Genomic DNA, 455,117 nt, shown 5'->3' with positions numbered 1-455,117 from the left:
CCGGCTGGGTGTGCCCCGGCGGCGCACCGCGGTCGGAGGTCTGCTGTGCATCGGCCTGTCCGCCCTGACCGGACTGGCGGCCGGTCTGCCAGCACTGCCCGTGCTGCTCACGCGTGGTCAGGTGACCCTCCCGTGGTGGAGTGTGCCGCTGGCCATCGCCCTGCTGCTGCCCCTGCTGTGGCCGCCCCTGCTCAACCACGGCATTCGCCACGCGCTGCGGCTGCTGCGCCGTCCCCCGCTCGAGCACGACCTGGGGGCGGCCGCGATCGGTGTCTCGAGCGCGTGGTTCACCGGCTCCTGGCTCGTCGGGGGACTGTCGGTGTGGGTGCTGGCCCGCGGCCTGGCACCCGGTGACCCGGACCTCTCCCGCCTCCTCCTCGTCGCCGTCTGCGGTTACCTGCTCGCCGTGGGCATCGGGACCTTCAGCGTCGTCGTGCCGGCCGGTGTCGGGGTGCGCGACGGCATCCTGGTGCTGATCCTCGCGACCGAGCTGTCGCTGTCCGCCGCGGCGGCGGTGGTGGTGGTCTCCCGCTTCCTCACCGTCCTCGGTGACGTCGTGTGGGCCGGGGCCGGCTGGCTGTGGGGCCGCTCGCACCACGTCCTGCCCGAGCAGCTGCCGGCGTCGGGGACCCTGCCGGTCGACCCGGGGAGGCGGCGGTGACCCGCTCAGGCCCCGAGCCCGGCGAGCAGCGGCCCGAGCGCGTGGGCGCAGGCCGGGGCGTCGGCCTGACGGCCCCCGACCAGCCGGAAGATCGCCGCCCGGACCATCGCCGCGCCGGCGGCCCCCGTGGCCCACTCGTCCATGACCGCGGGGTCGGCCGCGTGCCACAGCACCGAGTCGAGCACGAGGACGGCCTCGGCCCACAGGACCGGGCGTCGGTAGGGGGTGATGTCGACGACGACCGGGGCCCCGCGCGGGTCCAGGAGCACGGTGCCTGCGAGGTCGGCGTGCACGAGCTGGTCGGGCCCGAGCGGTGTGTCCTCGCGATGGTCGACCAGCACCTGCAGCAGCTCTGTGCCGTCCGTGCCGAGCCCTACGGGCACGGACGCCTCGCCGAAGGCGACCCGCTCTGCCCACGCCCACCGGTCCTCCCGATGGGGCAGACCCGGGTCGGGCACGTGCCGGGCCAGCTCGGCGTGGAGCACCGCACCGACCGCGCGCGTGGCCACGAGATCGGTGAGCGGCACGGCGCCGGGCTCGAAGCGCGTGGCGGCCCAGCCGTCGACGACCCAGCTGCCGTCCCGGGCCGGGACCGGCATCGCGATCCGCAGGTCCCGGTGGTCCCGTCCGCGGCGGGTGTCGAGGTCGACGGCCAGCCGGGCGATGCGGGGGCTGAGGGCGTCCCGGGTGCTCGCGTCGCGCCCCGGGGAGAGGACGAGGTCCCCCGCGCGGACGCTCTCGTGCTGACCGCCCGGCACCGGCTCGGTGTCGCCCGGCACGGCGAACATGTCCAGGACGTGCTCGGTCGGTCGCATCGTCGCCAACCTATCGCCACGGTGCTCCCGTGAGGACCCGACGGCACCGGCCGCCCGCGCCGCTCGACGTCGACCGGACGCTGGCCCCCTTCGTCCGCGGATCGGGTGATCCCACCAGCGAGCGGGGCAGGGACGGCTGGTGGTTCGCCTGGAGCACTCCCGAGGGTTCGGTGACCCTGCACCTCGTCCAGGACGCGGACGAGGTCCTCGCCCGCGCCTGGGGCGGGGGAGGGGAGTGGATGTTGGAGCGGCTCCCCGACCTGCTCGGTGCCCGCGACGACCCGAGCGGCTTCACCCCGCACCACGACCTCGTCGCGCGGGAGTGGCCCCGCCAGTCCGGTTGGCGCGTGCCCGCCAACGCACTCGTGTCGCAGATGCTCGTGTGCTCGGTGATCGAGCAGAAGGTCACCGGCCGCGAGGCCTTCAGCAGCCTGCGGCAGCTCGTCCGCCGGTTCGGCAGCCCGGCGCCGGGGCCGGGGGAGGAGCGGGGGCTGGTCGCGCCGCCGAGTCCGGCGCAGTGGGCCCGGATCCCGTCGTGGGCCTGGGTCCGGGCCGGGGTGGACGGCTCGCGCTCGCGCACCGTCGTCGCCGCGATGCGTGTCGCGGGACGCCTCGACGAGTGCGCCGACCTGCCGCTGCAGGAGGCGCAGCGTCGGATGCGCTCGCTACCGGGGATCGGCGTGTGGACGGCCGCCGAGGTCGCCCAGCGGGCACTGGGCGACGCGGACTCGCCGAGCTTCGGCGACTACCACGTGGCCAAGGACGTGACCCTGGCCCTGGACGGCACGATCGGGGACGACGCGCGGATGGCCGAGCTCCTGGCGCCGTACGAGGGACAGCGCTACCGCGCGCAGCGGGTGGTCACGGCGGCCGCGCGCCGGCCGCGACGCGGACCGCGTCGCAGCCTGCCGACCCACCTGCCCACCCGGTGGTGAGCCGCCCGCTCAGGAGCGAAGGGAGAGTGCGTGCGCCAGCGCGGTGGCGGCGACGTCCGCCGGGGCGGACTCCGCGAGCGGCGCGGTGTGCGCTGCGGTGGCCCAGCGGGACCCGGCAGGCGCTGCACCTGCATCGGCGGGGTCGACGACCCAGCCGTCGAGCAGGTCCTTGAAGAGCCCGGCGACGCCGCCGGAGGTGACGACTCCGACGGTCGCCAGGGAGGCCGCGAGCGGCTGCGGGGCCGGGACGTCGTCGACGACGGGGCTCACGCCCACCACGGGGGCGGAGGTGCCGCGCAGGGCGTCACGCACCCCGGGGACGCCCAGGACGATGCCCAGCGCGAGGACGGGGTCGCTCGGGGGCAGGAGCACGACGTCGGCGCTGCGGACGGCGTCGAGGACCTCGGTGCCGGGGTGCGCGCGGTCCAGGCCCGCGACGACGAAGCGCGCGGCGCCGGGGCTCGCGAGCTCGCGGCGCCACTGCTGCACGTGCACCGCACGCTGGTCCTCGGGGCCGTCGAGCACGACGTGCGTCTCGACGGGGACATCGGACATCGGCAGGATGCGTACGGTGTCGGGCACCCCGCGGGTCCGAGCGAGGTGGGCGGTGACCTGGCTCAGGGAGTCGCCCCGGCCCAGCCAGGCGGTGCGGGCGACGTGGACACCCATCTCACGGTCGGAGACCGGGTACCACTGCGGCTCCAGACCGAGCGCCGCCAGCTCGTCACCGACGACGTGGGAGGACCCGGCGCCCCCCGCCGTCCCGAGTGCCTCCACGAGCAGGTCGAGGTCGGGGCAGAGCCGCAGTCCCCACAGGGAGATGTCGTCGCCGGTGTTGGCGATGACGGTGACCTCCGCGCCCCCGAGGTCGGGGTGGTGCTCGAGGTGGTCGAGCAGGCCGCGGGTGAATCGGGCACCGGGTTCGCCCCCGGAGATCACGGTGATGCGCATGGGCACATCGTCGCAGGCCGTCGGATTGCGGATGCACCGGCCGACCGCTCAGCGCTCACTATCCCGTCCGGCTTGACGACGCACGTATGACACGCATGTAATTACGGACATGTCGTAACACTTTTGGGTGTGACAGACATGAAGTCCGGGTCGAGTGCCGAGGTCGAGGAGGGACCATGTTGCACGAGCTTCACCTGATCACCGCCGATGAAATCGACGAGTCCGAGCCGACTGAGTTGTCCTGGCAGGAGCGGTCGCTGTGCGCGCAGACCGATCCTGAGGCCTTCTTTCCGGAGAAGGGCGGCTCCACGCGCGAGGCGAAGAAGGTCTGCACGGGGTGCGAGGTGCGCAAGGAGTGCCTCGAGTACGCCCTCGAGCACGACGAGCGCTTCGGCATCTGGGGCGGCCTCTCCGAGCGCGAGCGCCGCAAGCTGAAGAAGCGCGCGGTCTGACTGTCGCCGAGGCCGTGACGCAGCAGACCGGTACCACGTCCTCCGCCACCCCCTCCCGGCGGACGACGGCGCCTCCGGCGACCGTCACGGCCGTCATCGTGGCGCGTTCGAGGGAGGGGACGGGCCAGACAGTGCGCGCCCTCCTCGCGCAGGACCTCCGGCCCGATCGCGTGCTCCTCGTCGACGGGGCCCTCGACGGACTCGGCGACACCAGTGACCTCCTCGCACCGGTGGACGACGCCGAGATCGATGTCCTGACGACCACACTCGGCGGCCGGCGCGGTCTGCGCCGGATCCTGCCGTCGATGGTCGACAGCCTTCCGCGAGCCGACGTCGGCCGGGACCTGGTCTGGGTGCTGACCTCGCGCTCGCGGCCCCACCCGGAGGCCCTGCGTCGACTCGTCTCCGCAGCCGGGAGGACCGTCGGCATGGTCGCGCCCAAGCTCGTCGACGAGGAGGACCCCTCCCGGATCGTGCGGCTGGGCCTGCAGGTCACCCGTACCGGGCGCATCGTTCCCGAGCCGGCCGCCGGGACCACCGACCAGGGGCAGTACGACCGCACCATCGATGCGATCTCCGCACCGCTGGAGGGTCTGCTCATCGACCGCGCCGTGCTCGAGCGGCTCGGCGGCCACGACCCCGGCATGGGCGACTTCGGTGGCGATCTCGACCTCGGGTGGCGCGCCCAGCGGGCAGGACACCGGGTCGTCCTCGCCCCGGGCGCCGCCGTCGCCGTCGCGCCCACGGCGGCGGAGCGACGTCCGACCGTCGACCACCGCCGGCAGGCCCGGCGGGTGGCCCTGACCCGTTGCCACCTCCTGGCGGCCCCCTTCCTCGCGTTGTGGATCCTCGTCGGCTCCCTCCTCGGGGGGCTGGCCCTCATCGTCCTCAAGCGGCCGGGGATGGGCGCGTCCGAGCTGGCGAGCATCCCCGCCGCGATCGACCCGCGCAGCCTGCGCTCGCGACTGCGCGGCAAGGCCCCCCGAGAGGTCGCCCGTCGCGACCTCTCCTCGCTCTTCGTCCCGCCGTCGGCGGCCCGTCGCCGGCTCGCCGACGAGGCCCGCGGCTCGGTGGGCCGGGACAAGGGCGTCGCCGCCCGATCCCTCGAGGCCGAGGGGCGCAGCGTCCTGCTCCACCCGCTGCTGTGGGTGGTCCTCGCGGCGGGGGTGATGTCGGGTTGGGCCGCGCGCCACATCACCGACGAGTTGCGTCACCGCTTCGACGCCGGCCTCGTCGGTGGCGAGCTGCTCGGGGGCCGGGCCACCGGTGGCCAGCTGTGGGACTCCTGGTGGATGGCCTGGCACGGTCAGGGTTGGGGCAACGGCATCGAGCAGTCGCCCGCCACTGCCGTCCTCGCCGGGGTGACCACCGTCGCCGGCTGGATCCCCGCCGTCGGTGAGGGGGACTCGCCTGCGGGGATCGTCCTGGCCGTCTTCGTCATCGCCGCCCTTCCCCTGGCCGCCGCCGTCGCCTGGACGAGCACACGCACCTTCACCCATCGTCCGTGGCTGCGGGCCGTCGTGGCCCTGGCCTGGGTGACCTCCGCGCCTGCCGCCGTGGCCGTCGGCGAAGGGAGGATCGGCGCCCTCCTCCTCCTCGTGCTGCTGCCCCGGGTCGCCGCGGGTCTGGTGCGCGCCGGTCGACGCCGCACGGCGTACAGCGACGTCGTGCGGACCGCCCTGTGGGCCGCACTGCTCGGGACCGTGGCCCCCCTCGTCGGCATCGCGGTTGTCCTCGTCGGGCTCGGCCACCTCCTGCGCGGCGGGGCGCGCGGCCACTGGCGCGGCCTCACCCTCGCGCTCACCCCCCTCCTCCTGGCGGGACCGTGGCTGCTGGCCCTGCGCCGCGAGCCCGCCCACCTGCTCACCGGCTGGGGCCTGACCGGCACCCCCGTCGACCTGCCACCGTGGCAGCTCGCGCTCGGGCAGCTGCCCGGTGGTGCGGCGACGACGTGGTGGACCGCGGGCGTGCTTGCCGTCGGTGCGCTCGCGCTGCTCGTGCCCGGGCCCCGACGGGCCTCCTGGGTCGCGGCCGCAGCCGCTGTCCTCGGCATCGGCTGGGCCGTGGGCGCCTCCCACCTCGTCCTCGGGCACCGACCCGCGGGCGCGGTCGAGGCCGGCACGGCCATCACCCCGTGGGTCGGCACGGGCCAGCTCGTCCTCGTGGGAGCGGCCCTGGTCGCGGTGCTGCTCGCCGCGGACGTGCTGCCGGACTCCCTTCGCGGCGCAGGCCGTCGCTCCCTGCTGATCGTGCCCGCCGTCGCCCTCACCGTCGCGGCAGTGGGCAGCGGAGTGGTCGTCGCAGAGCACTCCTACGGTGACCGGCTGACGACCTGGCGGGACCCGCGCCCGCTCGTCGCGATCGCCGGAGCAGAGGGGGCGACCGCCGCCCGCACCCTCGTCGTCGACCGGCGCGAGAACCAGCTGGTCTACCGCCTCCTCGGCAGCGAGCCGGGTGACCTCGTGCGCGACCTCCCGTACGAGACGCCACCGGTCCCCGGCGAGGAGCAGGTCGCGAGCGCGGTGGCACGGGCATTCGGGCTCGGCGAGGGCGAACGGGCTCCCGCGGACGTCCTCGCCGAGCAGGGTGTCGCGCATCTCGTCGTCCTCGACGCGACCGACGCCGAGCTCCGGCTGCTCGATGCCTCCCCGGGCCTGTCCCGGCTCGGGTCGAGTGCCGGGAACTACACGTGGGCGGTGCGCTCGCCGGTCACCGACGGGTCGACCTCCTCGCGGGTGCGTGTCACGAGCGGGGGGTCCAGCGCGCCTGTCGAGGGCGTCGGTGCACATGCCGACACCGACGGCCCGGTCCCCGTCCCCGGTGGTGACCGACTGACCGTCGCCGAGTCGCTCGACTGGAGCGACCAGACCGAGGTGCGGGCCGACGGGAAGCCGCTCGAGCTGCTCACCCGCAGCGCCGTGCCGACCTACGACCTGCCCGAGGGCACCGACGAGGTGGACATCGACGTCGGAGCCGGCCACCCGGTGTGGAAGATCGTCCAGATCATCGCCCTCGTGCTCGCGCTCTACCTCGCCCTGCCCACGGAGCGCCGACCTGACCTCGAGGACGAGGAGGCCCGATGAGCAGCCCCGGCCCGGACCGCCGCGTCTGGCTGCACCCGGCCGCGCGCGTCGTCGCCGTCGGCGTGCTGTCCGCAGGCGTCGTGCTCGGGGCCGACCGCCTCGGAGCCGTCTCCTCCGGCCCGGTGGCGCAGGGCACGGGCGAGCAGGTCGCCGCGACGGATGTCACCTCGTACTGCTCGGGTGACCCGCTCGCGGACAGCTCCGAGATCGACGTCACCGGCTCGACCGCCGCGCACGCCGCGCCCGACACGGTGCTCCAGGGCGTCGTCACCCCGAGCGGGGAGCCGGGGGAGATCGCCGTCGGCGACCTGTCCGACGACCCCGCCGAGACCGAGGGGGACGCCACGCCGGAGGGCCGGCCCGCCAGCGTGGTCGAGGACGGGCTGGGGGAACCGGTCCGGGTCCGCGCCCGTGCGGACCACGCCCCGGGCGTGGCAGTGGGACAGTCCTTCGTCGCCGGTGGTGACCGCGCCACCGGGCTGGCCGCGGTGCCCTGCACGGCGCCGACCGCCGATGCCTGGCTCGTGTCCGGTGGCGCCCAGGAGGGACGCCAGGAACACCTCGTACTGACCAACCCCGGCGCCAACCCGGTCTCCGTGACCGTCGCGACGCTCGGCGGGGAGGCGGAGGAGTCGGTCGTCGTCCCCCCGCGGGACCGCGAGGTCGTCCTCCTCGACGCCATCGGTGGGACGGACACCCCTCAGGCCGTGCACGTCACCAGCAGCAACGGACTCGTCGTCCCGACGATCGTCGACCACCACCTCGACGGGTTGACCCCCGCCGGGGTCGAGACCTCGGTCCCGACGAGGGCACCGAGCCGACGGCAGGTGATCCCCGCCGGTGCCGAGGGCGACGGGCGCGGGCTCGTCGTCGGAGTCCCCGGCGGGAGTGACGCCGTCGTCCAGGTCCGCAGCCTCGGCGAGGGCGGCTCACGCAGCGCGACGGTCGAGACCGTCCCCGCCGGCAGTGCCGTCGACCTCGACCTGCCCGACACCTCCGGTGCGCACGCCTGGCTCGTCGAGTCCGACGAGCCGGTCGTGGCCGCCGCCCACCTCACCCGGGAGGCCTCGGACGGGACGCGTGACATGGCCTGGTCGGTCGCGACCCCTGCCATTCGCTCGCTGGGCGGGGTCGCGCTACCCCCGATCCGGGCGAGGACGTGGCCCGCACCGTCAGCGTCGCCGCCGACGAGGAGCCGGCCTCCGCGGAGGTGCACGCCGTGCGCGACGGCAGGGTGACCACGGAGGAGGTCTCGCTCGAGGCCGGACACAGCACCTCCGTCTCCGTCGGCGAGGCCGACGCGGTGTGGGTGCGACCCACGCGCGGCTCGGTCCACGCCGCCGCCCTGGTCGTCGGTGGTGACGACGCGCGAGAGGCCCGTGCCGCCTCCGTGCCCGTCCGCCCCTCCCGGGTCGCCGTGCGCGACATCGAGGTCGTGCGCCGGCGCTGACCGGCGCGAGGCAGCCGTCGACGGACCGGGCGAGTGCTTGCGCTGACAGGTGAAGTCTGGTTCACTCTTTCCGCAGGAGGGGAGTATCCCGCCAGCGTCTCGTCGTCACTACGGCCCGACCCACGGGTCCCGGCGAGCGGACCCCGCACGGGGTCGGGAGAGACCTTCGATCGAGTCGATCGAAAGGGTCTTGTCATGGATGTCCCGTTCTGGGTCTGGGCCGCGGTGTTGGCCTTCATCGTGGTGATGCTGGCCGTGGACCTGTTCGCCCACCGCCACGCCCACGTGATCGGGGTGCGGGAAGCCGCGGTCTGGTCCGGGGTGTGGGTGGCCCTCGGTGTCGCCTTCGGCGCCATCGTCTGGTCCGTGTGGGGGCCGGAGTTCGGTCAGCAGTATTTCGCCGGGTACCTCATCGAGAAGTCGCTGGCGGTGGACAACGTCTTCGTCTGGGCGATCATCTTCAGCTACTTCGCCGTACCCCGGGAGTACCAGCACCGGGTGCTGTTCCTCGGTGTGCTGGGCGCCCTGGTCTTCCGCGGCGTCTTCATCGCCGCCGGCGCCGTGCTGATCCAGAACTTCACCTGGATCCTCTACGTCTTCGCCGCATTCCTGCTCTACACCGGGTACCGGATGATCCGCCAGCGCAACGAGCACCTCGACCCCGCGAAGTCCGCCGTGCTGCGGGCCTTTCGCCGCTTGGTGCCGATGACCGAGGCCTACCACGACCAGAAGCTGCTGGTCCGCCGGGGCGGGATGCTGCTGGCCACCCCGCTGCTGGCGGTGCTGGTGCTGGTCGAGGTCACCGACGTGGTCTTCGCTGTGGACTCCATCCCGGCGATCTTCGCCGTCACCGACGAGGTGTTCCTGGTCTTCACCGCCAACGCCTTCGCGGTCCTGGGCCTGCGCGCGATGTACTTCCTGCTGGCCGATCTCGTCCACCGGTTCATCTACCTCAAGATCGGCCTGGCCCTGGTGCTGATCTGGGTCGGGACCAAGATGATGCTCAAGATCGACATCTTCTACATCCCCACCACCCTCTCCCTGGCCGTCGTCGCCACGATCATCACCGTCTCCGTCGTCGCCAGCCTGCGCGCCACCCGCGGCCAGGGGCGCCGAGTCCTGGCTGCTCCGACCGACCCGCCGTTCCGGGTCGCCACCGAGGCGGAGAATGCCGTCCTGGAGCCGCTGTGGGGGTCACGTGGCGCGACTTCCACTCCCTCCGACCCCCGGCCCCGCTAGCAGTTGCACCTCACCCCCAAGGAGATGAGCCCCGTGGGACCCGAAGAGACGTGGACGTTCCTGAGCAACCACGGCCACGTCCTCCTTGCCGTGGCCACCGACCCCGACCGGCGGGTCCGCGACATCGCCGCAGAGGTCGGTATCACCACCCGAGCGACGGTGACCATCCTCAACGACCTCGAGGACGCCGGCTACCTCCGCCGGACCCGGATCGGGCGGCGCACCCACTACACCGTCGACCCGCGCCGCCACTTCCGCCACCAGCTCACGGCCGATCACGAGATCGGGGAACTTCTCGCCATCTTCACCTCTGCCGCTCCGTGACCCACCAGCCGTCGCCCGGGTCGTGTGCCGTGCGCAGTCGTCGCGGCGTCCCACGACGAGGACGCTCAGGGCCGGTGCGGATCGATCTCGCGCGGGTCGACACCCAGCAGCAGCGCGATCTGCTCCACGAGCACGTCGTGCACGATGATCGCGTGGTTGCGTCCCCGTGCCGCCGTGAGGATCGGACGGCGGTAGACGACGATTCGTGCCGGCAGGCGCCCCTTGGCCGGCCACAACCGGGCGAGCGGGACGCCGTCCTCCCACGACGCGGGATCGGAGGGCGGGACCTCCTCGACCGCGAACTCCACCTGCGACCAGCGCCGCCCCAGCACGGGCTCGTAGCGATGGGCGACGTCGAGGACGAGGTCGTCGAAGGCCTGTGCGCGCGAGGTCATCGTCGGGACATCGGGGTGGGCCAGTGGCCCACGCATCCCGCGTCCTCGTCGGTCCCGGTGGCGGCTCATCACCGACGATCGTAGGTCCCCGGCGGCGTGCCGGTCCGCGGGTCGCCGCGGGCGTGGCCTATCGTGCACGGGTGACTCTTTCCCGACAGTGCTCCCGAGCGGCGTGCCCGCGACCGGCTGCCGGGACCCTCACCTACGTCTACTCCGACTCGACGGTGGTCCTGGGCCCCTTGGCCACCTACGCGGAGCCGCACGCCTACGACCTGTGCGACGAGCACGCCACGCGGCTGACCGCCCCGCGCGGGTGGGACGTCGTCCGGCTTGCCATCGACCAGCCGGCGCCCGCGTCCCACGACGACCTCGTCGCCATCGCCGAGGCGGTGCGCGCCCGCCCCTCGGCGGCCACCGACTCCGAGCGCACCGCGGACCTCCCGACGACTGCCCGCCGGGAGCCCGCCAGCGTGACGGAGACCGGCCGTCGCGGCCACCTGCGGGTGCTGCGCGACCGCGACTGATCCCCCTTCGGCACTGTGGCCCGAGGTGGGCACGCATCCGGCCCCGGGGCCGACCGTTCGTGGGCGAACTAGGCTGACAACGTGACCACCCTCGCCGACTTCGTCAAGGCCTATGACGTGCGCGGGCTCGTGCCCGAGCAGCTGGACGTCCACGTCGTCCACGCGCTCGGGGCCGCCTTCACCGAGGTGGTCGCGCTCGCCGACGGGGCCCCCGCGGTCGTCGTCGGGCACGACATGCGCCCCAGCTCGCCCGAGCTCGTCGAGGCCTTCGCTGCCGGTGTCACCGCGCGCGGTGTCGACGCGCTCCACATCGGCCTCGTGAGCACGGACGGGCTCTACTACGCCAGCGGCGCCCTCGGCCTCCCGGGGGCCATGTTCACCGCCAGCCACAACCCGCCGCAGTACAACGGCATCAAGTTCTGCCGCTCCGGAGCCCGGCCCGTCGGGCGGGAGACCGGACTGGCGAGTGTCCGCGACCTGGCCCAGCAGCTCCTGGACACGGGGACGACCGGCTTCGAGGGCGTGGCCCCGGGGCGGGTGGAGCGACGTGACGTGCTCGCCGAGTACGCCGCCTTCCTCCGCGGCCTCGTCGACCTGCGGGGGTCGCGACCGCTCCGCGTGACCGTCGACGCCGGCAACGGCATGGCCGGCCTGACCGTCCCGGCCGTCCTCGGGACCGAGGGCGGCCTGGCGGAGCTGCCGCTGCGGATCGACCCGTTGTACTTCGAGCTCGACGGGACCTTCCCCAACCACGAGGCCAACCCGCTCGACCCCGCCAACCTCGTCGACCTGCAGGAGCGGGTGCGCAGCCACGGAGCCGACCTGGGCATCGCCTTCGACGGCGACGCGGACCGGTGCTTCGTCGTCGACGAGGCAGGCGACCCGGTCAGCCCGAGCGCGATCACCGCGATGATCGCCCGGCGCGAGGTGGCCCGCGAGGTCGCCGCGGGCCGCGAGGCGGGAGAGGTCGCGATCGTGCACAACGCGATCACCTCCGCCGCGGTGCCGGAGATCATCGAGGAGTCCGGCGCCCGACCCGTGCGCACCCGGGTCGGGCACTCCTACGTCAAGGCCGTCATGAGCGAGCACGACGCGGCCTTCGGGGGCGAGCACTCCGCGCACTACTACTTCCGTGACTTCTGGTTCGCCGACACCGGCATGCTCGCCGCGATGCACGTCCTCGCGGCGCTGGGGGAGTCCGACGCGCCGCTGAGCACGGTCATGGCCCCCTACGAGCGCTACGTCGCCTCGGGGGAGATCAACTCCACCGTCGAGGACGCCGACGCCGTGACCGCGCGTGTACGGGCGGCCCACGAGGACCGCGACGATGTGGTCCTCGATGAGCTCGACGGGCTGACCGTCACCCGTGGCGGGGAGCCGATGTGGTGGTTCAACCTGCGTGCGAGCAACACCGAGCCGTTGCTGCGCCTCAACGTCGAGGCGGCCGACACCCACACCATGACCCAGGTGCGAGACGATGTGCTGATGATGATCCGGGAGACACGATGACCGATTCGACGATCGAGCCCTGGCTGCGCGAGATCCTGCGCTGCCCCGCCTGCCGCACCGCGCTGCGTGACGAGACCGGTGACGGCCCCGAGCTGGTGTGCGCGAATCCCGACTGCGGCCTGGCCTACCGGGTGGACCGGGGCATCCCGGTGCTGCTCGTCGACGAGGCACGCAAGCCGGCCTGAGGTCGATGATGTCCCCCTTCGACGAGAGCGTGCTCGACGACGAGGCCCGGCGGCGTGCGGTCGACCCCTCTGACATGCTCCGAGCGCTCGCGGGCGCCGGCGCGCAGGTGCGCCGGGCCATCACGGTGAGCCAGGAGTGCGACCTCGGGCGGGTCGCCGGCGGGGAGCGCCCGCGAGCGATCCACGTCGCCACCGTGGGCGGGTCGGAGGGGGTCGCGGCCGTCCTCGACCTGCTCGTCTCCCACCGGTCACCGGTGCTGCTCACCGCGGACGGGTCGGGCCCCCTGCCCGGCTGGGTCGGCGCCCTCGACCTCGTCGTCGCGGTCTCCCTGTCCGGCCGTGCGGAGGGACCCGTCCGGCAGGCCCGTGAGGCCGCGCGCCGGGGCGCGCACGTCCTGACCATCGGGGCCCCGGACAGTCCACTCGCGTCTGCCGCGGCGGAGGCCCGAGGCGTGCACCTGCCGATCGACCCGGGCACGGGGCACTCCCGCACCGCGCTGTGGAGCCTCGTCGTCCCCGCACTGCTCGCCACCTCGGCGTGCGGTGTCATCGACGTCCCGACGGGTGTGCTCCTGCGGGTCGCCGACCGGCTCGACGAGCAGGCGGAGGCCTTCCGCCCGGATGCCGAGTACTTCGTCAACCCCGCCAAGTCGCTCGCGACCGACCTCTCCGAGGTCACCCCCGTCGTCCTCGGCGACGGCCCCGTCGGCGGTGTCGCCGCGCGCCGCACGAGCGCGATGCTGGCCCGCACCAGCCGGGTGCCCTCGACGTGGGGGCGGCTGCCGGACGCGGCCTCCCAGGTGGTGGCCTGCCTCTCCGGTCCCCTCGCCGGTTCGGGAACGGCCCCGGACGGTGGACGCGACATCTTCGCCGACCCCTACCTCGACGGCCCCAGCGCTCCGCGGCTCGGTCTGGTGCTGCTGCGTGACCCGGTGCCGACCTCCGAGTCCGACCCGACCGAGGTCGAGCGGCACAACACCGCGCAGTCCGTCGCCGATCGCGCCGAGGCAGCCGGAGTGCGCGTCCTGGAGCAGTTCGCCCGCCCCGGGCACGATCTCGAACGTCTCGCCGAGCACATCGCCCTGACCGACTTCGCGAGCACCTACCTCGCGATCGGCCACGGTTTCGACCCGGCGAGGGCACCGGGCATCGACGAGCTGCATCTCCCACGAAAGGCCAACTGAGTGATCGACGTCGACATCGCCGTCATCGGAAGTGGATCGGGCAACAGCCTCGTCACCGAGGAGCTCGCGGGTCGTCGGTTCGCCATCATCGAGGGCGGTGACGTCTTCGGAGGCACCTGCCTGAACGTCGGGTGCATCCCGACGAAGATGTTCGTCCACGTCGCCGAGATCGCCACCAAGGTGCGCGAAGGGGGGCGGCTCGGGGTCGACGCGACGCTCGAGCGGGTGCGCTTCACCGACGTGCGCGACCGCATCTTCGCCGGACGCATCGACCAGATCGCCGCGGCGGGCGAGGCCTACCGCCGCGACGGGGAGCTCACCGAGCTGCTGCGCGGGCACGCGCGGTTCACCGGACCACGCACACTGCGCGTCGACCTCCGGGACGGCGGCACTGAGGAGGTCCGGGCCGAGCAGGTCGTCATCGCCACCGGGTCGCACCCGATGATCCCGGACGAGCTCGCCGCGCTGGCGGACCGCGAGGGCATCACGCTGCACACGTCTGACACGGTGATGCGCCTGGCCGAGCAGCCCGACCGGATGCTCGTCGTCGGAGGCGGTTACATCGGCGCCGAGCTGGCCCACGTCTTCTCCGCGTTCGGCACCCGGGTCACCGTGTCGGCCCGGGGTGGTCAGCTCCTGCGTCACCTGGACGACGACATCGCCACCGCCTTCACGGCCAGCGCCCGGGAGCAGTGGGGTGTGCGGACCTCGACGACGGTCACCGACCTCAGGCGGGGCGACGGGGGATCATCGCCACCCTGTCGGACGGCAGCCGGGTCGAGGTCGACGTCGTCCTCGTCGCGGTCGGTCGCCGGCCGAGCACCGCGGACCTCGGGCTCGACGTCGCCGGGGTGGAGGTGCACGACGACGGCCGCGTGGTCGTCGATGCCCACGGCCGCACCGCCGTCGAGGGGGTGTGGGCGCTCGGGGACGGGGCCTCCCCCTTCCAGCTCAAGCACGTGGCCAACCACGAGGCGCGAGTCGTCGCGCACAACCTCGCCCATCCGCAGGACCTGCGGGAGTTCGACCACGTGGCCGTCCCCGCGGCCGTCTTCACCCACCCCCAGATCGCCACCGTGGGCCTCACCGAGACCGAGGCGGTGGCGGCGGGCGCGGACGTCGTGACGAAGGTGCAGAAGTACGGGGACACCGCCTACGGCTGGGCCATGGAGGACACGACGAGCCTGTGCAAGGTCATCGCCGACCGCCGCACCGGACGGCTCGTGGGCGGTCACCTCGTCGGTCCCGACGCCGCCACGCTCGTCCAGCCGCTGATCCACATGATGGCCTTCGACCAACCCGTCTCGGAGATGGTGCGCGGTCAGTACTGGATCCACCCGGCGCTGACCGAGGTCGTGGAGAACGCCCTGCTCGGCCTCGACCTCAACCCGGTCGAGGACCTCATCGAGTCCCCGCCGCTCGCCTGAGGCGACGTCCTCCCCCCTTCGTCGGTCCGGGTCGGTAACCTGAGCGCGTGCTGACGCCGATCACGACCCGACCCGCCGGAGCCACCCGATGAGTGGCGGTCTCGTCGCCCTGCTGGACGACATCTCCGTCCTCGCCCGCATGGCCGCCGCGTCCGTCGACGACGTGAGTGCCGCGGCCGGTCGGGCGAGCACCAAGGCCGCCGGAGTCGTCGTCGACGACACGGCCGTGACCCCGCGCTACGTCGAGGGCCTCGACCCCAAGCGCGAGCTGCCGATCATCAAGCGGATCACGATCGGGTCCCTGCGCAACAAGCTGATCTTCATCGTCCCGGCGATCCTGCTGCTCAACGCCTTCCTGCCGTGGGCCCTGTCCCCGCTGCTCATGCTCGGTGGCACGTACCTGTGCTTCGAGGGAGCGGAGAAGATCTGGGAGAAGATCTCCGGCCACGGCGGCCACGAGACCACCGCCGCCGCGGACGGGGAGAAGAAGACGGTCGACGAGGACGCGGTCGTCAAGAGTGCCGTCACGACCGACTTCATCCTCTCGGCGGAGATCATGGTCATCTCCCTCAAGGCCGTCCTGGACGAGGGACTCGGCGGTGGCTTCTGGTACCTGCTCGCCGTGATGGTCGTCGTCGCGCTCTTCATCACGCTGCTGGTCTACGGCACCGTCGGGCTCATCGTGAAGATGGACGACATCGGCCTGCGGCTGACCCGGACCGGCTCGGGCGTCGCCCAGACCGTCGGCCGTGCCCTGGTCAAGGGCATGCCCAAGCTCCTGACGGTGCTGTCGGTCGTCGGTGTCTTCGCGATGCTCTGGGTCGGCGGGCACATCATCCTCGTCGGCCTCGCCGACGACCCGATCAACTGGACCCCCCCGTACGACGTCGTCCACCACCTCGAGGTCGCCGTCGAGGAGGCGACCGGCGCCCTCGGCGCCGTCCTCGGCTGGGTGACCAACACCGTCGCCTCGATGATCCTCGGTGCCGTCGTCGGTGGCGTGGTCGTCGCGGTCATGCACGTGCTGCCCTTCGGCGGCGACGACGCGAAGGGGGAGGCGGCCGCCCACTGATGACGCCGACGAGCTCCGAATGGTCAGGACGGCCTCCGGAGGTTGAGTCGAAGAAGGAACGCGATCCACAGCTCGCGGTGCTTCTTCGAATGGTGTGACCGTGCCGACCCCCGGCGGCGAGCACATACACTGGCGGGAGCCGGCGTGGGTGATGACCCGCGAGAGCCCAGAAGGGTCGCGCCGGGTCCGACAACCCCATGTCACGAGGAGATCCACCGTGTCCTTCGACTACAAGGTCGCCGACCTGGGCCTCGCCGAGGCCGGCCGCCACCAGATCCGACTCGCCGAGCACGAGATGCCCGGCCTGATGAGCATTCGTGAGGAGTACGCCGCCTCGCAGCCGCTGAAGGGGGCGAAGATCGCCGGCTCGCTGCACATGACCGTGCAGACCGCCGTGCTCATCGAGACCCTCACCGCCCTCGGCGCGCAGGTGCGCTGGGCCAGCTGCAACATCTACTCCACCCAGGACGAGGCCGCTGCCGCGGTCGTCGTCGGGCCGGACGGCTCGGCGGACGACCCGCAGGGCGTGCCGGTCTTCGCGTGGAAGGGCGAGACGCTCGAGGAGTACTGGGACTGCACCAACCAGATCCTCACCTGGGCCGACGGCGACGGCCCCAACATGATCCTCGATGACGGCGGCGACGCCACGATGCTCGTCCACAAGGGCGCCGAGTGGGAGAAGGCCGGCCAGGTGCCGCCCACGACCGAGGACGACTCCGAGGAGTTCAGCGTCTTCAAGGCCCTCGTGCGCCGCACCCTGGCCGAGGACCCCACCAAGTGGCAGACCGTCGGCTCCCGCATCAAGGGCGTCACCGAGGAGACCACGACCGGCGTGCTGCGGCTCTACCAGCTCGCCGAGACGCGGGACCTGCTCTTCCCGGCCATCAACGTCAACGACGCGGTCACCAAGTCCAAGTTCGACAACAAGTACGGCACCCGCCACTCGGTCATCGACGGCCTCAACCGCGCCACCGACGTCCTCATCGGCGGCAAGGTCGCGGTCGTCGCCGGCTACGGCGACGTCGGCAAGGGCGTCTCGGCCGCGCTCGCGGGTCAGGGCGCCCGGGTCCTCGTGACCGAGGTCGACCCGATCTGCGCCCTGCAGGCCGCGATGGACGGGTACCAGGTCACGACCATGGACAAGGCCGCCGAGTACGGCGACATCTTCGTCACCACCACCGGCTGCTTCGACGTCATCACCGCCGACCACATGGCCGCGATGAAGAACAAGGCGATCGTCTCCAACATCGGTCACTTCGACAACGAGATCGACATCGCCGGGCTGGCCCGCACCCCGGGCATCACGAAGACCGAGATCAAGGCGCAGGTCCACGAGTGGACCTTCCCGAGCGGCAGCTCGATCATCGTGCTGTCCGAGGGCCGCCTGATGAACCTCGGCAACGCGACCGGTCACCCGAGCTTCGTCATGAGCAACTCCTTCGCGAACCAGACGATCGCGCAGATCGAGCTCTTCGAGAAGGCGGAGGAGTACGTGGACGAGGGCGGCAACCCGACCGTCACCACGCTGCCGAAGCACCTCGACGAGAAGGTCGCGCGCCTGCACCTCGACGCGCTCGGCGTCGAGCTGACCGAGCTGACCAAGGACCAGGCCGAGTACCTCGGCGTGGACGTGGCGGGGCCGTACAAGCCGGACCACTACCGCTACTGAGCACGACACCGAGCAGGACGAAGGGGGAGGCGCGCGCCTCCCCCTTCGTCATGTCAGTCCTCGGTGCCGGAGGGGGCGAGCCGGAGCCCGACGACGGCGGCGACGATCCCGGCGATGAGCAGTGCCCTGACCGGGGTGAAGGCCTCCTCGCCGGTGGCCATGGCCCAGGCGACCGTGAGCCCGGCGCCGACCCCGGTCCAGACCGCGTACCCCGTGCCGATGGGGATGGTGCGCACGGCGATCCCCAGGCCGACCATGCTGGTCGCGAGGGCCAGGAGGAAGACGGCGGTCGCCGTGGGGTGGGTGAAGCCGTCGGAGCGGCCCAGGGCGGTGGCCCAGACCGCCTCGAGGACGGCGCTGACGAGCAGGACGACCCACGGCATCAGGCGACCGCCTTCAACCCGGCGACGCAGGCGACGAGCAGGACGAGCAGCGCGACGCGCGCCCGGGTCGCCGGCTCGGCGCCGGTCACCATGGACCACACGAGGGTGAGGGTGGCGCCGATGCCGACCCACACCGCGTAGGCGGTGCCGGTGGCGATGTCGGTCATGGCCCACGCCAGACCGAGCATGCTCGCGGCGAGGGAGACGGCGAAGAGGAGGGTGGGGCCGGGGCGGGTGAATCCGCGCGAGGCGGGCAGGGCGGTGGCCCAGACGGCCTCGAGCATCCCCGAGACGATGAGGACGAGCCAGGACATGACAACTCCTTGTGAGTCAGTCTTGTCGTGGTGCGGGTACTGCTCCCTCGTCCGCGGGCCCGATCGCCGGGCCCCGCCCCCGAGGCTATCGGCAGTGGCTGCCCGGCGCACGGTGGTGCCTGTGTGATGATGAACGGGCAGTAGACCACGTGCGAAAGGGATCACCGTGAAGGGACGTGTCCTCGTCGTCGACGACGACCAGGCGCTGGCAGAGATGCTCGGGATCGTCCTTCGGAAGGAAGGACTCGACGTCGCGCACGTCGCCGACGGAGCGCGGGCGCTCGACGCCTTCCACGAGGCCCGTCCGGACCTGGTGCTCCTCGACGTCATGCTGCCCGGGATGGACGGCATCGAGATCTGCCGGCGGATCCGGCAGGAGTCGGGGGTCCCGATCGTCATGCTGACCGCCCGGACCGACACCGTCGACGTGGTCGTCGGTCTCGAGTCGGGCGCCGACGACTACATCGTCAAGCCGTTCAAGCCGCAGGAGCTGATCGCCCGGCTGCGGGCCCGTCTGCGTCGCGGCGACGAGCCGGAGCCGGAGCGACTGACGATCGGCGACCTGGCCATCGACGTCGCGGGGCACTCCGTCACCCGGGACGGGACCCCCTTGGCGCTGACGCCGCTCGAGTTCGACCTGCTCGTCGCCCTGGCGCGCAAGCCGTGGCAGGTCTTCAGCCGCGAGGTCCTGCTGGAGCAGGTCTGGGGCTACCGGCACGCCGGTGACACGCGCCTGGTCAACGTGCACGTCCAGCGGCTGCGCAGCAAGATCGAGCACGACCCCGAGAACCCCCAGATCGTCGTCACGGTCCGTGGCGTGGGGTACAAGGCCGGGTCGGCCTGAGCATGGCCTCGGCGCCCGCCTCCGAGGCGACCGAGGCCTCGGACGCGTCGAGCACCGAGGAGTCGGGTGCCGCGGCCCCGCCCCGCAACCACGCGGTCGCCCGGGCCGTGCGGGCCGCCGTGGGCCTCTGGCGGCGATCCCTGCGCTTCCGGGTCGTCACGAGCACGCTCATCCTCGGGCTCGTCGTCGTCTCGATCATCAGCCTGACGATGTACCGCTCCATCGCCGACGGCCTCGTCGACGACCGGGTCGACTTCGCCGAGGCCCAGTCGCACCAGCTGGCCGACCGGGCGCAGAGCTACTTCAACAACACCGACGTCGAGCCCGGAGAGCTGGACGTGTCCACCTCCGACTTCGTCTCGCGGACCCTCGCGCCGCCCAGCGGCGACGACAGCCGCTACGTCATCCTCACGCCGAGCACGGAGAACGAGTCGTCGACGATCTCCACGGTGGCCTACCCGCAGGGTGTCGGCCTGGACCAGGTGCCCGCCGCCCTTCGCCAGGCCGTGGCCGCCGACCCGGCCCGGCAGCAGACCATGACCATCGAGCTGGAGCGCTCGGACGTCGACGGGTCGACCGAGCCGATCACCGGGGTGCCGATCGACACCGACTCCGTCCCGGCGGTCGTCGTCGGCTCGCAGATCGAGGTGCCGACCGCCGGTGACCACGACCTGTACTTCATCTACCCGATGGACCAGGAGCAGACGACTCTGGGCATCATCTCCCGGTCCTTCGTCCTCGGGGCGCTCTTCCTCATCGGCCTCGTCTCGGGCATCGCCTACATCGTCACGAGCATGGTCGTCACCCCGGTGCGCCGCGCGGCGTCGGCCGCCGAGCGCCTCTCCTCGGGCCACCTCAACGAGCGGATGTCGGCGCGCGGGCACGACGACCTCGCCCTGCTCGGCCAGTCCTTCAACGACATGGCCGACAACCTGCAGACGCAGATCCGCCAGCTCGAGGGCCTCTCCCGGGTGCAGCAACGCTTCGTCTCCGACGTCTCCCACGAGCTGCGCACGCCGCTGACGACGATCCGGATGGCCGCCGACCTGCTGCACTCCTCGCGGGACGAGATGGACCCGGTCACGGGTCGCTCGGCGGAGCTGCTCCACGACGAGCTCGACCGCTTCGAGGAGCTGCTGGCCGACCTCCTCGAGATCTCCCGCTACGACGCCGGTGCCGCCGTGCTCGAGCAGGACCCGATCGACCTCTACGTGATCGTCGACCGAGTCGTGCAGGCGACGGAGTCGATCGCCGACGCACGCGGCAGCGAGGTCCTCGTCCACCGGGAGCCGGGGCAGAAGGCCGTCGCCGAGGTCGACTCACGGCGGATCGAGCGAGTGCTGCGCAACCTCGTGGTCAATGCGATCGAGCACGGTGAGGGCCGTCCCGTCGACATCTGGGTCGGCAGCAACGACGAGGCCGCGGCCGTGATGGTCCAGGACCACGGCGTGGGTCTGAAGGCCGGAGAGGCCTCGCTGGTGTTCAACCGCTTCTGGCGCGCGGACCCCGCCCGGACCCGTACCACCGGTGGCTCCGGTCTCGGTCTGGCCATCGCGCTCGAGGACGCCCGACTCCACCACGGGTGGTTGCAGGCCTGGGGTGAGCCGGGGGAGGGGGCCCGCTTCCGGCTGACCGTGCCGCACGAGGCCGGTGGCCCGCTCACGACGTCGCCGCTGCCCCTGACCCCGCGTGAGGGCCGTCTGCCCGGGGAGGGCGGGGACCGATGACGGGCAGGGAGCTGACCCGTCGCAGCGCCCTCGGCCTGGCCGTGGCGGGCGCGCTCGCCGGCTGCGGGCTGAACACCGACTCGACGATCCGACCCGGGTTGCCGATCGACGGGCCACGCCCGCAGCCGCTGTCCCGCACGCCCAACGGGCCCACGCCCGGGGCCTCGCCCGCGGAGGTCATCCGTGGGTTCCTGCGTGCGGGCTCCACGAGTGGCGAGGGCCTGGAGGTCACCCGCTCCTACCTCACCCAGGAAGCCGCCCAGGGGTGGATCCCGGACAGCCAGACGGTGATCTACACCGGCGACCCGGAGATCGAGCCGATGGGGGACGGGGCCTTCCGCGTGAGCGCGCGGGTCGTCGCGCGCATCAACGCCGACGGCCGCTACCTCGTCTCCCCGCCCTTCGACGGCGCGGCCTTCGACTTCCACGTCGACCTCGTCGACGGCGAGTGGCGCATCGACGAGCTGCAGGAGGGGTTCGGCCGACTGCTCGAGCAGCCCGAGGTCGGCTACATCTTCCGTGAGTACCCCGTGCACTACCCGGCCATCGGATGGAACGCCCTCGTCGTGGACCAGCGGTGGGTGACCCAGGACCAGCTGGCCACCCGGTTGACCCGCGCCCAGCTGGGGAGCATCCCCGGCTACCTGCGGGAGGCCGTCTCCAGCGACATCGGGGCCCGGCTCGCCGTCGACGCGGTGCCGGTGCGCAACGGGGTGGCGATCGTCGACCTGGAGAGTGAGTCGGTCGCCGACGACGCCACGGCGCGCAAGCGGCTGGCGGCGCAGCTCGTGGCCACGTTGATGTCCCTGCCGGGGGTGACGGAGGTGGGGATCACGCTCTCGGGTGCGCCTCTCGACCTCGGCGTGACGGCACCTCTCACCTCGCCCGAGCAGCTCGGTTTCGTCGACCGGACCCAGACGAACACCCCGATCGTCCTCGCTCGCCGCGGGGACAAGGTCGTGGCGGTGGACGACCGTCTGGCCTCGGTCGGCGCAACGGACCTCCGACGCAAGGAGTCCCCCTTCCCCCCGTTGGAGAAGGGGTGGCGCCACCTGGCTCTCCGGACGGACGGCAAGGAGCTCGCCGCGCTCGACGGTACGCAGGAGACCCTGCACCGCATGCTCGACGACGGCGAGGTCGTGCACCTGGACCGTTTCGCCGCGGCGATGACCCGCCCCTGCTACGACTACGGCGGTGTGCTCTGGGTCGGCGGCTCCGGCCTCGGCCGGGAGGAGGGCTACCGACTCTGGGCGATCAACTCCACCGTGGACCCCGCCAACCAGGCCGAGTCCGCGCCGCAGCACGTGCCGGCCCAGTGGCTGGGCACGCGCTTCGTGCGCGCGGCCGTCGTCTCTCCCGAGGGGAGCAGGATCGCGGTGATCTCCGAGCAGGAGCGGGGGACGGGGAGCACCCTCGAGGTGTCGGGCATCGCCCGCCAGGCGAACGGACTGCCGACCACGACCTCGCCGCAGGCCTTCCGCATCGGGGCGGACCTGGTCGAGATGCTCGACGCGGTGTGGGTGGGCCAGTCCACTCTGGCGGTCATCGGTCGGCGCAACGACCAGGAGGAGATGCAGCCCTACCTCGTGGAGGTCGGTGGGCCCGTCGAGGCGATGACTCCTCGGCCGGGTGGCGTCGCCGTCACGACCACCGGCGACGACCAGGACGTCGTCGTCAGGACCGGGGAGGACCGCGTCTTCCAGCGTGCGGGCGGCCGGTGGCAGGAGCTGCAGCCCATCGACGGCGTCGTCACCGCCGGCGTCTGAGGGCCCGTCCGCAGCCGCACTCCGTCCGGCACCGCGTCCACACCCGGACGAAGGGGGGCGCTGCCCTCGCGCCGCGTCGGCAGGGTGGTGCCCGTGGTCTCCGTGCGTCTCGGGAGCGTCCTGGCGGCAGCCGGGGACCTCGTCCTGCCGCGCAGCTGCGCCGGGTGCGATCGGCCGGGGGCCGCGGTGTGCACCGGATGTCGTCGCGCGCTGTGCGACCTCGCCGTGCCGACCCCGGGGCCGGTCGCACCCCGCCCGGTCCCTGAGGGCTGGCCGGGGTGCCACGCCACCCTTCGCTACGAGGGCGTGGCCGCACGCCTGGCCCGCGCCTTCAAGGACGAGGACCGGCGGGACCTCGGCGACGTGCTCGCCCGGCTGCTCGCCGACGCCGTGCGGCGGGCGGCCCAGCAGGGTGGACCCGGTGGGGTGCTCGTCGTGCCGGTCCCGTCCTCACCGGCAGCCATCCGACGGCGCGGGGACCAACCGATGCTCCAGCTGGCCGGCCGGGCCGTCCACCTCCTCGGCCCGGGTGCCGCCGTCGAGGCGGGACTGCGCGTGCGTCGCGGCACGGCCGACCAGGCCGGGCTGGACCGCGCCGCCCGGCTGGCGAACCTCGACCGGGCCATGACCGTGCGCCGCCCCCGCCGGGTCCACGGGCGGCGGATCGTGCTCGTCGACGACGTGCTCACCTCGGGTGCGACCCTGACCGAGGGCCGTCGGGCGCTGCTCGAGGCGGGTGCGGCCAGGGTCGATCTGGCCGTCGCGATGGTGACTCCGCGACGATCCCCGACGTCGGGTCTACCGTTCCGGTCGCGGGCAGACTAGCGTGTCGTCATGGGCCCCGCTCTCGACCGGACGACCGGTACGACGCAGGGGCCTGTTGCGTTCCCCGCCGCACGAGCGGCTGCGGCCACCCCGCCGCGCCGGGAACGGAGGTGGTGCCTCGGCTGACGCGCCCTCGCCAGGCGTACCCCCCATGCAGCACCGATGTCCCAGGAGGACTCCGTGGAAATTGCCATCACCGGACGCAATGTCAACGTCTCCGATCGACTGAGGGACTACGTCGAGAGCAAGCTCTCGAAGGTCCCCCAGCTCGACCCGCGAGTCCAGCGGATCGAGGTCATGGTGAGTCACGAGCCCAACCCACGCCAGGCGAAGGTCAGCGAGCGCGTCGAGATCACGTGCCGGTCCAAGGGACCCGTGATCCGTGCCGAGGCCTGTCACGACGACCGACAGGCAGCGGTGGACCTTGCCGCGGACAAGCTCCTCGAGCGCCTGCGCCGCGCCCACGACAAGCGCAACGTCCGTCGCGGCCGTCGCCGCACCTCCGTCGCTGCCGCGACCGCGGACCTGACCGAGCCGCTCTCGGTCGAGCAGCCCGCGCCGGACCAGGAGGAGAGCGACCAGTTCGGCACCATCGGCGACAGCCCGATCGAGGTGCGCGAGAAGATGCACGAGTCCGCACCGATGAACCTCGCCGAGGCGGTGCGCCGCATGGAGCTCGTCGGGCACGACTTCTTCCTCTTCCACGACGTGGACTACGACCGTCCGAGCGTCGTCTACCGCCGCCGCGGCTGGTCCTACGGGGTGATCCACCTCGAGGTGCAGGAGGGTGTCGACGGCAAGGACCTGGGCGCAGCAGCCGTGGACGGCGTCGCCCTCGACAAGGACGCCGGGGCCCGAGTCTGAGCTCTCCCCGTGGTCGCGCGGACGGAGGGTGAGGGCGGCCCTTGGGGCTTCGCAAGCTCAGCCCCTGAGTCGGGCCACCCCCACGCCTCCGTCCGCGCTTCGGCCGGTCGCAGCCCTCCAGGACCCATCGTGCGCCGTGGCGGGTGTGCGCGCCTCAGGGCATGCTGGGGCGCGTGAGTGCACGCCCCCTTCGCCTCGACCAGGCCCGTCGCATCGCCCTCGCGGCGCAGGGCTTCGACCGTCCCCGGCCGCAGCGGCCGGTGACGACCCGCGACCTGCAGCGGGTGCTCGACACCGTCGGGCTCGTGCAGATCGACAGCGTCAACGTGCTCACCCGCAGCCAGTACCTGCCCTTCTTCGCGCGGCTGGGCCCCTACGACCCGGCCCTGCTGGACCGGATGCGCGACCGTGCACCGCGTCGGATGGTCGAGTACTGGGCGCACGAGGCGAGCCTGATGCCGCCGCGCACGTGGCCACTCATGGACCACCCGCGGATGCAGCGGGCGCTCGACGGGTCCTGGGGCGGGATGCAGCGCGTCGCCCAGGACCACCCGGATCTGGTCGCGGCCGTGCTCACCGAGGTCGAGACCGGTCCGCCGCGCACCGCCCGACAGATCGAGGCGGCGCTCGGTCACGAGCGCTCCGGGCCGAAGGTGGACTGGGGCTGGAACTGGTCCCTGGTCAAGAACGCCCTGGAGCAGCTCTTCTGGGCCGGTCGTATCTCCTCGGCCGGACGGACCGCGCAGTTCGAGCGGCGCTACGCCGGTCTGGCCAGGGTGGTGCCGAAGGGGGAGTCCGGCCCGTGGCTGGATCCGCAGCGGCGGTTGCCGCCCGAGGACGCCTACGTCGAGCTCGTGCGGATCGCCGCCCGGGCCAACGGGGTGGCGACCGAGGCGGACCTGGCGGACTACTTCCGACTCCCACGGGAGGACGTGCGCCCGGCACTCGCCCGGCTGCAGACCACCGGTGAGCTGGAGGAGGTGCGCGTCGAGGGGTCGACCCGACCCTGGTACCTGCACGAGCGGGCCCGTCGCCCCCGGTCCGTGTCGGCCAGGGCGCTGCTGTCCCCCTTCGACAGCCTGGTGTGGCACCGTCCGCGTGCCGAGGCCCTCTTCGGGTTCCACTACCGGCTGGAGATCTACACGCCGGCCCACAAGCGGGTGCACGGGTACTACGTGCTGCCCTTCCTCCTCGGGGACCGCCTGGTCGGTCGGGTCGACCTCAAGGCCGACCGCGCAGCAGGGGTGCTCAGGGCGCGGCAGGTCTCCTGGGAGGAGGGGCGCGGCGGCAGCAGCGACCGCGCCGAGCTCGACGAGGAGCTGCGGCTCATGGCCGGTTGGCTCGGGCTGCCCGACGGTGTGGTCGAGGGCTGATCACCCCTCGACGAGGCGTCCGGCGCAGGGCCGGTGCGGGCGGCGAGGACTCGCGAGCGCGCCGGCGGGAACCCCGGGGACCGGGCCCTCGTTCATGGCGGTCAGGTGCCCGCTCGGTTGTGGGGCCGCAAACCATTAACCTGTGGGGCAGACTGCTTCGGGCCGTGGCGTTCTGCCGTGCCCCGATCGACCACGTCAGGAGATCAGTTCGTGAAGATCGTCGAGCGCATCCTTCGCGCCGGAGAGGGCCGCACCGTCAAGCGGCTCGAGGGCATCGCCGCCCAGGTGAACGCGATCGAGGAGGACTTCCAGAAGCTCTCCGACGCCGAGCTGCGGGCCGAGACCGACACCTTCCGGGAGCGGCTCGCGAACGGGGAGACCCTCGACGACATCCTGCCCGAGGCCTTCGCCGCGGTCCGCGAGGCGGCGAGCCGCACGATCGGCAAGCGGCACTTCGACGTGCAGATCATGGGTGGGGCCGCCCTCCACATGGGCAACGTCGCCGAGATGCGCACCGGTGAGGGCAAGACCCTCGTCGCGACCCTGCCGTCCTACCTCAACGCCCTCGAGGGCAAGGGCGTGCACATCATCACGGTCAACGACTACCTGGCCGAGTACCAGGCCGAGCTGATGGGCCGCGTGCACCGTGCCCTCGGCCTCGAGACGGGCGTCATCCTCTCGTCGATGACCCCGGCCCAGCGCCGGGCGGAGTACGCGAAGGACATCACCTACGGCACCAACAACGAGTTCGGCTTCGACTACCTGCGCGACAACATGGCGTGGAACACCGACGAGCTCGTCCAGCGCGGCCACAACTTCGCCATCGTCGACGAGGTCGACTCGATCCTCATCGACGAGGCCCGCACGCCACTGATCATCTCCGGCCCCGCCGACCAGCCGACCAAGTGGTATGTCGAGTTCGCCAAGATGGTCAAGAAGCTCGAGCGCGGCCACGGGGCCGACCTCATGCGCGGCATCGAGGCCGAGGGCGACTACGAGGTCGACGAGAAGAAGCGCACCGTCGGCATCCTCGAGCCGGGCATCGAGAAGATCGAGGACCTGCTCGGCATCGACAACCTCTACGAGAGTGTCAACACACCTCTCATCGGCTACCTGAACAACGCGATCAAGGCCAAGGAGCTCTTCACCCGCGACAAGGACTACGTCGTCATGAACGGCGAGGTCCTCATCGTCGACGAGCACACCGGCCGCATGCTCGCGGGCCGTCGCTACAACGAGGGCATGCACCAGGCCATCGAGGCCAAGGAGGGGGTGGAGATCAAGAACGAGAACCAGACCCTCGCGACGATCACCCTCCAGAACTACTTCCGCATGTACGAGACCCTCTCGGGGATGACCGGTACGGCGCAGACGGAGGCCGGAGAGCTCAACTCCATCTACGGCCTCGGGGTCGTGCCGATCCGGACCAACAAGCCGATGATCCGCGAGGACCAGGCCGACCTCGTCTACCGCACCGAGGCGGCGAAGTTCGGCGCGGTCGTCGACGACATCGCCGAGCGGCACGCCTCCGGGCAGCCGGTCCTCGTCGGCACGACGAGCGTCGAGAAGAGCGAGCTGCTCTCCCAGATGCTGCGCAAGCGAGGGATCAAGCACGAGGTGCTCAACGCCAAGCACCACGAGCGCGAGGCCGCCATCGTCGCCGACGCGGGCCGCAAGGGCGCAGTCACCGTGGCGACGAACATGGCTGGTCGCGGCACCGACATCATGCTCGGCGGCAACCCCGAGTTCCGGGCCGTGACCGAGCTGCGGCAGCGCGGCCTGGACCCGGAGGAGACCCCGGAGGAGTACGAGGCCGCGTGGGACGAGGCGCTCGCGGCCGCGGAGAAGGCCGTGCAGGCCGAGCACGAGGAGGTCACCGAGGCCGGTGGTCTGTACGTCCTCGGGACCGAACGGCACGAGTCGCGGCGCATCGACAACCAGCTGCGCGGTCGCTCCGGCCGTCAGGGTGACCCCGGCGAGTCGCGCTTCTACCTCTCGCTCGAGGACAACCTCATGCGCCTGTTCAACGCGGGCTTCGTCGACCGGGTGATGACGACCGCCAAGATCGACGACGAGACCCCGATCGCCGGGCGGATGCTCACGAAGTCGATCGAGGGTGCCCAGAGCCAGCTCGAGGGCCAGAACTACGAGATGCGCAAGAACGTCCTCAAGTACGACGACGTACTCAACCGCCAGCGCACCGTCGTCTACGAGGAGCGTCGCCGGGTTCTCGAGGGGGAGGACCTCGAGGAGCAGATCCGCCACTTCATGACCGACGTCGTCGGCGGGTACGTCGACGCCGAGACCAATGCAGGGTTCTCCGAGGACTGGGACCTCGACCGCCTCTTCACCGCACTGCGGGCGATCTACCCGGTGGGGCTGGACAAGGAGACGCTGCTCGAGGGGTCCGGCGGCCTGACGCAGCTGAGCGCGGCGAACCTGCGCGAGGAGATCGTCACCGACATCCACGAGGCCTACGACCGTCGTGAGGCGGACCTGGGCGAACCGGTCACCCGCGAGCTTGAGCGCCGCGTGGTCCTCTCGGTCCTCGACCGGAAGTGGCGCGAGCACCTCTACGAGATGGACTACCTCAAGGAGGGCATCGGCCTGCGCTCGATGGCGCAGCGCGATCCACTCGTGGAGTACCAGCGTGAGGGCTTCCAGCTCTTCGAGGCGATGAACGACGCGATCAAGGAGGAGTCGGTCGGGTACCTCTTCAACACCGAGGTCGAGGTGCCGACGGTCCCCGAGTCGACCACGCAGCCCAAGAGCGTCGACGAGCTCCTCGGCGGGGGCGGCGACCAGACGCGCCCGACCATCTCGGCCAAGGGTTTGGAGGACGGGTCTCGCGGCAGCCAGCCCCTGCACTACTCCTCACCGTCCGAGGACGGCGGCGTCGAGGAGCGGGACGAGGCTGGGTCCTCCACGGCCGGCACGTCGCGCGCCCAGCGCAGGGCCGCGGCGAAGAAGGCCAAGAAGGCCGCCAAGAGGTAGTCGCGCCGTCAGCCGACCTGGAGGGCCTCGACCACCCAGCGGCTGTCCCGTCCGATGAGCCGGAGCGCCAGGGCGCGCACCCGCTCGCCGTCGACCAGGACGACCGATGCCTCGACGACGTCCTCGGCGGGCTCGCAGACGAGCACGCGCGTGACCCTGGTGCGATGCGTGGGCCGTTGCCCCCGCTGACGCGCTGCCCGCCGGGCAGCGCGGGAGCCGCGCCGTGCCACGACGGCGTAGACCTCGAGTGTCGACCACCGCATCACCTGGCTCGGTGGGCGGATGCCGTGCATCACCTCGACCAGGGCCTGGGCGATGTGGGCGGCCCACTCCCGTGGGTCGGGGAGGTCGCACGCCCGGGTCGGCTGCGGACCGAAGAGCTGCTCGTCGCTGGCGGCGGCGAAGTCCACGGCGAGCCAGTCCTGCACGTACGGCTGCGGTGCCGTGACCGCCAGCGCCCGCTCCGCGCGGCCCTGTGCATGCGTCGGAAGGGGGACGCCCCCCCGGCGCGTGGCGTGGTGACGGCAGGACGTGCAGCGGCTGCAGGGCGGTCATGATCTTCCTTCTTCTGCGGTGTGGGGTCGGCGGTCAGGGGGCGGGCGGGGGAGTGAGTTGTGTCCCGGGGAGCAGGACGTGCGGGTCGTCGCCGATGAGCGCGCGGTTGGCCTCGTGCCACCGGGGCCACTCCCGAGCGATCTCCACGTCGGTCGCCGAGGGCCCGAGGTGAGCTGCGGCGAGCGACCACAGCGTGTCGCCACGTCGGATCACGACGGTGTGCTCGACGCCGGCGGGACGCTGCCGACCGGTGAGCAGCTGCGGGTCGGTGCGGTGCTTGGGCGGGGGGCGGCTGGGGACCCATCCGGGGTCGGCGACGGAGCGTGCCACCGGCGTCGTCGGACCGCCCGTGGTCGGCAGCCAGCCCGGTGCGGGCGTGGCGGTGGCACGCTGCCCGCCCGGGTCGGGGGTCGCCGCGGGTCCGGGATCGGGGGTCGGTGTGAATGCGGGGTCGGGGAGCGCGGCCGAACCCGGTGCCTCGCCCGTACGCACGGCCGCCACGGCTGTGCCCGGTGCGATGCTCGCGCCGACCGAGGCGCCCAGGGCCACGGCCGCCCAGCGCTGGACGAGCGCGGGGGTGACCCGATCGCGCAGCCCACGGGCGGCATCGCCGACGGCCCCCGGCAGCTCGGCGGCCAGTGTCAGGGCCAGGCAGAGCGAGAGCCAGCCAGCGATGAGGGTGGCGCCGGTGGCGGCCAGACCCGTGACGGCGGCGGCGGGGTCACCGGCGCGGGTGGTGCTGCTCTCCAGCAGGTGCACGGCGCCGTGGCCCAACGCCGTCGTGACGACCAGCCCGCCGGGCAGGCAGGCCAGCCCCAGTGCTGTCCGTGAACGTGTCATGGCCATCCCCCGAGCACCTGATGTGCCGTCTTTGGTGTCTTTTAATGTTATTTGGTGTTGTTTGCTGTTGTTTGACAGCAAACCATGTCATCTGATGTCGCGCAAGAGGTGGGCTCGGCCGATACATTGGGGCCCGTGCGCTGGGACCGACTCTTCGAGGACCTCGAGGCCCGGGCGGCTGCCCAGTCCCGGCTCGAGCTGGATGCCGAGGTCGCCGAGCGCACTCGCCTCGAGCGCTCCCGGATCACCCTCGGCGAGCGCGTGGCCGGCGCCGGAGGCGTGCCGCTGACCGTGCGACTGCGTGGTGGCACCGTCGTGCGGGGACAGGTCGAGGACTCGGGCGACGGCTGGATCCTCCTCCTCGAGGAGGGTGGACGTCAGCTGCTCGTACCGGTGGCCTCGGTGCTCGGTGTCTCCGGCCTCGGGCGGCCGCAGGACGACACCCGCGCCCGGCGGTTCGGCCTGGGCTCGGCCGTGCGGGGCGTCAGCCGGGACCGTCGTGCCGTCGTCGTGCGCGACGTGGACGGGGGGAGCGTGCACGGCACGATCGACTCGGTGGGGGCCGATGCCTTCGACCTCGCCGAGCACCCGATCGACTCACCGCGGCGGCCGGAGAACGTGCGCGGCACCCGGGTCATCCCCTTCGGCGCGGTCGCGATGATCGCCTCGACCTGACGGGTCGGTCAGCCGCGGTCGCCGTCCTTGCTCACGAACTCACGGGTCTGGGCGTACATCCTCTCGATGTAGGCGTCGAGCTCGTCGACCTCGACCCGCCACTGGCCGCGCCCTCCGACCTTGATCGCCGGGAGCTCGCCGCTGCGCACCAAGGCGTAGGCCTGGGCGGCGGAGACCCCGAGCACCTCGGAGACCTCGGTCAGCGGAATGAACTTGCGGGCCATGCGCCCAGTCTGCCATCGCGCCGGTGCGCACGGACACGTCGTGGAGGCCCTGTGGACAGTCATCCGGCACGCGAGCCGCCGGCGATGCATGATGCTGCATGGCTCGCCCCCGACCCGAAGGACTCCTGTGAGCGACCTGCCCACCCGAACCGCCCGTCGTCTGGTCAAACCCTCGTGGAAGGACGCCCGGCTGGTCGTCGGTGTCCTCCTCGTCCTGCTGGCCGTCGTCATCGGGTCCCTCGCCTTCAGCGCCGTGGACGAGCGGGTCGGCATGTGGGCAGCCAAGCACACGCTCACTCCCGGCCACGCGGTGAGCGAGGAGGACTTCGTGCGCGTGGACGTCCAGCTGGGGGAGTCGGCGCCGGACTACCTCAGGGTCGACGACCGACTCCCCAACGGCGCCATCATGGACCGGCTGCTGGAGCCGGGTGAGCTCGTCCCGAAGGCGGCCGTCATCGACCCGACCGACAAGCGGGTCCGCGAGGTCCCGGTGCGGGTCGATGCGATCTACCTGAGCAACCTCGCGGTCGGTTCCCGGGTGACGGTCTACGTCCCGGAGAGGGCGGGCGAGGACGAGTCGTCGGACGAGCCGATCACCTACACGCCGCTCGTCGAGAGGGCCACCGTGTCCTCGCTGCCGGAGGCGTCACGCGGCGTCATGGGTTCCGGCTCCGGGTCGTCCGCGGTGATCGTCGTGCCCGAGGACCAGGTCGCCGACCTCCTCTCGTACGACCAGAAGGACACACCCGTCAAGCTGGTCCTGGAGTCCAGCAGCGAGCGGAAGGACGACGCGTGAGCGCAACCGTCCTGACCGCGCTCGCTCCCGCGTGGGAAGGGCGCATGGTCGAGATCGTCGACCGGCTCCCGGGCATCGGTGTGGGACGACGCTGTGCCGACCTGGCCGACCTGCTGGCGGCAGCATCCGCGGGCCACGGCGACGTCGCACTCGTCTCCGCCGAGCTGCGCGGCCTCGACCGGGACGCCCTGCGGCACCTCGGTGACCACGGCGTGCGGGTCGTGGCGGCGAGCCGGGACGGTGGCGAGGACGAGGAGCGCCGGCTGCGGCAGCTGGGGATCCCCAGGCACATCCACCTCGGCAGCCCGCGGGAGGCTCTGGTCGAGGCGCTGACCTCCACGGAGACCACCACGACGGAGATCGCCGGACTCACGCTCGACCCGGACGAACCGCTCTCCGACGAGCATCCCCCTTCGCCGGCGGAGGGGGATGGGTCCGAGTCGGACGCGACCCTGCCGGACGAGGCTCCGGGGACCGTCGTGGCCGTGTGGGGGCCCACGGGGGCTCCCGGCCGGAGCACGCTGGCCGTCAACCTCGCCAGTGAGGTGGCCTCCAGCGGGACGCCCACCCTGCTCGTCGATCTGGACACCTATGGCGCCTCGGTGGCGCAGCTGCTCAGCGTGCTCGACGAGGCGCCCGGACTGGCCGCCGCCGCCAGGGCCTCGGAGCTGGGGACCCTGGACCTGCCGTCGCTGGCCCGGCTGGCCGTGGAGGTCGCTCCGCGGTTCCGCGTGCTCACGGGCATCCCGACCGCCAGCCGGTGGACCGAGGTGCGCCCGGCCGCCATCGAGCAGATCATCGACCTGGCGAGATCACTGGCAGCCGTCGTCGTCCTCGACTGCGGGTTCAACATCGAGGACGACGAGGAGCTCAGCTACGACACCCTCGCCCCGCGACGCAATGCGACGACCCTGACCGCCCTGGCGGAAGCCGACGAGCTGCTCCTCGTCGGGGCCGCCGACCCGGTCGGGCTGCAGCGGATGGTCCGGGCCGCCCAGGCCGTGGGACAGGTGCCCTCGCCACGGCCGCGGCCCGTGGTCAACCGCGTCCGCGCCTCCTCGGTCGGTCCCGATCCCCGACGCCGTGTCGCGGAGTCCCTGGAGCGTTTCGCCGGGCTCGAGGAGGTGACCTTCCTCCCCGACGACCCCGCTGCCGCCGACGCCGCGCTGCTGTCCGGACGGACGCTGGTCGAGTGTGCGCCGGAGAGCGAGCTGCGTCTGGCGATCGGTCGGCTCGCCGCTCTCTTCACCGGGCTCACCCCTGTGCGCCGTCCCGCGCGACGCTGGTTCGGCCGACCCCGCAGCGCGCGTGCTGCGCAGGGGACGTCACAGTCACACGGGGGTGCCTGATCAGCTCGTCCGTGCCACGATGACGGCGTGGTGAACAGACTCGGTGCCCTCGACGCGGCCTTCCTCTACGTGGAGGAGCCGACCCTCCCGATGCACGTCGGCTCCGTCATGATCTTCCAGCCGCCCACCGAGGGCTTCGACTACGACCGCTTCATCGCCGTGGTCGGGGACCGGATCGCGGGGCACGCCCGGTACCGCCAGCGCATCCGCCAGGTGCCCGCACGGTTGGACAACCCCGTGTGGGTCGACGACGTCCACTTCGACCTGACCTACCACGTGCGCCGGTCGGCGTTGCCCGCGCCGGGCTCACGGCTCGAGCTCGAGGACTTCGTGGCCCGGATCATGGCGCGTCCGCTCGACCGGGACCGACCGCTGTGGGAGGCGTACTTCGTGGAGGGGATGGCCGACGGGACGTTCGCCATCATCACCAAGGCTCACCAGGCGATGGTCGACGGCATCCACGCGGTCGACCTCGCCCACCTGATCGTCGACCCCGACGCCGTGCCGGTCGACAAGCGCGCCGGGGAGCCGCACCCGGAGCCCTCCGACCTGCGACTGGTCGCCGACGCGGTCCTCGGTTCCGTGATCAACCCCGCACGCGTCCTCCAGGGCGTGCGGTCCGGCCTCGGTGATGTCACCGACACCGGCCGCCGGGCCGTCGAGACGACCGGTCGGGTCGTCTCCACGCTGGCCCGGGTGGGTACCCGACCGGCGCCGAGCTCCCCGCTCAACGCCCCCGTCGGCGCTGCGCGCCGCTACGTGATGGTGCAGACCGACCTCGACGACTACCGCGCGGTGCGCAGCCGCCTGACCCGGGGCCGGTACGTCGACGATGTGACCATCAACGACGTCATCCTCGCCACCGTCACCGGTGCCCTGCGCTCGTGGATGCAGACGCGGGGCCTGCCGGTGACCGGCACCTCCAAGGTCCGCGCCATGGTGCCCGTGAGCATCGTGGACGGTTCCGGTGACCACCTCACAGACGCGGCCATGACCGCCTGCTTCATCGACCTGCCGATCGGGGAGAACGCCCCCTCGATGCGGCTGCACCAGATCTCCTTCGCCATGCGTCAGCAGATCGAGTCGGCCTCCGCAGAGGGCGTCGACGCGGGGTCGCTCGTCTCGATCGGCGGCTTCGCGCCGCCGACCCTCCACAGCCTCGGCGCCCGCCTCGGCAGCGCCATGTCGCGTCGCCTCTTCAACCTCGTCATCACCAACGTCCCCGGTCCCCAGCAGGGACTCTACGTCGAGGGGTCCAGGTTGTGCGAGACCTACCCGGTGATGCCCCTCGGCCGCGAGCAGGGCCTGGCCATCGGCCTGACGTCCTACGACGGCAAGGTCTACTTCGGGCTCAACGGTGACCGGGAGGCCCTGGCCGACCTCGGTCTCCTGGCCCAGTGCATCGAGGACGCGATCGCCGAGCTGCGCTCGACGCCCGGATCGCGCAGGTCCTCCTGATGCGCGTCTACCTGCCCCTGCTCGTGGAGGAACTCGCCGAGATCCGTGCCGCCGGCCGCCTGCCGGCGCGGCGGGCCCACGGGGTGACCGGTGCCCTGCGCGTCGCCGACCCCGGGGCCGAGGAGGAGGACCTGGAGTTCGAGGCCATGTGCCAGGCCCTGGACGCTGCGCGGGCCCTGGGCCGTGGGCGGCGAGTCGTGGCGGCCGCGGACACGAGCACGCGCGAGGACGCCGGCGACGGGGCGCTGCTCGACGGGGACGACCCGCTGCCCCTGAGTGAAGTGGTCTCCTTCCACGTCGAGGAGGGCAGCGGTGACGTCGGGGCCGGGTACGACGACCTCCTCTGGTACGACGTCACCGAGCTCGACGGGCTGGTCAGCGCAGTCGCTCCCTGAGCAGCCGCACCTCGTTGTCGAAGGACTCCTCGATCGTCGGCTTCGCCGCGGCCTCGACCTTCCTGCCGAGCAGGGGCACCGAGCAGGTGAGGTCGGCGTCGACGACGAGACGGCTGCCGCCGCCCGCGGGGGTGAGGGTCGCGGTCCCACGCATCCGGATCGGTGCTCCGGTGACGTGGAGCTCGAGATCGGCGGTGCGCGTGCCGTCCGCGCGGAGGGGGTGCCACGTCTGCTCCTCGGTCACCTTCAGGGTGTCACCGACGAGGGACGAGACGACCGCGGGCATGCTGCGGGTGGGCAGCTCCCGCTCGGTGCGCACCCCCAGACGGTCACCGCCGAGGTCGGTGAGCGTCGCGCTCGAGCTGCCCTGCTCGGTCGCGACCTTCGCCTGCTGGTGTGAGTGCGTGGCGACGACGGCGAAGACGTCCTCGACGCCGGCGTCCAGGCTGGCGGTGCGCGAGATCTTCATGGCGACACGCTAGCGCCGACGGGCCGGCCGCGGCGTGTCACCCGCGCAGCTCGTCGCAGGCCCGTGCCAGCAGCTCCTGGCCCCGGGCGAGGTCCGTGGCCAGCCGGGCACGGTGTCGACCCAGCGTGGTCACGGTCTGGTGGACCCGCTCCTGGAGTCGCGCGCGCCGGTCGTCCTCGTCGCGCAGCGTCGCGGCGTCCGCGACTCCGGTGATGCCCCACCCCTTCGTCACCGCACCCTCGCGCACCTCGAGCCCCAGTGCGGCCGCGGCGTCCTCGAGCTCACGCAGGCGGGCGATCGTCGTCGACAGGTCGGTGGCGGCCGTCTGGAGGGACTGCCCGACGGCGTCGAGGGCCTCCGCGACGGCAGTGGTCTGTGCGGCCGTGGTCGAGGTACGTCGGCGCAGCTGGACCGAGCGTGGGCCGCGCCACCCCGGGGAGGCCTCGGCCAGGGCGCTCGAGAGGTCCTCGCCGTCAGCACGCAGGTGGACAGCGGCACGTCTCAGGGAGGCGCCGAGGGCGCTCATCGAGGCGGGGTCGCCGAGCAGGGGGGTGGTCATCGTGCCTCCCGGGCGCGGGCGGCGTCCCGGCTCGTCGGACGGGTCGGCGCCGCGTCGGTGGACAGGGACAGCGACAGCTCACGGCAGGTGGCGGAGAGCTCGCGCAGGGTGTCGACGGCGGTGTCGACCGTCGACTCCAGGGCCGCCTGGGTGGCGTGGTCCCCGACGGTGACCATGTGGTCGAGGAGCCCGTCGCCGTCGTCGGCGCAGTGGTCACCGGTGGTCGTGAGCGCGTCGACGAGAGCGGCGACGTCCTCGGGGCGCGGGTGCGAAGGGGGCATGGTCCGGCCAGCGTAGCGACGCCGGGGGCGGCGTCGCGGCCCCGTGTCCACAGGTTGTCGCGAACCGATGACGGCGGCGGGCCGTCGTGTGACGGACCTCATGCTGGTACTACCCTCGACGCAAGGACAACGCCGTCCACACCACCCGCGAGACGCAGAACGAGGACGCCCATCCATGGCTCAGCTGCCTGCCACTTCCGCTCCCGAGGTCGTGCTCGGGAACCCCGCTGCACTCGCCGAGGCCGCCACCGCAGCCGACGTCGACCCGGCTTTCGTCGAGCGCTACCTCAGACACGGCGACACCACCGAGCTGCAGGGGAGGGGCGCCGAGGCGCTCGTCGCCATGGCCCGTGCCCACAGGGACGTGGCCCGGCAGCGTCGCCCCGAGGAGACGATCGTGCGCGCCGCCGACGGCATCCTGCACATCGTCACCGCCGACCGGCCCTTCCTCGTCGACTCCGTCCTCGGCGAGCTGTCCCGTGAGGGCATCGGGGTCTCCCTGCTGCTGCACCCGCAGCTCGTCGTGCGTCGTGACGAGCAGGGGATGCTGGTCGAGATCGTCGACGTGGACGCGGGGCAGGGACGTGCCGGGACCGACGACGTCGAGGAGTCGTGGATCCGCATCGAGCTGGCCGACCGGTGCGACCACGCGCTCGTCGAGGAGCGGGTCAGCGAGGTCCTCGATGCCGTCGCGATGGCCGTGGAGGACTGGCAGCCGATGCAGGACGCGACCCTGCAGCTGGCCGCCGATCTCGAGGCCGGCCGGGGGCCGGGGTCGAGCGAGTCACAGCGGGCCGCCGCAGAGTTCCTCCGTTGGCTCGTCAACCACCACTTCACCTTCATCGGCACCCGTGACCACGAGGTCGAGGTCGCTGCCGACGGGTCCGTCACGGTCACCCCGATCGCGGGCAGCGGACTGGGGATGCTCCGTGACGACTCCACCGCCGAGTCGATCACGCCCCTCGGTGGCCCCGACGAGCAGGTGGCGGCCGGGACCGCCCTGTCCATCGGCAAGTCGCGGGCGGTCCTGCCGGTGCACCGGGTGACCCACCCCGACCTCATCGCCGTGCGGGTCCACGACGACGAGGGACGGCTGGTGGAGCGGCGCCTCGCCGGCCTCTTCGCGTCGACGGCCTACACCAGCTCGGTGCTGACGATCCCGCTCATCGCCGACAAGGTGCAGGCGGTCCTCGACCGGTCCGGGTGGTCGCACAACAGCCACTCCGGAGGTTTCGCCCGGCGCCTGTTCGAGACGTTCCCCCGCGACGAGCTCTTCCAGGCTCCCGTCGAGCACCTCCTGCGCGTGGTGACCCGCATCCAGCAGATGGTCCACCGCATGCGCACGGCGACCTTCCTGCGGCTGGACTCCGGTGGGCAGTTCGTCACGGCGATGATCTACCTGCCCCGGGACCGGTACACCACCGCGGTGCGGCACCGGGTCGAGGAACAGCTGCGCGAGGCCACGGGCGCGGACGAGGTCTCCTTCACCGCGCACGTCTCCGAGGAGCCGATGGCCCGGCTCTACTACATCCTGCGGGGGAGCAACGGAGTCCGGCTGCCCGAGGGGGAGGCCCGTGACGACGTCGACGACGCCATCACGGGAGCGGTCCTCACGTGGGAGGAGCGTCTCGTACGCAGGGCGGAGGATCTCGTCGGCCACGAGCACGCCGAGCAGCTGATCTCCCCGTGGCGTGGTGGTTTCCCCGCCGACTACGAGGAGGACTTCAACGCCGTCCAGGCGCTGGCCGACCTGAAGAACCTCGCGCGCCTGGAGCAGGGGACCCCCTTCGCCTGTGCCCTGTACAACCCCCGTCCCGGCCACGGTGGCGGGGACGACCCAGCGATCCGCCGGTTCAAGATCTTCAGCATCGAGGAGCTGATCCTCGACGACCTCATGCCGATCTTCCGCGATCTGGGCGTCCAGGTCATCGAGGAGGAGCCCTACGAGCTCACCCGGGAGGACGGGGTCACGGCGGGCATCTACGACTTCAGCCTGCGCGTCGACGACCCGGCCGTGTGGGAGGCGCACGACCACGACACGCTGCGCGAGCTCGTCGAGTCGGCGGTCGCAGCAGTGCAGGCGGGCGGCGCGGAGTCGGACGGGTTCAACGCCCTGGTGATCCGCGCGGGCCTGACCTGGCGGCAGATCGCCCTGCTGCGGGCCATCGGCCGGTACCTGCGGCAGATCGGCAGCTCCTGGGGGCAGCGCACGCTCGAGTCCGCGATCGTCGAGCACCACGGGGTGGCCCGGTCGATCGTCGAGCTCTTCGAGACCCGGTTCGACCCCGACCGTTTCGACGCGGCCGCGGGGGAGGAGCGTGAGGAGGCCGAGGCCGAGGTGATCGCCCGCATCGACGCCGCCCTGGAGGACGTCTCCTCGCTCGAGCAGGACCGCATCATCCGTTCCTTCGTCGGGTTCGTCCGCGCGACGCTGCGCACGAACTACTTCGTCGCCGACGAGGACGGGGCGCCTCTGCCGCGGATGTCCTTCAAGCTCGAGCCGGCCGCGGTCCCGGACATGCCGAAGCCGCACCCGGCCTTCGAGATCTGGGTGCACAGCCCACAGGTCGAGGGCGTGCACCTGAGGTTCGGCGCGGTGGCCCGTGGCGGGCTGCGCTGGAGCGACCGGCGGGACGACTTCCGGACCGAGGTGCTCGGTCTCGTCAAGGCGCAGATGGTCAAGAACGCCGTCATCGTGCCCACGGGAAGCAAGGGCGGGTTCTTCGCCAAGCAGCTGCCCGACCCGGCCCTGGACCGTGACGCGTGGATGGAGGCCGGCCGCTCGGCCTACCGCGGATTCATCTCGGGGATGCTCGACGTCACCGACAACCGCGTCCAGGGGGAGATCGTGCCGCCGGAGCGGGTGGTCCGGCACGACGGCGACGACTCCTACCTCGTGGTCGCGGCCGACAAGGGGACGGCGTCCTTCTCCGACCTGGCCAACTCGATCGCCCGCGAGTACGGCTTCTGGCTCGACGACGCCTTCGCCTCCGGAGGGTCGGTCGGGTACGATCACAAGGGGATGGGGATCACCGCCAAGGGAGCGTGGGAATCGGTCAAGCGACACTTCCGCGAGCTCGGCCACGACACCCAGACCCAGGACTTCACCGTCGTCGGGATCGGCGACATGGCCGGTGACGTCTTCGGCAACGGAATGCTGCTGTCGCAGCACATCCGACTCGTGGCGGCCTTCAACCACATGCACGTCTTCATCGATCCCGAGCCCGATGCGGCGGTGTCCTTCGCCGAGCGTGAGCGCCTCTTCGCCCTGCCGCGCAGTACCTGGGACGACTACGACCGGTCGCTGATCAGCGAGGGTGGGGGTGTGTGGTCCCGCCACGCCAAGTCCGTCCCCGTGAGCGAGCAGGCCGCCCGTGCGCTGGGCCTCGACGGCCCGACGAACATCACTCCGAACGAGCTGATCCACGCAGTGCTGCAGGCGCCGGTGGACCTGCTGTGGAACGGCGGGATCGGCACCTACATCAAGGCCGACGGGGAGTCGGACGCGGCCGTCGGCGATCGGGCCAACGACGCCATTCGCATCACCGGATCCATGGTCGGGGCCCGGGTCGTCGGCGAAGGGGGCAACCTCGGTGCCACCCAGCGTGGCCGCATCGAGGCGGCGCTCGCCGGGGTACGCCTCAACACCGATGCCGTGGACAACTCCGCCGGCGTGGACACCTCCGACCGGGAGGTCAACATCAAGATCCTCCTCGGTGAGGCCATCCGCCGCGGCGCGCTCGCCGCGGAGGACCGCGACGAGCTCCTCGCGTCGATGACCGACGAGGTCGCCCAGCAGGTGCTGCGTGACAACTACGAGCAGAACGTCCTCCTGGGGAACGCCCGCGCCCAGGACGGCAGCATGCTCGCCGTGCACGAGCGCCTCATGGAGTCGCTCACCGAGCGCGGCGACCTCGACCGCGAGCTGGAGTTCCTGCCGACCACCTCCCAGGTGAAGGACCTGCTCGAGGAGGACCGGGGCCTGACCTCGCCGGAGCTGGCGGTGCTGCTGGCCTACTCGAAGATGTCCCTCAAGGAGGACCTGCTCGAGTCGGACCTGCCCGACGATCCTGCGACGGAGCGGCAGCTGCGCACCTACTTCCCCGGCCCGCTGCGGGACGAGCGGTTCGCCGAGGACGTGGCGGGGCACCCCCTTCGCCGGGAGATCGTGACCACCGCCGTGGCGAACGACCTCGTCAACCGTGGCGGGATCACCTTCGTCCAGCGGGCCGGCGAGGAGACGAGTGCGACGCCCGTCCAGATCGCCCGCGCCTTCCTCGTCATCCGGGAGGTCTTCGGTCTCGACGACTTCGTCGCCCGCGTGGAGGCCCTGGACAACGTCGTGCCCACCCAGGTGCAGACACGTCTGTACCTGGAGTTCCGCCGGCTCATGGACCGCTCGGTGCGGTGGTTCCTCGCCTCCCGGCCGGGACGGTTGCAGCCGGCGGTCGAGATCGAGCGGTTCGCGGAGGTCGGCCGCCTGGCCCCGATGGTGCCGGACTTCCTGGACGGGTCGCAGGCCGATCGGCTGGAGCGCAAGACCGAGGAGCTCATCAAGGACGGGGTGCCCGACGACCTCGCCCGGGACGCGGCCGCCCTCATGGACAGCTTCGCCCTGCTGGACATCGTCGACATGGCGCACGACAGGGAACGCACGCCGCGTGAGGTGGCGGAGGTCTACTTCCTGCTGTCGGAGTCCTTCGGCATCGACGAGCTGCTCACGCTGGTCACGCGCCTGCCCCGTGAGCAGCGGTGGGACTCGCTGGCCCGCGCCGCGTTGCGCGACGACCTCTACGCCACCCTGCAGACCCTGACCCGCTCGGTCCTCGAGAGGGACGGCGTCGACGCCCACGAGCGGTACGCCGCATGGTGCCGGGAGCACGACGAGGCGGTGGAGCGAGTCGACACCCAGCTCGCCGGGATCCGGCAGCTGAGCGACCCGGGCCTGGCCGCCTTGTCGGTGGCCCTGCGCACGCTGCGGTCGGTGACCCGCTGACCGGTGTGGCACGTCGTTAGGATCACGGCGTGCGGACACTGGCGGACTTCCTGCGGATCACCCCCGGCCTCGAGGCGGGCGACGCCGAGCGGTTGCACCTGCTCATCGAGGACTGGCAGGTGCTCGCCGACCTGGCCTTCAGCGACCTGGTCCTGTGGCTCGCCCAGGACGACGGCTGGGTCGCGGCTGCCCACACCCGACCGATGACGGGTCCGATGGTCTTCGTCGAGGAGGCCGTCGGCCTCGGCGCCAGCGCCGTCTTCGGTGACCTCGTCTCCGACGCCGCGCAGGAGGGGATGAGCGAGCACGTCCGCACCCGCGGGCAGGACCTCATCCACGAGCGGGCTCGTCCCGTGCGCCGCAACGGCCGCACCATCGGTGTGCTGAGCATCCACGACATGCTCGACAGCGGCCGACCGGACACCCGGCTCCAGGAGTGCTACGGAGCGATGGGCGACGACCTCTTCGCGATGGTGCCCGAGGGCGGCTGGCCCACGCCCGGCTACTCGCCGAGCGGTGTGCGGCAGGGCGCGCCGCGCGTGGGTGACGGCGTGATCCGCCTGGACGCCGCGGGGGTCGTCGAGTACGCCTCGCCCCATGCGCTCAGTGCCATCCGCCAGCTGGGCCACCAGGGGCCCCTCGAGTCGGAGGTCCTCGTGCGCGTGGTGAGTGGTCTCGCCGCGCAGGTCGGCCAGGTCGACGAGAGCCTGGCCATGGTGGCGATGGGACGCGCGGCGTGGCGGGCCGATGTCAGCACGGACGGAGCCGCGCTCGCGATGCGGGCGATCCCCCTCATGAGGGGGAGGCAGCGCCACGGGGCGATCGTCCTGGTCCGCGACATCTCCGAGCTGCGCCGGCACGGCGAGGAGCTGATGACCAAGGACCAGACCATCCGCGAGATCCACCACCGGGTGAAGAACAACCTCCAGACGGTCGCGGCACTGCTGCGCATGCAGTCGCGTCGCATGCCTGAGGAGTCCGCCCGGATCGCGTTGACGGAGGCCGAGCGGCGCGTCGGCGTCATCGCGATGATCTACGAGGCACTGAGCACCGGGTTCGCGGAGACGGTCGACTTCGACAACATCGCGGTGCGGGGTCTGCGGGCGGTCGTCGAGGTGGCGCGGACGACGGGCGCGATCGACACGAGCTTCACCGGGTCCTTCGGGATGATGCAGGCCGAGGACGCGACGGCGGTCGGCCTCATCCTCTCCGAGCTGATCCAGAACGCGGTCGAGCACGGGGTCCCGGACGGGGGGACGGTCGAGGTGGACGCCCACCGCTCCGACGAGGGGGAGAGCGACATCCTGCGGGTCACCGTCGTCGACGACGGGGCAGGACTGCCGAGGGGGTTTCGACCGAGCAGGGCCGGTCTGGGGACACGGATCGTCACGTCGATGGTGCAGGACCTCGGTGGCCAGATCCGGTGGGACGACGCCGAGCCGCGGGGGACCCGGGTGCGGTTCAGCGCCCGTCTGCAGCGGGTCGACCGGTGACGGTCCCCCCACACGACGAAACCGCCCCCGAGCAGGTGCTCGGAGACGGTGGTCAGTGTGCGTGGGGGCTCAGCCGGCGCGTCGGGCGCGGGCCTTGCGGCGCTTGAGCGCGCGGCGCTCGTCCTCGGAGAGCCCGCCCCAGACACCGGCGTCCTGACCGGACTCGAGGGCCCACTGGAGACAGGTGTCGATGACCTCGCAGCGACGGCAGACCTTCTTTGCCTCCTCGATCTGCGCGATCGCGGGGCCGGTGTTGCCGATGGGGAAGAAGAGTTCTGGATCCTCGTCCAGACAGGCTGCGCGGTCGCGCCAATCCATGGGGGATGTGCTCCTTGATGTCGGGGGAGGTCGTCAGTGGCCTGGTGGGTGGTGCCAGTGGGGCAACGATCCGGGGCGCCGGAAAATTTCATTGCCTCAGGCACACGAAACTCCAAGATACCGCGATGACTACCCCGTGTGTCGAGACTTACTCGCGTGTCACTTGACGTGTGCCGCGTCACCTACCCTTCTGGCGTGACCCTCCCGAACCTTCCCGTCGATCCCCTCGTGCCCCGTCGCGTTGCGGGCGCCGTCTGCCTCGTCGAGTCGGCCCTGCTCTTCGTGACCGCTGGGATGTACGCCCTCGAGCTGCTCGCGGACCAGGCCTTCGACGCCAACACGGCGTCCATGTCCCTCGTGGTCTCGTTGATCTTCGCGCTCCTGCTCCTCGCCGTCGGGATGTCCTGGCTGCGGGGACGTGTGTGGCCGCGGACCCCGACGATCGTGTGGAACCTGCTGCTCCTGCCCGCGTCGTGGACGCTCGGCACCTCGACGGGGCTGTGGTTCGGCCTGGGACTGGCCGCCCTCGCGGTCGTCGGCATCGGCGCTGCCCTCCTGGCGCCCGCGCACCACTACGACGACCGGGCCCTGTGATGGGTGGCTTCGACGTCGTCGAGGCCGACATCGCCTCCATGCGCGCCGCCCTGAGGTCCGGCGAGACCACGAGCGAGGAGCTGGTCACGGCCTACCTCGCGCGGATCGCCGCCTACGACGCCGACGGCATCCGGCTCAACGCGGTCGTCGTGCGCAACCCGCTCGCGCTCGAGGAGGCCCGGGCGGCCGACCGCCGCCGTGCCGAGGGACAACCGCTCGGCCCCCTCGACGGCATCCCGTACACCGCCAAGGACTCCTACCTCGTCAGCGGTCTGACCTGCGCCAGCGGGTCTCCGGCCTTCGCCGACCTCGTGGCGCAGCGTGACGCCTTCACCATCGCGCGGCTGCGCGCGGGTGGTGCGGTGCTCATCGGCCTGACGAACATGCCGCCCATGGCCAACGGGGGCATGCAGCGGGGCGTCTACGGACGGGCCGAGAGCCCCTACAACGGTGAGTACCTCACCGCCGCCTTCGCCTCGGGGTCCTCCAACGGCTCGGGGACCGCTACCGCAGCCAGCTTCGCTGCCTTCGGCCTCGGGGAGGAGACGTGGTCCTCCGGGCGGGCGCCGGCGAGCAACAACGCGCTGTGCGCCTACACGCCCTCGCGCGGGGTCATCTCGGTGCGCGGCAACTGGCCCCTCGTGCCGTCGATGGACGTCGTCGTCCCGCAGACCCGCACGATGGCCGACCTGCTCGAGGTGCTCGACGTCGTCGTCGCCGACGACCCGGACACCACGGGAGACCTGTGGCGTACCCAGCCGTGGATCGAGGTGCCCGCGTCCTCGAGCGTGCGTCCGGACTCCTACCCGACCCTGCGCACCGGCGACGGTGCCCCCCTTCGCGGACTGCGTCTGGGGGTGCCGCGGATGTACCTCGGCACCGACGAGGACGCCGGGACCGGCACCGGCTTCGGCGGGCCGACGGGGGAGCGGATCGTGCCCCGGCCCAGCGTCCTGGCGCTCTTCGAGGCGGCCCGCGCCGACCTCGAGGCGGCCGGTGCGCAGGTCGTGGAGACCGACTTCCCCGTGGTGTCGAACTACGAGGGTGACCGCGCCGGTGCCCCGACGGTCGCCACCCGCGGGCTGCTGCCGCAGGGCTACCTCGAGGAGGAGATCTGGGAGCAGGCGATGTGGGGGTGGGAGACCTTCCTGCGCGCCAACGGCGACCCGCACCTGCACCGGCTCGTCGATGTCGACGGGCCTGCGATCTTCCCCCAGCCGGAGGGGGCCCTCCCCGACCGCTACGGCGAGCCCGACGTCGACCTCGCGGACTACGTCACCCGTGCCCGTGAGGTGGGGGTCGTCGAGGACGTCACCTCGCTCCCGCTGCTCGAAGGGGGCCTGCGCGGCCTCGAGGAGACCCGCCGCGTGGACCTCGAGGAGTGGATGGACGCCCTCGGTCTGGACGCGGTGATCTTCCCCGCGGTCGCAGACGTCGGGCCCGCCGACGCGGACGTGGACGAGGCCTCGGCGGATCTGGCCTGGCGCAACGGGGTCTGGGTGGCCAACGGCAACCTCGTCCCGCGGCACCTGGGCATCCCGACGGTCACGGTGCCGATGGGCACGATGGCCGACATCGGCATGCCGGTCGGGCTGACCTTCGCCGGGCGCGGCTGGGACGACAATGCGTTGCTGGCGATGGCGGCAGCCTTCGAGGCGACGGGGGAGCGGCGCACCGTGCCGCCGCGGACGCCACCGCTCGTCTGATCGCGCTGGATAGTAGGACGGCGGCCGGGACAAGGATGGGACCGGCCCGTGGCGCACCGCCCGGACTCCTCGGTCGTGATCGGCGCCTCGTCGTGACGGTCCGGGCGGCGGCCTGAGTCGGACCGATCCCACCCTTGTCCCTCCATCCCTGCCCTCACTCGTACCCCTCGGGGGCAGCCACACGCGCCACCTGGACCTCCTCGGCCCGACCCTGGGTGATGAGGTACCCACGCCCCGGGATCCGGGGGAGTGGCGGCACCCGCAGGCTGAGAGCGTCCCCGTCGCCGCGACTCGTCGGCTGGAGGAGGATCCCGGCGCGGGAGCGCGCGATGTCCGCGACGAGCCCGCGGACCCGGGTCGCGGCCGTCTGCGTTGCCGTCGATGCGATGACCAGCCCGCGATCGCTGTCGACCCGACGCAGGATCTCCTTGACCACGTCGGCGACGGGCTCGTCCTCGACACGGTCGGCGTCGTCGATCACGACCGCGAGGTCCGGGTGCGCGCGCCGCAGGGCGATGAGACGGTCCCGGTCCTCGGGACCGCAGACGGTGGCCTCGGCGAGGTCCGGGTGCTCGACCAGCGGGCCTCGGCCGATGAGCACCACAGGATGCCCTGTGGTCATCGCCTGCCGGGCGATCGTGACGAGGGCGGTCGTGCGGCCGCTTCCCGGCGGGCCGCAGACGAGCATCCGGCGGGCGTCGGGGACGCGCCAGACCACCGGCTCACGTCCGGAGCCGCCGATGCCGACCGGGATGCGCTCCACGCCGGCCGCCGGGAGGCGAGCGACCGCCACCGCCTCGGGCAGCGGTTCGACGCGCCACGGGCGGGCGTGCTCGTGCCCGGAGACCGAGTGGCCCGAGGCCTGTGGCGCGGGTCGCGCGATCTGGAGGAGGTGCCCGCCGGGTTGCACTCGCGCTCGCCCCGCGACCAGGGGCCCGGAGATCTCCGACGGCTTCAGTCCGGCGAGCGAGGCATCCCCCCGGTCGGGGAGGTGCAGCAGGAGCCGGGTGGTGACGAGCGAGGAGATCCGACCGGAGAGCAGCTCCCGGCCTCCCGTGGCGACACAGCGGATGCCGGCTGCCACGCCGTCGCGCAGCAGCGTCTCCAGCAGCTCCGCGGTCTCCCCGAGATCCGTCCCGCCGAGCGGCCGGGTGGCACGTCCCCAACCGTCGACGGCGAGCAGGAGGTGGGGCGGGGGCACCTCGCCCGACGGGTCGGCGTCGTGTGCCTGCCACCAGGCGTCGAGGGTCGAGTGGCCGCTGGCGCGCAGTCTGGCCCGGCGCGCGGTGAGGTCGTCCTCGAGGTGACCGAGGAAGCGACGTGTCGTCGGTCTGTCCTCCCCGTCGACCACGCTGCCCACGTGCGGCAGTCGGACGAGATCGCTGAGGAGGGATGAGCCGTCACCGATGACCTGCACCTGCAGCTGCTCGGGTTTCCAGTGGCCGGCTGCGGCCGTGACCACCGCGGCGATGCTCGTCGTGCGTCCGGTGCCCGGCCCCCCGACGACCATCCAGTGGCCCCCGCACGGTGACCACAGGAGCGGCTCCTGCTGCTGGCGCTCCGGATGGTCGACGAGCGCGAAGGGGGCGCCGGTGTCCTCCACGGGAACGGGGAGCCGGTCCGCGGTGATGGTCTCGGGCAGCGGCGGCAACCACGGTCGGTGTGGCCGTGTGATGCCGAGGTCCGCTGCAGCGGTGGTCAGCGTGGCCGTCAGCCGCTGCAGGTCGGTGGGTCCGAGGTCCCTGCGGCGGCTCACGGTCGGCCACGGCTCGCCCGGGGTGCGCACGACCACTCCGTCGGAGCCCGATGTGGCGTGTCCGGCGACCCGGCCGGTCTGGAAGGCACGGGCGGGCGACCCCCGGTCCGCGCCAGGGCGCGTCCGGGCGCGGACTCAGGGAGGTCGACCGCGTCCGGGACCCCGAGGACGTCGTCGCTGTCGACCCGGTCCCGCACGCGCAGGGCGATACGCAGGTTGACGTTGGCCTTGATGTCCGCGGAGACGATGCCCCCCGGGCGTTGGGTGGCCAGCACGAGGTGCACACCGAGGGACCGGCCGACGGCTGCGATCCTCATGAGGTGGGCGAGTGCCTCGGGCTGCTCCTCCGCCAGCATCCGGAACTCGTCGATGACGATCATCAGACGTGGCAGCGGGTTGCCCCGGTGGTCGTCGATGTCCGTGGCGCCCGATGCGGCCAGGATGCGCTCACGTCGGTTCAGCTCGGCATCCAGACTGGTGAGGGCTCGCTCGGCCTGCGCGGGCTCGAGGTCGGTGAGCAGCCCGACGGTGTGCGGCAGTCGGGCGCACTCGGCGAAGGCAGCGCCGCCCTTGTAGTCGACGAGCACGAAGGTGATCTCCTGCGGAGACAGACAGGCCGCCAGCGAGGCCACCCAGCTCTGCAGGAACTCCGACTTGCCTGACCCGGTGGTGCCTGCCACGAGTGCGTGGGGACCGTCACGGCGCAGGTCGATGTGGAACGGGCCCTCCGCTCCCTGGCCGACGGCCACATCGAGGTCGCTGCGGCGGGCTGTCGCGCCCGACCATGCCGTCCGGACCGTGGCCGGGTCGTCAGGATCGAGGTCGAGCAGGTCGACGAGGCGGGTCGCATCCGGAAGGCCCACGCCGGCGGCGTCGGGGGTCGAGTCCCGCAGTGGGGCCAGCGCGGCGGCCACGCGCCCCGCCCAGGCGGGTCCGACCCCGTCGACGACACCGTGGGCGTCCGGGGTGCCGGCGACCTGCAGGGCGAGTCGGTCGCCGTCGAGGCGGGCAATGGCGCCGCACTCGTGCGGGAGTCCCTCGACGGTCTCGCACAGGGCGATCACGAGGATCCGATGGGTGCGTCCCTGCGCGAGGACCGTGCGCAGGTTGGGGTCGCTCCGCCACCGGTCGACCTCGTCGATGAGGAGGACGAGCGTGGTCGGCTCGTCGTCGTCCGCGCTCGCGCCGGAGCGCCTCCGGCGCCGCTCACGGGCCGTGTCGGCGTGCCCGGCGAAGAGGGCGAGGGCGCCCTCCTCCGTGGCCGTGGCCCGGCTCGTCCCGGGGTCGTCGTGGTGCTCTCGCAGGTGGACCAGGGTGCGGAAGGGGGACCACCACCCTTCCTGCGTGGCCACCACCGAGACCGCGACGTCGTGGTGGGAGTGCAGGACGGTCAGCTGTGCGAGGAGGTGGCGGGCGAGTCGATCGCGGCCATCGCGCCCTCCGGCGATCCCGAGCACACCGACGTCCGGGAGGTCGACCACGAGGGGGACGTCCTCGAGCACGGGATGGGCCCGGTCGCCGTGACCGCGGTCGACCTCGACCCGGGCCGGGAGCGGGGCCAGCCCCAGCCGGAGGTCGAGGAACTCGGGGTGTCCGGCGCGACGCTCCCAGAGTCGGGAGGAGTCACCACGGGCCGCGTCGAGCAGTGCGGCCGCGTCAGGAGCCGAGCGGAGGCGCTCGCGACGTTCGAGCGCGAGGGCGCTCGCGAGGTGCTCACCGACCCGAGCCGTCTCCCTTGTCCATGCCGTGTGTGCCTCCCGGTGGTCGCGCCGAGAGGAGGAGCGGTCGGAGAGCGTCGACCCGATGGCCAGGACCGGTGTGAGCAGCCCGAAGAGGAGCATCCGAGGGCCGAAGAAGAAGGCGAGGAGGGCCGCGAAGGGGATCGGCAGGAGCACCATCACCCACGGGATGCGGCGGCGCGCCGGCGCGCTCGGGGCCTGCGGGATCGCGATGCGCGCGGGGACGTGCGCGGAGGGCAGGCGTGGGGTCGGGTTCACCGAGATCGTCCCCGCGCCACCGGGCCGGCGACGGGAGGGGCGGGACCGGTGGGCCTCGATGGCGAACGTGGTGCTTCCGGCACGGATCCGGCTGCCGGTCCGTGCCCGTCTGCCCGCGGTCGGCACGGCCTCGCCGTCGACGAGGGTGCCGTTGGTCGCGTCCAGCTCCTGCACCAGGAGGCCGTCCCGGTCCACCGAGACGACGAGATGCTCGCGGGAGAGGGTGTCGTCGGCGACCCGGAGTGTGGCCATCTCCCCGCGGCCTATCACGTGCCGTCCGAGTGCGAGGTCGAGCGTGCGCCCGGCATCGGGCCCCGTGATCGACGTGAGACGAAGGGGGGAGGGCGTCGTGGACCTCGTCCAGCCGTCGTCGTCCTCGTGGCCGAGGACGAGGACGCTCCCGTCGAGGAGCGGGGGCAGTCCGATCGACGCCTCGGCGGGAACCCTCCTGCCGTCGACGTGCATGGCGGTGTCCGCGTCCGACCCGAGCGCCTCGAGCAGGTGGAGGGCTGTGTCGGATGGCCCGGCGCGGACCTCCACGGGGTGCTCGGTGCCACGTCGGGCATCGATGACGGTCATCTGCAGGAGCATGGGGGAACGGTAGGCACGCGACGTCCGCGCGGGTGCTCCGTCGTCCACAGGGGAGGGGAGAACGGGCCGTTCCCGAGCGTCCTGTGGATTCTCGAGATGCGAAATCCCGGGAAGTCGCTACCGTCTCGGGAGCGAAGGGGACAGCTTCGCAGGACAACCAACCACTCACGGGGGCGCGAAATGGACGCGGTCGAGACGGTCGAGACCGAGGTGCGCGAGCTGATCCGTCGCACCGGTCTGGACCCGGTGCGCGAGTCGGGCGAGGTCGCCGACCTCGTGCGGGCGGCCGTCAGCGACTACGACGACCGCAGCATCCAGGGCGGGCTCCCCGTGCTGGGCAACCGGGAGGCCGCGGTCAAGGCCGTCCTCGACACGGTGGCCGGCTTCGGGCCGTTGCAGCAGTATTTCGACGACCCCCTCGTGGAGGAGATCTGGATCAACTCGCCGAGCCAGGTCTTCGTCGCGCGCAATGGTGTCGCCGAGCTGACGACCACGGTGCTCACCGCCGACGAGGTGCGCGACCTGGTCGAGAAGATGCTGAAGTCGTCGGGACGCCGCATCGACCTGTCCTCACCCTTCGTCGACGCGACGCTGCCGGACGGCAGCCGGCTGCACGTCGTCATCCCGGACATCACCCGGGAGCACTGGGCGGTCAACATCCGCAAGTTCGTCGTCAAGGCCGACCACCTCGACGACCTCGTGCGACTGGGCACGCTGACGCGCGCGGCATCGACCTTCCTCCAGGCCGCCGTGACGGCCGGGTTGAACATCCTCGTCGCCGGGGGGACGCAGGCGGGCAAGACCACCCTGCTCAACTGCCTGTCTGCCGCACTGCCCCCGCGCGAGCGGGTGATCACCTGCGAGGAGGTCTTCGAGCTGAAGATCCCGCGGAGGGACGTCGTCGCCATGCAGTGTCGGCAGCCCAGCCTCGAGGGTGCCGGCGAGATCCCCTTGCGGCGCCTGGTCAAGGAGGCCCTGCGGATGCGTCCCTCCCGCATCATCGTCGGCGAGGTGCGCCAGGCCGAGAGCCTCGACCTGCTCATCGCTCTCAACTCCGGGCTGCCCGGGATGTGCACGGTCCACGCCAACTCGGCCAGGGAGGCGGTGACGAAGATGTGCACCCTGCCGCTGCTGGCCGGTGAGAACGTCGGGTCCCGGTTCGTCGTCCCGACCGTGGCGGGGTCGATCGATCTCGTCGTCCACGCCGCGCTCGAGGGTGATGGCACGCGCCGTGTCCGCGAGATCGTGGCCCTGCCGGGCCGCATCGAGAACGACATCGTGGAGACGACCGACATCTTCACCACGCGTGACGGATCCCTGGTGCGAGCCGGTGGGTACCCACCGCACCGCGAGCGCTTCGAACGCGCGGGGTACGACCTGACCGCACTCCTCGGAGCCGGCCGTCCGTGACAGGCGTGGTCGTGGGTGCCCTGTTCGGCACGGGACTCTTCCTCGTCTGGTGGTCCATGTGGCCACGTGACGAGGAGGTGATGCGCACCCCCACGGAGAACCGGGTGCTGCGTCGTCTGCGCGACGAGCTGGCCCAGGCCGGGTACTGGGGCGTGGGACCGGTGGGACTGCTCGTCGCCTGTGCCATCGCCTTCGTGCTGGTCCTCGTCATGGGCACGGCGATGACTCGTGTCCCGAGCATCGCCTTGTGCTTCGCTGCCATGGCGGGATGGGCGCCGCTGGCGGTGGTGCGCATGCGGGCCCGGTCACGACGCTCTCAGCTGCGGGAGCTGTGGCCGGACGTCGTCGACAACGTCACGTCAGCGGTGCGTGCCGGGTTGGCGCTCCCGGAGGCCCTGGCCCAGCTCGCGGTCCGCGGGCCCGAGGAGCTGCGTCCGGCCTTCGCGGAGTTCGCTGGTGACTATCGCACGACGGGCCGTTTCAACGACAGCCTCGACCGTCTCAAGGAGCGACTCGCCGACCCGGTCGGGGACCGACTCGTGGAGTCCCTGCGCATCGCCCGTGAGGTCGGTGGCTCCGACCTCGGGTCACTGCTGCGGACCCTCTCGGCGTTCCTGCGCGAGGACGCCCGCACCCGCAGCGAGCTGGAGACGCGCCAGTCCTGGACGGTCAGCGCGGCGCGACTTGCGGTCGCCGCCCCGTGGATCGTCCTCGCCTTCCTCTCGACCCGTCCGGAGTCCGTGCAGGCCTACAACACCGGCGCCGGGGTGGTCGTGCTCGCCTTCGGCGCTGCTACCTCGATGGTGGCCTACCAGGTCATGGTCCGCATCGGCCGCCTTCCCGAGGAAGGCCGGGTGCTGCGATGACCGATCTCATCCACTCCCTCGGCCCGGGGCGTAGTGGGGCTGCCCTCGGGCTCGTCCTCGCGCTGGGCGTGCTGCTCGTGCACCAGGGTCTCCCGCGTCACCGGCGACCCACGCTCGATGACCGGTTGGCGCCCTACCTGCGCGACACGCCTCGCCCCTCCCGCCTCCTCCAGACCGAGCAGGTGCCCCTCGTCGCGGTCATCCCCACCGTCCTGCGTCCACTCGTCACCGACCTCGCCGGCCGTGTCGAGTCCGTGCTCGGGGGGACGCACTCGGTGCGCCGTCGACTGCAACGGGCAGGACGCGTCCCCGACACCGACCACTTCCGGGCCGAGCAGGTCGTCTACGGCTTCGCGGGTGCCGGCCTGGGCGGTGTGCTCGGCGTCCTCGCCGTCACCGGGAAGGGGCGCTCGCCCGTGCTGCTCCTTCTGCTCATCGCGCTGGGCTTCGGCTGCGGCGTGGTGATCCGCGACACCCTGCTCAGCCGGGAGGCGAACCGGCGCGAGGAGCGAATGCTCGCCGAGTTCCCCACCGTCGCCGAGCTGCTCGCCCTCGCCGTGGGCGCGGGGGAGGGGACGACGGGAGCCCTCGAGCGGGTCGTCCGCCTCTCCGAGGGTGAGCTGTCCGACGAGCTCGGCCGCTGCCTCGCCGATGCCCGGGCCGGTGCCAGTCTCCAGAGGGCGCTGCAAGGCCTCGCCGACCGTACCGGCCTCATCTCGCTGTCCCGCTTCGTCGACGGAATCGTGGTGGCGGTGGAGCGCGGCACGCCCCTCGCCGACGTGCTACGGGCCCAGGCCCAGGACGTGCGTGAGGAAGGACGCCGCCAGATCATGGAGGCCGGCGGGAAGAAGGAGATCACGATGATGATCCCTGTCGTCTTCGGTGTGCTGCCCGTGACCGTCATCTTCGCCCTCTTCCCGGGCCTCTCGTTCTTCCAGTTCCAGATGTGAACCGACAAAGCAAGACCACGCCACGAAGGAGATCCACATGTCCGACCAGCTCATCAAGGCCCACATCCGGATGCGCGACGTCGCGCGTCGGACGGTCGCGCGCCTCGACGACGAGAGCGGCGACGTGCCCGGCTGGGTACTGATCACCCTCATGACCGCGGCTCTCGTCACCGGTCTGTGGACCGTCGCGGGGGAGCGCCTGACGTCGATGTTCGAGCAGGCTCTCGACGACGTCGCCAACGGCCCGTGACGGCTGCCCGCAGAGCCCAGGGGGAGAGTGGGGCGGCGGTCGTCGACTTCGTCCTGACCTCCGCCCTGCTGATGTTCGTCTTCCTCGCGGTCCTCCAGCTCGGGCTGGCACTGCACGTCCGCAACACCCTGATCAGCTGTGCTGCCGAGGGGGCTCGCTACGGGGCGCGGGAGGGAGCGACGCCCGAGCAGGGTGCAGGCCGTGCCCGGGAGCTGATCTCCCGGTCGTTGTCGAGCCGGTTCGCAGGCGGGGTCTCCGCCAGCGTGCAGACCACCGGCGCGGACGTGCGGGTCGTCGTCGTCGCCGTCAGCGCCCCACTTCCCGTCGTCGGCCCCCTCGGTCCCGGTGACGGTCTCGAGGTGCGCGGCCGGGCCTTCGAGGAGGAGCAGTGAGTACCTGGCGCACACGGTTGGCCGATGACGGCGGAAGCGCCGTCATCGAGTTCTCCTGGTTGGCGATCCTCCTCCTGGTCCCGCTGGTCTACCTGGTCCTCTGCCTCGCCCGGCTGCAGGCCGGCTCCTACGCCGTGACCCAGGCCGCTCGGGAGTCCGCACGGGCCTTCGTCACGGCCGAGGACGACGAGTCCGCCCGCGCCCGTTCCCACACGGCCGCCGAGATCGCCTTCGCGGACCAGGGATTCGGCGGCCAGGGGCGGCTGGGCCTGACGTGCACGGGCAGCCCGTGCCTCTCTCCGGGCGCGTCGGTGACCACACGGGCAGCCGTGGCCGTGCCGCTGCCGCTGGCGCCGGCGTTCCTCGCGGACATGGTGCCGCTGGAGATCCCCGTCTCCGCCACGCAGGTGGCACCCGTCCCGGAGTACGAGGCGCGATGACCCCCCTTCGCGATCTCGCGCGACGCCTGTCAGGCCTCCTCCCGCTCGTGCGGACCCGGCTCCGCGACGACCGCGGTCAGCTGACCGTCCTCGTCCTCGGGCTGACGGTCATCGCCATGACGGTGATCATCGGCGGACTGGCGGTCACCTCCGTGCAGGTCTCGCGGATGCGGCTGCTCGATGCGGCCGACGCCGCCGCGCTCGCGGCGACCGACGAGGGAGCCGAGCAGATCTACGAGAGCGGGCTGGGCCGGTCCCTCCCGTTGACCGACGAGTCCGTGCGCGGCGTGGCGGTCGAGCACCTCGCCGGGCGGGAGCGCCCCCACGGCCTGGAGAGCTGGTCCGTGGCAGGGGGAACGGGAACCCCGGACGGGCGCACGGTCGTCGTCCGACTCACCGGCGAGGCGGACCTGCCGATGGTCGGGGGGCTGATCGCCTCCCTGGGCGGTTCCGTCACCGTCGGCGTGGAATCACGCGCCCGGGCCGACGTCCTCGTCGACGCCCCGTGACTTGCGCCCCATCCGTCACCCCGACCTGACACGATGACCCCGCGGAGCACACCGCGTCGACCGGGAGGAGGGATGCACGTGCAGGAGGAGCAGTCCGGTCCCGACCCCGGTGCGGAGCCGTCCCCGTCGCAGCCCCCGGCGTCCGAGGCGAGCGCGCCCGCCCCCACGACCGAGCCGGCCACGGCCGGGACGCCTGCGGAGGATCCCGGCGTCGATGGGCCCGGCGTCGAGGAACCCGGCGTCGAGGAACCCGAGGTCGTGCACACGACCGAGGGACGGGTGGCCCCTGCAGCGACGGCGAGGGCCGAGACGATCCCGCTCAGCGAGCTGGACGACCCGGACCGCTACCACGAGCACCCGGACACGCGACCGACCACCGTCATCTCCCTGCCGCCGACGCTGACCCTCCTGGTCGGTGGGGCGGCGGGGATCGTCGCCATCTTCGGCCTGAAGGAGGTCGCCGGGATCGTCGCCCCGACGTTCCTCGCGGTCACCCTGATCATCGCCGTGTACCCGGTCTACAAGGCCCTGCGACGGGTCCTGCCGACCGCGGTCTCCGGCCTGCTGCTCATCGCCATCCTCTACGGGATCATCGCCGCGCTCGGCGCCTCGATCGGCGTGGCCGCCAGCCGCTTCGCCACCGAGCTGGCCAAACCCGACTACACGAGCACCTTCACCGCCGTCATCACCGACCTGCGCCTGCTGCTGGCGGAGCGGGGGATCGAGGCCGACGAGATCGACCGCGCGATCACCAACTTCGACATGCGCAACCTCACCGGCATCGCCACGTCCCTGGCCAACACCGTCACCGGCTTGACGACGACGATGCTCTTCCTGCTCACGGTGATGATCTTCCTCGTCATGGACTCCGGAGGGTTCGGCATCCGCCTCGAGGCCATCCACCGGCAGAAGCCCGATGTCGCCGACGCGCTCGTGGACTTCGGCTACCGGGTGCGCCGCTACTGGATCGTCTCGACGATCTTCGGCCTGATCGTCGCGGTCATCGACTACGCGGCCCTCGTGTGGCTCGGCGTCCCCCTGGCGATGACCTTCGCCCTGCTGTCCTTCGTCACGAACTACATCCCCAACGTCGGCTTCGTCCTCGGCCTCATCCCGCCGGCCTTCATCGGGCTGCTCTCGGGCGGGGTGTCGACGATGCTCTGGGTCATCGTCATCTACAGCGTCGTCAACTTCGTCATCCAGGGCATCCTGCAGCCGAAGTTCACCGGCGACGCCGTCGGCATCAACGCGACCACGGCCTTCCTGTCGCTGGTGTTCTGGGCCTACGTCTTCGGCGCGCTCGGTGCGCTGCTGGCCATCCCCTTCACGCTGCTGGTCAAGACGCTGCTCATCGACCGGGACCCGAAGACCCGCTGGATCAACCCCTTCATCTCCAGCAGCCCCCGGGGCGGCTGAGCGCAGGTCGACCTGCCGTAGGGTGGTTGATCGTGGCAGTTGACTTCACATCCGAGATCCAGAACCTGCGCACCACCATGTCGTCGGTGCGCGAGGTGACCGACCTCGAGGCCCTCGAGGCCCGGATCGCCGACCTCGAGCAGCAGGCGGCCGCGCCCGACCTGTGGGACGACCCGGACACGGCGCAGGGCGTCACGTCCGAGCTCTCCCGGGCCAACCACGAGCGGGAGCGCATCGTGGCCATGGACGCCCGCATCGACGACCTCGAGGCGCTCGTCGAGATGGGTCTCGAGGAAGGTGGCGAGGAGGGCTCCGAGGTCCTCGCCGAGGCCGAGACCGAGCTGGCCAAGGTCGCCAAGGCGGTCAGCCAGCTCGAGGTGCGCACCCTGCTGTCGGGGGAGTACGACGAGCGCGCGGCCGTGGTGACGATCCGCGCCGGCGCCGGAGGCGTCGACGCCGCGGACTTCGCCGAGATGCTCATGCGCATGTACCTGCGGTGGGCCGAGCGCCACGGCTACCCGACCAAGGTCATGGACACCTCGTACGCGGAGGAGGCAGGCCTGAAGTCGGCCACCTTCGAGGTCAACATCCCCTACGCCTACGGCAACCTCTCCGTCGAAGGAGGAACCCACCGCCTGGTGCGGATCTCTCCCTTCGACAACCAGGGCCGTCGTCAGACCTCCTTCGCGGCGGTCGAGGTCATCCCGCTCATCGAGGGCACCGACTCCATCGAGATCCCGGACAACGACCTGAAGATCGATGTCTTCCGCTCCTCCGGCCCCGGTGGGCAGTCGGTCAACACCACCGACTCGGCCGTGCGGATGACGCACATCCCCACCGGGATCGTCGTCTCGATGCAGAACGAGAAGTCGCAGATCCAGAACCGCGCGGCCGCGCTGCGCGTCATGCAGTCCCGGCTGCTGCTGGCCAAGCGGGCCGAGGAGGCCGCCGAGCGCAAGGAGCTCGCCGGCGACGTCAAGGCCAGCTGGGGCGACCAGATGCGCTCGTACGTGCTCAACCCGTACCAGATGGTCAAGGACCTGCGCACCGAGCACGAGACCGGTAACCCCTCGGCCGTCTTCGACGGTGAGATCGACCAGTTCATCGAGGCCGGCATCCGCTGGCGCATCGAGCAGGCGAAGTCCGACGACTGACCAAACCCGGCACCACGGCACCCTGGTGCCGTCGCGACCGGGGTGCCGCGCTCGTCGGTAACGCGCCGAGAGCACGCGGGTGTCATGAGCCAGTCGGGTGAGCGGCTTATCCTGCAGGCGGCCGTTTGCCCCCTTCGTCCCCTCCCAAAGGCCACGAGCAGTCGATGATCCGTTTCGAGAACGTCACCAAGAGGTACCCCAGCCAGAGCCGCCCGGCCCTGGAGGAGATCGACCTCAACATCGAGCGCGGCGAGTTCGTCTTCCTCGTCGGCGCCTCCGGCTCCGGCAAGTCGACCCTCGTGCGGCTGGCGATCCGCGAGGAGGTCGTCACCAAGGGGCGGCTGCTCGTCGGCGGGCACGACCTGCGCAAGATGCCCCAGCGCAAGGTGCCGCAGCTGCGCCGGCAGGTGGGCACGGTCTTCCAGGACTTCCGTCTGCTGCCGAACAAGACGGTCCAGCAGAACGTCGCCTATGCGCTGCAGGTGATCGGCCGACCGCGCCGCGCCATCCGTGCACTCGTGCCCGAGACCCTGGAGATGGTCGGCCTGTCCGACATGGGTGACCGGATGCCGCACGAGCTCTCCGGTGGTGAGCAGCAGCGCGTCGCGATCGCACGCGCCGTCGTCAACAAACCACCGGTGCTGCTCGCCGACGAGCCGACCGGCAACCTCGACCCCGCGACCAGCATGGAGATCGTCAAGCTCCTGCGTCGCATCCACGACTCGGGGACCACGATCGTCATGGCCACCCACGACAACGTCATCGTCGACCAGATGCGTCAGCGGGTCGTCGAGCTCGAGGACGGGCACATCGTCCGTGACGAGGCCGGTGGCAGCTACGTGCCGAAGGTGGTGGACACCCGAGACCGCGAGGAGCGCGAGGCCGAGCGGGTCGAGGGCGGGACACCACCTCCCGAGGATCCGCCCCTGGGCGAGGTGCACGCTCTCGACGACTGGGACGACGACGCGGAGGACCTGCTGCGATGAAGCCCTCGGTACTCGCCGACGCCTGGGAAGGCCTGCGGCGCAACAAGTCGATCGCCGTCTCGGTGATCCTCGTGACGATGATCTCGATGTACCTGCTCGGCATCGGCCTGCTCGCCCAGAAGCAGGTCGACCAGATGAAGGGGTACTGGTACGACCGTGTCCAGGTCTCCATCTACCTGTGCACCGAGACGTCCGCCCAGCCGAACTGCTCGTCCGGCGCGGTGACCGAGGACCAGAAGGAGTCCATCGCCGCCCAGCTGGAGGAGATGAAGCCCCTGGTCAAGGGCGTCTACTACGAGGACGAGGAAGAGGCCTTCGAGCGCTTCAAGGAGGACTACAAGAACTCCCCGCTCGCCAGTCACATCCGGGTTGGGGACATCCCGGCGAGCTACCGGGTGCAGCTGAGTGACCCGGAGGAGTACGCAACGGTGGCGTCCGCGTTCAAGGGCGCCCCGGGAGTGGCCAGCGTGCCGAACCTGCGTGAGGTCTTCGCCCCGTTGTTCCGGGCCATCAACATCATCACCGCCGTGATGGTCGGGCTCGCCACCCTGACCCTCGTCTCCGCGGCGCTGCTCATGGCCACGACCATTCGGCAGGCGGCCTTCACCCGTCGCCGTGAGATCGCGATCATGAAGCTCGTCGGCGCGTCCAACGGGACGATCCGCACCCCCTTCATCCTCGAGACGGTGCTCTCCGGGCTCATCGGCGTGGTGATGTCCATCGGACTGCTGTGGGTGTCCGCATGGGCACTGTTCGACCGGTACCTGCTGCGGGAGACCGCGGGCACGGCCTTCATCTCCGCCGCCGACGTCTGGGTCATCGCCCCCTTCCTCGTCGTCGGGGTCGTCCTCCTGGCCGTCGGGACCTCGACGGTCACCCTCTGGCGCTACCTGCGCGTCTGACGCGCCGGTCCACGGCAATGCTGTCCTCCTGAGGTGGATGTGACTAATGTGGCCCCCGATGCGCCCTGACCTCCGTCTCCCCGCAGCCCGTCGCGCTCGAGTGCTCGTGAGTGTGACGCTGTCGGCGTGCCTCGTCACGGGCGCCGTCACCTACGCCTCCGCGGAGCCGGACCCGAAGCAGCAGAAGGAGCGGGTCGAGGAGCGGCTGTCCGAGGCCGAGAGCGACCTGCACGAGACCTCGGGGGACCTGGTCAAGGCCCACAAGGCCCTGGAGGAGACCCGCGGCAAGCTGCCCGCCGCCCGGTCGAAGGCCGAGGAGGCCGAAGCGGCCGAGGCGGAGGCGCGCAGCGCCTACGACGACGCGGTGGCGGCCTTCGAGGTGGCCAAGGCCAACGAGCAGAAGGCCGAGAACGAGCTGCGCACGACGAGCACGAAGATCTCCCGGGCCCGTAGCGCGGTCGGCAGCTTCGCCGGGAAGGTCTACCAGCGGGATGGCATCGGCACGATGTCGGTGGCCGTCGGCACCGAGGAGCCGAGCGACTTCATCGACAAGATGATCATGGCCGAGTCGGTCGGTGAGACCCAGGGTGCGGCTCTGCAGGACCTGAGCACCTCCCGGGCCAATCTCGTCTCCACGGGCGACCGGCTCCAGGCCCTGCGCGAACAGACGAAGCAGGCCAAGGAGACCAAGGAGAGCGCCCTCGCGTCGGCGACGGAGGCCAGCTCCGCCGCGGATGCGGCCCAGGCCGACCTCGAGTCCCTCGAGAAGGACCAGTCGAGCCAGGCGGCCGAGCTCGAGCGGGAGAAGAAGAAGGACGCCGAGCGCGTCGAGAGCCTGCAGGCTGAGTCCGACAAGCTGACCGCGATCCTCGAGGAGCGCGCCCGCCAGGCACGCATCCGCGAGGCGGAGATCCGCAAGGCCCGCAAGGCGCAGGAGCGTCGCGAGGCCGCGGCGCGTGAGCGGGCCCGTCGGGAGCAGGAGCAGCGGGAGCAGCAGGCCCGCGAACGCGAGCGCGCCTCGAGGGAGAGCTCCAGCGCGCCAGCGCCGCCACCGAAGCCCCCGGCACCGCCGAAGCCTCCGGCGCCGCCGAAGCCCCCGGCTGACACCGGCGTGCTCAGGGCGCCGAGCGGCGGGTACGTCAGCTCCGAGTTCGGACTGCGCTTCCACCCGATCCACCAGACCTCCCGCCTGCACTCGGGCCGTGACTACGCCGCGAACTGCGGGACCCCGGTCTACGCCGCGACCTCCGGGACCGTCATCAGCGCGGGCGTCGCCGGCGGCTACGGCAACCAGCTGGTCATCGACCACGGCGTCAAGCGCGGGGTCTCCCTGGCCACGACCTACAACCACCTGCAGAGGTTCACCGTCACCGGCGGCCGCGTCGAGCGGGGCCAGGTCATCGCGTACGTCGGCACGACGGGCACCTCGACCGGCTGTCACCTGCACTTCGAGACCCGGGAGAACGGCACCCCGACCGACCCGCGCCGCTGGCTCTGACGTCTCCCCCCACGGAAACCGATGGCGTCGTCCGGCGGCCCAGCGGGTACGGTGACCCCGGACAGGTCGAGCAGCGAAGGGGGAGTCCCGTGGCCAAGAAGAAGAAGGAGCCGGGTGAGCTCGTCGTCGCCCGCAATCGCAAGGCGCGCCACGACTACCTCATCGAGGACACCTATGAGGCCGGCCTCGCCCTCAAGGGCACCGAGGTCAAGGCGCTGCGCATGGGTCGGGCCAGCCTCATCGACGGATTCGCGATCTTCTACGGCGACGAGCTGTGGCTCGAGGGGGTGCACATCCCCGAGTACGTCCAGGGGACGTGGACCAACCACGCGCCCCGTCGGCGCCGCAAGCTGCTGCTGCACCGGTCCGAGCTGGACAAGCTGGCCGTGAAGGTCCAGGGCAGCCGGCGCACCATCGTGCCGCTCTCCCTGTACTTCAAGGACGGGCGCGTCAAGGTCGAGATCGCGCTGGCCACGGGCAAGCGCGACTACGACAAGCGGCACGCCCTGCGTGAGCAGCAGGACCGGCGGGAGGCCGACCGGGCGATGGCCGAGCAGTTCAAGAGTCGCCGCTGAGCGGGAATGCGTTTGGCCCCCACCGACGTTGTCGGCAATACTGATTCGCACAACTCCACAGCGTGACGTGTCCTCCCATGGGGGTGATCGGTTTCGACACTGGTCTGTCCTTCAGGGGAAGCGGGTCGAGGATGCACGGTTATCTCGTTAACGCCCCGTGCAAACCAATAGGTGCCGATTCCAAGCGCACCGACTTCGCCCTCGCTGCCTGAGCGAGCCCGAAGTCCGTTGGCCTAGGTTCGATCTCGACCTAGATCCCAGCGTCAGCTAGAGATCTTGCTGCAGTGTTTCGTCGCGGGACACTGTGGGACTTCTACGCGACTGGGCCCGTCGGGGAACGTGTGCGCGCGAGCCCCGGGGCCGAGAAAATCCATAGCGCACTGCACCCGGAGAAGCCCTGTTGGTCTACCAGTGGACGCGGGTTCGATTCCCGCCACCTCCACCAACCTGGTCACGTCACGCAGCACGACGAAGGGCGGGACCGTCACGGTCCCGCCCTTCTGCTGTCTCTGGTCGGTCTACTTCTTGAAGGCGTCCTTGGCCTTCTCGCCGGCGGACTTCAGGTTGCCCTTGGCCTCCTGGTTCTTGCCCTCGGCGCGCATCTCCTCATCGCCGGTGGCCTTTCCTGCGGCGGCCTTGGCCTTGCCGACGTTCTCGTCCTTGGCGTTCTCGAACTTGTCGTCCATGCCCATGCGAGTGACCTCCTGTGGTGAGTGGTTCTTCCACGCAACCACATCGCCGGGGGGATGGCTACCCCCTTCGGCTCACTCCGCGGCGTGCTCGCGCTCGGCCACCTGGGCCTTGACCTCGTCCATGTCCACGTCCTGCACGGCGTCGAGGAGCTGCTCGAACTGCGCCTTGGGCAGTGCGCCGGCGCTCTGGTGGAGCAGGATGCCGTCGCGGAAGGCCATCAGGGTGGGGACGGAGGAGACATTCGCCAAGGAGGCCAGCTCGGGGTTGTCGTCGATGTCCACCTTCGCGAAGGTGATGTCCGAGCGCTCCTCGGCCGCGGACTCGAAGACGGGCGCGAACTGACGGCACGGGCCACACCACGTGGCCCAGAAGTCCACAATCACGGTTCCCTCGCCCGAGACGGTCGAACGGAAGAGGTCGAGATCGAGATCGGTGATCTTGGTCATGGGTTCCATGGTAAGCCGCATGGTCGCGGCGCGGTCAAAGGTCGTGTGTTGTGCTGTTCCGGTGAACGAACACCGGTCCGCGCGGCTGCTGGTGCCCCTTGCCGTGGGGGTGCTCCTGGCACTGCAGCTCGTCGTGCTCTACCTGCCGTCCGCCCCCGGGCCGCCGGCGCCGATCCCGCACGCGGACAAGCTCGTCCACGCCCTCGTCTTCGCCGCTCCCGTCCTCGTCGCGGGTCTCGCCCGGCGATGGTGGTGGTCGGTCGTCGCCGCGGCCTGCCTGCTCCACGCTCCGGTGAGCGAAGCAGTCCAGCAGGCACTCCTGCCGGGCAGGTCGGGCGATGCCTGGGACGTCGTCGCCGACCTGTGTGGCGTGGTGGGGGCGTCAATCGGGGTATCATTGTGGTTTCGGCGACCGCGACGTCGCCGTCTCTAGGAGCTCGCACGCCGCTTTCGACCTTGGATGTCGCCCGCGAAGAGTTGCGGGTTCACCCATCCTTCGACAGAACTGTGAGCTGCCCCGTGCCGCCCAAGAAGAAGCAACGCTGGACGACTGCCCAGAAGAACGCCGCCGCCAAGAAGAAGGCGGCCTCCCAGCGCGGACCCAAGCGTCCGCACCGCGGCCAGGGACCTGCTGGCGACGCACCCCGGACCAAGGACCGGTGGCGCGAGCGCGACGGCGCCCCCTCCGGTGGCCGGCCCCAGCGGGTGCGCAGCGACGGCATCGAGGACCGCGGTCAGCGGGCACCCGGCCGGCGCAGCGAGGACAACCGTGGTGGGTACGAGCGCCGTCCTCGTCGTGAGGACGAGCGCGGTGGTGACCGACGTCGCGAGGACAGCCGTGGTGGGTACGAGCGCCGTCCCCGTCGCGACGACGACCGTCGCCGCCCCACGCAGCGCTTCGAGCGTGAGCAGGCGCGCCGTCCCGTGGAGCCCGTGGAGGATCCGGAGGCGCTGCGCATGGAGGCCGACACCTGGACCAAGTCCTCCCGCACCTCCCTCACCGGCCCCGTGGACGTGGCCGAGGACAACGGCTTCGCCGCGCTCGGGCTGCCGTCCGTGCTCGTCGAGCGCATGGCGCGCGACGGGATCACCACCCCCTTCGCCATCCAGGAGGCGGCCATCCCGGACGCCCTGGCCGGCAAGGACGTGCTCGGCCGCGGGCAGACCGGCTCCGGCAAGACGCTGGCCTTCGGCCTGCCCCTGCTCGCCCGCCTCGCGGGCGGCCGTGCGCGCAGCCGCAGGCCCCGCGCCCTGGTCCTCGTCCCGACCCGGGAGCTGGCCATGCAGGTCAGCGACTCGCTCGAGCCGCTCGTGCACGTCATGGGCCTGCGGCACAAGCTCGTCGCGGGCGGTCTGTCCTACACCGGCCAGACCGCGGCGCTCGACCGTGGCGTCGACGTGCTCGTGGCGACCCCGGGCCGCCTCGTGGACCTGCTGGACCGCGGCGCGCTCACGCTCGACCAGGTCGAGGTGGCCGTCCTCGACGAGGCCGACCACATGGCCGACATGGGCTTCCTGCCGTCGGTCACCCGCATCCTCGACGAGTGCGCCCCCGGCGGTCAGCGACTGCTCTTCTCGGCGACGCTCGACCGTGGAGTGGGCGATCTCGTCGACGCCTACATGGTCGACCCGGTCACGCACAACACCAACGACGTCGCCGCGAGCGTCGACACGATGGAGCACCACCTGCTCCTCATCGACCCCCAGCACAAGAAGACGATCACCGCTCGGGTCGCCTCCCGTCCCGGTCGCACCGTGATCTTCGCCCGCACGAAGCTCGGCTGCGAGCGCATCGCCGGCCAGCTGCGTGAGGAGGGCGTCCCCGCGGCCGCCCTGCACGGTGGCCTCGCCCAGAACGTGCGCAACAAGGTCATCGGTGCCTTCCGCACCGGGGCGATCCCGGTGCTCGTGGCCACCGATGTGGCTGCCCGAGGGATCCACGTCGACAACGTCTCGCTCGTGATGCAGGTCGATCCGCCGGGCGACCACAAGGACTACCTGCACCGTGCCGGACGCACCGCCCGGGCCGGGGAGAAGGGCAGTGTCGTCACCCTCGTCCTGCCGCACCAGCGGCGTGAGGTCACCCGGATGGCTTCGGCAGCCGGGCTCGAGGCCCGCCCGACGAAGGTCGGACCCGAGGACCAGGTCCTCGTCGACATCGGGGCCTCCGAGCCGAGTGGTGAGCCGATCCCCGAGGCCGACTTCCGCAAGCTCGTCGACCCGCGACCGGCACGTCGCCACTCCGGCACCAAGGGGCCGCGCGGCGCCCGGAGCCACCGGGGGGACGACCGTCGTCGTCACGGTGGCGGCCACCAGCGCCGTGGTGGCGGCCAGGGACGTCGGGGCGCGCAAGGGGCCTAAGGTTTCCCCCATGGAGACCTCGCTGGCCGGCAAGCTGCTCGTCGCCACGCCCGAGCTGGGGGACGACCTCTTCTCCCGCAGCGTCGTCTTCATGCTCCAGCACGACGAGGAGACCGCCGAGGGCGTGGTGCTCAACAAGCCCCTGGACGCTCCCGTCGACGACGTCCTGCCGGGCTGGCAGGAGGGGGCCAGCGAGCCGCGCCGCATCTTCCAGGGCGGGCCGGTCCAGCTGGACTCCGCGATCGGGCTGGCCGGCCTGCCCGGCGACGTCGAGCCACCGCCGGGCCTCAAGCGCCTCTTCGGCGCGGTGGCCCTGGTCGACCTCGACACTCCCCAGGAGATCGTCTGGCCGCAGGTGAGTGCCCTACGCATCTTCGCCGGCTACTCCGGGTGGAGCGCCGACCAGCTCGCCGACGAGCAGGCGCGGGGCGGCTGGTACGTCGTCGACGCCGAGGTCGGGGACGTCTTCGACCGTGACCCGGCCACCCTGTGGCGACGAGTGCTCCGTCGCCAGCCCGGGCCGGTCGGATGGGTCTCGACCTACCCGGTCGACCCTGCGCTGAACTGAGGGCGCCCGCATAGGATGGGGGCATGAGCACGCCCGTCGACCCCCAGCAGCCCGGCACGCCGTCCCCGGAGCCCGCCGGGCCCTCCACCGCGGTGCTCGAGCGCACCGACCCGGAACCCCAGGTCGCCGAGCCGGGTGACCACGAGCGCTTCAGCCACTACGTGCGCAAGGAGAAGATCCTCGAGAGCGCCCTCTCCGGCGACCCGGTCAAGGCCCTCTGCGGGAAGATGTGGGTTCCCGGTCGCGACCCGGAGAAGTTCCCGGTCTGCCCGATCTGCAAGGAGATCTACGACGGCCTCCGCGATCCCCAGGACGGCGAGGACTGAGCCCTTCGTGGAGTCCTTCTACCGCCGGCTCGACGAGGGCCGGTACGAGTCCCTCCCGACGACGGCAGGTCCGTGGAGCCCGCACGCGCAGCACGCCGGGCCGCCGTCCGCGCTCGTCGCCCGCACGATGGAGGCGCACCAGCCGCGGGAGCGGATGCGGCTGGCCGACCTGCGCCTGGACATCCTCGGCCCGATCCCGGTGGCACCCCTGGACGTCGAGGTGCGCACCGTCCGGCAGGGCCGGTCCATGGAGCTGCTCGAAGCGACCCTGAGTGCGTCGGGCACGCCCGTCGTCCTCGCCCGCGGCTGGCGCATCGTGCGCACACCGGACGACTTCCCCCGACTGCGCGGGTACCGACCCGAGGACATCGCCCCGGTGCCGGACCAGCAGGGCCACGGCCTGGGCCTGCTCATGCCGGGAGCCCACGAGGACGGTTACCTCTCCTGCGTCGAGTGGCGCGCGCTCGAGGGCGGTCCCGGCACCGGTGGCACCGCGGTGGTCTGGGGGCGCCAACTGCTCCCGCTCGTCGCGGGCGAGGAGCCGACGCCGTGGCAGCGAGCGCTCGTCCTCGCCGACTCCGGGGGCGGCATCACCATGACCGTCGACCCCCGCAAGCACACCTACGTCAACTGCAACCTGCACGTGGTGCTCGACCGTGATCCCGAGGGCGAGTGGATCCGGATGAGCTCCCAGGCGCTCGCCAGCCCCGGCCACGGCGGCACGGTGCACACCGCGCTCGCCGATGTCCGCGGCGACCTCGGGACCGGGTTGCAGACGATGCTCGCCCAGGACGTGCGCTCCTGAGCCGATCTGCGCAGGGGCGTTTCGCGTGCGGTCACCGGGCCGATCTACAGTGACCCTGCGATGAGTCAGTCTGCCGCTTCCAACCTGTCACCTGCCTTCCCCAGGCGGGCTGCGTGGGGTACCGCCGGCAAGCTGCGAGCCTGGCAGGCGCAGGCCCTGCGGGAGTACCTCGACTCCGGTCGCGCCGACTACCTGGCGGTGGCCACACCGGGCGCCGGCAAGACGACATTCGCCCTGCGGGTGGCCGCCGAGCTGCTCTCGGCGGGCGAGGTCACCAACATCACCGTCGTGGCGCCGACGGAGCACCTGAAGACGCAGTGGGCCGATGCCGCGGGTCGGGTGGGGATCCACCTGGACCCCAGGTTCTCCAACACGACCGCGGTCACCTCCAGCGACTACGACGGCGTGGCCGTCACCTACGCGCAGGTGGCCTCCCGGCCCTCGGTCCACGAGCAGCGCACCCGTGAGCAGCGCACCCTCGTCATCCTCGACGAGATCCACCACGGCGGCGACAACAAGTCCTGGGGTGACGGGATCCGCGAGGCCTTCGAGCCGGCGGTGCGCCGCCTCTCCCTGACCGGGACCCCCTTCAGGTCCGACACCAACCCGATCCCCTTCGTCGGCTACGAGTACGGCGACGACGGCATCCTGCGCTCCAGCAGCGACTACACCTACGGCTACGCCGAGGCCCTGCGCGACGGCGTCGTGCGTCCGGTGCTCTTCATGGCCTACGGCGGGGCGATGCGGTGGCGCACCCGGGCCGGTGACGAGGTCGCCGCACGACTCGGCGAGCCGATGACCAAGGACGTCATCGCCCAGGCGTGGCGGACCGCGCTGGACCCGAAGGGGGAGTGGATCCCCTCAGTCCTCGCGGCAGCCGACAAGCGCCTGACGGAGGTGCGCCGGGGTGTGCCGGACGCCGGGGCGATGGTCATCGCGTCGAACCAGACCCAGGCGCGCGCCTACGCGCGCCTCCTCCACGGGATCACCGGGGAGAAGCCGACGGTCGTCCTGTCCGACGACTCGGGTGCCTCGCAGCGGATCGAGGACTTCGCGTCGGACACCTCCCGCTGGCTCGTCGCCGTGCGCATGGTCAGCGAAGGGGTCGACGTGCCGCGCCTGTGCGTCGGCGTCTATGCCACATCCACCTCGACACCGCTGTTCTTCGCCCAGGCCGTGGGCCGATTCGTCCGGGCCCGCAGCCGCGGTGAGACCGCATGCGTGTTCCTGCCGAGCGTGCCGATCATCCTCGCCCACGCAGGAGCCCTCGAGGAGCAGCGCGACCACGCCCTCGACCGGCCCGCGTCGTCCGACGACGAGGCGCCCATGTGGTCGGAGGAGGAGGGCATGCTCGCGGCGGCCAACCGCAGCGAGTCCGCGAGCGACGAGCTGCAGGGCGCCTTCGAGGCGCTGGAGTCCGACGCCCACTTCGACCACGTGCTCTACGACGCGCAGCAGTTCGGTCTGCACGCCGAGGTCGGGTCCGAGGACGAGCAGGACTACCTCGGCCTGCCCGGACTGCTCGAGCCGGACCAGGTGCACGCCCTGCTCAGTGAGCGCCAGACCAAGCAGTCCAAGCGCACCAGTGCCACGAGGGGGAGGGACGATGCCCCCGTCGCCGCGCACCGTGCCCTGGCCTCGCAGCGCAAGGAGCTGAACAAGCTGGTCTCGGCGTACGCGCAGAAGACCGGCTCGCCGCACGCCAACGTCCACATGGACCTGCGTCGCGCCTGCGGTGGCCCCGAGCTCGCCCAGGCGAGCAGCGAGCAGGTCACCGAGCGGATCGATCGGGTCCGCCGGTGGTTCGTCGGGCGTCGCTGACCCCGGGCGGGCCGTCCTCCCACACCGGGAGTGGTTCCTTGGGCATCATGGGGTGATGACGGCGATCGCGTGGGTCCTCGTGGCACTGGGAGTGGTGGCACTCGTCCTCACCCAGGTGCGGCTGCGCAAGTACCGCGGTCGGCAGGGGATGACCGACATCGCTCCGTGGATCCTCAACCTGCACTCCGCCGCCGGAGGCACCGGACTGCTGCTCGTGGCCCTGCGCCTGCTGGACGTCGTCTCCTCAGGCACGGCCGTGTGGCTGGCGATCATCGCCCTGGCCCTCGCCTCGCTCATCGGGCTGAGCTTCCTCGCGCGCTGGCGCCGGGGCCGCGGACGCCACGTGGAGCGCTTTCGCGGTGACGGCTGGACGAGCGGCCCGTGGCTGTCCCAGGTCGCGCACTTCGGCATGGTGCTCGGCACGGTGTTCTTCGCCTGGGGGATGCTCAGCGACCGGTTCTAGCCCGGGACATCGCCCGTCGAGCGGGTACCGGCCTCAGCCGTCGGCGGGACGGCGGGCTGCGGCCTCCACCAGGGGGCCCGTGCGCATCTCCAGGTGCGTCACCAGGCACACCGAGGTGCTGGCCCGGACCACGTGCGTGTCGTCGATGATCTCGTCGATGACCCGTCCCAGGTCGGCGTTGTCGGTGGCGACGATGCGGATGATCAGGTCACCGGCTCCCGTCGTGGAGTGGATCTCGAGGACCTCGGGGATCGAGCTGAGGTGGTCCACGACGGCCTGGTGACCCAGCCGCTGCCGGATCTCCAGGGTGCACAGCGCCGTCACGGGGTAGCCGAGCGCCGCCGGGTCGACGGTCGGCGCGAGGGTGCGGATCACCCCCTTCGCCCGGAGGCGGTCGAGGCGGGCCTGCACGGTGCCCCGGGCCACGCCCAGCTCGCGGGAGGCGCCGAGAACGCCGATCGCCGGCTGCTCGCTGAGCAGGGCGATCAGGCGGGCGTCCAGGTCGTCGATCACGGCCTCGTGGGCTCTGCGGGAGGTCATGGACAGATTGTCATCACAGGACGGATGCCGTGGCAACAGATTGCGCACCGTGTGCACTCGACGGTCGATGGATTGCGTACGAGTGTGACGGTGGACATGCTGACACCATGTCGAACACCGCCGTTGAACTCACCAAGCAGGAGCGCGAGGCCGAGCTCGACCTCGCCCAGCTCAAGCAGCTCGTCGGGCTCGTCGAGTACGACGAGGCCTCCGATCCCTTCCCGGTGACCGGGTGGGACGCGATCACCTTCGTCGTCGGCAACGCGACCCAGGCGGCCATGTACTACCAGAACGTCTGGGGCATGGAGCTGATCGCCTACTCCGGCCCGGAGAACGGCCATATGGACCACAAATCCTTCGTGCTGCGCTCCGGCTCGATCCGTTTCGTGCTCAAGGGCGCCGTGCGCCCCGACAGCCCGCTCATCGCCCACCACGCCAAGCACGGTGACGGTGTCGTGGACATCTCCCTCGAGGTCCCCGACGTGGACAAGTGCATCGAGCAGGCCCGCTCGGCCGGCGCGACCGTCCTCGACGAGCCCTACGTGGTCAGCGACGACCACGGAACCGTCCGCATGGGCGCCATCGCGACGTACGGCGAGACGCGGCACACCCTCATCCAGCGCGAGGTCGACGGGAAGACCTACGACGGTCCGTACCTGCCGGGCTACGTCGCGAGGACGTCGACGTTCGCCAAGCGCGAGGGCGCCCCGAAGCGTCTCTTCCAGGCGCTGGACCACATCGTCGGCAACGTCGAGCTGGGCAAGATGGACGAGTGGGTGGAGTTCTACAAGCGCGTCATGGGCTTCACCAACATGGCCGAGTTCGTCGGTGACGACATCGCCACCGAGTACTCCGCGCTGATGTCGAAGGTCGTCGCGAGCGGCAACCACCGGGTGAAGTTCCCCCTCAACGAGCCGGCGATCGCCAAGAAGCGCAGCCAGATCGACGAGTACCTCGACTTCTACTCGGGCCCGGGGGCGCAGCACCTCGCGCTGGCCACGAACGACATCCTGCGCACCGTCGACGAGCTGCGGCGCGAGGGCGTGGAGTTCCTCAACACCCCGGATGCGTACTACGACGACCCCGAGCTGCGCGAGCGCATCGGTGAGGTCCGGGTGCCGATCGAGGAGCTGAAGGCCCGCGGGATCCTCGTCGACCGCGACGAGGACGGTTACCTGCTGCAGATCTTCACCAAGCCGCTCGGGGACCGCCCGACCGTCTTCTTCGAGATCATCGAGCGGCACGGCTCGCTCGGATTCGGCAAGGGCAACTTCAAGGCGCTCTTCGAGTCGATCGAGCGGGAGCAGGACAAGCGCGGCAACCTGTGACGCGAGGGGGCGCGTCTCCGGGGGTGCAGCCACGGGTAGGGTTAGGTAACCCTCACCCATAGGAGGCCCCGATGGACGCGCTCCTGCCACCGCGCGCCGGGACAGCCGCTCCGGAGCGCGCCGCGGACGGTGGACCGGCGTGACCTGGTCGGCCTTCCTCCCGACCTTCGGCTTCCTCTTCGTGGTCGTCATGCTGCGGGCCAATGCGACGTACCTGCTCGCCCGGGGAGCGGCCGCCGGGTCCCGGCGGTACCTGACGGCCGGCGAAGGGGGGCGCTCACCCCGCTGGGTGCGGGCGCGTGAACTCGTCAACCGGTGGGGGCCGATCGCCGTCGTGGCCTGCTTCCTCACGGTGGGCATCCAGACCGCCGTGATCGGCACCGCCGGGGCGGCACGCATGCCCCTGCGTCGCTACCTGCCGGCGGTGACCCTGGGGTCGCTCCTCTGGGCGACCCTGTACGCCACGGTCGGCCTCGCGGCGGCACGAGCCTGGCTGGCCGCCGCTGCCCGCTGGCCGGGCACGGTGGCTGCCGTCGCGGTCCTCCTCGTCATCGCCGTCTCGGTGGTCCTCTGGCGGCGACGCCACGGCGGCACGGACTCGGCGGCGCTCTCGACGCGGACCCGGGAGGCCGTGCCGACGTCGGGCGACGACGTGAGATCGTGAGGACATGAGCATCCCCGAGCGCGCCGGCTGGTACGACGACCCGGAGGACGAGACGCAGCTGCGGTACTTCGACGGGGTCGTCTGGAGCGAGCACCGCGTCCCCCGCCAGACCCGGTCGGCCGGGTCGGCCCCGGCGGGCCCCGCCCCCCAGCAGGGAGGTCAGCGCGGACCCGACCGGGACGTCTTCGGACGACCCAGTGGTCCGTCGGGTCCGCAGCACCCGCAGCCGCAACCCGGGTGGGGCACAGCGCCTGCGGGCTCGGGCTCCCCGCCCGCGGGATCGACGACCCCCGACGGTCAGCAGCTGGCGAGCTACGGGTCCCGGGTCACCGCCTACCTCATCGACACGGTGATCATGGGCGTCGTCGTCCTGCTGACCTCGGGCTGGGCCTGGTGGCTCTTCATGGCCGACTACTGGAGGCGGGCGATGGAGGGGGCGATGTCCGGCACGCCCGACCCGATCACCCTCGAGGAGGCCTCCGGGTACCTCCAGTACCTGGACTACACGTACCTCTTCGTCGCCGTCGGCATCATGGTGGTCGTCCAGGCGGCCTACGGCATCGGTTTCCTCGTCGCGAGGGGAGCCACCCCCGGCAAGATGATGGCCGGGATCTCGGTCCGCCGCGTGGACCGGCCCGGGCCACTCGGCTTCCGTACGGCCTTCCTGCGGATGCTCCTGCCGATGATCCTGCGGGTGCTCTGGGTCCTCACGTGCCTGGTCGAGGTCGTCTTCCGCGGCCTGGACCTCCTGTGGCCCCTCCTGGACCCACGACGACAGGCGCTGCACGACAAGGTCGCCGGCACCCAGGTCGTCGTCGGCGCGCAGCCGCGCGAGCGCTCCTGAGCCTCACTCCCGGCCGCTGGCCAGGAGGCCCAGCCCCTCCAGCTCGCCGATCGGGTCGGTGACGTCGCAGCACCCGTAGCCGGTGAGGGCCGCGCGCACGGCCGCGACGTCGGGGCTCGACCACCCGGCGACGATGTCGGCCAGTGCCTCGGCGTCCCGGATGTCCAGCAGCTCGCGCACGGTGCCCTCGTCGGAGCCGCCGGCGCTGGCGTGGACGGCCACGAGCACGTTGAGCAGTCCGTGCTGCTCCTCCGGACTCCCGTCGACCGTGTACTCACCCCGTACGACGTGGTGCAACCCGCCCGTGAGGGTCAGGGGCAGGAAGCGCGCCCCGGCACCGACGACGACGTCCGCGAGCTCCGTGGCCGTCGGCCACGCCCACGCCGGGGTGGCACCGGTGCGGAACTTCGCCCGCACGTCGACGAAGTCGCTCGCCGAGGCGATGTCGTCGAGGGCCTCGGCCCGGCCCTCGCGGCCGACCTCGAGGTTGACCACCAGGTCGCCGAGGTCGAGGTTGCGCCAGTCGGGGGACCACGCCGTGTCCAGGGAGACCAGCCGCGGGGTCTCGAGGGTTCGCAGCGTCGCCAGGGCGGCGTCGATGTCCCGGACGGCGGTCCCGGGGCGGGCGACGAGCCCGATCGCCGGCGGGACGGGCGCCCCGCCGGCCAGAGCAGTGGTCAGGTCCTCGACGGCGGGTACCCCGACGAGGAAGGGGCCGATGACGTCGGCGTATTCGGCCGAGCGGTGGGCGGCGTGGGCCCGCAGGGACTCGTCCATCGGCAGCCGTGCCGGTGGGAAGAGCGATGCGTCGGCGACCAGGGAGATGAACAGGCCGCGATGGGCGGGTTGGCGCGTCTCGGCAGTCGACATGGGCGGAAGGTTACCGACCGTCGGCGCCGTACCGGTCGAGGACGGCGCGCACGAGGGCACCCATCCGGCTGCGCTCCGGGACGAGGGGAGTGACCCCCTTCGCCTCGAGTGGTACGGCCGTGACCGGCCCGACCGCGGCGAAGAGCACCTCCCCCGCGGCGGCGCGCGCGAGGATCGCCGCCGTGACCCCGGCGGCCTCTGCGGCGTCGAGCCAGGCGGTCGCGGCGGGCGCGGAGGTGAAGACGACGGCGTCGACCCCGCCGTCGGCGACGTCGTGGACCGACTCGGCGACCGCTTGCGGGTCCGGTGCGGGTCCCCACCGGTAGACGACGAAGGGGATGACCTCGGCGCCGATACCGGTGAGCGCGTCGTCGATGCCGTCGGAGCCGTTGCCGTGGTGCTGCACGGCGACGCGGGTCCCGGCCAGGTCGAGGCCACGGAGGTGGTCGATGATCTCGGCGGCCTGCTCGGACTCCGCGACCCAGTCCGGGGCCAGCCCGCGGGCGACGAGGGCGCCCTTCGCCTTGGGGCCGCGGGCGAGGATCCGCACGCCGGCGAGCATCCTCGTGAGTGCGTCGCCCAGGTCGGCCGCGTCGGCGGCCTCGAACCAGCCTCGCAGGCCCTGCCCGGTCGTGACGACGAGCTCGTGCGGTGGGTGGGAGATCAACGAACGAGTGGCGGCGAGCAGCTGCGCGTCGTCCGCGTGCTCGACGATGCTCATGGCGGGGGCGTGGCGGACCGTCGCGCCGCGGCGGGCGAAGGCCCGGGCCAGCTCGTCGCTGCGTCGGTGCGCCGTGATGAGGACGGTGCGGCCGGCCATCACCGGCGGGAGAGTCGTGCTCATGATCCCGGGCCCGTGGCCCGGGCCCCGGCCGCGGTCATCTCGGAGAGCGCGGCCGCGGTCGTGCCGGGGGCGACGCCGGCGATGGTGTCGACGAGGAGGCGCACGGCGAAGCCCTCCTGCAGCGCGTCGAGGACGGTGGCGCGGACGCAGTGGTCGGTGGCGATACCACCCACGTCCAGGTCGGTGATACCTCGCTGCCGCAACCAGTCGGCCAGACCGGTCCGGCCGTCCCGGACGGCGAATCCCTCGAACCCGCTGTAGGCGGCCTCGTGCGCACCCTTGCGGAAGACCTCGTCGACGCGGTCGAGGACGGGCTGGAAGGAGGCGTGGAAGTCCGCGCCGGCGGTGTCCGCGGCGCAGTGCACCGGCCAGCTGGTCACGAAGTCGGGGGCGCCCTCGGTCGCCCAGTGCGACCCCGGGTCGTGGTGCCAGTCCGCCGTGAGCGCGATGGCCTCGTACTCGTGGTCGGTGAACTCGTGGTTGGGCCGGTCGCCCAGCACCCGTTCCGCAGCCCGGGCAGCGACGGCCGCGCCGCCCTCGACGCCCATGGACCCCCCTTCGCAGAAGTCGTTCTGGAGGTCGACCAGCAGCAGTGCACGTCCCATACCCGCCACCATGCCACCCTCAGTCGAGCAACGGCCAGAAGCCCTCGAAGGCGGCGACCGTCCCCGGTGCGTCGACCGTGACCTGGGTGGCGAGGAAGGCCGCGCGACCGGTCGCGGGGTCGGCGTAACCGATGGTGCCCAGCCCACCGGCCCAGCCGAACCGCCCATCGGGCCTGGTCTCCACGTGCAGCCCCCAATTGCTGTCGGGGTCGAGCAGGTCGGAGGCCGCGGCCCGCTGCTCGTCGACGAGGTGGGGGCGGCGCATGGTCGCGACCGACTCCGGCGCCAGCAGTGCCGGCCCCGTCCCCGCGAGCGAGGCGAGGACCGCCAGCTGGTCGCCGACTGTGGCGACGAGCCCGGTGGCCAGGGACTCGAACCGGGGCGGGGTCGTGAAGGTCCCCTCCGGGACGGGGAAGGGCACGAGGGCGCCGGACAGATCGGACCCGTGGACCCTCGCCATCCGTCCCGGGTCACCGCTGAACCCGGTGTCGCCGAGGCCCAGGGGACGGCACACGTGCTCCTCGAGCAGGTCGCTCACCGACCTCCCCGTGGCCCGGGCGAGCAGCACGCCGAGGACGTCGCTGCTCGTGTGGTACCTCCACGTGGACCCGGGCTGGTTCGCCAGCGGAAGGGAGGCCAGTCGACCCAGGTACTCCTCGGGAGTCATCGGCGGGGGGAACGGGCCGGGAGCCACGCCGGCGTCGTTCATCGCGACGGAGAGCGGCCGCTCGGTGACCCACCCGAAGCCGGGGGTCATCGTCAGGAGGTGCTCCACGGTGATCGGCCGCTCGGCGGGCGCGGTGTCGGCGAGGTCGGCGTCCGGACGGGTGAGGACCCGGGGTCGGGCGAGCTCGGGGAGCCACCGTGAGACCGGGTCGTCGAGCGAGATGAGCCCCTGCTCCACGAGCCGCAGCGCGAGCACACCCCCGACGGGCTTGCTGCAAGAGGCGATCATGAAGAGCGTCTGCGGGTCCATCGGTGGGCCGTCGATGCTGCGTCTGCCCCCGGCGCTGATCTGCACCCCGTCGCGGTCGCGCACCCCGGCGACCCAGCCGACGAGCGAGCCGTCGTCGACGAGTCGGTCGCAGGTCTCCGCGAGGACGGTCAGTGCGCTCATGTCGTTCACCGTTGCACACGGTCCACGTGGGGTACAGACATCGTGGCCCCGACGCCGGGGCGTGGACGCCTCGCGCGGGGCGTGAGGGGTCGACCGGTCCGGGCGGCTACGCCAGACCGATCCGGTAGCCGCGCTTGACGACGGTCTCCACGACGCGTCGGTCACCGATCGCCTCCCGGAGCCGGCCCACGGCGACCTCCACGGCGTGCCCGTTCGCGGAGTCCCCCGGGAGCACCTCGAGCACCTCGGCACGGCTGACGACATCGCCCTTCGCCTCCGTGAGCAGGTGCAGCACCGCCAAGCCGCTCGGGGAGACGGCGAGCACCGTGCCGTCGAGCACTGCCGCGGTGCTGCGGAGCTGGAGCGGTCCGGCGACGGTGTCGAGAGCGGTGGCCATGCTGCCCTCGTAGTGGGCGACGATCGCCCGCACGAGCGAACCGAGCCGGCTGCGCTCCGGCAGCAGTGGCTCGATCCCCGCACCACGAAGGGGTCGTGCCGTCACCGACCCGACCGCCGCCACGAGCAGTCGCCCGGACGCCGCCCGGGCGACGATCGACGGCAGCGCGCCGGCGGCGTCGGCGACCTCGATCCACGCGCTCGCCGCTGGTGCCGACGTGAAGACCACGACGTCGAGGTCCCCGGCCGCGGCCTGGTCGACGCCGCAGGCGACCGCGTCCGGGTCCACCGGCGGACCCCATCGGTAGACGACGAGGGAGGTGACCTCGGCGCCGGCGGCCACCAGGTCGAGGTCGAGCTCGTCGGCGCCCGCACCGTGGTGCTGCACCGCGATGCGTTGTCCCGCAACGCCCTCGGTGAGGAGGACGTCGCGGATCTCGGCCGAGGTCTCCGACTCCGCCACCCAGTCCGTCTCGAGCCCGGCGGCGTGGATCGCTCCGCGCGCCTTGGGGCCGCGCGCGATGACGCGGGCGTGCGCGAGCACGTCGTGCAGCTCGTCCCCACGACCGGCCGCGTCGGCCGCCTCGATCCACCCGCGGAAGCCGATCGCCGTCGTCACGACGACGGTGTCGGGCGGAGAGTCCAGGAGTGCGGACGTCGCGCGCACCAGCTCCTCGTCCGCGGTGTGGGGGACGATCGTCAGGGCGGGCGTGTGCACGACTCTCGCGCCACGACGCTCGAGCGCGGCACGCAGGTCCCCGGCCCGTCGGTCGGCGGTGACGAGGACGACGCACCCCGAGAGCAGCTTCGGCAGGCTCACGTCAGGAACCGCCGACGGGAGAAGGAGCCACACCGTCATCGCCCGTGGTCTCGAGGACGACCTGGCCGTCGACGACCGCGGCGGGCCAGGTGCGCAGGGACACCGGCTCCCGCCCGATCGGGTCCAGGCACTCCCCGGTACGCAGGTCGAAGACCTGCTTGAACATCGGCGAGATGATCGTCGGCCTCCCTCCCCGGGTGCCCACGAGGCCACGGGCGATGACCTGCGCGCCGCTGTACGGGTCGAGGTTGGCGATGGCGTGGACGTCGTCGTCGTGGGTGCGCACGAGCGCCACCTGCACGCCGCCGACGAGGGCGACGGAACCGCGCTCGGGGACGAGGTCGGTCAGTGCGCACAGACGCACGCGCGTCGTCGGGGGTGCAGCGGTCATGAGCGGACCTCCAGGGTCGTGCCGGCGATGATCACGGAGTCCGAGGAGCGTTCCTCGGGTGTTGCGGGGCGGGCCTGCCCGCGCTCGCCGACGTAGGCGAGCGAGTCGTCGACGACGTCGGGGGCGTTGACGAAGGAGGCGAACCGGGCGAGCTTGTCCGGGTCGGCGAGCGTCGCGGCCCACTCGTCCCGGTAGGTGCCCACGTGCGTCGCCATGGCCGAGTCGAGGTCGTCGGCGATGCCGAGGCTGTCCTCGAGGACGACCGCGCGGATGGCGTCGAGTCCACCTTCGTGGTCCTCGATCCACGGGGCGGTGCGCTGGAGCCGGTCGGCCGTGCGCACGTAGTACATGAGGAAGCGGTCGATCGTGCGCACGAGCGTCTCGGTGTCGAGGTCCTCGGCGAGCAGCCGGGCATGGCGCGGGGTGAATCCGCCGTTGCCGCCGACGTAGACGTTCCACCCGTTGTCCGTGGCGATGACCCCGACGTCCTTGCCCCTGGCCTCGGCGCACTCGCGGGCACAGCCGGAGACGCCGAGCTTGATCTTGTGGGGGGAGCGCAGCCCCCGGTAACGCAGCTCGAGGTCGATGGCCAGGCCCACCGAGTCCTGCACGCCGAATCGGCACCAGGTCGACCCCACGCAGGACTTCACCGTCCGCAGCGACTTGCCGTAGGCGTGCCCGGACTCGAAGCCCGCGTCGACCAGGCGTGCCCAGATGCCCGGGAGCTGGTCGATCCGGGCGCCGAAGAGGTCGACGCGCTGGCCCCCGGTGATCTTCGTGTAGAGCCCGAAGTCCTTGGCGACCTGGCCGATCGCGATGAGGCCCTCGGGGGTGACCTCGCCCCCGGGGATGCGCGGGACGACGGAGTAGGAGCCGTCCTTCTGGAGGTTGGCCATGACGAAGTCGTTGGTGTCCTGCAGGGTGGCCCGCTCGCCCTCGAGGATGTGGCCGGTGCCGAGCGAGGCGAGGATCGAGCCGATGACCGGCTTGCAGATGTCGCAGCCGCGGCCCGTGCCGTGTCGCTCGATGATCTCGCTGAAGGTCGTCAGCCCCTGAACACGCACGACGTCGAAGAGCTCGGCGCGAGAGAGCCCGAAGTGCTCGCAGAGGGCGGTGCTCACCTCGACACCGGACTTCGTCAGCTCCGCGGCGACGATCTTCTTCACCAGCGGAAGGCAGGATCCACAGCTCGTGCCGGCCCGGGTGCACGCCTTGACCCCGGCCAGGTCGGTGCAGCCCTCGTCCCTGACCGAGCCGCGGATCCGACCCGCCGTGACGTTGTTGCACGAGCACACGGCGGTCTCCTCCGGCAGGTCGCCGGTCGGCGCCGGCGCGCTCCCTTCGGGCAGCAGGTACGCCGCCGGGTCGCCCCCGAGCTCGCGCCCCACCATGGGACGAAGGGCGGCGTAGGCGCTGGCGTCGCCGACGAGGATGCCCCCGCGCAGGGTGCGTGCGTCGTCGCTCATGACGAGCTTCTTGTACACGCCCGCCACGGGGTCGGAGATGACGACCTCGAGACCACCCGGCTCCTGCGCGAAGGCATCACCGAAGCTCGCGACGTCGACCCCGAGGAGCTTGAGCTTGGTCGACAGGTCCGCCCCCGGGAAGGTGCCGCCGCCGCCGAGGAGTCGGTCGGCGACGATCTCCGCCATCGTGTAGCCGGGCGCGACGAGTCCCAGGCAGCGGCCACCGATGTTGGCGACCTCCCCAATGGCCCAGATGGCGGGGTCCGCCGTGGCGCAGGCGTCGTCGACGACGACGCCGCCGCGTTCGCCGACCTCGAGACCCGCCTGCCGTGCGAGCTCGTCGCGGGGCCGGACACCGACGGCGAAGATCACGACGTCGACGTCGAGGTCGGGGCCCTCGGAGAACGTCATGCCGCGGACGGCGCCGCGCTCACCCACAACCATCGACGTGGCCGTGGAGGTGCGGACCGTGACGCCCAGACCCTCGATGAGGCGCGCGAGTCCCTCGCCCCCACCCTCGTCGACCTGAAGGGGCATCAGGCGCGGCGCGAACTCGACGACGGTCGTGTCGACGTCCAGGGCGCGCAGTGCTCCGGCCGCCTCGAGACCGAGGAGACCACCACCGACGACTGCGCCGCTGACGGGGCGATCGAGCTCCTCCCGGCGGGACTCGACGTAGGCGCGCAGGTCGGCGACGTCGTCGATGGTGCGGTAGACGAAGGCTCCCCGGAGGTCGTTCCCGGGGACCGGGGGGACGGCGGCGAAAGAACCGGTGGCGAGCACGAGGGCGTCGTAGTCGAGGGTCGACCCGGTGCTCGTGCTGACCCTGCGCGCCGTGCGGTCGATGCTCTCGACGCGCACGCCCCGCAGGAGCGTGACGAGGGGGTCGTCCCAGAGATCCTGTCCGCCCAGGGCGAGGTCCTCGGGGTCGCGCCCGGCGAAGTACGAGGTCAGCGCGACGCGGTCGTAGGGAGCGCGCGGTTCCTCGCCGATGAGCGTGATCGCCCACCGGCCCCGGCCGTCGCGCTCCCGGAGGGCGTCGACCAGACGGCGGGCGACCATTCCTCCGCCGACGATGACCAGGTGCTGGGGAGAGGCGGTCGGTGCGGTGTCCTCTGGCATGGCGCTCACGTTAGGAAGCCCTCGTTTCGGGTCGGTCAGCATCGTGTTTCTCCGGCGTGAACCGCTCCTCTCGCGGGGGCGGCTCCGCCTGTGAGCGGGTGTCCTGCGTGAGCCAGTCGAGGATGCCGCAGACGGCGTCGGTACATCCCCCGCATCCGGTGGTGGCCTTGGTCCGCTCGGCGACGTCCTCGAGACTCGTTGCGCCGGAGTGGAACTCGGCGCGGATGTCCGCCTTCGTCACACCGTTGCAGCGACAGATCGTCGCGCGGTCGGGGACGAGCGTGGGGGAGTCCTGCCGGGTGCTCGCGGCTGACGGGGCGATGGCCGGCAGCAGCAGGTGGGCCGGATCCGCGGGAAGGGGGGTCCGGCGCGTGTAGCTGGTGACGAGGTCGGTGCCGATCCGGCCCGCCCCGATGGCGGTGGCCCCGACGAGCAGCCCGTCGCGGACGACGATCTCGAGGTGCCGACCGGCGGACGGGTCGCTGAGTCGCATGACGCGCAGCGCCGGGTCCGTGGTGCGCGTGCTTCCGTCGATGCCCATGGTGACGATGTCGACTCCTCGGGTCTTGGGCTTGACCACGTCGCCGGCGCCGGTGGTCACCGACCCCGGATCGTTCCCGGTGAGCAGGTCGGCCAACCGGCGGGCGTGCTCCCAGCCCTGGGCGACCAGGCCGCTCGACCCGCCCGGGGGCTGGGCGCAGTCGCCGATGGCACGGACGTGCACGTCGCTGGTGGTGAGGTCGGCGTCGACGAGGACGCCGCGCTCGACGGCGATGCCCGCGTCGGCGGCCAGCGTGGTGTTGGCGATCGTGCCCGTGGAGATGACGAGGAGGTCGGCGGCGAGGACCTCGCCGTTGGTCAGGCGGACCCGGCGAAGCCGGCCGTCCTCGACGACCACCTCCTGCGCGCCGACACCGACGCGCTGGTCGACGCCGGTGCGACGCAGCGTCGACTCCACGACGCGGCTGGCGTCCTCGTCGAGCTGTCGCTCCATGAGCGCCCGGCCCGGGTGGACGACGGTGACCGCGAGGTCGCGGGCGGCCAGCCCGGTGGCGGCCTCGAGCCCGAGCACTCCGCCACCGAGCACGATCGCACGTCGGGCGTTGAGCGTTGCGGCGACGATCTCCCGGGCGTCGTCGATGGATCGCAGCACGTGCACCCCGCCGGGGAGGTCGCCCTCGTCGATCCCCGGGAGGGCGGGGACACGGGCAGAGGCGCCGGTGGCGAGCACGAGATGGTCATAGGGGATGCGCGAGTCGTCGGCGAGGACGACGTCGCGCCGTCCCCGGTCGATCGAGCGCACGGGCGTGCCACGCCGCACCGTCAGGCGTGGGTGGTCGGCCGCGGGCAGCCCGATGGTCGACAGCCCTCGGGAGCCGGCGACGACGTCGCTGAGCAGCACCCGGTTGTAGGGCTCGCAGGCCTCGTCACCGAGCACGGTCACGAGGTGCTCCCCGTCCCGGTCGGCGGCGGTGAGGTCCTCGACGAAGCGGGACCCGACCATCCCGTACCCGATGACGATGATGTGGCTCATGCGTCGACCTCCTGTGCGTCGGGGGACCGGAGGGTGGGCGAGGCGGGTCCCACGTCGACCGCGCAGACCTTGAACTCCGGCATCGACGAGATCGGGTCGACCGCGTCGTTGGTCGCCCTGTTGACGCCCCCCGCACCACCGAAGTGGAAGGGCATGAAGACCGTGTCGGCACGGACGCGATCGGTGATCCGGGCGGGTGCGGTGACCGTGGCCCGCGCGGTGCGCAGGTCGAGCGCATCACCCTCCTCCACCCCCAGGCGGTGGGCGAGCAGCGGGTGCACCTCGACGAAGGGGGTGGGCTGCGCGGCGTGCAGGGCCGCGACCCGCCGGGTCTGGGAGCCGGACTGGTAGTGCTCGAGGACGCGCCCGGTGATGAGGAAGAGCGGCGCATCGGCGCGCAGGTGCTCGGCAGGTCCGACGTGGTCGACGGCGACGAGCCGCGCGCGCCCGTCCGGTGTGGGGAAGCGCTCGAGGAAGGCGCGCGGGGTGCCGGGATGCGGGGCCCGACCTTCGTCCGTTGCGGGGCAGGGCCAGTGCAGGTCCGGCTCGCGGTCGAGGCGCGCGTGGCTCAGGCCGGAGTAGTCCGCGCGGCCTCCCGCGCTGGCTCGGGCGAGCTCGTCGAAGACCTCGGCGGGATCCGTCGACCAGGTCCCCGGCGCGTCGAGGCGCGCGGCGAGCTCGGCCCACACCCACAGCTCGGAGACGACGCCGGAGGGCGGGTCGATCGCCGTGCGTCGCCGGATGACCCGACCCTCGAGGGTGGTCATCGTGCCCTCCTCCTCGGCCCACTGCGTGACGGGCAGGACGACGTCGGCGAGGGCGGCCGTCTCCGAGGGGACGATGTCGCTGACGACCAGCAGGTCGAGCGAGCGCAGGCGGGCGGCGACCTCGTCGGCCCGGGGCGCGCTGACGACCGGGTTGGCGCCGTGGACGAGCAGTGCCCGGGGGCCGGTCGACGTGCCGAGGGAACGCAGGAGCGCCACGGCCGGCAGACCGGCGCCGGGCAGGTCGTCGGCGTCGACGCCCCACACCGCGGCCACGTGCGCGCGTGCCTCCGGGTCCTCGATCAGCCGATAGCCGGGGAGCTGGTCGGCCTTCTGCCCGTGCTCGCGTCCGCCCTGGCCGTTGCCCTGCCCGGTGAGGGCACCGTAGCCGCTCCCGTCGCGCCCGACGAGCCCCAGGGCCAGCGAGAGGTTGATCGCCGCCGTGACCGTCGCGGTGCCCTGGGTGGACTGCTCGACGCCGCGCCCGGTGAGCACGTGCGCGCCGGGGCCACCCCGGGAGGGGCTGGCGGCCGCGAGGATGCGGGCCGCTGCCCGCAGGTCGTCGGCGGGGACGCCGCACACCTGCTCGGCCCGCTCGGGCCACCAAGCCGCGACGGACCTGATGACCTCGTCGAGCCCGGTCGTGCGTGCCGCGAGATAGGCGTCGTCGGCGAGCGACTCGGCGAAGACGACGTGCAGCATCGCCTGCAGCACGACCAGATCGGTTCCGGGCACCGGCTGCAGGTGCAGCCCCTGCTCCTGCGCGGCGAGGTCCGCCGTGGCCGAGCGCCGGGGATCGACGACGAGCAGACCGCCGGTGGCGCGCGCGCCCGTGAGGTGCCCGAGGAAGGGCGGCATCGTCTCGGCGACGTTGCTCCCGAGCAGCAGCACCGCGCCGGAACCGTCGAGATCCGTGACGGGGAAGGGCAGCCCGCGGTCCATGCCGAGGGAGCGGTTGGCGGCCGCTGCCGCGGAGGCCATGCAGAAGCGACCGTTGTAGTCGATGTTCTTCGTGCGCAGGGCGATCCGGGCGAACTTCCCCAGCTGGTAGGCCTTCTCGTTGGTCAGACCGCCACCACCGAAGACGGCCACGGCGTCGGGGCCGTGCGACTCGGCGATGCCACGCAACCGGTCGGCGAGGACGTCCAGGGCCTCGTGCCAGGCGACCTCGTGGAGCTCGCCGTCATCACCACGGAGCAGCGGTGCGGTGAGCCGGTCCGGTGCCCGCAGCAGCTCGGCGGACGTCCACCCCTTGCGGCACAGCCCTCCTCTGTTGGTCGGGAAGTCCCGGCCCGCCACGTCGAGGGGTGGGGCGCTCTCGTCGGCGGAGGGGGTCAGGGACATCGCGCACTGCAGCGCGCAGTAGGGGCAGTGGCTCTCGGTCATCAGATGCCCGCGCCGCTCAGCCGCGCGCCGCGCCGCAGGTAGATCGCCCAGGTGAGCGTCGCCATGACCACGTAGGCGGCGATGAAGACGCCGATGGCCGGGACGAGCGAGTCGTGTGCGGTGGCGGACATCGCGAAGCCGCGGGGGACGAGGAAGCCACCGAGGGCGCCGACCGCGCCGGCGATCCCGATGCACCCGGCGGCACCGCGCCGGGCCACGGCCAGCTCGTCCCCGTCGCGGGCACCGGCCCGGAAGACGGCCGGGATCATCCGGTACGTCGCGCCGTTGCCGATGCCGGACCCGGTGAAGAGCACGAGGAAGGAGGCGAGGAAGAGGGCGAACGAGTGGAGATGGAGGGCGAGGATCGCCGAGCCCGCGGCCAGGCCCATGACCGCGAAGGCGGCGATCGTCACCCGCGCCCCGCCGAGCCGGTCGGCGATGGCGCCGCCGACCGGCCGGCTGAAGGCGCCGAGGAGCGCTCCGAGAAAGGCGATCGTCGTCGTGACCTCCGGGAACTGGGTCCGCAGCAGGGTCGGGAAGGCGGCCGAGTACCCGATGAAGGACCCGAAGGTACCGATGTACAGCGTGGAGATGACCCACGTGTGCGGGTGGGTGGCGGCCTTCGTCCAGCTGCGGTGGTCGGAGGTGGCGGTGCTGAGGTTGTCCATGCCCCGCCAGGCGCCCAGGGCCGCGAGCAGCGCGAGCGGGACGAAGACGAGCCCGGCGCGCTCGAGGTGGATCCCGGCACCGATCGCGATGATCGAGGGGATGACGAGCTGGACGATCCCGGTGCCGAGGTTGCCACCGGCGGCGTTGAGCCCCAACGCCTTTCCCTTCTCGGCCTCGGGGAAGAAGAAGGAGATGTTCGTCATCGAGGAGGCGAAGTTGCCTCCGCCGAAGCCGGCGAGGGCTGCGATCGCGAGCAGGGCGACGAAGGGGGTCTCCGGCCGCCCGACGACCCAGGCCAGTGCGAGGGTCGGCAGGAGGAGGAGCAGGGCGGAGAACACCGTCCAGTTCCGGCCGCCGAAGAGCGGCACCGCGAAGGTGTAGGGCACCCGCAGGAGCGCGCCGACGAGGCTCGGGACGGCGATGAGCCAGAACTGCTCGTCGAGGGTGAGGTCGAACCCTGCCGCCGGCAGCTGCGGGACGACGACGCTCCACACCGCCCAGACGCAGAACCCGAGGAACTCCGCCCCGACCGAGTGCCGCAGGTTGCGCAGAGCGGTCGTCCGGCCGCCACCCGCCCAGAAGTCCGGGTCCTCAGGGTCCCAGTGGTCGATCCACCGGCCGGCCCGTCGGACGGGGCCGGTGGGGGTTGCGGCTGCGGTGCGGCTGGGGGAGGCGGGGTCGAGCGTCGAGGTCATGCGGGGAGACTCGCAAGACGATGTTTCGTCCCGGGTCCGGGCCTGTGAAGGGTGGGTTACCCCGGACGCACAGCGCCCGGGTCGCTCCTGAGAGGTCGCTACGGCGTCTCGGTGAGGAAGACGGTGTCGACCGCCGGCCTGCCCTCGCTCAGCTGGTGCGCGGACCGGGGCAGCTCGGCCATCGACGCCTCGTGCCGGGCGCGGGCTGCCCGGAGGGTGCAGTGCTCTCGACCGACGATCTCGCCGCCCGCGACGAGCGGGACGAGCAGGTCGCGGTCGTCCCCGTCGCTGACGGGTTGCTCGCCGATGCCCAGGACCTCCGCCTCGACCACGCCGATCGCATTGCGGCGGCGCAGGGCGTACTTGCGGCCACCGATCGAGATCTTGTCCTTGCTCTGCTTCGCGACGCCGACCATCCGGCCGTCGTCGTCCTCCCGGGCCACCAGCTTGTAGACCATCGACGCGGTCGGGTGACCCGAGCCGGTGACCACCCGGGTCCCGACGCCGTAGGTGTCGACGGGCGCCGCCGCCAGCGCGGCGATGGCGTACTCGTCGAGGTCGGAGGTGACGACGATCCGCGTCTCGGTCGCGCCGAGCGCGTCGAGCTGCTCACGGACCTCGCTCGCCTGGACCACGAGGTCACCCGAGTCCAGACGCACCCCACCCAGGGAGGTGCCGGCGACCTCGATGGCCGTGCTCACCCCTTCGGTCACGTCGTAGGTGTCCACCAGGAGGGTCGTGCCGGTGCCGAGGGAGGCGATCTGCGCCTCGAAGGCCTCCCGCTCGCTCTCGTGCAGCAGGGTGAAGGCGTGGGCGGCGGTCCCGCCGGTCGGCACCCCGTACCGGCGTCCGGCCTCGAGGTTGGAGGTGGAGGCGAATCCGGCGATGTACGCGGCCCGCGCCGCCGCGACCGCGGCCTCGTCGTGGGTGCGGCGGCTGCCCATCTCGATGACCGGACGGCTGCCGGACGCGCCGGTCATCCGGGAGGCGGCGGAGGCCACGGCGGTGTCGTGGTTGAGGATCGAGAGGATGACCGTCTCCAGCAGCACCCCGTGCGCGAAGTCCGACTCGACGACGAGCACGGGGGAGTAGGGGAAGTAGGTCTCACCCTCGGCGTACCCCCACACGTCCCCCTCGAAGCGGTAGTCGGCCAGGAAGTCCAGCGTGCGCTCGTCCACCACCGCCCGCTCGCGCAGGTCGCTCAGCTCCGCGTCGCCGAAGCGGAAGTCCTCGATCGCATCGAGGACGCGTCCCGTGCCCGCCGCGACGCCGTAGCGCCGGCCCTGGGGCAGACGGCGGGCGAAGGTCTCGAAGACGCACTGGCGGGACGCTGCTCCGCTGTGCAGCGCGGCCTGGAGCATGGTCAGCTCGTAGTGATCGGTGAGCAGCGCGGTGCTGGGTCGGATCGTCACGCCAGCCACTCTAGGGTGGTGGGCGTGTCCACCGCCCCAGCCGAGCAGCAGACCGTCGAACCGGACGCCGTCGAGTCCGTCGACGTCCCGTGGATCACGCTGGTCTGGAACGATCCGGTCAACCTCATGAGCTACGTGACCTGGGTCTTCCAGACGCATTTCGGATACCCGAAGCAACAGGCCCAGAAGCTGATGATGGACGTGCACCTCAAGGGCCGCGCCGTCGTCGCGCACGGCCCCAAGGAGCAGATGGAAGCCGACACCGAGGCGCTGCAGGGCTACGGCCTGTGGGCGACCTTCCAGAAGGACGCCTGATGGCCACGGCGTTCCGACCCGACGGGGACCGGCTCGTCGCCGTCCTCGACGAGCGCGAGCGGGCGGTCGTGGCCGGTCTGTGCCAGCAGGTCGCCTCCCTCGTCGCGCCCACGACGCGGGCGAAGGGGGACCCCTCCGACCCCTTCGACGCGATCGTCGCGGGGTTGGGAGGACTGGAAGGACTGACGACCGACACCGCGCCGGACTGGACGGAGGGCACGGGGGGCGTCGGGGTCCCCGACAGGTCCTTCGGCTCGCAGGAGGACCGTGATCCCGCCCTGGACCGGCTCTTCCCCACCGGCAACCGCGAGGACGAGGAGGAGGCGGCCGAGTTCCGTCGCTTCACCGAGCAGGGGCTGCGCAGCCGCAAGCACACCAACCTGGTGACGACGGTGCGCACGCTCGACGCGGTCGAGGACGACGAGTGGGTGCTCACCCGGGCGCAGGCCCCTGCGGTGATGATCGCGCTGACCGACGTGCGCCTGGTGATGGGCGAGCGGCTCGGGCTGCGCACGGACGAGGACGCCGAGCGGCTCGAGGAGGTCGCGCAGGACCTCGAGCCGGACGACCCCGCGGTCTTCGCCCTGAGCGTGTACGACTTCCTCACCTGGCTGCAGGAGTCGCTCACCCTGGCGCTCACCAGCGACGTCGACCCGGGGGACGACGGGTGACGGTGGACCCCACGGACGAGTCCGCCCAGCCGATCGGGATCTTCGACTCCGGCTTCGGCGGTCTGACGGTCGCCCGCGCGATCATCGACCAGCTGCCGAACGAGTCGGTCGCCTACCTCGGTGACACCGCCCGAGCGCCCTACGGGCCCAGGCCGATCGCGCAGACCCGCGAGTTCGCCCTCGAGTGCCTCGACCGGCTCGTCGACCACGGCGTCAAGGTGCTCGTCATCGCCTGCAACACCGCGTCGGCCGCGGTGCTGCACGACGCGCGCGAGCGCTACTCCGTGCCGGTCGTCGAGGTGATCCGCCCGGCCGTGCGGCGGGCGGTGCTCGCGACCCGCAACCACCGCATCGGGGTGATCTCCACCGAGGGAACGCACCGCTCCCGCGCCTACCTGGACGCCTTCGCCGCGGCACCGCGGGCGCAGCTGTTCTCCCAGCCGTGCCCGCGCTTCGTCGAGCTCGTCGAGGCCGGGACGACGTCCGGCCACGAGGTGCTGGAGGTGGCCCACGAGTACCTCGACCCCCTCCGCGAGGTCGAGGTGGACACCCTGGTCCTGGGGTGCACCCACTACCCGCTGCTGACCGGCGTCCTGTCCTACGTCATGGGTGACGGTGTCACGCTCGTCTCATCTGCCGAGGAGACGGCCAAAGACGTCTACCGTGTCCTTGCGGACCGCGGCCTGCTGCGATCGGACACCCTGCCCGGGCCCGGCTACGGGTTCACCACGACGGGGGACCCGGACGAGTTCAGGTCGCTGGCCCGCCGCTTCCTCGGACCCGAGGTGGCGACGGTCATCGGCAACACGGGGGACGATGCATGAGGCTCACCGTCGTCGGCTGCTCCGGCTCCTTCGCCGGCCCCGACTCACCGGCGTCGTGCTACCTGGTCACGGCCGAGCACGAGGGCCGCACGTGGCGGCTCGTCCTCGATCTGGGCAACGGCGCGCTCGGTGCGCTGCAACGGCACACGGCGCTCGCGGACCTCGATGCGGTCGTCCTCTCGCACCTGCACCCGGACCACTGCATCGACGTCACCGGTCTCTACGTCACGCGCACCTACGACCCCACCGGCCAGCAGTCGCAGCCCCTCCCGGTGTACGGCCCCGCCGGGACGGCTGAGCGCCTCGTGGCGGCCTACGAGGGCATGGACGAAGGAGGGATGGACGGGGTCCTCGACTTCCGTCGCCTCTCCACGAGCGTCCCCACCCACATCGGACCCTTCGTGGTGCGTCCCTTCCTCGTCGAGCACCCGGTCGAGGCCTACGGCTTCCGCATCGAGGCGGACGGGACGGTCCTCGCCTACAGCGGCGACACCGACACCTGCGACCCCCTGGTGCCCCTCTTCGCCGGGGCCGACCTGGCGCTCGTCGACTCGGCCTTCGTCGAGGGCCGCGACGAGGCGCGGGGCATCCACCTCACCGGCCGCCGCGCCGCGCAGGCCGTCGTGGACGCCGGAGGAGTCGGGCGCCTGATGCTCACCCACATCCCGGCCTGGAACGACCCGCAGGTCTGCCGGGCCCAGGCCGCGGAGGTCTGGCCGGGTGAGGTCGAGCTGGCGCGGCCCGGCGCGACCTACGAGATCTGAGCCTTCGTGCGTGGGTCCGGCCTCCCGCGGCGGGCCGGCCCGCTCGACGCGGGGTCCCGGGACTGGTGGACTGGCGCCATGCCTGCACGCCTGCCCGCCCCCCTTCGTCCCGGTGACACGATCGCGGTCACCGCGCCGAGCTCGGGAGTGGCCCCACCTCTCTGGCCGCGGCTGGACGTGGCGGTCGCCCACCTGCGACGGCGCGGCTTCGAGGTCGTCGAGGGCGTCTGCCTGCGGGACCGCGACGACCACCACGTGAGCGCATCGAAGGCGGCCCGCGCCGACGAGCTCATGGCGCTGCTCGTCGACCCGGACGTCGCCGCAGTGGTGCCGCCGTGGGGTGGTGAGACCGGGATCGACCTGCTGCCGTACCTGGACTTCGACCTGCTCGCCGAGTGCAACCCCTGCTGGTACGTGGGCTTCTCCGACACGACCACGACGATGCTGCCGCTCACCCTGCGTTCCGGCTGGGCGACCCTGCACGGGCTCAATGTCATGGACACGCCGTACACACCCGCGCCCGGCCTGCTGCACTGGCTGGACGTGGCCACGAGCGAAGGGGGTGAGCTCACCCAGACCGCTGCGACGCACCGCCGCGCAGGAGGTTGGGACGACTACGCGGCCGACCCCGAGGTCGACGAGATGACGCTCACCGAGCCGACGGGGTGGTCGCTGCTGGAGGGCTCGTCCGCCGCCTTCGCCGGGCCGCTGGTCGGTGGGTGCATCGAGGTGCTCTCACCTCTGGCGGGGACCCCCTTCGCCGACGTGCCGGGGTGGGCCCGGCAGCAGGCCGACCCGCCGATCGTGCTGCTCGAGGCGGCCGAGGGCAATGCCTTCGAGGTTGCCCGCGCGCTGCACGGGATGCGGCTGGCCGGATGGTTCGACCGGTGCACCGGCGTGCTCATCGGCCGGACGGCCGCCCCGGACGGGCCGACCCTGACGCAGCACGAGGCCGTGCGTGACGCGCTCGGCGACCTCGACGTGCCGGTGGTCCTCGACGTCGACTTCGGTCACCAGCAGCCGATGATGCCGCTGGTCCTCGGTGCGAGCACCCGGGTCGAGGTGGCCGGTGACGTCCAGCGGATCACCCAGGACCTGACGCGCTGACCTCGGCATTCTTCAGCACCCACTCGGCGATCCGCTCGCCGATGAGCTCGGGGGAGCGGGCGAAGGAGAAGTGGCTGACCGGCCTCCCCGGGTCGCCCGGCCCCTTCGCGAAGGTGAAGCGCTCCACCTGCGCCGACGGGAGCTTGGACACGAGCGCGTCGACCGCCGCCGGCGGTGCGAGGTCGTCACCGTCGAGGTCGACGACCAGCACCGGCAGGCTCACACCACGCAACCCCGCCTCGACCGGGCGGCCGCCGGGGGCGAGCCGTCCGGTGCGCGCGAAGGCGGCCCACTCCCGGACCAGGGTGCGCGGCTGACGCCCGCCGAACCCGAGCCGATCGCCGGGCCAGAACCCCCGCACGCGGGTCACCAGCCCCATGAACTGCGTCTGCAGGAGCGTCCTGACCCCCCGGTGCGTGCGCCAGAAGGGCGTGCCCGCGCCGATGAGGACGGCCGCGTCCGCGAGCGGCTCGTCCCCCGCCAGGTGGGTCAGCAGGACGTGCCCGCCGAGGGAGTGGCCGAGGACCACGAGGGCGCCGTCGTGCTCCCTTCGCACTGCCTCCACGACCCGCTGCAGCCAGTCGTGGGCCACCTCGGTGTACCCGTGGTCGTGGTCGCGGCCGACGCCCGGCCTCGCCTCACCCTGACCGGGGTAGTCGGCGACGGCGGCGGTGACACCGGCTCGGGCGAGGTCGTCGACGAAGGGCCCGTAGTAGCCGGCCGGGATCCCCATGGCCGGCAGCACGAGCACGACCGGCCCGCCGGCCTCCTTGGACTCGGCCACGTGGAGCAGGGTGCTGCCCCCGCCGGTCAGGCCGATCCGCGTGCGTGCGTCCATGCCCTGAGGGTACGGACCCGGCCGGTCGTTAGCCTGAGCGCATGACTGACACCACCCCCCGCCATGACGGACGCACCCCCGAGCAGCTGCGCGAGGTGCGCCTCACCCGCAACTGGCTCGACCACGCGGAGGGCTCCGTCCTCGTCGAGTTCGGCAAGACCCGCGTCCTCGTCGCGGCGTCCTTCGAGGCCGGTGTGCCGCGCTGGCTCAAGGGCCAGGGCACCGGGTGGGTCACGGCCGAGTACGAGATGCTGCCGCGCAGCACCAACACCCGCAGCGGCCGCGAGTCCCGCAAGGGGAAGGTCGGCGGCCGCACGCACGAGATCTCCCGCCTGATCGGGCGCAGCCTGCGCGCCGTCATCGACACGAAGGCGCTGGGGGAGAACACGATCATCCTCGACTGCGACGTGCTCCAGGCCGACGGCGGTACCCGCACCGCGGCGATCACGGGCGCCTACGTGGCCCTCGCCGACGCGATCGAGGACGCTCGGAGCCGTGGGCTCATCGCAGCGTCCGCCAAGCCCCTCACCGGCTCCATCGCGGCGGTGTCCGTCGGCGTCGTCGGCGGGCAGGCCGTCTGCGACCTGGACTACCCGGAGGACTCGACCGCGGAGACCGACATGAACGTCGTGATGACCGGGACCGGTGACTTCGTGGAGGTCCAGGGGACGGCCGAGGGTGCCCCCTTCGACCGGGAGCTCCTCGGTGAGCTGCTCGACCTGGCGACCACGGGCTGCGCCGACCTCACCGGGAAGCAGCAGGCCGCGCTCGCCGAGACCCCGCGGGAGCGCCGGCCGTGACCCCTCGGGTCGTCCTCGCGACGCACAACGAGCACAAGGTCAAGGAGCTGCGGGAGATCCTGGCCGCTTCCTCGAGCGCTGCGGGGCCGGACCTCGAGATCGTCTCGATGGCGGCTTTCCCGGAGGTCGGCGAGATCCCGGAGACCGAGGTGACCTTCGCCGGCAACGCCCGGTTGAAGGCCGAGCACGTCGCCCGGGCGACGTCCCTCCCTTCGCTCGCTGACGACTCGGGACTCGCGGTGGACGTCCTCGGGGGCGCACCCGGGATCTTCTCCGCCCGGTGGTCCGGGCTGCACGGCGGCGAGGACCTGTCGCGCGCCGAGAAGGACCGCCGCAACCTCCAGCTGCTGCTCGACCAGCTCGCGGACGTGCCGGACGAGCACCGGCGGGCAGCCTTCCGGTGCGCGGCCGCGCTCGCCGTCCCCGGTGGGGCGACGGTCGTGAGCGAAGGGAGCGTCCCGGGTCTCATCGCTCGGGTACCTGTGGGGGAGAACGGCTTCGGGTACGACCCGATCTTTGTTCCTGACGGGGACACCCGCTCGCTCGCGCAGTACTCGGACACCGAGAAGAACGCGATCAGCCACCGGGGTCGTGCCTTCCGGGGGATGGTCCCGCTGCTGCGGGAGCATCTCTCAGTTCTCTGAGGAGGTTGCGCAGCAACCGTCTTACCTTTGCTCCCTGAGGAGGTTGCGCAGCAACCGTCTCGAAGGGTGCCGAAGGCGGGACTTGAACCCGCACACCCAATGGGCACGGCATCCTAAGTGCCGCGTGTCTGCCTGTTCCACCACTTCGGCTCGATCAGGCAGTCTAAGCGGGGTGAGCGACCACTCCTTCACGACCTCCCTGCGCTGGGCCGGTTCGACCGCCGCGGGCTACGACGCCTACCCCCGTGAGCACGAGCTGGGGGTGGCGGGCGAGACGGTGCGTGCGAGCAGCGCGGGTGCCTTCCTCGGGGACCCGGACCGCCCCAACCCCGAGCAACTCCTCGTGGCTGCTGCCAGCAGCTGCCAGCTGCTGTCCTTCCTCGCCGTCGCGGCCAGGGCCCGTCTCGACGTCGTGGACTACCGCGACGAGGCGATTGGCCACATGCCCGAGGAGAGCCGGCCGATGTGGCTGACGCACATCGTGCTCCGGCCGCGCATCACCTTCACCGGCAGCCCTCCGCGCGCCAAGATCGAGCGTCTGGTCGAGGTCGCGCACCGCGAGTGTTTCATCGCCGCCAGTCTGCGGAGCGAGATCGTCATCGAGTCGGTGCTCGTCGGAGTGACCGACTGACTCGTCCGCGTCATCGAATGTCGTCTGCCCGCTCTCTTGACGGTTGTATCGAACGTGTGTTCGAATGGAGTCAGGGAAGGAGCTCGTGATGGAGCAGTCGACGCAGCAGGTGGATGGGCCGAGGGAGGGCCTGCCGAGCATGCTTGCCTCGACCATGGCACGCCTGTCCGACAGTGTTGCTGCGGATGTGGAGGGTCTGACGGCGGGGGAGTTGCTGGAGGTCATCGATGCGGCGGAGGCGGTCAAGGCCTCGGTCGCAGCGGTGCAGGCCAGGGCCACCGTCCAGTTCGTGCAGCAGCGTGACGACGACGCCGCGAGCGCTGCCGGGCGGGGTGAGTTGAGCGCGCGCGAGGTGACCTGTCGTCGCAGTGCGGCCCGGGCGGAGGTCGCGTTGGAGCGGCGGTGCTCACCGTCACAGGCGGACCGGCACGTGGGCCTGGCCAAGGCTCTGGTCTCGGACCTGCCCCGGGTGATGGGTGCGTTGTCTCGGGGCGAGGTCAGTGAGTGGCGCGCGACGATCATCGCCCGGGAGACCGCCTGCCTCGACCCGCACGACCGCAGGGAGGCCGACGCACGCATGGCGGGCGAGCTGTCCCGGTTGGGGGACAAAGCCCTCGGCGATGCGGCCCGGCGGACGTGCGTCGACCTGGACCCGGAGGCGGTGGTCGAGCGCCGGGCCCGGGCGGCCGCCTCCCGGCGCGTGGGTGTGCGACCCGCGCCGGACGGGATGGCCTACCTGAGCGTGCTGGGACGGATGACCGACGTGGTCGGTGCGCATGCCTCACTGCTGGCGGCGGAGAAGACCCGATTCGTGGCCACCGGTGACCCGCAGGTCGACGCGGCCCGCGCGGACGATGATCGAGGTCGAGGGGCGTGGCTGGCCGACACTGCCCTGGAGCGCTTGTCGGGGCGCGCCGAAGGAGAAGCCCAGCCGGTCGAAGTGGGTCTGGTCATGGACGAGGCCGCTTTCTTCCCCGCTCAGGCGGACGCGACCGCTCCCGGCTGCGAACACCACGAGAGCGACGGCGACTCCCGCGGAGGTGGCAGCGACTCCCGCCAGAGCGCCAGCCGGGCCGGAAGGGGAAGGGTGGAGATGCCCGGCTGGGGACCCGTGCCGACCTCGATGACGCGTGAGCACCTGCTGCGTCTCCTCGAGGAGGACACCCATGAGGAGTCCGATGGCACAGGCGACCGGACGGCGGACGGGGCACGGCGCGCGGGGTTCTGGCTACGCCGGCTCTGGACCAGCCCCGACGGCCGCGACGTGGTCGCCTTGGACTCCCGCAGGCGCTTCTTCCATGGCGGCCTGAGGCGCCTGCTCGAGTTGCGCGACCCCACGTGTCGTGTGCCGTGGTGCGACGCGCCCGCCCGTCAGATCGACCACGTCACTCCCGCCGCCCACGGCGGAGCAACGAGCGCCGCCAACGGTGCGGGCCTGTGCCAGTGCCACAATCTGGTCAAGGAGGAGTCCGGCTGGACTGTCGAGGTCATGGCCACCGGTCTCGAACCCGACGCGGGCCCCCACGAGATCCGCTTCACCACACCCACCGGCTGCACCCACGACTGCCCGGCGCCACCTGTCTTCGGAGCCGGGCGCCCTCCACGGCCCCGGGCTGTGCCGGGATCGGCTCCACCTGGTCCGCAGCGCTGGCGGACGGACGTTCATCCGCCGCCCGACTACCGCTCACCCCTCGAAGCCGTCTACGCGGAGCTCCTCCACGCAGCCTGACTGCGGGCCAGCGAGACTCCGGGTCGGTCTCAGTCCGCCCTGCGCGTCGCCGCTGGCACCGACGCGGGGTCGAAGCCGTAGGGCAGCTCGAGCCGGTGGGCGGCCATGAGCTCACGATCTCCGAGGATCTCGGCCGTCGGGCCGTCACCGACCACCCGGCCGTCCGAGAGCAGCACGGAGCGCTCGCACAGCTCGAGGGCGTAGGGCAGGTCGTGCGTGACCATGAGGACGGTGACGTCCAGCCCCCGCAGGATGTCGGCGACCTCCCGGCGTGCCGCCGGGTCGAGGTTGCTGCTCGGCTCGTCGAGGACGAGGATCTCCGGCTCCATCGCCAGCACCGTCGCGATCGCCACCCGGCGCCGCTGGCCGAAGGACAGGTGGTGCGGGGGGCGATCGGCCAGGTCCGACACCTCGACCGCTGCCAGCGCCGAGTCCACCCGCGACTCGAGCTCGTCGCCGCGCAGGCCGAGGTTCCGGGGCCCGAAGGCGACGTCCTGGCGCACCGTCGGCATGAAGAGCTGGTCGTCCGGGTCCTGGAAGACGATCCCCACCCGCCGGCGCACCTCGAGCAGGGACTCGTCGGCGACCGGCAGTCCCGAGATCGTCACGCTTCCGGAGTCGGGGCGCAGCACGCCGTTGAGGTGGAGCACGAGCGTGGTCTTGCCCGCGCCGTTCGGGCCGAGCAGGGCGACCCGCTCGCGCGGATGCACGTGCAGGTCGACGCCGCGCAGCGCCTCGTGCCCGTCGGGGTAGGCGTGCCGGAGCCCGCGCAGCTCGACGACCGGTGTGCTCATGCCCACGCCCCGGTGCCGATGGCGACCGCCGCGACGAGCGCGGCGACCGAGGGGAGCGCGAGCGCACGCACCCACGACACCTCGGGTGCGGACGGTCCCGCACCGAGGTGCAGCTCGCCGGTGTAGCGGCGGGAGAGCATCGCCAGGTGCACGCGCTCGCCGCGCTCGAAGGAGCGGATGAACAGGGCTCCGGCGGAGCCGGCGACGACCGGCCAGGCGGCCAACGACCGGCCGGCGAAGCCGCGGGACTCCCGGGCGATGCGCATGCGTCGCAGCTCCCCGGTGACGACGTCGAGGTAGCGGATCATGAAGGCCAGTATCTCCACCAGACGTCGTGGCAGGCGCAGTCGGGCCAGCCCACCGACCAGGTCGGTCGCGGAGGTCGTGGCCGCCAGGAGCAGTGATGCCAGGGCGCCCAGCGTCCCCTTCGCCAGCAGTGCCCATGCGCCCCACAGGCCGGCGACGGACAACGACAGCGGACCGACCTGCGTCTGCGGCCCCACCGCGACGAAGGGCATGAGCAGCGCGAAGACGACGAAGGGGAGTTCGATCACCAGCCGGGGCAGCAGCACCCGGAACGGGACGGTCGAGATGACGATCGCCGCCAGCAGCGCCACCGCGTGCAGCCCGTAGGCCCAGAAGGCCTCGCGCGGGGTCGCCACGACCGCTCCGACGAAGACGAGGAGCGCGACGACCTTCACGTGGGCGGGCAGCCGGTGCACGACGGAGTTTCCGGCGACGTGCAGGGAGCGGCCGCGGGGGCCGCCCACTCAGTCCTCCGTCGAGTCGGAGTCGCCGCGACGCAGCAGACGGGTCAGGCCGTACATGACGATCCCGACGACGGAGAGGCCGATGACCCCCGCCAGACCACCGGACAGGCGAGCGTCCCCGATGCCGCTGACGCCGTAGTCGGCCAGGGGGGAGTCACCGGCCGCGTGCTCGCCGGCGGTCCCGTCGAAGCCGAGGTTCTCGGCGACGCGCTCCAGCCCGTCGGGTGATCCCGACGCGTAGAAGGACACGACCGCGGCGAGGAGCAGGGCGACGGCCACGCCGCTGAGGACGACGGCCCGCGTGCTGATCCGGTGCTTCATGCCGGGACCTCCACTTCACGCCGCGCCAGATCGGCTGGTCGTCGCCCCGCGGCTCCACGCACCAGGTCCGGGCGGGCGGTCGTGATGGACCCGACGACGAGGAAGGTGATCACGGCCTCGCCGATCCCGATGAGGGCGTGCCACGAGAGCATGGCCGTGGTCAGGGTGTCGAGGGGGATCGGTGCCTGGCCCCCGACCGCGTACATCCCGACGAAGGCCAGGGCCGTCACCGGCACGGAGACGAAGGCGGCGACTGCGGCCGCGACGGGCACCGAGGTGGTGCGCCGGGGCAGGACCAGGGCGGCGCCACGGAAAACCGCCCACCCCACCCACACGCCGACCACGGCCATGAGGGTGACATTGGTCCCGAGCGCGGTGATGCCGCCGTCGGCGAAGAGCAGCGCCTGCACGACGAGCACGACGGTGATGCACAGGGTCGCCGTCCACGGCCCCACGAGGACCGCGGCGAGGGCCCCGCCGAGCAGGTGCCCGGAGGTGCCGGCGCCGACGGGGAAGTTGAGCATCTGTGCGGCGAAGACGAAGACGGCGGCCATCCCCGCCATCGGGGCGCTCCGGTCGTCGAGCGAGGAGCGGCTGCGCCACAGGGCCACCCCGATGCCCGCCGCCGCAATGGCAGCGGTGCCCACCGAGGTGGGGCCGTCGAGGAATCCGTCGGGGACGTGCATCGCAGCATCTCCTCGTCAGTCGGGGCAGGAGAGTCCACTATTGCATATGGTTTGCATCTTGCGCCCATCGGTCTCCGGCTGCCCGGGAGGCACGCGCTGGGATAGGTTTGTCCCCGTCCTCCGGCATCGACGCACAGGCAGATTGCGAGGCATTCGTGGGCGAGAGACTCACCCCGGGCGATCCCGCCCCGGACTTCACCCTCCCTGATGACACCGGCACGCCCGTGTCGTTGAGCGACTTCCGCGGCAAGCGGGTCATCGTCTACTTCTACCCGGCGGCGATGACGCCGGGCTGCACGGCCCAGGCCTGCGACTTCAGCGACTCCCTGGAGGCGCTGCGCGCCGCCGACACCGAGGTCATCGGGATCTCGCCGGACGCGTCCGAGAAGCTCGCGAAGTTCCGGGAGCGCGATGGCCTGACGATCACACTGCTCTCCGACGCCGACAAGTCCGTGATGACGGCCTGGGGCGCCTATGGTGAGAAGAAGCTGTACGGCAAGATCGTCGAGGGAGTCATCCGCTCGACGGTCGTCGTCGGAGAAGATGGTGTGGTCACCCACGCCCGTTACAACGTCAAGGCGACGGGCCACGTTGCCCGTATCCGCCGGGACCTCGGCATCGAGTAAGGACGGAACACCACGTGAGCAACGAGAACCCGAGCATCACCAAGCTCGAGAACGACATCGTCACGACCCGCGACCGACTGGCCCAGACGATCGACGAGCTGAGCGTGCGGGCTGCGCCGAAGAACGTCGTCGCCCGCCAGAAGGAGTCGCTGAAGGCCTCCGTCGACAGCGCGGTCAGGACCGAGTCCGGCGAGCTGCGCATGGACCGTGTCGCCATGGCCGCGGCGGCCGTGGGCGCGGTCATCGTGTTGAAGATGGTCTCCACCAGCCGCAAGCACAAGAAGTGGGAGCGCCAGCGCGCCAAGCGCTCCTGGTGAGCTGACGAGAGATCTGGCGAGGGGGTCGGTCCGGCTGGACCGACCCCCTTCGTCGTGCCCGACGTCGGCTGGTGGCAGCCGATTTCGCGCTCGGCCACGAGCCTGCTAATGTCTCTCCTCGCGCGCCAATAGCTCAATTGGCAGAGCAGCTGACTCTTAATCAGCGGGTTCGGGGTTCAAGTCCCTGTTGGCGCACCACCACGACGAAGGCCCCGGACATCGCGTCCGGGGCCTTCGTCGCGTCGCGGCGGGTCAGCCGCGCGGGGTCTCCTCGTCCTCGTGGTCCCGACGGCCGCGCACGAGCATCACCAGCCCACCGATGACCACGACGAGTGCGCCCACGGCGAGGGCCCACCACCACGGGGAGGTGGTCTCCTGGGCGGTCTCCTCGCCCGCGTCCGCCTCGGGGGTCGGGGACTCGTCGGTGGCCGTGGCGGTCTCGCTCGGGCTCGACCCGCCCTCCTCGCTCGACTCCTCGGCGGGCGTGGAGGTCTCCTCCGCGGGCGACTCGCTCGAGCCCTCGGTCGGCGATGTCTCCTCCGACTCGGCCGGCGAGGAGGTCTCCGACGGTGAGTAGGGGGTGGCGTCCGTGTCCTCGTCGACCTGTCCGTCGTTGTCCGCGGGCGAGTAGGTGAAGGTGAAGGAGCCGCTCACGGGGTGCCCGTCGGCACTGACCACCTTGTAGGTGACGGTGTACTCGCCGGGGTCCATCGTGTACTCGATCGGCTGGTAGACGTTCGACCCGTCGACCTGGGGGTCGCCCTTGGCGACCTCGGTCGAGCCGGACTTCACGCTGACCTGGTTCAGGCCCGCCTCGATCGGCTCGTTGAAGCGCAGCATGATCTCCGGCGGCACGGCGGAGAGCGTGGCGCCGTCCTGGGGGCTGGATCCCTCCAGGCGGGCGTGTGCGTCCGCCGGTGAGGCGATGATGACCGAGGCGGCCATCAGGGCCACGGCGGCGAGCATCGCGCCCAGGGCGCGGGCGAAGGGAGGCAGCGGGTTCGCGGAAGTCGTCACCCGTCCATCGTGCCTGATCGACGCCGCAACCCGTCGGAGGCAGGGTGCTCGGGGGCGCCGGGGAGCGGGGTGGTCATGAGCACTGCTCCGGAGCAGGTACGATGGTCCGCGCTGCCCAAGACAGGGCAACATGGTGGGTATAGCTCAGCTGGTAGAGCATCGCGTTGTGGTCGCGAGGGTCGCGGGTTCAAGTCCCGTTACTCACCCCATGCAGAAGGCCCCCCGGACGACATCGTCCGGGGGCCTTCTCGTGTCGGGGCGTCAGCCGACCTGGTACTTGGCCGCGATCGTCTTCAGCTCCGCGGTCCCGAGGCCGGGCGGGGGCAGGAAGACCGCCTCGCGGTAGTAGCGCAGCTCGGCGATCGACTCGGTGATGTCGGCCAGCGCCCGGTGACCGCCGCTCTTCGTCGGGGCGGCGAAGTAGGAGCGCGGGTACCAGCGACGGGCGAGCTCCTTGATGGAGGAGACGTCGATCATCCGGTAGTGGAGGTGGCCTTCGAGGTCGGCCATGTCCCGCTGCAGGAAGGCGCGGTCGGTCGCGACGCTGTTGCCCCCGAGCGGGGCCTTGCCCGCCTCCGGCACGAGCTCCTTGATGTGCGCGAGCACGGCCTCCTCGGCGTCGGTCAGCGACATGCCCTCGGCGAGGACGTCGAGCAGCCCGGAGGTGGTGTGCATGGTGCGCACGAAGTCGTTCATCTGGGTCAGGGCGGCCTCGGGCGGTCGGATGATGACGTCGATGCCCTCACCCACCTGCTCCAGCTCGTAGTCGGTGACCAGCGCGGCGACCTCGATGAGCGCGTCGTGCTCGAGGGAGAGGCCGGTCATCTCGCAGTCGATCCAGACGATGCGTTCGGACGGGGATTGGGTCGGTGCAGTCACGCCGATCACCCTATCCACCCCGGGTGGGCACCCACGACGGCCGAGAACGTGTGCTCGTGCGCTGCCCGCGCTCGATTAGCGTGTGGGCATGAGCTCATCGCCGCCCCAGCCCGGGCCCGCCGCCCCGCCGCCTGCCGAGCAGCAGGCGTGGCTGCAGTACCAGCAGTACACCCCCCAGTACGTGACGGCCCAGGCGCAGATGAACCCCACCCCGCGGCCACGGCTGCGCAGGTGGCTGCTCGGCGGACTCGTCGTCACCGTCTCCCTGGTGCTCGCCTCGCTCTTCGCCCTGCTCTACGGCTACAGCTTCGGCGTGGTGTGGACGGTCATCGGTCTCCTCGCGGCGCTGCTGCCGTTGACCCTGGTCCTCCCGCTCTTCCTGTGGCTCGACCGCTTCGAGGCCGAGCCGTGGCGCTACCTCGTGACCGCCTTCCTCTACGGAGCGCTCGGTTCGACGGCGTTGGCGATCGTCGTCAACTCGCTCGGCGGCGCCTTTCTCATGGGTGTCACCGACCAGCGGTCGGCCAGCATGCTCACCGCCGTGCTCGTCGCGCCGTTCACGGAGGAGACCTTCAAGGGGCTCTTCCTGCTCGTCATGTGGTGGTTCATGAGGCACGAGTTCAACGGCCTGACCGACGGCGTCGTCTATGCCGGCATCGTCGCCGCGGGCTTCGCGTTCACCGAGAACATCCAGTACTTCGCGGGGGCGGCGATCGAGCACGGCCTCGGTGGCTTCGCCATGACCTTCGTCATGCGCGGGATCATCAGCCCGTTCCTGCACCCGATGTTCACGACGATGATCGGGATCGGTGTCGGCCTGGCCGCGGTCTCGCACTCCCGGTCCACCAAGGTCGTGGCCCCGTTCATCGGGTGGTGCGCGGCCGTGCTGCTGCACGGGCTGTGGAACCTCTCCGCCTCCTCCGGCGACGGTGCCGGACTGCTCCTCGGACTCGCGGGCGGGTTCGTCGCCTTCGTCGCCTTCCTGACCTTCGTCGTGTGGGCGCGACGCCGTGAGGGGCGGATCATCGGGGAGTTCCTCACTCCGTACGCCGCGACCGGGTGGCTCACGAGCGACGAGGTGGGGATGCTCTCGTCGATGAAGTCCCGTCGGCAGGCCCGCTCGTGGGCGAAGCACCACCGAGGGAACGTCGGCACGACGTCCATGCGCAGCTTCCAGGACTGCGCCTCGGAGCTGGCCCTGCTGCGCCGACGTATGCACCGGCACCCTGTGGACGCGCAGACGCTGATGCGGGAGCGGGTGCTGCTCGACTCGATGACCGCCCGGCGACGCGAGTTCGCCGGCATCGGGTAGTCAGCCGCCGACGATCTCGAGCGGTTGGTCGGTGAGGCCCGCGACGGCCGCGCGGTGGTTGGCGGTCGTGAGGTCGAGGTCGACGAGGGAGACGGCCGGCGGTGCCGGCTCCTCGGCACGCCAGGCGACGAGGCCCGGCGCCTCGAGCGGTCCGGTCACGAGGATCTCCGACGGGTCCACGACCAGGCCGTGGCCGGTCGCCTTGAGGATCGCCTCCTTGCGGGCCCAGACCCGGGCCCGGGCGATGAGCAGGTCGCGCCCGGTCAGTCCCTCGAAGGCCGCGACCTCCTCGCGCGCCAGGGTGACGTCCGCGAAGCCCTCGAAGTCGGCGTCCGTGAGGTCCTCGGTGTCGACGCCGACATCGATCCCCTCCGCGGCGACCACGACGGCCAGCGCGGAGGTGTAGGAGAGTGAGAAGTGCCACCCCGGGACGTCGACGAGGCTCGGCTTGCCGTGCAGCTCGCTGCGGCAGGTGGTGCACCGTCGCTCGAACGTCAGGCCGGCCGGGTCCCTGTCGAGGAGCTCACCCAGCGTGCGGCGCACGAGGGCGTGCCCGGTGACGAAGGGGGCCGGGTCGCGCTTGCGCTCGGCCCGGGCGCGCTCGCCGTCGTCGAGCAGCCCGAGGTCGGCGAGGCCGTCGTCGACCTCCGCCTCACGCACGGTGACTCTCGCGGACATGGCTCCGATCATGTCAGGTCGCACGGCTCACTACACTGAAGCCCGCCCTCGTCGTGGACATCCGCGACCGGGGGATGCCTCCGTAGCTCAGTTGGACAGAGCAAGGGCTTTCTAATCCCGAGGTCGCGAGTTCGAGTCTCGCCGGGGGCACACGGTGCGGGCCCTCGGTGCCCCGGCCACGAGTCACGCATGTGCCGGCGGTGGCCATCCCGCTGGATAGGGTGTGCCCATGGCTGGGAAGAGCGCAGGGCAGGTCGGCCTCGATGACATGCTCGCGCGGGTCTCCGCCCTCCGTGACGAGATCGAGCGCAGCGATCTCCCCCTGGACCTGGAGTCCACCCGGGAGGCCGCCCGGGAGCGTGCCGCGCTCCTCGACCAGCTCGACGACCACGTCATCCCCCGGCTGGCGTCGATGGATGCGCCCCTGCTGGCCGTGGTCGGCGGGTCGACCGGCGCCGGCAAGTCGACGCTGATCAACTCCATCCTCCGCCGTGAGGTCTCGCGCTCCGGCGTGCTCCGGCCGACGACCACCAGCCCGGTCCTCATCCACCACCCCGACGACGCGCCGTGGTTCAGGGACGGGCGGGTCCTCCCTTCGCTCGCCCGGGTCACCGGTGGCGACGCCGATCCCCAGCCCGGGACGGTGCGTCTGCAGGCCTCCGAGAGCCTCCCTCCGGGGATGGCGATCCTCGATGCCCCGGACATCGACTCGGTCGTCTCCGCCAACCGCGAGCTGGCCGTCCAGCTCCTGGCCGCCGCCGACCTGTGGCTCTTCGTCACGACGGCCGCGCGCTACGCCGACGCCATCCCGTGGCGGCTGCTGCGCCAGGCCTCCGACCGGGGCACCGCGGTGGCGATCGTCCTCGACCGGGTCGACCGGCCGGGGGCGGCCGAGGTGCGCTCCCACCTCGTCGAGATGCTGCGTGGGCAGGGGATGGGCACCGCGCCCGTCTTCACCGTGCCCGAGGCCGACCTCGACGACCAGGGCCTCGTCCCCGAGGAGGACATCGCCCGGATCCGCGGCTGGCTCACCGCGCTCGCCGGGGACCAGAAGGCCCGCAGCATCATCGTCCGCCAGACGCTCGAGGGCGCCCTGCGCTCGCTCGAGGGTCGCCTCGAGTCGCTCGTCGGTGCCACTCGCGCACAGCGGGACGAGGTCGCCGGTCTGGTCAAGGTCGTCTACGACGCCTACGACCGCGCCGAGGAGGGTGTCACCGAGGGGATGAAGGACGGCCAGCTCCTGCGCGGCGAGGTCCTGGCCCGGTGGCAGGAGTTCGTCGGGACCGGGGAGTTCTTCCGCAAGGTGGAGAAGGGGGTCGCCCGGGTCCGTGACCGCGTCACCGCCTCGGTGCGCGGCCCCGAGCCGACCGCCGAGCTGGACGAGGCCCTGCAGACCGGCGTCTCGGCACTCCTGCTGGCCGAGGCCGACACGGCCGCGGCGACGGTCGCCCGCACCTGGCGCGGCACCGAGGCGGGACCGGTCGTCCTCGACGAGCACCCCGAGCTCGCCCGGTCCTCGCGGGGGATCGAGGAGGAGGTCGAGCGGCTCGTGCGCGACTGGCAGGGCGATGTGCTCGACATCGTCCGGGCCGAGGGCGCCAACCGGCGCACCAACGCGCGGGTGGCCGCCTACGGGGTCAACGGCATCGGCCTGTTCCTCATGCTCGTCTCCTTCGCCCACACCGGTGGGGTGCTCGTCGCCCCCGAGGTCGCCATCGCCGGCGGGACCACCGCGCTGGCCCAGAAGGTGCTGGAGGCGGTCTTCGGCGACCAGGCCGTGCGCGAGATGGCGAAGAAGGCACGGCAGCTCCTGCTGGAGCGCGTGGACGCCCTCTTCACCGCCGAGCGGGAGCGCTACACGGCGGTGACCGGCGAGCTGACCGTCAGCGAGGCCCGGATCCGGCGCCTGCAGAAGGCCGTCGCCGCCGTCGAGGAGGGCCTGCGATGAGCCCGCTGCCCGCCCTTCGCCGCAGGGACGCCTCCTCCGCGCTCGCCGTGGAGGAGATCACCTCCCGCACCGAGGCGCTCGCGCGGGCCCTCGCGAGCGGCGGCGCGCGCCTCGAGCCCGGTCCCGCCGCACGGGCACGCGAGGTCCTCGGCAAGGTCTCGGAGCGCAGCGCCCTGGTCGGGGGACGCACCGTCGTGGCACTGGCCGGGGCGACCGGGTCGGGCAAGTCCTCGCTCTTCAACGCGCTGGTCGGTGCGGACGTCGCCACGGTCGGCCTGCGCCGACCCACGACCTCCACGCCGACGGCCGCGGTGTGGGGTGACGAGCCGGCCGGCGAGCTGCTCGACTGGCTGTCCGTGGGCGCCCGACACCAGGTCCCCACGTCCGGCGGCTCGGACCTGGACGGCCTCGTCCTCGTCGACCTGCCCGACTTCGACTCGCGGGAGGAAGCCAACCGGGAGGAGGCGCGCCGGGTCCTCGAGCTCGTCGACGTCTTCGTCTGGGTCACCGACCCGCAGAAGTACGCGGACTCGGTCCTCCACGACGAGTACGTGCGGGTCCTGCACGAGTACGGCGCGGTCACGCTCGTCGTCCTCAACCAGGTTGACCGCCTGCCCCGGGGCGGGCAGGAGCAGGTCACGGCGGACCTGACACGGCTGCTCGAGCGCGACGGTCTGGACCGTCACGAGGTCATCGCCACCTCGACCGTCACCGCGGTCGGGATCGACGAGCTGCGCGCCCACCTCGAGCGCGCCGTGGAGCACGCGGACGCCGTGCGGCACCGGCTGGCCGCGGACCTGCGCACCGCTGCCGAGGGGCTGGGTGACTCCGTCGCGGACACCGACGCGGGGGTCTCCGACCGCGCCCGCGAGGAGCTCGTCGACGCCCTGTGCCGCAGCGCGGGCGTCCCGACCGTCGTCGACGCCGTCGCCCGGGACTACCGCCTGGAGTCGTGGGCACGGACCGGGTGGCCGTTCACCCGGTGGGCTCGCGTCTTCCGGCCGGCACCGTTGAGGCGCCTGCGGCTCGACCGGAAAGACACGGACGTCCCCGACATCACCGAGCAGGACATGCGCGCCGTGCTCGGCCGCTCCTCGATCCCACCGCCGGCGCCGGCCGCGCGCGCCGCGGTCGACCTGGCCGCCCGACGCATCGGGACCAGCGCGGGGGAGGGCCTGCCGACCCGCTGGGCGGATGCCGTCGCCGACGCCGCGCGACCGGCCGACCACGACCTCGCGGACGACCTCGACCAGGCGGTGCTCGCGACGTCGTTGCGGGCGGGCAAGCCGCTGTGGTGGCCGGCCTTCGGGGCGCTGCAGGTCGTCTTCGCCCTTGCCGTGGTGGTCGGACTGGTCTGGCTCTTCGTCATCGGCGCCGCTGCCTGGCTGCAGCTGCCCGAGATCCCGACCTTCGACGTGGGGCCCTTCGCCACGCCCTTCCTGCTGCTCGTCGGGGGGCTGCTCGCCGGTCTCCTCCTCGCCGCACTGGCGCGGTGGCTGGCCCGAATCGGGTCCCGCCGGCGCGCGGCGGTGGTCCGGGGCCGGCTGCGCACGTCCATCGGTCGGGTCGCGGACGAGCGCGTCGTCGAGCCGGTGCACCAGGTCATCTCCGAGCACGCCGACACCCGCGCGGACCTGCTGCACGTCCTGCGCTGACCATCCACAAGGTCGACCGGCACCCGTCGCGGTCCACATCCCTGTGGCGGTCCGTGGTCCCTCGAGCGCAGACTCGCGAGGGTGGTTCCACGAGCCCACCAGCCGAGTGGGCGGGAGAGAGGACCACCTGATGAACGAGACCGAGCTGACCGTCGCCGGGCGCCTCGTCGCCGACCCCGAGCACCGCACCACCCGCGCGGGGGTGCAGTTCACCATCTTCCGGCTCGCCACCAACGCGCGCCGGCGCAACCGGGAGGGTGTCTTCGTCGACGGTCCGACGAGCTACTACAACGTCGCGACCTACCGATCGCTGGGGATGAACTCGCACACGTCGTTGCACAAGGGCGACCCCGTTGTCGTTCGTGGCCGCCTGACGATCAACGACTTCCAGCGGGCCGACGACTCGTGGGGGTCCTCGGCCGACATCGATGCCTACAGCGTCGGCCACGACCTGACCTTCGGGACGACGGAGTACGTGAAGTCCGGACGTGGCGGCGACCCCGCCGCGCAGGCCGCCGGGGAGGGCGGGTACGACCGGCTGAAGGAGCGGCTCGAGCAGGAGGAGGGGCAGGACGGGCAGTCCTGGGGGGCGCCCCCCGTGACGGCCGGGGCGAAGGGGGAGCCGCCGGCCCCCGAGGAGCCGGTCGCCGCGCACGAGCCCGAGGAGGTCGAAGCGGTGTCCGCGTGAGCCTGGTGGACGATTCGGGCATGGGGGCGGGAGTGGATAGCCTGCCCCCATGGCCGACTACATCTACACCATGGTTCGCGCGCGCAAGGCGCACAACGAGAAGGTCATCCTCGATGACGTCTCGATGTCCTTCTTCCCCGGAGCCAAGATCGGGATGGTCGGGCCCAACGGGGCCGGCAAGTCGACCATCCTGAAGATCATGGCCGGGCTCGACCAGCCGAGCAACGGCGAGGCGAGTCTCAAGCCGGGCGCGACGGTGGGCATCCTGCTGCAGGAGCCGCCGCTGAACGAGGAGAAGACCGTCCTCGGCAACGTCGAGGAGGGCGCCGGCGAGATCAAGGCCAAGCTCGATCGCTACAACGAGATCTCCGAGGAGATGGCCGACCCGGACGCGGACTTCGACGCGCTCATGGAGGAGATGGGCAAGCTGCAGGAGGAGATCGACCACGCCGACGCGTGGGACCTCGACTCGCAGCTCGAGCAGGCCATGGACGCGCTGCGCTGCCCGCCGCCGGAGGAGTCGGTCACCCACCTCTCGGGTGGTGAGCGCCGTCGCGTCGCGCTGTGCAAGCTCCTCCTGCAGAAGCCCGACCTGCTGCTCCTCGACGAGCCCACCAACCACCTGGACGCCGAGTCGGTGCTGTGGCTCGAGCAGCACCTCGCCGGCTATCCCGGTGCCGTCGTCGCCGTCACGCACGACCGGTACTTCATGGACAACGTCGCGCAGTGGATCGCCGAGGTCGACCGCGGCCGGCTCTACCCCTACGAGGGCAACTACTCCACCTACCTGGAGAAGAAGCAGGAGCGCCTGCAGGTCCAGGGCAAGAAGGACGCGAAGCTCGCCAAGCGGCTGAAGTCCGAGCTCGAGTGGGTCCGCTCCAACGCCAAGGCCCGCCAGACGAAGTCCAAGTCCCGACTGGCGCGCTACGAGGAGATGGCGGCCGAGGCCGAGCGCACCAAGAAGCTGGACTTCGAGGAGATCCAGATCCCGCCGGGCCCGCGCCTGGGCAGCAAGGTCATCGAGGTCGAGGGCCTGAAGAAGGGCTTCGACGAGCGAGTGCTCATCGAGGACCTCTCCTTCAGCCTGCCGCGCAACGGCATCGTCGGCATCATCGGTCCCAACGGCGTCGGCAAGACCACGCTCTTCAAGACCATCGTCGGCATCGAGGAGCCGGACGCGGGCACCGTCGACATCGGGGACACGGTCAAGCTGTCCTACGTCGACCAGAGCCGCGGCGGGATCGACCCGGAGAAGAACGTCTGGGAGGTCGTCTCCGAGGGGCTCGACTTCATCCAGGTCGGCAACGTCGAAATCCCCTCGCGCGCCTACGTCAGCCAGTTCGGCTTCAAGGGGCCGGACCAGCAGAAGAAGGCCGGCGTGCTCTCCGGCGGCGAGCGCAACCGCCTCAACCTCGCGCTGACCCTCAAGCAGGGCGGCAACGTGCTGCTGCTCGACGAGCCGACGAATGACCTGGACGTCGAGACCCTCGGTTCGCTGGAGAACGCCCTGCTGGAGTTCCCGGGCTGCGCCGTGGTCATCTCGCACGACCGGTGGTTCCTCGACCGCGTCGCGACGCACATCCTCGCCTACGAGGGCACCGAGGCGGACCCGGCCAAGTGGTACTGGTTCGAGGGCAACTTCGAGGGCTACGAGGCGAACAAGATCGAGCGTCTGGGTGAGGACGCCGCGCGGCCGCACCGCGTCACCTACCGTCGCCTCACCCGCGACTGAGCCGCTCCGGCGGACCCGTGTCCTCCCTACTCGACCAGGTCGGCGGCCGCACGAGCATCGTCGACGAGGTGCTCACCGGCGACCTCGGCGAGGGCGATCGACTCGCCGGTGTCGAGCTGGTCGGCTGCACCCTCCGCGACGCGAGCTGGGCGGGTGCGCAGCTGGCGGGGGTCCGTCTGGAGCGGTGCACCGTCGAGCGGGTCGACCTGTCCCGGATACGCCTGCCCGACACCGTGCTCGACGACTGCACCTTCATCGGCTGCAAGGCCCTGGCCACCTCGTGGTCGACGCTGCGCGCTCCCGTGATCACGCCGGAGCCCAGCACCTGGGTGGACTGTCAGCTGTCGATGGGCAGCTTCACCGAGCTCGACCTCACCGGCGCGCGGTTCGAGCGGTGCGTGCTCACCGACGCGGACTTCGACGGGGCGGTCCTCAGGGAGATCGTGGTCGAGGACTGCTCCCTCGGCGGCGCGCGGTTCGTGCGCGCGGATCTGGCCGGTGCCGACCTGCGCGGCGCCCGTGACTACATCATCGATCCGCGGGAGACGACTGTCCGGGGTCTCGTGGTCGACCGCGTCGGCGCGCTCGGGCTGCTCGCTCCCTTCGCCGTCGTCGTCGACTAGGGCCTCGGCGGTGGATCTGCGTCAGCGAGGCAGGTTCATGCCGCCCCCACCAGTCGCAGCACCAGTCGGCCGTACTCGGCGCCGATGTCCTCGGGGGTGCGTCTGACGCCGGGGTGGTACCAGCGCGCGACGTCGACGACGAGCGACATCGCCGCCAGCGCGGTGACCCGCGTGTCCTCGACGGAGAACTCACCGGAGGAGACCCCGTCGGTGATGATCCGTTCGACTACACCGTCGATCTCCCGGCGCAGGGTGAGGACCTCGCGCTGGTGCTCGGGTGCGAGGTGGCGGAACTCGTACTGCACGATGCGGGCGACCTGGTACTGCTGGGCGTGCCAGCGGGCGAAGGCCGAGATGACCTCCTCGAGGGCCGCGGTGGGGGAGTCGGCCTCGGCGGCGGCCGCGGCGAGCGCGTCCCGCGCCTCCTCGTGGCCGACGCGGCTGAGCTGGAAGAGCAGGTCCTCCTTGCTCGCGAAGTGGACGTAGACACCGGCGGGGGATAGCCCGGCGCGCGAGGCGATGTCGCGGGTCGTCGTCGCGTGGAAGCCCTTGTCCGCGAAGGCGTCGGCGGCCGCCTCGAAGAGGCGCACGACCGTGGGGTTGTCGTGCGCGGGCAGGTTGGGTGTCGGTGCCGTCACGGTTGACAGCATGCCCTCACCCGGCGAGACTAAGCAAGCGCTTAGTCAAAGTTTTCTCGAGCGGGTACGTCCCTCGAGGCAGCATGTCGGCACGTCACGTGCCAGAGAGGTGTGGCAATGCCCCGCAACATCTACGAGGAGGACCACGAGTCCTTCCGTTCCTCCGTCCGGGAGTTCGTCGAGCGCACGCTCGTGCCCCGCGCCGAGTCGATGATCGCCGAGCACACGATCCCGCGTGAGGTCTGGCTCGAGGCCGGCAAGCAGGGCTTCTTCGGCCTGACCATCCCCGAGGAGTTCGGCGGCGTCGGCATCGACGACTACCGCTTCAACGCGGTCCTCGGCGAGGAGCTGGCGAAGTTCAACGCCGCGACCTCGTCCTGCTTCGGCATCCACTCCGACATCACCGCCCCCTACATCGTCGCGCTGGGCACCGAGGAGCAGAAGCAGCGCTGGCTGCCGGGCGTGGCGACCGGGGAGAAGATCCTCTCGATCGGCATGACGGAGCCCTCCGGCGGTTCCGACCTCGCCGCCCTGAAGAGCACCGCGGTCAGGGCCGACGACGGTTCCGGGGACTGGATCATCAACGGCTCCAAGACCTTCATCACCAACGGCTACCAGTGTGACCTCGCGGTCGTGGCGGTCCGGACCGACCCGGCCAAGGGCGCCAAGGGCATCTCCTTGTTCGTCCTGGAGAAGGAGGACGAGGGCTTCACCAAGGGCAAGCCCCTGGACAAGGTCGGCCAGCCCGAGTCGGACACCTCGGAGCTGTTCTTCGACAACGTCCGCGTGTCCGACGACCGCCTCCTCGGACCCGAGGGGATGGGCTTCATCTCGATGATGCAGAAGCTGCCCCAGGAGCGTCTGGGCAATGCCGTCGGCAACATCGCCAACGCGCGCCAGATCCTCGAGGAGACGATCCAGTACACCAAGGAGCGCAAGGCCTTCGGCCAGCCGATCGGCACCTTCCAGCACAACAAGTTCAAGATCGCCGAGCTCGTCACCAAGGTCGAGGTCTCCGAGGCCTACATCGACGACTGCGTCATGGCCCACGTCGAGGGCAGGCTCACCGCCGTCGACGCGGCCAAGGCGAAGTGGTGGGCCGGCGAGATCCAGTGCGACGTCCTCGACGAGTGCGTCCAGCTGCACGGTGGCTACGGCTTCATGAACGAGTACCGCGTCGCCCGCGCCTGGAAGGACGCGCGCGTCCACAAGATCTGGGCCGGCACCAACGAGATCATGAAGGAGCTCATCGGCCGCGACCTGGGTCTCTGAGCACCATTCCACGACGTGCTGCCGGCTGAACCCAAGGGGTGCAGCCGGCAGCACTCGTCTTTCCTCGGTGTGGCAGCGATGATTGGGCGAGCCCCGGGTAGGGGGGTTGATGAGACCTGAGACACTGGAGGGAACGTCGAATGGAGGGAGTCCCGGTGGCCGTGCCGGCACATGTCATCTCCGTATCCGACCGCGCCGCCGCCGGCGTGCGGGAGGATCTCTCCGGGCCGCCTGCCGTCGAGCGCCTGCAGGCCGCCGGTTACGACACGAGCTCCAGCCTCGTCCCCGACGGGGCCGATGAGGTCGAGCAGGTCCTGCGCGCCGCGCTGGCCACCGGCGCGCGCCTCGTGATCACCTCGGGCGGTACCGGCGTGGGGCCCCACGACCGCACGCCGGAGGGCACCGCGCCGGTCCTCGACCGCGAGCTCCCCGGCGTCGCCGAGCTGCTGCGGGCCGAGGGGGCGCGCAAGACCCCCTTCGCCGTACTCTCGCGCGGTCTCGTGGGGGTCGTCGACGCGGGACCCGACCGCCCCGGGGCCCTGGTCGTCAACCTTCCCGGGAGCCCGAAGGGGGTCAGCGAGGGGCTGGACGTCCTCCTGCCCCTCGTGGGCCACATCCTCGACCAGTTGTCCGGAGGCGACCACTGATGACCCGTACCGCCTGGATCTCCACCGAGGCGATCGACCTGGCCGCCGTGCTCGCGAGCGTCGACCAGCCCGCTCACGGCGCTGTCGCCAGCTTCGTCGGGCAGGTCCGTGACCACGACCCCGAGGCCGCGGGGCAGGTCGTCGCCCTGCGCTACACCTGCCACCCGGACGCGCAACGGTTCATCGAGGAGGTCGTCGCCCGGACCGCCGCGCAGCACGACCCCGATGACCAGACGGACGTGTCCGCCACCCACCGGATCGGTGACCTCGACGTCGGCGACCTCGCGCTCGTCGTCGTGGTCGGCAGTGCCCACCGGGACCTCGCCTTCACGCTCTGCCGCGCCGTCGTCGAGGCGATCAAGCACGAGCTGCCGGTATGGAAGCAGCAGTTCGAGGTCGACGGCTCCCACGTATGGTCAGGAATGAATTGCTGATGACCCGCCCACTGATGGACACCCACGGCCGCCTGCACCGCGATCTGCGGATCTCGCTGACGGACAAGTGCAACCTGCGCTGCACGTACTGCATGCCCGCGGAAGGCGTGCCGTTGCTCCCCAAGCAGGAGCTGCTGACCACCGAGGAGCTGTTGCGGATCGTCGGAATTGCCGTCGACGCAGGGGTCGAGGAGGTGCGCCTGACCGGGGGTGAACCGCTGCTGCGTCCCGACGTGGTCGACATCGTCGCCGGCATCTCCGCGATGGAGGGTGGCGCCGGTCCGGTCGAGGTGTCGATGACGACCAATGCCCTCCGCCTGCCGACGTTGGCCGAGCCGCTGCGCCAGGCGGGTTTGTCGCGCGTCAACATCAGCTTGGACACGCTGGATGCCGACCGGTTCAAGCAGTTGAGCCGGCGGGACCGGTTCGAGGACACGATGGCCGGCATCGACGCCGCGGACGAGGCCGGTTTCCACCCGGTGAAGATCAACACCGTCCTGATGCCGGACTTCAATGACGACGAGCCGGTGGAGCTGCTGCGCTGGGCGCTTCGGCGCGGTTTCGAGCTGCGCTTCATCGAGCAGATGCCGCTCGACGGCGGGCACGAGTGGCAGCGCACGAGGATGATCACCGGCGCGCAGATCCTCGAGAAGCTGCGCACCGAGTTCACCCTCACGGAGGTGGCCGGCCGCGGCGCCGCCCCCGCCGAGCTCTTCCACGTCGACGGCGGACCTGCCAAGGTCGGGGTCATCGCGTCGGTGACGATGCCCTTCTGCGGGGCCTGCGACCGGCTGCGGCTGACCGCGGACGGCCAGTTGCGCTCGTGCCTCTTCGCGCAGGGTGAGACGGACCTGCGCACTCCACTGCGGGAGAGCGGCGACCCGGGGGAGATCGTGGACCTGATCCACTCCTGCCTGGCGGGCAAGAAGCCCGGGCACGGGATCAACGAGCCCGGGTTCCTCCAGCCGCCGCGGCCGATGAGCGCGATCGGGGGCTGAGCTCAGCCCCCCGGCGCTGTGTCTCAGCCTCCGGCGAAGGGGGGCAGCACGTCGATCGCGTCGTCCGGCCGCACGGGGACGGAGTCGTCGTCGACGTAGCGGCCCTCGTGCAGGACCGAGCAGCGTGGCAGCACCTCGGCGAGACGCTCGCCGTGGGCGCGCTGCACCGCGGCGAAGACCTCGCCGATGGTCGAACCATCGACCTGCTCCTCGTCGGTCCCGGCGGCCTCGGCCGCCCCGGCGAAGTAACGAACTCGTGCCATCACGCACCGTCCTTGTCTGGTTGATCCTTGATCGTCGCGGCGATGGCCCGACGCATCGACTCGATGTCCACGGGGCGACCCTGGGCCTCGAGGTGTCCGACGGCCACCCCGAGGATGTACGCACCCACGGGAGCCATCGGCCGCTCGAAGCCGTGTGCGATCTGCCGGGTGAGGACGTGCACCCCCCGGATGTCGACGGACTCGGGCTCGATGCCCACCGCCGCGCAGGCGTCCTCGATCCAGTCGGCCCAGCGGGCCTCCTCGGCGCTCAGGTCGGTCATCCTCGTCCCTCCAGGGTCTCCACCCAGCGGGCGTGGTCCGTCCAGGTGTCGATGTCGGCCACGTCGTCGTCGCCGGCGGGGACCGTCACGAGCGTCGACTCGGCGAGCAGGCTGTGCATCGACCGGTCGCGCGGGCTCTCGAAGCGGTCCAGCGCCCGCCGCAGGGAGGCCGTGCGGTGGATGCCGAAGAGCCACTGCGGGTGTCCCGAGGCGTCGGCGAGGCACCAGCCGTCGTGCTCGTCGGTGTCGACGGCATCCGTGTGCAGGGCGTGGGCCCACGCGGCGACGAGCCGGCCGAGGGCAGGCAGCGGGTCGGCGAGGTCGCAGGCGAGCAGCACGGTCCACTCGGCGGTCGGTCCGGTCGTGGCGAGGGCGTCCAGGCCCGCGGCGACACCGGCGACCGGGCCGCCCCGCGGGGGTCCTCCACCGTGCGGTGCACCCCTCGGGGACCTCGACGTCCCCGACCACGACGATCTCGCGGGCGTCCGCGACGGCGACGAGAACCCCGTCGACGAGGCGGCGACCACCCAGCTCGACATCGGGCTTGCTCACGCCACCGAGACGTCGTGCGGCGCCGCCGGCGAGCACGATCGCATCGAAGGGGATCATGTGTCCTCCCGTCGCCAGGTGCCGCTGCGGCCGCCGGTCTTCTCGAGGAGGCGGACGTCGGTGATGTGGGCGCTGCGGTCGCGGCCCTTGACCATGTCGATGACGGAGAGGGCGGCGACGGTGACGCTGGTGAGCGCCTCCATCTCCACCCCGGTCCGGTCGGCGGTGCGCACCGTGGCGGTGATGTCGACCCCCTCGTCGGTGATCTCGAGGTCGACGACGGCGCCGTGCACCCCGATGACGTGCGCGAGCGGGAGCAGCTCGGGGGTCTTCTTCGCGGCCTGGATGCCGGCGATGCGCGCGACCGCCAGCACGTCCCCCTTCGGCACGGTGCCGTCACGGAGCAGGGCAACGGTCTCGGGGGAGGTGGCCACGTGCCCGGCGGCGGTGGCGGCGCGCACGGTGGGCACCTTGTCGGTGACGTCGACCATGCGGGCATTGCCCCGGTGGTCGAGGTGGGTCAACGGGTGGTCCATCTACAGACTCCTGATCTGCACGAGGTCGCCGCCGGTGACCTCGTCGGTGTCCTCGGGGACGATCGCCACGGCGTGGGCGCCGGCGAGTGAGGTGACCATGTGCGATGCCGACCCGCGGCGGTGGGTGGGCGCCGCGAGCAGACGTCCGCTCTCGTCGCTCGTCAGTGCCACGGGTACGAACTGGCGGCGTCCCGCGGGGGAGCGCCATCCCGTGGCGGCGACCGCGGTGGTCGGCCCGTCCGGCTGCTCGCGACCCAGCAGGTGGTCGATGACGGGACGGCCGAAGACCTCGAAGGAGATCGCGGTGCTCACGGGGTTGCCGGGGAAGGCGAGCACGGGCACGCCGTTCCATCGGGCCCACCCCTGGGGCTTGCCCGGCTGCATGCGCACGTGCCGGAAGACGCCCCGGCCGGAGCGTTCGAGGACGATCCGGGAGACGTCGAAGGCGCCGACGCTCACCCCGCCGGTGAGCAGGACGAGATCGGCGCCGGAGGCGATCGTGTCGAGGCCCGCCGCGAAGTCGGCGGCGTCGTCGGCGAGCACGACCGCATGGCTGACGGTGGCGCCGAGCTCGGTGAGGGTGGCGGCGAGGTGGGTGCCGTTGGACTCGAAGATCTGCCCGCGCCCGAGCCTCCCACCGGGGGAGACCAGCTCGTCACCGGTGGCCGCGACGGCGACGACGGGCCGGCGGCGCACGGTGACCGTCCCGGTCCCCGCCGCCGCGATGCTGCCCAGCACGCGACCGGTGACCGTCGTCCCGGCGTCGGCGATGACGTCACCGGCGCTGACGTCCTCACCGGCCCCGCGCACGTGCCGCCCCGCCTCCGGGGCTTCGGTGATGGTGACGACGTCCGTCCCGCCGTCGGTGAGCTCGACGGGGACGATGGTGTCGGCGGCAGCCGGCACGGGAGCCCCGGTCATGATGCGCACGCACTGACCGGGCTCGAGCGCGGGGTCGTCGGCGGAGCCGGCCGCGACGTCACCGACGACCTGCAGGGACGCCGGCACGGTGGCCACGTCGGCCTGCCGCACGGCGTAGCCGTCCATGGCCGAGTTGGCGAAGGCCGGCACGTCGCTGACCGCGCGAACCGGCTCGGCGAGCACCCGTCCGAGGGCCTGGCCCAGCGGCAGGTCCTCCGTCTCGGTGATCGGTCCGGCCCCTTCGAGGAGGTCGGTCAGCAGCTCGCCTAGGTACTCCTCGACCGTGAGCAGGGCGCGTGTTGTCATCGGGTCTCCTGCCGGTGGGGGGCCGGGGTCGGCCAGGCGAGCATCCCGCCCTCGAGGACGAAGAGCCGCTCGTACCCCCGGGCGCGCAGGGCGGTGGCCGCCAGGTGGGCCCGGGGCCCGGCGCGGCACACGAGCACGACGTCCCGGTCGGTGGGCACCTCGGTGCTCGAGGCGGGGTCGGAGGTCAGCGTCGAGACCGGGATGTGCGCGGCGCCCGCGACGACGCCCTCGGCCAGCTCGTGGGCGTCCCGGACGTCGAGGACGAAGGGGGCATCCGCCCCATCCAGTCGGCTCGCCAGGTCCGTGGGGGAGAGAAGCGGAGTCGCTGCTCCCTCCTCGGGCGGAACCGACCGGGTCGCTGCCCGGCGGGGTCGCTGCGCCTGCTGCCCGTCCCTCGTGCGCGCGGCCAGCGGGATCTCCCGCTGGCTCGCGGCGAGGACGTCGATGAAGAGGACCCGTCCGAGCAACGGTCGGCCGACACCGGTGATCAGCTTGATGGCCTCGGTCGCCATCATCGAGCCGACCTGGCCCACGAGGGGACCGACGACGCCGGCGTCACCACAGGCGGGGACCGTGCCCGGAGCGGGCGGCTGCGGGAAGAGGTCGCGCAGCCCGGGCGCTGCCAGGCCCTCGGGCGCCCCGGGCCAGAAGACCGTCAGGTGCGCCTCGGTCCGGTAGACCGCCGCCCAGACCAGGGGGATCCCGAGCTCGTCGCAGGCGTCGGCCACCGCGTAGCGGGTGGCGAAGTTGTCGCTGCCGTCGAGCACGAGGTCGTGCTCGTCGAGGATCCCTGCCGCGTTCGACGAGTCGAGGTGGTCACGGACCCCGACGACCTCGATGTCGGGGTTGAGCCCGCGGACCCGCTCCAGCGCGCTGTCGACCTTCGGCCGGCCGACGTCCGCGGCGGCATGGATGACCTGGCGCTGCAGGTTCGTCTCGTCGACGAGGTCGTCGTCGATGACGGTGATGCGGCCGACGCCCGCGCCGGCGAGGTAGAGCATCGAGGGCGAGCCCAACCCACCGGCGCCGACCACGGCGACCCGGGACGCCAGGAGGCGGCGTTGCCCGAGCTCGCCGATGGTCGGCATGAGCAGGTGTCGCGAGTACCGGCTGACCTGCTCGCCGGTCAGCGTGGGCCCCGGGGCGACGAGGGCTGACAGGGTCATACCCCGACCGTAGTTCACTTGTGCTTGTGCAGCTCCGGGTGGTCCCAGCCGCGCCGCGGCCCACTGAGCCCGGCCTCGTCGCCGCGGACGTGGTCACGGCTGCGGTAGACGATGTACGGCCGGGTGAGGTACCCGATGGGTGCGCTGAAGACGTGGACGAGGCGGGTGAAGGGCCACATCGCGAAGAGGATCATCGCGCTCATGGCGTGCGCCTTGAAGCCCCAGGGGGCCTCCGCCATCAGCTGTGGCTCCGGCTGGAAGATGAAGATGCTGCGCCACCACGGGGAGACGCCCTCGCGGTAGTTGTAGTGACCGCCGAACTCCAGCAGTGACCCGGCGACGGTGTTCCACATCCCGAAGACGATCACCGCACCGAGGAAGACGTACATCACCTTGTCGTTGACCGTCGTCGCGGAGAAGACGGGTCCGGTCGTGCGCCGACGGTAGACGAGGATGGCCAGACCGGCGAGGGTGGCGAGACCGGCGGGGATGCCGCCCGCGAGGGCGACCACGTGGTAGGTCTCGTCGCTGATGCCCATGGCGTCGGTCCACAGCTTCGGGATGACCAGGCCGATGATGTGCCCGGCGACCACACCGAGCATGCCGAAGTGGAAGAGGGGGCTCCCGATGCGCAGGAGCTTGCTCTCGTAGAGCTGCGAGGAGCGGGTGGTCCAGCCGAACTGGTCGTAGCGCCACCGCCAGACGTGCCCGATGACGAAGGTCGCCAGGCACAGGTACGGAACGATGACCCAGAGGAATTCAGTCAACGGGGGGCTCCTACGGGGATGGTCGGGCCGAGGTCGGCCCGGGCGGAGGGCTGGGGCGTCGGTGGTCGCGCAGCGACCGCCTCGTCGAGGGCTGGGTCCATCGCGTAGGGGGACTGGTCGATACCGACCTCCTCCTGGGGCGGGCCCTCGGCGATGAGCCTGGCGAGGGCCTGCTCGTCGTCCCCCTGGAGGGTCGGCAGGGTGGCCCGCAGCGCGACGAGGACAGGGCGCCACGGGGACTCCCGGTCGGTGAGGGCACGGTGGAGCAGCTCGATCCCGACCCGGTGGTCGTTGAGCAGCTTCCACGCGCTGGCCGGATCGGTCGTCGCCCCGAACTCCAGGAGCACGGACAGGTGGTCCGGCAGCTCGCCCCCTTCGTCGGCCATCTCGACCCCCGCGGCACGGTAGGCCTGCTTGAACTGCACGAGGGCCGCTCCGCGCTTGCGGGTGTCGCCGTACAGGAAGTAGGTCAGGTGCAGCGAGCACTTGCGGGTGACGTCGAAGGTGTCGACGTACTCACTTTGCACCTGGTCCAGCGGGACGGTGTCGAGCCGGTCCAGAAAGCTCAGCAGGGGAGCACCGACGTGCTCCGGCAGTCCGGCCGCGCTCTCGCGCAGGACGGGACGAAGGGAGGTCAGCCGCTCGTCGGGGTAGTCCAGCAGCAACGAGATCAGCTGCCAGGCATCAGCCTGCGCCTGCGCCCCGAGGCTCGGGGCGCTGCGCCGGTGCCGTCGCCACGGCATCATCGCGAGTCACCCGCCTTCTCGCGGTCCGACTCCGGGAAGAGGCCCTCGGGCGTGCCCTTGCCGTCCCAGTTGAGCAGGTTGACCCGGCCCGTCTTGTCGCCCCCTCCGACGAGCTCGTCGGAGGTCTGCCTGTTCTGGAGCATGTGGAAGTTGTCCACCGCGACCGGGGTCAGCGACCCGGTGCCGGAGCCCTCGCCGAAGGGCCCCGAGCCCTCGTCGGGCTGCGTGTCGTAGCCGGAGACGGCGCAGTCGGTGGCCAGCTCCTCGAGGGAGTGGGCCTGCTCGCCGTGGGCGGTGGGGATGACGTACCGCTCGTCGTACTTGGCCAGCGCGAGCAGGCGGTACATGTCGTACATGTCCTCCTCCTCCATGCCGACCGACTCGGCGATGTGCGCCTGGGGGTCACGGCCGAGGTTGATGTCGCGCATGTACGAGCGCATCGCGCCGAGCTTGCGCAGGACCCGGTCGACCGGCTCGACGTCACCGGCGGTGAAGAGGTTTGCCAGGTACTCGACCGGGATGCGCAGGGTGTCGATCGCGGCGAAGAGGTTGTCGTGGTCCTCCCCGTCGTACCCGGTGTCCTTGATGACGTCGACGACCGGGGACAGCGGCGGGATGTACCAGACCATCGGCATCGTGCGGTACTCCGGGTGGAGTGGGAGGGCGACCTTGTAGTCCATGATCAGCCGGCGCACCGGGGACTTCTTCGCCGCCTCGATCCAGTCACCGGGGATGCCGGCCTTCTCGGCCTCCCGCTGCACCTCGGGGTCGTACGGGTCGAGGAAGACCGAGCGCTGCGCCTCGTAGAGGTCGTGGTCGTCCTCCACCGAGGCCGCGTCGAGCACCGCGTCGGCGTCGTAGAGCATCAGGCCGATGTAGCGCAGTCGACCGACGCAGGTCTCGGCGCAGACGGTCGGGATGCCCACCTCGATGCGGGGGTAGCAGAAGGTGCACTTCTCGGCCTTGCCCGTCTTGTGGTTGAAGTAGACCTTCTTGTACGGGCACCCGGTGACGCACATGCGCCACCCGCGGCACTTGTGCTGGTCGACCAGGACGATGCCGTCCTCCTCGCGCTTGTAGATCGCGCCGGAGGGGCAGGAGGCCGCGCAGCTGGGGTTGAGGCAGTGCTCGCAGATCCGCGGCAGGTAGAACATGAAGGTCTGGTCGAACTCGAACTTCACCTTGTCCTCGATGCCCTTGAGCATCGGGTCCTTGGCCGCGTGCTCGGAGCTGCCGGCGAGGTCGTCGTCCCAGTTGGCCGACCACTCGATGTTCATCGGCTTGCCCGAGATCAGCGAGTACGCCCGGGCGACGGGGAAGTTCTTCTGGGCCGGTGCGTTGAGGACCGTCTCGTAGTCGTAGGTCCACGGCTCGTAGTAGTCGCTGATGTTGGGCATCTTCGGGTTGGAGAAGATGTTCAGCAGCTTGTTGATCCGACCACCGGCGCGCAGCTTGAGGCGACCGTTGGGGGAGCGGACCCACCCTCCCTTCCACTCGTCCTGGTCCTCGTACCCGCGCGGGTACCCGAGACCCGGCCGGGTCTCGACGTTGTTGAACCAGACGTACTCCATCCCCGCCCGGTTGGTCCATGCCTGCTTGCAGGTGACCGAGCAGGTGTGGCAACCGATGCACTTGTCGAGGTTCATCACCATCGACATCTGGGCCATGACGCGCATGTGTGTTTCCTTCCTTCGCCCGGACTCAGTACTCGACCGGAGCGGTTCGCTTGCGGATCATCGTGACCTCGTCGCGGTTGTTGCCCGTCGGACCGATGTAGTTGAAGAAGTAGGACAGCTGGGCGTACCCGCCGATGATGTGGCTCGGCTTGACGAGGATGCGCGTCAGGCTGTTGTGGATGCCGCCTCGCTTCTGGTCGGTCTCGGTCAGCGGGACGTCGATGAGCCGGTCCTGGGCGTGGTGCATGAAGACCGTGCCCTCGGGCATCCGGTGGCTGACGATGGCGCGCGCGGCGACGACGCCGTTGCGGTTGACCGCCTCGATCCAGTCGTTGTCCCTGATCCCGATCTTGGCCGCGTCCTGGTCGGACATCCACACCGCCTGACCACCGCGGCTGAGGCTGAGCATGAAGAGATTGTCCTGGTACTCGCTGTGGATGGACCACTTGTTGTGCGGCGTCAGGTAGCGCACCGCGACCGAGACCGCCTCACCCTCGGCCTGGTGGGTGTCGCCGATGGGGCGTTCGCCGAAGAGGCGGGTCATGTTCAGCGGGGGACGGTAGGTCGGCAGGCCCTCGCCCATGGCGAGCATCCAGTCGTGGTCGACGTAGAACTGCTGGCGCCCCGTGAGGGTGTGGAAGGGCTTGAGCCGCTCGATGTTCTGCGTGAAGGGGGCGTAGCGCCGGCCGCCCGACTCGCTGCCGGACCACTCCGGCGAGGTGATCACCGGCGCCGGTGCCGCCTGGGTGTCGGCGAAGGTGATGTGGCTGCCCTCGTGCTCGGCGGACAGGTCGTGCATGTGCTGACCGGTGCGCTTCTCGAGGTCCTTGAACCCCTCGGTCGCCAGCCGTCCGTTGGTCGTGCCCGACAGACGCAGGATCGCCTCGGCGACGTTGATGTCGGTGTCCAGCTTCGGCCGGCCGGCAGTGGGGCCGCCCCGGACCGTGCCGTTGAGGTGGCCCAGCTCGTCGATCTCGCGGGTCGGGTCGTACTTCACCCCCTTGGTCACCATGCCCACGTTCTCGAGCAGCGGCCCGATGGCGGTCATCTTGGCGTGGACGGCGGTGTAGTCGCGCTCGACGGCGGCGATGGTCGGCATCGTCTTGCCCGGGACGGGTTCGCAGTCGCCGTGCTTCCAGTCGAGGACACGCCCGTGGACGGCTGACATGGCCTCCGGGGTGTCGTGCCACAACGGCTTGGCCACGACGTCCGTGCGGGTCCCGAGGTGGTCGACGGCCATCTCGGAGAAGCGCTTGGCGATCTCCTTCCACGCCTCCCAGTCGGTCTTCGACTGCCACGGCGGCGCGATCGCGGGGTTGAAGGAGTTGACGTAGGGGTGCATGTCCGTGGTGTTGAGGTCGTGCTTCTCGTACCACGTGGCGGCGGGCAGGACGACGTCCGAGAGCAGCGTCGAGCTGGTCATGCGGAAGTCGATCGTCATGAGCATGTCGAGCTTGCCCTCGTGAAGCTCCTCCGGCCAGACGATCTCCTGCGGGCGCAGGTCCTCGGGGGCCTGTCTCGCCTTGACCGCGTTGCTCGTCCCGAGCAGGTGCTTGAGGAAGTACTCATTGCCCTTGGCCGAGGACCCGAAGAGGTTGGAGCGCCACAGCGAGAGCACGCGCGGGAAGTTGTCCGGGTTCTCCGGGTCCTCGATCGCGAACTGCAGGCTCCCCTCCTTGAGGGAGGAGGCGACGTAGTCACCCACGGGTACGCCGGCTGCAGCCGCCTCGTCGGCCACGGCAAGGCTGCTGCGGTCGAACTGCGGGTAGGACGGGGCCCAGCCCAGGCGCGCCGACTGCGCGAGCAGGTCCATCGTCGTGCGCCCGTCGAAGGCACCCGTGCTGCCGTTGATCTCCTCGGCGGAGAAGGTGTCATAGCGGTACTGGCTGGTGTTGACGTACCAGTACGCGGTCTGGTTCATGTGCCGCGGCGGACGGACCCAGTCGAGCGCGAAGGCCATCTGCTGGAACCCCATGAGCGGGCGGACCTTCTCCTGGCCGACGTAGTGCGCCCACCCGCCACCGTTGCGGCCCTGGCAGCCGGTGATCGTCGAGAGGACGAGCATGGTCCGGTACGCCTGGTCGGCGTGGTACCAGTGGTTGACACCGGCGCCCATGATGATCATGCCGCGCCCGTTGGTGTCGATGGCGCTCTGTGCCCACTCCCGGGCCAGGCGCACGATCTGCTCGGAGGGGACCCCGGTGAGCTCGGCGCCCCACGCGGGGGTCGCCGGCACGCTCGGGTCGGTGTAGTCGCCGGGCCAGCTCCCGGGCAGGCCGTCCCGGCCGACGCCGTAGTGGGCGAGCATGAGGTCGAGGACCGTCGTGACCAGGTGGTCTCCGATGCGCCGAACGGGCACCCCACGTCGCTCCTTCACCGCGGTGCCGTCGAGGTTGTCGAAGCGCGGCAGCTCCACCGCGACGGCCTCGTCGGAGCCGTAGAGGCTCAGCCGGGGACGGATGTCCCCGAGGTCGAGGTTCCACTGGCCGACACCCTCCTCCCCGAAGCGGTGGCCGATCGAGCCGCGGGGGATCGCGATCTCGTCGGTCGCCTCGTCCAGGACGGCCGGCTTCCACATCGCGTTCTCGCTCGTGGCCTCGGGGTGGTCGAGGTCGCCGGCCACGAGGAACTTGCCGGGGGCGTATGCGCCGTCACCGGTGTCCTCGAGGCTGATGAGGCACGGCAGGTCGGTGAAGGTCTGGTTGTACTCGGTGAAGAAGTCGACCTGCCGGTCGACGAAGTACTCCTTGAGGATGACGTGCGCCAGGGCCATCGCCAGGGCGCCGTCGGTGCCGGGGGCTGCGGCGACCCACTCGTCGGCGAACTTGACGTTCTCGGCGTAGTCGGGGGAGACGGCGATGACCTTCTGCCCGCGGTAGCGGGCCTCGGTCATCCAGTGGGCGTCGGGCGTGCGGGTCAGCGGGACGTTGGATCCCCACATGATCAGGTACGCCGCGTCCCACCAGTCACCGGACTCGGGCACGTCGGTCTGGTCGCCGAACATCTGCGGCGAGGCATTGGGCAGATCGGCGTACCAGTCGTAGAAGGAGAGCATCGGGGCGCCGATGAGCTCGTGGAAGCGGGCGCCGGACGCATAGCTGACCTGCGACATGGCGGGGATCGGGGAGAAGCCCGCGATGCGGTCCGGTCCCCATCGCTTGATCGTGTAGACCTTCGCGGCGGCGACCATCTCGACCGCCTCTGCCCACGATGCGCGCACGAGGCCGCCCTTGCCGCGGGCGGCCTTGTAGGTGCGGGCCTGCTCCTCGTCCTGGACGATCGAACCCCAGGCGACGACCGGGTCACCGTAGGTGGCCTTGGCCTTTCGGTACATGTCGAGCAGCACCCCACGCACGTACGGGTAGCGCACCCGGGTGGGGGAGTACGTGTACCAGGAGAACGCCGCGCCACGCGGGCAGCCCCGCGGCTCGTACTCCGGCCGGTCGGCGCCGGTGCTCGGGTAGTCGGTCTGCTGCGCCTCCCAGGTGATGATCCCGTCCTTGACGTAGACCTTCCACGAGCAGGATCCCGTGCAGTTGACGCCGTGGGTGCTGCGCACGACCTTGTCGTGGCTCCACCGGTCGCGGTAGAAGACATCACCCTCTCGGCCACCCTCGACGAACATCGACCGCTGGTCCTCGGAGATGCCCGCCTTGGTGAAGAAGCGCCGGGTGCCGACGAGAGCGGACGAGAGCGAGCCGTCCAGGCCGGCGGAGCGGGGGAGCTCCGAGGCCGGGCGTGGGGTGGTGGTCATGAGTTGCCTCCTCTGGGGGCGAAGTCCGCCCGGGTCGTGACGTGGGCCAGGCAGTGGGTCGGGCCGACGAAGGGCTCGAGCGTGATCTCGGTGTCGTGCTCGCCGAGGACCTCGAGGCTGCCGCGGATCAGCCCGCGGTGGATCCCGCAGGCGACCTCGGGGTGCGCCTTGGCGAGGTCGATGAAGGGACAGCCCAGGAGGTCGATCCGGGCGGTCCGGCCGGTGTCCTCGGTCCGGACGCTGGGGGTGTACCCCCACACCCGCAGGGTGTCGACGAGCCGCCCGACGGTGCTGAGCCACTCACCGGCGGTGTGGGCCGGGGCAGGGTCCCCGGGGCGGGGGACGTGCTCCCGGGCCCAGGAGATGCCGACCTGCTCGGGGTCCAGGGGGCGCCCGTCGGCGTCGGTGGCGCCGAATGTCTCGGTCAGAAGGGTCGCCAGCAGGCGGTAGGCCTCCAACGGTCGGTCGAGCGAGCCGGGGGCGAGCACGTACTTCTTCGTCGGTCGACCGGCGCCCGCCGTGCGGACCGAGCGGCTCGTGAGCAGTCCACCCTCGACGAGCTGGGCCAGGTGGAAGCGCACGGTCGTGACGTGCAGCCCGACGAGGTCGCCCAGCTCGCGGGCGCTGAGACCCTCGGTCCGCTGCGGTCCGGGAAGGTTGGCCAGGGTGTCGACGATGTCCCGACGCACGGCCGACCGCAGCAGGCCCGGGCCGGTGTCACCGGAGCCGGTGCTCCCTCGCGTGGACTCCTCGGAGACGATCACGGGCGTCACTCTGCCAGATAAAGAGCAATTAACCCACCGGGGGCCGACTCACCCGCGCGGCGGTGATATACGCAACATCTGTGTGGTGTAATCCCTTGATCTCATGGGGATCTCGAGATGTGTGGACCCTGCTGACGCTCCGTGGGCCTGGACGCAGCGGGGAGCCGGCACCGGGTCGGCGGCGCGAATAAAAAGGAATAGGGCGGATCAGCCGCCCTTGACCCGGACCATGCCCTCCTGGGCGATGGTCGTCGTGAGCACCCCGTCGCGGGTGAAGACCTTCCCGACGCCCAGCCCACGCCCACCCTGGGCGGAGGGAGAGTCCTGCGAGTAGAGCAGCCACTGCGAGGGATCGACGATCCGGTGGAACCACATCGAGTGGTCGAGGCTGGCCACCCGCAGGCTCGGGTCCATCCACGACCGGCCGTGGCGGCGCAGGACCGACTCCAGCAGGGTGTAGTCGGACATGTAGGCCAGCACCGAGGCCTGTCGGTACGGGTCGGGCCCGACCTCGCCGAGGAGGCGGAACCAGACGTCCTGCCGGGCCGCGTGGGCGCTGTCGACCTGCAGCGTGATGTCACCCTCGACGTAGCGGTGGTCGACGGGCCGCCCCACGAGGTGAAGGGCGCGCGGGTGGTCGATGGTCGCGAACTTCTCGGCCACCGGGGCCAGGTCCTCGGGCGCGGGCACCTCGGGCATCTCGTCGTGGTGGTCCAGGCCGCCGGCCGGGTCCTGGTACGAGACGGTCAGCGAGAGGATCGTGCGGTCGTGCTGGAGTGCGTGCACCCGCCGGGCGGAGAAGGAGCGTCCGTCCCGCATGCGCTCGACCGAGAAGCGGATCGGCAGGGTGTCGTCGCCCGGGCGGAGGAAGTAGGCGTGCAGCGAGTGCGGCAACCGTCCCGGGTGCTCGTCGCGGATGGTCAGGTTGGCCGCCGTGAGGGACTGCGCGAGCACCTGTCCGCCGTAGACGCGGTTGTGGGGCTGCTTGAGGCTGTCGCCCTCGTAGACGTCGATGTGGGGGGTGCCCACACCGACGGAGACGTCGTCGACGCCCGTGACCGTGATCCTCCCCGTCCCGAGCTCGCGCAGCTCGAGGATCGACAGCAGGTCGGCCAAGGAGCGCGCCTGGCGCTCGGCAGGGGTGAGGTCGTCGGTCACGAGCCGTCTCCATTCATCGGGTCAGGATCGAAGGTTATGCGATGCCTCGGTCCCCGCCCCGTCGATGTCGAGGGTTGGTCCCGGCCCGACGGGCCCGGAGCTCGAGGTCAGCCGTCGATCCCGAGGACGAGGGGCAGGACCTCGGCAGCGCCGGCACGTCGCAGCGCCCGGGCGGCGACGGTCAACGTCCAGCGGGAGTGCACGACGTCGTCGACGAGCAGGACCGGACCCGGCAGACCGGGAAGCGCTGCGGCCAGCTCCGGCCCGACCTCCAGCCGCTCCCACACGCCCGCGAGCCGGTAGGCGGAGTTGCCGCCGGGGCCCCCGACCGGACCACCGTCGACGAGGTCGAGGGACCCGAGGACGGGCAGGCGCCCGATCTGCCCGAGCTCCGTCGCGAGGGAGGTGACGAGCGTCGGACGGCTGCGCGAGGGAATGGTCACGATGCCGGCGGGGCGGGTGCGCCAACCCCACTCGGCGAGCACCCGGACGACCGCACGCACGGTCGACTCCGGGACGGGCTGGTCGTCCGCGAGCAGCTCGCGCACCCGGGGACCCCACCCCAGGTCGGTGACACGGGCCAGGGCCCGGCCGGGGGACATCCCCTCCTCCGGGGAGATCTTGCCCTTGACCGGCACCCCGAGCCGGTCCATGCCCGTGGGCCACTGCGCCCGCGGGTCGAGGTCGACGCCCGCCCGATCCAGGGTCGAGCGGGCCGACCCCAGGGCGTCGTCGGCGACGTCGGCGTCGATCCATGGCCCCGCGCAGCGGTCGCACCGGCCGCAGTCCGTCGCGCTCGGGTCGTCGAGAGTGCGCTGGAGGAAAGCCATCCGGCAGCCGTCGGTGGCGATGTAGTCGAGCATGTGCTGCTGCTCGGCCTCTCGGGCGGCGGCGACCCGCTCGTACCGCTGCGCGTCGTAGACCCATGGCTGCCCGGTGCTGGTCCAGCCACCGCTGACCCGCTGGACGGCGCCGTCGACGTCGAGGACCTTCAGCAACAGCTCCAGACGGGTGCGGCGGATGTCGACGATGGTCTCCAGGGAGGCCGTCGACAACGGCTTCCCGGCCTCGGCCAGCGCGGTGAGCACCGCCGACGCCTGGTCCTCCTGCGGCATGGACGAGGAGGCGAAGTGCTTCCAGATCGAGACGTCGTCGTGCCCGGGCAGCAGCACGACGTCGGCGCGCTCGGTGGCACGACCGGCACGACCGACCTGCTGGTAGTAGGCGACCGGCGAGGAGGGGGCGCCGAGGTGCACGACGAAGCCGAGGTCCGGCTTGTCGAAACCCATCCCCAGGGCGCTGGTCGCGACGAGGGCCTTGACCTCGTTGTGGCGCAGCGCCTCCTCCATCCGCGCCCGCTCCTCGGCGTCGGAACGACCGGTGTACGCGGCGACGGTGTGCCCGGCGGCCGTGAGTGCCGCAGCGACGTCCTCGGCGGCACTGACGGTCAGGGTGTAGACGATGCCGCTGCCCTCGAGTCGGCCCAGGTGGGTGGCCAGCCACGCCAGGTGGCGATCCATCCCGGCACGGGGCAGGACCGCCAGCCGCAGGCTGTCGCGGGCGAGCTGGCCGCGGATGGTCAGTACCTCGCTCGTGGCCCCGGCGGCCAGCTGCTCGGCCACGTCCCGCACGACCCGCTCGTTGGCGGTCGCCGTCGTCGCGAGGACCGGGGTGCCCTCGGGGAGCTCTCCGAGCAGGTCCTTGATCCGGCGGTAGTCGGGGCGGAAGTCGTGGCCCCAGTCGCTGACGCAGTGCGCCTCGTCGACGACGAGCAGGCCGCAACGGCGGGTGAGGTCCGGCAGCTGCTCGGCCCGGAAGCGGGGGTTGTTCAGCCGCTCGGGGCTGACGAGGAGGACGTCGACCTCGTCGGCCGCCAGCCGCGCTCGCACCTCGTCCCACTGCTGCGCATTGGCCGAGTTCATCGAGACGGCACGCACCCCGGCCCGCTCGGCGGCAGCGATCTGGTCACGCATCAGCGCCAGCAGGGGGGAGACGATGAGGGCCGGACCGGCCCCCTTCGCCCGCTGCAGCCGGGAGGCGACGAAGTAGACCGCCGACTTGCCCCACCCGGTGCGCTGCACGACGAGCACACGGGAGCCGCCGCCGACGAGCGCCTCGATCGCCTCGAACTGCCCGTCACGGAAGGTGACGTCGTCACGGCCCACGAGCCGCCGCAGGACGTCGGTCGCATCGTCGAGGAGCGTGGTGGCCGCGGGGGAGGAGGTCATGCGACCACGGTAGGCGAGGCCGGTGACGGCGCCGGTCCCGCCGGAGGCGGTGGGGACGACCGTTACTGCGGTGCGAGGATGTGGACATGAGCGAGAACCCCCCGTCCTCCCCGCGGTTCCGGGCCGAGATCGGCCTGCGCTGGGGGGACATGGACGCCTTCGGGCACGTGAACAACGTCCAGTACCACCGCCTCCTCGAGGAGGCCCGCATCCGTGCCTTCGGCCACTGGTTCCACGCCAGCGGCAGCGAGCGGATGCTGCGATCGGGCGTGCTGCTCGCGCGGCAGGAGATCGAGTTCCTCGGCCAGCTGGCGTACCGGCCCGAGCCGGTCAGCATCGAGATGTGGGTCACCCGCATCGGCGGCGCGAGCTGGGAGATGGCCTACGACATCGGTGACCCGGACCCCGACAGCACGACGGTCTACGCCCGGGCCGAGAGCACCCTCGTCGCCTTCGACATGGCGGCGCAGCGACCGCGGAGGCTCGACGCGGACGAGCGCGCCGCCCTGACCGCCTACCTCGGCGAGCCGGCAGAGATGAGGCGTCGCCGATGAGCCTGCGTCTGGCCGACGACGCGAGTGCGCAGGACCTCGCCACCTACCTGGCGCGCGCCCGGCGGGTCGACGACTCCGGCGACGTGCGGCTGCAGGCCGTCGGTGACGTCCTCGCCGCGTGGACCTGCGTCCTGCCGGGACGGGGCCTGGGCAGTGCCGGCCTCGTGCTCGGCCTGCGGACCTTCGCCCTCGCCGAGCCGGTGCGCCGCGACGTCACCGTCCCGCTGGGCGCGGTGACCGACCGCCTGGCGCGCAGCGGGCGCGAGATCCCCGACCCCCCGATGACGACGCAGCCGTCGTGGGGGGCGATGAGCCCGCCCCGCTCCGGCTGGGAGCCCGTCGGCACGCTCCCCGACACCCTGCTGCGCGAGGTGGCCCTCGCCGGCATCGAGGAGGTCGCGCAGGGTGCCCCGGAGGGTTCCGGGAGCGCGGCCGTGTCGGACCTGCGGGCACGGGTGTGGGGCCGGGCCGTCGAGGCGACTCCGCCGGTGCCGGCCGGCACCGCCTTCGGGTTGCACGTGCTGGGCTTCCTGCGCCCGGACGAGCAGTCCGTGGCGAGTGTCCACGCGATCGGCCCGTGGACGCGCGTGGCCACCGATCGGGGCTTCGTCATCACCCGGTGAGTCCGTCCTAGGGTGGCCGCGTGGACACCCTGACCGCGGACATCCCCGCCGGCGTCGACGACGCGACCCTGGCCCTCGCGCTGACCCGCCGGGCCGGCGGGCTCGCGGCCCGGATGCGTGCAGAGGGGCTCGCCGGGGAGCAGAAGACCTCCGTCTCCGACGTCGTCACGGCGGCCGACCACGCCGCCGAGGCGCTCGTCGCCGGCACCCTCGCGCGGCTGCGCCCCGATGACGGCATCGTCGGTGAGGAGGGCGCGGAGGCGCAGTCGCTCTCCGGGCGCACGTGGGTCATCGACCCGGTCGACGGCACCTACAACTTCCTCTCCGGCCTCAGCACATGGTGCAGCGCGCTGGCCCTGCGGGACGCCGAGGGCACGGTGCTCGGTGCAGTCCACCAGCCCGCGGTCGACGAGTCGTGGCTCGGTGGGCGCGGGCGGCCGACCACACTGAACGGGACGTCGGTCGGTGAGCTCGTCGACCTGCCGCTGGCGCAGGTGGCGATCGCGACCTACCTCCACCCGCCCGTGCTGCCCGATGCGGATCTGCGTGAGCCCTGGCTCGCTGCGATCTCGGGTGCGGCGACGGTGCGGGTCTTCGGCTCCGGATCGTGCGACCTCGCGGCCGTTGCGGCCGGCCGGGTCGGTGCCTGGGTCCAGCAGTCGGTGCCGGAGTGGGACTGGCTGCCGGGCGCGGCCCTCGTGGAGGCAGCAGGCGGTCGGGCCGAGCAGGTCGAGGTGCGCGGGACCGTGTGGAGCGTCGCCGGTCGGCCGACGGCCGTGGCGGAGGTCATCGCCGCCATGCGCTCGGCCTGACCTTCAGCGAAGGGGGTTGCCCCGCTCCGCGAGCACGTCCCGGAGGGTGTCGATGCGGTCGGAGACGATGCCGTCCACCCCGAGGTCGAGCAGGCGGTGCATCTCGGGGGCCTCGTCGATGGTCCACACGTGGACGTGCTTGCCGAGCCGGTGGGCGGTCTCGACGAGGCGTCGCGTGACGACGGTGGGGGTGACCGGGCCGATGCGGTGGGTCACGGGGATCTGCAGGGCCTGCGCGGGGGAGCGCAGCAGGCGGGCGACGACGGAGGGCAGCAGCCGCATCGTGGCCACGTCGGTCGGGCCCGCGGACGTGGCCAGTCGGGGGCCGAGTGCCTTGCGCGCGGCGCGCAGCCGGGAGTCGCTGAAGGAGCCGATGCACACCCGGTCGATCGCGTCGTGACGACGGATCGCCTCGGCCAACGGGGCGATCGCCCCCCGTGCCTTGATGTCGATGTTGAACCGCGCCTGCGGGAAGGTCTCGAACAGCTCGTCCATGAGCGGCACGGCGTCGGTGCCGTTGATGCGGGCGGCGGACACCTCACTCCACGGCAGGTCCGCGATGGCGCCACGACCGTCGGTGACGCGGTCCAGCACGTCGTCGTGGAAGGCGACGAGGCGACCGTCCGTGGTCGCGTGGACGTCGGTCTCCAGGTACCGGTACCCCAGCGCGACGGCCTCGTGGAAGGCCGCGACGGTGTTCTCCCGACCGAGGTTGGGCTCGTAGGTCGACCCGCCGCGGTGGGCCAGGCCGATCGGCGTCGGGTCGGCGAAGTAGGGGAAGTCCTCCGCGCGAGGGACGGTGCTCACGACGCGCCGCCGTCGAGGAAGCCGACGATGCGCTCGATCGTCGCGTCCCGAGCGGCCTCGTCGAAGTCGGGGACGTGGGGATCGGTGAAGAGGTGTCCCCGCCCGGGGGTGACGTGGTCCTCGAAGGGCGCGCTGCTGGCCCGCACCGCCTCGCCGAGGGCCTCGACGTCGGGCGGGGAGATCCACGGGTCGGTCGCGTACCGGTGCACCTGCACCGGCACCCCCGACCACGGGGGGCGCGGTGCGGCCACCGAGTGCATGAGGATCGCCGCGCGTGCGCCGGGACGCTTCGCGGCCAACCGCTGGGCGAAGAAGGACCCGAGCGAGAAGCCGGCGAGGACCGTCTCCTCGGGCAGCCCGTCGGCGATGGCACGCACGTGCTCGAAGTACTCCGGGTGCGCGTCCCGGTGGGCGATCCCCTCGGCCTCGGCGTCGAAGACGTGGCCCTCGTAGAAGTCGGGGACGGTCACCTCGTGGCCGTGGCCCCGCAACCGCTCCGCGAAGTCCTCGACTCCCGGTCGCAGGCCGAGGGCCGAGTGGAGCAGGAGGATCGGTGCCATGGGACTCCTTCGTCGGTCAGCCGAGTGTGGCCCAGACCGCCGTGTCGGTGGGCAGCTGCCGGCCGTCGAGTTCGCCCGAGGCCACGAGCACCGTGGCGTCCTCGGGCAGCTCGACAGGGGTGCCGGACAGGTTGGCGAGGACGAGCGTGCGCTCGCCGTCGGGCGCGGTGACGACGTAGCCGAGCACGTCCTCACCCAGGGACTCCACCTCGGCGAGGGCTCCCCGGCCCAGCCCGCGCAGCCGGCGCAGGGCGAGCAGCGACCGGTACAGCTCCAGGGTCGACCCCTCGACCCCGGTCTGCACGTCGACGGCCAGGTCCGCGTAGCTCTGCGGCTGCGGCAACCACGCGGCCCCGGTGGTGTTGAAGCCGAGGGCCCGCGCCCCCTTCGTCCACGGCATCGGCACGCGACACCCGTCGCGACCGCGCTCGAGGCCACCGGTGCGCAGCCAGGTCGGGTCCTGGCGCACGGCGTCCGGAAGGCTCGTGTGCTCCGGCAGGCCGAGCTCCTCGCCCTGGTAGATGTAGGCGCTGCCGGGCAGCGCGAGCATGAGCGTGGTCGCTGCGCGGGCCCGGCGCAGACCGAGCTCGGCGTCGGGCTGCGGGTCGCCGGCGCCGATGCCGTTGGGACGCGCGGTGCCCTGTGGCAGTCCGAAGCGGCTCGCGTGGCGCAGCACGTCGTGGTTGCTCAGCACCCACGTGGCGGGCGCCCCGACGGCGTCGTTCTCGGCGAGGGACTGCGCGATGACCGCGCGCAGCGGCTCGGCCTGCCACGGGGTCTCCAGGAAGTCGAAGTTGAAGGCCTGGTGGTACTCGTCCGGCCGCACGTAGCGGGCCAGCCGGTCCGCGGGCGCCACCCAGGCCTCGGCGCACATGATCCGCTCGGGCAGGCCGTAGGAGTCGAGCAGCTCGCGCCACCCGCGATAGATCTCGTGGACCCCGTCCTGGTCCCAGTACGGGGCCTCGTGGGTGACCTCGAGGAGCCCTCCCGGATGCTTGTCGTAGCTGGGCAGCCCCTCCTTCTTCACCAGGCCGTGCGCGACGTCGACCCGGAAGCCGTCCACGCCCCGGTCGAGCCAGAAGCGCAGGATCCCCTCGAAGTCGGCACGCACCTCCGGGTTCTGCCAGTTCAGATCCGGCTGGCTCGGGTCGAAGAGGTGGAGGTACCACTGGCCCGGGCTCCCGTCCGGCTCGGTGATGCGGGTCCATGCGCCGCCACCGAAGTTGGACAGCCAGTCCGTCGGCGGCAGCTCACCGTCCTCGCCGAGCCCGTCGCGGAACATGTAGCGGTCGCGCTCGGGACTGCCGGGCGGAGCGGCCAGCGCCTCCCGGAACCACTCGTGCTCCCAGGAGGTGTGGTTCGGCACGAGGTCGACGATGACCCGCAGGTCGAGCTCGTGGGCCGTGGCGACGAGGGCGTCCGCGTCGGCGAGGGTGCCGAAGGCAGGGTCGACGTCCCGGTGGTCGGACACGTCGTAGCCCGCGTCGTTCTGGGGGGAGCGGTAGAAGGGGGAGAGCCACACCGCGTCGACGCCCAGGTCGCGCAGGTACGTCAGGCGGGAGGTGATGCCCGCGAGGTCGCCGACCCCGTCGCCGGCGGCGTCGGCCCACGAGCGCGGGTAGATCTGGTAGATCACGGCGTCGCGCCACCAGGGTGCGTCCGCCGCCGACGCGGGGTGGAGGTCACGGGTGGGAAGGGGGGTCGGGACCGGGGCGGTCACAGTCGGTGTCCTTCGTCGTCGGCGTTGATGAGCATGTCCGCGGCCCGGCGGAAGTAGTCACGCATGGCCGCGTCGTGTGCCTCGGGCAGGTCGAGGGTGTCCATGGCGGCGAGCATGTGCCGCATCCACCGGTCGCGCTGGTCCGGGGTCACCGCGTAGTGGACGTGCCGCATCCGCAGTCGCGGGTGACCGCGCTGCTGGCTGTAGGTCGTCGGTCCGCCGAAGTACTGCTCGAGGAACATCCGCAGGCGGTCCTCGGCCGCGCCGAGGTCCTGCTCGGGGTAGAGGGCCCGCAGCGTCTCGTCCTGGGCGACTCCCTCGTAGAAGGCGTGCACGAGACGCACGAAGGTCGCGTGCCCGCCGACCTGCTCGTAGAAGGTCTCTGCTGGTTGTGCGTCCACGGTCTCCAGCCTCTCAGATCGTGTGGTTGCCGCCGATGGGCGGGAGCGGGGGGCCGGCGATGCCCTCACGGTCGAAGGCGTCCTTGACCCGGCGCCGGATCTCCCGCTGGATCGACCAGTTCTCGTTGGGTGCGCAGGTGGCGAAGACCCGCACCGTGATCATGCCGGCGGTGATGGTCTCCACCCCGAGCACGCTCGGGGCCTCGCGCAGCACCTCGCCCCAGTGGGTGTCGTCGGTCATCTTGGAGACCTCCTCGCGGATGATCCCGATGACGTGGTCGACGTCCTCCTTGTAGGAGAAGGGCAGGTCGACCATCACCGTCGACCACCCCTGGCTGCGGTTGCCGATGCGCAGGATCTCGCCGTTGCGCACGTACCAGACGACGCCGTCGAGGTCGCGCAGCCGGGTGACCCGGAGGGAGACCTCCTCCACGGTGCCGACGGCCTCTCCGGTGTCGATGTAGTCACCGACGCCGTACTGGTCCTCGAGGATCATGAAGATGCCCGACAGGTAGTCCTTGACCAGGGCCTGGGCGCCGAAACCGAGGGCCACGCCACCGACACCCGCGGAGGCGAGCAGCGGCGCGAGCGGGATCGCCATGAGCGCCAGCACCGTGAGCGCCGTGATCGTGGCGATGACGATGGTGGCGATGCTGCGCAGGAGCGAGCCCGTCGTCAGGGCCCGTTGCCGGGAACGCTCGCGCACGGTGGTCGCCGACATCCCCCGGGCGCGCTTGTGGTCCCGCTTGGCCTGGGCGGCCTCGCTGCGGGCGATCGAGGCGTTGATGGCCGAGGTGATCGCCCGGTGCACCAGGCGCCGGGCCACGTAGGCGACGACGAGGGTGAGGACGATCCGCAGCGGGGCGCCGAGCATCCAGTCGAGGGCACCACCCCACGTGAGCTCCCGCACGGGGTCGTTCTCGGGCACGTCGACGAACGGGAGGTCGACCAGCATCACCGGCCGTCACGCTCCTGGGCGCGCACGGCGCGGACGACGGCATCGCGGCTCTCGGCGACGAGCCGCCGCAGGCCGTCGGGGGCCTGCGGGTGCTCGTCCAACCAGGCCTGCGTCGTCGCGAGCAGCTGCGGGCCGGCCAGGGCCATCGGGTAGAACCCGAGGACGATGCCCTCGGCGATGGCGTGCGTCCGCGTCGACCACACGTCCTCGAGGACGTCGTGGTACCGCTCGACGAAGGGGTCAGCAGCGCCGGGTCGACGACCCGGCCGAAGCCGAGCCCGTGGGCGTCGACGACGGAGTTCGGGGTGTCGGTCGCGACCACGCCGGCCTGCCACGCGGCCTCCTTGGCCTGCACCGTCGGGATGCTCCCGGCGGCGCGGGCGGCGCGCTCGCGACCGGTCGCGGTGTTGTCCCCTTCGCCTCCTGCGCGATGGCGTCGGCGTCGGCCTCGCCCGCGGCGGCGAGGCCGGTGAGCAGGGTCCACCGCATGTCGGTGTCGACGGCCAGGCCCTCGAGGGTGGCGCTGCCGTCGAGCAGGCCGGAGACGAGGCCGGTGTCGGCGCCGGGCGAGAGCATGTTGGCGTGGGCGGTGACGAGCTGCAGCTGGGCGTCGCTGCCGGGCGCAGCCGTCTCCGCGAGCGAGCGAAGGGAGGTGACGACCGCCTCGCGCAGGGCCTCCCGGTGCTCGGGGGCGCTGTAGGTGGCCACGCACGTCGACACCTGGGCCAGCAGCGTGCGCAGCAGCGTCGAGTCATCCAGCCCGTCGAGGACCGGCATGACCAGGTCGACGTACTCCCGGGCGCCCATCTCGGCGTCACGGGTCATGTCCCAGGCCGACGCGAGCGCCAGGGACATGGGCAGCGACTCGCCGAAGGCGGTGGGGTGGGAGAGCAGTGTGGCGAGGGAACGCTCGTCGAGACGCAGCTTCGCGTACGTCAGGTCGTCGTCGTTGATTAGCAGCAGGTCCGGCTGGAGCTGCCCGACGAGATCCGGCAGGGGCGTGTGCTCGCCGTCGACGTCGACCTCGATGCGCTCGCGGCGCACGAGCGCACCGTCGACGAGGTCGTACATGCCGACCGCGAGGCGGTGCGGCCGCAGCGTCGGGAACCCCTCGGCGTGGGTCTGCTCGATGACGGCGTCGACGTAGCGGCCACGCTCGTCGACCTCGACGAGCGGGCGCAGGGTGTTGACCCCGGCCGTCTCCAGCCACAGCTGCGACCAGGACCGCAGGTCCCGCCCGGAGGTGGCCTCCAGCTCGACGAGCAGGTCGTCCAGGGTGGTGTTGCCCCACGCGTGCTTGTCGAAGTAGGCCCGGATGCCGTCGCGGAAGGCCTCGCGGCCCACGTAGGCGACGAGCTGCTTGAGGACCGAGGCGCCCTTGGCGTAGGTGATGCCGTCGAAGTTGACCTCCACGTCCTCGAGGTCACGGATCGGCGCGACGATGGGGTGCGTCGAGGACAGCTGGTCCTGGCGGTAGGCCCAGGCCTTCTCGTGGGTGCAGAAGGTCGTCCACGCATCGGTCCACTCCGTGGCCTCGGCCTGGCAGGTGGTCGAGGCCCACTCGGCGAAGGACTCGTTGAGCCACAGGTCGTTCCACCACTTCATCGTCACGAGGTTGCCGAACCACATGTGGGCCAGCTCGTGCAGGACCGTGAGGGCGCGGCGCTCGACGAGCGCGTCGGGGACCTTGGACCGGAAGACGTACATCTCGTGGAAGGTCACGCAGCCGGCGTTCTCCATCGCGCCCATGTTGTACTCCGGCGTGAAGACCTGGTCGTACTTCGTGAACGGGTAGCCCTGCCGGAACTCCTCCTCGTAGAAGGCGAAACCGGCCTTGGTCAGCGCGAAGAGGTTGTCCGCGTCGAGGTACTGCGTCAGCGAGCGACGGCAGAAGATGCCCAACGGCACCTCCTTGCCGCCGGACACCAACGAGTCACGCACGACGTCGTAGGGGCCGGCGACGAGCGCGGTGATGTAGCTGCTCATGCGCTCGGTCGGGGCGAAGGCCCACGTGGCCACGCCCTCCCGACCGGGGGCGGGCGTCGGCTCCGGGGTGGGCGAGTTGCCGATGACCTGCCAGTGCGCGGGAGCCGTCACGGTGAGCGCGAAGCTCGCCTTGAGGTCGGGCTGCTCGAAGACCGGGTACATGCGGCGGCTGTCCGGGACCTCGAACTGCGTGTAGAGGTAGACCTCGCCGTCGACGGGGTCGACGAAGCGGTGCAGTCCCTCACCGGTGTTCATGTACCGGCCGGTCGCCCGGATCGTCACCGTGTTGGCCTCGGCGAGGTCGTCGAGACGCACCCGGTGGTCGGCGAAGACGTCCGCCGGGTCCAGCGAGGCGCCGTTGAGCACGACCTCGTCCACGGACTCGCCGATGAAGTCGACGAAGGTGCTGCTGCCTCCCTTCGCCGTGAAGCGGATGGTGCTGGTCGTCGCGAACGTCGTCTCCGAGGTCGTCAGGTCGAGCGTGATCGCGTGGTCGTCCACCTCGACGAGGGCCGCACGTTCCGCGGCCTCCTCACGGGTGAGGTTCTTCCCGGGCACAGGGTCTCCTTCGCATCGGGCACGTTTTTCCCATGCTTTCACGCACCCGGCCCGACGACCGATCTGCCCCGAGGGTCTGCGACGATGGGGCCATGCCGAAACAGTCCGTGGAGATGTGGTTCGACCCCCTGTGCCCGTGGGCCTGGCTGACCTCGCGGTGGCTGATGGAGGTCGAGCAGGTCCGTGACGTCGAGGTGACGTGGTCCCAGATGAGTCTGTCCGTGCTCAACGAGGGACGGGACCTGGACGAGGACTACCTCGACCTGATGGCACGGGGCTGGACGCCCGTGCGGGTCATCGCCGCGGCCCGCCGGGCCCATGGTGACGAGGTCACCAAGCCCCTCTACGACGCCATCGGTACCCGCATCCACCTGCAGGAGCAGCGCGACTTCCGCACCGTCGTCTCCGAGGCGCTCGCCGAGGTCGGCCTGCCCGCGGAGCTGATCGACGCCGCCGACGGCGAGGAGCACGACGAGTTCCTGCGTGAGAGCCACCAGCGGGCCATCGACCTCGTCGGCGACGACGTGGGTACGCCGGTGATCTCGGTCGGCGAGGTGGCCTTCTTCGGTCCCGTCGTCTCCCCGGTGCCGAAGGGGGAGGACGCCGGGCGTCTCTTCGACGGCTGCGTGCTCGTCGCCGGGACCGACGGCTTCTTCGAGCTGAAGCGCACCCGCACCCGCGACCCGATCTTCGACTGACCCGGCCCCACCCCTTCCCACACACCGGAGAGAGACCTTGCGCGTTCACATCGGCGGCGACCACGCGGCCTTCGAGCTCCACCAGGAGCTGCTGACCTTCCTCGCGGCGGAGGGCCACGAGGTCACCGACCACGGCCCCCTCGAGTACGACGCCGTCGACGACTACCCCGTCTTCGTGCTGCGGGCCGCCGAGGCGGTCGCGCAGGACCCCGGCAGCCGCGGGATCGTGCTCGGCGGCTCCGGCAACGGTGAGCAGATGGCGGCCAACAAGGTCGCCGGCATCCGTGCGGCCCTGTGCTACAACGCCGAGCTGGCGCGGCTCGCCCGCGAGCACAACGATGCCCAGGTGCTGTCGATGGGCGGCCGGATGCAGTCGCTCGGCGAGGCCAAGGAGATGGTGCAGGTCTTCCTCACCACCGACTTCACGGGTGAGGAGCGCCACCAGCGGCGCATCGACATGGTGTCGGCCTACGAGTCGGAGGGGACCCTCCCGCCCCTGCCCTGAGTCCGATTCGCCAGCCCCGCACGGGTGCTCGGCATGGTTGCTGATCGGTCACGGCCCTTCACACGGGGCCCGCCGACGCTTATGGTGCGATCAGGTCCCGCCATTCGGTGGGCACCGAGGACGACCGGGGAGTACGAGCGTGTCTGCGATCCTGCCGAGTCGTGCGCCCGTGTGGGCGGAGCGACGATGGCTGCCGCGGTCGCTGCCGCGGATTGACGGGACGCCTCTCCTGCTGACGGTCCTGGCGACCGTGCTCGCGATCGCCGTGGCCCACCAGACGTGGACGGCCACGGTCCCGCTCGTGGCCCTGGTGCCCGTCTGCCTGCTGGCGACCACGCTCTGCTCGCTGCAGCAGGTGCGCATGGTCTTCGGCGCTGTCCTGGTCTGTGTCGCATGGGCCCTCGTCTTCACCGACGAGGGAATGGTCGGCACCCTCCCCCTGATGATCTCCCTGGCCCTGATGTACGCGGTCGCGACGTCGCGCTCGCACCACGGGGCGGCGACCTTCGAGGGGGACCGGATGCTCGGCGACCTGCGTTCGCGCCTGCACGCGATGGGCGAGATCCCGCGGCTGCCCCGCGGGTGGCACGCGGAGCGGTCCTTCGCCACCGCGCACGGCAACGCCTTCGCCGGTGACTTCAACATCACCTCCTCCAGCCGGTGCGGTCGTCAGCTGGAGATGGTCCTCGCCGACGTCAGCGGCAAGGGACAGGCCGCCGGTACCCGGGCGCTGGTCCTCGCCGGTGCCCTCGGTGGCGTCATCGGATCGGCCACCCCGCACCGCGTGCTGCCGATGGCCAACGAGTTCCTGGAGCGCGACAGCTGGGACGAGGGTTTCGCCACCGCCGTGCACCTCTGCCTCGACCTGGAGACGGGCGAGGCGACGGTCGCCTCGGCCGGCCACCCCCCGGCGATGCACTACGACGCGGGCTCCGGGCGGTGGGTCCCGCTCGACGGCAACCGGGGCCCGGCGCTCGGTCTCGTCCCGGACGCCGAGTACCCGCAGGCACACACGGTCCTCAACCGCGGCGACGCGTTGCTCGTCTACACCGACGGCATCATCGAGTCACGCGGGCGTGACCTCGACGACGGCATCGACTGGATGCTCGGTGCCGCCCAGGCCCGTCTCACCAGCGGCTTCCCCGGGCTCGCCAAGACCCTCGTCGCCGGCGGACGTGCGGGAGCCGAGGACGACCGCGCCGCGGTGATCATCTGGCGCGACTGAGCTCGGGATAGCCTGTGCGGCCGTGACCACCTCCGAGCCCGACCCGCACGAGCCCGACCAGTACAAGGCGCCCCTGACGGACACCCCCCTGACCGAGGAGGGGCGTTACCGCGCGACCGTGCGCACGTTCACCCCCCGGTGGCGGATGTCCCCGCAGACCCAGGAGCGGATGGACACGCTCCTGCCGCGCTACGCGGTCCCGACGACACCCCTCGATCCCGTCGACGCCTTCGGCCGGGACGTGCCGGTCGTCCTCGAGATCGGGTCGGGCTACGGGGAGTCGGCCCTCGCCTACGCCCGCGAGCACCCCGACCACGGGGTCATCGCCGCCGAGGTACACGTGCCCGGTGTCGCCCGGTTGATGGCCCGCGCCGACGAGGAGGGCCTGGCCAACGTCCGCGTGCACCGGGGGATGCGATCGAGTACCTCGTGCAGTGCGTCGGTGCCGACCAGCTCGCGGCGGTGCACCTGTTCTTCCCGGACCCGTGGCCCAAGGCGCGCCACGCCAAGCGGCGCTTCGTCCAGCAGGACACCCTCGAGATGCTCCTGCACCGGCTGCGTCCCGGTGGGCACCTGCTCGTCGCCACCGACCACGCCGCCTACGCCGACCACGTGCGCGGTCAGCTCGAGGAGCACGGTGGCGTCACCGTGGTCGAGGGGGAGCGCCCCGGGTGGCGGCCGAGCGCCGGCTTCGAGGACAAGGGCAGGGCGGCCGGCCGCTCGATCCACGAGTTCCGCATCACGGCGAAGGGGGAGTGAGCGGCCTCGTCCACCCCGTCGGGGTGGTGCGCACCCGTGCGGGGACATGTCCCCACACGGGTGCACCCCGCCCCGACCGGCCGTCTCACCAGCGGTGCGCGACGTCGACGACCAGTCGGGCCCCGTCACCGGGTCCGTCGAGCACGAAGGTGCGGAACGGCAAGCGCGCCCGCACCCCCAGCCCGATGGTCGTCTGCCCCTCGAAGCTGCCCGCCCACGCCACCTGGCGGAAGGTGCGGTAGCCGGAGACGTCCACCAGGTTGGTCCGGCTGGCCGGCCGGTAGGTCGGCCTCCCGTGGTTGTCGTACGCCGGTGCCTTCAGGATGACGCGCAGGTCGGCGCCGCCGCGCAGCGGGACGGCGGTGCCACTGCCGTCCATGCGGACCGTGCTGACGTAGCGCACGTGGTGGCCGAGTCGACCGGGCACGTCGTCGACGTCCAGGACGAGACGGTCGAAGCAGGCGTGCCGACCGGAGCGCACGTTCGCCAGCGTGCCGCTCGTGTACGTGCCTCCTGCCTTGGCCAGCGATCCCCACATCAGGTTGCAGTAGGGCGCGGCGGTGGCGGCCGGTGCTGCTGCCGGTACCGCGGCCACGGTGGCCGCGGCCGCGAGTGCACCGACGGCGAACCGACCCAGATTGCGACGAGTGTTCATGACGACTTCCCCTTTCGCCGAGGGCGTGAGCCCGGCGCGCGACGCCCGGTTGCGTCATGGATCCAGACGTGCGAAGGGGGAGGCGGGTTGCGGGCCGCGGCCGGTGGGTGCCGAACCGTTATCGACGACGAGGCCCGCAGGACCCCTGGGGTCCCGCGGGCCTCGTGCCGGGGAGCGGGTGACGGGAATCGAACCCGCGTAGCCAGTTTGGAAGACTGGGGCTCTACCATTGAGCTACACCCGCGCGCAGCCCCTGAGTCGGCCTGTGGCGCAACGGCCGGAGCAGCAGGGGTTAGCCTAGTCCCCGCACGCAGCCCGAGCGCAATCGGGTCAACGGGGTATGGCGCAGCTTGGTAGCGCGTCCGCTTTGGGAGCGGAAGGCCGTCGGTTCGAATCCGGCTACCCCGACCACTCAGGTGCTGTCTTGGCCCTCGCCGCCGTCGGGGTGGCAGTCTTGCGCTCGTGATCAGCGACCCGGCGAGCTACCTCGCGCTCGTGACCGCACTGGGCGTGGCCTGCCAGGTCCTCGCCTGGGCCGTGCGCATCCCCTCGATCCTCATCCTGCTGATCGTCGGCTTCGGCCTCGGCCAGGTGGTGACCCCCGACGCGGTCCTCGGACGGGAGGTCCTCTTCAGCGGCGTGAGCCTCGCCGTCGGGATCATCCTCTTCGAGGGCAGCCTGTCACTGCGGCTGAGCGACATCAGCGACCTGGGACGAAGCACCGTGCGGCTGTGCACCGTCACCGTGGCCATCGCCTGGGCGCTGATCACGCTGACCGGGTGGCTGCTGGGCTTCCCACTGGAGCTGGCGCTGCTCGTCGGCGCCGTCCTCGTGGTCACCGGACCGACGGTCATCGGCCCGATCCTGCGCCAGCTGCGCCCGACCCGGCGCATCGCCGCGCTGCTGCGGTGGGAGGGCATCGTCGTCGACCCCATCGGGGCGATCCTCGCCGTCCTCGTCTTCCAGGCCGTCCTGGCCAGGACCTCGGCCGACCCCGTCAGCGCGGTCCTGACCTCGCTCGGGACGACCATCGTCACCGCGGTCCTCATCGCCCTGGTCCTCGGCGTCCTGCTCGAGCAGGCCATCAAGCGCCACCTCGTGCCCGACTTCCTCCACGGTGCGGTCTTCCTCGCTGCCGCGGTCGGTGCGTTCGCCCTCTCCAACTCCATCGAGTCGGAGAGCGGGCTGCTCACGGTGACGATCATGGGCGTCTTCCTGGCCAACCGTCCCAACCTCCACCTCGAGCACGTCACCCAGTTCAAGGAGCACCTGCAGGTGCTCCTCGTCGGCATCCTCTTCATCGTGCTCGCCGGCCGCGTCTCGCCCGAGGCCGTGGTGGAGGTCGCGCCCGTCGCGGCGGTCTTCGTCCTGGCCCTCGTCCTCGCCGTCCGTCCCCTGAGCGTCTTCCTCGGGCTCGTGGGAACCGGCGCCACGAAGGAGGAGCGGCGCCTGCTCGCCTTCATGGCGCCGCGGGGCATCGTCGCCGCCGCCGTGGTGAGCATCTTCGCCCTCGAGCTCGCCCATGCGGCCGAGCGTGCGTCCGACCCCGAGCACGCGGCCCGCCTCGAGCACCTCGGGACGGAGGCCGCCCAAATGGTGCCCCTGGTCTTCCTCGTCATCGTCGCCACGGTCGCCATCTACGGGCTCGGCGTGGGCCGGCTCGCCGAGCGGCTCGGGCTGGCGACGACCTCGCCCCAGGGGGTCATCCTCGCCGGTGGCGACGAGTGGATCGTGCGCGTGGCCAAGGCGCTCGGCGACGTCGGGGTGGACGTCGTCATCGTCACCGTCTACCGCGCGGCGCTGCAGCGGGCCCGGATGGCCGGGATGCGGGTCGAGATGGCCAACCTGCTCAGTGACTACGTCGTGCGCGACATGGACCTCGCGGGCCTGAAGACCTTCGTCGCCGCCACCGATCAGGACGAGCGCAACACCATCGCGGCCCGCGAGTTCTCGCACTTCCTGGGACGGGCGCACGTGTTCCAGCTGGCCGTTGCGCCCGCCGAGCACGTCGGCGCCGACCGCACGGAGACGGCCTCGCACCTGACCGCGCGCACCCCCTTCGCCCCCGCCCTGGAGTACAAGGAGCTCACCGAGCGGGCGAAGCACATGGACGTGCGGCGCACCTCGCTGACGGCGAAGTACACCTACGAGGACTTCCGGAGGATGTACGGCGGCAGGGCCATCGCCCTCTTCACCGTGCGTGGTCGCGAGGTCGGTGTCGTCACCGAGAAGTCCTCGCTCGAGGGGGAGCTCACCCTCATCTCGCTCGTGCCGCGGGAGGACTGAGAACCCGCGCATTCGGCCTGTGGGATTCCAGCCGATACAGTGGTTGCTCGTGTCCCGGCCAGCCGGGACGGTGCGTGCGTGCCCGAGGGTCGGCAGTCGACCCGAGAGCCAACGCCCCAACCCCCGTCGTCGTCCAGATCGTGTGGAGTGCCTGCAGTGAAGAGTGCCGTCGAGAACCTCAGCCCGACCCGGGTCAAGCTGACCGTCGAGGTCCCGAGCGAGGAGCTCCAGCCGCACGTCGACGCGGCCCTGAAGTCGATCGGTGACCAGATCCAGGTCCCCGGATTCCGCAAGGGCAAGGTGCCCGCGCGGATCATCGAGCAGCGCGTCGGCAAGGGCGCGGTCATCCAGGAGGCCGTCAACGAGGCCCTCCCGGAGTTCTTCGGCAAGGCCGTCGACGAGACCGAGATCGACCCGATCGGCCAGCCCGAGGTGGACATCACCGAGGTGCCGATGACCGACGAGGAGAACCTCAAGTTCACCGTCGAGGTCGACGTGCGCCCGGAGGTGACCCTCCCCGACTACGACGGCCTGAAGATCTCCGTCGACAACCTCGAGGTCACCGACGCGGACGTCGAGGAGAAGCTGACCGAGCTGCGTGAGCGCTTCGGCACCCTCGTCGGCGTCGACCGCGCCGTCGAGAACGGCGACTTCGTCTCCATCGACCTCAAGGCCGAGGCCGCCGGCGAGGAGATCGACTCCGTCGAGGGCGTCTCCTACGAGGTCGGCTCCGGCAACATGCTCGAGGGCATGGACGAGGCGCTGCTCGGCATGGCGAAGGGGGAGACGAAGGACTTCTCCGCCCCGCTCGCCGGTGGCGACCAGGCCGGGACCGTCGCCGACTGCACCGTGACCGTGCACTCGGTCAAGATCCGGGAGCTGCCCGAGGTCGACGACGAGTTCGCCCAGATGGCCAGCGAGTTCGACACCGCCGCCGAGCTGCGCGAGGACGTCGCGAAGCAGGCCGAGCAGGCGAAGAAGTTCGAGCAGGGGATCCAGGCCCGCGACAAGGTCCTCGAGCACCTGCTCGAGTCGACGGAGATCGCCATCCCCGAGAGCATCGTCGAGACCGAGGTGCACAACCACCTCGAGCAGGAGGGTCGTCTCGAGGACGAGGAGCACCGTGCCGAGGTCGACGAGCAGACCCGCAAGGCGCTGAAGACCCAGTTCCTCCTCGACGCCATCGGCAAGGCCGAGGAGGTCGAGGTCGGCCAGCCCGAGCTCATCGAGTACCTGATGATGCAGGCCCAGCAGTACGGCATGGAGCCCAACCAGTTCGCCCAGCTGCTCGACCAGCAGGGCCAGGTCGAGGGCATGGTCGGTGAGGTGGCCCGCCGCAAGGCGCTGGCCGCCGCGCTCGACAAGGCGACGATCGTCGACGCCGACGGCAACGAGGTCGACCTCGACGAGATCACCCCCGGTGGCGACGAGGACGAGGCCGTCGAGGGTGCCGAGGGCGACGCCCCGCAGCCCGAGGTCGTCGAGGCCGAGACCGCGGAGACCGAGGCCGAGCCGGCCGGGACCACCGAGGACGAGAAGGCCTGACCTCCTCCACCTCACGACGAAGGGGGTCACCGCCGCTGGGTGGTGACCCCCTTCGTCGTGCCCGCACCGCGGTCTTCATGACCTTCGCGGTCAACGGCTTCGGCTTCGCCTCGTGGGCCTCGCGCATCCCCGACATCCGCACCGACCTCTCCCTCACCCCGGGGGAGCTCGGTCGCACGCTGCTCGCGGGGGCGCTCGGCTCCGTGCTCGCCCTGCCGGTGGCCGGTCGCGTCATCACCGCGCTGGGTGCCGCCCGGACGACGACCGTCGGTGTCCTCGTCGCGGCGGTGGGGCTCGTGGCCCTCGGCGCCGGGCTCGACCTCGTCGGGACTGTCGTCGCGACGGCGCTCGGTCTCCTCGTCTTCGCGGTCGGGGTCTCGCTGTGGGACGTGGCGATGAACCACGAGGGCGCCGCCGTGGAGCAGCGGCTCGGCCGGACGGTCATGCCGCACTTCCACGCCTGCTTCTCCGGCGGGACCGTCCTCGGCGCCCTCGGGGCGGCGGGACTCGTGGCCCTGCACGTGCCGGTCCTCGCGCACCTCACCGGTGCCGCGGTCCTCGTCCTCGCGGTCGGCCTGCCCACCGCGCGCGCCTACCTCGCCCGCACCCAGGAGCCGGTCGGGGTGCCGACGACGCCCACGACGCGGGGGAGCGCCTGGCTCGAGCCGCGCACCCTCGTCATCGGCCTCGTCGTCCTCGTCGCTGCGCTGACGGAGGGCACCGCCAACGACTGGATCGCCATCGCCGTGACCGAGGGGCACGACCAGCCGGGATGGGTCGGCGTCCTGGCCTTCGCCACCTTCCTCGGTGCGATGACCTGCGGACGGCTGCTCGGGGTGGGTCTGCTCGACCGCTTCGGCCGGGTCCCGGTGCTGCGTGGCACCTTCGTGCTCGCCGCGCTCGGCTCCCTGCTCGTCGTCCTCGGGTCGACCCCGCTGGCCTTCGTCGGCGTCGTGCTCTGGGGCATCGGGGCCAGCCTCGGTTTCCCGGTGGGCATGAGCGCGGCGGCGGACGACCCGGTGCGCGCGGCCGCCCGCCTGTCCGTCGTCTCCACGATCGGCTACGTCGCCTTCATCGTCGGACCGCCCCTCCTCGGCCTGATGGGCGACCACGTGGGTGTGCTGCGCTCCCTGCTGCTCGTGGGCCTGCTGGCCCTGCCCGCCCTCGTCGCGGTGACCGCCGTGCGCGAGCGGCCGGGTGACGCGCGCTGACGTCGTTGCGCGCGGGGTCCCGACGTTGCACACTCGTTCAGCACCCACCACCAGGAGGACCCCATGACCGACGGCGCCTTCGTCTCGCCCGTCACCGCCGAGGACCCGGAGGCGCTCGCGGCCACCGAGCACGCCCAGTCCGATCTCGCCACGAGCGTGCGGGACCTGGTCGATGTGTGCGTGCGCACACGGGTCGACGACGAGACGCTGACGACCGTGGCCGCAGAGGTTCGCGACCTCACGCAGCGGCTGCTTGCACACGCGCAGGCCGGTCCGCTCGGGATCGAGACCACGAGCGACGGGCGGCTGCGCGACCACGGCAACCCGATGGTCGGCATGCGCAACCCGATCTCCCCACCGCTGCGCGTCACCGGTGACGACGAGGGCAGCATGCGCTGCACCTTCACCCTCGGGGCCGGCTACGAGGGGCCCCCCGGGTGCGTCCACGGGGGGATCGTCGCGGCCGTCCTCGACCAGGTCGTCGGGTCGGCGCCGGCGAGAATCGGTCGACCGGGACTGACCGCGTACCTCAACACCACCTACCGACGGCCGACGTCGCTCGGGGTCGAGCACGTGGCCCGTGGCTGGGTCGAGGAGGTCGACGGGTGGAAGGTGCGCGCCCGGGGTGAGATCCGCGACCCGGAGGGCCACGTGACGGCGGAGGCCCGGGCGCTCTTCGTGGTCCCGCGGTGGGCACGCGAGCACATCGGCACGCCGACCGGCGACGCGGGCGAGTTCTCTGCGGATGACGGGACGTCGGCGCGCACGCGGACCCCGTAGCGTGGGTGCCATGAGCGAGTTCGACGCGGATCCGCCCGAGGCGTCCGAGGCATCCGAGGCGCCCGAGGCGCTCGAGGTCGAGGGGTCGGGCGAGCCCAACTTCGCCCAGGTCTTCTTTCCCGCCAGGCCCAAGGCCCTGCGCCCGCGTGCCCGGCTGCGGCAGCAGGGTGCTCCGACGCGGGCCCAGGTCCGCTCGGGGGAGCCCGAGGGGTCCAACCCCGTCTACGTCGACTGGCTCTGCGAGCAGTCGATGCTCCAGGACGCCAAGGAGATCGCCAACCAGTTCAGTGGCCTGGGTTCGATGTGGCAGAACCCCTTCGCCCGCCCCGACCCCCGGGCGGCGGTGCAGACGGCTTCCGTGTGGTTCACCGCCTACCCGATCTCGATGATCACCCGCCGGGGGGAGTCCTTCCTCGGCACGCTCGCCGACCCGGACCTGTGGTCCGCGTTCGAGCACATCGGCATCCACGGGGTGCACACCGGACCGGTCAAGCGGGCAGGAGGACTCTCGGGGTGGAACCCGACCCCCAGCGTCGACGGGCACTTCGACCGCATCGGGACGCACATCGACGAGCTCTTCGGCACCGAGGAGGACTTCCGGGAGATGTGCCGGGTCGCCGCCGAGCACGAGGGCACCGTCATCGACGACATCGTCCCCGGCCACACGGGCAAGGGCGCCGACTTCCGTCTCGCCGAGCTCGGCGTCGGGGACTACCCGGGGATCTACCACATGGTCTCCATACCGCCCGAGGAGTGGCACCTGCTGCCCGACGTCCCCGAGGGCAGGGACTCGGCCAACCTCGACGAGGTCGACGAGATGGCCCTGACCGAGGCCGGGCACATCATCGGCGAGCTGCAGCGGGTGATCTTCCACGTGCCGGGGGTCAAGGACACCAACTGGTCGGCCACGGCCCCGGTCACCGGACCGGACGGCGTGACCCGGCGCTGGGTCTACCTCCACTACTTCAAGGAGGGGCAGCCCTCGATCAACTGGCTCGACCCCACCTTCGCCGGGATGCGCCTGGTCATCGGGGACGCCCTCCACAGCATCGGCGACCTCGGCTCAGGGGGGCTGCGCCTGGACGCGAACGGTTTCCTGGGGGTGGAGCGCACCCTCGAGGTCGGGCCGGCCTGGTCGGAGGGGCACCCGCTCTCGGAGGCCGCCAACCAGCTCATCGGCTCGATGGTGCGCAAGGTCGGCGGTTTCACCTTCCAGGAGCTCAACCTCTCGATCGAGGACATCCGGGACACCGCCGCCGGCGGTGCCGACCTGTCCTACGACTTCATCACCCGACCCGCCTACCACCACGCGCTCGCCACGGGGGACACCGAGTTCCTGCGGCTGGCCCTGCGCGAGGCGCAGCGCCTGGGGGTCGACGCGGCGGGGCTGGTGCACGCGCTGCAGAACCACGACGAGCTGACCTACGAGCTCGTCCACTTCGCCAGCCGTCACCGCGATGACGTGTTCACCTTCCGCGGGGGGGAGGTGACGGGGGCGGAGCTCGCCGAAACGGTCCGCGGGGAGCTCACGGGGACGCTGACCGGGGACGCCGCCCCCTACAACCTCGTCTTCACGACGAACGGGATCGCCTCGACCACCGCCTCCGTCATCACCGGGGCCCTGGGCTTCAGGGACCTCGACGCACTCACCGACGAGCAGGTCGAGCAGGTGCGCCGGGCGCACCTGCTGCTCGCGATGTACAACGCCCTCCAGCCCGGCGTCTTCGCGCTGTCGGGCTGGGACCTGGTCGGGGCGCTGCCGATCCCGGCGGAGCAGATCGCGGACCTCCTGCGCGAGGGTGACACGCGGTGGATCCATCGGCCGGCCTACGACCTGCTCGACGTCGCACCGGACGAGCAGTGGTCGACGTCCGGGATGCCCCGGGCGCGCACCCTCTACGGCCCCGTCGACCGGCAGCTGGAGGACCCCGACTCCTTCGTCACCCGGCTGCGGGAGATCCTGCACCTGCGCGGCTACTTCGCCGTCGCGACGACCCGCCAGGTCGACGTCCCCGACGTCGCCCACCCGGCGATGCTCGTCATGGTGCACGAGTACGAACAGGTCCCGGGGCAGCTGCAGGTGACCGTGCTCAACTTCTCCGCCGACCCGATCTCCGGGACGGTCATCAGCGAGCGCCTCGAGCCCGGGTCGCGGCTGATGGACATGGGTGACGGCTCCGTCTTCGGCCAGGTCGACCAGCTGCACGGCTTCCACGTCGAGCTCGACGGCTTCGCCGGTCTCGCGCTCCTCGTCAGCCCGCCGAGGCAGGAGGCGTCGTGAGTGAGCGACCCCGCATGCGGGTCCGCCCGCTCGGCGGCGCGATGGGCTGCCTGGGCATGATCCTGTTCTCGGTGATCGCCTCCGTGGTGCTCACCGTCGTGCTCAACCTCCTCCTGCGGTGACGGCGAGGGCGAAGGGGGTGGCCCCCTTCGCGCCGTGCGTTGCGCTCACGGCGAACACGTGCGGGTGACGGGAAACAGTCCGGCCCGGCTGGCGTTAGGGTCAGTGACAGGCACAGCCAGTCTCGAACCAGAGCACCGCCCCCGGGGCGGAGAAGCGAGTGAGCGTGAGCAACAGCAGCGAGATCGTCGCGGCCGGCCCGCAGGGCGGGATGGGACTCGACGACCACATCTACCAGCGCCTCCTGAAGGAGCGCATCATCTTCCTCGGGTCGGACGTGCGTGATGACAACGCGAACGCGATCTGTGCCCAGATGCTGCTCCTGGCCGCGGAGGACCCCGAGAAGGACATCTGGCTCTACATCAACAGCCCCGGCGGGTCGATCTCCGCGGGCATGGCGATCTACGACACGATGAAGTGGATCCCCAACGACGTCGCGACCGTCGCGATGGGTCTGGCCGCGTCCATGGGCCAGTTCCTCCTGTCGGCCGGGACGAAGGGCAAGCGGTACGCGACCCCGCACGCCCGCGTGATGATGCACCAGCCCTCGGGTGGCATCGGTGGCACGGCCTCCGACATCAAGATCCAGGCCGAGCAGATGCTCTTCGTCAAGACCCAGATGGCCGAGCTGATCGCCGAGCACACCGGTCAGACCGTCGAGCAGATCAGCAAGGACTCCGACCGCGACCGGTGGTTCGGTGCCCAGGAGGCCATGGAGTACGGCTTCGTCGACCACGTCTTCGAGCGCTCCGACCAGACGGGCCGCGGGGACGACAACCCCGTCACCGAGTGAGTCCCTTCCCCGCGAGCCCCCAGGAGACACCCATGAACTTCGATACCCAGTTGCGTACCGACGCCCCGGGCGGGGCCTCGATGCCTCCCGGTCCGTCCAACCGCTACGTCCTGCCGCAGTTCGAGGAGCGCACCTCCTACGGCATGAAGCGGACCGACCCGTACACCAAGCTCTTCGAGGACCGGATCATCTTCGTCGGCGTGCAGATCGACGACGCGTCCGCGGATGACATCATCGCCCAGCTGCTCGTGCTCGAGTCGATGGAGCCCGAGCGCGACATCCTCATGTACATCAACAGCCCCGGTGGCTCGTTCACCGCCATGACGGCGATCTACGACACGATGCAGTACATCCGGCCGGACATCCAGACCTTCGTCATCGGCCAGGCGGCCTCCGCGGCCGCGGTCCTGCTGTCCGCTGGTGCGCCGGGCAAGCGCTTCGCCCTGCCGAACGCCCGGGTGCTCATCCACCAGCCCGCGCTCGCCGGCGGCGCCGGCGGCCAGGCCAGCGACATCGAGATCCAGGCCAACGAGGTGCTGGGCATGCGCACCTGGCTGGAGGAGACCTGGGCCCAGCACTCGAACAAGAGCGTCGAGCAGGTGCGCGAGGACATCGAGCGCGACAAGCACCTCACCGCGCAGGAGGCCAAGGAGTACGGCCTCATCGACGAGGTGCTCAGCCCGCGCAAGGCCTCCCTCGAGGACTGAGCGACCACGACGACGAAGGGCCCCGGTTCGCCGGGGCCCTTCGTGCTGCCCGGGTACGACACCCGGCGTTCCGCTGATAGCGGACAAGGGCGACGCGCTCCCGTCCGGGGGTGTCGAATGGAGGTGAGACACCCCCCGTTTGGGTACCGTCGACCCACAGGCGGCCGGACGGGTCGACCCACCAGGCAGGAAGGACCGGACGTGGCACGAGTCGGAGAGAGTGGCGACCTGCTCAAGTGTTCCTTCTGCGGCAAGTCGCAGAAGCAGGTCAAGAAGCTCATCGCCGGTCCGGGCGTGTACATCTGCGACGAGTGCATCGACCTGTGCAACGAGATCATCGAGGAGGAGCTGACCGACTCCGGTGACCTCGGTCTGGACGAGCTGCCCAAGCCGCGCGAGATCTTCGACTTCCTCGAGACCTACATCATCGGTCAGGACAAGGCGAAGAAGGCGCTGGCGGTCGCGGTCTACAACCACTACAAGCGCATCCAGGCCGACGACGGTGCCGCCGCCAAGCGCGACGAGGACCACGTCGACATCGCCAAGTCCAACATCCTGCTCATCGGCCCGACCGGCTGCGGCAAGACCTACCTCGCCCAGACGCTCGCGCGGATGCTCAACGTCCCCTTCGCCATTGCCGACGCCACGGCGCTGACCGAGGCCGGCTACGTCGGCGAGGACGTGGAGAACATCCTGCTGAAGCTCATCCAGGCCGCCGACTACGACACCAAGAAGGCCGAGCAGGGGATCATCTACATCGACGAGATCGACAAGGTCGCCCGCAAGTCCGAGAACCCGTCGATCACCCGCGACGTCTCCGGCGAGGGCGTGCAGCAGGCGCTGCTGAAGATCCTCGAGGGCACGACCGCCTCCGTCCCGCCGCAGGGTGGCCGCAAGCACCCGCACCAGGAGTTCATCCAGATCGACACGACGAACGTCCTCTTCGTCGTCGGCGGTGCCTTCGCCGGCCTGGAGAAGATCATCGAGTCACGCATCGGCAAGAAGGGGCTGGGCTTCGGCTCCGAGTTGCACAAGTCCACCGACCTGGCCGAGGCGATCACCGAGGTCATGCCCGAGGACCTGATGAAGTTCGGCCTCATCCCGGAGTTCATCGGCCGCCTGCCGATCATCACCACCGTCAGCCCGCTCGACCGGGAGGCGTTGGTGCAGATCCTGTCGGAGCCGAAGAACGCGCTGGTCAAGCAGTACCGCAAGATGTTCGACATCGACGGGGTGGAGCTGGAGTTCACCGACGACGCCCTCGAGGCGATCGCCGAGTCCGCGATCGCCCGCGGGACCGGCGCCCGCGGTCTGCGGGCCATCCTCGAGGAGGTGCTCATGCCGGTGATGTTCGACGCGCCGAGCGACGAGGGCATCAAGCAGATCGTCGTCACCGAGGAGGTCGTGCGCGACAACGTCCTGCCGACGATCGTGCGCCACGAGGAGACGGGCAAGCGCAAGCACAAGCGCTCCGCCTGAGCCACCTGACAGGATGATCGGGTGAGCGCACCCTTCCGGCTGGCCACCGGGTCCTCGGGCCCGCGGCAGCAGAGCCCGACGACCTGCGGGTCGGCGTGCGCGACCGTGGCACGCATGCTCGTCGACGGCCCGTTCGCCCGGTGGGTCGTCCACGGCGAGGGACACCCGGTCCCCGGCGCCGAGGGCAGCACCTTCCCGGAGCGCTTCGCCTCCTGGGAGCGCACCGTCCAGGCCCGGACGAACGGGTGGGCCGCATCGGGCGGGAGACTGGCCGTGGCGTGGCCACGGGCCCTGGGGACACCACCGTGGGGTCTGCGGCACGAGCTGGAGAACGGCTGCGCCCGTGTCGGGACGCGCTACCGGCTGGTCTCGCTGCGCGCGCACTCCCAGGAGGCGCTGCGTGCCCGGTACCGCCGCCTGACCGACCTCGTCGTCGACGGCGAGCCGGCGGCCCTCTACGTCGGCAACGCAGTGCTCCCGCGCCACATCACCCTGGTCATCCCAGGCGCCCGCACCGGTGAGCTGAGCGTGTACGAGCCGAGCTCCGGGCAGGTGCTGGCGCTGAGCGAGGACGAGTTCGCCACCCGGCGCCTCGACCTGGGCGGGTGGTCGGTGCCGTGGATCCTGGTCCAGCCCACCGGACACCGCCGGGCGGGCAACGGGTCACCGGCACTCGCGCCGTGGCGGGTGCCGCAGCTGAACCCCGACCCGACCCCGCTGCGTCGCGAGCCGGGCCGGGAAGGGGTCAGTTCTTCTTCGGCTTGACGAAGGGGATGAGCTCGACGTCCCGCAGCCCGATCTCCTCGCCCTCGGCGTGCTCGAAGGACCCGGAGAGCCGGCCGGCGCTGCGCAGGTCGGACTCGCCGACGCGGACGAGCTCCGCGGTCGCGGCAGGAGCGACGAGGGTGGCCGCGGTGATCTCGCTGCGCATGCCGACCTTGGCGTCGGACTTGGCCTTGCGGATCTGGCTGAGGGCCTCGCCGACCGCACCGAGGACGGCCGCGTCACCACCGGAGGGCAGCTCGTCGACGGTCGGCCACGCGGCGCGGTGCACCGAGCCCTCGTGCCACCAGGACCAGACCTCCTCGGTGGCGTAGGGCAGCACGGGTGCGAGCAGGCGCAGCAGGGCGTCGAGCGCGAGGCGCAGTGCGGCGCGGGCGGAGGCCGTGCCGGCGGGGTCCTGCCCCTCGCCGCCGTGGGCGCGGTCCTTGACCAGCTCGATGTAGTCGTCGCAGAAGGTCCAGAAGAAGGTCTCGGTCACCGAGAGGCTGCGGGTGTAGTCCCAGCCCTCGAAGCCGGCCGTCGCATCGGCGATGACGCGCGCGAGCCCGGCGAGCATCGACTGGTCGAGCGGGTTGGTCACGGCGGCGGTGAGGTCGCCCTCGACGGTGCCGAAGCCCAGGGCGAACTTGCTCGCGTTGAGCAGCTTGATCGCCAGCCGGCGACCGATCTTCATCTGGCCGGTGTCGTAGGCGGCGTCGGTGCCCAGCCGGCTGGAGGCGGCCCAGTAGCGCACCGCGTCGGCGCTGTGCTCGACGACGACGTCCTCGGGGGTGACGACATTGCCCTTGGACTTGCTCATCTTCTTGCGGTCCGGGTCGAGGATCCAGCCGGAGATCGCGGCGTTTCGCCACGGCGCGCTGCCGTGCTCGAAGTGCGCGCGCACGATCGTGGCGAAGAGCCACGTGCGGATGATGTCGTGCCCCTGCGGACGCACGTCCATCGGGAAGACGCGGTCGAACAGATCGGAGCGGCCGGACTCGCGCCCCAACCAGTCACCGGCGATCTGGGGGGACAGGGAGGAGGTGGCCCAGGTGTCCATGACGTCGGGGTCACCGGTGAAGCCGCCCGGCTGGTCGCGCTGGTCCTCGGTGTACCCGTCGGGCACGCTCGCGGTCGGGTCGATCGGGAGCCGCGACTCCTCGGGCACGAGCGGCGACTCGTACTGCGGCTCGCCCTCGGCGTCGAGGGCGTACCAGACGGGGATCGGCACGCCGAAGAAGCGCTGGCGGGAGATCAGCCAGTCGCCGTTGAGGCCGGAGACCCAGTTCTTGTAGCGCGACCTCATGAACTCGGGGTGGAAGGCGATCTCGTCGCCGCGGCCCTGCAACGTCTCGTTCAGCTGCTCGTCCCGGCCGCCGTTGCGGATGTACCACTGGCGGGAGGTGACGATCTCCAGCGGCTTCTCGCCGCGCTCGTAGAAGTTGGCCTTGCGCTGCGTCTTCTGCGGCTCGCCGTCGAGGTCACCGGAGGCGCGCAGCGCCTCGACGACGACCTCGCGGGCGGAGTGGACCGTCTTGCCGGACATCTGGGTGTAGACCTCGGCGCCCGTCTCCCCGGAGATCCACTCGGGGACGTCGGCGGCGATGCGGCCGGCCCGGTTGACGACCGAGCGGGTCGGCAGCTGCAGCTCACGCCACCAGATGACGTCGGTGAGGTCGCCGAAGGTGCAGCACATGGCGATGCCGGCGCCCTTGTCCATCTCGGCGCCGCGGTGGGCGAGGACCGGGACCTCGACGCCGAAGATCGGGGAGGTCACGGTGGAGCCGAAGAGGCCCTGGTAGCGCTCGTCGTCCGGGTGCGCGATGAGGGCGACGCACGCAGGGAGCAGCTCCGGGCGGGTGGTCTCGACGTGGACCGGACCGTCGGCGCCGTGGAAGGCGACGCGGTGGTAGGCGCCGGGGTAGTCGCGCGCCTCCAGCTCGGCCTGGGCCACGGCGGTCTGGAAGGTGACGTCCCACAGGCCCGGGGCCTCTGCGGTGTAGGCCTCACCGCGGGCGAGGTTGCGCAGGAAGGCCGTCTGCGCCGTCGCCCGCGAGTGCTCGTCGATCGTGCGGTACTGGATGGCCCAGTCGAGGCTGAAGCCCAAGCGGCGGAAGAGGGACTCGAAGGCCTCCTCGTCCTTGACCGTCAGCTCGTCGCACAGCTCGATGAAGTTCTGCCGGCTGATCGGGACCTGGTCGGCGGCCTTGATCGTCTTCGTCGTCCCGGCGAAGGGGGGAGTGAAGTCCGGGTCGTAGGGCAACGAGGAGTCGCCGCGCACGCCGTAGTAGTTCTGCACCCGCTTCTCCGTCGGCAGGCCGTTGTCGTCCCAACCGATCGGGTAGAAGACGTTGAACCCCTGCATGCGCTTGTAGCGGGCCATGCAGTCGGTGTGCGTGTAGCTGAAGACGTGCCCCATGTGCAGGCTGCCGCTCGCCGTCGGCGGCGGGGTGTCGATGGAGAAGACCTGCTCGCGCCCACCCGCACGGTCGAAGGCGTAGGTCTCCTGCTCACGCCATACCGCGTCCCACTTCTCCTCGAGCCCCTCGAGGGAGGGACGCTCCGGGATGCGGGCAGCGTCGGGGGACAGGGAGTGCTCGGTCATGGGCCGAATCTTCCCATCCCCGCTCACTGCCCTGCCAATCGGGCCCACCCCCCACCCGGCGACGTCGTAGTCTGTCGACATGCGTCCACCCGAGCCCCTGTACCGGCTGATCATCATCGTCGCCCGGGTCATCTTCCTCCTCAACGGATACCGCTTCACGATGAAGGGGGAAGCCAATGTCCCGCGCCGTGGTGGTGCCGTCATGGCGATCAACCACACCGGTTACCTCGACTTCGTCTTCGCGGGGCTGAGTGCCCGCAAGAGCCGCCGCTGGGTGCGCTTCATGGCCAAGAAGTCCATCTGGCAGCACAAGGTCGCCGGTCCGATCATGCGCGGGCTCAAGCACATCCCCGTCGACCGCCACGCGGGTGCGGGTGCCCTCGCCGAGGCGACGAACCGTCTGCGCCAGGGCCAGATCGTCGGCGTGTACCCGGAGGCGACGATGTCGCGCTCGTTCGAGATCAAGGAGCTGAAGTCCGGCTCCGTGCGGATGGCCAAGGACGCCGGCGTGCCCATCCTGCCGACGATCGTGTGGGGGGCCCAGCGCATCTGGACCAAGGACGTGCCCAAGCGGCTGGGCCGCACGAAGGCCCCGATCCACATCACCGTCGGCGAGCCCATCCACGTCGGGCCGGACGACGACGTCGCCGAGGTGACCGCCCACCTTCGTCGGGTGATGAAGCAGATGCTCGACGAGACCCTCGCTGCCTACCCGCAGCCGAAGGGGGACGAGCTGCGCTTCCACCCGGCCCGCCTCGGCGGCACGGCGCCGACGTACGAGGAGGCCTACTCGAAGGACCGCAAGGACATGACCCGCCGGAAGGACCAGTTCAGCAAGTAGGGGCAGGGCCTCAGAAGCCGCCGTGGCCCAGGTGCGACAGCGCCTGCTGGAGCAGGGCGCCGTGGCCGCCGGCCATCTCGGCCTGCAGCCCCGTCTCGCCGGCCTCGGCGGGCGTGAGCCATGCGAGGTCCAGGGCGTCCTGCTGCGGGGCGCAGTCACCGCGCACCGGCACGATGTAGCTCAGCGCGACCGCGTGCTGGCGCGGGTCGTGGAAGGGCGTGATGCCCGGCGTCGGGAAGAACTCGGCGACCGTGAAGGGCACGGGCGAGGCCGGGACGGAGGGCAGTGCCATCGGGCCGAGGTCCTTCTCCAGGTGCCGCACGAGGGCGTCACGCACCCGCTCGTGGTAGTTGACCCGACCGGCGATGAGCTCACGGTCCATCGTGCCGGTGTCGGAGGCGCGCAGGAGCAGCCCGACCCGCGTCACCGAGCCGTTGTCGGCCACGCGCACGGGGACCGCTGCGACGTAGAGGATGGGCACCCGCCCGCGGATGTTGTCCAGGTCCTCGCGGCTGAGCCACGCTTCGTGTCGGTCCAGGTCCGTCGGCATGGCGCCATCCTCGCAGACGGCTGTCAGGCCGCGGCGAACGAGGCCCGACGGGCGGCCCGTCGCAGCGCGCCGAGGACCGGCCGCCCGGTGAGCGCGATGAGCGCGACGTTGGTCAGGGCCCGGCCGATGTCCCAGCCGAGGGAGGTCGCGAGGGAGAAGGCCAGGAATCGGGTGAGGTTCTCGGTGACCGGAGCGCCCGCGACGAAGGACAGCGACTCCTCGCCCTGCACCGTGAAGGGCCAGAAGGAGAAGTTCAGGGCGGCGCCGTAGAGCAGGCCGGTCACCGCGCCGTAGCCGCAGAGCAGGACGACCTCCGTCACCCCCTTCGCCCGCGGCAGCAGACCGGCGCCCAGGCCGACCCAGGCGGCGGCGAGCATCTGGAAGGGCAGCCACGGGCCGACGCCGGCGGTGATGAGGGCGCTCGAGGCGAGGGTCGTCGCGCCGAGGACGAAGCCGAAGCCCGGACCGAAGACGCGTCCGGCGAGGATGAGCAGGAAGAAGACCGTCTCCAGCCCCGCCGAGCCCGCCCCGAGTGGACGCAGCGCGGCGCCGACCGCGGACAGCACCCCGAGCATGGCCACGGCCTTGGTGTCCAGGCCCCCGTCGCTGACCTCGGCGAGGACGACCGCGAGCACGCCGATGAGGATCGCGGCGAAGACGAGCGGGGCGTCCCCGGAGTGGGACAGCCCGGTGTCGGGGGAGATGAGCAGCGGCCAGAGGAAGGCGAACACGCCGGCGAGGCTCGTCAGCGCGATCGCGGCGACGGCCCGGGGACGCAGTGCGACGGCGGTGTGCCTCACGAGGAGGCCCCCTGCGCCGCGGCGACCGACTCGCGCACGCCGGCCACGGTGAGCAGGGGCGCGGGCGCGAGCACCTTGGCCACCTGCGGCGCGAAGGCGGGCGAGGAGACGACCACCTCGGCCGTCGGGCCGTCGGCGATGATCTCCCCGTCGGCCATGATGACGACCCGGTCGGCGGCCTCGGCGACGAACTCGACGTCGTGCGTCGACAGCACGACGGTGCGCTCGCGGGCGACGAGGGTGCGCAGGGCTCGTCCCAGGGCGCGCTTGGCGGAGTAGTCCAGACCCCGGGTGGGCTCGTCGAGCAGGAGCACCGGTGGGTCGGCGGTCAGCTGCACGGCGAGGACGAGTGAGAGGCGTTGGCCCTCGGACAGGTCACGCGGGTGCATCCCGGACGGGATGCCGGGGGCGATCTCCTCCAGCACTGCCGCGCAGCTGCCCGGGTCGCGGCCGGCATCCGCATCGGCCCGGGCGCACTCCGCGCCCACCGTCTCGAGGTAGAGCAGGTCACCCGGGGTCTGCGGCACCAGACCCACCACGGTGCGTCGGGCAGCCGACGGCAGCTCGCCCGGGTCGATCCCACGGTGGTCGAGGTGCGACGAAGGAGCCTCGAAACCACGTACCGCGACGCTCCCGGCGGTCCGCGTGCCCGACCCCTGGAGCGCCCACAGCAGCGATGACTTGCCGGCGCCGTTGCGGCCCATCACGGCCGTGACCGTGCCGGGGTGCAGCGACAGGTCGACGTCGTCGACGGCGACCAGCCGGCCGTGGCGGACGGTCACCCCCTTCGCCTCGAGCCCGCCGGGCCGCACCGGGGGCGGGGCCGGGCTCGGTGCCTCCATCAGCTGCCCGCGAAGGGGGCGGGCCGCCCGACGCGCATCGCGCACCGACAGCGGCAGCGGGGACCACCCGGCCCACCGGCCGAGCTCGACGACCGGCGGGGCCACGGACGAGGTGGTCATCATCCGCGCGGGTGGACCGTGCTCGACCCGGCCCTCGGCGACGTGGATGACCGAGTCGGCATGGTGGATGACCCGCTCGATGCGGTGCTCGGCGACGACCACCGTCGTCGACAGGTCGTGCACGAGCCGGGAGATCGCGGCGAGGACGTCCTCGGCGGCGGTCGGGTCCAGCGCGGAGGTCGGCTCGTCGAGGACGATGACCCTGGGGTGCTGCGTGAGCACGGCGCCGATGGCCACGCGCTGCTGCTGCCCGCCGGAGAGGTCGCGCAAGGGCGCGTCGCGCAGGTCGGCGACGTCCATGACGTCCAGGGCCTCCTCGACACGGCGCCGCATGGTCGCCGGGGGCAGACCGAGCTGCTCCATCCCGTACGCGAGCTCGGCCTCGACCGTCTCGGTGACGAAGCCGGCGAGCGGGTCCTGCCCGACGACACCGACGACGTCGGCGAGATCGCGAGGCAGGTGGGTGCGGGTGTCCCGGCCGGCGACGAGCACGCGCCCCTGCAGGTGGCCGCCGGTGAAGTGGGGGACGAGCCCGTTGATCGCGCCGAGGAGCGTGGACTTGCCCGAGCCGGTGCGGCCGACGACGAGGGCGAGCTCGCCCTCGTCGACGGTCAGGTCGACGTGGGCGAGCGCCGGGGTCCCGCTGCCGTCGTAGGTGAGCGTCACGTCCTCGAAGAGGATGGCGGGCTCGGGTGCCCAGCTCATGACCGGCTCCCTTCGGTCTCGGGGTGGGGGACCGGGCCGGCGCCCGCGCGCCGGGTGCGGTCACGCCGGCGGCCCACCGGCGGCGGCGGTGTGAGGAGACCGGGCAGCACCGCGACGAGCAGGCCGAGGGTGAGAATCCACGGTAGCGGGGGAGGCCCGATCGGGGTGAGGGACATGCTCAGCGCGGCCGGCTCGAGCGCGGTGCTGGCGAAGGCCGCCACCGCGGCGAGGACGCCGCACACGGCGGTGAGGGTCTCTGCGGCTCGCCACGGCGCCGGTCGGTAGACGGTGCGCGTCACCGCGGTGGAGCCGCTGGCCAGCCCCAGGGAGCCCAGGGCGACCCCGACGAGCAGCAGGGGCAGCCCGAGCCAGCCGGGACTCGTCGCGTCGAGCAGGCCGTAGCTGCCGATGGTCATGGCGAGCAGGCCGCCGAGGGCGAGGGCGCCGGTGAGCCGGTGGCGTGCGGGGGAGGTCTCGTTGCGCCGTCCGTAGCCGCGCGAGTCCATCGACGCCGCGAGGGCCATGGACCGCTCGAGCGTGTCCTCCAGGACCGGCATGGCCACTCGCCGGAAGGCCGTGAGGCCCCGCGCGCCGTCCCCGCGCAGCAACCGGGCCCGGTGGACGCGGCGGACGGACTCGGCCAGCTGGGGCGCGACGCTGATCGCTACGACGATCGCGGTGCCGATCTCCTGCAGCGCGCCGGGCAGGGCGGCGAGCAACCGCTTGGGGTCGGCCAGGGCGTTCGCCGCGCCGATGCACAGGATCATCGCGGCCAGGCGCATGCCCTCGAAGGTGGCCGCGAGCAGCCCCTCGAGCTGCACGTCACCGAGCAGGTTGATCCCGGCGGCCCAGGCCGGCAGCTCGATGAGCGGCAGCGGCAGGACGGTGATCTCCCCCCACTTCAGGCCGACGAGCACGTGCAGCACGATCCGCAACCCGATGATGAATCCGCCGAGGACCGCGTAGAGCCGGAAGGCGCGCGCCCACGGCGAGTCGCTGCGGCGGGAGACGACGACGAAGGTCACCGCGCCGGCGGCGATGAGCAGCACGAGCGGGTTGTTCGTCTGCGAGACCGCCACGGCGAGCCCGATGGCCCACAGCCACCAGGCCCCCGGGTGGATCGCTCGCGGCGTCGAGGAGAGCACGAAGGGAGGTCAGTCCCCTCGTCGTCGGGCCATCACGACGACGCCGCCGGCGAGGGCGGTGAGCAGACCGCCTCCGACGAGGGCGGGGACGAGGGCACTGCCGTCGTCCCCGGAGGCCGCGGCCTCGTCCGCGGCGGCGACCGCCTCGTCCGACGGGCTGCCGGACGGGGTGTCCCCCGACGTGCGCGGGGTGGTCGACGAGCTCTTCGATTTCTTGGCGCTGGTCTCCTTCTCTTCCTTCGCCCGCTTCGTCTCCTTCGTCCCCGTTGCCTTCCCGGATGTCGCCGTGGGGGAGGACGAGGTGCCGGAGTCGGAGCCGGTCGGGGCGGAGGCCTCGGTGCGGCTCGCGGGCGGCGCCGTCGCGTCGGAGGGGGCGACGACCCGCTCGAGCCGCCCGGATCGCTGCCGGTGGACCCGCTGCCGGTGCCGCCGGTGCCGCCCTGCGCGGCGGGGGCGCTGGAGGTCGGCGCGGGCGTCGACCGCTGCGTCGGGGTGCTGGTCGGGGACGGGGCGGGAGCGGCCGGCGGTGCCGTGCCGGGCGCCCCGCCGGATCCCAGGCTCGCCCCCACGACGCTGCCCGGGGCGGGGTCGTAGTCGTAGAACCCTCGGCTGGAGTAGGTCCACGAGCCGCCGGCCTGCGCGTGGTGGAAGGACCAGTAGTTGTCCGTGGGGGGCATCATCCGGCAGCCGATCTCCGCCGGGAGGCCGTCGATCCGGCAGATCGCTCCGGGCTGGGACTGCACCCGGGTGACGCTGAAACCGGCCTGCTCGATCGCGGCGCCGGCAGAGGGCGGGTCGCCGGCGGCGCACCGCACCTGGCTGGAACCGCCGGAGTCGACGACGACCGTCACCCCGCTCGGGCCGCTGCAGCCAGCCGCCTGCGCGGGCGCGGCCAGGGCGAGGCCACCGCCCGCGAGGAGGGCGGCGGCGGTGAGTCGGGCCGTGGCGAGCAGCATCAGCTGTGCTGCGAGGCCGCGCGACGTCGGACGACGACGACCACGGCGGCGGTCAGGCCACCCGCACCGAGTGCGAGCAGGAGGTCGGGCGTGCCGGTGGTGGCACCGTCGGTCTGCACGACCTCCGGGCGCTCCGGCTCGGGAGCAGCGGTGTCCCCGGCCGCCTCGTCGGCGGGACCGCCCGTGGCCTCGTCGGTCGACTCGGTGGCGCTGTCGGTCGGCTCGGTCGTGTTGTCGGCGGCGGGACCGTCCGTGGCGTCGTCGGTCGGCTCGGTGGTCGCGCACTCGAGCGTCGGCGTGGCCGCAGACTGACCCGCGGCGCTGACCGTGGCGTAGGACTCGTCGGTCTGGCCCAGGATCGCCTGGGCGGTGGTGCGGGTGATGGTGCCGTCCGGCTGCGCGTCGGCTCCCTGGGCGGTGGCGGCGTCGAAGTCGGCCCGGTTGTAGGCGATCCCACCGGCCAGTGCAGGGGTGTCGCAGCCGAAGGTCAACGACTCGAGGTACTGCAGCGCCCGGGTGCGGGCGTCGTCGCGGCCGGCGAGGCGGAAGGCGACGGCGGCCAGACCGGCGCTGTTGGCGTTGACGCCCTCGGTGGTGGTCCCGCCCGCGACGCCGCCGTCAGCGCCCTGGCGGCCGACGAGGTACTCGGCAGCGTCCTGGACGCTCGCGTCGTGCCCCCCGACCACGTCGAGTGCCTGGACGGCGGTCGACGTGGCATCGGGGTCGGAGACGCACGCGTCGTCGTCGGGCTCGTCGGGCTTGTCGAAGGTCAGCCGGAAGCCACCGTCGTCACACTGCTGTGCGAGCAGGAAGTCCACGGCGGCGGTGGAGGGGTTGACGTCGGCGCGCTCGAGCCCGATGAGGGCGAAGGACTGTCCCAGGGTGTTGGAGTAGTCGCCGTACTCCGACTGGTCGGCGAACTGGCCGTTGCCCTGCTCGAGCGAGCGCAACTGCGCGACGAGGTCGACGCCGGCAACGTCCCGGGGGTCGAGACCCCGGGCGCCGGCGAAGGTCAGCAGCTTGGCGGTCGCGGCCGCGTACGCCTCCTCGCCGGAACCGATGTAGTCGCCCGAGTTGGCGACGACCCAGTCGGTGGCGGCCGCGGCCGCGTCACCACCGGTCCCCGCAGCGCTCATGCCGAGGACGGCGTCGATGGTCAGGCCGTGGTCGGCGTAGCTCTGCCCGCCGGCCTCGACGAGCAGGCGGTCGTCGCCGTCGGCGAGCCGGTCGGCGAGGTAGTGCACGGAGGCGTCCGGGGCGGCGGCGGACGCAGCAGGAGCCAGGGCCAGGCCCACGGCGCCGAGGGAGGCGGTGAGGGCGAGGGTGGAGACGGAACGCATGGTGCGACCTTTCGAGCTGGGACCGACTGGTCGTGACCCGGGCGCTGTGCGCGTCTGGGGCTCGACCCGTTGTCCTCGACGGGTGTGGCGGAGCCTCGCGATCCGTGGGTGTTCCGGCTGGCCGACGAGCGGCTTCACGGTTGCGGGACAGCGCCGGATTCGCACCGGCTTCCCCCAACGGGTCGCGTCTGCCTCTCGGCAGTGCTGTGGCCATGCTACCCGCTGCCCTACACTGGGTGACCACAGGCGTTCGAGCCGTCATCAGCGGCGAGCCTTCCGGAAGAACGAGTGCCGGCGGCACTTCACTAGACCCGGACGGGTGGTCACGTCACGACCGATCGACCAAGAGCGGTCTCCTCCCTTCGTCCGAAGGGGGCGGGGCAAGCGGGGTGGTACCGCGGTGCGTGTGCTGAGGCAACGTCATCGTCCTCGTGGCAGGAGCTGACCACGCCGACCACCCCGGAGCCGCCGCGATGACCTACCCCAGGGTCTCCACCACCGACGCGACCACCGTCGCCTCTTCCCCGTCCTTCCCGGACATCGAGCAGCACGTGCTGCGCTACTGGGAGGCCGACGGCACCTTCCAGGCCTCGATCGACCAGCGTGACCCCGGCACGGACGGGGCGAACGAGTTCGTCTTCTACGACGGACCCCCCTTCGCCAACGGCCTGCCGCACTACGGTCACCTGCTCACCGGCTACGTCAAGGACGTCATCCCGCGCTACCAGACGATGCGCGGCAAGCGGGTCGAGCGCCGCTTCGGGTGGGACACCCACGGGCTGCCGGCCGAGCTCGAGGCGATGCGCCAGCTCGGCCTGAAGACCACGGACGAGATCCGCGAGCTCGGTATCGAGAAGTTCAACGAGGCCTGCCGCGAGTCGGTGCTGAAGTACACGGGGGAGTGGCGCGACTACGTCACCAGGCAGGCGCGCTGGGTCGACTTCGACAACGACTACCGCACGCTCAACCCCGGCTTCATGGAGTCGGTCATCTGGGCCTTCAAGTCGATGTACGACAAGGGTCTGGTCTACGAGGGCTTCCGCGTGCTGCCGTACTGCTGGCAGGACGAGACCCCGCTGTCCAACCACGAGCTGCGCATGGACGACGAGGTCTACCAGCAGCGCCAGGACCCCTCGGTCACCGTCGGCCTGCGGATGGACACGACCGGCGAGGACCCGGTGCTCGACGGTGCCCACCTCCTCGTGTGGACGACGACCCCGTGGACCCTGCCGAGCCACCTGGCCGTCATGGTCGGCTCCGAGATCGACTACGTCGTCGTCGAGGCGCCGGTGCCGGGCGTCGAGGGCGAGTCCGCGCGCTACCTGCTCGCCGAGGCCCGGCTGGGTGCCTACGCCCGCGAGCTCGGTGACGAGCCGAGGGTCCTCGGCCGCTACACCGGTGCCCAGCTCGTCGGACGCACCTACACGCCGCCGATGTCGTACTACGCCGGCCACGAGAACGCCTTCCGCGTCGTCGCCGCCGACGATGCCGTGACGACCACCGACGGTTCCGGCCTGGTGCACACCGCCGGTGCCTTCGGTGAGGTCGACAAGGAGGTCACCGACCGCGAGGGCATCGAGGCGGTCATGCCGGTGGCCAAGGACGGGACCTTCACCGCGCCCGTCACCGACTACGCCGGTCTGCTCGTCTTCGACGCCAACGGCCCGATCATCGACGCGCTCAAGGCCACCACCCGCGGGGAGCAGACCGACTCGGTCACCCCCGGGACCATCCTCCTGCGCCGCGAGTCCTACGAGCACTCCTACCCGCACTGCTGGCGCTGCCGCCAGCCACTGATCTACAAGGGTGTCGAGTCCTGGTTCGTCGAGGTCACGGCGATCAAGGACCGGATGCTCGCCAACAACGAGCAGATCACCTGGACGCCCGAGCACGTCAAGCACGGCCAGTTCGGCAGGTGGCTGGAGAACGCCCGCGACTGGTCGATCACCCGCAACCGCTTCTGGGGCAGCCCCGTCCCGGTGTGGAAGTCCGACGACCCGGCCTTCCCGCGGATCGACGTCTACGGCTCCTTCGACGAGATCGAGCGCGACTTCGGTCGCCTGCCGGTCGACGCGGACGGCCGGCCGGACCTGCACCGCCCCTTCGTCGACGACCTGACCCGTCCCAACCCGGACGACCCGAGCGGCCGGAGCACGATGCGCCGCGTCGAGGACGTGCTCGACGTGTGGTTCGACTCCGGGTCGATGAGCTACGCGCAGGTGCACTACCCGTTCGAGAACGCCGAGTGGTTCGAGCACCACTTCCCGGGCGACTTCATCGTGGAGTACATCGGCCAGACGCGGGGCTGGTTCTACACCCTGCACGTGCTGGCGACCGCGCTCTTCGACCGCCCGGCCTTCTCCTCGTGCATCAGCCACGGGATCGTCCTGGGCAACGACGGGCAGAAGATGTCGAAGTCGCTGCGCAACTACCCGGACGTCTCCGAGGTCTTCGACCGCGACGGCGCCGACGCCATGCGCTGGTTCCTCATGTCCAGCCCGATCCTGCGCGGCGGCAACCTCGTCGTCACCGAGCAGGGGATCCGCGAGGGCGTGCGCCAGGTCCTCATCCCGCTGTGGAACAGCTACTCGTTCTTCTCCCTCTACGCCAACGCCCTGGGCGGTTCTGGGGGATCCGGCTACGAGGCGAGGTGGTCGACCGACTCCACCGACCCGCTGGACCGCTACCTGCTGGCCAAGCTGCGCGAGTTCGTCCAGGAGACGACCACGCGCCTGGACGACTACGACATCGCCGGTGCCTGCGACACGACCCGTTCCTTCACCGACGTGCTGACCAACTGGTACATCCGGCGCAGCCGCGAGCGGTTCTGGGCCACCGGGGAGGCAGGTGAGAGCGCCCTGACCGACGCGCAGCGCGCCTGCGACACCCTCTACACCGCCCTCGAGGTCCTCACCCGGGTGGCCGCCCCCCTTCTCCCGCTGACGGCCGAGGAGATCTGGCGCGGCCTGACGGGGGCGCTCGGTCCACCTGGCCGACTGGCCGGACGCCGACCTGCTGCCGGCCGACCACGACCTCGTCGTGGCGATGGACACCGCCCGGGCGGTCTGCTCCTCGGCCAGCGCGCTGCGCAAGTCCAACAAGCTGCGCAACCGCCTGCCCCTGCGCGACCTCACCGTCGTCGTCCCGGACGCCGCGGTGCTCGCCGACTTCGGCGCGATCATCGCCGACGAGGTCAACGTCCGTCAGGTGAGCCTGCTCGACATCGCCGACCCGGCCGCCGAGCAGTTCGGCGTGAGCCGGAAGCTGGCCGTGAACGCGCGTGCCGCCGGCCCGCGCCTGGGCAAGCAGGTCCAGATGGCAATCAAGGGCTCGAAGTCGGGTGACTGGTCGGTGGCCGAGGACGGCACCGTCACCTCCGGCGGGATCGAGCTGGTCGAGGGCGAGTACACGCTCGAGACCGTCGCGGCCGATGACGAAGGGAGCCAGCGCGCCACCGCGATGCTCCCCGGCTCCGTGGGCGGTTTCATCGTCCTCGACACCGAGGTCACCGAGGAGCTGGCCGCCGAGGGCCTGGCCCGCGACGTCATCCGCGCGGTCCAGCAGGCCCGCCGCGACGCCGGGTTGGAGGTCTCGGACCGGATCAGCCTGACCATCACCGGCAGCCAGCCGGTCTGGGAGGCGGTCGCCACCCACCAGAACCTCGTCGTCGAGGAGACGCTCGCGAGCCAGTTCGGCTCCGCGCCGACCCTCGAGGCGCTGCCCCTGGGCGACGGTGTCGCCGAGGCCGATCTGTCCGGCAGCGAGCGGGTGCGGATCAAGGTGAGCAGGCTCTGAGGCGCCGGGGACGACGTGTGACGATGGCCGGATGATCAACGGCGCGCTGTGGTTGCTCGGCTGCCAGCTCGTGGGCGAGGTGGTGGTGCGCTGGCTCGGCCTGCCCGTCCCCGGTCCGGTGCTGGGCATGGTGCTGCTCTTCGGCGTGCTGTCGGTGCGCCGCCCGGGCCCGGGGTCGGGGACCCTGCGCGTGGCCGACGGCCTGCTGCGCCACCTGCAGCTGCTCTTCGTCCCGGTGACGGTCGGGATCATGGTGCACGCGGCGGCCATCCGGGAGCAGTGGGTGCCGGTCACCGGCGGACTGGTCCTCTCCTGGGCGGCCGGGCTGGTGACCGTGGCCGGCCTCGCGACGCTGCTCGTGCGCCGGCGCGGCGTCACCGGTGGGGCAACGCCCGGGGAGGCCTCGTGAGCGCCGCCCTGGAGTACCTGCGGACGTCGCCGCTGACGTGGATCGTCGTCACGCTGCTCGCCTACCGGGTCGGGGTGTGGTTGCGGGACCGCACGGGCGGTCACCCCCTGGCCCAGCCGGTCTTCATCGCCGCCGGCCTCGTCATGGCCCTGGTCGCCGCCGTCGACATCGACTACGGGACGTACATGGAGGGCGGGCTGCTCATCCACGTGCTGCTCGGGCCGGCCACGGTGGCGCTGGCGGTCCCGCTCCACCGCCAGGCGCACCACCTCAAGGAGATGTTCGTGCCCCTCCTGGTGGCACTGCCGGTGGGCACCGTGGTGTCCATCGGCTCCGCGGTGCTGATGGTCCGGGCGCTGGGCGGGGACCGGGCGCTCGAGCTCACCGTGGCCCCCAAGTCGGCGACGACACCGGTGGCGATCGGGATCGCCGAGCAGATCGGCGGCGTGCCGGCGCTCGTCGCGGTCTTCACGATGCTCGCCGGGCTGCTCGGTGCCGTCCTGGGGCCCGGCCTGCTCGACCGGCTGCGCATCCGGGACCACCGCACGCGGGGACTGGCGCTGGGGGCCGTGTCGCACGGGGTCGGCACCTCGCGCGCCCTGCACGACCACCCCACGGAGGGCGCCTTCGCCGGGCTGTCGATGGGGCTGACCGCCTTGCTGACCAGCCTGCTCGTCCCCCTGGTCATCGCCCTGCTCTGAGCTCCCTCGTCACCCAGTCCACCGGTGCCGCCGGGTCGGGCTCGTACCAGCAGTGGGTGCCCGTACGGATGCGGGCGCGCAGGTGCGCGGCCGCCTCGGGATGGTGCTCCACGAGTGTCGTGATGGCATACCGGATCGCCCGCGTGACACTGGTCCGGGCCCGCTCGGTCGAGCCTCCGGTGGTGCGCTCACGGCCACCCAGTCCGGTGGCCCGGGCCAGCTCCGCGACCAGGTACTCACGATCCGCGTGCGCCTGCTCGGAGCGGACGGCATCTCCACGGACGTCCGCGTCGGCGATGTCGGCCTCGATCTCGCCCAGACGTCGCCGGTAGGCGGCCCGCGCGCGGTCGTCGAGGACGGGCAGGCCCGCATCCGGGCCGTGGCGGGTCGGCAGCTCGCGGTGGTCGAGGGAGCGGGGCTGGCCGGGGCCAGCCTCGACGAGGTCGATGGCCGGGATGTGCGTCCCCGGTGCCTCGAGCAGGCGGGCGAGGGCGCGGTGCCCCGTGAGGTCGCGGACGACGACCTCACGGCCGAGGAACCCGACGGTCCGCCGTCCACCGGTCGCGGTGAAGGTCCCGCCGAGGGCCGGCCGGGTGGGCGAGGTGAGCGGCACGTCGCGGAGGGCGACCGGTCGCGTCAGCGAGCGTGCCCAGTACGAGGGCCCGAATCGCGCGAAGCCCGAGGACGCCGTGGCCCACGACCGCGCTGCGCCGTCCTCGTCGCCGAGCTGTGCGAGCGCCTGTCCCAGGACGCCCCTCGCGCAGCTGGACTGGAAGGCCTCCTCGATCCGGTCGAAGAGCTCGGCCGCGTGCCTCGCCCGTTCCCGTGCCCGGCCAGGGTGTCCCGTGGCGAGCTCGACCCGGGCCTCGGTGAGCGCGAGGGCCGCCTCGCGGCCGGGGCTCGGGAACCGTCGGGCCGTCTCGGCGAAGTGCCGGGATGCGGCAACCGCCGTCGTGGTGTCCCCGCGCACCGCGGCGATCTCCGCCTGCGCCTCCAGCAGGGGAGCCAGCCGCAGCTCGCCGAAGGGGGTTGCTCCTTCGAGGGGACGTGGGCCGGCTCGGCGAGGGCCGCGGCGATCTCCCGTGCCGCCGCGTCCGCGTCCCCGCAGGCGAGCGCCAGGAGGGCCGCGCCCGGCTGCGGTGCCCACCCGTGGTGCTCCGCGGCGTCGAACGCCTCCATCGCCCCGCTGACGTCACCGCGGCGCAGTCGGATGGTCCCCAGCTCGGTCAGCGGCCAGCCGAACTCGCGGCGCATCCACGGACGCAGCTCCGCACACGCTGCCAGGGCCTCTGCCTCGGCCGCACTCCCGGGCCCCGACTGACGCAGCAGCTCGGCCTTGTGCAACCGGCAGCGGCCGTGGATCGTGCCGAAGCCGCGCTCGCCACGCCACTCGTCCATCACCACGGTCCACTCGCGGGCCCGCTCGTGGTCGCCGACCCCCTGGGCGGCGCAGATCACCTCGCACATCAGCATCCCGGAGGCGAGGTCCTCGAGCTCCCCGGACATCAGTGTCGACCCCACCTCGTCCAGGAGCGCCAGGCCCTGCTCGACCTCGCCGTCGAGGATGGTCAGGCGCGCCTGGGCCAGGCGCCCGAAGGCGACCGGCAGCGAGAGGCCGAGCTCGGATCCCACGGCGACGGCCACCCGGGCGTGGCGGGCGGCGGCGTCGACGTCCCCGGACAGGAAGCGCTCGTAGGTGAGCACCGCGGCCATCATCGCGCCGGCCCCGGTCGGCTCGTCGACGCCCTCGAGGGCACGGCCCGCGCGGGCCACCCACCCGCGGACCGGAGCCATCAGGCCGGTGTCGATGAGCAGGAAGAGGGCCGCGCTGGCGGCGGCAGCGGCTGCACCGGCGGGGTCAGCGCACTCGAGCCGCACGGCGTAGAGACGCTCCCAGGCGCCGACGCACCCCTCGAGGTCACCCGCCCCGTAGGCCGCCTGCGCCCGCAGCTCCAGGGCGACCTGACCCTCCGGTCCCGTCGCGGCGTCCAGCAGCGTCAGTGCCCGGGCCCACTCGCCGTGGGCGAGGGCCGTGCTGACGTCGGACCACTCTTGCGCCATGTCCCCTCCCAGGAGCCACGCACCGCCTTGTCACAGTGTGACAGCGCCGTGTCACGCCCATCAGGTGCCAAGACACACGGCCTTGCCAGGGCGAGGCGCACAGGAGATGACGATCATGCACATCCTCAAGGACAAGATCCCCGTCCGCATCGACGCACCCGGTGCGGTGGCACGCCATCAGCAGGACTTCGGTGCGGCCTCGGGCACCATGGCAGCGGAGTACTTCTCGCTCGCCGCCGGGACCGACATCGCGCCGCTTCTCAAGGGCCTCCACAACGACATGTGCTACGCGCCGCACTGGGGCTACGTCCTCGCCGGCGAGGTCGAGGTCAGCTATGCCAAGGGTGGGTCGGAGCGGTGCTCCGCCGGTGACGCCTTCCACTGGCCCGGTGGGCACAGCGTGCGGGTGCTCAGCGACGCGGAGGTCATCCTCTTCAGCCCGGCCGAGCTGCACGCCGAGGTGATCGACCACATGAAGGGGGTCATGGGGCTCGCCTGAGCGCGAAGGGGGCCGGGACCGGCCCCCTTCGCGCTGCGGTCAGGAGGCGGAGGCCTGGCGCTCCCACGCGCCCGACTCCATGGGAGCCCCCGTCTCGAGGACCGACTTGATGCCGGACAGGACCCACGGCCAGCCGCCGCCACCGGCGCCCATCGGGTCGGGGTTGCCGGCGACCTGCTCGGCCGTCTGCGGCCGGCCCGTGAGGTCGTGGGTCAGCGTGAGGCGGGTCGCCCCGTCCGCCGTGGGCTCGATGTCCCAGGTGACGGTGCCCGGCTCCTCGTCCGGGATCCACACCGGGGCCCAGGTCTGCACGAGGCGACGGGGTGGGTCGGCCTCGAGGACCTCACCGGTGACGACGACCTCGGGCATGCCCATGGAGCGCATCTCCTCGCTCGCCCGGTGCTCGTAGTGCCCGCCCGGCTCCAGCTCGTAGGACACGTCGCCGGTGTACCCGTAGAGCCGGCTGAACTCCGGGGTGGTGATCGCCGCCCAGACCTGCTCGGGGCTGGCGTTGATGAAGATGCGGTGGATCTGCACCGCCTGCTGCGTCTCGCTCATGACTCGTCCTCCAGTGCTCTCTTGAGATCCAGCAGCGCGGAGGCCCGCACCGCCGTGTACTTGTCGATCCAGCGGTCGTGGATCGCCTGGATGGGGACGGCGTTGAGGAAGTGGCGCTTGCTCCGCCCCTGCTTGCGGGAGACGACGAGGTTCGCTTCCTCGAGCAGCCGGAGGTGCTTGGCCACCCCGAACCTCGTCATTTCCGTGTGCTCCCGCACGACCTCCTCCAGCTCGGACTGGGTACGCCCGTCCTGCTCGAAGAGCGCGTCCAGCAGCAGCCGGCGGGTGGGATCCGCCAGCGCCCTGAACACGAGGTCGTCATCGGTCACGACATCGACAATAGGTGACCAAAAGGTCACGTGTCAACGGTCTGCGGTCGGTCGTGTGGTCTTCCGGTTCGTCATGCTCGACCCGTAGACGCATCCCTAGTCGTCGCGGTGCACTCGGTGCCCGCCCTGGTCGAAGATCATGATGACCTCGGCCGGGCCGCCGACTGCGGCGAAGGAGTGCGGCGTCATCGTCTCGAACTCGGCCGCCTCGCCCGTCTCCACCATGACGGTGCGCTCCCCGAGGAAGAGCTGGATCCGTCCCTCGAGGACGAAGAACCAGTCGTGGCCCGGGTGGACGCGCTGCCGCGGCCTGGTCGTCGCCGGCTCGAGACGGACCTTCATCGCCGCCGTCGTGCCCGTGGCCTTGGTGAGCATCCACGTCGTGCGACCGTCCTCGTGCGTCGGTGCCGGGCGGATGACCACGTCCTCGTCGATGTCCTCGGCGAGCAGCATCTCCACGTCCGTGCGCAACGCGCGGGCCAGGGGGAGGAGCACGTCGAGGCTGATCGCCCGCTTACCCGTCTCGATGCGGCTGATCGTCGAGGGGCTGAGGTGGGAGCGAGCGGCGAGGTCGTCGAGGGAGAGGGACTGCGCTGTGCGCAGCCCGCGCAGTCGGGTGCGGACGGTCTGCTCGATCTCGCTCATGGGGCCCTCTCGGTTCGATCTTGCCAATAGTGCAAGAAGGTATGCAGTATACGCTAGAGCGGCCTACGCTGAACGTCATGAGCACCCACGACCACAGCACCCCGTCCGTCATCGAGCGACACGTCGACGTGGCCGTCGTCGGCGGTTCCGCCGCGGGCCTCGCCACGACCTTGCAGCTCTCCCGCCAGTGTCGGTCGGTGATCGTCATCGACTCCGGCGAGCCCCGGAACGCGCCCGCCGACCAGATGCACAGCTACCTCGGCCACGAGGGTCGCTCGCCCGCGGACTTCCTGCGGATCGCGCGTGAGGAGGTGCGCTCCTACGGCGCCGAGGTGCTCACCGGTCGCGCCGTCGACGTGACCCGCGAGGACGGCGGCTTCCGTGTCGCACTCAGTGGTGGACACGTGGTCCACGCCCGCCGGGTCGTCGCCGCGACCGGCCTGAGCGACGAGCTCCCCGACCTGCCCGGCCTGGCCGAGCACTGGGGTGGCGCGGTCATCCACTGCCCTTTCTGCCACGGCTACGAGGTCCGGGACGAGCGCCTCGTCGCGCTCGTGACCTCGCCGATGGGTCTGCACCCGCTGCCGCTGCTGCGTCAGCTCACCGGTGACCTCACCGTCCTGGTCCACGAGGGTGTGGCCGCGGATGACCCGCAGCTGCAGCTGTTGCGCGAGGCGGGGGTGAAGGTCGTCGTGGCGCGGGCCGAGCGGGTCCTCAGTGACGACGCCGGCGCGCTCAGCGGAGTCCGCCTCGCGGACGGCAGCTTCATCGAGGCCGACGCGATGCTCATCGGGACCCGACTGCATGCCCGGGTCGCCCCCTTCGCCGGGGTGGGGCTGACGGCCGGCGAGCACCCCACCGGAATCGCCACGCACGTCGAGGCCGACCCGATGACGGGCGCCACGGCTGCCCCCGGGGTCTACGCCGTCGGCACGCTCGCCGAGCCGATGCTGCAGGTCCTGCCGACCGCCGCGGCCGGCACGCGGGTGGGCAGCATGATCAGCTTCGACCTCGCGCAGGAGGACCTGCAGGCAGCGGCACGGCCGAACGCGCACGCCGCGGACTGGGACGGTCGCTACTGCGGTGGCCTGCAGTGGAGCGGCAACCCCAACGGCTCCCTCGTCGCCGAGGTCGAGGGGCTGGCGCCGGGGTCCGCTCTCGACGTGGGAGCGGGCGAAGGGGGCGACGCCCTCTGGTTGGCCCAGCAGGGGTGGCGGGTGACGGCCAGCGACATCTCCGAGCTCGCGTTGGAGCGAGTCGGTGCGGCGGCAGGGGAGCGGGGCCTGCGGATGGAGCGCCTCCGGGCCGACGCGAATGCGGCCGATCCCTTTGGCGGGAAGCAGTACGACCTCGTCACCGCGGCGTACGCGTCCCTCCCGCGGACGCCCGACGGGCGCGGCGTGGCCAACGTGCTCGACGCCGTGGCGCGCGGTGGTCGCCTGGTGGTCATCAACCACGACACGCACGACATGGACCTGGCCGGCGGTGATGTCGAGCAGACGCGCCCCTTCGACCACGAGGCCTTCGTCGACACCGGCGAGTTCCTCGCCGCGATCAGGGGACGTGCGGGGTGGGTCATCGAGGCCGGGGAGCGTCGGACCCGTCCGGCCGGCGCCCTCTCCACGCAGCACGTGCACGACGTGGTCCTGCATGCACGACGCACTGCCTGACGATGGGACAATCTCCCGCATGAGCCCAGCCCCCGACGCCCAGCAGCGACAGGCCGCCGACGAGCTCGAGCTGCGCAAGCGGATGCGCGAGGTCGAGGACGGGATCCTCGCCCGCGCGCCCGAGCACGACCTCCAGCCCAGCCTCGACCGCATCCGGGCGGTCATGGACCTGCTCGGGGAGCCGCAGCGCGCACTGCCGGTCATCCACATCACCGGCACGAACGGCAAGACCTCGACCGCGCGGATCATCGAGTCGATCCTGCGCGAGTCCGGCCTGAAGACCGGCCGCTTCACCTCCCCGCACCTGCAGGACATCCGCGAGCGCATCACCATCGGTGGTGAGCTGATCACCCGCGAGGCCTTCCTCGACGCGTGGGCGGACATCGCCCCCTTCGTCGACGCGGTCGACACCCGCTCGGTCTCGGAGGGCGGGCCGCGGATGACCTACTTCGAGGTCCTGGTCGCCCTCGCCTACACCGCCTTCGCCGATGCCCCGATCGACGTCGCGATCGTCGAGGTCGGCATGGGCGGCTCCTGGGACGCGACCAATGTCGTCGAGGCGGACGTCGCCGTCATCACCCCGATCGGTGTCGACCACCAGCACTTCCTCGGCGACTCGGTCCAGGACATCGCCCACGAGAAGGCCGGGATCATCCACCCCGACGCCATCGTCGTCTCCGCGCCCCAGGACCCGGACGTCGCCGCCATCCTCGCCGACCGCGCGGAGGAGGTGGGCGCCCGGCTGGCCGTCGCGGGCACCGACTTCGGCGTGCTCGAGCGCGAGGTCGCCGTCGGCGGTCAGATGGTCTCCCTCCGCGGCCTCGCCGGTGACCACCCCGACCTGGTGCTCAACCTCCATGGGGCGCACCAGGCGGACAATGCCGCGCTCGCCGTGGCGGCCGTGGAGGCCTTCCTCGGCGGGGGGGAGCAGCCGCTGGCCGAGGAGGTGCTCGCCGCCGGCCTCGCCGCGGCCACCTCACCCGGCCGCCTGGAGATCGTGCGCCGCAGTCCCACGGTCATCGTCGACGCCGCCCACAACCCGCACGGGGCCGCCGTCCTCGCCGAGGCGCTCAAGGACTCCTTCACCTTCGGCCGCCTGGTCGGGGTGATCTCGATCTTCACCGACAAGGACGTCGTCGGGATCCTCGAGTCGCTCGAGCCGGCACTGGACGAGGTCGTCATCACCCGCAGCACCTCCCCGCGGGCGATGCGCCCGTCCCGTCTCGGCGAGATCGCCGGGGAGGTCTTCGGTGACCACCGCGTCACCGTCATCGACGAGCTGCCGGACGCGCTGGACCACGCCGCGCAGCTGGCCGACGAAGGGGGCGTGTCCGGGGGCGTCGTCGCCACCGGCTCGATCGTCACGGTCGGCGAGGTGCGCCTGCTCCTCGGGGTCACGGAGGTCGAGGCGCCGGTGAAGCAGCCGGAGGTCCAGCCGCTCGAGCTGCCGGACGGTGACGACTGACGGATGTGGCGCACGGCCGCGCGCGACATACCCTGTCGTCCGTGACTTCTGACAGGACCCCGCCCGATCGGGCGCGCCCGCAGGGCAAGTTCATGTGGCGCATGCTCGCCGCCGTCCTCGGTGGGCAGGCCTTGGTCATCTTCTTCGGGGCGCTGACCGCACGCGGGCTCAACCCGGACCAGCAGCCGGTCGTCGCCGGCCTGACCCCCTTCGCCCTGATGAGCGCGCTCGCGGTCCTCGCGGTCGTCGCGGCCGGCCTGATGAAGCGTCCCTTCGGCCCGGCCCTGGGGTGGATCGTGCAGGTCCTGTCGATCCTCTCCGGTGTCTGGGTGACGATGATGTTCCTCGTCGGCATCCTCTTCGCGGTGCTGTACGGGTACTGCCAGCGCGTGGGGCGCCGGGTCGACCGTGAGCAGATCGCCCGGGCCCTCGAGCAGCAGCAGGAGCGCTGATGGACTACCTGACCGCCCTGATCCTGGGCCTGGTGCAGGGGCTGACCGAGTTCCTCCCGATCTCCTCCAGCGCCCACATCTCGATCGTCGGGCAGCTGATCGGCCAGGACGACCCCGGCGCGGCCTTCACGGCGATCACCCAGCTCGGGACCGAGACCGCGGTGCTCATCTACTTCTGGCGGGACATCGTCACGATCATCCGCCAGTGGTGCCTCGCGCTCGTGGGCAAGGTCCCCCAGAGCGACCCCGACGTGCGCATGGGGTGGCTCGTCATCGCCGGCAGCATCCCCATCGGTGTGCTCGGCCTGCTCTTCAAGGACCAGATCGAGACCGACCTGCGGAGCCTGTGGATCACCGCCACGATGCTGCTCGTCTTCGCGCTGGTCATCATGGTGGCCGAGCGGGTCGGCCGGCAGGAGCGCCGGCTGACGGAGCTGACGTGGAAGCACGGCATCTTCTACGGGCTGTGGCAGGCGCTGGCACTCGTCCCCGGTGTCTCGCGCAGCGGCGGGACGATCGCCGGTGGTCTCTTCATGGGGTACACCCGCGAGGCCGCGGCCCGCTACTCCTTCCTGCTCGCCATCCCCGCCGTGCTCGCCTCCGGCGGACTGCAGGTCGTGGAGGTCCTGCGCGGGGAGGCCGAGGGCTCGGGTGCCAACTGGGGTCCGATCTGGGCGGCGACGGCCGTGGCGTTCGCCGTCGGCTACGCCGTCATCGCGTGGTTCATGCGGTACATCACCACGCACACCTTCACCCCCTTCATGATCTACCGCATCGTCCTCGCCCTGGGCCTGTTCGCCCTGCTGGGCACGGGCACCATCGCGGCGTGACTACGCTGGGCCCGTGACCGAGACCATGCAGACCGAACGCTCCCTCATCCTCGTCAAGCCCGACGGTTTCCGTCGTGGCCTCACCGGCGAGGTGATCCGCCGGATCGAGGCGAAGGGGTACACCCTCGCCGCGCTCGCGGTGGTCACCCCGACGCGCGAGCAGCTCGCCGCCCACTACGCGGAGCACGAGGGCAAGCCCTTCTACGAGCCGCTGCTGGAGTTCATGTCCTCCGGTCCGGCCGCGGCCGTGGTCATCGAGGGCGAGGAGTGCATCAAGGGCTTCCGGTCCCTCGCCGGTGCGACCAAGCCGACCGAGGCGGCCCCGGGCACGATCCGCGGCGACCTCGGCCGCAAGTGGTCCGGCACGGTCGACGAGAACATCGTGCACGGCTCGGACTCCCCGGAGTCCGCCGAGCGCGAGATCGGCATCTGGTTCCCCGGCCTCTGAGGTGGCCGGGGGGACGCGCCTGCGCCGTGCCTTCCAGGGCATGTCGCGCGATCTCGCGATCGACCTGGGGACCGCCAACACCCTGATCCACTCGCGGGAGCGGGGCGTGGTCCTCGACGAGCCCAGCGTGGTCGCCCTGAGCGTCGAGACCGGCGAGCTCGTGGCTGCCGGTCGCCGGGCGAAGGAGATGCTCGGCCGCACCCCCGGGGCGGTGCGCGCCGTCCGCCCCCTGCGGGGTGGGGTCATCAGCGAGCCCGACGCCGCCGAGCAGATGCTGCGCTGGTTCACCGAGCGTGTCGGCATGTCGAGCATCGTGCGCCCCCGGGTCGTCGTGTGCATCCCCAGTGACATCACGGGCGTCGAGCGGCGGGCCGTCGAGGAGACGGCCCTGCGCGTCGGAGCCCGACGGGTCTACCTCGTCGAGGAGCCGATGGTGGCCGCGATCGGCGCCGGGCTCCCGGTGACCGACACCCGGGCCTCGATGGTCGTCGACATCGGCGGCGGGTCGACCGACGTGGCCGTGATCGCGCTCGGGGGGATCGTCGCCTCCCGCAGCACCCGCACGGCCGGTGACGCGGTGGACGAGGCGATCGCCGACCACGTGCGCCGCGACCTCTCGCTGCTGCTGGGCGAGCGCAGCGCCGAGGACATCAAGGTCACGGTCGGGTCGGCCTTCCCGCTCGCGACCGAGGTGAGCACCCGGGTGCGCGGACGCGACCTGGTCACCGGACTGCCCAAGACGGTCGACGTGGGCTCGGCCGAGATCCGTCGGGCCATCGCGCAGCCCATCGGGACGGTCATCGCCCTCGTGCGCGAGGTGCTCGACCGCTGCCCGCCGGAGCTGGCGGGGGACGTCCTCGAGCGCGGGATCACCCTCACCGGCGGGGGTGCGCTCCTGCGTGGGCTCGACGAGCGGATGCGCCACGAGCTCGGGGTCCCGGTCACCGTCGCCCACGCGCCGTTGCGCGCGGTCGCCCGGGGTGCCGGACGGTGCATCGACGACTTCGCCGCCCTCCGGCCCGTCCTCGTCGACGGGCACCGCTTCTGATGCGTCGTCTGCTGCTCGCCCTGCTGGCCCTGACCCTCGTCGTCCTCCTCGCGGACGTCGCCGGAGCGCCCCTGGGCCCCCTGCGGGGGGCGGGCGCCGCCGTCCTCGGCCCGGTCGAGCGCCTCGTCGCGCCGGGAGGGGACCGCGTCGACGCCCTGGCGCGCGAGAACCTGCGCCTGGAGGAGCAGGTGCGCCGCCTCGAGGAGCAGCGCCGGGTCGCCTCGCAGGCCGACGACCTCCCGGTCACGGGGATCACGACGACGACGGCCCGGGTCGTGGCCCTCGAGCGCGCCGGGGCGTCCGGCCCCGAGCGCGTCACCATCGACGTCGGGCGACGGGACGGGGTCCGGCCCGACAGCGCCGTCATCGCCCCGGGGGCCTCGTCGGTCGCGTCGTGGAGGTCGGCAGGTGGAGCTCCGACGTCGAGGTCATCGGCTCCCCCGCGCCGGGGTCGGCGTGCGCACCGGGGCGAAGGGGGTCATCGGCACCCTGACCGGGTCCGACCCCACCACCTCCCACGACGCGGACGAGCTCGTCGTCACCCAGCTCGGGCGCGACGCCGTCGGGGCCGGCGACGAGGTCGTCACCCTGGGCAGCCCGAATGGCCGCCCCTACCCGCCGGGCATCACCGTCGGCACCGTCACGGACGTCGAGCGTCCCCCGGCGCGCTCACCGACACCGCCCGCGTCGACCCGGCCGTCGAGCTGACCTCGCTCGACGTCGTCGCCGTCGTCACCGGCCGGGAGGAGCCCCCGTCGTGACCGGACTGCGTTGGCCCCTGCGGCTGCTGCTCCTCGCAGCGGCGCTCGTCGCCGTGCTCGCTCTGGGCGCGCGCGGGGTGGTCACCCCGCCGGACCTCGTCCTCGTCGTCGTCGTCGGCGTCGCGCTCGTGTCGGGGTCGTGGGCCGGCGCACTGACGGGTCTCCTCGGCGGGTGGCTGCTCGACCTCGCCCCGCCCGTGGCCGACCCGCTCGGGGTCTCCGCCCTCGGGTACGCGGCCGCGGGATGGCTCGCCGGGACGGCCCGTCGCCGTGCCGGTCACCCGTGGTGGTGGCCGGTCCCCGTCACCGCTGCCGCGGTGGTCGTCGCCCGCGCGCTCCCGGTGCTCGTCGACCTGGCCAGCGCCCGCCCGATCGCCTGGGGCGCTCTCGCGTGGGAGGTCCTCGCCACGGCGACCGTCGGGCTCGTGCTCGTCGGGCTCGTCGGGCGGTTGGAGGCGGCGCTCGTCACCCGGCGGTGGGCATGAGCCGCGCCGCCCCCCGCCTGCAGGTGCGCATGCTCGCCTCGCTCGGGGTCCTGCTCCTGCTCGCGGGGGTGCTGCTCGGACGGCTCGGGCAGCTGCAGCTGACCGACCACGAGGAGGCCGACGGCGTCAGCGGCCCCGTGACGGCGGTCGTCCCCCTGCCCGCGCTGCGTGGTCGCATCCTCGACCGCCACGGGCGGCCGATCGTCGACAACGCGGTGCGCACCGACGTCACCATCGACCGGGCGGCGCTCGCCGACGCCGAGGACGGCGGACGCGCGACCGTCCGTCGCGTCGCACGGGCGCTGGACCTCCCCTTCGCCCGCCTGTGGGGGAGGACCACCCTCTGCGGCGCCCCGGGGGCAGCCGACCCACCGCTGTGCTGGCCGGGGTCGCCCCTGGTGCCGGTACCCCTCGCGGTCGACGTCGACCCCGGGCGGGCCGCCGCGTTCGGCGAGCGTCCGGAGCGCTATCCGGGCGTGAGCGTGACGACCCAGCCGGTGCGCTCCTACCTCGGGGCCGACGGAGGTGGCGCCGCGCAGACCATCGGCTACCTGACCCGGCCGACGGCGGAGGCCGTGGCGGAGTCGGACGGGGCGATCACCGGTGAGGGCCTCGTCGGGGCCGCGGGCCTGGAGCTGCAGTACGACGAGGTGCTGCGCGGTCGCCCCGGGCACCGCACGGTGCGCGTCGACGCCCGCGGCCTCGCCATCGAGGAGGCCGACCGCACCGAGCCCACCCCCGGCAAGGACCTCGTGACGTCCCTCGACCGGGGGGTGCAGCGGGTGACGGAGGAGGCGCTCGCCGAGGGGGTGCAGGCCGCCCGCGATCGCGGGGACGCGGCCGACACCGCCGCGGCGGTCGTCCTCGACCTGCGGGACGGCGGGATCGTCGCCTCGGCCAGCCTGCCGACCTACGACCCCTCGGTCTGGTCCCGGGGAGTGACCCAGCAGGAGTACGACCGCCTGACGAAGGGGGCGGACAGCCCCCTCATCGACCGCGTCAGCACCGTGGCGCAGCCGCCGGCGTCCACCTTCAAGGTCGTCTCCCTGCCGGGAGCGGTCGCCTCCGGGGTCGACCTCGACGAGCAGGTCAACTGCTCCTCGTCCCACCGGATCGGCGACCGCACCTTCAGCAACTACGAGTCGCGCTCCTACGGCTGGATCTCGTGGCGCCGGGCGATCACCGTCTCCTGCGACACCGTCTTCTACCGCGTGGCCGAGGACGTGTGGCGCGCCCAGGGTGGCCCGGACGCCGAGGACGACGGCGGCGACCCGCTCATCCGCACCGCCCGGCAGCTCGGTCTCGGGTCGCCCACGGGCGTCGACCTCCCCGCCGAGTCGGCGGGTCGCATCCCCGACCGGGAGTGGAAGCAGGAGTGGTGGGAGAGCACGAAGGAGGAGTCCTGCCGGCGTGCGGAGATCGGGTACCCGGACATGGCCGATCGTGCCGACGCGCGCTACCTCGAGGCGCTGGCCCGGGAGAACTGCGAGAGCGGACACCTCTTCCGCCCGGGTGACGAGGCCAACCTGTCGATCGGGCAAGGCGACGTCACCGCCACCCTGCTGCAGATGTCGACCGTCTTCGGCACCATCGCCCGGGACGGGCGGGTCCCGTCCCCGCACCTGGGGCGGGCGACCGTCACGGCCGACGGGCGCCGCACCGCCCTGGCCGTCGGGGACTCGGGCAGCATCGAGCTGCCGGGGCAGTCGGGGGACCTGCTGCGCCGGGCGCTGCAGGACGTCGTGGCCGAGCCCGACGGCACCGCCCACTCCGCCTTCGCCGGCTTCCCGCTGCGCGAGTGGCCGGTCGCGGGCAAGACCGGGACCGCCGAGGTCCACGGGAAGCAGGACACCGCCTGGTTCGTCTCGTACGCGCCCGTCGATGCCCCCCGGTACGTCGTCGGGGTCGTCGTCTCGCAGGGCGGGACCGGCGGGGCGACGGCGGCGCCGGTCGCCCGGGAGATCCACGAGGAGCTCGCCCGGGGTGAGCGCTGACCGGCGCCGGTCGACCGGGTACGACCTGCGTGGTGCACGCCACGTTCTGGTGGTTAGGCTGTCCCGCATGGCTGACTTCGACCTCGTAGTGCTCGGTGCAGGACCCGGTGGATACGTCGCGGCGATCCGCGCAGCGCAGCTCGGCAAGAGCGTTGCCGTCGTGGAGAAGCAGTACTGGGGTGGTGTCTGCCTCAACGTCGGGTGCATCCCCAGCAAGGCGCTGATCAAGAACGCCGAGCTGGCGCACACGCTGACGCACGACAAGAAGAAGTTCGGCATCGAGGGCGACGCCACGATGTCCTACGGCCCGACGCACAAGCGCTCCCGCCAGGTGAGCGACGGCATCGTCAAGGGCGTCCACTTCCTGATGAAGAAGAACAAGATCACCGAGATCGACGGCTGGGGCACCCTCACCTCGGCCACGTCGATGGACGTCGAGCTCAACGACGGCGAGACGAGGTCGGTGACCTTCGACAAGCTGATCATCGCCAGCGGGGCCACGACCAAGATGCTCCCCGGTGTCGAGGTCAGCGACAACGTCGTCACCTACGAGGAGCAGATCCTCGACGAGAACCTGCCGGGCTCGATGATCATCGCCGGCTCCGGAGCGATCGGCGTCGAGTTCGCCTACGTCATGAAGAACTTCGGCGTGGACGTGACGATCGTCGAGTTCCTCGACCGGATGGTCCCCACCGAGGACCCGGCCGTCTCCAAGGAGCTGCTCAAGCACTACAAGAAGCTCGGCGTGAAGGTCATGCTCTCGACCAAGGTCGAGTCCGTCGAGGACACCGGCTCGGGCGTCAAGGTCACCGTGACCGCGAAGGGCGAGGAGCAGGTCCTGGAGGCCGACAAGCTCCTCTCGGCCATCGGCTTCTCGCCGCGCGTCGAGGGCTTCGGTCTGGACGCGGCCGGGGTCGAGGTGACCGAGCGCGGCGCCATCGCCATCGACGAGTACTGCCGCACCAACGTCGAGAACGTCTACGCCGTCGGTGACTGCACCGCCAAGCTGATGCTCGCGCACACCGCGGAGGCCCAGGGCGTCGTCGCAGCCGAGCACATGTCCGGCGCGGAGACGATGCCGGTGGAGTACGACTTCATCCCACGGGCGACCTACTGCCACCCGCAGATCGCCTCCTTCGGCTACAGCGAGGAGCAGGCGAAGGAGAAGGGCTTCGACGTCAAGACCGCGACCTTCCCCTTCAGCGCCAACGGCAAGGCGGTGGGGCTCGGTGACCCGACCGGTTTCGTCAAGGTCGTCGCCGACGCCGAGTACAACGAGATCCTCGGCGCGCACATGATCGGACCCGACGTCACCGAGCTGCTGCCGGCGCTGACCCTGGCCCAGCAGTGGGACCTGACGGCCGACGAGGTCGCCCGGAACGTCTTCGCCCACCCGACCCTCTCCGAGGCGCTCAAGGAGGCCGTCGAGGGGATCGCGGGTCACATGACCCACCTCTGATTGCACGACGACGACGCCCCCGCCGGACTGATCCGGCGGGGGCGTCGTCGTACCCGGGGAAGGGGGGCGCGGGCGCCGCGCCGCGCCCGTCGCGGACCACGCGACCGCTGGGCGACGGGGACGGCCGGCCCCTTGTCGTCACGTGGCGGCGGGAGTGTAATGAAAGGTGCAGTTCTGCTGTTCCCCCGGGCGCAGGGCCGGGGGAGGGGGATCTTTCAGGGGGAGTCATCATGACCGGTTACAGCGATGCCGCACGCCACCACACCGTCCGCGCACACCGCGTGGACGACCTGTGCGTGGTCGCGCCGGCACCAGGGCTCAACGACACGCTCAAGGAGCAGTTCACCAGGTTGCGGGAGCAGGCCCGCGAGCAGGCGATCGGGGGGTTGGCCGGCCAGCTGACCCGCAAGGCCCCCGACCGTGTGGGGTTCGACGACGGACTCATCTTCCCGGGCACGTACTTCCCCACCGGGACCACGGCGGCCGTGGCCCAGCGGGCCGCCCTGGACCGTGCTCCGCTGCGCGGAGACGTGCGGGTCGTCGTCGTCCTCGCCGACTTCTCCGACCGGGAGATGGGCACCGACGTCCACGACCGCTTCGACACGCTCTTCTTCTCGCACGGCACGCTCCCCGACGGGAGCGTGACGGAGTACTTCTCCGACGTGTCCGCAGGACTCGTGACCATCACCGGTGAGGTCGTCGGCCCGTACCGGATGCCGCGGACGCTGGCCGCCTACGCCGGAACCGACAACGGCACCCAGCCCACCACGCCGAACGCCCGGACCCTGGCCGACGACGCCCTCTCCGCGGCCGACGCCGACGTGGACTTCGACCCGTACGACAACGACGGCAACGGGTTCGTCGACGCCTTCATCGTGGTGCATGCCGGTCGGGGCGCCGAGGAGACCGGCGCGGCCGGGGACATCTGGTCCCACAAGTGGGTCCTGCCCTCCCAGCGCACCGTGGACAGCACCAAGGTCTACGCCTACCTCACCATCCCGGAGGACGCGAAGATCGGGGTGAGCGCTCACGAGCTCGGACACCTCGTCTTCGGCTGGCCCGATCTCTACGACACCGACGGCACCTCCGAGGGTGTCGGCAACTGGTGCCTCATGGGAGGCGGTTCCTGGGGAGGCGGTGGGGACCGGCCCACGCACCCCTCCGCCTGGTGCAAGGTCAACCAGGGCTGGGCCAATGTCGTGGTGCAGTCCACCAACGCCACCGTCACCATCAACGACATCAAGACCGGACGCAGTGCCTACCGGTTGTGGAAGGACGGAGGAGGGGGGAACGAGTACTTCCTCGTGGAGAACCGACAGCGCACCGGCTACGACCAGTCGCTGCCCGGCGGCGGCCTGCTCGTCTGGCACATCGACGAGGCCGTCGCGGGGAACAGCAACGAGTCGCACTACAAGGTCGGGCTGCTCCAGGCGGACGGCAACCGGCACCTGGAGCTCAATGCCAACCGCGGTGATGACGGCGACCCCTTCCCGGGCTCGTCGAACAACTCCTCCTTCACGGAGACGACCACCCCGAGCAGCAAGTCCTTCGCGGGGGCGTCCACCTGCGTGGAGATCACGGGCATCCCTGCCGCGGCCGCGTCCATGACCGTCCAGGTGAAGGTGCGCTGCTTCATGCCGCCCAAGTTCAAGGACCTCAAGGACGCCCGCGACGACAGGTGGAAGCGTCGGCCGGACATCGACATCAAGCAGATCAAGGACCTGCGTGACGGCGACAAGCGGTTCAAGGACCTGCGTGACGACGACCTCAAGCCGCTCAAGGACCTGCGGGACAACGATCCGCTGAAGGATCTGCGCGACGGGAAGGGGATGCGCGAGGACAAGTTCCCCGACACCAAGTTCGGTGAGAAGTACGCCGAGGGGCCCTTCTCCTCCGGGTCGGCCGGGTGGGCGACGCCGTCGGGCCACGGCGGGTCGCCGCAGGACCGCACGGCCGAGCGGCTGGACGCTCTCGAGGCGACCGTCCACGCCCTCCTCGCGTCGTGGGGTGGCGCGGCCGCGGACCCGGAGGCGCCGGACGGTGCGGAGCCGTTCATCGGGGAGTCCGAGCGGCCGGACCTGGGGCGCACCAGCGGAGGACCCGACCCCGCAGCGCTCCGGGCGGCGGTCGAGGAGGGGTCGCCGGAGGCGAAGGCGCGCTTCGACACCCTGCCACCCACCTGAGGCCCCCGATGTCCCCGTCGATCCTGCTCATCGCCCCACCCGGTGACGTGGCGGTGGCGGCCCTGGCCGGGCTGCTGCGTCACCGTGGGGTCGGGCGGGTCACCGTGGTCGATGACCGGGAGCTCGCGCGGCACCCCGTGACCCTCAACCCCGAGTCGGGCCCGTGCGCGGTCGAGTCCGCGCTCGACCCTCCGGGGTACGACGTCATCTGGTGTCGCGCGATGACCCTCGGCGCCCGTCCCTTCGCCCGGCCGAGCGACGACGACTACGCAGCAGCGGAGATGCACGCCGTGGGGATGTCGTGGCTGTGGAGCCGACGCGAGGTCGTGGTCAACCGACCGACCCCGAGCGCCCTCTGCGGCACCGTGCCGGACCCCCTGCGCGTCGCCGTCGCCTGCACGGCCGTCGGCCTGTCCACTCCCGACCTGCTGCTCGCCACGGATGCCGCTCGGGTTCCCCCCGGACGGTGGCCCGGTGGGCGACGTCGCAGCTGGCCCGAAGGGGGCGCCCCGCGCCACCTCGACGGGTTCCCGCCCGGCGCCGGCGGTCCTCCGTTGGCCGAGCCCGCCGTCGGCCTGCCGGACATCGCGCCGGGTCGCTGGGACACCCTCGTCTGCGGCAGCGAGGTCGACGCCCCCACGGAGCTGCACGACCCCCTTCGTGCGCTGGTGCGGTCCCTCGACCTGGAGGTGGCCGCGGTCCGGCTGGCACCGCCTGCCGCGGGCGCCGACCGCCCGCAGGTCCTGGGGGTGGACCCGGTGCCCTCGTCGGCCCTCCCCACCCACCTGCTGATGCTGGCCCGGTACCTGGAGCAACGCGCCACGGAGCACGAGGGGCGGCGAGCCGCGTGATCATCGTCGTCGGCAGCCCGGCCGAGCCACCCGTGAGCCTGCTGCTCGATCGTGCCGCCGGCGAGGGGATCGAGGTGCTCCTGCTCGCGGAGGAGGAGGCACACGCCTGGCAGCTGGAGGTCGGGGTGGTCGGTGGGGTGGTCGGGGCGCACGCGGGACCGTACGGGACCAGGGTGGACCTGTCGCAGGCAAGCGGGCTCTACCTCCGGCTCAGCGGTCCCGAGGTCGTGGGACTCCCGCCGGACCCCCTTCGTGACCGTCGGCAGGCAGCGGCGCTCACGGCTCTGGCCGCCTGGGCCGACGTCGCCCCCCTTCGCGTGGCGAACCGGCCCACGGCGATGATGAGCAACACCTCCAAGCCCTACCAGGCGGCCCTGATCCGCTCCCACGGATTCGATGTCCCCGAGACCATCGTCACCAGCGACCCGGAGGCGGTGCGCCACTTCCGGCGGCGGCACGGCCGGGTCGTCTACAAGTCGGTCAGCGGTGTGCGGTCGGTCGTCCACGAGCTGACCGGTCCGCGGCTCGACGACCTCGACCGGGTCCGGCACCTGCCCACCCAGTTCCAGCGATTGGTCGTCGGGACCAACGTGCGGGTGCATGTCGTCGGCGACCGGGTGCACGCCTGCGCCGTCGACTCCGGCACCATCGACTACCGCTATGCCGAAGGGGGTACCGGCGCCACGATGACCCCGGTCGCCCTTCCCGACGAGGTGGCCGATTGCTGCGTCCGTCTCGCCGAGGCCCTCGACCTGCCGCTGGCCGGAGTCGACCTGCTCAGGGACGAGGACGACCGGTGGTGGTGCTTCGAGGTGAACCCCTCACCCGCCTACAGCTCCTTCGAGGAACCGACCGGGATGCCCATCGCGCACTCGCTGGTCACGTGGTTGGCTGGACGTGACGCGGCGTGAGCAGCCGCGTGAGGAGCGAGGAGAGACAGCATGGTGCAGGCGATCGAGAACCGGTCCCTCGTGCGGTGCACGCCGAGGGGCGAGCCCCGGCCGGGGCCGGCCGACGGGTGGTCCACCGTCGTCGTGCTCATCGAGCGGACCTCACCGGCGGGGGCTGCCGCGGACCTGATGACCGACGCCGCGGGGAGCGAGTACACCGCGCTCGTGCCGCCCGACCTCGTCCCGAAGCTGTCCGGGGAGCGCGTCTGGACGGTCGAGGTCGAGGTGACCGGGCCGAAGCGCATCACGATCCGGTCCCTCGGTTGAGGGGCCACCACCGCCGACCGCAGGACACGCCGGCGGCCCGGCACCCGGGTGTCAGGCCATGTCCTCCAGCTCGACCCCCTTCGTCTCCGGCACGAACTTGAGCACGAAGAGCAGGGAGAGGAACGCGCACAGGGTGTAGAAGCCGTAGGCGAACCACAGCCCGATCTCGGCCATGTTCGGGAAGCTGGTGGAGATGGCGAAGTTGGCCAGCCACTGCGCGGCCGCGGCAAGGCCGAGCGCGAGCCCGCGGACGGTGTTGTTGAACATCTCGCCGAGGAGCACCCACACGACCGGGCCCCACGTGGCCCCGAAGAAGACGACGAACCCGTTCGCCGCGATCAGGGCCGTCAGGCCGGCCGAGTCGGTGAGGTCGGGCGCGCCATCGACGATCCTCGCCTGCGAGAAGACGATGGCCATCACACCCAGGCACACCGTCATGCCGGCGGAGCCGATGATCAGCAGCAACCGCCGACCGATCTTGTCCACCAGGGCGATGGCGATCAGCGTGACGACGATGTTGGTCACCGAGGTGATCACCGTCTGCAGGAGGGCGTCCTCCTCGGTGAAGCCCACCGACTGCCACAGCATCGACGAGTAGTAGAAGATGACGTTGATCCCGACGAACTGCTGGAAGACCGACAGGGCGATGCCGATCCACACGATCGGCAGCAGGCCGCCGCCGGGCTTCTTCAGGTCGGCGAAGGTCGTGCGCGACTCCTGCTTGATGGTGCGCTTGATCTCCCGGATGCGGCTGTCGACACCGGTGCGCAGGATGGTCCCGAGCACCGTGCGGGCTCGTCCCTCCTGACCGATGCGCACGAGGTAGCGCGGCGACTCCGGGATCGTGGCCGCCAGCACCCCGTAGGTCACGGCCGCGACCACCTCGGCGAGGAACATCCAGCGCCAGGCCTCCAGACCCAGACCCAGGACCTCCTCGGAGCCCCCGGCGGCGCCGGCGATGGCGAAGTCCGACAGCAGCGCGACGAAGATGCCCAGGACGATCGCCAGCTGCTGCAGCGAGCCCATCCGGCCGCGGATCTGGGCAGGGGAGACCTCGGCGATGTAGGCCGGGGCGATCACCGATGCCGCGCCCACGCCGAGACCGCCGACGACGCGCCAGACGATCATGTCCACGGGGCCGAAGGCCAGACCGGAGCCGATCGCCGACAGCGTGAACATCGCCGCCGCGAGGAGCATCACGCGCACCCGCCCGATCCGGTCGGCGATGCGGCCGGCCACGTAGGCGCCCACCATGCAGCCCAGGAGGGCGGAGGAGACGACGAAGCCGGTGAGGGCGCCGCTCATCCCGAACTGGCTCTGCATGGCCGTGACGGCGCCGTTGATGACGGCGGTGTCGAAGCCGAAGAGGAAGCCGCCGATGGCGGCGACGGCGGCCAGGTGGATGACTCTGACGGTGTCGAAGCCAGAGGATGTGGGATTGGGTGTGTCCGTGGTCGTCATGACGCTCCTTCGGTGAGCCGGTGGCCTCACGGTAACGACGGAAGCGGACGACCGCACGGGTAACGACGGCAGGGAATGCGGCAGGTCGGCGGCCGGGGGTGCTGGAGCGTACGCAGGTGTAGCCTGAACGACAGGGGCGACGCTCATGCTGCATGCGCGCCTGCTCGGCGAGCAGGTGATAACCGACGGCGCGACCGGAGATGTTCGGACCCGGTCGCAGCGCACCCTCGCCCTCCTCGGGCTGCTCGCGTTGCACGCTGACGCCCCTCAGTCACGGCAGCGGATCGCAGGTCTGTTCTGGCCCGAGTCCAGCGATGCACAGGCGTTGACCAACCTCCGGCGCGAGCTGCACCAGCTGCGGAGGACGCTCGGGGACGGCGTCGGGCTGGTCGTGGAGTCCGCGACGTTGTGCTGGCACGAGGGTCCGGGCTGTCGAGTTGATGTGCACGTGTTCGCCTCCGAACGCGACGCGGCACACCGCGCGGTGGGCGAGGGTCGCGACGAGGGCGCCCTGCGGCACGGGGCTGCCGCCCTCGGCGTGTACGGCGGTGACCTGCTGCCGGGGTGCTGTGACGACTGGGTGCTCACCGAGCGTGAGCGGCTGGCACGTGAGTGCACCGCCCTGAGTGACCTGGTGTGCCGAGCGGGCCTGCGCACGGGAGACCTGCAGACTGCGGAAGCCGCGGCCCGGAGGCGGATTCAGCTGCAACCGTTGGAGGAGGTCGGATATCGCTCCCTGATGGAGCTGCAGGCCGACATCGGCGACCGGTCCGGCGCGATCAGCACGTACCACCACTGTGCGTCGGTGCTGGAGAACGAGCTGGGCATCGATCCCGACCGGGCCACCCAGACGGTCTTCCATCGCCTGCTCGCCTCGGATCGGGGGAGACCCGAGCAGCCCAGGAGACTGCCCACGGGCAGGCGTGGAGTCGCGCTCGCGCAGCTGACGGGGCGGGAGCGCGACCTGGCGCGGCTGCGCGAGGAGTGGAGTGCCGCGGCATCGGGCAGTGCCCGCGTCGTCATCGTCGCCGGCGACCCCGGAGTGGGAAAGACCCGGCTGGTGGCCGAGCTCGTCTCCGAGGTGCGCGCGCAGGGGGGCGCGGTGGCCGTCACCGAGTGCTTCGCGACATCCGGCCGACTCGGGCTGGCGCCGGTGGCGGACTGGCTCCGAACGGCCGAGCTGCGGGCTGCCACCGCGAGCCTCGAACCGGTCTGGCAGGCCGAGGTCGAGCGCCTCGTTCCCCCGTCGACCTCCCCGGCCGCCACGGCACCGGCGTCGCGCGCCATGGTCGATGCGTGGCAACGGCTTCGGTTCTTCGAGGGGGTGTCACGGGCCCTGACCGGTGTCGACCGTCCGCTGCTGCTGGTCCTGGACAATCTGCAGTGGTGCGATCAGGAGACGCTGGCGGTCCTCGGGTACTGCCTGGAGTCGTCCACCGATTCGGCACTGATGGTCGCCGCCACGCTCCGCCAGGACGACGACGGGGCGCAGCCGGGAGTGCGTGAGTGGATCGCACACCTGGACCATGCATCGCGGCTCACCACCGTCCCCCTCGTCCCACTCGATCCCGAGGAGACCGCCAGTCTCGCCAGGCAGTTGTGCGGTGACCGCGCCCTTGACCTGGATGAGTCGCTCCTGCACGCCGTCACCGGCGGCTTCCCGCTCTACGTCGTCGAGGCCTCCCGCACCGACACCTTCGCCAATGGCGGGCCGGCGGCCGACCTCGACACGGTGCTGCGCAACCGCCTGACACAGGTCGGTCCCCAGTCGCGCGAGGTCGCCGCGCTGGCCGCGGCGGTGGGACGGGACTTCTCCTTGGAGGTGCTCACCGCAGCAAGCGATCTCGCCCCTGATGCCGTTGTCCGTGCGGTCGACGAGCTGTGGCGACACCGGATCGTGCGCGAGCTGCCGGGAGGATACGACTTCTCCCACGACCTGATGCGCGACAGCGCGTACACCCAGGTCGGTCGGCCGCAACAGTGGTTGATGCACCGGCGACTGGCCCAGGCGCTGGAGCTGGTCCACGCCAACCACCGTGACGACGCCGCCGCCCAGATGGCCGAGCAGTACGAGCAGGGCGACGTCCCCGAGCGTGCCCTGCACTACTACCGCCGTGCTGCGGAGATGGCCGTGGCGACGTTCGCGCACTCGGAGTCGATCCGGTTCTACCGCAAGGCCAGGTCGCTCGTCGGCTCCCTTCCCGGCGGTCGCAACCGGGACGCCCTGGAGCTCGGGATCCTGCAGGACGCGATCCCGTCCATCAACGCGGCGCACGGGTACTCCTCACCGCAGCTGAGGGAAGCAGCCGAACGGTGTCGGGATCTGGCCGAGGGCCTCGGGCGCGGGGACGAGGCCATGGACAGCGCGATCGCCCTGTGGGCATCGACGTTCGTCCGGGGCGAGGTCGCCGACAGCCATCGGATCATCACGCGCGTCCTCGACAGGGTCACCGCGGGCAGCGAGATGGACGGGCAGGTCCACTTCGCCTACGCCGGGTCGGCCCAGGCCCTTGGCCGCATCGAGGAGTCACTGCAGCACTTCGACCTTGCCTGGGAGGGCTCCCGAGGTGCTCCGTCACTCATCGTCGGCTCCCTCCCGGAGGTCCATGCGCGGGCGTGGTCCGCCCACGCCCTGTGGCTGAGCGGGAAGCCGGACAGGGCGCTGTCGGCCGCCCGTGACGCCATCGCGCTCGCAGAGGGCCTGAGCCACCCCTACAGTCTGACGATCTCCCTGGCCTACGGCGCCATCACGTTCCAGATGTGCGGAGCCGCAGACGAGTTGCGGCGTGCTGTCGCGCGCCTCGCCGAGCTGTGTGAACGGTACGGATTCGTCTACTACCGGGAGTGGGGAGAGATCCTGGGCGGATGGCAACGTGGCGACGACGCGGGCCTGGCGACCGCACGTCGGGGCATCGACCGACTCCGGGCCCGGCAGGCACTGATCCGCATGCCGTACTGGCACGGCCTCGTTGCCGATCTGCTGGCACGGGAGGGCCAGGTGGAGGCCGCATGCTCGACACTGGACGCCGCCGTCGTCGACGGACGAGCTCGGCAGGACATGTGGTGGGTGCCCGAACTGATGCGGCAACGAGCAGCCCACGACGCTCCCGACGAAGCGGTCGCCCGTCTCGAGGCCGCCCACGCGCTGGCCCGACGACAGGGAAGCCTCGCTCTGGTCGAGCGGTGCCGGAGGAGCCTGGCTGCCGGCACCCCCTCGTCCTCCGCGTGATGCGTTCGCTCCACCGTCGACGGCCGCCCCGTCGGGCGAACGATCCACGAACGCCTGGCTGCCTAGGGTCGCCGGTACGACCAGTTCCCCGTGCGGGGGACCCTTGGAGAGGACCTCACCATGACCACCGAGACCCAGACCGCCAGCACGGCGCCCGCCGTGCCCTTGCCTGAACTCTCCGCAGAGCTGCGCGGTCACGTCGTGCAGCCCGGTGATCCGGACTACGACCTCGGTCGCACCGTGTACAACGCCATGATCGACCGTCGACCTGCCGGGATCGCCTACTGTCGGGACGTCACCGACGTTCGGGCGTGCGTACGCTTCGGCCGCGCGCACGGTCTCCCCATCGCGATCCGCGGCGGTGGCCACAGCGCCGGCGGTCTCGGGGTGGCCGACGACGCGCTGGTCATCGATCTGTCGGAGATGCACAGCGTCACCGTTGATCCCGACGAACGCACCGCCAGGGTCGATGGTGGCTGCACCTGGGCGGACGTCGACCACGCCACCATCGGCTTCGGCCTGGCAACACCCTCGGGGATCCTCTCCACGACCGGAGTGGGTGGCCTGAGCCTGGGCGGTGGCACCGGCTACCTGACCCGGCAGTTCGGTCTGACGGTGGACAACCTGCGCGGAGCCGACGTCGTGCTCGCCGACGGGTCCATGGTCAGGTCCAGCGAAACCTCCCACTCCGACCTGTTCTGGGCGCTGCGGGGAGGGGGAGGCAACTTCGGGGTGGTGACGTCGTTCACGTTCGACCTGCACCCGATCGGTGAGAACGGCACGATCATCGGTGGGCCGGTTCTCTACGACTTCGCCGACACGCGCGAGGTGATGCGCTGGTACCGGGAGCTGCAACCGGCGCTGCCCGAGAACCTCTACGGGTGGTTCGGCCTGCTGACCGTGCCCCCCGCGCCGCCGTTCCCCGAGGACCTGTGGGGGCGCAAGTGCTGCGGCATCATGTGGTCGTACACGGGGCGGCACGAGGGGGCCGAGGAGGTCCTCGAGCCGATTCGGTCCTTCGGCTCCCCGGTGCTCAACGGACTGGGGCCGATGCCCTACACGGCCCTCCAGGGTGCCTTCGACGGGCTGTACCCGCCGGGGCTGCAGTGGTACTGGAAGGCGGACGTGTTCCACGAGATCTCCGACGAGGCGATCGAGGTGCACTGCCGGAACTTCGAACGAACCCCCTCGGGGCACTCCACGATGCACCTCTACCCGATCGACGGAGCTGCCGCTCGCGTACCGCAGGAGGCCACCGCCTTCGCCCACCGCGATGGCGGTTGGAACGGAGTCATCGTGGGGGTCGACCCCGACCCCGCTCGAGCAGAGACCCTCTCGTCGTGGGCTCGCACCTACTGGGAGGAGCTGCACCCGCACTCGGCCGGCGGTGCGTACGTGAACTTCCTGATGCGTGACGAGGGCAATGACCGCGTCCGCGCCGCGTACCGCGACAACTACGACCGGCTGAGCCGGGTCAAGGCGCACTACGACCCGGACAACGTCTTCCGGATCAACCAGAACATCACCCCTGCCGAATGACCTGCCGTCACCCATCACGGACGGGCTCGCGACGTGAGCCCGTCCGTGCTGGGGGTCAGCCTCGATTAGGGCGGGCGAACGGCGCGCTGGTAATCTTCAGGGGTTGCCGTTAGATCGGCCGCGGATCCACAGAGCCCCGGTGAACCAGCCCGGGCGCGCCGCGCAACGACCCAGAGAAGGAGCAGTGTCGCAGCATGCCGCTGACCGCTGACGTCAAGAAGCAGATCATGGCCGACTTCGCCACCACCGAGGGCGACACCGGCTCCCCGGAGGTGCAGGTCGCGATGCTCACTCAGCGCATCACCGACCTCACCGAGCACTCGAGGGACCACAAGCACGACCACCACAGCCGCCGCGGCCTGCTGCTGCTCGTGGGTAAGCGCCGTCGCCTCCTGCGTTACCTGGAGAGCACGGACATCGAGCGTTACCGTGCGCTGATCAAGCGCCTCGGTCTGCGCCGATAGGACAACGCGTCGAGCGGTTCCCGCCCATGGGAGCCGCTTCTTCGCGTATTCGGGGGTATGCCCCCGGGACAACTGAAGACACACAACTGAAGAGCTCAGCAGAAGACATGACCGGGGCACAACGACGATGCGCCCGGTACGTAGAGAGAAAAGGAGGACCCGATGGAGGGTCCTGAGATCACTGCCTCCGAGGCGACCATCGACAATGGCGCCTTCGGCACCCGCACCGTCCGGTTCGAGACCGGGCGCCTCGCCCAGCAGGCCGGTGGCGCCGTCAGCGCCTACCTGGACGGCGAGACGATGCTCCTGTCGACCACGACCGCGAGCAAGAACCCCAAGGAGCACCTCGACTTCTTCCCCCTGACGGTGGACGTCGAGGAGCGGATGTACGCCGCGGGCCGCATCCCCGGCAGCTTCTTCCGCCGTGAGGGTCGTCCCAGCACGGACGCCATCCTCACCTGCCGCCTCATCGACCGCCCGCTGCGCCCGACCTTCACCAAGGGTCTGCGCAACGAGGTCCAGGTCGTCATCTCCGTCCTGTCGGTCCACCCGGACCACCAGTACGACGTCCTCGCGATCAACGCCGCGTCCGCCTCGACCCAGATCTCCGGTCTGCCCTTCTCGGGCCCGATCGGTGCGGTCCGCGTCTCGCTCATCGACGGCCAGTGGGTCGCCTTCCCGAACTTCAGCGACAGCGAGCGCTCGACCTTCGACATGGTCGTCGCCGGTCGTGTGGTCGACGGTGGCGACGTCGCGGTCATGATGGTCGAGGCCGAGTCCACGACCGCCACCTGGGACCTGGTGAAGAACCAGGGCAAGCAGGCCCCGACCGAAGAGGTCGTCGCCGAGGGCCTCGAGGCCTCCAAGAAGTTCATCAAGGTCCTGTGCGACGCCCAGGCCGACATGGCCACGCGCGCCGCCAAGCCGGTCGAGGACTTCCCGATCTTCCTCGACTACGAGGACGACGCCTACGCCGCGGTCGAGCAGGCCACCTCCGCCGACCTCGCCTCCGCCCTGCAGATCGCGGGCAAGGCCGAGCGCGAGGACCGCCTCGACGAGATCAAGGACGCCATGAAGGCTTCCCTCGCTGGTTCCGAGGACGCCCCCGGGCAGTTCTTCGGCAGGGAGAAGGAGCTGTCCGCCGCGTACCGCTCGGTCCAGAAGGCACAGGTGCGCCAGCGCATCCTGCGCGACAAGGTCCGCATCGACGGTCGTGGCCTCGCCGACATCCGCGCTCTCGGCGCGGAGGTCGAGATCCTGCCGCGCGTGCACGGCTCGGCGCTCTTCGAGCGCGGCGAGACCCAGATCATGGGTGTCACCACGCTCAACATGCTCAAGCTCGAGCAGACGATCGACTCACTGAGCCCGGTCACCAAGAAGCGCTACATGCACAACTACAACTTCCCGCCGTACTCGACCGGTGAGACCGGTCGGGTGGGCAGCCCGAAGCGCCGCGAGATCGGCCACGGGGCGCTCGCCGAGCGTGCGCTCCTGCCGGTGCTGCCGACGCGCGAGGAGTTCCCGTACGCCATCCGTCAGGTCTCCGAGGCCCTCGGGTCCAACGGCTCGACCTCCATGGGCTCGGTCTGCGCCTCGACGATGTCGCTGCTCAACGCCGGTGTGCCGCTGCGCGCCGCCGTGGCCGGCATCGCCATGGGCCTGGTCTCCGACACCGTTGACGGTGAGACGCAGTACGCGGCCCTGACCGACATCCTCGGCGCCGAGGACGCCTTCGGCGACATGGACTTCAAGGTCGCCGGCACGCGTGAGTTCATCACGGCCATCCAGCTCGACACCAAGCTCGACGGCATCCCCGCCTCGGTGCTCGGTGGCGCGCTGACCCAGGCCCGTGACGCCCGCATGCACATCCTCGATGTCATGAACGAGGCGATCGACGCGCCCGACGAGATGGCGCCGACCGCGCCGCGGATCATCACGGTCAACGTCCCGGTCGACAAGATCGGTGAGGTCATCGGCCCGAAGGGGAAGATGATCAACCAGATCCAGGACGACACCGGCGCCGACATCAGCATCGAGGACGACGGCACCGTCTTCATCGGTGCCGTCGACGGCCCGTCCGCCGACGCTGCGCGCAACGCGATCAACTCGATCGCCAACCCGCAGATGCCGGAGGTCGGCGAGCGCTTCCTCGGGACCGTCGTGAAGACGACGACCTTCGGCGCGTTCGTCTCCCTCCTGCCCGGCAAGGACGGCCTGCTGCACATCTCCGAGGTGCGCAAGCTCGTCGGTGGCAAGCGGATCGACGCGGTCGAGGACATCCTCGGCGTGGGCCAGAAGGTCCAGGTCGAGCTGAAGGAGATCGACCCGCGCGGCAAGCTCAGCCTGGCCGCCGTCCTCACCGCCGAGCAGGAGGAGGAGCTCTCCTCCGGCTCGACGGGTGACGACGAGGGTGGTCGTGGCGGTCGCCGTGAGGGCGGTCGTGAGGGCGGCGGTCGCCGCCGTCGTCGCCGCGACAATGGTGACGGTGGCGAGACCACCGACGCGCCGGAGTCCGTCCGAGTCGACTGACACCAGCACCCACACGATGGGGGCGGACCTTCCCGAGGGGAGGGTCCGCCCCCTTCGTCGTGGGGTGGGGTGGCGCCTGCGGCTCAGTCCCAGTCGCGCACGTCCAGCAGCGGGCCGTCGCCGGGGGTGAGGTGGGTGACGGCGACGACATCGGCGCGGAAGCGCAGCCCGTCGCGCACCCGCTGTGCGACCTGCTCGGTCAGGGTCGTGGGGTCGCCGCTCGTGGCGGGCACGATCTCGCAGCGCAGGGTGTCCACGTGGTCCTCTCGGCCGACCACGAAGCGGTAGTCCTCCACCCCGTCGATGCCGCTCATGACGGTGACGGCCTGGCTCGGGTGCAGGAACATGCCCTTGACCTTCACCGCGGCGCCGGTCCGGCCCAGGACCCCACGCAGACGCAGGGATCCGTCCGGGGCCGTCATCCACCCGGAGCGGTCGCCCGTGCCGAAGCGCACGAGCGGGTACTCCGGTCGCAGAACGGTCACGACCACCTCGCCCTCGGTCTCGTCCTCGACCGGCACGCCGCTGGGGTCGCACACCTGGACGAGAACCCCCTCCGCGAGGGCCAGTCCGTGCCCGTCACCCCTCTCGTACGCGAGCAGGCCCGTCTCCCCGGTGCCGTACGCCATCCGCACCGTGGGCACTCGTTCGGTGAGCAGCTCACGCAGGGAGTCGGGGAGGGGTTCGGCCGTGACCATGGCCCTCGCCAGCCGCCACCGGTCCCGCGGCAGGGCCAGCTCGTCGAAGCGCTCCACGAGCACCTTGAGGTAGCTGGGCAGGCCGCAGTAGGCGCTCACGCCGAGGTCGGCGATCGCCCGCACCTGCAGGTCCTGGTTGCCGATGCCACCGGGCAGGACGGTCGCCCCGGTCGCCTGGGCACCGGCCTCCATCATCGCCCCGGCCGGGGAGAGGTGGTAGCCGAAGCAGTTGAGGACGGTGTCGTCGGGCCCGACGCCCAGGTCGGTGAAGACCTGGCCCCAGCGCCAGTAGTCCTCGCCGACGAGCTGGGGCTCGTACAGCGGACCCGGGGACTGGAAGACCCGCGCCACCCGGGCGCCGGGAGCCAGCAGACCGCCGAAGGGGGGGTCCTCCGCCTGCTGGGCGATCACCGCGTCCTTGGGCAGGACCGGGAGGGAGGCGAGGTCGGCGACTCCGCGGACCTCGTCCGGGTCCATCCCGGCCCGGGTGAGCCTGTCGGCCAGGCCGGGGACGCGGGCGGCCTGCGCGATCAGGGTCGCGACACGAGCATCGAGGTCGTGGTCCGCGAGATGAGCGTGCAGGGCAGCCTTGATTGACATACCAGCTCCTCGTGAGTGGGTGCGGGACGGGGTGGGCTCAGAGCCAGCGCTTGCGGCGCCGGTAGTGCTTGACGTCGCGGTAGCTCTTGCGTCCGCCCTCGTCGCCGAGCCCGAGGTAGAACTCCTTGACGTCCGGGTTCTCCCGCAGCTCCGCGGCCGAGCCCTCGAGCACGATGCGTCCCTGCTCCATGATGTAGCCGCGATCGGCCACCTCGAGAGCGCGGCGGGCGTTCTGCTCCACGACGAGCACGGTCAGGCCCTGCTCCTGGTTCAGCCGCTTGATGTAGCCGAAGATCTCCTGCACGAGCAGGGGTGCGAGGCCCAGGGACGGCTCGTCGAGCATGAGCAGCTTCGGACGGGCCATCAGGGCGCGCCCGATCGCGAGCATCTGCTGCTCGCCGCCGGAGAGGTACCCCGCGACCCGGTTGCGCATGTCAGCCAGCTTGGGGAAGAACTCGTAGACCAGGTCGAGGTCGTCGGCCGTGTTCTTCTGCGTGTAGGCGCCGGCGGTGAGGTTCTCCGCGATGGTGAGGTGCTGGAAGACGTGCCGCCCCTCCATGCACAGACTCATCCCCTCACGCACCCGGTCGGGTGCGTCCATGGTGGTGATGTCCGTGCCCGCGAAGGTCACCGTCCCGTCGGTGACCTCGCCGCGCTCACTGGGCAGCAGGCCCGAGACGGCCTTCAGGGTCGTCGACTTGCCTGCTCCGTTGGAGCCGAGGAGGGCGACGATCTCGCCCTCCGGGACGGCCAGGGAGAGACCACGCAGCACGAGGATCACGTCGTCGTAGATGACCTCCACGTTGTTCAGGGCGAGGAGTCCCCCCGCGGGGGCGACTGCCGTCGCCCCCGCGGATCCGGTGTCGGTGGACTGGTTCACAGCGAGGCGCCGGCTTCGATCTCGACCATCTTCCCGTCCTCGGCCCGGTAGATGCCGGTGGCGGTCGAGCCGCGGTGGCTGTCGCCGCTGAACTCGACGGTTCCGTTGCCCACGACACCACCGGTCTCGATCGGGCCCATGGTCTCCAGGGCCTCGCGGATCGCGGGACCGGTGAGGTCGTCGCCGTTCTTCAGTGCCGCCTCGATCCCCTCGGCCATGACGTGCATGGCGTACCAGCCCTGCACCCAGGAGGTGCCGAGGGTGGCCGGGTCGAGGTCATTGGCCTCGGCGTACTCCTTGAGGTCCTGGTGGCCCTCCTTGTCGGCGGCCATCGGGGCGAAGGGCTGGACGAGCAGGTGACCCTCGGCCGCCTTGGCCCCGGCGGAGTCGATGAACAGCTCGTTGGCGCACCAGTTGAGGCAGACGATCTTCATGTCGAGGTTCTGGGCCGCGATGTCCTTGGCGACGAGCGCCGCGGGGGAGGCGACGTTCTGGATGACGACGTACTTCGCCCCCTGCTTCTTCGCCTGGGAGAGCAGCCCGACGAAGTTCTGCGAACCACTCGGCATCGGGTAGGCCTCGTAACCGAGGTCCAGGCTCTCCTCGTCGATCCACTTCTGACCGTCCGCGACGGGTGCCTCACCGAAGGGGCTGTCGTTGTGGAAGACGGCGACCTCGCTCTTGCCGCCGCTGTCCTCGGAGATCCAGTCGAGCGCGATGCGCATCTGGTCGGAGTAGGTCGGCGCGATGATGAAGTTGTACGGCGCCTCCTCCGGGTCGGTCAGCGGCTCGGCGAAGGAACCGGAGATGAAGGGCAGCTCGTCCCGGGCCACGCTGCCGGAGAGTGCCTCGGTGTCACCGGTGCCCCAGCCCTGGATCGCGACGACGCCGTCGTTGACGTACTGCTTGTACAGCTGCTCGGCCTGGGGGACCTCGTAGGCGTAGTCGTTGGACATGGCGTCGATCTGTCGACCCTCGATGCCGTCCTCCCCGTTGCGCCAGTCGACGTAGGCGAGCATTCCCTCGTTGTACGGCTTGCCGACGTCGCCGGTGGCGCCGGTCAGGTCGGCGATGATCCCGATCGGGATGGCCTCGTCGGAGTCGGCGCCACCACCTCCTCCGCCGCCTCCACAGGCGGAGAGGGCGAGGGCGGATGCAGCGGCCATGGCCACCGCGAGTGAACGGCTTCGTGCAGACATCGTTGTCTCCTTCTGTGGGTGTCCCAGCGGTGGAACGGGGTGGTGGTCAGTAGCGGAAGGGCCAGAAGCGGAAGTAGTCCTTGATGCGTTGCCAGATCCGGTCGAGGCCGCGTGGCTCGAGGATGAGGAAGAGGATGATCACGAGTCCGAAGACGGCGTTGCGCACGGCCGGCAGCTGATCGGCGAGGAAGGGGAGGGTGTCCCCGAGACCGAGTGAGAGCTGTCGGATCAGCTCGGGCAGCAGCGTCATGAAGATCGCCCCGTAGACGGCGCCGGCGATGCTGCCGAGTCCACCGACGATGATCATGGCCAGGTAGAGGATCGAGACGTCGAGGGTGAACTTCTCCCAGGAGACGACCTCGCTGTAGTGGGCGGTCAGGGCACCGGCCAGTCCGACGAAACCGGAGGAGACGGCAAAGGCCGTCAGCTTGGCCCGCGGGATGTTCACCCCGATCGCCTCGGCCGCGATGTCCTGGTCACGCACGGCCATGAACGACCGGCCGAGACCCGTGCGGAAGAGGTTGCGGGCGGTCAGCACCGTCAGGCCGGCGAGGAGGAGGAGGACCCAGTACCACTGCTGCTCGAAGACCTGCCGCCCGCCGATCTGGAAACCGAAGAGATTCAGTCGCTCGACGTTGAGGTAGCCCTGGTCCAGGGTCAGCCAGTCCCACCGACGGATGACGAACTCGATGATCATCTGGCTGGCGAGCGTGGCGATGGCGAGGTAGAGGCCTTTCAGCCGCAGACCGGGCAGACCGAAGAAGGTGCCGACCGCGGCGGTGAGCAGCACCGCCGCGATGATCGCCAGCGGCGTGGGCAACCCGATCCGGTCGGAGAGGATCGCGGAGCTGTACGCACCGACCGCCAGGAATCCTCCTTGGCCGAGGGAGATCTGGCCGGTGTACCCCACGAGGATGTTCAGCCCCACGGCGCCGATGACGGCGATGAGGATGAGGTTGGCCTGGGAGAGCCAGAAGTTGTCGAGCACGAAGGGCAGGACGAGCAGCAGGACGGTCATCAGTCCGAGACGGAGGTACTCGGCCCGCGTGGCCCGCAGCCGTAGCTCGGAGGTGTAGCTGCGGTGGTGGATTCCGGTTGCCGTGGCGGCCATCGTCAGGTCACACCCTCTCGATGCGGGTCTCGCCGAAGATGCCGTACGGACGCACGAGCAGGATCAGGACGAGAACGATGTACGGGATGACGGTGGCCAGGCCGGGGTCGAGGTAGCCGGCGGTGAACTGCTTGAGCAGGCCGATGGTGAGGCCACCGATGATCGTCCCGGGGACGGAGTCGAGGCCGCCGAGGATGACGACCGGGAAGACGAGGAGGCCGAAGGCGGCGATGTTGTTGTCCACGGCGGAGATGTCACCGACGAGGACACCGGCGATGAGCGCGCTCACGGCGGCGAGCGCCCAGGCCAGGGCGAAGATCCGTCGCACCGAGATGCCCATCGTCATGGCGGCCTGCTGGTCGTCGGCGACCGCTCGCATGGCGATGCCGTGGCGCGACTTGCGGAAGAACACCGTGAACGCGGTGAGGACGACCGCGGCGATGAGGATCGCGGCCAGTCGATTGATCGGTACCGAGGCGCCGAGGATGTCCACCGACCCCCGTGGGAGGAGATTCGGCTGGCTCTTGGGCGAGGTGCCGTAGAAGGCCTGGACCAGTGCCTTGAGCAGCGAGGAGAGGCCGATGGTCACCATGATGATGCTGATCGGGTTCTCTCCGACCATCGGCCGCAGGATCAGGCGCTCGACGAGCACACCGATGAGAGTCGCCACCACGACGCCGAAGAGCACGGCCACCACGAGGGGGAGGTCCATGACGACGAAGGCCGTGTAGAACATGTAGGCGCCCACGAGCAGGAACTCGCCCTGGGCGAAGTTGATGACGCCCGTCGCCTTGTAGATCAGGACGAAGCCGAGGGCGGCCAGCGCCAGGATCGACCCGTCGGCCAGCCCGTAGGCCAGCTGGTTGATGAAGGTGCTCAACGTCGCCCACTCCAGACGGGTCGGCGGCCCCTGCCCTCGGGGACCGAGTAGGTGGTCAGGTCGAAGATGTCCAGCTCCAGGACCCGCTCGGTGCTCGAGCCGTCCTGGTAGGTGATGCGGCTGCGCACCTCGACCGTGTCGTCACCACGCGACAGGGCCGCGATGATGTCGCCGTACCGGTCGGCGATGACATTGCGACGGACCTTGCGGGTACGGGTGATCTCGTCGTCATCGGGGTCGAGCTGCTTGTGCAGCAGGACGAATCGACGCACCCGGATGCCCTCCTGCAGGTCCTCGTTGGCCCGGCTCGCCTCCTCGGCGATGAGCTCCTGGACCTCCGGCTTGCCGGCGAGGTCGGTGTAGGTCGTGTAGCTGAGCCGCTCGTTCTCCGCCCAGGACCCGACCGTGGCGGGGTCGATGATGACCATCGCCGTCATGCCGTCGCCGCCGTCCCCGGGCGGGAAGACGACCGCCTCCTCGACGTAGGGGGAGAACTTCAGCTTGTTCTCGATGAAGGCGCTGGAGTAGCGGGTTCCGTCGGACGCGGTGAGCACGTCCTTGGCCCGGTCGATGATCACGAGGTGGTCGTTGTCGTCGAGGTAGCCCGCGTCCCCGGTGTGCAGCCACCCCTCGGCGTCGACGATCTTCGCGGTCTCCTCCGGCTGGCGGTGGTAGCCGCGGAAGACCGAGTCCGAGCGGAGCAGGACCTCGCCGTCGTCGCTGATGCGCATGTCGGTCCCGGGGATGGGGGTGCCCACGGTGTTGAAGGGCACGTCGTCGTCCCGGTGCACGACGGCGATGCCACAGATCTCGGTCTGCCCGTAGATCTGCTTGAGGTTGACGCCGATGGCGTGGAAGAAGCGGAAGACGTCCGGGCCCAGGGGCGCGCCGCCGGTGTAGCAGCGGGCGATCCGAGTCAGCCCGAGCTGGTCGCGCACCGGACGGGTGGACACGGCGTCGGCCACCACGTGGGTGGCCCTGAGCAGGGCGCCGGGCTTCCTGCCGCTGACCCGCATCTCCGCGACCTTGTCCCCGATGCCGTAACCCCAGCCGAAGACGCGCCGCTTGAGCCACCCGGCCTCGTCGATGCGGACCTGGACCTCGGAGAGCATCGACTCCCAGATCCGCGGCGGCGAGAACATCACGTCCGGGCCGATCTCGCGCAGGTCGCTGCGCTGGGTCGAGGAGTCCTCGGGGAAGGAGATCGTCAGGCCCCGGGAGAGGCCGCAGGCGACGGCCAGCATCTGCTCGCCGATCCAGGCGAAGGGGAGAAAGGAGACGTAGCGGTCCTTCGAGTCGATCGGGTCGATGCTCGTGAGGTGCTCGGCCATGGCGAGCAGGTTGCGGTGGGACAGCTCGGCCAGCTTGGGGCGCGAGGTCGTCCCGGACGTGGTGCAGATGACCGCGATGTCCTCCGCGGAGCCGGCGGTGACCTGCTCGGTGAACCACTCGGGCTGCTGCGCGGCCCGCTCGCGACCGAGCTCCTCGAGCCCGGTGAACTCCATGAGGATCTCGTCGGTGTACTGCTCGAGGCCGTGCGGGTCGTAGTAGACGATCTTCTCGATGCCCAGCTCCGCGGCACCGGCCGGCGTCTCCTCCTCGAGCAGGCGCAGCAGCTTGTCGACCTGCTCCTGGTCCTCGGCGACGACCACCCGTGCCCGCGAGGTGGTCAGGATGTGCCGCAGCTCCTCGCCGATCGAGGTCGGGTAGATCCCCACGACGGCCACGCCCATGCTCTGGGCGGCGAGCTCGGCGATGAGCCACTCGGGGCGGTTGTCCCCGAGGACGGCGATGATCTCACCGCGGGAGACACCCAGCGAGGCGAGCCCGTGTGCGGTGTCGTGCACCCGGCGCTCGTACTCGCTCCACGTGAGCGGCTGCCAGATGCCGTACTGCTTCTCCTGCATCGCCACGGCGTCGCCACGGGTGGCCGCGAGACCGACGAGCAGGCGGGGGAAGGTGTCCTCGGCCAGATCAGACACGCGCGTCCTCCTCCTCGTCCTCGGCGCCGAGGTAGGCCTCGACGACCGCGGGGTTGGCCATGACCTCCGCAGGTGTCCCGTCGGCGATCAGTGCCCCGAAGTCCAGGACGCTGATCCGGTGGGAGATGTCCATGACGACGTTCATGTCGTGCTCGATGAGGACGACGGAGACGTCGGCCAGCTCGTGCACGTCGAGGACGAAGCGGGCCATGTCCTCCTTCTCCTCGGCGTTCATCCCCGCCATGGGCTCGTCCAGCAGGAGCAGGGAGGGCTGCAGGCACAGGGCCCGTCCGAGCTCGACGCGCTTCTGGATGCCGTAGGCGAGGGAGCCGACCGGCTGGTTGCGCACCGCCTGCAGGTTGAGCAGGTCGATGACCTCCTCGACGAGCTGCCGGTGGCGGATCTCCTGACGGCGCGCGGGGCCGAACCAGAGCATGGACTTCAGCACGCTGTGGTCCATGTGGATGTGCCGACCGAGCATGAGGTTCTCCAGCACACTCATCGCGTGGAAGAGCTCGATGTTCTGGAAGGAACGGGCCACCCCGAGCCGCGCGATGCGATGGGGGGCGAGCTTGGTCATCTGGTGGGTGGTGGTTTTCCCCGCGCTGCCGTCGGCGCCAGGAGCAGCCGCGGTCTGCAGCCGGATCTGGCCCTCCTGCGGACGGTAGAGGCCGCTGATGCAGTTGAGCAGGGATGACTTGCCGGCGCCGTTGGGGCCGATGATCGAGTGGATGTGCCCCTCGGTCACGGAGAAGGAGACACCGCGCAGGGCGGTGACACCGCCGAAGCGGAGTGTGACGTCGTCGACGTCGAGGAGCGTCTCGCCGGCGGGCAGGTGGCTCCCGCGTAACGAGTGCTGGTAGGCCCTGGTCAGCACTGACCCTCCCTTTTCATGTTTCGACGGTGAAACTGTGTGGACGTGACACTATGTTTTCATTATGTGAAAATCAAGTGTCTTGTTCAGAAATGTATCTCCGGACGTGGTTGACTCGAGGACGTTCGTGCAATGAGTCGGAAGGGGGTCCCGTGACCGCATCCCACGCGTCCGAGGCCGGGACGGCCGGCCGTGGCGGCCTCGGGACGGTGCGCAACGCCGTGCGGTTGCTCGAGCTCCTCGGCGAGGGGCCCGCCTACCAGCAGCTGACCGACCTCGCCGAGCGGTCGGGCATGTCGGTCCCGACGGTGCACCGCCTCCTGCGGTCACTCGTCCTGGCCGACCTCGTCGTCCAGGACCCCCGCTCCTCCCGGTACGGGCTGGGTCCGGAGCTGGCCCGGTTGTCGAACCACTACCTCTCCCGGCTGCCCCTCCTCGGAGCGCTCAGCCCCTACCTCTCGCAGTTGCGTGACCAGCTCGAGCGCACGATCCACGTGGAGATCCTCGTCCACGGCGAGGTCATCTACGTCGACCGTGTCGACGGCACCGAGCGTGGGCCCTACCGGGACGCCCACCGGGTGGTGCCGGCACTGTCGTGCGCGGGCGGGCGGCTGCTCGCCGCACGAGCGGGCGACGACGAGGTGTGGCAACGATCCGTGGACCGGGCGCAGCCCGACGACCGGGAGGCGGCCACCGACGAGGCCCGGGCCCGCTGGGCCGTGGCCGACCACCTCGCCCTGACACCGGAGGATCCCACGCTGCCCCCGGAGGTGGCGGTGCCGGTGGTGGACGGGCAGGGTGCCACGGTCGCCGTCCTGGCGGCGAACATCGACGATCCCGGTGACGAGCCCGGCGTCCGGGCCGTGGCGGGCCAGCTCGGCCGCGCCGCACGCGCGGCAGGAAGGACGCTCGGTCATGCCTGAGTCGCACCCCGCAGGCATCTGGCAGGTCGCCCCACCGTTCTCGTGGGAGGAGGTCGCCGACCTGATCTCCTTCGACACCCCCTTCGCCGACCTGTGGCTGCCCGGAGAGCGGTCGGGGCGCTGGTTCGTCGGTGGCGAGCTCAACCTCTCGGTGAACTGCGTCGACCGCCACCTCGTCGACCGATCCGACCGGTCGGCCATCCACTGGGAGGGGAGCCGGGCGACCGGCGCACGCTGACCTATGCCCAGCTGCACGAGCAGGTGCTCGCGCTCACCGCCGCCCTCCGGGGGATGGGGGTCGGTCCCGGTGACCGGGTCGGGCTCCACCTGGGGTGGCTCCCCGAGACGGTCGTCATCATGCTCGCCTGCGCCCGCATCGGCGCGATCCACACGATCCTGCCGACCCCCTTCCCGTGGAGCCGCTCGGTGACCGACTGGAGCTGCTCGACCTGAAGGTCCTCTTCACCCAGGACGGTGCCTGGCGGCACGGGACCGTCCTGCCGCTGAAGTCGCGCGCCGACGACGCGCTCCTTGCCGGCGGCTCGGTCCAGCACACCATCGTCGTGCGCCGCACCGGGATGGACGTCGCCTGGTTCGAGGGGGACCGCTGGTACCACGACCTCGTGGCCCCGGCCCGTCCCGGGATCGCGACCTCACCGGTGGACGATCCGACCGCTGCTGCGTCCCTGCCGTCCGACCACCCCATCGCGGCCATCCCCCTGGCGCACCGCGGTGGCCAGACGGTCTCCATCCTGCACGGCACCGCGACGATGCTGGCCGGGGCCATGGCCGTCCACCGTCGGCTGCGCACCGGAGGCGTCTTCTGGTGTGCCGGTGACATCGCGTGGACGGTCACCCAGTTCCACGGCATCTACGGCCCCCTGGCGCACGGCGACACCGTCGTCATGTACGAGGGGACGCTCGACCAGCCCTCGCAGACCCGGGCGTGGGACATCGTCGCCCGCTACGGGGTCGAGAGCATGGTCACGACCCCGTCCGTCGTGCGGACGGTGCGTGGCTGGGCCCGTGAGCTGCCGGAGGTGTCCGAGCTGCCCTCGCTGCGTCGGGTCACCACGGCCGGTGAGCCGGTCGACGACGAGCTGCGGTCCTGGCTGGGGCAGGCCTTCGCCTCGCGGGAGGTCGACGTCGTCGACGCCTGGGGCCAGCTCGAGCTCGGCGGCATCGTCCAGGTGGCCGGCGGTGGCGGTGACGACGTGGACGCCGTGCCCGACTGCGGGGTCGACATCGTCGACGCCGCGGGGATGCCGGTCGCCGAGGGTGAGGCCGGTGAGGTGATCCTGCGACTGCCGTGGGCGGGCACGATGGTCGGGATCGAGGGGCCGCAGGCCGCGATCGCGGACGCGCACTGGACGCGACACCCCGGCAGCTATGCCACGGGTGACCTCGCCGTCCGTCGGGCGAACGGGCGCATGGACTTCCTGGGGCGCACCGACGACGTGGTCTCCATCTCCGGTCAGCTGGTCTCCCTCCCCGAGGTCCGTGAGGTCCTGGCGGACCATCCCTTCGTCGAGGTGGCCGCGGTGGCCTCGCGCAAGGACCCCGACCTCGGGCGCTCACTCGTCGCCGCCGTCAGCCTCAGCGCCGAGGTGGGGCCGGACCCGGACCTGGACGGTGTCGCCGTCGAGCTGATGGACACGGTCCGCGAGGTCATGGGCGGACTCGCCCGCCCACGGGCGGTCCTCGTCCTCGACCGCTTCGGCGGGGGACTGGGGCAGCTGGAGCTGTCGCGTGCCATGGCCCTGCTGGCCACTCCCGACCGGGCAGGTACCCCGCGTCGCGTCACCTGGGAGCAGGTGGTGGCCGCTGCCGGCCAGTAGCACCCCCCGGTCGGCAGGAGGAGGGGCGGACGGTCAGGCGGCGGGCCGGGTGGAGTGGTGGGGTCGCGCGGTGGTCTGCTCGACCCAGCGCATCTCCATGCGGGTGCGACCGTCCTGCCCGCGGACGGGAACCCAGGTGCAGGTCAGGCGGCCAGCCGGACGAGCCCCGGTCTTCTTCGTCAGTGCGGTCACGGTCATGTCGGACACCTCGCGTTCATCATCTGTTCACTTTGTACCGTAGCACCAAGTGAACAGAAAGTGAACGGCAATCGTCTTCAGCATGTCCTCGCGGTGCACGACGGCCGCGATCCGGACGACTCGTAGGCTGTGGCCATGACGACAAAGGTGGCAGTGATCGGCGCGGCAGGACGCATGGGTTCGACGGCGTGCGAGGCGGTGGAGGCGGCCGAGGACCTCGAGCTCGTCGGCCGCTACGACGACGGGGACGACCTCGGCGACCTCGGTGGCGCCGAGGTGGCCATCGACTTCACGGTGCTGACCGCCAGCGAGGGCAATGTGCGCCACTGCGTCGAGCGTGGCGTGCACGTCGTCGTCGGCACCTCGGGGTGGACCGATGCCAAGGCCGAGGAGCTGCGCGGTGAGGTCGAGGCCGCTGGGGGCGTCGGCGTGCTCATCGCCCCGAACTTCGCCATCGGTGCCGTGCTGATGATGCAGTTCGCCAAGCAGGCCGCTCGCTTCTACGAGTCGGTCGAGGTGATCGAGCTGCACCACCCACGCAAGGTCGATGCCCCGAGCGGCACCGCGACGCGCACCGCCGAGCTCATCGGCGCCGCGCGTGCGGAGGCGGGGCTGGGGCCCGTCCCCGACGCGACGAGCGAGGACCCGGACGGCGCCCGGGGCGCGCAGGTCGATGGCGTCCCGGTGCACGCGGTCCGGTTGCGCGGGCTCGTGGCCCACCAGGAGGTCCTGCTGGGCAACGAGGGCGAGATGCTCACCCTCCGCCACGACTCCTTCGACCGGGTCTCCTTCATGCCCGGTGTCCTCGCCGGCGTGCGCGAGGTCGGCAAGCACCCGGGTGTCACTGTGGGGCTGGAGCACGTGCTCGGTCTCTGAGGTCGGCCGCGTGCCCCCCAGGGGTACGGATTAGGATCTCGGCATGGTCTCCACCGCACCTGCTGCCGCCGCCCGCCCCGCGTCCCGGGGGCCCAGCCGTCGCGGCCTGCTGCTCCTGACCGGCCTGGGGTCGATGTCCCTGCTCGCCGCGTGCGGAGGTGAGGACGAGGTCCCCGAGGGCGCGAGCGCCGGTCCCGAGGGAGCCGCCGGCGAGGTCGACCCGGCCCGTCTGGCCTTGACCGTCCACAAGGACCCCTCGTGCGGGTGCTGCGACGGATGGGTCAGTCACGCGGAGGACCACGGGTTCTCGATCACGGTCGAGCACCCGGACTCCCTCGAGGACGTGTGGTCCCGTCACGACATCCCCCGGAAGATGCAGTCCTGCCACCTGGCGGTGAACCCCGACGGGGACGTCTTCGTCGGTCACGTCGCGGCACGGTTCGTCCTCGAGTACCTCGCCGACCCGCCGCGGGGTGCACGTGGTCTGAGCGTGCCCGCCATGCCGGTGGGCACGCCCGGCATGGAGCAGGGGGACCAGCTCGACGCCTACGACGTGCTGCTGCTCACCGAGGGCGGGTCGAGTGTCTTCGCGACGGTGACGGAGCCCTCGCAGCAGCAGGTCCCGGCGTAGCGGCAGGTCAGCCCCAGCCGAGCGCCCGCAGGCCGGCGGCCAGCGCGGCTGCCGCGACGACGACGATGACGAAGTTCGCGCGCAGCCACAGCAGCACGACGGCGAGCGCGACAGCGGCCAGCCGGGCATCGAGGACGATGCGCTCGTCCCCGCCCACGGTCTGCGTCACGACGAGGCCGGCGAGCAGGGCGACGGGTAGCAGCCCGATGATGCGCGAGCGACGGCGGCCGTCGACCAGGGACTCGGGGACGAGGTGACCGAGGTACTTCGTCACGAATCCCAGCGCACAGGCCGCCAGGACGCTGACCCACAGGACGGTGGAGCTCACAGGAGGTCCCCCTCCGGCTGCTCGATGTCACGTGCCCGACTCGGTGCCGCGTCGACGAGCCCGACGACCACCGCCGCGACGGCCGCGAGGAGCACGGGCACCCCGGCGGGCGTCGGCGCGAAGGCGATGAGGGCGATGGCTGCGGCCAGCGCTGCGGTGACGCGCCCCGTGCGGTCCCGCAGCCGGGGCCAGATGAGGCCCACGAAGGCTGCGGCCGCGGCGGCGTCGAGCCCCCAGACGCGCGGGTCGCCGATGGCATTGCCGACGACTGCCCCGATCAGCGTCGAGACGTTCCAGAAGGTGAAGACACCCAGGCCGCCCGCCCAGAAGCCGGTGCGTTGGACCGGTGGTTCGGACTGCGCCAGCGCGACGGCGGTGGACTCGTCGATGGTCAGGTGGGCGGCGGCCGCCCTGCGCCACCCGGCCAGCCGCAGGACCCGGGCCAGCTGCAGGCCGTAGAGGCCGTTGCGGATGCCGAGCAGGGTGGAGGTCGCGACAGCCGTGATCGGGTTGCCACCCGCTCCGATGATGCCGATGAAGGCGAACTGCGACCCCCCGGTGAAGAGCAGCAGGGACAGCGCCACGGTCTGCCAGACGTCGAGACCGGCCGCGACGCCGAGTGCGCCGAAACTGACCCCGTATATCCCGGTGGCCAGGCCGACCGACAGGCCCTGGCGGCGTGCGGCGGCGTGCGCGGGTGCCAGCGCGTCCGCAGTCACTGCGCGTCCTGGGTCAGGAGCGCGACCAGCCGGACCTCCCTTGCGGTCTCGCCGTCGGGGGAGATCACGCGGTCCCGGTAGGCGCCGTCGGGCGACAACCCCGACCCGGTGAGGAAGGCCCGCACGTCCTCGTGCTGCACGAGGCACCAGGCGGCGACGTGCTCCGCGCCGGCGTCGCGCAGGAGGTCCACGGCGGCATTGAGCAGCCGCGAGCCGTGCCCCTGCCGGCGGTGCATCGGGTGGACGCCCAGGGCGGTGACCTCGCCGGTCGTCTGGCCGGTGTCGGGGTCCTGGCTGGGCCCGATGGCGACGAAGCCGACCACCTGCTCGCCGGCACAGGCGACGAGGAGGCGGTGCACCCCTTCGGGCGGGGTGCGCAGCGAGTCGCGCCAGGCCGCGGTGAAGGACTGGGGGTCGAAGGCCGCGTGGACCTGCGGCGGGACGACCCCGTCGTAGGCCTCCTGCCAGACGAGGGCCTGGACCTGCCCGACCGCCGGGGCGTCGTTGGGACCGGCGGCGCGCACGCTCGCGTCGGCGGTGGGCATCAGCGGCCCTCGAAGACGGGGGAGCGGCGCTCGCTGAAGGCCCGTTGGCCCTCGGTGAGGTCGCTGCTGGCCCACGCGCGTGCGAAGGCCTCGTCGTAGGTCGGGTCGGGACCGGTCGGGGAGTCCATCCCGAGCTTCGACCCCCGCTGTGAGAGCGGTGCGAGCGGGACGGCGTCCCGGGCGAGGTCGAGCGCGACGTCGAGGCCGCCCCGGCGCTGGGCGAAGCCGAGGCGCCAGGCGTCCTCGTGGTCCAGGACCGCGGCGGTGAGCACCATGTGCCGTGCGGCTCCCTCGCCCCAGAACCGGGCGGCGCGCTCGAGCGTCCACTTGTTGACCATGAGGCCGAGCTTGGCCACGGGGACGGCGAACCGGGCACCGTCCTCGACGACCCGCAGGTCGCAGGCCAGGGCGAGCTGCATCCCCAGCCCCATGCACGAGCCGGAGATCGAGGCGATCGTCGTGATCGGGACTCCGGCGAGGTGCTCGAGGACCTCGGCGAGGCGCTCGGTGAAGGAGACGTCCTCGAGCTCGGTGAGATCGGCTCCGGCGCAGAAGTGACCGGCCGAGCCGGTGAGCACGAGCGCCCGGGCGCCGCCCTCGACGGCGGCGGTGACGGCCGCGTCCAGCTCCTCGAGCGTCGGCAGGTCGAGGGCATTGCGTCGGTGGGTCCGCTCGATGGTCAGGGTCGTGACGGCATCGGTGGTCTCGCTGAGGATCGGCACGCCCGCCAGCATACGGAGCGGGCGGACGAAGGGGCAGACGCAACCCTCCCTTCGCGCCCACCGGAGCCCTACGGTGGGGCGATGGAGTCGATGCAGCCACTGACGGTCGTGCCGGTCCCCGGCCCCGGGGCCGAGGACGTGCTCGTGGGACCCGACGGGCGGGTGTGGACCGGGACCGCGGACGGAGCCGTCATCGCCGTCACCCCGGACGGACGTCGCAGCGAGCGGGTGGTGCAGACGGGCGGCCGGCCCCTCGGGCTGGAGTGGCTACCGGACGGACGGTTGCTCGTGTGCGACGCGAGGCGCGGCCTGCTCGCCGTCGACGTCGACGGGACCGGGATGATCGAGGAGCTGGTCACCGAGGTCGACGGGGTCCCGATGGTCTTCACGAACAACGCGGCGGTGGCCGCGGACGGGACCATCTGGTTCAGCGACTCCTCCCGGCACTGGGGTGTCGAGGTGTGGAAGTCCGACCTCATCGAGCACACCCGCAGCGGGCGGCTGCTGCGGCGTGCCGTCGACGGGAGCGTCACGACGGTCCTGGACGGGCTGGCCTTCGCCAACGGCGTCGCCCTGCTGCCGGACGAGAGTGCCGTCCTCGTCGCGGAGTGCGCGCTCGGTCGCATCCGCCGGGTCGGGCTCAGCGGTGGCCTGCCCGCGGCCGGCCACGTCGTCGGCAGCGCGGGGAGCGACGTCGAGCCGCCCGGGGAGCAGATCTTCGCCGCCGACCTGCCCGGCTATCCGGACAACATCTCGTGCGGCTCCGACGGGCTGGTCTGGTCGGCCGTGGCCTCGCCGCCCGACCCCGTGCTGGGGATGCTCCAGCGGGCCCCGCAACGGGTGCGTGACCTCGCCCTGCGGCTGCCCGACGCCCTCAAGCCGGCGCCGAGGCGCACCGTGCGGGTCACCGCCCACGACGTCGACGGCTCGCTGGTGCACGACCTGTCCGCGGATGCCGCCGACTGGCACATGGCGACCGGTGTGCGGGAGCACGACGGGCGGGTGTGGCTCGGCAGCCTGGTCGAGCCGGCGCTGGCGTACCTGGACGTGCCTCGCTGAGGCGCTGCTCGTCAGACGGCGAGGACGAGTGCGCCGAGGGCCACGAGCCAGCTGACGAAGCTGCCGACGAGGAAGTACTCGGTGACGGTGTCGATGTCCGAGTGCCGTCCACCGGCGGAGCTCGGCCGGGCGTGCGAGCGCAGCTCGGGCCAGCGGATGAGGCCCTTGGCGGCGATGACGATCCCGGCTGCCGTCACCTGACCGGCGAGACCGAGGCCGAGGATGAAGAGTCGCTCCAGCGGGCCGAGGAGCCGGCCGCCCTTGAGGGTGTCGGACGGCTGGTCCGGCTCCGGCGTCCGGTCCGCGGCCGGCCCCCCGTCGATCGCCCGCGTGGGGACCATGGCCCCGGTGCTGACGAGGACGAGTCGCACGATGAGGTTGCCGGTGCTCAGCTGCACGAGCGCCAGGCCGGCGATGAGCAGCGCGCGCCCCGGCTCGGGGGTCCACGGCAGGTCCGCCCAGACGATCCACTGCGCCAACGCGCCACCGGCCCGCGGTGCCCATCCGGCGAGGGCGAGCTGGACCACGAGCCCACCGGCCAGCGTGGACAGGGCGAGCACATGACCGCGGTCGCGCGTCAGGGCCCACCCGGAGACGAGCAGCCATGCGGCGAGCGAGACGGTCGCCAGTGCCACGAGCAACCACCCGGACGCGTTGGTCAGCAGGCCGGCGAGGGCCGCGCCGAGCCAGAGCGAGACGATGCCCACCTCGGTGCCGATGCGGTGGACGCGCCAGCGGGTGGCGGCCTCGTCGCGGGCCCCGCGCTGCTCGACGATGCTGCGGGCGAGGTCGGCGACACCGACGGCGACGAGCAGGAGGGCGAAGACGCTCACGGCAGCACCGCCAGGTCGGCGTCGATGGCGACCAGCTGCTCGAGCCCGTCGCGGTGGACCCGCCGGGAGACCGCGGTGGGGCTGATCCCCTCCTCCTCGGCCAAGGCGCGCTGGGTCCGCTGCAGCAGCAGGCCGCGCAGCAGCCGCAGCGAGCGGTCGTCGAGGCCGGCGACGAGGAGGTCGCGGTGGCGGACCGCCGCGTCGAGCGCCGGGCCGGTGGGGCCCTCCTCCTGCCAGCGGGTGCGCACGACGAGGCCGTCGGAGCGGACGTCGGCCTCCGCCCCCTTCGCCGCGGTGATCGCCTCGCGGGCGCTCCACCACCCGGGCCCGTCCTGCACCGTGCCGTCCTGCTCGAGCGAGGCCACCTCGCCCCGGCCGAGGCCGTAGCGGGTCTCGACCCGGGGGAGGAGGCTCAGACGCAGGAGGAAGGCGGCGTGCAGCGCCGGGCCGCGTCGCTCCCAGGCACCCTGGAACTCGTCGCCGACGGTGATGCGCAGGGGGTGGATCGGGTCCGTCGCGGCGGTGACGGCGGTGAGCGTCTCCTGCAGGAGGGCGTGCAGCTCCTGCCGGTCCGGCGCGCTGCGCGAGGAGACGACATCACCGATGAGCGTGACCACCACCGTCATGTGAACACCATAGCTTCATTTCGTCTAATGTGAACCGTATTGGTTCATATGTGATTCGGTGAACGTCTGCGGTTGACGTTCGTAGGTGACGAAGGCGAAACCCTCGCGCGGCGTGCGGGCGACCTCGCGCCACGTGTCCGGCTCGACCGGGGGGAAGAAGACCTCGGCCTCGGGCGCGGCGTCCACCTCGGTCAGCTCCAGGCGGGAGGCCAGGGCGATCGTCTGCCGGTAGATCTCGCCACCACCGGCGACGAAGACCTCCCCGGGGCCGGCCACCGAGATCGCCTCGTGCAGGTCGTGGACGACGAGTGCCCCCGGGGCGGACCACTCGCGGTCGGAGGTGACCACGATCGTCGTGCGCCCCGGGAGCGCACGACCGATGGAGTCCCAGGTGCGCCGGCCCATGATCATCACCCCGCCCGTCGTCACGGCCTTGAAGTGGGCCAGGTCCTCCGGCAGGTGCCACGGCATGCCCCCGTGGACCCCGATGGCGCCGTTGGAGCCGCGGGCCGCGACGAGCGTCAGCCGCTGGTCGTGGCCCCGCTCGACGAAGGGAGGGACGTGCCCCTCCCGCAGCGCCTCCAGCACCAGCCGCTCGTGCGGCACGACCTGCTCGGGCAGGGCGTCCAGCGGGAACCAGCGCAGCTCGGCGGCCTTGTCCGGCTCGCGCAGGGACGGCTCACCCGACCACCGCGTGACGTGGAAGAAGAAGTCGGCGCGCTGCTCGATCGGCCCGAGGGGGTTGGAGCGCTGCACCGTCGTCAGCGGCTCGGCGGCCTCGATCGTGATGCCCAGCTCCTCGTGCGCCTCCTGCGCCAGCGCCTCGCTCGGAGCCTGGGCGTCCTCGAGGTGGCCGGCGGCGCCGCACGCCCACCAGCCGTCCATGTAGCCGGTGCCGCGGCGCAGCTGCAGCAGCACCTCCCGGCCGTGCTCGCCCGTGCGGGTGATCACGGCGTAGGCGGCCGCGGTCAGGGCGATGCGACCGCGCAGCGACGGGGGAAGGGGGCGGGGCAGGCTCATACGGCGATCGGTGCCTTGATCGAGGGGGCGGCGTGGTAGCCGACGAGCGTGAAGTCCTCGATCTCGTAGGCGTCGATCGAGCCGCGCTCGGCGATCTCCATGGTCGGCAACGGCCCGGGCTCGCGGGTCAGCTGCAGGTCGGCCTGCTCGAGGTGGTTGAGGTAGAGGTGCGCGTCGCCGAGGGTGTGCACGAACTCGCCCGGCTCCATGTCCACCTGCGCGGCGACCATCATCGTCAGCAGTGCGTAGGAGGCGATGTTGAAGGGCACGCCCAGGAAGATGTCGGCGCTGCGCTGGTAGAGCTGGCAGGACAGCCGCGGGCGGCCGCCGTCGACCGCCGGCGTGACGTAGAACTGGAACATCGTGTGGCACGGCGGCAGCGCCATCTCGCCGACCTCCGCGACGTTCCACGCCGAGACGATGTGCCGCCGGCTGTCCGGGTTGGTGCGCAGTCCCTCGATCAGCCGGGCGATCTGGTCGATGCTGCCGCCGTCCGGGTCCGGCCAGGAGCGCCACTGGTGCCCGTAGACCGGGCCGAGGTCGCCGTCCTCGTCCGCCCACTCGTCCCAGATGGAGATGCCGCGCTCCTGCAGCCACCGCACATTGGTCTCGCCGCGCAGGAACCACAGCAGCTCGCCGATGATCGAGCGCAGGTGCAGCTTCTTGGTCGTGAGCACCGGAAAACCCTCGGCGAGGTCGAAGCGCATCTGGTACCCGAAGACGCTCCGGGTGCCCGTGCCGGTCCGGTCATCCTTCGCGACACCGTGGTCGCGGACGTGGGCAAGCAGGTCGAGGTACTGGCGCATGGCGCCACGATAGACGGCAGCACCGACGGTTACCCTGAGCGCATGACGACTTCCCCGTTCGGCCGGGTGATCACCGCGATGGTCACCCCCATGACCCCTGATGGTGCCCTGGACACGAAGGGCATCGCCGCCCTCGTCGAGCATCTTGTCGAGACCGGGCACGACGGCGTCGTGGTCAACGGCACGACGGGGGAGTCCCCGACCCTGACCGCCGGCGAGAGCATCACGACGGTCCGCGAGGTCAAGGCCGCCGCCGGTGACCGGCTCAGGGTCACGGCCGGCGTCGGGTCGAACAACACCGCCCACGCCATCCAGATGGCCGCCGAGGCGACCGAGGCCGGCGCCGACGGCCTGCTCGTCGTCTCGCCCTACTACAACAAGCCGACCCAGCCCGGTCTGCTCGCCCACACCCGCGCGATCGCCGACGCCGCGGTGCTGCCGATCATGCTGTACGACATCCCGGGGCGCACGGCCACCCCCTTCGCGACGGACACGCTGATTGAGCTCTCCCAGCACCCGCGCATCCTCGCGGTCAAGGACGCGAAGGGGGACCTGTGGGCCGCCTCGCAGGTGATGGCCGCGACCGACCTGCTCTGGTACTCCGGTGCCGACGAGATGAACCTCGCCCTGCTCGCCCAGGGCGCCCACGGCGTCGTCTCCGTCGTCGGTCACGTGGCCGGGCGCCACTACCGCGAGATGGTCGACGCGGTCGACGCGGGTGACCTGACGACGGCCCGCGCCGTCCACCACCGCCTCATCCCCGTGGTCAACGCGCTCATGGGCACCTCGCAGGGCGCCATCATGGCCAAGGCCGCCCTCGTCGAGCTCGGGGTCATCGACAACGCAACTGTCCGCCTGCCCTACGTGGAGGGCCCCGAGGAGCACCTCGGGATCCTGCGCGCCGGGCTCGACGCATCCGGAATCGGAGCCACTGCATGAGCCATCCCCACCCCGACCTCCCGCTGCCGGCGCCGCTGGCCGAGGGCGCGCTGCGCGTCACCGCCCTCGGCGGCCTCGGCGAGGTCGGTCGCAACATGACCGTCATCGAGCACGACGGGCAGCTGCTGGTCGTCGACTGCGGTGTCCTCTTCCCCGAGGACCACCAGCCCGGCGTCGACCTGATCCTGCCGGACTTCGAGGCGATCGCCGACCGCCTCGACGACATTCAGGCCATCATCCTCACGCACGGCCACGAGGACCACATCGGCGCCGTCCCGTACCTGCTCAAGCTCAAGCCGGACATCCCGCTCGTCGGCTCCACGCTCACCCTCGCCCTCATCGAGGCGAAGCTGAAGGAGCACCGGATCAAGCCCTACACGCTCGGGGTGAGGGAGGGCGGCCGCGAGAAGCTCGGCGTCTTCGACTGCGAGTTCATCGCCGTCAACCACTCGATCCCGGACGCCCTGGCCGTCTTCGTGCGCACCCCCGGCGGCACCCTGCTGCACACGGGTGACTTCAAGATGGACCAGCTGCCGCTCGACCGGCGCCTGACCGACCTGCGCGCCTTCGCCCGGGCGGGGGAGGAGGGGGTCGACCTCTTCCTCACCGACTCCACCAATGCCGAGGTCCCGGGCTTCACCACGCCCGAGCGTGACATCGCCGGGTCGATCGACGACGTCTTCCGCAAGGCGCGGCGACGCGTCATCGTCGCGTGCTTCTCCAGCCACGTGCACCGCGTCCAGCAGGTGCTCGACGCGGCCGAGCGCTCCGGGCGCAAGGTGGCGATGGTCGGCCGCTCGATGGTGCGAAACATGGGCATCGCGGCCGACCTGGGCTACCTCCACGTGCCAGACAACGTGCTCGTCGACGTCAAGAAGCTCGACAAGCTGCCCGACGACGAGGTCGTCCTCGTGTGCACCGGCAGCCAGGGTGAGCCGATGGCGGCCCTGTCGCGCATGGCCAACCGGGACCACCGCATCGACGTCGGCGACGGCGACACCGTCCTGCTCGCCTCGAGCCTGATCCCCGGCAACGAGAACGCCGTCTACCGGATCATCAACGGCCTGATGCGCCTGGGCGCCGACGTCGTGCACAAGGGCAATGCCAAGGTGCACGTCTCCGGGCACGCCAGCGCCGGTGAGCTGCTCTACTGCTACAACATCGTCAAGCCGCGCAACGTGATGCCGGTCCACGGCGAGTGGCGCCACCTCGTGGCCAACGCCGAGCTGGCCATCGCCACGGGGGTGGACGCCGACCACGTCGTCCTGGCCGAGGACGGGGTCGTCGTCGACCTCGTCGACGGCCGGGCGCGCATCGTCGGGGCGGTGCCCTGCGGCTACATCTACGTCGACGGCTCGAGCGTCGGCGCCGCCACGGAGGAGCTGCTCAAGGACCGCCGCATCCTGCGCGACGAGGGCTTCATCTCGGTCATGGTCGTCATCGACGCCTCGACCGGCAAGGTCGTCGCGGGCCCGGAGATCACCGCCCGTGGCTTCGCCGAGGACGAGGAGATCTTCACCCAGGTGCGACCGAAGATCATCGCCGCCCTGGACGAGGCCACCCGCAAGGGCACGACCGACCCGCACCAGCTGCAGCAGGTCGTGCGCCGGGCGGTCGGCGGCTGGGTCGGCGGCAAGATCCGTCGCCGCCCGATGATCATCCCGGTGGTCGTCGAGGCCTGAGCGAGGTCACCGCCCCACCCGCCCCCTTCGCACGCCCTCGGGTCAGAGCGAGCGAAGGGCGGCGAGCAGCCGGTCCACGTGCTCGGTGGTCGTCCCGAGACCGGCGCTGATCCGCACGGCCGTGGACTGCGGGCGCTCGGCGAGCAGGTGGTCGACGAGCGGGTGCGCGCAGAACTTCCCGTCGCGCACCCCGATCCCGTGCTCGTCGCCGAGGACGCGGGCGACCTCGCTGCTGTCGTGCCCGTCGACCGTGATCGTCGCCACGGGTGCGCCCGTGCGACCGCCGAAGAGGGTGTGCACGTGCACCCCGTCGATGGTTGCGAGACCGCTGAGCAGCCGGGTGCGCAGGGCGTGCTCGTGGGCGATGATCGCCTCCTCGTGCTCGGCGATGACCTCGCAGGCGGCGGCGAGCGCGACCGCGCCGAGGACGTTGGGGCTGCCTGCCTCGTGCCGGGCCGGACCGGTGGTCCACTCGACGGCCCCGTCGCCGACGCGGGTGGTGGCCCCGCCCCCGGCGAGGTACGGGTCGGCCGTGTCGAGCCAGTCCCGGCGGCCCACGAGCGCGCCGGCGCCGAAGGGCGCGTAGACCTTGTGCCCGGAGAAGGCGACCCAGTCGATGCCCAGGGCCGCGATGTCGACCCGGCGGTGCGGGACGACCTGGGCGGCGTCGAGCGCGAAGCGGGCCCCGTGCGCGTGCGCCAGGTCGGCGAGCCGCTCGATCGGCCAGTGCTCGCCCGTGACGTTCGAGGCGCCGGTGGCGACGACGAGTCGGTGCTCGCCCGGGTGGGTGCGCAGCGCCTCGTCGAGGAGCGTGACCGCCTCGGCGTGGCTGTGCGGGATGGGCAGGCGCACCGCATCGGCCCAGGGCAGCAGGGCGGCGTGGTGCTCGGAGGCGAAGACGAAGACCGTCGTGCCCGTCGGCAGTGCCCGGGCGAGGAGGTTGAAGGAGTCGGTCGTGTTGCGGGTGAAGACGACCTGGTCGTCCTCGCGTGCCCCGACGAAGGCGGCGACCGCCTCGCGGGCCGCCTCGTAGCGGGAGCTGGTCACCCGGGAGGCGAAGCCGGCGCCGCGGTGGACGGAGGAGTAGGTGGCGGAGGCGGCCGTGACCGCCTCCGTGACGGCGACGAGGGCGGGGGTGGTCGCACCGTGGTCGAGGTGGGCGTACTCGACGGTGGAGTCGTCGTGGTCGCGGTAGGTCAGTCCGGCCGACACGAGCGGGGGCAGGGCCGTGGTGGTGGGACGCAGGTCGGAGACGGTCATGGAGGACTCCATCGGGTCAAGGACCCAGGCGTCGACCGTGAGTCCGCGCTTGCCGGGCGACACCACGCCGCCGGCCAGGTCGTCACCCGGAGCACCCCACCGCGGAAGGAGGGTTGCCGACCAGCTAGCCGGGGCTTGTCGCTGGTACTCGTGACCTTGGGTCGAGACGGTAGCGGACGCACCGCTCGGAGTGCGCGACCGGGCACGACCCGTCTCGGATCGTGGGACGTCAGCCGAGGAGGAGGGCGACCAGCGTGCCGACCACGAGGTACGGGCCGAAGGCCAGGTGCGTGCCCCGCCCTGCCCGGCGGGCCAGCAGCAGCCCGAGCGCGACCACGCCGCCGAGGACGAAGCCGAGCCACAGCCCGAGGAGGACGTGGCCCCAGGAGAGCCAGCCCAGGACTGCGGCGAGGGAGACGATGAGCTTGGCGTCGCCCATCCCGACCGATCGCCCGTAGAGCACGAGGGCCAGCAGCAGGAAGCCGCCTCCGACGAGGAGTGCCGCCAGACCCGCCCGGCGAAGGGAGGTCCAGTCGCCGGTCGCGGCGCTCGCCCCGGCGAGCAGGGCGAGCTCGACCGGCACCAGCGGCAGGGTGATCGCATTGGGCAGGCGGTGCACGTCCGCGTCGATCGCGGCGAGGGCGAGACCGGCGGGCACGAGGACGAGGTAGGGCAGGAGGGCCGGCCACGGGTGATCGGCGAGCGCCCGGGCCACGAGCACCCCGGCGAAGGGGGCGACCGCCACCACCCACAGGTGGCGGGGGAGCGGGCCGGTCTCGTCGGGGCGGCGGTAGGCGCCCCTGCGCAGCGCGACCAGGACGCCGATCCCGAGTGCGCCCGTCACGACGGCGACGAGCACCAGACGGGAGTCCACTGGGGGAGGCTACCGCCTTGGTGCGCGTGTGACGCGTGTGTCAGGCGTGTCTTTCCCCTACTCTGCGAGCATGGCCACTCGCCCGTCGACCACCGCTCGCAAGAGCGCCGCCTCGCGACCCCGCGGAAGCACGCGGCCCTCGGGGCGGAAGCCGACTGCCAAGGGCAAGGCTCCGGCGGCGCGGAAGAAGGGCGCGTCCGGGGGCGGGCTCCCGCTGCCGCTCGCGGCCGTCCAGCGCACCTGGATGGGCGTCGCGAGCGCCACCGGGTCGAGCGTGCGCCGGATGGGCCACGGGGCCAGCCAGATCGAGCCGGAGCACCGTCGTGACGGGCTCGGCTTCCTCTTCCTCGCGCTCGCCCTGGTCGTCGCCGTCCGCGAGTGGTGGGGCCTGGCCGGCGGTTTCGGCGACGTCGTGCACGCGGTCGCGGCGGGCACCTTCGGCCGGATCGCCTACGCGCTCCCCATCGTCCTGCTGGTCCTCGGCGTGCGCCTGCTGCGCACCCCGAGCAACGAGGCGGCGGACGCCCGCCTCGGCTTCGGCACCGTCATGGCCCTCTTCGCCGCCGCCGGCCTGACCCACATCGCCAAGGACATCCCGCAGCCCCCGGAGGGTGCGGACCCCATGCGCGACGCGGGCGGCATCGTCGGTTTCCTGGCCTCCGACCCGCTCGTGACGGCGGTGACCGAGTGGCCCGCGATCATCCTGCTGGCTCTGCTCGGCCTCTTCAGTCTCCTGCTGCTCACGGGGACCCCGCTGCACGAGGTCCCGCAACGACTGGCCTACATCCGCGCCGCCTTCACCGGCGAGGTGCCGGCGCACGTGAGCGAGCAGCGGGCCGCGACCGACGCGCCCGGGGCCGCGGTGGGCCGGGCCCGCCGCCGTCGCCGCTCGGCGGAGGACGACGCACTCTCCGGCCAGCGCGACGGGGACACCGCCTACGACCAGGCCGCCGTGGTGCAGCCCGTGGACGGCAAGGGCCGCAAGAGGAAGGGGGCGCCCTCCGCCGCCCCCGCCTCGACGGACCCGGCCGAGCCGCCGGCGGCCGATGGCCCCCGTCCGGGCGAGAAGCGCCCGACCGCGAACCCCGTCGTGGCGCCCGCCAAGGTCGAGAGCAAGACGGTGATCGAGGCGCCGCCCACCACCCCGCTGCCCCAGCGGGTCGAGCAGCTCGCCCTGGCCGGCGACGTCACCTACACCTTGCCGGAGAGCACCTACCTCAAGCCCGGCCCTCCGCACAAGGAGCGCTCCGCGGCCAACGACCAGGTCGTCGAGGCCCTGACGAGTACGCTCGACGAGTTCAACATCGACGCCCAGGTCACCGGCTTCCACCGTGGACCGACCGTCACCCGGTACGTCGTCGAGCTCGGTCCCGGCGTCAAGGTCGAGCGCGTCACCGCCCTGTCCAAGAACATCGCCTACGCGGTCGCCTCCGCCGACGTGCGCATCCTCAGCCCCATCCCCGGCAAGTCGGCGATCGGCATCGAGATCCCGAACGCCGACAAGGAGATGGTCTGCCTCGGGGACGTCCTGCGCTCCGACGTCGCGCGCAACAACGAGCACCCGATGGTCATGGGCGTCGGCAAGGACGTCGAGGGCGGCTACGTCATCGCCAACCTGGCGAAGATGCCGCACATCCTCGTCGCCGGTGCGACCGGCTCCGGCAAGTCCTCCTTCGTCAACTCGATGATCACCTCGGTGCTCATGCGGGCCACCCCCGACGAGGTGCGGATGGTGCTCGTCGACCCCAAGCGCGTGGAGCTGACCGCCTACGAGGGCATCCCGCACCTGATCACCCCGATCATCACGAACGCCAAGAAGGCCGCCGAGGCCCTGCAGTGGGTCGTGCGCGAGATGGACATGCGCTACGACGACCTCGCCACCTACGGCTACAAGCACCTCGACGACTTCAACAAGGCGGTCAAGGCCGGCAAGGTCGAGGCGATCCCCGGCAGCGAGCGCGTCCTGCAGCCCTACCCGTACCTCCTGGTCATCGTCGACGAGCTCGCGGACCTGATGATGGTGGCCCCTCGCGACGTCGAGGACTCGATCGTGCGCATCACCCAGCTGGCGCGTGCGGCGGGCATCCACCTCGTCCTCGCCACGCAGCGTCCGTCCGTCGACGTCGTGACCGGTCTGATCAAGGCCAACGTCCCCTCGCGGATGGCCTTCGCGACCTCGTCGCTGTCCGACTCCCGGGTCGTGCTCGACCAGCCGGGCGCGGAGAAGCTCCTGGGCCAGGGTGACGCGCTCTTCCTGCCGATGGGCAAGTCGAAGCCGATGCGCGTCCAGGGCGCGTGGGTGACCGAGTCCGAGATCGACGACGTCGTCCAGCACGTCACCGGCCAGCTCAAGCCGACCTACCGCGAGGACGTGGCCCCCCCGGACGCACCGAAGAAGCAGATCGACGAGGACATCGGCGACGACCTCGACGTCCTGCTCCAGGCGACCGAGCTGGTCGTCAACACCCAGTTCGGCTCGACGTCGATGCTCCAGCGCAAGCTGCGGGTCGGCTTCGCCAAGGCCGGTCGCCTGATGGACCTGCTCGAGTCCCGGGGCGTCGTCGGCCCCTCGGAGGGGTCGAAGGCCCGCGACGTGCTCATCACGCCGGAGGAGCTGTCGACCACGTTGGCCCTGATGAAGGGGAGGACCCGCCCGAGCCCGAGGGTGGCGCGAGCGAGGGGGCCTTCGACCAGGACTCCGCCGACGAGGTCGAGCAGGGCGAGATGGTCGACACCGCGGCCGTGCCCGCCCGCAGCGACCGCTACGCGGACGACCCGATCGGGACCGACCCGCCCGCGCAGGAGTGGACCGAGGACGACGACGAGGACGCCTGGTCCCTCACCGACCACCACCGGTGATCACGCGGGGTCGATGACCCCGGCCCCGAGCAGCTCCGCGCGCACCTCGTCGACGAAGGCGGTGACCTCCCGGCCACCGACGACGGGGCCCCCCGCGAGCAGCCCGTCGCCGCCGAGCAGGACCGCACCGGGCGCCGCCGCGCCGAAGGTGCGAGCCGTCGCGCCGTGCGGGTCGCGCATCAGGTGCCCCTCGAGATCCGGCTCGGCGGCGACGGTGGCCGCGAGCGGGTGCGTGACGACGGCGATGACCCGCACCGGGGCGAGGTCGGTGACCCACCGGGGGATCCGCTCGATCGCGGGCCGGCAGGAGCCGCACCCCGGGGAGACGAAGACGAGCAGCACCGCCCCGCGCCGCGCCAGGTCGGTCAGGCTGTGCAGCGTGCCGTCCGCGTCCGCGAGGGTGGCGAAGGGGACGGGGTGGCGCACGTAGTTCAGCTCGCCCCCTGCGTCCGTGGCGGGGGTGGCGCCCTCCGCGGAGGTGCGGGAGGCCCCCTTCGTCCCTGCGAAGGTGCCCACGAGGACGGCCCCGGTGAGCACGACCAGACCCAACCAGGTCCACACGGTGCCGGAGGCGTCGAGGAGCCGGCCGGCCACGGACCGGTCGGCGGTGGCGGACCACACGCCCAGCAGGGCCACCACGACGAGCAGGACGTTGCGCACCGCCGTGCGGCGGGTGACCTCCCCGAGACCGAGCTCGCCGAAGCAGCCGCAGGTCACCGGGTGGTCGAAGGTCAGAGCGCGGCCGATGACGACGAGGTAGCCGACGAAGAGCAGAGCGGCGGTCACGGCCACCGGCAGGGCGAAGGGGGCGGCGCCACCAGCAGCGCGACCGCCAGGAGGACCTCGGCCCACGGCAGGAGGAGCGGTGCGGGGGACTCGGTGAGCGACCGGGGCAGCTCGAGCTGGGCGAAGGCGCTGCGCGTGGCGTCGGTGTGGCGCACCTTGGCCGCGCCGCTGACCACGAGCAGGGCGCCCAGCAGCAGCGGGGGGAGCAGGAGCGGGCCGGTGAGCACGTTCGGGAGTCTAGAGCGCCGTGGGCGACCTACAGTTGGGCGCATGACGAAGGCCTGGTACGAGCTCGACAGTCGTCCGACGGGGATCAACTACTGGGCGGCCGTCGTGCGGAAGCAACCGTCGGCGATCCTCGTCGCCATCCAGCTCCTCGCCATCGTCCTCCTGCCGTGGGTGGAGGCCGAGTCGTGGGGACGGGCGGCCATCGCCGGCATCTCGCTGATCGCCGTGACCTTCGGCATCTGGACGGTCCGGTCCACACCGGCCCTGACGTGGCTGGCCCTGCTCATCGGGTTCCCCGCGTTCCTGCTCGAGGTGTGGTCGGTGGTCGACGTCGACAACATCTGGGTGAACTTCGCCGCGCACCTGCTCCTGTCGGTCTTCTACTTCTACATCGCCTACGGACTCATCGCCTACGTCTTCGCCGACACCTGGGTGACCAAGGACGAGTTCTTCGCGGTCGCGGCCGCCTTCACCGTGCTCCTCTTCGCCTTCGCCTACCTCTACGTGGCGGTCCAGACGCTCTCCCCCGACTCCTTCGCCGGGGGTAGCGGCGGTGATCGGCGGTCCTTCCTGGAGCTGCTGTACTTCTCCGGGGCGAACCTCACGAGCGTCGGCCTGTCCGACGTCATCCCCGTCAAGCCCCACGCGCGTGCCGCCACGATGATCGAGCAGCTCACCGGCGTGCTCTACGTGGCCATGGTCATCTCCCGCCTGGTGGCCCTGACGGTGATGCGTTCGCGCAGCTGACGGCGGTTCAGGATCGAGCACGGGCGCGGGCGGCCTAGAGTGGGGGGCATGTCCGTGCCCCGAAGCGTTGCCCTCGTCACTCTGGGGTGCACCCGTAATGATGTCGACTCCGAGGAGCTCGCCGGCCGTCTGTCCGCCGGGGGTTGGACCCTCGTCGAGGATGCCGCTGCGGCCGACGTGGCCGTGGTCAACACCTGCGGCTTCATCGAGCAGGCCAAGAAGGACTCGATCGACGCGATCCTCGAGGCGAACGACCTGCGTGAGCACGGCCGCACCCAGAAGGTCGTGGCCGTCGGGTGCCTGGCCGAGCGCTACGGCAAGGAGCTCGCCGACGAGCTGCCGGAGGCCGACGCGGTCCTCGGCTTCGACTCCTACACCGACATGTCCACCCACCTGCGCGCGGTCCTCGACGGGCACGCGCCCGAGGCGCACACGCCCGGTGACCGCCGGACCCTGCTGCCGATCTCGCCGGTCGAGCGCGAGGCCGCTGCCCAGGACGTGGCCCTCCCGGGCCACGGCGGGAGCGACCTGCCCCGGGCACGTCTCGACGACCGGCCGTGGGCGCCGCTGAAGATCGCGTCCGGCTGCGACCGTCGCTGCTCCTTCTGCGCCATCCCGACCTTCCGCGGGGCCTTCGTCTCCCGCCGGCCGAACGACGTCGTGGCCGAGGGGCGGTGGCTGGCCTCCCAGGGGGTGCGCGAGCTCTTCCTCGTCAGTGAGAACTCCACGTCCTACGGCAAGGACCTCGGCGACCTCGACCTGCTCGAGCAGCTGCTGCCGGAGCTCGTCGCGATCGAGGGCGTCGACCGGGTCCGCGTGTCCTACCTGCAGCCCGCCGAGATCCGTCCCGGTCTGCTGCGGGCGATGGCGAGCATCCCGGGCGTCGTGCCCTGGTACGACATCTCCTTCCAGCACGCCTCGGGCCCGCTGCTGCGCCGGATGCGCCGGTTCGGGGACACCGAGTCCTTCCTCGGCCTGATCCGCTCGGTGCGCGAGCGCCAGCCGGAGGCCGGGATCCGCTCCAACGTCATCGTCGGCTTCCCGGGAGAGACCGAGGAGGACGTGGCCGAGCTCGAGCGCTTCCTCGTCGAGGCCCGCCTCGACGTCGTCGGCGTCTTCGGTTACTCCGACGAGGACGGGACCGAGGGGGCGGACCTGACCGACAAGGTCGAGCCCGACGTCATCGCCGAGCGCGTCGATCGGATCACGCGCCTCGTCGAGGAGCTGACCGCCCAGCGGGCGGAGGAGCGCATCGGGGAGACGGTGACGGTGCTCGTCGAGGAGGTCGACGCCGAGACCGGTGAGGTCTCCGGGCGCGCGGACCACCAGGGCCCCGACATCGACGGGGCGACCCTGCTCACCGGATCGCTCGAGGGACTCGCCCCGGGCACGATCGTCACGGCCACGGTCGTCGGCACCGAGGGCATCGACCTCGTGGCGGAGGTGGCCGCGTGACCGACGACCGGACGCCGTCGACCGAGGCGGGGACCACGGCCGCCGAGCCGAGCCCGTGGAACCTCCCCAACGCCCTGACGGTCCTGCGCATCCTGCTCGTGCCCGTCTTCGTCTGGCTGGTCCTGCGCCACGGCGGCGACGACACCGCCTCACGGTGGTGGGCCTGGGGAGTCTTCGCCGGCGCGATCATCACCGACCGGATCGACGGTGACCTGGCCCGCGCGAAGGGTCTCGTCACCACCTTCGGCAAGGTCGCCGACCCGATCGCCGACAAGGCGCTCACGGGCGCCGGATTCATCACCCTGTCGATGATCGACGAGATCCCCTGGTGGGTCACCGTCATCATCCTCGCCCGGGAGCTGGGGATCACCGCCCTGCGCTTCTGGGTCATCCGGCACGGGATCATGCCCGCCAGCCGCGGCGGCAAGATCAAGACCTTCCTGCAGGCCCTGGCGATCGGCCTCTTCGTCATGCCGCTGCACACCTTCCCTCTCGAGGACCTCTTCCGGCTCCTGGCCGGAGGTGTCCTCCTCGCCGCCCTCGTCGTGACGATCGCGACCGGTGTCGACTACGTCGTCAAGGCGCTGAAGCTGCGCACGACGAGTGACCGGGCACGGATGAAGCGTGACCGCAAGGCGGCCGGTGGCCACTGACCCGCCCACCGGCGCCGGCGGGCTCCTCGAGTCACTGGCTGCCCGCGGCTGGTCGCTCGGCACCGCCGAGTCGCTGACCGGGGGCCTGCTCGCGGCGACGCTGGTCGCGGTGCCCGGAGCCTCCCGGGTCTTCCACGGCTCGGTGGTCGCCTACGACCCGGGCCTGAAGATCGAGGTGCTGGGGGTCGCGGCGGACCTGGTGGACCGCGTCGGGACGGTCGACCGGGAGGTCGCCTCGCAGATGGCCCTCGGAGCGTGCCGCGTGCTCGGGGTGGACGTCGCAATCGCGACGACCGGTGTCGCGGGGCCCGGACCGAGCGAGGGGCACCCGGCGGGGACCGTCTGGCTGGCCTGCGCGACCCCGTCGGAAGTGACGGCGCGCCGGCTGGCGTTGACCGGGGACCGGTCGCAGGTGCGCAGCGGAGCCGTCGAGGCTGCGCTCGACCTCGCCCACGAGGTCACCCTGTCCGGCTGACGGGAGGCCGATGTACGGTGGAGCGTGACGAAGAACATGAGGAGGTGGACCGATGGTGCTGCTGAGGGAAGAGCTCGGTGACGTGCTCCGCAGTGCGCGGCGCGCCCGGGGGAGCACCCTGCGGGACATCTCCGCCCGGGCATCGGTCTCCCTCGGCTACCTCAGCGAGATCGAGCGCGGGGAGAAGGAAGCGAGCTCGGAGCTCGTCGCCTCCATCTGCCAGGCGCTCGACCTGCCGATGTCGGTCGTCTTCACCGAGATCGCCCACCGGGCAGACCGCGCTGAGCGCGCGAGCGCCCCCGTCGCGCTGCCCGTGGCCACCCGCGACGAGACGGTCGTCTCCGCAGCCTGACCGCTACCCGCTCTGGCACACCGGGCACGAGAAGAAGACGCGCTCGTGCGCGCCCACGCCCAGGTCACCGACCCGGATCGTCGTGCCGCACCGGCGGCACGGCTGACGAGCCCGCCCGTGGACGAAGGCCCGCCGGTCGGCGCGGCGGTGGCCGGTCGAGGACTGCATCCCGAGGGCGTGGCTGCGCACCATCAGGGTGTGCACCCGCTCCACCAGGGCGGCGAGGTCCTCCTCCCGCAGCTCGGCCACGGGACGCCACGGGTCCAGGCGCTGGAGGAAGAGGGCTTCGCTCGCCCAGAACGTCCCGACTCCCGCGAGGTTGCGCTGGTCCAGCAGTGCCGCGGCCAGGGTCGTGCCCGGCGCGCCGGACAGGCGCGCCAGCGCTGTCGCCGCGTCCCAGTCGGCCCCGAGCACGTCGGGGCCGAGATGGCCGACGAGGCGGTGCTCGTCATGCCGGCGCACGAGGTCGACCTCCCCGAGGCGCAGGCCCAGGGTCGTCCACGCCGCCGTCCCGAGGGCGACCCGCAGGTCGCGACGACGCAGGGCCCGCGCCGCCGCCGGTGAGCCACCCCCTTCGATCCGCCAGGATCCCTCCATCCGCAGGTGAGTGTGCAGGGTCCACCCGGTGTCGAAGCGGTGCAGCAGGTGCTTGCCGCGCGGGACGATCTCCTCGACGAGGGCGTCACGGATCGGATCCTCGCCCACGGTGCCCCACCGGATGTCGACGAGGGTCAGGCGCTGCCCGGTCAGGGCCTGTCCCAGACGGTCGGCCGCGCGCCGGACGGTGTCACCCTCGGGCATGCTCAGCGACTCCCGGTCGGCCGCAGGCGCAGCCCGCGGGGGGTCATGGTGAAGCCGGCGTCGGTCAGCGCGAGCGCGAGCGGGTCGGTGGAGCCGAGCACGGGAGCGCCGTCGGCCTTCTGCACGGTGAGTCGCCCGAGGGCGCCACGGCGCACGGCCTCGGCGAGCCCTCGCGCCGCCGTGCGCAGGACCTCGGCATCCTCGCCCCAGGTGAGCAGCGTGCGCCCACCGCGCTCGACGTAGAGGACGAGCTCCCCGTCGACCGCGACGACGAGGGCGCCGGCCTTGCGGCCGGGCTGGTGCCCGGACCGGTCCGCGGCGCGCTCCGGCCAGCGCAGGGCCGCCCCCCACGGGCTCGCGGGATCCGTCGCGGCGAGCACGACCGCGTCCTCACCGGCACGCGCCGAGCGGACCTCGTCCACCGCGCCCGGGAGGGCGAACTGGGAGGCGCCCAGTCCCTCGACGAAGTACCCGCGGCGCACCTGACCGGCCTCCTCCGCGACTCCGAGGACCCGGTGGATCGCCGCGAAGCCACCGGTGACCTCCTCCGCGACGACGGCTCCCCGGGTGACGACGCCGTGCCGGTCGAGCAGCCCCTCGGCGGCGGCATGGACCCGGATCGTCGGGTCCGTCTCGGCAGCCGGGAGCAGCGACCAGCGGCCCGCGACGCGCGGTGGTCCGGTGCGTTGTGGCACGGCGGCCCGACCCAGCCGGGGACGGCCCCCGTATCGGCTGCGACTCGTGGCGCGGCGGGGGGTGCGGTGCGCCGAGCGACCGCCGGCGAGCAGCCCGCGGACCGGCGCCAGGGTGTCACCGGTGACCAGGCCGCGGTGGGCGAGCGACCACAGCGCATCGGCGAGCTCGTCATCGCTCGCCGGCTCCGGTCGCTCCTCCCCGTCGTGGTCGATGCGCGCCTGCGCAACCGCATCGGCCACGTCGCGGAAGAAGTACGCGCCACCGCCTCCGAGCGCCGCGTGCACGGCCCGCTCCAGCTCGGTCAGGTCGTCGGTGGCGGGGACGGGCAGGGTGGCCTGCACGCCATCGGTCAGGTGGAGGCTGACCCAGGCGTCGTCACCGGGCAGTCGTCCGTGCCCGGCCCACAGCACCTGGCCGCTGGCCATGAGGTCGTCCAGCAGCGGCGCGACCGGCTCGTCGATGCGCGCGGGCAGCACGAGCGTCTCGAGGGCGCTGGCGGGCAGCTGGACGCCGCTCAGCTGCTCGACGGCGCGCAGCACGCCGTCGCGTCCGCGCATCCGCCGGCCCACGCCCTGCCAGGCCGGCAGGAAGCGCGCGTACTGACGGGGCTCGACCGGCTCCACCTCGTGGCGCAGCGCGGCGAGGGAGCGCCGGCGCAGGGTCCGCAGCACCTCGGCATCGCAGAACTCGCCACCACGACCTCCGCACTCCACCGGCAGCAGGTCGCCCTCGGCGAGCCGGCCCGTCTGGACGAGGCGACGCAGTGCGTCCACGGCCACGGCCCGCCCGATGCCGTAGTGCTCCGCGAGGTCGGTGGCGGCGAAGGGGACGTGCGTGCGGGCGTAGCGGGTGACGAGGTCGCCGAGCGGGTCGGTGACCGGTTCCAGGGCGGTGGCGGGCAGACCCGGGGGGAGGGAGGCGCCGAGGGCGTCGCGCAGGCGCGCGGCGTCGTCGGTGCTCGCCCACGTCTCCCGGCCGGCAACCGGGATCCGGATGACCTGCCGGGCCGTCTCGAGCCGGTCCAGCGCCGCTCGCACGCCCGCCTCGTCGAGCTCGGGGACGCTGCGCCGCACGAGGTCCGCAGTACTCAGCGGACCCAGGACGCGCACGAGGTCCGCGAGATCGTCCATGTCGCGCGCGGCACGCGTGGGCGCGAGGTGCTGCAGCTCGGCCGCGGTGCGCTCGACGGCGGCAGGGTCGAGCAGGTCGGCCAGGGAGAGCTGCTCACCCCGGCCGAGCAGGTCGGCCAGCAGTGTCGGGTCGAGCGTGAGCGCGGCCGCGCGACGCTCGGCCAGTGGTGAGTCGCCCTCGTAGAGGAACTGCGCGACGTAGCCGAACATCAGCGACGCGGCGAAGGGGGAGGGACGCGGGCTCTCGACGTCCACGAGCGTGACCCGGCGTCGCGCCACGGCCGTCATCAGCTCGGTCAGCGAGGGCACGTCGAAGACGTCCTGGACGCACTCGCGGACCGTCTCGAGCACGATCGGGAAGTCGGAGTGCCCGCTGGCGACCTGGAGCAGGGAGGCGGCCCGCTGGCGCTGCTGCCACAGCGGCTGCCGCTTGTCGGGTCGTCGGCGGGGGAGCAGGAGGGCGCGGGCGGCGCACTCACGGAAGCGTGCCGCGAAGAGGGCCGACCCGCCGACCTCATCGGTGACGAGGGAGTCGACGTCGTCCGGGTCGAGGGTGATCAGGTCGAGCAGCTCGCTGCTGCTGACGCTGACGTCGTCCCGCACGTCACCCATCTCGATGTCCGGCAACCGCAGCACGATCCCGTCGTCACCGTGCATCGCCTGGACGTCGACGCCGAAGCGCTCACGCATCCGGGCGGAGACCGCCAGCGCCCACGGCGCGTGCACCTGCGCGCCGAACGGGGAGTGGATCGCCACCCGCCAGTCACCGATCTCGTCGCGGAAGCGCTCGACGACGATCGTGCGGTCGTCGGGCAGGTGGCCGGTCGCGGTGCGCTGCTCGCCGAGGTACTGCAGGAGGTTGTCCGCGGCCCACGGGTCCAGGCCGGCGTCGGTGAGGCGGGCGGTCGCCCCCTTCGCGTCCATGCCGGAGAGCTCGCGGACGAAGGCGCCCACGGCGGTGCCCAGCTCGGCCGGACGCCCGATCTGGTCGCCGTGCCAGAACGGCAGCTTGCCCGGCTGGCCCGGGGCGGGGGTGACGAGGACCTGGTCGTGGGTGATGTCCTCGATCCGCCAGCTGCTCGTGCCGAGGGTGAAGACGTCGCCGACGCGGGACTCGTAGACCATCTCCTCGTCGAGCTCACCCACCCGGCGGCCCGGACCGCCGCCCCCGGCGAGGAAGACGCCGTAGAGGCCGCGGTCGGGGATCGTCCCGCCGCTGGTCACCGCCAGCCGCTGCGCGCCGCGCCGGCCGACGAGGGTGCCGGCGACCCGGTCCCAGGTGATCCGCGGGCGCAGCTCGGCGAAGTCCTCGGAGGGGTAGCGCCCGGCGAGCATGTCGAGGGTCGCGTGCAGCAGGGTCTGCGGCAGCGAGGCGAAGGGGGCCGCCCGCCGCACCAGCTCGCCCACCTCCTCGACCTGCCAGTCGTCGAGGGCGCACATCGCCACGACCTGCTGGGCGAGGACGTCGAGCGGGTTGGCCGGGACGTGGAGGGACTCGATGGCGCCCTCGCGCATGCGCTCGACGACGACGGCGGACTGGACGAGGTCGCCGCGGAACTTGGGCACGACGACACCGTGGCTGACGGCGCCGACCTGGTGCCCTGCGCGGCCGACGCGCTGCAGGCCGGAGGCGACCGAGGGGGGTGACTCGATCTGGATGACGAGGTCGATCGCACCCATGTCGATGCCGAGCTCGAGGCTGGACGTGGCGACGACGCAGGGCAGGCGCCCGGACTTCAGGTCCTCCTCGATGTCCGCGCGTCCCTCCTTGCTGACCGAGCCGTGGTGGGCGCGGGCGAGGATCGGGGGTGCGCCCGCATCGGACCCGGCCTGGGCCATCACCTCTGCCGGCGTGCGGTCGGGGCCGGGGGCCTCCTCGGCCGGAGCCGTGCGCTCGTGCCAGATCTCGTTCAGCCGCCCGGTGAGGCGCTCGGCGATACGACGCGAGTTGACGAAGACGAGCGTCGTGCGGTGCGCGCTGACCAGGTCGACGACCCGCTCCTCGACGTGCGGCCAGATCGAGGCGCGCTGCGGCTCGCCAGCGGCGGCGCCGCTGAGGTCCCCGGTGGGCTCGCCGAGCTCGGTGAGGTCGGCGACGGGGACGACGACGTCGAGCTGCCACTGCTTGTGCGAGGTCGGCTGGACGATCTCGACGGGGCGCCCACCGGTGAGGAAGCGACCGACCTCGTCGACCGGTCGGACCGTCGCCGACAGCCCGATGCGTTGGGCGGGGCGGGCCAGCCGGGCGTCGAGACGCTCCAGGGAGAGGGCCAGGTGCGCGCCGCGCTTGGTGCCGGCCAGGGCGTGGATCTCGTCGACGATGACGGTCTCGACGCCGCGCAGGGCGTCGCGCACCCCGGAGGTGAGCATGAGGAAGAGGGACTCGGGGGTCGTGATCAGGACGTCGCTGGGCGTCCTGGCGAAGGCGCGGCGCTCGTTGGCCGGGGTGTCACCCGAGCGCACCGAGACACTGACCTCGGGCGCCTCCAGCCCGAGCTGGTCGGCGGCGTGCCCGATCCCGACGAGGGGTGAGCGCAGGTTGCGCTCGACGTCGACGGCGAGGGCCTTGAGCGGGGAAATGTAGAGCACGCGACACCGCTCCTGCGGCTCCTGCGGGCGCGGCCGGGAGGCGAGGCGGTCCAGCGCCCAGAGGAAGGCCGAGAGGGTCTTGCCCGAGCCGGTCGGGGCGACGACGAGGGCGTGGGCGCCGGCACTGACCGCCCGCCAGGCGCCCTCCTGTGCCGCGGTGGGCGCGTCGAAGTTGCTCCGGAACCACGCGGCCGTGGCGGGGGAGAAGCGGTCGAGGACGTCATCGGTCATGTCGGGACCCAGCCTGCCACCTGCCACCGTCAGCGCCGCCGTGGGCGCTTCCCGTCACCTCGAGGGATACCCCGATGGGTGTCGGGGGATACCCTCGACCTGTGGACGAGACGGCGGGCCGCGGCCCGTGGTGGGGCGGCCTGGTGGCGTGGTCGCGCGCGCGGGGGTACTCGCTGCCCGGCAGCTGGACGGCGCTGGTGCTGGCGGCCCTCTCCTTCACGCCGTCGTTGATCCCCCGCCCCGCGATCTTCCAGGCGATCCTTGCGCCCATCAGCGCCGCGATCGGGTACGGGCTCGGCGTCCTCGGTGCCCGCGTCTGGCGTGAGTTCGCGGACCGCCCCCCGCGCAGGCCGCGGCCCGGAGCATGGCGCGCCTTCGGCGTCGTGGCCGTGGCGGGACTGCTCGGGAGCATCCTGCTCGGCCTCTGGTGGCAGCGCCAGGTGGCCGCGCTGGTCGGGCTCGATCCGCAGTCGATCTTCGCCGCGCTGCTCATCCCGCCGGTCGCCGCCGTGGTCTACGTCCTGCTCGTCGGCGCCGGTCGGCTCCTCGCGTCGGGCACCCGACGGCTCTCCCGCCGCCTTGCCGCCCACATGGGGGCCCGCGCGGCCCGGGCGACGGGCGTCGTGCTCGTGGTGGCGATGGTGCTGCTCACGGTCAACGGCGTGGTCAGCCGGGTGGTCATCGGCGCGGCCGACTCCGCCTTCTCCGTACGGGACACCACGACCGCTGCCGGGGTGACCAGACCGACCAGCACCGATCGTTCCGGGGGGCCGGGGTCGGTGGTCGAGTGGGAGGAGCTCGGACTCGAGGGGCGCACCTTCGTCGCGCGTGGCCCGAACGCCGCAGGCATCGCAGCCGTCAACGGCGAGTCGGCGGTGAACCCGATCCGCGCCTACAGCGGGCTCGCCGGCGCCGAGGACGAGATGACCCGCGCGGCGCTGGCCGTGCGTGACCTCGAGCGGGCCGGCGGCTTCGAGCGGGCCAACCTCCTCGTCGCCACCACGACGGGCACCGGCTGGGTCGAGCCCAGTGCGGCGAGCTCGTTCGAGTACCTCAGCGACGGGGACTCGGCCATCGTGTCCATGCAGTACTCCTACCTGCCCTCGCCCGTCTCCTTCCTGGTCGACCAGGAGCGGGCGCGCGACGCAGGGCGCGCCCTGTTCGATGCGGTCTACGAGAAGTGGTCGGCGCTCCCCGCGGACGAGCGTCCGCGTCTCTTCGTCTTCGGTGAGAGCCTCGGGTCGTTCGGTGGGGAGACCGCGTTCAGTGGGGAGTACGACCTGGCCAACCGCACCAGCGGAGCGCTCTTCGTGGGGCCGCCGAACTTCAACCCGCTCTACCGCCGCTTCGTCGACCGGCGCGACGCCCGCTCCCCGGAAGTGGAGCCCGTGTACGGCCGGGGGAGCATCGTGCGCTTCACCACCTCACCCGCGGATGCGGTCCGGCCGGTCGAGAGCCCATGGGGCCGATCCCGGGTGCTGTACCTCCAGCACGCCTCGGACCCGATCACGTGGTGGAGTCCAGACCTGATCCTCCAGCGCCCCGACTGGCTCGAGGAGCCGCGCGGTCGGGACGTCCTCGGGGCGACCCGGTGGATCCCCTTCGTCACGTTCTGGCAGCTCACCGCCGACATGGCCCTGAGCATGGAGCCCGGGCCCGGGCACGGGCACAACTTCTCGGGGGAGCACGTGGACGCGTGGGCGGTCCTCATGCGGCCGGCGGACTGGAGCCCCGCCAGGGCCGAGCGCCTGAAGAGGGTCGTGCGGGAGGGCCTGCGAGAGCCCTATGTCGCGACGCCCTGACGGGGGTCGTCGCGCAGGCCGTGCACGAGCAGGGCGAGTGCCGTGGTGTAGGTCGAGAGGACGACGCCGTCGGCGACGGCCCGCCGCACGGGTGTGGTCGCGTACTGCTGGCCGACGATGATCGCCGCGTCGGAGAGCAGGAAGAGGGCACCCCCGAGGGCGACCCCGCGACGGGCCCGGGGGGACCCCCCTTCGCCCATGGCCAGCGCCGACATCGAGCCCAGGAGCACGCCGTAGCCTCCCAGGACAGGGTCGGGCAGGCCGCCGTCGGAGTCGAGCGTCGCGAGGACCGCCATGACGCCGGCCGAGCCTGCGGTGGGGACCGGCCGCGGGCGGGCGCCGTCACGCAGCAGCGCGCGGATCAGGCCGAGCTGCTGCACGGCGAAGGCGCTCGCGCCCAGCCGCATGTGCTGCCGGGACGCCGCCCCCTCGGTCCGGCCGGAGCGGTACATGAACCAGTCGCCGACGAGCGACCCGGTGAGTGCGACGAGCAGGGTGGTCGTGCGTCCCCGGGTCCGTGCCGATCGGGTCGCGGCGACACCGGCCGCGAGCGTCGGGGCGAGGGCCAGCTTGCTCACCAGGTGGGTGCGGTCGCGTCCGGCCACCGCCGCCGCGGTCGTCGTCACAGCGACCGGCACATAGGCGAGGAGGTCGGCGCGGGTGCGCAGGAGCGACGGTCGGCTCACGCGGACAGCGGTTCCTGCTGGGTGATGCAGTGGATGCCACCACCGCGGTCGAAGAGGGGACGGGCGTCGACACCCACGACCTCGCGACCGGGGTAGACCTCGCGCAGCACCCGCAGCGCGCGCTCGTCGTTGGGGTCGTCGAAGACGCACGCCACGACGCCGCCGTTGCACACGAGGTGGTTCACGTAGGACCAGTCGACGGGGCCCTCGTCGTCGGTCAGCGTCCGGGGCGCGGGGATGCGGGTGACCTCGAGCGAACGACCGGCCGAGTCGGTCGCGGCGAGCAGCACCTGCTCGATCTCGCGGCAGACCGTGTGGTCGGGGTGCGACTCGTCCTCCTGCCAGTGCAGCAGGACGTGCCCCGGCGCGGTGAAGGTCGCGACGATGTCGACGTGCCCGCGGGTGCCGAACTCGTCGTAGTCGCGCGTCAGCCCACGGGGGAGCCAGATGAAGGTGTCGACCCCCAGGAGGGGGCCGACCTCCGCCTCGATGTCCGCCCGCGTCGCACCGGGGTTGCGGCCGGGGTCGAGCTGGACGGTCTCGGTGAGCAGGACCGTCCCCTCGCCGTCGACGTGCAGCCCGCCGCCCTCGTTGACGATGGACGACGGGAGGTGGTGGGCCCCGGCGGCGTCGGCCACGTGCCCGGCGATCCGGGCGTCGTGCCCCCAGCTGGCCCAGGACTGCGCGCCCCACCCGTTGAAGATCCAGTCGACGCCACCGAGCCCGCCCTCGGGGTCGAGGACGAAGGTCGGACCGATGTCGCGCATCCACGCGTCGTCGAGGTCGGCGAGGACGATGTCGATCGGGTGGGCGGTGTCGTTGCGGAGGTACTCGCGGCACAGGTGGATGTCCCGCGGCTGGACGACGAGCGTCACCGGCTCGAAGGCGGCGATCGCGCGGGCGACGGCCGCCCAGGTGCGTCGTGCCACCTCCGCGTCCTCCTCGGTGTCCCCGAGGGTGTAGCCGTGGCTCGGCCAGGCCATCCACGTCTGCTCGTGCGTGTACCACTCGGCGGGCATGTGCCACCGGGTCGTCGGGCGCCCCATCCGGCGTCCTCCTTCGTCGTCGTGGGTGCAGTATGCCGCCTGCATCCGACACCGTCACAAGCAACTAGCCTGTGCGGGTGCGTTTGAGTCGCTTCTGGACCCTCATGACGGACGAGTTCGGTCAGGCCTATGCCGACACGCTCGCCCGGGGCCACGTCGTGCAGGCGCTCGGGGACCGCACCGCGGTCGCCGCGCTCGATGCGGGGGTCCCGCCGCGCACGGTCTGGGAACACCTGTGCGAGGACCTCGGGATCCCCGAGGACCGGCGCCTGGGCGTCGACCGGGAGCCGGTGCCGGTCCCGCCCGAGATCGCCTTCGAGCGGCCCGAGTGAGTGGGTCCCGGGCTCCTGCGTCGCACCCCGACCCGCGGGAGGACGCCCGTCGGGCGGAGGTGCTCCTGCATGCCCGGGGCCTGACCAAGACCTTCGGCGACTTCACCGCCGTCGACGGCATCGACGTCGAGGTGGTCAAGGGGGAGTCCTTCGGCTTCCTCGGGCCCAACGGCGCCGGCAAGTCCTCGACGATGAAGATGGTCGCCGCGACCTCGCCGCCGAGCAGTGGTGACCTGCGGATCTTCGGCCTCGACCCGCTCGTCGACGGACCGGCCATCCGGGCCCGCCTGGGCAACTGCCCCCAGCAGGACAACCTCGACGAGGAGATCACCGTCGAGGAGAACCTCCACGTCTACGGGCGCTACTTCGGCCTGTCCCGCAAGGTCATCCGCGAGCGCACCGACGAGCTGCTCGACTTCGCCCAGCTGACCGAGCGTCGCAGGGACACCGTCGAGCCGCTCTCGGGCGGCATGAAGCGCCGCCTGACCATCGCGCGCAGCCTGGTCAACAACCCCGAGATCCTCCTGCTGGACGAGCCCACGACCGGTCTCGACCCGCAGGCCCGGCACGTGCTCTGGGACCGCCTCTTCCGCCTCAAGCGCCGGGGCGTGACGCTGATCATCACCACGCACTACATGGACGAGGCCGAGCAGCTGTGCGACCGGCTCGTCGTCATGGACCACGGTCGGATCGTCGCGGAGGGGTCGCCCCGCTCGCTCATCCGGGCCCACGCCACCCGTGAGGTCCTCGAGCTGCGCCTGCCGCTGGCCGAGCCGGCGGACCACACCGACGCGGCGCACCTCGTCGAGGGGATCGGCGACCGGGTCGAGGCGCTGCCCGACCGCCTCCTGCTCTACACCGACCACGGCGACGGCGCGCTGGAGGCGGTCCACGCCCGGGGCATCGACCCGATCAGCTCCATCGTGCGCCGCTCGACCCTCGAGGACGTCTTCCTCCACCTGACCGGACGCACGCTGGTCGACTGATGGCCCTCCCTTCGCCCCCGGCACCACCGACCGGCGCCCGGCACCTGCACGGGGTGCGCAGCCCCCTTCGCCCGACCGAGCGGATCGGGGCCGTCGCGGCCTACTTCCTCGTGGTCTACCGGCGCACCTGGCGGGGCTCGTTGTTCAGCCGCTTCGTCTCACCGCTGCTCTTCCTGCTCGCGATGGGGCTCGGCCTGGGCTCCCTCGTCGACGCGTCCTCCGGCGGGGTCGACGGCGTGCCGTACCTGGCCTTCGTCGCCCCGGGCATGGTCGCCGTGCAGGCGATGATGACCGCCGTCAGCGAGTCCACCTACCCGGTGTACGGGCTCTTCACGTGGAACCGGATGTACCACTCGATGCTCGCCACGCCCCTGCGCGTCAGCGACCTGCTGCTCGGCCACCTCACGGTCGTCGCCACCCAGGGGACCGTCGCCGCGGCGGCCTTCGTGCTCGTGGCCGCACTCTTCGGCAGCTTCTCCTCGGCCTGGGTGGTGCTCGCCGTCCCGATCGGGCTGCTGGTGACGCTCGCCTTCGCCGTCCCCCTCTTCGGGTTCACCGCACGGGCGAAGGGGGACTCCTCCTTCAACGTCGTCTACCGGTTGGTCATCACCCCGCTGATGCTCTTCTCCGGGGTCTTCTTCCCCGTGGACCGGTTGCCGCTCGTCCTCGAGGTCCTCGCGTGGCTCACGCCGCTGTGGCACGGCGTGGAGCTGACGCGGGGCGCCGCCACGGGCGACTTCGCCGTCGTCGACCTCGTGCACCTGGCGGTGCTGCTGCTCTTCATCGGCGTCGGCTGGGTGTACGCCCGCGCGGGCATGACGCGGAGGTTGGTGTCGTGACCTCCCTGGCTCCCGGGGTGCTGACCCCCGGCCTGGCGATGTGGCGCTCGGTCGTCGAGCGCAACGTCGTCAGCTTCCGTCGGCAGTGGGCGGCCTTCGTCACCGGCTTCGCCGAGCCGGTCTTCTACCTCTTCTCCCTCGGGATCGGGGTCGGCTCCCTCGTGCCCTTCGTCATCACCGACGGCGGGTCGAGGGTCACCTACGCCGCCTTCGTCGCACCGGCCATGCTCGCGGCATCCGCGATGAACGGCGCGGTCATGGACTCCACGTTCAACGTCTTCTTCAAGCTGAAGTACGCCAAGATCTACGACGCGATGCTGGCGACGCCACTGGGTCCCCGCGACATCGCCGTCGGCGAGGTGGCCTGGTCGCTCATCCGCGGCGGGGTCTACGCGCTCGTCTTCTACCTCGTGGCCCTGGCCGTCGGGGTGGTCGACTCGTGGTGGTCGGTGCTCGCGGTCCCGGCGGCGGTCTTCATCGGGCTGGCCTTCTCCGCCGTCGGCATGTTCGCGACCACCTTCATGCGCTCGTGGGTGGACTTCGACTGGGTCATGCTGGTCATCCAGCCGCTCTTCCTGCTCTCGGCGACCTTCTTCCCGCTGGGCACCTACCCGGGCTGGGCGCAGCCGCTCGTCATGGCCACGCCGCTCTACCACGGGGTGGCGCTCGAGCGCGGGCTCATGCTCGGCGAGGTCGGCTGGGGGCTGCTGTGGCACCTCGCCTACCTGCTCGGCCTCGGTCTCGTGGGGATCTGGGCGACCTCCCGACGGATCGAGACCCTGCTGCGGGCCTGAGCGAAGGGGGTCAGGCCAGCCCGAGGGCCACGGCCTCCTCCCACAGCTCGTCCCGGACGCGGGGATGGGCCGCCTCCTCGATGAGCGCGCGCGCCTGCTCCCGCTCGGTCGACCCGAAGAGCGGGGCGGTGCCCTGCTCGGTGACGATGGCACTGGCCTGGAACGAGGTCACCGGCTCGTCGACGAGCGGCACGATCGTGGAGAGGTCGGCGCGGGGGTGCCAGGAGCGCAGGGCCAGGAGCGCCTGGCCCCCGGGGGAGTGCAGGGCGCCGACGATGAAGTCCGTCTGGCCACCGAAGCCGCTGTGGATGCGGGTGCCGATGCGCGAGGCGTTGGCCTGCCCGAAGAGGTCGACCTCCAGCGCCGTGTTGATCGAGGTCATCAGGCGCTGCTCGGCGATGAGCCCCGGGTCGTTCGTGCGCTCGGTCCGGGCCATCCTCACTCGAGGGTTGTCGTCGACCCAGGCGTAGAGCTCCGGCGACCCGAAGAGGAAGGACGTGGTCAGGGGATGCTCGGGGTCCAGGGCGCCGGCCGCGTCGAGGGCGAGTACCCCGTCGGAGAACATCTCGGTCCACAGGCGCAGCCCGCGGTGCTCCGTCAGGGCGGCCAGGGCGGCGTCCGGGACGGCCCCGATCCCCATCTGCAGGGTGGCGCCGTCGGGGACCCTCGCGGCGACGCTGCGCCCGATGGTCTGCGCGTCCTCGCCGAGGGTCGGCGGGGCGCCCGGGGAGGGGAGCGGCTCGTCGCACTCGACGGCCAGGTCGACGTCCTCGAGGGGCACCAGGGCGTCCCCGTGCGTGTACGGCATGCGGTTGTTGACAACGGCCACGACGAGACCACCACGGGCGCGGCAGGCCTCGAGCGCCGCGGGCAGGATGTTGACCTCCAGGCCGAGGGAGAGGTGCCCATCGCGCGGCGGTGCACAGTGCAGCACGACCGCGTCGACCGGCAGGCGTTCGCGGAAGAGGACCGGGACCAGGGACAGGCGGCTGGGCACGTAGCTCAGGCCCGGCCGTCGACGCTGGCCGGGCCCGACGAAGCTCGTCTCGAGGGTGACTCCCTCGCGGTCGGGCAGGCCGGGGGGCCCGTTGAGGACGTTGAGGACGTAGGAGTGCACGTGCTCGTCGAGCACGCGCACGGCCTCCCAGGGCACGCTGTGGTTGCCGGAGACGACGACTCGGGGCGTCGCGGGAAGGGCGCGGAAGGCGGTGGCGAGGGCGGCGGTGTCGACGGTCTGCACGGACACATCCTCGCGTGGGACGGTGGGAGCGTGCCACAGCGGATGTTCGTCGCGGTCGTGCCGCCGCAGGAGGTGCTCGAGGAGCTGGCCGACTTCCTGGCGCCCCGGGAGGGGATGCCGTGGATCGACCCCGGGCAGTGGCACCTGACGCTGGCCTTCATGCCCTCGGTGCCCCAGGCCCGGGAGGACGAGCTCGTCGAGCACCTCGACTCGGCGGCAGCACGGGTCGCCCCCTTCGACGTGCAGCTCGGGGGAGCCGGGTGCTTCCCCGACCCCACCCGGGCGAAGGTGCTGTGGCTCGGGGTCGACGCCGCGGCGGGGGAGTCGCTCACGAGACTGGCGACCGGGGCTCGGGCCGCCGCGAACGTCTCCGGGGCGACGCCGGACGGCAGGGCCTTCGTGCCGCACCTGTCCCTGGCCCGCCTGAAGAGGCCGATCGAGGCGACGAGGTGGTTGCGCGTGCTGGAGACCTTCCGCTCCTCGCCGTGGCGGGTGCGCGAGATCGAGCTCGTCGCCTCCCACCTGGGGGAGGGCCCGAGGCGTCGCCCCCGGTACGAGACGGTGGCCCGGGCCGCCCTGTCGGGGGAGTGAGCGGACACTCGTGCGGTCCCGTGCGGCGTGTCGGCGCGTCGGATACTGACCTCGAACACGTGTTCGGGTAGCGTCGTGCACAGGTGCCCATCCGACAGCATCGGTGTCCACAGCCCCACGGCAGCTGCGGACCGTTGTCGGTGGTGGCTCCTAGCGTCTGACCAGACAAGCACGAGACGTCCGACAGTGCGGATCCGGTCGCCGGTGGGCGCGCCCGACACGATGACAAGGAAGGTGTGGCATGGCTGAGGTCACGACCATCGACAGCAAGCTCCACGAGCAGAAGCTCAAGTCCCTCGACAGCGTCATGGGGCAGATCGAGAAGGCACACGGCAAGGGCGCGGTCATGCGCCTCGGCGATGACGTGCGCCCTCCGATCGCCACCATCCCGACGGGGTCGATCTCCCTCGACGTCGCCCTCGGCATCGGCGGCCTGCCCCGCGGTCGTGTCGTCGAGATCTACGGTCCCGAGTCCTCCGGCAAGACGACCGTGGCCCTGCACGCCGTGGCCAACGCGCAGAAGGCCGGCGGCATCGCGGCCTTCATCGACGCCGAGCACGCGCTCGACCCCGAGTACGCGAAGAAGCTCGGTGTCGACACCGACGCCCTCCTGGTCAGCCAGCCGGACACCGGTGAGCAGGCCCTGGAGATCGCCGACATGCTGATCCGCTCCGGTGCGCTCGACATCATCGTCGTCGACTCCGTCGCCGCGCTCGTGCCCCGTGCCGAGATCGAGGGCGAGATGGGTGACAGCCACGTCGGTCTGCAGGCTCGCCTGATGAGCCAGGCGCTGCGCAAGATCACCGGTGCGCTCAGCACGTCCGGGACGACGGCCATCTTCATCAACCAGCTCCGCGAGAAGATCGGCGTGATGTTCGGCTCACCCGAGACGACCACGGGTGGCAAGGCGCTGAAGTTCTACGCGTCGGTGCGCCTGGACGTCCGGCGCATCGAGACCCTCAAGGACGGGACCGACCCGGTCGGCAACCGCACCCGGTGCAAGGTCGTGAAGAACAAGGTCTCGCCGCCGTTCAAGCAGGCCGAGTTCGACATCCTCTACGGCCAGGGCATCTCCCGTGAGGGCGGCCTGATCGACATGGGCGTCGAGCACGGCTTCGTCCGCAAGGCCGGCGCCTGGTACACCTACGATGGCGACCAGCTGGGGCAGGGCAAGGAGAATGCGCGCAAGTTCCTCAAGGACAACCCGCAGCTCTCCGACGAGATCGAGCTGAAGATCAAGAACAAGCTCGGCATCGGTGTCGCCCCCGTCGAGGACGAGGCCAAGGAGTCGGCCGAGGTCCCCGTCGACTTCTGAGCCGGTCATGAGCGATCACGACACCACGGAGACCGCCCCGCGCACGCTCGAGCAGCTGCGCGCGGCGGTCTCCGCCATCGAGGACGGATCCGCTGAGGCACCCGGCGGGCCCACGCCGGCTGAGGTGCGCAGGCCGCCCGCGGCCGGGGCCTCGAAGCCCCCCGCAGGCGAGTCGCCGAGGATCCCCCCACCCGACCCGAAGGCCACGGACGAGGACGCGGACCCGTACGCGGTCGCTCGCGCCGTCGTGCTGCGGCTGCTCACCGGGGCGCCGAAGTCGCGCTCCGAGCTGGAGAAGGCGCTGCGCCGCAAGGGCTGCCCCGACGACGTCGCGGCCGAGGTGCTCGACCGCTACGAGGAGGTCGGCCTCGTCGACGACGAGGCCTACGCCCAGACGTTCGTGCGGTCCAAGCAGGCCGGTCGCGGGTTGGCCCGACGGGCCCTCTCGCACGAGCTGCGGAAGAAGGGCGTCGACGAGGAGCTCGCCCGATCGGTCCTCGACGAGATCGATCCCGAGGACGAGCGTGCCCGCGCCCACGAGCTGGTGGAGAAGAAGCTGCGCTCGATGCACGGCCTCGACCGGGCCGTCCAGACCCGGCGCCTGGCCGGCATGCTCGCCCGCAAGGGGTACGGCCCGGAGGTGGCCCGGCTCGTCATCAACGAGGCGCTCGACGCCCGGCCCGAACACCAGCGGGACTGATGAGCGAGCGGGTGCCCGTGGAGGACGTCCTCGCACGTCGGATGCGGGCGCACGGGCTCACGGAGCGAGTGCCGGTGGATCGGCTCGCCGAGGTCGTCGGGGCCTGCGGCGTGCAGGACAGCCCGCCCGGGGCGGCGCTGCTCGCGATCCACGCCCGGGTGGAGGGACTCACGTCCGAACACCTCGACCGGGCGATCACCGAGGACAAGGTCGTGGTGCGGACCTGGGCCATGCGCGGGGCGCCCTTCCTCGTGCCGACCGTCGATGCGGCCGTCTTCACGACCGGGGTGCTCCCACCCACCGAGTCGGCCAGGGAGCAGCTGATCCTCGGGGTGCGTGAGGCATTGCGTTCCCTGGGGATGGGACTGGACGAGGCCGTGACGGCGACACGCGCCGAGACCGTTGCGGTGCTGTCCGGGCGGCGCCTGCCCATCGGGGAGCTCGGGGCCGAGATCTCGGCGCGGATCGCGCCGACCCTCGCGCCACGACGGCGCGAGCGGTGGCGCGCAGAGGGGCCGTACGCGCAGGGTCAACCGCTGGGGGAGGCCGTCGTCCACTTCTGCCTGCGCATCCTCACCCTGGAGCAGGTGGTCTGCTTCGCGCCGCGGGAGGGAGCCTCGTACCCCTTCGTCCTCGTCGACGAATGGCTCGGTCGGGCCGTCCCGCATGCGCCACCGGATCAGGCGCGAACGGAGCTCGTCCGCCGGTACCTGCGGTGCCACGGCCCGTCCACGCGTGCAGAGCTCGCCGCGTGGCTGGGGGTGCGTGCCGGTGACGCCACGGACTGGTGGGACCTCGTCCGGGACGAGCTGACCGAGGTCGACACCGGCCGTCGGTCGTGGCTGCTCACCGAGGACGCCGAGGAGCTCGGGTCCGCTCCCCGGCCGCAGGGGGTGCGGCTGCTGCCGCCCCGGGACCCGTACACCCAGTCGCGTGACCGCACCACGATCCTGGCTGCGGAACACCACCGGAGCGTGTGGAAGAACGTCGGTGAGCCGGGCTCCGTGCTCGTCGACGGCAGGATCGTCGGCACCTGGCGGTCCCGGGCAGCGAGCCACAGGCTGACCGTCACGGTCACCCCCTTCGTCCCGCTGACCCAGCGGCATGCGGACGGGGTGCGGACCGAGGCCGAGTCGCTGGGCCGCCTGCGCGGGGCCACCTCCGTGGAGGTCGTCACCGCGCCGACCTGAGGGTGCCGAGCAGAACGCCCTTCGTCCGCACACTCCGGTGCTGTCCCCGCGGTTAGTGTGGGCTCCGTGACTGATGCACTGGACTCTCTCTTCGGGACGTACACGCCCAGTGCGGCGTGGGACGAGATGCTCGACGAGTCGGGTGAGCCGCGACCGCCCTACAAGCCGATCCACCACACCCTGCGCCTGATGGAGCCCGAGGCGTTGAAGGAACGCGCCGACGCGCTGGCCCGGATGTTCTTCGAGCAGGGCGTCACCTTCGACCACGCGGGCGAGGAGCGTCCCTTCCCCCTGGACGCCGTGCCGCGCGTCATCGACGCCGACGCCTGGCAGACCGTGGAGCAGGGTGTCGCGCAGCGGGTGAAGGTGCTCGAGGCCTTCCTCGACGACATCTACTCGCGCCCCCACGGCCTCCCGAGGGCCGTCGAGGACGGCATCATCCCGTGGAAGCTCATCGCCACCTCGGCGCACTACCACCGCGCCGTCGCCGGACTGCGACCGCCGAACGGCGTGCGCGCCCACGTCAGCGGCATCGACCTCATCCGGGACGAGGAGGGCACCTTCCGCGTGCTCGAGGACAACGTCCGGGTCCCGTCCGGGGTCTCCTACGTCATCGCCAACCGCCGGGCGATGACCAATGTCTTCCCCGAGGCCTTCGCCACGATGCGCATCCGACCGGTGCACGACTACCCGCGGATGCTCCTGCAGGCGCTGCGCGCCTCGGCGCCCGAGGGGAGGGCCGAGCCGACGGTCGTCGTCCTCACTCCCGGCGTCTACAACAGCGCCTACTTCGAGCACACGCTCCTCGCGCGGATGATGGGCGTCGAGCTGGTGGAGGGTCGTGACCTCGTCGTGCGCGGGGGAGAGGTGCGCATGCGCACGACCCACGGCGAGGAGCGGGTCGATGTGATCTACCGCCGCATCGACGACGACTTCCTCGATCCGGTGCACTTTCGCCGCGACTCGATGCTCGGCGTCCCGGGGCTGGTCTCCGCCATCCGGGCCGGGCGCGTGACCCTGGCCAATGCCATCGGCAACGGCGTGGCCGACGACAAGCTCGTCTACTCCTACGTCCCGGAGCTGACGCGGTACTACCTCGAGGAGGAGCCGATCCTCCCGAACGTCGACACCTACCGCCTCAACGAGCCCGAGGCGCTCAAGGACGTCATCGGGCGCCTCGACGAGATGGTGGTCAAGCCCGTCGACGGCTCCGGCGGCAAGGGCCTGGTCGTCGGCCCCGACGCGTCGCCCGGCGAGCTGGACGAGCTGCGGACCAAGCTGCTCGACGACCCGCGCGGGTGGATCGCCCAGCCGGTCGTCCAGCTCTCGACGGTCCCGACGCTCATCGACGGGGCGCTGCAGCCGCGGCACGTGGACCTGCGTCCCTTCGCGGTCAACGACGGCGACGAGGTCTCGGTGCTGCCCGGGGGCCTGACCCGGGTCGCCCTCCCCGAGGGGCAGCTCGTCGTCAACTCCAGCCAGGGCGGTGGATCGAAGGACACCTGGGTGCTCGCGGGTCGGTACAACCGCCTGTCGCAGGACACCGACGAGGGCGAGGTCATCTTCCTCGGCTCCGGTGCGCCCAACGAGACCCGCTCGACCGAGGAGGACCGCTGATGCTCAGCCGGATCGCCGATGCGCTCTTCTGGATCGGCCGCTACGTCGAGCGGGCCGACGGCACCGCTCGCATCGTCGACACGCTGCGCCTGCAGCTCCTCGACGATCCCGCGACCGACGAGCAGACGGCCTGCACGATGGTGCTGCGCGGCATCATGGGGTACGACGACGTCGGCGAGGTCGACTACACCGGCACCAGCCGGATGCTCGTCTTCGATGCGACCAACCCCAACGCGATCTCCGGGTCGTGGCACTCGGCCCGGGAGAACGCCCGCCGGGCCCGCGAGACGGTCTCCACCGAGATGTGGGAGACGATCAACACGACCTACCACCGGTGGAACGTCTTCACGCCGGGCCGGGCGACCCAGCACCACCTGGGGTGGGTGCGCGAGCGGGCGGCGCTCGTCGGAGGCCTCGCGGACACGACGATGAGCCACGACGACGCCTGGGACTTCCTCGTCCTCGGTCGGGCCCTCGAGCGGGCGGACATGACCGCACGGCTGGTCGCCACCGGGGCCAGTGACTTCGGGCCGGGCTGGGGATCGGTGATGGCCAGCTGCGGTGCGCAGCAGGCGATGCTGCGCACGATGCGGGGAGTGGTCACCGACCGCACGGCCGCGGCCTTCCTCACCCTCGACCGGCGCTTCCCGCGCTCGGTCATCGCGGCGCTGAAGGAGGCCGAGGACCGGTTGATCGTGCTCTCCCCGGACAAGGACCGGGTCGGCTTCTCCGACGAGGCCCGCCGCATCCTCGGGCACATCCGCACCTCGCTCGAGTTCAGCAACCCGGAGGTCGTCCTGCTCAACCTGCCGGAGCGGATGCAGGAGGTCCAGGAGGCCGTCATGGCGGCATCGGACGCGGTCGGCGCGCGGTACTTCATGTCCGCGCCGGTCCAGGAGTGGACGGGAGAGATCGTATGAGCACCAGGCGCTACCGCATCGTCCACCACACGACGATGCGTTACGAGGGCGAGGTGTCCACCTCGCACAACGAGCTGCGCATGACACCGGTCGACGAGCCGAGCCAGGCGACCCTCGAGGCCCGCATCCGGGTGCGTCCCCTGACGTGGAGCAATGTCTACGAGGACCACTGGGGCACTCAGGTCATGGCCATGGAGGCACAGTCCCCGCACGACGTCCTCGAGATCGAGGCGATCAGCCTCGTCGAGCGCTCAGAGGTCACGGAGGAGGTGCCGGACGCCGGCGGCTGGGACGTGGTGCGCTCCGCGGACACCCAGGACCGGCTCAGCGAGTTCCTCGCACAGACCGCCCGCACCGCGCCACCCGCGGAGGTGGCCGAGTTCGCCGCGCAGGTCGCCGACGAGGCCACGCCGCGAGCGGCGGCCCTGGCCCTGGCCGATCGGGTGTACCAGGCCCTCACCTACGAGCCGGGCATCACCGGTTGGCAGTCGACGGCGGCCGAGGTGTGGGAGCAGCGTCGTGGTGTCTGCCAGGACTTCGCGCACATCACCCTCGGGGGACTGCGCTCGATCGGCATCCCGGCCCGGTACGTGAGCGGCTACGTCACCGACGAGGCCGGGGAGATCCCGCGGGGAACGAGCGTCGTCGCCCGCAACCATGCCTGGGTCGAGTTCTGGGACGGCGCCTGGCGCCCGATCGATCCGACCAACCCGGGCTCGGTGGGGCTCAACCACATCGTCCTCGGCCGGGGCCGTGACTACGACGACGTCTCGCCCTTCCGCGGCATGTTCGTCGGGCCCCCGCTCGTGGAGCTCGACCTCGAGATCACCTTCACGCGGCTGGGTTAACCGGCTGCCGTCACGTCGTCACCGGTGTCGGCGACGTGGACCGTCTCGGTCCCTTGGCGCCGCATCCGGCTCTCGAGGTGCACCGCGAGCCTCGAGAGGCTGTAGTTGATGACGATGAAGACCGCGGCCAGCACGATGCCCACCGCAAACGGGTTGTCGTACACCCTGGCGAGGTAGATCCGCTCCCCGACGTCGACGATGCCGGGTGCGCCGATGGCGAAGCCGAGGGTCGTGTCCTTCAGCGCGACGACGCACTGGCTGATGATGGCCGGCAGCATCGAGCGCAGGGCCTGGGGAGCGAGGATCTGGACCAGGACCTGGGACTTCGTCATCCCGATGGCATATGCGGCCTCGCTCTGCCCCGTGGGGACGGCCTGGATCCCGGCGCGGAAGATCTCCGCGAGGACCGACCCGTTGTAGAGCATGAGGGCGAGGACGAGCGACCAGAAGGTCCCCAGGGTGTTGCCGAATCCGTAGAACAGAACGAAGATCATCAGCAGGAGCGGCACGGCTCGGAAGAACTCGACGACGGCCCAGCACGGAAGGCGGATCCACGCCGGGTCGGCGAGACGCCCCGCGGCGAAGACCGCCCCGAAGGCGACGGCGAGCACGATCGCGACGGCAGCGCCGGCGAGGGTGGCGAAGACCAGTTCCTCGAGGAGGGACATGAGGATCCGGGGCTCGGTGAAGGCCACCCACTGGTCGGGAGTGATCATCTCCTTCGTCCACAGCTGCCACAGTGCCGCGGCCAGCAGACCGCCCAGGACCACGGTTGTCATGACCGTGTAGATCCGCTGTCGGGCGAGGGCGCGCGGGCCGGGAGTGTCGAAGAGGACGGTACTCATGCCGCCACCCCCACTCGACGCTCGAACATGTTGGCGATCGCCGAGATCACCGCCACGATGAGGATGTAGCCCAGGGCGATACCGATGAAGTTGACCCACAGTGACCCCGGGAAGTCCCGGATGAGGTTGCTCAGCTGGTAGGTCGCCTCCGTGATGCCGAAGACGGCCGCCACCGAGGTGTTCTTCGTCAGGGCGATGTAGACGCTGGCCAGTGGCGGGATGACCGCGCGGAAGGCCTGGGGGAGGACGACGAAGCGCAGGGACTGCCCGAAGTCCATCCCGATCGATCGGGCGGCCTCGGCCTGCCCGGCTTCGACCGTGTTCACTCCCGAGCGCACGCACTCGCACACGAAGGCCGCGGTGTAGAGGGACAGCGCGATCACCGCGCGCCAGAAGAAACTGGGCAGGAAGCCGATGCCGGGCAGGCCCACGACCACGATGAGGAAGAGCACCACGAGCGGCATGTTCCGGAAGATGTTGACGTACGCGGTGCCGAACGCCCGCAGCGGCGCGAGGGGCGAGACCCGCATGGCGCCGAGCGCCGTGCCGATGACCGTCGAGAAGAGCAGCGACCATCCGAGCAGCTGGAGGGTCACCACGAACCCATCAACAAGCCTGGAGATCAACTCTGAGAAGTATTCAGGACCCACGGACGTCCTCTCGCGGCCTCGGGGTGGGCTGGGTCAGGGCTCCTCGGCGGGCCGTGGCCGGGGGATGACGCGTCCGGTCGGCCCCGGCCCGGCGAGGAGCCTTCCGGTCAGGCCGTGCAGCCCTCGTCGACAGCCGGGGGCTCCGGCGTCTCGACGCCGGACTCGCCCAGCGTGCTCTGGAAGGCCTCGTCGTACGAGCCGTCCTCGAAGGAGTCGGTCAGCGTGGTGGTGAGGAACTCGCACATCTCGGCGTCGTCCTTCTGGAACCCGATGCCGTAGCGCTCCTCGCTGAAGGCCTCACCGACGACCTCGAGCTCGTCGGGGGTCTCGGCGGCGTAGCCGAGGAGGATCGCGCCATCGGTGGTGACCACGTCGACGGAGCCGTTCTCCAGCTGCGTCACGCACGCGGAGTAGGTGTCGAAGGGCACCGGTTCCGCCCCGAACTCCTCCTCGACGGTCTTGATGGACGTCGAGCCCGTCACGGAGCAGGTCTTGACGCCCTCGAGGTCGTCGGGGCCGGTGATCTTGTCCTTGTCCTCCTCGCGCACGAGCAGCTGCTGCCCGGTCACGTAGTAGGGGCCGGCCTGGCCGACGACGCCGCGGCGCTCCTCGGTGATCGAGTAGGAGGCGAGGACGAGGTCGACGGTGCCGTTCTCCAGGAAGGGCTCGCGATTGTCGGAGACCGTCTCCTTCCAGGTGATGTCCTCCGGCGCGATGCCGAGCTTGCCCGCGACGATCTTGGCCATCTCGATGTCGAAGCCCTCGGGGACGTCGGCGCCGGGAGGCATGAACCCGATACCGGGCTGGTCGAACTTCACGCCGATGGTGACCTTCCCCGCGTCGGCGAGCTCGGCCATGGTGGTGCCCGACTCGAACTCGGGGCTGTCCTCGACGGCGACATCACTGTCCCCCCCGCCGCCGCAGGCGGCCAGCGTCAGTGCCAGAGCCGCCATCGTGGCGAAGGCCTTGGTCTTCTTCAGTGCCATGGGTCTTCCTCTTTCCCTCCGTGCTCGTGTGCGAGCTGTGTGGCGTTGCGGTGTGGTCTCAGTGCTCGAGGATCTTGCCGAGGAAGTCCTTGGCCCGATCCGACTGGGGGTTGGTGAAGAACTCGGTCGGGGTGTTCTCCTCGACGATCCGACCACCGTCCATGAAGATCACCCGGTCGCCGGCGGTGCGGGCAAAGCCCATCTCGTGGGTGACGACGACCATGGTCATGCCGAGCTCGGCGAGGTCGACCATGACGTCGAGGACCTCCTTGATCATCTCCGGGTCCAGTGCGGAGGTCGGCTCGTCGAAGAGCATCACCTTCGGCTCCATCGCCAGGGCCCGCGCGATGGCGACGCGCTGCTGCTGGCCGCCGGAGAGCTGGGCCGGGTACTTGTCGGCCTGCTCGGCGATGCCGACGCGGTTGAGCAGCTCCTTGGCCCGCTTGTCCGCGTCCGCCTTGCTCTGGCCCAGGACCTTGATCGGTCCGAGGGTGACGTTCTGCAGGATCGTCTTGTGGGCGAAGAGGTTGAAGCTCTGGAAGACCATGCCGACCTCGGCACGCAGCCGGGCCAGGGCCTTGCCCTCCTGGGGCAGCGCCTGCCCGTCGAGGGTGATGGTGCCGGACTCGATCGGCTCGAGGCGGTTGATGGCGCGGCACAGGGTGGACTTGCCCGACCCGGAGGGGCCGATGACGACGACGACCTCGCCGCGCTTGATCGAGAGATTGATGTCCTGCAGGACGTGGAGGTCCCCGAACCACTTCTGCACGTCATCGAGCACCACGAGTGGCTCGCCTCGGGCAGCGGTCATGCTCTCGGGTGGGGTGACGGTCATGCGGGCAAACCTAACGTGACGCAGGACACCGGTGGGGTCCCGGCGCGTCTTCGTGATGAATCCTTTGCCTGCGGGCCGGATCCGCCGGAGGGGTGTGGTCCCCCCTTCGCCCGGACGTACCCTTGTGGGGCCATGACTGCAACGCCCAAGACCTACGACGTGCGCACCCACGGGTGCCAGATGAACGTCCACGACTCCGAACGCCTCGCCGGCCTCCTCGAGACCGCCGGGTACACCGACATCGCCAGCGTGCCCACCGAGGACCGCGGTGAGGTCGCCGACGTCGTCGTCTTCAACACCTGCGCGGTGCGGGAGAACGCCGACAACAAGCTCTACGGCAACCTCGGGATGCTGCGACGGCAGAAGCAGCGCAACCCGGACCTGCAGATCGCCGTCGGTGGCTGCATGGCGCAGAAGGACCGCGCCGCGATCGTCGAGAAGGCCCCGTGGGTCGACGTCGTCTTCGGTACGCACAACATCGGCTCGCTGCCGGCGCTGCTCGACCGTGCGCGCCACAACGAGGAGGCGCAGGTCGAGATCCTCGAGTCGCTCGAGACCTTCCCCTCGACGCTGCCGACGCGACGCGACTCCGCCTACTCGGGCTGGACGTCGATCTCGGTGGGCTGCAACAACACGTGCACCTTCTGCATCGTCCCCGCCCTGCGCGGCAAGGAGAAGGACCGCCGGCCCGGCGAGATCCTCGCCGAGCTCGAGGCGCTCGTCGCCCAGGGCGTCGTCGAGGTCACCCTCCTGGGGCAGAACGTCAACAGCTACGGCGTGGAGTTCGGCGACAGGTACGCCTTCGGCAAGCTGCTGCGGGCGTGCGGTGAGATCGAGGGGCTGGAGCGGGTGCGCTTCACCAGCCCGCACCCGGCCGCCTTCACCGACGACGTCATCGACGCGATGGCCGAGACGCCCAACGTCATGCCGAGCCTGCACATGCCGCTGCAGTCCGGCTCCGACCAAGTGCTCAAGGCGATGCGCCGCAGCTACCGCTCGAAGAAGTTCCTCGGCATCCTCGACCGCGTGCGCGAGCAGATCCCGGACGCGGCGATCACCACCGACATCATCGTCGGCTTCCCGGGGGAGACGGAGGAGGACTTCCAGGAGACGCTGCGCGTGGTGCGCGAGTCCCGCTTCTCCTCCGCCTTCACCTTCCAGTACTCCATCCGTCCCGGCACGCCGGCGGCCACGATGCCCGACCAGGTGCCCAAGGAGGTCGTGCAGGACCGGTACGAGCGTCTGGTCGAGGTGCAGGAGGAGATCTCCTGGGCCGGCAACCGCGCGCAGGAGGGCCGCGAGCTCGAGGTCCTCGTCGCGACGGGGGAGGGGCGCAAGGACCGGGAGACCGCCCGTCTGAGTGGCCGGGCCCGCGACAACCGGCTCGTCCACTTCGCCCTGCCGGAGGGGCTGTCCGAGGCCGAGCGTCCGCGCCCGGGCGACATGGTCACCGTCGGCGTCACCTACGGCGCTCCGCACCACCTCGTCGCGGACTCCGCGCTCGAGGGCGGTGCCTTCTCCGTGCGCCGGACGAAGGGCGGCGACGCATGGGCGGCCCTGCAGGACAAGGGCGCCGAGGGGGCCGTCGCCAAGCCGAGCGTCTCGCTGGGGATGCCGCGCATCGGTGCTCCCGAGCCCGTCGCGGCCCCCGAGCCCGCCTGCGGCGCGTAGCCGCCGCACTCCACCCGGGTACGACGAAGGGGGTGGGTCACCGTCGAGGTGACCCACCCCCTTCGTCATGTGTCGGGGGAAGGGGAGCGATCAGCCCTGCTGGTCGCCCTCGCCGCCCTGGTCGCCGCCACCGATCTTGCCGTCGGCGAAGTCACGGCCCTGCTCGACCTTGTCCGCGCCCAGGCCCTTGCCCTCGGCGAACTCGCTGGCCTTGTCCAGGCCCTGGTCGCTGACCTGCTCGCCCTTCTCGCTGTTCAGCGCGTCGCTTGCCTTGCCGGCGAGGTCATCGAAACCCATGGTTACTCCTACGTGTTGTCGGGACCCCCGTTCGGGGCTTCGGTCTCCACCCAAACACGACGTCGCGCACCTCTCAACCGGAGGGCCGACGCGATTCGGTGGGCGGCAGTAGTTGACAGTTCAATCAACACTCCTCTAAAGTTGTACCCACAACGACAGGCCAACCGCCTCCGTCCAACCCCCCCACAAGGAGTTCCCCATGACCGACATCAGCACCGCCACCACCCTGCAGGACCTCGCCGCCGGCACCTACACGATCGACCCGAGCCACACCGAGGTCGGCTTCGTCGCCCGCCACGCGATGGTCACCAAGGTCCGCGGTTACTTCCGCGACCTCGAGGGCACCATCGAGATCGCGGAGAACTTCGCCGACTCGACGGCCAACGCCACGATGAAGACCGCGTCCGTCGACACCGGCGCCGCGGACCGTGACGGCCACCTGAAGTCGGAGGACTTCTTCGACGTCGAGACCTACCCGGAGATCACCTTCGTCGCCAAGCGCGTCCAGGACGTCGAGGGCAGCAACTTCGACCTCGTCGGCGACCTGACCATCAAGGGCGTCACCAAGGAGGTCGCCCTCCAGGCCGCCTACGACGGCACCGCCCAGGACCCCTTCGGCAACGTCCGCGCCGGCTTCACCGCCGTCACCTCGGTCGACCGTGAGGACTGGGGCCTGACCTGGAACGCCGCGCTCGAGACCGGTGGCGTCCTCGTCTCGAAGAAGATCACCCTCAACCTCGAGATCTCGGCCATCAAGGCCTGAGCCCTCGACACCCCCGCGGAGCCGGGGCCGGTACCCCTGAGCCGGCCCCGGCTTCGTCATGCCTCGGCAGTGCGGGAAGATACCGCTCATGACCATCCACCCCATCACCATCTGCGGTGAGCCGGTCCTGCACACCCGAGCGGAGCCGGTCACCGAGTACGACGAGTCGCTGCGCACGCTCATCGCGGACATGCACGAGACCCAGGACGCGGCCCATGGCGTCGGTCTGGCCGCCCCGCAGATCGGGGTCGGCCTGCGCGTCTTCACGTGGGACATGGCCAACGACGACGGCGTGCCGACGCGCGGCCACATCATCAACCCCTTCGTGAAGGCGACCAAGCCGGCCGTGGGGGAGCCCGACCGCGACCACGAGTCCGAGGGGTGCCTGTCCGTGCCCGGCTACTCCTTCCCCCTGCGCCGGGGTGAGCGGGCCGAGGTCACCGGCTACGACGTGGACGGCAACGAGCTCTCCTTCACCGCGACCGGATGGTTCGCGCGGTGCATGCAGCACGAGTACGACCACCTCAACGGCTTCCTCTACATCGACCGGCTGAACGAGAAGTGGAAGAAGAAGGCGAAGAAGATCGTCAAGGCCGAGGAGTGGGGTGTCCCCGGGCTGACGTGGACGCCCGGCGAGGGTCCGGATCCCTTCGGCCATGACGAGGAGTCCGACGAGAGCCTGTGATCCCGCAGGTCATCGCCGTCGTCGGGGCCACGGCCACCGGCAAGTCCGACCTGGCGCTCGACCTGGCCGAGTCGCTGGGGGGTGAGGTCGTCAACGCCGACGCCATGCAGCTCTACCGCGGCATGGACATCGGGACGAACAAGCTGCCCGTCGACGAGCGGCGGGGGATCGCGCACCACGTCCTCGACGTCCTCGAGGTCACCGACGAGGCGACCCTCGCCGACTACCAGGAACGGGCCGAGGCGGCGATCGCCGACGTCCTCGCCCGTGGGCGGGTGCCCGTGCTCGCCGGCGGGTCGGGTCTGTACGTGCGCGCCGCGCTGGACCACCTGCAGATCCCACCGACGGACCCGGCCGTACGGGCCCGGCTCGAGGCCGAGGCGCAGGACGAAGGGGGCGTGGCCGCCCTGCGCGCCCGACTGCGCTCCGTGGACCCGGCCGCCGCCGAGGCGATCCAGGCCAACAACATCCGCCGGATCATCCGGGCCCTCGAGGTCGTGGAGATCACCGGCCGCCCCTTCTCGGCGACGGCTCCGACGAAGCGCTACCGGCGCCCTTCGCTCGTCATCGGCCTGCGCGACGACTGGGAGGCGCTGACCACGCGGATCGAGCGCCGCGCCGCACGGATGTGGGCGGACGGGCTGCTCGAGGAGGTGAGCGCGCTCGATGCCGCCGGGTTGCGGCGCGGGCGCACCGCGTCACGGGCCATCGGCTACTCGCAGGCGCTGGCCGAGCTCGACGGTCGGATCACCCGCGAGGAGGCGATTGCGCAGACCGCGCAGGCCACCCGCCGCTATGCCCGACGGCAGGAGTCGTGGTGGCGGCCCGACCACCGGGTCGAGTGGCTCGACGCCGCGGACCCGGGCCTGGCGAACGCGGCCATCGCACTCGCCGGACGTCCGACGAGGCACCCTCCGGCAGAATGGACGCCATGACGCTGCGCTTCACCAAGGGCCACGGCACGGAGAACGACTTCGTCCTCGTCCCCGACCTCTCCGCCGAGCTCGAGCTCACCCCGGAGCAGGCCGCCCTGCTCGCCAACCGGCACGCCGGCATCGGTGGTGACGGCGTCATCCGGATCGTGCCGACGGCTGCCGCCGCGGAGGAGTCCGTGCGTGCATTGGCCGATGAGGCCGAGTGGTTCATGGACTACCGCAATGCCGACGGGTCGCTGGCGCAGATGTGCGGCAACGGCACGCGCGTCCTCGCCACCTGGCTGCGACGCGAGGGGCTCGTCGGGGACGAGTTCGCGCTCGCCACGCGTGCCGGGCTGAAGCGCATCCGCTTCGAGGGCGACCACGTCGTCACCCACATGGGGACGTGGCGGTTCGTCGACGAGGCGACGGCGCGCGCGGACGGCTTCGACGCCCTCGTGCACGTCCAGGAGGCCGAGGCGGTCACCGAGCCGTACTCGGCGCTCTCGCTCGACCTGGGTAACCCGCACACCGTCGTCGCGCTCCCGGAGACGGTCTCGCTCAACGGTCTTCGGCTGCTGACACCTCCGGTCGTCAACCCGACGCCGCCGGAGGGGAGCAACGTCGAGTTCGTCCGCGTGCTCGGCCCCGGGCACATCTCCATGCGCGTGCACGAGCGCGGGGTGGGGGAGACCCGCTCCTGCGGCACCGGTGTGTGTGCCGCCGCGATCGGCATGGCGTTCTGGTCCGGTGACGTCGATGCGCCCGGGCGGGTGAGGGTCGAGGTGCCCGGTGGCACGTTGCAGGTGCGGCTGCTGCCCGGCCGCGAGGTCGAGCTCGCCGGGCCGGCGGAGCTCGTGGCGGACGGGACGACGACGCTCGTCTGACCGATCAGTCGGGGCGGCTGACGCGGAGGACCCGAAAGCCCTTGCTCGAGGCCGTGCGCTCGGTCGGCAGGCCGAGCTCGCTGGTGATCCAACGCTGCAGGCTGTCGGCACCGAGGTTCTTGCCGACGACCAGGTGGGCGTCGGCCCCCTTCGCCAAGCGGGGGAGCCATGTGCGCATCAGCTCGTGGACGGCCGGCTTGCCGATGCGGATCGGCGGGTTGGACCAGATCGCGGCGAATGGGGTGTCCGCCGGGACGTCCTCGGGCCGCACCGCGCGCACGTTGTCCAGGCCGAGGGCCTGCGCGTTGCGGCGGGTGAGGTCGAGGGCGCGCTCGGTGACGTCGACGGCCCACACGGTCGCCTCGGGGGAGCGCATGGCCAGTGTCAGCGCGATCGGCCCCCAGCCGCACCCGAGGTCGAGCAGGTCCCCTGACGAAGGGGGGTCCGGAACCTCGTCGAGGAGGATCGCCGTCGCCTTGTCCAGGCTGCCGGGGGAGAAGATGCCGCCGGCGGTCTCCACCGTCACGTCACGTCCCGCGAGGTGGGTGTGCAGCTGCCGCCGCTCGGCATCCGTCGCAGCGGGGGAGTCCGTGAAGTAGTGGTCGGTCGGCTCGGTCACGGGGACACCTTAGGTCGGCTTGTCGGTGGGGCGTGCCACGTTGCTGGGGAAGGTGGGATGTGGGAGCGAGAGTCACCGAGACCCTGGCACGGCACAGATCCCTCCTTTCACCTCTTGAACTCTTCGAACAGGTGTTCGACAATGGAGCCAGGCCATAGGAGGCGTGATGATCGAGCAGACGGCAACGGCAGTTCCCGAGATCGAGGGTGCTGCCACGTTGCCGGACCAGCTCGATGATGTCCTCGGCGCGCTGAGCGCAGCGGCCATCGACGGCCTGTCCGAGGCCGACCTCCTGGACGTCATCACCACCCTCGAGGCGACGAAAGGGGCTGCGGCCGCCCTGCAGGCGCGCGCCACCGCGCGCTTCGTCGAGGACCGGGACCACCTCGCGCAGGAGGCCGTGGTGCGGGAGGAGATCTCCCGGCGCGACGCCTCGTGTCGACGCAGCGCCACCCGCGCGGAGGTCGCCCTGGCCCGCCGGTGCTCGCCGTGGCAGGCGGACCGGCACGTGGGGGCGGCCAAGACCCTCGTCCACGACCTGCCGATGACGATGTCCGCGCTCAGTGTCGGCGAGATCAGCGAGTCGCGGGCTCTGATCGTCGCGCGGGAGACGGCCTGCCTCTCGCGTGCGCACCGCATCGAGGCAGACCGGCGCCTCGCGGGGGACCTGTCGACGTCGGGTGACCGAGCGTTGACCGCCGCGGCCCAGCGCGTGTGCATCGACCTCGACCAGGAGGCCATCGTCGAGCGGCGTCGCCGCGCTGCTGGCTCGCGTCATGTCGGCGTGCGGCCCGCCCCGGACGGCATGGCCCGCCTGAGCATCCTGGGCCCGCTCGCCGACGTCGTGGGCGCGTACGCGGCCCTCACGGCCGCAGAGCAGGCTCGCTACGTCGCCACCGGAGACCCCGAAGTCGACGCCGCCCGAGCCGTTGATGAGCGGGGGCGTGGCGCCTGGCTGGCGGACACGGCCCTGGAGCGGCTGTCCGGGCGCGACGAGGGTCAGGTCCAGCCGGTCGAGGTCGGACTCGTCATGCGCGAGGACGCGGTCGTGCCGAGGGCAGGGGCGCGCACTGGTCGGCCGGGTGACGCCGAGGAGCTGGCGGACGAGGTCGAGATCCCCGGTTGGGGCTCCGTCCCCGGTGACATGGCTCGCGAGCACCTGCTTCGCCTGTGCGACACAGGCACCGAGACGTGGCTGCGTCGGTTGTGGACCGCACCCGGTGGTCGCGACCTCGTGGCCATGGACTCCAGCCGCCGACTCTTCAGCGGCGTGCTGCGGCAGCTGATCGGGTTGCGTGACGCGGTCTGTCGGGTGCCCTGGTGCGATGCCCCCGCCCGACAGGTCGACCACGTCATCCCCTTCGCCCGCGGCGGCGCCACCTCCGCGGCCAATGCGATGGGTGACTGCCAACGACACAACCTGGTCAAGGAGGAACCCGGCTGGCGGGCAGAGGTCATCTCGACCGGCCTGGACCCGGGCGGCGGCAGGCCACACACGGTCAGAGTCACCACACCGACGGGGTCCCAGTTCACCTCCGTGGCAGCTCCGCTGCTCGGTCACGGCCGGGCGTCGCCGGGACGGGCCCGGTCCCCGATGGAGATCCACTACGAGGGGTTGCTGGCGGCCTGACCCGTGGGCCGGGGATCAGCGGTGTCAGACCACGTCCTCGTCCACCCAGTCGAGGGTCTTGGTGATCGCCTTGGCCCAGTTGCGCATCAACCGCGCCACCTCGTCGGTGTCCATCTGCGGGCTCCAGCGCACGTCCTCCTGCCAGTTCGCCGTGATCTCCTCCGTCGACTCCCAGTAGCCGACCGCGAGTCCGGCGGCGTAGGCCGCACCGAGGGCCGTCGTCTCGGCGATCTTCGGGCGCACCACGTCGACCCCGAGGACGTCGGCCTGGAACTGCATGAGCGTCTCGTTGGCCACCATCCCGCCGTCGACCTTCAGCTCGGTCAGCCGCCCGCCGGCCCGCTCGGCGTCGCCCTGCATCGCGTCGAGCACGTCGCGCGTCTGGTACGCCGTCGACTCCAGCGCCGCCCGGGCGATGTGTCCCTTGTTGGCGAACCGCGTCAGCCCGACGATCGCGCCGCGGGCGTCGGGGCGCCAGTGCGGTGCGAAGAGCCCGGAGAAGGCCGGCACGAAGTACACCCCGCCGTTGTCCTCGACACTCGTCGCGAGGTCCTCGACCTCCGGGGCGGAGGAGATGAGCCCGAGGTTGTCGCGCAACCACTGGATGAGCGAGCCGGTGACCGCGATCGACCCCTCGAGGGCGTAGACCGGATCCGCGTCGCCGAGCTTGTAGCAGACGGTGGTCAGCAGGCCGTTGTCACTGCTCACGATCTCGGAGCCGGTGTTGAGCAGCATGAAGTTGCCCGTGCCGTACGTGTTCTTCGCCGTCCCCGGCTCGAGGCAGGCCTGCCCGAAGGTCGCCGCGTGCTGGTCGCCGAGGATCCCCGCGACCGGTGTCCCGTTGAGCACGCCCGGCCGGCACTCCCCGTAGACCTCCGACGAGGACCGGATCCGCGGCAGCAGCTGCATCGGCACACCGATGGCCGCGCACACGTCCTCGTCCCACGCGAGGGTGCGCAGGTCCATCAGCATCGTGCGGGACGCGTTGGTCACGTCGGTGACGTGCACGCCGTCGTTCTCCGCGCCCCCGGTGAGGTTCCACAGCACCCACGTGTCCATCGTCCCGGCGAGCAGCTCGCCGGCCTCGGCCCGCGCCCGCGCTCCGTCGACGTGGTCGAGGATCCAGGAGATCTTCGGCCCGGCGAAGTACGTCGCGAGCGGCAGCCCGCACACGTCCTTGAACCGCTCGGTCCCCCCGTCCTGCGCCAACGAGTCCACGAGCGCCTGCGTGCGCGTGTCCTGCCACACCACGGCGTTGTGGATCGGCTGTCCCGTCGCCTTCTCCCACACGACCGTCGTCTCGCGCTGGTTGGTGATGCCCATCGACTCGATGTGGCCGCTGCTGAGGTTGGCCTTCCCGAGCGCACCGCCGATGACGCGGCGCGTGTTCTCCCAGATCTCCAGCGCGTCGTGCTCCACCCACCCGGCCCGGGGGAAGATCTGCTCGTGCTCGATCTGGTCGGTCGCGACGACGCCCCCGTCGCGGTCGAAGACGATGGCGCGGGTGCTCGTGGTGCCCTGGTCGATGGCCAGCACGTACGTCGTGGAGGTGCTCATGGTCGGCATCCTCGCAGGTCACCCACCCGGGCCGGGTGGATCTGCACGTACCGTTGGCGGACAAGGGGAGCCACCCCCTTCGCCCCGGACCATCGGAGGAATCATGCCCGTCGCCACCCCCCTGGACGCCGCGCAGCGCGCATCGGCCTGGCGCCGCCTCGCCGAGGAGGACCTCGACGTCCTCGTCGTCGGCGGGGGAGTCACCGGCGCCGGTGTGGCCCTCGACGCGGCCACCCGCGGCCTGAGGGTGGCACTCGTGGAGCAGCGCGACTTCGCCTCAGGGACCTCCTCGCGCTCGAGCAAGCTCTTCCACGGCGGGGTGCGCTACCTGGAGCAGCTGAACTTCGGGCTCGTGCGCGAGGCCCTCCAGGAGCGCGAGCTGATGCTCACCCGGATCGCGCCGCACCTGGTCAAGCCGGTCTCCTTCCTCTACCCGCTCTCGCACCCGGTCTGGGAGCGGCCGTACGTCACCGCCGGGCTCACCCTCTACGACACGATGGGGGGCGCCCGGTCGGTACCGCGCACCAAGCAGCTGACGAAGGGGGGAGTCCGCCGGATCGCGCCCGGCCTGAAGCCCTCCGCGCACCACGGCGGACTGATCTACCACGACGCCCAGTGCGACGACGCCCGCCACACGCTGACCGTGGTCCGCACGGCTGCGGCCTACGGCGCGACCGTCCTCAACTCCGCGAAGGTCACCGGCCTGCTCCACGCCGGCGAGCGGGTCGTCGGGGCGAGCGTCCTCGACGTTGAGACCGGGCAGGAGACCGAGGTGCGCGCCTCCGTCGTGGTCAACTGCACCGGGGTGTGGACCGATGACATCCAGCGGATGGCCGGTGGGCGCGGCCGGTTCCACGTGCGCGCGAGCAAGGGCGTGCACCTCGTGGTGGCCCGCGACCGGATCAACTCCGAGACGGGGCTGATCCTGCGCACGGAGTCCTCGGTCCTCTTCTGCATCCCGTGGAACACCCACTGGATCATCGGCACGACCGACACCGACTGGAACCTCTCCCGCGCCCACCCGTCCGCGACCGCCGCGGACATCGACTACCTGCTCGACCAGATCAACGGCGTCCTGCTCACCCCGCTGACCCGCGACGACATCCAGGGGGTCTACGCCGGTCTGCGGCCGCTGCTCGCGGGGGAGAGCGAGGAGTCATCCCAGCTGAGCCGTGAGCACGCGGTGGCGCGCCCGCAGCCGGGCCTGATCTCCATCGCCGGTGGCAAGTACACGACCTACCGCGTCATGGCCGCCGACGCGGTCGACGCCGCGCGCGAGGACCTGTCCGCCGGTGTCCCCGACAGCGTCACCGAGCACATCCCGCTCGTCGGCGCCGAGGGCTACCAGGCGCTGGTCAACCAGCTCGACACCCTGAGCCGGCGCCACGACCTGCCGCCGTGGCGGATCACCCACCTGCTCGATCGGTACGGGTCCCTCGCCGTCGACCTCTTCGCGCTCATCGACGAGGACCGGTCCCTCGCCACGCCGCTGCCCGGGGCGGAGGAGTACCTCACGGTGGAGGTCGTCCACGCCGCCCGCCACGAGGCCACGATCCACCTCAACGACCTGCTCACCCGCCGCACCCGGATCTCCATCGAGACCACCGACCGTGGCGTCGAGGCGGCCGAGTCCGCCGGTCGCATCCTCGCCGACGAGCTCGGGTGGGACGACGATCGCACCCGCTCCGAGATCGACCACTACCTGCGGCGGGTGGAGGCCGAGATCGACTCGCAGCAGATGACCGAGGACGAGCGGGCCGACGCCGAGCGTGCCCAGGCCACCGACATCAGGACACTGGCGAAGGGGTGAACCCGGCCGGCGGGGTCATCGCCGGCTGTCGGAGAGCTGGCTGGTAGGGAGCTCCGCACTCGCGCGTGCCGGCAGCTCGACTCGCTCACGCCCGCGGCCCCGCACGAGGGTGACGTAGGCCAGCGTGAGCAGCACCAGGGCCCCCGCCCCGACGAGGAAGGCGTCGCGGCCGCTCTCGGTCGTGGCGAGCAGCACGACGACGAAGACCATGAACGCGGTGGCGACGGCGTTGAGCAGCGGGAAGAGGGGCATCCGGTAGCTGGTGTCCGCGGCGCCCTCCCGCGCCATCTGCACCCGCATGCGCCAGTGGGCGAGCAGGATCATCAGCCAGGTGAAGACCGTCGCGAAGGTCGCGATCGCCGCGACGAAGAAGAACAGCCGCTCGTCGATCGTCAGGAAGAGGAGGAGGCCGACGGCCCCGGTGAAGAACATCGACAGGACCGGGACGACCGGGATGTTGCCGTGCTTCGACAGGTGCAGGAAGGACCTCGGCGCGTGCCCCTGCTCGGCGAGGCCGTACATCGTGCGCGAGCAGGCGTAGAAGATCGCGTTCATGGCCGACAGCGCGGCGGTGAGGACGACGAAGTTCATCACGTGCTGCGCGGCCGGGACCTGCAGGGCGCTGAAGACCGCGACGAAGGGCGAGGACTCACCGGTGACCTCGGTCCACGGCATGATCGACATGATGATCGCCAGGGCGGCCACGTAGAAGAGCAGGATGCGGAACGGCACCGTGTTGACCGCCCGGGAGATCGAGCGGCTGGGGTCGTCCGCCTCGCCCGCGGTCATGCCGAGCGTCTCGATGCCGCCGAAGGAGAAGACGACCACGCTGAAGCTCATGAGGATGCCCCACAGACCGAAGGGGGCGAAGCCGTCGTGGGACCACAGGTGCGCGAAGTCCGGGGTCGTGCCGCCGACCTCGCGGCCCCAGAGGATGAGCACGAGCCCACCGACGACGAGCGCGAGGATCGCGACCACCTTGATCAGCGAGAACCAGAACTCCATCTCGCCGAAGACCCGGACGGCCATGAGGTTCAGCGCCCCGATCACGGCGATCGCGGCGACCATCCAGACCCACCCGGCCACACCGGGGAACCACAGCCCCATGTACGTCGCCACGGCCGTCATGTCGGCGATCGCGACGACCGCCAGCTCCAACCAGAAGACCCACCCGACGATGAAGCCGGCGAAGGGACCGAGGAAGGACCCGGCGTACTGCGCGAAGGACCCGGCGACGGGATGGCGCACCGCCATCTCGCCGAGGGCCCGCATGACGACGAAGACCATGGCGCCGGCCACGAGGTAGGCCAGCAGCACGGCGGGGCCGGCCGCCTGGATCGTCTCGGAGGAGCCGAAGAACAGGCCCGTGCCGATCGCCGTGCCGATGGCGATGAACTGCACGTGGCGTGGGTTGAGACCGCGGGAGAGCTCGTGGGACTCGGACACGGGAGCCGATAGTACGTATCCCGGGGGTCGCGGGAGTAATCACTGGCCCTCGGGTGTTCCCTGATGAGACCCTGAGGAGAACATGACAGAACCACTGAGCAGCGACCAGTACCCCGACGCCGACACGAGCACCGTCGAGCCGGACACCGACCCGACCATCGACCGGGTCCTCTCCCGGCGGGCCTCCGCGCTCGCCGACCCCACCCACGACGCCGACGGTTTCGTCGACGGCGGGTACGACGGTGACCAGCTCGACCGCGAGGAGCGTTCGGCCCTTCGCCGGGTGGCGGGACTGTCGACCGAGCTCGAGGACATCACCGAGGTCGAGTACCGCCAGCTGCGGCTGGAGCGGGTCGTCCTGGCCGCCGTCTGGACCGACGGCACCGTCGAGGATGCGGAGAACTCCCTCCGCGAGCTCGGCGCGCTCGCCGAGACGGCGGGCTCGGAGGTCCTCGACGGTGTCCTCCAGCGCCGGCAGAACCCCGACCCGAGCACCTACCTCGGTTCCGGCAAGGCCGCCGAGCTGCGCGAGATCGTCGCCGCTGCGGGCGCCGACACCGTCATCTGCGACACCGAGCTGGCCCCGAGCCAGCGGCGCGCACTCGAGGACGTCGTCAAGGTCAAGGTCATCGACCGCACGGCGCTGATCCTCGACATCTTCGCCCAGCACGCGAAGTCCCGTGAGGGCAAGGCCCAGGTCGAGCTCGCCCAGCTGCAGTACCTCCTGCCGCGCCTGCGTGGTTGGGGTGAGTCGATGTCCCGGCAGGCCGGTGGCCAGGCGGCCGGCGGTCTCGGTATGGGTTCGCGTGGTCCCGGTGAGACCAAGATCGAGCTGGACCGCCGTCGCATCAACTCCCGCATCGCCAAGCTCAAGCGCGACCTGGAGGGCATGAAGACCCACCGCGACACCCGCCGCTCGCACCGGCTCAGCCACGCCGTGCCCGCGGTGGCCATCGCGGGTTACACCAACGCGGGCAAGTCGACCCTGCTCAACCGGCTCACGCACGCCGGTGTGCTCGTCGACAACCAGCTCTTCGCGACCCTGGACACCACCGTCCGCCGGGCGGAGACCGAGGACGGGCGCGAGTACACGCTCACCGACACCGTCGGCTTCGTGCGCGCCCTGCCGCACCAGCTCGTCGAGGCCTTCCGCTCCACGCTCGAGGAGGTCGCGGACGCCGACCTGCTGCTGCACGTCGTCGACGGCTCCCACCCCGACCCGGAGGGGCAGATCTCCGCCGTGCGCGGTGTGCTCGCCGACGTCGAGGCCACGGACGTCAAGGAGGTCGTCGTCGTCAACAAGGCCGACCTGGCCGACCCGGAGGTCGTCGACCGGATCCTCCGCCACGAGAAGTACTCGATCGCCGTGTCCGCGCGCACCGGGGAGGGGATCGACGAGCTGCTCGAGCTCATCTCCGCCGAGCTCCCCAGGCCGGAAATCGACATCGAGGTGCTCCTGCCCTACTCACGCGGGGACCTCGTCAGCCGGCTCCACGACGAGGCCGACCTCGTGTCCGAGGAGCACATCGCCCAGGGCACCCGCGTGCACGCGAAGGTGATGCCCGACCTCGCCGCCGAGCTGGCCCCCTTCGTCGCGACGCCCGCCTGACCTCAGGCGGTCGTCAGCCGCACCGCCAGCGCGATCATCATCACCCCGATGACGCCGTCGACGACCCGCCACGTGCGCGGACGGCCGAGGGGGCCGGCCAGGGCGCGCGCGCCGAGGCCCAGACCGGTGAACCACACGATGCTGCCCACGACGGCGCCCCCGGCGAAGGCCCACCGCTCCTCACCGAAGCCGTTGGCGATCGACCCGAGCATGAGCACCGTGTCGAGGTAGACGTGCGGGTTGAGGAAGGTCAGCGCGAGCGTCGTCAGGACGACCGACCCGCGTGAGGCCGGGGCGTCAGCGACCGACAGGCCCTCGGGGGCGGCCGCCCGGCGCAGCGCGAGCAGGCCGTAGCCGACGAGGTAGGCGGCGCCGAGCCAGGTCACCACCCGCACGAGCGCGGGGTGGGACGCGACCACGACGCCGACCCCCGCCGTCCCGAGCAGGATGAGCGTGGCGTCGGCCGCGATGCAGATGAGCACCACCGGCACGACGTGCTCCCGCCGCAGGCCCTGCCGCATGACGAAGGCGTTCTGCGCGCCGATGGCGACGATGAGTGCGAGTCCGGTGAGCGTCCCGGCGACGACGGTGGTGAGCACGTCTCCACGCTAGGCGGTCGCACGAATGCAGCCCAGCGAATGATTCTGCACGATCATTAGCATTGCTTCATGCAGATCGATCAGTTGCGTGCCCTCCTGGCCGTCGTCGACCACGGCACCTTCGACGCCGCGGCCCGGACCCTCCACATCACGCCGTCCGCGGTCAGCCAGCGGATCAAGGCCTTGGAGCGGGACGCCGGTCGGGTCCTCGTCGAGCGGACGACGCCGTGCCGCGCCACGACCGCGGGTGAGGCGCTGATGCGAGCGGCCCGCCAGATGGTCGTCCTCGAGGAGGACGCCCGCGCGGCCATGGGCGAAGGGGGTGACGCCGCCGTCGACCTACCGGTCGCCGTCAACGCCGACTCGCTCGCGACGTGGTTCGAGCCGGTCCTCGGGGTCGCCGCCGGCTGGGACGACGTCCGGCTCCAGCTGGAGGTCGAGGACGAGGAGTACAGCGCCGATCACCTGCGCCGGGGGTCCGTCGTCGGGGCCGTCACGGCCGACCCGACCCCGGTTGCGGGCTGCCGCACCGAGCCGCTCGGAGCGATGCGGTACCTGCCGGTGGCCGCGCCCCGGCTGGCGCAGCGGTTCACCCGGGGCAGGGGGATCGACTGGGCGTCCATGCCGGTGCTGAGGTTCAACGCCAAGGACGACCTGCAGCGCAGTGTGCTGCGCGACCTCGGCGTCACCACCGCCCCGCCCTCCTCGCAGGTTCCCTCGTCCGAGGGATTCGTCGCGGCCGCGCGCGCCGGGCTCGGGTGGGCGATGGTGCCGGAGGCCCAGCTGGGCGACGACCTCGACACCGGGGCCCTCGTCCTGCTGCGCCGAGGCGCCCACCGGGACGTCCCCCTGTACTGGCAGGTGTGGACCCTCGGGACCCCGCGGATGACCCGTCTGGGCGAGGCCGTCCACGACGCCGCCCGGCAGCTGCGACCCGCGCGTCGGGGCGCGGGTCCACCGGCTGTCGCTGCAGCCGACTAGCGTTGGTCCCGAGGGGCCCTGCATGGTCCCGCGGACGCACCCGAGGATGGTTCTCATGGCAACCCGACTGAACCCCTACCTGAACTTCGACGCCACCTGCCGCGAGGCGATGGAGTTCTACCGATCGGTGTTCGGGGGTGAGCTGGTCATCAACACCTTCGGCGAAGCGATGCCCGATGCCGGTGACATCGCCGACCAGGTGATGCACGCCAGCCTCGAGACCGACGCCGGCTACACAATCTTCGCCAGCGACTCGCCGCCCGGTGCCCCGAAGGTCGAGGGCGCCGGCATGTCGATCAGCATCAGCGGCGACGAGCCCGAGCGGCTGCGCGGCTACTGGGAGGCCCTGGCCGAGGGTGCTGACGTCGTCATGCCGTTGGAGAAGCAGATGTGGGGCGACGAGTTCGGCATGCTCACCGACCGATTCGGCACGCCGTGGATGGTCAACATCGCCGGGGACGCGACGCAGGGCTGACGGCGGCTCTCGTGGAGACCCTTCGCAGCCGGTGGCTCACCGACGTCGACGCCCTGGGCGCCGGCGCGGGCAGGGACGTCGTGCTCGCCGCGGGCACCGATCTGCTCGATCGCTGGTTGGAGGACCATCGCAGGTACCACGACGCGGTCCACCTGGCGGAGGTGCTCGCCGCGCTGGAGGAGCTGGCCGAGGGCGGCGAGCTGCCCGGGCGCGATCGCCACCTGGCGGGGTTGGCGGCGTGGTTCCACGACGCCGTGTACGACGCCGGGGTGGAGGCCGGGGCCAACGAGGAGGCCTCGGCGCAGCTGGCCGAGGACCGGCTGCGGCAGCTCGGACTCGCCGAGGACGACGTGCGGCGGGTCGCCCGGCTGGTGCGCGAGAGCGCGACCCACGAGATGACCACGCACGACCCGGCGACCAGGGCCTTCCACGACGCGGACCTGTGGATCCTCTCGGCGCCGGCCGAGCGCTTCGACTCCTACTGCCACCAGGTGCGCCTGGAGTACCGGCAGGTGCGGGCCGCCGACTACGCGCGGGGCAGGACCGCGGTCCTGACCCACTTCGTCACCCGCGAGCGGCTGTACCTGACCGACCACGCCCACGAGCGGTGGACCGAGCGAGCGCGGATCAACCTGGCCCGGGAGATCGACCGGCTCGCTGCGCCTGCGTGACCCGCAGGCCGCTGGCGAGCAGCCGGCGGATCAGCTGCGACCCGCTGACCTCGATGGCTCCGGCGGCGACGGCCTCGTTGTAGCGCTCGACCGGCACGTCGTAGTGGTCCTCGTCGAAGAGCCGGCCCGGGAGCCCGAGCCGACCGGCGAAGTCGTGCAGCTCCTCGATCGAGGAGTCGGAGACGAGATGGCTCCACGTGCGGCCCCAGCCGGGCCACGTGGGGGGGTCGATGAGGATCACAGCTGCTTCAGCGCCGTCGCCAGCACGACCGCCTCACCGATCCGGTCGGAGGCGTCGAGGTCGACGGTGGCCTCGATGACCCAGTCGTGGTCGCCGGCCGGGTCGGCGAGTGTCTGCCGCACGAGCCACAGCCGCACGTCCTCCGGGTCCTGCGCGTCGTCGACCCCTGGCGGCGGCCCGCTGGCCTCCTCGATGTGCAGGTGGTGGGGACCGCGGGCGTCCTGGTCGGTGCCGATCCGGTCGTGCTCGTCCCAGTAGTCGCCCAGCGCCACGTCCCAGTCGTCGCGGCACATCACGGGGGAGCGGCCGTCGTCGGCGAGCTCGGCAGCCGCGGTCTCGATCGCCGCCAGCGCGTCGAGGTCGTCGCGGGAGGCCTTGTCCACGCGCTGCCACAGTGCACCGCGGACCATCGCCCGGAAGGGACCCTTGCGGGCACTCAGCGGGCGCGGCGGAGGAGCCGCCTCCTCGTGGCTGACGAGGCCGGGCGTGTGCTCGTCCGGGTTGGTCAGGGCCTCCCACTCGTCCAGCAGCGAGGAGTCGGTCTGGCGCACGGTCTCGCCGAGCCACTCGACGATCTCCTCCAGCTCCGCGGAGGAGTGGGCGTCGGGCACGGTGCGGGTGAGGGTCCGGTAGGCGTCGGTGAGGTAGCGCAGCACCAGCCCCTCGCGCGGCCCGAGCTCGAAGCGACGCACGAAGTCCGCGAAGGACATCCCCTCCTCCCACATGAGCCGGACGACCGACTTGGGGATCAACGCCTCCTCGGGCAGCCACGGGTGGGTCTGCCGGTAGGTCTCGAAGGCGGCGGTGAGCTCCTCGGCGAGCGGCTGCGGCCAGGTGATCTCGTCGAGCAGGCGCATCCGCTCGTCGTACTCGATGCCGTCGGCCTTCATCTCCCCGATCGCCTCACCGCGGGCCGCGTGCTGCTGGGCCATGAGGACGGCTCGCGGCGCCTCGAGGACCGCCTCGATCGTCGAGACGACGTCGAGGGCGTGGCCCGGGTCGTCCGGGTCGAGCAGGTCCAGGGCGGCGAGGGCGAAGGGGGCGAGCGGCTGGTTGAGCGCGAAGTCTCGGGGGAGGTCGACGGTCAGCTCCACCGTCCGGCCGGTCTCGTCCGGCTCGTCGAGGCGCTCCAGGACGCCGGAGTCGAGGAGGCTGCGCCCCAGGCGGATGGCGCGACGGGCCAGGCGGGCCCTCCCCTTCGGCTCCTCGTGGTTGTCCCTGGTGAGGCGGGAGAGGGCGGCGACGGCATCGCCGGGGCGGGCGACGACGTTGAGGATCATCGCGTTGTCGACCTTCATCCGGGAGCGCAGCGTCTCCGGGGCGGCCGTCGTCAGCTTGGTGAAGGTGTCCTCGGTCCACACGACGAAACCCTCGGGTGCCTTCTTGCGCTGGACCTTCTTGCGCTTCTTCTCGTCGTCGCCGGCCTTGGCCAGCGCGCGGTGGTTGTCGATGACGTGCTCGGGTGCCTGCACCACGACGTACCCCTCGGTGTCGTACCCGGCACGACCCGCGCGTCCGGCGATCTGGAGGAACTCGCGCACGCGGAGCACGCGGTGGCGGGTGCCGTCGAACTTCGTCAGCGAGGTGAACAGGACGGTGCGGATCGGCACGTTGATGCCGACGCCGAGGGTGTCGGTGCCGCAGATGACCTTCAGCAGCCCTGCCTGGGCGAGCTGCTCGACCAGCCGCCGGTAGCGAGGGAGCATCCCGGCATGGTGCACCCCGACGCCGCGGCGCAGCATCGCCGACAGGGTGCGACCGAAGCCGGCGGAGAACCGGAAGGTGGACAACCGCGCGGCGAGGGCCTCCTTCTCCGCCGTGCTCAGCAGCCTCAGTGTCTGCAGCAGACGGGCGTGCTCCGCGGCCTTGGCCTGCGTCTGGTGGACGACGTAGACGGGCGCCCGTTGCCACTCGAGGATCTCCTCGATCGTCTCCTGCAGCGGGGTCATCGCCCACGAGAAGGTCAGCGGGACGGGACGCTCGGCGTCGTCGACCACGACGACGTCGCGGCCGGTGCGCTCGGCGAGGTCCTCCTCGATCGCGCGGGTGTCGCCGAGGGTGGCCGACATCAGCAGCATCTGCGCCTGCGGCAGCTCGAGCAGCGGCACCTGCCACGCCCACCCCCGCTCGGGCTCGGCGTAGTAGTGGAACTCGTCCATGACCACCAGGCCCACGTCGGCGGTGCTGCCCTCGCGCAGGGCGAGGTTGGCCAGGACCTCCGCGGTGCACACGATGATCGGGGCGTCGGCGTTGACCGAGGCGTCCCCGGTGAGCATGCCGACGTTGTCGGCGCCGAAGATCGCGCACAGGTCGAAGAACTTCTCGCTGACGAGCGCCTTGATCGGGGCGGTGTAGAACGACACCCGGTCCTGGGCGAGGGCGTGCGCGATGGCGCCGGTGGCCACGAGCGACTTCCCGGAGCCGGTCGGCGTCGCCAGCACGACGTGGTCGTCACCCAGCAGCGCGAGGAGCGCCTCCTCCTGGTGCGGGTAGAGGGTGAGTCCTCGCCCGGTCGACCACTGCGAGAAGCGCTCGAAGACGTCGTCGGGGTCCGTCCCGGTCGGGATGGTGAGGTGCTGGGGCGCGGTGTCTGTGGACGTCATCGTGGCCTCATCGTGGCAGGCGGTGTGGTCGGGGGGCCACCACGGGTCGATCACGTCCCGGTCAGGTCTGCTCCACCGGGGCCCCGGTGCCGAGTCGGTAGAAGCGCCAGAAGCCGAAGTCGTCGATCGGCAGCACGTCGACGGAGGCGTACCCGGCATTGGAGGCGATCTGGCGCACCGTCGCCTCGCGGATGACGGTTCCCGTCGCCACCGTCGGGTCGTGGGACATGCTGTCGGGGAGGCAGACGAAGAGGCTGAACCCGTAGAGCAGGCGCTCGACCTCGTCACCGTCCGGGGCGAAGGTCTCGGCCGCCGCCTCGTCCATGACCACCACCGGTGCGCCCGGCGCGAGCGCGGTGCGGACCGAGGAGAGGACCCCCACCGGCTGGGGCATGTCGTGCACGCACTCGAAGGCGAACGCCGCGGTGAACGGGCCGGGCAGGGGCTCGGCCGCATCTGCGCAGGTGACGTGGATCCGGTCCGCCAGGCCCGCTCGGGTGACGTTGTCCCTGGCCATGGCCACGGTGGCCTCATCGATGTCGATGCCGTGGAAGGTCGCTGACGGGTAGGCCCTCGCCAGGGCGATCGTCGACCAGCCACCCCCGCACCCGACGTCGAGGACAGCGGCCCCGGGCCGCGAGAGCGTCGCGTGGAGGTCATCGGCACGGCTGAGCGCATCGGCGAGGTGGTTTTCGAACCACGGACGATTCATGTCGGACTGCGACTCACGCGCGTCCACGCCCATGCTCGCCCAGCTCACTCCGCCGCCGTCGCGGTAGGCCCCGAGCAGGGCCGGCAGGAGCGGCGCGACCCCGCCGAACATGCGGGCCAGGGGCGCGAGGTAGTTGACGCTTCCCTCCCCGGTCATGACCTCGACCGTCGCAGGCGGGATGGAGTAGACGCGTGCGTCGCCGTCCACCACGCTCGCGTCGGACGTGACGGTGAGGAGACCGGAGACGGCCTGCTGCTCCAACCATTCCCGGGCATAACGCGGATGGGTGCTCGTGCGCTCGGCAAGACGTGGTGCCGTCGCGGGGCCGTCGTCGACCAGGGCGCGGTACCACCCCAAGCGGTCTCCCACGTAGACGGACATCAGCTCGACCGCCCCCAGGGCGGAGCCGAAGAAGCGCTCGGCGAGGGCATCGGCTGTCAGGGTGTGCTCGGTCATGGTCAGACCTCCGTGTCGCAGCACCCTTCCATTGTGCTCCCGATCATGCCGGCGCAACAGACGCGCCGAACACCGCGCCGTGGCCAACGACGAGGCGCTGAGGCACCATGGGCCCGTGAGTTACTCGCAGTTCACGACGACCGAGGACGGACATGCGGTGCCCCGCGCCGTCACCACCGACGCGCTCGCGCTGCACGCTCCCGTGGACGAGGACGTCACGCTCGTGGCGCAGATGATGGACGTCCCCGATGACGCGGAGCGACCGGCGCAGATCGTCGCCACCTGGCGAGAGCACTGGGACGAGCACGGGTACGGGACATGGATCGTGCGGGACGCCCACGGCAGCAGCGCCGGCTTCGTCGGCCTGCGCGGGCACGCGGAGTTCATCCGGCTCACCCTGCGCATGCTCGAGGGGCCCGGCAGCGAGGACCTCGGGGCGCGGGCCCTGCGCCTGGCCACCGCCCACGCGATCGAGTGGCTGCCCGACCTGCCGGTGCGCATCCGGATCGCGCCGGAGGACACCGCGACCCGCTCGGCCGTCCGGTCCGCGGGGCTGGTGCGCGTGCCGGAGCTCGACCACACCTCCGAGGAGGGGGACTGGCAGGTCCTGGAGCTCCCGTACATCCGGGTCGCCGAGCGCACCCCGACGCGGGCCCGTGAGGCGATGCTCGCGATGTGGCTCGAGGTCACCGAGGCCGGTGGGTCGGTCGGCTTCCTGCCCGGCGCCACCGCGGAGGACGTCGCGCCGGTGCTCGACGGGTACACGGCCCGGATGGCGAGCGGCGACACCGTGTGCGTGTCGCTGAACTCCCCGCTGGGCGAGCTGCTCGGTTTCGGCTTCCTCGTCGGCTCCACGGGGGCGCTCACGCGCCACGGGGCCAACATCGAGCGGATCATGACCGACCCTGCCCGACGCGGCACCAACTACGGCGCACTCCTCATGGCGGGCGTGCACCGGGCGGCCCGCGAGCGCGGTGTCGAGCTGGTGACGCTGGACTACCGGGGCGGTACCGGTCTGGGTGAGTTCTACACGCAGTACGGCTACACCGAGGTCGGCCGGGTGCCGGGCGCGCTCCGCGTGGCGGCGGGGGACGACCGCGACGGCGTGATCATGGCGAGGTCGCTGTGAGCGCGTTGGAGCCCTTCGGCACGGAGCAGAGCTGGTTGGCCGTCCGGGACCGGGCGCAGGGTGTCGTCCTCGAGGCGCTCGGCCTCACCGACGGCCGGGTGACCGAGGTCGACGCAGCCGTCCGCGAGGCCCTCGGCAGCGCGACGGCCGTGCTGCCCCCGATGCCTGGGGTCGGCGGCAGGTGGACGCTCGTCCTCGGCCAGGACGTGGCGCACCCGTCCACGGCACGGATCACGACGCTGTCGGCCATGCTCGGCACCGGGGTGCAGTCCTTCGGCCGGGCCGACGACGGGTCGCGACACTGCCTCCTCGTCGAGCGCGGCACCGTCCAGCGCGAGGTCGACCTCGGACGAGACGACCTGCCCGCGCTCGCAGCGGAGTGGAGCATCGACCCGACGACACTGGAGGGGCCGGCGCCCGGGTCGGCCCTGCTCGTCGGGCCCCTGCGCGCGGAGCCGCCCACCCCGGAGACCGAGCCCGAACTGGTGGTCATGCCGCGGGGGCGGAACTTCTGGGCGCGCATCCTCGGTCGCTGACGCACCGCCGCAGACGGTTAGCATTCGGCCCATGCCGCGACGCCCCGACACCGGAACCCGTTCCCCCTTCGGCCTCGGCTGGACCCTCCACGGAGACGGCCGCGCGGTCCGGCCCGGCGAGGTGGTCATGCCGGGCGAGCGGCTCTCGTGGGGCCGCACGATCGGGCTCGGCGCCCAGCACGTCGTCGCGATGTTCGGCGCGACCTTCCTCGTGCCGCTGCTGACGAACCTCCCTCCCGCGACGACGCTCTTCTTCAGCGGCATCGGCACGATGCTCTTCCTGGTCATCACGGCCGGCCGGGTGCCGAGCTATCTCGGCAGCTCCTTCGCCTTCATCGCGCCGCTGACCGCGGCGACGCAGAGCCACGACCTGCCGACCGCCCTCGGCGGCGTCATGATGGCCGGGCTGACCCTGGCGCTCATCGGTGTGCTCGTCCAGGTGGCCGGGGACCGGTGGCTGCGGGCGATCATGCCGCCGATGGTCACGGGTGCGATCGTCGCGCTCATCGGCCTCAACCTCGCCCCGAGCGCGAAGGACAACTTCATGGCCTCCCCGGTGACCGGCCTCGTCACCGTCGCCGGGATCGTGCTCGTCACGGTGGCCACCCGCACGCTCTTCTCCCGCATCGCGATCCTCGTCGGTGTCGGTGCCGGCTACCTCACGGCCGTGCTGCGCGGCGAGGTCGACTTCGCGAAGGTCGAGACGGCCGGGTGGGTCGGCCTACCGACCTTCACCGCACCCGACCTCGACATCGCCGTCGCCGGCCTCTTCGTCCCCGTCGTCCTCGTCCTCGTCGCCGAGAACGTCGGGCACGTGCGCTCCGTCGCGTCCATGACCGGGGAGGACCTCGACCCGGTGACCGGCCGCGCGCTCATCGCCGACGGCCTGGCGACCACCCTCGCCGGCAGCGGCGGCGGCTCGGGCACCACGACCTACGCGGAGAACATCGGCGTCATGGCGGCCACCCGCGTCTACTCCACGGCGGCCTACTGGGTGGCCGCCGTCGTGGCCCTGCTGCTGTCCTTCTCGCCGAAGTTCGGCGAGGCCATCGCCACCGTCCCCCAGGGCGTGCTCGGCGGCGCCGGGACCGTCCTCTACGGGATGATCGGCTTGCTCGGCGCCAAGATCTGGATCGAGGCGCGGGTCGACTTCGGCAACCCGATCAACCTCATGACCGGGGCGCTCGCGCTGATCATCGGCGTCGCCGACTACACGTGGCAGCTCGGCCAGCTGCAGTTCGCCGGCATCGCGCTGGGGACCGCGGCGGCGCTCGTATGCTTCCACCTCATGCGAGGAGTCAACCTCATCACCCGGGCCGTGCCGGACCCGATGCTGCCGGCGGCCGAGGGGTCGCCCGACCGCGGTTGATGAAGATGTCCTCATGTGACCTTCACGCACGGCTCATGCCCACTTCCTAGGGTCGGACCCACCGACAGACCGACCGAGGGCCCGTGATGATCCGTCCAGACCGCACCAGCACCGCAGCCGCGTCATGAACCGCTGGCGCATCGGACGCGAGGGCATGCTCCTCGTCGCGATGCTCAGCGTGCCCCTGCTCGTGTTCCTCGGCTTCCGCGTCGCTGCCGCGCCGGCCGATCCCCCGCCCGTCGAGGAGGGGCCGGTCCGGTTGACGACGAGTACGATCTCGCCGACGTCCAGCACGTCCTCGACGTCCTCCTCGTCCTCCTCGTCCTCCTCGACATCGACGTCCTCGTCCACGTCGCAGCCCGCGCCGGCCCCGACCTCCACCACGCCGTCGACGCCCCGGCCCACCTCCACGCCCCGGCCCACCTCCACGCCCCGTCCCACCTGGACACCGCAGCCCTCCGTGACGCGAACCCAGGCGCCGCCCCCGCCGGTCTACGACGATGATGATGACGACGGGGACGACGATGATGATGACGACGATGACGGCGACGATGGCGACGACTGATGACGACTGAGGCCCCCACGCGGCGACGCCGTCCCCGGCTGTCCCGCGAGACCATCGTGGGCTGGATGGTGCTCATCCTCTTCGTGACCCTGCTCTCCGTCGTCATCGTCGTGCACGAGACCCTGCGCCTGTCGGTGACCGACCGTGCCAACGCCGATGTCACCCAGGAGATCCAGGAGTTCCGCACATTCACCCAGGAGGGGGTGGACCCGGAGACCTCGCGTCCCTTCACCTCGGCCGAGCGCCTCCTGCAGGTCTACCTGTCCCGGCAGCAGCCCAGCCCCGACGAGATGCTCGTCGGGTACGTGGGCACCGAGGGCACCGTCACCATCTCCCGCGGCGCCCGGGCACCCACGGCCGAGGAGTACGACCTCACCCGTGACCAGGAGCTGCTCGAGCAGACCATACGCTCCGCGTCCGGCGCCCACGAGACCGCGGCCGGAGAGATGCGGTGGGCCCGGACCATCGTCGAGGTCGCCGACGGCGAGGACGCCGTGCTTCTGGTGACGTCCTTCACGGAGCCGGCGATGACCGAGGCGGACCAGACCGTCCGCATGCTCGTGATGGCCTCGGTGTTCGCCCTCCTCCTCGCGGGCGTGGTCTCCTGGGTCGTCGCCGGCCGACTGCTGCGTCCGGTGCGTCTCGTGCACGCGGCGGCCGAGGAGATCACCGAGCACGACCTCACCCGCCGCATCGACGTCGGGGACGACGACGTGTCGGGACTGGCCTCGACCTTCAACCGCATGCTCGACCGGCTGGAGGAGGCCTTCCGGGCGGAGCAGCGCTTCGTCGACGACGCCGGCCACGAGCTGCGCACACCGATCACGGTCATCCGTGGTCACCTCGAGCTCATGGACGACGACCCCGCCTCGAGGGAGGTGACGATGCGCGTGGTCACCCAGGAGCTGGACCGGATGAGCCGGATCGTCACCGACCTCCTCGCCCTGGCCAAGGCCGACCGCCCCGACTTCATCCGACCCGTCGAGGGTGTGGACGTCTCCATGCTCACCGTCGCCCTCGAGGCCAAGATCTCGGCGCTCGCGCCCCGCCGGTGGCAGGTCGGGCGCATCGCCGAGGGGGAGGCGGCGCTGGACGCCGAACGCATCACGCAGGCCGTGCTGCAGCTGGCCCAGAACGCCGTCCAGCACACGCGTGAGGACGATGTGGTCACGTTGACCTCGCAGTTCGTCGACGACCCGCAGCTCGGTCGGGCGCTCGCGGTCGGCATCTCCGACACGGGGCCGGGCGTGCCACACGCTGACCGGGACCGCATCTTCGAGCGGTTCAGCCACGGGGAGCCGCCCGACGGCCGCCGCCACAGCGGCGCCGGCCTCGGACTGGCGATCGTGCGGGCCATCGCGGAGGGGCACGGCGGCCGCGTCACCGTCGGTGGTGAGCCCGGCACCGGAGCCGTCTTCACCATCGTCCTGCCCGTCCCGGCGGGACCCGGCGACCATGATGGTCGGGACGACACCCGCGTCGACCTGCAACCGAGCACCCAGGAGGGGTCATGAGCGCGATCCTCATCGCCGAGGACCACGAGCAGATCTCGAGCTTCGTCGACAAGGGCCTGCGCGCCAGTGGCTACCAGACGACGATCACCGCCGACGGGCGGCAGGCCTGGGCGCTCGCGGCGACGGGGGCCTTCGACCTACTCGTCCTGGACGTGGGGCTGCCGGGGCTCGACGGCTTCGAGGTGCTGCGTCGTCTGCGGGGGGACGGTGTGGCGATCCCGGTCATCATCCTCACCGCCCGGGACGGCGTCGACGACACGGTGACCGGGCTCGAGGGCGGGGCCAACGACTACATGACCAAGCCCTTCCAGTTCGCCGAGCTGCTCGCCCGGGTCCGGCTGCGCCTGCGCGAAGGAGGCGCCGCCCCCGCCGAGGAGGCGACCCTGACCGCCGGTGACCTCAGCCTCGACATCCGGCGGCGCACCGCCCGGGTGGCCGGCCGGGAGGTGGAGCTGACCGCCCGGGAGTTCTCCCTCCTGGAAGCCTTCGTCGAGCACGCCGACCAGGTCCTCTCCCGCGAGCAGCTGCTCGGCATGGTCTGGGACATGGACTTCGACCCGGGATCCAACGTCGTCGACGTCTTCGTGCGCTCGCTGCGCTCCAAGATCGGCGCCGAGCGCATCCTGACGGTGCGGGGAGTGGGTTACCGGCTCAAGCCGGCGACCGGTTGACCCGGGGGTCGGGCCGAGGCGAGGTCAGGGGAGCACGCCGTCCTCGCGGGCGCGGGCGACCGCGGCGGTGCGCGAGTCGACGTCGAGCTTGGTGAAGACGTGCACGAGGTGCGTCTTGACCGTCGCCTCGGAGATGACCAGCTCGCGGGCGACCTCCTTGTTGGACAACCCCCGGGCCACCGCGGCCAGGATCTCGACCTCCCGCGCGGACAGCTGGGCCTGCGGGCGGGAGATGCGGGCGACGACCCGCTGCGCGAGCGCGGGGGAGAGGACGGTCTCCCCGGCAGCGGCGCGCAGGACCGCGGAGGTGATCTCCGCCGGGTCGGCGTCCTTGAGCAGGTAGCCGGCGGCGCCTGCCTCCACCGCGCGGACGATGTCGCGGTCGGTGTCGTAGGTCGTGAGCACGAGCACCGCGGGTGCGGGCACCCGGGAGCGAAGGGAGGCGGTCACCGCGACCCCGTCGGGACCCTCGCCGAGGCGCAGGTCGGTGACGACGACGTCCGGGCGCTCCCGCTCGACGAGCGCGATCGCCTCCTCGCCGGTGCCGGCCTCGCCGACGACGGTGATCCGATCCTCCTGACCGAGCAGGGCGATGAGCCCCATCCGGGTGACCGGGTGGTCCTCGACGACGACGACGCGGGCGCTCACCGGATACCTCCATCGGGGGAGTAGCTCTGCACCGGCAGCCACGCGGAGAGGGCGGTCCCCTCACCGGGCGCCGACTCGAGGGCCAGCCCGCCGCCGAGCTCGCGCAGGCGGGCCCGCGTGGCGCGCAGGCCGTAGCCGCCGTCGCCCGCGGAGCGCGGCGCCCGGGTCGTCCAGTCGGTGGAGTCGAAGCCCTGCCCGTCGTCGACGACGTCCACACGGACCACCTCGGCGGACCCGTCGAGGCTGACGACGACCGACCCGGCACGCGCATGCGCCCGGACATTGGCCAGGGCGCCCTGCACGCACCGCACGAGGGCCACTTCGGTCGTGGTCGGGACCGGTGGGACGGCGCCGGTGGTGACGAGCCGGGCACTCACTCCGCTCTCCGTGGCGAAGCGGTCGGTGACGCGGTGGAGCGCGGCGAGCAGACCCCCTTCGTCCAGGTCGGCAGGGGCGAGCGCCCCGACCACGCGACGGGACTCCTCCAGCCCCTCGGCCGCGCTGCTCTCGAGGTGCACGAGCAGCTCGCGGACCCGGGCAGGGTCATCCTCGCCGCGGGCCGCGCGGGCGAGCAACAGGATCGAGGAGAAGCCCTGGGCGATGCCGTCGTGGATGTCCCGGGAGAGCCGGGTGCGCTCGCTCGTGGCGCCCGCCGCGCGCTGCACCCGGGCGAGCTCGTCGGTCAGGGCCGCCGTCTCCTCCTGGGCGGCGTAGAGCGAGGCGATGAGCCGCTGGCGCTCGATGCCGTCCCGCACGAGGGCCATCTGGGCCCGCGAGATGCCGAGGGCGACCACCATCCCGATGAACGGGCCGATGACCGCGGCGAAGGTGGTGGTCCCGGCCTGCCGGACCGGCTCGGCGACGACGACCACGAGGACGACCGCGGAGATGAGCACGCCGTGGGCCAGCGGCAGCAGGTGGCCGGCCAGCAGCCACAGGGGGAAGGCGAGCCAGACGTTCTCCGGGGAGACGAGGACGAGGACACCCCACAGGAGCGTGAGGACGACGAACCACACCGGACCGCTCACCCCGCGCCGGGCCACCGGGATGCCGGCGAGGTACCAGGCCACGAAGACGAGCAGGGCCCCCACCTCCGCGGCCGGGTGGGCCCCGGCGGCCACGGCCCGGGTCAGGCAGACCACCGCGAGGGCGGCGAGCAGGGCGTGCTGGCCCCACCGCAGCCAGCGGGCCGTGCCGCCGGCCACGGTCTCCTCGCCGGGGACGCCGACGGGACCGGCCGGCCGGGTGTGCCGGGTCTGGCGGGCGGCCGGTCCCGGGACGGCGGGAGTGCTCACGGACGGGACGCTACCCGGCCGGCGTGTGATGGCCACCAGAAGCGATCGCCGAGGAGGGCCGTGGCCGCGGGCACGACGACCTGCGCACGAGGAGGGTGTCGAGCAGGACCCCGAGCCCGACGATGAGGCCGAGCTGCCCCAGGACGACCAGGGGCAGCACCCCGAGGGCCGCGAAGACCGCGGCGAGGACGACACCCGCACTCGTGATCACCGTGCCGGTGCGGGCCACCGCCCGGGCGACGCCCTCGCGGGTGCCGTGCTCGGCCGTCTCCGACCGGGCCCGGTGCATGAGGAAGATCGTGTAGTCGATCCCCAGGGCCACGAGGAAGAGGAAGGCGATCAGCGGGACCTGCACGTCCAGGGCCGGGTTGCCCATGAGGTGCTCGTCGAGCCACGCGCCCATGCCGAGCGCTGCCAGTGCGCTGACGGCGTTGAGCGCCAGCAGCACCAGCGGGCCGACGACGGCGCGCAGCAGGACCACGAGCACGACGAGGCTGACGATCAGCACGAGCGGGACGACCGTCCTCAGGTCGCTCTCCGCAGCGGAGCGGGCGTCGAGCAGCTCCGCGGACCCGCCACCGACCCGGGCGTCGGCGCCGGGGACGTCGTGGGCCGCCTCGCGCAGGTCCGCGGCGAGCTCGAGGCCGACCGGGGAGCCGGGCGCGGGCTCGCCGATGACGGTGACGCGTGTGCGGCCCTCGCCGTCGTCACCGGCCGGGGCGGCCGTGGTCACGCCGTCGACGTCCTCGAGCGCGTCGACGGTCGCCAGCGTGCTCGGGCTGTTCGTCGTGACGGCGAAGGGGGCGGACGCCCCGGCGGGGAAGTGCTCACCGACGGTGGTGAGGCCGTCCGCGGACTCTGAGGCGGCGCGGAAGGAGTCCGCCTGGCCCAGGCCGACGTTCGCCCCGGAGAGACCGGAGGCGATGACGACGAGTACGGTGAGGCCGCCGACGAGGTGGGCGGCCGGGCGGGTGACGACGCGACGGGCGAGCCTCGCCCAGATGCCGTCGTGCTCCGGGGCCTGCCCCGGTCTGGGGACGAAGGGCCAGAAGACTCTGCGGCCCACCAACGCGAGGGCCGCCGGCAGGACGAGCGTGATCGCCGCCAGCGCGATGACGAGGCCCACGGCCGAGGCGAGGCCGAGGCCGCGTGTTCCGGGGACCGAGGCGAGCAGCAGGGTGCCCAGGGCGAGGACGACGGTCACGTTGCTCGCGAGGATCGCGGGCACGGTGGCGCGCCATGCCGATGCGAGGGCGGCGTGGTGGTCCTCGTGCACGTGCAGCTCCTCGCGGTATCGGGAGACCAGCAGGAGGGCGTAGTTGGTGCCGGCGCCGAAGACGAGGACGGAGACGATCCCGGCATCGAAGGACAGGCCGCTCCAGTCACCGACGGCAGCGGTGACGGTGCCGGCGAGCTGGTCGGCCGCGCCGACGACGGCCAGCGGGACGAGCCAGAGCACGGGGGAGCGGTAGGTGAGCAGGAGCAGGAGGGTGACGACGCCGATGGTCACGGCGAGGAGCGTGACGTTCGCGCCGTCGAAGGAGGACGTGATGTCCGCGCCGAACGCCGGGCCGCCGGTCACCTCGACGGTCACCCCGTCGGGCGTGGTCGCGGCGATCTGGTCGCGAAGGTCCTCGATCATCCGCGCGGTCGCGTCCGAGTCCTCGTGGGAGGTCATCGGCAGCGTGACCACCGCCGCCGCGCCGTCCTCGGACGGTCGCGCCGGCGTCGGGTCTCCTGCCGCTTCCAGACCCGAGGCCATCTCGTCGACGGCGGACAGGTCGGACGGGGAGAGGGGGGCTCCCCCCTTCGTCGCGACGAGGAGGACCGGTGCCTCGTCGCTGTCGGGGAAGCCCTCCAGCTCCTGCGCCACCACCGCCGACTCGGTGCTCGCGGGGTAGCTGTCGCCACGGGGCGGAGCCTGGCTCGAGCCGAGGAGCGTGCTGGCCAGCCCAACGACGAGGAGGGCGAGGGCGAGGACGAGGGCCGCGCCGCGGCGGCTGGTGAGCCGGTGGGCGAGACCCGCCCCGCGCCGCTGTGGCGGCGCGTCGGGGCGGTGCGGGAGCAGGGTGGTTGTCATGCCATCGATTCCAGCCGTGGCGGGGGCGCCGACACATCGCGCCGGAGGTTGGTTCCGGGATCAACCTTTCGATGGACTGGTCGACATCCCCAAGGGTCGTGCGCGGGGTTGTGGATGGCGCGTGCGCCCGGTCGCGGCGGCGTCCTAGGGTGGGGCGGTGTCCTCGTCAGTTGAGTCCCTGCTCGCCGCCGCCGTCGGGGGAGTGGGCGGCACGACCCGCCCCGGGCAGGTCGAGATGGCCACCGCGGTCGCCCGCGCCATCGACACCGAGGAGCACCTGCTCGTCCAGGCCGGCACCGGGACGGGCAAGTCCCTGGCCTACCTCGTGCCTGCCGTCGATCATGCGCAGCGCACCGGCCAGCCCGCGGTCGTCGCCACCGCGACCTTGGCGCTGCAGGCCCAGATCGTCGACCGGGACATGCCCCGCCTCGCCGACTCCCTCGAGGGTCACCTCAAGCGTCGCCCGACGTACGCGATCGTCAAGGGCCGCCGCAACTACGTGTGCAAGCACAAGGTCGAGGGCGGCTTCCCCGACGAGGACGAGGGCATGTTCGACGTCGGCGAGGTCGACGCCGCTGCCGGGCGACTGGGCAAGGAGGTCGTCCGGGTGCGTGAGTGGGCGGCCGAGACCGAGTCCGGCGACCGTGACGAGCTCGTGCCCGGCGTCTCCGAGAAGGCCTGGCGCCAGGTCTCCGTCTCCGCGCAGGAGTGCCTCGGCCAGAAGTGCCCGATGGTCGCCGAGTGCTTCGTCGAGCGCTCCCGCGAGGCGGCGAAGGACGTCGACGTCGTCGTCACCAACCACTCCTTCATGGCCATCGACGCCTTCGAGGGCCGGCCGATGCTGCCCGAGCACGACGTCCTGGTCATCGACGAGGCGCACGAGCTCGTCGACCGGGTCACCTCGACCGTCACCGACGAGCTCACCCCCGGGGCGATCCGGGCCGCTGCCAGGCGGGCGCGCAAGTACGCCGAGTCCGACGACGACCTCGAGGACCTGGCCGGCGACCTGGAGGCCGTGCTCGAGCAGGCCCCGGAGGGGCGCCTTGCGGCCGGTATCCCCGACTCGCTTGCGAGCATCCTCGGCCGGTGCCGTGACGTCGGCCGCACCCTGCTCACGGAGATGAAGCCGCCCAAGGGCGAGAGCGTCGACGGGAGCCGCCAGATCGCGCTCGCCGCGGTCGACGAGCTGCACGAGACCGCGGTGCGGATGCTCCAGGAGCACGAGCTCGACGTCATCTGGGTCAGTCGTGACCCGCGCCGCGGACCGGTGCTGCGGGTGGCGCCGATGAGCGTGGCCATGCGCGTGCGCGAGCGGATCTTCGGCACGGGCGCCACCGACGACGACGAGTCGGTCCGCGACCGCACGGTGATCCTCACCTCGGCCACCCTCGAGCTCGGTGGCACCTTCGACGCGGTCGCGGGCACGCTGGGCCTGCGCGGTCCGGGTGCGCCGGAGTGGACGGGTCTCGACGTGGGCTCACCCTTCGACTACGCCCAGCAGGGCATCGCCTACGTCGCCGAGCACCTCCCCGCTCCCGGTCGGGACGGGCTGGCCACGCAGACCCTCGACGAGATCGAGGCGCTCGTGCGCGCGGCCGGCGGCCGCACCCTGGGCCTCTTCTCCTCCATGCGCGCCGCCAAGGAGGCCAGCGAGGCGATGCGCGAGCGCCTCGGGAGCGAGTTCACGGTCCTCTGCCAGGGCGAGGAGATGATCGGCACCCTGGTGCGCGACTTCGCCCGGGACCCCAGGACGATCCTCTTCGGCACGCTCACCCTCTGGCAGGGCGTCGACGTGCCCGGCAGCGCCTGCCAGCTGGTGCTCATCGACCGCATCCCCTTCCCCCGTCCCGACGACCCGCTGTCGTCGGCGCGCACTCAGGAGATCGCCCGCCGCGGTGGCAACGGCTTCATGGCGGTCTCGGCCACCCACGCGGCCCTGCGGCTCGCGCAGGGCGCCGGTCGCCTCATCCGCAAGGGCGACGACCGTGGCGTCGTCGCCTTCCTCGACAACCGGATGATCAAGGCGCGCTACGCCGGCTTCCTGCAGCGCTCGTTGCCGCCCTTCTGGCCGACGACCGACCGTGAGCTGGTCCTCGGCGCGCTGCGCCGGCTGGACCAGATCGCCCCCGAGGTGCAGGCCGTGGCCGACCCGGCGAAACGGGGGATGACCGGACAGCCGGTCGCCGCCGATCCAGGTCCGGCCGACGGGGTGCGCACGGCCGTCACGCAGGGGGAGGGGTGGTCGGTGCAGGACGACGACGAGCTGCGCGACGGCGTCGACCTCGGGCTGCCGCTCGACGAGCTCGCGGCGTCCCTGGCCAAGGACGAGTCCGTGGTCGCCGCCCGGGCCGCGACGCTCGGGCTGGCTGTCCCCACCCGGGGATAGCCTGTCCCCCATGGAACTTCGCCGCCTCGGACGCTCCGGTCTCACCGTCTCCGCCGTCGGCCTGGGCTGCAACAACCTCGGTCGTCGCGGTGCCGCCACCCAGACCCAGGAGGGCAGCGACGCCGTCGTGCACGCCGCGCTCGACGCCGGCGTGACCCTCTTCGACACCGCCGACACCTACGGTGCCGAGCCGGGACTGTCCGAGACGATGCTCGGCAGGTCCCTGGGCGCCCGTCGCGACGAGGTCGTCCTCGCGACGAAGTTCGGCATGGACCTTGGTGGGGCCATCGGCCCCGACTTCGGCGCCCGCGGCGCGCGGCGGTACATCATGGCCGCGGTCGAGGCGTCCCTGCGCCGTCTCGGCACCGACCACATCGACCTGTACCAGTTCCACACCCCCGACCCGCTGACGCCGATCGAGGAGACGCTCGACGCGCTCGACGACCTCGTGCGTGCGGGCAAGGTGCGCTACATCGGCCACTCCAACCGCGCCGGCTGGCAGATCGCCGACGCCGAGCACGTCGCCCGGGCCCGCGGCGGCGCACGGTTCATCTCCAGCCAGAGCCACTACAACCTGCTCGACCGCCGTGCCGAGCTCGAGGTGACCCCGGCAGCGCAGGCCTACGGGCTGGGGGTGCTGCCCTACTTCCCGCTCGCCCGGGGGCTGCTCACCGGCAAGTACTCCTCGGGGACCGCGCCCGAGGGCAGCCGACTGGCCTCCCGCCCGGAGATCATCGAGGGCACCGACCTCGACCAGTTGCGCGCCTTCGGTGACTTCGCCCGGGAGCGGGGCCTGACCGAGCCGGAGGTGGCGTTCTCCTGGCTGGCCTCCCGACCGACCGTCACGAGCGTCATCGCCGGGGCGACCCGGCCCGAGCAGGTCCGGCAGAACGCCGAGGCGATCAGCTGGGTACCCACGGCCGAGGACGAGGCCGCTCTCGACCAGATCTTCCCGCCGGTCGACAAGGTGGCCCTCTTTTGAGCAGCCGGGCGGCCCCCTTCGTGCTCGTCTCCGGACCGGAGGAAGTCCTCGCGGACCGGGCGGTCGAGCAGGTCATCGCCGACGTGCGCGTGGGCACGCCCGAGGTCGACGTCGTCACCCTCACCGCGGAGGCCTACACCGAGGGCGAGCTGACCGTGCAGGCCAGCCCCTCCCTCTTCGGGGAGGACAAGCTGATCATCGTGCGCGACCTGCACCAGGCGCCCGACGCGCTCCAGATCGACCTGCTCAACTACCTCGCCGACCCGGCGGACTCGGTCACCCTCGTCGTCACCCACGCCTCGGGCAACAAGGGCAAGAAGGTCCTCGACGCGCTGAAGAAGGCCAAGGCGCACGTCATCCAGGCCCCGGCGATCAAGAGCGACCGCGACAAGGCCGAGTTCGTCACCAACGAGTTCCGCACCTCCCGGCGCAAGGCGACACCGGACGCCGTCCAGGCCCTCGTCGAGGCCGTCGGCAAGGACGTGCGCGAGCTGGCCTCGGCCTGCAAGCAGCTCGTCGACGACACCACCGGCACGATCGACGCCGACGTCGTCGAGCGCTACCACGGGGGCCGGGTCGAGGCGACCGGCTTCAAGGTCGCCGACGCCACCGTCGCCGGGCGCACCGGCGAGGCCCTGCGGCTGCTGCGCCACGCGGTCGACGTCGGGGTGGACCCGGTGCCGATCGTCGCCGTCATCGCCATGCAGCTGCGGCAGCTGGCCAAGGTCGGGGGAGCGGGGCGCGGCCGCAGCGCCGACCTGGCCCGCGACCTCGGCATGGCGCCCTGGCAGATCGACAAGGCCAGGCGTGCGCTGCAGGGCTGGAGCGGGGACGCGCTCGGGCGCAGCATCCAGGCGATCGCCGCCGCTGACGTCGAGGTGAAGGGTGGTGGTCGTGACCCCGTGTACTCGGTCGAGAGGGCCATCCTGACGATCTCGCGGGAGCGCAACGGCTCCTGACCGGCGGTTTGGCGGCGGTGGGCGGCGCTGCTAGATTTGGCCTTTGCGTGCGCGCATGGTCGTGTGCGTACAGCGAGCACCACCCAGGGCGTCTCTCCCACGGTGTCCCCACGCCGGTCCCGAGACGTCTTGCCGCCCTCTAACGGCAACCATCGACCGACGAAGAAAGTACACCTGTGGCAAACATCAAGTCCCAGATCAAGCGCGTGAAGACGAACAACGAGCGCACCGAGCGCAACCGTGCGATCAAGTCCGAGCTGCGCACGTGGATCCGCAAGGTCCGCAAGGCCGTCGAGGCCGGCGACGCCGAGACCGCCAAGTCGACGCTCGCCACCGCGAGCAAGAAGCTCGACAAGGCCGTGAGCAAGGGCGCCCTGCACGCCAACCAGGCCGCCAACAAGAAGTCGGCCCTGGCGAAGAAGGTCAACGCGCTCTGAGTCGAGCACCGCGACCCGTGACGAAGGGCGCCGGTCACCGCGATGGTGACCGGCGCCCTTCGTCATGCCGACGGGTCGTCAGACGGGGTCGTCGTCGTACTGCCGACCATGGGCGACGGCCCGCACGGCCTCCGCGACGGCGACGAAGAGCTCCTCGCCCAGGACCGCTCCCTCGCGGCGGACCGCGGCGGGGTCGACGCGGATGACTCGGTTGACGCGCACCTCGCTGCGCCGGCCACGGTGGTCCCACCGGCCGGGCCCGATGTCGATCCAGCGCCGGCCAGCAGCGGCCTCCTGGGCCTCGTCGAGGTCGTGGTCGACGCTCGTCAGCTGGAGCGCGAGCAGCCACGGGCCGTCACGGCCGATGAGCAGGACCGGACGGTCCTTGCCCTGCGTGTGGTCCTCCTCGTAGGGCACGTGGGCCCACACGACCTCGCCGGGGGAGGGCATCGGGTCCGCCGGCGTGGGGGCCCACTCCAGGGGTGGGTCTCCGACGTAGTCACCGGGGTAGCCGTCCATGGGACCACCGTAGTGCGATCCGGCGGCGTCGTTCGGCTCGCTGCGCCGTCCGTGGGAGGATGACTGACGATCCATGTCCCGACGAACCCGAGGTCCGCCACCCGTGTCACCCAAGGCCAGCGAGGCTCTCCCGCCGAACGCGACCCCGCCGGCGCAGATCCGCAACTTCTGCATCATCGCCCACATCGACCACGGCAAGTCCACGCTCGCCGACCGGATGCTCCAGATCACCGGGGTCGTCGAGGAGCGGCAGATGCGGGCGCAGTTCCTGGACCGGATGGACATCGAGCGCGAGCGCGGCATCACCATCAAGTCGCAGGCCGTGCGGATGCCGTGGGTGGCAACGGTCGACGAGGCTGAGTCCGTTTACTGCCTCAACATGATCGACACCCCGGGGCACGTCGACTTCACCTACGAGGTCTCCCGCTCGCTCGCCGCGTGCGAGGGCGCGATCCTGCTCGTCGACGCCGCGCAGGGCATCGAGGCGCAGACCCTGGCCAACCTGTACCTGGCCATGGAGAACGACCTGACGATCATCCCGGTGCTGAACAAGATCGACCTGCCGGCGGCGCAGCCGGAGAAGTACGCGGCGGAGCTCGCCGGACTCATCGGGTGCGAGCCCGAGGACGTGCTCAAGGTCAGCGGCAAGACGGGCGAAGGGGTCGAGGAGCTCCTCGACGAGATCGTCACCCTGCTCCCGCCGCCCGAGGGCGACGCCGACGCCCCGGCCCGGGCGATGATCTTCGACTCCGTCTACGACAACTACCGCGGCGTCGTCACCTACGTGCGCGTCGTCGACGGTGACCTCAACCCGCGCGAGAAGATCATCATGATGTCGACCCGGGCGACGCACGACCTCCTCGAGATCGGGGTCATCTCGCCCGACATGGTCGCGAGCAAGGGGCTGGGCGTCGGTGAGGTCGGGTACCTCATCACCGGCGTGAAGGACGTGCGCCAGTCCAAGGTCGGTGACACGGTCACGGCCGCGGCGGCACCGGCCGAGCACGCCATCGGCGGCTACCGCGAGCCCCGGCCGATGGTCTTCTCCGGTCTCTACCCGATGGACGGCAGCGACTACCCGACGCTGCGCGACGCGCTGGACAAGCTCAAGCTCAACGACGCCGCCCTGGTCTACGAGCCGGAGACGTCCGCCGCGCTCGGCTTCGGTTTCCGCTGCGGCTTCCTCGGGCTGCTGCACCTCGAGATCGTGCGCGAGCGCCTCGAGCGCGAGTTCAACCTCGACCTCATCTCCACCCAGCCCAACGTCGTCTACCAGGTGACGATGGACGACGGGACCGAGGTCGAGGTGACCAACCCGAGCGAGTTCCCCTACGGCAAGGTCGCGGAGGTGCGCGAGCCGATCGTCAAGGCCACGATCCTCGCCCCGAGCGAGTTCATCGGCCCGATCATGGAGCTGTGCCAAGGCAAGCGCGGCCAGCTCGGCGGCATGGACTACCTGTCCGAGGAGCGCGTCGAGATGCGCTACACGCTGCCGCTCGCCGAGATCGTCTTCGACTTCTTCGACCAGCTGAAGTCCCGCACCCGTGGCTACGCCTCGCTGGAGTACCAGGAGGCCGGCGACCAGTCGGCCGACCTGGTCAAGGTCGACATCCTCCTCCAGGGCGACGGCGTCGACGCCTTCAGCGCCGTCGTCCACAAGGACAAGGCCTACGCCTACGGCACGATGATGGCCGGCAAGCTCAGGGAGCTCATCCCGCGGCAGCAGTTCGAGGTGCCGATCCAGGCCGCCATCGGCTCGCGGATCATTGCGCGCGAGACCATCCGCGCCATCCGCAAGGACGTGCTCGCCAAGTGCTACGGCGGTGACATCTCCCGCAAGCGCAAGCTGCTCGAGAAGCAGAAGGAGGGCAAGAAGCGGATGAAGAACATCGGCACCGTCGAGGTCCCGCAGGAGGCCTTCATCGCGGCGCTCTCCTCCGACGCCGGCGCCGTGGAGAAGGCCAAGAAGTAGTCCTCGGGGCTGTCGCGGTGGAGGGCGGTCTCCGTAGGGTGGCCGGATGGACGCCGACATCCACTTCTACTTCGACCCCGTCTGCCCCTTCTGCTGGCTGACCAGCAAGTGGGTGCGGATGGTGCGCGACCAGCGTGACCTGACCGTGGACTGGCGGTTCATCTCGCTGCGCCTGCTCAATGCCGGGGTCGACTACGACGCCCAGTTCCCGCCCGAGTACGAGGCGGGGCACACCGCCGGACTGCGGCTCCTGCGGGTGGCCGCGCGGACCCGGACGGAGCACGGGCCCGAGGCCGTGGACGCGTTGTACGCGGCGTTGGGCCACCACATCTTCGACACCGAGCCCACCGCCACGGGGGGCGACTCAGGAGGTGAGCGGCGGGGGACCGCGGCCTTCGTCGAGCCCGTCCTCGAGGCAGCGGGTCTGCCCACGCAGCTCGCTCGTGCGCTGGACGAGGACTCCTGGGACACGCAGATCCGGGCCGAGACCGACGAGGCGCTCTCCCTCGCCGGCAAGGACGTCGGGACCCCGATCCTGCACTACCGACCCCCGGACGGCACCGCCTTCTTCGGGCCGGTGATCAGCCGGCTCCCGGACGAGGAGTCCGCCCTCGAGCTGTGGGACCACGTCGTCGGGCTGGCCGGCTTCCCCGGATTCGCCGAGCTCAAGCGCAGCCTGCGGGAGCGGCCCCAGCTGGTCGGCTTCGGCGTCGACCCCGGTGCGGTGGGCGTGGAGGAGGACTGGCACGGTGGCAGCCGACGCCAGCACAAGTGAGGAGCCGGACATGAGCGAGAGCACGCGAGGGTTCAGCCACCGTGAGTCCATCCGGGTCGCCGAACGGCCGGAGGTGGTCTACGACGTGGTCTCGGACGTCACCCGCACGGGCGAGTGGAGTCCGATCTGCACCGCGTGCTGGTGGGACGACCCCCGGCAGGCCGGGCAGGTCGGTGCGTGGTTCACCGGGCACAACGAGCAGCCGGGACGCACCTGGGAGACCCGCTCCCGGGTGGTGGCGGCCGATCGGGGCCGCGAGTTCGCCTGGGTCGTCGGCGACGGCTTCGTCAGGTGGGGCTTCCTCATGGCGCCGTTGGGCGAGGACACCGAGCTGACCGAGACCTGGGAGTTCCTGCCGCGCGGGCTGGAGATGTTCCACGAGAAGTACGGCGAGCGTGCCGAGACGGAGATCGCGACGCGGACGGAGCAGGCCCACGCGGGCATCCCGCGGACGCTCGACGCCATCAAACGCATCGTCGAGGGGTAGCCGGTGGCGCCCGGGTCCTCCTGCGGGCCTAGGGTGCTCACGTGGCACAGCAGACCTTCACCCTGTACAAGCTCATCTCCCGGCTCCCGCGGGGCAAGTCGATCTTCTCGCTGCTCTACAGCAGGAAGGCGCCCTACTTCGCGACCGTGCGCCCGAAGGTGCGTGAGGTCCGGGAGAACTACGCCGAGCTGTCCATCGCCAACCGCAAGGCGGTGCACAACCACATCGGCACCCTGCACGCCATCGCCGTGTGCAACGGTCTCGAGGCCGCCATGGGGCTGCTCGCCGAGGCCACCTGCCCCTCGGAGCAGCGGTGGCTGCCGCGTGGCCTGCAGGTGGAGTACCTCGCGAAGTCGACCACCGACCTGCTGTGCATCGCCGAGACCGACCCGGCCGACTGGGCCGCCGCCCCCGGCGACGTCGACATCCGCGTCAAGGCGGTGCGCACCGACGGGGTGGTCGCCGTCCGGGGCGTCATCCCGGTCTACGTGTCGATGAAGCCGACGAAGGACTGATCGGTCAGCCGAGGAGCCGCGCGCGCAGCAGCTCCAGGCGGTCCTCGTCCCACCCCTGCTGGCGCAACCACCCGGTCGCGCCGCCGTGCTCGTCCTCGAGCGTGCGCAGGATCATCTCCATCGTCTCCGGCCGCGGGGTCTGCTCGTCGATCGAGCGTCCCTGCAGGCCCCACTTGTACGGCTCGACGTCGATGAGCCGGTCGATGATCTGGCGGATCCGCTCGCCGCTGGCCGCGTAGTCGGCGATGATCTCCTCGTCCGGCACGCCGGCGACCGACAGCGCCATCGCCGTGACCGTCCCGGTGCGGTCCTTCCCCGCGGCGCAGTGCACGACGGCGCCCCCTCGGCTGCCCGCGATGATGCCGAGCGCTCCCGCCACGGAGTCCGGCCGCTGGTGGAGGTAACCCAGGTAGTGCCGCGTCCAGAACCCGGGGGTGCCGCGGTCCGGGTCACCCTGCGAGAGCACCAGGGCGTCCCTGCCCGTGTCGGTGTCGCTCGGTGCCGCGCCCGGATGGCGCTCCTCGTCGATGAAGCTCAGGTGGTGGTGCGCCAGCGACGTCTCGGTCAGGGGCCCGGGCCCGGTGAGGTCGCGCTCGACGTCGGTGCGCAGGTCGATGATGTCGGTGACACCCACCTCGTCGACGAGACGACCCACGTCCTGGGGGGTGAGGTCCTGGAGGTTGTCGCTGCGCAGGAGCCGGCCCTCGCGCGTGCGCCCGCCGCGGAGGGTGGGCAGGCCCCCGAGGTCGCGCATGTTGACGACACCATCGAGCTCGATCCAGCGGGTCATGGTGCTCACGGTAGCCAGCCGCCCCGGCGGTGGGCGAGCGGTGTCCCGCGGGTGCGAGGATGGGGCGGTGCCTGCCCTGCCCGATGGAGACGAGGCGCCGCGCGACGGCGCCCTGCCCGCCACCGCCCGTGAGGCGGTCGGGCAGCGGCCCTTCGGCATCTACCTCCACGTGCCCTTCTGCACGGTGCGGTGCGGCTACTGCGACTTCAACACGTACACGGCCACCGAGCTCGGTCCGGTCGGCGGGGCGAAGGGGGCGAGCGTCGCCACCTTCGTCGACGCGGCGATCGCCGAGCTCGACCTCGCCCAGGAGGTCCTGGGTGAGGCTCCGGCCGTGTCCACCGTCTTCGTCGGTGGTGGCACCCCGACCCTGCTGCCCGCGCAGGACCTCGTGCGCTTCCTCGCGGCCGTCCGCGAGCGCTGGGGGCTGGCCGACGACGTCGAGGTCACCACCGAGGCCAATCCCGACTCGGTGGACGTCGACTCCCTTCGTGTCCTCGCCGACGGCGGGTTCACCCGGGTCAGCCTGGGGATGCAGTCGGCCGTGCCCGGCGTCCTGGCCACGCTGGACCGCACCCACGACCCCGCCAATGTCGCCAGGGCGGTCGCGGCCGCCCGTGAGGTGGGACTCGCGGTGAGCCTGGACCTCATCTACGGCACGCCGGGGGAGACCCTCGAGCAGTGGCGCACGTCGCTCGAGACGGCGATCGCGCTCGAGCCCGACCACCTGTCCGCGTACGCCCTCACCGTCGAGGAGGGGACGAAGCTCGCGGCCCGCGTCCGCCGGGGCGAGCTGCCGCGACCCACGGACGACGACGAGGCGGACAAGTACGAGCTCGCCGACGGGCTGCTCGCCGACGCGGGGTTCGACTGGTACGAGATCAGCAACTGGTCACGCACACCGCGGGGCCGGTGCCGGCACAACGAGGCCTACTGGCGCAGCGACGACTGGTGGGGGATCGGCCCCGGCGCCCACAGCCACGTCGGCGGTGTGCGGTGGTGGAACGTCAAGCACCCCGCGGCCTGGGCGCAGCGCCTCGCCGAGGGGTCGCCGGCCGCCGCGCGGGAGGTGCTCACCGCGGAGCAGCGCAGCGACGAGGAGATCCTGCTGTGGGTCCGGCTGCGCGAGGGCCTGCCGACCGACCGGTTGCCACCGGAGGGGCGACGGGCGGTGGCCGGCCTCGTCGCCGACGGTCTCGTCGACGGTCGTGCGGCCATCGGGGGGCGCGTCGTGCTCACCCGGCGGGGGCGGCTGCTCACCGACACCGTGGTCCACCACCTCATCGCCGGACGTCCCGACCCCGTGGCGGTGGAGGCGATCCATGACTGAGACGCCCGCCGTGGTCCCGGAGATCATCCGGCTGCTCGACCTGCTCGGCGTGCTCGCCAACGGCCTGCTCGGCGGGGCCGTCGCCCGCCGCTTCAACCTGGACCCGGTCGGCTTCATCGTCCTGGCGATCGTCTCCGCCCTCGGCGGTGGCGCGATCCGTGACGTGCTGCTCAGCCTCCAGCCCATCGCCCTGACCGACCTGGACTACCTCACGGTCGCCCTCATCGCCGCCGGCATCGCCTTCCTCGTCCCCCTCGAGGGTCGACGCTGGCGCCAGCTCTTCCCCTGGGTCGACGCGATCGCCCTGGGTACCTGGGCCGTCGTGGGGACGCAGAAGGCGATGCTGTACGACATCCACTGGCTGCCGGCGATCCTGCTGGGCGTGCTCACCGCGTGCGGCGGCGGCGCCGTGCGCGACATGATGCTCGGCCGCGTGCCGGTGATCCTGCAGCAGTCCGAGCTCTACGCGAGCGCTGCCTTCGTCGCCGGCGCGGTCTTCGTCGTGCTCGAGGTCTTCGTCCCCGGCACGAGTGCCTCGCTCATCGCCGTCGCCGTGGGTGGCGGCATCTGCGTCCTCGCGCGCAAGCGTGGCTGGCGGCTGCCGACCGAGCCGCGGTGGATCGCGGTGCGTCCCAAGGAGTGAGCCCCCCGGGGACCGGGGTGTCCTCACGCCGGGGCCATGGACGACGATGGGTGGGACCCTCCCTTCCCCATCCCCAGGAGCTGCTCATGAGCACCACCCGCACCGCCGTCGTCACCGGAGCCGCCCGCGGCATCGGACGCGCCGTCGCCCACCGACTGGCCACCGACGGTCACCACGTCGCCGTGCTCGACCTCGACGAGTCCGCCTGCCAGGTCGTCGCCGACGAGATCACCGAGGGAGGCGGCACCGCCCTCGCCGTGGGCGTCGACGTCTCGGACCCCGAGCAGGTCGAGGCCGGCGTGGCCCGGATCGCCGAGGAGCTCGGCGCGCCCACGCTGCTGGTCAACAACGCCGGCATCATCCGCGACAACATGCTCTTCAAGATGCCCGTCGAGGACTGGGACGCCGTGATGGCGGTGCACCTGCGCGGAGCATTCCTGATGACCAAGGCCTGCCAGGCGCACATGACGCAGGAGAAGTACGGCCGCATCGTCAACCTCTCCTCCACGTCGGCTCTCGGCAACCGCGGTCAGGTCAACTACTCCGCGGCCAAGGCCGGGATGCAGGGCTTCACCAAGACCCTGGCCATCGAGCTGGGCAAGTTCGGCGTCACGGCCAACGCCATCGCCCCCGGGTTCATCCAGACCGACATGACCGCCGCCACCGCGGAGCGCATCGGGGTGCCCTTCGAGGACTTCCTCGCGCACGCCGCCAAGGAGACCCCGGTCCAGCGGGTCGGTCAGCCGGAGGACATCGCCGCGACGGCGTCCTTCCTGCTGTCGCAGGAGGCCGGCTTCGTCTCCGGCCAGGTCGTCTACGTCGCCGGTGGCCCGCGCGACTGACCACGAACCGCAGCTGCTTAGGCTTTTGCGAAGTCCGGGCCTCTCCCTTCGCAACTGCTTAGGCTCTTGCGGAGTTTGGGGCCTCTCCCTTCGCAACTGCTTAGGCTCTTGCGAAGTCCGGGCCTCTCCCTTCGCAACTGCTTAGGCTCTTGCGAAGTCCGGGCCTCTCCCTTCGCAACTGCTTGGGCTCCTGCGATCTACTCGTCGGTGACGCTGAGTCATTGTTCGTCAGTGACGAAGTCGATCAGCTCCTCGACCCGGCCGAGCAGGGCGGGCTCGAGGTCGGCGTAGCTGCGCACCGTGCCCAGGATCTGCTTCCAGGCGCGGGCGATGTCGGCCTGCGAGTCGTGCGGCCAGCCCAGGTGCGCGCAGATCCCGCGTTTCCACTCCATGGAGCGCGGGATCTGCGGCCAGGTCGTCATGCCGAGGCGCTGCGGGCGCACCGACTGCCAGACGTCGACGTAGGGGTGGCCGACGACGAGGACGTGCTCAGGGGCCACCGCGTTGGCCTTCTCGACGATCCGGGACTCCTTCGTGCCGGGCACGAGGTGGTCGACGAGCACGCCCATCCGGCGCCCGGGGCCGGGGGAGAAGTCCCTGATGACCGCGGCGAGGTCGTCGACCCCGTCGAGCATCTCGACGACGACGCCCTCGATGCGCAGGTCGTGGCCCCACACCTTCTCCACGAGCTCCGCGTCGTGGCGGCCCTCGACGAAGATCCGCGACCCGCGGGCGACCCGCGCCTTCGCGTCGCGCACGGCGACGGATCCGCTGGCCGTGCGCGAGGCGGCCTGCTCGGCCTCGGCCAGGGCGGCGCGCTGCGCCGCCCGGGGCGCGGTGAGCGCCACCGGCCGACCGTCCTGCAGGAAGCCCGCACCCAGCGGGAAGGCGCGCACCTTGCCGCGCCGGTCCTCGAGGTGGACGACGTGGACGCCCCCGGCCTTCTCCACCGAGACGACCGCGCCCACCCAGCCGGTCTCCACGTCCTCCACGACGGTGCCGTGGGTCGCCTCGACCGGGCGCGAGGTGGGGCGGGCGAGGCGGCCGTGGGAGCGCCAGTCACCGGAGAGCACGTCATTGCCGTATCGGTCGTTCACGAGGACCGACGCTAGGCCGCGCGGGGCCTCCGGGACGGCAGGGCACGCCGGATTCCGGGGAATGCGCCGATCAGTCGTAGACTTGGCACTCAGGTGGACCGAGTGCCAAGGCGGTGCGGTCATGATGTGTCGTGAAGGAGGACTCCATGAGTGACGAGCGGCGGATGGCCGTGCTCAGCGCCATCGTGGAGGACTACGTGCAGACGTCGGAGCCCGTCGGCTCACGGGCCCTGCTCGACCGCCACCGGCTCAACGTCTCGGCGGCGACCGTGCGCAACGACATGGCCGCCCTCGAGGACGAGGGCCTCATCGTCGCCCCGCACACGTCCGCCGGCCGGATCCCGACGGATGCCGGCTACCGGCTCTTCGTCGACCGGCTGCAGGCCATCCGGCCGATGTCGCGGGGCGAGCGGGCCGCCATCACCGACTACCTCGAGGGCGCCGACGAGCTCGACGCCGTCCTGGACCGCACGGTGCGCCTGCTGTCGACGTTGACCCGCCAGGTCGCCGTCGTCCAGTACCCGTCCCTGACCCGCAGCACCGTCAAGCACATCGAGCTGGTGCCGATGAACGACACCCGGCTGATGGTGGTCGTCATCATGGGCACCGGCCGGGTCGAGCAGCGGGTCGTGCCGACCGGGGTCGACTACACCGACGGCCCCGGCCTCGATGCGCTGTCCCGGGCGCGTGCCCGGATCAACGCCGCGACCCGTGACCGGCGCCTCACCGAGGCGCTGGGCGCGCTCGGCACCCTCCACGACGAGGACACCGACACCGAGGACGCGCTCACCGCCGGTGTGCTCGCGGCCCTCGGCGACGCCCTCGCCGAGGAGCGCGAGACCAAGGTCGCCCTCGCGGGGACGGCCAACCTCGCCCGCAGCTCCAGCGACTTCCCGATGACGCTGGAGCCGGTCCTGGACGCCCTGGAGCAGCACGTCGTGCTGCTGAAGCTCCTCAGCGTCGAGGCCGGCCAGGACGAGGCGGGTGTCTCCGTGCGCATCGGCTCGGAGAACCCCGTGAGCGGCCTGCACACGACCTCGCTGGTCACCTCGGGCTATGGCTCCGGGGACGAGCAGGTCGGTACCGTCGGTGTGCTGGGCCCGACTCGCATGGACTACCCGGCGACGATGGCGCAGGTGCGTGCCGTCGCCACCTACCTCTCGCGGATCATGGACACCTGACCGGCGTCCGTCCGCATCGACCGACCAGACCCACGACCTACGAGGACGTCACGCGTGAACGACTACTACGAGGACCTCGGCGTCAGCCGCGAGGCCAGCCCCGAGGAGATCAAGCGGGCCTACCGCAAGCTCGCCCGCACCCTGCACCCCGACGTGAACCCGGGGCCGGACGCCGAGGAGAAGTTCAAGCGCGTCTCCCAGGCGTACGACGTGCTCTCCGACGAGACCAAGCGCCGCCAGTACGACATGGGCGGCGACCCCTACGGCGGCGCCCACGACGGCTTCGGCGCGGGCTTCAGCTTCAGCGACATCATGGAGCAGTTCTTCGGCGCCCAGGCCGGTGGCGGCGGCCGTGGGCCGCGCTCCCGGCGCTCGCGCGGCCAGGACGGCCTCGTCGGGCTGGAGGTCGACCTGGCGACCGCCGTCTTCGGCGGCCAGGAGGACCTGACCATCGACACCGCCACCGCGTGTGCGGCGTGCGACGGCGACGGCGCCCAGCCGGGCACCGGTCGGCGCACCTGTGACACCTGCGCCGGTCGCGGCGAGATCCAGCAGGTGCAGCGCTCCTTCCTCGGCCAGGTCATGACCAGCCGGCCGTGCCCGACCTGCCAGGGCTTCGGCGAGGTCATCCCCAACCCGTGCCACGAGTGCTCCGGCCAGGGCCGGGTGCGCAGCCGCCGCACGATGACGGTCAAGATCCCCGCCGGCGTCGACTCCGGCACCCGCATCCACCTCTCCGGCGAAGGGGAGGTCGGCCCCGGTGGCGGGCCGGCCGGCGATCTCTTCGTCGAGCTGCGGGTCGCCGACCACGACACCTTCACCCGCCGCGGCGACGACCTGCACGCGTCCGTGCCGGTGCCGATGACGGCAGCCGCGCTCGGCGTCGACATGAGCTTCATGACCCTCGACGGGGAGCAGGAGATCACCATCAAGCGGGGCACGCAGCCCGGTGACACCATCATCCTGCCCGGCCTGGGGGTGACCCACCTGCGCCACGAGGGTCGCGGTGACCTGATCATCCACATCGACGTGCGGACCCCGACGCGGCTGGACCCCGACCAGGAGGACCTGCTGCGTCGGCTCGCGAGCGTGCGCGACGAGGAGCAGCCCGACGGCCAGCTCGACGACGTGGACGCCGGGTTCGTCGGCCGGCTGCGCTCGGCCTTCAAGCGCTGACCCGCACGACGCACACCGACCGGTGACCGCCCCCCTCTTCCTCGTCGACCCCGGGGCCCTCGACGGGCTCGGGCCCGACGACGTCGTCGAGCTCACCGGGGCCGAGGCACACCACGCCGCGACGGTGGTGCGGCTGCGGGCGGGCGAGGAGGTCCTCGTCGCCGACCGCAGCGGAGCACGCGTGCGCAGCGTCGCCGACTCGGTGGCCCCCGGTCTCGTCGCGCTGCGCGTGACGGGACGTGCGGACGAGCCGGCACCCTCCCTTCGGCTCACCCTGGTGCAGGCCCTCGCCAAGGACGGCCGCGACGAGGACGCCGTCGAGGCCGTGACCGAGCTCGGGGTCGACGGGGTCCTGCCCTGGCAGGCGGACCGCTCGATCGTGCGGTGGAAGGGCCCGAAGGTCGACAAGGGCCTGCGCAAGTGGGCCAACGTCATCGAGCGCGCCGCCAAGCAGTCGCGGCGCGGCCGCTGGCCCGACCTCGGTGACCTCGTCACCACCCCCTCGCTCGCGCAGCGGTGCGCGCAGGAGGGGGTCACCCCCTTCGTCCTGCACGAGGAGGCGACCACCCCGCTGGCGACGGTGGAGCTGCCCGCGGCCGGCGAGATCCTCCTCGTCGTCGGGCCCGAAGGAGGGATCTCGCCGCAGGAGATCGACCGCCTCGTCGAGGCGGGGGCGGTGCCGGTCCGGCTCGGCAGCACCGTGCTGCGCGCCTCGAGCGCCGGCCCGGCGGCGGTCGCCGCCATCAGCACCCGCACCCGGTGGAGGTAGGCAGGCAGACATCGCTAGGGTCACTGCAAACACCCGGCAGCGAATGGAGCAGCTCACTCGATGACGGCCAGACGCCCCGCCGTGAGGAACCAGTTCTTCCAGTGGCACGGCGGTACCGACGAGGACCACGCGGTGCTCGCCAGCTGGGCCGCGGCCACGCCCGAGGACATGGGTCCGTTGCTGGCCCGCTACCGCGGTGGTGTCCACGCGCGGTTGTGGGCGAAGGGGGCGCTGCTCGCCCTCGACCTGGGCCTGGCCCTGGGTCTCCTGCGGGCCCTGGTCGGCCCCCGCGAGGACCTGGCACGCGACGTCGTCGCCATCTTCCTCGGCGTCGCCGTACTCATCGCAGGTGTGCTGCTCGCCCTCCTGCTGGCCGCACGACGCCGCCGGCACGACGTGCACCGTGGTGGGATCGTGCTGCGGGCCACCGCCGACGCACCGGCCGCGGTCGTGCCCTGGTCGAGCGTCGACCCCGGCCGGGTCTTCATCGCCCCGACCACGGCCACGGCCAGGCGCTGGCTCGCGGCCCACGTGCAGCGCGCTGTCCGGCCTCCGGCAGCCGTCGTCAACGGGTCGGTCCGGGGACCGGGCGGGTCGGACGACCCGGACGGGACGAACGCCGTGCTGCGCCATCGTCCGGTCACCGGCGACGGTCCCTTCGGCTGGTGGCAGATCGGGGTCGCCGACCCCGTGTCCGTGCTCGTGGCCATGGAGTCGGCGATGGTGGCCGAGGGCTACCCCGCCGCAGGGATGGCCAGCCGGGCGCTCTTCCGCGAGACCACCCTGCGGGGGATGGGGCGGGACGCGGCCACCGAGCTCGACCGGGCCCTGGCCGACCCCGTCATCGGGGTCCCGTCGGACGGTGACTGACGCGGACGAGCGGGTCCGTCGCTCGTGGTCGATCCGGCGTCCCGCGTAGACTGGGGCACACGATGCCTCGACCAGACCAACCCGACCTGCGCGCCCTCGACTCGATCGCCGACGACCCGCGCCGCGACGACCTCCGTTCGCCGACGGTGCAGCAGACGATCGTCCTGCCCGACAACATGCCCATGGTGAGCCTCCTGGGGCCCACCGACGAGCTGCTGCGCACGATGGAACGATCCTTCCCCAAGACGGAGATCCTCGTGCGCGGCAACGAGTTCCGCCTGCGCGGACCGGAGGACGACCTCGAGGTCATCGACCGGCTCCTCGACGAGCTCATGGAGGTCCTCGAGTCAGGGCAGCCCCTCAACCGCGACGCCGTCGAGCGCTCGATCACGATGCTGCGGGGCCGCACCCGCGAGCGCCCCGCCGACGTGCTGACGACCAACATCGTCTCCAACCGCGGTCGCACGATCCGTCCCAAGACCCTCGGGCAGAAGCACTACGTCGACGCGATCGGCGACAACACGGTGATCTTCGGCATCGGCCCGGCCGGCACCGGCAAGACCTACCTGGCGATGGCCAAGGCGGTCGCGGCACTGCAGGCCAAGGAGGTCAACCGCATCATCCTCACCCGGCCCGCCGTGGAGGCGGGGGAGAAGCTCGGCTTCCTCCCCGGCACGCTGGGCGACAAGATCGACCCCTACCTGCGCCCGCTCTACGACGCGCTGCACGACATGCTCGACCCGGAGTCCATCCCACGGCTCATGGCCGCCGGGACCATCGAGGTCGCCCCGCTGGCCTTCATGCGCGGGCGCACCCTCAACGACTCCTTCATCATCCTCGACGAGGCGCAGAACACCTCGCCGGAGCAGATGAAGATGTTCCTCACCCGGCTGGGCTTCGGGTCCAAGATGGTCATCACCGGCGACACCAGCCAGGTCGACCTCCCGGGTGGCGTCAAGTCCGGCCTGAAGGTCGTCCAGCGCATCCTGTCCGACATCGACGGGATCCACTTCGCCCACCTCGACGCGAGCGACGTCGTGCGCCACCGTCTCGTCGGGGAGATCGTGGGCGCCTACGACCGGTACGACGCGACGAAGGGTCAGCAGCAGTGAGCATCGAGGTCCTCAACGAGACCGACCAGGAGGTCGACGAACGCGAGTTCGTCGAGATCTCCCGCTACGTTCTGGGAGAGCTGCGGGTCCACCCCCAGGCGGAGCTGTGCATCCGCATGGTCGACGAGGACACCATGACCGTCCTGCACGAGCAGTGGATGGACCTGCCCGGTCCCACCGACGTCATGAGCTTCCCGATGGACGAGCTCGAGCCCGGTCGTGACGGCGAGGAGCCCCAGGAGGGAGTCCTCGGCGACATCGTCCTGTGCCCCTCCGTGGCCGCGAAGCAGGCCGTCGAGGCCGGCCACGCGACGATCGAGGAGATGCTCCTGCTGACCACGCACGGGATCCTCCACCTCCTGGGCTTCGACCACGCGGAGCCCGAGGAGGAGACGGAGATGTTCGAGCTGCAGCGACAGCTGCTCCTCACCTTCCTCGCGGGTCGCGGGAGGGAGACCCGGGCGTGACCGGCTTCATCGTCGGCGCGGTCATCGCGATCGTCGCCGCGTTCGTCCTCACGCTCATCGACGCCGCCATCGGCTCCGCCTCGCGCGTCGCAGCCGAGGAGGCCGACAGCGAAGGGAGGCGCGGGGCCACGGAGCTGCGCGCCATCCTCGCCGAGAGCGCCGGTCCCATCTCGGTCATCGCCTTCCTGCGGGCCATCGCCGAGGCGTCGGCAGCCGTGCTCATCGCCCTCGTCGTCGTCGACCAGGTCGAGCGCACCTGGCTCGCGCTCATCATCTCCGTGGCGATCATGGTCGTCGTCACCTTCATGCTCGTCGGGGTCTCGCCGCGCACCCTGGGGCAGCAGCACAGCACCCCGGTGGCCCTGGCCGCGGCCCCCTTCGTCATCTGGCTGCGGCGCATCCTCGGCCCCTTCGCGCGGCTGCTGGTCACCCTCAGCAATGCCTTCACGCCCGGTGGTGGCTACCGGGACGGGCCCTTCCGCTCGGAGGCCGAGCTGCGCGACCTGCTCGACCTCGCGGGGGAGAACGCCCTCATCGAGGACGAGGAGCGCGACATGCTCCACTCGGTCTTCGAGCTCGGTGACACGCTCGCCCACGAGGTGATGGTCCCGCGCACCGACATGATCACCATCGAGTCCGACAAGCCGGCGCGCAAGGGTCTCAACCTCTTCATCCGCTCCGGCTTCTCCCGGGTGCCCGTCGTCGGCGAGTCCAGCGACGACATCGTCGGCCTGCTCTACCTCAAGGACGTCGTGCGCTCCCTGCTGGCGGACGAGGGGACGGCGGACAGGCCGGTCTCGACGTTCATGCGACCGGCCCCCTTCGTCCCCGAGAGCAAGCCCGTCGACGAGCTGCTGCGCGAGATGCAGGTCAACCAGACGCACGCCGCGATCGTCGTCGACGAGTACGGCGGCACCGCCGGCCTCGTGACGATCGAGGACATCCTCGAGGAGATCGTCGGGGAGATCGCCGACGAGTACGACCGCGAGGGACCCGGCGTGGAGGACCTCGGCGACGGGCGCCACCGCGTCCCGGCCGCGTTCGGCGTCGACGACCTCGCCGAGCTCTACGACGTGGACCTCGAGGACGAGGAGGTCGACACCGTCGGGGGGCTCCTCGGCAAGGTGACCGGCCGGGTCCCGATCAGCGGCTCGCACTGCGAGGTGGCAGGGTTGTCTCTCACGGCTGAGAAGATGTCCGGACGACGGCACCGCATCGCGACGGTCATCGTCGAGCGCGTGCTGACGCAGGACGCGGACGAGATGGACCAGGAGATCGGGGCATGAGCGTGGACGCTGCGCAGTGGAGGGCGGGCTTCGCCTGTCTCGTCGGACGGCCCAACGCGGGCAAGTCGACGCTGACCAACGCCCTCGTCGGCAACAAGGTGGCGATCACCTCGAGCAAGCCCCAGACGACCCGGCACATCATCCGCGGGATCGTCACGCGCCCGGAGGAGCACGAGCAGCTGATCCTCGTCGACACCCCGGGACTGCACAAGCCGCGCACGCTGTTGGGGGAGCGGCTCAACGACCTCGTCCGCGAGACGCTGCTCGAGGTCGACGTGATCGGCTTCTGCCTGCCGGCGGACCAGAAGATCGGCCCGGGCGACGGCTTCATCGCCTCCGACCTGCGTGAGCTGCAGCGGGCGAAGAAGGTGCCGGTCGTCGCCATCGCGACCAAGAGCGACGCCGTGGACAAGCAGCGCCTGGCCGAGCACCTGATCGCCATCGACCAGCTCGGGGACTGGGCGGCGATCGTTCCCTGCTCGGCCGTGCGCGGGGACCAGGTTGACGACGTCCTGGCTGTGCTGTCGCAGCACCTGCCGCCCTCGCCCGCGCCGCTCTACCCCGAGGACGCCGTCAGCGACGAGCCCGAGGAGCGGATGATCGCCGAGCTCGTGCGCGAGGCCGCGCTCGAGGGCGTGCGCGACGAGCTGCCGCACAGCCTCGCGGTCGTCGTGGAGGAGATCGTGCCGCGGGAGGGACGCCCGGACGACTCGCCGATGCTCGACGTGCGCGTGCACGTCTTCGTCGAGCGCGACAGCCAGAAGGCGATCATCATCGGTCGTGGCGGCTCCCGCCTGCGGGAGGTGGGGACGACGGCCCGTCAGGGGATCGAGAAGATCCTCGGGCAGCGGGTCTTCTTGGACCTGCACGTCAAGGTGGCCAAGGACTGGCAGCGGGACCCGAAGCAGATGCAGCGACTGGGGTTCTGAGACTCCTGCGCCGCTCGCCTGCGTTTGGCGCAGGACCGGTTGTGGGTCAGAGTGTTCGGTTGGGCGCACGTGCGTGTGCCCGATCGTCGCCACCGTCAAACGTAAGGAGAGGCCGAGGCGCGGCCGATTCGCAATGACGACAGACACGTCAGTCCACGAGGGGGCCGAGCCGCCGGGCACGCCCGACGGCTCCCCGCCCCCGCAGTCGAAGAAGGCCATCCTCGCCCCACGGGTCTTCTGGCCCTCGGCCGTCCTGCTGGGCGTCTTCGTGGGGATCGCGATGATCTGGCCGGAGCAGATGGACTCGGTCCTCGGCTCGTTGAACGACACGATCATCGGCGAGCTCGGCTGGTTCTACGTCCTCGTCGTGTCCGGATTCGTCTTCTGGTCGATCTGGATGGCGGCCTCCCCGATGGGGAGCATCGTCCTCGGTGACCCGGAGGAGGACCCCGAGTACTCCCTCCCGTCCTGGTTCGCGATGCTCTTCGCTGCCGGCATGGGCATCGGCCTGATGTTCTGGGGGGTGGCCGAGCCGCTGAACCACTTCGCCAGCCCGCCGCCCGGCACGTCCGAGGACGCGGCCGCACGCGCCCGTGAGGCGATGGACACCACCTTCCTGCACTGGGGGCTGCACGCGTGGGCGATCTACGTGGTCGTCGGCCTGTCCGTCGCCTACGCGGTGCACCGCAAGAAGCGACCGGTCTCGATCCGGTGGGCACTCGAGCCGATCTTCGGCACCAAGGTCAAGGGTGTCCTCGGTGACGTCATCGACATCCTGGCCATCATCGGGACCCTCTTCGGTGTCGCGACATCGCTCGGCTTCGGTGTCTCCCAGGTCGGCGCCGGTCTGGGCCACCTCGGCGTGGCAGAGGTCTCCGAGGAGACCGGCAGCGTCTCCACGTCCCTGCTCGTCATCCTCATCACCGGCATCACGGCGGTCGCGGTCGTCTCGGTCGCCAGCGGCGTGGACAAGGGCATCCGTTTCCTGTCCAACGCCAACATGGTCATCGCGGCGCTGCTCCTGCTCGTCGTGCTCTTCCTCGGTCCGACCAGCTTCCTCCTGGGGGACTTCGTCCAGCAGATCGGCTCGTACCTGCGGAACTTCTTCGGTCTGGCCTTCAGGACCCTCGCCTTCGAGGGGAGCGACGGCCAGAGCTGGCTCTCGGGGTGGACGACCTTCTACTGGGGCTGGTGGATCAGCTGGTCGCCCTTCGTCGGCGTCTTCATCGCACGCATCTCCCGGGGCCGGACCGTGCGGGAGTTCATCACCGGAGTCCTCCTCGTGCCGACGCTCGTCGGGATGCTCTGGTTCTCCGTGCTCGGTGGGTCCGGCATCCACCGGGAGATCTTCGGCAACGGCGGCATCATCGCCGATGACGGGACGGTCTCGACGGACCTGGCCCTCTTCCAGCTGCTCGACGGGCTGCCCGCATCGGCTCTGCTCAGCTGGGTCGCCATGCTCCTCGTCGTCGTCTTCTTCGTCACGAGCTCGGACTCCGGCTCCTTCGTCGTCGACATGCTGGCCTCGGGCGGCCAGGCGAACCCGCCGGTGTGGAGCCGCGTCATGTGGGCGATCTTCGAGGGCACGGTCGCCGCGGCGCTCATCGTCGTCGGCGGTGCCGCAGGCACCGGCTTGTCGGCCCTGCAGACGATGGCCATCCTCGTCGCCGCTCCGTTCAGCGTCGTCATGGTCTTCATGGCGTGGGGGACGGCCAAGGCGCTCATGGAGGAGTACGGCCGGGTCGTCCACGGTCGGGAGCGCCGCTTCCGCAGGTCGATCAAGCAGGAGGTCAAGGAGGAGATGGACGATCTCGTCCGCGTCATCACGCGCCGGCCGCCACGTGACGGCCAGGCGCCGGTGACGCCGCCGGAGAAGTAGGCGAGGAGCCGGGGTCACCCCGTCCGCATCGCGGACACGCCCGTCCGGGGCCCGAGCCCGATTGGGGGTTCGGGCCCCGGCCAGTATCCTTGCCGCCATGCACATTGGACTCTTTGGTGCCACCGGCCAGGTCGGATCCGTCATGCGTGAGCTGCTCGAGGAGCGGGACTTCCCCGTGACCTCGATCCGCTACTTCGCCTCCGCGCGGTCCGCCGGGTCGACCCTCCCGTGGAAGGACCAGGAGGTGACGGTCGAGGACACCGCCACCGCCGACTTCTCCGGTCTGGACATCGCCCTCTTCTCCAACGGCGGCTCCTCCAGCAAGGAGTACGCGCCGCAGGTCGCGGCCGCCGGCGCGATCGTCGTCGACAACTCCAGCGCCTGGCGCAAGGACCCCGAGGTCCCGCTCGTCGTCTCCGAGGTCAACGCCGACGACCTGGCCGACACCCCCAAGGGGATCGTCGCCAACCCGAACTGCACGACCATGGCCGCGATGCCGGTCCTCAAGCCCCTCCACGACGAGGCGGGGCTGGTCTCCCTTCGCGTGGCCACCTACCAGGCCGTCTCCGGCTCCGGCGGCAAGGGTCTGGAGGAGCTGGACAGCCAGCTGCGCGCCGGCTACGCCTCGGGGGACCCCAAGGACCTCGCCACCGACGGCGACGCGCTGACGCTGCCCGAGCCGCAGGTCTACGACGCGCACATCGGTTTCAACGTCGTGCCGGTCGCGGGCTCGGTCGTCGACGACGGCAGCCTCGAGACCGACGAGGAGCAGAAGCTGCGCAACGAGTCTCGCCGCATCCTGCACATCCCGCAGCTGCGGGTCTCCGGCACGTGCGTCCGGGTCCCGGTCTTCACCGGTCACGCCCTGGCGGTCCACGCCGAGTTCGACCGGGAGATCACTCCGGAGCAGGCCACGACGATCCTCGAGGGTGCGCAGAACGTCGTGGTCACCGAGGTGCCCAACCCCCTGCAGTCGGCCGGCAAGGACGACGTCTTCGTCGGTCGCATCCGCGTCGACCAGGCCGCCCCGGAGGGCAAGGGCCTCACGTTCTTCGTCGCCGGTGACAACCTGCGCAAGGGCGCCGCGCTCAACGCCGTGCAGATCGCCGAGGAGCTGGTCGCCCGCAAGGGCTGACCCTCCGCACCGCGCCACAGGACCCGCATCTCCGCACGGAGGTGCGGGTCCTGTGCCGTCCGGATCGTGACCAGCGTCTCCCCGGGCGGGGGCAGGGAGTATCGTGGGTGATCATGCGGACGGATCTCCTCCTTCTCTGCCGCGGCGGGGCCTGACAGACGGCCACCTCGTCGCGGAGTTCGTGGTGCCGCCCCACCCACTGACGTGACGAAGGACGAGAACGCATGATCCACCCCCAGCAGTCCACCCGGATGCCGATCCAGAAGTACATCCCCTTCCAGGACCAGATCGCCGTCGAGCTGCCCGACCGCACCTGGCCGGACAAGGTCATGACCCAGGCGCCGCGCTGGTGCGCGGTCGACCTGCGTGATGGCAACCAGGCACTCATCGACCCGATGGATGCCGACCGCAAGATGGCGATGTTCCAGCTGCTCGTGCGGATGGGCTACAAGGAGATCGAGGTCGGCTTCCCGAGCGCGAGCGAGACCGACTTCAACTTCTGCCGCCAGCTCATCGACGGGGGACACATCCCCGACGACGTGACGATCCAGGTGCTCACCCAGTGCCGCGACCACCTGGTCGAGAAGACCTTCGACGCCATCGCCGGCAGCAAGCAGGCGATCGTGCACTTCTACAACTCGACGTCCATCGTCCAGCGGCGGGTGGTCTTCAACACCGACCAGGACGGCATCATCGACATCGCCCTGCAGGGCGCACGGCTGTGCAAGAAGCTCGAGGAGACGGTCCCGGACACCACCGTCTACTACCAGTACTCGCCGGAGTCCTACACCGGCACCGAGCTGGACTTCGCCGCGCGCATCTGCAACGCGGTCATCGACATCATCGACCCGACGCCGGACCACAAGATGATCATCAACCTCCCGGCGACCGTCGAGATGGCCACGCCCAACGTCTACGCCGACTCCATCGAGTGGATGAGCCGCAACCTCGACCGGCGCGAGTCGATCATGCTCTCTCTGCACCCGCACAACGACCGCGGCGAGGGCGTCGCCGCAGCGGAGCTCGGGTACCTGGCCGGCGCCGACCGCATCGAGGGCTGCCTCTTCGGCAACGGCGAGCGCACCGGCAACGTCGACCTGGTCACCCTGGGGATGAACCTCTTCAGCCAGGGCATCGACCCGCAGATCGACTTCTCGCAGATGGACGAGATCCGGCGCACCGTCGAGCACTGCACGCAGCTGCCGGTCCACCCGCGGCACGCCTGGGGCGGCGACCTCGTCTACACGGCCTTCTCCGGGTCGCACCAGGACGCGATCAAGAAGGGCTTCGACGACATGCAGCGTCGGGCCAAGGAGGCCGGGACCAGCATCGACGGCATCGACTGGGGCGTGCCCTACCTGCCGATCGACCCGCACGACATCGGTCGCGACTACGAGGCGGTCGTGCGCGTCAACAGCCAGTCCGGCAAGGGTGGTGTCGCCTACCTGCTGCACTCCGAGGTCGGCCTGGAGCTGCCGCGGCGCCTGCAGATGGAGTTCTCCGCCGTCGTGCAGCGCAAGACGGACTCCGACGGTGGCGAGATGAGCGGCCTGGCCCTGTGGGAGGTCTTCAACGACGAGTACCTGCACGGTGAGGACACGGACGGCTGGGGCCGTTACCAGCCGGTGCGCACCACGCTCACCGGTGAGGACGACGGCCTCGACCGCATCGAGGGCCACATCCTCGACCGTGGCCAGGAGGTCGCGATCTCCGGCAGCGGGAACGGCCCGATCGCGGCCTTCCTCGACGCCATCGAGCCGCTGGGCATCGACGTGCGCGTCCTCGACTACGCCGAGCACGCACTCTCCGCCGGTGGTGACGCCCGCGCCGCGTCCTACGTCGAGTGCGCCGTCGGTGAGCGCGTTCTCTGGGGCGTCGGCCTGCACGACTCGATCGTCAAGGCCTCGCTGCGGGCGATCCTCTCCGCGGTCAACCGCGCCGAGCGCGACGCCGAGGCCGTCGAGGTCTGAGCACACGCCGAGGGGGGCCGGGTCGCCCGGCCCCCCTCGACGTCACGTGACGCCGACCTCAGCGCACCCCGGCGACGCGGTACTGGATCGAGATGCGAGGGCCCACGGCGGCGCTCGTCTTGGGCACCGCGTGCTCCCAGGTGCGCTGGCAGGCACCACCCATGACGGCCAGGTCGCCGTGCCCGAGGGAGAGGCGCTGCGAGGGGCCGCCGTCGCGCGGCCGGAAGGCGAGGTGGCGGGCCGAGCCGAGGGAGACGATCGCGACCATCGTGTCGTCGGTGCGACTGCGGCCGATCCGGTCGCCGTGCCAGGCCACGGAGTCGCTGCCGTCGCGGTAGAGGCACAGGCCGGCGGTGACGAAGGGCTCCCCGAGCTCGGGGGCGTAGTGCGCGGTGAGCCGCTCGCGCATCTCGGTGAGCAGCGGGTGGGGGAGCACCTCGCCCGCGGAGTAGAAACGGGTCAACCGCGGCACGTCGACCACCGAGTCGTACATGGTGCGCCGCTCCGCTCGCCATGGCACCTCGTGCAGCAGCGTTGCGAGGACGTCGTCGGCACCGCACGCCCACCCGGGCAGCAGGTCCACCCACGCGCTGCCATCGAGGTGGCGCCGGTGACGCGCCTGCAGGTCGCCGAGCGTCGGGGCGTCGGCGGTGTCGAAGAGCGAGGACTGGAGCGCCTGCATGCGGTCAGCGTAGCAGTCCCTCGAACGCCTGTTCGAGACCCGCGGAGGGTGCGGGGGTGCGTGTCGCACGGCGTGCAAGGGGGACAATGGGGACATGCCCCTCTACCGCGACTCCGGGGTCGTGCTGCGCACCCACAAGCTGGGTGAGGCCGACCGGATCATCACCGTGCTCACGCGCGGGCGCGGCAAGGTCCGGGCCGTGGCGAAGGGGGTGCGTCGCACCAGGTCGAAGTTCGGCGCACGCCTCGAGCCCGGGATGCACGTCGACCTGCAGTGCTACGAGGGACGCAACCTCGACACCGTGACCCAGACGGAGTCGCTCGACGCCTGGGGGGACGTCCTCGCACGGGACTACCGACGCTGGACCAGCGCCGCCGCGATCCTCGAGACCGCCGACCGCCTCACGGAGGCGCACGAGCCGGCCGTGCAGCAGTACCTGCTCCTCGCCGGGGCGCTGCGCTCCCTGGCCCACGACGAGCACGCCCCCGAGCTCGTGCTCGACGCCTACCTGCTGCGGGCCCTCGCGGTCGCCGGGTGGGCGCCGAGCTTCCACGACTGCGCCCGCTGCGGCGAAGGGGGGCCGCACCGCGCCTTCCACGTCGCCTCGGGCGGGGTCCTGTGCCGCAGCTGCCGGGTGCCCGGGTCCTCGGCGCCCGCACCCGAGACCCTCGACCTGCTCGCCGGGTTGCTCACCGGGGACTGGGTCCTCGCGGACGACTCCCAGGAGCGGCACCGCCGCGAGGGGTCGGGCCTGACGGCTGCCTTCCTCCAGTGGCACCTCGAGCGAGGCGTGCTCTCCCTCCGGCACGTCGACCGCACGCACGTCGATCGCACCCAAGCCGACCGCACCCCACCGCAGAGGACCGGATGAGTCGCTACGCCACCCCCTTCGCCCACCCCAGCGGAGCCACCGCACCGCCGGTGCCCGCGGACCTGGTGCCCGGCCACGTCGCCGTCGTCATGGACGGCAACGGCCGCTGGGCCAACCAGCGCGGGCTCCCGCGCACGAAGGGCCACGAGGCGGGGGAGGGGGCACTCCTCGACGTCGTCGCCGGCGCTCTGGCGATCGGCGTGCAGCACCTGTCGACCTACGCCTTCTCCACCGAGAACTGGCGGCGCTCACCCGACGAGGTGCGCTTCCTCATGGGCTTCAACCGCGACGTCATCCGCCGGCGGCGCGACCAGCTGCATGCCTGGGGCGTGCGGATGCGCTGGGTCGGGCGACGCCCGAAGCTGTGGGGCTCGGTGATCAAGGAGCTCGAGGTCGCCCAGGAGATGACCCGGGACAACGACGCGATGACGCTCTACTTCTGCGTCAACTACGGCGGTCGTGCCGAGATCGCCGACGCCGTGCGGGGGATCGCCGCGGACGTCGCCGCCGGACGACTGAAGGGCTCGCGGATCGACGAGCGGACGATCGCGCGATACCTCACCGAGCCGGACATGCCGGACGTCGACCTCTTCCTGCGCAGCTCGGGGGAGCAGCGCACGAGCAACTTCCTGCTGTGGCAGTCGGCCTACGCCGAGATGGTCTTCCAGGACACCCTGTGGCCGGACTACGACCGCCGCCACCTGTGGGAGGCGATCGAGACCTACGCCGGGCGGGAGCGGCGGTACGGTGGCGCCGTGGACGCGCCGACGGACGACCCGGCTACGCGCGGTCGCTGACGGACGCCTCCGTCGACTGCCGGGCGCAGTGGGCGCAGCAGTAGAAGTGGCCGTCGACCTCGGTGCCGTGGCCGATCACCTTGCACCCGCAGTGCTCGCACTCGGGCGCGACCGCATGGATGGCGCACTCGAAGCTGTCGAAGGTGTGCCGCGACCCCGCCGCGACCACCTCGAAGCTCTTGTCGTAGTCGTTGCCGCAGACTTCGCACTGGGCCATGAGTCCGTCCTCCTCTGATCGGATGAGGACGACCTACCCGTGGCCGCTGCGTCGAAACAGCCGGACGTGCTAGGCGGAGCGGCGGACGATCGATCGGGCCGCGGCCAGCACCCGGTCCGGGACGACGCGCCGCACCCGGGAGCTGCGGGCGAGCCGGTGCGCCGGCCGGCTGTCGAGGACCCGTGCGACGAGCGACTGTGCGCTCGGTCCCCGCGGCGGGGTCTCACCAGGTCGGGGAGCGCGCTGCGCCCGCGTCAGCTCCCGCTGGGTGCGCCGGAGCTCTCGCTGCGCCTGCTTCAGCTCCTGCTGCAGTCGTCGTGCCTCGGTGCGCAGGTCACCGATGCGCTCATTGGCGACCGTGTGGTAGGCGGCGTGCTCGATGGCATCCGCCGACCACCCGTCGGACATGCGGATGCGATCGATGCTCCACCGGTCACCGAAGGCCCGGAAGTCGTCGGCGAAGGAGTCCTCGATGATCTCCGCGACGCCGTCGTCGAGGGCCTCGGGGACGATGGGCAGGGGGGTCTCGTTGGCCCGCGGTGTGTACAGGGGCTGGTCGAGGCCGAGCGGCCGCAGGTGCTCGTGGACGTCGGCGAAGAGCGTGGACAGCTCGGACAGGTCGTAGATCCGGGTGTAGTTGACCCCACCCGGGCGCACCGAACGCACCTGGCTCTGGAAGTGCACATCCGTGCGCAGGTCGGGATCGTTCTCCCAGGGACGGGCGTGCACGAAGGCGCGCCAGTCCTCCAGGACCTGCTCGGGGCTCGCCGGCACGCGCGGGAACCACGCACGATCGGCGTAGCGCTCGACGTACCGCACGTGTCGCACGAGGAACGTCGACTGCCAGGCGGACCACAGCCTGCTGCGTGGATCGCGGACGGCGGCGAAGACGAACCAGCCGTTGTCCGGGGAGATCTCGGCCAGCTGCTCGCTGCCGAGAGTGCTGAGCTGCGGGGTCCTGCGCCATCGCGAGCGCTTGCCGTGGATGCCCAGGAGTCGGCTCTGCTGCCCCCCGATGGCGCCGACGAAGGACTCGGGGTCCTCGCCGGACAGGTCGGCGACCATCCACCGAAGGCTCGTGCACGCCGCCTTCGTCACGGACATGTAGACCATCTTGTGGTCCGGGAGGACGAAGGAGTTCGGTGGCGGCGGGATGTCGTTGAGCAGGGGCGTGGGGCTGGCGTCGGTGCTCATGGTCGCAGGTGGGTCCGTCGGTCGGCTGGCGTTGGGCCCCTCACACCTACCACGGCGACGGTGCCGTACCACCGCGGGTATCCGTCCCGGGCCCCCGCAGGTCAGCGGCGGCACGGGGCGCAGCGCCCGAAGAGCTCCAGGGTGTGGGCCACCTCGGTGAAGCCGTGCTCCGCAGCCACCCGGTCGGCCCACCGCTCCACGGCCGGTCCCTCGACCTCGACGGTGCGACCGCAGTCGCGGCAGACCAGGTGGTGGTGGTGACCGGTGCTGCAGCGGCGGAAGATCTGCTCGCCGTCGTCCGTGCGCAGCTGGTCGACGAGGTCCTCGTCGACCATGGCCTGCAGCGTGCGGTAGACGGTCGCCAACCCGATCTTGTCGCCGGTGGCGTGGAGGCTGGCGTGGATCTCCTGCGCGGTGCGGAACTCCTCGACGCGGTCGAGGTCGGACTCGATGGCGATGCGCTGCTTCGTCGGGCGGCGGCTGCGGACGTCGGTCATCGGTGGCTCCCTTCGAAGGGGGACGGGTCGGGCTGGTGGGGGGCGTGCTCGTCCCAGTGGTCACCGTGCTCGGCGTGCCGGTGCCCGTCGTGGAGGTAGTCGACGTGGTCCCCGTGGAGGACGGCCTCGTGGCCGCAGTCCTCCCAGTGCGTGTGCTCATGGCTCTCCGCGGTCCGGTGCCGCCGCCGGACGACCAGGTGCACGAGCCAGGCGCCGACCGCGGAGGCGATGAAGGCCGCGATGGCCAGCAGGACGATCGTCGCGCCCGACGGGGCGTCGCCGTAGAAGCTGACGACCACTCCGCCGGTGCTCGTGGCCAGCCCGACCACCACGGCCCACAGCAGGCTGGTGCGGAAGGAGCGCCCGAGGCGCTGGCCGGTGGCGTTGGGCAGGATCATCAGCGCACTGATGAGCAGCAGGCCGATCACCCGCATGGAGATGACGACCGTGACGCCGGTGAGCACCGCGAGCAGGACGTTCGTCGCGAGCACGGGCAGGCCGGAGGCGCGGGCGTACTCCTCGTCCTGGGCGACGGCGAAGAGGCGTTCACGCAGCACGAGGACCGTCACGAGCACGACCGCGGCGAGGACGGCGAAGGCGATGAGGTCGTTGCGGGAGACGGTGTTGAGCGCGCCGAAGAGATACCCCTGCAGGTTCGTCGAGGACCCCTGCGGTGCCTTGGCGATGATGACGACACCGGCCGCGATGCCGCCGTAGAACATGACGGCCAGCGCGAGGTCCCCGCTGGTGCGGCCGAAGTGCCGCAACAGCTCGATCGAGACCGCGGCCACGATGACGACGACCAGGGCGGCCAGGACGGGGGAGCCCTGCGTGAGCACGCCGATGCCGACGCCCGCGAGGGCGACGTGCCCCATGCCGTCACCGACGAGGGACATGCCCCGCTGGACGAGGAAGACACCGACCAGCGGTGCGGACGCCCCGACGAGCATGGCCGCGATGAGGGAGTTGCGCATGAACTCCAGGCTGAGGAGGTCGATCACCGGGGTCCCCCCTTCGTCGGGAGGAACGTCGTGGGGACCGGCGAGGGGGTCGGCTCGTCCTCGCCCTCGTGGTGGGTGTGCGCCACCTCGTGCGGGACGACCTCCTCCGGCGGCCCGTCGTGGCTGATCCGACCACCGCTGACGACGACCGCCCGGGTGACCAGGTCGGCCAGCGCGTCCAGCTCGTGGGTGACGACGACGAGGGTGGCGCCGCGCTCGACGAGACGGCGCATCACCGCGACCAGCACCTGCTGGTGCCCGCGGTCGACGCCGGCCGTCGGCTCGTCCATGAGGAAGACCTCCGGCTGGCTGGCCAGGGCGCGGGCGATGAGCACGCGACGCTGCTGCCCACCGGAGAGGGTGGCGACGTCGTGGTCGGCGAGGGCGCCCAGACCGACGACGGCCATGGCCTCCCGAACGATGGCCCGGTTGCTCGCGGAGCGGATCCGCCACGGTGCCCACCATGGCGTGCGCACGGTGCGGCCCATCGTGACGATCTCGGAGGCCGTCGCCGTGACCGCGGAGGCGAGGGTGTGGCGCTGCGGGACGTAGCCGATGCCGCGCTGGGCGGCGCTCGACCCGATCGGGGACCCGAGCACGCGGGCGGTGCCGGAGTGCTGGTCGGCGAGCCCGAGGAGGCCCTTGACGAGGGTGGACTTGCCCGAGCCGTTCGGTCCGAGGACGGCGATGACCTCACCGCGTCGCACGGTCAGGTCGATGTCGCCGACCACGGTGCGGTCCTCGTAGCCGAAGGCCGCATCGTGCAGCTCGATGACGGGGTCGTGGTTGCTCATCGGCACCCCTGCCCCTCGACGACGGCGTCGCGGTTGCTGCGCATGATCTCGAAGTAGTCGGACCCTGCGGACTCCTCCGTCACGCCCCCGATCGGGTCGAGGACGGCCACGTCGGCCCCCGAGTCGCGCGCGACCGTGTCGGCGAGGTCGCGGGGGACGAGGGGCTCGGTGTACACGGTGCTGATGTCCTCGTCCTTGATGTGGGCGATCAGCTCGGCCATCTGCGCGGAGCTCGGCTGGGCATCCGGGGTCAGTCCGCTGACCGGCACCTGGTGGAAGCCGTAGCGGTCGGCGAAGTACGCGAAGGCCGCGTGACCGGTGACGAGGTCGCGCTGGTCGCAGTCGGACAGGTCCTGCTGCAGCTCCCGGTCGAGCTCGCCGAGCTCGGCGGTGAAGGCCTCGGCGTTGGCCCGGTAGTCCTCGGCGTGCTCGGGGTCGTCCTCGGCGAGACGCTCGGCGATCGCGTCGGCGACGTCGGCGTACCGGGTCGGGTCGAGCCAGAAGTGGGGGTCCTGCGCGCCCTCGTCCCCTCCGTCGGCTCCCTCGCCGTGGTCGTGCCCGTCGTGCTCGTCAGCGGCGATGTCGAGCCGGGCCGCCCCGGAGACGTCGAAGGCGGTCTCCTCGCTCTGGGCCGCCGCGTCGTCGACGGAGGGCTGGAAGCCGGAGAGGTGGATCAGGTGATCGGCGCGGGTGGTCTCGAGGACCTGCTTGGGGCTGAGCTCGAGGTCGTGCGGCTCGGCACCGGCCGGGGTGAGGTTGCTGACGGAGACGTGCTCCCCGCCCACCCGCTCGGTGGCGTACTCGAGCGGGTAGAACGACGTGGTGACCGACACCGTGCCCTCGTCCCCGCCGGTCGTCCCGGTGGCCCCGCAGGCGGCGACGGAGAGGAGCAGGGCAGAGGCGGCCACGGCGGCCGGGGTCCGGTTCATGAGAATGATTCTCACTCAAGGTGAGAACGATTGTCAAAACACACCCCCGAAGTGCCATGCACGTGCGAAGTCAGCCGGTCAGCCCCGGGGGACGACCGAGATGATCGTCAGACCGATCACGAGGACGACGACGGCGATGCGCATCAGCCGCTCGCTCGGGCGCAGCCGTGGCCAGCTGAGCGCGAGCATCCACAGCAGGAAGAGCACCACGATGCCGAGAGGGAGGGCCCCCCAGGGGCCGAGGAAGCCTCCGAGGAGCACGAGGGCGAAGACGGTGGCCACCGGCACCCAGGGCGGCAGCCCGGCGAGGAAGCGCGTGGCCGGGAGGCTCGCGCGCTCGAACGCGTTGGTCGCGACGGGGTCGGGGCGGGGCGTGTCTGAGGAGGGCACGCCGACAGGATATGTGGCCCGATGCGGCCGTCGGAGGGGGTCCCGGATAGCCTCTCTCACATGGCCAAGCCGACCTCCACCGTGGACACCGTCGTCAACCTCTGCAAGCGCCGAGGCTTCGTCTTCCCCTGCGGAGAGATCTACGGCGGGACCCGCTCCGCCTGGGACTACGGCCCCCTGGGCGTGGAGCTGAAGGAGAACATCAAGCGCCAGTGGTGGCGCTCCATGGTCACCGGCCGCGACGACGTCGTCGGCCTGGACTCATCGATCATCCTGCCGCGCGAGACGTGGGTGGCCTCCGGCCACGTCGGCACCTTCAGCGACCCGCTCATCGAGTGCCTCAACTGCCACAAGCGCCACCGGCAGGACCACCTGCAGGAGGCCGTGGCGGACAAGGCGGCGAAGAAGGGCCGAGAAGGCGCCGAGGTCGACCCCGATCAGGTGCCGTTGACGGAGATCGTCTGCCCGGACTGCGGCACCCGCGGGGAGTGGACCGAGCCGCGCGAGTTCAACATGATGCTCAAGACCTACCTCGGGGTCATCGAGGACGAGTCGGGCCTGCACTACCTGCGCCCGGAGACCGCCCAGGGCATCTTCATCAACTTCAACAACGTCCTGCAGACCTCGCGCAAGAAGCCGCCCTTCGGCATCGCGCAGACCGGCAAGTCGTTCCGCAACGAGATCACGCCGGGCAACTTCATCTTCCGTACCCGCGAGTTCGAGCAGATGGAGATGGAGTTCTTCGTCAAGCCGGGCGAGGACGAGGAGTGGCACGAGTACTGGATCCAGGAGCGCACCCGCTGGTACACCGACCTCGGGATCGACCCGGACAACCTGCGCCACTTCGAGCACCCGCAGGAGAAGCTGAGTCACTACGCGAAGCGCACCGTCGACATCGAGTACCGCTTCAACTTCGCCGGCAACGAGTGGGGCGAGCTGGAGGGCATCGCCAACCGCACCGACTACGACCTCACCTCGCACAGCAAGCACTCCGGCACGGACCTGTCCTTCTTCGACCAGGCCAACAACGAGAAGTACACCCCGTACGTCATCGAGCCGGCGGCCGGTCTCTCCCGCTCGATCATGACCTTCCTCGTGGATGCGTACGCCGAGGACGAGGCCCCCAACGCGAAGGGGGGCGTGGACAAGCGCACCGTGCTGCGCCTCGACCACCGGCTGGCTCCCGTCAAGGCGGCGGTGCTGCCGCTCTCGCGCAATGCCGACCTCTCGCCCAAGGCCCGCGACCTGGCCGCCCGGCTGCGCAGGAACTGGAACGTCGACTTCGACGACGCCCAGGCGATCGGCAAGCGGTACCGCCGTCAGGACGAGATCGGGACGCCGTACTGCATCACGGTCGACTTCGACACCCTCGAGGACGATGCCGTGACCATCCGTGAGCGTGACTCGATGCGCCAGGAGCGCGTCTCGATCGACCAGGTCGAGGCCTGGCTGGCGCCTCGCCTCCTCGGCTGCTAGCGCCATGGCGGGCCCGGGGGCGCCGATCCGGCTGTTGCTGATCCACGGCAGCCGACTCAACGCCGCCGCGTGGATCCCCCTGGAGGAGGCCCTGCTGGGGCAGATCGTCTGTGACCACATCGACCTGCCGGGTCACGGACTGCAGCAGCACGTCCCCTTCACCATGGAGGGTGCCGTCGCGGCGGTGGACGAGGCGGTCGAGGCCCTCGATCCGGGCCGGCACCGCATCGTCCTCGGCGGGCACAGCCTCGGTGGGTACGTGGCGATGGAGTGGGCGGCGCGCCACCACGGCAAGCTGGCCGGCCTCGTCCTCATGGGAGCGACCGCGCAGCCCTCGTCGCGGCTGGCCGGGATCTACCGCGCCTTCGGCAGCGCGCTGCGGGCGGGCCTGGAGGACGTGCGCAGGGCGGAGTCCCTCCGGGAGACCGACGCCGCCTCCCTGCGACGGATCATCGGGTCCCGGACCGCGGCGGAGGTCCTGAAGCGAGGGCCCGGGCTCCAGGCGATCCCCGACGCCTGGGACGCGGTGATCGACGGGGTGGATCTCCGCGCGCTCGCGGACGTCGACGTGCCGGTGGTCGCGATCAACGGCGAGTTCGACCAGTTCCGGGTCGGGGAGGGCACGGCACGGGCCCTGCGCCACGACATCGAGATCGTGCGCGTGCCCGGCGCCACGCACTTCGCGCCGATGACCCATGCCGGCCCGGTCGCCACGGCCATCCGGGCCTTCGTCGACTCCCTGCCCGCCTGAGCCTCAGGCCCCGGTGGCGACCGGGCGGCCGGGGTCGGTGACCCAGTGGCTCCAGCTGCCGACGTAGACGGCGGCCTCGATGCCGATCTCGTGCAGCGCCAGGGCGGTGTGCGCGGCGGTGACTCCCGACCCGCAGTAGGTGCCGACAGGGGCGCTCCCGTCGACGCCCTCGGCCGCGAACCGTTCCCGCAGCTCCTCGGGGGAGCGCAGCCTCCCTTCGTCCGTCGTGAGGTCGCCCATGGGCACGTTGACCGCACCGGGGACGTGCCCGGCGACCGGGTCGATCGGCTCGGCCTCCCCGCGGTACCGCTCGGGGGTCCGGGCGTCGACGAGGACGCCGGTGGCCGCGAGGTGGGCCGCGTCGTCGGCCCCGAGCACCGGGACGGACCCCGGCCGCACCGTCACCGACCCCTCGGCGGGGGAGACGGCCCCCGTGACCACGTCGCCCCCGGCGGCCCGCCAGGCGGCGAGACCGCCGTCGAGGACACGGACGTCGGCCAGGCCCGCCCACCGCAGCACCCACCAGGCGCGCGCGGCGGCGAGGGAGGTCGCCTGGTCGTAGACGACGACGCGCGAGTCGACGTCGACGCCGGCGGCGCGCAGGCCCTCCTGCAGCACGCCGGGATCGGGAAGGGGGTGACGGCCACCGCGTCCCGGCTCACCGGCGAGGACGGCGTCCAGGTCGACGAAGGGGGCTCCCGGGAGGTGGCCGGCGGCGTAGAGGTGCGGCCCGTCACCGGTGAGGGTGAACTGGACGTCGAGGACGACCGGACCGGGCCGGGTGTGGTCGGCGAGCTCGTCCAGCAGCGACGAGGGGGCGAGGAGGGCACTCACGGGGCCTCCTCGCGGGCGGCGGCGTCGGTGTCCGCCAGCGGCTCGATGGGGATCTCGTAGCCGCCGAAGTCGTCGTACGAGCGCGGGTCCTCGCTGGGCTCGATGTGGACGGTCACGCGCAGGTCCGGGTGCTCCTCCGCGATGACCGCCTCGATGTCCTCGACGATGTCGTGTGCCCGCCGGACCGACCACGCGCCGGGGACGAGGACGTGGAACTCGGCGAAGGAGACGTGGCCGGCCACGCGGGTGCGCAGGCCGTGGACCGTGACCTCGTCGGTGCACTGGGCGGCGATGGTGTCGGCGATGTCGGCGTTCTCCTGCGGGGTGAGGGCGGCATCCATCAGACCGGTGCCCGACTCGTTGAGCAGTCGCCACCCGGTCCACAGGATGTTGGCGCCGACGAGGAGGGCGACGATCGGGTCGAGTACCTCGAGACCGGTGACGACGACGAGCCCCACCCCGACGAGGACGCCGACGGAGGTCCACACGTCGGTCAGCAGGTGCTGGCCGTCGGCGCGCAGGGTGATCGAGCGGTGCTGACGGCCGGCCCTGATGAGCAGGAAGGCCACGGCGCCGTTGATCACCGAGGCCACCACGGAGATCGCCAGACCGAGGCCGACCTGGTCGATGGGCCGCGGCTCGAGCAGCCGACTGATCGCCTGCCAGATGATGAAGGCGGCAGCGACGAAGATCATCCCGCCCTCGATCGCCGCGGAGAAGTACTCGGCCTTCGAGTGACCGAAGTGGTGGTCGTCGTCAGCGACCCGCCCGGCGACCCGCAGGGCGATCAGCGCGGCCACGGCGGCGACGAGGTTGACGATCGACTCGGCCGCGTCGGCGAGCAGGCCGACCGAGTCGGTGATCCACCACGCGCCGGTCTTGAGCACGATGGTGGCCACGGCCGCCGCGATGGACAGCCAGGCGAACTTCTCCAGGTGCTGCCGGGTCCCCGTCGCGCCCGTCATGTCCACACCACCACACCGAGGACGACCAGGACGCCGGGCAGCAGGACCAGGCCCATGACCACCCAGCCCATCGGGCGTCCGAGATTGACCGTGACGCCGACGCCCGTGCGCTTGGGGACGAAGACGTCCGGGTCGTCCTGGTCGGAGTAGACGAGACCGCCCAGCTTCCAGCCCTCGCGCTCGTCCGCGCTCCGACGACTCGAGCGCACGGACGCGTGGACGACCCAGGCCGTGGTCACGACGATCCCGGCCAGGAGCAGCCAGAAGCTCCACGGCGGCGGCACCGCGTCCGCGGAGAGGTACTGGGCGATCGAGATCAGCGAGATCCCGCCGCCGATGACGAGGCCGAGCGCGGCGAGCGGCGGGACCACCGCGCGATGGCCCTGAGCGCGCATGAGCAGCAAAGTGGCGAAGACGGCCAGCCCGCTCAGCTGGCCGACGACCGCCGGCATCAGGACGGCGCCGGGGGAGCGATCGGTGAAGCGGTCCGGGTCCCCGGCGGGCCCGAAGTGGACCGGGTACGGATCGGGCAGCTGGTCCAGGCGCACGAGCCCGATGACGACGGCGGCGAGGCCGAGCGCGAGCGTCACCACCAGCCAGGGCAGCGCCGGGCGTAGTGAGGCGCGCTCCCCGGCCTGCCCGCCCGCTTCGTGCATCGTCTCCCTGCTCATGTGCATGATTGTCCCTGTCCCGCGTCGAAGTGGGACACTGGGCGACGTCATGACCATCCTGACCCAGCCCACGAGCCCGACCCAGCACACCGTCCCGGCCGCAGGACAGCGGGTACTGCCACCCCTTCGCATCGGTCGGCACGTCATCGACTCACCCGTGGTCCTCGCCCCGATGGCCGGGATCACCAACCGTGCCTTCCGGCGGCTGTGCCGCGAGGCCGGCGATGCCGGTCTGGCCGCCAGCGGGGCCTCGGGGGCACACAGCCTCTACGTCAACGAGATGGTCACCTCCCGGGCGCTCGTCGAGCGCAAGCCGGAGTCGATGCGCCTCATCGAGCACGACGAGGACGAGACGCCGCGCAGCGTGCAGCTCTACAGCGTCGACCCGGCGACCACCGCGCGGGCGGTGCGCATGCTCGTCGCCGAGGACCGCGCGGACCACATCGACCTCAACTTCGGCTGCCCGGTCCCGAAGGTCACCCGCAAGGGCGGGGGAGCGGCGCTGCCGTGGAAGCGCGACCTCTTCCGTGCGATCGTCTCCGCGGCCGTGACCGAGGGGGCGAAGGGGGACGTCCCCGTCACCATCAAGATGCGGGTCGGGATCGACGAGGAGCACCACACCTACCTCGATGCGGCCACCGCCGCGGTCGAGGAGGGCGTCGCCGCCGTCGCGCTGCACGCCCGCACCGCAGGCCAGGCCTACTCCGGCACGGCCGACTGGTCGCGCATTCGCCTGCTCAAGGAGACGATCACGAGCGTCCCCGTCCTGGGCAACGGCGACATCTGGTCGGCCGAGGACGCGCTGCGCATGGTGGCGGAGACCGGCTGCGACGGTGTCGTCGTCGGACGCGGCTGCCTGGGCCGGCCGTGGCTCTTCGCCGACCTCGCTGCGGCCTTCAACGGCGCGCAGGTGCGCATCCGCCCCTCCCTCGGCGAGGTGTCCGCGACGCTGCGTCGGCACGCCGAGCTGCTCACCGAGTTCTACGAGGGTGACCAGCTGCGCGCCTGCCGCGACATCCGCAAGCACATCGCCTGGTACCTCAAGGGGTTCCCCGCCGGCTCGACGGTGCGCAACCAGCTCGCGCTCGTCGACTCCCTCGCAGCACTCGACGACCTCATCGCCACCCTCGACCCGGACACCCCCTGGCCGGGGGAGGCTGCCGAGGGCCAGCGCGGTCGCGCCGGGTCCTCACGCGTCGTCGCCCTCCCGGAGGGGTGGCTCGCCAGCCGCGAGCTCGACGCCGAGCAGCAGGCCCGGGTCGCGCAGGCGGAGCAGTCCGTCGTCGACGGCGGCTGAGACCCGCCGGCGTGAAGCTGTCACGAACCCTGCCCCGATCGGTCACCGAGGACTAGAGTCGACAGACGGACCCCGCACTCATCTGGAGGGCACCATGGGATTCTTCGACAAGCTCCTCGGCAGGAGCGGACAGCTCAAGGACAAGGCCGGCACGTACGCCTCGGAGCACGGCGACTCGATCGCGCAGAGCCTCGACAAGGCCGGACAGGCGGCCAACAGGGCCACCAAGGGCCGCTTCGGGGGCCAGATCGAGAGGGCCACGGGCGCGGCGAAGACCGGCGTCCACAAGCTTGGCGAGCAGGGTGGCCCGGCCGGGGGAGGACCCGCGGGTGGCGGGTCCGCTCCTCCGCCGCCCCCACCTCCGGGGGGACCCCCTCCGGGCGGTCCCGGGCGCGGCTGAGCCGCCCCGAGGTCACTCCACGACGACCAGGAGGTCGCCCCCTTCGACCTGACCACGCGGGCCGATCGCCAACCGGCTGACGGTGCCGGCCCGCGGGGTGGTGATGGAGGCCTCCATCTTCATCGCCTCGATCGTCGCGACCGTCTCCCCGGCCGCGACCTCGGCGCCCTCCTCGACCTGCAGGGTCACGACCCCGGCGAAGGGGGCCGCCACCTGGCCCTCGTCGGCCGGGTCGGCCTTCTCCGCCGCGACGACTTCGGCCTCGACGGACCGGTCACGCACCTGGACCGGGCGCAGCTGGCCGTTGACCGTGCCCATGACGGTGCGCATCCCGTGCTCGTCCGGGTCGCTGATCGAGGCCAGGCCGAAGTTGAGCACCTTGCCGGCCTCGATCTCCACCTCGCAGTCCGAGCCCTGCTCCAGACCGTGGAGGAAGGGGATCGTGCTGATCACGGAGGTGTCCCCGTACTCGGTGCGGGCGGACTCGAAGTCCTCGGTCGGCCCGGGGAAGAGCAGGCGGTTCAGCGTGGAGCGGGGCTCCTGACGCAGGGCCGACTCGTCCTCCTCGGTGAGGTCACCGGCCGGGGGCCGGACGGTCCGTCCCTCGAGGGCCCGGCTGCGGAAGGGCTCCGGCCAGCCGCCGGGCGGGTCCCCCAAGTCACCGGCGAGGAAGCCGATGACCGAGTCGGGGATGTCGTAGCGGGAGGGGTTGGCCTCGAAGTCGGCAGGGTCGGCGTCCGCGCCGACGAGGGCCAGCGCGAGGTCACCGACGACCTTGCTGCTCGGGGTCACCTTGACGATGTTGCCGAGCATCGCGTTGGCCGCCGCGTACATGTCCTCGATCTGCTCGAAGCGGTCACCGAGGCCCAGGGCCGTGGCCTGGGTGCGCAGGTTGGACAGCTGACCGCCCGGGATCTCGTGGCGGTAGACGCGGCCCGTCGGCGAGCTCAACCCCGACTCGAAGGGGGCGTACAGCTTGCGTACCGCCTCCCAGTACGGCTCGAGGGCGAAGACGTGGGCGATGTCCAGACCCGTGGGGCGGTCGGTGCCGTCGGTGGCGGCGACGAGGGCCGAGAGCGAGGGCTGCGACGTGGTCCCCGCCAGGGTCGCGCTGGCGGCGTCGACGGCGTCCACGCCGGCGTTGATCGCCGCGAGCAGGGTGCCGATCTGGCCACCGGCCGTGTCGTGGGTGTGCAGGTGCACCGGGAGGTCGAAGCGCTCCCGCAGCGCACGGACGAGCGTGGCCGCCGCGGGTGCCCGCAGCAGGCCGGCCATGTCCTTGATGGCCAGCACGTGGGCGCCGGTCTCGACGATCTGCTCGGCGAGGCGCAGGTAGTAGTCGAGGGTGTAGATCGACTCGTTCGGGTCGAGCAGGTCGCCGGTGTAGCACAGGGCGACCTCTGCGACGGCGGTGTCGGTGGCCAGCACCGACTCGACCGCCGGACGCATCTGGCTGACGTCGTTGAGGGCGTCGAAGATCCGGAAGATCGACAGCCCGCTGCGGGCGGCCTCGGCGACGAAGGCATCGGTGACCGTCGTCGGGTACGGGGTGTAGCCGACGGTGTTGCGCCCGCGCAGCAGCATCTGGAGGGCGACGTTCGGCATCGCCTCGTGCAGCGCGCCCAGGCGGTCCCACGGGTCCTCCTGCAGGAACCGCAGGGCGACGTCGTAGGTCGCCCCTCCCCAGGCCTCGACAGAGAGCAGCTGCGGGGTCAGGCGGGAGACGTGGCCGGCGGCCTGGACGAGGTCACGGGTGCGCACGCGGGTCGCCAGCAGGGACTGGTGCGCGTCCCGGAAGGTCGTCTCGGTCACCGGGACGTCCGTGCGCTGGCGCAGGTCGGTGGCGAAGCCGGCGGGGCCCAGTCGGCGCAGCCGGTCGGCGCTGCCCTCGGGCAGGTCGCCCTCGGGGAGCTCGGGCAGCTTCTCCCGCGGCCGGATGTCGGTCGTGCGGGGGCCGTGCGGCTGGTTGACCGTGACGTCCGCGAGGTAGGTCAGCAGCTTGGTCGCCCGGTCCTTGCCGGTGGGGGCGTCGAGCAGGTGCGGACGCTCGTCGATGAAGCTCGTCGTGGCCTCGCCCGCCTGGAAGGTCGGGTCCGAGAGCACCGCCTCGAGGAAGGGCAGGTTCGTCGCCACGCCACGGACGCGGAACTCCGCGAGCGCCCGGCGGGCTCGCCGCACGGCGAGCGGGAAGCTCGCCGCCCGGCAGGTGAGCTTGACGAGCATCGAGTCGAAGTGGGCGCTGACCTCCGCGCCGACGAAGGTGGTGCCACCGTCCAGGCGCACCCCGGAGCCGCCGGCCGAGCGGTAGGCCGAGATCGTCCCGGAGTCGGGTCGGAAGCCGTTGGCCGGGTCCTCGGTCGTGATCCGGCACTGCAGCGCGAAACCGCGGGTGCGGATGTCGTCCTGCCGCATCCCCAGGTCGGCGAACGTCGCGCCGGCCGCGATCTGCATCTGGGCGACGACGAGGTCGCGCTCGGTGACCTCCTCGGTCACGGTGTGCTCGACCTGGATCCGCGGGTTCATCTCGATGAAGACGTAGCGGCCGTCCTCACCGAGGAGGAACTCGACGGTCCCCGCGTTGACGTAGTCGATGGACTTGGCGAAGCGGACCGCGTCGGCGCACATCCGCTCGCGCAGCTCGGGGTCCAGATTCGGGGCCGGGGCGATCTCGACGACCTTCTGGTGACGCCGCTGAACCGAGCAGTCCCGCTCGTAGAAGTGGAGGACCTCGCCGGTCGCGTCGCCGAGGACCTGCACCTCGATGTGCCGCGGGTTGACCACGGCCTCCTCGAGGTAGAGCGTGGGGTCCCCGAAGGCCGCGTCGGCCTCGCGCTGGGCGGCCTCGAGGGCGTCGCGCAGGTCCTCCTGCCGCTCGACCCGCCGCATGCCCCGACCACCGCCGCCGCTGACGGCCTTGACGAAGACGGGGAAGCCGATCCGGTCGGCCGCGGCCTCGAGCGCGTCGAGGTCGGTCGTCGCCTCGGCCCCCTCCAGCGTCGGCAGGCCGGCCGCCTTGGCTGCGGCGATCGCGCGTGCCTTGTTGCCGGTGAGCTCCAGCACCGTCGAGGGGGGACCGATGAAGGTGATGCCGTGCCGGGCGCACTCCTCGGCCAGCTGCGGGTTCTCGGAGAGGAAGCCGTACCCGGGGTAGATCGCGTCGACCTCGGCCTCACGGGCCACCCGCACGATCTCCTCGGGGTCGAGGTAGGCGCGGACCGGGTGGCCCTCCTCACCGATGAGGTAGGCCTCGTCGGCCTTCATCCGGTGCTCTGAGGTGCGGTCCTCGCTCGGGTACACCGCGACGGTGGTCGCGTCGAGCTCGGTGGCGGCGCGGAAGGCGCGGATGGCGATCTCGCCTCGGTTGGCGACGAGGATCTTGCGGAACACGGGATACCTCCGGGGTGTGGCGGTCGTCACCGAGAGGCTACTGGCGGACCGGGTGCCCGTGCGGGCCGGTTCCGCACAGGGAGATGATCAGCCGACGGCGCCCGACCCGGGCGCCGTAGGCTCACGCTCGTGAGCAGCCAGAGTGACCGCGAGCGGTGGGTCTCCGAGGACCCCGTGCACAAGCGTGCCGACCGTGACGACTTCGCCCGGGATCGCGGCCGGCTGATCCACTCCGCCGCCCTGCGGCGGCTGTCGGCCAAGACCCAGGTGCTCGGCCCGGGCAGTGACGACTTCGTGCGCAACCGGCTGACGCACAGCCTGGAGGTGGCGCAGATCGGCCGCGAGTTCGGCGGGGCGCTCGGCTGTTCCGCCGACGTCGTGGACGTCGCGTGCCTCGCGCACGACCTGGGTCATCCCCCCTTCGGCCACAACGGGGAGAGCGCGCTCAACTCGATCGCCGCCGACATCGGTGGGTTCGAGGGCAATGCACAGACGTTGCGGATCCTCACCCGCCTCGAGCCCAAGCGCGTCCACGCGGACGGGCAGCCGGCCGGTCTCAACCTCACCCGGGCCAGCCTCGACGCGGCGACCAAGTACCCGTGGCGCCGGGGGATGGGCCCTGCTCCGACGACGAAGTTCGGCGTCTACGAGGACGACCTCCTCGTCTTCACGTGGATGCGCTCGGCCGGGCCCGGCACGGACAGCTTCGTGCGCTGCCTCGAGGCCGACGTCATGGACTGGTCCGACGACGTCGCCTACAGCGTCCACGACGTCGAGGACGCGATCGCCTCAGGACGACTCGACCTGCGTCAGCTGCGCGACGCCCATGACACCGATGCCGTGCTCGAGGTCGCGGCCAGCCACTTCGCCGCCGACCTCGGCCGGGACGCGGTCGGGGAGGCGCTGGAGCGGCTGCTGGCCACCGGTGCCGTCCCGGAGCACTACGACGGTTCCCGGCGGGCCCTCGCCGGGCTGAAGGACATGACCTCCCGGATCATCGGGCGCTTCGTGCACGCGGCGGAGACGGCGACCCGGTCGGTGCACGGGCCGGGTGACCTCGGCCGCTACGAGGCCCGCCTCGTCGTGCCGGACGACTCCCTGGCGGAGGTCGCGGTGCTCAAGGCGGTCGCGGCGCACTTCGTCATGTTCTCGGGGGAGCGGGACGAGGAGTACGCCCACCAGCGTCGGGTCGTCGCCGATCTGGCTCAGTGGTTCGCGGGCGATCCCGAGCAGCGCCTCGACCCCGACCTGCGGCACGACCTCGCCGGCGCCGAGGACGATGACGCCCGGCTGCGGGTGGTCGTCGACCAGGTCGCCGGGCTGACCGACCTGCGGGCACTGGAGCTGCACACCGCACACTGCCGCTGACGGCCGCCGACTGTGGACGGGCGCCGGGCCCGACCCGCGGCGCTGGACCTAGACTCGGGGCACGAGCGAGTCGACGTGGGAACGAGGTGGATGGTGGCCGGCCGGATCCGCGCCGAGGACGTGCAGGCCGTCAAGGAGCGCTCCTCGATCACCGACATCGTCCGCGACCACGTCTCGCTGCGCCCCGCGGGCGTCGGGTCGATGAAGGGCCTGTGCCCCTTCCACGACGAGAAGACCCCGAGCTTCACCGTGCGTGAGGCCGTCGGCGTCTACCACTGCTTCGGCTGCGGCGAGGGCGGTGACGTCATCTCCTTCGTGCAGAAGCTGGACCACCTCACCTTCGCGGAGGCCGTCGAGCGTCTCGCGGCGAAGCTGGGGATGGAGCTGCGCTACGAGGAAGGGGGCGGCCCCCGTGACGGGGTGGGGCTCGGCAAGCGCACCCGCCTGCTGGAGGCCCACCGCGCGGCTGCGGAGTTCTACCACGAGCGGCTGCTGGAGTCCCCTGAGGCGCGGATCGGCCGGGACTTCCTGCGTGAGCGCGGCTTCGCCAGCCCGGAGGCCAAGCTCTTCGGGATCGGGTACGCGCCGCGGGGTGGCGAGGAGCTCGCCCGCCACCTGCGCGGCAAGGGCTTCACCGCCGAGGAGCTGACGATCGGTGGTCTGTGCGGCAGCGGGTCGCGAGGACTCTACGACCGCTTCCGGGGCCGTCTCGTGTGGCCGATCCGCGACATCACCGGCGAGACGGTCGGTTTCGGTGCCCGGCGGCTCTACGACAACGACCGGATCGCGGCGAAGTACCTCAACACGACCGAGACACCGATCTACAAGAAGTCCAGCGTGCTGTACGGCCTCGACCTGGCGAAGCGGTCGATCACCAAGGACCGGCAGGCCGTCGTCGTCGAGGGCTACACCGACGTGATGGCCGCGCACCTGTCCGGCGTCGAGGGCGCGGTCGCCACGTGCGGCACCGCCTTCGGGGTCGACCACATCAAGGTCCTGCGCCGCATCATGCGCGACGAGGCCGACCTCGCGCCCGCCCGGGTCGTGTTCACCTTCGACGGTGACGCCGCCGGGCAGAAGGCCGCGATGAAGGCCTACGCCGAGGACCAGCGCTGGGCCAGCCAGAGCTTCGTCGCCGTCGCCAAGGAGGGCATGGACCCGTGCGACCTGCGGTTGCGCGAGGGGGACTCCGCGGTGCGCGAGCTCGTGGCCGACGCCGTGCCGATGTTCGAGTTCGCGGTGCGCACGACGCTCGCCCGCTTCGACCTGTCCACCGCCGAGGGGCGGGTGCGCGGGATGGCCGCGGTCGCGCCGATCATCAACAGCATCCGCGACTCCTCGCTGCGACCGGAGTACGTGCGCACGGTCGCCGGCTGGGTGGGCGTCGAGGTCGAGCAGATGCGTGACCAGGTGGCCCGCGCCGGCCGCATCCAGGCCAAGGAGGAGGCGAAGGGGGAGACCCGCGCCAACCCCGAGACGCCGGAGCCCACCACGGCCGAGGCCGGCAGCGGTATGCCCAGGCCAGACCTGCGTGACCCGGTCGTACGGGCCGAGCGGCAGCTGCTCCAGGCGATGCTCCAGCACCCCTCGCTCTTCACCGCCGACGACCTCGACGCGATCGAGCCCGAGGGACTGGCAGCACCGGCGCACCGGGCGGTCTTCGCCGCCGTCCGCACGGTCGGTCCCCTGCAGCAGGGGGAGACGCTCGGCGCCTGGCACGCGCGCATCGACGAGGCGACCCCACTGACCGTCGCCTCCCTCGTCGCGGAGCTGTCCGTCGCCCCCCTTCCGGTCGTCCACGACCAGGCCACCGGCCTTCCCCCCGAGGGGTACACCCGGTCCCTGCTCGTGCGCGTGCGGGACACCGCCCTGGCCCGCCAGGTCTTCGAAGCCACGTCGCGCATGCGGCAGCTGGACTCGGATCCGCATGCCGACCCGGACGAACGACGACGGCTGGGCCAGTCGCTCTACGATCTGCAGCGCCAACGCGCCGCGCTGCGCGAGGAGGTCCTCTGATGGGTTGGCTGAAGGTCCTGAGGAACAAGGCGGTCGACGTCCCCGCAGGGGTCGTCCTCGAGGCGGGGGAGCGGGTGCTCGCCACGGCCGCCACGGACGACGGGGCGCTCGTGATCACCTCGCACCGGCTGGTGGCGCCCGGAGGGGCCGCGCCGGGCAAGCCGTGGCACCTCGTCGACAGCGGGCGGTGGGACCCGGACGAGTCCGTGCTCACGGTCTCGTGGGTGGACGAGAGCTCTTCCGGGCGGTGGCACCTCACGGCGCCGGGCGGTGTCCCCGACGCCTTCCACGAGCGGGTCAACGCCTCGGTGCTGCTCGTCGAGCACGTGCGCCTGGACCGGACCCGCCGGGCCCGGGTGGTCCTGCGCAAGGACCTCGGCAGCGACGCGGTGCTCGCCCAGACGATCGTCGCGCGCGGTTGCGATCCGGACGACCCGGAGCTCGTCGCGACGACCGAGCAGGTCGCTGCGCGCCTCGCGGAGCAGGTCGGGCAGGAGCCCTGAGTCCCGGTTTTCGACCCGCGCCATCTTCTTGCTATGGTGGCGCAGCGCTTCGGCGCGATCCCCTGTAGCTCAATTGGCAGAGCATTCGGCTGTTAACCGGAGGGTTGTTGGTTCGAGTCCAACCGGGGGAGCGTGGCGAAAGGCCTCCTGACCGGCGGAAACGCATGTCAGGGGGCCTTTTCCGTCGCTCAGGCGGCGTCGATTCCCCTGCGACCGCCACCGTAGACTTCGGTGGGTGAGCAACCCTGCGCCGTACCTGACGATGGAGGACGTGATCGGCGGTACCCCGCTGGTGCGTCTGCAGCGCCTTCCGGGGCCGGAGAACGAACGTCGCGGCAACGTGCTGCTGGCCAAGCTCGAGGGGAACAACCCGGCCGGCTCGGTGAAGGACCGGCCGGCGATCGCCATGATCCGGGGCGCCGAGGAGCGAGGGGAGATCTCCCCCGGCGACACCCTGCTGGAGGCCACGTCCGGCAACACCGGGATCGGCTTGGCGATGGCGGCGGCGATCAGCGGCTACCCCCTCGTCATCGTGATGCCCGAGAGCGCCTCCACCGAGCGGATCCAGACGATGAGGGCGTACGGAGCCGACCTGGTTCTCACCTCGGCGGACGGCGGCATGGAAGAGGCCCGCGACGTCGTGACACGGATGGAGCAGGAGGGGAGGGGCCGGGTCCTGGACCAGTTCGGTAACCCGGACAACCCGCGTGCCCACGAGGACGGCACGGGCCCGGAGCTGTGGCGCCAGACCGACGGACGCATCACGCACTTCGTGTCCGCGATGGGCACCACCGGCACGATCACCGGGGTCTCGCGGTTCCTGAGGTCGCGCAACGCCGGTGTCCAGATCGTCGGGGCACAGCCCGCGGAGGGTGCGAGCATCCCCGGGATCCGCGCCTGGCCACCGGAGTACGTGCCGAAGATCTTCGATCCCTCGGCGGTGGACCGCACCGTGGAAGTCACCCAGACCGACGCCGAGGAGACGGCCCGCCGTCTGGCCCGCGAGGAGGGCATCTTCGGCGGTGTCTCCGCGGGCGGCGCTTGCTGGTCCGCCCTGCAGGTGGCCGAAGAGGTCGAGGGGGCGACGATCGTCTTCGTGGTCTGCGACCGTGGCGACCGGTACCTCTCCAGCCGCGTGTTCCCCGCCTGAGGGTCTTGGCCAGCGCCGGATCGTGGCCGACGCCCCTGGGAGGGCGGCCCGCGCCGATCCTGTCAGTTCACAGTTTGGTCACCAGTCCGTCATAATCGGAGGATGCAACTCGTCCGCACGTGGCCCTACACGGTGGCCGTGAGCGTCTCGCTCCTCGTCGGGCTCGCCGCGATCATCGGCAGTCAGGTCCTGGGGATCCCGCTGAAGGACCCCGAGGGCTTCCTCGGCCCTGCCTACGTGCGGCTGCCCCTGCTGGGTCTGCTGCTCTCCGGGGTGGGTGTGCTCATCGCCGCCACCCGCAGACGCGGCCTGCGCAGCCTCCGACTGGGGATCGCCGAGGTGATCAAGCACGAGTGGACCCTGCGGCGCACCCTGTACATCATGACCGGTCTGATCACGTTCTACATCAGCTACGTGGGCTACCGGAACCTCAAGAACATCCTGCCGCTCTACCGCGACGGCACGCTCTACGACCGTGGTCTGCTCCAGACCGACCGGTGGCTCTTCGCGGGCCACGACCCCGCCACGGTGCTGCACGGGGTCCTCGGCACCGATGTCACGGCGACACTGCTGTCCGTCGTCTACCTGGCGTACATGCCGCTCGTGCCGATCAGCCTGGGGGTCTTCCTCGTCCTCAGTCGCGATGTGCGCGTGGGGGCCTGGTACGCGACCACCCTCTGCCTGAACTGGGTCTTCGGCGTCATCAGCTACTACATCATCCCGGCCGTCGGGCCGATCTACTCCCGCCCTGACCTGTACGCCGACCTGTCCGTCACGGGCGTGAGCCAGCTGCAGCAGGCCCTGCTGGACAACCGGCTGGAGTTCCTGACGAGCCCGCTCACCAGCGACGCGATCCACGGGGTCGCGGCCTTCGCCTCGCTGCACGTGTCCGTGACCTTCGCCGCCGCCCTGTTCGTGCAGCGCACCGCCCAGAGCTCCATGGTGCGCACGGCCGTGTGGACCTTCTTCGCCCTGACCTTCCTGGCGACGCTCTACTTCGGCTGGCACTACGTGCTGGACAACGTGGGTGGCATGCTCATCGGCTGGGCCTCGCTGGCCATCGGCGCCTGGGCGACCGGGTGCACCAAGGAGCACCTGCGGAAGGTGCGCGAGGAGGCCGTGCTCGACCTCCCCGAGGAGAAAGAGCTCGCCTCGATGACCGGCAGGACCGCCTGAGCGGTGGGGCGGCTGGGGCTTGAACCCAGGACCGACGGATTATGAGTCCGGTGCTCTGACCAACTGAGCTACCGCCCCGGCGTCGCGACTAGGCGACGGCGTGAGGGTACCCCGAGCCGGCTGCGGCCCGTGATGCGGGTGGGGCGACCGTGGGGGCTGGTGCTTGTGTGATCCGTGGGGCACAATGGCCAGCACAAGCACTTCTGTGCACATATTGTCCGAGCAGCACGCCGCGATACGCGCAGCGGCCGTTCGATCCCGAGTGTCTGGCGTTGGGGAAGACGTCCATCGCACTCAAGGAGGATCAGGATGTCTGCAGGAAAGCGCATCAGTACCCGCGGGGTGGTGTTCATCCACAGCACCCCCACGGCCCTGTGCCCCCACATCACGTGGGCGCTCGAGTCCGTGCTGGATCAGTCTGTGTCCCTCGACTGGACCGAGCAGCCCCTCGGCCGGTCGCTCAAGCGTGCCGAGTTCTCCTGGACGGGGGACCCCGGCACCGGCGCCACCCTCGCCTCCGCCCTGCGCGGCTGGGAGGGCGTCCGATACGAGGTGACCGAGGAGCCCACCCCGGGCCTCGACGGCTCCCGCTGGAGCCACACCCCGACCCTGGGCATCCACCACGCGACGATCTCCGCCTCCGGTGACGTCGTCCTCCACGAGAACCGCCTGCGCGAGGTCATCACCCTGGCCCAGGGCTCCGGCGAAGCGGTCGAGGACATGATCGGTGAGCTCCTCGGCGAGCCCTGGGACGCAGAGCTCGAACCCTTCCGGCACGCCGGGGACGGCGCACCCGTGCGTTGGTTGCACAAGGTGGGCTGAGGACACCGCTCCATGACGAAGGGGGCTGCGCGCCCTCCTTGGCGCAGCCCCCTTCGTCATGCCCGCGCGCAGCGGCGAGGCGTCGTCAGTCGTGCGGGAGCATGTGCTCCCACGGCTTGGACAGGCGGAAGCGGCGCCCGGTGACCTCCTCCGGGTCGATCCGCACGACGACGTCCTTCTCGCCGGCAACCCACGGGCGCAGCGGCAGGGTGTCCGTCCACTCGGCCTCTTCCCCCTCGAGGACGCGCGCATGACCACGCGCGAGGACCGACCACGCCTCCTCGGCGCCCAGCTCGTCGATCTCCAGCGCCACCGGTCCGTGCATGACCACGCTGAGCAGCTTGTTGCCCTGCGTGGTGCGGAAGAGCAGCGCCTCGCCGTCGACGGCGTAGTTGATCGGCGTGATGTGCACCTCACCGAGCAGCCGATAGGCCAGACGCCCGAACTCGTGTTCACGCAGCGTCTGCCAGCACTCCTGGACGGACATCGTGCGGGCCGGGGTGTCGTTCACAGCAACCTCCACTGGGACGGGGCCGTCTGGCCGGGTACTGCGAGGCTACCGCGGTCGATCACAACGGGATGTTGCCGTGATCCCCACGTCGTGCGGGCGCCTCGGCCAGGGCCGTGGCGACGGCCGTGCGCGTGCGGGTCGGCTCGATGATCTCGTCGACCACCCCGATCTCCACGGCGCGCGGCAGGCCGCCGGAGAGCCGGTCGTGCTCGTCCGCGAGCTCCTGCTCGACGGCGGCGCGCTCGGACTCGTCGACCTCCGCCAGTCGGCGTCGGTGGAGGATGCGGATGGCAGCCACGGAGCCCATGACCGCCACCTGCGCGTCCGGCCAGGCGAAGACCTTCGTGGCGCCCAACGAGCGGGCGTTCATCGCGATGTAGGCGCCGCCGTAGGTCTTGCGCGTCACGACCGTCACGCGCGGCACGACGGCCTCGGCGAAGGCGTGCAGCAGCTTGGCGCCGCGGCGCACGACGCCGTCCCACTCCTGGCCGACACCGGGCAGGTACCCGGGCACGTCGACGAGGACGACGAGCGGCACGCCGAAGGCATCGCACATCCGCACGAACCGCGCGGCCTTCTCCGCGGAGGAGGAGTCCAGGCAGCCACCGAGGCGCATGGGGTTGTTGGCGATGACGCCGACGGTGCGACCGCCGAGCCTGCCGAGGGAGGTGACGATGTTGGGCGCCCACCGGGCGTGCAGCTCCTGGACGGGCCCCGCGTCGAGCAGCATCTCGATGAGGGGGTGCACGTCGTAGGCGCGCTTGGTCGACTCCGGCAGCTGCTCGGCCAGATCAACATCGACGACGTCGCCGACGTTGAAGTCGCCCTGGTTGGAGAGCAGCTCGCACAGGCCCCCGGCGCGGGCATAGGCGTCGTCGATGGACTCGGCGAGCACGTGGACGACGCCGGAGCGCCGGCCGTGGGGCTCGGGACCGCCGAGGCGAAGGGCGTCGACGTCCTCCCCGGTGACGGACCGGACGACGTCCGGCCCGGTGACGAAGATCCGCCCCTCCGGCGCGAGGATGACGATGTCGGTCAGCGCCGGCCCGTACGCGGCGCCGCCGGCAGCGGCCCCGATCACGACCGAGATCTGGGGGATCTTCCCCGAGGCCCGCGTCATGATCGCGAAGACCTCACCGACGGCGTGCAGCGAGACGACGCCCTCCGGCAGTCGGGCGCCACCCGAGTGCCACAGACCGACGACGGGCACGTCGTCGGCCAGGGCCCGCTCGTAGGCGGCGACGACGACCTTGCAGCCGGCGACGCCCATGGCACCGCCCATGACGGTGGCGTCGGAGGAGAAGACGACGACGGCCTGGCCGTTGACGGTGCCGGTCGCGGCGAGCATCCCGGAGTCGTCGTCGGCGGTGATCAGCTCGAGCGAGCCGTCGTCGAGGAAGTCGGCGAGACGGTGGTTCGGGTTGCGGGGGTCCTCCTCGCGGGGGACCTTGACCCGCTTGCCGACGGTGGCCGAGGCGGCGTTGGGCTGGCGCGTCATCGGTGGCTCCCGAAGGCGAGGGCGACGTTGTGCCCGCCGAAGCCGAAGGAGTTGTCCAGGACGAGCAGGTCGCCGCTGGGGAGGTCGCGAGGTGTGTCGCGCACGATGTCCAGGTCGACGGCCGGGTCGAGGTTATCGATGTTGATCGTCGGCGGAGCCAGACGGTCCCGGACCGCCTGCGCGGCGAAGACCGCCTCGAGGGCGCCGGCGGCGCCGAGCAGGTGACCGGTCATCGACTTGGTGCCGCTGATGGCCATGTGGTCCGCGTCCGCGCCGAAGGCCCGCCGGATGGCAGCGACCTCGGCGACGTCACCGACGGGGGTCGAGGTGGCGTGCGCGTTGATGTGGCAGACGTCCGCGGGCGTGGCGTCCGCGTCCGTGACGGCCTCGGCCATCGCGCGCGAGGCGCCGGCGCCCTCGGGCTCGGGGGCGGCGATGTGGTACGAGTCGGCGCTGACGCCGGCTCCGGCGAGGGTGCAGATGATGTTCGCGCCGCGGGCCTTCGCGTGCTCCTCGGACTCCAGCACGAGGATCGCACCGCCCTCACCGAGGAGGAAGCCGTCTCGGTCGACGTCGTAGGGCCGCGAGGCGGTCTGCGGGGAGTCGTTGCGCGTGGACAGGGCCTGCATCTGGGTGAACCCGGCGATCGGCAGCGGGTGGATGGAGGCCTCGGAACCGCCGGCGATGACGACGTCCGCCAGGCCCTCACGGATGAGGTGCAGTCCGTAGGCGATCGATTCCGCACCGGAGGAGCAGGCGGAGACGAGGGTGTGCGCCCCGGCGCGGGCGCCGAACTCCAGCGACACGGTCCCGGCGGCGCTGTTGGGCATGAGCATGGGGATCGACAGCGGGTAGACCCGGCGGGCCCCCTTGGTGCGCAGGGACTCCCACGCGGTCAGCAGCGTCTGGACGCCGCCGATGCCGGTGCCGACGGCGCTGGCGAGGCGCTCGGGGGCCACCTCGGGGGAGCCGGCGTCGGCCCAGGCCTCCCGGGCGGCGACCAGCGCGTACTGGGCGAAGGGGTCGAGGCGCTTGGTCTCGACCTTCTTCAGCACCTCGGACACGGGTGTGGCGAGCTGCGCGGCGAAGGACACCGGGAGCTCGTAGTCCTCGACCCACGCGGCATCGAGGGGGCCGGCGCCGGAGCGCCCGGCGAGCGCGGCCTGCCAGGTCTCCTCGGCGGTACCGCCGAGCGGGGTCGTCGCACCGAGGCCGGTGACGACGACGGTGGGCCGGGGAGAGGTCATGTGGGCTCCTGTAGCAGCGGGATGGGGAGAGGGGTGGTTCCCCCTTCGCTCGTGGCGAAGGGGGAGGTCACCGGTCTCAGGCGGCCTGGTTGGCCTTGATGTAGTTGACGGCGTCGCCGACGGTCTTGAGGTTCTTGACCTCCTCGTCGGGGATCTTGGCCCCGAACTTCTCCTCGGCGGTGACGGCGATGGTCATCATCGACAGCGAGTCGACGTCGAGGTCATCGGTGAAGGTCTTGTCAGCGGTGACCTCGGACGTGTCGACGCCCGTCTCCTCCGAGACGATCTCGGCGAGGCCGGCGAGGATGTCCTGCTCGGTGTGAGCCATGTCGGTACTCCTTGTGTGTGGGTGTTGCGGGGATCGTGGGTGGTCCGAGGTCCCGTCGGACCGACGGGTGAACTAGGGGAGGGTGACGACCTGCGCGGCCCAGACGAGGCCTGCGCCGAAACCGATGAGCAGGGCCAGGCCGCCGGACGCGACCTCGCCGTCACGCAGCATCCGGTCCATGGCCAGGGGCACGGACGCGCCCGAGGTGTTGGCGGTGGTGCGGATGTCGCGGGCGACGGGCAGGTCCTTCGGCAGGCCGAGCTCCTTGGCCATCTGGTCGATGATGCGCACATTGGCCTGGTGGGGGATGAAGGCGGCGAGGTCCTCGGCGCGCACGCCGGCGGCGTCGAGGGCGCGCTGGGCCTCCTTGGCCATCGACCACACGGCCCAGCGGAAGACGCTCGGACCCTCCATGATGATCGCCGGCCAGGGCAGGTCGCGGTCCGCCGCCAGCTCCATCCACGAGCTGCGCGAGGTGATCAGGGACTTCTTGTCACCGTCGCTGCCCCACACGGTCGGGCCGATGCCGGGGGTCTCGCTGGGGGAGACGATCGCCGCACCGGCGCCGTCGCCGAAGATGAAGGCGGACCCGCGGTCCTCCGGGTCGGTGAAGTCGAGCATCTTCTCCACGCCGACGACGAGCACGTGCTCGGCAGAGCCGACACGGACCATGTCGTTGGCGACGGAGAGCGCGTGGCAGAAGCCCGCGCACGCGGCCGAGAGGTCGAAGGCCGCGGCCCGCGAGCCGAACCGGGCGGCGAGCTCCGGCGCGGCAGCCGGGGTCTGGTACGGGTGGGTCACGGTCGCGACGATGACCACGTCGATCTGGTCGGCGTCGATGCCGGCGTACTCCAGGGCGGCCCGGGAGGCGTGCTCGGACATGTCGACGACGCTCTCGTCCGGTGCCGCACGGTGGCGCGACTCGATGCCGGACCGCTCACGGATCCACTCGTCGGAGGAGTCGATCGCCTCGACGATCTCGCTGTTGGGCACGACCCGCTCGGGGCGGTGGCTACCGGTGCCGGTGATCCGCGCGTGGCGCAGCTCGGTCGGGACGGTGATGGCGCTCATGCGACCGATCCCTCGGGGTGCAGTCGCACGAGCGGCTGACCGGGGGAGACGGGGTCGCCGTCCTCGACGAGCCACTCCACGACCGTGCCGGCGTGGTCGGCGAGCACCTCGCGGGTGTCGCGGAGGGAGGAGATGCGGGCGACGACGTCGCCGGCCGGCACGGTGGCCCCCGGCTCGCTCGCGGTGATCTGGACGGTGCCCTTGACCGGTGCGGTGACCAGGCGCCACGTGGGCTGCGATGCCTCGCGCTCCGTGCCGTGCTCCAGCACCATGCGGTGGGCGGCCTCGAGGTCCTCGGGGGTCTTCAGGGCGAGGAGCTCGACGCCCTTGAGGCCGCGCTTGGCCAACCCGGTCAGGGCGCCGGCCGGGGGGATCTCGATGATGCCGGTCACGCCGAGGTCGCGGAGCGTCTCCATGCACAGGTCCCAGCGCACCGGGTTGCTCACCTGGCGCACGATGCGGCGCAGGACCTCCTGGCCCGAGTGGAGCACCTCTCCGTCGACGTTGGAGACGAGCGGGACGCGGGCGTCGTGGGTGGAGACGGCGCGGGCGAGCCGGGCCATCTCGTCGACGGCGGGGGACATGTGCTCGGTGTGGAAGGCTCCGGCGACCTTGAGGGGCATGACCCGGGCCTTGGCCGGTGGGTTGTCCGAGAGCGCCGCCAGCTGCTCGAGGGTGCCCGCCGCAACGACCTGGCCGGCGCCGTTGACGTTGGCCGGGGTGAGGCCGTGGGACTCGAGGGTGCGGGTGACCTCGGCCGGGTCGCCGCCGAGGACGGCGCTCATGCCGGTCGGGGTGGTCGTCGCCGCCGCGGCCATGGAGCGGCCGCGCTCACGCACCAGGACCATGGCCTGCTCGGCGCTGATGACACCCGCCGCCGCGGCCGCGGTGATCTCGCCGACGCTGTGGCCGGCACCGGCACCGACGACGCGGAAGCCGTCGGCCGGGTGCTCGAAGAGCGAGAGCAGCGCGAGGAGGCCGGAGGCGACGATCAGCGGCTGGGCGACCGCCGTGTCCTTGATGGTCTCCTCGTCGGACGTCGTGCCGTGCGCCTCGAGGTCCATGCCGGCGACGGCAGAGAGCCAGTGGAGGCGGTCGGAGACTCCGGGGAGTTCGAGCCACGGGGCGAGGAAGCCGGGCGTCTGTGAGCCCTGGCCGGGACAGGTGATGGCGAGCACGTCTCAAGACTCTCGGGCGAAGGGGGTGCCGTGCGAGGTCGACCCCGCCAGAGATTCACCGGAAGACTTTGGAGGAATCCTCCAAGATCGCGCCGAGGCTCAGAGCGACCCGCACGGTGAAGGCCTCGTGCGGGCTCGTCAGGTCGTACCCGATGACGTCGGTGATCCGGCCGAGGCGGTAGCGCACCGTGTTGACGTGCACGTACAGGGCGCGGGCGGTCGCCTCCAGCCCGGGGGAGTCGAGATGGGCCCGGGCGGTCTCGAGCAGGCTCGGGTGCGCGGCCAGCGGGGTGGCGACGGTCTCGACGAGCGTTGAGCGGGCGAGGGAGTCGCCGGCGACCGCACGCTCTGCCACCAGGTCGTCGGCCGCAACCGGTCGTGGTCGTCCCGGCCAGCCGCGCGCGACGACGTGGGCGGCCACCGCGGCGTGGGCGGAGACCGCGCCCTCGGCGAGGTCCGCCACGAGCGGCCCGTGGACGAGGTCGCCGTCGGCGAAGCACTCGGCGAGGGCGCACGCCTGCGTCCTCGGGTCGCTCACCGCGCCGACGACGACCACGAGCCGGGAGCCCTGGACTCCGGCGAGGACCGGGACATCGAGGCGCTGGGCGACGCGGTGCACGGCACTCACCGCCCCCGCGGGATCATCGCCCTGCGGAGAGTGTGGCGAATTGCCCACCAGCACAACGATGTTGGTGACGGCGTCCCATCCGAGTGCGGCCGCGCGCGTGCGGATCGACTCGTCGACCTCACCGCGCATCACCGCGTCGATGATCAGCGACTCCAGCCGGGCGTCCCAGGCGCCGCGCTGCTCGGCGGCCTGTGCGTAGACCATCGCCGCACCGAAGGCGATCTCGCTGGAGTAGCGCAGCACCGCCACCCGCAGGTCCGTGACGTCCCCGGGCCGGGCGAGGTCCTCCACCCGCTCCTCGACCGCCTCGACGACGGTCCGGGCGAGCTCGAGCGTCTGGGCGAGACTGATGGTGCGGGTCAGCTCCGCCGGCGCCGCGCCGAAGATGGTCCGGGTGTCGGCGTGCTTGGTGCCGTTGAGCCAGTCGATGAAGTTGGCGATGCCGGCCTGTGCGACCAGGCCCACCCACGAGCGCTCCTTCGCGCTGAGCGTGGCGTACCACTCGTGCTGGTCCTCGAGTCGCCGCGTCGCCGCTGTCGCGAGCTCACCGCCCTTGCGCCGCACCGTGCGGCGGGTGGTCAGGGAGACGAGACCACGACGTGACATGGAGGAAGTCTATGTGTGAACAGCACAAGACCGTGATCAGTCGGTGCCGAACTCCATGGCTGCGCGGTCGAGCGCGTCGTCCTCGTCGTCGACGCCCGCGGCCGCGGGGTTGGCGGCGATCTGGTCGCCGCCGCCGGCCTCGAGGTCGCCCATGATCTCGAGGTATCCACCGCTGAGCTGGTCCTGGGCGGCGTAGACCTCGAGCTTGCTGCGGCTGTCGGCGATGTCGAGGTTGCGCATCGTCAGCTGCCCGATGCGGTCGACGGGACCGAATGCGGCACTCTCGGTGCGCTCCATCGACAACTTGTCCGGGTGGTAGCTGAAGTGCTCGCCGGTCGTGTCGACGATGGTCCAGTCCTCGCCGCGACGCAGCCGGATGGTCACCTCACCGGTGACGACCGAGGCCACCCAGCGCTGCAGGGACTCGCGCAGCATCAGTGCCTGCGGGTCGAACCACCGGCCCTCGTAGAGCAGGCGCCCCAGGCGCCGGCCCTCGGCGTGGTAGCTCGCGATCGTGTCCTCGTTGTGGATCGCGTTGACCAGGCGCTCGTAGGTGATGTGCAGCAGCGCCATCGCCGGGCCCTCGTAGATGCCGCGGGACTTGGCCTCGATGATCCGGTTCTCGATCTGGTCGGACATGCCCAGGCCGTGGCGGCCGCCGATGTCGTTGGCCGCGCGCACCATCGCCACGGCGTCCCCGCCGAAGTCGTCGCCGTTGATGGCGACCGGACGGCCGCGCTCGAACCGGACGGTGACGTCCTCGGGCTCGATGGCCACGGACTGGTCCCAGAAGGGGACACCCATGATCGGGGTGACGATCTCCATCGAGGCGTCGAGGTGCTCGAGGGTCTTGGCCTCGTGGGTCGCTCCCCAGATGTTGGCGTCGGTGGAGTAGGCCTTCTCGGCGCTGTCGCGGTAGGGCAGCCCCCGCTCGGTGAGCCACTCGGACATCTCCTGGCGTCCGCCGAGCTCGGTGACGAAGTCGGCGTCGAGCCACGGCTTGTAGATCCGCAGTCCCGGGTTGGCCATGAGGCCGTAGCGGTAGAAGCGCTCGATGTCGTTGCCCTTGAAGGTCGACCCGTCACCCCAGATGGAGACGTCGTCCTCCTTCATGGCGCGCACGAGGAGGGTGCCGGTCACGGCGCGGCCCAGGGGAGTGGTGTTGAAGTAGGTGCGACCACCACTGCGGATGTGGAAGGCGCCGCAGGCGATGGCGGACAACCCCTCCTCGACCAGGGGACCCTTGCAGTCGACGAGCCGGGACAGCTCGGAACCGTACTGGCCTGCTCGGCCCGGGATCGACTCGATGTCCTCCTCGTCGTACTGACCGAGGTCAGCGGTGTACGTGCACGGCACCGCCCCCTTCTCGCGCATCCACGCGACGGCCACCGAGGTGTCGAGACCGCCGGAGAAGGCGATGCCGACACGTTCACCAACAGGGAGGGATGTGAGTACCTTGGACACGCGCCCCACCCTAGGACCTCGGTGGCGCAACCGACGACCTGCCGTCATCCACCGGTCATCCAGTGGACACGGCAAGGTCCCACCTCGGTCGTCCACAGTGCCTACGCTCGGGATGGTGAGCACGGACATCCTCGTCCTCGCCCATCGCGGCGCCTCCGGCTACCGGCCGGAGCACACGCTCGCGGCCTACGAGCTGGCCGTGGGGATGGGTGCCGACTACATCGAGCCCGACCTGGTCATGACGCGGGACGGCGTGCTCGTCGACCGGCACGAGCCGGAGATCGCCCAGACCACCGACGTCGCCGAGCACCCGCGATTCGCCGATCGGATGACCGCGAAGGAGATCGACGGGGTCGTCGTCACCGGGTGGTTTGCCGAGGACTTCACCGTCGAGGAGCTGCAGGGCCTGCGCGCCACGGAGCGCCTCGCGCAGCTGCGGCCGGAGTCGGTCACCCACGAAGGATCCCTGAGGGTGCTGACGTTCGACGAGGTGCTGCAGCAACGGGCGGACCTGACCCGCACCAGCGGCCGCACCATCGGGATCGTGCCCGAGATCAAGCACTCCACCTACCTGCGCGGGCACGGTTTCGACCCCGAGCTCGAGGTCCTCCGGCTGCTCGAGGAGCACGACCTCAACTCCGCGACGGCTCCGGTGTGGCTCCAGTCCTTCGAGCCGACCGCCCTGCGGGCCCTGCGCGCGCACGGTTACCGAGGTCGCTCCATGCTCCTGACCGAGGCGCAGGGAGCCCCCTTCGACCTGCGCGAGCAGGGCACCACCTGCGTGGAGCTGACGACGCCTCCGGCCATGGAGCGGCTCGCTCCGTGGGTGGACGCGTTGGCACCGGCGAAGGAGCAGGTCATCCCGTGGACCCCCGAGGGCGCTCTGGGGGAGCCCACCCGCCTGGTCGACGATGCCCACGAGGCCGGTCTCGAGGTCTTCCCGTGGACCTTCCGCGCGGAGAACGCCTTCCTGCCCGCCGACCACCGCATCGGCGCAGGGCCCGCCGCCCACGGACGCATGGTCGACGAGGTCGTCGCCCATCTGGAGGCGGGCGTCGACGGGGTCTTCTGCGACCACCCCGACGTGGGTGTGGAGGCGCGGACGCAGTTCGTCACCGCTCGCTGAGGCCGCGCCGCGAGTCGCGGCCACCCCTCCTCGAACAATTATGGTTAGGCTTACCTAATCTCATTGACGAGGAGGGCACATGAGCACATGGGCACGACGGGCCAGGACGATCGTGGCGAGCGCCGGATCGGTTGAGGTCGGCGTTGCCGGGCAGGGTCGCCCGCTCGCCAGGCACGCCGTCACCCCCTCCGGGGCGCTGCTCTTCTCCCTCCGGGAGGCCGCACCGGCGTGTGCCCACCTCGTGGCCGCCGGGACGACCGGTCCGGACATCCTCGCCACGGCGGCCGACGTCTCCGCCGTGAGCCATCCGGGCAGGGTGCGTGGGCTGGTCCGTCTCGGTGGCCGCGCCGAGGTGCTGCAGCACCCGGTCGACGAGCAGCTGCGGTCGCACCTGGGGATCACCGAGGACGGTCTGGTCGCCCGGCTGGCTCCCACGTCGATCACCCTCGACTGGCGCGTGGAGGTCGAGGGTCTGCGCGACGTGGTGCACGTCGAGGCCAAGGACTACGCCGCTGCCGACGTGGACGCGCTCGCGGGGTGGCAGGACGAGTGGATGGCCCACCTCGACAGCCACCATCGTCAGGACCTGCGCCGGCTCGTCGCCGGTGTCGTCCCGCTCCACGAGTCCGGCGTCGTGCGGCCGCTCCTGGCCGACGAGACCGGGCTCGTCGCGCGCGAGAGCACGCCCGACGCGGGGGACCGCGACATCAGGGTCCCCTTCCCGCACGTGGTCCGGTGCGGCTGCCAGGCGGTGCAGGCGCTGACGGGGATGCTCGCGGTCATGCGCTGAGCCCCGCACTCGTGCGAAGGGGGCGCCCGCGCCGTGATCGGCGGAGGGCACCCCCTTCGATGTGGTTGCTGCGCGACCTCAGGCGTCGCCCCCGGCGTTGCCGGAGGTGCCGGCGGTGACGTCGAGCAGGCGGTACTTCTCGGCGGCCTTGCCCGGCACGTCCTCGGCCACCCAACCGCGGTCGGCGAGCATCTGCAGCGCCCGGACCGCCATCGACGGACCGTCGACGTGGAAGTACCGGCGAGCGGCGGCGCGCGTGTCCGAGAAACCGAAACCGTCGGTGCCCAGGGCGGAGAACTCCTCCGGGACCCACGGCCGGATCTGGTCCTGGACCTGCTTCATGTAGTCCGAGACCGCGACGATCGGGCCGACGGAGTTCTCCAGCGCACGGGTGACGTACGGCGTGCGACGCTCGTTCTCCGGGTGGAGGTAGCGCTCCTCGTCGCACCGCATCGCCTCGCGGCGCAGCTCCGTCCAGCTGGTCACCGACCACACGTCGGCGACCACGCCCCAGTCCTCGCGCAGCAGCTCCTGCGCGTCCAGGGCCCACGGCATGCCGACACCGCTGGCGAGCAGCTGGCAGCGCGGTGGGGTGTCCCCGAGTCCGGAGTCGTCCCCGGCCGCGTAGCGGTACATGCCCCGGAGCAGCCCGTCGACGTCCAGGCCCTCGGGCTCGGGCGGCTGCACGATCGGCTCGTTGTAGAGGGTGAGGTAGTAGACGACGTTGCGCGCCATGTCGGTCTGGGGCGCGTCGCCGCCGTACATCCGCTCCAGGCCCTGGCGCATGATGTGCGCGATCTCGAAGCCGTAGGCCGGGTCCCAGGACACGACGGCCGGGTTCGTCGCGGCCAGCAGCGGGGAGTGCCCGTCGGCGTGCTGCAGCCCCTCACCGGTCAGCGTCGTGCGGCCGGCCGTGGCGCCGAGCATGAAGCCGCGCGACATCTGGTCGGTCGCGGCCCAGATGAAGTCACCGGTGCGCTGGAAGCCGAACATCGAGTAGAAGATGTAGACCGGCACCATCGGCTCGCCGTGCGTGGCGTAGCTCGTCGCCGCAGCGGTGAACGCCGCCACCGAGCCGGCCTCGTTGATGCCGGTGTGGAGCAGCTGCCCCGTCTCGGACTCGCGGTAGGCGAGCATGAGGTCGGCGTCGACCGAGGTGTAGTTCTGCCCGTGCGGGTTGTAGATCTTCTTCGTCGGGAAGAAGGAGTCCATGCCGAAGGTGCGGGCCTCGTCCGGGATGATCGGCACGATCCGCTCGCCGAACCCCTTCTCCCGCATGAGGTCCTTGAGCAGGCGCACCCAGGCCATCGTCGTCGCGATCTCCTGCTTGCCCGACCCCTTGGCCAGCTGCCCGTACTTCTCCTTCGCGGGCAGCGTCGGGGGCTCGTAGTCGACCCGGCGCTCCGGCAGGCCCCCGCCGAGCTTCTCGCGGCGCTCCTTCATGTACTGGATGCCCTCGTCGTCCTCGCCCGGGTGGTAGTAGGGCGGCAGGTACGGGTCCTTCTCCAGCTCCTCGTCGGAGATCGGGATCTGCAGGCCGTCGCGCAGGCCCTTGAGGTCCTCGATCGTCAGCTTCTTCATCTGGTGGGTGGCGTTGCGACCGGCGAAGCTCGAGCCCAGGCCGTAGCCCTTGATCGTCTTCGCGAGGATGACCGTCGGCTGGCCGGAGTGCTCCATCGCGGCGCGGTAGGCGGCGTAGACCTTGTTGTAGTCGTGGCCGCCGCGCTTGAGCTTCCACCACACGTCCGCGTCGGACCAGTCCTCGATCAGCTTGCGCGTGCGCGGGTCGCGGTCGAAGAAGTGCTCGCGCACGTACGCGCCGTCGTTGGCCCGGAAGGTCTGGTAGTCGCCGTCGGGCGTCTGGTTCATCAGGTTGACCAGGGCGCCGTCGTGGTCGGCGGCCAGCAGCGGGTCCCAGCCGCGGCCCCAGATCACCTTGATGACGTTCCAGCCCGCGCCGCGGAACTGCGCCTCGAGCTCCTGGATGATCTTCCCGTTGCCGCGCACCGGGCCGTCGAGCCGCTGCAGGTTGCAGTTGACGACGAAGGTGAGGTTGTCCAGCTCCTCGAAGGCCGCCGTCTGCAGCAGGCCGCGGCTCTCCGGCTCGTCCATCTCGCCGTCACCGAGGAAGGCCCACACGTGCTGCTCGGAGGTGTCCTTGATCCCGCGGTTGTGCAGGTACTTGTTGAACTGCGCCTGGTAGATCGCGTTCATCGGGCCGATGCCCATGGAGACCGTGGGGAACTCCCAGAAGTCCGGCATCAGGCGCGGGTGCGGGTAGGAGGGCATGCCGGTCTCGGAGTCGCCCGCCAGCGTCGCGGCCTCCTGCCGGAAGCCGTCCATCTGCTCCTCGCTGAGACGGCCCTCGAGGAAGGCGCGCGCGTACATCCCGGGGGAGGCGTGCCCCTGGAAGAAGATCTGGTCGCCGCCGCCGGGGTGGTCCTTGCCCCGCCAGAAGTGGTTGAAGCCCACCTCGTACATCGTCGCCGCGGAGGCGTAGGAGGAGATGTGGCCGCCGACGCCCACTCCCGGGCGCTGGGCACGGTGGACCTGGATCGCGGCGTTCCAGCGGATCCAGGCGCGGTAGCGGCGCTCGACCTCCTGGTCGCCGGGGTACCACGGCTCGTTGGTCGGGGAGATGGTGTTGACGTAGTCGGTCGTGGTCAACGACGGGACGCCGACGCTCTTCATCCGGGCCCGCTCGAGCAGCCGCAGCATCACGTACCGGGCGCGCTCACGCCCCGCCTCGTCGATGACGGCATCGATCGACTCCAGCCACTCCGCCGTCTCGTCGGGGTCGATGTCCGGCAGGTGGGTGGGGATGCCGTTGAGGATGGGGCCGTCGCTGAGGTGATCGGCAGATCCGGGCACGTCGTCGTCCTTTCCGAAGAACACTCCCGGGGGGTGTCGGGAGACACAGTCATCTTCCCTCCCCCGTGTCGCGCGTCACAAGCCGGGGTCGGGGAACGGACGGGAGCGACGTCCCGGTCAGCCGGTGACGCGCTCGGGATGGGCGTACGCGGTGGCCCTCGGCTCCCGGACGAACCCGAGCAGGGTCAACCCGCTGCGCTCGGCGACCTCCACGGCCAGGGTGGTCGCGGCCGAGACGCAGGCGAGCACCGGGGCGCCGGCCACGGCCGCCTTCTGCGCGATCTCGAAGCCGGCCCGGGAGGAGACCAGCAGGACGTGCCCGCGAAGGGGGAGACCCCCTTCGCGCGCGGCCCACCCGATGACCTTGTCGACGGCGTTGTGCCGACCGATGTCCTCCCGGACCACCAGGAGGCGGCCGTCCGGGTCGAGCAGAGCGGCGGCGTGGACGCCACCGGTGGCCTCGAAGACCTTCTGGCGCTCGCGCATGGCCGCCATCCCGGCGTGGATGTGCTCCAGCGAGTGGCGGGCCGGGTCGTCGGAGGGGAGTGGGGGAGGGCCTCGAGCAGGTCGTCGACGGAGGTCGACCCGCACACCCCGCACGCGCTGGTCGCGACCTCCGTGCGGGCCGTCACGGGGCGCCGCAGCGAGACCCCTGCCGCGAGGGTGACCTCGACGACGTTGAAGGTCGGCGAGCCGTCCGGACCGGTGTCGGTGCAGTGCATCATCGCGGCGACGTCCTCGGCGTCGCCGATGAGCCCCTCGGTGACCAGGTGCCCCAGCGCGAGGTCGAAGTCGTCACCCGGCAGGCGCATCGTCGTCGTCACGGTGGTCGACGGCGGCCGCAGCTCGCTCGGTGCACCGCCCGCGGCCAGACCCGCGGCCGGGAGGGATGCCACCCGGATCTCCAGGGGCTCCTCGACGGCGAGCGACTCGATCCTGCTGACCGCGCGGTCGCCCATGCGCTGTGCGCGCAGCCGCTGCGTCATCCGTCCCATGGACCCGCCTTCGCTCGCCTGACCATGTGGCCAGCCTACGGACGGGGTCTGGTGTGATGGTGCCGTGGACGACGACGAGACCCAACCCCCTTCGCCGGCCCCGTCGGTGCTCCCGCTGACGGGGGACCACGGCGCGCAGTGGCGTCCGGTCTCACCACTGCTGGCCGAGGTGCGACAGGTGAGCACGACTGCGACCCTCCTGCCACCCGCCGTCGCCGCGGCCCTGGCGGCGGCGTTCATCACCCCGTGGCTGGTCCTCGTGACCGTGCTGCTGACGGGCCTGTGGCTGTGGCTGATGTGGCTCATCCCGCGCCAGGTCGCGGCGATCAGCTGGGTGGAGCTGCCCGAGGAGCTGGCCATCCGCAAGGGCCGCATGTGGCGCTCGCTGGTCACGATCCCCTACGGCCGCATCCAGTACGTCGACATCTCCTCCGGCCCCTACAAGCGGGCCAAGGGACTGGCCGACATCACGGTCAACACCGCGTCCCCGGCCAGCAGCGGGGACATCCCCGGCCTGCCCGTCGACGTGGCCGAGGAGCTGCGCGTGCGGCTCGCGGCCCACGGCGAGGCGCAGCGAGCGGGCCTGTGACGCTCGACGAGCCCTCCGGGGGCGAAGGGGGTGGGGACGGCTTCTCGCGCGTCCACCCCCTCTCGCCCTTCATCCGCGGTGGCCTCGTGGTCATCGCCGTCTTCGGCTACGTCCTGTCCCAGCAGATCGACCGGGTCGTCGGTGCCGCCGGGCCACCGGCACCCGGCGAGGGGGAGACCTCCCTCCTCGTCCCGGCCGTGCTCGTGCTCCTGACCGTCGTCGGGGCGGTGCTCCTCGGCCTGCTGTCGTGGTGGTTCACCCGTTACCGGCTCGGGGACACCGGGCTGGAGATGCACTCGGGCGCGATCATGCGCCAGCACCGCCAGGTGCGCTACGACCGCATCCAGGCCGTCGACCTCGTCCGTCCGCTCCTCGCGCGGATGACCGGACTGTCCGAAGTGCGCGTCGAGTCCGCCGGCGGCGGCGACTCCCACGTGTCCATCGCCTACCTCAGGCACACCGACGCCGAGGCGGTCCGCGCCCGGCTGCTCGGCCTGGCGGCGGAGGCGCAGCAGCCGACACCATCACCAGGCCCAGAGGGAGGGATGGGTTCGCCCGACTCAAGGGCCGAGCTTGCGAGGCCCAAGGGCGGACCCGTGCCTCCCGCCGGGCCGGAGGGGCCGTGGCCGGGGCGTGGTGCCGCAGAGCCGGCTGTGCCCCTGCTGCGGGTACCCGTCGAGCGGCTGATCGCCTCGGTGCTGCTCTCCTGGGACACGATCTTCTTCCTCGCGCTGCTCTGCCTCGCGCTCGTGCTGACCTTCGTCGACCTCGGCGTGGTCATCGGTGGCTTCCTGCCCGTCGTCCTCATCACCGGCATGCGCAGCATCATCAGGCTCACCCGGTGGTACGGGCTGACGGTTGCCCTGCGGGGGCAGACGCTCACGAGCCAGCGCGGACTGACCGACACCCGCCACTCCTCCGTGCCGCTGCAGCGCGTGCAGGCACTCGAGGTCCAGCAGCCCGTCCTGTGGCGCCGCGCCGGGTGGTGGACGCTCAAGGTCAACGTCGCCGGGGCTCGCATCGCCTCCGCCGACGGGGACTCCGGCGAGAGCGTCCTCGTGCCCGTCGCCACGACCGACGAGGTGCTGCGCCTGCTCGAGGCGGTCACCGCCGACCCGGTGACCACGGCCGAGGTCGCCTCGCTCGTCGCCGACACGCCCGAGGGCTTCGTCGGGGTGCCGTCCGCGGCCAGGTGGTTCCACCCCTTCGCCCGCCGGCGGATCGGCTACCTGCCCGGGCGACGGGCCGTGCTCACCCGCTCGGGGTGGCTCGACCGGGTCCTGCAGGTCGTGCCCTGGGGGCGGATCCAGTCCATGACCCTCCAGCAGGGGCCGCTGGACCGCCGGCTCGACCTCGCGAGCGTCCAGTTCCTCAGCACCGTGGGGCCGGTCCGCCCGCGTGTGGAGCACCTCTCGACCGACGACGCGCAACGTCTCGCGCACCTCGCGGCGGCCCGCGCGAGCCACGCCAGACGACGTTCGAGCGGGCCCGTTGGTTGCGATCCGACGCCGGACACTGTGGACTGGCCCTGATGACTGATCACCGAAGCGAAGGAAGGACCACCACCTTGACGGGGGACGCGACGGCCCGGGAGGACGAGATGACCCGCGGTGCCGTGGACAAGCTGGGCTTCGCCCACGACCAGATCGTCCAGGAGTACAACTGGGACGATGACGTCGACGAGGCGCTGCGTGCCGCGATCGAGGACGTCGTTGGCGCCGAGCTCGAGGACGAGGACTACACCGGCGTTGTCGACGCGGTGATCATGTGGTGGCGCGACGACGACGGTGACCTCACCGACGCCCTCGTCGACACCCTCGGCACGCTCGCCGAGGGCTCGTCGATCGTGCTGCTCACCCCGCGCCCGGGCCGTGACGGCGAGGTCGACCCGAGCGAGGTCGACGAGGCGGCGACGACGGCCGGGCTGCACACCTCCGGCTCGGTGATGTGCTCCGACCACTGGGTCGCGACCCGGCTGGCTGCCCGCAAGGGTGTCGCCTGATCGCGACTGGCACACTGCCGACATGAGTCAGCAGCCCCTCTCGGTCGGGGACATCGCCCCCGACTTCACCCTGCGCGACCAGAACGGCGCGGACGTCACCCTGGCCGAGCTGACGCGCGACCGGGCGGTCCTGCTGGTGTTCTACCCCTTCGCCTTCTCCGGCGTCTGCACGAGCGAGCTGCGCGAGATCCGCGACGACCTCGGGCGCTTCGAGTCGCCGGACGTGACCACGGTGGCCATCTCCTGCGACCCGATGTTCAGCCTGCGGGCGTGGGCGGATCGCGAGGGGTACTTCTTCCCCCTGCTCTCCGACTTCTGGCCGCACGGCGCCGTTGCCACCGCCTACGGCGTCTTCGACGCGGGCGCCGGCATGGCCCGGCGAGGGACCTTCCTCGTCGGCCGCGACGGACGGGTCGCCTGGCGACTGGTCAACCCTGCGGGGGAGCGTCGTGAGTTCAGTGGCTACGAGCGGGCCATGGCGGCGTTGCAGGATGCCGCTGCCGCGGGTGGCACCCGGTAGTCTCCGCCACCATGAGCGACGACATCCTCGAGGTGGACCTGCTGGCCTTCGAGTCGGGGGACGGTGAGCGCGCACGGGCAGTCGTCGACGGCCTGATGAGCTCCCTGGACACCGGCTTCGTCTACGTGCGGCACGACGTGTCCGACGACCTCATCGACACCGCCTACGGGATGCTCGAGGAGTTCTTCACCGCCGAGCGCGAGGTCAAGCAGCAGTTCGTCGCCCCGGGGACCCACGGCCAGACCGGCTACACCGACCTGCTCGTCGAGACCGCGGCCACCTCCGACGTCGCGGACTGGAAGGAGATGCTCAACTGGGGCCCGGCGATCCCGGAGGGGCACCCCCTTCGCACCCGCTACCCGCACCGCTACCACGACCCGGTCCTGCCCGAGTCGGCCGTGCCGGGCATCACCGAGACGCTGACGACCTTCCACGAGGCCGTCGCCGACCTCCAGCGCCGGGTGCTGCGCATCATCGCCACCGGCGTGGGCGCCCACCCCGACTACTTCGAGACGATGCTCGTGGACGGACCGACCCTCTCCCGGGCGATCCACTACCCGCCGATGCAGTCCGCGCCGGACGCCCCGCACGTGTGGGCGGCCGAGCACGCCGACATCAACCTCATCACCGCCCTGCCGCGGGCGACCGCCGCCGGTCTGCAGGTGCGGCTGAAGGACAGCGACGAGTGGATCGACGCCGTCGCGCCCGAGGGCGGTGCCATCATCAACACCGGCCTCATGCTCGAGACCGTGACCAACGGCCTCATCGAGCCGGGCATCCACCGGGTCGTCGCGGCCCCGGGGCAGGGGGGCGACCGCTACTCGGTCGTGCAGTTCAGCCACCCGACGCCGTGGACGGTGCTCAGCCCGCTGGTGAGCACCGTGACCGCCGAGACGCCCCAGCGCTTCTCGCCGATCACCGCCGCGGACGCCCTCGACCTGGTCCTCTACGAGATCAACCTCATCGAGGACGCGCGCCGGTCCTGACCCCGGAGCGTCGTCCTGTCACAATGACCGCGCGGCGCACCGCGCGCCCGGGGCCTGTAGCTCAGTTGGTAGAGCACCGCGTTTACACCGCGGGTGTCGTCGGTTCGAGCCCGGCCGGGCCCACATGAGCACCATCCGTCTGCGTGACGTGCTGACCGTCCTCGAGGACATGTACCCCGGCGACTCCGCCCAGTCCTGGGACCAGGTGGGTCTCGTCACCGGCGACCCGGATCAGCCCGTGCGCCGGGTGCATGCCGCGGTCGACCCCACCCTCGAGGTCATCGAGGAGGCCCGCGACGCGGGCGCGGACCTGCTCATCACCCACCACCCCCTGCTGCTGCGGGGTGTGCACTCGGTCGCCACGACGAGCGCGAAGGGAGCGAGCGTCACCTCCCTCGTGGTCTCCGACATCGCCCTGTACGTGGCCCACACCAACGCCGACGTCGCCGAGCCCGGCGTCAACACCGCCCTCGCGCAGGCCTGCGGGCTGACGGCGACGGAGCCGCTCTCCCTGGAGGAGGGCACCGCGATGGGCCGGGTCGGGTACCTGGCCGAGGAGGTCACCCTCGCCGACTTCGCCGAGCGGCTCGCGGGGGCGCTGCCGCCCGCACCGGGTGGCATCCGTGTCTCCGGGCCGCCCGACGGCCGGGTGCGACGCGTCGCGCTGCTCGGAGGGGCCGGGGACGGCCTCCTCGACGCCGCCCGCGCGGCGGGCGCCGACGTCTACGTCACCGCCGACCTGCGACACCACCCGGCCCTCGAGTCCCGGGAGGAGGCACGGGCCGCCACAGGCACCCCCTTCCTCGTCGACGCAGGCCACTGGGCGAGCGAGTCCCTCTGGCTGGAGGACATGCTGACCCGGCTGCACAACTCTCTCGCCGACGCCGGAGCCGACGTGGTGGGATGGGAGACCCACGTGAGCACGATCTGCACCGACCCGTGGACCTTCACCGTCGGCGCACAGACAGCCCAAGGAGATCCCCAGTGAAGGCAGACCCCTTCGTCCAGGCACGGCTGCTCGAGCTGCAGGCGCTCGACATCCGGCTGCAGCAGATCGCCCATGCCCGCACGAGGCTGCCCCAGATCGCGGCCCTCGAGCAGGCCCGTTCGCAGCTGCAGCGCGCCCAGGACGACGTCGTGCGCGCCGAGACGACGCTGGGGGACATCCGACGTGAGGTCGCCCGGGCCGAGGCCGACGTGCAGCAGGTGCGCGACCGCGCCGCGCGGGACCAGCAGCGTCTGGACACGGGGGCAGGCATGACATCGCGCGACCTGACCGCCCTGCAGAGCGAGATCGAGTCGCTCGCGCGGCGGCAGGGCGACCTCGAGGACGTCGAGATCGAGGCCATGGAGCGCCAGGAGGCCGCCGAGGAGCGGGTCTCCTCGGGGACGGAGAAGCAGGCCGGGTTGCAGGCCGAGGTCGACCGGCTGACCCGCGAGCGTGACGAGGCGCTGGCAGAGCTCGACGCCGAGGAGAAGCAGGTCAGCGCCCCTCGCGCCGAGCTCGTCGCGAGCATCGACGACGCCCTTATCTCGCTGTACGACCGGATCCGGGAGAAGTCCGGCGGCCTGGCCGCCGCGGAGCTGAAGCACGGCCGCTGCGGCGGGTGCCGCCTCGAGCTCAACCCCGTCGACCTCGCCGCGATCGAGAAGGCACCCGTCGACGAGGTGGTGCGCTGCGAGGAGTGCGACCGCATCCTCGTGCGCACCCCGGCTCCGCAGAGCTGATGGGGCGCTCCCTCCGGGTGGAGGCGGATGGTGGCTCCCGGGGCAACCCCGGAGTGGCCGGGTACGGCGCCCTCGTCCGGGACTCCGGATCCGGTGGGGTGCTCGTCGAGCTCGCTGGCCCGTTGGGGACGGCGAGTAACAACGTCGCCGAGTACCGCGGCATGCTCGCCGGCCTGCGTGCCGCCCGCACCATCGATCCCTCGGCGGACGTGGAGGTCGGGATGGACTCCAAGCTCGTCGTCGAGCAGATGTCGGGCCGGTGGAAGATCAAGCACCCCGACATGCAGGAGCTCGCCCGGCAGGGCCGCGACCTCGTCGCCGAGATCACTGCCGCGGGTGGCTCGGTCGCGTTCGTCTGGATCCCCCGCGACGCGAACGCGCACGCCGATGCCCTGTCCAACCGCGGGATGGACGGCGAGGAGGTCGAGGAGTGGCGCGAGGGATCGCGCGGCGACCACCCACCCCGCCGGGACACCGAGCCGGCTGCGGCGCAGCGCCGATCGGGGCGCGACGGGCCCACCCTGGTCGTCCTCGTGCGCCACGGCGACACCGAGCAGTCCGAGCGCGCAGCCGACCGGGTGGCCGCGCTCGTCGACGACGCGGACGTGCGCGTCGTCACCTCCGACCCGACCCGGGACGCGAGGACCGGTGACACGGTCGCCGAGCGGCTCGCGGTCGCTCCCCACGCCGATGCGGACTGGGACGAGCCGTCCGAGGGGGAGACGCACGAGGAGCTGACCACGCGGGTCGTCACGGCGTGGGAGCGAGTCGTCGCCGACGGACGCACCGCCGTCGTCGCCTGCCACCGCACGGCGATCCTCGTCGTCCTCGCGCACGTCCTCGGCCTGCCGCGCGAGCGGATGCGGCGCCTGGCCGTCGACCCGGGCTCCCTCACCGCGCTCGAGGTCCGGCCCGACGGCGAGGCGCTCGTCGCCTTCACCAACCGGACCTGAGGAGCGGCGACATCGACGACCTGCCCACCTGGTTGACCGCGTCCGGCGTGATCGGCGCGGTGGTCTTCGGCCTGCTGTCCGCGTACTTCCCGCCCCTGAACGCCGAGATCTACGCGGTCGCGGCACCCGTCATCTTCCCCGACCTGTGGGTCGTGCACGTGTCGGCGATGACGGGCGGGCTGGTCGTCGGCAAGGTGACCCACTTCGTCGCCGCGGAGAAGGGCGCCGAGGCCTTCATGAAGCGCCGCGAGGAGAAGGAGCTGCGGGCCGCGGACAAGGCACGCAAGAGCCGCAGCGCCTTCAGGAAGCGTCTCGAGCGGTGGAGCAAGGCGATGATCGATCTGCTGGACCGTCCGCACCTGGGGCCGCTGGTCATGCTCGCCGGTGCCGGCGTGGGCTTCCCGCCGCTCGCCGTCGTCACGGTGGCCGCGGGGATCAAGCACGTCTCCCTCGCCCTCTTCGTCGTGGTGACCACGCTCGGGTGCCTGGCCCGCTTCCTCATCACCTCGTGGCTCGTGGTCCAGGGCATCGAGCTGAGTTTCTGACCGTCTCGGGTGTCGACCGGGCGTGCACGGGGCACGCCTCCCGTGCATACCCTTGGTGCATGACGTACGCCGCAGACCTCAGCCCCCAGCACGCGTGGGAGGCCCTCGCGTCCGACCCGGAGGCCGTCCTCGTCGATGTGCGCACCCAAGCGGAGTGGGCCTTCGTCGGGGTCCCGGACCTGTCCGCCATCGACAAGCAGATGGTCCCCATCGAGTGGAGCTCCTTCCCAGCAGGGACCGTCAACGACGCGTTCCTGCAGCAGCTGCAGGAGGCCGTGCCCCAGGACTCCTCCGTGTACTTCCTCTGCCGCTCCGGTGGACGGTCCGTGGCCGCCGCCGAGGCAGCCACCGCAGCCGGCTGGGCGAAGTCGTACAACATCGTCGACGGCTTCGAGGGCCCGGTCGACGAGCACGGGCACCGTGCCGTCGCCGGGTGGAAGCAGGCCGGCCTGCCATGGCGGCAGGGGTGAGCGAGTCCCCCCACGGCCCGGGCAACCCCGCGCCGTACCTCGATCCGAGCGGGCTCTCCCCGCAGACCCTGGCGGTCAGGGGTGGGCAGGCCCGCACCACCTTCGACGAGACGTCCGAGGCCCTCTTCCTCACCTCCGGCTTCGTCTACGGCACCGCCGAGGAGGCCGAGGCCGCCTTCTCCGGGGGCGTGGAGAAGTACGTCTACTCCCGCTACGGCAACCCGACCGTCGGCATGCTCGAGGAGCGGCTGCGCGTGCTCGAGGGCGCCGAGGCGGCCTACGCCACGTCCTCGGGGATGTCGGCGGTCTTCACCGCGCTGGCGGCGCTGCTCGGTGAGGGGGACCGACTCGTCTCCTCGCGCTCGCTCTTCGGCAGCTGCTTCGTCATCGTCGACGAGATCCTGCCCCGGTGGGGCGTCGAGACCGTCCTCGTCGACGGGCCCGACCTCGACCAGTGGCGCGAGGCGCTGTCCGAGCCGACCACGGCGGTCTTCTTCGAGACGCCGAGCAACCCGATGCAGGAGCTCGTCGACATCGCCGCGGTGAGCGAGCTCGCCCACGCCGCAGGCGCGCAGGTCGTCGTCGACAACGTCTTCGGTACCCCCGTGTTCTCCCGGCCGCTCGACCACGGCGCCGACATCGTCGTGTACTCCGCGACCAAGCACATCGACGGGCAGGGGCGGGTCCTCGGTGGCGCGATCCTCGGTCCGGCCGACTACATCGACGGCCCCGTGCGCAACCTCATCCGGCACACCGGACCGTCCTTGTCGCCCTTCAACGCCTGGGTGCTGCTCAAGGGGCTGGAGACGATGGACCTGCGCGTGCGTCGGATGGCCGAGTCCTCCCTCGTGCTGGCCCGGGAGCTGCAGCAGCACCCCCGGGTCACGCAGGTCGTCCACCCCTGGCTGCCGGACCACCCGCAGCACGACCTCGCCCGGCGGCAGATGGGTGGTGGCGGCACGGTCGTTACCTTCGCGATCGACGGGGGCAAGGCCGAGGCCTTCGCGGTCGTCAACGCGCTGCGCCTCGTGGACATCTCCAACAACCTCGGCGACTCGAAGTCGCTCATCACCCACCCGGCGACGACGACGCACCGCCGCATGGGGCCGGAGGCACGCGCCGCGATCGGCATCACCGACGCGACCCTGCGCATCTCCGTGGGGCTCGAGGGTGTCGACGACCTCCTCGCCGACCTCACCTCGGCCCTCGACGGCTTGGACTGAGGCGGGGCGCTACCTCGCGGTCACGGCGAGGCGAAGGGGGCCGGCCCCCTTCGCCGGGCCGGACAGCTCGACCTCGAAGGCCGGCTCGAGCGCCGCTACGAGCGCCTGCGGCGTCCTCGGCTCCCGGTCGACCCCGAGCAGGTGGCGGGCGACGAGGCCGCGCGTGTGCTTGGCCATGTGCGTCGCCCCCGGGACGGTGACGTGGACCCACCGTGTCGCCGTCGTGCCGGAGGGCTGCCACGCTGCGGCGTAGGTGCTCGAGCGGCAGTCGACGACCAGGCCGGTCCCGGCCGCGGCGGTCAGCTCCGCGTCGAGGACCTCGCGCCAGTGCGCGGCCAGCGGCCCGACACCAGGGAGGTTCACCGCCATCGAGAGCCGGTAGGGCGGGATGCGGTCGCCCGGACGGACCGCACCGAAGAGCGCCGAGACGATGACGAGCCACCGCCCGGCCCGGCGCTTGGCGCCCGGCGAGAGGCTCGCGAGGTCGAGGGCGTCGTAGAGGACACCGCTGTAGACGTGCGAGGCCGGTGGCGCCGGTGCGGTCATGAGGGCGGTGTTGCGGGCCACCTCCGCGACGAGGTTGGGGCTGACACCGAGCACCTCGTGGGCGTCGGCGCGGGCGCTGACCTCCGCGAGGGCCGCGAGCACACGCTCCCGGGCCGGCGTCAGGGCAGGGAACGACAACGAGCCGAGGTCGAGGGTCTTGCCCCGCGAACGACCGGTCTTGGACTCCGAGGGCGGCAGCAGCACGAGCACGCCGGAACCCTACGGGGTGCGCCTAGGGTGTCCAGCATGGGAAAGCGCATCGGCCTCCTCCGACCCACGGACCCCGCGACCGGAGAGGTCGTCGACGCCGCCGGGTTGCGCTCACGACTCGATGAGATCCGGGCCGAGCTCGAGGTGCCGGAGGACTTCCCGGCCGAGGTCATCACCGAGGCCGAGCGCGTTGCGGCGCAGCCGCTCTCGCTCCCCGAGCGGGACGAGACCGACCTCCCCTTCCTCACCATCGACCCACCCGGGTCCATGGACCTCGACCAGGCGATGCACCTCTCCCGCGACGGTGACGGGTACCGCGTGCGCTACGCGATCGCCCACCTGGAGTCCTTCGTCGAGCCGGGCGGGGCCATCGACGCAGAGGCCCGCCGCCGCGGCCAGACCATCTACGCGCCCGACGAGCGCACCCCGCTGCACCCACCGGTGCTCAGCGAGGGGGCCGCGAGCCTGCTTCCCGACGAGCTCCGCCCGGCGTACGTGTGGGACATCCGCCTCGACGCCCGGGGCGAGCACACCGCCGCCGAGATCTACCCGGCCATGGTGCGCAGCGTCGAGCGGCTCGAGTACGCCGAGGTGCAGGCGAGCATCGACGCGGGCACCGACGACGAGCGGCTCGCCCTGCTCCAGGAGATCGGCGACAAGCGCATCACCCTCGAGCAGGAGCGGGGCGGCGCGTCGCTGCCGATGCCCGACCAGGAGGTCGAGCAGGTCGACGGCGGCTTCCGGCTGCAGCTGCGTCCGTTGCTGCGCGCCGAGGACTGGAACGCCCAGATCTCGCTGCTCACCGGCATGGTCGCCGCCGAGATGATGCTGCACGCGGATGTGGGCATCCTGCGCACGATGCCCGAGCCCGGCGAGGACGCCCTGCGCCAGCTGCGGCAGATCGCGTCGGCCCTGCAGATCCCGTGGCCGGCGGAGCAGACCCACGGTGACCTGCTGCGCTCGCTCGACGGGAGCAACGCGCGCCACCTCGCGCTCATCCACGAGTCGACCGTGCTCTTCCGCGGGGCGGGGTACACCGTCTTCGACGGCGGAGTGCCCGAGCTCGTCGAGCAGGCCGCGATCGCCGCCCCGTACGCCCACGTCACGGCGCCGCTCCGCCGCCTCGTCGACCGTTTCGGCCTGGCCCTGTGCGCCGCCGTGAGCGCCGGCGAGGAGGTGCCGACGTGGGTGCGTCAGGCGCTGCCGACCCTGCCCGGGCTGATGGAGGCCTCCGAGCGGCTGGTCGGTGGCGTGGAGAGGGGAGCCATGGACGCGATCGAGGCGGCCACGCTCGCCGACAGGGTGGGCCAGACCTTCACGGCCGTCGTCATCGACGTGCCGGAGGGGGAGGGTGAGATGGAGATCCAGGTGATCGACCCGCCCGTCATCGGCAGGGCCAGCGGGAGGGCCGGTCTCGGCGACAAGGTCACCGTCCGCCTGACCGCAGTCGACCATGCGCGGGGCAAGGCGAGCTTCGCGGTCGGGTGAGCCCACCCCTTCGCCATGGGTTAGGGTGAGCGCTCGAAAGGGAGTAGTCCCCAACAGGTGTGTCGACACACTGACCCCGGACCGACAGGTCGTGGGTCCGGCACATCGGGCCAGCTCGGCTGGCGGACGAGACTTTCGACCGGTCAGTCATGCGACGACCCGGTCGAGGCTCGTCGTGACACGGCTCCTCGTCCGGGCAGACGAGGAGCTTTCTCATGTTCGAAGCACTGGTGCTCAGCACCGTGGTCATCTTCGTCGCCGAGCTCGGCGACAAGAGCCAGCTGATGGCGATGACCTTCGCCACTCGGTACCGGGCGCGGGACGTCATCATCGGCATCACCGTCGCGACGCTGCTGGTGCATCTCGCCTCCGTGGGGATCGGGTATGCCATCGGTTCGGGCTTCGAGGAGTACCAGGGCCCGATCGCGGTCGCGGCCGGTGTCGCCTTCCTCGGCTTCGCGGTGTGGACGCTGCGCGGCGACGAGCTGACCGAGGAGGAGGAGCAGAAGGCCAAGAAGGCCACCGGCTCGGCACTGCTCGCCGTCGGAGCAGCCTTCTTCCTCGCCGAGCTCGGCGACAAGACGATGCTCGCCACGATCACGCTGGCCGTGCGCGAGGACTGGTTCGGCACCTGGATCGGCTCCACGATCGGCATGGTGGCCGCAGACGCCCTGGCGATCGCGGTCGGTGCGGTCCTCGGGCGCAAGCTCCCCGAGAAGGTCATCACCTACGGCGCCGCGGCCGCCTTCGCCCTCTTCGGCCTCGTCCTCGTCGCCGAGGGCCTCGGCTGGCTCTGACCGGGTCCGCACACTCGGCAAATACCTGTTTGCAAATACTCATGTGCAGTAATACCTTCGTGTCGTGACCAGCACCGGAGCGACGCCTCGGCCCGAGAGCCTGCGTGCTCTGGCCCATCCCGTGAGACTGCGGATGCTGGGGCTGCTGCGCTCCGAGGGCCCGGCGACGGCGACATCGCTGGCCGTCCGGTTGGGGCTGAACTCCGGGGCGACCTCGTACCACCTGCGTCAGCTGGCGAAGCACGGCTTCATCGAGGACGACCTCGATGGCAGCCACGACGGATCCCGCCGCGAGCGATGGTGGCGCGCCGCGCACCGCTCCACCGAGTTCGGGGGTGCGGACAGCGAGGAGGACGATGCTGCGCGCGACGCCCTCGGCGCCTTCCTCCAGGCCGTGGCGGTCGTGCAGGCCGAGCAGGTGCAGCACGCAGTCGAGGAGCGCGACCTGCTGCCGGCTCGATGGCGTGAGGTCTCGAGCCTGGCCGACTGGGAGGTGCGCCTGACCCCGACGCGGGCTCGGGCCCTCCTGGCGGCTCTGGAGGAGCTCGTGGACGAGACCGAGGAGGAGGACGAGGGCACCGGGGACACCGTGCCCGTCGTCGTCCAGGTGGCGATGTTCCCCCGCCCCGGCGCCGCAGGGGTCGGCGGAGCAGTCGATGGCGTGGTCGACGAGACCATCGACAGCGGCGACTGATGAGTGCCCTGGCGCCGGCAGCGGCCCGGCGCGTCTACTGGCTGCTGACGCCACCCGTTGGTTCCCCGTGGGACTGACCATCGCGCTGTTCTCGCTGTGGCCGCTCGAGCACGGCCTGACCGTCACCCAGGTGCTCACCCTCGGCTCGGTGCAGGGGGTGGTGATCCTGCTGCTCGAGCTGCCGACCAGCGGTTTCGCCGATGCCTTCGGACGCCGCCCGGTGCTGATCGCGGCAGCCGTGACCGCAGTCGCCTCGATGGCGCTCTATCTGGTCGCCGCCTCGTTCTGGGTCTTCGCGGCGGCGATGGCCGTCCAAGGGGTGTTCCGCGCGCTCGACTCCGGACCGCTGGAGGCGTGGTACGTCGACAGCGTGCACGCGCACCGACCGGGCGCCGACGTCGACCAGGAGCTGTCGCGCGCCGGCACGGTGCTCGGCGCCTCCATCGCCCTGGGCGCACTGGCATCCGGCGGTCTGGTGCTGTGGGATCCCCTTCCCGGGAGCGCACTGCGGCTGCCCTTCATGATCTGCCTCGCGCTCACCGTCGTGCACCTGGTGGCCATCGTGGTGCTGCTGCGGGAGCCGCCTCGCGCCGAGCGCGTCTCGGCCCGGTCGAGTGTGCGTGAGGCGCCGCGCGTGGTGCGGTCCGGGCTGCAGCTCGTGACCGCCAACGCGGTGCTGCTGGCCCTCCTCGGGGCCGAGGCGGCCATCTCCCTGCCCATGATCGGCTTCGAGGGTCTCGTGCCGTTGCGGCTCGCCGAGCTCCTGGGCAGCGAGGAGGCAGCCGGGGCCCTGATGAGCCCGGTCGCTGCGGCAGGGTGGGCGGTCTACGCCGGCGGCGCCGCTGTCGGCGGCTGGCTCTCGGCCCGGATCGGCGTGGGACGTGCGGCCATGGTCACCCACCTGGGGATGGCTGGGGGAGTCGTCGCGATCGGCCTCGCGACGGGTCCGGCGGGCGTGGTCCTGGGCTACCTGGCTGCGTACGGCATCTTCGGGGGCAGCGGGCCACTGCACGCCTCCCTCGTGCACCGCGAGGCCGAGGCCGGCAACCGTACGACGGTCCTCTCACTCGGTTCGATGGTCGGCTTCGCGGTCTTCGCCGTGAGCGCACCGCTCGCCGGCCTGCTCGCGGACGCCACCTCGCTCTCCGTCGGCGTCGTGGTGCTCGGGGTGGTCTCGGGTGCCGGTGTGCTCCTCTACCTTCCGGCACTGCGCGCCGAGAGTGACCGGCCCACGCCGAAGGAGCCGGTGGCAACGGCCTGAACCGACCCCGTGCGCTGCGCGCGGCCGCACGGCCCGTGGGAGCCGGGCGCAACCACTCTCCGACCTCGTGGAGGCCGGAGTGGGGGATGAGTCGGCCTGTAAGCCGGGTTCTGTTCCCCGGCACCGTTACCGGTTGCCGGGGCGACGGCCATCCATCTCGGGTCGCCGTTGCCGACGACCTCCAGCGTCCTACCCGTGTGCTCGGGCGGGCCGCCCTCGGACGCACACTGTCCGGACTTGCTCCTGGTGGGGTTTACCGAGCCGATCCGGTCACCCGGATCGCTGGTGGTCTCTTACACCACCCTTTCACCCTCACCTCGTCCACCGAGGTGGACGAGGCGGTCTGCTTTCTGTGGCACTGTCCCGCGGGTCGCCCCGGGTGGCTGTTGGCCACCACCACGCCCTGTGGAGCCCGGACTTTCCTCGACACCGCCGCAGCGGTGACGCGACCGTCCGGCCGACTCATCCGTCCAGCAGTCTACGCGTCGGGGTGCTCACGCGTGGTGTGGCGCGCCCACCCGATGAACGCGCCGAGCCCGAGGACGACCACGCCGGCGACCACGGCCTGCCACGGCAGGAGGAAGGCGATGCCGACGCAGGCCAGGAGACCGAGGGAGGGGACGACCTTCGTGGCCGCCCGACCCTCGAGGGTCCACGCGCTGGCGTTGGCGATCGCGTAGTAGGTCAGGACGAGGAAGGAGGAGAAGGCGATCGCCCCGCGCAGGTCCACGAGCACGATGAGCACGATCACGAGCCCGGCGATCACGGCCTCCGCCCGGCGCGGTGTGCGGTGCGGGCCGTCGACGGTGGCCAGCACCGGTGGGAGGTGGCGGTCCCTGGCCATCGCCATGAGGGTGCGGGAGGCACCGAGGACGAGCGCGAGCAGCGCACCGCCCGCGGCGAGGATGGCCGCGACGCGCAGGGCAGGGCCCAGCCACGGCCACGCGGAGATCTCCGCTGCCTCCGCCAGCGGAGCCTCGCGGGCCGCCAGCCAGCCGGCCCCGAGCGAGCTGGTCAGCGCCACCGCGACGAGCACGTACAGCGCCAGCACGACCAGCAGTGCGATGCCGATGGCGCGGGGGATCGTGCGACGCGGGTCGGTGATCTCCTCGCCGAGCGTCGCCACCCGGGCGTACCCGGCGAAGGCGAAGAAGAGGAACCCCGCGCCCTGGAGCACGCCCGCGGGAGTCCCGGAGCCCGGGACGGCCGGGGGTGGTGTGTCCACCGTGACCGGGGGAGCGATGAGCATGACGGCGCCGAAGGTGACCACGAGCGTCACCACCAGCGCCACGATGCCGAGGGCCACCCGGGCCGAGCGGTGCACGCCCTGCAGGTTGAGGGCGAGCACGGCCAGGACGGCCAGGACGGCGATCGGCTTGGCGAAGTTGGGCCAGACGTGCACCGCGAGGGTCATGGCCATCGCGGCGCACGAGGCGACCTTGCCCACGACGAAGGCCCACCCGGCCAGGTGGCCCCACGGCAAGCCCAAGCGCTCGCGGCCGTAGACGTATGCGCCGCCCGAGTCGGGGTAGCGCGCGGCGAGGCGTGCCATGGAGGAGGCATTGGCGGCCGCGACGAGGGCGGCGATGACGACGGAGAGGACCAGCCACCGGCCGGCGCTGGCAGCCGCGGGGGCGAAGGCGCTGAACAGGCCGGCGCCGATCATCGCTGCGAGCCCCAGGGCGACGCCGTCCCGCAGGCCCAGACGTCGATCCAGGGGCCGAGTCGGCGCACCCGAGGAGTTCGTCATGTACCCAACCTTGCCGCATCGGGGATCCGGGTGCCCGCCACGTGCGCACCCGTTGAGGACACGGTCCGGTGTCAGTTTCCCCGCGCGGCCAGGTGCGCGGCGCCGATGATTCCGGCCTTGTTGCGCAGCTTCGCCGGGACGATCTCGGCGCGCAGGTCGAGCAGGGGCAGGAAGCGGTCGGCCTGCTTGCTGACCCCTCCGCCGACGACGATGAGGTCCGGTCGGATGAGCGCCTCGAGGTGGCTGTAGTACGCCTGCAGGCGCTCGGCCCACTGCTCCCAGTCCAGGCCCTCGCGGTCCCGGACCGACTCGGCGGCGCGGGTCTCGGCGTCGTGGCCGTCGATCTCGAGGTGCCCGAGCTCGGTGTTGGGCACGAGCACCCCGTCCATGATCAGGGCCGTGCCGATCCCGGTGCCCAGGGTGGTGAGGACGACCAGACCCCGCTGGCCCCTGGCGGCGCCGTAGTGGAGCTCGGCGACGCCCGCGGCGTCCGCGTCGTTGACGAGGTGGACCGGTCGGCCGAGGCGTTCGCTGAAGAGCTGGTCGGCGTCGAGGTCGATCCATGCCCGGTCGATGTTGGCCGCGCTGCGCACGACGCCGCGGTCGACCACGGCGGGGAGCGTGATGCCCAGTGGCACGTCGTTGCCGACCGAGAAGTGCTCCGCGATCTGGCCGACCACCTCGCAGACCGCCTCGGGGGTCGCCTCCTCCGGGGTGGCGATCCGCAGCCGGTCCTCGGCGAAGCGTCCCCGGTCGAGGTCGACCGGGGCCCCTTGATGCCGGAGCCGCCGATGTCGATGCCCAGGGCGTGGTGCGTGGCCATGTCTACCTTCCGACCGTCTCGGGGAGGGTGAGGATCTCGTTGCCGTCCTCGGTGATGAGGATGGTGTGCTCGAACTGGGCGGACCGGCGCAGGTCCTTCGTCACCACGGTCCACCCGTCGTCCCACAGGGTCCACTCCGGGGTGCCGAGGTTGAGCATCGGCTCGATCGTGAAGGTCATCCCCGGCTCGATGGTGGTGTCGTACGAGGGGGCTGCGTCGTAGTGCGGGATGACCAGACCGGAGTGGAAGGAGGTACCGATGCCGTGCCCGGTGTAGTCGCGTACCACCCCGTAGCCGAAGCGGCTCGCGTACTTCTCGATGACGCGGCCGATGATGTTGATCTGCCGCCCCGGCAGCGCCGCCTTGATCCCGCGCATCATCGCCTCGTGGGTGCGCTCGACGAGCAGGCGTGACTCCTCGTCGACGTCACCGGCGAGGAAGGTCGCGTTGGTGTCGCCGTGGACGCCGCCGATGAAGCCGGTGATGTCGATGTTGACGATGTCGCCGTCCTCGATGCGCCGGCTGTCGGGGATGCCGTGGCAGACGACCTCGTTGACCGAGGTGCACAGCGACTTCGGGAAGCCCCGGTAGCCGAGTGTCGAGGGGTAGGCGCCGTGGTCCAGGAGGTACTCGTGACCGACGCGGTCCACCTCGTCGGTGGTCGTGCCGGGGACGACGGCGCGGCCGGCCTCGGCGAGGGCGCCGGCGGCGACCCGGCCCGCGGTGCGCATTCGCTCGATGGTCTCGGCGTCCTTGATCTCCGACCCGGCGAAGGGGGTCGGAGCGGCCTTGCCGACGTACTCGGGCCGGGGGATGCCTGCGGGGACGGCGCGGCGGGCAGAGACCACGCCGGGGCTGACGGTTGCGGTGGACGCGGACATGCTGTGGAGTCTAGGCAACGGGCGCTGATCGGATGCGCTCCGGTGTGCGGGTGCCCGGCCCGCGGGAGAGGACGGCACGACGATGGCCTACTGGTACAACATCGAGACCCGTCAGGTCGAGACCGACGAGAACCGCTCGCAGAACGCGGACGTCATGGGGCCCTACGAGACCGAGGCCGAGGCCGCGGCGGCGCTGCAGATCGCCCGGGAGAAGACGGAGAAGTGGGACGAGGAGGAGCGCCGCGAGCGCGAGTGGCGCGAGGGCGGGGCCTGAGACCAGGTTCCCCGGTCAGCGCTCGAAGGAGTGCTCCGCCGCCGGGAACGAGCCCCCGGCGACGTCCGCGGCGTAGGCCCGGGCCGCGTCGGAGAGGACGGATCGCACGTCCGCGTAGCGCTTGACGAAGCGTGGCGTCCGCCCGGCTCCCAGCCCCGCCATGTCCTGCCACACGAGGACCTGCGCGTCGCAGTCGGCGCCGGCGCCGATGCCGATGGTGGGGATGTCGAGCTGCTCGGTGACCGCCGCGGCCGAGTCGGAGGTGACCATCTCGAGCACCACGGCGAAGGCTCCCGCGGCCTGGACGGCCCGGGCGTCGGCGAGGAGCCCGGCCGCGGCGTCGCCCCGTCCCTGGACCCGGTACCCGCCGAGCGTGTGTTCGCTCTGCGGGGTGAAGCCGATGTGTGCCATGACGGGGATTCCCCCCTTCGTCAGCCGCTCGATCGTCGGGGCCATCTCGGCCCCGCCCTCGAGCTTGACGGCGTGCGCCAGCCCCTCCTTCATCAGGCGGGCGGCGGACAGGTAGGCCTGCTCGGGGGAGGCCTGGTAGGTGCCGAAGGGGAGGTCGGCCACGACGAGCGCGCTGGAGGCGCCCGTGGCGACGGCCCGGGTCAGCACAACCATCTCGTCGAGCGTGACCGGGACGGTCGTGTCGTAGCCGAAGACGGTGTTGCCGGCCGAGTCGCCGACGAGGAGGACCGGTATGCCCGCCTCGTCGAAGATCTGTGCGGTCTGCACGTCGTAGGCGGTGAGCATCGCCCAGCGCTCGCCGCGCTCCTTCTTGGCGTGCAGGTGCGGGATGCGAACGCGCTTGCGCTGGACAGGGGCGGCGGGGGTGTCCCCGTAGGGGGCCGGGGTCTCGGCGGTCTCGGCGGTCTGGACGGGCGAGGGCGTCGACGGCGTGCTCATGGCCCCACCCTAAGCCGCTCGTCCGAACGGGACCCCCGTGCGGCGGCCGTGCGGCGTGCGCCGGATGAATGTGGACGTTCCGACACGAAACAGTAAGAGTTTGTTCAGAATTTCCTGCGGCCCCTCCCGTGGACCGTCCGATGTTGGTTGAGTGCGCTCACCGCTGTGGCCACCAGCCACACAAAAACAGGAGGATTCGTGAAGAGACGCCACACCCATGTCGTGTCCGGCCTCGCCACGTCCGCTCTCGTGCTCGCGCTCATGCCCCTGTCGGCGAGTGCGCAGGAGGCGGCTGGAGGCGTGCCACCCCAGGAGGACAACCCTTCGTCGTCGGCCCGGGCCGATGACCTGCCCAACCCCCTCGGTGACGCCCAGCGCGCACTGCGCAAGGACGCGGTCACCCAGCTGCTCACCGGCGAGGCGAAGGTCGTGTCGAAGAACGGCTCGAACGTCATCGCGCTGACCGGCGAATCCTCCGACAGTCCGAGTGCGGAGAAGGACAACGGCCAGGGCAAGCAGCCGCCCACGAAGTACGTCCAGTACGACGTCGACCGCGAGGCCTCGGTCTTCACCATCCTCGCCGAGTTCGGTGACCAGACCCTTCCCGCCACCGGCGGTGAGGCCGGCCCGAAGCACAACGAGATCGCCGAGCCGGACCGCGACTGGGACGGTGACAAGACGGACGACAACTCGACCATCTGGACCGAGGACTTCAACCGTGCCCACTACATGGACCTGATGTTCGCGGACGGCAAGGAGTCCTTCCGCGACTTCTTCCTCAAGCAGTCCAACGGCCGGTTCATGACCGACGGTGACGTCAGCAACTGGGTCACCGTGCCGTACAACGAGGCCAGGTACGGCCACAACCCGGTGCAGGGCGACGGCACCAGCGTGGCCGATGGCTACTGGAGCTTCATCCAGGACACGGCCGACGCGTGGTACGAGGACCAGAAGGCGCAGGGCAGGACCGACGCCGAGATCCAGGAGTACCTCAACCAGTACGACGTCTGGGACCGCTACGACCACGACGGTGACGGCGACTTCAACGAACCCGACGGGTACATCGACCACTTCCAGGCCATCCACGCCGGTGAGGGCGAGGAGGCCGGTGGCGGCGCCCAGGGTGAGGACGCCATCTGGAGCCACCGCTGGTACGCCTTCTCCAACGGGATCGGCAAGTCCGGCCCGGAGGGCAACCGGCTCGGAGGTGTCCAGCTCGGTGACTCCGGCATCTGGATCGGTGACTACACGACCGAGCCGGAGAACGGCGGCCTGGGTGTCTTCACCCACGAGTTCTCGCACGACCTCGGTCTGCCGGACCTCTACGACACCGCCGGTGGGGACAACAGCGTCGCCTTCTGGTCGCTGATGTCCTCCGGCTCGTGGCTCAACGACGGCACCGACGACATCGGCTCCAAGCCCGGCTACATGGGCGCGTGGGAGAAGCTGCAGCTCGGCTGGCTGGACCACGACGTGGTCCGGCCCGGCGAGGAGCTGACCACCCGTCTCGGTCCCGCCGACCGCGACCACAACAAGCTGTCGCAGGCCCTCGCGGTGCTGCTGCCCGAGCAGACCGTGACGACCGAGTACAACACCCCGCGGTCCGGGAGCTACGAGTGGTGGTCCGGCGCGGACAACAACCTCAACAACACGCTCACCCGCGAGATCGACCTGACCGACGCCTCGAGCGCCACGGTCTCGGCGTACATCGCCTCCGAGATCGAGGTCGACTACGACTTCCTCTACACGGAGGTCTCGACCGACGGTGGTGAGTCCTGGACCGAGATCGCCGAGCTCGACGGCGGTGACCTCACGTGGAACCAGGTGCAGTACGACCTGGGCGAGTTCGTCGGGCAGCCGGTGCAGTTCCGCTGGCGCTACCAGTCCGACGGCGGCCTGGTCATGGACGGCGCCTTCATCGACGACATCGAGGTCGAGGTCGACGGGACCACGGTCTTCACCGACGACGTGGAGTCCGGTGACAACGGGTGGACCGCTGACGGGTTCACCCGGATGAGCGGTTCCACCGAGGAGAAGGTGCAGAACTACTACCTCGCCGAGAACCGGACCTACTCGGGGTACGACCAGTACCTGAAGACCGGGCCGTACAACTTCGGCTGGGGCTCGACCCGCCCGAACTGGGTGGAGCGCTTCCCGTACCAGGACGGCATGCTCGTCTGGTACGTCAACAACGCCTACGGCGACAACAACACCAGCCAGCACCCCGGCTACGGCCAGGTGCTGCCGGTGGACGCCCGTCCGGCACCGATCGTCTTCGACAACGGCGCGACCCTCGGCAACCGCCGCGCGCCCTTCGACGCGACGTTCGGCACGCAGCGCACGGACGAGGTGACCTTCCACAGCAACGGCGTCCCGGAGACGGTCCCCTCGAGGGCGGGGATCCCGCTCTTCGACGACACGGACCCGGAGCGCTACTGGGACGAGGACAGCCCGCTGGCCTCGACGAAGGTCGCCGGGTCGGGCACGACCATCGAGGTCAAGTCCGAGCTGGCCCACAAGGACCAGCTGGTCGTCGACGTCAAGGCGGGCACCACCGCCAACTGATCGACGAGCCGAGCACACGAGGGGCCCCGCCGGAGCACGTCCCGGCGGGGTCCCTCGCTGTCTGTCCAAGCGCTGCAGCGAATCCCGTCCGGCGGTCCCGCGTGAGGACGTCCTCGTCGTGGGGCAGGATGGGCGCATGGATCGTCAGCAGGAGTTCGTCCTCCGGACCATCGAGGAACGCGACATCCGGTTCGTCCGGCTCTGGTTCACGGATGTCCTCGGCACCCTGAAGTCAGTGGCCATCGCGCCCGCGGAGCTCGAGGGGGCCTTCGCCGAGGGGATCGGTTTCGACGGGTCGGCCATCGAGGGCTTCACCCGCGTCTACGAGGCGGACATGCTCGCCCAGCCGGACCCGGCGACCTTCCAGGTGCTGCCGTGGCGCGGCGAGTCACCGGGGACGGCTCGCATGTTCTGCGACATCCACCTGCCGGACGGCACCCCTTCGCTGTCGGATGCGCGCTACGTGCTGCGGCGCACCCTCGACAAGGCGGGGGAGATGGGCTTCACCTTCTACATCCACCCCGAGATCGAGTTCTTCCTGCTCCAGCTGGACAGTGTGCGCACCGGCCGCCCGGTGCCGGTCGACGACGCCGGGTACTTCGACCACGTGCCGAAGGGGGAGGCCCACGACTTCCGCCGCCGGGCCATCACCATGCTCGAGTCGGTGGGGATCTCGGTCGAGTTCAGCCACCACGAGGGCGCACCCGGGCAGAACGAGATCGACCTGCGCTACGCCGACGCGCTCTCCACCGCGGACAACGTCATGACCTTCCGGACGGTCATCAAGGAGGTCGCCCTCGAGCAGGGGGTCTACGCGACCTTCATGCCCAAGGTCTTCGCCGAGCACCCCGGCAGCGGGATGCACACCCACATGTCGCTCTTCGAGGGGGACACCAATGCCTTCTACGAGCCGGGAGCGCCCTATCAGCTGAGCAAGGTCGGTCGGCAGTTCATCGCCGGTCTGCTGCGCCACGGTCGCGAGTTCACCGCCGTGACCAACCAGTGGGTCAACAGCTACAAGCGGCTATGGGGCGGCGGTGAGGCTCCCGCCCACCTGACCTGGGGCCACAACAACCGCTCGGCCATGGTCCGGGTACCGATGTACAAGCCGGACAAGGGCAACTCCAGCCGGGTCGAGCTGCGCAGCCTGGACGCGGCCTGCAATCCCTACCTGGCCTTCGCCGTGATGCTCGCCGCCGGGCTGAAGGGCATCGAGGAGGGCTACGAGCTGCCCGTCGAGACCGAGGACGACGTGTGGGGGCTGACCGACCGCGAGCGCCGCGCGATGGGCATCCGACCACTGCCGGGGAGCCTCTCCGAGGCCATCGAGGCGATGGAGGAGAGCGAGCTGGTCGCCGAGACGCTCGGGGAGCACGTGTTCGACTTCTTCCTGCGCAACAAGCGCCAGGAGTGGGCCGACTACCGCCACCAGGTCACCCCCTTCGAGCTGGAACGCCTGCTGCCGCGCCTGTGAGCACCCCGTGACCCCGCCACAACGCCCTGAGCGCACCCTCGCCCGGCGCGGATTCACCGACACCCGCCGTTCCGAGCGACTGCTCGCCGACCCCGCGCTGGGCCTCCCGGAGGGGGCCGAGCAGGACCGGCTGATCCGCGCGTTGACGCGGGCGGCCGACCCGGACAGTGCACTGCTCGGGCTGGTCCGGGTGATCGAGTCCGCCGGCGACGGGGCCGAGGAGCTGCGCCGGGCCCTGCGCGAGGACGCGCGGGTCCGCGACCGGGTCGTCGGCGTGCTGGGGGCGTCCACGGCGCTCGTGGACCATCTCGTCGCCCACCCCGAGCAGTGGCGCGACGCGGTCGACGCCGAGCCGATGACCCCGGAGGAACGCACCGAGGCCGTGCTCGCGGAGATCGCCGAGCCGGGGGACCTCGAGCCGCAGGACGCGATGCGGGTGGCCTACCGGCGCCAGCTGCTCGGCATCACGGCGATCGACGTCACGGGTGAGGACCCCGTCGCGGACCTGCCGGACACGGCGGCGGCGCTGGCCGACCTGGCCGGTTCCGCCCTCGAGGCCGCTGTGCGCATCGCCGTCGAGGAACAGGGAGAGCCGGGTCGTGCGGTCCGTTTCGCCGTCATCGGCATGGGCAAGGCCGGCGGCCGGGAGCTGAACTACATCTCCGACGTCGACGTGATCTTCGTCGCCGAGCCGGTCGACGGCGCCGAGGAGGCCCCCGCGCTGGAGACCGCCTCACGCATCGCCACCCGGGTGATGCACGTGTGCAGCGACGTGACCGCGTACGGCACGCTGTGGCAGGTCGATGCGGCACTGCGCCCCGAGGGCAAGCAGGGGCCGCTGGTGCGGACCGTCGCCAGCCACCGGACGTACTACGAGCGATGGGCCAAGACCTGGGAGTTCCAGGCGCTGCTCAAGGCCCGCCACCTCGCCGGCGACGCGAGCCTGGGGGCCGAGTACCTTGCGACGGTCGGCCCGCTCGTGTGGCAGGCGGCATCGCGCGAGGACTTCGTCGACGACGTCCAGGCGATGCGTCGGCGCGTCGAGGAGCACATCCCGCGTGCCGAGGCGAAGCGCCAGCTCAAGCTCGGCCCCGGTGGTCTGCGGGACGTCGAGTTCTCCGTCCAGCTCCTCCAGCTCGTCCACGGCCGCACCGACGAGACCCTGCGCTCGCGCACCACGCTGGAGGCCCTGGCGGCGCTGTCCGCGGGTGGTTACGTCGGGCGCGACGACGCCGTCGTCCTCGACGAGGCCTACCGCGTGCTGCGCACCATCGAGCACCGGGTCCAGCTGCACCACCTGCGACGCACCCACCTCATGCCGACGGCGGAGGCCGACCTGCGCCGCCTGGGACGCTCGCTGCTGCTGTGGGACGAGCCGCAGACGAAGATCGTGGCCCTGCGCGCGCGACACTCCCGCGAGGTGCGGCGCCTCCACCAGCGCCTCTTCTACCGGCCGCTGCTCTCGGCCGTCGCACGACTCAGCCCGGCAGAGGCCAGGCTCACCCCGGACGCGGCCCGGGAGCGCCTGAGCGCGCTCGGCTACCGCGACCCGGCCGGCGCGCTGCGGCACATCGAGGTCCTCACCGAGGGGATGAGCCGCCGGGCAGCCATCCAGCGCCAGCTACTGCCGGTGATGCTCGAGTGGTTCGCCGAGATGGCCGACCCGGACGCCGGCCTGCTCGCCTTCCGCAAGGTCAGCGAGGAGCTCGGCGCCACCCACTGGTACCTGCGCCTGCTCCGCGACGAGGGGGAGGCCGCGCAGATCCTCGCCCACGCCCTGGGCGCCAGCCGATTCGCCGGTGACCTGCTGCTCGTCAGCCCGGAAGCGGTGCAGATGCTCGGGGAGGGGGACGGCCTGCGACCCCGCACCCGGGAGGAGCTGCTGCGCCGGATGCGTTCGGCCGCCGGGCGGAAGGACTCCACGGACTCCGCCGTGGCGGCGATCCGGGCGATCCGACGTGCGGAGATCTTCCGCATCGCCGTCGCCGACCTCGAGGACCGGCTCGCACTCGACCGCGTGGGGGAGGCGCTCACCGAGGTCAGTGAGGCGACGATCGAGGCCGCTCTCGAGGTGACCGCCGCCCACGTGGCCGCGCAGCGCGGCGCGGCCCTCGGGACCGACATCGTCATCATCGGGATGGGACGCTTCGGCGGTCGTGAGCTGGGGTACTCCTCCGACGCGGACGTGCTCTACGTCCACGAGCCCCGGCCCGGCGTCGACGAGCAGTCCGCGCAGGAGGCTGCGCTCGCCGTCGTGACCGAACTGCGGCGGCTCCTCGGCGCCGGCGGGTCCGACCCGCCGCTCGGGCTGGATGCCGACCTGCGGCCCGAGGGCAAGAACGGCCCGGTGATCCGCTCCCTGGCCTCGTACGCGGCGTACTACGAGCGCTGGTCGCACACGTGGGAGGCCCAGGCGCTGCTGCGGGCCCGGCCGGTGGCCGGGGACACGGACCTCGGGGAGCGCTTCATCGCACTCGTCGATCCCATCCGGTGGCCGGAGGGCGGCCTGAACCAGCGCCAGGTGCGCGAGGTGCGGCGCCTCAAGGCACGCATGGAGGCAGAGCGGCTGCCCCGCGGCGCGGACCGTCGGGCCCACTTCAAGCTCGGCATGGGCGGGCTCTCGGACGTCGAGTGGTCGATCCAGCTGATCCAGCTGCAGCACGCGCACGAGCACGCCGGACTGCGCACGCCGCGGACGCTGCCGGCCATGGCCGCCGCGGTCGAGGCGGGGCTGCTCTCGGCGGAGGACGAGCTCGTGCTCAGGGAGGCCTGGTCGATGGCCTCGCTGCTGCGCAACGCGGGGATGCTCTTCCGCGGGCGTCCGGTCGACTCCGTCCCCTCGAACCTGCTCGAGGCGGACGGGGTCGGGCGGATCGTCGGGATGGAGCCGCAGTCCGGGCTGGCGCTCGCCGAGTCCTACCGGCGGACCGCCCGGCACGCCCGCCACGTGATCGACCGGGTCTTCTACGGCGAGGAGTGATCCCGGCCACACGCGGCCGCGGTGCTGGTGAGACGCGGGACGGAGTGCGCCCGCGGCGAATCTAGACTGGTCCCATGCTCGCCACGATCGACCTGCGCTCCCAGCCCCTCGGTGCCCGGGACCTGCGTGCTGCCCTGCCGCGCGCCGAGTACGACGTCGAGGCCGCCCTCACGGCGGTCCAGCCCATCTGCGACGAGGTCCATGACCGCGGCGCGGCCGCGCTCTACGACTTCGCCGAGCGCTTCGACGGGGTGCGCCCGACCTCCCTTCGCGTGCCGCAGGACGTCCTCGAGGCGGCGGTCGAGGCGCTCGACCCGGACGTGCGGGCCGCCCTCGAGGTGTCCATCGACCGGGCCCGCACCGTGCACGCGGCCCAGCGCCGGTCCGAGACGACCACCCAGGTCGTGCCCGGCGGCGTCGTCACCGAGCGGTGGGTCCCTGTCGAGCGGGTCGGCCTCTACGTCCCCGGCGGGCGGGCCGTCTACCCCTCCTCGGTCGTGATGAACGTCGTGCCCGCGCAGCTGGCGGAGGTCGGCTCCGTCGCCGTCGCCAGCCCACCGCAGAAGGAGAACGTCGGCGTCTTCGCGGGCTACCCGCACCCGACGATCCTCGCCGCGTGCGCCCTCCTCGGCGTAGACGAGGTCTGGTCCATGGGCGGGGCGCAGGCCGTGGCCGGTTTCGCGCACGGCTTCGTCGACGAGGGCGAAGGGGGAGAGTGCCAGCCGGTCAGCCTCGTCACCGGTCCCGGCAACGTCTACGTCGCCGCCGCCAAGCGGCTGCTCAAGGGCCTCATCGGCATCGACGCCGAGGCCGGACCGACCGAGATCGCGATCCTGGCCGATGCCGGCGCCGACCCCGAGTACGTCGCCGCCGACCTGATCAGCCAGGCCGAGCACGACCCGCTGGCCGGGTCCGTCCTCGTCACCGATTCGACCGAGCTCGCCGATGCCGTCGCCGCGGTCGTGGAGCGTCGTGCTGCCGCGACCAAGCACAGCGAGAGGGTCGCCGAGGCACTGGGCGGTCGCCAGTCCGCCATCGTCCTCGTCGACGACCTCGACGCGGGGCTGCGCGTCGTCGACGCGTACGCGGCAGAGCACCTCGAGGTCATCACCGACGACGCCGCAGCGGTCGCCGCCCGGGTGCGCAACGCCGGCGCGATCTTCGTCGGCCCCTGGTCCCCGGTGAGCCTCGGCGACTACGCTGCCGGGTCCAACCACGTCCTGCCCACCGGGGGCAGCGCGGCCCACAGCAGCGGCCTGTCGGTCCAGTCCTTCCTCAAGGGCATCCACGTCGTGGAGTACACCCGTGAGGCCCTGGCCGACGTCGGCCCGCACGTGCTCGCCCTCGCCGACGCCGAGGACCTGCCCGCCCACGGCGAGGCCGTGTCCGCACGCACGACGGGGGAGGGGCAGCGGTGAGCGAGATCGAGCAGCTGCTGCGGCCCGAGCTGCGGGGACGCACGCCCTACGGCGCGCCGCAGCTCGACGTCGACGTCCAGCTGAACACCAACGAGTCCTCCTACCCCGTCCCCGACGAGGTCGTCCGCGCCGCCGTCGCGGCCCTGCACGAGGGGCTCAGCGGGTTGAATCGATACCCCGACCGTGAGTTCACGGCCCTGCGCAAGGCGCTCGGGGACTACCTGGTGCAGCAGTCGGGAGTCACCTTCCGTCCCGAGCAGCTGTGGGCCGGCAACGGCAGCAACGAGGTACTGCAGCACCTGGTCCAGGCCTTCGGCGGTCCCGGACGCATCGCCCTGGGGTTCACCCCCGCCTACTCGATGCACCCGATCATCACCGAGACCCTGGGGACCCGCTGGGTCGACGGGCAGCGCGATGCGCAGACCTTCGACCTCACCGTCGAGTCGGCGGTGCGGCAGGCGACGGAGGTCGACCCGCACCTGGTCTTCCTCTGCTCGCCCAACAACCCGACCGGGACGGCCCTGCCCTTCGAGGTCATCGAGGCGATGCTCGAGGCCGCTCCACGCGCCCTCGTGATCGTCGACGAGGCCTATGCGGAGTTCGCGCGCCCGGGCACGCCGACCGCGCTGTCGCTGCTCGCCGGCCACCCGCGGCTGGTCGTCACCCGCACCATGAGCAAGGCCTTCACGCTCGCCGGTGGCCGGCTCGGCTACCTCGCGGCGAGCCCCGACGTCGTCGACGCGCTCCGGCTGGTGCGCCTGCCGTACCACCTGTCCACCCCCACCCAGACGATCGCCCGCGTCGCGCTCGAGCACGCCGACCTCCTGCTCGAGACCGTCGAGGCGATCAAGGCACAGCGTGACCGCATCGTCACCGAGCTCGCCGGGCTCGGTCTGACGCCCGTACCCAGCGATGCCAACTTCGTGCTCTTCGGTGGGCTCGCCGATGCCCCGGCCACGTGGCAGGCTCTGCTCGACGAGGGGATCCTCGTCCGCGACGTCGGCATCCCCAACCACCTGCGCGTCACGGCCGGCACGCCGGAGGAGACGAGCCGGTTCCTGACGGCGATGGCCAGGCTGGTCCCCGCCCACACGTCGACGAAGGAGAACCCGTGAGCAGTCAGTCCCGCACCGCCACGGTGCGCCGAGGCACGTCCGAGTCCCGAGTCGAGGTGACCGTCGACCTCGACGGCTCCGGCGTCGGTGACGTCTCGACCGGGGTCCGCTTCTACGACCACATGCTGCTGTCGCTGGCCAAGCACAGCCTCATCGACCTCACCGTGCACGCCGACGGTGACGTCGACGTCGACGCGCACCACACGGTCGAGGACGTCGCGATCGTCCTCGGTCAGGCGGTCCGTGAGGCCCTCGGTGACAAGAGCGGGATCAGCCGCTTCGGTGACGCCACCGTCCCGCTCGACGAGGCGCTCGTCCACGCCGTCGTCGACGTCGCCGGTCGCCCCTACGTGGTGCACACCGGAGAGCCCGCCGGTCAGGAGCACGTGATCATCGGTGGCAACTTCGTCGGGTCGCTGACCCGCCACGTCCTCGAGTCCTTCGCGTACAACGCGGGGATCGCCCTGCACGTGCGTGTCCTCGACGGCCGCGACCCGCACCACATCGTCGAGGCGCAGTTCAAGGCCCTGGCCCGGGCCCTGCGGACCGCGGTTGCCCACGACCCGCGGGTCAGCGGCATCCCGAGCGCCAAGGGCGCGCTCTAGGATCGGCCGGTCATGAGCACTGCCGGCAGGGGAGTGGTCTGCCTCTCCGCGACCGCGGCCAGCGCCGCCGACTGGGTGCGCCGCGGGGTCGTCCCCTGCCACGTCCTCGAGCACGCGTCGTGGTCGGTCGTCGTCCCGGCCAGGGCGGCCTCCGCCGCTGCGGCGCCGTACGACGACGCCCTGACCGTGCTGGCCTCCCGGCACATCGGACCCCGGCTGAGCCCGGCCATCGGCCTCTTCCGCTTCGACGACGTCGCCGTGGTGACTGCACGCGCCGCTGGCCGGGCAGCGACCCGATGGGCCCTGCGCGATGCCGACGGCAGGGTCCTCGGGGGTCCGGACCTGCCGCCGCTCTCGCCCGACGACCTGCATCGCGCCCTGGCCAGCGGCGCCCCCGCCCGTCGGGTGCCCGTGCGCGAGGTCCGCGAGTTGTGGCGGCGCGTTGATCTGTCGCACGATGAGTGGCTCGTCGAGGTGACCGCGGTCCTGGGCCTGCCCGGTGGTCGGGTCCTCGACGGCACCGATACCCACCTCGGTCCGGTGATCGCGCCCCACGCCCGATCGGTGACCGGCTTCGAATCCGTCGTCAAGGATGTGCACCAATGACCATGCCTCGCGTCGCCGTGCTCGACTACGGCTCCGGCAACGTGCACTCCGTCGTGCGTGCCCTCGGTCACGTCGGGGCGGACGTCGAGCTGACATCCGACCGCGAGCGCGTCGTGTCGGCGGACGGCCTCCTCGTCCCCGGGGTCGGCAACTTCCACGCCTGCATGGCCGGACTCGAGGCCGTGGACGGCGCGGCCCTCGTCGACGCCCGACTCGCGGGCGGGCGACCGGTCCTCGGCGTGTGCGTCGGGATGCAGGTGATGTTCGACGGGTCGGACGAGCCGAGCGGGAGCGCCCCGCCCCGCCCCGGCCTGGCCCAGTGGCCCGGTACGGTCAGCCGGCTCCGCGCCCCCGTCGTCCCGCACATGGGGTGGTCGACGGTCACCGCAGCCGGCGGCAGCGTGCTCTTCTCGGGGATCGAGGAGGAGCGCTTCTACTTCGTCCACTCCTACGCGGTGGTCGACTGGGTCCTGCGCGTCGCCCCCGGGGGGCTGGCCGCAGCCGCTCCCCGCGTCACGTGGAGCGAGCACGGGTCCCCCTTCGTCGCGGCCGTCGAGAACGGCCCGTTGTCCGCAACGCAGTTCCACCCGGAGAAGTCCGGGGACGCGGGACTGCGCCTTCTGAAGAACTGGGTGATGTCACTGTGACCACGACCGAGACCCCGCGGCTGGAGCTGCTTCCCGCCGTCGACGTGCGTGGGGGGCGGGCCGTGCAGCTGCAGCAGGGCGTCTCCGGCTCCGGCTGGGACTTCGGCGACCCCCTGCAGGCCGCGCAGGCCTGGCAGGAGCAGGGCGCCGAGTGGATCCACCTCGTCGACCTGGACGCGGCCTTCGGCGAAGGGAGCAACCGTGACCTGCTCTCGGGGATCGTGCGCGGGCTGGACCTGAAGGTCGAGCTGAGCGGCGGGATCCGCGACCAGGACTCGCTCACGGCGGCGCTCGACTCCGGGTGCGCCCGGGTCAACCTCGGCACCGCCGCGCTGGAGAACCCCGAGTGGACGGCCCGGGCCATCGCCGAGCACGGCGACCGGATCGCGGTCGGCCTGGACGTGCGCGGCACGACGCTGGCCGCGCGGGGCTGGACCCGCGAGGGCGGCGACCTGTGGGAGACGCTCGCCCGCCTCGACTCCGAGGGGTGCTCCCGCTACGTCGTGACGGACGTGGCGAAGGACGGGATGCTCGCCGGGCCCAACCTCGAGCTGCTGCGCCGCGTCTGCGAGGCCACGTCGGCGAAGGTCGTCGCCTCCGGCGGCGTGACCACGCGGGAGGACGTCGTGGCCCTGCGCGAGCTGGTCCCCGTCGGGGTCGAGGGCGCCATCATCGGCTCGGCGCTCTACAAGGGCACGGTGACCCTCACCGAGGCCCTCGACGCGGCAGGCCGGCCATGACGACCCCCGGAGACTCGGCCGGAGTTCCGTGGCAGGGGCGCGAGCTCCCCACGGGTGGCTTCGAGGGTGACAGCGGTACCGCCGACCCCCGGTTGATGCGGGCGCTGACCACGGGGGGTGAGGCCGACGTGGTGCGCGCGCTGGCGAAGGCCCGCCTCCTCGTCCCCGTCACCGCCGTCGCCGGCGAGCTGGGCGAGGGTGCGCACGGCCACGCCTCCGACAAGGAGGCCGACATGGCCGTCGCGCTGCTGGAGCACCCCGACGGGCGCAGGGCATTGCCCGTCTTCACCTCGATGGAGGCCCTCGCGGCGTTCAGCACCTCGATGCGGCCGGTGGCCGTCGAGGCCCCGAGGGCGGCGCAGGCCGCGGTGAGCGAGCGCGCCGACCTCATCGTCCTCGACTGCGCGAGCGAGCAGGCCTTCGAGGTGCGTGCCTCGATGGTCTGGGCGCTGGCCCAGCAGCGGGAGTGGGTGCCGGCGCACGAGGACCCCTTCGTCGAGGACGCCGTCGCGCGGGTGTGCAGCACCCACGAGGAGGTCACCGGACACGCCCTGTCCGCGGGAGTCCCGGACGGCGAGGGAGTGCTGCAGGTCGAGCTGTCGCTCGCCCCGGGCCTCACCCAGGAGGGGATCGAGCAGCTCGTCACGTCGATCGCCGAGGAGCTGGCCACCGATGGCGAGCTGCGTGCCCGCGTCGACGGGTTGAGCTTCACCATTACCTGATTTCCGGCTCCGGCCGGGTCCCTGCTAATGTTGGCGGTGACCGGTCATCGTCCTCGTGACGGTGACGCAAGAGGAGCCTCGCTTCCCACCCGCGACGACCACATGGTTGCCGGGTCTCAGGTCTCGATGCGGTACGAGCCGCTGACGGTCCCCGTCGACAGCTCGTGGGCGTCGTGCTCTGGTGAGGCTCCTCGCAATCGGCGAGGAGCCTTTCTTCGTCGGTGGCGGGAGTGACACACCGAGCTAAGGAGCAGCACATCAGCGAGCCTCGCATCAATGACCGAATCCGCGTCCCAGAGGTGCGGTTGGTCGGCCCCAACGGGGAGCAGGTCGGCATCGTCCGCGTGGAGGACGCCCTCCGGCTCGCTGCCGAGGCGGACCTCGACCTCGTCGAGGTCGCTCCGATGGCCAAGCCGCCCGTCGCCAAGCTCATGGACTTCGGCAAGTACAAGTACGAAGCCGCCATGAAGGCGCGTGAAGCGCGCAAGAACCAGGTCAACACGGTCATCAAGGAGATCAAGCTCCGGCCGAAGATCGACAGCCACGACTACGGCACCAAGAAGGGCCACGTCGAGCGTTTCCTCAGTGCCGGGGACAAGGTCAAGGTGACGATCATGTTCCGCGGACGCGAGCAGTCCCGCCCCGAGCTGGGCTTCCGGCTGCTGCAGCGTCTGGCCGAGGACGTCGTCGAGCTCGGCACCGTGGAGTCCGCGCCGAAGCAGGACGGCCGCAACATGGTCATGGTGCTCGGCCCGACGAAGAAGAAGTCCGAGGCCCGCGCCGAGGCACGCCGCAAGAAGGACGACCAGGCCGCCGCCAAGGCAGCCGAGAGCAAGGGCAGCGACGCCCCGGCCGAGTCCTGAGCCCGCACAGAGACCAGCACAGCAACACGAAGGAGATCGGCGACATGCCGAAGAACAAGACGCACAGCGGTGCGAAGAAGCGTTTCCGGGTCACCGGCTCGGGCAAGATCATGCGCGAGCGGGCCAACCACGTCCACAAGTTCCACGAGAAGACCCCGCAGCACGCGCGGCGCCTCGCGAACGACGTCCAGGTCTCCAAGGCCGACGAGAAGAAGATCAAGAAGCTGCTCGGTCGCTGACCTGAGCCTCTTTTCCCACATACCTGAAGGAGTACTCACGTGGCACGCGTGAAGCGGGCGGTCAACGCCCACAAGAAGCGCCGGGTCGTTCTCGAGCGCGCCAGCGGCTACCGCGGCCAGCGGTCCCGCCTCTACCGCAAGGCCCGGGAGCAGGTCACCCACTCGCTGGAGTACAGCTACCGTGACCGCCGCGCCAAGAAGGGCGACTTCCGTCGTCTGTGGATCCAGCGCATCAACGCCGGCGCCCGGGCCAACGGGATGACCTACAACCGGTTCATCCAGGGTCTGCGCGCCGCCGAGGTCGAGGTCGACCGTCGGATGCTCGCCGAGCTCGCGGTCAACGACGAGGCCGCCTTCGCTGCCCTCGTCGAGGTGGCCAAGAGCAACGCCCCGGCCGCCGACGCCAAGGCGCAGGCCTGAGCGACCACCCCGGACGCCGGGAGCGCCCACCCCTGACCAACCCCGCCGCCGAGCGGGTGAAGCAGGTTCGTGGGCTCTCCCGGCGTTCTGTGCGTCGGCGCACCGGCCGTGTCCTCGTCGAGGGACCGCAGGGAGTGCGTGAGGCGGTGCGCTTCGCGCCGGAGCGCATCCGTGACCTCTACGTCACGTCGGAGGGCGCGCAGCGCTACGCCGAGTTCGTCGAACCGGCCCGCGAGCACGGCGTCGTGGTCCACGAGGCGAGCGAGGGCGTCCTCGCCGCCATGTGCGACGCAGACACTCCCCAGGGCATCGCAGCGGTCGTCGACTGGACGCCGGCGACACTCGCCTCCGTGCTCGCCGGTCGGCCCCGGCTGCTCGTCCTGCTCACCCACGTCCGCGACCCCGGCAACCTCGGCACGGTCATCCGGGGCGCGGATGCGGCCGGTGCCGACGCGGTTCTCGTCAGCGACGGGTCGGTCGACGCAACCAGTCCCAAGGTCGTGCGCTCCACCGCCGGATCGATCTTCCACCTGCCGGTCGTCACGGGGCTCGACATCGGTGCGGCACTGACCGCGCTGGACGATGCCGGGGTGCGTCGGCTGGCCGCCGACGGGGTGGGGGAGCGAACCATCGACGAGGTCGACCTGTCCACCCCGCACGCCTGGGTCATGGGCAATGAGGCATGGGGTCTGCAGGCAGGCACCCGTGACGCCTGCGACGAGGTCGTCCGCGTCCCGATCCACGGCCACGCCGAGTCGCTGAACCTCGCGATGGCCACGACGATCTGCCTCTACGCCTCGGCCCGGACGATGCGCGCCTGACGCAGTCGAAGGGGCGGGACCGGTCGGTCCCGCCCCTTCGACGGAGGTGCACGCATCCTGCGATGCCGTGCGGATCCCCTACGTGCGTGCGTGGGTGTCGGACTCCCTCAGCACCTCACCGGTGTCGACGTCGCCGCCGTCGTCGGCCGCCTTCTTCGCCTCGGTGATGCGGCGCCCGATCTCGGAGTCGATGTTCGTCCAGTACTCGAAGACCCGGGAGAGCACCGGGTCCTCGACCCCGTCGAGCGATCCGACCACTGTCTCGACGAGGCGGTCGCGCTGGTCATCGGAGAAGACCTCGCGCACCAGCGTCCCCGGCTGACCGAAGTCGTCGTCCTCGGCGTGCAGTTCGTACGCGGAGCGGACCATCGCGCCGTCCGCCTCCCAGCCGTCCTCGACCGGGCCCTCCTCGTCCGCGTACGGGCGCCCGAAGCTGTTCGGCAGGTAGGTGGGTGCGGCGCCCGTGTGCTCATAGCGCATCGGGCCGTCGAAGGTGTAGTGGTTCTGCCCGCCGATCGGCCGGTTGACCGGCAGCTGGTGGAAGTTGGGTCCGATGCGGGCACGGTGGGCGTCCGCGTAGGCGAAGACGCGGCTGAGCAGCATCTTGTCGGGCGAGTACCCGATGCCGGGCACGGTGTTGCTCGGCGCGAAGGCGGCCTGCTCGATCTGGGCGAAGAAGTTGACCGGGTTCTCGTCGAGGGTCATCGTGCCGACCTCGATGAGCGGGTAGTCCTTGTGCGACCAGGTCTTCGTCAGGTCGAAGGGGTTGAAGCGGTAGGTCTTCGCGTCCTCGTAGGGCATCACCTGCACCGAGAGCTTCCACTGCGGGTACTCGCCGCGCTCGATGGCGTCGTAGAGGTCGCGGCGGTGGAAGTCGGCGTCCTCACCGGCGATCCGTTCCGCGGCGTCGTTGGTGATCCCCTCGACCCCCTGCTGGGTGTGGAAGTGGTACTGCACCCAGAACCTCTCGCCGGCGTTGTTGACCCACATGTAGGTGTGGCTGCTGTAGCCGTTCATGTTCCGCCAGGTGCGCGGCAGACCGCGGTCACCCATGAGGTAGGTGACCTGGTGGGCTGACTCCGGGTTGTTCGTCCAGAAGTCCCACTGCATCGTGTTGTCGCGAAGACCCGATGTGGGCAGACGCTTCTGGCTGCGGATGAAGTGCGGGAACTTCAGCGGGTCGCGCAGGAAGAAGACCGGTGTGTTGTTGCCGACGAGGTCGAAGTTGCCCTCCTCGGTCCAGAAGCGCAGGGCGAAGCCACGAACGTCGCGCCAGGTGTCCGGTGAACCGAGCTCGCCGGCGACCGTGGAGAAGCGCGCCATCATCCGGGTCCTCGCCCCGGGCTGGAAGACGGCTGCCTTGGTGTACCGGGAGACGTCGCCCGTGACCTCGAAGTTGCCGAAGGCCCCGGCCCCCTTCGCGTGGGGCTTGCGCTCCGGGATGTTCTCCCGGTTGAAGTGCGCCAGCGTGTCGACGAGGTGGGCGTCATGGAGGAGCAGCGGTCCGTTGCTGCCCAGGGACAGGCTGTTGCGGTCGCTGACCGTCGGAGCGCCGTTGACCTGGGTCGAGGGGCCGGAGGCGTCGAGCTCACCCCTGGCATCGGCGCGGCTCTCGGGGTGGGACGGGGTGGATGACATCGTGCTGCTCCTCTTTCTCTGTGGGGTGGGGTGCAGTTGTGGATCAGGCCCGGGTGGCCGCCTCCGTCGCGCAGGCGGGGCAGGTGCCCCAGTAGATGACCTCGGCCTCGTCGATGGCGAAACCGTGGTCGTCGGCGGCATCGAGGCACGGGGCCTCGCCGGGTGCGCACTCCACATCGATCATCGTGCCGCAGGAACGGCACACGAGGTGGTGGTGGTTGTCCCCGAGTTCGATCTCGAACCGTGCCGGGTGGCCCGCCGGCTCGAACTTGCGCACCAGACCGATACCCGCGAGGGCAGCGAGGATGTCGTAGACCGCTTGGGTGCTCACCGACCCGAGGCGCTCGCGTGTGCACCGGGTGATGGTGTCGACGTCGGCGTGCGGGTGCGCGGACAGCTCGCGCAGCACGGCCACCCTCGGGGCCGTGACCCGCATGGAGTGCTCGCGGAGGAGATCCGCGGCGACGTCTGGGTCGATCATGGTGGTGCTCATCGCCAACAAGAATCCCACCAATACTTGAATGAGTCAAGAAAAAGACGGTGCTCCGAGCGGTCGCCATGGCGGGGCGGGACGTAAGTTGGTCGACCATGCACCTGCTCCGTCGTCTCCCCGGGCTCCGACGCCCGGAGACGTCCACCCACGAGCCCGGGGCGGTCATCCCCCTTCGCCCGGGGAGCACGGACGTGCCGCAGGGACTCGGCTACGACGCCGAGCACGAGGAGTTCGTCTACACCTTCTACGACCTCGGCGCCCCCGATGTCGGCTCGCTCGTCTTCGCGGACGCGGAGGGAGGGGTGACCGCGCGGGTGCCGCTCTCGGGTCTCGACCACTACGGCGGTGTCACCCTCCACGCGGGCCGGACCTACGTCTGCGGGGCAGGCAAGGTGCAGGTGCACGACACCGCGGTACTGCGGCAGGGGATCGCCGAGCCGCTGGCGACCGTCCCGGTCCGGGCCAGCTCCACGGTGACCTCCCACCACGAGGGGCTCTACGTGGCGAGGTTCCGGCGCGAGCGCCCCGAGCGGATGTACCGCTACGACCTCGACGCGGACGGGACCCCGGTCGAGACCGGTGCGGTCTTCACGGTGCCGCCGCGGACCCAGGGGGTGGCCTTCGCGGAGGACGGGACCGCGTACTTCTCCCGCAGCTGGGGACGGGCACGGCCCTCGGTCCTCACCCGGGTGGCGGCGGCGGACCTCGACGCGGACCGGGGTTGGACGGCGCAGAACGGCCGGGACACCGCGCTGCCCCCGATGGCGGAGGGCTCGGTCATCGTCGACGGGCGCCTCCACCAGCTCTACGAGTCGGGCGCCGTGCCCTATCGGCGTTACCGGCGTGCGCGCCTGCTCAGGACGCTGCTGCAGGGGCCGTTGGTGCCGCGCGAGCGTCTGACCGTCCACGACGTGGGCCGAGTCCAAGCCCCCGGGACCCACGGGCAGGGCTCACCGTAGACTCGGGCCTCGTGTCAGGACCCAACACGAACTACGACCCGGTCGAGGTCGCCGCGCTCGATCCGCAGGTGATCGAGGAGGCCGTCCAGGCCGCTCTCGATGCCGCTGCGGGCGCCGCGACCCTCGACGAGCTGAAGCAGGTGCGCGCGGCGCACCAAGGGGACAAGTCCCCGCTCGCGCTCGCCAACCGCGAGATCGGCGCACTGCCGCCGAGCGCGAAGGCCGACGCCGGCAAGCGCGTCGGGCAGGCCCGGGGCAGGGTCAAGCAGGCCTTCGCGGGCCGGCAGGCCGAGCTGGAGGAGCAGCGCGAGGAGCGGATCCTCGTCGAGGAGACGCAGGACCTGACCGTCCTGCGACCGCACCCGCGACTGGGCGCGCGGCACCCGATCAGCCTGGTGACCGAGCGCGTCGAGGACATCTTCGTCGGCATGGGCTGGGAGATCGCCGAGGGCCCCGAGATCGAGTCCGAGTGGCTGACCTTCGACGCGCTCAACATCGGCCCGGACCACCCGGCTCGCGGTGAGCAGGACACCTTCTTCGTCGAGCCCCCGGACGCCGGGGTCATCCTGCGCACGCACACCTCGCCGGTGCAGATCCGCACGATGCTCGACCGCGAACCGCCGATCTACGTGCTGTGCCCGGGCAAGGTCTTCCGCACCGACGACCTCGACGCGACGCACACGCCGGTCTTCCACCAGTTCGAGGGCCTCGTCGTCGACAGGGGCGTCACGATGGCGCACCTGCGCGGCGCGCTCGACACCTTCGTCCGGGGTCTCTTCGGCGAGGAGGTCGAGACCCGGCTGCGACCGAACTTCTTCCCCTTCACCGAGCCGAGCGCCGAGATCGACTGCCGCTGCTGGGTGTGCCTGGGTGCGGACTCCGGCTGCCGCACCTGCGGAGGCACCGGATGGATCGAGATGGGCGGCTCGGGCATGGTCAACCGCCGCGTCCTCGCGGCGGGCGGCATCGACCCGGACGAGTACACCGGTTTCGCCTTCGGCCTGGGCATCGAGCGCTCGCTCATGCTGCGTCACGGCGTCGCCGACATGCGGGACATCATCGAGGGTGACGTGCGCTTCTCGGCCGCGTTCGGGATGGAGATCTGATGCGGGCCCCCATCGAGTGGCTGCGTGAGCTGACCGAGGTCGAGCCGGAGGCGAAGGGGGCGGACGTCGCCGCCACCCTCGTGCGCGTCGGCCTCGAGGAGGAGGAGATCCACGGCGGCGGGGTCACCGGACCGCTCGTGGTCGGCCGCGTCCTCGAGCGCCTGCCCGAGGAGCAGAAGAACGGCAAGACGATCAACTGGTGTCAGGTTGACGTGGGCTCCGCAAATGGCACGGGTGAGCCCCAGGGGATCGTCTGCGGCGCGCACAACTTCGACGCCGGCGACCTCGTCGCGGTGATCCTGCCCGGGGGTGTCCTGCCGGGCAACTTCGAGATCTCCGCGCGCAAGACATACGGACACGTCAGCGCCGGCATGATCTGCTCCCTCCTCGAGCTCGGTCTCGGGGAGGACCACGACGGCATCATCGTCCTCACCGAGCACCTGGCCGACCGGCCGGACGTCCTCGCCGGGCTGGTGCCCGGTGACGACCTCATCCCGGTCCTGGGCCTGGACGCCGAGACCGTCGAGGTCAACGTCACCCCGGACCGCGGCTACTGCTTCTCCATGCGCGGGATCGCCCGTGAGTACGCCCTCTCCGCCGGGGTCGCCTTCCACGACCCGGCCGACGTCACCGTCGCCGAGGCGAGCGGTTCCGGGTACGAGGTACGCCTGGCCGACGACGCCCCGATCGACGGCAGGGACGGGTGTGACCGGTACGTGGCCCGCACCGTCCGCGGCATCGACGCGACCGCCGCCTCACCGGAGTGGATGCGCCGCCGGCTCACCGAGGTCGGCATGCGCCCGATCTCCCTGGCCGTCGACGTGACCAACTACGTGATGATGTTGCTCGGCCAGCCGCTGCACGCCTTCGACCTCGACACCCTCTCCGGGGCGATCGAGGTCCGCCGGGCACGGCCCGGCGAGAGGCTGACGACCCTCGACGACGTCGAGCGCACCCTCGCCCCCGAGGACCTGCTCATCACCGACGGGGGGAGCACTCCCCTGGCCATCGCCGGTGTCATGGGTGGGGAGACGAGCGAGGTCTCCGCGGCCACGACCGACGTGCTGATCGAGTCCGCGCACTTCGACCCCGTCACCGTCGCGCGCTCGGCCCGTCGCCACCGCCTGGCCACCGAGGCGTCCAAGCGCTTCGAGAGAGGGGTCGACCCCGCGGTGACGGCGGCAGCCGCGCAGCTGGCCGTCGACCTGCTCGTCGAGCACGGCGGCGGTACCGCGGACACGACCGTGACGGACGTCGGCACCCCGATCGTCCCGGCGACCATCACCATCGACCCGCACCTGCCCACGCGCTACATCGGTCTGGACCACCCCCGCGAGGAGGTGGTCGCGACGCTCACCGCGATCGGCTGCACCGTCACCGACGCGGGGGAGGCCCTCACCGTCAGGCCGCCGACCTGGCGCCCCGATCTCGTCGACGGGCCGGACCTCGTGGAGGAGGTCGCCCGCGTCCGGGGCTACGACCAGATCCCGTCCGTCGTCCCCCGGGCGAGCGCCGGGCGCGGCCTGACCCACGAGCAGCGGGCCCGCCGGGTCGTCGCGCGCTCGCTCGCCGGCAGCGGCCTGGTCGAGGTGCTCTCCTACCCCTTCACGGCTGCCGAGCGCCACGACGACCTCGGCTATACGGCCGACGACCCCCGCCGGGAGACCGTCCGGCTGGCCAACCCGCTGCAGGAGGAGGCGCCGTTGATGCGCACCTCCGTCCTGGACACGCTGCTGGACACCCTGCGGCGCAACGTCTCGCGTGGTCACCGCGACGTCGCCCTCTACGAGCTCGGTCTCGTCACGGCGAGCGGGGTGACGCCCCTCCCGTTGCCCCCGGGTGGTGTGCTGCCCTCCGCGGAGGACCTCGAGCGGATCACGAAGGGGGTTCCCCGCCAACCCCGGCACGTCGCCATCGCCGCGGCCGGCCATGCCGTCCCGGCCGGGCCGTGGGGACCGGCGCGAGCGGTCGACGCGGGTGACGTCGTGGGCTGGGCCCGCATCGTCGGGAGCTCCCTCGGCCTCGACCTGCAGGTCGAGGCGGCCACCCGGGCGCCCTTCCACCCGGGACGCTGCGTCGCGCTGTCCCTGCCGGACGGGACCGTCGTCGGTCATGCCGGCGAGCTGCACCCCAAGGTGGTCGGCCGGCTGGACCTGCCCGAGCGCACGGTCGCGGCGGAGATCGATCTCGACGTGCTCATCGGGGCATCGGGGGAGCCGGTGCGGCCGGAGCAGCTGTCGACCTACCCGGTGGCCAACACCGATGTCGCCCTCGTCGTCGACGAGGCCGTGCCGGCCCGCACGGTCGAGGCCGCCCTGCGCTCCGGTGCCGGTGGGGCGCTGGAGACGCTCACCCTCTTCGACGTCTACCGCGGTGAGCAGGTGGGCGAGGGGCGCAAGTCGCTCGCCTACCGGCTGACCTTCCGCGCCGACCGCACGCTGAGGACCGAGGAGGTCAGCCGCCTCCGGGACACGGCCGTGGCGGCCGCCGCCTCGGCGGCGGGGGCACAGCAGCGATGACCGGGGTCGCCGTCGTCACGGGGGCCTCACGGGGGATCGGCGGGTTCCTCGCCGACGCCCTCGAGGAGGCCGGCTGGCGCGTCGAGCGCGGCTCGAGTGCCGTCGCCGACGTCACCGATGCGGCGTCCGTCCGGCGCTGGATCGAGGACGTGCTGGGCCGCCACGGGCGGATCGACCTGCTCGTCAACAACGCCGGCGTCGTGGACAGCGAGGTGTCGCTCGAGGAGTCCGACCCCGACGACTGGTGGCGCACGATCGAGGTCAACGTCCGCGGCCCCTACCTGCTCACCCGTGCGGTGCTCCCGCACATGCTCGACCGCGGGGCCGGGCGGATCATCAACATCAACTCCGGCTCGGGCACCCAGCCGAGCGAGGTCGCCTCGGCGTACAACGTCTCCAAGTCCGCACTCGGCCGGATCACCGGTGCCGCGCACCTGTCCGCGCAGGGCCGCGGGGTCCACGTCTTCGACCTGGCTCCCGGCATCGTGCGCACGGACATGACCCGCTCGATGCCGCGGCACGACGAGCGGACGGAGTGGACCGACCCGGGCGAGGTGGTCGAGCTCTTCCTCGCGCTGGTGGAGGGGCGTCTGGATGCCTTCTCCGGCCGCATGGTCCGGGCCGGCGAGGACACCGTCGCGGCGCTGGAGGCGGCGGCCCCGACGCTGCAGCCGCAGGCCCGGACCGTGGGGTTGTTCCCCTACGGCGCGGACGACCCGCTCGGCTGATTGCATGACACGCCATGCGTACGTATAGTCATTCATCATGATCACCGCAGCCGTCGCCGGGGCCAGTGGTTACGCCGGCGCCGAGATCGTCCGTCTCCTCCTGAACCATCCCGAGGTCGAGGTCGGCGCACTCACCGCCTCCGGCAACGCCGGCACCCGCTTCGGTGACCTGGCGCCCCACCTGCAGCCGGTCGCCGACCGCGTGCTGCAGCCCACGGGCGCCGAGGTCCTCGCCGGGCACGACGTCGTCTTCCTCGCCCTCCCGCACGGCCACTCGGCGGCCATCGCGGAGCAGCTCCCGCCGGAGGTGACGATCATCGACTGCGGGGCGGACTTCCGTCTCGACGACGAGCAGGACTGGACGGACTACTACGACACCCCCTTCGCCGGCACCTGGCCCTACGGCCTCCCCGAGCTCGTGCGCGGGGGCGGGGCCAAGCACCGCGCGGACCTGGTCGGGGCCCGGCGCATCGCCGTGCCCGGGTGCTACCCGACGGCGATCAGCCTCGCGCTCGCTCCCGGGCTGGCCGCCGGCGTCATCGAGCCGGAGGACATCGTGGTCGTCGCCGCCTCCGGCAGCTCCGGCGCCGGCCGCTCGACCAAGCCGCACCTCATCGGCGCCGAGGTCATGGGCGCGATGAGCCCCTACGGGGTCGGTGGGGTGCACCGGCACACGCCCGAGATCGAGCGCAACTTCACCCGGGCGGCAGGACGGGCTGCCAGCGTCTCCTTCACCCCGACCCTCGCCCCGATGCCCCGGGGCATCCTCGCGACGGCGACCGCCCGCGCCACGGACGGTGTCGACGCCGCCGCCGTGCGCACGGCGTGGGAGCAGGCCTACGCCGACGAGCCCTTCGTCCACCTCCTGCCCGAGGGGCGGTGGCCGCACACCGGGAGCGTGCTCGGGTCCAACCTCGTGCACGTCCAGGTCACCCTCGACGAGCGCAGCGGACGGGTCATCGCCGTCGCGGCGGAGGACAACCTGACCAAGGGGACCGCGGGTGCCGCGGTCCAGTCGATGAACCTCGCACTCGGATACCCCGAGACGACCGGCCTGCCGATGACGGGAGTGGCTCCGTGAGCACGACGACCCCCGCCGGTTTCCGCGCCTCGGGCGTGACCGCCGGCCTCAAGCCGAGCGGGCGCCCGGACGTGGCGCTCGTCGTCAACGACGGGCCCGACCGTCACGCAGCAGCGGTCTTCACGACCAACCGCGTCGAGGCTGCCCCGGTGACGTGGTCGCGCCAGGTCGTCGCGGACGGTCGTGCCGACGCCGTCGTCCTCAACTCGGGCGGCGCCAACGCGTGCACCGGCGCGCAGGGCTTCGCCGACACCCACGCCACCGCAGAGCACACGGCCACCGCGCTCGACGTCTCCGCCGGCGACGTCGTCGTGTGCAGCACCGGCCTCATCGGCGAGCTCCTCCCGATGGACACGCTCACCGCGGGGGTCACCGTCGCAGCCGGCGCCCTCGCCGACGACGGGGGAGCAGCCGCTGCCGAGGCGATCATGACCACCGACACGGTCGCCAAGACCGCGACGGCGACCCGGGACGGGTGGAGCGTCGGCGGGATGGCGAAGGGGGCCGGCATGCTCGCCCCGGCGCTCGCCACGATGCTCGTCGTCGTCACGACCGACGCCGTGACCAGCGCCGCCGACCTCGACGCCGCCCTTCGGGAGGCGACACGCACCACCTTCGACCGGATCGACTCCGACGGCTGCATGTCCACCAACGACACCGTGCTCGCGATGGCCTCCGGGGCCTCGGGCGTCGCCGTCGATCGGGCCGATCTCACGGAAGCGGTCCGGGAGGTGTGCGCCGACATGGCCCGTCAGCTCATCGGTGACGCCGAGGGCGCCCACCACGACATCGAGATCGTGGTCCGGGGCGCGGCCTCGGAGGACGACGGCCTCGAGGTGGCCCGCAGCATCGCCCGCAACACCCTCTTCAAGTGCGCCATCTTCGGACAGGACCCCAACTGGGGTCGGGTGCTCGCCGCCGTGGGCACGACGCAGGCGACCTTCGAGCCCCAGCGGCTGGACGTGTCCATCAACGACGTGCAGGTGTGCCGTGCCGGCGGGGTCGGTGAGGACCGCTCGCGCGTCGACCTCGAGCCGCGCGAGGTGCGCGTCGAGGTCGACCTGCACGCCGGGGTCGAGGAGGTCACCGTCTGGACCAACGACCTCACCCACGACTACGTGCACGAGAACTCCGCCTACTCCACCTGACGCACTCCGCCCGACGCACGAGGAAGACCACCACCATGCACTCGGACACCACCCTGCGCGGCGCGATCGACGCCGCGGCGCTGCGCGTGGCCCGGAGCAAGGCGACGACACTCGTCGAGGCCCTGCCCTGGCTCGAGCAGTTCCGCGGTGCGCTCGTCGTGATCAAGTACGGCGGCAACGCCATGACCGACGACGAGCTCAAGGCCGCCTTCGCCCAGGACATCGTCTTCCTGCGCTACGCGGGCCTGCGCCCGGTCGTGGTCCACGGCGGCGGTCCCCAGATCCAGGCGATGCTCGACCGTCTCGGTCTGGCGAGCGAGTTCAAGGGCGGCCTGCGCGTCACCACCCCCGAGGTCATGGACGTCGTGCGGATGGTGCTCACCGGCCAGGTCGGCCGCGAGCTCGTCGGCCTGCTCAACCAGCACGGCCCCGTCGCCGTCGGCATGTCGGGCGAGGACGCCGGGCTCTTCGGCGGTCGCCGCCGCCGGTTGGAGGTCGACGGGGAGAGCGTCGACATCGGACTCGTCGGTGACGTCGAGTCGGTCGACCCGGCCGCGGTCCTCGACATCCTCGACGCCGGCCGCATCCCCGTCGTCTCCACGATCGCGCCGGACCTCGACGTCGACGGCCAGGTGCTCAACGTCAACGCCGACACCGCGGCCTCCGCGCTGGCCGTCGCCCTGCGCGCCCAGAAGCTCGTGGTCCTCACCGACGTGGAGGGCATCTACGCCGACTGGCCCGACCGGGACTCGCTGCTGTCGCACCTGTCCGTCTCCGGTGCCCGTGCCCTGCTCGACCGGGTCGACACGGGGATGATCCCCAAGCTCGAGGCGTGCATCAGGGCCGTGACCAAGGGGGTCCCGCAGGCGCACGTCGTCGACGGACGCCAGCCGCACTCCATGCTGCTCGAGATCTTCACCTCCGAGGGCTTCGGGACGATGATCCTGCCCGACGAGGGGGACACCGGGGCCGCCGGCGAACCGGACGACGACGCAGAAGGAGAGGGCAACCCCTCATGACCACCGTCTCCACGGACCAGCAGGCCCTCCTCGAGCGCTACCGCGCCAGCCACATCGGCGTCTTCGGCGTCCCCGGGCTCGTCCTCTCCCACGGGGACGGCGCGTACGTCTGGGACGTCGACGGCAACCGCTACCTCGACCTGCTCGGGGGCATCGCCGTCAACGCCCTGGGCCACGGCCACCCCGCCCTCGTCACCGCGGTCTCGATGCAGGCCCGGACCGCGCTGCACGTGAGCAACTTCTTCACCACGCCCGCGCAGGTCGAGGCGGCCGAGGCGCTGCTGCGGATCGCCGAGGCGCCCGAGGGCTCCGGCGTCTTCTTCGCCAACAGCGGGTCCGAGGCCATCGAGACCGCGATCAAGCTCTCCCGCCGCACCGGTCGCACGGGCATCGTCGCCGCGAGTGGGGCCTTCCACGGACGCACCACCGGCGCCGTGACCCTGACCCACAAGGCGGCCTACCGCGAGCCCTTCGAGCCGCTCCTGCCCGGCGTCACCCACGTCCCTGCGGGGGACGTCGACGCGCTGCGCGCCGCCGTCGGGCCGGACACCGCGATGGTCCTTCTCGAGCCGATCCAGGGCGAGGCCGGTGTGGTGCCGACCCCGGCCGGCTACCTCGCCGCGGCCCGGGAGATCACGCGGGAGGCGGGCGCCCTGCTCGTCCTCGACGAGATCCAGACCGGCATCGCCCGCACGGGCGCCTGGTTCGCCCACCAGCTCGAGGGCGTCGTCCCGGACGCCATCGCGGTGGCCAAGGGTCTGGGGGGTGGCGTGCCGATCGGCGGTCTGGTCACCTTCGGGCCCGAGGTCACCGGGCTGCTCACGGCCGGCCAGCACGGCTCCACCTTCGGTGGCAACCCCCTGGCCTGCAGCGCCGCGCTCGCAGTCATCGCGACCATCGAGTCGGAGGGGCTCATCGAGCACGCCGCGCAGGCAGGCCAGTTCCTTGTCGACCGGGTCGCCGCGCTCGACCACCCGCTGGTCGCGGGGGTGCGCGGAGCGGGGCTGCTGCGGGCGATCCGGCTCACGGAGCCGATCGCACCGGCCGTCGCGGCCACGGCGCGCTCCCACGGGTTCATCGTCAACCCGGTGGCGCCCGACGCACTGCGCCTCGCCCCACCCCTGATCATCACCACCGACCAGCTCGCGACCTTCGTCGACGCCCTCCCGGCGATCCTCGACGCAGCCACCCAGCCCACCCCGGAGACCCCATGACCGCCCGCCACATGCTCGCCGACGACGACCTCACGCCCGCCGAGCAGGCACACGTCCTCGACCTGGCCGCGCGCCTGAAGGCCGAGCGCCACGCGGAGCAGCCCCTGGCCGGCCCCCGGGCGGTCGCCGTCATCTTCGACAAGCCCACGCTGCGCACCCAGCTCTCCTTCGCCACCGGCGTGGCGGAGCTGGGGGGCTACCCGATGTCGGTCGACGGCAGCCTCGCCCAGATCGGCACCCGTGAGTCCATCGCGGACGTGGCCCGGGTCATCGGCCGCCAGGTCAGTGCGATCGTCTGGCGCACCCACGGCCAGGACCGTCTCGAGGAGCTCGCCGCCCACGTCGAGGTCCCGGTGATCAACGCCCTCACCGACGACTACCACCCGTGCCAGCTGCTCGCCGACCTGCTGACGATCCGGGAGCACAAGGGCGGCACCGCCGGCCGCACCCTCGCCTACGTCGGGGACGGTGCCAACAACATGGCGCACTCGTACCTGCTCTCCTGCGCGATGGCCGGCATGCACGTGCGCATCGGCACCCCGGCGACCCACCAGCCGACCGCCGACGTCCTCGCCCGGGCGCAGGCGATCGCCGCCGAGCAGGGCGGCTCCGTCCTCGTCACCGACGACCCGGTGGGCGCAGTGACCGGGGCCGACGTCGTCGCCACCGACACGTGGGTGTCCATGGGCATGGAGGATGAGAAGGGAGGCCGTACCGGCGAGACCTCGCCCTTCACCCCCTTCGCCGTCACCCGGGAGCTGCTCGCGCACGCCGCCCCCGACGCGATCGTCCTGCACTGCCTCCCGGCCTACCGCGGGCTGGAGATCGAGGCCGAGGTCATCGACGGTGGCCAGTCGGTCGTCTGGGACGAGGCGGAGAACCGCCTGCACGCGCAGAAGGCCCTGCTGACCTTCCTCCTGACCGCCTCGTCATGATCCCCGCGACCCGGCCCGGGCGACAGGCGCGCATCGCCGAGCTGCTGCGTGAGCACGCCGTGCGCAGCCAGACCGAGCTGCTGGCCCTGCTCAGCGCCGACGGCATCGAGGTCACCCAGGCGACGCTGTCGCGCGACCTGCTCGAGCTGCGCGCCGAGAAGGTGCGCATCGGGCGTGACCTCGTCTACGCCCTTCCCGGCGAAGGGGGTGACCGCACCCCTCGTGCGGCCGTCGGCCGCGTCGAGATCGACGACCGGCTGCGACGCCTGTGCGAGGAGCTGCTCGTCACCGCCCGCAGCAGCGCGCAGCTCGTCGTCGTACGCACCCCTCCGGGCGCCGCGAACTACCTCGCGGCCGCCGTCGACCACGCACGCTGGCCCGAGGTGCTCGGCACCATCGCCGGGGATGACACGATCATGGTCATCACCGGTTCGCCCGAGGAGGGCGAGGCCCTCACCGCCCGACTGCTGGGCCTGGCCCAGACCACCCCCGACATCCAGGAGACACCGTGACCGGAGAGAGCGCCGGCCGCCCGGGCCGGCCCGCACCGACCGCACCCGGAGAGGAGCGGGTCAGCCTGTGGGGCGGCCGCTTCGCCGGCGGTCCGAGCGACGCCCTGGCGGCCCTGAGCAAGTCGACCCACTTCGACTGGCGACTGGCGCCGTACGACATCGCCGGCTCGCGGGCGCACGCCCGGGTGCTGCACTCCGCCGGCCTCCTCGACGAGGCGAACCTCTCGGCGATGCTCCAGGGGCTGGCCCGGTTGGCCGAGGACGTCGAGACGGGCGCCTTCGTCCCCGCCCAGGACGACGAGGACGTCCACACCGCCCTGGAGCGCGGGCTCATCGAGCGGGTCGGCCCCGACGTCGGCGGGCGCCTGCGAGCCGGGCGATCCCGCAACGACCAGGTGGCCACCCTCTTCCGCATGTACCTGCGCGACCACGCGCGCATCGTGGCCGGGCTGCTGCTGGAGGTCGTGAACGCACTCGTCGAGCAGGCAGAGGCGCACATCGACGTCCCGATGCCCGGGCGCACCCATCTGCAGCACGCCCAGCCGGTCCTGCTCAGCCACCACCTGCTCGCCCACGCCTGGGCGCTGCTGCGGGACGTCGAGCGTCTCGTCGACTGGGATCGCCGCACCTCGCTGAGCCCGTACGGTTCCGGCGCACTGGCGGGATCCTCGCTCGGGCTCGACCCGGAGGCGGTCGCGAGCGACCTCGGCTTCTCCGGAGCCGTCGAGAACTCCATCGACGGGACCGCGTCCCGCGACTTCGTCGCCGAGTTCTGCTTCGTCGCGGCGATGTCCGCCGTGGACGTCTCGCGGCTGGCCGAGGAGGTCATCCTCTGGGCCACGAAGGAGTTCTCCTTCATCACCCTCGACGACGCCTTCTCGACCGGGTCGAGCATCATGCCGCAGAAGAAGAACCCCGACGTGGCCGAGCTCGCCCGCGGCAAGGCGGGGCGACTCGTCGGAGACCTCGCCGGGCTCATGACGACGCTCAAGGCGTTGCCGCTCGCCTACAACCGCGACCTGCAGGAGGACAAGGAGCCGGTCTTCGACGCGGTCGACACCCTCGAGCTGCTGCTGCCGGCCTTCTCCGGGATGGTCGCGACGCTGACCTACCACGGTGATCGGATGGCCGCCCTCGCGCCGCAGGGATTCTCGCTCGCAACCGACATCGCGGAGTGGCTCGTGCGTCAGGGCGTGCCCTTCCGGATCGCGCACGAGGTCGCCGGATCCTGCGTGCGGGAGTGCGAGGACCGCCAGATCGAGCTGTGGGACCTCACTGACGAGGACCTCTCCCGGATCAGCGAGCACCTGACACCCGGAGTGCGCGAGGTCCTCTCGGTCGCCGGGTCCCTGGCCTCCCGCGATGCGAAGGGCGGCACCGCGCCCGATCGCGTCCGGGACCAGATCGGGACTGCGCGGGCGCAGGTCGAGGAGCTCGGCGCCTGGGCCGCCACGCGGATCGGGGCCCGCTGATCGCACCCCCGCGTGGCCGGCGCCTGACCGTCCGCGACCTCGGACGGGACCCGCTCGAGGTCGCCCGGTCGCTGCTGGGCACGCACCTGGTCGGTCGCGGGGTGACCCTGCGCCTGACCGAGGTCGAGGCGTATCACGGCGAGGTGGACCCGGGCTCGCACGGGTACCGGGGCATGACCCCGCGCACCCGGGTGATGTTCGGCCCGCCGGGCCACCTGTACGTCTACCGCAGCTACGGCATCCACTGGTGCTGCAACATCGTCTGCGGGACGACGGGGGAGTGCGCCGCCGTCCTCGTGCGCGCCGGCGAGGTCGTGTCGGGGGAAGGGCTCATGCCCGACCGTCGGCCGGGGGTCCCGGACCGGGACCTCGCCCGCGGGCCGGGGCGCCTCACCAAGGCCATGGCGATCGGCGGCGAGGACGACGGGGCGGCGTTGACCGGGCGGGGATCCCCCTTCGCCCTGTACGCACCGCCGGAACCCGTGCCGGACGCACGGGTGCGCACCGGCCCGCGGGTCGGGGTGTCCGGCCCCGGGGGCGATGGTGCGGTCTATCCCTGGCGGTACTGGATCGACGGTGAACCGACGGTCTCGGCGTACCGCCCGGGCCGACCCCGCAGGGTCAGGCGGGATTGACGGAGACGTCGACCTGCTGGGCGAGGTAGTTCTCCATGCCGACGCGCGTGCAGGCGTCGAGCTGCGCCTCGAACCAGTCGGCGTGGGCCTCCTCGTCGCGGGCCATCTCCTCGAAGACGTTGGCCGTGGCGTGGTCCCCGAACCCGTGGCACTCGTGGGCTGCGGCGTTGAAGGTCTTGACCGCGTGCACCTCGCTGGCCAGGGCCAGCTCCAGCATCTCGACGGCGTTCTCGCCGACCTGGATGTTGTTCAGCTTCTGCACGTTGGGGTGCCCGTCGAACATCAGGATGCGCTCGATGAGCTCGTCCGCGTCCTTCATCTCGCCGATCGACAGGTCGTAGAAGACCTTCCCGAGGCGCGGGAGGCCCCAGTTGTCGAGCATGCGCGCGTTGAGGAAGTAACCGTTGACGACGGTCAGCTCGATGGTGAGCGCCTCGTTCAGGAGGGTGACGACCCTCGGGTCAACTGGCTGCACGTTCGACCTCCGCGACGGTGGGGAAAGAGTCCTGCGGACCCTCGGCACCCACAGTGTCGCAGAGAATGCGTCGAACGGAGAAGACACACGCGCCGCAATCGCGGCCCGCTCCGGTGCTGGCGCACACCTGGGAGAGAGTGCTCGCGCCGTCGGCCGCCGCGGCAGCGATCTGCTTGTCGCCGACGACGGCGCAGTTGCACACGATCACGAGGATCTCCCTTCATTGGTGAGGCAAGGCATACCTTAGCCCACACGGACGCGCTGACGTCACCCCCCGTTCCACATGCCGGATCGGTGCCCCTCCACGACGGGGAGATCGTGCATGGCAGGCTGTCCCCGGACGGCCAGCAGGGCGCCCGAACCCTCCGGGAAGGATCGAGACCACCGTGACCGACATCCTCGACGAGCTGCAGTGGCGTGGACTGGTGGCCCAGACCACGGACGAGGCCGCCTTGCGACAGGCGCTCGCCGACGGACCGATCACCCTGTACTGCGGGTTCGACCCCACGGCACCGTCGCTGCACTTCGGCAACCTGGTCCAGCTGATCGTGCTGCGTCACCTGCAGCGGGCCGGCCACCGCGTCATCTGCCTCGTCGGTGGCTCGACCGGACTCATCGGCGACCCGCGTCCGACGGCGGAGCGGGTGCTGAAGACCAAGGAGCAGACCGCTGAGTGGGTGACCCGGATCCAGGAACAGGTCCGGCCCTTCCTCGACTTCGACGGGACCAACGCCGCGATCACGGTGAACAACCTCGACTGGACCGCACCGATGTCGGCGCTGGACTTCCTCCGGGACGTCGGCAAGCACTTCCGTGTCAACCAGATGGTGCGCAAGGAGGCAGTGGCCGCACGCCTGAACAGCGACGAGGGCATCTCCTACACCGAGTTCAGCTACCAGATCCTGCAGGGGCTCGACTTCCTGCAGCTCTTCCGTGAGTACGGGTGCACGCTGCAGACGGGCGGTCAGGACCAGTGGGGCAACCTCACGGCCGGGTCGGACCTCATCCACCGCGCCGAGGGGGAGTCGGTCCACCTGCTGACGACTCCGTTGATCACCGACGCCCACGGGAACAAGTTCGGCAAGTCCGAGGGCAACGCGGTCTGGCTCGATGCGCAGATGACGAGTCCGTACGCGTTCTACCAGTACTGGGTCAACGTCGAGGACGCCTCGGTGGTCAAGCTCCTCAAGGTCTTCACGGACCGCACACGTGAGGAGGTCGCCGAGCTCGAGCGCCTCGTCGCAGACGAGCCCTGGCGGCGAGCGGCCCAGCGCACCCTGGCCGCGGACATGACCACGCTCGTCCACGGGGAGCAGGCCACGGCCTCGGTCCAGGCGGCGTCCGAGGCCCTCTTCGGCAAGGGTGACGTTCGCGCCCTGGACGAGCAGACGCTCGTCGACGCGACGAGTGAGCTCCCCGGGGCGGATGTGCCGGCGGGGACCGGACTCCTGGACGTCCTCGTGGCCACCGGCCTGGTGGAGTCGAAGAAGGCTGCACGCCGGGCCATCGGTGACGGAGCCGTCTCGATCAACGGCCACAAGGTGGGGGACGAGGGCTACCTGCTCGGTCCGGGGGACTACCTCCACAGCCGCGTGGCCGTCGTGCGTCGCGGCCGCAAGAACCTGGCCGCCGCGCGCCTCAGCTGACGGCCGAAAGCGCTTGCCCCAGCGCCGATTTGGCGCAGCGCCGAACGGTGATCTAATGTTTCATCTGTCAGCCCGAGAGGGAGGAACGGACACCAAGTGGTGGCCCTTGCAGGGTCGCACCAAGTAGGCCGGTCCCGCCGAGTTGATCCCCATCCGACACGGATCGTGAGCACCCAGGTGCGCAGCACAACCGAGTTGGAGCCGAGGCAGTCGGACTGCTAAGGTGGGAAGTCGCCGCAGACGCCAATCTGCTGGTCTCCTCCGATCAGGATCGAGAGCAGCCAAGTTGACACTGCAGCGACACACAGTAAGATGGAGAAGTTGCCCCTTGTGCAGGTCGCCGGTTGGTGGGTTGTGTGGGGTGTGCGTGTGAATCTTGAGAACTCAACAGCGTGTCAAATGATCGATGCCAATACCTCGTTCCTTGGCTGATCTGGCCTGTGCCGTGTGGTGTGGGTTGGTTTGGTTGGGGAGCATTTTCTTTTGGTTGATTGAGACAAGTAGCAGTTTTTGCTAGTTGTTCTTGCTCAGCCGGGATTTTAGGCCCTTTGTTGGGTTATTGATTGGCTTCTGCTCCTGGGTTTTGCCTGGGGGTGGGGGTTTTTATCATCAACGGAGAGTTTGATCCTGGCTCAGGACGAACGCTGGCGGCGTGCTTAACACATGCAAGTCGAACGGTGAAGCTCCAAGCTTGCTTGGGGTGGATCAGTGGCGAACGGGTGAGTAACACGTGAGCAACCTGCCCCAGACTCCGGAATAAGCGCTGGAAACGGCGTCTAATACTGGATATGAGATCAGTCCGCATGGGCATGGTCTGGAAAGTTTTTCGGTCTGGGATGGGCTCGCGGCCTATCAGCTTGTTGGTGAGGTAATGGCTCACCAAGGCGACGACGGGTAGCCGGCCTGAGAGGGCGACCGGCCACACTGGGACTGAGACACGGCCCAGACTCCTACGGGAGGCAGCAGTGGGGAATATTGCACAATGGGCGAAAGCCTGATGCAGCGACGCCGCGTGAGGGATGACGGCCTTCGGGTTGTAAACCTCTTTCAGCAGGGAAGAAGCGAAAGTGACGGTACCTGCAGAAGAAGCACCGGCTAACTACGTGCCAGCAGCCGCGGTAATACGTAGGGTGCGAGCGTTGTCCGGAATTATTGGGCGTAAAGGGCTTGTAGGCGGTTTGTCGCGTCTGCTGTGAAAATCCGAGGCTCAACCTCGGACTTGCAGTGGGTACGGGCAGACTAGAGTGTGGTAGGGGAGACTGGAATTCCTGGTGTAGCGGTGAAATGCGCAGATATCAGGAGGAACACCGATGGCGAAGGCAGGTCTCTGGGCCACTACTGACGCTGAGAAGCGAAAGCATGGGGAGCGAACAGGATTAGATACCCTGGTAGTCCATGCCGTAAACGTTGGGCGCTAGGTGTGGGACTCATTCCACGAGTTCCGTGCCGCAGCTAACGCATTAAGCGCCCCGCCTGGGGAGTACGGCCGCAAGGCTAAAACTCAAAGGAATTGACGGGGGCCCGCACAAGCGGCGGAGCATGCGGATTAATTCGATGCAACGCGAAGAACCTTACCAAGGCTTGACATATACCGGTAACACCCAGAGATGGGTGCCCCTTTTTGGTCGGTATACAGGTGGTGCATGGTTGTCGTCAGCTCGTGTCGTGAGATGTTGGGTTAAGTCCCGCAACGAGCGCAACCCTCGTTCTATGTTGCCAGCACGTAATGGTGGGGACTCATGGAAGACTGCCGGGGTCAACTCGGAGGAAGGTGGGGATGACGTCAAATCATCATGCCCCTTATGTCTTGGGCTTCACGCATGCTACAATGGCCGGTACAATGGGCTGCGAAACCGCAAGGTGGAGCGAATCCCAAAAAACCGGTCTCAGTTCGGATTGGGGTCTGCAACTCGACCCCATGAAGTCGGAGTCGCTAGTAATCGCAGATCAGCAACGCTGCGGTGAATACGTTCCCGGGCCTTGTACACACCGCCCGTCAAGTCACGAAAGTCGGTAACACCCGAAGCCGGTGGCCCAACCCTCGTGGAGGGAGCCGTCGAAGGTGGGACTGGCGATTGGGACTAAGTCGTAACAAGGTAGCCGTACCGGAAGGTGCGGCTGGATCACCTCCTTTCTAAGGAGCTTTCAATGCCCCGGCCACTGCTTTTGGTGGTGGTTGGTGGTCATGCCCGGTTGTGTCGGCGGATGTCCGGCAGCCGGGTGCTCTGGGTGGAACATCGATCATGACATCGTGACCCTGGTGGGTCGCGTGCTAGTACCTGCAGCCCCTTGGTGGGGGTGTGGTGGAACGCCGCGGCTGGTCGGGGTGGGTGTCGGACACGTTGTTGGGTCCTGAGGGTTCAGGCGGTGAGCTTGTTCCTGATGGCCAACGAAGCGCCTGCTGCTGTTGTGGTGGTGGGTGTGTTGGTTGTGGGCCCTGCCTGGTCGGCGGACTGCCACGTGCATCCTGTGTTTTGGGGTGTGGTGGTCAGCGTCGACAGTTGGGTGGGGTGCTGCCCGTATGTTGAGAACTACACAGTGGACGCGAGCATCTTTGTGGCTCAAGTTTTTAAGGGCGCACGGTGGATGCCTTGGCACCAGGAACCGAAGAAGGACGTAGGAATCTGCGATAAGCCTCGGGGAGTCGATAACCAGACTGTGATCCGAGGATTTCCGAATGGGGAAACCCGGCTGGAGGCAAGTCCAGTCACTCCCGGCTGAATATATAGGCCGGGTAGAGGGAACGTGGGGAAGTGAAACATCTCAGTACCCACAGGAAGAGAAAACAATTGTGATTCCGTGAGTAGTGGCGAGCGAAATCGGATCAGGCCAAACCGCACTTGTGTGATAGCTGTCAGGCGTTGCAGGTGCGGGGTTGTGGGACCTTCGTTTCGGGACTGACATCCCGGACGGGAGTGATAAATCTGCGTCATAGTCGAAGAGTCTTGAATGGCTCGGCACAGAGGGTGCGACCCCCGTAGACGAAATGATGCAGACTCTCGTGGAGTGTTCCCAAGTAGCACGGGGCTCGAGAAATCCCGTGTGAATCTGGCGGGACCACCCGCTAAGCCTAAATATTCCCTGGTGACCGATAGCGGACAAGTACCGTGAGGGAAAGGTGAAAAGTACCCCGGGAGGGGAGTGAAATAGATCCTGAAACCGTGTGCCTACAATCCGTCGGAGCCTCCTTGTGGGGTGACGGCGTGCCTTTTGAAGAATGAGCCTGCGAGTTAGTGCTCAGTGGCAAGGTTAACCCGTGTGGGGAAGCCGTAGCGAAAGCGAGTCCGAATAGGGCGTATGAGTCGCTGGGTCTAGACCCGAAGCGGAGTGATCTACCCATGGCCAGGTTGAAGCGACGGTAAGACGTCGTGGAGGACCGAACCCACTTAGGTTGAAAACTGAGGGGATGAGCTGTGGGTAGGGGTGAAAGGCCAATCAAACTCCGTGATAGCTGGTTCTCCCCGAAATGCATTTAGGTGCAGCGTCACGTGTTTCTTACCGGAGGTAGAGCTACTGGATAGCTGATGGGCCTCACCAGGTTACTGACGTTAGCCAAACTCCGAATGCCGGTAAGTGAGAGCGTGGCAGTGAGACTGCGGGGGATAAGCTCCGTGGTCGAGAGGGAAACAGCCCAGATCACCAGCTAAGGTCCCTAAGCGTGTGCTAAGTGGAAAAGGATGTGGAGTTGCCGTGACAACCAGGAGGTTGGCTTAGAAGCAGCCATCCTTGAAAGAGTGCGTAATAGCTCACTGGTCAAGTGATTCCGCGCCGACAATGTAGCGGGGCTCAAGCACACCACCGAAGCTGTGGCATTAACGCACTGCTCGGCATCCTCCTTTCGGGGTGGGTGTCCAGGCGTGTTGATGGGTAGGGGAGCGTCGTGTGGCGAGTGAAGCGGCGGAGTGATCCAGTCGTGGATGCCACACGAGTGAGAATGCAGGCATGAGTAGCGAAAGACGGGTGAGAAACCCGTCCGCCGAATAACCAAGGGTTCCAGGGTCAAGCTAATCTGCCCTGGGTAAGTCGGGACCTAAGGCGAGGCCGACAGGCGTAGTCGATGGACATCCGGTTGATATTCCGGAACCGGCGAAGAACCGCCCCTGATGAATCCAGTGATGCTAAGCGCCTGAAGCCCACCACAGGGATCTTCGGATCCCGCCGGTGGGTGGAACGCGTGACCCGAGCTGGTAGTAGTCAAGCGATGGGGAGACGCAGGAAGGTAGCCTCCGCGTGGCGATGGTTGTCCACGTCCAAGGGTGTAGGGCGAGCTGTAGGCAAATCCGCAGCTCATGTGCCTGAGACCTGATGGTGACCGCTTTAGCGGGAAGCAGGGTGATCCTATGCTGTCGAGAAAATCCTCTAGCGAGGTTCTAGCCGCCCGTACCCCAAACCGACTCAGGTGGTTGGGTAGAGAATACCAAGGCGATCGAGTGAATCGTGGTTAAGGAATTCGGCAAAATGCCCCCGTAACTTCGGGAGAAGGGGGCCCGGACCCTGAAGCTCTTCACGGGCTAGGGGAAAGGGCCGCAGAGACCAGGGAGAAGCGACTGTTTACTAAAAACACAGGTCCGTGCGAAGTCGCAAGACGATGTATACGGACTGACGCCTGCCCGGTGCTGGAAGGTTAAGAGGACCTGTTAGGCCACGTGTGGCCGAAGCGGAGAATTTAAGCCCCAGTAAACGGCGGTGGTAACTATAACCATCCTAAGGTAGCGAAATTCCTTGTCGGGTAAGTTCCGACCTGCACGAATGGCGTAACGACTTCTCCACTGTCTCAACCACGAACTCGGCGAAATTGCACTACGAGTAAAGATGCTCGTTACGCGCAGCAGGACGGAAAGACCCCGGGACCTTCACTATAGCTTGGTATTGGTGATCGGGACGGCTTGTGTAGGATAGGTGGGAGACGTTGAAGCATGCACGCCAGTGTGTGTGGAGTCATCGTTGAAATACCACTCTGGTCGTTCTGGTTATCTAACCTCGGTCCGTGATCCGGATCAGGGACATTGCCTGGTGGGTAGTTTAACTGGGGCGGTTGCCTCCTAAACAGTAACGGAGGCGCTCAAAGGTTCCCTCAGCCTGGTTGGCAATCAGGTGGCGAGTGCAAGTGTACAAGGGAGCTTGACTGCGAGACAGACATGTCGAGCAGGGACGAAAGTCGGAACTAGTGACCCGACGGTGGCTTGTGGAAGCGCCGTCGCTCAACGGATAAAAGGTACCCCGGGGATAACAGGCTGATCTTCCCCAAGAGTCCATATCGACGGGATGGTTTGGCACCTCGATGTCGGCTCGTCGCATCCTGGGGGTGGAGTATCTCCCAAGGGTTGGGCTGTTCGCCCATTAAAGCGGCACGCGAGCTGGGTTTAGAACGTCGTGAGACAGTTCGGTCCCTATCCGCTGTGCGCGTAGGAAACTTGAGAGAGGCTGACCCTAGTACGAGAGGACCGGGTTGGACGAACCTCTGGTGTGTGAGTTGTTCTGCCAAGAGCACCGCTCATTAGCTACGTTCGGGAGTGATAACCGCTGAAAGCATCTAAGCGGGAAGCATGTCTCAAGATGAGGTTTCCATGAACTACGGTTCGAGAGGCTCCCAGTAGACGACTGGGTTGATAGGCCAGATGTGGAAGTGCAGCAATGCATGCAGCTGACTGGTACTAATAAGCCGATGACTTGATACACACACAACACTTGTTGCGTAAAAAAAGAAACGTTCGCGTCCACTGTGCAGTTCCCGAGATACGGTCAGCCACCCCCGATCCGGGGTGAAACCTGCGAATCGTATTTCCATAGAGTTACGGCTGTCACAGCGAAAGGGAAACGCCCGGTCCCATTCCGAACCCGGAAGCTAAGCCTTTCAGCGCCGATGGTACTGCACTGGAGACGGTGTGGGAGAGTAGGACGCAGCCGGACAACCATTCACACGAAAGCCCCCAACCACACCGTTGGGGGCTTTCGTTCGTTCTGGGCGCATTCATGTCGCGACCGAGGCGTTTGCATGGACGGCCGGGGCAGGGAAGTCTGGGTCGAGATGGCCACCGGGTGGCAGAGAGAGGGTTGAACAGTGGACGAGAGGCGCGGCGCACACGGGGACGGACGACGAGGAGACGGGGGGCGCGGGCGAGGCGGCGCCCAGGGCGGTCGCCCCGGTGGACGGGACGGCTCCGCTCGTCGGGACGACCGCCGCGGTGGCGGGCGTGACGGTGGACGACGTGACGAGCGTCGGGACAACCGATCCGCCCGACCCGAGCGCGCCGGTGCCGGCCGGGGGGAGGACGACCGGGGCGGCTCGCGGCTGGTGCCCAAGGAGGGGCGCAAGCCGGAACCGGCCATTGCCTCCGAGGTCACCGGGGCCGAGCTCGACCGCAGCGTGCGTCAGCAGCTGCGGACCCTGAGCAAGGAGAACGCCGACGGCGTCGCGCAGCACCTGGTGATGGTCGCGCTGCTGCTGGAGGCCGAGGACATGGACGGTGCTCTGGCGCACGCCGAGACCGCGGTCCGCCGGGCAGGTCGCGTGCCGGCTGCCCGCGAGGCCCTCGGATTCGTCGCCTACCGCATGGGCGACTACGCGCGCGCCCTCACGGAGTTCCGCACCGTCCGACGGCTGAGTGGTTCCTCGCACCTGCTCCCGTTGATGGTCGACTGCGAGCGTGGCCTGGGGCGGCCGGAGCGGGCGCTGGAGCTCCTCGGGTCACCGGAGGCCCGCTCGCTCGGTCAGGAGGAGCAGATCGAGCTGCTCATCGTCGGGTCCGGCATCCGACGTGACATGGGGCAGGCGCAGTCGGCAGTCCTGGCCCTGCAGGGCCAGGTCGAGAAGGTCACCGGGAAGCCGTGGGCCGCGCGTGTCTGGTACGCCTACGCGGACGCGCTGCTCGAGGTGGGGCGCACCGACGACGCCCGGGACTGGTTCAGCAAGGCCGCAGTGGCCGACCAGGACGGCGAGACCGATGCGGTCGACCGGATCGACGAGATCGACGGCGTCCTCGTCGAGGAGGTCGAGGAGCAGGACCCGCGGGCGTGACGCGACTCATCGATGGTTACGAGGCCGTCGTCAGCGACCTGGACGGTGTCGTCGTCGCCGGGGCAACGGCTCTGGCGCACGCGGTCGACTCGGTGAACTCCCTCGCGGTCCCCGCGGTCTTCGTCACGAACAACGCCTCCCGCACCCCCTCGGAGGTCGGTGCGATGCTGCGCGGTCACGGCATCCGGACGAGTGACGACCGCGTGCTCACGTCGTCCTTCGCTGCTGCGCGTGAGCTCGCACAGACCGTGCCTCCCGGGTCACCTGTCCTGACGGTCGGTGGTCCCGGTGTGGCGACGTGCTTGCGGGACGTCGGCCTGCAGCCGCGATCGCCGCAGGACGAGGGGGAGGTCGTCGCCGTCGTGCAGGGGTACGGATCGGGGGTCACGGCCGCGGATCTGGGCGCTGCGGCCGTGGCGATCCGGGCGGGTGCCCGTTGGATCGCCACGAACGAGGACCTGACCCTACCGACGGAACGGGGCCCGGTGCCCGGCAACGGCTCCCTCGTGGCTGCCGTGCGGGCCGCGGTGGACACGGACCCCCTGGTCGTCGGGAAGCCCCATCCGCCGATGTATGCCCTGGCCGCCGACCTCGTCGGTGCAGGGGTGCAGCGGACGCTGGCCATCGGTGATCGCCTCGAGACCGACATCGCGGGAGCCGAGGCGGCAGGCATGCACACGGCGTTGGTCCTCACGGGCGTGCACGGGGCCGTCGATGCCGCAGGTGCGTTGCCGACGTGCCGGCCGACGTACGTGCTGGAGGACCTGCGCGCGTTGACGCAGGAGTACCCCCGCGGGGCGCGCGACGGCGACTGGTCCTGCCGGGGACGCGCGCGTGCCCGGTGCGATGGCCCCCTGACCGTCGAGGGTCGGGGGATGGACGCCGTCCGGGCAGCACTCGACGCCCTCTGGGCCGCCGTGGACGCGGGACGGATCACCCGGGAGGACGCTCGGGCGCTGATGGCCAACCGGTAGCGTGGAGCGGTAGTCGACACGAGGAGTGACGTGGACCCCGTACGCGAAATGATCCATCTCGGCCTGAAGGTGACGGAGGCGACCCTGGACCGGACCCTGGACGTCGTGCGTCTCGCAGACACCCTGCTCGTCGCCAGCGCGGTTCCGACAGAGCGTGGGGCCACGTCCCAGGAGCCCGTGTGGCCGGAGGAGGAGCAGGCCGACCTCGACGCGTTGAGCGCCACCCTGCGCGCCCGCAAGGAGCCGGAGACGACGGGGGCGGACGAGGCGGAGGATGCCCCGCCGAGGAAGGCGACGACGCGCCAGGCCCCGGCGAAGAAGACCGCCCGGACGACGTCCGCCACGGCGACCTCGTCGGCGAAGAAGGCCCCGGCGAAGAAGAGCGCGGCGAAGAAGAGCGCGGCGAAGAAGAGCGCGGCCAAGAAGGCCCCGGCGAAGAAGAGCGCGGCCAAGAAGGCCCCGGCGAAGAAGAGCGCGTCCAGCGGATCAAGCCCGGATGCCTGAGCCGATGGACCACTCCGAGAACATGCCTCGGCCCGGACCCGCGGAGCCGGTGGCGCCGGCGACCGCGCCGCCGGCCGACCTGCCCGGCGCCACCGCGGGAGAGGGCGGGACGGCGGCCCCCGAGACCGGCGATCTCGTCGTCGATGCCGCCCTGCGCGATCTGGCCGCGGTCGACGACGCGGATCTCGATGCCACCCTCGTCGCCGGGGAGTCGGTGCACCGGACGCTGACCTCGCGCCTGTCCGACCTCGGCACCTGAGTGGGTTCGGACTCACGGCTGGACGTCGCCCTCGTCGAGCGCGGCCTGGCCCGCAGCCGCACCCGGGCCCACGGGCTCATCGCCGCGGGTGACGTGCTCGTCAACGGGGTCACGGCCACGAAGGCCGCAACGCGGGTCTCGCCCACGTGCGAGATGGTCGTCGTCGGCGAGGCCGACCGCTGGGTCGGGCGTGCTGCCCTGAAGCTCGTGGGCGCCTTCGCCGCCTTCGAGCTGGACGTCACCGGACGACGGTGCCTCGACATCGGTGCGTCGACCGGTGGCTTCACGCAGGTGCTGCTCGAGCACGGTGCCGCACACGTCACCGCACTCGACGTCGGTCACGGTCAGCTTGCGCCCGAGCTGGCGGGCGATCCGCGGGTGGAGGATCGCAGCGGCACGACCATCCGGGGGTTGACCGCCGCGGACATCGACGGCCCGGTCGAGGTGGCCGTCGGTGACCTGAGCTTCATCTCCCTTCGCCTGGTGCTGGACGAGGTCGGCGGCCTGCTCACCGCCGACGGTGAGGCCGTGCTGCTCATCAAGCCGCAGTTCGAGGTCGGTCGGGACCGTATCGGTCGGCGAGGGGTCGTCGCGTCCGCCGAGGCCCGCGCCGACGCCATCGGGTCCGTGCTGGCCCGGGCGGGAGAGGTGGGTCTGTCGGTGCTCGGCCTCACGGTGAGCCCGGTGCGTGGGGGAGAGGGAAATCACGAGTACCTCGTGCACCTCACCCGCCGCCCGGACGTCGGCATGACGTGGCAGGCTCAGCAGGTGACGATCAGCGATCTGGTGCAGGAGGAGGACACGTGAGCGACCAGCGACGGGTGCTCCTGATGACCCACCCCGGTCGCCCCGAGGCCCTCGAGGTGGCCGTCGGCGTCGCCGAGCGGCTGGCCGAGGCAGGCCTCGAGGTGCGCATCCCCGCGGGAGAGATCGCCGAGAGCGTCCTGGGACAGCACCCGGTCTCCGTGGTCCACGAGGGCGACGACCCGGCCTGCGGGGTCGAGCTCGTGGTGGTCCTCGGTGGCGACGGGACGATCCTGCGGGGGGCGGAGACCGCCCGCGGCGCCGGTGTGCCGGTCCTGGGCGTCAACCTCGGTCATGTCGGCTTCCTCGCCGAGGCCGAGCGCGAGGACGTCGAGGCCACGGTCGAGCACATCGTCAACCGTGCCTACCGTGTCGAGGAGCGCATGGCCCTCGACGTCGTCGCCACCCTGGACGGCCGCGAGGTCGCCCGCACCTGGGCGCTGAACGAGGCCACGGTCGAGAAGGCCTCCCGCGAACGCGTGCTCGTCCTCACCGTGGAGATCGACGGGCGCCCCCTGTCGACGTGGGGGTGCGACGGGGTGGTCATGGCCACGCCCACCGGTTCCACCGCCTACGCCTTCTCGGCGGGCGGCCCCGTCGTGTGGCCCGGGGTCGATGCCATGCTCGTCGTGCCGATCAGCGCGCACGCACTCTTCGCCCGCCCGCTCGTCGTGGCGCCGACGTCGGACCTGGCGGTGGACCTCGTGCCCGGGACCGAGGGGCACGGGGTCCTGTGGTGCGACGGTCGCCGCGCGGTGGACCTGCCGCCGGGGGCCCGTGTCGAGGTCAGCCGGTCCGCCGAGCCCGTCCGGCTCGCGCGGCTGAGCGACTCGCCCTTCACCGATCGCCTCGTCGCGAAGTTCGACCTCTCCGTCCACGGCTGGCGCGGTCGGCGCCAGAGCCAGCAGGAGGACTGATGCTGCGCGAGCTGCACATCCGCGACCTCGGCGTCATCGAGGACGCGACGCTGCCGCTGGATCCGGGCCTGACCGTCGTCACCGGCGAGACCGGCGCGGGCAAGACCATGGTCGTCACCGGGCTCGGCCTCGTCCTCGGTGGCCGTGCCGACGCGTCACTGGTCCGCTCGGGGCGTGACGAGGCAGTCGTCGAGGCCGCGCTCGAACTGGATGGGCAGCACCCGGCGCGCGCCCGGGCCGCCGAGGCCGGAGCCGCGGCGGACGAGGACGAGCTGCTGCTGGCCCGCACGGTCTCCGCGACAGGGCGCTCCCGTGCGCACGTCGGCGGCAGACGGGCGCCGATCGCGACGTTGAACGACCTCGCGGAGGACCTCGTGGCCGTCCACGGTCAGGCGGACCAGTGGCGTCTGCGTCGCCCCGCGCAGCACCGTGCCCTGCTCGACACCTTCGGCGGCGAGACTGTGGCCGGCCCGCTGGCAGAGGTCGCCCGCCTGTACGGGGCCTGGCAGGAGGCGAAGGGGGAGCTGACAGAGCTCACCGAGGGCGAGCGCACCCGGCTGCAGGAGGTCGAGCTGCTGACCCACCAGCTGGAGCAGATCGACGCCGTGGACCCGCGGGCCGGTGAGGACGTCGAGCTGGCCCGGGAGGCGGAGGTCCTCGGCAATGCCGAGGAGCTGCGCGTGGGGGCCGACCAGGCCCACCGGCTGCTGTCGGACCCGGACAGCTTCGGCGGCGACGACGTCGTCGGGCGGATCGCCCGTGCCGGTGACGAGCTCTCCCGTCTCGTCGAGCACGACCCGCGCCTGGCCGAGGCCCACCGCAGGCTCGGTGAGCTCGGCGTGCTGGCCGCGGACGTCGCCGGCGAACTGTCGGCCTATGCGGCCGACATCGAGGCGGACCCGGCCCGGCTCGGGGTCGTGCAGGAGCGCCGGGCCGCGCTGACCGACCTGACCCGCCGGTACGGCGAGGACGTCGCCGCCGTGCTTGCACACCGCGACGCCTCACGACACCGGTTGCTGGCCCTCGAGGGCGCCGACGAGCGCATCGAGGAGCTCACAGCCCGCGTCGAGGACCTCGTCGGGGAGCTCGAGACGGCACTCGGGCGGCTCACGGCAGCCCGGTCCGCCGCCGCCGCGACCCTGGCCGAGACCGTCGAGGGGGAGCTGGGCCGTCTCGGGATGGACCGTGCTCGCGTGGAGGTCGTCGTCGAGCCACGCACCGACGACGGCGGTGCCCGACTGCCGGGTCCCGACGGTGACCGCGCCGTCTCCGCCGACGGCGCCGACGCCGTCGAGATCAGGGTCGCCGCCAACCGCGGCGACCCGCCCCGCTCGGTGAGCAGGGCCGCCTCCGGTGGAGAGCTGTCCCGGATCATGCTGGCCATCGAGGTCGCCACCGCGGGGTCGGGGCGGGCGCAGGTGCCCACCTTCGTCTTCGACGAGGTCGACGCGGGCGTCGGCGGGCGGGCCGCGCTCGACGTCGGCGCCCGGCTGGCCGCACTGGCCCGCACCAGTCAGGTCATCGTCGTCACCCACCTGGCCCAGGTGGCCGCCCACGCCGACCGGCACCTGGTCGTGCACAAGAGCCATGACCAGCAGGTCACCTCCAGCGACGTGCGGGTCGTCGAGGGCGAGGACCGTCTGGGTGAGCTCTCCCGGATGATGGGGGGAGGGGACACCGAGGTCGGCCTCACCCACGCGCGCGAGCTCCTCGAGCAGTGCCGCGGGACGGCCGCCAGGCCCTCCTGAGGTGCCGCGGCAGATCCTGGCCCGACCCACGACGCCCCGAGGTACGAAGAACCGCTTCGGTGACGTAGAGTGAAAGCCCGTGGTGGCACTGACGAAACACATCTTCGTGACCGGAGGAGTCGTCTCCTCACTCGGCAAGGGCCTGACGGCCTCGAGCCTGGGACATCTCCTACGCGCACGTGGCCTCTCGGTCACGATGCAGAAGCTCGACCCGTACCTCAACGTGGACCCGGGGACCATGAACCCCTTCCAGCACGGTGAGGTCTTCGTCACCGAGGACGGCGCGGAGACCGATCTGGACATCGGTCACTACGAACGCTTCCTCGACCGGAACCTCAACGGCTCGGCCAATGTCACGACCGGCCAGGTCTACAGCCGGGTGATCGCCCGGGAGCGCAAGGGGGAGTACCTCGGCGACACCGTGCAGGTCATCCCGCACATCACCAACGAGATCATCTCGCGGATGCGTGCCCCCGCCGCCGGCAGCCCCGGCGTCGAGGACGCGAGCGCTCCGGACATCATCATCACCGAGATCGGCGGCACCGTCGGTGACATCGAGTCGCTGCCCTTCCTCGAGGCCGCCCGACAGGTGCGCCACGAGCTCGGTCGGGACAACTGCTTCTTCCTGCACGTCTCGCTCGTGCCGTACATCGCACCCAGCGGCGAGATGAAGACCAAGCCGACGCAGCACTCCGTCGCCGCGCTGCGTCAGGTCGGTATCCAGCCCGACGCCCTCGTGCTGCGCGCCGACCGGGAGATCTCCACCGACATCAAGCGCAAGATCTCGATGAGCTGTGACGTCGAGAAGGACGGGGTGGCCGCCTGCGTCGACGCCCCGAGCATCTACGACATCCCCAAGGTGCTCCACCGCGAGCGCCTCGACACCTTCGTCATCCGTCGCCTCGGGGTGAACTTCACCGATGTCGACTGGGACAGCTGGGACACCCTGCTGCGCCGGGTGCACCAGCCCGCCCACGAGGTCGAGGTGGCCCTCGTCGGCAAGTACATCGACCTGCCGGACGCCTACCTGTCGGTGACCGAGGCGCTGCGCGCCGGTGGCTTCCACAACGACGCCCGGGTGCGCATCCGCTGGGTCCCCTCGGACGACTGCGAGACGGAGGCCGGGGCGACCAGGGCCCTCGGCGGGGTCGATGCGGTCCTCGTCCCCGGTGGCTTCGGCGTGCGCGGCATCGAGGGCAAGCTCGGCGCGCTGAGGTGGGCGCGTGAGCGCCAGGTCCCGACCCTCGGCATCTGCCTGGGGCTGCAGTGCATGGTCATCGAGTACGCGCGCAACGTCGCCGGCATCGAGGGCGCGAGCTCGACCGAGTTCGACAACGCGTCGGTCGCACCGGTCATCGCGACGATGGAGGAGCAGAAGTCCTTCGTGGACGGCGAGGGCGACCTCGGCGGGACGATGCGCCTGGGCTCCTACCCGGCCGACCTGCGTGAGGGGTCGGTGACGGCGCGGGCCTACGGCTCGACGACGGTCACCGAGCGCCACCGCCACCGGTACGAGGTCAACAACGCCTACCTCGGCCAGCTCGAGGAGGCCGGTCTGGTCGTCAGCGGCACCCACCCGCAGCTGGGGCTCGTCGAGTTCGTCGAGCTGCCCCCTGAGGTGCACCCGTACTACGTCTCCACCCAGGCGCACCCCGAGTTCAAGTCGCGTCCGGACAAGGCGCACCCGCTCTTCAGCGGCCTCATCGGAGCAGCCGTGCAGGCCCAGCGCGACGCCCGCCTCGTCGAGGTGGAGCAGCCGCCGGTGGAGGCGTCCGTCGTCGCGGACGAGACGGTCTGAGGTGACCGTCGAGCACCCGCCCCTGCGCGACGAGATCGTGCCGTCGCCGGTCGTCGAGAGCGAGGTCGTCTTCGACGGCGCGGTGTGGGACGTGCGCCGGGAGACCTTCGACCTCGAGGGCGAGCGTCTCGTGCGGGAGGTCGTCGACCATCCCGGTGCCGTGGCCGTGCTGGCACTCGACGAGGAGGACCGCGCGCTGCTCATCCGCCAGTACCGGCACCCGATCTCCTCCCACGAGTGGGAGATCCCGGCCGGGCTGCTCGACGTCGCCGGTGAGGACCCACTCCTCGCGGCGCAGCGCGAGCTGGCCGAGGAGGCCGACGTCGTCGCGGAGCACTGGGCGGTGCTGGTGGACTACTTCAGCTCCCCCGGGGGCCTGAACGAGGCGCTGCGGATCTACCTCGCCCGTGGTCTCACCGCCGTCCCCGACGGGGAGCTGCACGAGCGCCGGGGCGAGGAGGCCCACATCCTCCACCACCGGGCGCCGCTCGACGAGGTGGTGGATGCCGTGCTCGCCGGCCACGTGCACAACTCGACACTCGTGATCGGCGTCCTCGCCGCCCATCGGATGCGCGAGGACGGCTGGACCTCCCTTCGTCCGGCGGACAGCCCGTGGCCGCAGCATCCCACCAACCGCCGACACTGACTTTCGTAGGATTGACCCCGCCCGGCGACCGCCGGACGCCCCGACGAGGACAAGGAAGAACTCCCCGTGCTCCGCACCCATGACGCCGGCACCCTGCGTGCCGACCACTCCGGCCAGACCGTCACCCTCAGCGGATGGGTGGCCCGGCGACGTGATCACGGTGGCGTGGCCTTCCTCGACCTGCGCGACGCCTCCGGCGTCGCCCAGGTCGTCGCTCGCGACGAGGTGCTGACCGGAGCGGCGCACGACCTGCGCAACGAGTACGTCGTCACGGTCGTCGGCGAAGTCGCCCCGCGCGACCCGAAGGACGTCAACCCGAACCTGCCGACGGGCGAGGTCGACGTGGTCGCCTCCTCCATCGAGGTCCTCAGCACGGCGGACCCGCTGCCCTTCCAGATCGACGAGCGGGTCGCCGTCGGGGAGGAGGCCCGGCTCAAGCACCGTTACCTCGACCTGCGCCGCCCCGGTCCGACCAGCGCCGGTGCGGGCTTGCGCCTGCGCAGCAAGGTCAACGCCGCGGCACGCTCGGTCCTGGCCGAGCGCGACTTCGTCGAGATCGAGACCCCGACCCTCACCCGGTCCACCCCCGAGGGCGCCCGCGACTTCCTCGTGCCGGCCCGCCTCGCACCGGGCGAGTGGTACGCGCTCCCGCAGAGCCCCCAGCTGTTCAAGCAGCTGCTCATGGTCGCCGGGATGGAGAGGTACTACCAGATCGCGCGCTGCTACCGCGACGAGGACTTCCGGGCCGACCGCCAGCCGGAGTTCACCCAGCTGGACATCGAGATGTCCTTCGTCGAGCAGGACGACGTCATCGAGCTCGGCGAGGCCGTTGCCACGGCGGTCTGGGGGACCATCGGTGTCGAGCTGACCACCCCCTTCCCCCGCATGACCTACACCGAGGCCATGGAGCGCTTCGGTAGCGACAAGCCCGACCTGCGCTTCGGCGTCGAGCTCGTGGACTGCACCGAGTTCTTCGCCGACACCCCCTTCCGGGTCTTCCGCAACGACTACGTCGGGGCCGTCGTCATGCCCGGTGGGGCCAGCCAGCCGCGCCGGCAGTTCGACGCGTGGCAGGAGTGGGCGAAGCAGCGCGGTGCCAAGGGTCTGGCCTATGTCACCGTCGGTGAGGACGGTGAGCTGGGTGGGCCCGTCGCCAAGAACATCTCCGAGGAGGAGAAGTCCGGTCTGGCCGCGCACGTCGGTGCGCAGCCGGGCGACTGCATCTTCTTCGCCGCGGACAAGCCCCGGGCCGCGCGGGCACTACTCGGGGCGGCCCGGCAGGAGATCGCCCAGCGCTGCGACCTGATCGACGAGTCCGCGTGGTCCTTCGTCTGGGTCGTCGACGCCCCGCTCTTCGAGCCCACGGGGGAGGCCGTCGCCGCCGGTGACGTCGCCGTCGGTGCGGGTGCCTGGACCGCGGTCCACCACGCCTTCACCAGCCCCAAGCCGGAGTTCCTCGACACCTTCGACACCGACCCCGGATCGGCGCTGGCCTACGCCTACGACCTCGTGTGCAACGGCAACGAGATCGGCGGCGGGTCCATCCGTATCCACCAGCGTGACGTGCAGGAGCGGGTCTTCTCGGTCATGGGCCTGGACGAGGAGTCGGCGCAGGAGAAGTTCGGCTTCCTCCTCGAGGCCTTCAAGTACGGCGCGCCCCCGCACGGCGGCATCGCCTTCGGCTGGGACCGCATCGTCATGCTCCTGCTGGGGGCGGACTCCATCCGCGACGTCATCGCCTTCCCCAAGTCCGGCGGCGGCTACGACCCGCTGACGGACGCGCCCGCGCCGATCACCCCGGAGCAGCGCAAGGAGGCCGGCATCGACGCCCGGCCCACGGCGAAGGGGGAGGACCCCGCAGCGCAGGGGGCGCCGGAGGTCAACCCCCGGCAGAGCTGATGCCCGACGTGCCGGTGGAGGTGATGCTGTGGGACTGCGACGGCGTCCTCCAGCACGGGCACTTCGACTGGCGCGAACGGCTGGACCGGACGGTCGCCCCGGGATTCGCCCGCAAGGTCTTCGAGGCCGAGCTCCCGGCGCTGCGCGGTGAGCGCAGCCTCCGAGCGGTGCTGGGCGAGCTCCTGGAGCAGGAGAACCGGTCGGGGCGGCTGCCGGTGACCATCGAGGACCTGCTGGGCATCTGGGAGCAGTTCGACCTCGACCTCGACGCGATCGCCGTCGTGGACGAGGTCCGACGTCTCGGCGTGCGCTGCCTGCTCGCGACCAACCAGCAGGACCACCGGGTGCGCCTCATGCGAGAGGTCCACGGGTACGACGACATCGTCGACGGCGCCTACTGGTCCAGCGAGGTCGGGGCGATGAAGCCCGACCCCGCCTTCTTCGAGCACATCCTCCAGGACCTGGGTGTGGCAGCGGACCGCGTCGGCTTCGTCGACGACCTGCCGGCGAACGTCGAGTCGGCGCGGTCGCTCGGTATCCGGGCGGTCCACCACCGACCGACGGACGGCGCAGCCGGGCTGCGACGCGCCCTGCACCCGCTCCTGCCCGCTCTCGCGGACGCCCCGCACCGGACGGGTCCACGGGCCTAGCGCGCGGTTGCGTCCACCAGACGGTCGAGGAAGGCCGCCTGGGCCGCCACGACGAGCTCACGGGCCCGGTCCACCTCGCACCACTCGGCACGCTCGATCTCCGGGAAGGAGACGTGGCGCCCGGAGCGCGGGGGCCACTCCATCGTCACGAGGTTGCTCGAGAAGAAGGCCAACGACGGGTCGGCCTCCACGGCCCACGCCCGGACCCGCTTGCCTCCGGACTGGCGGACCTCGCCGAGGTCGAGACGGCGGCCGGGCGGAGCCGGGACCCCGATCTCCTCGAGGAACTCCCGCTCCGCCGCGGCCAGCGGGTCGTCACCCTCCACGTACTCACCCTTGACCACCGTCCAGGCGCGGGGTCGACGGGCCCACGCCGGACCGCCCATGCGGCCCAGGAAGACGCGGGTGACCCCCTTCGCCGTGGTGAAGGGGAGGAGCCCGGCGCTCGTGCGGGGCATCCCGGTCAGCCGTCGTCGCCGCCGTTCTCGCGCTCGCGCCGACGCTCCTTGGTGACCGTCGCGACCGACGAGGGCTTCCGCGCCCAGATGCCCTTGGTCCGCGTGAGCGCGTAGTCGATGCGATCGTCGACCTGCTCGCCGAAGACGTCGTCGAAGTTCTCCGTGAGCTCCCCGGCCATCTCCCGGCGGCGCAGCCGCACCTCGGAGGCGACGATTGCGCCGTGCTCGCGCCGCAGGGCCTTGTACAGGGCGATCATGATGAAGACGATCACGACGGCGAACGGGGCACCCGTCGCGACCGAGCCGGCCTGGAGCGCGGACAGGCCCTCTGTCCCCCCGGCCAGGAGCAGGGCGCTCGCCACGAGGCCCTCGAGGACGGCGAACAGCACCCGGCTCCACGTCGGCGGGTCGGGGTGGCCGCCGGAGGCGAGCATGTCCACGACCAGGGAGCCGGAGTCCGAGGACGTGACGAAGAAGATCACGACGAGGACGAGGGCCATGACCGACAGGACGGTCCCCATCGGCAACGTGGCCAGGGTGTCGAAGAGGGCTACCTCGGCCACGAGGCCGTCCTCCGGCACGAGGTCGCCGACCGTGCGCTGCCGGTGGATGGCCGTGCCGCCCAGTGCCGTGAACCACACGAAGCCGAGGAGGGTCGGCACGAGGAGGGCGCCGGCCACGAACTCGCGGACCGTGCGCCCGCGCGAGATCCGCGCGATGAACACGCCGACGAAGGGGGACCAGGCGATCCACCAGCCCCAGTAGAAGATGGTCCACCCACCGGCCCAGGCCAGGCCCTCGGAACCGGAGTAGGCGAAGGCGTCGAAGGTGTTCGGCAGGAAGTTCGTCGCGTAGGCCCCGATGGACTGGACGAAGTCCCGCAGGAGGAACAGGGTCGGGCCGAGTGCGAAGACCAGGGTGAGGAAGACCGCCGCCAGGGCGAGGTTGGCGTTGGAGAGCCACCGAATACCCTTGCCCACGCCACTGACGACCGAGATGGTGGCGATCGCGGTGATCACCGCGATGAGGATGACCATGAAGGTGTTGGAGGCCTCGTCGATGACCCCCAGCTCCGACAGGCCGGTCGCGACCTGGGTGACGCCCAACCCCAGGGAGGTGGCGACACCGAAGAGCGTGCCCACGATCGCCAGGATGTCGACGATGTCACCGGGCCAGCCCTTGACGCGGTCGCCCAGCAACGGCTCCAAGGCCCAGCGCAGGGAGACGGGGCGCCCCTTGCGGTGGATGGCGTAGGCCAGGGAGAGGCCGACGATGACGTACACCGCCCACGGGTGCAGCCCCCAGTGGAGGAAGGTCTGCGCCATGGCCTGGTTGGCCAGTTCGGCTTCGCTCCCCTCGACCCCGGGCTTGGGGGTGGTGTAGAAGGTCAACGGTTCGGCGACGCCGTAGAAGACCAGGCCGATGCCCATGCCCGCGGCGAAGAGCATGGCAAACCAGGAGACCAGGCCGAAGTCGGGCTTCTCGTCCTCTCGCCCGAGCGTGATGTTGCCGAACCGGCTCACCGCCAGGAAGATCGCGAAGGCCACGAAGCAGGCAATGGACAGGATGTAGAACCACCCGAAGCCACTGACGATGCTGCTCTGGATCGAGTTCCACAGCTCGCCGGCCGTGCTGCTGAAGAAGATGGAGAACAGCGAGACCGCAACGACGATGACCAAGGACGGCCAGAACACCCTCGGGGCGATACCTCCCGGGCCGAGCCGGACACCGTGGGCCCGGAGCTGGTCCTTGACGCGCTCGTCGGCGGTACGCCGATCGAGGTCGTCGTGGTGGTCCGCGCTTCTTCGACCGTCGGTGGCGTTCGACGATTCGCTCATGCTCGCCTGCTCTCCTCGAAGTGGATGTCGTGGCCCTCAGCAGCCAACCACACCTTGTGGGGAGTCGTCGGCCTCGAAGGCACTCGTCGTTGCGAAGGATGGTGTAGCGGACCACGACGGGTCAAAGTGATCGGGACGAACCGAGCACCGTCGTGAGCGCGGTTCACGACCCGGTGAGGGCCTCCTCGACGCTCCTGAGCTCGGCCGTGATGTCCGCCGCCGCGCGGGTTCGGGTCACCTTGTGGTCGAGGATCCCGCCGAGCCGCTCACGGGCCAGTGCCATGCGCTCGCGCTCGCCGCGCACCCGCGGGTTCCAGGTCGCGCCGAGCACGAGGTAGCCGATGTGGGCGAGCAGCTGCTCCATCTCGCGGTAGGGGGCCACCGCGGTCGGGGCGTCCTGGAGGGTGCGCGCGGCGACCTGGTCGGAGGCGAGCAGCTCGACGTACAGCTGCCGGCAGTGGTGGAGGTGGTCCTCCATGCCCTCGGGCGTGCGCGTGCGCCGCTCCGCGAGGTCCGCGAGGACCTCGTCCAGCGCGAGCACCACCCTGCGGGCGTGGGCCCGCAGGAGCAGCTCGGGGCGACCGAGCGCGCCGGAGACCACGACCACGACCAGAGCCACTCCCACACCGATCACGGTGTCGACCCCGCGGTCGTAGACGATCGTCGACAGCTCCATGTCCGTGACGGCCGCGGAGATCGACAGCGCCAGCGGGGTGAGGAAGACGACCGCCGCCGCGTAGTTGCGCGTGATGAGCATCTCGACGACGAACTGCAGGGCGACGACGAGGGCGATCAGCGCCCAGTGGCCGGGGTCGAGCCGCAGCACGAGGCCGAACGCCACGAGCCCGACGGCGGTGCCGATCGTGCGTTGGAAGGAGCGCTGCAGCTGGGCGCGCCGGGTGCCTCCCGTGTGGACGATGAGGACGGCGAAGGCCCCCGCCCAGTACGCGTGGGAGTTGTCGAGCGCGAGGGCGACGGTGCCGGCGACCAGCCCGGCGGTGAGGACCCGGACGGCGACGAGCAGGTCCTCGCTGGGCCAGCGCAGCGCCTGGCGCAGGGACCACCGGGCCCGCGGGCGACCAAGTGAGATCTGGCGTGCGCTGGCTGCCTCCTGCAGGGCCAGCTCCGCGGTGACCTCCTCGTCCGGTCCGCCCACGGAGCGGGACACCGCGCCGGCGTAGCGCGAGTGCATGCGTTGCAGGCGACCACCGAAGTGGTCCTCGCTGCGGCCGTCGGTGACGGCCGTCCACGCCCGGTTGAGGGCGGCGGAGGCGGCACGCCGCGAGCCGGCGATCGCGGACGGGTCGCTCGCGGTGAGGTACGTCTCGACCAGCTCCTCGGCGGAGGAGACCGCGGCCTCCTCGACGCCGTGGGCGCCGAACCACAGGTCGGAGGTCCCGACGAGGATCGCCGAGCAGACGCCGACCGCGGCGATGCCGAGGATGGTCCGCGCGTCGGCACCGTGGGAGGCGGCGAGGTTGCCGATCCCGACGTCGAGGGCGAAGAAGAAGCCGGCCGGGGGGCCGATCTGCAGGGCGTAGGTCAGGAAGGTGGCGACGGTCGCGACGACCGCCATCAGGACGACCGCGAGGAAGGGGTGGTCGGCGGCCGCGATCCCGAGGCCCAGCGAGGCGAGCAGGCCCGCGCCGGCGCCGGGGATCGTGCGCAGGCGCCGGCGCACGGGTGCTCCCGCGCCGTAGAGCACCGCGAAGACGCCGAGACCGGCGAGGAAGGCATGCTGCGGGGGGAACCCCGCGAGGGTGAGCCCGGTGAGCGGCAGGCCGATCGCCAGGGCCGCGCGCAGCGCGATCCACCGCCGCGCCGGGCCCGGGGCGAAGGAGAAGACCGGTCGCGCGAAGTCGACCGCCGCCGATCTGCTCATCCCAGCGCTCCACTGCTCCAGACCGCGCCGGTCTCGTACCCCAGGGAGTGGTAGAGACGCCGCGCGGTGTCGTTGACCGAGTACATGCCCAGAGTGCACCACCCGTGGGAGTCGACGGCGCCCCGTGTCAGCTCCGCGGTGACCACCCGCCCCAGACCCCGGCCACGGGCCGTGGGCGCCACGGTGATCCCGGAGAGGACCGGGGTGCCCGATCGCTCCGGCTCGCAGCAGCCCGCGGCGAGCAGGCTCCCTTCGCCGTCGCGGATCCCGACCCAGCGTTGACCCGGCCGGGCGAAGGGCTGCCCGTCGGTCCCGGGGTTGTGGGCGTCGAGCAGCGCCTGGAGGTCCGCCCGGTCCTCCTCGACCAGCTCGACCGTCCCGTCACCGGCAGGCGCCGCCGGGGCCCTCGTGGTCCACATCCACTCCCACAGGCCATGGGCCTGCGGCAGCAGCCCCCCGACGTGCGCCGCGGTGCGGGGGAGGGAGACCGAGTCCACCCCCTTCGTCCGCAGGTCCGCCACCCAGCCGGCGAAGGGGGCCGAGGAGACGAGGTCCTCGAGCGCGGCGACAACCGCCGGTGGGACGAGCCGGCCGCTGCCGTCGTCGCCGTGGAGCATCAGGTTGGTGCCGTGCGTGTACGTGGGTCGTGCGAAGGCCACCGCCCAGGCCGCGCCCCGGCGGACGCCGAGCGCATCGCTCCCGGGCAGGGGCGTGGACTCCGCGAGGACGACGCGGTCGCCACCCGTCCACGCGACCAGGTCCGGCAGCGGGATGCGTTCGGTGCTCACTCGGTGATCCCGAAGCGGGAGTGCGCGCGCTTCATCCAACGGGGCGCCCACCAGTTCCACTCGCCGAGGACCGACATCGTCGCCGGGACGAGGAGCATCCGCACGAGCGTGGCGTCGATGACGATCGCGACGACGAGGGCGACGCCCGTCTGCTTGACGGCGAGGATCTGGGCGAGGATGAAGCCGGAGAAGACGATGACCATCAGCAGGGCCGCGCTGGTGATGATCCGGCCGGAGCGCTGCAGACCCAGCCGCACGGCCTCGTCGGTGGGCCGGCCCTGCTCGTGCAGCTCGACGATCCGGGAGAGCAGGAAGACCTCGTAGTCCATCGACAGGCCGAAGGCGAAGGCGAGGACGAGGACCGGGATGGAGACCTCGAGCGCCCCGACCGGGTCGAAGTCGAGCAGACCGGACAGGTGCCCGTCCTGGAAGACCCACACGAGCACGCCGAGCGAGGCGCCGAGTGAGACGACGTTCATGAGCAGGGCCTTGATCGGGACGACGACGGAGCCGGTCATGAGGAAGAGCAGGACGAAAGTCGCCAGCACGACCGTGGCGGCCGCCCAGGGCGCCCGGTCGACGAGGGCGTCCACGAAGTCGTCGAGCCCCGAGGCCTGGCCCCCGATGTGGGCCGCGAAGGGGGCCCGTCCGACCTGAGGTGGGCCGCCAGCGCGCGGCTGTCGTCGCCGAGCGGCTCGTCGTCGGTGCGCAGGTCGACGGTGAGCACCCTCTCGCCATCGGGGGTGGCCCCGACCTCGCTCACCTCCACGGAGTCCACGTGCGGCAGCGTCGCCGCGTCGTCCCGTGCCCAGGCGCGCACCTGAGGCTCGTCGGCGGTGGTGACGACCTGTACGTCCGGGGTGGCCAGCTCGGGGTAGTCCTCGGCGAGCTCGGCGAAGAAGGTGCGCTGGTCGCTGCCGACGGGCAGGAGCTCGGTCCCCGAGGAGGTCACCTCCATCCGGGTCGTCGGGAGGGCCATGGCGACCAGGGCCGCCAGCACGAGGGTGATGACCAGCCACGGCGCGCGCTGCACCCGACCGGCGAGGCGGGCGAAGACCCCGTCGTCACGCCCCCGCTCGGTGCGACCGCGGACCAGGCGTCGCGCACCCAGGGCGCACAACGCCGGGACGAGTGTCATCGCGACCGCGAGGCAGAGGACGACGACGGAGACACCGGCCGCGCCGGAGGCGCGCATGAAGGTGGCCGGGAAGAAGAACAGCCCCGACATCGCGATCGCGACCGTCACCGCCGAGAAGACGACCGTGCGACCCGCCCGGTCGAGAGTGCGGCCGGTGGCCTGCTCGATCACGCCACGACCACGTGCGGGCAGCTCGGCCCCGTCGAGGTCGAGCGAGATCTCCTCGCGGAACCGGGAGACGATGAGCAGCCCGTAGTCGATGCACAGGCCCAGACCGAGCACGGTGACGATGTTGACGACCGTCGCGTCGAGCTCGATGACGTGGGCGAAGCCCCACAGCGTCGCGAGCGCGCCGGCGATCGAGGCGAGGGCGCCGAACAGCGGGATGCCGGCGGCCAGGAATCCGCCGAAGATCAGCACCATGACGACGAACGTGATGGGCAGGGCGATGCCCTCGCCGACCTTGAGGTCGGTGCTCACCTGCTCCACGATCTCGTCGACGAGCATCTGCACGCTGCCGCGCGTGCTGTCGGTGGCCCGCGAGCCGCTGACGATCTCGTCGAGCTGGACGTCGACGGCCCGTTGCGCCTCCGCCAGGGCCTCGCCCTCGAGGTCCTCCTCGTACTCGACGACCGTGACGAATCCGTAGCGTCCGTCCCCCTCCTCCTGCACGAGGGGACCGGCGCGGGGGTCCTCGACACCCTCCTCGAGGACGAGTGGGTTGATGACCCGGGCGACGCCCTCGGTCTCGTGGAGGCGCTCGACGGCCGCCGCGACCTGCCGCCGCACGAAGGGGGAGGTGGCCGGCGACCCCTCGACGATCAGGGTGTCCGAGGCGAAGTCGCCGCCTCCGGCCGCGACGAGGAGGTCACGTGCCTCCTGTGCCTCGCCCGGGGCGGTGATCTCGCCGCTGGAGAGGTCGTCGAAGAGGGCGTGGCCGGTGACCGTGCCCAGCGCCAGGGCGAGGGAGAAGGCTGCGAGGACGATCCAGGTGACGACGACGGCGACAGGGTGCTTCGCCACCTGCACCCCGAGCCGGTGCAGGTGGGTGGAGGTGTCCCGGTGAGCGCCCACCGGGATAGCGTGCCACTCGTGACCTCCTTCGATCTCTTCGCCTCCGCCGGTGGGGAACCCGACGGTGGGGCGGCGGACCTGCAGGCGCCGCTCGCGGTGCGCATGCGGCCACGTGATCTCGACGAGGTGCGTGGTCAGCAGGAGGTGCTGCGGCAGGGCTCACCCCTGCGCCGGCTCGTGGAGGGCAGCGTCAGTGCCGTGACCGGACCGATGTCGGCGATCCTGTGGGGCCCGCCCGGGACCGGCAAGACGACCCTGGCCCACCTCGTGGCGACGGCCGCCGACCGGGACTTCGTGCAGCTGTCCGCCGTGACCGCGGGGGTCAAGGACGTGCGTGCCGTCATGGAGCGCGCGGCGACCAACCGCTCGATGTACGGCCGGCAGACGGTCCTCTTCCTCGACGAGATCCACCGCTTCTCCAAGGCCCAGCAGGACGCGTTGCTCCCCGGGGTGGAGAACCGTGAGGTCGTGCTCGTCGCGGCCACGACGGAGAACCCGTCGTTCTCGGTGATCGCGCCGCTGCTGTCCCGCTCGATCCTGGTCACGCTGGAGTCGCTGACCCGCGAGGAGGTCGGTGAGGTCATCGACGCCGCCCTCACCGACGAGCGGGGACTGGCCGGTGGCTACGACCTCGCCGACGAGGCCCGTGACCACCTCGTGGCGATCGCCGGTGGAGACGCCCGACGTGCGCTGACCTCGCTCGAGGCGGCCGCGGGTGTCGCCGACGGGGACGTCCCCTTCGGCCCCGACACCCCGAGGACGATCCCGCTCACCCTCGCCCACGTCGAGCAGGCGGTCGCCCGCGCGGCCGTGCGCTACGACCGCACCGGCGACCAGCACTACGACGTCGCCTCCGCCTTCATCAAGTCCATGCGCGGCTCCGACGTCGACGCGGCACTGCACTACCTGGCGCGCCAGCTCGAGGCGGGGGAGGACCCGCGATTCATCGCCCGGCGCATCGTCATCGCCGCCTCCGAGGACGTGGGCCTGGGCGACCCGACCGCACTGCAGACGGCGGTGGCCGCGATGCACGCGGTCGCGCAGATCGGGATGCCCGAGGCGCGCATCATCCTCGCGCAGGCCGTCGTCCACAACGCGCTCGCGCCGAAGTCCAACGCGGCGTACACCGGCATCAACGAGGCCGTCGCCGACGTGCGGGCGGGCAAGGTGCAGGCAGTGCCGCCGCACCTGCGCGGCAGCGGCTACACCCAGGCCTCGGACCGCGCCGCCGGTGCCAGCGGGGGAGCGAAGGTCGAGGGGTACGTCTACGCGCACGACCAGCCCGACGGGGTGGCCGCACAGCAGTACCTCCCCGACGACCTGGACGCCGAGCTCGCCGCCAGGTCGTACTACCGGCCGACCGACCGTGGCTTCGAGGCGCGGCTGCAGGACCGGTGGGCCTGGCTCAGGGAACGCCTGCGCCGCCGGTGAGCTCGTCGGCGCCTCGTCGCGCCCTCGCGGGCTCCCGCGCCGACAGCGATCCACCGACCCGGTGGGTAGGGTGAGGGCATGACCGTGCCTCTCGGACGACCACGACGGACCTCCGCGCGGCGAGCTATCCCGGGGTCGGCCCGCGCCTGAGGCGCCGGTCGCCCCCTTCGCTCCTGCCCGAGACATCCGCACCTGCTCTTGCAACAGCACCGATTGGACACGAGACACCCATGGAAACTGCCGAGATCCGGCGCCGCTGGCTGACCTTCTTCGAGGCGAGGGGACACACGGTCGTCCCCTCCGCCCCGCTGATCCACGAGGACCCGACCCTCCTCTTCGTCAACGCCGGCATGGTTCCCTTCAAGCCGTACTTCTCCGGGCAGGAGAGCGCCCCGTGGGCCCGCGCGACGAGCGTGCAGAAGTGCGTGCGCACCGGTGACATCGACGAGGTCGGCAAGACGAGCCGGCACGGCACGTTCTTCCAGATGAACGGCAACTTCTCCTTCGGTGACTACTTCAAGCGTGAGGCGATCGCCTTCGCGTGGGAGCTGCTCACGACCAGCCAGGACGACGGCGGCTACGGGCTCGAACCCGACCGCCTCTGGGCCACGGTCTACATCGACGACGACGAGGCCGAGCGGCTCTGGCTGGAGGAGACCGCCATCCCGGCCGAGCGCATCGTGCGCCGCGGTGAGCTCGACAACTACTGGAGCATGGGTGTGCCCGGCCCGGGCGGCCCCTGCAGCGAGATCTTCTACGACCGCGGCGAGGAGTACGGCGTCGACGGCGGGCCCGAGGTCGACGAGGACCGGTTCATGGAGATCTGGAACCTCGTCTTCATGCAGTACGAGCTCTCCGCCGTCCGGGCCAAGGACGACTTCGACGTCGCCGGGCCGCTGCCCGCGCAGAGCGTGGACACCGGCATGGGCCTCGAGCGCATCGCGAGCATCCTCCAGGGCGTCGACAACATGTACGAGATCGACGAGGTCTACCCGGTCCTGGAGAAGGCCGCGGAGATGACGGGACGCGAGTACGGCGCCTCCTCCGGGCAGACCGCCGGGGACTCCCACCCCGACGACGTCCACCTGCGGGTCGTCGCCGACCACGTCCGCTCCTCGCTCATGCTCATCGGCGACGGCGTCACCCCCGGCAACGAGGGACGCGGCTACGTGCTGCGCCGCATGCTGCGTCGCGCCGTGCGGGCGATGCGCCTGCTCGGGTACGAGGAGCCGGCCCTGCCGCACCTGCTGCCGATCTCGATGGAGCGGATGAGCGCCTCCTACCCCGAGCTGCGCACCGGCTTCGACCGGATCGCGCAGATCGCCTACGCCGAGGAGCAGGCCTTCCGCCGCACCCTGGCCCAGGGCACGACGATCCTCGACACCGCGGTCACGGAGACCAAGCAGTCCGGTCGCGACGTCCTGTCGGGGGAGAAGGCCTTCGCCCTCCACGACACGTACGGCTTCCCGATCGACCTCACCCTCGAGATGGCGGCCGAGCAGGGCCTGGCGGTCGACCGCGAGGGCTTCGTGCGACTCATGGACGAGCAGCGTCAGCGCGCCAAGGCCGACGCCCGGGCGAAGAAGGGCGGCCAGGCCAACACCGAGGTCTGGAAGCAGCTGCGCTCGCTCGGTGCCACGGACTGGCGTGCCTACGAGGAGCTGACCACCCACGGGTCGGTGGTCGGCCTCGTGCGCGACGGCGCGACGGTCGAGGAGCTCGAGCCGGGCCAGACCGGTCAGGTGGTCCTCGACCGGACGAGCTTCTACGCCGAGTCCGGTGGCCAGGTGGCCGACTCGGGCATCATCGTCGCCGACGGCACCCGCCTGCTCGTCCGGGACGTGCAGCGCCCGGTCAAGGGCCTCGTCGCGCACACCGTCGAGGTCGCCGACGGCCCCGTGCGGGTCGGGCAGGAGACGTCGGCGCAGGTGGACCCCGGCTGGCGGGTCGACGCCTGCCAGGCGCACTCCGGGACCCACGTCGTCCACGCCGCCCTCCGCCAGGTGCTCGGCCCGTCGGCGCTGCAGTCCGGCTCCTACAACAAGCCCGGCTACCTGCGCCTGGACTTCGCGTGGAACCAGTCCCTCTCCGCGGACGCCCGCGCCGAGATCGAGCACGTGGCCAACCTCGCCGTCCGGGACGACCTGCCGGTCTCCGCCGACTGGATGACCCTGCCCGAGGCCCGGGAGCAGGGAGCCCTCGCGCTCTTCGGCGAGACCTACGACGAGCTGGTGCGAGTCGTCGAGATCGGCGGCCCGTGGTCGCGCGAGCTGTGCGGTGGCACGCACGTGCGCCACTCCAGCCAGATCGGTGCGCTCACCCTCACGGGTGAGTCCTCCGTCGGCTCCGGAGTCCGGCGCCTCGAGGCCTTCGTCGGGATGAACGCCCTGCAGCACCTGGCCACCGAGCGGGCGCTCGTCGCCGAGCTGGCCGAGATCGTCAAGGTGCCCGCAGGTGAGCTCCCGGAGCGGGTCTCAGACATGATCGCCCGCCTGCGCGAGACGGAGAAGGAGCTGGAGAAGGTCCGTCGTGAGCAGGTCGCCGCCTCCGCGGGATCGCTCACCGACGGCGCGAAGGACGTCGCGGGCGTGACCTTCGTCGGACAGCACATCGCGGGAGCGTCCGGCGACGACCTGCGCCGCATGGTCACCGACACCCGTGGTCGGCTGGGGGAGGAGCGGCCATCGGTCGTGGCCCTCACCGGCGACGGCTCGGGCAAGCCGGTCGTCGTCGTCGCCACCAACGAGTCCGCCCGGGCGAAGGGGGTCAGGGCCGGCGCGCTCGTCCGCGTCGCCGCGCAGACGCTCGGCGGCGGGGGCGGCGGCAAGGACGACCTCGCCCAGGGTGGCGGCCAGGACGTCGGCAAGGTGTCCGAGGCACTCGCCGCCCTCGAGCGCGAGATCGGGGCCTGACCGGACCATGCGTACCGGAGCACGCCTGGGGATCGACGTCGGGGACGCCCGGGTCGGGGTCGCGACCAGCGACCCCGCCGGGCTCCTGGCGACCCCGGTAGAGACCATCGCCCGCGACCTCGAGCACGACAGCGACATCGACCGGGTCGTCGCCCTGACCGGCGAGCTGTCGGTCATCGAGGTGGTCGTCGGCCTGCCGCGCTCGCTCGATGGCGGGGAGGGGCCCGCCGCACGGCGCGTGCGGGACTGGGCGCAGGCACTGCGCCGGGCCCTCGGGGCGGCACCGATCGCGAACACGCCGGTCCGCCTGGTGGACGAACGCCTCTCGACGGTGGATGCTCATCGGGGTCTGCATGACAGTGGAGTGGCCGGGCGCAACCATCGTGAGGTGGTTGACCAGGCGGCTGCGGTGTTGATCCTGCAGACCGCACTGGACACGGAGCGCGCAACCGGTGGACCCCCCGGGGAACGGGTCGGTCGGCCGCGCCGACGCACACCGCGGAAGGGCGATGACGCATGACCAGGCTCGACGACAGGATCTTCGACGACGGTCGCGGCGCAGGCCACGACGAGCACGACGTCGTGCACCGGACCCGCGCGGAACGCCGCAGGGACCACCGGCGCGGGCGCCGAGCCCGCCATGACGGCGGGGGCCCCGGCCGGCGCCGTGCCGTGTCGGTCGTCGTGCTGGTCCTCGCGGGCGCGCTCGTCGTCGCGGCGGTGTGGTTCGCCTTCGGATCCCTGCGTTCGCTCCTGCCCGGTGGGGGAGAGCCGAACGACTACCCCGGTCCCGGCAGCGGGAAGGTCGAGGTGGTCATCGACTCCGGCGCGTCCGGCGCGATGATCGGCGAGACCCTCCAGGAGGCCGACGTCGTGAAGACCACGAGCAGCTTCACCGCGGTGGCCACGGCACAGCCGGAGCGGGCCGCCAAGATCCAGCCCGGAACCTACTCGATGCTGCAGAAGATGTCGGCCTCCGACGCCTTCGACCGGCTGCTCTCGCCGGAGAGCCGCATCGCCAAGGGCCTGACCATCCCCGAGGGGTTGTGGCGCTCGGAGATCTACGAGCGCCTGTCCGAGGGCACCGGTGTGCCCGTGAAGGAGTACGAGCAGGCCGAGGAGTCGGACGAGCTCCAGCTGCCCCCGCAGGCGGAGGGTGCGATCGAGGGCTGGCTCTTCCCCTCCACCTACGAGTTCGCCGACGACGCGAGCGCCGTGCAGCAGCTGAACAAGATGATCGGCCAGACGGTCGCTCAGCTGGAGGAGGCCGGGGTCCCGAAGGACGAGTGGGAGCGCACCCTCACCGTCGCCTCCATCGTCGAGGGCGAGGCCGGTGAGGCGGACCGCCACAAGGTCGCCCGCGTGGTCGAGAACCGGCTCGCCGACCCCACGGGCCCGACCCGCGGGATGCTCCAGATGGACTCCACGATCCACTACATGCTGCAGAAGCGGGGGACGGTGACGACCTCCGACAAGGAGCGCAACACCGACAGCCCGTACAACACGTACAAGAACCAGGGCCTGCCTCCCGGGCCGATCAACAACCCCGGTGCCGCCGCCATCGACGCCGCGGGCAACCCGGCCGAGGGCGACTGGCTCTTCTTCGTCACCGTGGACCCGTCCACGGGGGAGACGAAGTTCGCCGAGACCGAGGCCGAGCACCAGCAGAACGTGCAGGAGTTCTGCCGCAACACCGGTAGCTGCGAGTGAGGTGATGACCGTCCGCGCCGGCGTCCTGGGATCCCCGATCGGTCACTCGCTGTCCCCGACCCTGCACCGGGCCGGGTACGTGGCGGCGGGGCTGACCGAGTGGAGCTACACGGCGCACGACGTGGACGAAGGGGGGCTGCCCCCCTTCGTCGCGGGGCTCACGCAGGAGTGGCGCGGCCTCAGCCTGACGATGCCGCTGAAGGTCGTGGCCGGCGATCTCGCCGAGACCGTCACCGACACCGCCCGGGCCGCGCGAGCGGTCAACACGCTCGTGCGCACGGGCACCGGCTGGGCCGCGGACAACACCGACGTCCACGGGATCACGGCCGCCCTGCGCGAGGCCGGTGTCGACGGCCTCGACCGCGCCACCGTCGTCGGCTCCGGCGCGACGGCCCGCTCGGCCCTGCTGGGACTGGTGGGGCTGGGAGCCACCCACATCACCGTCGCGGCCCGCAGGCCCGAGCGGGCCGAGGCACTGCGCGACGTCGCGGACGTGACGCTCGAGGTCGTCCCCCTGGCTGACTGGGCGCGCACCGGTGCCCGGGCCGTGGTGTCGACGCTCCCGGGCGGGACGGCGAACGGAGCAGCGGCGGGTCACGTCGACGAGGACCTCACGGGCGCGACCCTCCTCGACGTCGTCTACGCGGACTGGCCGACGCCCCTGGCCCGCGCGGCCAGCGGCTGCGGCGCGCAGGTCGTCTCCGGTCTGGAGATGCTCGTGCACCAGGCCGCGCGGCAGTTCGAGCTCTTCACCGGCGTGGCCGCCCCCGTGGCGGCGATGCAGGCTGCCGGTCGCGCCGCGCTGGGTCACTCCCCGGACGCCTGACTCGGCCCCTCCGCCGGGATGCGAGGATCTGTGCCATGTTGCGTTGGTTGACCGCCGGTGAGTCGCACGGACAGGCCCTCGTGGCGACCCTCGAGGGACTGCCCGCGGGCGTCGAGGTGACGACCTCGGACGTCGCCGACGCCCTGGCCCGTCGCCGTCTGGGGTACGGGCGCGGGGCCCGGATGACGTTCGAGCGGGACGAGGTGACCTTCCTCGGGGGCGTGCGCCACGGGCGCACCCTCGGCTCCCCCCTCGCCGTGATGATCGCCAACACCGAGTGGCCCAAGTGGGAGGCGGTCATGGGCGCCGACCCGGTCGACGAGTCCGCGCTGCGTGCCTCGAACGACATCGGTGCCGAGAAGGAGCTCGCCCGCAACAAGGCCCTGACCCGCCCGCGGCCCGGTCACGCCGACCTGGTCGGCATGCAGAAGTACGGCTTCGACGAGGCCCGTCCGGTGCTCGAGCGCGCCTCGGCCCGGGAGACCGCCGCCCGGGTCGCCCTCGGCGAGGTGGCGGAGCGCTTCCTCGAGCAGGCCTACGGCATCCGCCTCGTCGCGCACACCGTGGCCATCGGCGAGGGGGAGGCGCCGGCCGACGGTCCGCTGCCGACCCCCGACGACGTCGCGGCGCTCGACGCGGACCCGGTGCGGGCGATGAGCCGCGAGGGCAGCGAGGCGATGGTCGCCGAGATCGAGGCGGCCAAGAAGGACGGGGACACCCTCGGCGGTGTCGTCGAGGTGCTGGCCTACGACGTGCCCCCGGGGCTGGGCAGCCACGTCCACTGGGACCGCCGTCTGGACTCGCGGCTCGCCGGCGCCCTCATGGGCATCCAGGCGATCAAGGGGGTCGAGGTCGGCGACGGGTTCACGACCGCGCGCCGGCGTGGCTCGGCCGCGCACGACGAGATGGAGCGCGACGCCGACGGGACCATCCGTCGGCGCACGAGCCGTGCCGGCGGGACCGAGGGCGGGATGAGCACCGGGGACGTGCTGCGCGTGCGCGCCGGCATGAAGCCGATCAGCACCGTCCCGCGGGCCCTGGACACCGTCGACGTCACGGGGACCGACCCGGCGACGGCGATCCACCAGCGCTCCGACGTCTGCGCCGTCCCGGCGGCAGGGGTGGTCGCCCAGGCCATGGTCGCCCTCGTCCTCGCGGAGGCCTGCGTGGAGAAGTTCGGCGGGGACTCCGTCGCGGAGACGGCGCGCAACCACCGTGGCTACCTCGAGTCGATCCCCCAGCTCATGCGGTCGTGGGACGCATGAGCGCCGCCCTGTCCGGCCCCTGGGTCGTCGTCATCGGTCCGCCCGGTGTGGGCAAGTCCACCGTGGCTGCCGGGATCGCCGAGCGCACCGGACGTCAGGTCGTCGACACCGACCGGCTCGTCGAGGAGCGCGAGGGCCGGTCGGTCCCGGACCTCTTCATCGAGAACGGCGAGGAGTACTTCCGCGAGGCCGAGCAGCGCGCCGTCATCGACTCGCTGGCGCAGGAGGGCATCGTCCTCGCGCTCGGTGGGGGTGCCCCGATGACCCCCGCGGTCGCCGAGGCCCTCGCCGGGCACCGGGTCCTCCTCCTCGACGTCGGGATCGCCGACGCGGCCAAGCGCATCGGCTTCGACCGCTCGCGCCCGCTCCTCGCCGTCAACCCCCGCCAGGCGTGGATCCGCACGACCGAGGCCCGTCGTCCCACGTACGAGGCTCTGGCGACCTGGCGGATCGACACGGCCGGGCGGGACGCCGAGTCCGTCGTCACCGAGTCGCTCTCCCTGCTGGAGGGCCGCGCATGAGCGAGGTGACGACCATCCCCGTCGGGGGGACTACGACGTCCTCGTCGGGCACGGGGTCTCCTCCCACGTGGCCGACGTGCTGCCCGCCGGCGTCGCCCGCGTGCTCGTCGTCCACGGCGCACCGTTGGCCACCCTTGCCGCCCCGGTCGTCGCATCCCTCCGCCGGGCCGGGCTCGACGTGCACGTCGCGGCCGTCCCCGACGCCGAGGCGGCGAAGACCGTGGAGGTCGCGAGCGGTCTGTGGGCACGCATGGGGCAGGCCGGCTTCACCCGCAGCGACGCCGTCGTGGCCGTCGGCGGTGGCAGCGTCACCGACCTCGGCGGCTGGGCCGCTGCCGCCTGGCTGCGCGGCGTCGCCGTCGTCCACGTCCCCACCACCGTCCTCGGCATGGTCGACGCCGCCGTCGGCGGCAAGACCGGCATCAACACCGCCGAGGGGAAGAACCTCGTCGGCGCCTTCCACACCCCCGCTGCGGTCCTGTGCGACCTCGACCACCTGCACACGCTCCCTCCCGCCGACCTGGCCGCGGGCCTGGCCGAGGTCGTCAAGGGCGGCTTCATCGCCGATCCGCGGATCCTCGAGCTGGTCGAGGCCGATGCGGCCGGTGTGCAGGACCCCGGCTCGCCCGCGCTGCGCGAGGTCATCGAGCGCAAGATCGCCGTCAAGGCCGCGGTCGTCGCCGCGGACCTGCGGGAGTCGAGCCTGCGCGAGATCCTCAACTACGGGCACACGCTCGGTCACGCCGTCGAGCACCACGAGCAGTACCGCATGCGGCACGGGGAGGCCGTGGCCATCGGGATGGTCTTCGCGGCCGAGCTGGCGCACCGGACCGGTCACATCGACGCGGCGCTGCTGCACCGGCACCGCTACGTGCTCGGCCTCCTCGGGCTGCCCACGACGTACGCGCGGGCCGACTTCGACGACCTGCTCGCCGCGCTCCGCAGGGACAAGAAGACCCGTGGCGCCACCCTGCGGCTCGTCGTGCTCGACGGGCTCGCCGCGCCGACGCGCCTCGAGGGCCCACCGGAGGACCTGCTGCGCGAGGCCTACGCGGCACTCGCCTGACCCCTGATCACGGCACTGCGTGCCGTGCCCCCGGCTGCGGGTGCGCGAGCCGGTGCGTCTCACCGTGCGTCGCCGAGCGGGACATGATGTCGACGATCTGCGCGGCGTCGTCCTCGCCGAGGGTCCCCCACCCGGGCCGGTAGCCGTAGATGTCGCCGAGCGGGACCGCCGTGCGCTCACCATGGAGGATCTCGACGTCGTCGACGGTGAGCAGGCCCGGGTGCCAGACCCCGCACGCCTCGGAGACCTTGAGCAGGTCACGCCGCAGGGTGCGCACGTAGTTGTCGAGGCGGTTGGCCTTGAGCGTCGGGTCGAGGCCGCGCTCGAGCCACGGGTTCTGCGTCGCGACGCCGACGGGGCACCTGTCGGTGTGGCACTTCTGCGCCTGGATGCACCCGATGGCGAGCATGGCCTCGCGGGCGACGCTGACCATGTCGGCCCCGAGCGCGAAGGCGACGAGGGCGTTCTCGGGCAGACCGAGCTTCCCGCTGCCGATCCAGGTGACGCGGTCGGTCAGGCCGGCCTCGGCGAAGAGCGAGTACACCCGGGTGAAGGCCAGGCGGTAGGGCAGCGCGACGGCGTCGCTGAAGACGAGGGGCGCCGCGCCGGTCCCCCCTTCGCCCCCGTCGATCTGGATGAAGTCGACGCCCCGCTGGCCGTCGGCCATGTGCTCGACGAGGCCCTCCCACAGGTCGTTGCCACCGACCGCGGACTTGATCCCGACCGGCAGGCCGGTCTCCTGGGCGATCAGCTCGACGAAGTCGAGCATCGAGTCGACGTCGTCGAACTCGGTGTGCCTCGCCGGACTGACGCAGTCCTGGTCCAGCGGGATGCCACGGGTGCTGGCGATCTCCGGGGAGATCTTCTCCGCGGGGAGGTGACCGCCCAGCCCGGGCTTGGCGCCCTGGCTCAGCTTGATCTCGATCGCCCGAACCGGTGCGGACTCGACGACGTCCTTGAGCTGCTTCAGGTCGAATCTGCCGTGGGCGTCGCGACAACCGAAGTACGCGGTGCCGATCTGGAAGATCAGGTCGCCGCCCTGGCGGTGGTGGGGCGAGAGGGAGCCCTCGCCGGTGTTGTGCATGATCCCGGCGTGCTCGGCGCCCTTGTTCAGGGCCTCGATGGCGTTCCCGGAGAGGGAGCCGTAGCTCATGGCGGAGATGTTGACCACCGATCGGGGACGGAAGGCATGGCGGCGTCCGCGGGGTCCGCCGAGGATCTTCGCCGAGGGCAGCTCGACCCGGTCGGAGTCCTTGACCGAGCTGGACGCGGCCACGTCCGAGAAGGTGCGGTGCTTGAAGATCGGGTAGCCCTCGACCCGTTCGATGTCGTTGTCGGTACCGAAGCCGAAGTAGTTGTTCTCTCTCTTCGCCGAGGCGTACACCCACGAGCGTTGGTCCCGGCTGAAGGGACGCTCCTCGTCGTTGCTCGTGACGATGTACTGGCGCAGCTCCGGTCCGATCTTCTCCAGCGCGAACCGCGCGTTGGCCACGACCGGGAAGTTGCGCTTGAGCGTGTGCGTCTTCTGGAGCAGGTCCCGGGTGGCGAGCCCGGCGGTCCCGGCGGCGAACGCGAGGAGGAGGGACTTCGGCTTCATACCAACCATCCTGCACCCTGGCGTGACGTCCTGCGAGGATGGGTGCGTGAGCGCTTCCCGGCCCCGGCTGCATCCGTGGTGGACGAGGGGTGCCGTCGTCCTCGTGCTCGCCCTCGTCGCGAGCGTCCTGCTCTGGCGATCCGGCCCGCCCGAGGGAGCCGTCCCGCAGGAGCGGGCGCCGGAGGGGGCCGGCTTCTACGAGCCGCGTCCCGAGCAGGTGTCTGCCGGGGAGCACGGCAGCCTGATCTGGTCGCGCCGGATCGTCACCGGGCCGACCATCGGAGGGACCACGCACCTGCTCCTCTACCGCTCGACGAGTGCGAAGGGGGAGACCGTGGCCGTCTCCGGGGTGGTCTCCACACCCGCGGGCGACCCGCCCGAGGGCGGCTGGCCGGTGATCGCGTGGGGCCACGGGACCACCGGGACGGCCGACCGGTGCGCGCCCTCACGGTCCGCGGCCGACCAGCAGACCGGCGTCTACACCGCGGCGATGGACCGGATGACCGCCGGGCTCGTCGAGGACGGCTACGCCGTCGTGCGCACCGACTACGAGGGCCTGGGCACCCCGGGCCCGCACCCGTACCTCATGGGCCAGTCGGCCGGTGCAGCCATGGCCGACATCGTCCTGGCGGCCCACGAGCTCACGCCTGAGCTGTCCGACGAGTGGGTCGCGATGGGCCACTCCCAGGGAGGGCAGGCGGCCTTGTTCACCAGTCGCTTCACGGGCGCCTACACCTCCGGGCTCGACCTGCGGGGCATCGTCGCACTGGCCCCGCCGAGCCAGCTGGGCGCGGTCGTCGAGATGGTGGGCGGAGGGCGCTCCGCCTCGCGGGCCGAGGAGGAGGCGCAGGAGCGGGCTGCGTCCACCTCGTCCACCGCCACCTTCCTCGGGCCGCTCCTCGTCGCCGCTGCCCGTACCGGCGACGTGCCGCTCGAGCAGGTGGTGAGTCCGCAGGGCCGGGACCTGCTGCCGCACCTGGAGGAGCGGTGTGTCGCCGAGTTGTTCCGACCCGACTCCTTCGGGGGCGTCGACGTCGAGGACTTCCTGGCGGTGGAGGCCGACCTGGAGCGGCTGGGCCGGGTCGTCGGGACCAACGACGCGGCCGAGCTGCACCCGCAGGTCCCGGTCGTGCTCGTCCAGGGCACCCGGGACACCACCGTGCCGCGGCTGCTCAGCGACCGCCTCGCCGAGCAGTACCGCGAGCGGGGGGCCGACCTGGAGTACGTGACGGTCCCCGGGGCCGACCACGTCTCGGTGCTCGACGAGGCCGCACCGACGGTGCGCACGTGGGTGACCGGCGCCTTCGACGGTTAGGATGCTGGGCGGCCCTCGGGCGTCGGACGGGCGCGCGGGGATGACAACGACTCCGACGCGAAGGCGAGCAGCACGTGGCAACGACGAACGACCTCAAGAACGGCATGGTCCTCAACCTCGAGGGGCAGCTGTGGACCGTCGTGGAGTTCCAGCACGTCAAGCCCGGCAAGGGCCCGGCCTTCGTGCGCACGAAGCTGAAGAACGTCACCAGCGGCAAGAGCATCGACAAGACCTTCAACGCCGGCACCAAGGTCGAGACGTCGAACGTCGACAAGCAGACGATGCAGTACCTGTACAACGACGGCACCGACTTCATCTTCATGGACCCGGGCACCTTCGACCAGATCCCCGTCACCCCCGAGGTCATGGGCAACGCGAGCAAGTTCCTCCTCGAGAACAACGAGGCGGTCGTGGCCCGGCACGAGGGCAACGTCCTCTATGTCGAGCTGCCGCCGTCGGTCGAGCTGGAGATCACCTACACCGAGCCGGGCCTGCAGGGCGATCGCTCCACCGGCGGCTCCAAGCCGGCCACCCTCGAGACCGGTGCCGAGATCTCGGTGCCCCTCTTCCTCGAGCAGGGCACCCGCGTCAAGGTCGACACCCGCGACGGCTCCTACCTCGGCCGCGTGAACTGAGTGAGCGCACGGACCAAGGCCCGCAAGCGGGCCGTCGACCTGCTCTTCGAGGCGGAGTCACGGGAGATCAACGCCGGTGAGCTCGCCCGGGAGCGGGCCGAGCGACCGGTGACCCCGGCACCGCTGAACCCCTACACGATCACCGCGGTGCAGGGTGTGGTCGCGCACTGGACCGACATCAACGACGCCCTGACGACCTACAGCCAGGGCTGGGGCCTCGACCGGATGCCCGACGTGGACCGGGCGATCCTGCGCCTGGGCGCCTGGGAGATCCTCTACAGCGAGGACGTGCCCGACGAGGTCGCCGTCAGCGAGGCCGTGGTGCTGGCCACGGAGCTGAGCACCGACGAGTCACCACGATTCATCAACGGTCTGCTCGCGCGGATCGTCGAGGTCAAGCCCACACTCGTCTGAATCACCCCCATCCGCCCAGGAGGCCGCAGTGCAGACGCAGGACACAACCCACCCCCCACCGCGTGATCGTGGTGCGGTCATCGGGGACGGGTTCACCCGGCTCGCCCGCTGGTCCCTGCGGCTGCTGCTCATCGCCGTCGGTGCCGCCCTGGTCGGCTGGCTCGTCGGTAGGCTGTGGGTCGGCATCTTCCCGGTCCTCCTCGCCCTCATCGTCGCCACCGTCCTGTGGCCGGTGACGGCATGGCTGCGACGTCACCGGGTGCCCTCGGCCCTGGCCGCGGTCCTCGTCCTCCTCGGCTCGCTCATCGTCTTCCTCGGGGTGATCGGAGCGATCATCCCGACCGTCGTCAGCCAGGCCGGTGAACTGGCCGACTCCGCCGCGAAGGGTCTGCAGAGCCTGCAGGACTGGCTGGCGAAGCCCCCCTTCAACCTCGACAGCCGCACGGTCGACGACGGAGTCTCCCGGGCGACGCAGTGGCTGCAGGACCAGGGTGGACAGATCGCCTCCGGGGCGCTGGCCGGTGCCTCGGCCGTGGGTAGCGGTCTGGTCACGCTCGTCCTCGTCCTCGTCCTGGTGTTCTTCTTCCTCAAGGACGGGCCGGACTTCCTCCCCTTCGTCCGCCGGACCGCGGGCGAGCGGCCCGGCGACCACCTCACCGAGGTCTGCACCCGGGCGTGGAACACCCTCGGGGGCTTCGTGCGCACCCAGGCGATCGTGGCACTCGCCGATGCCGTGCTCATCGGGGTCGGGCTGCTGCTCCTCGGTGTCCCGCTGGCGTTCGCACTCGCGGTGCTGACCTTCTTCGGAGCCTTCATCCCGATCATCGGTGCCTTCGCCGCGGGCGCGCTCGCCGTCCTCGTCGCGCTCGTCGCCAACGGGCCGATGACCGCGTTGTTCGTGCTGGCGCTGGTCGTCGCCGTCCAGCAGATCGAGGGCAATGTCCTCCAGCCCTTCCTCCAGGGCCGCTCGATGGACCTGCACGCGGGCATCATCCTGCTCGCGGTCACCGTGGGGAGCACGATTTTCGGTATCGTCGGGGCTTTCCTCGCGGTCCCGGTCGCGGCGGTCGGCGCCGTCGTCGTGCGCTACCTCAGCGAGCAGGCCAACCTGCGGTCCGGGTCGGTGCGAGCACAGGAGGTGCGCCCGGACACCGACGAGGGCAGACGGGCGGCGGAGCGGGCCGAGCGCTCCTACCTGCGGGCGCTCAGCGCCGTCGACGACCAGGGCCGCCCCCGGTCGGCCTCCGACGCCCCGTTCGCCCCACCACCCGGCCCGCTCGCCCGGGCCCTCGACCGCCTCCTCGGCTGACCGGACCCAGGAGCATGACTCCCCCGCACCTGCCGGTGCGACCGATCGCGCCGGACGACCCGGCGGTGGCCGCCCTCGCCGCGATCGAGGAGGCCGCCGGCCCGATGTTCGCCGAGGTCATGGACATCTCGCACTGGTCGCCGGCGCCCTCGGGTGAGCAGCGGCTGCAGCGCCCCGGTTTCGTCCTCGTCGCCGGGGACCCACCGGTCGGGTTCGCCCACGTGCTCGATCTCGGCGGCCACGCGCACCTGGACCAGCTGTCGGTGCACCCGGACCACATGCGACGGGGGACCGGGCGCGGACTCGTCACCACCGCGCAGGCCGAGGCCGCCCGACGGGGCCACCCCTCGATGACGCTGTCCACCTTCGCCGACATCCCCTGGAACGCGCCCTTCTACCGGCAGCTCGGGTTCCGGGAGATCGACGAGCGCGACGCACCCGAGCCCGTCCGGGAGCTGCGGGAGCGCGAGCGCTCGGCCGGACTCGACGGGGGAGGGCGCCGGGTCATCATGTCCGTCCACCTCGCGACGAGCACCGTCGAGCCGCGGCCGGCGGTCAGCGTCATCCCGCTGCGGGACGGCCCCGACGGCGTGGAGGTCTTCGTCCAGCACCGGCAGAGCACCATGGACTTCGCGGCCGGCGCCGTCGTCTTCCCGGGGGGCCGGTGCGACCCGGGTGACGTGGCCGCGGGGGCGGGGATCCCCCTTCGCCCCGAGGTCGAGGCCGAGCACGTCCGGCGCTGGGGCCGCTGGAGCCCGACGCCCAGCGACCCCCTGGAGCACGCCCGGACGCTGCTGGCGACGGGCCTGCGTGAGCTCGAGGAGGAGACGGGACTGGTCGCGCCGCCCTCGGCACTGCACCCCTGGGACCGCTGGATCACGCCGGCGATCGTCCCGAAGCGCTTCGACGTCGCCTTCTACGTCCTCCCCGTCCCGCACGAGGCACCGGGACAGCCGCAGCACCGCACGAGCGAGGCGACCCGGTCGGGCTGGGAGCCGGCGGGGCGCCTGCTCGCCGACCTCTCCGCCGGCCGCCTGACGATGCTCACCCCGACCCGCGTCATCCTCGAGGAGATCGTCGCCCTGGGTGCGGTCGCCACCGTCGTCGGCCACCGTCCGGTCATCACTGGGGTACGCGACGACCGGCCGGACGGCCGTCCCCGGGCGAGCGATCCGTCCGGACCCTGACGCGATCAGAAGGCGGGCAGGACCTCGCCGTTCGGCCACGTCTTCTCGATGTAGGCCTCGACCTCGGGGGAGTGCAGCAGTTCGTCGAGGGCCACGAGGGCCTCGTCGTCCTTGTTGGCCTGCTGGACCGCGACGAAGTTGGCGTACGGGCTGTCCTCGCCCTTCTCGACGAGGAGCGCGTCGTCGACGGACAGGCCGGCCTCGATCGCGTAGTTGCCGTTGATGACGGCGGCGTCGAGGTCCTCGAGCGAGCGGGGTAGCTGGGCCGCGGCGGTCTCGACGAACTCGAGGCCCTTGGGGTTCTCTGCGATGTCGTTGACGGTCGCGGTGGTCGCGTCGGTGCCCTCGGCGAGCGTGATGACACCTGCGTCCTCGAGGAGGACGAGCGCGCGACCCTGGTTCGACGGGTCGTTGTTGATGCCGACCTGACCGCCCTTCGGCAGGTCCTTCACGTCCTCGATCGAGGCGGAGTGGAGGGCGAAGGGCTCGATGTGGACGCCCGAGAAGTGGGCGAAGTCGTAGCCGCGGTCCTCGACCTGCTCCTCGAAGTAGGGCAGGTGCTGGTAGTAGTTCGCGTCGAGGGTGCCCTCGGAGAGCTGCACGTTGGGCTGGATGTAGTCGTCGAAGGTCTGGATCTCGAGGTCGATCTTCCGGTCGGCGGCCAGGTTGGCGTCGACGTACTCGAGGATCTCGGCGTGCGGTGTCGCGGAGGCGCCGACCGTGATCGTGGTGACGCCGTCCTCACCGGTCTCGGGCCCGGCGTCGTCGTTGCCACCGGCGCCGCAGCCGGTCAGGACCAGTGCGGAGACGGCGAGGAGCGCAGCGGCGCGCGAGGTGTGGCGAAGGGGGGACATGTGTTCCTCTCGGTGGGTGCGGGTCAGCGGTGGTCGAGGCGACGGGCGACGAGGTCGCCGACGACTTGGACGAGGGTGACGATGACGACGAGCAGGACGACGCAGGCGATCATGACGTCGTACTCGAAGCGGTTGTAGCCGTAGATGATCGCGACGTCTCCGAGACCGCCGGCGCCCGCGGCACCGGCCATCGCGGTGTAGCCGATGAGGGCGATGAGGGTCGTCGTCAGACCGGCCACGAGGCCCGGCAGCGACTCGGGCAGGAGGACCTTGCGCACGGTCTCCCAACGGGTCGCGCCCATCATGAGGGCCGCCTCGACCGTGCCGGGTGAGACCTCGCGCAGCGAGGTCTCGACGAGGCGGGCGTAGAAGGGCACGGCTCCGATGGTCAGCGGGACGCAGGCGGCCTGCCAGCCGATGGATGTCCCGACGACCCAGCGGGTGAACGGGATGATCGCGATCATCAGGATGAGGAAGGGCATCGACCGGCCGAGGTTGACGGCCGCACCCAGGACGTTGTTCGTCCCCCGGTGGGGGAAGATCCCGCCGGGGGAGGTGCCGTGGAGGAGCACGCCGACAACCACCCCGAGGACCGCGGTCAGGACGCCGGAGACCCCGGTCATGGCGAGGGTCTCGAGCGTGGCCTCGGGGAGCTGCTGGTGGAGGACGGGGTTGTCGAGCCAGCGTGACTCCGTGGTGAGCCCGGCGAGCGAGATCATGCGGCCACCTCCGGGGCGAGCCGTGCTGCGTCGAGGAGGGCCACGGCGGTGTCGAGGCGGCGCGCGTCGCCGACCTCGAGCTGGATGCGGCCGACCCGACGGCCGCCGATGGTCTCGAGGGTGGCTGCGGTCACCTCGGCCGGGACGTCGTTGTCCCGCAGGAGCGCGAGCACCTGGTCGACGCTCGACGCGCTCGCCCGTGGCTGCCCGAGGGCGACCGTGACGTGTGCCGCCCTCGCCTCCGTCGGTACGGGCGGAAGGGGGATGAGGTCGTGGTGCAGCCGCGTGCCCGGGTCGGTGACCACCTCGGCGATCGTGCCGGTCTCGAGGAGCGACCCGTCACCGAGAAGCGTCACCGCGTCGCAGACCTCGCGGACGACCTGGGGCTCATGGGTGATGATCACCACCGTGATCCCGAGGCGGTCCCGCAGGCCCCGCAGGAATCCGAGGACCTGCCGCGTGGTCGTGGCGTCGAGGGCGGACGTGGGCTCGTCGCACAGGAGGATGTCCGGCCGCGGGGCCAGGGCACGGGCGATCCCGACCCGCTGTTGCTGGCCGCCGGAGAGCTGGGCCGGGTGGTTGTCCGCTCGGTCGGCCAGGCCGACGAGGTCGAGCAGCTCGGTCACGCGTGCGGCGCGCTCGGCCCGTGACCAGCCCGCGATCTCCAGCGGGAGGGCGATGTTGTCGGCTGCCGAGCGGGAGTCGAGGACGTTCGCGTGCTGGAAGACCATCCCGAAACGGCGGCGGGCGGCACGCAGGGCGCGGCCACTCAGTCCGGTCACGTCGGTGCCGTCGAGCACGACACGGCCGCTGGTGGGCTGCTCGAGGCCGGTCAGGCAGCGGATCAGCGTCGACTTGCCGGCGCCGGAGCGGCCGACGATGCCGTGGATGGAGCCTCTCGGGACGGACAGGGTGATGTCCTCGAGGGCGACGACGGGGCCGCTGGGGGAGGGGAACTCCTTGCGCAGGCCCTGGAGATCGAGCAGGGGTGGGGCGGTCACCGAAAAATAATAAGAGGTTATGGGAGACATAACCAAAACAATGGTGTGATGAATGAGGTGGACCGTGGTGCGGCGGGCCCGCCGGGAGCGGTAGGGTCGAGCCGACCGACATCCTTTAACCGCTGTCCCGTGAGGCAGAGAAGGAGGTCTACGACACCCATGTGTCCGGACTCACCGCCCCCGCAGGCCACTGACCACCCCCCGGCCGACCGCGAGGTCCTCAGCGCCGGTGACATCTCCCGGGCGCTGCGCCGCATTGCCCATGAGGTCGTGGAGCGCAACAAGGGGGCCGGCGACGTCGTCCTCCTGGGGATCCCCAGCCGCGGCGTGGAGCTCGCCCGGCGTCTGGGCGCCCTCATCACCGAGATCGAGGGCAGCGAGGTGCCCGTCGGCTCGCTCGACGTGACGATGTACCGGGACGACCTGCGCGGTCGCCCGACGAAGACCCCGCACCAGACGCACTTCCCCTCGACCGGGGTCGACGACCGCGTCGTCGTCCTCGTCGACGACGTGCTCTACTCCGGCCGCACCGTACGGGCCGCCCTCGACGCCCTGGCCGACTACGGTCGCCCGCGCTCCGTGCGCCTGGCCGTGCTCGTCGACCGCGGGCACCGGGAGCTGCCCATCCGAGCCGACCACGTCGGCAAGAACCTCCCGACGTCCCACTCCGAGCGCGTGACGGTGCGCCTGAGCGAGCACGACGGCGTCGAGGACTCGGTGAGGATCTCGAGGGGGGAGCGATGACCAAGCACCTGCTGTCCGTGTCCGACCTCGACGACGACGCCCTGCGCTCCGTGCTCACCACCGCCGCGGAGATGCACGACGTGCAGCACCGCGCGGTCAAGAAGATCCCGACCCTGCGCGGCCGCACGGTGATCAACCTCTTCTTCGAGGACTCCACCCGCACCCGCTCCTCCTTCGAGATCGCCGGCAAGTGGATGAGCGCCGACACGATCAACATCACCGGCAAGGGCTCCTCGGCCTCGAAGGGGGAGTCCCTGCGCGACACCGTGCGCACGATCGCCGCGATGGGCGTGGACGCGATCGTCATGCGCCACCAGGCCTCCGGAGCCGCCCACCAGGTCGCCGGCTGGTTCGACGAGTCCGGGGTGGCGACCTCGGTCCTCAACGCCGGCGACGGCACGCACGAGCACCCCACCCAGGCCCTCCTGGACGCGTACACCCTCGAGCAGCGCCTCGGCACGCTCGAGGGCAAGCGGATCGCGATCGTCGGTGACGTCACGCACTCGCGGGTCTTCCGCTCCGACGTGCTGGCCCTGCCGCGGCTCGGGGCGCACGTCACCGTGGTCGCACCGCCCACGCTCATGCCGAGCGGGGTCGCGTCCTGGGCCGCCACCGACGGCTTCGCCCTCGCCGACGACCTCGACGAGGTCATCGACTCCGGCGTCGACGCCCTGATGATGCTGCGCGTGCAGCGCGAGCGGATGGCCGGCGGCTTCTTCCCCACTCCTCGGGAGTACACGGTCGGCTACGGCCTGACCCGCGACCGGCTCACCGCCCTGACGGCGCGCAACCCCGAGGCGGTCATCTGCCACCCCGGCCCGATGAACCGCGGCCTGGAGATCGCGGCCGACGCCGCGGACGCGGCCAGCAGCCTCGTGCTCGACCAGGTCAGCGCCGGGGTCGCCGTGCGCATGAGCGTCCTCTACCACCTCCTGGCCTCGGACGGCACCGTCGAAGGGAGCGCCGCATGAGCGAGCTGCTGATCACCGGCGCGGCCGTTCTCGGAGGAGACCGGGCCGACGTCCTCGTCCGTGACGGCCACGTCGTCGCCGTGGGCACGAGCGCCACCGAGACCACCTCCGGCGCGGAGCGCGTGGACGCCGACGGACTGGTGCTCCTGCCCGGCTTCGTCGACCTGCACACGCACCTGCGCCAGCCCGGCCGCGAGGACGCCGAGACGGTGCGCTCCGGGTCCGCCGCCGCCGCGGCCGGCGGCTTCACCGCCATCCTGGCGATGGCCAACACCACGCCGGTGACCGACACGGGTGAGGCCGCCGAGCACGTCCTCGACCTCGGCGTCGCCGCGGGTCTCGTCGAGGTGCAACCGGTCGGGGCGGTGACCAAGGGGCTCGAGGGCGCCGAGCTCGCCGAGCTGGGCCTGATGCACCGCTCCCGCGCCCGGGTGCGGGTCTTCTCCGACGACGGCAAGTGCGTCCACGACGCCCGGGTGATGCGCCGTGCGCTCGAGTACGTGCGTGCCTTCGACGGCGTGGTCTCCCAGCACTCCCAGGACCCGTCGCTGGCCGGCCCGAGCGCCTGCTGCCACGAGGGCGAGATCAGCGGACGGCTCGGTCTGACCGGGTGGCCCGCGGTGGCGGAGTCGAGCATCATCGCGCGCGACGCGGAGCTCGCCCTCCACACCGGCTCCCGCGTCCACGTTGCGCACGTCACGACCGCCGAGGGGGTGGAGGCCGTGCGCTGGGCCAAGTGGCGCGGGGCCCGCATCACCGCGGAGGTGACCCCCCACCACCTGCTGCTGACGACCGATCTGCTGCGCACCTACGACCCGGTCTACAAGGTCAACCCGCCGCTGCGACCGCAGGAGGACGTCGACGCCCTCCGTGCGGCGCTCGCCGACGGGACCATCGATGCGGTCGCCACCGACCACGCCCCGCACGCCCGGCACGACAAGGAGCACGCCTTCCCCGACGCCGCCTTCGGGATGCTCGGGCTGGAGACGGCCTTCTCCGTCGTCCACGACGTGATGGTCGCGTCCGGCCTCATGGACTGGGCGACACTGACCGAGCGGATGTCCACCACCCCTGCCCGCATCGCGGGACTGGGCGGGCACGGGCAGGCCATCCGCCCGGGATCGCCCGCCAACCTCGTCCTCGTCGATCCCCGTGCCGAGGTCACCGTCGACCCCGGTGCGTCGCTGTCCCTGTCCCGCAACACCCCCTTCGCCGGGCGCACCCTCACCGGTCGCGTCCGCACCACGATCCTGAACGGCCGCATCACGGCAGCCGACGGAGAGGTTCGCCCATGATCACGAACTCAGCCACCCAGCCCGCTCTCCTCGTCCTGGAGGACGGCCGGACCTTCTCGGGCAGCGCCTACGGTGCCGTCGGCGAGACGGTCGGCGAGGCCGTCTTCAACACCGGCATGACCGGTTACCAGGAGACCCTCACCGACCCCAGCTACCGCCACCAGGTCGTCGTCATGACCTCCCCCCACGTCGGCAACACCGGCTGGAACGACGAGGACGACGAGTCCGGCCGCATCCAGGTGAGCGGGTACGTCGTCCGCGATCCCGCGATCCGTCCGAGCAGCTGGCGCTCGCGTCGCAGCCTGGAGAGCGCCCTGGCCGAGCAGGGCGTCGTCGGCATCGGCGGAATCGACACCCGGGCCCTGACCCGGCACCTGCGCGAGCGCGGGGCGATGCGCGTCGGCATCTTCTCCGGCCCGGCCCTCGTCGACGAGGGGAGCCTGCTCGAGCGGGTCCGCTCCTCGCCCGAGATGACAGGGTCCGCGCTCGCCGACGAGGTGAGCACGCGCGAGCCCTACGTCGTCGAGGCGAAGGGGGCGAAGCGCTTCACCGTCGCCGCCGTCGACCTCGGGATCAAGACCATGACCCCGGTCCGCCTCGCCGAGCGCGGGATCGAGGTCCACGTCCTGCCGGCCACCTCGACGATCGCCGACGTGAAGGCGGTCGCTCCGGACGGACTGTTCTTCTCCAACGGTCCGGGCGACCCCGCCACCGCCGGGCAGCAGGTGGAGCTGCTCCGGGACGCCCTGCGCGAGGGCCTGCCGTACTTCGGCATCTGCTTCGGCAACCAGCTCTTCGGCAGGGCACTGGGCTTCGGCACCTACAAGTTGAAGTACGGGCACCGCGGTATCAACCAGCCGGTGCTCGACCGCTCGACCGGCAAGGTCGAGGTCACCGCCCACAACCACGGCTTCGCCGTCGAGGCCCCGCTCGACGAGGTGACCGCCACCCCCTTCGGCGCGGCGAGCGTGAGCCACGTCTGCCTCAACGACGACGTCGTCGAGGGGCTGGAGCTGCGCGAGCCGGACGGCCCCGCAGGGGGAGCCGGCCGACTGCTCGGCTTCTCCGTCCAGTACCACCCGGAGGCGGCGGCGGGCCCGCACGACGCCGCCTACCTGTTCGACCGGTTCGTCGACCTGCTCGAGACCGCCGGCACCACGACCACCAAGGAGAACCAGGCCTGATGCCCAAGCGTGACGACATCCAGTCCGTCCTCGTCATCGGCTCCGGCCCGATCGTCATCGGCCAGGCCTGCGAGTTCGACTACTCCGGCACCCAGGCGTGCCGCGTCCTGCGGGAGGAGGGGATCCGGGTCGTCCTGGTCAACTCCAACCCCGCGACGATCATGACCGACCCCGAGTTCGCGGACGCCACCTACATCGAGCCGATCACCCCCGAGGTGGTCGAGAAGATCATCGCCCGCGAGCGCCCCGACGCCGTGCTGGCCACCCTCGGCGGGCAGACCGCGCTCAACACCGCGATCGCCCTGCACGACGCGGGTGTGCTCGCGAAGTACGACTGCCCGCTCATCGGTGCCAGCGTCGAGGCGATCCAGCTTGGCGAGGACCGCCAGCGGTTCAAGGGCGTCGTCGAGCGCTGCGGGGCCGAGTCGGCCCGCTCGATCATCTGCAACGCCGACGACGCGCCCGCCGGCTCGACGCCCGGTGAGGAGGTCCGGTACGCGCTGGACAAGACCCTCGCGGCCGCCGAGGAGCTCGGCTACCCGGTCGTCGTGCGCCCCTCCTTCACCATGGGCGGCCTCGGTTCCGGCTTCGCCTACGACGAGGAGGACCTGCGGCGCATGGCCGGGGCCGGCCTGCAGGCCAGCCCGACCACCGAGGTGCTCCTCGAGGAGTCGATTCTCGGCTGGAAGGAGTACGAGCTGGAGGTGATGAGGGACAACGTCGACAACGTCGTCGTGGTGTGCTCGATCGAGAACCTCGACCCCATGGGCGTGCACACCGGTGACTCGATCACCGTGGCGCCGGCGTTGACCCTCACCGACCGCGAGTACCAGCGCATGCGTGACGTCGGCATCGCCGTCATCCGCGAGGTCGGTGTCGAGACCGGCGGGTGCAACATCCAGTTCGCGGTCAACCCGGCCGACGGGCGGATGATCGTCATCGAGATGAACCCCCGCGTCTCCCGCTCCTCCGCTCTGGCGTCCAAGGCCACGGGATTCCCGATCGCGAAGATCGCGGCGAAGATGGCGATCGGCTACACCCTCGACGAGGTCCCCAACGACATCACCCGGGAGACACCGGCGAGCTTCGAGCCGGCCCTGGACTACGTCGTCGTCAAGGTCCCGCGATTCGCCTTCGAGAAGTTCCCCGCGGCGGACCCGACACTCACGACGACGATGAAGTCGGTCGGCGAGGCGATGGCCATCGGCCGCAACTTCACCGAGGCGCTGCAGAAGGCGCTGCGTTCCGTCGAGCGCACCGGATCGGCGTTCCACTGGGACGGCGAGGAGCCGACCATCGAGGAGGCGCGCGCACTGCTCGAGCAGTCGAGGGTCCCCACCGACGGCCGGATCGTCCAGGTCCAGCAGGCCATGCGCGCCCGCATCCCGGTCGAGGAGGTGCACGAGGCGACGAAGATCGACCCGTGGTTCCTGGACCAGATGGCGCTGATCAACGACCTGGCCCAGCAGATCCACGACGCAGAGGAGCTGGACCCGCAGCAGCTGGCCCTGGCCAAGCGCCACGGCTTCTCCGACGCCCAGATTGCGCGGTTGCGCCGGATGGACGAGTCGGTCGTGCGTGGGGTGCGGCACGCACTCGGGGTGCGCCCGGTCTACAAGACCGTCGACACCTGTGCCGCCGAGTTCGCCGCACTCACGCCCTACCACTACAGCTCCTACGACGAGGAGAGCGAGGTCGCGCCGCGCGAGCGGCCGGCGGTGATCATCCTCGGTTCCGGGCCGAACCGGATCGGCCAGGGCGTCGAGTTCGACTACTCCTGCGTCCACGCGAGCTTCGCGCTGCAGGACGCGGGCTACGACACGGTCATGGTCAACTGCAACCCGGAGACGGTCTCGACCGACTACGACACGAGCAGCCGCCTGTACTTCGAGCCGCTGACGCTCGAGGACGTCCTCGAGGTCATCCACGTCGAGAGCAAGGCCGGACCCGTCGCCGGGGTCATCGTCCAGCTCGGGGGTCAGACGCCGCTGGGTCTGGCGAAGGACCTCAAGGCGGCCGGGGTGCCGATCGTCGGGACCTCCCCTGAGGCCATCGACCTCGCCGAGGACCGCGGTCACTTCGGCCGGGTCCTCCACGAGGCCGGCCTGAACGCACCCAAGCACGGGACGGCCTTCAGCGCCGAGGAGGCCGTGGAGATCGCCCGGGAGATCGGGTACCCCGTCCTCGTGCGCCCCTCCTACGTCCTCGGTGGCCGCGGGATGGAGATCGTCTACGACGACACGACGCTCAGCGAGTACGTCACCCGCGCGGCCGTCGCCTCGCCGGAGTACCCGATCCTCGTCGACCGGTTCCTCGACGACGCGATCGAGATCGACGTCGACGCGCTCTACGACGGCACCGAGATGTACCTCGGCGGGATCATGGAGCACATCGAGGAGGCCGGGATCCACTCCGGTGACTCCAGCTGCACCCTGCCGCCCGCGACGCTCGGCGCGAGCGAGCTGCAGCGCGTGCGCGAGGCGACGCTCGCGCTCGCCGAGGGCATCGGGGTCCGTGGGCTGATGAACGTGCAGTTCGCCCTCGCCCAGGACGTCCTCTACGTCCTCGAGGCCAACCCCCGGGCCTCGCGCACCGTCCCCTTCGTCGCGAAGGCGACGGGGGTGCCGATCGCCAAGGCTGCGGCACGGGTCATGCTCGGGGCGAGCATCGAGGAGCTGCGGGCGGAGGGCATGCTGCCGCACGAGCTGGACGGAGGGTCCATGCCGGCCCACGCGCCGATGTCGGTCAAGGAGGCGGTGCTGCCGTTCAAGCGCTTCCGCACCGCGGAGGGCGAGGTCGTCGACTCCCTCCTCGGCCCGGAGATGCGCTCGACCGGTGAGGTCATGGGGATCGACGCCGACTTCGGTGCCGCCTTCGCCAAGAGCCAGCTGGGGACGCTCTCGACCGGACTGCCGACCTCGGGGACGGTCTTCGTCTCCGTCGCCAATCGCGACAAGCGGGCGATGATCTTCCCGATCAAGGTCCTCAGCGACCTCGGCTTCCGCATCCTCGCCACGCAGGGAACCGCGGATGTCCTGCGGCGCAACGCGATCGAGTGCGAGGTCGCCACCAAGCACTCCGAGCGCGCCGAGGGGGAGGTGAGCGTCGTCGACCGGATCCTCGCCGGTGAGGTCGACGTCGTCTTCAACACCCCCTCCGGGCAGCACGCCCGCGCGGACGGCTACGCCATCCGTGCGGCGACCACGGCGATGGACAAGCCGATCGTCACGACCGTCCAGCAGCTCGGGGCCGCGGTCCAGGCCATCGAGTCACGGATCAACGGCGAGCTGGACGTCAAGGCGCTGCAGGAGCACGCGCGCGACCTCGACCTGTACGGGGCGCACCGGTGACGCGCACCATCGCCGCCCGCGAGGGCGCCGGGGTGGTCCAGGTCGAGGCCGAGGTCCTCGGCAACGTCGCCGCCGGCGCGTACCGGCACCTCACGCTCGTCACCCCCGGCCTGGCCGAGCTGGCCCGCCCGGGGCAGTTCGTCGCCCTGTCCGTGGGGGACGGGACGAGCTCGATGCTGCTGCGTCGCAGCTTCTCCATCCACCGGGTCTCCCCGGCCGGGACCTACGGCGGCACGACCGAGATCGTCGTCGCGGCGCACGGTGCCGGCACCCGCGCCCTCACCGCGCTGGAGCCGGGGGAGAGCGTCGGGGTCATCGGCCCGCTCGGACGGGGGTTCCCGCTGCCGTCGCAGCCCGTCCCCTGCGTCCTCGTCGGCGGCGGGTACGGCTCGGCGCCGCTCTTCTGGCTCGCGGAGCAGCTGCGCGAGCGCGGATGCCCGGTCGAGATGGTCCTCGGCGCCGCGTCCGCGGACCGCCTCTTCGGTGTCGTGGGGGCGCGGCGGGTCGCTGACGGGGTCACCGTGACCACCGACGACGGCTCCGCCGGGGTCCGGGGATGGGTCTCGGACGTCGTGCCGGACCTGGTCACCCGCACGGGCGCGGGGGTCGTCTACGGCTGCGGGCCGATGGGGATGCTGCGCTCCCTCAGCGCCATAGCCGACGAGCACGGCATCGTCGCGCAGGTCGCCGTCGAGGAGGCCATGGCCTGCGGCGTCGGGATCTGCATGACGTGCGTGATGCCGGTCCGCGGCGAGGACGGCACCACCACGATGGTGCGCAGCTGCCTCGACGGCCCCGTCCTGCGCGGTGACCGGGTGCGGTGGGAGGCCTTCGAGGACGGGTACTGCCGCGTCCCCGAGGACGCCGTCGGCGCCCCGAAGGCGGTGCGCTGATGGGGGCGCCGACCACCACGGGTCCCGTCGACATGTCGGTCGACCTCGCGGGCGTGCGCCTGCCGGGCCCGATGATGACCGCGAGCGGGTGCGCCGCCAACGGTCGCGAGATGCACCGCTTCATCGACATCACCCAGCTGGGTGCCTTCGTGACGAAGTCGGTCAAGCTCGACCCCGTCTCCGGGCGGGGCACCCCCCGCATGGCCGAGACCCCCTCGGGCATGCTCAACTCGATCGGCCTCCAGGGTCCGGGCGTGACCGCCTTCGTCGAGAAGGACCTCGCCTGGTTGCACTCCATCGGGGCCAGGGTCGTCGTGTCCATCGCGGGCGGCACCGCCTCGGAGTTCGCCCGGGTCGCCCGGGCGGTCGTGCGCAGCCGGTACGCGAGCGCCGTCGCGGCGATCGAGGTCAACATCTCCTGCCCCAACGTCGCCAACCGCGGCCTGGTCTTCGCCTGCGACCCGGGCGGTGCCCACAAGGTGCTCACGCTCGTGCGCGAGGAGGTCCCGCGCGGTCTGCCGATGCTGGCAAAGCTCAGCCCCGACGTCACGGACATCGTGGAGATCGCCGATGTCGTCCTCCGGGCCGGCGCCCACGGCCTGACGATGATCAACACCACGCTCGGTGTGGCCATCGACACCGACCGGCTGCGCCCGCACCTCGCGGCGGCGACCGGTGGTCTGTCCGGTCCGGCGATCCGCCCGACGGCCGTGCGGGCCATCTGGCAGGTGGCCGGTGCCATGCGGGAGGGCCGGATCAGGACGGCGCCCATCGTCGGCGCCGGGGGAGTGCGTCACGGCAGGGACGCGCTGGAGCTCGTCGCGGCCGGCGCCAGCGCCGTCCAGGTCGGGACCGCCGCCTTCAACGACCCAACCGCACCCCACCGCGTCGGTGTCGAGCTGGAGCAGCTCGTCGCCGAGCACGGCTTCGACCGTCTCGCCGACGTCGTCGGCATCGCCCACGAGAGGTTCACCGCGTGAGGTGCACGGCATGACCACCGACACCACCCCCTTCGGCGTCCGCCTGCAGGCCGCGATGGCCGAGCACGGTCCGCTCTGTGCGGGGATCGACCCGCACCGCGGACTCCTCGAGTCCTGGGGGCTGACCTACGACCTCGCCGGCCTGGAGCGGTTCACGATGACCTGCGTGGAGGCCTTCGGCGGCGCGGTCGCCGCCGTCAAGCCCCAGTCGGCCTTCTTCGAGGTCTTCGGGGCGAAGGGGGTCGCGGTCCTCGAGCGCGCGCTCGCCGAGCTGCGCTCGGCCGGTACCCTCACCGTCCTCGACGTCAAGCGCGGCGACATCGGCACCACCGTCGACGCCTACGGCGAGGCCTTCCTCGGCACGGACGCGCCGGCCGCTGCGGACGCGATCACCCTGAGCCCGTACCTCGGCTACGGCTCCCTGCGCCCCGCGATCGACCGCGCGCACGCCACGGGCCGCGGGGCCTTCGTCCTCGCCCTGACGTCCAACCCCGAGGGTGCCGACGTCCAGCACGCCCGCCTCCCCGACGGACGATCGGTCGCGGGAGCCGTCGCCGAGGGCGCGGCACGCGACAACGCCGACGACCGCGCCGCGGGCCGGCTCGGGAGCATCGGTCTCGTCGTCGGGGCCACCGTCGGCTCCGCCGTGGCCGACCTGCAGGTCGACCTGCCGGCCATGGCCGGACCGGTCCTCGCCCCCGGGCTCGGCGCCCAGGGGGCGACCGCCGAGGACGTGCGCTCGGTCTTCGCCGGGGCGCTGCCCCAGGTGCTCGCGAGCAGCAGCAGGGACGTCCTGCGGGCGGGACCCGACGTGGCCTCCCTGCGCGGGCGTGCCCGCGCCGTTGCCGGCGAGGTCGCCCGCATCACCGGGGTCTGAGTATGGTGACCGCACCCCTGTCGGTCGACCCCGGAGTTCCCGTGCCCGTCCCCACGTTGAGCCCGCAGCAGCGCGCCCACGCCCTGGCCAGGGCGACGAGCGCACGTCAGGAGCGAGCCGTCGTCAAGCGTCGGCTCAAGCAGGGGAGCGTGACCATCGGTGACGTCCTCGCCCGTCGTGCGCACGACCCGGCGATCGCCAAGCTCAGGGTCCTCGAGCTCCTCGAGTCGATGCCGGGCATCGGGGACGCCAGGGCGGGCCGGATCATGGATCAGCTCCGCATCGCCCGGTCGCGGCGGGTCCGCGGCCTCGGTCCGCACCAGGCGCGGGCCCTCGTCGAGTGGTTCGAGCGCTCGTGACCGCGCGTCTGACCGTCCTCGCGGGCCCGACCGCCGTGGGCAAGGGCACCGTAGCCGCCTGGATCCGGGAGCACCACCCCGAGGTGTGGCTCTCGGTCTCGGCGACCACGCGACCGCCGCGCCCCGGCGAGGTCGACGGGGTGCACTACCACTTCATCTCCGGTGAGGACTTCGCCACCAAGGTCGGCGAGGGCGACATGCTCGAGTGGGCCGTCGTCCACGGGCGGGCCTCCTACGGCACGCCGCGGGGTCCCGTGGAGCAGGCGCTGGCCGAGGGCAAGCTCCCGCTGCTCGAGATCGACCTCCAGGGAGCCCGGCAGGTGCGTGCCTCGATGCCGCAGGCCCGGTTCGTCTTCCTCGCGCCCCCGTCGTGGGAGGAGCTCGTCGGCCGGCTCGAGGGCCGCGGCACCGAGACGGCCGAGGAGAGGGCCGTCCGACTCGACACCGCGAAGGTCGAGATGGCGGCCCAGCACGAGTTCGACCACGTGGTCGTCAACGACGACATTCGTCGTGCCGCCGAGGAACTCGTATCATTGATGAGATCCCCCTGACCCCGACGACGAAGGACCACCTCGACGTGTCCGGTACCAAGGCAAACCCCATCGGCATCACCAACCCGCCGATCGACGACCTCCTCGAGCGGGCGGACAGCAAGTACGCCCTCGTGATCTACGGGGCCAAGCGGGCCCGCCAGATCAACGCCTACTACTCGCAGCTGCAGGAGGGCCTGCTCGAGTACATTGGGCCGCTGGTGGACGCTCAGGTCCACGAGAAGCCGCTGTCGATCGCGCTGCGCGAGATCGACGAGGGGCTGCTGACCAAGGAGGCGAGCAAGCCCGCCGAGGCGTCGGTCGAGTCGATCGTGGACATCCCGGCCACCGACGAGGCCTGAGGCCACCTTCGTGCGCATCGTCCTCGGCGTGGGTGGCGGCATCGCGGCCTACAAGGCGGCACTCCTGCTGCGCCTCTTCAGCGAGGACGGCCACGAGGTGACCGTCGTGCCCACCGAGGCGGCGCTGCGCTTCGTCGGCGCGCCGACCTGGGAGGCGCTCTCGGGCCGGTCGGTCCAGACCGACGTCTGGAGCAACATCACCGACGTGCCCCACGTGCGCATCGGGCAGGAGGCCGATCTCGTCGTCGTCGCGCCGACGACCGCGGACCTGCTGGCCAAGGCGACCCACGGCCTGGCCGGTGACCTCCTGACCAACGTCCTGCTCACCGCTCGCTGCCCCGTCGTCCTGGCTCCCGCCATGCACACCGAGATGTGGGAGCACGCCGCCACGCGCGCCAACGTCGCGACCCTGCGCCAGCGCGGGGTCACCGTGATCGATCCGGACTCGGGACGGTTGACCGGTGCCGACACCGGCCCCGGACGCCTCCCCGAGCCCGAGGACATCCGTGCCGCGGCGATGGCCGCGGTTGCGGGTGCGCCCAGCCGCGCACACGCGCAGGAGGGCGACCTCGTCGGCCGCTCGGTGCTCGTGAGCACCGGCGGGACCCGCGAGCCGCTCGATCCCGTGCGGTACCTGGGCAACCGCTCCTCCGGCAAGCAGGGCCTTGCCGTGGCCGAGGCCGCGGCCGCACGCGGCGCCCGGGTGACGCTCGTGGCGGCCAACCTCGAGCTGCCGGTGGCGCCGGGCATCGACGTCGTCCCCGTGCAGACCGCGTTGGAGCTGCAGGCGGAGATGGCTGCGCGGGCCGCCGACCACGACGTCGTCGTCATGGTCGCCGCCGTCGCCGACTTCCGCCCGGCCGACTACGCCCGGGCCAAGATCAAGAAGTCCCACGACCCCGCCGACCCGGATGCCGCGCCCACCATCGAGCTCGTGCGCAACCCGGACATCCTCGCGGGCCTGGTCTCGGGGCGCGGCGACGCGACCACACCCCTGCTCGTGGGCTTCGCCGCGGAGACGGGCGACGCGACCGGCTCGGTGCTCGCGCACGGCAGGGACAAGCTCGCCCGCAAGGGCTGCGACCTGCTCGTCGTCAACGAGGTGGGCGAGGGCGTGACCTTCGGCGCCGACGACACCACGGTCCACGTCCTCACCCGGGGCAGCGACGAGACGGTCGACATCGGCCCCGCGAGCAAGCGCCTCGTCTCCGACGGCATCTGGGACGTCGTCGCGGGCTCCCTCCGTCCCCGACGGCAGCGGGTCCTAGACTGACGACGCCCTACCGGTCGGTTGTCCCCGCCCGGTCAGTCGAACCCGGGAGTTGCGCGTGTCCGGACGTCTCTTCACCTCCGAGTCGGTGACCGAAGGTCACCCCGACAAGATCTGCGACCAGATCTCGGACTCGATCCTCGACGCCATGCTCGACGCCGACCCGCACAGCCGCGTCGCCGTCGAGACCATGGTGACGACCGGGCTGGTCCACATCGCCGGTGAGGTCACCACCGAGGCCTACGTCGAGATCCCGCACCTGGTGCGCTCGGTCATCGCCGACCACGTCGGCTACGACTCCTCGGAGAAGGGCTTCGACGGCCGCACGTGCGGGGTCTCGGTCTCCATCGGGGCGCAGAGCCCCGACATCGCCCAGGGCGTGGACACCGCGTACGAGAGCCGCACCGGGGGCATCGACCCCAAGGACAAGCAGGGCGCCGGCGACCAGGGCCTGATGTTCGGGTACGCCTGCCGGGACACCCCCGACCTCATGCCGCTGCCGATCTACCTCGCGCACCGCCTCTCGCAGCGACTCACCGAGGTCCGCAAGGACGGGGTGCTGGACTACCTGCGTCCCGACGGCAAGACCCAGGTCACCATCGACTACGACGGGGACAGCCCCGTGCGGCTGGACACCGTCGTGCTCTCGACCCAGCACTCCGCGGAGGTCGACCACGAGCGCCAGCTTCCGGCGGACATCATGGCGACGGTCTTCGACCCCGTGATGGCCGAGCTGAAGGACTCGGGCGTGCGGTTGGACACCTCCGACTACCGCACCCTGATCAACCCCACCGGCAAGTTCGTCATCGGTGGCCCCATGGGGGACGCGGGACTGACGGGACGCAAGATCATCGTCGACACCTACGGCGGCATGGCCCGCCACGGTGGTGGCGCCTTCTCCGGCAAGGACCCCTCGAAGGTCGACCGCTCCGCCGCGTACGCCACCCGGTGGGTCGCCAAGAACATCGTCGCCGCCGGGCTCGCCGACCGGTGCGAGGTCCAGGTCGCCTATGCCATCGGCGCCGCCCAGCCGGTGGGCCTCTACATCGAGACCTTCGGCACCGAGACCGTCCCGGTCGACTCGATCCAGCGGGCCGTCACGTCCGTCTTCGACCTGCGACCGCTGGCGATCGTCGAGGAGCTGGACCTGCTGCGTCCGATCTACGCGCCGACGGCCGCCTACGGCCACTTCGGGCGCACCTCGGCCGCCGGCTACGACAACGCCTTCCCGTGGGAGCAGACGACGAAGGTCGAGGCCCTGCAGGCAGCCGTCCGCGGCTGACCCACCGCCGGGCGGAGCGAGCCATCGGCTGACACCCCACCCGGTTACGTTGTCCCCGTGCTCCTGTCCACCCCCGTCGCCCGGGTCCTCG

The 455,117-nt window shown here is 71.5% G+C and carries 424 protein-coding genes, 9 tRNA genes, 3 rRNA genes, 2 other RNA genes, 8 pseudogenes and 3 riboswitches (2 of these 449 only partly in view); of the genes and pseudogenes, 287 read left to right on the top strand and 159 right to left on the bottom strand.

What is annotated here, in order from left to right; genetic code table 11:
- Positions 1–661: the 3' portion of a lysylphosphatidylglycerol synthase domain-containing protein gene (locus PVE36_RS11065; protein ID WP_277452353.1), read on the top strand. The gene continues 350 nt to the left of window position 1, outside the view; only the last 661 of its 1,011 coding nucleotides appear in the window; the start codon falls outside the window, past its left edge; it ends in the stop codon at positions 659–661.
- Between the two features lie 5 nt (positions 662–666).
- Here PVE36_RS11065 and PVE36_RS11060 read toward each other — a convergent pair whose 3' ends face one another.
- On the bottom strand, positions 667–1,476 hold the full coding sequence (locus PVE36_RS11060) for an aminoglycoside phosphotransferase (protein ID WP_277452351.1): 810 nt from the start codon (positions 1,474–1,476) through the stop codon (positions 667–669).
- A gap of 29 nt (positions 1,477–1,505) precedes the next feature.
- Between PVE36_RS11060 and PVE36_RS11055 the strand changes: the two genes are divergently transcribed.
- Entirely contained in the window at positions 1,506–2,411 is a 906-nt protein-coding gene (locus PVE36_RS11055; protein WP_277452349.1) for a DNA-3-methyladenine glycosylase 2 family protein, read from the top strand.
- A gap of 9 nt (positions 2,412–2,420) precedes the next feature.
- Here the strand turns inward: PVE36_RS11055 and PVE36_RS11050 are convergent, their stop codons facing one another.
- Positions 2,421–3,362, bottom strand: coding sequence for a 2-phospho-L-lactate transferase CofD family protein (locus PVE36_RS11050; protein WP_277452348.1), 942 nt, complete (start codon positions 3,360–3,362; stop codon positions 2,421–2,423).
- Between the two features lie 176 nt (positions 3,363–3,538).
- Here PVE36_RS11050 and PVE36_RS11045 point away from each other — a divergent pair, with 176 nt between their 5' ends.
- The 6 genes from PVE36_RS11045 (at position 3,539) to PVE36_RS11020 (ending at position 9,910) form a co-directional block, all read left to right on the top strand.
- On the top strand, positions 3,539–3,814 hold the full coding sequence (locus tag PVE36_RS11045; protein WP_277242072.1) for a WhiB family transcriptional regulator: 276 nt from the start codon (positions 3,539–3,541) through the stop codon (positions 3,812–3,814).
- Between the two features lie 14 nt (positions 3,815–3,828).
- Positions 3,829–6,897, top strand: a complete 3,069-nt coding sequence (locus tag PVE36_RS11040; RefSeq protein ID WP_277452346.1) for a glycosyltransferase — start codon at positions 3,829–3,831, stop codon at positions 6,895–6,897.
- The gene (locus tag PVE36_RS11035; RefSeq protein ID WP_277452345.1) at positions 6,894–8,135 is read left to right on the top strand and encodes a DUF5719 family protein; all 1,242 of its coding nucleotides are present in this window, start codon (positions 6,894–6,896) and stop codon (positions 8,133–8,135) included. The genes PVE36_RS11040 and PVE36_RS11035 overlap by 4 nt, the downstream gene beginning before the upstream one ends.
- Positions 8,117–8,347: a hypothetical protein gene (locus PVE36_RS11030; protein ID WP_277452343.1), complete on the top strand. Its 231-nt coding sequence runs from the start codon at positions 8,117–8,119 to the stop codon at positions 8,345–8,347. The genes PVE36_RS11035 and PVE36_RS11030 overlap by 19 nt, the downstream gene beginning before the upstream one ends.
- Positions 8,348–8,542: 195 nt before the next feature.
- Entirely contained in the window at positions 8,543–9,586 is a 1,044-nt protein-coding gene (locus PVE36_RS11025; protein WP_277452341.1) for a TerC family protein, read from the top strand.
- Between the two features lie 33 nt (positions 9,587–9,619).
- On the top strand, positions 9,620–9,910 hold the full coding sequence (locus PVE36_RS11020) for a winged helix-turn-helix domain-containing protein (protein ID WP_277452340.1): 291 nt from the start codon (positions 9,620–9,622) through the stop codon (positions 9,908–9,910).
- 65 nt (positions 9,911–9,975) lie between these two features.
- Here PVE36_RS11020 and PVE36_RS11015 read toward each other — a convergent pair whose 3' ends face one another.
- Entirely contained in the window at positions 9,976–10,374 is a 399-nt protein-coding gene (locus PVE36_RS11015) for a metallopeptidase family protein (RefSeq protein WP_277452339.1), read from the bottom strand.
- 71 nt (positions 10,375–10,445) lie between these two features.
- Here PVE36_RS11015 and PVE36_RS11010 point away from each other — a divergent pair, with 71 nt between their 5' ends.
- From PVE36_RS11010 to ahcY, 8 genes and pseudogenes are all read left to right on the top strand, one after another.
- A complete protein-coding gene (locus tag PVE36_RS11010) occupies positions 10,446–10,829 on the top strand; it encodes a DUF3499 domain-containing protein (RefSeq protein ID WP_277452338.1) in 384 nt (127 codons plus the stop codon).
- Positions 10,830–10,910: 81 nt separating this feature from the next.
- Entirely contained in the window at positions 10,911–12,338 is a 1,428-nt protein-coding gene (locus tag PVE36_RS11005; RefSeq protein WP_277452336.1) for a phosphomannomutase/phosphoglucomutase, read from the top strand.
- Entirely contained in the window at positions 12,335–12,523 is a 189-nt protein-coding gene (locus tag PVE36_RS11000) for a Trm112 family protein (RefSeq protein WP_277452334.1), read from the top strand. Before PVE36_RS11005 ends, PVE36_RS11000 begins: the two co-directional genes overlap by 4 nt.
- 8 nt (positions 12,524–12,531) lie before the next feature.
- Positions 12,532–13,707: an SIS domain-containing protein gene (locus tag PVE36_RS10995; RefSeq protein WP_277452333.1), complete on the top strand. Its 1,176-nt coding sequence runs from the start codon at positions 12,532–12,534 to the stop codon at positions 13,705–13,707.
- Positions 13,708–14,430 (top strand): annotated as a pseudogene (locus PVE36_RS16240) (FAD-dependent oxidoreductase); the annotation flags it as partial.
- Positions 14,400–15,134, top strand: coding sequence for an FAD-dependent oxidoreductase (locus tag PVE36_RS16235; protein WP_346780580.1), 735 nt, complete (start codon positions 14,400–14,402; stop codon positions 15,132–15,134). The pseudogene PVE36_RS16240 and the gene PVE36_RS16235, both read left to right, overlap by 31 nt.
- A gap of 88 nt (positions 15,135–15,222) precedes the next feature.
- Positions 15,223–16,206: a DUF808 domain-containing protein gene (locus tag PVE36_RS10985; protein ID WP_277452332.1), complete on the top strand. Its 984-nt coding sequence runs from the start codon at positions 15,223–15,225 to the stop codon at positions 16,204–16,206.
- Between the two features lie 217 nt (positions 16,207–16,423).
- On the top strand, positions 16,424–17,875 hold the full coding sequence (gene ahcY, locus PVE36_RS10980) for an adenosylhomocysteinase (RefSeq protein WP_277452330.1): 1,452 nt from the start codon (positions 16,424–16,426) through the stop codon (positions 17,873–17,875).
- Positions 17,876–17,928: 53 nt separating this feature from the next.
- Here ahcY and PVE36_RS10975 read toward each other — a convergent pair whose 3' ends face one another.
- Both PVE36_RS10975 and PVE36_RS10970 read right to left on the bottom strand, forming a co-directional pair.
- Positions 17,929–18,258: an SMR family transporter gene (locus tag PVE36_RS10975; protein WP_277452329.1), complete on the bottom strand. Its 330-nt coding sequence runs from the start codon at positions 18,256–18,258 to the stop codon at positions 17,929–17,931.
- Entirely contained in the window at positions 18,258–18,572 is a 315-nt protein-coding gene (locus tag PVE36_RS10970; protein ID WP_277452328.1) for a multidrug efflux SMR transporter, read from the bottom strand. The genes PVE36_RS10975 and PVE36_RS10970 overlap by 1 nt, the downstream gene beginning before the upstream one ends.
- Positions 18,573–18,582: 10 nt before the next feature.
- Positions 18,583–18,649, bottom strand: a riboswitch (guanidine-III (ykkC-III) riboswitch).
- Positions 18,650–18,738: 89 nt separating this feature from the next.
- Between PVE36_RS10970 and mtrA the strand changes: the two genes are divergently transcribed.
- The 7 genes from mtrA to secA all read left to right on the top strand — a co-directional run bounded on the left by mtrA (position 18,739) and on the right by secA (position 28,965).
- On the top strand, positions 18,739–19,416 hold the full coding sequence (mtrA, locus tag PVE36_RS10965; RefSeq protein ID WP_277452327.1) for an MtrAB system response regulator MtrA: 678 nt from the start codon (positions 18,739–18,741) through the stop codon (positions 19,414–19,416).
- A 2-nt stretch (positions 19,417–19,418) separates the two neighbouring features.
- Positions 19,419–21,143 (top strand): MtrAB system histidine kinase MtrB, encoded by a 1,725-nt coding sequence (gene mtrB, locus PVE36_RS10960; protein ID WP_277452325.1) that lies wholly within the window; start codon positions 19,419–19,421, stop codon positions 21,141–21,143.
- Positions 21,140–22,909, top strand: a complete 1,770-nt coding sequence (locus tag PVE36_RS10955) for a GerMN domain-containing protein (RefSeq protein WP_277452323.1) — start codon at positions 21,140–21,142, stop codon at positions 22,907–22,909. The genes mtrB and PVE36_RS10955 overlap by 4 nt, the downstream gene beginning before the upstream one ends.
- A 93-nt stretch (positions 22,910–23,002) precedes the next feature.
- Positions 23,003–23,734: a phosphoribosyltransferase family protein gene (locus PVE36_RS10950; protein ID WP_277452321.1), complete on the top strand. Its 732-nt coding sequence runs from the start codon at positions 23,003–23,005 to the stop codon at positions 23,732–23,734.
- A 180-nt stretch (positions 23,735–23,914) separates the two neighbouring features.
- Positions 23,915–24,598: a ribosome-associated translation inhibitor RaiA gene (raiA, locus tag PVE36_RS10945; RefSeq protein ID WP_277452319.1), complete on the top strand. Its 684-nt coding sequence runs from the start codon at positions 23,915–23,917 to the stop codon at positions 24,596–24,598.
- 161 nt (positions 24,599–24,759) lie between these two features.
- Positions 24,760–25,971: a crosslink repair DNA glycosylase YcaQ family protein gene (locus PVE36_RS10940; protein WP_277452318.1), complete on the top strand. Its 1,212-nt coding sequence runs from the start codon at positions 24,760–24,762 to the stop codon at positions 25,969–25,971.
- A 210-nt stretch (positions 25,972–26,181) separates the two neighbouring features.
- The gene (secA, locus tag PVE36_RS10935; RefSeq protein WP_277452317.1) at positions 26,182–28,965 is read left to right on the top strand and encodes a preprotein translocase subunit SecA; all 2,784 of its coding nucleotides are present in this window, start codon (positions 26,182–26,184) and stop codon (positions 28,963–28,965) included.
- 8 nt (positions 28,966–28,973) lie between these two features.
- On the opposite strand, the gene PVE36_RS10930 is transcribed toward secA, so the two are convergent.
- Together PVE36_RS10930 and PVE36_RS10925 are read right to left on the bottom strand one after the other, a co-directional pair.
- Positions 28,974–29,393, bottom strand: coding sequence for an Rv3235 family protein (locus PVE36_RS10930; RefSeq protein ID WP_277452316.1), 420 nt, complete (start codon positions 29,391–29,393; stop codon positions 28,974–28,976).
- A 160-nt stretch (positions 29,394–29,553) separates the two neighbouring features.
- Positions 29,554–30,360: a hypothetical protein gene (locus PVE36_RS10925; protein ID WP_277452314.1), complete on the bottom strand. Its 807-nt coding sequence runs from the start codon at positions 30,358–30,360 to the stop codon at positions 29,554–29,556.
- Between the two features lie 135 nt (positions 30,361–30,495).
- Between PVE36_RS10925 and PVE36_RS10920 the strand changes: the two genes are divergently transcribed.
- Entirely contained in the window at positions 30,496–31,035 is a 540-nt protein-coding gene (locus PVE36_RS10920) for a hypothetical protein (protein WP_277452313.1), read from the top strand.
- An 8-nt stretch (positions 31,036–31,043) separates the two neighbouring features.
- On the opposite strand, the gene PVE36_RS10915 is transcribed toward PVE36_RS10920, so the two are convergent.
- Positions 31,044–31,259 (bottom strand): helix-turn-helix domain-containing protein, encoded by a 216-nt coding sequence (locus tag PVE36_RS10915; RefSeq protein ID WP_277242022.1) that lies wholly within the window; start codon positions 31,257–31,259, stop codon positions 31,044–31,046.
- A gap of 127 nt (positions 31,260–31,386) precedes the next feature.
- On the opposite strand from PVE36_RS10915, the gene PVE36_RS10910 reads away from it, so the two are divergent.
- Genes PVE36_RS10910 through PVE36_RS10895 form a run of 4 tightly spaced genes read left to right on the top strand, consistent with a single transcriptional unit; the run spans position 31,387 to position 35,257 of the window.
- Complete coding sequence (locus PVE36_RS10910; protein ID WP_277452311.1) at positions 31,387–32,055, top strand: hypothetical protein; 669 nt, start codon at positions 31,387–31,389, stop codon at positions 32,053–32,055.
- Positions 32,052–33,404: a hypothetical protein gene (locus PVE36_RS10905; protein WP_277452307.1), complete on the top strand. Its 1,353-nt coding sequence runs from the start codon at positions 32,052–32,054 to the stop codon at positions 33,402–33,404. The genes PVE36_RS10910 and PVE36_RS10905 overlap by 4 nt, the downstream gene beginning before the upstream one ends.
- 27 nt (positions 33,405–33,431) lie before the next feature.
- A complete protein-coding gene (locus PVE36_RS10900) occupies positions 33,432–34,862 on the top strand; it encodes a wax ester/triacylglycerol synthase family O-acyltransferase (RefSeq protein WP_277452306.1) in 1,431 nt (476 codons plus the stop codon).
- Positions 34,862–35,257 carry a hypothetical protein gene (locus PVE36_RS10895; protein WP_277452305.1) on the top strand — a complete coding sequence of 132 codons (396 nt, stop codon included), beginning with the start codon at positions 34,862–34,864 and terminating at the stop codon, positions 35,255–35,257. The genes PVE36_RS10900 and PVE36_RS10895 overlap by 1 nt, the downstream gene beginning before the upstream one ends.
- Here the strand turns inward: PVE36_RS10895 and PVE36_RS10890 are convergent.
- From PVE36_RS10890 to PVE36_RS10880, 3 genes are read right to left on the bottom strand one after another with little or no spacing between them, the layout of a single operon-like run.
- Positions 35,238–35,726 carry a DUF2505 domain-containing protein gene (locus PVE36_RS10890; RefSeq protein WP_277452304.1) on the bottom strand — a complete coding sequence of 163 codons (489 nt, stop codon included), beginning with the start codon at positions 35,724–35,726 and terminating at the stop codon, positions 35,238–35,240. The genes PVE36_RS10895 and PVE36_RS10890 overlap by 20 nt on opposite strands.
- 37 nt (positions 35,727–35,763) lie before the next feature.
- Complete coding sequence (locus tag PVE36_RS10885) at positions 35,764–36,285, bottom strand: hypothetical protein (RefSeq protein WP_277452302.1); 522 nt, start codon at positions 36,283–36,285, stop codon at positions 35,764–35,766.
- Positions 36,282–36,566: a hypothetical protein gene (locus PVE36_RS10880; RefSeq protein WP_277452300.1), complete on the bottom strand. Its 285-nt coding sequence runs from the start codon at positions 36,564–36,566 to the stop codon at positions 36,282–36,284. The genes PVE36_RS10885 and PVE36_RS10880 overlap by 4 nt, the downstream gene beginning before the upstream one ends.
- A gap of 175 nt (positions 36,567–36,741) precedes the next feature.
- Between PVE36_RS10880 and PVE36_RS10875 the strand changes: the two genes are divergently transcribed.
- Complete coding sequence (locus tag PVE36_RS10875; RefSeq protein ID WP_277452299.1) at positions 36,742–41,562, top strand: NAD-glutamate dehydrogenase; 4,821 nt, start codon at positions 36,742–36,744, stop codon at positions 41,560–41,562.
- 29 nt (positions 41,563–41,591) lie between these two features.
- Positions 41,592–43,055, top strand: a complete 1,464-nt coding sequence (locus PVE36_RS10870) for a sensor histidine kinase (RefSeq protein ID WP_277452298.1) — start codon at positions 41,592–41,594, stop codon at positions 43,053–43,055.
- A gap of 69 nt (positions 43,056–43,124) precedes the next feature.
- Here the strand turns inward: PVE36_RS10870 and PVE36_RS10865 are convergent, their stop codons facing one another.
- Positions 43,125–43,373 carry a WhiB family transcriptional regulator gene (locus PVE36_RS10865; RefSeq protein ID WP_277242004.1) on the bottom strand — a complete coding sequence of 83 codons (249 nt, stop codon included), beginning with the start codon at positions 43,371–43,373 and terminating at the stop codon, positions 43,125–43,127.
- 195 nt (positions 43,374–43,568) lie between these two features.
- Here PVE36_RS10865 and PVE36_RS10860 point away from each other — a divergent pair, with 195 nt between their 5' ends.
- Both PVE36_RS10860 and PVE36_RS10855 read left to right on the top strand, forming a co-directional pair.
- Positions 43,569–43,967: a hypothetical protein gene (locus PVE36_RS10860; protein ID WP_277452296.1), complete on the top strand. Its 399-nt coding sequence runs from the start codon at positions 43,569–43,571 to the stop codon at positions 43,965–43,967.
- Complete coding sequence (locus tag PVE36_RS10855) at positions 43,967–45,673, top strand: amidase (protein WP_277452295.1); 1,707 nt, start codon at positions 43,967–43,969, stop codon at positions 45,671–45,673. The genes PVE36_RS10860 and PVE36_RS10855 overlap by 1 nt, the downstream gene beginning before the upstream one ends.
- A 154-nt stretch (positions 45,674–45,827) precedes the next feature.
- On the opposite strand, the gene PVE36_RS10850 is transcribed toward PVE36_RS10855, so the two are convergent.
- Together PVE36_RS10850 and PVE36_RS10845 are read right to left on the bottom strand one after the other, a co-directional pair.
- The gene (locus tag PVE36_RS10850) at positions 45,828–47,459 is read right to left on the bottom strand and encodes an FtsK/SpoIIIE domain-containing protein (RefSeq protein WP_277452294.1); all 1,632 of its coding nucleotides are present in this window, start codon (positions 47,457–47,459) and stop codon (positions 45,828–45,830) included.
- Complete coding sequence (locus PVE36_RS10845) at positions 47,426–50,017, bottom strand: FtsK/SpoIIIE domain-containing protein (protein ID WP_277452293.1); 2,592 nt, start codon at positions 50,015–50,017, stop codon at positions 47,426–47,428. Before PVE36_RS10845 ends, PVE36_RS10850 begins: the two co-directional genes overlap by 34 nt.
- A gap of 180 nt (positions 50,018–50,197) precedes the next feature.
- Between PVE36_RS10845 and PVE36_RS10840 the strand changes: the two genes are divergently transcribed.
- From PVE36_RS10840 to ssrA, 14 genes are all read left to right on the top strand, one after another.
- Positions 50,198–51,427 (top strand): ATPase, T2SS/T4P/T4SS family, encoded by a 1,230-nt coding sequence (locus PVE36_RS10840; protein WP_277452292.1) that lies wholly within the window; start codon positions 50,198–50,200, stop codon positions 51,425–51,427.
- Positions 51,424–52,293: a type II secretion system F family protein gene (locus PVE36_RS10835; RefSeq protein WP_277452291.1), complete on the top strand. Its 870-nt coding sequence runs from the start codon at positions 51,424–51,426 to the stop codon at positions 52,291–52,293. The genes PVE36_RS10840 and PVE36_RS10835 overlap by 4 nt, the downstream gene beginning before the upstream one ends.
- The gene (locus PVE36_RS10830; RefSeq protein ID WP_277452289.1) at positions 52,290–53,243 is read left to right on the top strand and encodes a type II secretion system F family protein; all 954 of its coding nucleotides are present in this window, start codon (positions 52,290–52,292) and stop codon (positions 53,241–53,243) included. The genes PVE36_RS10835 and PVE36_RS10830 overlap by 4 nt, the downstream gene beginning before the upstream one ends.
- Before the next feature lie 70 nt (positions 53,244–53,313).
- Positions 53,314–53,493: a hypothetical protein gene (locus tag PVE36_RS10825; RefSeq protein ID WP_277455820.1), complete on the top strand. Its 180-nt coding sequence runs from the start codon at positions 53,314–53,316 to the stop codon at positions 53,491–53,493.
- On the top strand, positions 53,490–53,885 hold the full coding sequence (locus PVE36_RS10820; protein ID WP_277452287.1) for a TadE family protein: 396 nt from the start codon (positions 53,490–53,492) through the stop codon (positions 53,883–53,885). The genes PVE36_RS10825 and PVE36_RS10820 overlap by 4 nt, the downstream gene beginning before the upstream one ends.
- Positions 53,882–54,325, top strand: a complete 444-nt coding sequence (locus PVE36_RS10815; protein WP_277452286.1) for a pilus assembly protein — start codon at positions 53,882–53,884, stop codon at positions 54,323–54,325. Before PVE36_RS10820 ends, PVE36_RS10815 begins: the two co-directional genes overlap by 4 nt.
- Positions 54,322–54,834, top strand: coding sequence for a pilus assembly protein TadG-related protein (locus PVE36_RS10810; RefSeq protein ID WP_277452285.1), 513 nt, complete (start codon positions 54,322–54,324; stop codon positions 54,832–54,834). Before PVE36_RS10815 ends, PVE36_RS10810 begins: the two co-directional genes overlap by 4 nt.
- Positions 54,835–54,906: 72 nt before the next feature.
- Complete coding sequence (locus PVE36_RS10805) at positions 54,907–56,250, top strand: AI-2E family transporter (RefSeq protein ID WP_277452283.1); 1,344 nt, start codon at positions 54,907–54,909, stop codon at positions 56,248–56,250.
- Between the two features lie 32 nt (positions 56,251–56,282).
- Positions 56,283–57,404 (top strand): peptide chain release factor 2, encoded by a 1,122-nt coding sequence (prfB, locus tag PVE36_RS10800; RefSeq protein ID WP_277452281.1) that lies wholly within the window; start codon positions 56,283–56,285, stop codon positions 57,402–57,404.
- Positions 57,405–57,568: 164 nt separating this feature from the next.
- Positions 57,569–58,390: a cell division ATP-binding protein FtsE gene (gene ftsE, locus PVE36_RS10795; protein WP_277452280.1), complete on the top strand. Its 822-nt coding sequence runs from the start codon at positions 57,569–57,571 to the stop codon at positions 58,388–58,390.
- Positions 58,387–59,292, top strand: a complete 906-nt coding sequence (ftsX, locus tag PVE36_RS10790; RefSeq protein ID WP_277452279.1) for a permease-like cell division protein FtsX — start codon at positions 58,387–58,389, stop codon at positions 59,290–59,292. The genes ftsE and ftsX overlap by 4 nt, the downstream gene beginning before the upstream one ends.
- 106 nt (positions 59,293–59,398) lie before the next feature.
- Positions 59,399–60,790, top strand: coding sequence for a peptidoglycan DD-metalloendopeptidase family protein (locus tag PVE36_RS10785; protein WP_277452277.1), 1,392 nt, complete (start codon positions 59,399–59,401; stop codon positions 60,788–60,790).
- A gap of 89 nt (positions 60,791–60,879) precedes the next feature.
- Positions 60,880–61,365: an SsrA-binding protein SmpB gene (gene smpB / locus PVE36_RS10780; protein ID WP_277452276.1), complete on the top strand. Its 486-nt coding sequence runs from the start codon at positions 60,880–60,882 to the stop codon at positions 61,363–61,365.
- A 79-nt stretch (positions 61,366–61,444) separates the two neighbouring features.
- Positions 61,445–61,810, top strand: a transfer-messenger RNA (tmRNA) gene (gene ssrA, locus PVE36_RS10775).
- Positions 61,811–61,883: 73 nt separating this feature from the next.
- Here the strand turns inward: ssrA and PVE36_RS10770 are convergent.
- Positions 61,884–62,057, bottom strand: coding sequence for a CsbD family protein (locus PVE36_RS10770; RefSeq protein WP_277452275.1), 174 nt, complete (start codon positions 62,055–62,057; stop codon positions 61,884–61,886).
- Between the two features lie 72 nt (positions 62,058–62,129).
- On the bottom strand, positions 62,130–62,504 hold the full coding sequence (gene trxA, locus PVE36_RS10765; RefSeq protein WP_277452274.1) for a thioredoxin: 375 nt from the start codon (positions 62,502–62,504) through the stop codon (positions 62,130–62,132).
- A gap of 61 nt (positions 62,505–62,565) precedes the next feature.
- On the opposite strand from trxA, the gene PVE36_RS10760 reads away from it, so the two are divergent.
- The 7 genes from PVE36_RS10760 to PVE36_RS10730 all read left to right on the top strand — a co-directional run bounded on the left by PVE36_RS10760 (position 62,566) and on the right by PVE36_RS10730 (position 68,848).
- On the top strand, positions 62,566–62,937 hold the full coding sequence (locus PVE36_RS10760; protein WP_277452272.1) for a VanZ family protein: 372 nt from the start codon (positions 62,566–62,568) through the stop codon (positions 62,935–62,937).
- Positions 62,938–63,023: 86 nt separating this feature from the next.
- Positions 63,024–64,865 carry a DEAD/DEAH box helicase gene (locus tag PVE36_RS10755; RefSeq protein ID WP_277452270.1) on the top strand — a complete coding sequence of 614 codons (1,842 nt, stop codon included), beginning with the start codon at positions 63,024–63,026 and terminating at the stop codon, positions 64,863–64,865.
- 10 nt (positions 64,866–64,875) lie between these two features.
- Positions 64,876–65,433: a YqgE/AlgH family protein gene (locus PVE36_RS10750; protein WP_277452266.1), complete on the top strand. Its 558-nt coding sequence runs from the start codon at positions 64,876–64,878 to the stop codon at positions 65,431–65,433.
- 23 nt (positions 65,434–65,456) lie between these two features.
- Entirely contained in the window at positions 65,457–65,759 is a 303-nt protein-coding gene (locus PVE36_RS10745; RefSeq protein WP_277452265.1) for a DUF3039 domain-containing protein, read from the top strand.
- 7 nt (positions 65,760–65,766) lie between these two features.
- Positions 65,767–66,564 (top strand): thioesterase family protein, encoded by a 798-nt coding sequence (locus tag PVE36_RS10740; protein ID WP_277452264.1) that lies wholly within the window; start codon positions 65,767–65,769, stop codon positions 66,562–66,564.
- A 60-nt stretch (positions 66,565–66,624) separates the two neighbouring features.
- Positions 66,625–68,385, top strand: coding sequence for a DEAD/DEAH box helicase (locus tag PVE36_RS10735; protein ID WP_277452263.1), 1,761 nt, complete (start codon positions 66,625–66,627; stop codon positions 68,383–68,385).
- A gap of 55 nt (positions 68,386–68,440) precedes the next feature.
- Positions 68,441–68,848 (top strand): hypothetical protein, encoded by a 408-nt coding sequence (locus PVE36_RS10730; RefSeq protein WP_277452262.1) that lies wholly within the window; start codon positions 68,441–68,443, stop codon positions 68,846–68,848.
- A 33-nt stretch (positions 68,849–68,881) separates the two neighbouring features.
- Here PVE36_RS10730 and PVE36_RS10725 read toward each other — a convergent pair whose 3' ends face one another.
- Entirely contained in the window at positions 68,882–69,388 is a 507-nt protein-coding gene (locus PVE36_RS10725) for an Lrp/AsnC family transcriptional regulator (RefSeq protein ID WP_277241953.1), read from the bottom strand.
- Between the two features lie 107 nt (positions 69,389–69,495).
- On the opposite strand from PVE36_RS10725, the gene hppD reads away from it, so the two are divergent.
- The 3 genes from hppD to PVE36_RS10710 all read left to right on the top strand — a co-directional run bounded on the left by hppD (position 69,496) and on the right by PVE36_RS10710 (position 72,224).
- Positions 69,496–70,716 carry a 4-hydroxyphenylpyruvate dioxygenase gene (gene hppD / locus PVE36_RS10720; RefSeq protein ID WP_277452260.1) on the top strand — a complete coding sequence of 407 codons (1,221 nt, stop codon included), beginning with the start codon at positions 69,496–69,498 and terminating at the stop codon, positions 70,714–70,716.
- Between the two features lie 139 nt (positions 70,717–70,855).
- Entirely contained in the window at positions 70,856–71,380 is a 525-nt protein-coding gene (locus tag PVE36_RS10715) for a VTT domain-containing protein (protein ID WP_277452259.1), read from the top strand.
- Positions 71,381–71,384: 4 nt separating this feature from the next.
- Positions 71,385–72,224: an RDD family protein gene (locus PVE36_RS10710; protein WP_277452257.1), complete on the top strand. Its 840-nt coding sequence runs from the start codon at positions 71,385–71,387 to the stop codon at positions 72,222–72,224.
- Positions 72,225–72,227: 3 nt separating this feature from the next.
- On the opposite strand, the gene PVE36_RS10705 is transcribed toward PVE36_RS10710, so the two are convergent.
- The 11 genes from PVE36_RS10705 to PVE36_RS10655 all read right to left on the bottom strand — a co-directional run bounded on the left by PVE36_RS10705 (position 72,228) and on the right by PVE36_RS10655 (position 86,324).
- Complete coding sequence (locus tag PVE36_RS10705) at positions 72,228–73,094, bottom strand: hypothetical protein (protein WP_277452256.1); 867 nt, start codon at positions 73,092–73,094, stop codon at positions 72,228–72,230.
- Between the two features lie 10 nt (positions 73,095–73,104).
- On the bottom strand, positions 73,105–73,938 hold the full coding sequence (locus tag PVE36_RS10700) for a uroporphyrinogen-III synthase (protein ID WP_277452254.1): 834 nt from the start codon (positions 73,936–73,938) through the stop codon (positions 73,105–73,107).
- On the bottom strand, positions 73,935–74,543 hold the full coding sequence (locus PVE36_RS10695) for an isochorismatase family protein (RefSeq protein ID WP_277452253.1): 609 nt from the start codon (positions 74,541–74,543) through the stop codon (positions 73,935–73,937). Before PVE36_RS10695 ends, PVE36_RS10700 begins: the two co-directional genes overlap by 4 nt.
- Positions 74,544–74,562: 19 nt before the next feature.
- Complete coding sequence (locus tag PVE36_RS10690; RefSeq protein ID WP_277452251.1) at positions 74,563–75,660, bottom strand: serine hydrolase domain-containing protein; 1,098 nt, start codon at positions 75,658–75,660, stop codon at positions 74,563–74,565.
- Positions 75,661–75,766: 106 nt separating this feature from the next.
- Positions 75,767–76,876: a uroporphyrinogen-III synthase gene (locus tag PVE36_RS10685; RefSeq protein WP_277452249.1), complete on the bottom strand. Its 1,110-nt coding sequence runs from the start codon at positions 76,874–76,876 to the stop codon at positions 75,767–75,769.
- 1 nt (position 76,877) lies between these two features.
- On the bottom strand, positions 76,878–77,267 hold the full coding sequence (nirD, locus tag PVE36_RS10680) for a nitrite reductase small subunit NirD (protein ID WP_277452248.1): 390 nt from the start codon (positions 77,265–77,267) through the stop codon (positions 76,878–76,880).
- The gene (nirB, locus tag PVE36_RS10675; protein ID WP_277455819.1) at positions 77,264–79,855 is read right to left on the bottom strand and encodes a nitrite reductase large subunit NirB; all 2,592 of its coding nucleotides are present in this window, start codon (positions 79,853–79,855) and stop codon (positions 77,264–77,266) included. Before nirB ends, nirD begins: the two co-directional genes overlap by 4 nt.
- A gap of 10 nt (positions 79,856–79,865) precedes the next feature.
- Positions 79,866–81,389, bottom strand: a complete 1,524-nt coding sequence (locus PVE36_RS10670) for an FAD-dependent oxidoreductase (protein ID WP_277452247.1) — start codon at positions 81,387–81,389, stop codon at positions 79,866–79,868.
- Entirely contained in the window at positions 81,386–83,539 is a 2,154-nt protein-coding gene (locus PVE36_RS10665) for a molybdopterin oxidoreductase family protein (protein ID WP_277452246.1), read from the bottom strand. The genes PVE36_RS10670 and PVE36_RS10665 overlap by 4 nt, the downstream gene beginning before the upstream one ends.
- Complete coding sequence (locus PVE36_RS10660; protein WP_277452245.1) at positions 83,539–84,903, bottom strand: MFS transporter; 1,365 nt, start codon at positions 84,901–84,903, stop codon at positions 83,539–83,541. The genes PVE36_RS10665 and PVE36_RS10660 overlap by 1 nt, the downstream gene beginning before the upstream one ends.
- A gap of 98 nt (positions 84,904–85,001) precedes the next feature.
- A complete protein-coding gene (locus tag PVE36_RS10655) occupies positions 85,002–86,324 on the bottom strand; it encodes a nicotinate phosphoribosyltransferase (RefSeq protein WP_277452244.1) in 1,323 nt (440 codons plus the stop codon).
- A 15-nt stretch (positions 86,325–86,339) separates the two neighbouring features.
- On the opposite strand from PVE36_RS10655, the gene clpS reads away from it, so the two are divergent.
- The 5 genes from clpS (at position 86,340) to PVE36_RS10630 (ending at position 89,996) form a co-directional block, all read left to right on the top strand.
- On the top strand, positions 86,340–86,630 hold the full coding sequence (clpS, locus tag PVE36_RS10650; protein WP_277452241.1) for an ATP-dependent Clp protease adapter ClpS: 291 nt from the start codon (positions 86,340–86,342) through the stop codon (positions 86,628–86,630).
- Positions 86,630–87,301: a DUF2017 domain-containing protein gene (locus PVE36_RS10645; RefSeq protein WP_277452240.1), complete on the top strand. Its 672-nt coding sequence runs from the start codon at positions 86,630–86,632 to the stop codon at positions 87,299–87,301. The genes clpS and PVE36_RS10645 overlap by 1 nt, the downstream gene beginning before the upstream one ends.
- Entirely contained in the window at positions 87,298–88,125 is an 828-nt protein-coding gene (gene murI / locus PVE36_RS10640; RefSeq protein WP_277452238.1) for a glutamate racemase, read from the top strand. Before PVE36_RS10645 ends, murI begins: the two co-directional genes overlap by 4 nt.
- On the top strand, positions 88,122–88,889 hold the full coding sequence (locus PVE36_RS10635; protein WP_277452237.1) for an MBL fold metallo-hydrolase: 768 nt from the start codon (positions 88,122–88,124) through the stop codon (positions 88,887–88,889). Before murI ends, PVE36_RS10635 begins: the two co-directional genes overlap by 4 nt.
- Before the next feature lie 78 nt (positions 88,890–88,967).
- Complete coding sequence (locus tag PVE36_RS10630) at positions 88,968–89,996, top strand: S66 peptidase family protein (protein ID WP_277452236.1); 1,029 nt, start codon at positions 88,968–88,970, stop codon at positions 89,994–89,996.
- Here the strand turns inward: PVE36_RS10630 and PVE36_RS10625 are convergent.
- Positions 89,974–90,834: an alpha/beta fold hydrolase gene (locus PVE36_RS10625; RefSeq protein ID WP_277452235.1), complete on the bottom strand. Its 861-nt coding sequence runs from the start codon at positions 90,832–90,834 to the stop codon at positions 89,974–89,976. The genes PVE36_RS10630 and PVE36_RS10625 overlap by 23 nt on opposite strands.
- 41 nt (positions 90,835–90,875) lie before the next feature.
- Here PVE36_RS10625 and rph point away from each other — a divergent pair, with 41 nt between their 5' ends.
- On the top strand, positions 90,876–91,634 hold the full coding sequence (rph, locus tag PVE36_RS10620; protein ID WP_277452234.1) for a ribonuclease PH: 759 nt from the start codon (positions 90,876–90,878) through the stop codon (positions 91,632–91,634).
- A complete protein-coding gene (gene rdgB, locus PVE36_RS10615) occupies positions 91,631–92,278 on the top strand; it encodes an RdgB/HAM1 family non-canonical purine NTP pyrophosphatase (protein WP_277452232.1) in 648 nt (215 codons plus the stop codon). The genes rph and rdgB overlap by 4 nt, the downstream gene beginning before the upstream one ends.
- 67 nt (positions 92,279–92,345) lie before the next feature.
- On the opposite strand, the gene PVE36_RS10610 is transcribed toward rdgB, so the two are convergent.
- A tRNA-Leu gene (locus tag PVE36_RS10610) sits at positions 92,346–92,428 on the bottom strand.
- A 22-nt stretch (positions 92,429–92,450) separates the two neighbouring features.
- Here PVE36_RS10610 and PVE36_RS10605 point away from each other — a divergent pair.
- Positions 92,451–92,909 carry an OsmC family protein gene (locus tag PVE36_RS10605; RefSeq protein ID WP_277452230.1) on the top strand — a complete coding sequence of 153 codons (459 nt, stop codon included), beginning with the start codon at positions 92,451–92,453 and terminating at the stop codon, positions 92,907–92,909.
- 88 nt (positions 92,910–92,997) lie between these two features.
- Complete coding sequence (locus PVE36_RS10600) at positions 92,998–94,638, top strand: HNH endonuclease signature motif containing protein (RefSeq protein ID WP_277452229.1); 1,641 nt, start codon at positions 92,998–93,000, stop codon at positions 94,636–94,638.
- A gap of 29 nt (positions 94,639–94,667) precedes the next feature.
- Here PVE36_RS10600 and PVE36_RS10595 read toward each other — a convergent pair whose 3' ends face one another.
- Genes PVE36_RS10595 through PVE36_RS10580 form a run of 4 tightly spaced genes read right to left on the bottom strand, consistent with a single transcriptional unit; the run spans position 94,668 to position 97,209 of the window.
- Positions 94,668–95,432 (bottom strand): ABC transporter ATP-binding protein, encoded by a 765-nt coding sequence (locus PVE36_RS10595; protein WP_277452228.1) that lies wholly within the window; start codon positions 95,430–95,432, stop codon positions 94,668–94,670.
- Positions 95,429–96,202, bottom strand: a complete 774-nt coding sequence (gene cbiQ / locus PVE36_RS10590) for a cobalt ECF transporter T component CbiQ (protein WP_277452227.1) — start codon at positions 96,200–96,202, stop codon at positions 95,429–95,431. Before cbiQ ends, PVE36_RS10595 begins: the two co-directional genes overlap by 4 nt.
- Entirely contained in the window at positions 96,203–96,523 is a 321-nt protein-coding gene (locus tag PVE36_RS10585) for a PDGLE domain-containing protein (protein ID WP_277452226.1), read from the bottom strand.
- Complete coding sequence (locus PVE36_RS10580) at positions 96,520–97,209, bottom strand: energy-coupling factor ABC transporter permease (protein WP_277452224.1); 690 nt, start codon at positions 97,207–97,209, stop codon at positions 96,520–96,522. The genes PVE36_RS10585 and PVE36_RS10580 overlap by 4 nt, the downstream gene beginning before the upstream one ends.
- A 155-nt stretch (positions 97,210–97,364) precedes the next feature.
- Here PVE36_RS10580 and bcp point away from each other — a divergent pair, with 155 nt between their 5' ends.
- The 3 genes from bcp (at position 97,365) to PVE36_RS10565 (ending at position 98,350) form a co-directional block, all read left to right on the top strand.
- Positions 97,365–97,835, top strand: coding sequence for a thioredoxin-dependent thiol peroxidase (gene bcp / locus PVE36_RS10575; RefSeq protein WP_277452222.1), 471 nt, complete (start codon positions 97,365–97,367; stop codon positions 97,833–97,835).
- 14 nt (positions 97,836–97,849) lie between these two features.
- The gene (locus tag PVE36_RS10570; protein WP_277452219.1) at positions 97,850–98,152 is read left to right on the top strand and encodes a DUF3618 domain-containing protein; all 303 of its coding nucleotides are present in this window, start codon (positions 97,850–97,852) and stop codon (positions 98,150–98,152) included.
- Positions 98,153–98,274: 122 nt separating this feature from the next.
- Positions 98,275–98,350, top strand: a tRNA-Lys gene (locus PVE36_RS10565).
- A 54-nt stretch (positions 98,351–98,404) separates the two neighbouring features.
- Here PVE36_RS10565 and PVE36_RS10560 read toward each other — a convergent pair.
- A complete protein-coding gene (locus PVE36_RS10560; protein WP_277452218.1) occupies positions 98,405–99,169 on the bottom strand; it encodes a copper resistance protein CopC in 765 nt (254 codons plus the stop codon).
- A gap of 133 nt (positions 99,170–99,302) precedes the next feature.
- Between PVE36_RS10560 and PVE36_RS10555 the strand changes: the two genes are divergently transcribed.
- Positions 99,303–99,378, top strand: a tRNA-His gene (locus PVE36_RS10555).
- Between the two features lie 52 nt (positions 99,379–99,430).
- Here PVE36_RS10555 and orn read toward each other — a convergent pair.
- Complete coding sequence (gene orn / locus PVE36_RS10550; protein WP_277452215.1) at positions 99,431–100,057, bottom strand: oligoribonuclease; 627 nt, start codon at positions 100,055–100,057, stop codon at positions 99,431–99,433.
- A gap of 79 nt (positions 100,058–100,136) precedes the next feature.
- Here orn and PVE36_RS10545 point away from each other — a divergent pair, with 79 nt between their 5' ends.
- A complete protein-coding gene (locus PVE36_RS10545; protein ID WP_277452213.1) occupies positions 100,137–101,360 on the top strand; it encodes a PrsW family intramembrane metalloprotease in 1,224 nt (407 codons plus the stop codon).
- Here the strand turns inward: PVE36_RS10545 and PVE36_RS10540 are convergent, their stop codons facing one another.
- The gene (locus PVE36_RS10540; RefSeq protein WP_277452211.1) at positions 101,361–102,038 is read right to left on the bottom strand and encodes a 4'-phosphopantetheinyl transferase superfamily protein; all 678 of its coding nucleotides are present in this window, start codon (positions 102,036–102,038) and stop codon (positions 101,361–101,363) included. It lies immediately after the preceding gene.
- A gap of 76 nt (positions 102,039–102,114) precedes the next feature.
- Between PVE36_RS10540 and PVE36_RS10535 the strand changes: the two genes are divergently transcribed.
- From PVE36_RS10535 to PVE36_RS10510, 6 genes are all read left to right on the top strand, one after another.
- A tRNA-Arg gene (locus PVE36_RS10535) sits at positions 102,115–102,188 on the top strand.
- 79 nt (positions 102,189–102,267) lie between these two features.
- Complete coding sequence (locus PVE36_RS10530) at positions 102,268–103,986, top strand: ABC transporter (protein ID WP_277452208.1); 1,719 nt, start codon at positions 102,268–102,270, stop codon at positions 103,984–103,986.
- Positions 103,983–105,641 (top strand): YfjP family GTPase, encoded by a 1,659-nt coding sequence (locus PVE36_RS10525; RefSeq protein WP_277452207.1) that lies wholly within the window; start codon positions 103,983–103,985, stop codon positions 105,639–105,641. Before PVE36_RS10530 ends, PVE36_RS10525 begins: the two co-directional genes overlap by 4 nt.
- 130 nt (positions 105,642–105,771) lie before the next feature.
- Complete coding sequence (locus tag PVE36_RS10520; protein WP_277452206.1) at positions 105,772–106,329, top strand: single-stranded DNA-binding protein; 558 nt, start codon at positions 105,772–105,774, stop codon at positions 106,327–106,329.
- Between the two features lie 49 nt (positions 106,330–106,378).
- A complete protein-coding gene (gene ettA / locus PVE36_RS10515) occupies positions 106,379–108,061 on the top strand; it encodes an energy-dependent translational throttle protein EttA (protein ID WP_277452204.1) in 1,683 nt (560 codons plus the stop codon).
- A 17-nt stretch (positions 108,062–108,078) separates the two neighbouring features.
- Positions 108,079–108,684 carry a pentapeptide repeat-containing protein gene (locus PVE36_RS10510; RefSeq protein WP_277452203.1) on the top strand — a complete coding sequence of 202 codons (606 nt, stop codon included), beginning with the start codon at positions 108,079–108,081 and terminating at the stop codon, positions 108,682–108,684.
- Positions 108,685–108,719: 35 nt separating this feature from the next.
- Here PVE36_RS10510 and PVE36_RS10505 read toward each other — a convergent pair whose 3' ends face one another.
- A complete protein-coding gene (locus PVE36_RS10505) occupies positions 108,720–109,322 on the bottom strand; it encodes a TetR/AcrR family transcriptional regulator (RefSeq protein ID WP_277452201.1) in 603 nt (200 codons plus the stop codon).
- Between the two features lie 117 nt (positions 109,323–109,439).
- Here PVE36_RS10505 and PVE36_RS10500 point away from each other — a divergent pair, with 117 nt between their 5' ends.
- From PVE36_RS10500 to moaA, 4 genes are all read left to right on the top strand, one after another.
- Positions 109,440–110,594 carry an acyl-CoA dehydrogenase family protein gene (locus PVE36_RS10500; RefSeq protein ID WP_277452199.1) on the top strand — a complete coding sequence of 385 codons (1,155 nt, stop codon included), beginning with the start codon at positions 109,440–109,442 and terminating at the stop codon, positions 110,592–110,594.
- 155 nt (positions 110,595–110,749) lie between these two features.
- Positions 110,750–111,241: a MogA/MoaB family molybdenum cofactor biosynthesis protein gene (locus PVE36_RS10495; RefSeq protein ID WP_277452196.1), complete on the top strand. Its 492-nt coding sequence runs from the start codon at positions 110,750–110,752 to the stop codon at positions 111,239–111,241.
- Complete coding sequence (locus PVE36_RS10490; RefSeq protein WP_277452193.1) at positions 111,241–111,675, top strand: molybdenum cofactor biosynthesis protein MoaE; 435 nt, start codon at positions 111,241–111,243, stop codon at positions 111,673–111,675. Before PVE36_RS10495 ends, PVE36_RS10490 begins: the two co-directional genes overlap by 1 nt.
- Entirely contained in the window at positions 111,675–112,673 is a 999-nt protein-coding gene (moaA, locus tag PVE36_RS10485; RefSeq protein WP_277452191.1) for a GTP 3',8-cyclase MoaA, read from the top strand. The genes PVE36_RS10490 and moaA overlap by 1 nt, the downstream gene beginning before the upstream one ends.
- Before the next feature lie 23 nt (positions 112,674–112,696).
- On the opposite strand, the gene PVE36_RS10480 is transcribed toward moaA, so the two are convergent.
- From PVE36_RS10480 to PVE36_RS10420, 13 genes are all read right to left on the bottom strand, one after another.
- Entirely contained in the window at positions 112,697–112,936 is a 240-nt protein-coding gene (locus PVE36_RS10480; protein WP_277452190.1) for a MoaD/ThiS family protein, read from the bottom strand.
- Positions 112,936–113,217: a DUF6457 domain-containing protein gene (locus tag PVE36_RS10475; RefSeq protein WP_277452189.1), complete on the bottom strand. Its 282-nt coding sequence runs from the start codon at positions 113,215–113,217 to the stop codon at positions 112,936–112,938. Before PVE36_RS10475 ends, PVE36_RS10480 begins: the two co-directional genes overlap by 1 nt.
- Positions 113,214–113,756, bottom strand: a complete 543-nt coding sequence (locus tag PVE36_RS10470) for an NTP transferase domain-containing protein (protein WP_277452188.1) — start codon at positions 113,754–113,756, stop codon at positions 113,214–113,216. Before PVE36_RS10470 ends, PVE36_RS10475 begins: the two co-directional genes overlap by 4 nt.
- 66 nt (positions 113,757–113,822) lie before the next feature.
- Positions 113,823–114,302: a cyclic pyranopterin monophosphate synthase MoaC gene (gene moaC / locus PVE36_RS10465; protein WP_277452187.1), complete on the bottom strand. Its 480-nt coding sequence runs from the start codon at positions 114,300–114,302 to the stop codon at positions 113,823–113,825.
- On the bottom strand, positions 114,303–115,529 hold the full coding sequence (gene glp, locus PVE36_RS10460) for a gephyrin-like molybdotransferase Glp (protein WP_277452186.1): 1,227 nt from the start codon (positions 115,527–115,529) through the stop codon (positions 114,303–114,305).
- A complete protein-coding gene (locus PVE36_RS10455; RefSeq protein ID WP_277452184.1) occupies positions 115,526–116,695 on the bottom strand; it encodes a ThiF family adenylyltransferase in 1,170 nt (389 codons plus the stop codon). The genes glp and PVE36_RS10455 overlap by 4 nt, the downstream gene beginning before the upstream one ends.
- A gap of 14 nt (positions 116,696–116,709) precedes the next feature.
- Positions 116,710–117,462: a respiratory nitrate reductase subunit gamma gene (gene narI / locus PVE36_RS10450; protein ID WP_277452182.1), complete on the bottom strand. Its 753-nt coding sequence runs from the start codon at positions 117,460–117,462 to the stop codon at positions 116,710–116,712.
- Entirely contained in the window at positions 117,459–118,208 is a 750-nt protein-coding gene (narJ, locus tag PVE36_RS10445) for a nitrate reductase molybdenum cofactor assembly chaperone (RefSeq protein ID WP_277452181.1), read from the bottom strand. Before narJ ends, narI begins: the two co-directional genes overlap by 4 nt.
- Positions 118,205–119,884 carry a nitrate reductase subunit beta gene (gene narH / locus PVE36_RS10440; RefSeq protein WP_277452180.1) on the bottom strand — a complete coding sequence of 560 codons (1,680 nt, stop codon included), beginning with the start codon at positions 119,882–119,884 and terminating at the stop codon, positions 118,205–118,207. Before narH ends, narJ begins: the two co-directional genes overlap by 4 nt.
- A 25-nt stretch (positions 119,885–119,909) precedes the next feature.
- Positions 119,910–123,638 (bottom strand): nitrate reductase subunit alpha, encoded by a 3,729-nt coding sequence (locus tag PVE36_RS10435; RefSeq protein WP_277452178.1) that lies wholly within the window; start codon positions 123,636–123,638, stop codon positions 119,910–119,912.
- On the bottom strand, positions 123,635–124,402 hold the full coding sequence (locus PVE36_RS10430; RefSeq protein ID WP_277452177.1) for a helix-turn-helix domain-containing protein: 768 nt from the start codon (positions 124,400–124,402) through the stop codon (positions 123,635–123,637). Before PVE36_RS10430 ends, PVE36_RS10435 begins: the two co-directional genes overlap by 4 nt.
- A 207-nt stretch (positions 124,403–124,609) precedes the next feature.
- Positions 124,610–125,560: an acyl-CoA thioesterase II gene (locus PVE36_RS10425; RefSeq protein ID WP_277452176.1), complete on the bottom strand. Its 951-nt coding sequence runs from the start codon at positions 125,558–125,560 to the stop codon at positions 124,610–124,612.
- Positions 125,561–125,667: 107 nt separating this feature from the next.
- A complete protein-coding gene (locus PVE36_RS10420) occupies positions 125,668–127,788 on the bottom strand; it encodes a RecQ family ATP-dependent DNA helicase (RefSeq protein ID WP_277452175.1) in 2,121 nt (706 codons plus the stop codon).
- A gap of 86 nt (positions 127,789–127,874) precedes the next feature.
- Here PVE36_RS10420 and PVE36_RS10415 point away from each other — a divergent pair, with 86 nt between their 5' ends.
- Genes PVE36_RS10415 through PVE36_RS10405 form a run of 3 tightly spaced genes read left to right on the top strand, consistent with a single transcriptional unit; the run spans position 127,875 to position 129,777 of the window.
- Positions 127,875–128,342, top strand: a complete 468-nt coding sequence (locus PVE36_RS10415) for a thioesterase family protein (RefSeq protein WP_277452174.1) — start codon at positions 127,875–127,877, stop codon at positions 128,340–128,342.
- Positions 128,339–128,965 carry a hypothetical protein gene (locus tag PVE36_RS10410; RefSeq protein WP_277452173.1) on the top strand — a complete coding sequence of 209 codons (627 nt, stop codon included), beginning with the start codon at positions 128,339–128,341 and terminating at the stop codon, positions 128,963–128,965. The genes PVE36_RS10415 and PVE36_RS10410 overlap by 4 nt, the downstream gene beginning before the upstream one ends.
- A 20-nt stretch (positions 128,966–128,985) precedes the next feature.
- Positions 128,986–129,777 (top strand): inositol monophosphatase family protein, encoded by a 792-nt coding sequence (locus PVE36_RS10405; protein ID WP_277452172.1) that lies wholly within the window; start codon positions 128,986–128,988, stop codon positions 129,775–129,777.
- A 3-nt stretch (positions 129,778–129,780) separates the two neighbouring features.
- Here the strand turns inward: PVE36_RS10405 and PVE36_RS10400 are convergent, their stop codons facing one another.
- The 6 genes and pseudogenes from PVE36_RS10400 to pepN form a co-directional block, all read right to left on the bottom strand.
- Positions 129,781–130,584: a glycerophosphodiester phosphodiesterase gene (locus PVE36_RS10400; RefSeq protein WP_277452171.1), complete on the bottom strand. Its 804-nt coding sequence runs from the start codon at positions 130,582–130,584 to the stop codon at positions 129,781–129,783.
- Positions 130,581–131,144, bottom strand: coding sequence for a dienelactone hydrolase family protein (locus PVE36_RS10395; RefSeq protein WP_277452169.1), 564 nt, complete (start codon positions 131,142–131,144; stop codon positions 130,581–130,583). Before PVE36_RS10395 ends, PVE36_RS10400 begins: the two co-directional genes overlap by 4 nt.
- 16 nt (positions 131,145–131,160) lie before the next feature.
- Positions 131,161–132,864, bottom strand: a complete 1,704-nt coding sequence (locus PVE36_RS10390) for a glycoside hydrolase family 13 protein (RefSeq protein WP_277452168.1) — start codon at positions 132,862–132,864, stop codon at positions 131,161–131,163.
- Positions 132,861–133,265 carry a globin gene (locus PVE36_RS10385; protein WP_277452166.1) on the bottom strand — a complete coding sequence of 135 codons (405 nt, stop codon included), beginning with the start codon at positions 133,263–133,265 and terminating at the stop codon, positions 132,861–132,863. Before PVE36_RS10385 ends, PVE36_RS10390 begins: the two co-directional genes overlap by 4 nt.
- 13 nt (positions 133,266–133,278) lie before the next feature.
- On the bottom strand, positions 133,279–134,220 hold the full coding sequence (locus PVE36_RS10380; RefSeq protein WP_277455817.1) for a mechanosensitive ion channel family protein: 942 nt from the start codon (positions 134,218–134,220) through the stop codon (positions 133,279–133,281).
- Positions 134,220–136,767: pseudogene (gene pepN, locus PVE36_RS10375) on the bottom strand (aminopeptidase N). The gene PVE36_RS10380 and the pseudogene pepN overlap by 1 nt, the downstream one beginning before the upstream one ends.
- A gap of 92 nt (positions 136,768–136,859) precedes the next feature.
- On the opposite strand from pepN, the gene PVE36_RS10370 reads away from it, so the two are divergent.
- From PVE36_RS10370 to PVE36_RS10350, 5 genes and pseudogenes are all read left to right on the top strand, one after another.
- Positions 136,860–137,465, top strand: a complete 606-nt coding sequence (locus tag PVE36_RS10370) for a DsbA family protein (RefSeq protein WP_277452165.1) — start codon at positions 136,860–136,862, stop codon at positions 137,463–137,465.
- 37 nt (positions 137,466–137,502) lie between these two features.
- On the top strand, positions 137,503–137,970 hold the full coding sequence (locus PVE36_RS10365; protein WP_277452163.1) for a ribose-5-phosphate isomerase: 468 nt from the start codon (positions 137,503–137,505) through the stop codon (positions 137,968–137,970).
- Between the two features lie 139 nt (positions 137,971–138,109).
- Positions 138,110–139,195, top strand: a complete 1,086-nt coding sequence (locus tag PVE36_RS10360; RefSeq protein ID WP_277452162.1) for a PP2C family protein-serine/threonine phosphatase — start codon at positions 138,110–138,112, stop codon at positions 139,193–139,195.
- 145 nt (positions 139,196–139,340) lie between these two features.
- Positions 139,341–139,547 (top strand): annotated as a pseudogene (locus PVE36_RS10355) (tRNA (guanosine(46)-N7)-methyltransferase TrmB); the annotation flags it as partial.
- A gap of 77 nt (positions 139,548–139,624) precedes the next feature.
- Positions 139,625–139,954: a hypothetical protein gene (locus PVE36_RS10350; RefSeq protein ID WP_277452161.1), complete on the top strand. Its 330-nt coding sequence runs from the start codon at positions 139,625–139,627 to the stop codon at positions 139,952–139,954.
- Between the two features lie 85 nt (positions 139,955–140,039).
- Here PVE36_RS10350 and PVE36_RS10345 read toward each other — a convergent pair whose 3' ends face one another.
- Both PVE36_RS10345 and PVE36_RS10340 read right to left on the bottom strand, forming a co-directional pair.
- Entirely contained in the window at positions 140,040–140,609 is a 570-nt protein-coding gene (locus tag PVE36_RS10345) for a hypothetical protein (RefSeq protein WP_277452160.1), read from the bottom strand.
- Positions 140,610–140,782: 173 nt separating this feature from the next.
- Positions 140,783–140,853: transfer RNA gene (locus PVE36_RS10340), tRNA-Gly, on the bottom strand.
- Between the two features lie 90 nt (positions 140,854–140,943).
- Between PVE36_RS10340 and PVE36_RS10335 the strand changes: the two genes are divergently transcribed.
- The 11 genes from PVE36_RS10335 to PVE36_RS10285 all read left to right on the top strand — a co-directional run bounded on the left by PVE36_RS10335 (position 140,944) and on the right by PVE36_RS10285 (position 152,576).
- Positions 140,944–141,020: transfer RNA gene (locus PVE36_RS10335), tRNA-Pro, on the top strand.
- 51 nt (positions 141,021–141,071) lie between these two features.
- A complete protein-coding gene (locus tag PVE36_RS10330; RefSeq protein ID WP_277452159.1) occupies positions 141,072–142,895 on the top strand; it encodes a sodium:proton antiporter in 1,824 nt (607 codons plus the stop codon).
- A 156-nt stretch (positions 142,896–143,051) separates the two neighbouring features.
- Positions 143,052–144,440, top strand: coding sequence for a trigger factor (gene tig / locus PVE36_RS10325; RefSeq protein WP_277452158.1), 1,389 nt, complete (start codon positions 143,052–143,054; stop codon positions 144,438–144,440).
- Between the two features lie 77 nt (positions 144,441–144,517).
- Positions 144,518–145,651, top strand: a complete 1,134-nt coding sequence (locus PVE36_RS10320) for an MFS transporter (protein WP_277452157.1) — start codon at positions 144,518–144,520, stop codon at positions 145,649–145,651.
- Between the two features lie 63 nt (positions 145,652–145,714).
- The gene (locus PVE36_RS10315; RefSeq protein WP_277452155.1) at positions 145,715–146,431 is read left to right on the top strand and encodes a PaaI family thioesterase; all 717 of its coding nucleotides are present in this window, start codon (positions 145,715–145,717) and stop codon (positions 146,429–146,431) included.
- A 10-nt stretch (positions 146,432–146,441) separates the two neighbouring features.
- Positions 146,442–148,712 (top strand): maltose alpha-D-glucosyltransferase, encoded by a 2,271-nt coding sequence (gene treS / locus PVE36_RS10310; protein WP_277452154.1) that lies wholly within the window; start codon positions 146,442–146,444, stop codon positions 148,710–148,712.
- Positions 148,709–148,834: a hypothetical protein gene (locus tag PVE36_RS10305; RefSeq protein WP_277452153.1), complete on the top strand. Its 126-nt coding sequence runs from the start codon at positions 148,709–148,711 to the stop codon at positions 148,832–148,834. The genes treS and PVE36_RS10305 overlap by 4 nt, the downstream gene beginning before the upstream one ends.
- 209 nt (positions 148,835–149,043) lie before the next feature.
- A complete protein-coding gene (locus PVE36_RS10300; RefSeq protein WP_277242280.1) occupies positions 149,044–149,625 on the top strand; it encodes an ATP-dependent Clp protease proteolytic subunit in 582 nt (193 codons plus the stop codon).
- Positions 149,626–149,657: 32 nt separating this feature from the next.
- Entirely contained in the window at positions 149,658–150,332 is a 675-nt protein-coding gene (locus PVE36_RS10295) for an ATP-dependent Clp protease proteolytic subunit (protein WP_277452152.1), read from the top strand.
- Positions 150,333–150,533: 201 nt separating this feature from the next.
- Positions 150,534–151,811, top strand: a complete 1,278-nt coding sequence (gene clpX / locus PVE36_RS10290; protein WP_277452151.1) for an ATP-dependent Clp protease ATP-binding subunit ClpX — start codon at positions 150,534–150,536, stop codon at positions 151,809–151,811.
- A 21-nt stretch (positions 151,812–151,832) separates the two neighbouring features.
- Complete coding sequence (locus PVE36_RS10285) at positions 151,833–152,576, top strand: hypothetical protein (protein ID WP_277452150.1); 744 nt, start codon at positions 151,833–151,835, stop codon at positions 152,574–152,576.
- Here the strand turns inward: PVE36_RS10285 and valS are convergent.
- The gene (valS, locus tag PVE36_RS10280) at positions 152,557–155,178 is read right to left on the bottom strand and encodes a valine--tRNA ligase (RefSeq protein ID WP_277452149.1); all 2,622 of its coding nucleotides are present in this window, start codon (positions 155,176–155,178) and stop codon (positions 152,557–152,559) included. The genes PVE36_RS10285 and valS overlap by 20 nt on opposite strands.
- A gap of 79 nt (positions 155,179–155,257) precedes the next feature.
- Between valS and PVE36_RS10275 the strand changes: the two genes are divergently transcribed.
- Complete coding sequence (locus PVE36_RS10275; protein ID WP_277452147.1) at positions 155,258–156,019, top strand: lysophospholipid acyltransferase family protein; 762 nt, start codon at positions 155,258–155,260, stop codon at positions 156,017–156,019.
- 10 nt (positions 156,020–156,029) lie between these two features.
- On the opposite strand, the gene PVE36_RS10270 is transcribed toward PVE36_RS10275, so the two are convergent.
- From PVE36_RS10270 to PVE36_RS10245, 6 genes are all read right to left on the bottom strand, one after another.
- On the bottom strand, positions 156,030–156,569 hold the full coding sequence (locus PVE36_RS10270) for an NUDIX hydrolase family protein (protein WP_277452146.1): 540 nt from the start codon (positions 156,567–156,569) through the stop codon (positions 156,030–156,032).
- Between the two features lie 23 nt (positions 156,570–156,592).
- Positions 156,593–157,369, bottom strand: a complete 777-nt coding sequence (locus tag PVE36_RS10265) for an ECF transporter S component (protein WP_277452144.1) — start codon at positions 157,367–157,369, stop codon at positions 156,593–156,595.
- Entirely contained in the window at positions 157,366–159,036 is a 1,671-nt protein-coding gene (locus PVE36_RS10260; protein WP_277452143.1) for an ABC transporter ATP-binding protein, read from the bottom strand. The genes PVE36_RS10265 and PVE36_RS10260 overlap by 4 nt, the downstream gene beginning before the upstream one ends.
- Complete coding sequence (locus PVE36_RS10255) at positions 159,033–160,181, bottom strand: energy-coupling factor transporter transmembrane component T (RefSeq protein ID WP_277452142.1); 1,149 nt, start codon at positions 160,179–160,181, stop codon at positions 159,033–159,035. Before PVE36_RS10255 ends, PVE36_RS10260 begins: the two co-directional genes overlap by 4 nt.
- Before the next feature lie 9 nt (positions 160,182–160,190).
- The gene (locus PVE36_RS10250) at positions 160,191–160,805 is read right to left on the bottom strand and encodes a hypothetical protein (RefSeq protein ID WP_277452141.1); all 615 of its coding nucleotides are present in this window, start codon (positions 160,803–160,805) and stop codon (positions 160,191–160,193) included.
- Positions 160,806–161,136: 331 nt separating this feature from the next.
- Positions 161,137–162,477: a prenyltransferase/squalene oxidase repeat-containing protein gene (locus tag PVE36_RS10245; protein WP_277452140.1), complete on the bottom strand. Its 1,341-nt coding sequence runs from the start codon at positions 162,475–162,477 to the stop codon at positions 161,137–161,139.
- 106 nt (positions 162,478–162,583) lie between these two features.
- Positions 162,584–162,652, bottom strand: a riboswitch (cobalamin riboswitch).
- A gap of 298 nt (positions 162,653–162,950) precedes the next feature.
- On the opposite strand from PVE36_RS10245, the pseudogene ileS reads away from it, so the two are divergent.
- From ileS to PVE36_RS10230, 3 genes and pseudogenes are all read left to right on the top strand, one after another.
- Positions 162,951–166,272 (top strand): annotated as a pseudogene (gene ileS, locus PVE36_RS10240) (isoleucine--tRNA ligase).
- A 31-nt stretch (positions 166,273–166,303) separates the two neighbouring features.
- The gene (locus PVE36_RS10235; RefSeq protein WP_277452139.1) at positions 166,304–166,681 is read left to right on the top strand and encodes a CidA/LrgA family protein; all 378 of its coding nucleotides are present in this window, start codon (positions 166,304–166,306) and stop codon (positions 166,679–166,681) included.
- Positions 166,678–167,382, top strand: a complete 705-nt coding sequence (locus PVE36_RS10230) for an LrgB family protein (protein ID WP_277452138.1) — start codon at positions 166,678–166,680, stop codon at positions 167,380–167,382. Before PVE36_RS10235 ends, PVE36_RS10230 begins: the two co-directional genes overlap by 4 nt.
- Here PVE36_RS10230 and PVE36_RS10225 read toward each other — a convergent pair.
- Both PVE36_RS10225 and PVE36_RS10220 read right to left on the bottom strand, forming a co-directional pair.
- Entirely contained in the window at positions 167,366–167,995 is a 630-nt protein-coding gene (locus tag PVE36_RS10225; RefSeq protein WP_277452137.1) for a hypothetical protein, read from the bottom strand. The two genes, PVE36_RS10230 and PVE36_RS10225, sit on opposite strands and share 17 nt — an antisense overlap.
- Positions 167,996–168,018: 23 nt before the next feature.
- Positions 168,019–169,443 (bottom strand): hypothetical protein, encoded by a 1,425-nt coding sequence (locus PVE36_RS10220; RefSeq protein ID WP_277452135.1) that lies wholly within the window; start codon positions 169,441–169,443, stop codon positions 168,019–168,021.
- Positions 169,444–169,549: 106 nt separating this feature from the next.
- Between PVE36_RS10220 and PVE36_RS10215 the strand changes: the two genes are divergently transcribed.
- A complete protein-coding gene (locus tag PVE36_RS10215; protein ID WP_277452133.1) occupies positions 169,550–169,942 on the top strand; it encodes a hypothetical protein in 393 nt (130 codons plus the stop codon).
- 39 nt (positions 169,943–169,981) lie between these two features.
- Here PVE36_RS10215 and PVE36_RS10210 read toward each other — a convergent pair whose 3' ends face one another.
- From PVE36_RS10210 to PVE36_RS10200, 3 genes are all read right to left on the bottom strand, one after another.
- Complete coding sequence (locus PVE36_RS10210) at positions 169,982–170,500, bottom strand: SRPBCC domain-containing protein (protein WP_277452131.1); 519 nt, start codon at positions 170,498–170,500, stop codon at positions 169,982–169,984.
- The gene (locus PVE36_RS10205) at positions 170,497–170,829 is read right to left on the bottom strand and encodes a helix-turn-helix domain-containing protein (RefSeq protein ID WP_277452128.1); all 333 of its coding nucleotides are present in this window, start codon (positions 170,827–170,829) and stop codon (positions 170,497–170,499) included. Before PVE36_RS10205 ends, PVE36_RS10210 begins: the two co-directional genes overlap by 4 nt.
- Positions 170,830–170,925: 96 nt before the next feature.
- Positions 170,926–171,474 (bottom strand): XRE family transcriptional regulator, encoded by a 549-nt coding sequence (locus PVE36_RS10200; protein WP_277452126.1) that lies wholly within the window; start codon positions 171,472–171,474, stop codon positions 170,926–170,928.
- A 77-nt stretch (positions 171,475–171,551) separates the two neighbouring features.
- On the opposite strand from PVE36_RS10200, the gene PVE36_RS10195 reads away from it, so the two are divergent.
- From PVE36_RS10195 to PVE36_RS10130, 14 genes are all read left to right on the top strand, one after another.
- Positions 171,552–173,144 (top strand): bifunctional NAD(P)/FAD-dependent oxidoreductase/class I SAM-dependent methyltransferase, encoded by a 1,593-nt coding sequence (locus PVE36_RS10195; RefSeq protein WP_277452124.1) that lies wholly within the window; start codon positions 171,552–171,554, stop codon positions 173,142–173,144.
- A 19-nt stretch (positions 173,145–173,163) separates the two neighbouring features.
- Positions 173,164–174,609 carry a folylpolyglutamate synthase/dihydrofolate synthase family protein gene (locus tag PVE36_RS10190; protein WP_277452123.1) on the top strand — a complete coding sequence of 482 codons (1,446 nt, stop codon included), beginning with the start codon at positions 173,164–173,166 and terminating at the stop codon, positions 174,607–174,609.
- A gap of 41 nt (positions 174,610–174,650) precedes the next feature.
- Entirely contained in the window at positions 174,651–175,061 is a 411-nt protein-coding gene (locus tag PVE36_RS10185) for a DUF4233 domain-containing protein (RefSeq protein WP_277452121.1), read from the top strand.
- On the top strand, positions 175,061–175,891 hold the full coding sequence (locus PVE36_RS10180; RefSeq protein ID WP_277452120.1) for an undecaprenyl-diphosphate phosphatase: 831 nt from the start codon (positions 175,061–175,063) through the stop codon (positions 175,889–175,891). The genes PVE36_RS10185 and PVE36_RS10180 overlap by 1 nt, the downstream gene beginning before the upstream one ends.
- Positions 175,892–175,916: 25 nt before the next feature.
- Positions 175,917–176,339, top strand: a complete 423-nt coding sequence (gene ndk / locus PVE36_RS10175) for a nucleoside-diphosphate kinase (protein WP_277455816.1) — start codon at positions 175,917–175,919, stop codon at positions 176,337–176,339.
- A gap of 40 nt (positions 176,340–176,379) precedes the next feature.
- Positions 176,380–177,387: a rod shape-determining protein gene (locus PVE36_RS10170; protein WP_277452119.1), complete on the top strand. Its 1,008-nt coding sequence runs from the start codon at positions 176,380–176,382 to the stop codon at positions 177,385–177,387.
- Entirely contained in the window at positions 177,387–178,148 is a 762-nt protein-coding gene (locus PVE36_RS10165) for a hypothetical protein (protein ID WP_277452117.1), read from the top strand. Before PVE36_RS10170 ends, PVE36_RS10165 begins: the two co-directional genes overlap by 1 nt.
- Positions 178,145–178,633, top strand: coding sequence for a rod shape-determining protein MreD (gene mreD, locus PVE36_RS10160; RefSeq protein WP_277452115.1), 489 nt, complete (start codon positions 178,145–178,147; stop codon positions 178,631–178,633). Before PVE36_RS10165 ends, mreD begins: the two co-directional genes overlap by 4 nt.
- Positions 178,630–180,627, top strand: a complete 1,998-nt coding sequence (locus PVE36_RS10155) for a penicillin-binding transpeptidase domain-containing protein (protein WP_277452114.1) — start codon at positions 178,630–178,632, stop codon at positions 180,625–180,627. The genes mreD and PVE36_RS10155 overlap by 4 nt, the downstream gene beginning before the upstream one ends.
- A gap of 67 nt (positions 180,628–180,694) precedes the next feature.
- Positions 180,695–182,086 (top strand): dihydrolipoyl dehydrogenase, encoded by a 1,392-nt coding sequence (gene lpdA / locus PVE36_RS10150; protein WP_277452113.1) that lies wholly within the window; start codon positions 180,695–180,697, stop codon positions 182,084–182,086.
- 230 nt (positions 182,087–182,316) lie between these two features.
- A complete protein-coding gene (locus tag PVE36_RS10145; RefSeq protein ID WP_277452111.1) occupies positions 182,317–184,269 on the top strand; it encodes a M6 family metalloprotease domain-containing protein in 1,953 nt (650 codons plus the stop codon).
- A gap of 8 nt (positions 184,270–184,277) precedes the next feature.
- On the top strand, positions 184,278–185,120 hold the full coding sequence (locus PVE36_RS10140; RefSeq protein ID WP_277452109.1) for a hypothetical protein: 843 nt from the start codon (positions 184,278–184,280) through the stop codon (positions 185,118–185,120).
- The gene (locus PVE36_RS10135) at positions 185,117–186,031 is read left to right on the top strand and encodes a hypothetical protein (RefSeq protein ID WP_277452108.1); all 915 of its coding nucleotides are present in this window, start codon (positions 185,117–185,119) and stop codon (positions 186,029–186,031) included. The genes PVE36_RS10140 and PVE36_RS10135 overlap by 4 nt, the downstream gene beginning before the upstream one ends.
- 30 nt (positions 186,032–186,061) lie before the next feature.
- A complete protein-coding gene (locus PVE36_RS10130) occupies positions 186,062–186,337 on the top strand; it encodes a hypothetical protein (protein ID WP_277452106.1) in 276 nt (91 codons plus the stop codon).
- 51 nt (positions 186,338–186,388) lie between these two features.
- Here the strand turns inward: PVE36_RS10130 and PVE36_RS10125 are convergent, their stop codons facing one another.
- Positions 186,389–187,798 (bottom strand): sugar porter family MFS transporter, encoded by a 1,410-nt coding sequence (locus PVE36_RS10125; RefSeq protein WP_277452104.1) that lies wholly within the window; start codon positions 187,796–187,798, stop codon positions 186,389–186,391.
- 145 nt (positions 187,799–187,943) lie between these two features.
- Between PVE36_RS10125 and PVE36_RS10120 the strand changes: the two genes are divergently transcribed.
- The 4 genes from PVE36_RS10120 (at position 187,944) to PVE36_RS10105 (ending at position 195,559) form a co-directional block, all read left to right on the top strand.
- The gene (locus tag PVE36_RS10120) at positions 187,944–191,027 is read left to right on the top strand and encodes an AAA family ATPase (protein ID WP_277452103.1); all 3,084 of its coding nucleotides are present in this window, start codon (positions 187,944–187,946) and stop codon (positions 191,025–191,027) included.
- A 120-nt stretch (positions 191,028–191,147) separates the two neighbouring features.
- Positions 191,148–192,566 carry an FAD-binding oxidoreductase gene (locus PVE36_RS10115; RefSeq protein ID WP_277452101.1) on the top strand — a complete coding sequence of 473 codons (1,419 nt, stop codon included), beginning with the start codon at positions 191,148–191,150 and terminating at the stop codon, positions 192,564–192,566.
- A gap of 194 nt (positions 192,567–192,760) precedes the next feature.
- Positions 192,761–193,030 carry a 30S ribosomal protein S15 gene (gene rpsO / locus PVE36_RS10110; RefSeq protein WP_277241729.1) on the top strand — a complete coding sequence of 90 codons (270 nt, stop codon included), beginning with the start codon at positions 192,761–192,763 and terminating at the stop codon, positions 193,028–193,030.
- Between the two features lie 162 nt (positions 193,031–193,192).
- The gene (locus PVE36_RS10105) at positions 193,193–195,559 is read left to right on the top strand and encodes a polyribonucleotide nucleotidyltransferase (protein WP_277452099.1); all 2,367 of its coding nucleotides are present in this window, start codon (positions 193,193–193,195) and stop codon (positions 195,557–195,559) included.
- An 83-nt stretch (positions 195,560–195,642) separates the two neighbouring features.
- Here PVE36_RS10105 and PVE36_RS10100 read toward each other — a convergent pair whose 3' ends face one another.
- The 7 genes from PVE36_RS10100 to PVE36_RS10070 are packed head-to-tail and all read right to left on the bottom strand — an operon-like array spanning position 195,643 to position 203,786.
- Positions 195,643–196,857 carry a phenylacetate--CoA ligase family protein gene (locus PVE36_RS10100; RefSeq protein WP_277452097.1) on the bottom strand — a complete coding sequence of 405 codons (1,215 nt, stop codon included), beginning with the start codon at positions 196,855–196,857 and terminating at the stop codon, positions 195,643–195,645.
- Between the two features lie 37 nt (positions 196,858–196,894).
- Entirely contained in the window at positions 196,895–197,737 is an 843-nt protein-coding gene (locus tag PVE36_RS10095) for an ABC transporter ATP-binding protein (protein WP_277452094.1), read from the bottom strand.
- Complete coding sequence (locus PVE36_RS10090) at positions 197,734–198,936, bottom strand: ABC transporter substrate-binding protein (RefSeq protein WP_277452093.1); 1,203 nt, start codon at positions 198,934–198,936, stop codon at positions 197,734–197,736. Before PVE36_RS10090 ends, PVE36_RS10095 begins: the two co-directional genes overlap by 4 nt.
- Before the next feature lie 46 nt (positions 198,937–198,982).
- Entirely contained in the window at positions 198,983–200,047 is a 1,065-nt protein-coding gene (locus PVE36_RS10085) for a branched-chain amino acid ABC transporter permease (RefSeq protein WP_277452092.1), read from the bottom strand.
- A gap of 7 nt (positions 200,048–200,054) precedes the next feature.
- Positions 200,055–200,927 (bottom strand): branched-chain amino acid ABC transporter permease, encoded by an 873-nt coding sequence (locus PVE36_RS10080; protein ID WP_277452091.1) that lies wholly within the window; start codon positions 200,925–200,927, stop codon positions 200,055–200,057.
- Positions 200,924–202,909 (bottom strand): AMP-binding protein, encoded by a 1,986-nt coding sequence (locus PVE36_RS10075; RefSeq protein WP_277452089.1) that lies wholly within the window; start codon positions 202,907–202,909, stop codon positions 200,924–200,926. The genes PVE36_RS10080 and PVE36_RS10075 overlap by 4 nt, the downstream gene beginning before the upstream one ends.
- Entirely contained in the window at positions 202,902–203,786 is an 885-nt protein-coding gene (locus tag PVE36_RS10070; protein ID WP_277452087.1) for an ABC transporter ATP-binding protein, read from the bottom strand. The genes PVE36_RS10075 and PVE36_RS10070 overlap by 8 nt, the downstream gene beginning before the upstream one ends.
- A 149-nt stretch (positions 203,787–203,935) precedes the next feature.
- On the opposite strand from PVE36_RS10070, the gene PVE36_RS10065 reads away from it, so the two are divergent.
- Genes PVE36_RS10065 through PVE36_RS10050 form a run of 4 tightly spaced genes read left to right on the top strand, consistent with a single transcriptional unit; the run spans position 203,936 to position 206,544 of the window.
- Positions 203,936–204,706 carry a helix-turn-helix domain-containing protein gene (locus PVE36_RS10065; protein ID WP_277452086.1) on the top strand — a complete coding sequence of 257 codons (771 nt, stop codon included), beginning with the start codon at positions 203,936–203,938 and terminating at the stop codon, positions 204,704–204,706.
- On the top strand, positions 204,699–204,944 hold the full coding sequence (locus PVE36_RS10060) for an acetyl-coenzyme A synthetase N-terminal domain-containing protein (protein ID WP_277452084.1): 246 nt from the start codon (positions 204,699–204,701) through the stop codon (positions 204,942–204,944). The genes PVE36_RS10065 and PVE36_RS10060 overlap by 8 nt, the downstream gene beginning before the upstream one ends.
- 23 nt (positions 204,945–204,967) lie before the next feature.
- Complete coding sequence (locus tag PVE36_RS10055) at positions 204,968–205,159, top strand: AMP-binding protein (RefSeq protein WP_277452082.1); 192 nt, start codon at positions 204,968–204,970, stop codon at positions 205,157–205,159.
- On the top strand, positions 205,120–206,544 hold the full coding sequence (locus PVE36_RS10050) for an AMP-binding protein (RefSeq protein ID WP_277452081.1): 1,425 nt from the start codon (positions 205,120–205,122) through the stop codon (positions 206,542–206,544). Before PVE36_RS10055 ends, PVE36_RS10050 begins: the two co-directional genes overlap by 40 nt.
- Before the next feature lie 33 nt (positions 206,545–206,577).
- Here PVE36_RS10050 and PVE36_RS10045 read toward each other — a convergent pair whose 3' ends face one another.
- On the bottom strand, positions 206,578–206,742 hold the full coding sequence (locus PVE36_RS10045; protein ID WP_277452079.1) for a hypothetical protein: 165 nt from the start codon (positions 206,740–206,742) through the stop codon (positions 206,578–206,580).
- A gap of 135 nt (positions 206,743–206,877) precedes the next feature.
- On the opposite strand from PVE36_RS10045, the gene dapB reads away from it, so the two are divergent.
- Complete coding sequence (gene dapB / locus PVE36_RS10040) at positions 206,878–207,618, top strand: 4-hydroxy-tetrahydrodipicolinate reductase (RefSeq protein WP_277452077.1); 741 nt, start codon at positions 206,878–206,880, stop codon at positions 207,616–207,618.
- Between the two features lie 43 nt (positions 207,619–207,661).
- Entirely contained in the window at positions 207,662–208,249 is a 588-nt protein-coding gene (locus PVE36_RS10035) for a DUF411 domain-containing protein (protein ID WP_277452075.1), read from the top strand.
- A gap of 7 nt (positions 208,250–208,256) precedes the next feature.
- On the opposite strand, the gene PVE36_RS10030 is transcribed toward PVE36_RS10035, so the two are convergent.
- From PVE36_RS10030 to PVE36_RS10015, 4 genes are read right to left on the bottom strand one after another with little or no spacing between them, the layout of a single operon-like run.
- A complete protein-coding gene (locus tag PVE36_RS10030; protein WP_277452073.1) occupies positions 208,257–208,577 on the bottom strand; it encodes an AzlD domain-containing protein in 321 nt (106 codons plus the stop codon).
- Positions 208,574–209,296 (bottom strand): AzlC family ABC transporter permease, encoded by a 723-nt coding sequence (locus PVE36_RS10025; RefSeq protein ID WP_277452072.1) that lies wholly within the window; start codon positions 209,294–209,296, stop codon positions 208,574–208,576. Before PVE36_RS10025 ends, PVE36_RS10030 begins: the two co-directional genes overlap by 4 nt.
- Positions 209,293–209,841, bottom strand: coding sequence for a GNAT family N-acetyltransferase (locus tag PVE36_RS10020; protein WP_277452071.1), 549 nt, complete (start codon positions 209,839–209,841; stop codon positions 209,293–209,295). Before PVE36_RS10020 ends, PVE36_RS10025 begins: the two co-directional genes overlap by 4 nt.
- A complete protein-coding gene (locus PVE36_RS10015) occupies positions 209,841–210,563 on the bottom strand; it encodes an enoyl-CoA hydratase-related protein (RefSeq protein WP_277452070.1) in 723 nt (240 codons plus the stop codon). The genes PVE36_RS10020 and PVE36_RS10015 overlap by 1 nt, the downstream gene beginning before the upstream one ends.
- A gap of 81 nt (positions 210,564–210,644) precedes the next feature.
- Here PVE36_RS10015 and PVE36_RS10010 point away from each other — a divergent pair, with 81 nt between their 5' ends.
- Entirely contained in the window at positions 210,645–211,622 is a 978-nt protein-coding gene (locus tag PVE36_RS10010) for an SMP-30/gluconolactonase/LRE family protein (RefSeq protein WP_277452069.1), read from the top strand.
- Positions 211,623–211,633: 11 nt separating this feature from the next.
- Here PVE36_RS10010 and PVE36_RS10005 read toward each other — a convergent pair whose 3' ends face one another.
- From PVE36_RS10005 to PVE36_RS09990, 4 genes are read right to left on the bottom strand one after another with little or no spacing between them, the layout of a single operon-like run.
- Positions 211,634–212,455, bottom strand: a complete 822-nt coding sequence (locus PVE36_RS10005; RefSeq protein ID WP_277452067.1) for a hypothetical protein — start codon at positions 212,453–212,455, stop codon at positions 211,634–211,636.
- Positions 212,452–213,081, bottom strand: coding sequence for a SatD family protein (locus PVE36_RS10000; RefSeq protein ID WP_277452066.1), 630 nt, complete (start codon positions 213,079–213,081; stop codon positions 212,452–212,454). The genes PVE36_RS10005 and PVE36_RS10000 overlap by 4 nt, the downstream gene beginning before the upstream one ends.
- A 24-nt stretch (positions 213,082–213,105) precedes the next feature.
- On the bottom strand, positions 213,106–214,101 hold the full coding sequence (locus PVE36_RS09995) for a dihydrofolate reductase (protein ID WP_277452065.1): 996 nt from the start codon (positions 214,099–214,101) through the stop codon (positions 213,106–213,108).
- Positions 214,098–214,907: a thymidylate synthase gene (locus tag PVE36_RS09990; RefSeq protein ID WP_277452064.1), complete on the bottom strand. Its 810-nt coding sequence runs from the start codon at positions 214,905–214,907 to the stop codon at positions 214,098–214,100. The genes PVE36_RS09995 and PVE36_RS09990 overlap by 4 nt, the downstream gene beginning before the upstream one ends.
- 42 nt (positions 214,908–214,949) lie before the next feature.
- Here PVE36_RS09990 and dapA point away from each other — a divergent pair, with 42 nt between their 5' ends.
- Positions 214,950–215,846 carry a 4-hydroxy-tetrahydrodipicolinate synthase gene (gene dapA / locus PVE36_RS09985; RefSeq protein WP_277452062.1) on the top strand — a complete coding sequence of 299 codons (897 nt, stop codon included), beginning with the start codon at positions 214,950–214,952 and terminating at the stop codon, positions 215,844–215,846.
- Positions 215,843–217,528: a ribonuclease J gene (locus tag PVE36_RS09980; RefSeq protein ID WP_277452061.1), complete on the top strand. Its 1,686-nt coding sequence runs from the start codon at positions 215,843–215,845 to the stop codon at positions 217,526–217,528. The genes dapA and PVE36_RS09980 overlap by 4 nt, the downstream gene beginning before the upstream one ends.
- Positions 217,529–217,570: 42 nt before the next feature.
- On the opposite strand, the gene PVE36_RS09975 is transcribed toward PVE36_RS09980, so the two are convergent.
- Positions 217,571–218,788, bottom strand: coding sequence for an aminotransferase class V-fold PLP-dependent enzyme (locus tag PVE36_RS09975; protein ID WP_277452059.1), 1,218 nt, complete (start codon positions 218,786–218,788; stop codon positions 217,571–217,573).
- A gap of 40 nt (positions 218,789–218,828) precedes the next feature.
- Positions 218,829–218,944: riboswitch (SAM riboswitch) on the bottom strand.
- A gap of 73 nt (positions 218,945–219,017) precedes the next feature.
- Complete coding sequence (locus PVE36_RS09970; protein ID WP_277452049.1) at positions 219,018–219,662, bottom strand: A24 family peptidase; 645 nt, start codon at positions 219,660–219,662, stop codon at positions 219,018–219,020.
- Positions 219,663–219,906: 244 nt separating this feature from the next.
- Here PVE36_RS09970 and PVE36_RS09965 point away from each other — a divergent pair.
- Positions 219,907–222,521: pseudogene (locus PVE36_RS09965) on the top strand (DNA translocase FtsK).
- Here PVE36_RS09965 and PVE36_RS09960 read toward each other — a convergent pair.
- Positions 222,522–223,313 (bottom strand): MauE/DoxX family redox-associated membrane protein, encoded by a 792-nt coding sequence (locus PVE36_RS09960; protein WP_277452046.1) that lies wholly within the window; start codon positions 223,311–223,313, stop codon positions 222,522–222,524.
- A complete protein-coding gene (locus PVE36_RS09955; protein WP_277452045.1) occupies positions 223,304–223,534 on the bottom strand; it encodes a MauE/DoxX family redox-associated membrane protein in 231 nt (76 codons plus the stop codon). Before PVE36_RS09955 ends, PVE36_RS09960 begins: the two co-directional genes overlap by 10 nt.
- A gap of 43 nt (positions 223,535–223,577) precedes the next feature.
- On the opposite strand from PVE36_RS09955, the gene PVE36_RS09950 reads away from it, so the two are divergent.
- The 5 genes from PVE36_RS09950 to PVE36_RS09930 are packed head-to-tail and all read left to right on the top strand — an operon-like array spanning position 223,578 to position 227,217.
- A complete protein-coding gene (locus PVE36_RS09950) occupies positions 223,578–224,282 on the top strand; it encodes an ion channel (RefSeq protein WP_277452043.1) in 705 nt (234 codons plus the stop codon).
- A 48-nt stretch (positions 224,283–224,330) separates the two neighbouring features.
- Positions 224,331–225,737 (top strand): 30S ribosomal protein S12 methylthiotransferase RimO, encoded by a 1,407-nt coding sequence (gene rimO / locus PVE36_RS09945; protein WP_277452042.1) that lies wholly within the window; start codon positions 224,331–224,333, stop codon positions 225,735–225,737.
- Entirely contained in the window at positions 225,734–226,390 is a 657-nt protein-coding gene (gene pgsA / locus PVE36_RS09940) for a CDP-diacylglycerol--glycerol-3-phosphate 3-phosphatidyltransferase (RefSeq protein ID WP_277452040.1), read from the top strand. Before rimO ends, pgsA begins: the two co-directional genes overlap by 4 nt.
- Positions 226,380–226,865 (top strand): CinA family protein, encoded by a 486-nt coding sequence (locus PVE36_RS09935; protein ID WP_277452039.1) that lies wholly within the window; start codon positions 226,380–226,382, stop codon positions 226,863–226,865. Before pgsA ends, PVE36_RS09935 begins: the two co-directional genes overlap by 11 nt.
- Before the next feature lie 52 nt (positions 226,866–226,917).
- Positions 226,918–227,217 carry a helix-turn-helix transcriptional regulator gene (locus tag PVE36_RS09930; RefSeq protein ID WP_277452038.1) on the top strand — a complete coding sequence of 100 codons (300 nt, stop codon included), beginning with the start codon at positions 226,918–226,920 and terminating at the stop codon, positions 227,215–227,217.
- 3 nt (positions 227,218–227,220) lie between these two features.
- Here the strand turns inward: PVE36_RS09930 and PVE36_RS09925 are convergent, their stop codons facing one another.
- Entirely contained in the window at positions 227,221–228,018 is a 798-nt protein-coding gene (locus PVE36_RS09925) for a DNA-formamidopyrimidine glycosylase family protein (protein ID WP_277452037.1), read from the bottom strand.
- A gap of 2 nt (positions 228,019–228,020) precedes the next feature.
- A complete protein-coding gene (locus tag PVE36_RS09920; RefSeq protein ID WP_277452034.1) occupies positions 228,021–232,664 on the bottom strand; it encodes an ATP-dependent helicase in 4,644 nt (1,547 codons plus the stop codon).
- Between the two features lie 101 nt (positions 232,665–232,765).
- Between PVE36_RS09920 and PVE36_RS09915 the strand changes: the two genes are divergently transcribed.
- Positions 232,766–234,466 (top strand): alpha/beta hydrolase, encoded by a 1,701-nt coding sequence (locus tag PVE36_RS09915; protein WP_277452033.1) that lies wholly within the window; start codon positions 232,766–232,768, stop codon positions 234,464–234,466.
- On the opposite strand, the gene PVE36_RS09910 is transcribed toward PVE36_RS09915, so the two are convergent.
- Both PVE36_RS09910 and PVE36_RS09905 read right to left on the bottom strand, forming a co-directional pair.
- On the bottom strand, positions 234,448–235,152 hold the full coding sequence (locus PVE36_RS09910; protein WP_277452032.1) for a lysoplasmalogenase family protein: 705 nt from the start codon (positions 235,150–235,152) through the stop codon (positions 234,448–234,450). The two genes, PVE36_RS09915 and PVE36_RS09910, sit on opposite strands and share 19 nt — an antisense overlap.
- Positions 235,149–236,243 carry an agmatine deiminase family protein gene (locus tag PVE36_RS09905; protein WP_277452031.1) on the bottom strand — a complete coding sequence of 365 codons (1,095 nt, stop codon included), beginning with the start codon at positions 236,241–236,243 and terminating at the stop codon, positions 235,149–235,151. Before PVE36_RS09905 ends, PVE36_RS09910 begins: the two co-directional genes overlap by 4 nt.
- 32 nt (positions 236,244–236,275) lie before the next feature.
- On the opposite strand from PVE36_RS09905, the gene PVE36_RS09900 reads away from it, so the two are divergent.
- Genes PVE36_RS09900 through PVE36_RS09885 form a run of 4 tightly spaced genes read left to right on the top strand, consistent with a single transcriptional unit; the run spans position 236,276 to position 239,149 of the window.
- Entirely contained in the window at positions 236,276–236,530 is a 255-nt protein-coding gene (locus PVE36_RS09900; RefSeq protein WP_277452030.1) for a DUF3046 domain-containing protein, read from the top strand.
- A gap of 59 nt (positions 236,531–236,589) precedes the next feature.
- Positions 236,590–237,516, top strand: a complete 927-nt coding sequence (locus PVE36_RS09895; protein WP_277455814.1) for an ABC transporter ATP-binding protein — start codon at positions 236,590–236,592, stop codon at positions 237,514–237,516.
- Positions 237,516–238,355 carry an ABC transporter permease gene (locus PVE36_RS09890; protein WP_277452029.1) on the top strand — a complete coding sequence of 280 codons (840 nt, stop codon included), beginning with the start codon at positions 237,516–237,518 and terminating at the stop codon, positions 238,353–238,355. Before PVE36_RS09895 ends, PVE36_RS09890 begins: the two co-directional genes overlap by 1 nt.
- Entirely contained in the window at positions 238,352–239,149 is a 798-nt protein-coding gene (locus PVE36_RS09885; RefSeq protein ID WP_277452028.1) for an ABC transporter permease, read from the top strand. Before PVE36_RS09890 ends, PVE36_RS09885 begins: the two co-directional genes overlap by 4 nt.
- A gap of 10 nt (positions 239,150–239,159) precedes the next feature.
- Here PVE36_RS09885 and PVE36_RS09880 read toward each other — a convergent pair whose 3' ends face one another.
- Positions 239,160–240,389, bottom strand: coding sequence for an acetyl-CoA hydrolase/transferase C-terminal domain-containing protein (locus tag PVE36_RS09880; protein ID WP_277452027.1), 1,230 nt, complete (start codon positions 240,387–240,389; stop codon positions 239,160–239,162).
- Positions 240,390–240,419: 30 nt separating this feature from the next.
- Between PVE36_RS09880 and thpR the strand changes: the two genes are divergently transcribed.
- The 7 genes from thpR to PVE36_RS09845 all read left to right on the top strand — a co-directional run bounded on the left by thpR (position 240,420) and on the right by PVE36_RS09845 (position 247,570).
- Complete coding sequence (thpR, locus tag PVE36_RS09875; protein ID WP_277452026.1) at positions 240,420–240,980, top strand: RNA 2',3'-cyclic phosphodiesterase; 561 nt, start codon at positions 240,420–240,422, stop codon at positions 240,978–240,980.
- Positions 240,981–241,221: 241 nt separating this feature from the next.
- Positions 241,222–242,295 carry a recombinase RecA gene (recA, locus tag PVE36_RS09870; protein WP_277452024.1) on the top strand — a complete coding sequence of 358 codons (1,074 nt, stop codon included), beginning with the start codon at positions 241,222–241,224 and terminating at the stop codon, positions 242,293–242,295.
- 7 nt (positions 242,296–242,302) lie between these two features.
- The gene (locus PVE36_RS09865) at positions 242,303–242,995 is read left to right on the top strand and encodes a regulatory protein RecX (RefSeq protein WP_277452023.1); all 693 of its coding nucleotides are present in this window, start codon (positions 242,303–242,305) and stop codon (positions 242,993–242,995) included.
- A complete protein-coding gene (locus PVE36_RS09860) occupies positions 242,995–244,185 on the top strand; it encodes a winged helix DNA-binding domain-containing protein (protein ID WP_277452021.1) in 1,191 nt (396 codons plus the stop codon). Before PVE36_RS09865 ends, PVE36_RS09860 begins: the two co-directional genes overlap by 1 nt.
- A gap of 126 nt (positions 244,186–244,311) precedes the next feature.
- A complete protein-coding gene (locus PVE36_RS09855) occupies positions 244,312–245,802 on the top strand; it encodes a circularly permuted type 2 ATP-grasp protein (RefSeq protein WP_277455813.1) in 1,491 nt (496 codons plus the stop codon).
- On the top strand, positions 245,802–246,722 hold the full coding sequence (locus PVE36_RS09850; RefSeq protein WP_277452019.1) for an alpha-E domain-containing protein: 921 nt from the start codon (positions 245,802–245,804) through the stop codon (positions 246,720–246,722). The genes PVE36_RS09855 and PVE36_RS09850 overlap by 1 nt, the downstream gene beginning before the upstream one ends.
- Positions 246,719–247,570 (top strand): transglutaminase family protein, encoded by an 852-nt coding sequence (locus PVE36_RS09845; RefSeq protein WP_277452017.1) that lies wholly within the window; start codon positions 246,719–246,721, stop codon positions 247,568–247,570. The genes PVE36_RS09850 and PVE36_RS09845 overlap by 4 nt, the downstream gene beginning before the upstream one ends.
- Here PVE36_RS09845 and PVE36_RS09840 read toward each other — a convergent pair.
- The 4 genes from PVE36_RS09840 to PVE36_RS09825 form a co-directional block, all read right to left on the bottom strand.
- Positions 247,567–248,415 carry an amino acid ABC transporter permease gene (locus PVE36_RS09840; RefSeq protein WP_277452016.1) on the bottom strand — a complete coding sequence of 283 codons (849 nt, stop codon included), beginning with the start codon at positions 248,413–248,415 and terminating at the stop codon, positions 247,567–247,569. The genes PVE36_RS09845 and PVE36_RS09840 overlap by 4 nt on opposite strands.
- A complete protein-coding gene (locus PVE36_RS09835) occupies positions 248,412–249,065 on the bottom strand; it encodes an amino acid ABC transporter permease (RefSeq protein ID WP_277452015.1) in 654 nt (217 codons plus the stop codon). The genes PVE36_RS09840 and PVE36_RS09835 overlap by 4 nt, the downstream gene beginning before the upstream one ends.
- Positions 249,066–249,172: 107 nt before the next feature.
- Positions 249,173–250,051 carry a glutamate ABC transporter substrate-binding protein gene (locus PVE36_RS09830; protein WP_277452014.1) on the bottom strand — a complete coding sequence of 293 codons (879 nt, stop codon included), beginning with the start codon at positions 250,049–250,051 and terminating at the stop codon, positions 249,173–249,175.
- A gap of 58 nt (positions 250,052–250,109) precedes the next feature.
- Positions 250,110–250,862 (bottom strand): amino acid ABC transporter ATP-binding protein, encoded by a 753-nt coding sequence (locus PVE36_RS09825; protein ID WP_277455811.1) that lies wholly within the window; start codon positions 250,860–250,862, stop codon positions 250,110–250,112.
- Positions 250,863–251,018: 156 nt separating this feature from the next.
- Between PVE36_RS09825 and miaB the strand changes: the two genes are divergently transcribed.
- The gene (gene miaB / locus PVE36_RS09820; RefSeq protein WP_277452013.1) at positions 251,019–252,557 is read left to right on the top strand and encodes a tRNA (N6-isopentenyl adenosine(37)-C2)-methylthiotransferase MiaB; all 1,539 of its coding nucleotides are present in this window, start codon (positions 251,019–251,021) and stop codon (positions 252,555–252,557) included.
- A gap of 90 nt (positions 252,558–252,647) precedes the next feature.
- On the opposite strand, the gene PVE36_RS09815 is transcribed toward miaB, so the two are convergent.
- Positions 252,648–252,854 carry an Rv0909 family putative TA system antitoxin gene (locus tag PVE36_RS09815; protein ID WP_277452012.1) on the bottom strand — a complete coding sequence of 69 codons (207 nt, stop codon included), beginning with the start codon at positions 252,852–252,854 and terminating at the stop codon, positions 252,648–252,650.
- A gap of 199 nt (positions 252,855–253,053) precedes the next feature.
- Here PVE36_RS09815 and PVE36_RS09810 point away from each other — a divergent pair, with 199 nt between their 5' ends.
- The 4 genes from PVE36_RS09810 (at position 253,054) to dapF (ending at position 256,103) form a co-directional block, all read left to right on the top strand.
- Positions 253,054–253,617 carry a YceI family protein gene (locus PVE36_RS09810; protein ID WP_277452010.1) on the top strand — a complete coding sequence of 188 codons (564 nt, stop codon included), beginning with the start codon at positions 253,054–253,056 and terminating at the stop codon, positions 253,615–253,617.
- Between the two features lie 88 nt (positions 253,618–253,705).
- Positions 253,706–254,302, top strand: coding sequence for a peptide deformylase (gene def, locus PVE36_RS09805; RefSeq protein WP_277452009.1), 597 nt, complete (start codon positions 253,706–253,708; stop codon positions 254,300–254,302).
- Positions 254,299–255,237, top strand: a complete 939-nt coding sequence (gene miaA / locus PVE36_RS09800) for a tRNA (adenosine(37)-N6)-dimethylallyltransferase MiaA (RefSeq protein ID WP_277452008.1) — start codon at positions 254,299–254,301, stop codon at positions 255,235–255,237. The genes def and miaA overlap by 4 nt, the downstream gene beginning before the upstream one ends.
- Positions 255,234–256,103: a diaminopimelate epimerase gene (gene dapF, locus PVE36_RS09795; RefSeq protein ID WP_277452007.1), complete on the top strand. Its 870-nt coding sequence runs from the start codon at positions 255,234–255,236 to the stop codon at positions 256,101–256,103. Before miaA ends, dapF begins: the two co-directional genes overlap by 4 nt.
- Before the next feature lie 4 nt (positions 256,104–256,107).
- Here dapF and PVE36_RS09790 read toward each other — a convergent pair whose 3' ends face one another.
- Positions 256,108–256,722: a methyltransferase gene (locus tag PVE36_RS09790; RefSeq protein ID WP_277452004.1), complete on the bottom strand. Its 615-nt coding sequence runs from the start codon at positions 256,720–256,722 to the stop codon at positions 256,108–256,110.
- A gap of 166 nt (positions 256,723–256,888) precedes the next feature.
- On the opposite strand from PVE36_RS09790, the gene PVE36_RS09785 reads away from it, so the two are divergent.
- Entirely contained in the window at positions 256,889–258,352 is a 1,464-nt protein-coding gene (locus PVE36_RS09785) for an HNH endonuclease signature motif containing protein (protein WP_277452002.1), read from the top strand.
- Between the two features lie 24 nt (positions 258,353–258,376).
- Here PVE36_RS09785 and glpK read toward each other — a convergent pair whose 3' ends face one another.
- Positions 258,377–259,909, bottom strand: a complete 1,533-nt coding sequence (gene glpK, locus PVE36_RS09780; protein WP_277452000.1) for a glycerol kinase GlpK — start codon at positions 259,907–259,909, stop codon at positions 258,377–258,379.
- Between the two features lie 103 nt (positions 259,910–260,012).
- On the opposite strand from glpK, the gene PVE36_RS09775 reads away from it, so the two are divergent.
- Complete coding sequence (locus tag PVE36_RS09775; RefSeq protein WP_277451999.1) at positions 260,013–261,719, top strand: glycerol-3-phosphate dehydrogenase/oxidase; 1,707 nt, start codon at positions 260,013–260,015, stop codon at positions 261,717–261,719.
- A 15-nt stretch (positions 261,720–261,734) separates the two neighbouring features.
- Here the strand turns inward: PVE36_RS09775 and PVE36_RS09770 are convergent, their stop codons facing one another.
- The gene (locus PVE36_RS09770; protein ID WP_277451997.1) at positions 261,735–263,165 is read right to left on the bottom strand and encodes an amino acid permease; all 1,431 of its coding nucleotides are present in this window, start codon (positions 263,163–263,165) and stop codon (positions 261,735–261,737) included.
- Between the two features lie 82 nt (positions 263,166–263,247).
- On the opposite strand from PVE36_RS09770, the gene hflX reads away from it, so the two are divergent.
- Positions 263,248–264,774 (top strand): GTPase HflX, encoded by a 1,527-nt coding sequence (gene hflX / locus PVE36_RS09765; RefSeq protein WP_277451995.1) that lies wholly within the window; start codon positions 263,248–263,250, stop codon positions 264,772–264,774.
- 2 nt (positions 264,775–264,776) lie between these two features.
- Here hflX and PVE36_RS09760 read toward each other — a convergent pair whose 3' ends face one another.
- Positions 264,777–265,373 carry a LysE/ArgO family amino acid transporter gene (locus PVE36_RS09760; protein WP_277451994.1) on the bottom strand — a complete coding sequence of 199 codons (597 nt, stop codon included), beginning with the start codon at positions 265,371–265,373 and terminating at the stop codon, positions 264,777–264,779.
- Between the two features lie 69 nt (positions 265,374–265,442).
- Here PVE36_RS09760 and PVE36_RS09755 point away from each other — a divergent pair, with 69 nt between their 5' ends.
- The 3 genes from PVE36_RS09755 to PVE36_RS09745 are packed head-to-tail and all read left to right on the top strand — an operon-like array spanning position 265,443 to position 267,500.
- Positions 265,443–266,354 carry a LysR family transcriptional regulator ArgP gene (locus PVE36_RS09755; protein ID WP_277451993.1) on the top strand — a complete coding sequence of 304 codons (912 nt, stop codon included), beginning with the start codon at positions 265,443–265,445 and terminating at the stop codon, positions 266,352–266,354.
- A 55-nt stretch (positions 266,355–266,409) separates the two neighbouring features.
- Complete coding sequence (locus PVE36_RS09750; RefSeq protein ID WP_277451992.1) at positions 266,410–266,829, top strand: VOC family protein; 420 nt, start codon at positions 266,410–266,412, stop codon at positions 266,827–266,829.
- 11 nt (positions 266,830–266,840) lie between these two features.
- Positions 266,841–267,500 carry a hypothetical protein gene (locus PVE36_RS09745; RefSeq protein ID WP_277451991.1) on the top strand — a complete coding sequence of 220 codons (660 nt, stop codon included), beginning with the start codon at positions 266,841–266,843 and terminating at the stop codon, positions 267,498–267,500.
- Here PVE36_RS09745 and PVE36_RS09740 read toward each other — a convergent pair.
- The 3 genes from PVE36_RS09740 to PVE36_RS09730 all read right to left on the bottom strand — a co-directional run bounded on the left by PVE36_RS09740 (position 267,457) and on the right by PVE36_RS09730 (position 271,512).
- Positions 267,457–267,741 carry a DUF4031 domain-containing protein gene (locus PVE36_RS09740; RefSeq protein ID WP_277451990.1) on the bottom strand — a complete coding sequence of 95 codons (285 nt, stop codon included), beginning with the start codon at positions 267,739–267,741 and terminating at the stop codon, positions 267,457–267,459. The two genes, PVE36_RS09745 and PVE36_RS09740, sit on opposite strands and share 44 nt — an antisense overlap.
- Positions 267,738–270,344 carry a DEAD/DEAH box helicase gene (locus PVE36_RS09735; protein ID WP_277451989.1) on the bottom strand — a complete coding sequence of 869 codons (2,607 nt, stop codon included), beginning with the start codon at positions 270,342–270,344 and terminating at the stop codon, positions 267,738–267,740. The genes PVE36_RS09740 and PVE36_RS09735 overlap by 4 nt, the downstream gene beginning before the upstream one ends.
- 61 nt (positions 270,345–270,405) lie before the next feature.
- Positions 270,406–271,512, bottom strand: coding sequence for a class I SAM-dependent methyltransferase (locus tag PVE36_RS09730; protein WP_277451987.1), 1,107 nt, complete (start codon positions 271,510–271,512; stop codon positions 270,406–270,408).
- A 115-nt stretch (positions 271,513–271,627) separates the two neighbouring features.
- Here PVE36_RS09730 and PVE36_RS09725 point away from each other — a divergent pair, with 115 nt between their 5' ends.
- The 3 genes from PVE36_RS09725 to PVE36_RS09715 are packed head-to-tail and all read left to right on the top strand — an operon-like array spanning position 271,628 to position 274,546.
- Positions 271,628–272,641, top strand: coding sequence for a GNAT family N-acetyltransferase (locus PVE36_RS09725; RefSeq protein WP_277451986.1), 1,014 nt, complete (start codon positions 271,628–271,630; stop codon positions 272,639–272,641).
- Positions 272,638–273,177 carry a hypothetical protein gene (locus PVE36_RS09720; RefSeq protein ID WP_277451985.1) on the top strand — a complete coding sequence of 180 codons (540 nt, stop codon included), beginning with the start codon at positions 272,638–272,640 and terminating at the stop codon, positions 273,175–273,177. The genes PVE36_RS09725 and PVE36_RS09720 overlap by 4 nt, the downstream gene beginning before the upstream one ends.
- Before the next feature lie 31 nt (positions 273,178–273,208).
- Positions 273,209–274,546: a solute carrier family 23 protein gene (locus PVE36_RS09715; RefSeq protein WP_277451983.1), complete on the top strand. Its 1,338-nt coding sequence runs from the start codon at positions 273,209–273,211 to the stop codon at positions 274,544–274,546.
- Between the two features lie 33 nt (positions 274,547–274,579).
- Here the strand turns inward: PVE36_RS09715 and PVE36_RS09710 are convergent, their stop codons facing one another.
- Positions 274,580–274,987 (bottom strand): hypothetical protein, encoded by a 408-nt coding sequence (locus PVE36_RS09710; RefSeq protein WP_277451981.1) that lies wholly within the window; start codon positions 274,985–274,987, stop codon positions 274,580–274,582.
- A gap of 123 nt (positions 274,988–275,110) precedes the next feature.
- On the opposite strand from PVE36_RS09710, the gene PVE36_RS09705 reads away from it, so the two are divergent.
- Together PVE36_RS09705 and PVE36_RS09700 are read left to right on the top strand one after the other, a co-directional pair.
- Positions 275,111–276,625: a HAMP domain-containing sensor histidine kinase gene (locus tag PVE36_RS09705; protein ID WP_277451978.1), complete on the top strand. Its 1,515-nt coding sequence runs from the start codon at positions 275,111–275,113 to the stop codon at positions 276,623–276,625.
- Complete coding sequence (locus tag PVE36_RS09700; protein ID WP_277451976.1) at positions 276,622–277,296, top strand: response regulator transcription factor; 675 nt, start codon at positions 276,622–276,624, stop codon at positions 277,294–277,296. Before PVE36_RS09705 ends, PVE36_RS09700 begins: the two co-directional genes overlap by 4 nt.
- A 24-nt stretch (positions 277,297–277,320) precedes the next feature.
- On the opposite strand, the gene PVE36_RS09695 is transcribed toward PVE36_RS09700, so the two are convergent.
- The 3 genes from PVE36_RS09695 to PVE36_RS09685 are packed head-to-tail and all read right to left on the bottom strand — an operon-like array spanning position 277,321 to position 281,319.
- A complete protein-coding gene (locus PVE36_RS09695; RefSeq protein ID WP_277451975.1) occupies positions 277,321–277,944 on the bottom strand; it encodes a response regulator transcription factor in 624 nt (207 codons plus the stop codon).
- Positions 277,941–279,239 (bottom strand): sensor histidine kinase, encoded by a 1,299-nt coding sequence (locus tag PVE36_RS09690; protein ID WP_277451973.1) that lies wholly within the window; start codon positions 279,237–279,239, stop codon positions 277,941–277,943. The genes PVE36_RS09695 and PVE36_RS09690 overlap by 4 nt, the downstream gene beginning before the upstream one ends.
- A 10-nt stretch (positions 279,240–279,249) precedes the next feature.
- Complete coding sequence (locus PVE36_RS09685; RefSeq protein ID WP_277451971.1) at positions 279,250–281,319, bottom strand: MMPL family transporter; 2,070 nt, start codon at positions 281,317–281,319, stop codon at positions 279,250–279,252.
- Between the two features lie 157 nt (positions 281,320–281,476).
- Between PVE36_RS09685 and PVE36_RS09680 the strand changes: the two genes are divergently transcribed.
- From PVE36_RS09680 to rpsT, 4 genes are all read left to right on the top strand, one after another.
- Entirely contained in the window at positions 281,477–283,705 is a 2,229-nt protein-coding gene (locus PVE36_RS09680; protein WP_277451968.1) for an ATP-dependent DNA helicase, read from the top strand.
- Positions 283,706–283,715: 10 nt separating this feature from the next.
- Entirely contained in the window at positions 283,716–284,687 is a 972-nt protein-coding gene (locus tag PVE36_RS09675) for an aldo/keto reductase (protein ID WP_277451967.1), read from the top strand.
- Positions 284,684–285,646, top strand: coding sequence for a DNA polymerase III subunit delta (gene holA, locus PVE36_RS09670; protein WP_277451963.1), 963 nt, complete (start codon positions 284,684–284,686; stop codon positions 285,644–285,646). The genes PVE36_RS09675 and holA overlap by 4 nt, the downstream gene beginning before the upstream one ends.
- Before the next feature lie 176 nt (positions 285,647–285,822).
- Complete coding sequence (rpsT, locus tag PVE36_RS09665; protein ID WP_277241569.1) at positions 285,823–286,083, top strand: 30S ribosomal protein S20; 261 nt, start codon at positions 285,823–285,825, stop codon at positions 286,081–286,083.
- Positions 286,084–286,161: 78 nt separating this feature from the next.
- Here rpsT and PVE36_RS09660 read toward each other — a convergent pair.
- Positions 286,162–286,593: pseudogene (locus PVE36_RS09660) on the bottom strand (type II toxin-antitoxin system PemK/MazF family toxin); the annotation flags it as partial.
- 112 nt (positions 286,594–286,705) lie between these two features.
- Between PVE36_RS09660 and lepA the strand changes: the two are divergent.
- From lepA to PVE36_RS09640, 4 genes are read left to right on the top strand one after another with little or no spacing between them, the layout of a single operon-like run.
- Entirely contained in the window at positions 286,706–288,574 is a 1,869-nt protein-coding gene (lepA, locus tag PVE36_RS09655) for a translation elongation factor 4 (RefSeq protein WP_277451953.1), read from the top strand.
- 46 nt (positions 288,575–288,620) lie between these two features.
- On the top strand, positions 288,621–289,349 hold the full coding sequence (locus PVE36_RS09650) for a hypothetical protein (RefSeq protein WP_277451952.1): 729 nt from the start codon (positions 288,621–288,623) through the stop codon (positions 289,347–289,349).
- A gap of 10 nt (positions 289,350–289,359) precedes the next feature.
- Complete coding sequence (locus PVE36_RS09645) at positions 289,360–289,836, top strand: SRPBCC family protein (protein WP_277451950.1); 477 nt, start codon at positions 289,360–289,362, stop codon at positions 289,834–289,836.
- A gap of 41 nt (positions 289,837–289,877) precedes the next feature.
- Positions 289,878–290,351: a hotdog fold domain-containing protein gene (locus tag PVE36_RS09640; RefSeq protein WP_277451948.1), complete on the top strand. Its 474-nt coding sequence runs from the start codon at positions 289,878–289,880 to the stop codon at positions 290,349–290,351.
- Positions 290,352–290,355: 4 nt separating this feature from the next.
- Here PVE36_RS09640 and PVE36_RS09635 read toward each other — a convergent pair whose 3' ends face one another.
- Entirely contained in the window at positions 290,356–291,141 is a 786-nt protein-coding gene (locus PVE36_RS09635; protein ID WP_277451947.1) for a tyrosine-protein phosphatase, read from the bottom strand.
- 67 nt (positions 291,142–291,208) lie between these two features.
- Here PVE36_RS09635 and hemW point away from each other — a divergent pair, with 67 nt between their 5' ends.
- The 3 genes from hemW (at position 291,209) to fabG (ending at position 293,956) form a co-directional block, all read left to right on the top strand.
- Positions 291,209–292,471, top strand: coding sequence for a radical SAM family heme chaperone HemW (gene hemW, locus PVE36_RS09630; protein ID WP_277451945.1), 1,263 nt, complete (start codon positions 291,209–291,211; stop codon positions 292,469–292,471).
- Positions 292,464–293,114 (top strand): trimeric intracellular cation channel family protein, encoded by a 651-nt coding sequence (locus PVE36_RS09625; protein WP_277451944.1) that lies wholly within the window; start codon positions 292,464–292,466, stop codon positions 293,112–293,114. Before hemW ends, PVE36_RS09625 begins: the two co-directional genes overlap by 8 nt.
- 86 nt (positions 293,115–293,200) lie before the next feature.
- Positions 293,201–293,956: a 3-oxoacyl-ACP reductase FabG gene (gene fabG / locus PVE36_RS09620; protein ID WP_277451943.1), complete on the top strand. Its 756-nt coding sequence runs from the start codon at positions 293,201–293,203 to the stop codon at positions 293,954–293,956.
- A 218-nt stretch (positions 293,957–294,174) separates the two neighbouring features.
- Here the strand turns inward: fabG and PVE36_RS09615 are convergent, their stop codons facing one another.
- Positions 294,175–295,053 (bottom strand): DUF3097 domain-containing protein, encoded by an 879-nt coding sequence (locus PVE36_RS09615; RefSeq protein ID WP_277451942.1) that lies wholly within the window; start codon positions 295,051–295,053, stop codon positions 294,175–294,177.
- A gap of 146 nt (positions 295,054–295,199) precedes the next feature.
- On the opposite strand from PVE36_RS09615, the gene hrcA reads away from it, so the two are divergent.
- The 11 genes from hrcA to leuA all read left to right on the top strand — a co-directional run bounded on the left by hrcA (position 295,200) and on the right by leuA (position 307,827).
- The gene (gene hrcA, locus PVE36_RS09610; RefSeq protein WP_277451940.1) at positions 295,200–296,234 is read left to right on the top strand and encodes a heat-inducible transcriptional repressor HrcA; all 1,035 of its coding nucleotides are present in this window, start codon (positions 295,200–295,202) and stop codon (positions 296,232–296,234) included.
- Between the two features lie 54 nt (positions 296,235–296,288).
- The gene (dnaJ, locus tag PVE36_RS09605) at positions 296,289–297,410 is read left to right on the top strand and encodes a molecular chaperone DnaJ (RefSeq protein WP_277451938.1); all 1,122 of its coding nucleotides are present in this window, start codon (positions 296,289–296,291) and stop codon (positions 297,408–297,410) included.
- A gap of 22 nt (positions 297,411–297,432) precedes the next feature.
- Positions 297,433–298,179, top strand: a complete 747-nt coding sequence (locus tag PVE36_RS09600; protein ID WP_277451937.1) for a 16S rRNA (uracil(1498)-N(3))-methyltransferase — start codon at positions 297,433–297,435, stop codon at positions 298,177–298,179.
- Positions 298,180–298,239: 60 nt separating this feature from the next.
- Positions 298,240–299,049 (top strand): hypothetical protein, encoded by an 810-nt coding sequence (locus PVE36_RS09595; protein WP_277451936.1) that lies wholly within the window; start codon positions 298,240–298,242, stop codon positions 299,047–299,049.
- A gap of 62 nt (positions 299,050–299,111) precedes the next feature.
- Positions 299,112–300,161: a PhoH family protein gene (locus tag PVE36_RS09590; protein ID WP_277451935.1), complete on the top strand. Its 1,050-nt coding sequence runs from the start codon at positions 299,112–299,114 to the stop codon at positions 300,159–300,161.
- Positions 300,158–300,628 (top strand): rRNA maturation RNase YbeY, encoded by a 471-nt coding sequence (gene ybeY, locus PVE36_RS09585; protein ID WP_277451934.1) that lies wholly within the window; start codon positions 300,158–300,160, stop codon positions 300,626–300,628. The genes PVE36_RS09590 and ybeY overlap by 4 nt, the downstream gene beginning before the upstream one ends.
- Positions 300,625–301,914, top strand: coding sequence for a hemolysin family protein (locus tag PVE36_RS09580; RefSeq protein WP_277451933.1), 1,290 nt, complete (start codon positions 300,625–300,627; stop codon positions 301,912–301,914). Before ybeY ends, PVE36_RS09580 begins: the two co-directional genes overlap by 4 nt.
- Positions 301,911–302,843, top strand: coding sequence for a GTPase Era (era, locus tag PVE36_RS09575; RefSeq protein WP_277451931.1), 933 nt, complete (start codon positions 301,911–301,913; stop codon positions 302,841–302,843). Before PVE36_RS09580 ends, era begins: the two co-directional genes overlap by 4 nt.
- A 133-nt stretch (positions 302,844–302,976) precedes the next feature.
- Positions 302,977–304,722 carry a BCCT family transporter gene (locus tag PVE36_RS09570; RefSeq protein ID WP_277451930.1) on the top strand — a complete coding sequence of 582 codons (1,746 nt, stop codon included), beginning with the start codon at positions 302,977–302,979 and terminating at the stop codon, positions 304,720–304,722.
- Positions 304,723–304,819: 97 nt separating this feature from the next.
- Entirely contained in the window at positions 304,820–305,857 is a 1,038-nt protein-coding gene (locus PVE36_RS09565) for an aspartate-semialdehyde dehydrogenase (protein ID WP_277451929.1), read from the top strand.
- Positions 305,858–306,081: 224 nt separating this feature from the next.
- A complete protein-coding gene (gene leuA / locus PVE36_RS09560; protein ID WP_277451928.1) occupies positions 306,082–307,827 on the top strand; it encodes a 2-isopropylmalate synthase in 1,746 nt (581 codons plus the stop codon).
- 58 nt (positions 307,828–307,885) lie between these two features.
- On the opposite strand, the gene PVE36_RS09555 is transcribed toward leuA, so the two are convergent.
- Positions 307,886–308,509 carry an alpha-ketoglutarate-dependent dioxygenase AlkB gene (locus tag PVE36_RS09555; RefSeq protein ID WP_277451927.1) on the bottom strand — a complete coding sequence of 208 codons (624 nt, stop codon included), beginning with the start codon at positions 308,507–308,509 and terminating at the stop codon, positions 307,886–307,888.
- 94 nt (positions 308,510–308,603) lie between these two features.
- Here PVE36_RS09555 and recO point away from each other — a divergent pair, with 94 nt between their 5' ends.
- The gene (gene recO, locus PVE36_RS09550; protein WP_277451926.1) at positions 308,604–309,380 is read left to right on the top strand and encodes a DNA repair protein RecO; all 777 of its coding nucleotides are present in this window, start codon (positions 308,604–308,606) and stop codon (positions 309,378–309,380) included.
- Positions 309,377–310,177, top strand: coding sequence for an isoprenyl transferase (locus tag PVE36_RS09545; protein ID WP_277451925.1), 801 nt, complete (start codon positions 309,377–309,379; stop codon positions 310,175–310,177). The genes recO and PVE36_RS09545 overlap by 4 nt, the downstream gene beginning before the upstream one ends.
- Here PVE36_RS09545 and PVE36_RS09540 read toward each other — a convergent pair.
- The 7 genes from PVE36_RS09540 to PVE36_RS09510 form a co-directional block, all read right to left on the bottom strand.
- Entirely contained in the window at positions 310,161–310,394 is a 234-nt protein-coding gene (locus PVE36_RS09540; RefSeq protein WP_277451923.1) for a hypothetical protein, read from the bottom strand. The genes PVE36_RS09545 and PVE36_RS09540 overlap by 17 nt on opposite strands.
- A 69-nt stretch (positions 310,395–310,463) precedes the next feature.
- Positions 310,464–311,588 (bottom strand): sulfotransferase family 2 domain-containing protein, encoded by a 1,125-nt coding sequence (locus tag PVE36_RS09535; RefSeq protein WP_277451919.1) that lies wholly within the window; start codon positions 311,586–311,588, stop codon positions 310,464–310,466.
- Between the two features lie 101 nt (positions 311,589–311,689).
- Positions 311,690–312,085 carry a transcriptional repressor gene (locus tag PVE36_RS09530; protein WP_277451916.1) on the bottom strand — a complete coding sequence of 132 codons (396 nt, stop codon included), beginning with the start codon at positions 312,083–312,085 and terminating at the stop codon, positions 311,690–311,692.
- Positions 312,082–313,086, bottom strand: a complete 1,005-nt coding sequence (locus PVE36_RS09525; RefSeq protein ID WP_277451914.1) for a metal ABC transporter permease — start codon at positions 313,084–313,086, stop codon at positions 312,082–312,084. Before PVE36_RS09525 ends, PVE36_RS09530 begins: the two co-directional genes overlap by 4 nt.
- Positions 313,083–313,880 carry a metal ABC transporter ATP-binding protein gene (locus PVE36_RS09520; protein WP_277451913.1) on the bottom strand — a complete coding sequence of 266 codons (798 nt, stop codon included), beginning with the start codon at positions 313,878–313,880 and terminating at the stop codon, positions 313,083–313,085. Before PVE36_RS09520 ends, PVE36_RS09525 begins: the two co-directional genes overlap by 4 nt.
- Entirely contained in the window at positions 313,877–314,809 is a 933-nt protein-coding gene (locus PVE36_RS09515) for a metal ABC transporter substrate-binding protein (RefSeq protein WP_277451911.1), read from the bottom strand. The genes PVE36_RS09520 and PVE36_RS09515 overlap by 4 nt, the downstream gene beginning before the upstream one ends.
- A gap of 78 nt (positions 314,810–314,887) precedes the next feature.
- Complete coding sequence (locus PVE36_RS09510; protein WP_277451909.1) at positions 314,888–315,199, bottom strand: DUF6703 family protein; 312 nt, start codon at positions 315,197–315,199, stop codon at positions 314,888–314,890.
- A 60-nt stretch (positions 315,200–315,259) separates the two neighbouring features.
- Between PVE36_RS09510 and PVE36_RS09505 the strand changes: the two genes are divergently transcribed.
- Both PVE36_RS09505 and PVE36_RS09500 read left to right on the top strand, forming a co-directional pair.
- The gene (locus PVE36_RS09505) at positions 315,260–316,675 is read left to right on the top strand and encodes a glycine--tRNA ligase (RefSeq protein ID WP_277451907.1); all 1,416 of its coding nucleotides are present in this window, start codon (positions 315,260–315,262) and stop codon (positions 316,673–316,675) included.
- 4 nt (positions 316,676–316,679) lie between these two features.
- Positions 316,680–317,426: an alpha/beta hydrolase gene (locus PVE36_RS09500; protein ID WP_277451905.1), complete on the top strand. Its 747-nt coding sequence runs from the start codon at positions 316,680–316,682 to the stop codon at positions 317,424–317,426.
- Between the two features lie 3 nt (positions 317,427–317,429).
- Here the strand turns inward: PVE36_RS09500 and PVE36_RS09495 are convergent, their stop codons facing one another.
- From PVE36_RS09495 to PVE36_RS09485, 3 genes are read right to left on the bottom strand one after another with little or no spacing between them, the layout of a single operon-like run.
- The gene (locus PVE36_RS09495) at positions 317,430–318,260 is read right to left on the bottom strand and encodes a sulfurtransferase (RefSeq protein ID WP_277451902.1); all 831 of its coding nucleotides are present in this window, start codon (positions 318,258–318,260) and stop codon (positions 317,430–317,432) included.
- A complete protein-coding gene (locus PVE36_RS09490) occupies positions 318,257–319,225 on the bottom strand; it encodes a cation diffusion facilitator family transporter (RefSeq protein ID WP_277451901.1) in 969 nt (322 codons plus the stop codon). Before PVE36_RS09490 ends, PVE36_RS09495 begins: the two co-directional genes overlap by 4 nt.
- Positions 319,222–319,896 (bottom strand): DUF1648 domain-containing protein, encoded by a 675-nt coding sequence (locus PVE36_RS09485; RefSeq protein WP_277451899.1) that lies wholly within the window; start codon positions 319,894–319,896, stop codon positions 319,222–319,224. Before PVE36_RS09485 ends, PVE36_RS09490 begins: the two co-directional genes overlap by 4 nt.
- Before the next feature lie 49 nt (positions 319,897–319,945).
- Between PVE36_RS09485 and dusB the strand changes: the two genes are divergently transcribed.
- Both dusB and PVE36_RS09475 read left to right on the top strand, forming a co-directional pair.
- Positions 319,946–321,193 carry a tRNA dihydrouridine synthase DusB gene (gene dusB, locus PVE36_RS09480; RefSeq protein ID WP_277451898.1) on the top strand — a complete coding sequence of 416 codons (1,248 nt, stop codon included), beginning with the start codon at positions 319,946–319,948 and terminating at the stop codon, positions 321,191–321,193.
- A gap of 94 nt (positions 321,194–321,287) precedes the next feature.
- On the top strand, positions 321,288–321,593 hold the full coding sequence (locus PVE36_RS09475; protein ID WP_277451896.1) for an antitoxin: 306 nt from the start codon (positions 321,288–321,290) through the stop codon (positions 321,591–321,593).
- Positions 321,594–321,605: 12 nt separating this feature from the next.
- Here PVE36_RS09475 and PVE36_RS09470 read toward each other — a convergent pair whose 3' ends face one another.
- Complete coding sequence (locus PVE36_RS09470; RefSeq protein ID WP_277451893.1) at positions 321,606–324,980, bottom strand: pyruvate carboxylase; 3,375 nt, start codon at positions 324,978–324,980, stop codon at positions 321,606–321,608.
- A gap of 129 nt (positions 324,981–325,109) precedes the next feature.
- On the opposite strand from PVE36_RS09470, the gene PVE36_RS09465 reads away from it, so the two are divergent.
- The 6 genes from PVE36_RS09465 to PVE36_RS09440 all read left to right on the top strand — a co-directional run bounded on the left by PVE36_RS09465 (position 325,110) and on the right by PVE36_RS09440 (position 331,193).
- The gene (locus PVE36_RS09465) at positions 325,110–326,348 is read left to right on the top strand and encodes a deoxyguanosinetriphosphate triphosphohydrolase (protein ID WP_277451890.1); all 1,239 of its coding nucleotides are present in this window, start codon (positions 325,110–325,112) and stop codon (positions 326,346–326,348) included.
- Between the two features lie 93 nt (positions 326,349–326,441).
- Positions 326,442–328,364, top strand: a complete 1,923-nt coding sequence (dnaG, locus tag PVE36_RS09460) for a DNA primase (RefSeq protein ID WP_277455809.1) — start codon at positions 326,442–326,444, stop codon at positions 328,362–328,364.
- Positions 328,364–328,867, top strand: a complete 504-nt coding sequence (locus PVE36_RS09455; RefSeq protein ID WP_277451888.1) for a hypothetical protein — start codon at positions 328,364–328,366, stop codon at positions 328,865–328,867. Before dnaG ends, PVE36_RS09455 begins: the two co-directional genes overlap by 1 nt.
- Before the next feature lie 58 nt (positions 328,868–328,925).
- Positions 328,926–328,998, top strand: a tRNA-Asn gene (locus PVE36_RS09450).
- Between the two features lie 131 nt (positions 328,999–329,129).
- The gene (gene cysM, locus PVE36_RS09445; RefSeq protein WP_346780646.1) at positions 329,130–330,017 is read left to right on the top strand and encodes a cysteine synthase CysM; all 888 of its coding nucleotides are present in this window, start codon (positions 329,130–329,132) and stop codon (positions 330,015–330,017) included.
- 102 nt (positions 330,018–330,119) lie between these two features.
- Positions 330,120–331,193 carry a phosphatase PAP2 family protein gene (locus tag PVE36_RS09440; RefSeq protein WP_277451885.1) on the top strand — a complete coding sequence of 358 codons (1,074 nt, stop codon included), beginning with the start codon at positions 330,120–330,122 and terminating at the stop codon, positions 331,191–331,193.
- Between the two features lie 4 nt (positions 331,194–331,197).
- On the opposite strand, the gene PVE36_RS09435 is transcribed toward PVE36_RS09440, so the two are convergent.
- Positions 331,198–331,271 (bottom strand) — tRNA-Ile (locus PVE36_RS09435).
- A 231-nt stretch (positions 331,272–331,502) separates the two neighbouring features.
- Here PVE36_RS09435 and PVE36_RS09430 point away from each other — a divergent pair.
- Positions 331,503–332,015 carry a DUF3145 domain-containing protein gene (locus PVE36_RS09430; protein ID WP_277451883.1) on the top strand — a complete coding sequence of 171 codons (513 nt, stop codon included), beginning with the start codon at positions 331,503–331,505 and terminating at the stop codon, positions 332,013–332,015.
- An 85-nt stretch (positions 332,016–332,100) separates the two neighbouring features.
- Here PVE36_RS09430 and PVE36_RS09425 read toward each other — a convergent pair whose 3' ends face one another.
- The 8 genes from PVE36_RS09425 to argG all read right to left on the bottom strand — a co-directional run bounded on the left by PVE36_RS09425 (position 332,101) and on the right by argG (position 340,546).
- The gene (locus tag PVE36_RS09425) at positions 332,101–332,526 is read right to left on the bottom strand and encodes a pyridoxamine 5'-phosphate oxidase family protein (RefSeq protein WP_277451881.1); all 426 of its coding nucleotides are present in this window, start codon (positions 332,524–332,526) and stop codon (positions 332,101–332,103) included.
- A 58-nt stretch (positions 332,527–332,584) separates the two neighbouring features.
- Positions 332,585–334,024, bottom strand: a complete 1,440-nt coding sequence (locus PVE36_RS09420) for a carboxyl transferase domain-containing protein (RefSeq protein ID WP_277451880.1) — start codon at positions 334,022–334,024, stop codon at positions 332,585–332,587.
- On the bottom strand, positions 334,021–335,271 hold the full coding sequence (gene fabF, locus PVE36_RS09415; RefSeq protein WP_277451879.1) for a beta-ketoacyl-ACP synthase II: 1,251 nt from the start codon (positions 335,269–335,271) through the stop codon (positions 334,021–334,023). Before fabF ends, PVE36_RS09420 begins: the two co-directional genes overlap by 4 nt.
- Before the next feature lie 76 nt (positions 335,272–335,347).
- Positions 335,348–335,599: an acyl carrier protein gene (locus tag PVE36_RS09410; protein WP_277241474.1), complete on the bottom strand. Its 252-nt coding sequence runs from the start codon at positions 335,597–335,599 to the stop codon at positions 335,348–335,350.
- Between the two features lie 72 nt (positions 335,600–335,671).
- Positions 335,672–336,670, bottom strand: a complete 999-nt coding sequence (locus PVE36_RS09405; RefSeq protein ID WP_277451875.1) for a beta-ketoacyl-ACP synthase III — start codon at positions 336,668–336,670, stop codon at positions 335,672–335,674.
- Positions 336,667–337,848 carry an acyltransferase domain-containing protein gene (locus PVE36_RS09400; protein ID WP_277451873.1) on the bottom strand — a complete coding sequence of 394 codons (1,182 nt, stop codon included), beginning with the start codon at positions 337,846–337,848 and terminating at the stop codon, positions 336,667–336,669. The genes PVE36_RS09405 and PVE36_RS09400 overlap by 4 nt, the downstream gene beginning before the upstream one ends.
- 55 nt (positions 337,849–337,903) lie before the next feature.
- Complete coding sequence (locus PVE36_RS09395; RefSeq protein WP_277451870.1) at positions 337,904–339,082, bottom strand: helix-turn-helix domain-containing protein; 1,179 nt, start codon at positions 339,080–339,082, stop codon at positions 337,904–337,906.
- A gap of 36 nt (positions 339,083–339,118) precedes the next feature.
- On the bottom strand, positions 339,119–340,546 hold the full coding sequence (gene argG / locus PVE36_RS09390) for an argininosuccinate synthase (protein WP_277451868.1): 1,428 nt from the start codon (positions 340,544–340,546) through the stop codon (positions 339,119–339,121).
- A gap of 115 nt (positions 340,547–340,661) precedes the next feature.
- On the opposite strand from argG, the gene PVE36_RS09385 reads away from it, so the two are divergent.
- On the top strand, positions 340,662–341,672 hold the full coding sequence (locus tag PVE36_RS09385) for a glycerophosphodiester phosphodiesterase family protein (protein WP_277451865.1): 1,011 nt from the start codon (positions 340,662–340,664) through the stop codon (positions 341,670–341,672).
- Positions 341,673–341,751: 79 nt separating this feature from the next.
- The gene (locus PVE36_RS09380; protein WP_277451864.1) at positions 341,752–342,462 is read left to right on the top strand and encodes a hypothetical protein; all 711 of its coding nucleotides are present in this window, start codon (positions 341,752–341,754) and stop codon (positions 342,460–342,462) included.
- Positions 342,463–342,540: 78 nt separating this feature from the next.
- Here PVE36_RS09380 and aceE read toward each other — a convergent pair whose 3' ends face one another.
- On the bottom strand, positions 342,541–345,333 hold the full coding sequence (gene aceE / locus PVE36_RS09375) for a pyruvate dehydrogenase (acetyl-transferring), homodimeric type (RefSeq protein ID WP_277451863.1): 2,793 nt from the start codon (positions 345,331–345,333) through the stop codon (positions 342,541–342,543).
- A gap of 117 nt (positions 345,334–345,450) precedes the next feature.
- A pseudogene (gene fdhD / locus PVE36_RS16230) lies at positions 345,451–346,145 on the bottom strand (formate dehydrogenase accessory sulfurtransferase FdhD).
- A gap of 247 nt (positions 346,146–346,392) precedes the next feature.
- Here fdhD and PVE36_RS09360 point away from each other — a divergent pair.
- The 12 genes from PVE36_RS09360 to PVE36_RS09305 all read left to right on the top strand — a co-directional run bounded on the left by PVE36_RS09360 (position 346,393) and on the right by PVE36_RS09305 (position 355,344).
- Positions 346,393–346,917, top strand: coding sequence for a PH domain-containing protein (locus PVE36_RS09360; protein ID WP_277451857.1), 525 nt, complete (start codon positions 346,393–346,395; stop codon positions 346,915–346,917).
- Positions 346,914–348,449, top strand: coding sequence for a PH domain-containing protein (locus tag PVE36_RS09355; RefSeq protein ID WP_277451856.1), 1,536 nt, complete (start codon positions 346,914–346,916; stop codon positions 348,447–348,449). The genes PVE36_RS09360 and PVE36_RS09355 overlap by 4 nt, the downstream gene beginning before the upstream one ends.
- Positions 348,450–348,517: 68 nt before the next feature.
- Positions 348,518–348,919: a DUF3052 domain-containing protein gene (locus tag PVE36_RS09350; RefSeq protein WP_277455808.1), complete on the top strand. Its 402-nt coding sequence runs from the start codon at positions 348,518–348,520 to the stop codon at positions 348,917–348,919.
- Positions 348,920–348,941: 22 nt separating this feature from the next.
- Positions 348,942–349,439 (top strand): peroxiredoxin, encoded by a 498-nt coding sequence (locus PVE36_RS09345; protein WP_277451853.1) that lies wholly within the window; start codon positions 348,942–348,944, stop codon positions 349,437–349,439.
- 11 nt (positions 349,440–349,450) lie between these two features.
- On the top strand, positions 349,451–350,425 hold the full coding sequence (locus PVE36_RS09340; protein WP_277451850.1) for a 2-oxoglutarate and iron-dependent oxygenase domain-containing protein: 975 nt from the start codon (positions 349,451–349,453) through the stop codon (positions 350,423–350,425).
- Positions 350,426–350,475: 50 nt separating this feature from the next.
- Positions 350,476–350,548: transfer RNA gene (locus PVE36_RS09335), tRNA-Val, on the top strand.
- A gap of 1 nt (position 350,549) precedes the next feature.
- Complete coding sequence (locus PVE36_RS09330) at positions 350,550–351,413, top strand: Nif3-like dinuclear metal center hexameric protein (protein ID WP_277451847.1); 864 nt, start codon at positions 350,550–350,552, stop codon at positions 351,411–351,413.
- On the top strand, positions 351,410–352,153 hold the full coding sequence (locus PVE36_RS09325; RefSeq protein ID WP_277451843.1) for a C4-type zinc ribbon domain-containing protein: 744 nt from the start codon (positions 351,410–351,412) through the stop codon (positions 352,151–352,153). The genes PVE36_RS09330 and PVE36_RS09325 overlap by 4 nt, the downstream gene beginning before the upstream one ends.
- On the top strand, positions 352,153–353,106 hold the full coding sequence (locus tag PVE36_RS09320; RefSeq protein WP_277451840.1) for a reverse transcriptase-like protein: 954 nt from the start codon (positions 352,153–352,155) through the stop codon (positions 353,104–353,106). Before PVE36_RS09325 ends, PVE36_RS09320 begins: the two co-directional genes overlap by 1 nt.
- 47 nt (positions 353,107–353,153) lie before the next feature.
- The gene (locus tag PVE36_RS09315; RefSeq protein WP_277451838.1) at positions 353,154–353,651 is read left to right on the top strand and encodes a hypothetical protein; all 498 of its coding nucleotides are present in this window, start codon (positions 353,154–353,156) and stop codon (positions 353,649–353,651) included.
- 59 nt (positions 353,652–353,710) lie between these two features.
- Positions 353,711–354,121, top strand: a complete 411-nt coding sequence (locus PVE36_RS09310; protein ID WP_277451837.1) for a rhodanese-like domain-containing protein — start codon at positions 353,711–353,713, stop codon at positions 354,119–354,121.
- A complete protein-coding gene (locus PVE36_RS09305) occupies positions 354,118–355,344 on the top strand; it encodes an O-succinylhomoserine sulfhydrylase (protein WP_277451835.1) in 1,227 nt (408 codons plus the stop codon). Before PVE36_RS09310 ends, PVE36_RS09305 begins: the two co-directional genes overlap by 4 nt.
- A gap of 9 nt (positions 355,345–355,353) precedes the next feature.
- Here PVE36_RS09305 and PVE36_RS09300 read toward each other — a convergent pair whose 3' ends face one another.
- Complete coding sequence (locus PVE36_RS09300) at positions 355,354–356,100, bottom strand: peroxide stress protein YaaA (RefSeq protein WP_277451834.1); 747 nt, start codon at positions 356,098–356,100, stop codon at positions 355,354–355,356.
- Positions 356,101–356,136: 36 nt separating this feature from the next.
- Between PVE36_RS09300 and PVE36_RS09295 the strand changes: the two genes are divergently transcribed.
- The 4 genes from PVE36_RS09295 to PVE36_RS09280 all read left to right on the top strand — a co-directional run bounded on the left by PVE36_RS09295 (position 356,137) and on the right by PVE36_RS09280 (position 360,340).
- Positions 356,137–357,588: an RNB domain-containing ribonuclease gene (locus PVE36_RS09295; RefSeq protein WP_277451832.1), complete on the top strand. Its 1,452-nt coding sequence runs from the start codon at positions 356,137–356,139 to the stop codon at positions 357,586–357,588.
- Between the two features lie 215 nt (positions 357,589–357,803).
- Entirely contained in the window at positions 357,804–358,385 is a 582-nt protein-coding gene (locus tag PVE36_RS09290; RefSeq protein WP_277451830.1) for a TMEM165/GDT1 family protein, read from the top strand.
- A 64-nt stretch (positions 358,386–358,449) separates the two neighbouring features.
- Entirely contained in the window at positions 358,450–359,079 is a 630-nt protein-coding gene (locus PVE36_RS09285; RefSeq protein WP_277451829.1) for a helix-turn-helix domain-containing protein, read from the top strand.
- Positions 359,080–359,146: 67 nt separating this feature from the next.
- Entirely contained in the window at positions 359,147–360,340 is a 1,194-nt protein-coding gene (locus PVE36_RS09280; protein WP_277451827.1) for an MFS transporter, read from the top strand.
- 83 nt (positions 360,341–360,423) lie between these two features.
- On the opposite strand, the gene rnpB is transcribed toward PVE36_RS09280, so the two are convergent.
- The 4 genes and pseudogenes from rnpB to map all read right to left on the bottom strand — a co-directional run bounded on the left by rnpB (position 360,424) and on the right by map (position 363,794).
- Positions 360,424–360,805, bottom strand: an RNA gene (rnpB, locus tag PVE36_RS09275) — RNase P RNA component class A.
- Positions 360,806–360,818: 13 nt separating this feature from the next.
- Positions 360,819–362,090: an APC family permease gene (locus PVE36_RS09270; protein WP_277451825.1), complete on the bottom strand. Its 1,272-nt coding sequence runs from the start codon at positions 362,088–362,090 to the stop codon at positions 360,819–360,821.
- 71 nt (positions 362,091–362,161) lie between these two features.
- Positions 362,162–362,913, bottom strand: a pseudogene (gene ppgK, locus PVE36_RS09265) (polyphosphate--glucose phosphotransferase).
- Between the two features lie 2 nt (positions 362,914–362,915).
- Entirely contained in the window at positions 362,916–363,794 is an 879-nt protein-coding gene (gene map, locus PVE36_RS09260; protein ID WP_277451824.1) for a type I methionyl aminopeptidase, read from the bottom strand.
- An 82-nt stretch (positions 363,795–363,876) separates the two neighbouring features.
- Here map and PVE36_RS09255 point away from each other — a divergent pair, with 82 nt between their 5' ends.
- On the top strand, positions 363,877–364,068 hold the full coding sequence (locus PVE36_RS09255; RefSeq protein ID WP_277451822.1) for a methionine aminopeptidase: 192 nt from the start codon (positions 363,877–363,879) through the stop codon (positions 364,066–364,068).
- Between the two features lie 15 nt (positions 364,069–364,083).
- Here the strand turns inward: PVE36_RS09255 and panB are convergent, their stop codons facing one another.
- Positions 364,084–364,977, bottom strand: a complete 894-nt coding sequence (gene panB, locus PVE36_RS09250) for a 3-methyl-2-oxobutanoate hydroxymethyltransferase (RefSeq protein ID WP_277451820.1) — start codon at positions 364,975–364,977, stop codon at positions 364,084–364,086.
- 198 nt (positions 364,978–365,175) lie between these two features.
- Here panB and PVE36_RS09245 point away from each other — a divergent pair, with 198 nt between their 5' ends.
- The 14 genes from PVE36_RS09245 to PVE36_RS09180 all read left to right on the top strand — a co-directional run bounded on the left by PVE36_RS09245 (position 365,176) and on the right by PVE36_RS09180 (position 380,192).
- On the top strand, positions 365,176–367,542 hold the full coding sequence (locus tag PVE36_RS09245) for an immune inhibitor A domain-containing protein (RefSeq protein WP_346780576.1): 2,367 nt from the start codon (positions 365,176–365,178) through the stop codon (positions 367,540–367,542).
- A gap of 136 nt (positions 367,543–367,678) precedes the next feature.
- Positions 367,679–369,016 carry a glutamine synthetase family protein gene (locus PVE36_RS09240; RefSeq protein WP_277241416.1) on the top strand — a complete coding sequence of 446 codons (1,338 nt, stop codon included), beginning with the start codon at positions 367,679–367,681 and terminating at the stop codon, positions 369,014–369,016.
- A 7-nt stretch (positions 369,017–369,023) separates the two neighbouring features.
- On the top strand, positions 369,024–371,996 hold the full coding sequence (locus PVE36_RS09235) for a bifunctional [glutamine synthetase] adenylyltransferase/[glutamine synthetase]-adenylyl-L-tyrosine phosphorylase (protein ID WP_277451811.1): 2,973 nt from the start codon (positions 369,024–369,026) through the stop codon (positions 371,994–371,996).
- A 74-nt stretch (positions 371,997–372,070) separates the two neighbouring features.
- Complete coding sequence (gene hisD, locus PVE36_RS09230) at positions 372,071–373,414, top strand: histidinol dehydrogenase (protein WP_277451809.1); 1,344 nt, start codon at positions 372,071–372,073, stop codon at positions 373,412–373,414.
- Complete coding sequence (locus tag PVE36_RS09225; protein ID WP_277451806.1) at positions 373,411–374,529, top strand: histidinol-phosphate transaminase; 1,119 nt, start codon at positions 373,411–373,413, stop codon at positions 374,527–374,529. The genes hisD and PVE36_RS09225 overlap by 4 nt, the downstream gene beginning before the upstream one ends.
- Positions 374,526–375,134: an imidazoleglycerol-phosphate dehydratase HisB gene (gene hisB, locus PVE36_RS09220; protein WP_277451803.1), complete on the top strand. Its 609-nt coding sequence runs from the start codon at positions 374,526–374,528 to the stop codon at positions 375,132–375,134. Before PVE36_RS09225 ends, hisB begins: the two co-directional genes overlap by 4 nt.
- A gap of 12 nt (positions 375,135–375,146) precedes the next feature.
- The gene (locus PVE36_RS09215) at positions 375,147–375,740 is read left to right on the top strand and encodes a hypothetical protein (protein WP_277451800.1); all 594 of its coding nucleotides are present in this window, start codon (positions 375,147–375,149) and stop codon (positions 375,738–375,740) included.
- A complete protein-coding gene (hisH, locus tag PVE36_RS09210; protein WP_277451798.1) occupies positions 375,737–376,387 on the top strand; it encodes an imidazole glycerol phosphate synthase subunit HisH in 651 nt (216 codons plus the stop codon). Before PVE36_RS09215 ends, hisH begins: the two co-directional genes overlap by 4 nt.
- Positions 376,384–377,127, top strand: coding sequence for a bifunctional 1-(5-phosphoribosyl)-5-((5-phosphoribosylamino)methylideneamino)imidazole-4-carboxamide isomerase/phosphoribosylanthranilate isomerase PriA (priA, locus tag PVE36_RS09205; protein ID WP_277451793.1), 744 nt, complete (start codon positions 376,384–376,386; stop codon positions 377,125–377,127). Before hisH ends, priA begins: the two co-directional genes overlap by 4 nt.
- Positions 377,124–377,849, top strand: coding sequence for an SseB family protein (locus PVE36_RS09200; protein ID WP_277451791.1), 726 nt, complete (start codon positions 377,124–377,126; stop codon positions 377,847–377,849). The genes priA and PVE36_RS09200 overlap by 4 nt, the downstream gene beginning before the upstream one ends.
- A gap of 257 nt (positions 377,850–378,106) precedes the next feature.
- Positions 378,107–378,712 (top strand): translation initiation factor IF-3, encoded by a 606-nt coding sequence (gene infC, locus PVE36_RS09195; protein ID WP_277455803.1) that lies wholly within the window; start codon positions 378,107–378,109, stop codon positions 378,710–378,712.
- Between the two features lie 44 nt (positions 378,713–378,756).
- The gene (gene rpmI, locus PVE36_RS09190) at positions 378,757–378,951 is read left to right on the top strand and encodes a 50S ribosomal protein L35 (RefSeq protein WP_185992190.1); all 195 of its coding nucleotides are present in this window, start codon (positions 378,757–378,759) and stop codon (positions 378,949–378,951) included.
- A 39-nt stretch (positions 378,952–378,990) separates the two neighbouring features.
- The gene (gene rplT / locus PVE36_RS09185; protein WP_277451786.1) at positions 378,991–379,371 is read left to right on the top strand and encodes a 50S ribosomal protein L20; all 381 of its coding nucleotides are present in this window, start codon (positions 378,991–378,993) and stop codon (positions 379,369–379,371) included.
- 56 nt (positions 379,372–379,427) lie between these two features.
- The gene (locus PVE36_RS09180) at positions 379,428–380,192 is read left to right on the top strand and encodes an RNA methyltransferase (RefSeq protein WP_277451784.1); all 765 of its coding nucleotides are present in this window, start codon (positions 379,428–379,430) and stop codon (positions 380,190–380,192) included.
- Between the two features lie 78 nt (positions 380,193–380,270).
- Here PVE36_RS09180 and PVE36_RS09175 read toward each other — a convergent pair whose 3' ends face one another.
- Together PVE36_RS09175 and PVE36_RS09170 are read right to left on the bottom strand one after the other, a co-directional pair.
- Complete coding sequence (locus tag PVE36_RS09175) at positions 380,271–381,830, bottom strand: catalase (RefSeq protein WP_277451782.1); 1,560 nt, start codon at positions 381,828–381,830, stop codon at positions 380,271–380,273.
- Between the two features lie 43 nt (positions 381,831–381,873).
- The gene (locus tag PVE36_RS09170; protein WP_277451780.1) at positions 381,874–382,323 is read right to left on the bottom strand and encodes a Fur family transcriptional regulator; all 450 of its coding nucleotides are present in this window, start codon (positions 382,321–382,323) and stop codon (positions 381,874–381,876) included.
- Positions 382,324–382,418: 95 nt separating this feature from the next.
- Between PVE36_RS09170 and PVE36_RS09165 the strand changes: the two genes are divergently transcribed.
- The 12 genes from PVE36_RS09165 (at position 382,419) to PVE36_RS09110 (ending at position 395,651) form a co-directional block, all read left to right on the top strand.
- Positions 382,419–383,282: a hypothetical protein gene (locus tag PVE36_RS09165; RefSeq protein ID WP_277451778.1), complete on the top strand. Its 864-nt coding sequence runs from the start codon at positions 382,419–382,421 to the stop codon at positions 383,280–383,282.
- Between the two features lie 11 nt (positions 383,283–383,293).
- Positions 383,294–384,388 (top strand): phenylalanine--tRNA ligase subunit alpha, encoded by a 1,095-nt coding sequence (pheS, locus tag PVE36_RS09160; RefSeq protein WP_277451776.1) that lies wholly within the window; start codon positions 383,294–383,296, stop codon positions 384,386–384,388.
- Positions 384,388–386,907, top strand: a complete 2,520-nt coding sequence (pheT, locus tag PVE36_RS09155; RefSeq protein ID WP_277451774.1) for a phenylalanine--tRNA ligase subunit beta — start codon at positions 384,388–384,390, stop codon at positions 386,905–386,907. The genes pheS and pheT overlap by 1 nt, the downstream gene beginning before the upstream one ends.
- Complete coding sequence (locus tag PVE36_RS09150; RefSeq protein ID WP_277451772.1) at positions 386,904–387,635, top strand: SDR family oxidoreductase; 732 nt, start codon at positions 386,904–386,906, stop codon at positions 387,633–387,635. The genes pheT and PVE36_RS09150 overlap by 4 nt, the downstream gene beginning before the upstream one ends.
- Before the next feature lie 37 nt (positions 387,636–387,672).
- Entirely contained in the window at positions 387,673–388,716 is a 1,044-nt protein-coding gene (gene argC / locus PVE36_RS09145) for an N-acetyl-gamma-glutamyl-phosphate reductase (protein WP_277451770.1), read from the top strand.
- The gene (gene argJ, locus PVE36_RS09140) at positions 388,713–389,864 is read left to right on the top strand and encodes a bifunctional glutamate N-acetyltransferase/amino-acid acetyltransferase ArgJ (RefSeq protein WP_277451769.1); all 1,152 of its coding nucleotides are present in this window, start codon (positions 388,713–388,715) and stop codon (positions 389,862–389,864) included. The genes argC and argJ overlap by 4 nt, the downstream gene beginning before the upstream one ends.
- Positions 389,865–389,899: 35 nt before the next feature.
- Positions 389,900–390,883 (top strand): acetylglutamate kinase, encoded by a 984-nt coding sequence (gene argB, locus PVE36_RS09135; protein WP_277451768.1) that lies wholly within the window; start codon positions 389,900–389,902, stop codon positions 390,881–390,883.
- Positions 390,880–392,097: an acetylornithine transaminase gene (locus PVE36_RS09130; RefSeq protein ID WP_277451767.1), complete on the top strand. Its 1,218-nt coding sequence runs from the start codon at positions 390,880–390,882 to the stop codon at positions 392,095–392,097. Before argB ends, PVE36_RS09130 begins: the two co-directional genes overlap by 4 nt.
- Positions 392,094–393,032, top strand: a complete 939-nt coding sequence (gene argF, locus PVE36_RS09125; RefSeq protein WP_277451765.1) for an ornithine carbamoyltransferase — start codon at positions 392,094–392,096, stop codon at positions 393,030–393,032. The genes PVE36_RS09130 and argF overlap by 4 nt, the downstream gene beginning before the upstream one ends.
- Entirely contained in the window at positions 393,029–393,544 is a 516-nt protein-coding gene (locus tag PVE36_RS09120) for an arginine repressor (protein ID WP_277451762.1), read from the top strand. The genes argF and PVE36_RS09120 overlap by 4 nt, the downstream gene beginning before the upstream one ends.
- A 65-nt stretch (positions 393,545–393,609) precedes the next feature.
- A complete protein-coding gene (argH, locus tag PVE36_RS09115; protein WP_277455801.1) occupies positions 393,610–395,016 on the top strand; it encodes an argininosuccinate lyase in 1,407 nt (468 codons plus the stop codon).
- Complete coding sequence (locus PVE36_RS09110) at positions 394,986–395,651, top strand: DNA-3-methyladenine glycosylase (protein ID WP_346780645.1); 666 nt, start codon at positions 394,986–394,988, stop codon at positions 395,649–395,651. The genes argH and PVE36_RS09110 overlap by 31 nt, the downstream gene beginning before the upstream one ends.
- Here PVE36_RS09110 and bfr read toward each other — a convergent pair.
- Positions 395,638–396,126 (bottom strand): bacterioferritin, encoded by a 489-nt coding sequence (gene bfr / locus PVE36_RS09105; RefSeq protein ID WP_277451761.1) that lies wholly within the window; start codon positions 396,124–396,126, stop codon positions 395,638–395,640. The two genes, PVE36_RS09110 and bfr, sit on opposite strands and share 14 nt — an antisense overlap.
- The gene (locus tag PVE36_RS09100) at positions 396,113–396,334 is read right to left on the bottom strand and encodes a (2Fe-2S)-binding protein (protein WP_277451758.1); all 222 of its coding nucleotides are present in this window, start codon (positions 396,332–396,334) and stop codon (positions 396,113–396,115) included. The genes bfr and PVE36_RS09100 overlap by 14 nt, the downstream gene beginning before the upstream one ends.
- A gap of 178 nt (positions 396,335–396,512) precedes the next feature.
- On the opposite strand from PVE36_RS09100, the gene tyrS reads away from it, so the two are divergent.
- From tyrS to PVE36_RS09025, 15 genes are all read left to right on the top strand, one after another.
- Positions 396,513–397,772 (top strand): tyrosine--tRNA ligase, encoded by a 1,260-nt coding sequence (gene tyrS, locus PVE36_RS09095; RefSeq protein WP_277451756.1) that lies wholly within the window; start codon positions 396,513–396,515, stop codon positions 397,770–397,772.
- A gap of 609 nt (positions 397,773–398,381) precedes the next feature.
- A 16S ribosomal RNA gene (locus PVE36_RS09090) occupies positions 398,382–399,906 on the top strand.
- Positions 399,907–400,331: 425 nt separating this feature from the next.
- Positions 400,332–403,450 (top strand): 23S ribosomal RNA (locus tag PVE36_RS09085).
- Between the two features lie 115 nt (positions 403,451–403,565).
- Positions 403,566–403,682 (top strand): 5S ribosomal RNA (gene rrf / locus PVE36_RS09080).
- The 16S, 23S and 5S rRNA genes sit together here, the layout of an rRNA operon.
- Before the next feature lie 151 nt (positions 403,683–403,833).
- Positions 403,834–404,790, top strand: a complete 957-nt coding sequence (locus tag PVE36_RS09075) for a tetratricopeptide repeat protein (RefSeq protein WP_277451755.1) — start codon at positions 403,834–403,836, stop codon at positions 404,788–404,790.
- On the top strand, positions 404,787–405,764 hold the full coding sequence (locus PVE36_RS09070; protein WP_277451754.1) for an HAD-IIA family hydrolase: 978 nt from the start codon (positions 404,787–404,789) through the stop codon (positions 405,762–405,764). Before PVE36_RS09075 ends, PVE36_RS09070 begins: the two co-directional genes overlap by 4 nt.
- 48 nt (positions 405,765–405,812) lie before the next feature.
- Positions 405,813–406,268 carry a hypothetical protein gene (locus PVE36_RS09065; protein ID WP_277451752.1) on the top strand — a complete coding sequence of 152 codons (456 nt, stop codon included), beginning with the start codon at positions 405,813–405,815 and terminating at the stop codon, positions 406,266–406,268.
- On the top strand, positions 406,261–406,527 hold the full coding sequence (locus PVE36_RS09060) for a hypothetical protein (protein ID WP_277451751.1): 267 nt from the start codon (positions 406,261–406,263) through the stop codon (positions 406,525–406,527). Before PVE36_RS09065 ends, PVE36_RS09060 begins: the two co-directional genes overlap by 8 nt.
- Positions 406,528–407,334, top strand: a complete 807-nt coding sequence (locus PVE36_RS09055; RefSeq protein WP_277451750.1) for a TlyA family RNA methyltransferase — start codon at positions 406,528–406,530, stop codon at positions 407,332–407,334.
- Positions 407,331–408,248, top strand: coding sequence for an NAD kinase (locus tag PVE36_RS09050; protein ID WP_277451749.1), 918 nt, complete (start codon positions 407,331–407,333; stop codon positions 408,246–408,248). Before PVE36_RS09055 ends, PVE36_RS09050 begins: the two co-directional genes overlap by 4 nt.
- Positions 408,248–409,996, top strand: coding sequence for a DNA repair protein RecN (gene recN, locus PVE36_RS09045; protein ID WP_277451747.1), 1,749 nt, complete (start codon positions 408,248–408,250; stop codon positions 409,994–409,996). The genes PVE36_RS09050 and recN overlap by 1 nt, the downstream gene beginning before the upstream one ends.
- 79 nt (positions 409,997–410,075) lie before the next feature.
- Positions 410,076–411,794, top strand: a complete 1,719-nt coding sequence (locus tag PVE36_RS09040) for a CTP synthase (protein WP_277451745.1) — start codon at positions 410,076–410,078, stop codon at positions 411,792–411,794.
- 1 nt (position 411,795) lies between these two features.
- Complete coding sequence (locus tag PVE36_RS09035; RefSeq protein WP_277451743.1) at positions 411,796–412,440, top strand: NUDIX hydrolase; 645 nt, start codon at positions 411,796–411,798, stop codon at positions 412,438–412,440.
- 66 nt (positions 412,441–412,506) lie between these two features.
- Entirely contained in the window at positions 412,507–414,339 is a 1,833-nt protein-coding gene (gene aspS / locus PVE36_RS09030) for an aspartate--tRNA ligase (RefSeq protein ID WP_277451742.1), read from the top strand.
- A complete protein-coding gene (locus PVE36_RS09025; protein ID WP_277451741.1) occupies positions 414,339–414,989 on the top strand; it encodes an HAD-IA family hydrolase in 651 nt (216 codons plus the stop codon). The genes aspS and PVE36_RS09025 overlap by 1 nt, the downstream gene beginning before the upstream one ends.
- Here PVE36_RS09025 and PVE36_RS09020 read toward each other — a convergent pair.
- The 6 genes from PVE36_RS09020 to PVE36_RS08995 form a co-directional block, all read right to left on the bottom strand.
- A complete protein-coding gene (locus tag PVE36_RS09020; protein WP_277451739.1) occupies positions 414,986–415,447 on the bottom strand; it encodes an NUDIX domain-containing protein in 462 nt (153 codons plus the stop codon). The genes PVE36_RS09025 and PVE36_RS09020 overlap by 4 nt on opposite strands.
- Positions 415,448–415,452: 5 nt before the next feature.
- The gene (locus PVE36_RS09015; protein ID WP_277451737.1) at positions 415,453–417,285 is read right to left on the bottom strand and encodes a BCCT family transporter; all 1,833 of its coding nucleotides are present in this window, start codon (positions 417,283–417,285) and stop codon (positions 415,453–415,455) included.
- Between the two features lie 163 nt (positions 417,286–417,448).
- Positions 417,449–419,167 carry an FUSC family protein gene (locus tag PVE36_RS09010; RefSeq protein WP_277451736.1) on the bottom strand — a complete coding sequence of 573 codons (1,719 nt, stop codon included), beginning with the start codon at positions 419,165–419,167 and terminating at the stop codon, positions 417,449–417,451.
- The gene (locus PVE36_RS09005; protein WP_277451735.1) at positions 419,164–419,955 is read right to left on the bottom strand and encodes a GNAT family N-acetyltransferase; all 792 of its coding nucleotides are present in this window, start codon (positions 419,953–419,955) and stop codon (positions 419,164–419,166) included. The genes PVE36_RS09010 and PVE36_RS09005 overlap by 4 nt, the downstream gene beginning before the upstream one ends.
- A complete protein-coding gene (locus tag PVE36_RS09000) occupies positions 419,952–420,548 on the bottom strand; it encodes an MMPL family transporter (protein WP_277451733.1) in 597 nt (198 codons plus the stop codon). The genes PVE36_RS09005 and PVE36_RS09000 overlap by 4 nt, the downstream gene beginning before the upstream one ends.
- Positions 420,470–422,167, bottom strand: coding sequence for an MMPL family transporter (locus PVE36_RS08995; protein ID WP_277451732.1), 1,698 nt, complete (start codon positions 422,165–422,167; stop codon positions 420,470–420,472). The genes PVE36_RS09000 and PVE36_RS08995 overlap by 79 nt, the downstream gene beginning before the upstream one ends.
- A gap of 18 nt (positions 422,168–422,185) precedes the next feature.
- Here PVE36_RS08995 and PVE36_RS08990 point away from each other — a divergent pair, with 18 nt between their 5' ends.
- From PVE36_RS08990 to aroB, 8 genes are all read left to right on the top strand, one after another.
- Positions 422,186–423,598 carry a replication-associated recombination protein A gene (locus PVE36_RS08990; protein WP_277451731.1) on the top strand — a complete coding sequence of 471 codons (1,413 nt, stop codon included), beginning with the start codon at positions 422,186–422,188 and terminating at the stop codon, positions 423,596–423,598.
- 230 nt (positions 423,599–423,828) lie between these two features.
- On the top strand, positions 423,829–426,510 hold the full coding sequence (gene alaS / locus PVE36_RS08985) for an alanine--tRNA ligase (protein ID WP_277451730.1): 2,682 nt from the start codon (positions 423,829–423,831) through the stop codon (positions 426,508–426,510).
- 7 nt (positions 426,511–426,517) lie between these two features.
- Positions 426,518–427,030, top strand: coding sequence for a Holliday junction resolvase RuvX (gene ruvX, locus PVE36_RS08980; protein ID WP_277451728.1), 513 nt, complete (start codon positions 426,518–426,520; stop codon positions 427,028–427,030).
- Positions 427,027–428,220 (top strand): endolytic transglycosylase MltG, encoded by a 1,194-nt coding sequence (mltG, locus tag PVE36_RS08975; protein WP_277451727.1) that lies wholly within the window; start codon positions 427,027–427,029, stop codon positions 428,218–428,220. The genes ruvX and mltG overlap by 4 nt, the downstream gene beginning before the upstream one ends.
- 4 nt (positions 428,221–428,224) lie before the next feature.
- Positions 428,225–429,046, top strand: a complete 822-nt coding sequence (locus tag PVE36_RS08970; RefSeq protein WP_277451725.1) for a shikimate dehydrogenase — start codon at positions 428,225–428,227, stop codon at positions 429,044–429,046.
- Between the two features lie 35 nt (positions 429,047–429,081).
- Positions 429,082–430,311 (top strand): chorismate synthase, encoded by a 1,230-nt coding sequence (gene aroC, locus PVE36_RS08965; RefSeq protein ID WP_277451724.1) that lies wholly within the window; start codon positions 429,082–429,084, stop codon positions 430,309–430,311.
- Positions 430,308–430,832, top strand: a complete 525-nt coding sequence (locus PVE36_RS08960) for a shikimate kinase (protein ID WP_277451723.1) — start codon at positions 430,308–430,310, stop codon at positions 430,830–430,832. Before aroC ends, PVE36_RS08960 begins: the two co-directional genes overlap by 4 nt.
- Positions 430,833–430,899: 67 nt before the next feature.
- The gene (gene aroB, locus PVE36_RS08955; protein WP_277451721.1) at positions 430,900–431,898 is read left to right on the top strand and encodes a 3-dehydroquinate synthase; all 999 of its coding nucleotides are present in this window, start codon (positions 430,900–430,902) and stop codon (positions 431,896–431,898) included.
- Between the two features lie 7 nt (positions 431,899–431,905).
- Here aroB and PVE36_RS08950 read toward each other — a convergent pair whose 3' ends face one another.
- Complete coding sequence (locus PVE36_RS08950; protein ID WP_277451720.1) at positions 431,906–433,495, bottom strand: FMN-binding glutamate synthase family protein; 1,590 nt, start codon at positions 433,493–433,495, stop codon at positions 431,906–431,908.
- Between the two features lie 46 nt (positions 433,496–433,541).
- Between PVE36_RS08950 and PVE36_RS08945 the strand changes: the two genes are divergently transcribed.
- The 5 genes from PVE36_RS08945 to PVE36_RS08925 all read left to right on the top strand — a co-directional run bounded on the left by PVE36_RS08945 (position 433,542) and on the right by PVE36_RS08925 (position 438,355).
- Positions 433,542–434,810 carry an alpha/beta fold hydrolase gene (locus PVE36_RS08945; RefSeq protein ID WP_277451719.1) on the top strand — a complete coding sequence of 423 codons (1,269 nt, stop codon included), beginning with the start codon at positions 433,542–433,544 and terminating at the stop codon, positions 434,808–434,810.
- A 74-nt stretch (positions 434,811–434,884) separates the two neighbouring features.
- Positions 434,885–435,445: an elongation factor P gene (gene efp, locus PVE36_RS08940; RefSeq protein ID WP_277451718.1), complete on the top strand. Its 561-nt coding sequence runs from the start codon at positions 434,885–434,887 to the stop codon at positions 435,443–435,445.
- Positions 435,446–435,859 (top strand): transcription antitermination factor NusB, encoded by a 414-nt coding sequence (gene nusB, locus PVE36_RS08935; protein WP_277241312.1) that lies wholly within the window; start codon positions 435,446–435,448, stop codon positions 435,857–435,859.
- A 28-nt stretch (positions 435,860–435,887) separates the two neighbouring features.
- Positions 435,888–437,168, top strand: coding sequence for an AI-2E family transporter (locus PVE36_RS08930; protein WP_277451712.1), 1,281 nt, complete (start codon positions 435,888–435,890; stop codon positions 437,166–437,168).
- Positions 437,169–437,182: 14 nt separating this feature from the next.
- Positions 437,183–438,355 carry a GNAT family N-acetyltransferase gene (locus tag PVE36_RS08925; RefSeq protein ID WP_277451711.1) on the top strand — a complete coding sequence of 391 codons (1,173 nt, stop codon included), beginning with the start codon at positions 437,183–437,185 and terminating at the stop codon, positions 438,353–438,355.
- Positions 438,356–438,360: 5 nt separating this feature from the next.
- On the opposite strand, the gene PVE36_RS08920 is transcribed toward PVE36_RS08925, so the two are convergent.
- The 3 genes from PVE36_RS08920 to PVE36_RS08910 are packed head-to-tail and all read right to left on the bottom strand — an operon-like array spanning position 438,361 to position 440,914.
- On the bottom strand, positions 438,361–439,209 hold the full coding sequence (locus tag PVE36_RS08920; protein ID WP_277451709.1) for a MetQ/NlpA family ABC transporter substrate-binding protein: 849 nt from the start codon (positions 439,207–439,209) through the stop codon (positions 438,361–438,363).
- A 23-nt stretch (positions 439,210–439,232) separates the two neighbouring features.
- On the bottom strand, positions 439,233–439,928 hold the full coding sequence (locus PVE36_RS08915) for a methionine ABC transporter permease (RefSeq protein ID WP_277451707.1): 696 nt from the start codon (positions 439,926–439,928) through the stop codon (positions 439,233–439,235).
- Entirely contained in the window at positions 439,925–440,914 is a 990-nt protein-coding gene (locus PVE36_RS08910) for an ATP-binding cassette domain-containing protein (RefSeq protein WP_277455797.1), read from the bottom strand. Before PVE36_RS08910 ends, PVE36_RS08915 begins: the two co-directional genes overlap by 4 nt.
- 174 nt (positions 440,915–441,088) lie before the next feature.
- Between PVE36_RS08910 and pyrR the strand changes: the two genes are divergently transcribed.
- The 14 genes in view from pyrR to PVE36_RS08840 are tightly spaced (at most 57 nt apart) and all read left to right on the top strand, a layout consistent with a single transcriptional unit that may run on beyond the window.
- Positions 441,089–441,673 carry a bifunctional pyr operon transcriptional regulator/uracil phosphoribosyltransferase PyrR gene (gene pyrR / locus PVE36_RS08905; protein ID WP_277451704.1) on the top strand — a complete coding sequence of 195 codons (585 nt, stop codon included), beginning with the start codon at positions 441,089–441,091 and terminating at the stop codon, positions 441,671–441,673.
- Positions 441,670–442,644, top strand: coding sequence for an aspartate carbamoyltransferase catalytic subunit (locus tag PVE36_RS08900; RefSeq protein ID WP_277451703.1), 975 nt, complete (start codon positions 441,670–441,672; stop codon positions 442,642–442,644). Before pyrR ends, PVE36_RS08900 begins: the two co-directional genes overlap by 4 nt.
- On the top strand, positions 442,641–443,939 hold the full coding sequence (locus PVE36_RS08895; protein WP_277451702.1) for a dihydroorotase: 1,299 nt from the start codon (positions 442,641–442,643) through the stop codon (positions 443,937–443,939). Before PVE36_RS08900 ends, PVE36_RS08895 begins: the two co-directional genes overlap by 4 nt.
- Positions 443,936–445,123 carry a glutamine-hydrolyzing carbamoyl-phosphate synthase small subunit gene (carA, locus tag PVE36_RS08890; protein WP_277451701.1) on the top strand — a complete coding sequence of 396 codons (1,188 nt, stop codon included), beginning with the start codon at positions 443,936–443,938 and terminating at the stop codon, positions 445,121–445,123. The genes PVE36_RS08895 and carA overlap by 4 nt, the downstream gene beginning before the upstream one ends.
- Entirely contained in the window at positions 445,123–448,473 is a 3,351-nt protein-coding gene (gene carB, locus PVE36_RS08885) for a carbamoyl-phosphate synthase large subunit (protein ID WP_277451700.1), read from the top strand. Before carA ends, carB begins: the two co-directional genes overlap by 1 nt.
- Positions 448,470–449,366: a dihydroorotate dehydrogenase electron transfer subunit gene (locus PVE36_RS08880; protein WP_277451699.1), complete on the top strand. Its 897-nt coding sequence runs from the start codon at positions 448,470–448,472 to the stop codon at positions 449,364–449,366. Before carB ends, PVE36_RS08880 begins: the two co-directional genes overlap by 4 nt.
- Positions 449,366–450,346 (top strand): dihydroorotate dehydrogenase, encoded by a 981-nt coding sequence (locus tag PVE36_RS08875; protein WP_277451698.1) that lies wholly within the window; start codon positions 449,366–449,368, stop codon positions 450,344–450,346. The genes PVE36_RS08880 and PVE36_RS08875 overlap by 1 nt, the downstream gene beginning before the upstream one ends.
- A gap of 10 nt (positions 450,347–450,356) precedes the next feature.
- A complete protein-coding gene (gene pyrF / locus PVE36_RS08870; RefSeq protein WP_277451697.1) occupies positions 450,357–451,223 on the top strand; it encodes an orotidine-5'-phosphate decarboxylase in 867 nt (288 codons plus the stop codon).
- Positions 451,224–451,225: 2 nt separating this feature from the next.
- Positions 451,226–451,582 carry an integration host factor, actinobacterial type gene (gene mihF, locus PVE36_RS08865; protein WP_277451694.1) on the top strand — a complete coding sequence of 119 codons (357 nt, stop codon included), beginning with the start codon at positions 451,226–451,228 and terminating at the stop codon, positions 451,580–451,582.
- On the top strand, positions 451,579–452,133 hold the full coding sequence (gene gmk, locus PVE36_RS08860; protein ID WP_277451692.1) for a guanylate kinase: 555 nt from the start codon (positions 451,579–451,581) through the stop codon (positions 452,131–452,133). Before mihF ends, gmk begins: the two co-directional genes overlap by 4 nt.
- Before the next feature lie 26 nt (positions 452,134–452,159).
- Positions 452,160–452,474 carry a DNA-directed RNA polymerase subunit omega gene (gene rpoZ / locus PVE36_RS08855; RefSeq protein ID WP_277451691.1) on the top strand — a complete coding sequence of 105 codons (315 nt, stop codon included), beginning with the start codon at positions 452,160–452,162 and terminating at the stop codon, positions 452,472–452,474.
- A gap of 10 nt (positions 452,475–452,484) precedes the next feature.
- On the top strand, positions 452,485–453,747 hold the full coding sequence (gene coaBC, locus PVE36_RS08850) for a bifunctional phosphopantothenoylcysteine decarboxylase/phosphopantothenate--cysteine ligase CoaBC (protein WP_277451690.1): 1,263 nt from the start codon (positions 452,485–452,487) through the stop codon (positions 453,745–453,747).
- Positions 453,748–453,802: 55 nt separating this feature from the next.
- Complete coding sequence (gene metK, locus PVE36_RS08845; protein ID WP_277451688.1) at positions 453,803–455,026, top strand: methionine adenosyltransferase; 1,224 nt, start codon at positions 453,803–453,805, stop codon at positions 455,024–455,026.
- Positions 455,027–455,083: 57 nt separating this feature from the next.
- Positions 455,084–455,117 carry the 5' portion of a primosome assembly protein PriA gene (locus PVE36_RS08840; RefSeq protein WP_277451687.1) on the top strand. Its footprint extends 1,589 nt past the window's final position, so 34 of the gene's 1,623 nt are visible here — the first part of the coding sequence; it begins with the start codon at positions 455,084–455,086; its stop codon lies beyond the right edge, outside the window.

The organism is Janibacter sp. DB-40 (genome assembly GCF_029510815.1).
GTDB lineage: Bacteria > Actinomycetota > Actinomycetes > Actinomycetales > Dermatophilaceae > Janibacter.
The sequence above is the reverse complement of the archived record's forward strand: the minus strand, read 5'-3'. Positions and strand labels throughout refer to the sequence as shown.

Excerpts from the sequence above, each read along its gene's own strand:
- PVE36_RS11060 (WP_277452351.1), bottom strand. The coding sequence starts at position 1,476 with ATGCGACCGACCGAGCACGTCCTGGACATGTTCGCCGTGCCGGGCGAC.
- PVE36_RS11050 (WP_277452348.1), bottom strand. The coding sequence starts at position 3,362 with ATGCGCATCACCGTGATCTCCGGGGGCGAACCCGGTGCCCGATTCACC.
- PVE36_RS11045 (WP_277242072.1), top strand. The coding sequence starts at position 3,539 with ATGTTGCACGAGCTTCACCTGATCACCGCCGATGAAATCGACGAGTCC.
- PVE36_RS11035 (WP_277452345.1), top strand. The coding sequence starts at position 6,894 with ATGAGCAGCCCCGGCCCGGACCGCCGCGTCTGGCTGCACCCGGCCGCG.
- PVE36_RS11025 (WP_277452341.1), top strand. The coding sequence starts at position 8,543 with ATGGATGTCCCGTTCTGGGTCTGGGCCGCGGTGTTGGCCTTCATCGTG.
- PVE36_RS11015 (WP_277452339.1), bottom strand. The coding sequence starts at position 10,374 with ATGAGCCGCCACCGGGACCGACGAGGACGCGGGATGCGTGGGCCACTG.
- PVE36_RS11000 (WP_277452334.1), top strand. The coding sequence starts at position 12,335 with ATGACCGATTCGACGATCGAGCCCTGGCTGCGCGAGATCCTGCGCTGC.
- PVE36_RS10995 (WP_277452333.1), top strand. The coding sequence starts at position 12,532 with ATGTCCCCCTTCGACGAGAGCGTGCTCGACGACGAGGCCCGGCGGCGT.
- PVE36_RS10985 (WP_277452332.1), top strand. The coding sequence starts at position 15,223 with ATGAGTGGCGGTCTCGTCGCCCTGCTGGACGACATCTCCGTCCTCGCC.
- PVE36_RS10975 (WP_277452329.1), bottom strand. The coding sequence starts at position 18,258 with ATGCCGTGGGTCGTCCTGCTCGTCAGCGCCGTCCTCGAGGCGGTCTGG.
- PVE36_RS10970 (WP_277452328.1), bottom strand. The coding sequence starts at position 18,572 with ATGTCCTGGCTCGTCCTCATCGTCTCGGGGATGCTCGAGGCCGTCTGG.
- mtrB (WP_277452325.1), top strand. The coding sequence starts at position 19,419 with ATGGCCTCGGCGCCCGCCTCCGAGGCGACCGAGGCCTCGGACGCGTCG.
- PVE36_RS10955 (WP_277452323.1), top strand. The coding sequence starts at position 21,140 with ATGACGGGCAGGGAGCTGACCCGTCGCAGCGCCCTCGGCCTGGCCGTG.
- PVE36_RS10940 (WP_277452318.1), top strand. The coding sequence starts at position 24,760 with ATGCTGGGGCGCGTGAGTGCACGCCCCCTTCGCCTCGACCAGGCCCGT.
- PVE36_RS10925 (WP_277452314.1), bottom strand. The coding sequence starts at position 30,360 with ATGACACGTTCACGGACAGCACTGGGGCTGGCCTGCCTGCCCGGCGGG.
- PVE36_RS10915 (WP_277242022.1), bottom strand. The coding sequence starts at position 31,259 with ATGGCCCGCAAGTTCATTCCGCTGACCGAGGTCTCCGAGGTGCTCGGG.
- PVE36_RS10895 (WP_277452305.1), top strand. The coding sequence starts at position 34,862 with ATGCGCGTCTACCTGCCCCTGCTCGTGGAGGAACTCGCCGAGATCCGT.
- PVE36_RS10890 (WP_277452304.1), bottom strand. The coding sequence starts at position 35,726 with ATGAAGATCTCGCGCACCGCCAGCCTGGACGCCGGCGTCGAGGACGTC.
- PVE36_RS10885 (WP_277452302.1), bottom strand. The coding sequence starts at position 36,285 with ATGACCACCCCCCTGCTCGGCGACCCCGCCTCGATGAGCGCCCTCGGC.
- PVE36_RS10880 (WP_277452300.1), bottom strand. The coding sequence starts at position 36,566 with ATGCCCCCTTCGCACCCGCGCCCCGAGGACGTCGCCGCTCTCGTCGAC.
- PVE36_RS10875 (WP_277452299.1), top strand. The coding sequence starts at position 36,742 with ATGGCTCAGCTGCCTGCCACTTCCGCTCCCGAGGTCGTGCTCGGGAAC.
- PVE36_RS10865 (WP_277242004.1), bottom strand. The coding sequence starts at position 43,373 with ATGGATTGGCGCGACCGCGCAGCCTGTCTGGACGAGGATCCAGAACTC.
- PVE36_RS10855 (WP_277452295.1), top strand. The coding sequence starts at position 43,967 with ATGGGTGGCTTCGACGTCGTCGAGGCCGACATCGCCTCCATGCGCGCC.
- PVE36_RS10845 (WP_277452293.1), bottom strand. The coding sequence starts at position 50,017 with ATGCTCCTGCAGATGACCGTCATCGATGCCCGACGTGGCACCGAGCAC.
- PVE36_RS10840 (WP_277452292.1), top strand. The coding sequence starts at position 50,198 with ATGGACGCGGTCGAGACGGTCGAGACCGAGGTGCGCGAGCTGATCCGT.
- PVE36_RS10830 (WP_277452289.1), top strand. The coding sequence starts at position 52,290 with ATGACCGATCTCATCCACTCCCTCGGCCCGGGGCGTAGTGGGGCTGCC.
- PVE36_RS10825 (WP_277455820.1), top strand. The coding sequence starts at position 53,314 with ATGCGCGACGTCGCGCGTCGGACGGTCGCGCGCCTCGACGACGAGAGC.
- PVE36_RS10810 (WP_277452285.1), top strand. The coding sequence starts at position 54,322 with ATGACCCCCCTTCGCGATCTCGCGCGACGCCTGTCAGGCCTCCTCCCG.
- PVE36_RS10805 (WP_277452283.1), top strand. The coding sequence starts at position 54,907 with ATGCACGTGCAGGAGGAGCAGTCCGGTCCCGACCCCGGTGCGGAGCCG.
- ftsE (WP_277452280.1), top strand. The coding sequence starts at position 57,569 with ATGATCCGTTTCGAGAACGTCACCAAGAGGTACCCCAGCCAGAGCCGC.
- ftsX (WP_277452279.1), top strand. The coding sequence starts at position 58,387 with ATGAAGCCCTCGGTACTCGCCGACGCCTGGGAAGGCCTGCGGCGCAAC.
- PVE36_RS10770 (WP_277452275.1), bottom strand. The coding sequence starts at position 62,057 with ATGGGCATGGACGACAAGTTCGAGAACGCCAAGGACGAGAACGTCGGC.
- trxA (WP_277452274.1), bottom strand. The coding sequence starts at position 62,504 with ATGACCAAGATCACCGATCTCGATCTCGACCTCTTCCGTTCGACCGTC.
- PVE36_RS10750 (WP_277452266.1), top strand. The coding sequence starts at position 64,876 with ATGGAGACCTCGCTGGCCGGCAAGCTGCTCGTCGCCACGCCCGAGCTG.
- PVE36_RS10745 (WP_277452265.1), top strand. The coding sequence starts at position 65,457 with ATGAGCACGCCCGTCGACCCCCAGCAGCCCGGCACGCCGTCCCCGGAG.
- PVE36_RS10735 (WP_277452263.1), top strand. The coding sequence starts at position 66,625 with ATGAGTCAGTCTGCCGCTTCCAACCTGTCACCTGCCTTCCCCAGGCGG.
- PVE36_RS10730 (WP_277452262.1), top strand. The coding sequence starts at position 68,441 with ATGACGGCGATCGCGTGGGTCCTCGTGGCACTGGGAGTGGTGGCACTC.
- PVE36_RS10725 (WP_277241953.1), bottom strand. The coding sequence starts at position 69,388 with ATGACCTCCCGCAGAGCCCACGAGGCCGTGATCGACGACCTGGACGCC.
- hppD (WP_277452260.1), top strand. The coding sequence starts at position 69,496 with ATGTCGAACACCGCCGTTGAACTCACCAAGCAGGAGCGCGAGGCCGAG.
- PVE36_RS10710 (WP_277452257.1), top strand. The coding sequence starts at position 71,385 with ATGAGCATCCCCGAGCGCGCCGGCTGGTACGACGACCCGGAGGACGAG.
- PVE36_RS10705 (WP_277452256.1), bottom strand. The coding sequence starts at position 73,094 with ATGTCGACTGCCGAGACGCGCCAACCCGCCCATCGCGGCCTGTTCATC.
- PVE36_RS10700 (WP_277452254.1), bottom strand. The coding sequence starts at position 73,938 with ATGAGCACGACTCTCCCGCCGGTGATGGCCGGCCGCACCGTCCTCATC.
- PVE36_RS10695 (WP_277452253.1), bottom strand. The coding sequence starts at position 74,543 with ATGGGACGTGCACTGCTGCTGGTCGACCTCCAGAACGACTTCTGCGAA.
- PVE36_RS10690 (WP_277452251.1), bottom strand. The coding sequence starts at position 75,660 with ATGAGCGCACTGACCGTCCTCGCGGAGACCTGCGACCGACTCGTCGAC.
- nirD (WP_277452248.1), bottom strand. The coding sequence starts at position 77,267 with ATGACCGCTGCACCCCCGACGACGCGCGTGCGTCTGTGCGCACTGACC.
- nirB (WP_277455819.1), bottom strand. The coding sequence starts at position 79,855 with ATGCCAGAGGACACCGCACCGACCGCCTCTCCCCAGCACCTGGTCATC.
- PVE36_RS10670 (WP_277452247.1), bottom strand. The coding sequence starts at position 81,389 with ATGAGCCACATCATCGTCATCGGGTACGGGATGGTCGGGTCCCGCTTC.
- PVE36_RS10665 (WP_277452246.1), bottom strand. The coding sequence starts at position 83,539 with ATGACCGAGAGCCACTGCCCCTACTGCGCGCTGCAGTGCGCGATGTCC.
- PVE36_RS10660 (WP_277452245.1), bottom strand. The coding sequence starts at position 84,903 with ATGACCTCGACGCTCGACCCCGCCTCCCCCAGCCGCACCGCAGCCGCA.
- PVE36_RS10645 (WP_277452240.1), top strand. The coding sequence starts at position 86,630 with ATGGCCACGGCGTTCCGACCCGACGGGGACCGGCTCGTCGCCGTCCTC.
- PVE36_RS10635 (WP_277452237.1), top strand. The coding sequence starts at position 88,122 with ATGAGGCTCACCGTCGTCGGCTGCTCCGGCTCCTTCGCCGGCCCCGAC.
- PVE36_RS10630 (WP_277452236.1), top strand. The coding sequence starts at position 88,968 with ATGCCTGCACGCCTGCCCGCCCCCCTTCGTCCCGGTGACACGATCGCG.
- PVE36_RS10625 (WP_277452235.1), bottom strand. The coding sequence starts at position 90,834 with ATGGACGCACGCACGCGGATCGGCCTGACCGGCGGGGGCAGCACCCTG.
- rph (WP_277452234.1), top strand. The coding sequence starts at position 90,876 with ATGACTGACACCACCCCCCGCCATGACGGACGCACCCCCGAGCAGCTG.
- PVE36_RS10600 (WP_277452229.1), top strand. The coding sequence starts at position 92,998 with ATGGAGCAGTCGACGCAGCAGGTGGATGGGCCGAGGGAGGGCCTGCCG.
- PVE36_RS10595 (WP_277452228.1), bottom strand. The coding sequence starts at position 95,432 with ATGAGCACACCGGTCGTCGAGCTGCGCGGGCTCCGGCACGCCTACCCC.
- PVE36_RS10585 (WP_277452226.1), bottom strand. The coding sequence starts at position 96,523 with ATGAAGCACCGGATCAGCACGCGGGCCGTCGTCCTCAGCGGCGTGGCC.
- PVE36_RS10580 (WP_277452224.1), bottom strand. The coding sequence starts at position 97,209 with ATGCACGTCCCCGACGGATTCCTCGACGGCCCCACCTCGGTGGGCACC.
- PVE36_RS10545 (WP_277452213.1), top strand. The coding sequence starts at position 100,137 with ATGAGCTCATCGCCGCCCCAGCCCGGGCCCGCCGCCCCGCCGCCTGCC.
- PVE36_RS10540 (WP_277452211.1), bottom strand. The coding sequence starts at position 102,038 with ATGTCCGCGAGAGTCACCGTGCGTGAGGCGGAGGTCGACGACGGCCTC.
- PVE36_RS10530 (WP_277452208.1), top strand. The coding sequence starts at position 102,268 with ATGGCTGGGAAGAGCGCAGGGCAGGTCGGCCTCGATGACATGCTCGCG.
- PVE36_RS10525 (WP_277452207.1), top strand. The coding sequence starts at position 103,983 with ATGAGCCCGCTGCCCGCCCTTCGCCGCAGGGACGCCTCCTCCGCGCTC.
- PVE36_RS10520 (WP_277452206.1), top strand. The coding sequence starts at position 105,772 with ATGAACGAGACCGAGCTGACCGTCGCCGGGCGCCTCGTCGCCGACCCC.
- ettA (WP_277452204.1), top strand. The coding sequence starts at position 106,379 with ATGGCCGACTACATCTACACCATGGTTCGCGCGCGCAAGGCGCACAAC.
- PVE36_RS10500 (WP_277452199.1), top strand. The coding sequence starts at position 109,440 with ATGCCCCGCAACATCTACGAGGAGGACCACGAGTCCTTCCGTTCCTCC.
- PVE36_RS10490 (WP_277452193.1), top strand. The coding sequence starts at position 111,241 with ATGACCCGTACCGCCTGGATCTCCACCGAGGCGATCGACCTGGCCGCC.
- moaA (WP_277452191.1), top strand. The coding sequence starts at position 111,675 with ATGACCCGCCCACTGATGGACACCCACGGCCGCCTGCACCGCGATCTG.
- PVE36_RS10480 (WP_277452190.1), bottom strand. The coding sequence starts at position 112,936 with ATGGCACGAGTTCGTTACTTCGCCGGGGCGGCCGAGGCCGCCGGGACC.
- PVE36_RS10475 (WP_277452189.1), bottom strand. The coding sequence starts at position 113,217 with ATGACCGACCTGAGCGCCGAGGAGGCCCGCTGGGCCGACTGGATCGAG.
- PVE36_RS10470 (WP_277452188.1), bottom strand. The coding sequence starts at position 113,756 with ATGTCGAGCTGGGTGGTCGCCGCCTCGTCGACGGGGTTCTCGTCGCCG.
- moaC (WP_277452187.1), bottom strand. The coding sequence starts at position 114,302 with ATGGACCACCCGTTGACCCACCTCGACCACCGGGGCAATGCCCGCATG.
- glp (WP_277452186.1), bottom strand. The coding sequence starts at position 115,529 with ATGACAACACGCGCCCTGCTCACGGTCGAGGAGTACCTAGGCGAGCTG.
- PVE36_RS10455 (WP_277452184.1), bottom strand. The coding sequence starts at position 116,695 with ATGACCCTGTCAGCCCTCGTCGCCCCGGGGCCCACGCTGACCGGCGAG.
- narJ (WP_277452181.1), bottom strand. The coding sequence starts at position 118,208 with ATGATGCCGTGGCGACGGCACCGGCGCAGCGCCCCGAGCCTCGGGGCG.
- narH (WP_277452180.1), bottom strand. The coding sequence starts at position 119,884 with ATGCGCGTCATGGCCCAGATGTCGATGGTGATGAACCTCGACAAGTGC.
- PVE36_RS10435 (WP_277452178.1), bottom strand. The coding sequence starts at position 123,638 with ATGACCACCACCCCACGCCCGGCCTCGGAGCTCCCCCGCTCCGCCGGC.
- PVE36_RS10420 (WP_277452175.1), bottom strand. The coding sequence starts at position 127,788 with ATGACCTCCTCCCCCGCGGCCACCACGCTCCTCGACGATGCGACCGAC.
- PVE36_RS10415 (WP_277452174.1), top strand. The coding sequence starts at position 127,875 with ATGAGCGAGAACCCCCCGTCCTCCCCGCGGTTCCGGGCCGAGATCGGC.
- PVE36_RS10410 (WP_277452173.1), top strand. The coding sequence starts at position 128,339 with ATGAGCCTGCGTCTGGCCGACGACGCGAGTGCGCAGGACCTCGCCACC.
- PVE36_RS10395 (WP_277452169.1), bottom strand. The coding sequence starts at position 131,144 with ATGGCACCGATCCTCCTGCTCCACTCGGCCCTCGGCCTGCGACCGGGA.
- PVE36_RS10380 (WP_277455817.1), bottom strand. The coding sequence starts at position 134,220 with ATGCTGGTCGACCTCCCGTTCGTCGACGTGCCCGAGAACGACCCCGTG.
- PVE36_RS10370 (WP_277452165.1), top strand. The coding sequence starts at position 136,860 with ATGCCGAAACAGTCCGTGGAGATGTGGTTCGACCCCCTGTGCCCGTGG.
- PVE36_RS10345 (WP_277452160.1), bottom strand. The coding sequence starts at position 140,609 with ATGAACACTCGTCGCAATCTGGGTCGGTTCGCCGTCGGTGCACTCGCG.
- PVE36_RS10320 (WP_277452157.1), top strand. The coding sequence starts at position 144,518 with ATGACCTTCGCGGTCAACGGCTTCGGCTTCGCCTCGTGGGCCTCGCGC.
- PVE36_RS10315 (WP_277452155.1), top strand. The coding sequence starts at position 145,715 with ATGACCGACGGCGCCTTCGTCTCGCCCGTCACCGCCGAGGACCCGGAG.
- treS (WP_277452154.1), top strand. The coding sequence starts at position 146,442 with ATGAGCGAGTTCGACGCGGATCCGCCCGAGGCGTCCGAGGCATCCGAG.
- PVE36_RS10300 (WP_277242280.1), top strand. The coding sequence starts at position 149,044 with ATGGGACTCGACGACCACATCTACCAGCGCCTCCTGAAGGAGCGCATC.
- PVE36_RS10295 (WP_277452152.1), top strand. The coding sequence starts at position 149,658 with ATGAACTTCGATACCCAGTTGCGTACCGACGCCCCGGGCGGGGCCTCG.
- valS (WP_277452149.1), bottom strand. The coding sequence starts at position 155,178 with ATGACCGAGCACTCCCTGTCCCCCGACGCTGCCCGCATCCCGGAGCGT.
- PVE36_RS10275 (WP_277452147.1), top strand. The coding sequence starts at position 155,258 with ATGCGTCCACCCGAGCCCCTGTACCGGCTGATCATCATCGTCGCCCGG.
- PVE36_RS10270 (WP_277452146.1), bottom strand. The coding sequence starts at position 156,569 with ATGCCGACGGACCTGGACCGACACGAAGCGTGGCTCAGCCGCGAGGAC.
- PVE36_RS10260 (WP_277452143.1), bottom strand. The coding sequence starts at position 159,036 with ATGAGCTGGGCACCCGAGCCCGCCATCCTCTTCGAGGACGTGACGCTC.
- PVE36_RS10245 (WP_277452140.1), bottom strand. The coding sequence starts at position 162,477 with ATGCGTTCCGTCTCCACCCTCGCCCTCACCGCCTCCCTCGGCGCCGTG.
- PVE36_RS10235 (WP_277452139.1), top strand. The coding sequence starts at position 166,304 with ATGATCAACGGCGCGCTGTGGTTGCTCGGCTGCCAGCTCGTGGGCGAG.
- PVE36_RS10220 (WP_277452135.1), bottom strand. The coding sequence starts at position 169,443 with ATGGCGCAAGAGTGGTCCGACGTCAGCACGGCCCTCGCCCACGGCGAG.
- PVE36_RS10215 (WP_277452133.1), top strand. The coding sequence starts at position 169,550 with ATGACGATCATGCACATCCTCAAGGACAAGATCCCCGTCCGCATCGAC.
- PVE36_RS10210 (WP_277452131.1), bottom strand. The coding sequence starts at position 170,500 with ATGAGCGAGACGCAGCAGGCGGTGCAGATCCACCGCATCTTCATCAAC.
- PVE36_RS10200 (WP_277452126.1), bottom strand. The coding sequence starts at position 171,474 with ATGAGCGAGATCGAGCAGACCGTCCGCACCCGACTGCGCGGGCTGCGC.
- PVE36_RS10195 (WP_277452124.1), top strand. The coding sequence starts at position 171,552 with ATGAGCACCCACGACCACAGCACCCCGTCCGTCATCGAGCGACACGTC.
- PVE36_RS10190 (WP_277452123.1), top strand. The coding sequence starts at position 173,164 with ATGAGCCCAGCCCCCGACGCCCAGCAGCGACAGGCCGCCGACGAGCTC.
- PVE36_RS10180 (WP_277452120.1), top strand. The coding sequence starts at position 175,061 with ATGGACTACCTGACCGCCCTGATCCTGGGCCTGGTGCAGGGGCTGACC.
- ndk (WP_277455816.1), top strand. The coding sequence starts at position 175,917 with ATGCAGACCGAACGCTCCCTCATCCTCGTCAAGCCCGACGGTTTCCGT.
- PVE36_RS10170 (WP_277452119.1), top strand. The coding sequence starts at position 176,380 with ATGTCGCGCGATCTCGCGATCGACCTGGGGACCGCCAACACCCTGATC.
- PVE36_RS10165 (WP_277452117.1), top strand. The coding sequence starts at position 177,387 with ATGCGTCGTCTGCTGCTCGCCCTGCTGGCCCTGACCCTCGTCGTCCTC.
- PVE36_RS10155 (WP_277452114.1), top strand. The coding sequence starts at position 178,630 with ATGAGCCGCGCCGCCCCCCGCCTGCAGGTGCGCATGCTCGCCTCGCTC.
- lpdA (WP_277452113.1), top strand. The coding sequence starts at position 180,695 with ATGGCTGACTTCGACCTCGTAGTGCTCGGTGCAGGACCCGGTGGATAC.
- PVE36_RS10145 (WP_277452111.1), top strand. The coding sequence starts at position 182,317 with ATGACCGGTTACAGCGATGCCGCACGCCACCACACCGTCCGCGCACAC.
- PVE36_RS10140 (WP_277452109.1), top strand. The coding sequence starts at position 184,278 with ATGTCCCCGTCGATCCTGCTCATCGCCCCACCCGGTGACGTGGCGGTG.
- PVE36_RS10130 (WP_277452106.1), top strand. The coding sequence starts at position 186,062 with ATGGTGCAGGCGATCGAGAACCGGTCCCTCGTGCGGTGCACGCCGAGG.
- PVE36_RS10125 (WP_277452104.1), bottom strand. The coding sequence starts at position 187,798 with ATGACGACCACGGACACACCCAATCCCACATCCTCTGGCTTCGACACC.
- PVE36_RS10120 (WP_277452103.1), top strand. The coding sequence starts at position 187,944 with ATGCTGCATGCGCGCCTGCTCGGCGAGCAGGTGATAACCGACGGCGCG.
- PVE36_RS10115 (WP_277452101.1), top strand. The coding sequence starts at position 191,148 with ATGACCACCGAGACCCAGACCGCCAGCACGGCGCCCGCCGTGCCCTTG.
- rpsO (WP_277241729.1), top strand. The coding sequence starts at position 192,761 with ATGCCGCTGACCGCTGACGTCAAGAAGCAGATCATGGCCGACTTCGCC.
- PVE36_RS10105 (WP_277452099.1), top strand. The coding sequence starts at position 193,193 with ATGGAGGGTCCTGAGATCACTGCCTCCGAGGCGACCATCGACAATGGC.
- PVE36_RS10100 (WP_277452097.1), bottom strand. The coding sequence starts at position 196,857 with ATGTCAATCAAGGCTGCCCTGCACGCTCATCTCGCGGACCACGACCTC.
- PVE36_RS10090 (WP_277452093.1), bottom strand. The coding sequence starts at position 198,936 with ATGTCTGCACGAAGCCGTTCACTCGCGGTGGCCATGGCCGCTGCATCC.
- PVE36_RS10085 (WP_277452092.1), bottom strand. The coding sequence starts at position 200,047 with ATGGCCGCCACGGCAACCGGAATCCACCACCGCAGCTACACCTCCGAG.
- PVE36_RS10060 (WP_277452084.1), top strand. The coding sequence starts at position 204,699 with ATGCCTGAGTCGCACCCCGCAGGCATCTGGCAGGTCGCCCCACCGTTC.
- PVE36_RS10045 (WP_277452079.1), bottom strand. The coding sequence starts at position 206,742 with ATGACCGTGACCGCACTGACGAAGAAGACCGGGGCTCGTCCGGCTGGC.
- dapB (WP_277452077.1), top strand. The coding sequence starts at position 206,878 with ATGACGACAAAGGTGGCAGTGATCGGCGCGGCAGGACGCATGGGTTCG.
- PVE36_RS10035 (WP_277452075.1), top strand. The coding sequence starts at position 207,662 with ATGGTCTCCACCGCACCTGCTGCCGCCGCCCGCCCCGCGTCCCGGGGG.
- PVE36_RS10020 (WP_277452071.1), bottom strand. The coding sequence starts at position 209,841 with ATGCCCACCGCCGACGCGAGCGTGCGCGCCGCCGGTCCCAACGACGCC.
- PVE36_RS10010 (WP_277452069.1), top strand. The coding sequence starts at position 210,645 with ATGGAGTCGATGCAGCCACTGACGGTCGTGCCGGTCCCCGGCCCCGGG.
- PVE36_RS10000 (WP_277452066.1), bottom strand. The coding sequence starts at position 213,081 with ATGACGGTGGTGGTCACGCTCATCGGTGATGTCGTCTCCTCGCGCAGC.
- PVE36_RS09995 (WP_277452065.1), bottom strand. The coding sequence starts at position 214,101 with ATGAGCCTGCCCCGCCCCCTTCCCCCGTCGCTGCGCGGTCGCATCGCC.
- PVE36_RS09990 (WP_277452064.1), bottom strand. The coding sequence starts at position 214,907 with ATGCGCCAGTACCTCGACCTGCTTGCCCACGTCCGCGACCACGGTGTC.
- dapA (WP_277452062.1), top strand. The coding sequence starts at position 214,950 with ATGACGACTTCCCCGTTCGGCCGGGTGATCACCGCGATGGTCACCCCC.
- PVE36_RS09980 (WP_277452061.1), top strand. The coding sequence starts at position 215,843 with ATGAGCCATCCCCACCCCGACCTCCCGCTGCCGGCGCCGCTGGCCGAG.
- PVE36_RS09975 (WP_277452059.1), bottom strand. The coding sequence starts at position 218,788 with ATGACCGTCTCCGACCTGCGTCCCACCACCACGGCCCTGCCCCCGCTC.
- PVE36_RS09950 (WP_277452043.1), top strand. The coding sequence starts at position 223,578 with ATGACGAAGGCCTGGTACGAGCTCGACAGTCGTCCGACGGGGATCAAC.
- rimO (WP_277452042.1), top strand. The coding sequence starts at position 224,331 with ATGTCCGTGCCCCGAAGCGTTGCCCTCGTCACTCTGGGGTGCACCCGT.
- PVE36_RS09930 (WP_277452038.1), top strand. The coding sequence starts at position 226,918 with ATGGTGCTGCTGAGGGAAGAGCTCGGTGACGTGCTCCGCAGTGCGCGG.
- PVE36_RS09925 (WP_277452037.1), bottom strand. The coding sequence starts at position 228,018 with ATGCCCGAGGGTGACACCGTCCGGCGCGCGGCCGACCGTCTGGGACAG.
- PVE36_RS09920 (WP_277452034.1), bottom strand. The coding sequence starts at position 232,664 with ATGACCGATGACGTCCTCGACCGCTTCTCCCCCGCCACGGCCGCGTGG.
- PVE36_RS09905 (WP_277452031.1), bottom strand. The coding sequence starts at position 236,243 with ATGCAGGCGGCATACTGCACCCACGACGACGAAGGAGGACGCCGGATG.
- PVE36_RS09890 (WP_277452029.1), top strand. The coding sequence starts at position 237,516 with ATGGCCCTCCCTTCGCCCCCGGCACCACCGACCGGCGCCCGGCACCTG.
- recA (WP_277452024.1), top strand. The coding sequence starts at position 241,222 with ATGGCTGAGGTCACGACCATCGACAGCAAGCTCCACGAGCAGAAGCTC.
- PVE36_RS09865 (WP_277452023.1), top strand. The coding sequence starts at position 242,303 with ATGAGCGATCACGACACCACGGAGACCGCCCCGCGCACGCTCGAGCAG.
- PVE36_RS09860 (WP_277452021.1), top strand. The coding sequence starts at position 242,995 with ATGAGCGAGCGGGTGCCCGTGGAGGACGTCCTCGCACGTCGGATGCGG.
- PVE36_RS09855 (WP_277455813.1), top strand. The coding sequence starts at position 244,312 with ATGCTCGACGAGTCGGGTGAGCCGCGACCGCCCTACAAGCCGATCCAC.
- PVE36_RS09850 (WP_277452019.1), top strand. The coding sequence starts at position 245,802 with ATGCTCAGCCGGATCGCCGATGCGCTCTTCTGGATCGGCCGCTACGTC.
- PVE36_RS09845 (WP_277452017.1), top strand. The coding sequence starts at position 246,719 with ATGAGCACCAGGCGCTACCGCATCGTCCACCACACGACGATGCGTTAC.
- PVE36_RS09840 (WP_277452016.1), bottom strand. The coding sequence starts at position 248,415 with ATGAGTACCGTCCTCTTCGACACTCCCGGCCCGCGCGCCCTCGCCCGA.
- PVE36_RS09830 (WP_277452014.1), bottom strand. The coding sequence starts at position 250,051 with ATGGCACTGAAGAAGACCAAGGCCTTCGCCACGATGGCGGCTCTGGCA.
- PVE36_RS09825 (WP_277455811.1), bottom strand. The coding sequence starts at position 250,862 with ATGACCGCTGCCCGAGGCGAGCCACTCGTGGTGCTCGATGACGTGCAG.
- miaB (WP_277452013.1), top strand. The coding sequence starts at position 251,019 with ATGACTGCAACGCCCAAGACCTACGACGTGCGCACCCACGGGTGCCAG.
- PVE36_RS09815 (WP_277452012.1), bottom strand. The coding sequence starts at position 252,854 with ATGGGTTTCGATGACCTCGCCGGCAAGGCAAGCGACGCGCTGAACAGC.
- PVE36_RS09810 (WP_277452010.1), top strand. The coding sequence starts at position 253,054 with ATGACCGACATCAGCACCGCCACCACCCTGCAGGACCTCGCCGCCGGC.
- def (WP_277452009.1), top strand. The coding sequence starts at position 253,706 with ATGACCATCCACCCCATCACCATCTGCGGTGAGCCGGTCCTGCACACC.
- dapF (WP_277452007.1), top strand. The coding sequence starts at position 255,234 with ATGACGCTGCGCTTCACCAAGGGCCACGGCACGGAGAACGACTTCGTC.
- PVE36_RS09785 (WP_277452002.1), top strand. The coding sequence starts at position 256,889 with ATGATCGAGCAGACGGCAACGGCAGTTCCCGAGATCGAGGGTGCTGCC.
- glpK (WP_277452000.1), bottom strand. The coding sequence starts at position 259,909 with ATGAGCACCTCCACGACGTACGTGCTGGCCATCGACCAGGGCACCACG.
- PVE36_RS09775 (WP_277451999.1), top strand. The coding sequence starts at position 260,013 with ATGCCCGTCGCCACCCCCCTGGACGCCGCGCAGCGCGCATCGGCCTGG.
- hflX (WP_277451995.1), top strand. The coding sequence starts at position 263,248 with ATGACAGAACCACTGAGCAGCGACCAGTACCCCGACGCCGACACGAGC.
- PVE36_RS09755 (WP_277451993.1), top strand. The coding sequence starts at position 265,443 with ATGCAGATCGATCAGTTGCGTGCCCTCCTGGCCGTCGTCGACCACGGC.
- PVE36_RS09750 (WP_277451992.1), top strand. The coding sequence starts at position 266,410 with ATGGCAACCCGACTGAACCCCTACCTGAACTTCGACGCCACCTGCCGC.
- PVE36_RS09735 (WP_277451989.1), bottom strand. The coding sequence starts at position 270,344 with ATGACGTCCACAGACACCGCGCCCCAGCACCTCACCATCCCGACCGGG.
- PVE36_RS09730 (WP_277451987.1), bottom strand. The coding sequence starts at position 271,512 with ATGACCGAGCACACCCTGACAGCCGATGCCCTCGCCGAGCGCTTCTTC.
- PVE36_RS09715 (WP_277451983.1), top strand. The coding sequence starts at position 273,209 with ATGCCGCGACGCCCCGACACCGGAACCCGTTCCCCCTTCGGCCTCGGC.
- PVE36_RS09705 (WP_277451978.1), top strand. The coding sequence starts at position 275,111 with ATGACGACTGAGGCCCCCACGCGGCGACGCCGTCCCCGGCTGTCCCGC.
- PVE36_RS09700 (WP_277451976.1), top strand. The coding sequence starts at position 276,622 with ATGAGCGCGATCCTCATCGCCGAGGACCACGAGCAGATCTCGAGCTTC.
- PVE36_RS09685 (WP_277451971.1), bottom strand. The coding sequence starts at position 281,319 with ATGACAACCACCCTGCTCCCGCACCGCCCCGACGCGCCGCCACAGCGG.
- PVE36_RS09675 (WP_277451967.1), top strand. The coding sequence starts at position 283,716 with ATGGAACTTCGCCGCCTCGGACGCTCCGGTCTCACCGTCTCCGCCGTC.
- PVE36_RS09650 (WP_277451952.1), top strand. The coding sequence starts at position 288,621 with ATGGACGCCGACATCCACTTCTACTTCGACCCCGTCTGCCCCTTCTGC.
- PVE36_RS09645 (WP_277451950.1), top strand. The coding sequence starts at position 289,360 with ATGAGCGAGAGCACGCGAGGGTTCAGCCACCGTGAGTCCATCCGGGTC.
- PVE36_RS09635 (WP_277451947.1), bottom strand. The coding sequence starts at position 291,141 with ATGACCCGCTGGATCGAGCTCGATGGTGTCGTCAACATGCGCGACCTC.
- PVE36_RS09625 (WP_277451944.1), top strand. The coding sequence starts at position 292,464 with ATGACTGAGACGCCCGCCGTGGTCCCGGAGATCATCCGGCTGCTCGAC.
- fabG (WP_277451943.1), top strand. The coding sequence starts at position 293,201 with ATGAGCACCACCCGCACCGCCGTCGTCACCGGAGCCGCCCGCGGCATC.
- hrcA (WP_277451940.1), top strand. The coding sequence starts at position 295,200 with ATGAGTGACGAGCGGCGGATGGCCGTGCTCAGCGCCATCGTGGAGGAC.
- PVE36_RS09595 (WP_277451936.1), top strand. The coding sequence starts at position 298,240 with ATGACGGCCAGACGCCCCGCCGTGAGGAACCAGTTCTTCCAGTGGCAC.
- PVE36_RS09590 (WP_277451935.1), top strand. The coding sequence starts at position 299,112 with ATGCCTCGACCAGACCAACCCGACCTGCGCGCCCTCGACTCGATCGCC.
- era (WP_277451931.1), top strand. The coding sequence starts at position 301,911 with ATGAGCGTGGACGCTGCGCAGTGGAGGGCGGGCTTCGCCTGTCTCGTC.
- PVE36_RS09570 (WP_277451930.1), top strand. The coding sequence starts at position 302,977 with ATGACGACAGACACGTCAGTCCACGAGGGGGCCGAGCCGCCGGGCACG.
- PVE36_RS09565 (WP_277451929.1), top strand. The coding sequence starts at position 304,820 with ATGCACATTGGACTCTTTGGTGCCACCGGCCAGGTCGGATCCGTCATG.
- leuA (WP_277451928.1), top strand. The coding sequence starts at position 306,082 with ATGATCCACCCCCAGCAGTCCACCCGGATGCCGATCCAGAAGTACATC.
- PVE36_RS09555 (WP_277451927.1), bottom strand. The coding sequence starts at position 308,509 with ATGCAGGCGCTCCAGTCCTCGCTCTTCGACACCGCCGACGCCCCGACG.
- recO (WP_277451926.1), top strand. The coding sequence starts at position 308,604 with ATGCCCCTCTACCGCGACTCCGGGGTCGTGCTGCGCACCCACAAGCTG.
- PVE36_RS09545 (WP_277451925.1), top strand. The coding sequence starts at position 309,377 with ATGAGTCGCTACGCCACCCCCTTCGCCCACCCCAGCGGAGCCACCGCA.
- PVE36_RS09540 (WP_277451923.1), bottom strand. The coding sequence starts at position 310,394 with ATGGCCCAGTGCGAAGTCTGCGGCAACGACTACGACAAGAGCTTCGAG.
- PVE36_RS09535 (WP_277451919.1), bottom strand. The coding sequence starts at position 311,588 with ATGAGCACCGACGCCAGCCCCACGCCCCTGCTCAACGACATCCCGCCG.
- PVE36_RS09530 (WP_277451916.1), bottom strand. The coding sequence starts at position 312,085 with ATGACCGACGTCCGCAGCCGCCGCCCGACGAAGCAGCGCATCGCCATC.
- PVE36_RS09520 (WP_277451913.1), bottom strand. The coding sequence starts at position 313,880 with ATGAGCAACCACGACCCCGTCATCGAGCTGCACGATGCGGCCTTCGGC.
- PVE36_RS09515 (WP_277451911.1), bottom strand. The coding sequence starts at position 314,809 with ATGAACCGGACCCCGGCCGCCGTGGCCGCCTCTGCCCTGCTCCTCTCC.
- PVE36_RS09505 (WP_277451907.1), top strand. The coding sequence starts at position 315,260 with ATGGCCAAGCCGACCTCCACCGTGGACACCGTCGTCAACCTCTGCAAG.
- PVE36_RS09500 (WP_277451905.1), top strand. The coding sequence starts at position 316,680 with ATGGCGGGCCCGGGGGCGCCGATCCGGCTGTTGCTGATCCACGGCAGC.
- PVE36_RS09490 (WP_277451901.1), bottom strand. The coding sequence starts at position 319,225 with ATGACGGGCGCGACGGGGACCCGGCAGCACCTGGAGAAGTTCGCCTGG.
- PVE36_RS09485 (WP_277451899.1), bottom strand. The coding sequence starts at position 319,896 with ATGAGCAGGGAGACGATGCACGAAGCGGGCGGGCAGGCCGGGGAGCGC.
- dusB (WP_277451898.1), top strand. The coding sequence starts at position 319,946 with ATGACCATCCTGACCCAGCCCACGAGCCCGACCCAGCACACCGTCCCG.
- PVE36_RS09475 (WP_277451896.1), top strand. The coding sequence starts at position 321,288 with ATGGGATTCTTCGACAAGCTCCTCGGCAGGAGCGGACAGCTCAAGGAC.
- PVE36_RS09455 (WP_277451888.1), top strand. The coding sequence starts at position 328,364 with ATGGGTTGGCTGAAGGTCCTGAGGAACAAGGCGGTCGACGTCCCCGCA.
- cysM (WP_346780646.1), top strand. The coding sequence starts at position 329,130 with ATGGAGGACGTGATCGGCGGTACCCCGCTGGTGCGTCTGCAGCGCCTT.
- PVE36_RS09440 (WP_277451885.1), top strand. The coding sequence starts at position 330,120 with ATGCAACTCGTCCGCACGTGGCCCTACACGGTGGCCGTGAGCGTCTCG.
- PVE36_RS09430 (WP_277451883.1), top strand. The coding sequence starts at position 331,503 with ATGTCTGCAGGAAAGCGCATCAGTACCCGCGGGGTGGTGTTCATCCAC.
- PVE36_RS09420 (WP_277451880.1), bottom strand. The coding sequence starts at position 334,024 with ATGACGCGCCAGCCCAACGCCGCCTCGGCCACCGTCGGCAAGCGGGTC.
- fabF (WP_277451879.1), bottom strand. The coding sequence starts at position 335,271 with ATGACCTCTCCCCGGCCCACCGTCGTCGTCACCGGCCTCGGTGCGACG.
- PVE36_RS09410 (WP_277241474.1), bottom strand. The coding sequence starts at position 335,599 with ATGGCTCACACCGAGCAGGACATCCTCGCCGGCCTCGCCGAGATCGTC.
- PVE36_RS09405 (WP_277451875.1), bottom strand. The coding sequence starts at position 336,670 with ATGAGCGCCATCACCGTCCCGACCGAGCTGCGCCACGCGCGGATCACC.
- PVE36_RS09395 (WP_277451870.1), bottom strand. The coding sequence starts at position 339,082 with ATGTCACGTCGTGGTCTCGTCTCCCTGACCACCCGCCGCACGGTGCGG.
- PVE36_RS09380 (WP_277451864.1), top strand. The coding sequence starts at position 341,752 with ATGAGCACATGGGCACGACGGGCCAGGACGATCGTGGCGAGCGCCGGA.
- PVE36_RS09350 (WP_277455808.1), top strand. The coding sequence starts at position 348,518 with ATGACCCGCGGTGCCGTGGACAAGCTGGGCTTCGCCCACGACCAGATC.
- PVE36_RS09345 (WP_277451853.1), top strand. The coding sequence starts at position 348,942 with ATGAGTCAGCAGCCCCTCTCGGTCGGGGACATCGCCCCCGACTTCACC.
- PVE36_RS09340 (WP_277451850.1), top strand. The coding sequence starts at position 349,451 with ATGAGCGACGACATCCTCGAGGTGGACCTGCTGGCCTTCGAGTCGGGG.
- PVE36_RS09330 (WP_277451847.1), top strand. The coding sequence starts at position 350,550 with ATGAGCACCATCCGTCTGCGTGACGTGCTGACCGTCCTCGAGGACATG.
- PVE36_RS09320 (WP_277451840.1), top strand. The coding sequence starts at position 352,153 with ATGGGGCGCTCCCTCCGGGTGGAGGCGGATGGTGGCTCCCGGGGCAAC.
- PVE36_RS09310 (WP_277451837.1), top strand. The coding sequence starts at position 353,711 with ATGACGTACGCCGCAGACCTCAGCCCCCAGCACGCGTGGGAGGCCCTC.
- PVE36_RS09295 (WP_277451832.1), top strand. The coding sequence starts at position 356,137 with ATGGGAAAGCGCATCGGCCTCCTCCGACCCACGGACCCCGCGACCGGA.
- PVE36_RS09290 (WP_277451830.1), top strand. The coding sequence starts at position 357,804 with ATGTTCGAAGCACTGGTGCTCAGCACCGTGGTCATCTTCGTCGCCGAG.
- PVE36_RS09270 (WP_277451825.1), bottom strand. The coding sequence starts at position 362,090 with ATGACGAACTCCTCGGGTGCGCCGACTCGGCCCCTGGATCGACGTCTG.
- map (WP_277451824.1), bottom strand. The coding sequence starts at position 363,794 with ATGTCCGCGTCCACCGCAACCGTCAGCCCCGGCGTGGTCTCTGCCCGC.
- PVE36_RS09255 (WP_277451822.1), top strand. The coding sequence starts at position 363,877 with ATGGCCTACTGGTACAACATCGAGACCCGTCAGGTCGAGACCGACGAG.
- panB (WP_277451820.1), bottom strand. The coding sequence starts at position 364,977 with ATGAGCACGCCGTCGACGCCCTCGCCCGTCCAGACCGCCGAGACCGCC.
- PVE36_RS09240 (WP_277241416.1), top strand. The coding sequence starts at position 367,679 with ATGGATCGTCAGCAGGAGTTCGTCCTCCGGACCATCGAGGAACGCGAC.
- hisD (WP_277451809.1), top strand. The coding sequence starts at position 372,071 with ATGCTCGCCACGATCGACCTGCGCTCCCAGCCCCTCGGTGCCCGGGAC.
- PVE36_RS09215 (WP_277451800.1), top strand. The coding sequence starts at position 375,147 with ATGAGCACTGCCGGCAGGGGAGTGGTCTGCCTCTCCGCGACCGCGGCC.
- hisH (WP_277451798.1), top strand. The coding sequence starts at position 375,737 with ATGACCATGCCTCGCGTCGCCGTGCTCGACTACGGCTCCGGCAACGTG.
- PVE36_RS09200 (WP_277451791.1), top strand. The coding sequence starts at position 377,124 with ATGACGACCCCCGGAGACTCGGCCGGAGTTCCGTGGCAGGGGCGCGAG.
- rpmI (WP_185992190.1), top strand. The coding sequence starts at position 378,757 with ATGCCGAAGAACAAGACGCACAGCGGTGCGAAGAAGCGTTTCCGGGTC.
- PVE36_RS09175 (WP_277451782.1), bottom strand. The coding sequence starts at position 381,830 with ATGTCATCCACCCCGTCCCACCCCGAGAGCCGCGCCGATGCCAGGGGT.
- PVE36_RS09170 (WP_277451780.1), bottom strand. The coding sequence starts at position 382,323 with ATGAGCACCACCATGATCGACCCAGACGTCGCCGCGGATCTCCTCCGC.
- PVE36_RS09165 (WP_277451778.1), top strand. The coding sequence starts at position 382,419 with ATGCACCTGCTCCGTCGTCTCCCCGGGCTCCGACGCCCGGAGACGTCC.
- pheT (WP_277451774.1), top strand. The coding sequence starts at position 384,388 with ATGCGGGCCCCCATCGAGTGGCTGCGTGAGCTGACCGAGGTCGAGCCG.
- PVE36_RS09150 (WP_277451772.1), top strand. The coding sequence starts at position 386,904 with ATGACCGGGGTCGCCGTCGTCACGGGGGCCTCACGGGGGATCGGCGGG.
- argC (WP_277451770.1), top strand. The coding sequence starts at position 387,673 with ATGATCACCGCAGCCGTCGCCGGGGCCAGTGGTTACGCCGGCGCCGAG.
- argB (WP_277451768.1), top strand. The coding sequence starts at position 389,900 with ATGCACTCGGACACCACCCTGCGCGGCGCGATCGACGCCGCGGCGCTG.
- PVE36_RS09130 (WP_277451767.1), top strand. The coding sequence starts at position 390,880 with ATGACCACCGTCTCCACGGACCAGCAGGCCCTCCTCGAGCGCTACCGC.
- argF (WP_277451765.1), top strand. The coding sequence starts at position 392,094 with ATGACCGCCCGCCACATGCTCGCCGACGACGACCTCACGCCCGCCGAG.
- PVE36_RS09120 (WP_277451762.1), top strand. The coding sequence starts at position 393,029 with ATGATCCCCGCGACCCGGCCCGGGCGACAGGCGCGCATCGCCGAGCTG.
- PVE36_RS09065 (WP_277451752.1), top strand. The coding sequence starts at position 405,813 with ATGATCCATCTCGGCCTGAAGGTGACGGAGGCGACCCTGGACCGGACC.
- PVE36_RS09060 (WP_277451751.1), top strand. The coding sequence starts at position 406,261 with ATGCCTGAGCCGATGGACCACTCCGAGAACATGCCTCGGCCCGGACCC.
- recN (WP_277451747.1), top strand. The coding sequence starts at position 408,248 with ATGCTGCGCGAGCTGCACATCCGCGACCTCGGCGTCATCGAGGACGCG.
- PVE36_RS09025 (WP_277451741.1), top strand. The coding sequence starts at position 414,339 with ATGCCCGACGTGCCGGTGGAGGTGATGCTGTGGGACTGCGACGGCGTC.
- PVE36_RS09020 (WP_277451739.1), bottom strand. The coding sequence starts at position 415,447 with ATGCCCCGCACGAGCGCCGGGCTCCTCCCCTTCACCACGGCGAAGGGG.
- PVE36_RS09015 (WP_277451737.1), bottom strand. The coding sequence starts at position 417,285 with ATGAGCGAATCGTCGAACGCCACCGACGGTCGAAGAAGCGCGGACCAC.
- PVE36_RS09010 (WP_277451736.1), bottom strand. The coding sequence starts at position 419,167 with ATGAGCAGATCGGCGGCGGTCGACTTCGCGCGACCGGTCTTCTCCTTC.
- alaS (WP_277451730.1), top strand. The coding sequence starts at position 423,829 with ATGGAAACTGCCGAGATCCGGCGCCGCTGGCTGACCTTCTTCGAGGCG.
- ruvX (WP_277451728.1), top strand. The coding sequence starts at position 426,518 with ATGCGTACCGGAGCACGCCTGGGGATCGACGTCGGGGACGCCCGGGTC.
- mltG (WP_277451727.1), top strand. The coding sequence starts at position 427,027 with ATGACCAGGCTCGACGACAGGATCTTCGACGACGGTCGCGGCGCAGGC.
- PVE36_RS08970 (WP_277451725.1), top strand. The coding sequence starts at position 428,225 with ATGACCGTCCGCGCCGGCGTCCTGGGATCCCCGATCGGTCACTCGCTG.
- aroC (WP_277451724.1), top strand. The coding sequence starts at position 429,082 with ATGTTGCGTTGGTTGACCGCCGGTGAGTCGCACGGACAGGCCCTCGTG.
- PVE36_RS08960 (WP_277451723.1), top strand. The coding sequence starts at position 430,308 with ATGAGCGCCGCCCTGTCCGGCCCCTGGGTCGTCGTCATCGGTCCGCCC.
- PVE36_RS08950 (WP_277451720.1), bottom strand. The coding sequence starts at position 433,495 with ATGAAGCCGAAGTCCCTCCTCCTCGCGTTCGCCGCCGGGACCGCCGGG.
- PVE36_RS08925 (WP_277451711.1), top strand. The coding sequence starts at position 437,183 with ATGACTCCCCCGCACCTGCCGGTGCGACCGATCGCGCCGGACGACCCG.
- PVE36_RS08920 (WP_277451709.1), bottom strand. The coding sequence starts at position 439,209 with ATGTCCCCCCTTCGCCACACCTCGCGCGCCGCTGCGCTCCTCGCCGTC.
- PVE36_RS08915 (WP_277451707.1), bottom strand. The coding sequence starts at position 439,928 with ATGATCTCGCTCGCCGGGCTCACCACGGAGTCACGCTGGCTCGACAAC.
- pyrR (WP_277451704.1), top strand. The coding sequence starts at position 441,089 with ATGTGTCCGGACTCACCGCCCCCGCAGGCCACTGACCACCCCCCGGCC.
- PVE36_RS08900 (WP_277451703.1), top strand. The coding sequence starts at position 441,670 with ATGACCAAGCACCTGCTGTCCGTGTCCGACCTCGACGACGACGCCCTG.
- PVE36_RS08895 (WP_277451702.1), top strand. The coding sequence starts at position 442,641 with ATGAGCGAGCTGCTGATCACCGGCGCGGCCGTTCTCGGAGGAGACCGG.
- carA (WP_277451701.1), top strand. The coding sequence starts at position 443,936 with ATGATCACGAACTCAGCCACCCAGCCCGCTCTCCTCGTCCTGGAGGAC.
- carB (WP_277451700.1), top strand. The coding sequence starts at position 445,123 with ATGCCCAAGCGTGACGACATCCAGTCCGTCCTCGTCATCGGCTCCGGC.
- PVE36_RS08875 (WP_277451698.1), top strand. The coding sequence starts at position 449,366 with ATGGGGGCGCCGACCACCACGGGTCCCGTCGACATGTCGGTCGACCTC.
- pyrF (WP_277451697.1), top strand. The coding sequence starts at position 450,357 with ATGACCACCGACACCACCCCCTTCGGCGTCCGCCTGCAGGCCGCGATG.
- mihF (WP_277451694.1), top strand. The coding sequence starts at position 451,226 with ATGGTGACCGCACCCCTGTCGGTCGACCCCGGAGTTCCCGTGCCCGTC.